Raw genomic sequence first — 442,838 nt, forward strand, 5'->3', positions numbered from 1 at the left:
AGAAGATGAAGGTGGTGCCCTCCTTCTGGTTGAGCTCCTTCATCAGGTCGATGATGTGCTGGCCCGTCACCGAGTCCAGGTTGGCGGTGGGCTCGTCCGCGAGGATGAGCTGGGGCCGGGTGACCAGGGCGCGCGCCACGGCGACGCGCTGGCGCTGGCCGCCGGACAGCTCGTTGGGGCGGTGCTTCGCGTGGCTGGCCAGGCCCACCTGCTCCAGCAGCTGCATCACCCGCTCGCGCCGCTGTGCCTTGTCCAGCTTGCGCTGGAGCAGCAGGGGAAACTCCACGTTCTGGAAGACGCTGAGCACGGAGACGAGGTTGAAGCTCTGGAAGATGAAGCCAATGGTGTTCAGGCGCAGGTTGGTGAGCTGCCGCTCGCTGAGCAGCTTGGTGTCCTGGCCGGCCACGCTCACCACGCCGCTGGTGGCGGTGTCCACGCAGCCGATGAGGTTGAGCAGCGTCGTCTTGCCGCTGCCGGACGGGCCGGCGATGGAGATGAACTCTCCCTTGTGCACCTGGAGCGAGACGCCGCGCAGCGCGGGCACCACCACCTTGCCCAGGTGGTAGTTCTTGGTGACTTCATTGATGGAGACGATGGGCTCTGAAGAGGGTGACATGGGGAGAAGGGCCTGAGCGTCGCGAGCGTGTCGCGGGGTTAAGGGATGGAAGGGTGGGGGAGGCTCAGCGCGTGTCGACGGTGAGGTGGCCGGCCCCGCCGCGTCGTCCCCAGCGGCGCGGACATGTGCTGAACCTGCGTACCCGGCCCGGGAGGCACTCCCTCATGGGGGATGTGGGCCTCACCTGACACCGGCTCTTCGTAACTAGACGGATTCATTGGGTTATATATCGATTCTCTTGGAGAGTGGTTCTGTGTAATCTCTTGGAGGCTTTCGGTCCGGAATGTTTACCGGGGAGATGTCTTAGTGACTAAGATGTCTAGAAGCTAAGAGGACGGGCGTGTCATGTCAAGCGGGCAAGCGAAGGAAGAGGAGCGGCTGGAGGCGCTGGTGCGTGAGCTGAGGGACTTCAGCGACCAGGACTTCCTCTTCAGCCAGGCGATGGCGGACGCGTTGGGCATCACGCAGACCGACCTGAAGTGCCTGAGCATCCTGGAGCGCACCGGCGCCACGACGGCGGGGAAGCTGGCCGAGCTGACAGGGCTGACGTCCGGGGCCATCACCGGGCTCATCGACCGGTTGGAGAAGGGCGGATGGGTCCGGCGCGTGCGCGATCCCAAGGATCGGCGGCACGTCATCATCGAGTCGGCGCGCGAGAAGGAGGACGCCTTCGATGCGGTGTTCCAGAGCTCGCGAGACGCCCTGAAGCAGCTGATCTCGAGCTACTCGGACGAGCAGCTCGGCGTCATCCGGGACTTCCTCCACCGGAGCGCGGCGATGATGCGGGAGGACATGGCGAGCATGCGCTCCGCCTCTGGCACTCGAGGGCCTGGCGCGACCGGGGTGTTCTCCAGCCCACTGGGAGCGCTGACGAGCGCGCGTCTGAAGTTCGCCTCGGGCGCCTCGGCCGTCACGCTCCGGGCGAACCCGGGTATGTCGGAGCTCTACACTGCGCGCTTCGAGGGACGGGCGCCGAGCGTGCGCGAGGAGGCGGGCACCGTCTCCATCCAGTACCCGCGCTTTTCGCTGCTCGACTGGCGCAAGGTGGCCGCGGACATCCAGCTCAATGGCTCCATCTCCTGGAAGATCGAGCTGAAGGGCGGAGCGTCCAAGCTGGATGCGGACCTGCGAGAGCTGCGGCTCGAGTCGCTCGAGCTGTTGTCAGGCGCCAGCCAGGTGACCATGGCGCTGCCGCCGCCGTCGGGCATCGTCCCCGTCCGCGTCGTGGGTGGCGCCAGCGACGTCACCTTCACCATCCCCGCGAAGGCGGCTGCCCGGCTGCAGGCGAAGGGCGGCGTGAGCGCGCTGGCCTTCAACGAGCAGTACCTGGGCGCCGTCGGTGGGCAGACGAGCCTGGAGACCCCGGGCTACAAGCTCGCGGCGGACCGGTACGACTTCGAGGTGATGGGCGGCGCCAGCAACCTGTCCGTCAAGAGCCGCTGAGCGAGCCAGGGGCCCCGGACCCTAACTCCGGGCATCTGCGAACCCCTCGCGTCCCAGCAGCGGTACGACGGGGCTCGCATCGAGCTGGGCGGCGACCTCCACGTCCTCGCCGAAGCCCGCAGCCGCGAGCTCGCGCCCGCTCGCACACGACTCCATCGCCGCGGGCAGCCGGTCCGCCACGGCGCGGAACGCCTGCTCGGCGACGGTTGCCTCGGGGCTCAGCCGGCTGTGGCCGAGGTCCACGAGGGCGGCCAGCACCGCGCCGGCGCCCCACAGGTCCTCGATCGCCGGGCGGAGTGAGCCGTCGGGCCACCGCTCGCCCGCCGCCACGACCGCGAGTCGCCGGCCGGCCGTCACCTGCGGGGCGAGCCAGGCGGCCACCGCGGACCGGTTGCGCAGGCAGGCGGCCACGACGGCGACACCGGAGTCGGCAAGCGCGAAGCAGAGCGAGGAACCATTGGGCGAGGGAAGCACGAGCCGGGCGATGCCCTGGCTCTCGGCGATCGCCACCGGCGACAGGCTGACGGCGTTGGCTCGGCCGGCCTGCTGCGCGGCTCGGGCCTCGTGCCGCCCGAGGGCGAGTGTCGCCTCCCGCTCGGCGGCGTACTCCGCCGCGCGCTCGTCCCGCCAGCGGAACGGCAGCACCGTCATCCCGCGCTCGACGGCAACGCACACAGTGGTGGTGAAGGAGAGCACGTCCACCACGACCGTGACGTCCGCCCCGTCGGCCACGGCGGCGGCGCCGGTGGGGCCCCACTCGAAGCGGACGGCGTACGCCGCCTGGGCGTGCGCACGCGCACTCGACGGCAGCGCCTCAGTCACGCACCCTAACCCCCCTCGAGCTTCGCTCATGAACCAGTATGTCTACACCGTTGCGTAGTGTGGAGGCCCCCGGGGCGCCGAGGGCTCGCTGCTCGGGCGGCCCCCCCGTCAGCGGCCCTCCTTGGCCCCTCCGCTCCAGCCCTCACCCGCAACCTGGCTCCTCTCCCGCCGATACGCCCTGGTTGGCGGGCACGCCCTGTCAGTAGCGAGGGGTGAGGCTGACGTTGAAGTAGGACTCGTGGCCGCTCAGCATGACGTAGATGCGCTGGTGGGTCGTCTGCGCGGCGACGCTGCACGTCGAGTCGTCGTGGCCGCTATAGGCCGTCTTGCAGTGGTACGACTCGGTCGTCGGAGCCGTGCCGATGCGCGCGTACATGTACAGAACACCCTGGCCACCGTACACCCTGAACACAGGGGATTTGCCCGCCGGCACGTCCAGGCAGAAGTACTTCGTGGAGCCCTGGGCGCCGGAGAGGTCCGTGCTGGCCTTGTAGAAGATGCGCGCGGCCTTCTCCACGCCCACCGCCGGCACCTGCGTCACCGTCTTGGAGTTCGGGTGACGGCCGCCCGAGGCCAGCAACTGGAACGCCAGGCTGGGGATGCCCGAGTTGCTGTGCACGCCACCGTAGTCCTCAGTGCCCACCTAGCGCTCGGGTCCGCCGAGCCGAAGCCCGCGAGCGCGTGGTCCGCCGCGCCCAGCCGGCCACGGACGACCTGGGCAACCCGATTGCACAAACACCCCGATGGCCGGAGTTGCGGTCCACCGCCACTGCAGTCACCCGCCAGGCAGCCTCGGCGACGTGCTCCCGAGCCTCGTGTTTTGCTACGAGCTGACGGCGGCGCGGGCTACGTTGGGCCTCATGAGTCTGATCAAGTTCGTTTTCCTGGCCCTGGGCGTGCTGGTCCTCGTGGGTGTCGTCGTCATGGCTGTCGTGGGTGGCTTCTTCGTCTCCATTTTCACCAACAGCTACGAAATCAAGAATGGAAGGGTTTTTTATCACGTGGCGGGAATCGGCTTGTCCGAGGTGGAGGGGGCGGACGCCGAGACCTTCAAGGAAATGAGGAGGGGCAATCACGGGTACGGTGAAGACAAGAATGGAATCTATTTCCATGAAAAAAGACTCCATGGTGCCGACCGTGACAGCTTCACGATCCTGAACGGAAACGGGTACTGGTCGAAAGACAAGGGCACGGTGTTCTACGGCGCCAGCGCCCTGCCGGGTGTCGATGCTTCGAAGTTCCGGCTTCTTGGCTCCCATTACGGGACGGACGGAAGGCTCGTGTATGGCATTGGCCGGCTTCTCGAGGGGGCCGACCCCGAAACCTTCGAACTGGTCACGAAGGATGGAACGATGGCAAAGGACAAGAACGCCTACTACCGCCTGGAAGAGCGCGGTCGCATGGAAAACGGCGTGTTCATCAGCGACGAAGAAGCAGCCGAAGAGGCCGCCGAAGAGGCCGCCGAGCGCACGCGGTAATCTTCGTGTGCCGCTCGTGACCGGGGTTGTACGAGGTGGTGAGGGCCCTCTGGCCACTCCAGGGCTCGCCGAGGTTCGTCCCCTCTAGCGGCGGTCTCGTCACCGGCTCCGGCTGTTTCATCACCTCGATACCGTGAGTGTGGGCGGGCGCCTGTATCACCGATGCCACCGGGGGCTCCGTGAGCACGGCCAGCCCCCGGAGTTTCCGTGCATTCACGCACGAAATCCGAGGAGGCATCGTGAGAGTTCCGAACCCCATTCGAAGCATCTTCCTGGCGGGCACGCTCGCCCTGGCGTCCGCGCCGGGCTGCGGCGGTGAGCCGTCCCCCGTCTCCGAGGCCCCCGACACCCTCGGCGACCAGGAGCAGGCGCTGGCCTGTGAGAACCTGGTCCCGGTGATGACGGGGCCGACCACGCCCTCTGGCAGCGTGACGCGCTCCGGGGTCTTCAGCACGTCCTACGAGGCCTGGCAGGCGTTCGACGCCTCCGGGTCGCTGTGGCTCTCGCTGGAGAACCAGACGCCGGCGTGGCTCGGCTACCAGTGGTTCAACGGGGCGAAGACAGTCAACCGCTATGCCATCAACTACGCCAACGGCTCCATCACCTCGCGGGCGCCCAGGAACTGGACGTTCGAGGGGTGGAACGGCTCCTCCTGGGTGGTGCTGGATACGCGGACGAACCAGGTCAACTGGGCGGGCCACGAGCGGCGCGAGTACACGGTGGCGACGCCCGGCGCGTACACGCGCTACCGGGTGCACATCACGGACGACAACGACACGCGCAGCGGCATCGTCGTGATTTCAATCGGGCGGCTGGAGCTGCTCCACTGCGTCACCGCACCGTATTCGGCGACGCAGTCCGTGTGGACGCGGACGACCGGCTCGCCGGCGGGCTTCACCCGGGTGCATGACATGGCGGGGGACCCGGCCGGGCGTACGTACATCACGGGCATGACGCAGCTGGGGCTGGATGGCGCCCAGGCGGTTGGCGGCATGGACGCCTTCCTCCAGGCGAGGGACTGGAACGGAGCGAAGCTCTGGTCGGTGCAGATTGGTGCGCCCAACGGAGCAGCCTGGGGGTACGGCATCGCGCAGAACCGGACGTGGGAGGAGATCTACGTGGCCGGCATCGTGAGCGGGTCCATCGACGGGACTCCGACCACGGGCTTCGGGGAGGCCTTCCTGACGAAGTACCGCTACACGGGCCTGAGGCAGTGGACCCGGCAGCTCGGGAATGCGGGCTCCGACACGGAGGGCTTCGGGGTCGCGGTGGACGCCGCGGACAACGCCTTCCTGGGCGGCACCGTCGAGGGCGCCCTGGACGGCAATCCCGCCATCGGCACGTCGGATGCGTTCGTGACGAAGTACGACGCCGCGGGCAACAAGCTGTGGACGCGGAAGGTGGGCGCGGCTGGCACGCGAACGCACGGGCGGCGGGTCGCCGCGGATGGCGCGGGGAACGTCTTCCTGGCGGGCTGGACGGCGGGTGGACTGGACGGCAACGTCCGCATGGGGCCGGAGGACTTCTTCGTCGTGAAGTACGACGGCGCGGGCAACAAGCAGTGGACCCGGCAGCTCGGAACTCCGGCGTCGGACACCTCGTTGTACGGGGCGGCGACGGATGCGGCGGGCAATATCTACCTGGCGGGCTCCAGCACCGGTGGCCTGGATGGGAACCCGAACCCCACGGCGGGCGGTGATGCCTACGTGACGAAGTACAACGGGGCCGGAGTGAAGCAGTGGACCCGGGAGCTGGGCAGCTCGGGCGGCGCGTGGGGCACGGGGCTCTTCATCGACGCGAGCGGCGTGTACCTGACCGGCGGCGGCACGGGGGACATCGGCAACACCACGTCCACGACGGTGGCCGCGATACACAACTTCGTCGCGCGGTACGACACGGCCGGCAACCGTCAGTGGGTCGTCCAGCAGGACGCGGCGCGGCTCAACATGGCGAACGCGGGCGTGTACAGCAACGGAGTGTCGGTGGACGCCGCGGGGAACCTCTACGTGGGCGGCTTCACGGATGGGCACTTCGACGGTAACACGCTGATGGGGAGCCCTGACGGCTTCGTGACGAAGCTGCCGAAGCCGTAGCGGGAGGCTTCTCGAGCCCGCCTCCCTGAGCCACAGCCGAGGGGCCCGCGCATCGGCTACCGGATGCGTGGGACCCCGGAGGAGCGGCAGGCGCCGAGACCTTCAGTCGCTCTTCGTGTGCCGCTCGAGACCGGGGTGGTAGGGTTCGAGCGGTGAGAGCGGAAAAGGTCTACTCGGTCGTAAAACTCCTGGGGCAGGGGGGAATGGCGAAGCTGTTCCTCGCGCACTCGCACCTCCGCCGCGAGAACGTGGTCCTCAAGCAGATGACGCTGAAGGCCGACGAGGCCGGCCGCGGGAGCTTCCTCGACGAGGCGCTCCTCAGCCTGAAGCTCACGCACCCCAACATCGTCCGCGTCTACGACGTCTTCGAGAGCCAGGGCCAGCTCTTCATCGAGATGGAGTGGATTCCGGGAAGGAGCCTGGAGCAGCTGCTCCGGGCCCACGCGCCCTCGGGGCTGCCCGCCGACATCACCTGCCGGGTGATGTACGACGTGTGCCAGGCCCTGCATGCGGCGCACCACGCCACGGACGCGCAGGGCCGGCGGCTGGAGGTCGTCCATCGGGACGTCAAGCCGTCGAATGTGATGGTGGGCCTGGGTGGCGTCACCAAGGTCATCGACTTCGGCATCGCCGGGTCCGCGCGGGCGACGGCTCCCGCCGCGCAGCAGCTGTTCTTCACGCCGGGCTACCTCGCGCCAGAGCGGGCGCTGGAGCTGCTCAGGACGGTGCCCGGAGGCACCGAGGGCCTTCCCTTCGATTCGGCACCCGTGGATGGCCGGAGCGACCAGTTCTGCGCGGGCGTGCTCCTCTTCGAGATGCTGACGGGCCGGCTGCCGTTTCCCCCGCCCGCGGACGTCTCCGTCTCCGTCGCCAGCCAGGTGGCGCACTGCCAGCAGCTCGCACGGTGCCAGGTGGACGTGTCGGCGCTGCCGCCAGCGCTGGCGGCCGTCGCGGCGAAGGCCCTGGCGCGCCGGCCGCAGGACCGCTACGGCTCCTGCCAGGAGATGGCGGAGGCGCTGGCGCGGGCCTGTCCCCTGGCGAGCCCCGAAGAGGTGTCGCGCTTCCTGTCCGGGCGCTTTCCCGAGCTGGAACGGGAGGCGGAAGAGGGCCATCGGGTGCCGGCCGCGACCGCGGAGGTCCGCACGCTGGCCATCGGCGCCATGCCCGGGCCCGCCGCCCTCGAGCCACGCAGGGCGCCTCGCGCGCCTTCACTGCCGGAGGGCGCCCGGGGGGAGCCCGCCTGGGCTACCGCGGGAAGGTTCCCCGTCGGGGATGCGCCCCTCTCCGCACCGCTGCCCGAGCGCAAGCCGTCGCGGTGGGGAAGGGGACTGGTCATTCTCCTGGTGCTCGGTGCGGCCGTGGCGGTGGTGTCCCGTGAGGCTTGGAGGCCATCCGTGGAGGCGGTGCTCCGTGAGCATGGGCTGCCGTCGTTGGACGGAGTGCTCGGTGGGAGCGGGGAGCCTCCAGGCGAGCCAGCCCCACCGGTACCCGCGCCCGCGGAGGTGCCGCCCGCCAGTCCCGAGGTGCAGCCGGAGCCGGAAGCGCCTGCCCGGGAAGCCCCCGCCGTCCAGGTTCCCCCGAAGAAGAAGGAACGGGCGCGGACGACGGCGGCCGCCCCCGGGGTGCGGCCGGTGGCACCGCCGGTTCTGGACGGCATGGACGCGGGCGGCCCCGCCGAGGCGGAGCCGTCCCTCGATGCGGTCCCCGGTGCCCCCCTCGCCGGAGGCGAAGCGGGTGGGAGCGCGCCGCGCCTGGAGGCGACGCTGGAGCCCGAGGAAACGGCCCCGGATTCCGGTCCCCAGGCGGCGGACGCGACTCCGCCGGTGGCCCCCGTCACCGGCAACGCGGAACCGCTGCCACTGGAGGAGCCCCAGCCTTCGACTCCGGCGGAGGCGCCTCGGCCCACAGCGGCCGATGCCGGCGTGGACGCCGTGCCCGATATAACGCCGGGCGAGTCGCCCTAAATACCCGTGATTCCTGGGGTTGTTCTTCCCGAACAACGCCCTGTCGAAAATCGCCCGCCCCGTTCGATCCCCTGGTGAGGCAGATTCGCCTCCCTCATCTGGAAGACACGAACATGATCACCTACCTGCTGACCATCTACGAGAACGAGAAGCTCTACGAGGGCAAGCCCGAGGAGGAAATGGCTCAGCTCATGGGCGAGTACGACGCGTTCACCGAGAGCATCAAGAAGAGCGGCAACTATGTCGGCGGCGAGGCCCTGCAGCCGGTGGCCACCGCAACCACCGTGCGCGTGCGCGACGGCAAGCGCCTCACCACCGATGGCCCGTTCGCGGAGACGAAGGAACAGCTGGGCGGCTTCTACCTCGTCAAGGCCAAGAACCTCGACGAGGCGATCGCCATCGCCTCCCGGATTCCGGGGGCCAAGGCCGGCTCCGTGGAAGTCCGACCCTGCGTCGACTTCAGTCAGCAGGGCTAGCCGTCAGGTGGCTCCCGCTTCCGACATCGACAAGCTCTATCGAGAGGAGACGGGCCGCATCCTCCCCACGCTGATCCGCCTCCTCGGCGACTTCACGCTCGCCGAGGACGCCCTTCAGGAAGCGTTTCAGGCTGCCGTCGAGCAGTGGCCCCGCGAGGGGACGCCGCCCCTTCCACGCGCGTGGATCATCCAGACCGCCAGACACCGTGCGATCGATCGCGTGCGGCGCGGGCAGCGGCTCCGGGAGAAGACCGCGCTCCTCGAGCAGGCCTTGGAGGGGCTCTCCGCTTCCCTCGAGAGCGCCCCGGTCATCGCCGATGACCAGCTTCGACTGCTGTACACCTGCTGCCACCCCAGCCTCGCGCCCGAGGCCCAGGTCGCCCTGACGCTTCGCACGCTGTGTGGGCTCACCACCGAGGAGATTGCTCGCGCGTTCTTCGTTCCCACGCCTGCGATGGCGCAGCGAATCGTTCGCGCCCAGCGGAAGATTCGCGACGCTGGCGTTCCGTACGAAGTGCCCGAGAGGAGCGAGCTCCGCGAACGCACCCGCGCCGTCCTCGCCACCATCTACTTGACCTTCAACGAGGGATACTCAGCCACCGGGGGAGACTCGCTGGTTCGGGTCGACCTCTGCGAAGAGGCCATCCGCCTCGGCCGAATCGTGGTGACGCTCCTCTCCGAGACACTTCGTGCCGAGGCCAGCGCCATGCTTGCCCTGATGGTGCTGCACCACGCACGCCGCTTCGCCCGCGTCGCTCCCGATGGCGGGCTCGTGCTCCTGGACCAGCAGGACCGAACCCTGTGGAGGAAGGACGAGGCCGAGGAAGGCGCCGCGCTCTTGCACAAGGCGCTGAGCCTCGGCGCTCGCGGGCCGTATGCGATTCAGGCCGCCATCGCCGCACTCCACCTTCAGGCAGAGACCCCCGCCCATACGGACTGGGCACAGATTGTCGGGCTGTATGATCGGTTGCTGGCCATCGACCCGTCTCCCATTGTCGCGCTCAACCGCGCCGCGGCGGTGGCGATGGCGGAAGGCGCCGAGCGCGGCCTTGCACAGATTGATGACCTTGCCGCCAGCGGGGTGCTTCGCGGGTACCACCTGCTCCCCGCTTCCCGAGCCGACCTGCTCCGCCGGCTCGGTCGGTTCGAAGAAGCCGCGACGGCCTACCGGGAGGCGCTGTCGCTGACCCGGAATGACGCCGAGCGCCGTTTTCTCGAAGCGCGACTCGTCGAGGTCTCGCGCGGTCGATGAATGGGATTGCCCTGCTCTCGCGCCTCGCGCCTCACTTGCGGAGCAGCTCATGGACGGGTTGTCCTTCCGGCCCCACGCCATCCAGCCGCACGAAGTCGACCGAGAAGGGCCAGGACGTCTTCACGAAGACGTGCTCCAGCCGGGAGACGCTGTTGGCCACCTTCGTCCAGGCCTGGACCTGACACTCGCCGTCGACCCGCGCGGTGGTGATGTCGATAGGGCGAGAGGGAAAGGCCCGCAGGCGCACCCGCACCCGCCAGCCCTCCGCGGTGGCGTCAACCGGCTGCGCGTCCTCCAGCCCATACACGGGTTGCTCGACCCCCAGCAGGTCCTCCACCTCCGACTCCCCGCGCTCCAACATCCGCCAGTAGACCTGCACGGGGCGCGTCCCCACGGGGCGGCAGGCCTCGTCCAGGCGTAGCGCGTAGTGGACCTGGTTCCGGTTCTCACTGCGGGACAGGAAGAAGGCGGACGGCGACGGAAGGGTGGGCCCGGACGCCAAGGCGAGTGGCGCGACAGCCAGCAGCGCGACGGCGGCGAGGTTGCTGAGCCCGTTCTTCGGAAACATAGGGGTCCCCTTTCATGGCGGAGTGACGGCGGTCGCCCGAGGGGCCGTACCGGGAAGACGAACACCCCTGGGGCCTGGAACTGTCACTCGCCCCTGCAAATGGGGCTGGAGGCGGATGCCCTCTATATGCGCCTCAGGGCGCCACGTACCCCCAGTTCCGGTCGATGACGCGAAAGCCCGCCGACTCGTAGAGTGCCACGGAGGCGGGATTGGCGGCATGGGCATAGACCAGCGCCGTCCTGGCTCCCGCCTTCCACAGGCGTCTGAGCCCTTCCTGGAGCAATGCCTGAGCCAGGCCCTTGCGGCGGTGCTCTGGCGCTGTCGCGACGGGCTCGAACTCGCCCAGGCCGTTCTCCGGGTCCAGCCAGCACAGCGCCAGCGCGGCCAGCGAGCCGTCTGGCGCCTCGGCCACAAGGTCCAGGTGCGCGCGGTAGTGGGCGGCGCGCATCACCCGCTGGTACACCTCGGTGGTGACGCGCTCGGTGCCGAAGGCCCGGCGATGGACCTCGGCGCGCGCGGCGGTCTCCTCGGGGCCTCGCACGCTTCGGACGGTGTAGCCGGGCGGCAGGGGCGCGGTGCCGGTGTCCGACGTTGGCCGGGCCAGGTGGAGGTAGCAGTCTTCGGTGCGCCGCCAGCCCTGTTGCTCCAGCGCGCGGGTCATGGACGTGTTGCTCTCCAATGCCCAGACATGAAGCGGACGCTCGTCGGAGGCACCGCGCGTGGGGAACCACGCTTGTGCCCACTCGAGCACCTGGGGCACCACGGTGGCGGCGTGCTCTCGAGGATGGATGAGCAGGTCGACGTCGCCATTCACATAGCCCCAGGCGAAGCCCACCAGGTTCCCGCGCTCGTCATGCCAGAGGCGCACGTTCTGTTCGGGCCGCACGAAGGCATTGCGGTTCATGCGCCAGTCGATGTCTCCCACGGTGCACTCGACGTGGGGCCCATGCGCGGCATGGCCTGCGGACACCAGGCGCGTCATGGCTCGCAGGTCCTGCTCACCCGCGTAGGAACGTGAGGACGGCATGTTCGAAGGCTCCGTGTGGATGAACCCGCGAGCCTATCCCGCTGCTACCCGGCCGCCAGGTTCTCCGTGCGGTGGCGGGAGGCATCACGGGGAAGCAGCACGACGAAGCACGCACCGCCTCCCGGCGGGCTCTCCACCGAGATGGTCCCTCCGTGGGCACCGACAATCTGCCTGGAGATGAAGAGGCCCAGGCCCAGCCCACCCACGTTGTGCGAGGCAATGCCGCGGTCGAAGCGCTCGAAGATGGTCTCTCGCTGCGCCTCCCCGACCCCGGGGCCGTGGTCGCGCACCTCGAGGCGGGCCAGCCCGTCCGCCGCCGAGAGTCGCACGTCGAGGCGCGCGCCCGGCGCGTACTTCATCGCGTTGGCGACCAGGTTCGTCAGCACCTGCTCGAGACGGGGCCCATCCCAGACGCCCAGGAGCCTGGGTGGGACGTCCAGGTGGGCCTGGCAGCCAGCCTGCGCGAGCTGCCCGGAGAGGCGCTCCAGCAGCTCTTGTGCGAGCTGGGCGAGGTCCACCTCCTGGAAGTCCAGCTCGAGCGTGCCGGTGCGGATGCGCGCGACGTCGAGCAGGTCCTCCACGAGGCGCGTCAGCCGGTCCACCTGGAGCAACGAGACACGAAGCGCCTTCGCGAGCTTCTCCGGGCTCTGCGTGCGGCCCTCTTCGGCCTGGACCCTCCGCTCCGCCATCTGCAGCAGCATCCTCAGCGAGGTGATGGGCGTCTTCAGCTCGTGCGAGGCGATGGAGAGGAACTCGTCGCGTGCGCCCAGGAGCGCCTTGAGCTCCCGCTCCACCAGCTTGAGCCGGGAGATGTCCCGGAAGGTGACGACGGCCTGCGCGGGCCTGGGCCCGATGGCGGGGACGAAGTCGGAGTCCACCACGATGTTGAAGCGCCCGGCAGGAGAGTGCCAGACCGCCTCGAAGTCGCGGACCTGCTCCCCTCGCAGGACCCGGGTGCCCGGGGAGTGTTCCAACCCGAGCGGGCGGCCGGCCTCGTCGGTAATGAAGAAGGCCTGGCCGCGCTCCGCGGCGCCGACGTCCGAGGGAAAGCGGCCCGCGGCGAGCTGATGGGCGGCGCGGTTCACGAAGGTGAAGAGGCCAGACTCCGGCTCGACGAGGAGGGTGGGGGCGGGAAGGCTGTCCAGCACGGCCTCGAGCCACTGCTGCTGCTGCGCGAGGTGCGCCGCGCGCGACTCCTGCTCCGCCACCCGCTGCCGCAAGGCCGCCATCTTGAGCTGGGCCTGCACCCGGGCCAGGAGCTCCCGGGCGGAGAACGGCTTCGTCAGGTAGTCGTCCGCGCCGAGCTCGAGCCCGCTCACCGTGGCATCCTCCCCGGCCCGCGCGGACAGCAGGACGATGGGGAGCGTGCGCAGCGAGGCATCCGCCCGGAGCCGCTTCACCAGCTCGATGCCATCCATCACCGGCATCATCACATCCGAGATGACGAGGTCCGGCCGCGCCTCTCGCGCCGCCCGGAGCGCCTCCGCGCCGTTCGTCACCGCGGTCACCTCATAGTGGCGCTGGAGCAGGCGGCGGACATACTCGCGCATGTCGGCGTTGTCGTCGGCGAGCAGGACCCGCAGGCGGGCGCCCACCTCCGGGCCCTCCCCGTGCTCCGCCGCCAGGGGCCCGCCAGCCAGCGCCTGGCTCCCGCCGTCCTCCGGCGGGGGGGCCGGCGCCTGGCCGTTCAACCAGTGCAGCGTCTCCTCCACGTAGGTCTCGGGCCGCGTCGCGGTGGACGGAGGCTTCGGTGCACCGGCCGCTGCCTGCGCCAGCCGGGGCACTCCCCCCAGCGGGATGCGGACGAAGAAGGTGGTGCCCTGCCCCTCGGTGCTGCGTACGTCGACCGAGCCGCCATGGAGCTTCGCGAACTCCTTCACGAGCGCGAGGCCGATTCCACTGCCCTCGTGGGTGCGCCCCTTCGCCCCCATCACCCGGTGGAAGCGCTGGAACACCCGCCCGAGCTCGCTCGCCGGAATGCCGATGCCCGTGTCCTGGACCGCCAGCCGCGCGAACCCGGCCTCCCGCCGGAGCTCGACCCGGATTTCACCTGTGTGGGTGAACTTGAACGCATTCGACACGAGGTTCAGGACGAGCTTCTCCCACATCTCGCGGTCCACGAGCACGGCCTCACCGAGCGGCTCGACGTCCACCACGAATTGCATGCCCGCGCGCTCGATGGCGGAGCGGAAGGTGCTCGCGATGTCCCGGGTGAGCGCGGACAGGTCGGCCGGCTCGACCGAGGCCTGGGCGCGGCCCGCCTCGATGCGGGAGAAGTCCAGCAGGGCGTTCACCAGCTTGAGGAGCCGCAGCCCGTTGCGGTGGACCACCGCGAGCTCGCCGAGCGCGGCGTCCGGCAGCGGCCCGAGGTGCCCGGAGAGCAGGTCCTCCACGGGCCCGAGCAGCAGCGTGAGGGGCGTGCGGAACTCGTGGCTCACGTTGCTGAAGAAGGCGCTCTTCGCCTGGTCGAGCTCGGCGAGCGCCTCGGCCCGGAGCCGCTCCGCCTCGTACGCGCGTGCGTTCGCGAGGGCCGCGCTGGCCGCCCCCTGCAGCATCTCGATGAAGGCCCGGTAGGCATCGTCAAGCGGGAGCCTCGGGCTCGCCCCGACGACCAGGAATCCCAGCGGCGCGGCCACGCCAGCGACCCGGATGGGCAGCACGAAGGCCGCTGCCACCGGCTCGGGATAGGGCCCCGCGGCGACGCGCCCGAACCGGGACGCCAGGTCCGCCACCGGCTCCAGCCTCCCGCTGCGTGCCGCCCGCTCCAGCGGCCAGCGGGCGCCCGTGTCCGGCCCCCTGAGGTCTATCGACACCGGGGCCAGCGCGCCTCCGACCTCCGTCCCGCGGGCCCCCCGGAGCCGGGCCAGGGCTCCGTCCGGCGTCGTCACGTAGAGGAGCGCGAAGGGCAGGTCGAAGGCGTACTCCTCGAGCGACGCGAGGAGCAGGTCGCAGGCCTCGTCGAAGACGGGCGCCCGTCCGGCGCGGTCCGCGATGTCCCGCAGCGCCCGCGTCCTCCGCTGGGAGAGCATCGTCGCGGTCGTCTCGGTCACCGGGTGGAAGAGCCCCGCCACCTTCCCGGACTCATCGCGGATGGGACTGAGCGAGAAGGTGAAGAACGTCTCCTCCGGGTACCCGTTCCGCTCGAGGAACATCCGCTGGTTCTCGAGGTAGGTCGTCTCTCCAGCCAGCGCCCGCTCGAACGGCTCGCCGATGGCCGGCCACGCGGACGCCCAGGTGACCCGGTAGTCCTCGCCCATGGCACGCGGGTGCGCCGCGCCGCAGAGCACGCGGTAGCCATCGTTGTAGATCTGGTTGTGAGCGTCTCCCCAGATGATGTTGATGGGGAAGTTCGAGGCGAGACAGAGGCTCACCGTCGTGCGCAGGCTCTGGGGCCACGTCTCGATGGGCCCCAGCGGCGAGCGCGACCAGTCGAGCGACGCGATGAGCGCCGCCATCTCACCCCCGCCCGCGAGCCACTCGAGTTTCCCAGGCTGGGTGCTCATGGGGTGATGGGATAGGCAGGGCGGCGCTCCAGGACAAGGCAACTGTCCAGTCAACCCGGGGGTGAACCGTCATCTGGAGGACGGAGTGGGGGCGCGCCCGCCGATCTCCGGGAAGCGCTCGTAGGCCCGCTCGAGCGCGTCCAGAATAGTCTGCGTACCGGACTTCTCCACCCTGAGTTCGCCGAGCAGGTCAGGCGGACTGGGCGGCCCCCAGGAAGCGCCCGGACAACCACCGCGGTCAGTTCTTCGGCCAGGACAGCTTCCAGAGGTCGTTGAGGAACTCGCTCGCGCCGCCGTCAGACGTCGCCCCGCCGTTCAGGTAGAGCTCGTAGGCGACGGGAGTCTCTCGCACGAAAGAGATGCCTCCGACGCGAGACGGGGGGACGGAGGAGGAGGGGTCGAGGGCCACCTGGGTCCATTGATTGTCCTCCACTGAGTAGAACCACAGCTCGTCGGAGAGGCTGTCGAAGCGCTGCCCCCCGAAGATGACCAGCCCGCCATGGGCGGTGTCGAAGAACGCCACGGCATTGTCGCGCGGCGAAGGGAGCGGGCCTGTCGGATGGAGTTGGGTCCACGTGAACGTATCGAGGCTCAGCGACCAGAGGTCGTTCTCGTAGTTCGTCGGACCGAAGAGCTCCCCGGCAGGCGTCGTGGGCCCCTGAGCTGCCCCGAGGCGGTAGCCGCCAAAGACCAGCAGCGAGCGGCTGGCCGGATCATACCCGCCAGCTGCCCAGGCGCGAGGCGCGGGCTTCTCACCGGACGTCGTGACAAGACTCCAGCCGGTGTCCTTGTCGTAGACGGCGACATCATTGCGAAGACCGGTGGGCGTCGTGGCGAAGCGTGGAAGCGTGTTGCCCACACCGCCAAACGCATAGAACGTCTTCGTCTTCTTGGGATGGTCGGCGTCCGGGACTTCCACCACCAGGGCGGAGGAACGGCGCACGGCGAACGGGTCTCCCAGGTCTTCCGTAGGGACCTTCTCCCAGTGGTGACTCTGGACGTGGTAGGTCCACATCTCGGGGAACATCAGATCCGAGCCGGTCCGGAACCGGTCCCGCCCTCCCACGATGCTCACGCAGTTGCCGCACGGACCAGGAATCAGCAGGGTGTCGGCCCGCGCCGCGGGGGTTTGCGGCGAGGCGAGGTTCGTCCACGTGGCCGTGGTGACGTCCAGGGCATAGAAGTCGTTGACGGGAAAATCGCTTGGGAAGTTCCCGCGCTGGCCGCCAAAGCGATAGACGACCTCCGGGTCACCGCCCGAGCGGGCGAACGAGGCGCCAGCCTCCCAGAGCGCGGGCGGGATGTCTCCCTGCTGCTGAACAGCCTCCCAGAACGGGGCCGTGCAGAGCGGCGCGGTATTCAGCATGGACGACTGAGTTTGTGCGTTCTGTGCGGCGCCCGCGAACCCCGGCTGCGAGGTCGTCTCGACGCCGCACGCGCTCAACACGAGCAGGGCCGCGAGGCCGGAGCCGTGGTGAAGGATGGCAGTGCGGGGTTGGTCGGAAGCGGTGAACGGTAGCGTGATGGACATGCCCGATGATGCCGCGAAACGCGCAACGCCGTGGCTCATTTCTCAAGTGGGCCTCCCTGCGCAACTTCGCTCTCGCCCCGGAGCGGCACAGCCTCTCCAGTCCCTTCCTGTCATTGGCACGCGGGTGGGACTGGCTCAGGTGCTTGATGGCTTGACCGTGTTCATCGAGGCGGCCCGCCCCCGGGGTGCGGGCGATTCTGGAGCACCTGGGCGTGCCCACGGCATGTGCGCGGCCGCAGGGCTCCGGGCGACCATTGTCCTAACGAGCGGACTTCGATGCTGCGGTCGTCCACCTCCTGGAGCAGTTGCACCGCCCAGGAGGCTTCCGACGTCTCTTCTCCTCTGCCCGACCTCGTAGGGCAGGCAAAGATATACCCCGGATGGCTTAGTGCGTGTTCAGCACGGCGACGTCGCAGGCGGTGAGCTCGCGGCTGTAGGTCCGGACATCGTCGAACGAAGCCGGAATGCTGTAGAAGCCGCCCAGGCAGGTCGGCAGCCTGCGGCCGATGCGGAACGAATTGGCGCCCGTGAGGTTCGTCGGCGCAGCGCTGGTCGCGGAGCCGACCAGCACGCCGTCAATGTACACTTTGAGCGAGGTCCCGCTGCGGGTATAGGCGACGTGGTGCCAGCTGCCGTTGTTGAGCGGCGATGGAGAGACATTGACGCCTGCACCGTTGGTGCCTGCCGCGTCCTCGTAGATCTCGAGCGACGCTTCCGAGGTGCTGCCGCTGAGCCTTGCCGAGAGGTAGTTGCCTGCGCTCCCGGCCACCCGGTTCCCGATGAGATCTCCGCTGCCGGGGCCGTTGAAGGTCGTCTTCAGCCAATAGCTCACTGTGAAGGCGCCCGTCCCGAATTGCCCGGGCGCGAGGCCGAAGTCGACGTGGGCGTTGAGATCGCACTGCTGGGTGGGCGTGAGCGTGATGGCGCCGGAGCCGTCGAAGCTGACCGTCCGCGACGCCGAGCTGCCCAGCGTTCCGTTCGACGTGCCCGCCGAGTCCAGGGCCGTGCTGCCGCTGGCCTCGTCGAAGGTCCACTGGTGGGCCAGGTTGCTGGTCGTGTCGCCGACGAGCGGGCCACCGGTGCAGACCCCCTCCTGGCAGGTGTCCGGCTGGGTGCATGCGTTGCCGTCGCTGCACGCTGTTCCATTGGGGGCCGCCGGATTGGAGCACTGCCCGGTCGACGGATTACAGGTTCCTGCGACATGGCACGCGTCGAGAGGCGCGCAGACCACCCCCGCGCAGAGGTCGGGCTCGCAGGTGTAGCTCCCGGGCGTGTTGACGCAGATTTCACCCGGCTGGCAGTTCGCCGTCCCGTCGGCGCACTCGTCGATGTCGGTGCAGATGCTCGGCTGTCCCGTGCAGGTGTAGCCCGGCTCCACTTCGCAGACGCTGTTGCAGCCGTCTCCAGAGAGTTGATTGCCGTCGTCACAGATTTCGAATCCGCCCAGCACTCCATCACCACAGATGGGCCGCAGCGACGTCTCCACCGCGTCCACCAGGTAGAGCGCGAGCACCGCGCCTCTCAGGCGCACGTAGCGATAGGGCTTGTTGCCCGGGTACGCCGCCACCGCCACATGCGTCCCCAGTCCCAGCTCCACCAGGTGCAGCGGGCTGGAGCCAATGAGCGTCCCATCCGCCTTCAGGAAGTCCACCTGCGCCACCAGCGCCAGTGACAGGCCCTGGTAATAGACGCGCAGGTCGCCGGTGCCTTCCTCGCCCGCACCCAGGTCCAGCACCAGCGCCGTGTTGAGCAGGCCCAGCAGCGTCGCCGCCTTCCCGTCCGGCGCGCCCAGCGCCGCGCTCGCGTTGAGCACCGTCGCCGTGGTGCCCGGCGCCACCGCGTCCGCATACGGGTCCCACGTCAGCGAGGCTTCCGGGCTCGTACGCGTCAACGCCGCATCGCCCCCTCGCAACGCCCCCTCGCTTCCGGGACGTACACCTTCGTCGAGAGGCTCCACACCGCAAGACCCCAGCAACAATGCCAACGTCGTTCCCAGCCCCCACGACAACAGCGCATCTGTACGGCTTCTCATTGGATGTCTCCCTAGAAAAAGTCAGTCCAGCCCCGCGCCCGTCTCTCGCGAACGGCACGCAGACAACAGCCCCACGGCGGCACCGGCCGGCCGTGGGGCTCACTGCATTGCTACGTCACGGTCCGACGAAGCGCTGGATTTCGGCGTTGCCTCCGATGCCCCACACCGTTCCGTCCGCGGCGGCGGAGATCTGGTAGAGCGAGCCGAGCACGGGCGCCCAGTTCGAGCCGTTGAACTTGAACACGCGATTGCTCGGGTCGAGGCCCCAGATGTTGGAGGCATTGCCGACGGACACGTAGATCATGCCGGCCGGCCGGGTGAACGCGTTCCACGAGGTGCCATTCCACTCGAGGACGCGCAGGTCATCCGCCGGGTTGGTGGCCCACAGCACGCCGTCCTCACCCACGGAGATGCGGTCGACGCTGCCGATCTTCTTCTCCCAGGCCGAGCCCGTGTACCGGTACAGATAGCCGGCCGTGTCCAGGCCCCACACGGTGTTCGCATTGGCGAGGGTGACCTGCTTCATCCCATTCGGGATGTTGAAGAAGGTCCACGCGGTGCCGGTCCACCGCAGCACGCGCATGTTGTCCGGCGGGTGGGTGGCCCACAGCGTGCCATCCGACGACGCGGAGAGCTCGCTCACGCAGCAGCGCTGGAAGTCCCAGCCGGAGCCGTTCCACTTGTAGTGCCGCCCCGCCGTGTCGAGCAGCCAGATCTGGTTCGCGCTCCCGACGGCGACCTGCTTCGGCGTGACGCCCGGCGGCGGGGGCACCACCTCGAACGGGACGAGCAGTGAGTAGAGGAACCGGTTGGGAGAGCCCTTCGGGTCCTGGATGACGTTCTGGGTGCTGCCGTCCAGGAGCGCCTGCGCCACGGTGGCCGGAGTGGCGGTGGGGAACTTCTGGAGGTACAGCGCGGCCACGCCGGTCACGTGGGGAGCGGCCATGGAGGTGCCGTCCAGGCTGGCGGTGTCGGTGTCCCCGGTGTACCAGGCGGAGACGATGTCCACGCCCGGCGCGAAGAGGTCCACGCAGGTCCCCCAGTTGGAGAACCAGCCCCGTGTGTCATTGATGTCCGACGCGGCCACGGTCAGCGCCTCGCTGGCACGCGCGGGACTCCTGCCGCACGCGTCCGCGTCCTGGTTGCTCGCGGTGACGACGTACGTCACTCCGGCCGCGATGGAGCCACGCACGGCGTCGTCGAGGAGCGAGTATGCGCTGGAGCTCAGGCTCATGTTGGCCACCGCGGGCTTCTGGTGGTTCTTCGTCACCCAGTCGACGGCGGATATGATGCCGCTGATGCTCCCGCTTCCGTTACAGTCGAACACGCGCACGGCATGGAGCTTCACGCCCTTGGCCACACCGTAGGTGGTGCCTCCGATGCTGCCGGCCACGTGGGTGCCGTGTCCGTCGCAGTCATCCGTGCCGCGTCCGTCGTTGATGGCCGTGAAGGCTGGGGTGACCCGCCCGCCGAAGTCCGCGTGCGAGGCGCGGATGCCCGTGTCGAGGACATAGACATTCACGCCCTGGCCCGTGGTGGACTGCACGTAGCGCTGGTCATATACGCGCGCGTGCGTATCGATGCGGTCCAGGCCCCATGGGGGGGTGGTCTGCACGGCGTCCGGTTCGATGCTTCCGTCCTGACCCACCGACTTCACGCGCGGGTCCGTGGCGATGGCGACGGCCCGGCCGTCATTCAGCCCGCTGGCGGCGAAGCCCAGCAGGCTCCCGTCATAGACGTACAGCAGCGTTGTGTGGGGGTGCCTGGTCAACTCCTGTGCCACGGCCGGTGCCTCGGCCGGCGTCACCTTGGTTTTGTCGAAGGTGAAGATGTACTGACCTGCGATGGGGTTTGCCGGCCGCTCGATTGCGGGTACCGAATTCGGGCGGTCGGCTCCTGCCTGTGCACCGATACTGGTGGCGAGCAGCAGTCCCAGTGACAGACGCTGCGCCAGGAGACTCAGCTTCGACGACATGTGTAGCCTCTTCGTGTGGGGGTGTGGTCCGGAGGCATTTCAAATCCCAGGCCAGACTTCACTCCCTGTGAAGTCGCGAGGTCGCAGAGTATTGGCGCGCGGCTCGACGCCTGGATCTCTAGATTCGCGAGGCGCGGACACGTCAAAGCGCAGGGGCGAGGCTCGGGCTGACACGTCAGTGCAGACACATACGGGGAAGCCACGGGGTCCGGACTGACACGCCAGTGCATATGCAACGGGGAAACCGAGGCCGGGAACCAAGGCTGATACCGGTTCCCGGCTGGGCGTGTCAGGGAGCCCGTGTGAGCGTCACCCGCTGCAACCCTTCCCCCACACAGTTCCGAACCTGACGCCGACCCGCTTCATCGGCCCGGGAGACTTCGGCCAGGTGCGCTGCGATGTCCTTCGCAACGCCCATGGCACGGTGTGGCGCTGGTGGTGGAGTGCGACTTCTCACCAGGGCAGACGGGGACTACCGGGCGAGGGACTGTTGCTCGGTGAGGCAGGGCTCCCTCTTCTCGGGGGGACGAGGAACAGCGCAACCGACGCCAGCGCCCTACCGCCGCAACGCGAACTTTTCTCACGTCACTCTGGCCATCGTGGACTTCGACGGTGAAACGCAGGCCGCACCGCGAAGCCCGTCCGCTACCGCGGCGTCTTCCCGGTCAGTGGGCCCGTGCCCGTTGACTCGGCGAGCCGCTGGTCCGAGCGCCTTTGGCCGCGCCTCATGCAGTGCGTGGGGCTCGGGGCCTGACGGAAGCCACGTTGAAGGCCGATATCGCCGAGCGTCCCAACCCTCCAGTTCCACGCCGCTCCGGCCAACGACGCCGGAGGGGCACAGAGGGCACATAGGGGGTCGAAGGAAAAAGAAAAGCCCAGCAACCCCTGAGGAGTGCTGGGCTTTCAATGGCGAGGAGTGCGGGACTTGAACCCTTGGCCGTTTGCGTAGAGCGGCCGCGGCGGCTCACTCCGTGAAGGTGGCGCTCCCCGTGCGCATCCGCTTCACGTCCATCACGCCCAGGGTGTCGTTGCGGGTCGGGTGTGCGACTGCCGCGAAGCGCACGTTCAGGGTTCCCACGTAGTCTATCTTGTCGAAGGTGAACTCGAGGTCGTTGGTGCTCCCCGAGTAGAGCGGGAAGGCGTCGGCCGACTCACTCAGCCACAGGTCGTACCGCGTGGCGCGAGCCGCACGCGTCCAGCTCGCGCTGAAGGAAGAGCCCGTCGGACGGCTGAGCTCGCCCTCCAGCGTCAGGTCGAACTCTCCCGGCAGCGTGAGCGTCCTGCAGAGCACGTTGCCCCCACGCATCACGCGCATCTCCACCGACTCGCCGAACCCATGACCCGACATCGAGATGAACACGTTGTGGAAGGCGCCTTCCTGCAGCATGTATGGCACGTCCATGCCGGCAAGCATCACCCTCGCATCCGTCACGTGCTCGTCGTTGTCCTTGACCTCGACGCGCAGGTCGCTCGACTGCCACATGAAGTCGGCGTCGTAGTGCTCGAACGAGCCCTCCACGGTGAGGTGACTGCCGCTCGTCACCGTGTCGCACGGCGTGAAGGAGATGGGCACTTCCTGGCTCCGCCGCACCACCAGGCTGTTGTCCACCTCCACCGCCACGACGCGCAGGGTCGCCGCGCCGCCATGCAGCCGGGGCGTGAGCTTCGTCCGGCGGTCCGCCGTCCCTTCGGACGCGAGCACCTGGCCATCCGCGCGCACGCTCACCTCGTAGCGCCGCGCACCCTTCGACTCCGTCCACGCCGCCTGCACGGCCTCGCCGGGGCTGTAGCTCATGGGCACGGTGGGCCAGGTCACCTCGAAGCGGGCCGGCACCATCACCGTCCGGGTGACCTCGTCGTTGCCCTGCCGCGCCGTCACCGCGACGAGGCCTCCGTCGAGCAGGCCCGACGCGTCGTCGATGTGGAGCGTGTAGCGCTTGCGCTCCTCGTCGTAGCTGGCGACCTGGTCGAACACCCGCACCTGGGCGTCACCCGCGGCCACGCCGTCCCGGCGCACATCGAAGGAGAGGTCGGCCTGGGTGCCATTGAAGGAGAGCTCTCCGGTGAGCAGGAGCGCGCCCTCGGCTGGCTCGTCACCTCCGAGTCCGCACGGAGCCTGCTCCGTGGTGTCGTCCCATGCGGCCTCGCAGACGAACGCGTCGAGCAGCGGGTCGTTGCGCAGCACCACGGGGATGGACGTGGTGAGCGGCACCACGTTGGAGGTGAGGTTGTCGTCGAGCCGCACCAGGTTGAAGCCCTGCTGCAGGCCGGTCGCGGGGGCCTGCGCGGAGTCGAGGTACATCACCATGAAGGCGGGCGGCCGGGTCCACTCGAGCGAGGCCCCCAGCACGCGGTCCACCGGGGTGCCTTCCGCACGGATGGTGTCCAGCTTCCCGTTGCCGTTGCGGTCGTTGTACGCGAGCACGATGCCCACCGAGCCCTTGCCCCGCATGCCGTCGCCCAGCTCCACCAGCGCCTCCGCTGGCGGCGCGGCCGTCACGTCGAAGGTGTAGCTCACGGGGAAGCCGCCCGTGTACGCCACGTCCTCGGTGACGATGCTCACGGGCTTGCTCACGGGGCCGGACTGCTCGGTGAGCAGCGAGGGGTACCACGCGAGCGCGAGGCGGACCGGCTCGTTTACCTGACTCTTCGAGTCCAACGCGAGCCGTCCCTGGAGCGTGGCCAGCGGCTTCCCGGCGGGCGGCGGCGGCTTCGGCTCGGGCGTGTTGTCGCCGCAGGCGGTGGAGAGCGTGAGCAGCGAGAGCAGCAGGGTGTTGCGGGTGCGGCGGCGTGGGGTGGTCATTTGAAGCTCCGGTTGGAAGAAGGCCCCACCGTCTGGGGCGCTCATGTCTTCAAGACCGGGCAGGCATTTATTTATGGGAACACCCCCCCACGGATTTTTCAGGGCACCCAGGTGACGGGGCGGATTCGCACGGACTCCATCCGGACCCAGCCCAGCCGTGAGGCGTCCGCGGACCGCGCCACGGCGCCGACGCGGAGCGTGGCGGGGCCCACGTACGACACGGGCAGCAGCGTCGCGCTCGAGTCGGTGCCGAAGGTCCGCGTCAGCGTCAGGCCGTCCGCATCGAGCAGCTCCGCGTCGTAGGCGTACGCCCCGGCGGAGGTCGTGCACTCCACCTGGAGCTGAGTACCGCTCCGCACCTGGGCTCCCGGGGCGGGCGTGGTGATGTCGAAGCTGTCGGGCATGGTGAGCAGGCGCCGGGTGACGGAGTCCCCCCAGCGCGCCACCAGCTCCACGGTGCCACCCTCGGTGAGCAGCGAGGAGTCCGCCTCTTCGAGGTGGTACGCGACGTGCCCGCGCACGTACGGCACCGGCCTGCCGCCGAGGGTGAGGGTGGCATCCTCCAGTTGCACGTCGTCGCGCGTGACGTAGAGGTTCACGAACGCCGCGCGGCCCGTGAGCGACACCTTGCCATCGACGATGAGCGTGCCAGGAGGTGGCGGGGGCGGCTCGAAGGAGAGTCCGCATGGAGGCTCCGACTCCGGCACGTCATCCCACGCCAGCTCGCACACGAGCAGGTCCAGCTGGTCGCTGCCCGCGCTCAGGTCCAGGGGAATGGGCGTGTCGAGCGGCGCCACGCCACCTCCGTCCCGGGTGAGGTGCACGAGGTTGAAGCCACGCTGCAGGCCCGTGTCCGGCTCCTGCGCCTCTTCGAGGTAGAGCAGCACGTAGGAGTCGGCCCCGCCCCAGGAGGAGCCCACCACCCGGTCCTGCGTGGGCGTGCCACCGCTGGCGGGGAGCGGGTCGAGGCGCTGGTTTCCGTTCAGGTCGCGGTAGGCGAGCAGGAAGCCCGTCGCGGCACGCCCGCGGATGCGGCCGCCCACCGCCACGCGCGCGCTTGCCGGAGGCGGCTGGTGGAGGGGCAGCGCGAAGTCCGCGGGGAAGGTGGCCTGGAAGGGCACGTCCTCGGTGAGGATGGACGTGGGCGAGGTCGGCGACGCGGCGGAGTCGTCCACGATGCCGGGGTACCAAGCGAACGTCAGGCGCACCGCGCCGTCGGGCCGGTCGGTCGGGGAGAGGCTCGCCTGGCCACGGAGCGTGACGAGCGGCTCGCCCGCGTACGTCGTGTCCACGGGAGTACCGCACGCGGCGGCGAGGAGGAGGGAGACCAGCCCCAGCAGTCGGTGCATCACGGCATGTCCTCTCAGAATCGGTAGCCCGCACCCAGCATGGCGGAGGGCGCGAGGCGCAGGGGGGGCACCCGCTCGTTCGCGGGTGGCAGGTAGCGCACCAGCAGCTGTCCCTGGACGAGCGCGAAGGTGGGGCCGGGCAGCGGAACCTCCACGCCCACCACGGGCCCCGCCGCCACGCCCAGTGTGTTGCGGGAGGCCAGCGCGGGCAGGCCCAGCGTGCCCTGGATGTCGTCCTCCCGGTCTCGGCGGAAGGACTGCCGCAGGCCCGTGAGCTCCAGGGACAGGCCCACCTGCGGCACCAGGGCCCACTCCATCCACCGGTAGCCGGCGGACAGGCCCAGGCCCAGGGCGCCTTCGCGGATGTCGAGCCCCTGGCCCCGATACGAGGCACGCGTGCCCGACACCGTGCCGAGCGCCCACCAGGCGCCCCGCGTGTGCCGGTAGCCCAGCGCGGCCGACAGGCGTGTGCCCGTGCCCGGAATGGCAGCTCCCTCCCAGCGCCCGAGCGCGAGCACCGCCGCGTTCTTCAGGTCCAGGGCACCGCCCTTGACGGCCACTTCCTGGTAGCGGCGCCACTCGAGCGCGGCCTCGTTCACCTGTCGCTCTCCGCCGAAGGGCAGCTCGACCTCCAGCAGGCCGGTGCTCGCGCCCGCGCGCTTGCGCACGAGGTAGCGGCCCGGTGGCACGGCGATTCGCAGGGGGCGGCCGGGCTGCTTCTCCACCTCGGCGACGACATCCGGGCGGGGGCGGCTGGAGACGACGTAGCGTCCGGAGGCGGCGGCGGGGAAGACGAGCGCGCTGCGCGCCCCCGCGGGCTCGGTGAGCACCAGCTCGCCCGTGCCGGCCAGCTCCAGCGCGTACGCGGGGTGCTGGCCCGCACCGGCTGCGCCCGCCACGGTGCGCCGGTAGGAGTAGGCATAGGCCTCGGACAGGGACACCTTGCCGTCCGAGTCCGCATCCGCGTCCCCGCGCAGGCCGGTGAGCAGGTGGTGCGTGAAGAGCGAGCCCTGGAGGGAGTCCCACTCCTCGCTCACCTCGGCCGGGCCGCTCGACGAGATGACCACCTGGCCGTGCAGGGGCAGCTTCTCCAGCGCGACGTCGTAGGCGGGCGCCGCGCGGCCTCCCTTCTTCTGGGCGAGGGTGCCGCTCTCGCATGCGTCCACCACCACCACGGTGAGGCGCGCTCCGGCCTTGCGTGCGGTGTCGCGCAGCTCCGCGAGCGGCAGGTGCGAGCCGGACAGGTGCAGCACGCCGGCCTTCGCGTGCGACGAGACGTAGACGACCAGCACCGGGTCATGCCCGTCGCCGCGCAGCTCGGCGATGCGGCCCGCCACCTCCGCGAGCTTCTGGCGCACGTCCTGGGCGGAGGCATCCACCAGCACGGACGCGCGGTCGGCGCGAACTCCGCCCAGCTCGACGAAGACCTGGCGCATGCGCGCGGCATCGTCATCCGCGAAGCGCAGCACCGCGTCGTCCGGGTCTCCCACGTTGGCGCCGATGGAGACGAGCAGGCGCACGGTCTCCGCGGGGGAGGAGGCCGGCCACAGGAACAGGAGGAGGAGCAGGGACAGCCGCCACATGGGTCAGGGAGCCTTGCGCAGGCGCAGCGAGGAGACGCGGCACCCGTCACAGGCGAGCGTGGGGGCCGCTCGGCCCGACTGTTCGCGGAGCTGCGCGAGCAGCGGGGCCGCCTGGAGCGGGCGAGGGGAGAAGACGGCGAAGAGCCACTCCGCGCCCGGCGCGTCGTCCAGCTCCACGCTGCCGGGCAGGAAGTCGCGCTGAGCGGCTGCGAGCGGCGCGGAGCTCGCGCCATCGAAGGGGTGGAAGACGCTCGCATTGCCGCGGCCGTCGAGCTCCAGCACGAGGAGGTGGCCTGCCTCGGGGGACTCGTAGGCGAAGCGCAGCCGGTCTCCCGCCTTCACGACGCCGTCCTGGGCAAGCGGAACGGGCTCCGCGCCCGCGCGGGCGGCGACCACGCGGAAGGCCTCTCCCTTCCAGGTGACGCCAGGGTCGTCCGGGAGGAGGCGGGGACCGAGCACGAGCACCAGCACGAGCAGGGGCACCACGGCGGCGAGCACGGGGAAGAGGCGGCGCCAGGGAGACGGCGCGCGGGCCGCGGCCGCCTCGCGCGTCTCGAGCTGGCGAAGGAAGCGCTCGGGAGGGCGGGCGCGGAGGAACGCATCCCGGCCGGCGGTGAGCGCGTCGAGCTGGGCGCCACAAGTGGCGCAGGCCTTCACATGGGCGCGCGTCGCGTCGGGTGTGGGCTCACCGGCGGAGAGGGCTTCGAGCACGGCGGCGGGAGGGCAGTCGGGCCCGCGAGGAGAGGGGGGGAGGGGAGCGGTCATCGTCGTTCCTCGTTGCTGCGTCCCGCGAACAGCTGGCGGATGCGGTCCTCGAAGGTCTTCAGCTTCTTGCCCACGGTCTTCCGGGAGAAGCCCGTCTGGGAGGCCACCTCTTCCTGGGTGTAGCCATCCAGGTAGTGGAGCACGCCGATGGTGCGCGTCTGTCCATCCAGGGTGCGCAGTGCGGCGCCGAGCAGGGCACGCCGGTCGGCGTCCTCCGTCGAGCCGGTGCCTCGCTCCTCGAGGGTGGCGAGCTGCGACTCCTCGGCCACCGGCTCACGGCCGCGCTTCTCCATCAGGTCGAAGCAGCAGCGCGCCGCCACCGTGTAGAGCCAGGCGAGCGTGGCCTCTCCCTCGCGTGGAGGGCCGTAGCGCTTCACGCGGAGGAAGGTCTCCTGGAGTGCGTCCTCGGCGTCCTCGGGCCGGCGGACGAGCTGCAGGCACCGCCGGTGCACGAGGAAGCCATAGCGCTCATAGAGCTGGCTCAGCCACGCGTCATCCATGGCGCGCGCTTCCTCCAGGCCTGGCCTTCCGGACGGTGAAACTCACGGCGGTGTGCTCCTTCAGGGAAGAAGACCGCCCGACCGCCGGAAAATGGGAACCTCCCTCTCAGCGCGGCCGGGAAGCCGACACGGCCGCATAGCATCCGCCATCCGGCCCTCTGGGGCCAGTCACCCGGGGAGTATCCCGAGGGCCCGGCTAGACTCGCCCTCCACGCATGGACAGACAGGCATCCCTCGCCCGGGCGCGTGAGCTGGCGGACTCGGGCGCGTTTGGTGACGCGCACCGGCTGTTGATCCAACTGCTGGCGCAAGACGTGGACGACGAAGCGGTGCTGTGGGCCATCGTCGCCGTCTACGAGAAGCAGGGTGCCCCTGCGCCCGTGGTCCGCTACCGGGCCCGAATCGCCGAGCTGTACGCGAGCCACGGCCGCGACGAGGACGCGCTGAAGCTGCTGTACCAGGTCGTCGAGCACAACCAGGACCCGCCGTGGGCGCGGCGGAGTACCTCTCCAAGACGGGCACCGGCCTCTTCTCCCCGGGTGCCGCGCGCTCCACCACGGTGAGGTCCGCACCGTGACGTGGCAGCCCGAGCTGCCCCCAGGCGCCATCACCGTCTTCAACGAGACCCACTACGGCGAGTCCGGACACGTCAGCGTGTTCTGCCCGCAGGGCCATCTCCTGTTCCATGCCCGTCGGTGGATTGCCTGAGCCGGCCTCTTTGTCCTGCTGCGTCATGCCTTGACGCCTGCAGAGCGGGTAGGGAAGCAATGGCGGGTCGGCCCCTTCCCTTCGGTGGGGCGGAGCCGCGACACTGGCGCGCCCGCCGAGCGGGCATTCGTCACGAAGAAGGAAGGACTGCGGTCATGGCGCACCTGGAGTTGATTCCGAAGCGGGACCTGTCGAGCTTCCGCAAGCTGGCCATCGGGAGCTGGAAGACGGCGTATGACCCCACCGTCTACGGGACGCTGACGGTGCGCATGGACAAGGCGATGGCCTACATCGAGGCCTTCCGCCAGCGCACGGGCATCCGCCTCACCGTGACGCACCTGGTGGCCAAGGCGATGGGCGAGGCGCTGCGCCGCTGCCCCGACGCCAACGCCATCCTTCGCTACAACCGCATCTACCTGCGCCAGCGCGTGACGCTGTCCACGCTGGTGGTGCAGACGGACGGCGGCAAGGTGGACCTCACCTCGGCGCGCATCGAGGACGCGGACAAGAAGAACCTGAAGGAGATTGCGTCCGACCTGGAGGAGGCCGTGCGCCGCGTGCGCGAGCGCCGCGACGTGGCCCTGGAGAAGGGGAAGGGCACCATCCAGAAGATTCCGTACCTCTTCCTCAACACCTTCACGTGGCTGCTGTCCTTCTTCATGTACACGCTGAACCTGGACCTGAGCCGGTTCGGCATGCCGAAGGACGCGTTCGGCTCGGCCATCATCACCAACGTGGGCTCGCTGGGGCTGGACACGGCGTACGTGCCGCTGGCGCCGTACACGCGGGTGCCCATCTTCGTCGCGCCCGGCGCGGTGAAGGAGGTCCCGGTGGTGGAGGACGGCAAGGTGGTGCCGGGCAAGGTGATGAACATCAACGCCACCTTCGACCACCGCTTCATCGACGGGTTCCACGCCGGCGTGCTCGCCAACACCCTGCGCGAGATGCTGGAGAACCCGTTCGAGAGCTTCGACGCGCTCCCGGAGCCCGCCCAGGCGCCCGTGGCCGCGGTCGGGTAGCGCGCTCAGGACCTCGGCTTCACCCCCAGGCCCCAGAGCAGCAGCGCTGCCAGGGCCGCGGGGACTCCCGCGAACAGGGGGCCCGTGAGTGAAGCCGGGCCTCCGTCGAGGAGGCGAGGCACATTCACCAGGAAGAGGGGCACGCTCGTTCCTGCCAGGAGCAGCATGGCCCGCAGGTCCTCGGTGCCCGGCGCGGGCGAGAGGACCAGCTTCACGGCTCGCCAGAGCGTCGCGACTCCGTGGAGTCCCCACACCAGGTTGTCGACCGGCGGCGGGACGGGCACCTCGGCGAAGATGCGAAACGTCGTCGGCCCGAGGATGGCCAGCAGCGTCGAGGTGACACCGCCGAACGCCGTGAAGATGGCCGCGAGCGGAACCATCCAGTGCGGCGGGCGCCACTGCCGGGCTTGAGCGAAGGCCAGGTCCTCGGGGGACACCTGCCGTGACTCGGGCACGTCGAGCGCGAGCAGCGCCTTCACCGCGAGCGCGCGGCACGAGTGCCCCCTCGGGTCGCGCACCGTCGCCAGCGCCCCGGACTCCAGCAGCCCCAGCAGCACTCCCCCCAGCTCCGGAGGCCCTCCTCGCTCCGCCACGCCGCGCAGCCGCGCGCTCAGCGCCTCCACGTCGAGCGTGGCCTCGCCCCGCTGTGCGAGGAGCGCCTGCTCGGCGAGCCCGCGCAGCGTCGCCACCTCCATGGCCCCGACATCCGACAGCCCTTGCTCACTCATGGCGCCATCCTAGGCGAAGCAGGCGGGCACGCCTGCCTGCTCTCGGGCCCCCTGGTCCCCCGCTGCCTCCGGTATCACCCTCAAGAGGGACCTCGGGAAGACCCCCTTCCCGACCTTCCTGGGTGGTGTGAATGCGTCGACCCCGCGGTGAGGACCTTCCGGTGCCTTCCGGCCCATCACGGACGGGGTTCGTCCGGGTCCATGGGGCTCGCGAGCACAACCTGAAGAACCTGGACGTGGAGCTGCCTCGCGACGCCCTGGTCGTCTTCACGGGCGTCTCCGGCTCAGGCAAGTCGTCGCTGGCCTTCGGGACGCTCTACGCGGAGGCGCAGCGCCGGTACTTCGAGTCCGTGTCGCCGTATGCCCGCCGGCTCATCGACCAGGCAGGCATCCCGGAGGTCGACGCCATCGACGGGCTCCCCCCGGCGGTGGCCCTCCAGCAGCAGCGCGGCGCACCCACCACGCGCTCCTCCGTGGGCAGTGTCACCACCATCTCCAACTCCCTGCGGCTGCTGTACTCGCGCGCGGGAACCTATCCGCCCGGGCAGCCGCACCTCGACTCCGATGCGTTCTCGCCCAACACCCCCGCGGGAGCCTGTCCCCACTGCCACGGCCTGGGCCGCGTGTACGAGGCCACCGAGCGCTCCATGGTGCCGGATGACTCGCTGACCATCCGCGAGCGGGCCATCGCCGCGTGGCCACCCGCGTGGCACGGGCAGAACCTGCGCGACATCCTGGTGTCGCTCGGCTACGACGTGGACCGCCCCTGGAGGGAGCTTCCCAAGAAGGACCGGGACTGGATTCTCTTCACGGACGAGCAGCCCACGGTCCCCGTCTACGCGGGCTTCACCCCGGCGGAGACGCGGCGCGCGCTCAAGCGCAAGGAGCCGCCCAGCTACATGGGCACCTTCACCGGCGCCCGGCGCTACGTGCTGCAGACCTTCGCCACCACGCAGAGCGCGCTGATGAAGAAGCGCGTGTCGCGGTACATGGTGAGCAGCGCGTGCTCCGTCTGTGAGGGCAAGCGGCTGCGCCGCGAGTCCCTGTCCGTCACCTTCGCGACCCTGGACATCTCCGAGCTGTCCCGGCTGCCGCTGAAGCGCGTCGCCGACATCCTCCGGCCCACCGTGGACGGGACGGCCCCCGGCCTGGCGCGGCTGAAGCGGGAGCATCCCGAGAAGGCGCTGGTCGCCCAGCGGATTGCCAAGGACGTGATGGCACGCATCCAGGTGGTGATGGACCTGGGGCTGGGCTACCTGTCGCTCGAGCGCAGCACGCCGACGCTCTCACCCGGGGAGCTTCAGCGGCTGCGGCTGGCCACCCAGGTGCGCTCCAACCTGTTCGGCGTGGTGTACGTGCTCGACGAGCCTTCCGCCGGGCTGCATCCCGCGGACACCGAGTCGCTGCTGCGGGCGCTCGACCAGCTCAAGGCCTCGGGGAACTCGCTGTTCGTGGTGGAGCACGAGGTGGACGTCATCCGCCACGCGGACTGGGTCGTCGACGTGGGCCCCGCGGCGGGAGAGCAGGGCGGGCGCATCCTCTACAGCGGTCCGCTGGAGGGCCTGGAGAAGGTGGAGGCGTCCCGGACGCGGCGCTACCTCTTCGGTGCCCAGGCCCCACGCCGCCGCGCGCCCCGCGCGCCCAGGGGCTGGCTTCGCCTGGAGGGCGTCACCCGCAACAACCTGCATGACCTCGCCGTGGACTTTCCGCTGGGCGTCTTCACCACGGTGACGGGGGTCTCCGGCTCCGGGAAGTCGAGCCTGGTGAGCCAGGTGCTGGTGGAACTGGTCTCCGAGCACCTCGGCCATGAGGTGCCCGCGGACGAGGAGGAGGGCGAGGAGCTGGAGCGCACCGTCGTGCTCACCACGGGCGGGCGGATTGTCGGCGGCATGGAGGGGCTCAAGCGACTGGTGCGGGTGGACCAGAAGCCCATCGGCCGCACGCCCCGGTCCAACCTGGCGACGTACACGGGCCTGTTCGACCACGTGCGCAAGCTCTTCGCCGCGACACCCGCCGCGCGCGCCCGGAAGTACGACGTGGGGCGCTTCTCGTTCAACGTGGCCAAGGGCCGCTGCGAGACGTGCGAGGGCGAGGGCTTCGTCAGCGTGGAGCTGCTCTTCATGCCCAGCGTCTATGCGCCCTGTCCCACGTGTCACGGCGCCCGCTACAACGCGAAGACGCTCGAAATCCAGTACCGGGGCAAGAACATCGCCGAGGTGCTGGGGATGACGGTGGACGCGGCCCATGACTTCTTCGCGGACGAGCCCCACGTGCACCGGGCGCTCGGCGTGCTGCGCGAGGTGGGCCTGGGCTACCTGCGCCTGGGGCAGCCCGCCACGGAGCTGTCCGGCGGCGAGGCCCAGCGCATCAAGCTGGCCACGGAGCTGCAGCGCGTGCAGCGCGGCACCACGCTCTACGTCCTGGACGAGCCCACCACGGGCCTGCACCCGTCCGACGTGGACAAGCTGATGTCGCAGCTCGACGGGCTGGTGGAGGCGGGCAACACCGTCATCCTCGTCGAGCACGACATGCGCGTCATCGCCGAGAGCGATTGGGTCATCGACATCGGCCCGGGCGCGGGGGAGGAGGGCGGCCGGGTGGTGGCGATGGGGACACCCGAAGAAGTCGCCCGCTCGACCAAGAGCCGCACCGCGCCGTTCCTCGCGCAGGTGGTGGGCTGAAACAGCCCGCGGGCCCGGGAGGACGTCCCCGGGCCCGCCGTCATGCTCAGAAGTAGTAGTCCCACTCCTGCGCGGTGCCACCGTTGCAGGTCGTGGCCACCAGCGGCACGCCGTTGGCGTCGGAGCCACCCTGGCGCGTCAGGCAGAGCGAGCGGTCATTGCCGTAGCGGACCGGGCCCGTCAGGTTCCACTTCTGGTTCATCGACGTGTTGCAGGTGAAGGTCTGCACGAAGCTGCCGTTGGTGGGCATGCCCGAGCCATTCAGGTACTGGCTGTCGCTGGGGCCGTACACGTCCAGGCACAGCCCGCCGTTCTGGATCTGCTGGTTGGCGAAGCTGAAGGTCTCCGTCGTGGAGCCCGCCAGGCAGTCCCAGAGGACCAGCCGGCTGTTGACGACGCGCGCGCACTTGTTGCTGGCGAGCCCGCCGTAGCGCAGCTGCCCGTTGCCGGACAGCGACCAGCGCTGGTTGGCACCGCCGAGCGCGCCGCACTCCCACATCTGGATGGGCGTGCCGTTGGCCGTGTTGCCCGCCTGCAGGTCCAGGCACATGCCACCGAAGCCGCGGACATACGTGTTCTCGAACACCCAGTCGTCGTCCGAGTGGCAGGCTTCAATCTGCACGCCGCTGCCGGAGGTCGCCGTCACCGGCGCCATGCAGAGGTTGCCGCTGGCGCCCGCCAGGTGGAGGTAGCGCTCGTCACCCGCGGACACGACCTGCTTCCACTCCTGGTCGTCGTACGCCTCGTCGCAGTCCCACAGGAAGGCCGCGTCCCCGGCGCCCACCGCGTAGTGCGAGGCCGCGCAGTTGCCACGCGGCGACACCAGGCTGCCCTGGATGCGCCGGCCGTAGGAGCGCTGGATGCTCGACACGTCGTTGGGGGACAGCGTCGCGTTCGGGTCGCAGTAGCTCATCACCGAGTCGCGGTCATAGCCGCCGTAGTACTGGGGGTTGTTGTTGGGCCAGCTCTGCTTCGCGCAGTTGCCGGCGCCCGTGGCGCCACCCTGGTAATCCGGCCGCTCCTCCTCGTGGTAGAAGCCGAGCGCGTGCCCCAGCTCGTGGATGGCCACCTGGGTGTTGTGCGTGTTCACCAGCTGGATGCCGTTGTTGACGCCGTTCAGGTTCTTTCCGCCGGGAGCGCAGGACGCGGGGTAGCACCCACACGCCGGGTCGCTCGCGGAGGTGCAGATGCGCAGGTGGAGCCCCGCCTCACCCGAGGTACAGGTGTCCCACTGGTTGAAGTTGATGCGCGCATAGCGCCCCCACGCCGCCTCGATGGCCGCGCGCCGATCCTCGCGCCAGGTGGCCGTCGCCGCGCCCGGGTTCTCCCAGCACACGTTGATGTCCACGCGGGCCGTGCCCGCGCCGGCCCAGTAGTAGTCCTTGTTGCCATAGAGCTCCTGGGAGACCTCCCCCTCCGGCGAAAGGGTGTCCTCCTCCACCAGGGCCTCCGGTCCACAGGCGGTCATCGACAGCAGCGAGAGCAGGGCGAATCCAGGAACGAGTCGTCTCGACATGGTGAAGCCTCCAGGGCGCGCTTCGTGGCGCGCTGAACGCCCCATCAACGGCGCCGCCGGGAAATCTTCCCGGAACCCTGTTCGTGGAGGGCCTTCTCTCGGAGTTCGAGACTTCGAGGGGTGTGCCCCACACAGGTCGTTGAGGCTGGAATGCAGGAGGGGCTTCCACTAAATCGCTCGCGTCGGCTTCAGAGGAGCAACCTTGAGCGAGCACACGGTCGAATTGACGGCTGAAACCTTCGAGCAGGCGACCGGCAAGCCCGGGGTGGTCCTGGTGGATTTCTGGGCGGAGTGGTGCGGTCCCTGCCGCGCCTTTGCCCCTGTGTACGACGCCGTCGCCTCCACGAACCCGGACGTCATCTTCGGGAAGGTGGACACCGAGGCGCAGCAGGAGCTGGCGGGCCAGTTCGACGTCCAGTCGATTCCCACGCTCGTCGCCTTCAAGGACGGCATCGTCGTGCACCGCTCCAGCGGCGCGCTGCCCCGGGCCCGGCTGGAGTCGCTGGTCCAGTCGCTGAGGAAGATTGACGCCGCGGCCGCGAGCCGGGCCGAAGAGAACAAGAAGCTGACGGAGCAGGGCGTCCCCCCGCCGGGTGTCCACCCCAAGGCCGGCTGGGAGGAGGACGACCAGGAGTGGTGCCACGGCGGCCACGACGAGGCCGGTGAGAAGCACGGCCCCTGGAAGTACTGGCGCGCGGACGGCACCCTCTGCAACGAGTGCGTCTTCGAGCACGGCAAGCCGCACGGCCCCTTCAAGCGCTTCCACGAGAACGGCGAGGTGTCCCAGGACGGGCAGTTCGTGAACGGGCAGCTGCACGGGCCCCGGACCTGGTACGCCACCGACTCCCTCACCACCGAGCGGATGCACGAGAACGGCATCTCGGACAAGGTGCGCAAGACGGTCATGGTGCATGACCATGGCCGGGTGGTGGGCGTGGAGCACTTCGACGGCGAGGGCCGCCGCGTGGCCCCCGGCACCGGCGAGCCGTACCCCGACCGTCCACCCGGAGTGCCCCCGGAGGCCGAGCTGCGGGAGGACGCGGACCAGTGGGCCCTGGTGAACCTGGACGCCGCGGGCGAGCGGCACGGGCTGACCCGGTTCTGGCTGCGCAACGGGGACCTGCTCTGGGAGGCCGAGTACGTCCATGGCTCCCGCACCGGGCGCTACCGCTCGCTGGCGGAGGACGAGTACGCGGACCCGCGCGTCGTGTTCGACGAGGGGCAGTGCGAGGACGACCAGGCGTGTGGCGTGTGGTCGCTGCTCGACCGGCAGCGCAAGGTGGTCCTGACACGGGACCTGGGCGTTGTGCAGGGGGAGGAGGAGCTGCGCCGCTCACCCGTCTTCACCAACCTGCCGAGGACGGCGGCCGAGTGGCGGCAGCTCGCCGACGAGCGGGGCGCGGAGAAGAAGTACCGGGAGGCCGTGCTGGCCCAGGCGCGCGCGGCGGCGTGTGACCAGCAGGTGGCTCCGCTGCGGGAGCTGCTGGCCTGGGTGACGCTCCCGCGCAACCCGGAGAACGCCGAGCAGGTCGCGGGGCAGACGCTGCAGGGGGCGGGGCAGGCCTGGGCGCCCATGGCGGACACGCTGCTGCGCGGCGGCGACGCGGGCATGCTGCTGCGAGGGTACGCGGTGCTGCTGGACCAGTCGGACCGGCCCCGCGCGGCGCTCGACTTCCTCAACGCGGCGCTGCTGCTCGAGCCGGGCCGCACGGCGTACCTGTTCACGCGTGGCCTCATCCTGCTGAACCTGGGGCTGGACGAGCATGCGCTGAAGGATGCCGAGGCGCTGGCCACCGTGGAGCCGAAGACCGCCGGGTTCCTCGCGACGTACACGCGCTGCCTCTTCCCCCGGTTCGACTTCTGGCCGGCGAACGAGAAGCCCCACTCCACCTATGACGGCCTGCCCGAAGCCCCTGCCCAGGAGCTGACGGCCATCCACCGCATCGTGCAGAAGTACGCCACGCGGCTGCACCTGGTGCGCTCGGCGCTCCTGAAGCGCTTCAAGCCTGGCGCGGCCCTGGCGTGGATGCCGCCGGACGTGTCCTCCCTGCTCCCTGGCGGACCCGTGGAGCTGTCCGCGGAGGAGCTCGAGAGCGAGGACGAGGAGACCGTCTCCATCGACGAGACGCTCTCCGTCGACGCGCTGGGGCTGCCGGACCTCGTCCGCGTCGCTCGTGCCGACTGGAACGCGCTCACCTGGCTGCTGTGGTCCTGTGGGGAGCGGAGCGTGGTGATGCCCAGGGCCGTGGCGCCTCCCAAGGACTTCGGCCATGCCGCGGGCATGGCCAGCCAGCGACTCTGGCGAAGCCGGGACCGCCGGGTGACGGGCGGCCGGGGAGCGAAGATGTCCAACTCGCCGGGCTTCGTGTTCGAGGGCGTGGACATCGACGAGCTGCACCCCAACCTGGTGGGCATCGCCGAGCAGCACTACGCGGAGATGCAGGCGATGTTCCATTGGCTGATTGACGCGTCCAACGTGTCGCCGTGGCAGGACAACCTGAGGGGGAGCTGAGCGATGAACCGCACTTCTCGGACGGTAGCAATCGCGGATCCGCTGTGGACCGCCCTGGAGACGATGAGCCGTGAGATGGGCGTGGAGCGGGATGTCCTGGTCAACCAGGCCATCTTCTCGCTCGCGCGCCAGTTCGGCTTCATCCACCCCACGCCGGTCAGCCTCCTGGAGGGGGCGCCGGTATCCGCCGCCGCACCCGTGGCTCCGGTGCGTGTGGCTCCCGCGCTGTTGGAGGACAGTCCACGAGCGGCAGTGGCGGAACCGCCGCGCGCCATCGCCGCGCAGGCCGCGCCGGCGGTGGTGCCCGTGGAAGTCCGGTCCGGAGCCGCTGCGGTGGCTTCGGCCGGCGCGGAGGTCCGCCGGTCCGGAGCCGATGCGGTGGCTTCCGTTGGCCCGGAGGCTGGAGCGGCGGCTTCAGTCGGCGCGGCGGCTGGAGCGGCGGTGGCTTCGGTCAACGCGGAGGTTCGCCGGTCCGGAGCCGAGGCGGCGGCTTCAGTCGGCGCGGCGGCTGGAGCGGTGGAGGCCCGGTCTGGACCGGAGGTCGCGCAGCCGGAGGTGCCCGCCCAGGAGGATCCGGAAGTGCTGCGCCGCGGTGTGGCGGCCCGCATCCAGGAGCTCGTCGAGGACGTAGACCGGCTGGTACAGCCCGTGGAGGAGCGGCTCGACGAGGACTCGGAAGAAGAGGAGGCCGCTGACGACGAGTCGGAAGAAGAGGAGTCGGCTGACGACGACGCTGACGCCGCCGAAGATGAGGCGTCGGACAGCGCGGGCGCTGATGACGATGCCTCGAATCAGGATGCAGCAGCCGAGCAGGCTGACGCCAATGCAGACGACGAGGAGGACGAAGCCTCCACCGGCGAGGAGGCCCTGGCCGCCCTTGGAGATGAAGCGCCAGCAGAGGTGGCCGAGCCGCCCGTCCCGGCGAAGCGGGACAGCACCATCATCGTCCCTGCGGTCCCCGACCTTCCGCTCCACGTCCAGCTCGACGAGGGCGAGCCGGTGCTGGTCGCGCGTGAGCGGTTCATCATCGGGCGTGGGCCGCACTGTGACCTGGTGGTGCGGTCGGCACGCGTCTCGCGCGAGCACGTCGCCGTGGTGCGCGAGGGCGCGGAGTTCTTCATCGAGGACCTCCGCTCGTCCAATGGAACCTGGTTCCAGGAGGCGCGCATCACCCGCCGCAACATCTCGGATGGTGACGAGTACCTGCTCGGCGGCATCCGGGTGACCTTCACCCTGCGGTGACGCTCAGGCTCCGGAGTAGGGGACCATCCGTCCCTGCTCCGGGTCCCACAGGTTCTGACGCAGGCACGCGAGCACGTCCGGAAGCCGCAGCCTCGTGACATGCGGGTGCTGCAGCTCCGGGAGCGCGGCCATGGCCTCAGGCAGCCGGTAGAAGGGGATGCGCGGGTTCAGGTGGTGGACGTGGTGGTATCCGATGTTGCCGGTGAACCACGCCATCACCGGCCCGCAGGCCAGGTAGCTCGACGCTTCCAGCGCCGCGCCCGCATGCGTCCACTGCTCGTCCCGGCGAATCTCCACGTCGGGGAAGTTGTGCTGCGAATAGAAGAGGTAGACGCCCAGGGCGTAGCCCACGACGAGGGGCCCCAGGAACGCGGTGAGGTAGATGCCTGGCCCGAAGAAGCTCCAGACGGCCACCGACAGCGCGACGTGCAGCAGCACCGCGACCCCGGAGGTCCAGTACCGGCGCGGGTCCTGGAGGAACGGAACCACGCACAGGCCCAGCAGGAACGCGGTGACGTAGCCGAACAGGAACGTCACCGGGTGGCGCTCGACGACGTACGCGAGGCGCTGCCAGCGTGAGGCCTTGCGCCAGGTGTCGGTGGTCCACGTGGTGAAGGTGCCCGCGGCGGAGGCGGCGATGCGCGCGGTGTTGGCGTGGTGGTGGTTGTGCGTGTCGTTCCAGATGCGCGCGGGCGTGAGCAGCAGCATGCCCTGGACCTGGAAGAGCAGCCGCGTGACGCGCGAGCCTGGCAGCAGCGCCCCGTGCATGTAGTCGTGGTACAGGATGAAGGAGCGCACGAGCACGAGCGCCTCCAGGAACGTGCCCACGACTCTCAGGGGCCACCAGGGTGCGGCGGCGGCGATGGCGACCGCGACGACCAGCGCGCCGAGTGTCGCCGCGATGTTCCAGCCCGTCCGCGCCACGTCCTGCGCGGCGAAGGGGCGGGTCCGGGCGAGCAGGTCCTTGTCGGCGTTGGGGTGGGTCCGTTCCATGGATGCCAGGCTCCGAGGTGGCGAGTCACGACGCTTCACCTCGTGCTTGTGGCATGCCCATGTCACGGGCTCGTCATCCGGAGGGACGTCAGCGGTCCCCTCGAAAGTGGGCGGGCGGGCGCTTGCTCGGCATGTATCGCCGCGTCACTCGAAGCCTCCCGGGAAGTTGGTGGGCCAATCATGAGTCTCGACTGACCGTGGACCCGTGCCCCCACCTCGATGGGGAGCAAGGACCCCATCCGGCCGCGTCTTCGCGCGCCAGGCGAGGCGCTCTCCTCCGTGCGGGCCACGAGACGTTGCTGGCTCGGGGCTTGCCTGTGCGCGCGCCACCATTCATCTCGGCGAGACCCTGGCTGGAGCGCACGGCACGGCGTGGATGGCATTTCTCGTCTTCAAAGAGCTCGTAGTTCATGAATTGGAGCAAGTGCTTGTCACCACGAAATCATCTTCGGGCGTTACTCGTCGGCGGGTTGGTCGTCGCGGGGGGAACGTCTTCCTGGGCGCAGTCGGCCAGTGAGCCAGGAGCCACCGGCATGAAGCCGCTGACGACCCGGGAGGTCGAGCTGCTTCGTTCGCAGGGCAATGAGGTCCGTCAGGTGCGGCCGAACCGCATCGCGCTGGAGCGCATGAACGCGCTGAGGCGTGCGAGGGGAGAGCGGGAGCTGGCGATGTCCACCGCCGCGGCGGTGGGCGAGGAGGTCGTCGGCCCGGGCCTGCGCGCACCGTCGTCCGAGCTCGCCTCGTTCTCCGTGCTGCCGTCGCATGTCGACAACAGCGTCCTGGACTCCTTCCCGCCCATCCGCAGCCAGGGGTCGATTGGCTCCTGCGTCGCGTGGGCCACGACGTACTACCAGCTCAGCCACACCGTCGCGCTCCAGTACGGCTGGGACGCGAAGCACGGCACCGACAACACGCGGCTGTTCTCTCCGAAGTGGAGCTACAACTTCATCAACAATGGCGTGGACGCGGGGAGCTACATCTCCAGCGCCTACAACCTGCTCGAGCGCCATGGCGCGACGACGTGGGCGACCATCCCCTACGACTCCAACTACACGTCCTGGCCGGTGGACCCGGCGGTGTGGCGCGGCGCCCTCCCGTTCCGGACGAACCCGGTCCAGTACGTCACCCAGGTGGGCACTCCGGAGGGCATGCAGCGGGTGAAGGAGCTGCTGGCCAATGGCTACGTCCTCGTCTACGGGACGTACATCAACTCGTGGCAGAGCATGGCCATCAAGAACGACCCGTCCACGCCGGAGGATGACGCGTTCGCGGGGAAGGCGGTCGCCTACTGGCAGAACGGCTTCAACGGCTCCCATGCGATGACCATCGTCGGGTACGACGACACGGTCTGGGCCGACATCAACAAGAACAACGTGGTGGACCCTGGAGAGAAGGGCGCGCTGCGTATCGCCAACTCGTGGGGCACGGGCTGGAACGAAGGGGGCTTCACCTGGCTGGCCTACGACGCGCTGCGCTCGGTGTCGGCCGTCACCGGAGGCCCGAGCACGGGCCGTGTGCCGGCCTTCCAGGCCAACCTCGTCTACCACCTCACCGTGCGCCCCAACTACACGCCGAAGCTCGTGGCGGAAGTGAAGGTGAGCCACCTGCGCCGCAACCAGCTCTCGCTCGCCCTGGGAATCTCCGAGGTAGGGTTCGGCATGCCGGCGGCGACGTTCCAGGACGCAGTGGCCTGGGGCGGCGAGGGCGGCGGGTTCCTGCTGGGAGAGGGCGAGCAGGACGGGGGCCGTGGTGACTCGACGGGCGAGCAGGACGCGGGGCAGGGTGGAGGGAGCGACGCGGGGACGGGCGGAGGGCGTGACGCGGGGGTGGACCCGACGGTCTGGAGCTTGACGGCCATCGGGTACACCGGTGGGCCGAGGGCCTTCAATGGCTCCACCCAGACGGCCGTGGATGCCACGTTCGTGCTCGACTTCACGGACCTGCTGCCCGCCGTGCTGGCGGAGAAGCGCTTCCTCGTGCGGATGACGGACACCGTGGTGGGAGACCCCGCCGTGCTGAGGTCGTTCCGCATCGTGGATGTCGCGAAGGGGGACCTCGCCATCGCCAGCCTGGATGCGCCGCTCACCGTGGATGGCGCGACAGGCCACGCCCATGTCGACTACACCCTGGTGAACCGTCCCCCCGTCATCACCAGCGCGACTCCCGCGGGCCGGGTCAAGCTGGGGCCGGCGGGCTCGGTGCAGCTGGCGGTCCTGGCGACGGACGCCGAGGGGCAGCCGCTGTCCTACGCGTGGAGCGTGGATGGCGCGCCTGTCGGGGGCAATGCCTCCTCGTTCACCTATGCGCCGGCGGTGGTGGGGACGCACTCGGTGCGGGTCGCCGTGTCGGACGGTGTCGGGGGCGTGGCGCTCCAGCACTGGAACGTGGCCCTTAACTCGCGGCCGCTCGCGAACAGCCCGAGCGCCACGCTGACCGAAGACTTTTCCAAGGCGTTCGCGCTCACCGCCTTCGACGCCGATGGGGACGCGCTGACGTGGACGGTGGTGGACCCGCCCGCGCACGGCACGCTCTCGGGTGCGCTGCCGAGCCCGCTCTACCGGCCGGAGGCGAACTACGCCGGGACGGACAGCTTCACGTTCCAGGCGCATGACGGCATGGAGAGCTCGCCGCTGGCCGTCGCCACGATGACCATGACGCCCGTGAACGACGTGCCGACGGTGCGTATCGTCTCTCCGGCCCACGGCTCGAGCTTCGCCGCTCCCGCGACGGTGAGCTTCGAGGTGGCGGCGTCCGACGTGGAGGGCCCCGTTGCGCGCGTCGAGCTGTACCAGGGCGCCACGAAGCTGGGCGAGGACAGCGCGGCGCCCTTCACGTTCCAGCTCGACGGGCTGGTGGCCGCGACCTACGTCATCTCCGCGAAGGCGTACGACGCCAGCGGCGCCGTCAGCACGGCGTCGTCCATCTATGTCTACGTCCACTCGCCCACGGTGAGCGTCGCTGCCTCGGACGCGACGGGCGCCGAGCCGGGAACGGACACCGGCCGCTTCACGATTTCCCGTTCGGGCGGTGTGGCCGGCCAGGTGCTGACGGTGGGGTATGTCCTCACGGGGACGGCCACCTCCGGCGCCGACTTCACCCCGCTCTCGGGCTCGGTGACGATGGCGGCGGGTGTGAACGCCGTGAGCGTCGACGTCCGGCCCGTGGATGACGCGGCCGTGGAGGGCAGGGAGACGGTGGTGCTGACCGTCACGCCGGACCCGACCTACAAGCTGGGAAGCACGGCGAGTGGGACGGTGACGCTGCTGGACAACGAGCAGCCGGTGGTGACGGTGACGGCGTCGGACTCCCTCGGCGCCGAGCCGGGCACCGACACGGTGCGGTTCTCGGTGGCCCGGACCGGGCCGACGACCTCGGCGCTCACCGTCGGGTACGCCCTGTCCGGAACGGCGGCGGGGACGGACTACGTCGCGCTGCCGGGCATGGTGACGATTCCGGCCGGCTCGGCCTCCGCGAACGTGGTGCTCACCGCGGTGGATGACGCCCTCGTCGAGGGCAAGGAGACCATCATCCTGACGCTGCTGGAGGACGCGACGTATCAGGTGCACACCAGCGCCTCGGCGACCGCGTCGCTGCTGGACGACGAGCAGCCCGTGGTCACCGTCACGGCGAGTGACGCGGAAGCCGCCGAGCCCTCGAACCCGGGGGCGTTCACGGTGACCCGCACCGGACCGACGCAGGCGCCGCTCACGGTGGTGTTCGCGGTGAGCGGGAGCGCGTCAGTCACGAGCGACTACCAGGCCCTCGGGACCACGGTGGTCATCCCGGCGGGGGCGGCCTCGGCGGTGCTGGAGGTGCGGCCCACCGATGATGTGCTCGTGGAGGCCAAGGAGGGCATCACCGTCACGCTGGCGGCGGATGCCGCGTACCAGCTCGCCACGAGCACCTCGGCCGCGGTGAATCTCTTCGACGACGAGAAGCCGGAGCTGCGCATCACCGCGACGGATTCCGCCGCGGGCGAGGCCAATGCCAACGGCGGCCTCTTCTCGGTGACGGCCATCCCCGCGCCGAAGGCGGACCTCTCCATCTCCTTCACGGTGACGGGGACCGCCACCCAGGGCACTGACTATGGGGCGCTCACCGCGCCGCTGACCGTTCCGGCCGGGGCCACGTCGGTGGGGCTGTCCGTGTCGCCCATCGACGATGCGGTGAAGGAGGGGAGCGAGACGGTCGTGGTGACGCTCACGGCGACTGCTGGCTACACGGTGGGAACGTCGGGCGCGACGGTGTCGGTCGCGGACAACGACTGACGGACTTGCGTCCACGGTGCTCCTGCCTCGGAGCTGAAGTGCCGGGGCAGGAGCACGCCCCGCCTCCTAGCGGCGTCGGTCGGCGACAGCGCCCTGGGCGTGGAGGTGGACGAGCGCCGAGGGCGCGCAGCCGTACTCGCGCCGGAAGGCACTGGTGAAGTGGCTGTGCGAGGAGAAGCCCACCGCCAGCGCGACATCGATGAGGCGGCCCGCGGCGTGCTGGAGCTCGAAGAGGCCGGCGCGCAGCCGCACGCGGGTGAGGTGCCGGTGCAGCGTCTCCCCCGTCACCGCACGGAAGACGCGGCTTGCGTGGAAGGGAGATGCGCCCACCTCGGCGGCCATCGTCTCCAGCGTGAGCCGCTCGTGGAAGCGCGTGGCCATGAGGTGCTGAAGCTCCTCGGCGAGCTGGCGCCACGCGGGGGCGCTGCCGCCACTCCGCTCCTCCGGGGCCGCCCGCGAGTCCGCGACCACGCGGTGCACCACGGCCAGCGCCGCCTCTTCGCGAGCGAGCGGGTCCGTGGCCCGCATGAGCTGGAAGTGCAAGCGCGCGGCATGGGACGAGAGGTGACAGACCCGCGCCCGAAGGCGGGGAACCAGCTCCTCGGCGAGCCCACCCCGGAGCAGGATGAGCGTGCCTACCTGAGGCCGCAGGGTGGGCGCGGTCATCCAGTACTCGTCGTCCGGAGATTGGAGCGCGGCGGTGGTCGCGTCCACCACGTGCTCGCGACGCCCGAGCGTGCGCAGGTGCGCCCCCGTCCGCAGGAGGTCCACCTCGTGGTAGCGGGTCTGCTCGCGCCACCGGGCCGTGTGCAGGCCCTTGCAGGTCCACTCGCCCACGAAGAGCTCCTGCCCTTCCAAGAGGGGGCGCAGCGGTAGGGCCAGGTCCCAGGTCATCGCTCGTCCGAGGGTAGCAGCTGCGGGGGAATCGGGTTCGCGGCGTCCTCCTTCTGCCACACCGCGCTCGTCACCCACCAGCGATGCCCATCGAAGTACAGTTGCACGTAGTTGACGCCTCGCGAGCGCTGGCTTGCGTCCCGGCCCATGAAGGTCTCGTAGGAGGACTCGACCTGCGCGATGTTTCCGTACCTACGCACGATGCGGCGCAGCTCCCGCTCACGGAAGCCCGCGCGCAGCAGCGGCTCCGTGTCCTCCACGAAGGCATGGTGGTCGAAGACCTGCACCGTCGGGCCAATCGCCACGAAGCGAATCCAGGGGGCGAAGAGGGTCCTGTCGCGGGCCCACTGCCGGGGTTCCTCCGGCGCGACGTTGACCACCGCATAGAAGGCGTCCATCAGACCGTCGATGGTGCTCACGTCCTCCGGGCGCGCGGGGACGGACTCGACGGGGACGGCGGGGGCACTGGCGGGCGCATGGGCACACGCGGCCAGGATGAGCAGGAGGCCAGGAAGGACGGTTCGCATGCGCGCACCATGCGAGAGCGCCGGAGCGCGGCGCTATCAGAATCCTGCTCGCTGATCGTGAATCCAGCCCAGCAGGCGCTGGAGGCTACGCACCTGGGCGCCGCTCGCCCCAACACTTAGCCGTTGCGCTTACTATTCGTCGCGGCTATGGTTATCCACATGGCTAACCATCAAGCCGCGCTGGATGGCGTCTTCTACGCGCTGTCCGACGCCACCCGGCGCGCCGTCATCCAGCGGCTCGGCCAGGGCCCCGCCACCGTGAGCGAGCTGAGCAAGCCTTTCGACATGGCCTTGCCGTCGTTCATGAAGCACCTGCGGGTGCTCGAAGCGAACGACCTCATCCACTCCACCAAGACGGGGCGACTGCGGACCTGCCAGGTCAACCCGAAGCGACTTCGCGCCGCCGAGTCGTGGATGGCGGAGCAGCGAGCCCTCTGGGAGGCCCGGTCCGATCGCCTGGAGGACCTGGTCACCAAGCTTCACCAAAAGGAGAAATCACGATGACCCGCACCTTCAATCCCGAGCTCGACCTCACCCTCTCCCGCATCATCAAGGCGCCTCGCCTCACCACCTGGCGCGCCTTCGCCGAGCCCGCGCTCTTCGAGCAGTGGTGGATACCGGCGCCGATGAAGATGAAGGTCATCGAGATGGCGCTCCGTCCGGGGGGCGCGTTGCACACCGACATGCTGACCGCGCCGGGAACGCAGGAGCCGCACCTGCGTGCCTGCTACCTCGACGTCACCGAGGGGCGTGAAGTCGTGTTCACCACCGCGCTGGCCGGGGGATGGCGACCGGTGACGGAGTTCTTCCTCAGCCTCACCGCCATCCTCACGCTGGAAGACCACCCGCAGGGCACCCGCTACACGGCGCACGTGATGCACAGCGATGCGGCCGCCCGTCAGAAGCACGTGGACCTGGGCTTCGAGCAGGGCTGGGGCACGGTCGCCAATCAGCTCGTGTCCTTCGCGGAGCAGCTGGCGACGAGTCGGCCAGCTTGACTGTTATTAGTCACCAGTAATAACACTGGGGCATGAACGCGGACGAGGGGCTGGTCGCCCTGGGCTTCACCGAGGTGGAGGCGCGGGTGTACTGCGAGCTGCTCAAGGGGGCTCCGGCCACCGGGTATCGGCTCGCGCAGGCGCTGGGGAAGGCGCCGCCGAACGTCTACCAGGCGCTCGCCTCGCTCGAGCACAAGGGGGCGGTGCTCGTCGAGGAGGGGGAGCCCCGCTCCTTCCGGCCGGTCCCACCGGAAGAGGTGCTCACCGCGCTCCAGCGGGGCTTCGAGCAGCGCAAGCTCGCGGCAGGGGAGGCGCTGCGCAAGCTGCACACCCCCGTGCAGGACGACCGCATCTACCACCTCAAGAGCCTCGCCCAGGTGATGGAGCGCGCGCGGACGATGGTGGCCGGCGCGGCGGAGCTGGTGCTCTTCGACCTCTTTCCGCCTCCCTTCGCGTCCCTGGCCCCGGTGCTGTCGGAGGCGAGTGCGCGGCGCGTGGCGGTCGCGGGGCTCGTCTACGCCGAGCACCCCGCGGTGCCCTTCGTGTGCGTGCGCTCGTCGGACGCGGACTTCGTGCGTGAGCGCTGGCCGGGCGCGCAGCTGACGCTCGTCGTCGATGCACGTGAGTTCCTGGTGGCGCTGCTCACGCCGGATGGAGCGGGCGTCAGGCAGGCCATCTGGAGCGACAGCGTCTATCTCTCCTGCCTGCAGCACAGCGGGCTGTCCGCGGAGGTCCGGCTGCACGCGCCGCCGTCCGCACGGGCCCGGCTGTCGCGGTCCTTCTCCCTGGTGGGCTCGAGCCCGCCCGGCCTGCGCCACCTCGTGGGCCAGCCCGCCGTTCCCCCCAAGCGCGGAGACACCCGATGAAGCGGCTCACCCCGGTCCTGCTGGCCCTCGTCCTCGTGCTCGTCCCCGGCTCCGGCCGCACGGAGGCGCTGGAGCAGCTCATCGCGCGGCACCTCGCCTGGCGAGGCGGGGAGGCGTACTCACGCCTGGAGAGCGTCCACGTCAAGGGCCGGCTGGCCATGAGCGGGATGCAGGGCACCAAGGAGTCCTGGAGTCATCGGGACGGGCGCCTGCGCGAGGACACGGACCTCGGCGTGCTGCGCGGCTCGCGGGCCATCATCCCCACGGGCAGCTGGATGCTGAACCCGAGCGGCCAGGTGGAGGACGCCGCGCCCACCGACGCGAGGGATGCGCGGCACCGGGTGGCGCTCGACTTCGGGGCGGCGCTGCGAGGGGAGGGCGGCGCGAAGCGGGGGCTCCAGCCCCGTGAGGAGCGGGACGGCCGCGCGTGGGAGGTGGTGCGGGTCACCTTCGGCGACGAGGACCGCTACGACCTGTTCCTGGACGGCGACACCGGGGCGCTGCATGGCGTGCGCATCCGCGAGGACAACGACACGCGCTTCGTGCGGCTGGGGGACTGGCGCCAGGTGAAGGGGGTGCGCCTGCCCTTCCTGGAGGAGGAGCTCACCGACAGCCCGGATTCCGACTCCCGGCTGGTGGTGGAGACGCTGGAGGTGAACGTGCCGCTGCCCGCCTCGCTCTTCGAGCGGCCCGTGGGGGCCCTCCGGGTGAGCTTCGCGGAGGGGCGGCACAGCACCGGCTTCATCCCCTTCGAGTTCTTCAACGAGAACCGCGTCTACATCCCGGCCCGGGTGAATGGCCGGCAGACGCAGGTGCTGCTGGACAGCGGGGCGGAGATGACGGTGGTCGACGCCGGCCATGCCCGCGAGCTGGGGCTGAAGACGCAGGGACAGCTCACGGCGGTGGGCAGTGGCGGCCAGGCGCAGGCGCAGCTGGCCAGCGGCGTGGACATCGTCATCGGCGACCTGCGGCTGAGCGGGCTGACGGTCGCCGTCATCGACCTGGCCGAGGTGGCACGGCAGATTGGCCACCCCCTGCCAATCATCCTGGGCAAGGAGGCCTTCAACCCGCTCGTCGTGGACGTGGACTTTCCCAACCGGCGGGTCGCCTTCCACGAAGCCTCGCGCTTCAAGGCGCCGCCGGGGGCGGTGCGCCTCCCCCTGGTGGAGTCGACGAACGGGCACCGCGCGGTCCACATCTCCATCGAGGGCCGCCCTGCCATTCCCGTGCTCTTCGACGTGGGCAATGCCGGAGCGCTCTCGCTCTTCCCCTCGTACTGGCAGCAGGCGCGGCTGCTGGAGGGACGGCGCACCTCCAAGACGCTGTCCGGCGCGGTGGGCGGGCTGCGTGAGCGCGACGTGGCGACGCTGAAGCACATCCGCGTCGCGGGCTTCACCCTGAAGGACGTGCCCACGGTGTTCGACGACGCGGGCCAAAGCGTCTCGGCATCGGACCGCTACCTCGGCAACCTCGGACTGGCCGTCCTCGGTCGCTTCCGGATGATGACCGACTATGCGAACGACACGCTGCTGCTCGTCCCCGATGCCCGTGCCCTGCGCACGCCGTTCCTCAAGGACCGCTCCGGGCTCATCGCCATCCCGTCGGAGGGGCGGCTCGAGGTGAAGCTGGTGGCGCCCGGCAGTCCCGCGGCCGCCGCGGGCTGGCGGGCGGGCGAGGAGATTGTCGCCATCGATGGTCAGAAGATTGGCCCCGGCTACGCGGGCACGGAGCTCGCGCGCTGGCGCTACCGCCCCGCCGGGCAGACGGTGGCGCTCACGCTGAAGGACGGCAGCGAGCGCAGGCTCACGCTGAAGGACTATTACTAGCGGAGACTGTCGGTGCGGGATCTGGGACCGCGATAGCCGAGCCAGCCCATCGTGACGATGCCAGGCGGACGGTCAGCGCGCCCCGCTCACTCCGAGCAGAGCGCGACTGTGTCCAGTGTGTCCGACCGGTTCGCCCGCTGGACCCGGCGGCAGCTCTCCCCGGAGCCACACGACGCGGCGCCGTCCTCACACTTGCGATGACACCGACGGTCGCCTACCTCGTCCTCACAGACGGAGGGCTGACCTTCATAGGGCGGGTAGCACACCTGGCTCACGAAGCACGTCTCCTCGGGGGCCTCGCATGGGTCGGTGAAGGAGCAGGCCATGAGCGACGAGCGCGGAGCGTTGGAAGGCTCAGCGTCGTCCCCGCAGCCGAGCGGAGCCAGGAAACACAGGAGGGCAAGGGGCAGCAGTCTCATGGGAAATCTCGGGGGATACGGCGGATGATGCGCTCTGCATCGTATACGTCGGAGGAAGGGCGGGCTGGCTCTTCCAGGTCCTCCAGACAGTGGCGTCCCTCGATGAGAGAGGTGAAGAGATGCGTGCTTACGTGCTGGGTTTCCACGAGGTCGACCGGACCCGAATCACGGCTGTCGGGGGGAAAGGTGCGAGCCTGGGGGAGCTTTCCAAGCTGGACGGGGTCCGCGTGCCGGATGGCTTTTGCGTTTCGACCGAAGCCTTCAAGCGGCTCCTGGGGGAAGCGCCGGCCATGGGCGAATGGCTCGAACGGTTGTCGCGCCTGAAGGTGGAAGACCGGGATGGAATCCGGGAGCTCAGCGCGGAGCTCCGCACCCTCATCGAAGGGCTGGCCATTCCGGGAGACGTCCAGGAAGCCATCACCCGCATTCTTTCCAGGCTTGGCGAGCAAGCGGCCTATGCCGTCCGCTCCAGCGCGACCGCGGAGGATCTGCCGACGGCTTCCTTCGCGGGCCAGCAGGACACCTACCTGAACGTCATCGGCACGCCGGCGATCCTGGCGCACATCCGCCGGTGCTGGGCGTCGCTCTTCACCGAGCGGGCTGTCACCTACCGCGTTCGACAGGGCTTCGACCACCGCAAGGTCCACATGGCGGTGGTGGTGCAGAAGATGGTCACCCCACAGGCGGCCGGAACCTTGTTCACGGCCGATCCCATGACCTCGAACCGGAAGGTGTCCTCCATCGAGGCTGGCTTCGGCCTCGGTGAGGCCCTGGTCTCCGGCCTGGTGAACGCCGATGGCTACAAGGTGCGGAATGGCCGGGTCACCGAGAAGACGGTCGCCACCAAGAAGCTGGCGACCTGGGCCCTGGCCGAGGGCGGTACCCAGGAACGGGCGCTCGAGCCCGAGCGGCAGAACAGCCCCGTGCTGACGGATGAGCAGCTCGTGCGGCTCGAGCGCCTGGGCAGGCGCATCGAAGGGCACTTCGGTCATCCCCAGGACATCGAATGGTGCCTGGTCGACGACGCGTTCTACGTCGTCCAGAGCCGGCCCATCACGACCCTGTATCCCATCCCGGAGGTGGGTGACGGAGGCAACCACGTCTTCGTATCCGTCGGCCATCAACAGATGATGACCGACGCCATGAAGCCCTTGGGGCTGTCCATGTGGCAGTTGATCGCCGCTCGTCCCATGTATGCGGCGGGTGGGCGGCTGTTCGTCGCACTCACGAAGGAGCTGGCTTCACCGGCCAGCCGGGCCGCCCTGTTGAACGGCCTGGGCGCATCCGATCCGCTCATCAAGGACGCCCTCACGACCCTCATCGAGCGGGGCGATTTCATCGAACCGTCTCCCGCGGAGCCACCCGCACCGGGTCCCGCTCAAGGCAGGCCCGCGATGTCCCCAGCGGGTTCCCCACCACCTGTCGACGACGATCCGGCGATCGTCGCCGAGTTGATCGCGCACAACCAGGCTTCGATCGAAGCGCTGAAGCGGGACATCCAGACGAAGTCCGGAACAGAGTTACTGGAGTTCATCCTGGAAGCCCTTCAGCAGTTGAGGAAGATCTCGTTCGAACCGCGAAGCTTCAGCGCCATCATGGCCGGCATCAACGCTTCGTCTTGGCTCAACGAGAAGATGATGGCGTGGCTGGGCGAGAAGAACGCCGCGGACATCCTCTCTCAGTCCGTGCCGAACAACATCACCTCGGAGATGGGGCTGGCGCTGCTGGACGTCGCGGACGCCATCCGGCCGCATCCGGAGGTGGTCGAATACCTGCAAGATGCCAGGGATGAGGGCTTCTTGGAGGGCCTGGCCCGGTTGGCGGGTGGACAGGCAGCCCACGACGCCATCTCAGCGTATCTCGACAGGTTTGGCATGCGATGCGTCGGGGAAATCGATGTGACGCGGACGCGTTGGCGCGAAAGCCCCACGACCCTCGTCCCCTTGATTCTCAGCAACATCAAGACCTTCGAGCCCGGGGCTGCCCGCCGGAAGTTCGAGCAGGGGCGGCAGGAGGCCGCGAGGAAGGAACAGGAGCTCCTGGCGCGATTGAAGCAATTGCCGGATGGGGAGCCAAGAGCCGCGGAAGCGCAGCGGATGATCCGCCGGCTCCGGAACTTCATTGGCTACCGTGAGTACCCGAAATACTTCATCGTCAATCACTACTTCCTCTGCAGGCTGGCCTTGCTGAAGGAAGCCGAGCGGCTCGTGCAGGCTGGCGTGCTCCAGGAAAAGGAAGACATCTTCTCTCTCACCTTCCAGGAGCTTCGCGAAGTCGTGCGGACGAATCAGCTGGATGGCCAGCTCATCAGCCGGCGAAAGGACGAGCACGAACGAAACCGGAAGCTGACGCCACCGCGGGTCATCACGTCCGATGGTGAAATCGTCGCAGGTGCGTACAAACGAGCCAATCTCCCGGCTGGAGCCATCGTCGGACTACCGGTCTCCTCGGGCGTGGTGGAGGGTCGCGCCCGCGTCATCCTGGACATGGCCGACGCGGAGCTGGCCGTGGGCGACATCCTGGTCACTCCCTTCACGGACCCCAGCTGGACGCCCTTGTTCGTGTCCATCAAGGGCCTGGTGACCGAGGTGGGGGGACTGATGACCCATGGCGCGGTGATTGCCCGGGAGTACGGCCTGCCGGCCGTCGTCGGCGTGGAGCAGGCGACCCGGCTCATCCAGGATGGGCAACGCATCCGTGTGCATGGAACGGAGGGGTACGTCGAGCTCCTGCCCTGACCGGGCCAGCCCCCGATGAGGCCTGCGAGGTGCCTCTGGACGTGAGCGCGGGGCGAGCGCGAAGCTCGTGGAATGCCCATTGAGCGTCTCATGCGCATCCACAGCCCGGAGTTCCAAGCGAGCGGGAAGAGGGTGCTCAGCCCCGAGTTCACGGCGATGAGCGAGAGGGTGTTGCGGGTCACCGAGCTGACGTCGCGCCTCAACGTCCTGCCTTTCGAGGACGCGGTGGGCAAGGCCGCGCTGTTCGAGCAGATCCTCGGCCGACCGCTCCCGGGGAAGGTCACCATCTATCCGCCCTTCTACACGGACCACGGCCTTCGTCTGGAGCTTTCCGAGCGTGTGTTCATCAATCAGGGCTGCACGTTCCTCGACTACGCCGGCATCAGGCTGGGCGAAGGGGTGATGGTCGGCCCGAAGGCCACGTTCATCACCGTCAGCCATCCGGTCGACCCGGGCGAGCGGCGGCTGTACCTCACGGGCGCCCCCATCGACGTGGCGGAGAACGTGTGGATTGGCGCGGGCGCGATGATCATGCCCGGGGTCCGTATCGGGCGCGACGCCGTGATTGCAGCCGGGGCGGTCGTCGTCGACGACGTGCCCGCGGCGAGCCTGGTGACCGGCGCCAAGGCGACCGTTCGCCGTCAGTGGTGATGCACGAGCGCGCTCCGGGGCGCCGGGGAGGGGGAGCTCGGCCGAGAGATAGCAGCCGGGCTGCCTGACATCCCCGGACGCCGGGGCGGCTCATTGACCGGGCACGGCCGCGCCGTCCATCGCCCGGGCCTCCGAGACGATGGCGCTGTGACTCTCCCCCGCGAGCGCGAGCACCTTCTTCGCATAGCTCTTGCGCAGGGGGGCGTCGCCCGCGCGGGCCGCGGCGCGCATGGCTCCCCCGAGGCTTCGCAGCCTTCCCGGAGCGTGCACGAGGCTCTGCTCGTACGCGCTGCGAGCGGGGCCCGGCTCACCGAGCTCCAGGAGCAGATCTCCGAGCAGCTCGCGCGAGGGCAGGAGCGGTCCAGGGGAGACCTGGTGTGGACCAATGGCCTCCTCGAGGGCCGCGGCCTCGGCGAGCAGCTTCTTCGCCTCCGCATCCTTCTTCTCCACGTGCGCGGTCCACCCGAGCACCGCGAGTCGATGGGCCGTCAGCAGCTTGCCGAAGTACGCGTACGGGCCCGTCTCCACCGCCTTCGCGTGCTCCGCGAGCTGCGCGGCGGCAGCGCGCGCCCCCTGGACATCACCCATCCGCGCGGCGCCGATGCCGCGCGTGTAGACGACGAGGCCGTTCACGAACGGGAAGCGCTCCGACGCGGTGATCGGCGCCACCTCCAGCTTCGCGGCCTCCGCCCACGCCTCCCGCTCGAGCACGAAGCGGGCGGGAGCCATCGCGCGCGCGAAGGCCGCCGGGAACTCGAGGGGCGGGTAGACTTCGCGCTCGGTCGCGACCTGGCGCACCACGTCGCGTGCCTCCTTCTCGCGCCCCTGCTGGAGGTAGCCGTAGCCGAGGTAGTCGAGCGCGTGGAACGTGTCTGCCATGACGCCGCCGGGGTGACGCACCGCCATCCATCGCGAGGCGGCCTCGATGGAGCGAAGGTTCGAGCGGATGTTCTCGTTCCACTGCCCGAGCCGCACGTAGATGTGCGAGGGCATGTGCAGCGCGTGCGGCACCTGGGGGGCGACGGCCGCGTAGGCATCGGCGGCCTTCAGGCCCTGCTGGGCGATTTCCGGATAGTCGTAGGCGTGGATGAGGTAGTGGACCAGCCCGGGGTGCTTCGGGTGACTCGCCCAGGCGCGCTCGAGCAGCCCGGCCGCGCGCTTCTGCTGCGCGAGCGAGCGGTCCTCCTTCGGCGCGGTGCCGAGCAGGGCGAGCGAATAGAAGGCCGTCACCTCCACGTCTGCCGGAAAGCGGCGGTGGAGGTCCTCGAGCGTCGCCCGGAACGCCTCTGCCCGGCCGCCCGGCGTTGGCGCCCCTCCATGACACGACGGGATGCCCTCGGCGCTCCCGTTCTTCGCGCTGCCGCTCTTCACGCCGGGCGGCAGCCGGTCATGCCAGTAGGCGTGGATGGCGGAGATGAGCCCCACTTCAATCGGGCTCTTGCCTCCGAGCTTGAGGGCGCGGTCGGCCGCCGCGGTCCCGGCGGCGATTCCCTCGGGGGACGGGGGCGCCCAGAGCGGGTGGTAGTACGTCATCGCCTCTCCCCACCACGCCGTCGCGCAGCGCGGATCCCGCTCCGCCGCCTTCTGGAAGGAGGTGCGGGCCTCCTCGTAGAAGAAGCTGTGGAGGAGCGCGACGCCGCGCTCCAGCTCCGGGCGCGCGGCGGGTGCACAGCGCTGGTGCACGGAGACTGCGCCCACTGCCCCCAGGTCGAGCTGCGGGTTCGCGACAGGCGCGGCGCCGAGCGACAGCGCGAGCGCGGAAAGACAAAGTACGGTCTGCATGGTGTACCCCCCTCGACCCGACACGTTGCCGCCGGAGGGGGGGCGAGGGCAAGTGCCGAGATTCGAAACGTATGTTCAGCGCCTGCAGCTCCGCGGGGGCCGCTTGGAAAGCTTCCGCGTCTGGTCACTTCCGCTTCAGGTAGCGCAGGAGAAGCGTCACGAGCTCCTCCTGGAGCAGCCCCCGGGAGAGGGCCTCGGGGCGCTCCACCACTGCGCGGTGGATGACCGCGTGGGACACCGTGTCGATGAGCCACAGGGCCAGCTCCGGGTCCGGCACGTCGGTGCGGAAGCGGCCCAGGGCCTCGAGCATGGGGGCGTCCTCGGGCTCCCACTTCCGTGCCCGGCGTGCGGGCAGTTCCTCCGTCAGCGCGTGGTGCAGCTTCGGGTCCACCGCGTGCGCGGCGAAGCCCAACGCCACCAGCGTGCGGACGAGCTCCTCCAGGTTGTCGAACTTCCGATTCGCCAGCACCTCACGCGCCGCCTCGCGCTGCTCCTTCACGTGCCGGCGCGACACCTCCGCCACCAGCGCTTCCTTGCCAGGGAAGAACTGGTACAGCGACGCTACATTGACGCCCGCCCGCTCGGCGATGCGGTTCGTCGTCAGCTTCGCGTACCCGTCGCGCACCAGAATGTCAGCAGTCGCCTGCACCAGCGCGTCCACCGTCGCACGCGAGCGCTCCTGCGTGGGGGTCTTCCGAGGGGAAAGCTTCGTGCGCGGCATGCCGGACTCCCGGGCGGGGAACGCAAGCTGACAACATAAGCACTTCCTTACATTCTTGTCTCCGTCGCTTCAGGGCCACCCCGGCTCTCGCGACTGGAGACCGCCATGCCCCTCTCGTCCCCCCAAGTGCTTGTCGTGGGCGCGGGCCCCACGGGCCTCACGCTCGCGTGTGACCTTGCCCGCCGGGGCGTCCGCGTGCGCATCGTGGACGCGGCCCCGGCGCCCTTCGTGGGCTCCCGGGGAAAGGGGCTCCAGCCGCGCACGATGGAGGTGCTGGACGACCTGGGTGTGCTCGACGCCGTGCTTGCCGCGGGCTGCTCCTATCCCCGGCTGTGCTTCCACTGGCGGCGCTTCGCCGTGGGGCGCTGGACGATGATGGCCCACCACGCCGCGACGCCCGACGTGCCCCATCCCAATCCATGGCTCGTGCCCCAGGCGCGCACCGAGGGCATCCTGCGCGACCGGCTGGCGTCACTGGGACACGCGGTGGGGCTCGGCACCGCCCTCACCGGCTTCACCCAGGACGACGCAGGGGTCTCCGCCACCCTCACCCGCGATGGCGCGTTGGAGAGCGTTCGCGCTGACTACCTGGTGGGCGCGGACGGCGGACACAGCCGTGTGCGCAAGCTGCTGGACCTGCCCCTCCACGGCGCCACCCACGAGGAGGAGCGCATGGTCGTGGGCGACGTGCGCGTGGACGGCCTGTCCCGCACGCACTGGCACGTCTGGCCCTTCGCGACGGGGGGCATGATGGCGCTGTGCCCGCTGCCCGGCACGGACCGCTTCCAGCTGGTCCTCCAGGTGAAGAAGGGTGGCACCGTGCCGGAGCTCACCGAGGCCGCGTTGAACCAGCGCATCCAGGAAGCAGCCCGCCCTGGCCGCGCGCTGCGCCTGCACGACGCGAGCTGGCTGTCCGTGTTCCGCCCCAACGTGCGCATGGTGGACCGCTACCGCGTGGGCCGCGTCTTCATCGCGGGCGACGCCGCGCACGTACACCCGCCCGCGGGTGGCCAGGGCCTCAACACCGGCGTGCAGGATGCCTACAACCTGGGCTGGAAGCTGGCCCACGTCCTCCAGGGCGCGGCCCCCAGCCTGCTCGACACCTACGAGGCGGAGCGGCTGCCCATTGCCGCGCGCGTGCTCGGCCTGTCCTCACGGCTGCACGCCGGCATGCGGCAGCGTCAGTGGAAGTCCATGAATCGGGGCGATGAGGAGCGGCAACTGGGCCTGAGCTATCGCGGCGGTCCGCTGGCGCCGGAGTCCGCGGGTGACACCGCCCGCCTGCGCGCGGGAGACCGAGCCCCGGATGCACCGTGCGTGGATGCGCACGGCCAGCCCTTCCGCCTGTTCGACGCGTTCCGGGGCCCTCACTGGACGCTGCTCGCCTTCGGGCCGAAGGCCACGGCCACGGCCGCATGGGGCCGCTCCCGCTTTGGCGGTTCCGTGCGCGGCGTCGTCCTCCACGCGCGCGCAACGGCTCCTGGTGCCGACGCCCTGCTCGACGTGGGCGGACACGCGCACCGGGCCTACGACGTGGCCCCGGGCGCGGATGCGCTCATCCTGGTGCGCCCGGACGGCTATGTGGGGCACACCTCCCGGCCCGGCGACCGCGCCGCCCTGGAGTCGTATCTGTCACCATGGCTGTCCACTGCTCCGTCCCAGGGGCGGCGCTCCGAAGAACCCCGGGAATGTCCCCATGCGGGGACCTGCACCGTGACGGAGCAGGGCCTCAACTAACCTGACATAAGGCTGTCACGGGCCGGGTGCATCCTGGCTTCATGAACGCGAATACACCTCCGACCCTGACCCTGCTCGAGCTCGCCGACGCGGCGTTGCCCGGCCACGAGAGCTACTCCCCCTTCTGCCTCAAGGTTCACCGTGCCCTGAAGTACGCAGGCCTGCCCTACACGCGTGCCTGCGCGGCGAACCCCGCCGCCCACCGTGCCCATAACCCGACGCGACAGGTTCCCGTGCTGCTCGTGGGGGACGAGGCGGTACCTGATTCCACGAGCATCCTCACCTGCATCCAGCGGCTCGCTCCTGGCCGCATCGCTGTCAGCCCCGAGGCCCTTCTCTGGGAGGAGCTGGCCGACACCGCACTCAACGGCTTCCTCGTGGCCTCCCGCTGGGCGGATCCGCGCAACTGGCCCGCCACCCGCTCGGCCTACTTCGGCGCGATGCCGGCGCCCGTGCGTGCGGTGGTGCCGGCGCTGCTCCGGCGCAAGGTGGTCCAGGGACTGGTGGCACGCGACGTGTGGCGCGCGGGCCCGGAGGCCTGCTGGCGCCGCTTCGGGGTGTTGCTCGACCAGCTCGACGCCCGGGCTCCCGAGCAGGGCTACTGGCTGCCGGGTTCGCTCAGCGTGGCGGACCTGGCCCTCTTTGCGCAGCTCCACAGCCTGCGCACGCCGCTCACCTCCTGGCAGAGGGGAGAGGTGGCACGTCGCGCGCGCCTGAGCACGTGGCTGGACCGGGTGGACACGGCCACCCGCATGCTGACCGCACCGCTTCGCGCCGTGAGCTGAGGTTTCCTCACGCCCACCTGGGGCGCACGTCTGTTCATTCGATGAGCGCCCGCCACGCGGCGAGGGCGTCGCGATGCCGGACCACGACGGAGTCCCAGGGCTGGTCGGCGGCGACGAACTCGAAGAACCGGGCGATGGCGCGACGCTGGGCGTGGCTCCATCGGTTCATCGCGTCGGGAGGCGAGGGCTCGAGGAGCGCCAGCAGGGTGAAGCCCTCGCACCTCCCCGCGGGATGGTGGAGTGCGTAGGAGCGGAAGGCCGGCAGGTAGAACGACCGGGCGCTGTCATCGAGCCAGAGGTAGACCGAGTTCAGCTCGAACGCGCGCTCGATTTCGCCATCGGAGACCCTCCGCCAGTCGAGGGTCTCCGCCGTCGCCCGGGCCTGTGCGAGCTGGGCTTCGGGCACCTCTCGAAAGGCCTTCTCGTCATCGAGCACGGCCTCACCCAGCGGGCGGCCGACGAGGGGGGCGGGAGCAAAGGCCTCGTGAATGGCGCGGAGCACCGAGGCGCGTGCCTCGTGGACGCCGAGGCCGCGCATGAGCTCGTCGGAGAAGAGGGAAGGGCGAAGGTGGAGGTCCGAGAGCAGGTCGCGAAGGCGACGGCGGGTCTCCGCGCCCGGCGTCTCCGCCATGGTGCGCTCGACGAAGTGCGCGAGCGTGGCCTCGAAGACCTCCCAGGGCATGTCGCCTGGCCGCAGGAGGTGGCGGCCCTCTCCCCTGGCCAGCCCGGGCTCGGTGAAAGCCCGCGAAAACAAGTCGAGCAGGTGAGGGTCTGACTCGGGCATCGGTGTGCGGTCCTAACATGGCTGGCGTTCCATGCGTCCGGGCAGGTGGAGCCGGCGGCGGGATGGGCTACATTGCGGCCGCGCGATGAGTTTCGGGCCCCGGGCAAGGCGAGGAGCAAAGTGGCCACGGTGGCTCACCGCGGGCTGGCGTGCGCGGGCAGCGCGTGGGCGTCCACGCCCGAGGCTCCCGCTCTTCCGGAGCAGGCCCTGAAGGCCCCCCCAGCCGCTGCTGGGCGTGGTGGTGGCCAGCCAGGCGCTGGACGTCGTCTCCGAGGTGGAGGGCCGGCTGGCGGAGGTGCCCGCGCACCTGGACAAGCGCGTGCAGGCCGGGGAGGTGCTGGCCTCGCTGGACGTGGAGCCGCTGCGGTTGGAACTGGAGGCGCGCAAGGCCAACCCCATGGTCGTCAATCGCACTCTCTTCACGGCGACGCTGCTGGACAACGGCAAGGTCCTCGTCTCGGGAGGATGGAGAGCCGGTACCTACCTTACGTCGGCGGAGGTATATGACCCGGCTTCGGGCACCTGGAGCTCGACGGCCCCCATGGCCTCTGCTCGCCGCCAGCACACGGCAACGCTGCTTCCCAACGGCAAGGTCCTCGTCGAAGGTGGAGGAGACCCGCAACCGGGGCTGGCGCGGTGAGGTGTGTCTCAGGCGTGTCACGCAGGAACAGGCGCCCTGTCACGCTCCCGCGCGGGCCTTTGGAAAGCGCGCTGTTTCCCTCTGAAGAAGCGGGCGCTGCGCGCATGTGCACGGGGGTTGCAAACGGGCATGGCGGCGCAAGCGATTGCCGGCGCGCGCCCCATCCCCACCGGCAGACCCACGAAGACCACCATGCGTTCTTCTTCCTTCCTCGCCGTCTGCGGCCTCGGCCTGCTCTCCCTCGTTGCCACGGAGGCCCGTGCTGAGGACTGCGCCACCATGCTCCAGCCGCACTTCAACTGGGTGCAGACGGGTGACACCAACTCCCGCGCGTATGACGTGAACGTGCGGGCCGTGTCCATTGTCAACGTGAGCGGCGGCGGGCGGCGGGGCCTTGCTTCATCGCTCACCGGAAAGGTCACCACCTACAACCCGGCCTACTGCCGCGTCACGGGCGGACTCTATACGTGTTACCCGGCCCGGATTAACGGCGGCTCCCCCAATGCCAGCCAGGTCTTCAGCGACCGGAGCTACTGGACGGGGGACTTCGCCGCGGGCTACCAGGACTTCTCGGCGTACTCCCGTGACAGCTGGAGCATCTCACTGGCCTCCACGGGCCTCGTGACGCTGTATTCGACCACGTGGAACTTCACCACCACGGTGACGCCGACGGGCTGCGGGAACGGCGTGCTGTATGGCTTCGAGACCGGCGGCACGACGTTCTGGTCCTTCACCTTCGAGAACGTCGACAACACCATCTACATCAAGTGAGCCGCGGTGGCGCCACTGTGCGGCGCTGAGCCCTCCCGGGACTTGATACGACCCTCGTCCCGAAGCACGCGCTCCTGAAGCTGCCGCCTGCCGTGCGGCACCAGTACACGCTGTGCGGAAGGGGACGCTCTCCGAGGTGAGGCGCACCTCGGAGGGCCGGCTGCTCTGGCTGCAGGAACTCTCCCAGGGGCGGCTCGTCCGGTCCGTTCGGTATCTCAGTCAGGGCGCGCTGAGAGACGAGCGCTGGAAGTACGGCGACGCAGGACAGCTGGCGCGCTTCGACGTGGACGGGTCCGATGACCTGGGCCTGCGGGAGCAGCTCCAGGTTCAGTACACGTACCAGCGAGACGTGCGCGGGGACACGCTCATGCCAGTCCCTGGTGCACGCAGGGCGGGTTCAACCCTCATTTCCTGCCCGTGGATTTGGACAGCGACGGGTCGTGAATCCTTGGAGGGCACGTCTTCTTCCCTGCTACTCGATGGCGGGCGGCTCCGGCTCGAGGAGGTGGGGCGCCTCGTCCTTTCCCTCATCCCGCAAGCGGAGCGCACGGTCGATGCGCGCCGCGGCGCTGATGAGCCCCAGGTGGCTGAAGGCCTGCGGGAAGTTGCCCAGCTGCTCCCGTGCCAGCGGGTGGATCTCCTCCGCGAGCAGTCCCAGGTGGTTCGACGCCTCGGCATGCGCGACGAAGACGTCCTCCGCTTCCTCGATGCGGTTCGCCAGCGCCAGCGCCTCGGCCAGCCAGAACCCGCACAGGATGAAGCCTCCCTCGGGCCCGCCGACCCCGTCATCCATCCGGTAGCGACGGATGAACGGGCCCGCCCCCAGCTCCGCGCGCAGCCAGTCGATGGTGCGCAGGATGAACGGGTCCCTCGCGCGGAAGCACCCGGCGATGGACAGCAGCAGCAGCGAGGCATCCGGGTCGTTTCCTCCGTAGGCGCCGACGAAGTGCTTCCGCGCCGGGTCCACGCCGTTGCGGAGGATGTCGGTCCGGATGACGTCCGCCAGGTCCGTGCAGGACTGCTCCAGCGCGGGCTCGCCGAAGAGCCGGGACAGGTGCTGCCCCCGGCGCAGCGCCAGCCAGCCCATCAGCTTCGAGTGCACGTTGTGCCGCATCTCCCGGCGAGGCTCCCAGATGCCATGGTCCGGCTCGCGCCAGCGGCGCGCGGTGGTGTGGATGACCGAGCGCAGCAGCCGCCAGGTGCGCAGCGGCAGCCGGCCACCGAAGCGCTCGTACAGCCAGGCCGCATCGAGCAGCGCGCCCGCGGTGTCGAACTGGAACTGGTCCCTGGCGCCGTTGCCAATCCGCACCGGGCGCGAGCCCTGGAAGCCGGCCAGGTGGAAGAGCTCCTGCTCGGGCGGCACCTGGCCCCCGTCCAGCGTGTACATCACCTGGAGCGGGTCGCCGCGCTGCAGCGTGTCGCGCACGAAGTGGAAGAACTCGCGCGACTCGGTGAGGAACCCGAGCAGGTTGGTGGCGCGCACCGCCATGGCCGAGTCGCGGACCCAGCTGAAGCGGTAGTCCCAGTTGCGCGGCCCGCCCATCCACTCGGGGAGCGACGTGGTCGGCGCGGCCACCATGGCGCCGGTGGGGCCGTACATCAGCAGCTTCAGCACCAGCGCGGACCTGAGGACATGGTGCCGCCAGGGCCCCTCGTAGTGCAGGGCCTGGGACCACTCGCGCCAGGCCTGCCGGGTGTCCCGCAGGTGGTCGAAGGGCCGGTAGGCGGCGATGGGCTCCGGCCGGTCCGAGTCCCAGGAGAGCACCATCCACCGCCGCTCGCCCGCGCCCAGGCGAATGCGCGCCTGGAGGCCCGTGTGCCCCCGGCAGGGCTGGCCCTGCTGCTCGCGACAGGGCTGCCACTCGGCCTCGCCGCTGAGGACGGCGACCAGGCGCTCGCCGCGTGCGCCGCGCGCCACCAGCCCGTGCTCCTCCCGCTCCAGCCGCGTCTCCGAGGCGCCGTACCCGAAGCGGGGGTCGAAGACGACGTTGAGCTCGACGGCACCCTCCAGGCACTCGATGCGCCGGTGCACCTCGTGGACGGTGGAGCGGGGGTCGTTCGTCCACGGCATGTAGTCGATGATGCGGACGGCCCCCTTGCGCTCGAAGCGGAAGAGCGTCTCCAGGACGTTGGTGTCCGGGTCGTAGCGCTGCAGGCTCTCGAAGGGCCACACGACGGGGGTGATGCCGGTGATGCCGCCGTGCTCCTCGTCGAGGATGCCCGCGAAGACGCTCGGGCTGTCGAAGCGGGGGAAGCAGAGCCAGTCGATGACGCCATCCGGCCGCACGAGGGCGCACGAGCTGCCGTCGCCAATGATGCCCCGTCCGGCCAGCGGGATTTCCCGGTGGGAGGCCGGATTGGAGAACCGGAAGGGGCGGGCCATTCGCCGGGCGGCGCTATAGAGGTCCATTCGCCTCCAAGGTAGGGAGCCCCGACGGCCATGCCCCCAGTCCGGGTGGGGAGCCACCGTGCGTCCTGGCGGCCGCCTCCCGGAATTCCTCCGGAAATCCCCACGCAATCGCCCACCCGGGGCGTCGTATTCTACATTGTAGTAAAAGGCTTCCCGTCAGCCGTCGAGGTGCCCGTGTCGCGGTCCAACCCGAGGAGTGGAGGCCCCGTGGAGGTCCCCCGGCTGCCTCTGGCGTTGCTGCGCGCGTGGCTTCCCTACGCCGAGCGGGACGAGGTGATTGCCGAGCTGCGCACCGAGTTCGTCGCCCGGGAGGTCCGCGAGGGGCCCCAGGCCGCGCGAGCGTGGCTGTGGCGGCAGGTGCTCGGCTCGGTGCCGCCCCTGGTGCGGCGGACGTTCTCTCGCGGTTGGACGGGCTTCGAGCCGCGTGCCAGCCGTCTACGCCCAGGAGGGCCTCCCATGGAGAGCTTCATCATGGACCTGCGGTACGCGGCGCGCCGGCTGCGCTCGCGACCGGGGTATGCGCTGCTGGCCATCCTCACCCTCGCCATCGGCGTGGGCGGCACGGCGGCGGCCTTCGGGCTGGTGCGGGGGCTGCTGATGACGCCGCTGCCGTACCCCGCGGAGGAGCGGCTCAGCCTCTTCTGGTCCCCGGGGGACTGGTCCGAGCGCGAGTTCCTCCACCTGTCGTCCGACTGGTCCGGCTTCAACGCCGTGGCGGCCTTCCGCACCAAGGAGCTCCCGCTGCGCCGGGGCCCGCAGGCCTCCCCCGAGCTGGTGACGGCCATCGTCACGAGCGCCGGCCTCTTCGACGTGCTCGGCGTGCGTCCGACGCTGGGCCGCGCCTTCGAGGCCAACGAGGACCGCCCGGGCGCCGCGCCGGCGGTGGTCATCAGCGACGGGCTCTATGGAGACCTCGGTGGCCAGCCGTCGCTGGTGGGCGGCACGGTGGAACTGGATGGGAGGACGCACACGGTGGTGGGCGTCATGCCGCGGGGCTTCTGGTTCCCGGACCCCACGGTGCGCGCCTGGGTGGTGGAGCCGTTCAACGAGGAGGACGGCTCCGGCAACTACGCGCTGATGGGGCGGCGCGCGCCCGGGGTGGATGGGCCCCGGCTGGAGCTGACGCTCAAGGGGCTGGGGACGCGGCTCAGGGAGCGCTTCAACTACCCGGCGGCCTGGGACAAGGGGCGCGCGCCCGCCGTGACGCCGCTGCGTGAGCACCTGCTCGGGCCGCTCCAGGCTCCGCTGCTCGCGACGCTCGCGGCCATGGGGGTGCTGCTGCTCATCGCGTGCGCCAACGTCGCCGCGCTGATGCTCGGCCAGGTGGACAGCCGCGCCACCGAGCTGGCGGTCCGCATGGCGCTGGGCGCCGACAGCCGGCGGATGACGCAGCAGCTGCTCGCGGAGGCGCTCCTGCTGGGGCTGGCCTCCGCCGCGCTCGGCGCGCTCATCGCGGCCCAGGGCTTCCGGGTGCTCACCGGGGCGCTGCCGCTCGGGCCCCTCGCGCCGAAGGGCGCGCTGGACTGGGGCATGTTCTCCGCCGCGCTCGTGCTGGCGCTGGTGGCCGCGCTCGCGGTGGCGCTGCTGCCGGCCCGCTCGCTGCGCAAGTCCGACCCGCAGCGCGCGCTGGCGAAGTCGCGCACCGGCGGCATCGGCGCACGCGGTGGCCGGACGGAGGGGGCGCTGGTGATAGGGCAGGTGGCGCTCGCGGTGCTGCTGACGGCGGGGGCCGCGCTGCTGGTGCGCTCGGTGGCGAACCTGCGCGCCATCGACCCGGGCCTGAATGACACGGCCCGCGTGGCGGTGCTGGACGTGGTGATGGAGGGCAACGTCGAGCGTGACGCACGGCCCCGGATCATCTCCGACCTGGAGGCGGCGCTGGCGACGCTCCCCGGAGTCCGCGGGGTGGGCACCACGCAGAAGCTCCCGCTGCGGGGCGCTGGCGAGGACTGGGGCATCGGCATCGTCGGCAAGCCGGACCTTCCGGCCACCACCACCTACGTGCGGCTGGTGTCGCCCGGCTACTTCGACGCGGTGGGCATCCGGCTGGTCGACGGCCGCCTGCTGCACGCGGACGACCGGGTGGACAGCGAGCGCGCCGTGGTCATCAACCGCGCGCTGGCGAAGAAGTACTTCCCGGGCGAGAACCCCCTCGGTCAGCAGATCAACACCGGGCTCGGCGGGCTGGAGCGCATCGTCGGCGTGGTGGAGGACGTGGCCGAGGCGGGGCTCACCGACGGCGCCGTCCCCGCGCGCTACATGCTCCACGCCCAGGTGGCGGGCATGACGATGACGCGGCAGACCCTGGTGCTGCGGGCCTGGCCGGGCCAGGACCCCGCGGCGCTGCTCGACGCCGCCCGCAAGCAGCTCGCCGCCGCCGCGCCCTCCGTGGCCGTTCACCGCGCCACCACGCTGGAGGCGGTGCTCACGCAGGCCATCGGTCCCGCGCGGCAGGTGATGTCCGTCCTCACGCTGCTCACCGCGCTCGCGGTGGTGCTGGGCGCGGTCGGCGTATACGGCGTCACCTCCCACTTCGTCCGCCGGCGCCAGCGCGACCTGGGCATCTGCATCGCCCTGGGGCTGCGCCCGTCGCGCGTGGTGGCGCAGGTGGTCCGGCGGGGTGGGGTGCTGGTGCTCATCGGAAGCGCCCTGGGCACCGTCGCGGCGCTCGTGCTGGCGCGGCTGCTGTCGTCGTTCCTGTACGGCGTGAGCGCGGTGGACCCGCTGTCGCTCGCGGGGGCCACCCTGGCGCTGCTCGCCGTGGGCGTGCTGGCGGCGCTGCTACCCGCCCTGCGCGCCAGCCGGCTTGACCCCGCCGTCGTGTTCCGCGAGGGATAGGCCGCTCCGTCCGTTTCGTCCGCTGCTACGAGTCGTCACCCGAGGAGGAAACCCCGTGTCGCCTTCCCCCAGCACCAGCCCGGACGCGCCGCTCGGCACCTTCGAGGAGCAAGTGATGCTCGCCGTGGTGCGCACCCACCGCGCGGCCGACGGCAGCGGCGCCTATGGCATGTCCGTCCGCCGGGAGTTGGAGGAGGTGGCCGGGCGCGAGGTGGCGATTGGCGCGGTGTACGCCACGCTGGACCGGCTCGAGGCCAAGGGGCTGGTCTCCTCGGAGCGAGGAGAGACGGGCGCCGGAGGGACGCGGCGCGTGTTCGCCGTCACGCCTCGCGGCGCCCGGGCGCTGGCCGACTCGCGGGAGATGCGCGAGCGGCTCTGGCGCGGCGTCGACCTGCTTCCCCTGCTGGCCGGAGGGCGCTGACGCCTCGCCCGAGCGCCTTGCCGCCCCTACGGCTCGACGCCCGGACGGTCGTCGAACAGCTGCACCCAGCGCCCGTCGAAGCCACCGTACGCGGGCAGGTACCAGGGGCCCGCGAGCCAGAAGCCCGACTCCACGCCCTCCGTCGAGTCGACGGTGCCGGAGTGGACGAAGTAGTCGTGCTGCCACCAGAAGGAACCAGGCGAGGTGCTGTAGCCGCTGGCGCTGGCCCGCGTCTGTCCCCGTGAGTCCGCCACCGTGCTGGCCCACGCGTTGTCGTGGAAGGCGCCCGAGCCGCCACCGCCCGTGTCCGACGCGCTGGAGTTGAGCTCGTAGGTGCCGTACCACCACTTCTTCGCGGGATAGCCTTCGCGGTCGTCATCGTTCTCGATGTCCCGCGTCGTGGCGAAGAAGCGCTGCATGCCGGTGCTGACCTCGGCCTGCCCGGCCTCGTTGAGGACGGGGCTCTCCAGCCAGAAGTCGAGCGGGTTCGTGGGCAGCCAGTGCGTCGCGTAGCCGCCGTGTTGCCAGTGCGTGGGCAGGATGTCCGCCAGGTCCTGCAGCTCGTAGGAGATGCGCTTCACGCCGGGCCAGTTGACGCTGCTGCCATTGTCGGAGCGGCTCGCCAGCGAGTCCGCCGTCGCATAGGTCAGGGCCCGCGCGCCGAACGCGGAGACGGCACCGGCCGAGCCCTGGGGCACGAAGGCGTAGTGCAGCTTCTTCCTGCCACTGTCGTTGTTCACCCCGGCCTCCGCCTTCGCCCCCGCCGCCATCTGGGCCTCGAGCCACGCGTACGGGTCGGTCACGAAGCGCAGCTCCTGGCCGTGCGGCGCGAGCAGCTTGTCGGACCACTCGGCCTGCCAGATGAGCAGGTGCCTTCCGGTGGACGTCTGCATGAAGTTGAGCTGCGCGCTGCCCTGGTGCCGGATGACATTGCGCTTGTGCTGCGTGACGATGCCATGCGCGACGAACTCTCCGCTGCCCGGCGAGCCGACGACGTTCTTGACGAGCAGCTCGATGCGCTCCCAGTCGTGCAGCTGGTAGTCGCCCGCCGCGTTCTTATCGAGCGCGTGATACACGTGGTAGATGAGGACGAGGTTCTTCCCTCCGTCCATGAACTCGATGAGCGACGTGTAGAGCGTGGGGCGGATGCGCCAGCGGTCATAGGCGCTGGGCCCCGTGCGGGAGGCATCGACGTACTGGTTGATGGACTTCCAGTGGAGCTTGTTGTTCGAGAAGTCGCCGTCCTGGTCGAAGTCGAAGTTCGTGATCCAGTCGTAGCCGTGGCGGCCGTCGTTACCATTGGCGCGCTTGAGGACGATGGGCGCGTAGTAGTGCAGGAACTCCTGCCGCTGCGCGGGGCTCAGCGTCCAGGCCTGCGCCTGGGCCTCGGCGGCAGGCCAGCACAGGCACGCGAGGGTGAGCACGAGGGTGGCAAGGTGTCCGGTCCGGAGAGCGAGCATGGCCGGAGGATTGCGGGCCCCCAGGGGCTGTCAAGAGGGAAGACCGGGTAAGCTGACTATCCGTGATGTCAAAATCCACCCCGGATGGGGCATTCCAGTTGGTGGATAACCCTGACAGGGGTTCCCCTGTGTAAGTGATTGGCGGAGTCTGGTGTTGTGACATGGGCGGCTACGCGTGTGATGCCTTTGTGGCGTGAGAGGTCTCACCCCGTGGGGTGCTTGAAGGGTGCGATGCGAGTCATTGTGCCATCACGGCGTGCGGGCATGCGTGTTGCTCAAGGCGGCGCCGGGTCACCGCCTTCGGCTCCGGTCCAGTCGCCGGTGGCTGGGGTTGTTGCCCGCTCTCGCAGCCTGTTTCCTGAGGACACCCCATGCCCCAAGCCTCTCCTCGCTTCACACCCCGTCCACTCCTGACGCTGCTGGCCCTCCTCGTTGTCGCCTGGGGTGGTGCCGCCCAGGCCCAGGTCTATACGTCGGGTGTCGCAGACAACTTCGTCGCGCCCTCCGAGCCCGTGACGCCCAGCGCCGGGCTGGCCGCGTGGATTGCCGCCAACTACCCCAACCCCAACATCCGCCAGAACGACGACCTGGGGAATGACCGTTACTACGCCACGACGTTCACCAACCTGCTGCGCAATGGCCGCATCTGCGGCGCCACCTTGCGCACCGTCATCCGCAGCGGGGACTTCCTCAACAACGACAGCCTCAATCTCTGGTTCAACAACGGGGCGTTCGTCGCGACGGGCTGGGGCAGCGGGCTCGCGGCCCTGGGCATCGCGCCCGGGCAGACGGGTGGCGTGGCGCTGAACCTCGCGGCGCTGCCCGGCGGCGTCAACCTCATCCCCACGCTCAACGCCCAGGGCTTCCTGGACGTGGTCCTCCAGGATGACAGCGCCATCGACTTCGTCAGCCTGACCATCACCCCGTGCCGCACGGACGTCGTCATCCGGGACATCCCCACGGACACCGGTGTGGAGCCGGGGCCCTATGCCACGAACGCCGTCTACAACAGCCCGGACATCCGCGTCTGCCAGATGCCCGGCTGCACCAGTCACCAGAACGCGGAGTTCGGCCAGCCCAACTACGTCTACGTGAGGATGGCCAACACCGGCCCCAACAACACCTCCAGCCCGGCCGTCGGCGTGCTGCACCTCTACTACACGTCCTCCGGCGGCGGCGCGCAGTGGAACAGCAACCTCGCTCTCGGAGACTGGACCCTCATCAGCAGCGTCCCCGTCACCCTGGTCGGCGCCACGCCGCAGGACATCCCCATCCTCTGGAACTCGGTGCCGGTCCCGGGCCACTACTGCCTGCTGGCCCGCTGGGAGTCCCTGTCGGACCCGATGACGTTCGTGGAGCTGGCGAACACGCTGACCAACACGCGGAACAACAACAACATCGCGTGGAAGAACTTCAACGTGGTGAACCTGTCGCCGCTGCGGATGACGGAGGACCTCAACTTCCGCGTGCGCAACCTGCTGAAGGACCGCGAGTCCCTGGCGGACCTCGAGGTCCGCTTCCCGGGCCAGCTGCCATTCCTCCAGTACGGCCAGGTGACCCTGCGGCTGCCGCCCGAGCTGTTCGCCCGGTGGTCGCGCAAGGGCACGGGCTTCCAGGTCGTGGGTGAGGGCCTGGTGCGCATCACCAACCCGGCGGGCGCCCGGCTGATGGGCCTTGGGCTGGCGGCCAACGGCGCGCCGAACGTCACCATCCAGTTCGCGGGCCATGCCTTCGACAGCCCGCGCCGTTTCGAGGTGGAGCTGGTGCAGCACTCGGAGACCGAGGAGGCCCCTGGCGCGGTGACCGAGGTCGGCGGCGTCATCTACCAGGTCAACCTCGGCGCAAAGTAGTCGCACGCCGTCGGGCTGCCCGCCTTCTGCTGACGGGTGGGCAGTCGTGGTGCGCCGTCCTGTCCGGGGGCCCCGGGCCGTGCTCAGGTGGGCGCGGCCCGGGGTTCGCCCCTTGAATGGAGGACGGATGAAGCTCGAAGGTTCGTGTCACTGCCGCGGTGTGCGCTTCAGCGTGGAGACGAAGCACCCGCAGCCGTTCATGCGCTGCTACTGCTCCATCTGCCGCAAGACGCAAGGTGGGGGCGGCTACGCCATCAACCTCTCCGGGGATGCGGACTCGCTCAAGGTCCGCGGCAAGCAGCACCTCAAGGTGTACCGCGCGCGCGTGAAGAACCCGGAGGACGCACGGGCGCGCAAGAGCACGGGGCAGCGCAACTTCTGTGGGCGGTGTGGCTCGGCGCTCTGGCTCTACGACCCGACCTGGCCGGAGCTCATCCACCCGTTCGCCTCCGCCATCGACACGCCGCTGCCCACGCCGCCCGAGCGCGTACACATCATGCTCGAGTTCAAGCCGGACTGGGTCCCCGTCCACGCCGAGAAGGGGGACAAGAAGTTCAAGCGCTATCCCAAGGAGTCCATCGCCGAGTGGCACCAGCGCCACGGCGTCGAAGCCGACTGAGCATGGCTAGGCGCTCGCGGCCGCGTGCCGCAGCGCCCGGTCCAGGTTGTCGAGCCCCACGCGGGTGCCTTCCTCGCGCTCCTCCACGGTGGTGTGCCCGTCGAGGAAGGCGCCCTGCTCCGTGAAGACCAGCCGGGTGCCGGTTCCCTCGGGGATGAGCTCCACCGTCGCCAGGGACACCGAGATGCGCACGTCGTCCAGGTGCATGTCGTACGTGTAGACGATGCGCTGGTCCGGAACGATGTCCTGGTAGAGGCTGTCGAAGGCGTGAACGGTCCCGCCCCGGGGGCCCGTGTGCAGGCGCTCGCGTCCGCCAACGCGGAAGTCGAGCTCGTGCAGGCTCGGCTTCCATTCGTCGTGGCACGCGAACCAGCGGGCCTTGGCGTCCTTCCGTGACCAGGCGGCGAACACCCGCGCAGGCGAGGCCGCGTAGGTACGCTCGATGACGAAGGTGGCGTGGGTGACGGAGCGCTTCTTCACGGTCTTCCTCCTGCCACCACGACCCGCTGGGGCGGGTCCACACGCGCGAAGCCTGGATGCGGCCCTGCGCATTGGTTAAGCATGTGCCTAAGTATTCCCGCGGGCCGCGCTTTGTCAATGGCGACACGGGGAGTCGCCCGGTTTAGAGCGAGAATCTGGTTTTGCTGGACCATGCCGCACCATGTGCGCGACCTGTACGAACGAGCAGTGTCAGACCCCGGATGCAGATTGCGCGGCCTCACCACCGCGCAGGTCTGGAGCACGAAGGGTCGCGATGTCCACTCATCCATCTCAGCAGGGCGCCCCCGGGGCGACGAACATCTTGGAGCGGGTTCGCAGCTGTGCTGCCTCTGTCACGAGGTATCCGCTCGACATCCTCACCGCCGATGCACAGCTCGAGGACGAGCTCGGCATCGACTCGGTGAAGCTCGCGGAGATTGCCGCCGTGGTGGCACGCGAGTTCAAGCTTCCCCCCGAGCAGCTGCCGAAGGCCGGGAAGGCGCGGACGCTCGGCGCCATCGCGGAGGTGGTGACACGCGTCCTTGCCGACTCCACTCCGGTGGTGGTCGTCGCAAAGCCAGCTCCAGCTCCGGCTCCCGCGCCCGTGGCATCGCCGGGCCCGGTGGCCGTGGTGGACCTCGAGGCCCGGGTGCGCGCGGTGTTCGCGCGGGTGACCCGCTACCCCGAGGAGCTGCTGACCCTGGAGGCGGACCTGGAGGACGAGCTGGGCATCGACTCGGTGAAGCAGGCCGAGGTGCTGGCGGTGCTCGTGAAGGAGCTGGGGCTCGTCACGGGGCCGACGCCGTCCCGGCGACTGCGGACCATCGCCGCCATCTGTGAGGCCGCCCGAGTCTCGCTGCCCGCGCCGGTGGCTTCGGCAGCCCCGGTGGTGGCCGTACCCGCGGCCGTGCGCCCGTCGCCGGCTCCCGGCGTTCCTCGGGCGGACCTGCCCTTCGCGGGGAAGATTGCGCTCGTGACGGGGTCGGGGAAGGGCATCGGCAAGGTCATCGCGACCCGCCTCGCCCGTGCCGGGGCGACGGTGGTGGTGAACTCGTTCCACTCGCGTGAGGAGGGGGAGCGGACGACACAGGAGATTCTCGCCGCGGGCGGGAAGGCACTCCACGTGTGGGGCTCCGTCGCGCAGGAGGAGCACCTGGAGCGGATGTTCTCCGCCATCGACGCGCAGCTCGGGGGGCTCGACTTCCTGGTGTGCAACGCGTCCAACGGGCTCATCGGCCCCTTCGACCGGATTACTCCGCGCGACTGGGACAAGGCGTTCCGCACCTGCATCACCGGCTCCTACGAGTGCGCGATGCGCGCGAGGCCGCTGATGGCCCGGCGCGGTGGCGGCAGCATCGTCACGATGTCCACCTCGATGTCTCAGCGGTACATGCATGACCTGGGCTGCCAGGGGGTGGTGAAGGCGGCCGTCGAGTCGCTCACGCGCTACCTGGCCGCGGAGCTGGCTCCCGAGGGCATCCGGACCAACTGCGTGTCCGCGGGCCCGGTACACGGGGAGCTGCTCGGGATGTTCCCGGACGCGGCCGCGCGTGTCGCGCGCTGGGAGGCGGCCACGCCGGGGCGGCAGCTGTGCACCGCCGACGATGTGGCGGACGTGACGGAGCTCCTGCTGGGGTCGAAGACGCAGCGGGTGAATGGCGCCATCTGGGTGGTGGATGCCGGGCTGTCGGGAACGGTGGACGGGCTGCTGCCTGTCGCCACCGAGCCTCGCCCGAGCCGTCATCACACCAACGGACACGAAGTGCGAGCGCTGCTCGCCCTCGATTCCTGAGCCTTCTCCCGGAGACACCACCATGGGCTTCTTCGCTGTCCCGTATGACATCCACTTCGATGACACGATGGCGTACGGGAGCCATCACTTCCTCACCAACTTCAAGTTCCAGTGCGCGGGCCGGGAGCACCTGCTCTTCAGTCCGTACTTCTTCGAGGTGCCGGAGCTCCGGCGGGACTTCGAGCAGGTGCTGCTGCTCACGTACGAGGGCTACTCGCGCAACCTGGCCCCGGCCGTCCTGGGCGACCGGCTCGTGGTGCTGACCTCCGTCGAGGAGCGGGGCGAGGTGTCGGTGCGCTTCTGCTTCCGGACCCTGAAGAGTGATGGCACCCCGGTGGCCTGTGGGTTCCAGACCGTCCTGTGCGCGGACAAGGCACAGGGCAAGCTCCGAGCGTTCCCCGACTCCTTCGGGCGCTGCTTCGAGGCGATGACGAACATCAACGAGGCCGAGGCCTCGCGGAGCTTCAAGGACCGCGCGCTGCTCGGGGGCGCGGCCCTCAACGAGCTGTTCCCGGAGTCCATCCGGGCGCTGGCGAAGTCGCTGCTGGCGGACCCCGCGTCGCTCGGTGCCTCCCGGCTGGTGGACACGTCGCCCGTGGCGGCTCCTGCCCACCCGGCGAAGGCCACGTCCGAGCCGCAGCTGAAGCCCGGATCCACGGCCTTCCTCTTCGCGGGGCAGGGGACGTTCGAGCCGGAGCTGTTCGTCCGGCTGAAGGCGCTGCAGCCGGAGCTGCGCGAGGAGCTGGCGGCGGTCGCGGAGGCCTGCCGAGCGAACGGGCTCGACGTGACGCCGTTGCTCGCGGCCAGTGACGCGGTCGCGGTCAGGGGCGCGCTCGAGCAGGCACCGCAGCTCGACCAGCTCGGCATCTTCCTGTCCGGGGTGCTGGGGGCGCGGTGGCTGCGCCGGCAGGGCACGGGGCCGGACGTGTACGTGGGGCACAGCTTCGGGGAGATTGCCGCGATGACGGCGGCCGGAGCGCTGGACCTGGCGACGGGAGCGGAGGTGGTCTGCCAGCGCATCCGGGCGCTGCGGACGGTCTCGGAGGACCTGGGGACGCTCGCGGCCGTCGCGCTCGACGAGGCGGAGACCTTGCGGGCCATCGCGGACTCCGGCACCCGGAGCCTCGAGCTTGCCGGCCGCAACCATGCCCGGCAGACGGTGGTCGCGGGCCCGCGCGCGGAGCTGGAGCGGCTTCGGGACCTCCTCGCGAGCCGGGGGCAGGGGTTCACCTTCGTCCCCAGCCGCTACCCCTTCCACCACCAGAGCCTCGCGCCGGCGGTGGGGGCGTTTCGTGCCACGCTGGCCGGGGTACCCATGCGTCCGCCCCAGGGGCCCATCTACTCGCCCATCGAGCGGCGCGTGTATCGCGGTGGGCATGCCGAGCTGGCGGACGCACTGGCCTCCCACCTGGTTCGGCCCTTCGACTTCCTGGGCGCGGTGGAGACGCTGGTGCGCGCGGGCTGCACCCGCTTCGTGGACTGCGGGACGGACGGGCGGCTGTCGCGCATCGTCCAGCGCATCCTTCCTTCCGACGCGCCCGTCGAGGTGACCGGCGTTGGCGCGACGCTTCCGGCCGATGCACCGGTGACGGTGCAAGCCGCGGAGCAGGCCGCGGACTCCGCGATTGCGGTGGTGTCCCTCGGCTGCATCCTGCCGGGCGGAGCCACGGACCCGGAGACGTACTGGCAGAACATCCGGCAGGGCATCAGCGGCATCGTGGACCAGGGGCAGCTCCACCCGGAGCTGGTGGCGGACTTCGCGGGACCGGCGGGCACGCCGGACCGTACCTATACGCTGCTGACGGGGTACGTGCGGGATGCGGACCTGGTGCCTCCGGCCGGGATGGACCCCCTCCGGTTCCAGCGCTACGTCCGGGAGCAGAAGCTGCTGGCCATCGCGCTCTCGCAGGCCCTGGGCGGCCTGGAGACGGCGCCGGCCCGCGTGTCCGGGCGCATCCAGTGCCTGCTGGGCTCCACGGCGGATGGCTCCGCCGAGTACGACGCCGCGCTGTGCCTGGAGGCAGGGGAAGCCCTGCTGCGTGAGCGGGGGGAGAAGGCTTCGGACCTCGCCGCCCTTGCTCGCGCGGGACGGGCGGTCTTCGGTGTGGAGGCCGGGTCCTCCGAGCTGGCCCCGCACCGGACGCTCCAGGCCGTGGTGACGGAGGTGGTCGGACGTGGCGTCTCCACGATGCTGCTGGACGCCGCTTGTGCCTCCTCCCTCTACGCCATGGCGCTGGGCATGAAGGCACTCGAAGCCGGAGAGGCCGACCTGGTCCTGGCGGGAGGCGTCTTCTCACCGGGGCCCGGCAACAGCTGTCTCTTCTCGCAGTTCAAGGGCCTGTCCGCCAATGGGAGCCGGCCCTTCGACGAGCGGGCGGACGGCGTCATCTTCGGCGAGGGCGCGGGCGTGGTCGGCCTGATGCGCCTGTCGGACGCGGTGGCGTCCGGTCTGCGGGTCCACGCCATCGTCCGGGGGGCAGGGCTCTCCAGTGATGGGCGGAGCAGCTCGGCCAACGTGCCGCGCTCGGACGGGCAGGTGGCCGCGATGGAGGCGTGCTACGCGGCGTCCCACGTCGAGCCCTCCAGCATCCAGTACATCGAGGCCCACGGGACGGCCACGCCGGCCGGGGATGCCACCGAGCTCAAGTCCATTGCGCGGGTCTTCGGCGGCCAGCGCAGTGGTATCCAGCTCGCCAGCGTCAAGGCCTTGATTGGCCACACGGGTTGGGCGGCGGGCGCCGCCTCGGTCATCAAGCTGTGCAAGGCGCTCGAACACGGGCTCTTCCCCCGGCAGTCCAACTTCGACCGGCCCGGGGCCGAACTGCGCGCGCTCGGGTCGAACTTCGAGGTGAGCACGCACGAGCAGCCCTGGCCGGAGAATGGAGCCTGGCCTCGCCGTGCCGCCACGAGTGGCTTCGGCTTCGGGGGCACCAACGCGCACCTGGTCCTCGAGGAGTACCGGGGCGGACGGTCCGCGCCGCGCCCCCTGGTGCCTCCTTCCCAAGCTGAGCTCGTGGTGGTGGCCGCGGAGGGGCTGTTCCCGGACGCGCGAGGTGTTCCCGTGGCGGGAGTGCCGACGGCGTTCGGTGCGCGCTTCGATGACGGCGCCATCCACCTGCCGTCCTCGGTGCGCCTGCTGCCGGACATCGCGGAGGACATGGACCCGACGCAGACGCTCGGTCTGGTCGTCGCCAGCTCGCTCGTGCAGAAGCTCGGTGGCTTCGACAAGCTGCGCTCGGGGACGGCCATCATCCTGGGGCTCGAGGGGAAGACCCGCCGCGGCGTGGAGGCCACCCAGCGCGTGCTGGCCGGCTCCACGAGGCGCCGGCTTCGCGAGCTCGCCCAGCGCGCTCCCGAGGCCGGCACGCTGCTCCCGCTGGCGGACCGTCTTTACGCGGCGGTGATGGAGGCGCTCCGGCCCTCCGGCCCGTACACGCTCCAGGGGATGATGCCCAACGTCACGCCCGGACGCATCGCGGGGGCGCTCGACGTCAAGGGCCCCAACTTCGTGGTCGACGCGGGGGCAGCGTCGCTGGCCGCGGCGCTCCGGGCCGCGCGCGGCGTGCTGGCGAGTGGGTTCGAGCTGGTGCTCGTGGGCAGCACGCACGTCCGTCGGCCGGGTGAAGGGGCGGGTTCGTCCCTTCCGGCCGAGGGGGTGGCGATGCTGGCGGTCACCACCGCCGCGAAGGCCGAGCAGCTGGGCCTGAAGCCCCTGTGCCAGCTCCGCATGTCGGTCGAGGGTGCTGGGAGCGCCGGGCCGAGCCGCGACCTCCCTCCGCACTCGGCTGGCGAGAGCGTGGAGGTGCTCCGAGCGGTGATGGCCGCGTCGGAAGGGCATGCCTCCACGCTGCGGTTCCATCCGGATGCCGCGACCGGGACCCGACTGGAGGTCCAGCTCGTGCCCACAGGGGCCGTGAGACCCGTCGAGGTCCAGGCGTCGCCGCCCGCACCGGAGGCGTCCGGAGGCTTCGACCATGCGGCGCCCATCCACTACCACGCGCCCGTGCTCGTCGAGCGTCCTGCCCGGTCCGTCCGGCATGCGGGACTCCGCGGCCGGCGCGTGCTGCTCATCGCGCAGGACGAGCCGATGGCCCGTGAGCTCGCGGCCCAGGCGGACCGGCTGTGTGGGCCGGAGCACCTCATCCTCCACGCGGGGCCCTCCAGCGCTGGAGGGAAGCTGCGTGGTATCGACCTCTCGCGTGAGGAGACGGCGGAGGCCGGCTTCGACGCCCTCGGCTTCGAGCCACAGGTCATCCTCTCCGTCTGCCGGTTGGCGCAGGGCTCAGGGGAGGCCGAGGTGATTGCCGACACGGCCCTGCGCCACGAGGGGCTGGAGCTGCTCTTCCTCGCCGCGCGGCGGAACTACGAGCGCCTGGTCTCGGGCGACGTCGAGCTGGCGAGCCTGTGCATCGGCGGTGTCGGCCCTCGGAGGACGCTGCACCCCATGACAGGGCTGTTCGCGGGGATGCTCAAGTCCATCGGCCGCGAGGTTCCCGCCCGGAACGTCCGGGCCATCTCGACGTCGCCGCGCTCCCTCCCGGAGGCGCTCGTGCTCGTCGCCACGGAGCTCGGGTCCGAAGAGGAGGGGGGGCCATCGGTGGAGGTCTGCTTCGATGGCAACCGGCGCTGCGTCCGGCGCCTGCGGCCGACGAACGTCACGGCCGACACTACGACGCCCACCCTGGACTCGCGGTCGGTGGTCCTGCTCACGGGTGGGGGACGCGGCGTGACGGCCGTGCTGGCCGGAGCGCTGCTGAAGCGGTACGGGTGCAAGGTGGTGCTCGTCGGCCGGAGTGATCCGGGCGAAGCCCCCGAGCGCGTGCTCCAGGCGCGCGACGAGGACCTCGCGGGCGTGGAGCGGGAGTTCTACGCCACCGAGCTGGCCAGCAACCGCGCTGCCCGACTGCCCGAGCTGCGCAAGCGCTTCGAGCGGTACCTCGCGGCACGCGAGCTGAAAGCCACGCTCGAGGGGCTGGCACGGCTTCCAGGTCAGATGGTCTACCGGACGGCTGATGTGACCCGGCCCGAGGAGGTGGAGCGGGTGGTGCGGGAGCTCGCCCACGCGCATGGGCGCCTGGACCTGGTGGTCCACGGCGCCGGCACGCAGACGTCGAAGAAGCTCAACCGTCGTCGCCTCGCCGAGCTGCGGACGAACCTGGACACCAAGCTGCTCGGGCTCCGCAACCTTCGCGAGGCCTGCGCGAGCCACTTCGGAAAGCCAGTCCCGTTCCACGTCCTCACCTCCGCGTTCAGCTTCATTGGCAATGACGGGCAGGCGGACTACGGCGCGGCCAACGAGGCGCTGGACCGGCTCTGCGCCTGGGTCAGCGATGCCAGCCAGGAGGTCCGCTGGTGCAGCGTGGGATGGCTGGCCTGGGACGGCATCGGGATGACGCGGGGCTCGGAGTACCGCGTGCTCGGCGCCAGCCGCCAGCTTCGCGGAATCCGCGCCGAGGAGGGGGAGGCGCTGTTCCTCCAGCTCGTCGACGGCCGGCCGCGCGAAGCCATCAACGTGCAGCTCACCGAGAGCGAGCGCTCGTTCTACGGCCTGGAGCTGCTGCCCGCGGAGGCGCCGAGGCCGAGCCTGTCCGGGCCGGTGCGGCATGAGCTGGTGGTGGATGCGACGAGCGTCCCCTGCCTGGAGGACCACCTCGTCCGGGGCACACCCACGCTGCCCGGGGCCTGGGCGCTGGACCTGATGCTGCAGGCGGCGCTGGGGGATGGGCGGCCGGAGCTGCGCACCGTCACCATCGAGGATGTGCGCTTCACCCGCTTCATCCGCGTCAAGCCGGGAGGACAGCAGGCCCTGCGCGCCGAGTGCACCCCGCTGGCCGACGAGCCCGGGCGTTACTGCGTGCAGGTCCGGCTGACCGGAGACATCGTCCATGCCTCCGGGGTGGTGCTCGAGCGGGACGTCCTCTACGCCGAGGCGCGCTTCACGTTGACGGCGGAGCCTCCCAGGAACACGCCACAGCTCGATGCCGCGAAGCCTACGGGGCAGGGGCTGAGCGTGAGTGACCCCTACTGCGCCGCCGGGACGCCCATCGAGCTGCGCAAGATGTTCGACTGCCTGGAGGAGATCCGGCTCGAGCCGACGGCCCGGTTCGCGAGGCTCGGCCTGCCGGCGGCGCCGCGGGAGGCGGGGCGCAGTGTCCCCGCGCTGGTCCTGGACGCGGCCTGGCGGCTGAGCGCGATGCACGCGGACGGGGTGTCGAGCGCGGTGTTCGCCCCGCTCCAGCTCCAGCGGGCCACGTTCGACCGGGGCCTGGTGGAAGGGAAGGGTGGGGAGCGGTTCCACCTGTCCCTGCGCTCGCTCGCGCCACGTGTGGATGGGGACCTGGTCCAGTGCGGCAGCGTCGCGGCCATCGACGACGCGGGGCGGCTCCGGATGCTCATCGAAGGCGGCCTTGCCCGCCCCATGGCCTGAGGAATCCCATGACCTCCTCTACCGTTCCGACAGCTCCCATCCCGGTCGACGACTTCCGGCGGCTCCGCTCCGAGCTGCGACGCGCGATGCCTCCGGAGGCGTTCAAGCATCAGCCCCACCGGGGCGTCATCGCGCTGGCGCTCGTGCCCGTGATGATGGCCCTGGTGTGGGCAGTGGCGAGCGGGCGCCTGCCCTGGTGGGCCTGCCTCCTCATCTCGTTCACGCTCGGGCAGATGCTCATCACCGTCGGCTTCGCTGCCCACGAGGCGCTGCACCACTCCGTGTTCCGCAGCAAGGCGCTCGAGGACGTCCTCGGGTGGGTCGGGTTCAGTCCGTTCCTGGTGACTCCGGGCACCTGGCGGGCGTGGCACGTCCAGGCCCACCACAGCGCGGCGAACATCCACGTGAGGGACCCGGACATCCTCCCGCGCCAGCACGAGTGGCGCACGCAGTGGTTCGCGAGGGTCATCCACTTCCTGTCCGCGGGGTCGGGCTCGTGGCTCAGCTACCTGAGCTTCACGTTCTTCTTCACCGCCCAGGGACAGGCCTTCCTCTGGTTCTACAGCGGCCAGCCCCAGTTCAAGCAGGTGCGCATGAACCGCGTCCGGGAGCGCGTCCTCACGGTGCTCCTGGCGCTCGGCTGGGGGGCGCTGGGCTGGGCCATGGGGCCGAGGGGGGCGCTCTACGCGCTCATCCTCCCGCACGTGTTCGGCAACATCACGCTGATGATCTACATCGCCACCAACCACTGGCTGCAGCCGGCGTCGGAGACGGTGGACAACCCCTTCGTGAACACGGCCAGCGTGACGACGCATCCGGTGATGGACCTGATTCACTGGAACTTCAGCTACCACCAGGAGCATCACATCTTCCCGGCGATGAGCCCGAGGTTCGCCCCGCTCCTGCGTGAGCACCTGCGCACGCTGAATCCCGAGGCGTCCATCGTCTATCCGCACCTCAAGGCGTTGCGGATGCTGTACTCGCGCCCGGCGCTCTATGCGGCGGATGGACGCACGCTGGTGGGGCCGGAGGGCACTCCGTCCGTCACCACCGAGGAGCTGCGGCGCAGGCTCGAGCGTCCGTCGATGAGCCTGTTGAACCAGGAGGCGTAGGTCGTCGCCCGTTCCAGGCGTCCCGGTGCAGTGGGGCGCCTGGCTCCGACGGAGGCCTCAGCGCTTCTGGAGCCCTTCATCCGCGATGGCGCGCGCCTTGTCGTTTGCGCCCTTCGTCTTCACGGGCACCTCGCCGTCAATCGACTCGTAGCCCTTGAGGCCCTTCACCACCAGGTACTCGCCGAGGCGCTTGCCTGGCGCGTACAGCGCCTCGTCCAGGGCGTAGCACGTCACGCGCTGGATGACGGCGAAGGGCTTGCCATCCTTCAGTCGCCACTCCAGCTTGGGGCCGTAGCGGGCCACCGGGCACTCCGCCTTCGGACGCAGGTCCACCGAGAAGCGAGCGGCGTCATCGGTCAGCGAGACGTCCCGCTGGATGTCGTACGCGCTATAGGACTCCGACAGGGTGTAGGTGCCGCCGGGGCCCAGGCAGTAGATGGGCGCGTCCGAGCCTTCCGGTGCCTCGTCCGCATCCTCCGAGGGAGGGCGGGTACAGGTCGACAGCTCGGTGTACTCGTGAGTGATGCCCTGGGCCCGGGCCGGGCTCGCGAACGCGAGGCAGAGCGCGGGTAGGACGAAGCGTTTGTGCATGAACGGGACTCCGGAGGCGTGCGGCGCGTTGCCGGCACGGCGTCCGGATTTCTACCTCAGTCCGTGCATGAGGTGCATGGGGCGGTGGACCCGAGCTGCCCGCCGCATGGGTCACTGCTCGCCCACGACCTGCACGCCCGTGGCTCCGGCCCGCTCCCTGCGCCGACGCCAGTAGAGGAACACGGGGACACCCGCCCCGAGCAGCAGGGTGCCCTTGAGCGCGTTGAGGGGATTGGAGGCCGTCGAGCCCAGCACGACGTAGAGGGCGGCGGCGATGAAGAGGAGCGGGGTGATGGGATAGCCGGGCACCCGGTAGGCCGCGCGGGGCACCAGTCCCTTGTTCTCACGGGCGCGGTACACGAAGAGCGTCGCGGCGGTGGCGCCGAAGACGAGCCAGTCGGCGAAGACGACGTAGTCGAGCAGCTCGCCGTACGTCCCCGTGAAGGTGAGGAGGATGGCCCACACGGCCTGGAAGAGGATGGCCGCCGTGGGCGTGCGGTAGCGGGGGTGCAGCCGGGCGAGCTGGGGAAAGAACAGCCCGTCCGCGGCCATGGCCTGGTAGACGCGGGGCGAGACGAGGATGACGAGGTTGAGGAAGCCGAAGGTGGAGATGGCCACGCCTGCGGTGATGAACGAGCGGCCCGCCGGCCCGAGCAGGTGGCCGAGTGCATCCGCCGCGGGCGCACTGCTCGCCGCGAGCCCCCCGGCGCCGAGCGTGCGCAGGTAGGTGAGGTTCGCGAGCAGGTACACCGTCACCACGCCGATGACGCCGAGGAGGAGGGCGCGAGGCAGGTTGCGCTCGGGGTTGACCATCTCCTCGGCCACGAAGTTCGTCTGCTGCCATCCGCCGTAGCTGAAGAGGACCGGGACGAGCGCCGCGCCAATGGCGAGCACGATGGAGTCGGGCGCTGCCGGGACGGCGTCTTCCACCACCGCGGGCGACGCCCCTGCGAGGAACAGTCCGGCGCCGATGAGCACCGCGAGGGCCACCAGCTTGAGCACGGTGAAGACGTTCTGCGTGAGGGCTCCGGGCCGCACGCCGAAGTAGTTCACCCCGGAGAGCAGGACGATGGCGCCCACGGCGAGCGGGAGCCGGTAGTCGGCCGACAGGCCCGTCAACGCGAGGGTGTAGTTGGCGAAGGTCACCGCCACGGCCGCGATGGCGCCGGTGGCAATCATCAGCATCATGCCCCAGGCGTTGAGGAACGCCGGCAGCGGGCCGAAGGCGTCGCGCAGGTAGACGTAGCTGCCGCCGGCCTTGGGAAAGCGCTGCCCCAGCTCGCCGTAGACGAAGGCGCCGATGAGCGCCACCACGCCCCCGAGCAGCCACACGCCCAGCGTCAGCCCGGGCGTGTGCACCCGCTGCGCGACGATGGCGGGGTTGAGGAAGATGCCCGAGCCGATGATGCCGCCGATGACGAGCATCACCCCCGAGAAGAGGCCGACGCGCCGCGAATAGCCTTCACGCGACGCGGGTGCCTGCGCTCCTGGGTCGTTTGCGGGAGGGGAAGGGGCCATGTGCCGTCGAGCATAGCCCGCGGAGAGAGGCCCGCGGCTCTTCGACTGAAATGGAGAGGGCCCACGTCCCCGAGGAACGTGGGCCCCCGCGCTCGACATGTCCGCCGTCAGGCCGGCCGCGTGTGGCTCACGGGGCGAAGCGGGACAGGATGATGTCCTTGCCGCCCAGGCTCGACTGGCCGGGCAGGGTGCCCATGGTACCGCCCACGAGGTACACGCCGTTTCCAGCACGTGACGCCGCGCCCAGGACCACCTCGTCCGCGGCGGAGCCCAGGTGCCGTGTCCAGCCGCGGGTGCCATCGCTGCCGTAGCGGACGAGGAAGCCGTCGTAGCCGCCCGCATAGCCGGTGACGAGCGAGCCGGTGCTCGAGCCTGCCAGGTACACGGTGCCGTTGGCATCCGTGGCCACGCCGTAGCCGGACTCATCCGCGGCGGTGCCGACCTGGCGGGCCCACTCGCGGACGCCCGCGCTCGTCCAGCGCGACACGAATGCATCCGTGCCGCCCTGGTTGTCGGACCCCAGCGTGCCGGTCGTCGTCCCACCCACGATGATGGCGCCCGTGCTGTCCACCTCCACGTCCTGCGCGACGTCGCTCCCGGCGCTGCCCCACTGGCGCACCCACGTCAGCGTGCCCTGGGCGCTGTACTTCGCGACGAAGACGTCCTGTCCACCGCTGGAGGCATTGCCCTGCATCGCGCCGCTGGTGACGCCGGCCACGTACACGTTGCCACTGGAGTCCGCGGCCACGCCGTGGGCCAGGTCGTCCGCGGACGTCCCCAGCATGCGCACCCACAGCAGCGCGCCCGCGGCGCTGTACTTCGCGACGAAGGCATCCTTCAGCCCGGCGTTGGTGGCCTGGAGCGACCCGGCCGTGTAGCCCGCGACGAGGAAGTCCGTGCCGTCCGTGGCGGCCGCCCGCACCGAGTCCTCGGCGGCCGTGCCCAGCATGCGCACCCACTCGCGCGTCCCGAGGGTGTTGTACTTCGCGACGAAGCCGTCGAAGGTGCCGCCCACGTACGCCTCACCTCCCAGGCCGCTGCTGGCGTGGCCACCGATGACGACCGCCGAGGCCGTCGCCGCCACACCGTAGGCGTGGTCGTCGCCCGCGGCGCCCAGCTGCCGGCCCCAGTCCCGCGTCCCCGACGCGGTGTAGTGCCGCACCACCGCATCCCGGCCGCCCTGGTTGTCGAAGTCGAGCGCGCCCGTCGAGTACCCCGTCACGTAGACGCCGCCGTTCGGGTCCGCCGTCACCGCGTAGCCGTACTCGTCCGCGGGCGTGCCCAGCTGCTGCTGCCAGAGCAGCTCACCGCTCGCCGGAGGCGGGGTGCCACCGTCCGTCCCACCTCCCGAGGCGCAGCGCTCCATGGCGCCCTTGTCCGGCATGCCGCCGCAGAACGTGGCGCCCGTGTTGTTCATCGCGGTGTCCACCGCTGGGGAGGCCTCCTGCAGCGTCAGGTCACCGGCCGCCTCCTGCGTGAAGGCCGCGGCCGCCACCGAGCTGGAGGGGTCGCGCATCGTCAGGCCGCCGATGGCGCAGGAGCTGCTGCGCCAGCCGGTCAGGTCCTTCGTGCCCTGGCTGAAGCTGCAGGTGAAGTGCGAAGCGGAGCCGTCCGCGTGGGAGAAGAGGTTGCCGTCCGACTCGAAGTCCACGAGGTAGGCGCCATCCGTCACCAGCCAACGCGAGCCGGGCGCCGACAGCGAGACGATGTTGTTCCAGAAGTCCACGTTGCGCACCGTCCACCCGGCGGCCGAGACGAGCATCGCCGTGCGGCCCGCCTGGGAGATGGTGTTGTGGAAGAAGTCGCCGCCAGTGAGCTTCTGCACGTAGAGCGCCGTGCCCGAGGTGCTGTTGGTGCCGCAGCCCTTCTCGCCCGTGTAGAAGTGGTGGAAGCGGGTGCGGGCGATGACGACGTTGGCCAGCGGGTCGCTGGCGCTGTTGCCCAGGCCCAGGCCCATGCAGGAGTCGGAGATCTCCGAGTCCTCCACGCGGATGCCCTGGGCATCGAAGTGGAAGATGGCGGCCCCGCCTCCGTTGAGCGTGCCGTCCGCGCGCCGGGCGGCGCGGAAGCCGTGGTAGCGCTCGCGGCGCAGGGTGATGAAGTCACAGTCCTTGATGTCCGTGGCCTCCTCCACGACGCCCTGGTGCGCGGGGCTAGTGAAGATGTCGTTGTCCTCCATGGTGATGTCCGCGGGCCGCGTGCCGGCGGTGTAGCCGTACAGCGGGCCGGCGCACTGGAGGCCGTCACCCGTGTTGTCGTGGATGACGTTGCCCTTCACCAGCACGGAGTGCGAGTCGGACAGGACGACGATGGCGTGGCCGTCGTCACGCTCGCGGCAGTAGCGGCGCAGGGTGTTGGACGTGTCGTACTCGGGCTTGCAGAAGCTGCCGGCGGAGCAGTCCGTGTGCGTGGTGCAGGCGACACCCCGGGCGCTGCCCGCGGTGTGCTCGAAGGTGTTGCGAATCTCGTTGCCCTGGATGAGGACGTGCTGGGCCTTCACGTTGAGCGCGTCCAGCGACGCGTCGCGCACCAGGCTGTTGCGCAGCGTCAGGTGGTCCGAGCGGAAGAGCACTGCGTGCGAGCGCACATAGCGGCCATCCAGCTCCAGCCCATCCAGGATCCAGTACCGCCGGTTGAGGTGGAAGATGGGGGACGAGCCATTGCTCTTCAGCACCGGCTGGGACTCGCCGGGCGCGCCCCGAAGGGTGATGGGCGCGGTCGCCGTGCCGTCGAGGGCCGAGCTGGACGCCAGGTCCACCTGCGTGGCGTCATAGGTGCCCGCGTGGATGTACACGGTGGAACCGGGGGCCAGCCCGCGAACCGAGCGTGCCACCGTGTGCCAGGGCCGCGCCGCGCTGCCGTCACCGGTGGAGTCACTGCCGCCGGTGCTGACGTGGAACACCTTGTCCGCCGGCGAGACGTAGCTGGCATAGGCGTTCTGGGACTGCACCGTGGCCGCGCTGCGACGGTCTCCGGCGACGATGTCCTTGCTGATTGCCGCCTGTGCCCCCGAAGCCATGCAGAGCACCGCGAGCGCGAGACTCCGCGCCACATTCCCACGCATTCGAAACTCCCGTCTGTTTTGTTAACTGGAGGATGAAGCGGGGCCAGGGTGTCACTGACCCACTCCGAAATTCCAGGGACAGAGCAGACAGGCAGGGAAGCGTTCGGTGGACAGTCAGGACAGCGAGAAAGCTCAGTACGGGTCGTCGTCGCGGATGTTCCACTGGCTGTCGTGGGTCTCCGGCTTGCCCGTGGGACGAAGGTGCGAGAACGACAGGGTGACCTCCACCACGAACTCCCGAGGCTGTGGGGGCTTGCCCAGGTAGATGTAGCTCGTGTTGTTGCTGATGCAGGGGTTCAGCATCGCCACCGGCGCGGGCTCCACCCGACCCTTCATGCCCTGGCCGTCAGCGCCAAACTTCGCGCGCAGCTTGTAGCGACGCGGAATGTCCTGGTTGCGTAGGATGGCCTCGCGGCCACAGAAGTCGTACTTCCTCAGACGCTTCGCCAGCTGCTGGGCGCCCCATTCCTCGTTCGTCTGGGGCTTGCGCGGGACGGGCTTTGCCACCGGGGGCGGTGGGACGGGCGTCTGCACCACCGGCGGAGGCACGGGGCGCTCCGGTTCCGGGGGCGCGGGAGGACGTGTCGCCTGGGGCACGGGCCGCGGGGCGGGAGCGGGCCTGGCCGGCGCAGGGGCGTCGCTCACCAGCATGAACGCCACGATGCCCGCGAGGCCCATCGTGATGACGGCCCCGAGGACGATGAACGCGAGCGTGCCGCTCTGCTGGGCCGGGGTGGGATGGGGACGGCCCGTGGGCGCGGAGCGCTGCGGCAGCCAGGGAATCGGCCGCGCAGCGCCGCAATGTCCACACACCGGCTCCTCGCTGAGGTCCTTCAGGAAGGGAGCGCCACAGTTGTTGCATCGAGTCCGAGTTGCCACGCGCTCACTCTACGGGTTGGGCTGACGTCAGCGGTGAAGTTGCGAGCCTCGCCTCAGCGAATCCAGTTGTCGGGGATGACCGCCGGCTCCAGGTCCCGCAGGCCCTTGCGGAGCAGGTCGAGCGCCTTGCTCGTCTCGGGCGGGACGGCCGTCTTGCCGGAGGCCGCCTTCTCCAGGGCCGCGAGCTGCGCCATCGCGTCCTTGCGGCTGAGCTTCGACACGTCGGGCGCCTTGAGGCCCACGGCCTCGAAGCCCGCCTTGAGGTCCGCGCCGTGGGTGCTCTGGAAGGTGCCCTTCACGCCCTCGTACTTGATGAGGCGGATGGTCTGGGCAATCTGGCCCTCGAGCTTCGCCTTCTCGTCCGCGGGGACGTCCGAGCGGCCCGCGAGGTCCTGCAGGTCGCGGTAGTGGTTGCGCAGCGGGTTGGGCTCGGAGGTGGGCGGAGGCGTCTCGCCAGAGAAGTACTTCGCGTACTGCGACTGGAAGTCGGTGATGCGCTGGCGGACGACCTCGGACTTCTCCGGCGCGCCCGGCGTGAGGTAGCCGTGCTTCACGCTCCAGGTGGCGACATTCTTCGCCTTGGTCAGCCCGTCGAACTGCTTGGGCTTGAGCGCGTCCACGTCCCCGCGCGTCGCCTTCTCCCAGCGCTGCAGGTGCGACGTGGAGCCGCCGTCGGCGCCGCTCGGTGACTTGTCGTGGTAGGCGAGCACCGTCTTGGCGTTGGGGAAGCCCTCCTTCCACTTCATGATGGAGTCCTCGCCGCCGCAGTAGCAGGCGGAGATGGCCACGTCCTGCACCTGGGCCGCCGCCTTCGGCATCGCCTTGGCGAGGTCCGTGAGCACGTTGCGCCGCAGCGAGCCGTTGGTGAAGCCATCCTCGCCGCCCCAGATGGAGCCGCCCGCGCTGTGTCCGGAGAGCACCAGCCGGCCGGGCACCTTGCCGCCCTTCTCGCCCTCGGCCCAGACCTGGGCAATCTGCGCCATCTCGTCGCGTGCGTCGGGGCCGGCGTCGTCGAGAATCTTCTCGAGCTTCGCCGACTGCGCCGCCGGCAGGCCCAGCGTGGCCACGAAGTCCTTGCGGCCCGCCGCGGAGGTCAGGTCGAAGGTCTTCTTCGCCTTGCCGGCGCCGACGGTGATGGTGTCGTCCTTCTTCCCGTCCTGGATGAGCGTCACCTGCGTGCCCTGGGTGTTCAGGGGCTTCGCCTCGCTGGCGGCGTACTTGTTCATCCCGACGAAGAGGACATCGTTCTGGCGGTCACGGACCTTGGTCATTTGCGGCTCCTTGAGGTTTCTTTCGAGATTTCGAGCTCCACGGCGTTGGACTCGGGCGCGGCCGTCCACACGTCGTCACGGCGGAGGACTTCCTGGCAGCGCTCCTCCAGCCGCTGCATGCCCAGGCCATCCGTCACGGCGGGAGCGGCGAGGCGCCAGCTCACGCGGTAGCGCCCCGGTGGCGGCAGCCGGAAGGGGCCGCCGCCACAGTCCCACGTGTCGAGGAGGACCTCCGTGGACGTGCCGGGAGTGAGGCGCAGGCGGCGGGACTCCGGATACGGGTCGAGCCCCAGCACGAAGGCGCAGTCACACGGGTGCAGGACGGTGTGCGTGGCGCCCGTCGTCGTGTCGACGAAGCGCAGCCCGTGGACGTCCGGGTGGACGACGTCCACCGGGGTGGTGCCCGGGTGCGTCAGCGTGACGACGAGGCCGCCGGTGAGTCCCGAGGCCGACAGGCGCAGGGGCTTGCGGACCGCGAGCCGGACCTCGACCGCTGGCGCGGCCACCGAGGCGTCCAGGACGGGCTCGGGCCGCGAGACGACGGCGGCATCCGGGGCGGCAGGCGAGGGCGGGCCCGAGGGACGGGCGCAGGCGCCCAGCGAGGCCAGGAGCACGGCTCCCACGAAGCGGGCAGACCCTTGCGGACCTGTCCTTGGCGACGTGGCTTCCTGGGTGTTCGGGGAGTGCATGCCGGGCCATGATGTCCAACCAGACCCGGGCAGGTTTCTATTTAGGCGCCAATGGGTTCACTCAAGGTGAACGGTGCGGGTGAATGCCTTCAGGGCGTTGCCCGTGGTGTCCCAGGACCCGTGAACGGCGCGGTGGTCGAGAGGGGCGTCTGGAACTGGCCGTCAAGGTCGCCCGGTCGCGGACGTGGGCGGGCTCCCGATACGATCATCTCCCAGCTCCCTCGCCGAGAAGAAGGTCCATGCAGCGCTTCATCCTGAGTTCGCTCCTCGTCACCGCCCTGTGCGCGGGCTGTGGCCCGAGCGCCGAGTCCGTCATCGACAGGCACCGTGTTCCCTCGCGCGAGAAGCTCGACCGCCTGCGCGCTCTCGTCGAGGCGAAGGACTCGTGCAACCAGTTGCCCGTTGCTCCGGCGACCCCGCTCGTGTTCGCCGACGAGGACGAGGCCCCCGAGAAGCGTGCGCGGGTGAATGCCATCGCCGTTCATGCGGAGGACTACGAGGCCGACCGCGCCCCGGGGCGTGAGGTGCCTTTCAGGATCATGACGACCCCTCGGGTCATCTCGGACGTCGAGAAGCTGCTGGACGCGGGCAGCCTGGCTGACGGGAAGAAGCCGAGCGGGCGCGAGGCCCGGACCGTCTTCGAGTCGTTGGACCGGTTGCGCTACGTGGCCCTCATTTTCGGCAGCACTGCCGAGCCGGTGTCCGTGGAGGTGCCCCGCGCGGTCCTTCCGGGGGGCGCGACGGGGGAGGGCGCCACGGCGAAGGCGAACGCTCCCGGCTCCTTCCGTGCCTACGTCTGCGTCATGGACCTGGAGACCCGGCAGGCCGTCGCGTATCTGCCCAGGCTCAAGGCCGCCAGCCTGGGCGTCCTCTCCGCGGCGGACGAAGCACGGGGGCCCGAGCTGCTCGCCAGGGCCGCCCGCTTCGAGCTGTTCCTGCGCCTTCAAGAGAAGCTGAAGGGCACCACGGCTCCCTGTCTGCGTGCCCGGAGGGGCGGGAGCACCATCGACCTGTGCAAGCCCGGGGAGCCGGCGGACCTGCCGCTCCTCCGCGTGACCAGCCACGGCTGTGACATGTCCGGGAACGAGTGCATGCAGTACGTCGACACGACGGGTCGGCTCGTCCTCGCGGGCCCCTATACGCTGGCGACGGAGTTCTCCGAGGGGCTCGCGCTCACCGGGCGGCAGGGCCGCTGCGCCCTCATCGACCGGACGGGGAAGGAGCGCTGCCAGCTCGAGTGCACGGACGTCCGCGATGCCACGGAGGGGCTCTTCCGGGTGCAGGCGGCCGACGAGAGCTGGCGCTACGTCGACACGCAGTGCAAGGCGGTCCTCGGGCCGTTCCGCGACGCCGAGCCCTTCCGCGGTGGCCTGGCGAACGTGCGCTTCGCGGAGGGTCGCCATCGGGTCATCAACAAGCAGGGCACTCCCGTCCTGGTCACCCGGGTGAACAGGATCTGGCCCTTCCGCCATGGGTTCGCCCGCGCCTGGGAGCACACGGCGGAAGGCGTGTTCAGCTTCATCACTCCAGACGGGGTCCCCGCGTTCGGGGGCCGCCATTTCCGGGCCGCGGAGGACTTCTCGGAGGGCCTGGCGTACGTCGAGGAGGGCGAGCGCAAGGGCTACATCGACACGACGGGCCAGCTCGTGGTGGCCCTGGACGCGGCCGTCTCGGGGGCCGGGCCGTTCCGGCAGGGGCTCGCGCGCCTCCACCGGGGGACGGCGGAAACGCAGTACGTCGACAAGACGGGGAAGGTCGTCTTCACCCTCGAGGGAAACCATACCGGCGATTTCTCGGAGGGGCTGGTGCCGCTCTGCCGCCCGGCCGAGGACGGAACGCCTGACTGTCGTCACGGCGTGGTGGACCTCACGGGCCAGCGCATGGGCATGCCGGTCGAGGGGGCCCTGGGCCGGTTCTCGGAAGGGCTCGCCACGCACACGGTGGTGCGGGACGAGCAGCGGCGCATCGGCTACGTCGACCGCGCCTTCGCGACGGTCATCGAGCCGGCGTTCAAGGACGCCAGGGAGTTCACCGAGGGCCTGGCGGCCGTCCAGACGCACGAGGGCTGGGGCTTCATCGACAAGAAGGGCGAGTGGGTCATCCCCGCGCGCTACAGCAGTGCCAGCTCCTTCCTGGGCGGCTTCGCCTGCGTCATGGAGGACAGCAGCGGGGCCTTCCTCATCGACGCCAAGGGCCAGCGGCGGCCCGCGCTTCCCAAGGGCTGGGCCTGTGGGGAGGGCTTCTCCGAAGGCAGGACCGTCCTCCACCCCGTGGGGCTGGGCTACGGGTTGCTGATGATCGACACGACGGGGAAGCAGGTGATGGCCTTCAGCGCCGACCCGCCCGTCATGGCGGGGGAGCGGCGGCTGATCATGAAGGCGGGGAACGAGTACGGCCTTGCCGACGAGAAGGGGAAGCTCGTCACCCCCGTGGCCTACGACAAGGCGGAGCCGTTCCATGAGGGAGCGGCCGTCGTCATGGATGGGCGCGGGGCCTTCTTCATCAGTCCTGAGGGAAAGCCGCTCACCGGCAAGCGCTACGTCACCACGCCTGGCTACTCGGAGGGGCTTGCTCCGGTCGCGCGGGGAAAGTGGGTCGAGTACGCGCAACGCCTCAGCATCGTCGACTCCCAGGGACGGGAGCAGTCGTCCCGCGCCATGCCCACTCAGCGCTTCTGCGATTGCAAGTATGCGTTCATCGACAAGCAGGGCAAGGAGACGACGCCTTACCACTTCACCTTCGCGGAGCCCTTCATGCAGGGGCTCGCGGCGGTCTCATTCGGGAGCTGTACCCTGGACCGGGTGCCCGAGCATCCTGGCTTCCAGTGGGTGAACTGTCCCAAGCGGTATGGCTACGTCGGCACCGACGGGCGCCTCGTCATTGCCCCCGCCTTCGAGTCCTTCGCTCCCGATGCTTTCAAAGATGGCGTCGCGCGCGAGGGACACAGGTTGTTCGACCGCGAGGGCAATCAGGTGTGGGGCGATCCGGACTGGTGAAGCCGGCGAGGAGTGCCGCGGAGAGGCCGATGTCTCAGCGTCGAGCAGGAAGTGGCAATGGGGGGCATGGCTGTAGTGGCTATTGCGACAGTGCCATGCCGCATCGAGCATGGGGCCCCCATGAACACGCCCCGACTTCTTCGAACGTCTCTCCTGCTGTCCATCCTGGCCATCGCCTTGCAACCTCTTCAAGCGAGCGCACAGCAGCCGGCCGGCGCAGCGAAACCCCACGCTTCACAGCCCGAGAAGCGGGATGGGCAGAGTGATTTCGACTGGGAGATTGGCACCTGGACGACCCGTCTGAAGCGCCGCCTTCGTCCTTTGACCGGCTCCAATGACTGGGTCGAATACGAGGGAACGACGGTCGTCCGAAAAGTCTGGGACGGACGCGCCAACCTGGTGGAGCTCGATGTCCGTGGCCCGGCGGGTCGCATCGAGGGGTTGTCGCTGCGCCTCTACAACCCCGAGTCCCGCCAGTGGAGCCTCAACTTCGCCAGCAGTGCCGGCGGCACGCTGACGCCCCCTTCGATTGGCGGCTTCAAGGATGGGCGGGGGGAGTTCTATGCGCAGGAGACCCTGGATGGCCGGGCCATCTTCGTTCGCTTCGTCATCTCGGACATGACCCCGGACTCATGCCGCTTCGAGCAGGCGTTCTCCGACGATGGGGGCAAGACCTGGGAGGTGAACTGGATCGCCACGGACAGACGGGTGAAGGGTCGGTCTGACAAGACGCAGTGAGTGCTCTTTGGAAGCCGCTCCGTGCGCGTCAGTCGCGCAGCAGCGGCTGGCCCGCCAGCACGTGCTCGCACAAGGCCAGTGGGAGGTTCTTGCGCGGGTCGAGCGTGGGGGCGAGCCGCGCCAGGAGGGCGTCGCCCTCGAGTGGATCGGGCACCGATTCCGGGAGGTAGATCGCGCCGCGCTGACCAGGCCGCAGCCAGGCGCCGACCTGCGCCTCTCCGTGGACGACCAGGTGGGCCGCGTCCGTGCCGTATGTGACGAGGTTGCCCGTCAGCTTGAGGTCGCCCTCGATGAACACCTGGGCGTCGTTACTGAGCACGAGATCACGGGCGCTCAGCGAGCCCTTGATCCACAGCGGCACGTAGACGTCGTCGCGGATGACCAGCGGGCCGTCGACGATCAGGTCGCCTTCGATGACACACACCAGCGGGTCTTCATTGCGAACGTAGGCCGGTCCGCTCAGCGTGAGCGTGCCCTCGTGGACCACGAAGTCGACCTCGAGGCCGCCGAACAGGTCCTCGTAGTCGACCGAGTCGTCGCTGACTTCGAGCAGGTTGTAGCGCTCCAAGCCAAGCTCGCGTGCCAGGGGTTGAAACCGCGCGCCGGAGAGGGTGGTGTAGGGCTGGGGTTTGGGAGCCATGCGGCGTGATAACGCACCGGCCACGACGCTGGCCAGCGCGACCTGAAGTCGGCTCTCGCCACGGCCTCGTGCTCCGGCGGATGGTGTCCCGCCGCGACAACGGCTGACGGCGGGGACACCGGGAGCGGCTCACGGCGAACGGACGAAGAGCTCCTTGCCCGCTCGAATCGTGCACTTCACGTCGGTGAACCGCCGGACATCCGTGGCGGGATCGCCGGCCAGCACCACGAGGTCGGCGTCGAAGCCCGGCTTGACGCGGCCCCGGCGCTCGGCGGCGCTCCAGCGCGACGCGGGGGCGGTGGTCAGTGACGCGAGGAGCTGCATCGGCGTCAGGCCGGCTTGCTCCATGAGGACGTATTCCTGCGTCGGATCGAGGTCGGTCATGTACCCGGCATCCGTGCCGAACAACACCTGCCCCCCGGCGCTCGAGAACGCCGCGAGCTGCCGTTGGGCGTCCGCTACGATGCGCTCGCGCACGTCGGTAGGAACGGTTGCCTTGGCGAGCTCGTATCCCCAGAGCTGCAGCGTCGGGACCACGGAGACGTTGCGCGCGACCAGCTGGCCGACGAGCTCGGCGCTCCACGTGGACTTCGGCGGATCGATGGTCGTGTGCACGATGATGTCGACACCGGCCTGCACGGCGGCGCTCACACCCTCGGGATCGGTGGGGTGTGCCATCACGAGGCCCCCCAACCGGTGGGTCTCGGCCACCACGGCGCTCGCGACGTCCGCGGACATGCGCCGGATTTTACCACGCCCCTGCGGCGTGGCGACGAACACCTTGCTTCCGTTCGCGCCGTTCTCGAAGCTCGAGCGGACGATGGCACGGGCCTCGTCCGCCGTCGCGGGTTGCGCAAGCTGCTGCAGCAGCGCGGGCGGCAGATCGCGCAGGTAGAACGGAATGCCGTTCTCCGGATACAGCGGGGCTCCGACGGTGAGGATGGCCGGCCCCTGCAGCTCGCCACGCTCGATGCGCTGGCGGAGGGCCGCGGTGTTCGCGGGTTCGGACCCGGTATCGACGACCGTCGTGAAGCCGAAGCGCGTGGTCAGCTGGCTCAGGGGGGACTGGAGCTCCTCGCGCGACCGGCCGGCGGCCCCGGCGAATGCAGGGTCCGTGAAGTGAACGTGACTGTTCTGGAAGCCGGCCATGATGACGCCGCCGCTGCAGGCATCCGCACGGCGGAGCCCGGTCGGCGGAGCCTCCGACGCGGAACCGACGGCTTCAATCTTCCCGCCGCTCACGACCACCCAGGCGTTGTCCAGGGGCGGCGCGTCGGGAGCCACATAGAGCCGCGCGCCCGTCAGAAGCCAGCGCTCGGCGGCAGCCGGCCGCTGGGTCGTGGCACAGCCCGCAGTGGCCAGACAGAAAAGGACTACGAACTGCTTCATGATCCCCACCTCGTTGATGCGACGCCTGCTCTCTAGAGCGGAATCCGTCAAAGGTACAGGAGGTCCTGGAGGTCGAGCGTTGGCGCGGGTGAGGGGCGAAAGGGCTACCCGTCACGACGCCACAGGCTCGGCCGACTCGCGAACAGCTCCATCGTCCAGTCGATGAAGACCCGCAACCCGACGCCTGGCTGCCGCGAGGGCGGGTAGACCAGGAACAGGGGACGGGGTTCGGGCTGCCATCCCTCCAGCACTGGCACCAGCTCGCCCTGGGCCAGGTGCGGCTCCAACACGAAGCGAGGGGCAATCATGACGCCCAGGCCCGCGAGCCCGGCGGCCAGGTACGCGTTGGTTTCGTTGAGCGTGAGCTGGCTGCGGCCCAGGACCTCGAGCCGCTGGCCATCGCGGAGGAAGACGAAGGGGAGCTCCTTGCCACTCAGCGACGAGAAGTAGCTGACCACCGCGTGCGACGCGCCTGCCAGTTCCTTCGGGTGGCGTGGCACTCCGTGACGCTCGAGGTACCGCGGCGACGCGCACGCCAGATAGCAGAGGTCACCGAGGTGCCGTGCCACCAGGGAGTCGTCCTTCACGCCGCCTCCGCGAATGGCGCAGTCGACGTTCTCCGCGAGGAGGTCCACGGGGCGGTCGGTCACCCCCAGCTCGATGTGCATCTGTGGGTAGCGCGCGTAGAACGACGGCAGCGCGGGGACGAGAAGCAGCCGGGAAATCGTCCCACTCGACTCCACCCGCAGGCGCCCCCGGGGGCCGCTCCGCGTCTGGGCCAGCGTGGCCTCCAGCTCTCGCACCTCTCCCAGCAGGCGCAAGGCCTGCTGGTAGTAGGTCATGCCCTCCGGGGTGACCGTCACGCGGCGCGTGGTGCGGTGCAGCAGCTTCACGCGCAGCTGTGCCTCGAGTTGTTGAATCAGCCGGGTCACCGCCGCCTTCGGGCGGCCCAGCGCGTCGGCCGCCTTGGTGAAGGTGCCGCTCTCCACCACGCGGACGAAGGCTTCCATCGCCGTGAACCTGTCCAACCTCCACCTCATTGTTTCAGGGGTGAAACGGAGCGTGTGACGAGCGCCTGTTTATCCCAGGGAAGGCCTGGCGCTATCTCATCGCCCATGAAAAGACCTCTTCCCCGCGGTGTCTTCCTCGCTGTCTCGCGCGCCCTCACCCTGCTGGTGCTGGCCGTCGCTCCACTGCTTCCGTCCGCCGTCCAGGCGGCCGCGCCCCAGGTGCGAACCCAGGCACCTGGCTTCTACCGGATGATGCTCGGCGACTTCGAGATCACCGCGCTGTCCGACGGCACCGTCCCCCAGACCGTGAGCGAGGTGGCGACGCACACGACGCCGGAGCGGGTCGAGGAGCTGCTCGCGCGAGACCACCTCGAGGATCCGGTCGAGCTGTCCATCAACGCGTTCCTCATCAACACCGGCACGGCGCTGGTGCTCGTCGACACGGGCGTGGGAGGCTTCTTCGGCCCCGACGTGGGCGGCCGGCTCCAGCAGAGCCTCCGGGACGCGGGCTACCAGCCCGAGCAGATCGACGTGGTGCTGCTCACGCACATCCATAGCGACCACTCCGGTGGGCTCATGTCCGGCGCGCGCCGGGCGTTCCCCAACGCCATTCTCCAGGTGCACTCGCGCGAGGCGGACTTCTGGCTGGGGCGCGAGCACAAGGCGAGGGGAGAGGTGGACCCGAAGTACTTCGAGGAGGCGCGGGCCATGGTGGCGCCGTACCAGGGCGCGGGGAAGCTGAAGACGTTCGGAAACGGGGACGCCATCGTCCAGGGCATCCGGGCCATGCCGACCCCGGGGCATACGCCGGGCCACAGCGCCTACCTCGTCGAGAGCCGGGGGCAGCGGCTGGTCCTGTGGGGCGACCTCATGCACTTCGGCTCGGTGCAGCTGCGCGAGCCCGCGGTGACGGTCGCCTACGACGTCGATGCCCGTGCGGCGGCGGCCCAGCGCGCCCGGGTGTTCGCGGACGCAGCGGGGCGGGGTGACTTGATCGGCCTGGCGCACATGCCTTTTCCCGGACTGGGCCGGCTCGGCGCGGAGGGGAGGCACTACCGATGGATTCCCGCCAACTACAGCTCGGGCCAGCGTTGGCAGGACGCGAAGGGCAGGGCGGAGTGACGCGCGACCAGGACACCGCCCCAGTCTGAAGGCGCGGGCGGTGGCGCCCCAGCGCGGCCACCTTCCGCCGCCCGTTTCCGCCGATGGGCCTGGGACCCCGCCCGCCGCATTCCGTGCCGCGCGCTAGTACAATCGGATTGCGAAAATCCGTCATCCGCGTTCGACCTGGACTCCTCCTGCGAACCCCCCTCCCTTCGGTGGGGGCGATGTCGCGGTGGGACTTGGTAGTGCAACTTCGTTGCGATTCAAACTGCAACGCCTACCCGTCCTGAGGAGGTCAGACTGTGGGTATCCGGCAAGTGGGAGCGAGCATGAGTCAATGGTGTGCTCGCGTCGTTTCGTTGTGTGCCGCCGTAGCGGTGTTGGTTTCGTTCAGTGCCGCCGCCCAGACGCCATCGTCGATGCGCGAGGTCCTGCTGGTCGGTAACAACTGGGACGGGACCGCCGACATCATCGACGTGCGGACCTACCAGCGGCTGCGCCGCATCAACGTGGTGCCGGACCGGAGCCAGCGGATGCTGGAGATCTCGCTGGATCCGGTGCGCCTGACGTACTTCCTGTTCATCCGCGAGCAGGTGGGCGAGGGCCACGATCAGCTCGTGGATGACATGTTCGCCTCGAAGGACGGGAAGGTCATCTTCGTCTCGCGCCCCAGCTTCGCGGACGTCGTTGCCATCGACCTGACCACCAACAACATCCGCTGGCGGACGCGGGTCAGCGGCAACCGCGCCGACCACATGGCCATCTCGCCGGATGGCACCCGGCTCGCCGTCTCGGCGTCGACGGCGAATCGCGTGGAGATCATCGACACGGCCACTGGGAGCATCGTCGGGAACTTCCCCTCGGGGGACAACCCGCACGAGAACAACTACTCCCGCGACGGCAGCAAGATCTTCCATGCCAGCATCGGCACCGTCTACACGGCACTCGACACCCCGGAGCTGGACGGCACCAAGGGTGAGCGCATCTTCCGGATTGTCGATGCACGCACGCTGCGGGTCCTCCGGACGCTGAACATGCGCCAGAAGCTCGGCGAGCTGGGGATGCCCGACATGAGCGCGGCGGTCCGGCCGATGGCCCTGTCCCCCGACGAGCGGTTCGTCTACTTCCAGGTGTCGTTCTTCCACGGCTTCGTGGAGTACGACCTGGAGCAGGATCGGGTGATGCGGATTGCCCACCTGCCGGTTCCCCCGGAGACCCAGCAGCTGCGCCGCGACCAGTACATCCTCGACTCCGCCCACCACGGCCTCGCGATGAGCGGCGATGGGACGAAGCTCTGCGTGGCCGGCACGATGTCCAACTACGCGGCCATCGTCTCACGCGAGACGTTCCGCTACACCGTCCACCCGCTTGGCGCGAGGACCTACTGGGCCACGACCAGCGCCGACGGAAACTACTGCTTCGTCTCGGTGGCCGGGGACGACACCGTGTCGGTCATCTCCTACGCAACCGAGGCGGAGGTGGCCCGCATCCCTGTCGGTGACCACCCGCAGCGTGCGCGCACCGCGAGACTCGCGACGTCGCTCTTCCCCTGAAGCACTGACGGAAGGGGGCCCGCGCTCGCCGCGGGCTGGGGCCATCAGCTTCCACGCGCGTCGTAGTCCGCAGCCTACAAGCCGGGGAAGCACCTCTCGCCCTTTCGCACCTTTGCCGCAGGCCCGGTCCTTGCTCCTGGGGATGTCGATAGTCAGTCCTCCAGCCCCAGGAGCAGCACCCATGAGCGTCGGACCCGCGAGTGGCAGTCGGAGCAACGGCACCAGTGAGCAGGAAGCGGCACGGCGCGCCGCCGAGGAGGCACGGCGCGCGGCGGCGGAGGCCGCTCGCAGGGCCGCGGAGGCCGCTCGCAAGGCGGCAGAAGCCCAGGCCCAGCAGGCCGCGGAGGCCGCTCGCAAGGCCAACACGGCGTTCGAGGGCATGCCCCGCAACGAGCAGTTCGACAAGCGCCTGGGGGCCGAGACTCCGGCCACGTCGCTGCTCACGGAGGACGCCAGGGATGGACAGGTGAACTGCCTGGACGTTGCCGCCGACTGGGCCAACAAGGCCACCCCGGAGCTTCGTGCGCGCTCGGAGATGGTCTTCCTCGAGGACACGCGCTCCGGCACGGAGGGCGAGTCAGGCCACGTCGTCATCCGGCAGGGCGAGCAGATCCTCGATCCGACGACGAACAAGTCCTACGAGTCGATGGAGGCCTTCAAGAAGGCCGAGCCGCACTACCAGGAAGCCGGCAGCCTCTCCGCCCGACACGTCAAGAACATCCTCGACACGCCTCCAGGCTCGCCCGAGCGGGCCGAGGCCCTGGCCAGGGCCAGGGTCCCCGCCGGGTTGCAGAAGATGATGGTGGCGGATGAGAAGCCCCCGTCTTCGGCGGAACAGGCCGCCAAGGACTACGACGGTGTCATCAAGGGCCGCGCCAGCGGGGCTGAACCCAACAGCCTGTTCACCGAGCTCGTGAAGGAGAAGCAGCACGACCCCGAGTACCTCGCCCAGCTCGTCAAGTCCGCGAAGGAGGACGGCATCCTCGAGGAGCTCGTCGACCCGCGCCTCTCCAAGAGCGGCAACCCGCTCGACAGCAGCCTCTTCGACAAGAATGACAAGGGCGAGTACTCCTCCAAGGCCATTGGAGCGGGCGAGGTCCGCAAACATGTCTTGATGGCCCTCGACGCCGCGAAGGCCAAGGGCATCATCACCGACCAGGAGATTGGCGCCCTGGCCCAGAAGAGCGAGCCCTGGAAGAGCATCGTCCAGGAGATGCACCCTGGCTGGGCCGGCCCCCGGGTCGCTGGAACAGAGATTCGCAGCGCCAAGGCCCGCTTCGACGCCACGCACGCGAAGGTCCATGAGAAGCAAGAGGAGTTGCAGAGGCTCCTGTCCGGCTTCGGCACGGCGCTCACCCCGGCCCAGCAGCAGAAGCTCGTCAAGAAGTTCAAGAGCGAACCCGGGAACCAGGCCATCTTCGACGCCGAGGCCCAGGCGACCAAGGACCTGGCGGCCACGCTCGAGAAGCACAAGGAAGGCATCCTCAAGAGCGCCGCCACCAATCCCAGCGGCGCCAAGGACCTCTACAAGTCACTCCAGGCCATCGCCAACTCGGGCGCCGCCAAGACGGCCCTGGACTTCTCCATCGACATCAAGAAGGACCCGGCACTCGCGAAGGCCTTCGAGGGGTTCAAGGATTTCGACAAGGACATCACCGAGCCGGCGATTTCGAATGGAATCTCCCAGTACATCGCGGAGGACCCCAAGGACCCGAAGGGCGCCATCGCCGCGTTCCAGAAGAAGCTCGACGAGCTCGGGGGGATCAAGGGCGTCGCGGACGACATCGGCAAGCCCATGTTCGACCTCCAGGGCGGCGCGGCGAAGTTCATGCAAGGCCTCACCGACATGTCGTTGCCCCCGGAGAAGCGGCAGACCCTCCTCCAGAACCTGGCCGACGAGTTCAAGGGCCAGAGTCCCATCGCCAAGGGGCTGATGAAGGCTTCGCTCGTCGCCTGGAGCGTCCAGATTGGTGACTCGAAGCTCGACTCCAGCACGTCGGAAGCCATCTCGGAAGCCATCAAGGAGTTCACCAAGGCGGGGCAGGGCACTGCTGAGCTCTTCGCGGGGGCTGCCCAGAGCCTCGTCGACGCGGAGAAGTACTCGAAGGCCGGGAAGCTCGCCAGGTCCGCTGACTTCGTGGCCAGGATCACCCCGGGGCTCGCGCTGCTCGCGAACTCGGCTTCCGCCTGGGTCAACGCGAACAAGCTCGCCTCCGGCGAGGGCAACCCGGGCCATGCCGTCGCCCTGGCCGGGGACGTCCTCGGTATCGTGGGTGGAGCCCTGGAGGCTTTTCCGCTGACGGCGCCGGCCGGAGCCCTCGTGGGTGGCCTCGGCGCCGGCATCAACGCGGTCGGTGAGGTCGCCGCGAGCATCATCTCGGGTGAAGAGAAGTCCGCGGAGAAGGAGAAGGCGTTCAAGGACAAGCGGGCCGAGTACCTCCACTCCGTGCTGAACGACCCAGACCTGGAGCGCACCCTCCTCGACGCGGATGGAGAGGTGGTCCATAAGTTGACCCAGGACCTGAAGCTTCCCCCCAAGGACGTCCAGGCGCTCGCCAAGAAGTACCCCTCCCTCCTGTACACCAAGGAGTCCCTCGCGCAGCTCGACGGGCTGAAGAAAACCGCGGACCAGCTCAAGCTGGCACCCAGCCAGGTCGTCGACTTCCTCAACGACGTCGGCAGGGGCGCGGAGGACCCGAGCATGGCCTTGCAGGTCGTCCTCCAACGCTTCGCCCCGGGTGAGGTGAACTCGCTGAGTGAGGTGAAGACCCGGGACGCGCTCGTCGCCGGGCTGAAGCAGGCGTACAAGGAGTACGGCCCCGACGACTCGTTCCATGACAATCAGCCGGACGCCCCGAGCTTCGAGAAGGGCTACGAGAACGCCATCCGGGCCGCCGGGAAGCTCTGATTCACTCCGCGGGGGGCCGCGGGACGCAACCCGCCCCCCAGCGCGGCGCGGCGAAGCAGTAGGCTTGGGTGGATGGCAAACCACCTGGCCTGCATCGGAATCCACGCGACTGACAGGGCGTCCTTCGCACGCGTCCTGGACTCCCTGCTGGAGCACACCACGACCGCGGGCACGACGCCCGGCCATGAGCTGAAGCTGTGGTCCGACGCGTCGGGTGCCAGCTACGGCTTCGTCTTCACCCGGGAGGGCAAGGTGGAGTGCTCCACCCCGGGCTTCCGGGCGGAGTCGCGTCTGCGGGTGCGCGCCACCGGCTTCGCCGCCGACAAGAGCTGCCGCTTCTGCGACCTGCTCGAGGCCGAGGTGGTCGACTCCGAGGGCCACGTCCTCTATCCGTTCGCCACGACGCTCGCGGACCTCGTGCTGGTGCGCGAGCGCGTCCAGGCCGGCGCGGCGCTGGAGCTGGCACCGTGCGCCTTCGCCGAGTCGCTGCAGGCCTGGCCGGACAAGGAGGCCTACGAGGCTTCGCGCAAGCCGGGCAAGGCGCAGTTGGGCTCGCAGTTCTTCATCCCCAATCCCGCCGCGCTCATGAAGAAGGACGGCCCCCCTCCGCCCGTCGCGCCCCGGGCCCACTTCACCGGGCATGTCGAGGCCGCGGACGTGCGCACCAACGGCGTCACCGGCCAGCCGTTCCAGCACGCCCTCGTGCGGACCTACGGCGGTGTGTACGACGTGCTCGCGGCGGCCGACGAGAAGACACCCCGGCTGCAGCCCGGCAACATCGTCAGGGGGACCTTCTGGCTGGTGGCGCGCGTGACGGCGGGCCTGGACTGAGCGGGGGAGTGGTCACGGCCCGCTCGTGTCACTGCGCCTTCATGTCGGCAGGCGGCGTGCCACCCGCAGGCGCGGGACTGGAGGGCGCCGGGTTGACGACGCGCGGGGCGCGAGCCCGCTCCGTGCTCGCCAGCGTGTAGACCCGCTGCGTGGGACCCGGCGCGGGGACTCCGGGAGGCATGACGGGCTCGGGCTGCGGCTCGTGCCCGCGCAGGGCGATGGCCGGCAGGGACGCGGACAGCGCCCCCACGTCGAGGAAGCCGTGGAACCCCTCGTCGTCGGGCTCCTCCAGCAGCCGGATGGCGGGCACGCCCGCCGTGGGCCCCGTGACGCGGGGATCCGGGGTGATGCCCAGGATGTCGCACTCCACCGCGTTGTCCGGCGTCAGGTCACAGCCCCACCGCCGGCCCTGGGCATGACCCAGCTCCAGCACCTTCACGGCCGGGTCCGCCTGGGCCAGGTGCTTGGACATGGGGACGAAGTCGTCATTCCAGTCCGCCTCGAGACGGGTGTGCGCGTTGCCGGCCAGCACCAGGAAGACGTCGTCGGGCCGCGCGGCGCGCTGGGCCAGCAGCAGCCTGGCCATCTTCTCGTCGCGCACGCTGCCCTGGCTCATGTCCGTGTCGAAGGCCACCACGGAGACCTTGTGCCCGGCCGCGCGCATCGCTCGCATCCGGTCGATGAGGTCCATCACCGCCCGGCTGCCACGGCCGTCCTGCTGCACCTTGCGCCAGAAGTTTCCCTTGAGCAGCGCGTCCTGGTCACTCGGGCCTCCGGAGCTCGCCAGGTACGCGTCGATGCGCTGCTGCTCTGTCTGCGAGATGGAGACACCCACGGTGACGGCCAGCCCGGTAGCCCCGGCGTCGCAGGCCAGGTCGCCCACGGCGCGGGGCGCCTCCCAGGTGCCGGGCTGCTCGCCGATGAGCACCGTGGCCCCGGCGCGCAGCAGCGGCTGGAAGCCGCTCACGGTCCGGGTGCAGGCCTCTTGGGGCGGCTGCCGCCAGCGCTTGAGGTAGAAGGACGGGTCCCGGGCGAAGGTGTCATTCCGGGTGAGGGGCAGGGTGCCGGTGAGCGTCTCCAGCGCGGGACGCTGCTCGATGCGCAGCAGCAGCTGCTGCTCCAGCTTCAGGTCCCGGGTGCCGAAGGCCTGGCCCTCGGTCTCCATCCAGGGCGCCGCGTCGTTGATGACGAGGTTGCTGCCCTCGGCCCCGGCCATCGTGTCCTGCATCGGGTTGGTGGCGAGGTCGCGAGGCGCACCGCGCTGACGCAGGCGCTGCTCGAACTGCGTCATCAGCATGTGCTTCTGAACAATCTCTCCCGACTTGTCGTAGAGGACCTCGGCGTCATTGCTGAAGAAGGTCCGCTTCATCCGGAAGATGCGGATGATGGACTGCCGGTGGCCCATGGGCTCGCCGGCCACCAGGTAGCGGATGCTGTCGCCATCGCTCTTCCAGCCCCACCCGGCCCTGCCCAGCTCCGCGGTCCTCCAGGCGGTCAGCAGGTACTTGGGGTCCTCCATGGGCTGCAGCACCCAGCCCTCGTCCTTCAGGAGCTTCGTGGCCTCGGCCAGCGCCCGCTCCACCGGCAGCATGAAGATGTGCTCGTAGTGGGGCGCGGACAGCTCCTCGGGCTTGGGGGCTGCTGCGGCGGCGGGCCCCTCCGAGGGGCGCGCATTCCTCGCGCACCCCGCCGCGAGCACCCACAGCCACAGCAGGACATGACGCATGTACATTCCGCTCCTTCCACAGCCAGGTCGCGGTGGAGAACGTCCTTCTCCCAGGGGGATATCGGCACTCCGCCTTGGAGCGCGGCACAGGCGCCTCGGAGCCGCGACTCCAGCACGGAAATGGGGTGTCGAATCCCGTCTCGCTTCCGGAGCTGATGGGTGGGCCTGGACACCAGAGCACAACGACTTTGAACAATTCGCACCTGATGTGATCGAACTACTCCGCCCGCAGTCATCCAAAAGCCGCCGCGCGACGCACCTGCGGGCGCGTCGCACGGCGACAACCCGACACGCGGAGGCGACCCCGCCTTCGCGCGACACACCGCGCCCTCGGGGTTCCGGGGTGCGGTCTTCGGCTGCTGGAGCTCCACGTCATACACATCGGGAGATCGGATGCATCTGCGGAGAGCGGTTTTCGGACTCGTGGCGTCTTCGAGTGTGGTGTTCGCGGCCCCCGCGCCGAGCGATGAGCTCGCGGAGGTTCGTGCGCGGGTGTACCAGTCGGGGCGCGCCCTCACGGCCCCCTCGCGCTCCAGCGCGAGCGCGGTGGTGGCCGGGTTCCTGCGCGCGCGCGGGGGCTCCGACGCCACCGTCGGCTCCCTGCGTGCGACAGAGGCGCGGCAGGGGCTCATCACCCATGTGCGCTACGAGCAGTACGTAGGAGGCCTGCGCGTCCACGGCGCCTATGCCAAGGCGGCGGTGAACGAGCAGGGTGAGCTGATCCACCTCATCGACGGCACGTCCCAGGTGGGCGCCGTGGCCTCGGCGCGCGTGTCCGAGTCGGACGCGGTCGGCGCCGCGCTGCGCAACCTCTACCCGGAGCTGCGAGACACGCAGCCGGCCGAGCAGGCTCGCGACGGAAACACGGTCTCCTTCGCGGGGGGCGCCTTCTTCCATCGCGGCCCCACGGTCGAGCGCGTCGCCTACGCGGCGGCCAGCGGAGCGCTCCGGACGGGCTTCCTGGTCGAGACCTGGACCGCCAAGACGAACCAGCTTACGCACACGCTGGTCAGCGGCGAGGGCAGGGTGCTCTCCAGCGAGTCACGCACCGCCAACGACCGGTACAACGTCTTCACGAACGACCCGATGAAGACGCCGCAGGCCATCGTGGCCGGTCCGGGCACGGGCAACCTCGAGTCGCCCATCGGCTGGCTCAACAGCTCCGGGCTCACCACGCGGCTGATTGCCGGCAACAACGTGCGCGCCTACCTGGACGTGGACGCCAACAATGCCCCGGACTCGGGCGGCACCTCGGTGACCAACGGTGACTTCCTCACCGTCGCGAACCAGTCCGTTGCCCCGACGACCGACGCCAACCGCAATGTGACCGTGCAGAACCTGTTCTACCTGAACAATGTCATCCACGACAGGCTCTACCGCCATGGCTTCAATGAGGCAGCGCTGAACTTCCAGGAGAACAACTTCAGCAAGGGAGGCCTGGGCAGCGACTCCGTGGACGCCGAGGCGCAGGACGGCAGCGGCACCGACAACGCGAACTTCTCGACGCCGGCCGACGGCTCGAACCCGCGCATGCAGATGTACCTCTGGACCGGCGTGGGCACCCACCAGGTCTACGTGCAGACGCCGACGTCCATCGCCGGCACCTACGTGGCGCAGGGCGACGGTGAGTTCGGCCCGGCGCTCACCACCACCGGCATCTCCGGCGACATCGTGCTCGTCAACGATGGGGTGGGGACGACCTCCGACGGCTGCGAGTCCATTCCGTCGGGCTCGCTCACCGGGAAGATCGCGCTCATGGACCGGGGTGTCTGCGGCTTCTCGGTGAAGGTGAAGAACGCGCAGCTCGCGGGGGCCACGGCCGCCATTGTCGCCAACAACCAGGGCGACGGTGTGATGACGATGGGTGGCGCGGACACCACCATCACCATTCCCTCCGTCTTTGTCGGCCAGGCCACCGGTGCCACGCTTCGCTCGGTCACCGGTGTCAACGGCACCGTCCGCAAGTCGCCGGCCGCGCCGCTGCAGCGTGACTCGTCGGTGGACTCCGACATCGTCTTCCACGAGTACGGGCACGGCCTGACCTGGCGCATGATCGGCTCGATGAGCGGCCCCATCTCCGGCGCCATCGGCGAGGGCATGAGCGACGTGCTGGCCATCATCATCAACGACAACGACCGCGTCGCCGAGTACTCGGGCTCGAGCGACCTGGGCATCCGCAGCGCGCCGTACACCCACTACCCGCGCACCTACGGCGACGTGGCGGGCACCGGCGTCCACTTCGACGGCGAGGTGTACGGCGCCATCGGCTGGCAGCTGTGGCTCAACTTCCAGGCGGCGGGCGTCTCCAAGGACACGCTGCTGAACTACCTGGTCGACGGCATGAACTACACGCCGGCCGGCCCGTACTACGAGCACATGCGCGACGGCATCCTCCAGTCGGTGGCCAATGCCGGCAACGCGCACCGCTGCCTGGTGTGGGACGCGTTCGCGAAGTACGGCGTGGGCGTCGGCGCGAAGGCGACCCTCCAGCGCGTGAAGGGTGTGACGAAGCCGGTCATCACCCAGTCCTTCGCCAGGCCGTCGGACTGCCCGTAACGCCCGGCGTCCCTCGTTGAAGCCCCTGGCGGGTGCCCGGAAGAGACGGGCACCCGCCTTCTTCATGTACTACCAGATGGCTGCCAGCCCGCCGATACGTGGTGCCCTTCAGCGGGCCTGCTACCGCTCCACCCGCAGCGTGTACGTGAAGTCGATGGGGCTGCCGAAGGGCGCCAGCGCCTGCACGTTCACGACGTGCTCGCCCGGGGGAAGCAGCAGCATCAGCCACCAGCCATCCGTCACGCCCTGCTGCTCGCCGCCGGTGAGGCAGGGGTCGGGAATCTTCCCGACGAGGCTGGGGTCGGTGTCGAAGGTGAAGAGCCCGCTGGTGTGGCGGTGCCGGCGGGTGTCGACGCTCCGGCCGTTGATGGTGACGCGCAGGTCCTGCGTGCCGTTGTTGAAGTCGATGGCGCCCGTGCGCAGGAAGTCCTCGAGCGTCTGGCCCGGCGCCGGCTTGAAGTCCGGGTCGGGGCAGGGGAAGTCGTTGATGATGACCCACAGCGGCAGCAGCACGGGCTTGTGTCTCGGGACGCGGCAGGTGCGCTGGTACGTGGTGTCCAGGTCATAGGTGGGCACGAAGAAGACCGGGTCGTCCTGCAGCTCGCCGCAGTCCTGCTCCAGGAGGAGCATGGGGCTGCGGTCGGCCGGCACGCGGAAGTGCCAGCGGTACCACTCCTTCGTCCACTCGGTGATGCTGCGGCCGTGCACGCGCGCCCGAGGCGGGAGGACGACCGCCTTGTGGCCCCCCCACTGCGCTCCCAGCTCGCCTTCCTCCTGCTGCGTCTCCGCCATGGCGGAGTCCGGTTCCGCCGGCACTTGCGTGGACGTGGGCTCCTCTGCCGCGCAACCCGCGAGCAGTCCGGCGAGCACTGCCACCGCGATGAACTGGCCTCTCATGGTGAACCCTCCTGAGTGTTGAGGGCTCCAAGCTAGAGAGGCGCGGGCGCGCCGTATTGTACGTGCTTGCGCTGGGCCTCGAGCCCGGAGCGCACCGCGGCCCGGTAGGCGCCGGGCGTCACCCCCAGCGTGCGCCCGAAGTGCTTGATGAGGTGGCTCTGGTCCGTGAAGCCGGAGGCCAGCGCCACCTCGGCCATGGGCAGCGGCCCGGCCAGCAGCTCCTGGGCGCGCCGCAGCCGCAGGGCGCGCTGGTACACCTGGGGCGTCTGCCCGAGCTGCTGGTGGAACGCACGCACCAGGTGCCAGGGGCTGAGGCGGGCCGCGCGAGCCAGCTCCTCGAGCGACACGTTGCGCGTGACGTCCTCCTCCAGCAGCGCCCGCGCCCGCCGCACGCCCGGAGTGCACGCCGGAGTCCGCCGGCCCCGCCGTCCCACGCCCGCATGGCGCCGCAGCAGCGCCACCAGCAACCCGAGCAGCCGCTCCTCGCGCTCCAGCCGCGCCGCCGCGCCGTCCTTCAGGGCCTCGAAGGTGGCGGTGAAGGAGCCCAGGAGCCGCGAGTCCTCGAGCACGGGAGCGGCGAAGCCGGGCAGGGTCCCCGCCGGTGCGCCGGCCTCCTCGGCGGCGCGGGTGAGCAGCGCGGGTGGAATGTAGAGGATGCGGTAGGCCCACCCGACACCGCTGTCCGCGGCGCGGCCCTCGTGCATCTCTCCGGGGGCCACCGCCAGCAGGCTGCCCGCCGATGCCACCACCCGTTGGCCCTGCAGGTGCAATGCCTCCGCACCGGCGTCATAGGCGCACAGGGAGAAGACATCGTGGGAGTGCTTGGGGAAGGCCCACCGCGTGTACGCCGCCCGCTGCAGCTCCAGGCCGGGCACCTCCGGCGTCACCCAGAATCCGTCGGCGGGCGCCTGCTCGGCGCGTGGCTCTCTGCGTCGCATCCCTGCTCCCCTGGGAGGCAGGGCCCGCGTCCCTGTCGCGGCGCGCCCTCCCAGGCCAGCAGAACGCTCGGCGGGGCCGGACGTACCGGGGACGGCGTATCGCGAGGCCTGAACCCCGCGCCGCGAGTCACCAGCTGGAGCTGAGGAAACCCGAGCCGCTGCCCGACGACGAACCCCCATCGTCGTCGCTGCTGCTCCAGGACGAGCTGGTACTCCGGGGCCGGGCGGTCTCCCTCCGGCGACTCTCTTCTTCCTCTCGCCGCCGCCGCTCCTCCTCCTGGCGCAGGCGCTCGGCTTCGCGTCGCTCCTCCTCCTCGCGGCGACGGCGGGCCTCCTCCCGCTCGGCATCCCGGATGGCATCCTGGTGGAGCGGGTGCTGCCGCGCGTGCCCTACCGGCAGGAGGGGCTCCGAGGATGGCACGTCCCGGAGCCCCACGGCACCGTCGGCTCAGGACTTCAAGAAGGCCAGCAGGTCGGCGTTGAGCTGGTCCTTGTGCGTGCTGCCGAGACCGTGCGGCGCACCGGGATAGACCTTCAGCGTGGAGCCCTTGACGAGCTTCGCCGAGCGGTGGGCCGACGCGCCGATGGGGACGATCTGATCGTCGTCGCCATGGATGATGAGCGTCGGCACGTCGAAGCTTTCCAGATCCTTCGTCTGGTCCGTCTCGGAGAACGCCTTGATGCAGTCGATGGCGTTCTTGAAGCCGGCCTGCATTCCCGCGAGCCAGAACGCGTCGCGCACGCCCTGCGAGAGCTTGGCGCCGGGCCGGTTGGCCCCGTAGAAGGGCGTGGTGAGGTCCTTGAAGAACTGCGAGCGGTCGGCGAGGACGCCGGCCCGGATACCATCGAAGACCTCCATGGGAAGGCCCCCGGGGTTGGTCTCGGTCTTCAGCATGAGCGGCGGCACCGCCCCCACCAGCACGGCCTTGGCCACGCGCTTCGTGCCATGGCGGGCGATGTAGCGGGCGACCTCGCCGCCTCCCGTGGAGAAGCCCACCAGCACGGCCTTCTTCAGGTCCAGCGCCTCGATGAGCTCCGCGAGGTCGTCGGCGTAGGTGTCCATGTCGTTGCCGTTCCAGGGCTGGCTCGAGCGGCCGTGCCCACGGCGGTCATGCGCGATGCAGCGGTAGCCATGGGAGGCCAGGAAGAGCATCGGGTCCTCCCAATTGTCGGAGTTGAGCGGCCAGCCGTGGCTGAACACCACCGGCTGACCCGTGCCCCAGTCCTTGTAATAAATCTGCGTTGCATCCTTCGTCGTGAACGTGCCCATCGTCAGCTCCCGCTTCGGGGGTAGGTGTCGAAGCGGGCCGACGGTAGCCACCTGGACGTGCGCGCACATTCCGCTGTCGGGTGGCGGCAGGCCCCCTCTTTCGGGTGATGGCAGGTGCGGCCCTCAGATATCGATGATGCCCCGCTTCAGCGCAACCACCACCGCATGCGTCCTGTCCCTGGCTCCGAGCTTGGTCATGACGTTCTTCATGTGCGTCTTGACCGTCTCCTCGGAGATGCCCATCCGGGCGGCGACTTCCTTGTTGGAGCCGCCGACAGCAACGAGGCGCAGGACGTCACATTCCCGTGCCGTCAGCTCGTCGTCCGCCACGTGCTCGGCCATCTCGGTGGCGATGTCCGCGGCGATGCGGCGGCGGCCCGCATGCACGCTGCGGATGGTCTCCACCAGCTCCTTGCGCAACATGCTCTTGAGCAGATACCCGGAGGCGCCGGCCTTGATGGCGCGCAGCGCCTGCATGTCGCCCTTGTAGGTCGTCAAGACGATGATCCTCGCATGGGGAGACTCGGCGCGGATCGCGGTGATCGCATCGATGCCGTTCATGGAGGGCATCTGCACGTCCATCAGCGTGATGTCTGGCCGGTGCTCGCGAAAGGCCCGAACGGCCTGGTCTCCGTTCTCCGCCTCGGCGACCAGCGTCAGGTCGGGTTGTCCGGCGATCATGCTGCTGAGCCCTTCGCGTAGCAGCGGATGGTCGTCGGCAATCAGGATGCGGATGGGCGGGGTCGTGGAGCTCATGACTCAGGGCCCTCACTGGATACCCGTCATCGACGTCGTTGGCCTCCCCCGAAATGGGGAGGCCGGGCTACCTTATCCTCGATATGACCGCGCTGCACCTGTGGGTATTGGGGGCGGAAGACGTGTCATCACCCTGTCACCCCGCAGGAGCAGGTGAGCCTCCGCTCCCCCTTTCGGGTGAGCTGTTTCACGCGCTTCTGGGTGTTTTCCATCATGTCCTGGTGCTCTAGTTTGTCTGGCATAACCCCAAGCCAGACAGGAACAACGCCATGATTCCCAAAGCCACTCCCACGCCCGGACAGGGCCTGCTGTCGCCCACCGACCATGCCCTGCTCCTGGTCGATCACCAGTCGCAGATGGCCTTCGCGACACGTTCCATCGACATCGCGTTGCTGCGCAACAACACGGCGCTCATCTCCAAGGCCGCCGCCGGCTTCCGCGTGCCGACCCTGCTGACCACGGTGGCGGAGAAGAGCTTCTCGGGGCCGTTGTTCCCGGAGATCACCGAGGCGTTTCCTGGCGCGAAGGTCTACGACCGCACCACCATGAATGCCTGGGAAGACCAGCAGGTGATTGCCCAGATCAACGCGTTCGAGAGGGAGCGACTGGTGATCGCGGGGCTGTGGACCAGCGTGTGCATCGTGGGTCCCGTCCTGTCGGCGATCGACCAGGGCTTCCAGACGTACGTCATCACCGATGCCTGCGGTGATGTGTCCGACGAGGCGCACGTGCGTGCGGTGCAGCGGATGGTCCAGGCCGGTGCGGTTCCGATGACCAGCGTGCAGTATCTGCTCGAGCTGCAGCGCGACTGGGCGCGGGAGGCCACGTATGGCCTGACCACCGGCATCGCCAGGACCCACGGCGGTGGCTACGGCATCGGCATCCAGTACGCCAAGACGATGTTCGGCGCCTCCGAAGGCGGCCACTGATGGCCATGCGGCCATCGGATGTCACAGGCGATAACGATTGTTTCCGGCGCGAGCCGCCGGAAAGAAAAGGGCGGTACCGATGGCCGACTTGATCGTCAGAAACGCCCGGATCACCACGCTGGACCGGGACAACCCGTCGGCGGTGGCGTTGGCCGCCGCCGGCGGCAACCTGCTGACAGTCGGCGACGAGGCCGCGGTGATGGCACATGCCACCGCCAGCACCCGCATCATCGATGCCGGGGGCCGGCGCCTGATTCCCGGCCTCAATGACAGCCACCTCCACTTGATCCGAGGCGGCCTGAACTACAACCTGGAGCTGCGCTGGGACGGCGTGCGCACGCTGGCCGACGCGATGGCGATGCTCGAGGCGCAGGTCGCACGGACACCGGCGCCGCAGTGGGTGCGGGTGGTGGGCGGCTTCAGCGAGCACCAGTTCGCCGAGAAGCGGCTGCCGACGCTGCAGGAGCTCAATGCAGTCGCGCCGGAGATTCCGGTCTTCATCCTGCACCTGTACGACCGGGCACTCCTCAACCGCGCCGCCCTGCGTGCGGTCGGCTACTCCAAGGAGACGCCGGAGCCGCCCGGTGGGCGGTTGGAGCGGGACGCGGCTGGCAATCCCACCGGCCTGCTGCTGGCAAGACCCAATGCGCTCATCCTGTACGCGACGCTGGCGATGGGACCGAAGCTGCCGCCGGAGTTCCAGCTCAACTCCACCCGCCACTTCATGCGCGAGCTGAACCGCCTGGGCGTCACCTCGGTCATCGATGCCGGCGGAGGCTTCCAGAACTACCCGGAAGACTACGAGATCATCCAGAAGCTGCATGCCGACGGCGAGCTGACGGTGCGCATCGCCTACAACCTGTTCACCCAGAAGAAGGGCGGCGAGCTCGCGGACTTCGACACGTGGTCGCGGATGCTGAAGCCGCTCCAGGGCGACGGCATGCTGCGCCACAACGGCGCTGGCGAGATGCTGGTCTTCTCGGCGGCGGACTTCGAGGACTTTCGTGAGCCGCGCCCGGAGCTGCCGCGGGGCATGGAGGGCGAGCTGGAGGACGTGGTCCGCCTGCTGGCGCAGCGCCGCTGGCCGTTCCGCATCCATGCCACCTACGACGAGAGCATCAGCCGCGTGCTCGAGGTCTACGAGAAGGTGAACCGCGAGGTGTCCTTCGACGGACTGCACTGGTTCATCGACCACGCGGAGACCATCTCCGAGCGCAACATCGAGCGGGTGCGCGCCCTGGGCGGCGGGATCGCCATCCAGCATCGCATGGCGTACCAGGGCGAGTACTTCATGGAGCGCTACGGCGGCGCGGCGACCCGGAATACGCCGCCGGTGCGCAAGATGCTGGAGGCGGGCGTGCCGGTCGGCGCCGGCACGGATGCCACACGCGTGGCCAGCTACAACCCGTGGGTGGCGTTGTACTGGCTGGTCACCGGACGCACCGTGGGCGGACTGTCGATGTATGGCCGCGACAACCGGCTGGAGCGGGAAGAGGCGCTGCGCCTGTATACGCACGGGAGCGCCTGGTTCTCCCATGAGCAGGACCGGAAGGGCCTGCTGAAGGCGGGCCAGTATGCGGACTTCGCGCTGCTGTCCTCGGACTTCCTCAGCGTGCCGGAAGAGGCCATCCAGGACATCACCAGCGTGTTGACCGTGGTGGGGGGCAGGGTGGTGCACGGCAGCGGTGACTTCGGCCCGCTCGCCCCCGAGTTGCCCAGGCCCATGCCGGACTGGTCGCCGGTGAACGGGTTCGGTGGCTACCCGGGGGGCACCCAGGCGCGGGCCCGCGCCATGTTCGCCCAGCCGCGGCGGCATTCGCACGCACCCGGAACGTCGTGTGCCGTGCAGGGGCATGGCAGGGACCCTGCCGGGCCCCCCGCCGCGCCGGCTGGCGGCCCGCGCGACTTCTGGGGCGCATTGGGATGCCTGTGCCATGCCTTCTGAGGCTCCGGAGGCTGGCGCATGGGCACCGCTCCGCCACCCCAGCTTCCGTGCGCTCTGGCTGGCGGTCCTGACCAGCAACATTGGAACCTGGGTCCAGGATGTGGCCGCCTCCTGGTTCATGTCGGAGCGGACGGGCTCACCGCTCATGGTCGCGGCGGTGCAGTCCGCGACGACGCTGCCGGTCGTGGCGTTCGCGCTCGTCGCCGGCACGCTGGCGGACATCGTTGACCGCCGACGATACCTGCTCTGGGTGCAGCTGTGGATGCTCTTCGTGGCCACGCTGGCCGCGCTGCAGGCACATGCCGGCCGGCTCGAGGCCTGGTCCCTGCTGGCGCTGACGTTCGCGCTCGGGACGGGCGCGGCGATGGCCATGCCCGCTCAGGCCGCGACCACCGCCGACCTGGTCCCGCGCCCGATGCTGGCGCCGGCCGTGGCATTGAGCTCCATCGGTGTGAATGTCGCGCGCTCCCTCGGCCCCGCCCTGGGCGGGCTGGTCGTGGCGCGGTTCGGCGCGGCCTGGGCGTTCTCCCTGAACGCGCTGTCCTTCCTGGGCGTGCTGTTCGTCCTGTGGCGGTGGAGGCCGGAGAAATCCGTCTCGGCCCTGCCCGCCGAGTCCTTCGGCGGCGCGCTGCGCGCGGGGCTGCGCTATGCGGTGCAAGCCGGCGAGTTCCGGTCGGTGCTGCTCAAGTCGGCCTGCTTCTTCGTCTTCGCCAGTGCGTTCCCCGCGCTGCTGCCCATCGTGGTCCGGCAGCAGCTCTCCGCCGGGGCGGGCACCTATGGAATGCTGCTGGGGTTCATCGGCGCGGGTGCCATCGGGGGGGCCATTGCCTTGCCGAAGCTCCGCCAGCGGTTCGGTGCCGACGGACTGGTGCCCGCCGCGACCCTGCTCTACGCCCTCACCATGCTGGCCCTGGCGGGCCTCCGCGACCCGCGGCTCCTCTGCGTGGCGATGCTGGCCAACGGCCTGTCGTGGATCACCGTGCTGTCATCGCTGCAGACCGCCGCGCATGTCTCGGTGCCCGCCTGGGTGCGCGCCCGGGCGCTGGCGCTCTACATCATGGTCTTCTCGGCGGGCATGGCGGGGGGCAGCCTGCTCTGGGGCACGCTCGCGCAGCAAGCAGGCACCGCGATCGCGCTGACCGTGGCGGCCGTCCTGGCGGTGCTCGCTGGGGCCTTCTCGCTGCGATTCCGTCTGAGCCTGGCCATGGCGCGGGACAACACCCCGTCCGCGCATTGGCCGCAGCCGGCCGTCGCCGCGAAGCTCGACCCAGCCCGGGGGCCGGTGCTCGTGACGGTGGAGTACCTCATCGAGCCGCCGGAGCGCGAGGAGTTCCTGCGGCACATCCACCTGCTTGGAGGCGCCCGCCGACGCGACGGCGCGGTGGAGTGGGGGGGGATGGAGGACGCGGCGCGGCCAGGCCGCTTTCTCGAATATTTCGTTGTCGATTCCTGGCTGGAGCACCTCCGCCAGCATGAGCGTGTCACCCACGAGGAGCAGCGCTTGCAGGACAGGATTCGCGCCCTGCATCGCGGCGCACAGCCGCCGTCCGTGCGCCACTTCGTCGGTGCCACGCCATCAAGCTCTCACGTCGTCGCACTGGAGAACGTCCCTTGAGCTGGAAATTCTGTGTGGGCCTGCTGCTCGGTCTCGCCATCGGCCTGGGTTGCCGCTGGCTGGGCATTCCGGTACCCGCGCCGCCCGTGCTGGTCGGCGCTTCACTCGTCGTCGCCATGACGAGCGGCTATCTGCTGGCCGACCATTTCCTCGCGGCGCGCCCCGCGCGGCATCGCCACCACTGCGGCGGGCCCAGCGGTGATACCCAGGAGACGCGCACATGATGCAGCTCATGATCGGTCCCCTCCTGGCGTTGGCCATCGGTGCCGGCTGCCGCCTGCTCGACATTCCCTTGCCCGCCCCGCCGAAGCTGCAGGGTGCGCTGCTGGTGGTGGCCATGACCGTCGGCTACCTGCTCGGCGATCAGCTCCTGGGCTGAGGTGCTGACGGACGGGGACGGGCGTGGCAGCGGGCTCGGGTCCGGCCCCCGTGTGTCCCCGCACGCCGCCAGGGACCTCCACCGGCGGCGTGCGTGACGTGACGCGCGTCAGGCCGTGGGATTGAGCGCCCAGGCCAGCGCGTAGTCGGCCACCTCTTCCCAGCCGTCCTGTCCGACGGTGAAGTGGCAGCGGCCGGCGTACTCCTTGTACGCGACGATGCCGGTGTTGTAGTGCCGCGCGTTCGACTTGTTCACCGCCGCGGGCATGATGTTGTCCGCGGCCCCGGCGATGAAGAGCAGCGGCGCGCGGTCCTCCTTGTCGAAGTCCACCTTGGTCGGCGCGTGGGGGTTGAAGTTGGCGAGCGCCCCGTCGAACACGAAGCGGCCCGGCGCGGGGATGTGGTAGCGGTCGTACGCGGCCCGGGACTTCTCCTCGGTGAGCGTGTTGGTGAAGGCGTAGTGGAACTGCTCGTGCGTGAAGGGCACCGCGCGGTTCCGGTTGGCCGGGTTGCTGAGCACCGGCAAGGTCGCCCGGATGGTGGTGAACGGCAGGCGCAGCACGCCCTTCGTCGGCACCGAGTCGATGGCCACGCCCGCCGCGCCCAACCCGCGGTCGAGCATCATCTGCACCAGCGCTCCGCCGAAGGAGTGGCCCATGAGGATGGGAGGGCTCTCCATTCCGCGGATGAAGGCCTCGTAGTGGTGGGCCACGTGCTCGATGGTGAGCTTCTCGATGGGCGACGGGTCATTCCGCAGCGCCTCGACCTCCACCTCCAGGCCCGGATACGCGGGCGCGAGCACCTTGAAGCCGCGGCTCTTGAAGCGTTCGCTCCAGTGCTCCCAGCTGCGGGGCGTCATCCAGAGGCCATGAATCAGGACAATCGTATCGGGCTTCGTGCGGGCTGCGGTCATCGTGCGCTCCAGGGTGGAAAGTGACTTTCCGGAGCACAGCATCCCTGCGCTCCCACGCACCTCCCCCGAAGGAGGGAGCCCGCACCCAACGGCTTCATGCGGCCAGGGTCATTCAGACCTGGCCGTCTTGAACCGCTTCATCCACCGGCGCAGCCGCCCGGATGCGCGGCCGGACGGAGCTTCCGCGTAGGCGGCCGCCACGGGGAGCGACACGTCCACCTCCGTACCGCCCTCCGGCGCACCGCGGATGCGCAGCGTGCCTCCCAGCCGCCTGGCGCGCTCGAACATGCCCCTGATGCCGTAGCGGCCCGGCTTGCCGTCATGGCTGGCATGGCTGGGGTCCACGCCCACGCCGTCATCCTTGATGCACAGGCTCAAGCGCCGCGCGCCATAAGTGAGGGACACGGCGAGGGTCCGGGCCTTGGCGTGGCGTACCGCGTTGGCCACCGCCTCCCGGGCAATCATGAGCAGCTCGTCGCGGACGGCGGCGCGCAGCGGCCGTTCGTCGCCGGTGACGGAGACGTTGACGAGGAGCTTCTCCCCGGTCAGCTCCCGCGCCGCGACCGCGAGTGACGCGCCGAGCGGCCCGTCCGTCGTGCGCAGCTCGGAGACCCGGTCGCGCGCGGTGGTAATCAGGTCCTCGGCCTTCACGAGCGCGCGCTCCATCGTCTGGTTGAGCTCGGGGTCGACGATGCGCCTGGCGACGCTGTCGAACTGAAGCACCATGCCCTGGACGCCCTGGAGCAGCGTGTCGTGCAGCTCCCGGGCAATCCGCTCCCGCTCGCGGTGGCGCTCCTCCAGCCGCAGCTGGACCTGTTTCTCGATGGCGCGGGCGCGCATCCGGTACGCGCTCCAGGCAATGGCCAGCAGCGCGGCCACGCAAGCCGCGGCGAAGGCCTTTGTCTGGACAAGGGTGGGCTGGATGGTGAAGTCCAGCGTGGCGCCAGTGTCATCCCACACGCCATCCGCGTTGGAGGAGACGACGCGGAATCGATAGCGGCCGTGGGTGAGGTTGGCGTAGGTCGCCTCGCGCCGCGACCCGCCGTCGTGCCACTCGCCGTCCACGCCCTCCAGCCGGTAGCGGAAGCGGGCCCGGTCCGCCGCCGCCAGCGTGACGGCGGTGTAGCGCAGCGTCACGCTCTGGGTGCCCTCCGGCAGCCGCAGGCCGTCTCCGGCGAGATAGGTCCGGTCCCCGGCCCGCACGCTCTGGATTTCGGTCCGGGGTGGGCGCTCGTTCCTGAGCAGCGTGGCCGGGTCCAGCCACGCGACACCGCGGTTGGTGGTGAACCACAGCCGGCCGCGCTGGTCCCTCACCGCCGTGGGCACCAGCCCCGCCTGCATGGCGATGCCGGGCAGCCCGTCGCGCCAGTCGAGCAGGCGGTAGTTCAGCTCACCGCCGGGCTGGGAGAACATCCTCTCGATGTCGCCAGCCTTCACCTGGACCACGCCCCGCCCGCCGTTCATCCACAGGTCCCCATCGAGCGAGTCGATGATGCCGCTGATGAGACCGAAGGCGGGGTCCCGGCTCTCCAGAATCGTCGAGAAGCGCCGGCCGTCGAAGCGGGCGACTCCGCTCTCGCCGGCGACCAGCAGGTTCCTGTCCGTCGCGTGGATGGTGGTGGCACGGCCAATCGCCAGCCCATCGCCTGGGCCGTAGCGGGTCGGGTGGTCACCGGACCACCGGACCACTTCGTCCTCGAACGCCAGCCAGACCTCGTTGCCCGGACCGCGCGCCATGGCGTAGGGCGCGGGGCTGTCGCCGAACCGCCGCTCGCGCTGGATGCCCTCGGGGGTGGCGGCGAAGACCCCCTGGCCGACGATGGACAGCCACACGCCGTCCGCGCCGTTCGGGACGACTGCCAGCACGGTACCGGCGGGACGTGAGAACTGCCGCAGCATGTCGCCCGCGCGCCGGAACACCTGCCCTCTGTTGAACCAATACACCGCGCCATCGGCGGCGTAGGTGGCCGTGAGGGTCGGCAATGGACCCTCGTAGGCACGAGGTGGGGCGGGGGGGTCCACCAGCAGCGCGGTCTGCCGATTGCCCACCAACACCTGGGTGTTGCGCACCGCGAGCATGAAGCCTCCGTAAGACGAGGACGACAGCTCGGGGATGTCCTGCAAGCGCTTCTTCTGGAAGCCCGCCAGCCCAGCGTTCGTACCCACCCACACGGTGCCCTCGGTGTCCTCGATGACCGGCACCACCACCGGGGAGGCCAGTCCATCGGGCTGATCGAACTTCTCCAGCGGATCCGAGGGGCTCAGGCCGCGACCGGCCGGAATGTTGCCTGGGGATGGCAGCCGCCAGACGCCAGCTCCCCAGACGGTGAGCCAGAGGCTGCCGTCGCGGGCGAACAGCAGCTGCTTCGCCCGCGCGTAGACAGGCGCTCTCACGCCCGGCGCTGGCGGAGCCACGGGAGACGCGGGGGCGGTGGACCCGGCATGGTCCGGCAGCGGGCGCGTCCCCTGGAGCTCCTCGCTCAGCCAGAGCCGGCCGTCGGGAGCCTCCGCGAGCACGGCATCCCGCGAGATGCTCTCTCCCGTGTCCTGGAACCGCCGCTCCCCGGGACGGAGGAAGACCAGACGGCGTGGCGTGCAGACCCAGAGCACGCCGCGGCGATCGACGTAGACATAATCCGCGGCGCCATCGTCGTAGCCCCAGTCCTGGCCCACGACCTGCCATTGCCCTGCCTCATACCGGGCCAGCCCGCCAGCGGCGGCGGCCCAGAGCGCACCATCCGGGGTGCTGGCGAACCTCAGCACACGGCCGGGCGGCATCCCCTCGCGCGGGCCGAAGAGGGTGGCGCGGCCATCACGCAGCCGCGCCGCGCCTCCGGCGAAGAAGCCCAGCCAGATGTCGCCGTCGGGCAGCACCTTCAGCGCGTTGATGTTGGAGGGGGGCACCCGCTGTCCCTCGCGCAGCGGATAGCGGTCGAACCGGATGCCATCGAAGCGATAGAGGCCCATGCCGGTGCCGAGCCAGAGGTAGCCCGTGGGTGCCTGCTCCAGCGTCCAGATGTCGGCGGGCGCGCCGTCGTTCACCGGGAGGTGGGTATAGGCGTAGTGGCGGAGGGACGTGGCCGCGGCGTCGTGAGGGCGCAGCGCCGCGGCCAGTGCGAGCAGCAGGGGGAGGAGAAGGGGCGATCGGAGACGCATGGGAGCCGCTGCAGCCTGTTCCTGTCATTTCCGACGGGGGCGGTGGAACCAGGTGCTCACCTTGTTCCTTCGGCTCTGCCTCCGCCAGGGGGGGACGCTTCGCGTCTCCGACTCGACGGGCGAGTCTCCGTGGAACTGCGGCTACCGGCTGGCAGGGGGTGACAGGGCTGCCCAAGGGCGGGCGGGGCCGGACGCCGCTCCGGCCAACGGCGCCGAAGGGGCACACCGAGGGCACATGAGGGAACGGGGGAAAAGCCCAGCAACCCGTTGAGATTGCTGGGCTTCTTCTAGCGAGGCGCACGGGACTTGAGCCCGTGGACAGGGCGATAGGAAGCCTCAAGCAGAACGCGCTGTTACCCACTATCGCCTTGATTCTCCCCGGGTTCGCCATCCCGCCCCGTCCCATGCTGTTCCCCGGTGTGCCGCGTCAAACCACGCTGGAGGGGCAGTACCGGCGGAGTCGGCCACAGGGAACGGCGCTCTCCAAGGCGGTGAGGGACAACATTGAGTGGGGCACCGGCACTACCGCCAAGCAGAAACCTCCTGCCCTTCAGCGCCATTGCCCACCCCCGCCTCACGTCGCAAGACGACCCTTATTCCTCCTATGCGCCGACCGTGACCCTCTGATGCGGCGTTGAAGTAGACGAGGCCCCAGGTGGCGTGGAACCTGGAGCCCAAACATCGAAGGAGCCGGCGTCCGTTTCGGCGGGGGCAGTTCACCTTGACGGAGATGGGCGCGGAGGTGGTGACGTTGCCCGCCGCGTCATGAGGCCCTGGCCGTGAGCGTGCGTCCCCTTGGGCACGCCCCCCAGCTCACGCTGTAGGGAGTGGTGGTGTCGGTGCCAATGACGGTGGCGCCGTCGTAGAACACCACCTGGGTGACGCCCCTGTTGTCAGCTTCGGGGCTACACTAGGCACCAGCAGTCGACAGCCGAGTGCGTGCGGCAGTTCCTCCAGTCGCAGCAGGTACCGCGGGCGCACCTCGAAAGGTGCTCTGTGGTTACGGCATGGCTACGGACGATGTCGAAGCCACACGGGTTCTCCTATGCCACTGGCGTCGACACGTCTCCTGCCCGCAGCGCCTCCTCCACCTGGTCGGGAGTTGGATGGCGTTGATGGGGGAGGGGGTACTCCATGTTCACGTAATCGACTTTCGCCCCCTCGCAGAGGATGAGGTGACGCATCTTCCTAATCTCTCGGTGAGCAGCCTCTCCCGCCGCTGCTTGAGGACCAATCAGCGGCGTGTCCGGCCGTCTGATTCCTTAGGCGACTCGCGGTCGTCCAAAACCTCAAGGCCGCCGCGCGCTACCAGCACGCGGCGTGACCTAACCTGTTCGGCGCTCTAGCGGACGTGAGAGCGCGGTGCAGCAGCTCGACCAGCCGGTGCATTCTGGAGACACTCCCAGGGGCTGCTGTGCGAGACGGCGGCGCGCTGGGCCGCCGCGCGCCTCAAGGGCCGCTGAGCCCCCTGTCACTTCTCCCACCAGCTCCGCTGGCTCAGGGTGGAGAACACGTGGTAGCCCGGCACCCGGAAGTACCGGAACCACTCCCGGTCTCCCTCGCTGCGGTTCAGGTCCCAGGTGCGCATCTCGCTCGCGCTCACGATGTCCTCCGAGAACATCGTGAAGCCGCGGTGCGGCTCCGGGGGCAGGCCCTTCTCCCGCCACGCCTCCACCATGGACGTCATGTCAAACGGGTCGAGCGAGAAGCGGCGCGCCCACTGGTTGTCACATCCGCTCGAGCCGCAGGCCGCCACGTAGTCACACAGGAATCGCTCCAGCCACTCGCCCTCGGCCATCCCGGGCGGCTCCACATACGGAACCTGGTCATCAATCCCGACTCCCAGTCCCGTGCCGGCCTCCAGCCGCCAGAAATGGAGGTAGAGGGAGACCTGGATGCTCCTGACGAAGTACGACACCGCGAAGCCCTCCCACGGCTCCGCGACGGCCAGGGGCTCCTCCCCCTTCTGGAGGTCCCGTACGCTGTCCTCCTGGAAATCCAGGGTGCCTGAGTCCTCGTCCCAGTCGAGGCGGGCAATTTGCGTGGGCTCGAACCTGTGGGCGGCCCGCAGCTTCTCCGTCTCCCTGTACACCTCCTGAAGGGGAGCGGACACATCGGACAACCGGAACCACTTGGGTGTGCTCATAACTCCAGCCAGGACCTGACAAGGTCAGACGAAGATCACCTCGATGCCTGCATTCCGCAGGGTGTCCATCCGCTTGTCCCTCTTTTGGGACGCGGGCACCTTGTACGAGACGCGCTTGCCTCGCTCCGCCAGCGTCCGGTTGTTCTTGAACTGATCCGAGCCTCCGAACGGCTCCTCCTGGTTCTTGCACTCCGTGACATCGTCCTTGCTGGCGGCGTGGTCCAGCTCCCGGAACTTGCCACACTTCACGCACACCGCCTTGATGTTCTGGAAGTCGCCCTTCTTCCCGGCTTTCTTCTCAGCCTTCGTGGCCCCACGGGAGATCTGCCGTCCGTGGGTGATATGGCCGGCCTTGATGTTGTGCTCCACCGCGGCGGCCTCGAACGGGTCATTGCCGGCCTCCTTCAGCTTGGCCAGACGCTTGGCCGGGCTCTCTTCTCCGGGAGGCATCTCGGGGAAGTAGATGCGCTCGGCGTGCTCGCCTTCGGGACAGGGGGTTTCCGGCACCTGCCTGGCGAAAGGAATCTCTCCGCCCCCCTGAACGAGCTGGACCGCGCTGCCTTTGATTCTTGGCATTGGCCGGCCCCCCTTCAGCCTTCCTTCAGCGTGATGTTCTTTCCAAAGAACTGGACCTTGCCGGACTTCTCGACCTGCAAGGCGACCTTGCCGCCGACGGCGATGACGAACTTGTCGGCCTTCACGTCGAAGGACTTCGCCATCATCACGGCCTCGCCATCGGCCTTCTCGTAGGACTTCGCGCCCGACTCCACCTTGAAGTCCTTGCCGACAACGAGCGAGACCGAAGCGTCCGCCTCGGTCCAGGAGTTGCCGCCCACCTTGATGCGCGCACTCGCGGCAATCGACTCCTGGCGCGAGCCCGCCACCGCGGCCCAGTGCGCGCCGCCCACCTGCATGGAGCGCATCCCGCCCGTGGCCTCGTTGTACGCCAGCCCCACATTGACGCTGTAGCCGCCCCCGATGGTGGTGGCCTTCGCCGCGCCCACGCTCTCCATCGCGCCCTGGACCACCATGACGTTGAGCGCCAGGCCCACCGTCATGGCCTGGTTGCCGCGCACTGCCTCGTCGTGGTCCCCGCCCGTGGAGGTGTGCCGGTCCTTCTGCACCAGCAGGGTCTGGTTGCCTTCCACCACGCCCGCGTCATCGAGCAGAACGGTGAGCTGCTGATTGCCCTCCACGGTGCGGCTGCGATTCTTCTTCACCAGCAGGTCCTCGTAGCCGCCCAACTGCTGGTCCTTGTCGTTCTCGGTGAGCACCGCCTTGGGCAGCAACTGGAACTGGTTGCGGTAGAGCCCCTGCAGGGCCTCGCTTCCGCTCGTCACGTCCGGCTGCACGCCCGAGTGAACCACCTCGGTGATGAGGTACTCGCCCGCGAAGGTGCCGTCCTCCGGCGATTCCACCTCCAGCAGGTACCCGGGCGTCATCCGGGGCGCCACCGCTGCTCCCACCAGCGTGCGCCCGCCCACGCCCGCCTCCTCCTGCCGCACGGTGGCCGCGGCCTTGCCCACCCCGGGCGCCACGTAGCCGGCCGGGTAGTCATACTGCTCCAGCGCAGCAACGCCCTCTGCCGCCTTGGTCTTGCCCGACACGTCCAGCGTGGGCTTCTCGAAGTCGTAGTCCTTCAGATGCACTGCCCCCGGCCTCAGCCGGTGCACCACCTCCAGTGCCGACACGTACTCGGTTTCGACAACCTCCTTGCCCAGGCTCGGCCTCAGGGGCAGCGTCCCTCCCTGCGGCAGCGGCGCGTGCGCGCTGGACTTGTCGCCCAGCACGAGCGTGTGGCCCACTTCCGTGTGTTCGAAGAAGTAGAAGATGCCCTCCCACTCCATCAGCCGGCTCAGGAAGGCGAAGTCGCTCTCGCGGTACTGCACGCAGTACTCGCGCGTCGCATAGCTGCCGCTGAGCGCCAACCTTACCTCGACGCCCATTTCTCCCAGCACCGCCTTGAGAATGTCCGGCACGCTCTTGCCCTGGAAGATGCGGCTTCGGTGCACCTGCGTCAGTCGCCACAGCTTGGGCACTACATGCGCCCGGTACCGCTGGCGGCCGGTCTTCAGCCCCAGCGACTCAATCGTACGCACCTGGCCATGTACGAACCGCGAGAGGCCATCGCGTACCGCCACCGTCACCAACGCGTCCTTGCCCATCAGGCCGGCTACCGCCAGCGGCTCACCATCCCTGGTGAAGAAGTCCACGCGGAAGTCGAACGGCCGGCTCATGCGTTCCGTTCCGGAGAGCCCTGAGACGCTCAGAACATCGGAGCCGTACGCACCAATCTTTACGGTGAACGCAGGCGAGCTGTGCCGTGACATGGTTCCCCAACCACCAATGGTGTGGATTTACCGGCGTCTGGAATAGAAGCGGACTTTTACCACACGAGATCAATGCCAAGATTGAGGTCGAACTTGACCCCTTGCATCCCTTCCATGGCGCAGCTCAATCATGAAAGTCCACGGGAGGAGTCCTGCTGATGAGCGAGGCTCCTCTTGCCTTTGGAGAAGGCCTGGCGCTGAAATGACGAAGGGCCTGGAACCTCTCGGATTCCAGGCCCTTCTTATTGGCGAGGAGTACGGGACTTGAACCCATACTCTGTCGAGACCTCGTTACGCCGTGGCGGAGCGCACCACCGCGAGCAGCGCGCCCGAGTCGATGAGCTGGCTCACTGCCTCGATGTCCTTGTGCAGCTCGCGGTCCCTGTCCATGTGGGGGACCTTCGAGCGCACCAGCTCGTAGGCTGCCAGCGCGCCCTTGCCGGGCTTCACCGGCAGGCGGAAGTCCAGCGCCTGCGCCGCGCACAGCACCTCAATGGCCAGACACGAGCGGGTGAACTCACTCACCTGCCGGCCCTTGAGCGCCGCCGTCATGCCCATGGACACGTGGTCCTCACGGCCCGCCGACGACGGAATCGAGTCCACCGATGCCGGGTGGCTCAGCACGCGCGACTCGGCCACCAGCGCCGCGCTCGTCACCTGCGCAATCATGAACCCCGAGTTCAGTCCCGAGTTCTTCGCCAGGAACGCCGGCAGCCCCGACAGCGATGGGTTCACCAGCTGCTCCACCCGGCGCTCGCTGATGGACGACAGCTGCGTCATCGCCATCGCCACCACGTCCATCGCCAGCGAAATGGGCTGCCCGTGGAAGTTGCCACCCGACACAATCCGCTCCGTCTCCGTGAAGACCAGCGGGTTGTCCGTCGCGCTGTTCACCTCGACTTCCAAAATCCGCCGGGCAAAGGCCAGGCCCTCGCGCGCCGCGCCGTGCACCTGCGGCATGCAGCGCAGCGAGTAGGGGTCCTGCACCTTGCTGCAGTTGACGTGCGTCTCCACCAGCTCGCTGCCCTCGAGAATCCGCCGCAGGTGCGCCGCACAGGCCTTCTGGCCCGGGTGGGCGCGCACGTCGTGAATCTCCGGGATGAAGGGCTTGTGGCTGCCCAGCAGGCCCTCCAGCGTCATGGAGCCCGCCACGTCCGCCAAGTCCGCCAGCATCTCCGCGCGCAGCTGCAGCAGTGTGCCCACCGCGCACATCGCCTGCGTGCCGTTCACCAGCGCGAGGCCCTCCTTGGCCTCCAGCACCACCGGCTGCAGCCCCGCCCGCTCCAGCGCCTGACGCGCCGGCAGCCGCTGGCCCTGATGGAACGCCTCACCCTCGCCGATGAAGACCAGCGCCAGGTGCGCCAGCGGCGCGAGGTCTCCGGACGCGCCCACGCTGCCCCGCTCGGGCACCACCGGCACCACGTCCCGGTTCAGCATGTCCAGCGCCAGCCCCAGCGTCTCCGGCCGGATGCCGGAGAAGCCCTTGGCCAGCACGTTGCACCGCAGCAGCAGCAGCGCCCGGGCCTCCGGGAGGGGGAGGGGCGTCCCGACGCCACAGGCGTGGGAGAGGATGAGGTTGCGCTGGAGGTCTCTCAGGTCCTTCTTGTCGATACGGACCTCGGCCAGCGTGCCGAAGCCCGTGTTGATGCCATAGGAGGGCGTGTCCCCGGCGGCGACCCGGTCCACCAGGGCGCGCGAGGCGCGGACGCGGGTGGCCGCCTCGGGGGCCAGCTCCACGGTGGCCTCGTTCCGAGCCACCTGGAGGATCTCCTCCAGCTTCAGGGTGTCACCGTCGATGAGGATGCGAGGGCGAGACATTGGAACTCCAAGGGGTGCGGCGGGCCCGGGCTTGAATGCCAGGGGGCGACAGCCGGCGCTTTACACCCGAGGGCGCTGCTCGTATAGGTCCGCCGACCGAAGAGGGAGGTCTCAGGCGCCGTGGCACTGATCGTCCAGAAGTATGGCGGTACCTCCGTAGGCGATGTCGGCCGCATCAAGAACGTGGCCCTCCGCTGCCTGGCGGCCCAGGAGGCGGGCCATGACGTGGTGGTCGTCGTCTCCGCCATGTCCGGCGAGACGAACCGCCTGCTGAAACTCGTGGCGCAGATCACCGACCGGCCGGACGAGCGCGAGCAGGACGTGGTGGTCGCCACCGGCGAGCAGGTCTCCATCGGCCTCGTCGCCATGGCCATCCAGGCCCAGCAGGGCAAGGCCACCAGCTTCCTCGGCCACCAGGTGCGCATCGTCACCGACAGCACCTTCTCCAAGGCCCGCATCAAGAGCATCGACGCGCAGCCCATCCGCGCCGCCCTGGACAAGGGCCACATCGTCGTGGTCGCCGGCTTCCAGGGCGTGGACGAGGACGGCAACGTCACCACGCTCGGACGCGGCGGCTCGGACACCACCGCCGTGGCGGTGGCCGCGGCGCTCCAGGCCGATGCCTGTGAAATCTATACGGACGTGGACGGCGTCTACACCACGGACCCGAACATGGTCCCCGCCGCGCGCAAGCTGGACCGCATCACCTACGAGGAGATGCTCGAGCTGGCCAGCGTGGGGGCCAAGGTCCTGCAGATCCGCTCCGTCGAATTCGCCATGAAGTACAAGGTGCCGCTCTGGGTGAAGTCGTCCTTCACCGATGACCCCGGCACTCTCGTGTGTGAGGAGGACAAGTCCATGGAGGACGTGCTGGTCCGCGGAGTCGCCTACGACCGGAACGAGGCGAAGATCACCGTGTGCGGGGTTCCGGATGTCCCGGGCGTCGCTGCGAAGATCTTCGGTCCGCTCGATGAGAAGCACATCGTGGTGGACCTCATCGTCCAGAACCCGTCCCGGGACGGCCGCACCGACCTCACCTTCACGGTGGGCAAGTCGGACTTCCTGAAGGCGCAGGACGTGGTGAAGGCCGCCGTCCAGGAGATCGGTGCCACCGGCATCGAGACGGACGACAACGTCGCCAAGGTGTCCATCGTCGGCGTGGGCATGCGCAACCACTCGGGCGTCGCGGCCCGGATGTTCCAGGCGCTGTCCGCCGAGGGCATCAACATCCAGATGATCTCCACGTCGGAGATCAAGGTGTCGTGCGTGGTACACTCCAAGTACACGGAGCTGGCCGTGCGCGCCCTGCACACCGCGTTCGGGCTGGATCAGCCCCTGCCTCCAGAGGGTGTGGCCACCGTCTCGGAGACGGCCGCCCTCATGGGCGAGAAGGTCTGAGTTCGTGGCGGGTCGCACCGCCGCGCTCGCCGTCGCCGCGCTGGGGTTGATGGGACTGGGAGTCGTGGCCCGCCTGCGCTGGCCCGACTCCGCTCCGGCGCTGGACTGTCCTCCCGAGGCGGTGCGGATGGGCCCGGACGGCATTGCCACCTGCGGGGACGGACTTGCTCCCTCCGGGGCGCAGGCCCTGGCGCTCGGACGCCGGCTGGACCTCAACACCGCCACCTCGGAGGAGCTTGCCCTCCTGCCGGGCGTAGGGCCCTCGCTGGCTCGGCGACTCGTCGAGGCCCGGGAGGAGGGTGGGGGATTCGAGAGCTGGGAGCAGGTCGACGCCGTCCCCGGGGTCGGCGCTGCCAAGTTGCAGACCCTCCAGGCGGCCACGGCACTGGGAGCCCCTTCCGACGCCGGGCCCGTGTGGTAAGCACGGCGGGTGCAGATCTCCTGCCCTCAGTGCTCGATGCAGTACGTCCTCGACCCCCGCCTGCTTCCTCCGGGAGGCGCGTCGGTCCAGTGCACGCGCTGTGGTCACGTGTTCATGGCCGCGCCCCCCGGTGCGACTCCGGCGCCGCGTCCCGCCTCGGCGGCGACTGGCGGCGCGTCCGGCGGAGCCTCCGCGGGCACGCATTCCACGCAGATCTTCGGCGGGGCGCAATCGGGGCTGAAGTCCACGCAGCTCTTCGGCTCGGGACCGCATCCCAATCCCGCGCTGGGCACCTCCACGCCCGTGCCCAATACGACGCAGGCCTTCGGTGCCGTTCCGCCGCCGCCTGCCATCCCGCCCGTGGGCGTGACGCGGACGTTCGGCGCGGTGCCGGCACTGGGGGCGTCTGCTCCGGGGAGTTCGACGCAGGTGTTCGGGGCGGTGCCTCCGCAGGGTGCGTCCGCTCCGGGTAATGCGACGCAGACGTTCGGCGCGGTGCCTCCGCAGGGTGCGTCCGCTCCGGGTAATGCGACGCAGACGTTCGGCGCGGTGCCTCCGCAGGGTGCGTCCGCTCCGGGCAATGCGACGCAGACGTTCGGGGCGGTGCCTCCGCACGGCGCAGCCGTTCCGGGCAACGCGACGCAGACGTTCGGAGCTGTGTCGACGGCGGCTTCTGGCAACGCGACGCAGAGCTTCGGAGCAGTTCCGGGCAACGCGACCCAGACGTTCGGGGCAGTGCCGCCGCAGGGCGCATCGATTCCGGGGAACGCAACGCAGACGTTCGGCGCGGTGCCGCCGCACGGCGCAGCGGCACCGGGGAATGCAACGCAGACGTTCGGCGCGGTGCCTCCGCACGGTGCAGCCGTTCCTGGCAACGCGACGCAGACCTTCGGCGCCGTTCCCGCCTCGGCCCCGGGCAACACGACCCAGACGTTTGGCGCCGTGTCGGCTTCGGCTCCCGGCGGCACGGCCCGGACTTCCAGCGGGGCCTTCCGGGGCACTGCGTCCCAGCCCTCCAGTCCGGCCCCCGCCGGGGGCTCGACTTCGCCAGGCAATACCACCCAGACGTTCGGTGCCGTCCCCCCGGCCGATGCCCCCGCGCCCATCGGCCGGACCCAGACGTTCGGTGCCGTGCCCGCCCAGCCCGGCGCCACGCCCCCGTCGTCCAGCCCCGTGCCCTGGCAGGACGCGCCCCCTTCGGTCGTCCCGCCGCGAGCCTCGGACGCGCCGGGTACGTCCCCGCAGAGCCCCGTCATCGGCCGCACGGCCCTCTTCGGCGCGGCTGCCGCTTCGCCCGGACAGGACGCCGGCATCCGGCTGCCCCCCGAGGCTCCCGAGCCCGTGGGCAACGACACCCTCGTTCCCTTCGGCCCGTCCTCGCGAGGGCAGGGCAACGTCGAGCCAGTCCCCGGCCCCGTGACGTCCCCCCGCCGCGCCCCGGTGGAGCTGCCGCCGGAGTTGCTCGCGGCGAGCCGTGAGTCGTCCCTGGACGGAGAGCTGGTGGTGCAGGCGGGCCCCCGTCGCGACCGCCTCCTGGTGATGGTGGCCGTGGCGGCGGGCCTGGTGCTGACGGCCGTGCTGGCCTACCCCGCCTGGCGCGACCGGAACGCGGACATGCCAGCCGAGGCGGTGGAGGACAAGGACCGGGCGGCGGTGCTGCTCCGCCGGGATGATTCAGCCTCGCGCGACCAGGCCGTCCAGCGCCTGCGCGCCCTGACCGCCGCGCACCCGAAGTACACCGAGGCCCAGGCCGAGCTGGTGGTGGCGCTGTCGCTGCGGCTCTCCGACCTCCAGGCGGACGCCGAGCGGCTCCGGAGCCGGACCAACGCCCTGCAGCTCCAGCAGAAGGAAGCCCGCGAGGACCGCGACCTCGCCGAGCGCAGGCGCCGCATGGAGGATCTCAACAAGGCGCTGGAGGAGGTCGCCAGAGAGGCGGCCCCCCTGCGCACCGAGTCGGACGCGCTGCGCAAGGAGCTGGAGACGCAGGTCGCCGCGCTGGGCAGTGCGCCCGAGGTCGAGCCGGCCCCGGCCCTGGTGGCCCGCGTGAAGGCGCGTGCCGTCCATGCCGGCGTGAGCATGGCCCCGGATGCCCTGGGGCTGGCCGAGCGGCTGCGCAACGTGGAGGGTGCCTCCAGGACGTGGAGCACGCTGGCCCGCGCCGAGTACGCACTCAGCTCCGGCTCGCCGCCGGAGTCGCTCGCGGAGATCTCCAAGGAGCTGGAGGCGCTCCGCCAGGAAGACCGCACGCTGCTGCGCGCCTACGTCCTGGGCGCCCGCGTGGCGCTCCGGCTGAATGATCCGGTCTCCGCCCGTTCGCTGCTGGACGACGTGCAGGCGCTCAACCCCAACCACCAGCTGGCCAAGAAGCTGCTCGCCCAGCTCGACGCGAACGCCGCGCGGCCCTGAAACGACGACCGTCCCCCGGGGCCCACGGGCTGGAGAAAGTCCAGTCCCTCACGGCCTGATCCATCCCCGCTCGAAGGGATTGCGGGCGGATTCGACGCCGCCAGGATGGCACGCCTCCTGCTTAGCCCCCGTGCGGGTCCGAGGACTGGGTCTCGGGGAGGCATGGTCGATGGCGGAGGTCTTCTTCTGGTGTGCCGCGCTGCTGCTTGCGCACACGTATTTTCTATACCCGCTGAGCCTGTTCGCGCTGGAGGGGGCGGCGCAGGTGCTCCAGAACATCCGGGGGATGCGGGGTGGCAGTGGACGAGCGGCCAGGCAGGAGGCGCGCAAGGCCGGGCCGGTGAGCTCGGTGAGCCTGGTGGTGGCCGCCTACAACGAGGCGTCGTGCATCCAGCAGAAGCTGGAGAACAGCCTCGCGCTGAAGTACCCGGCGGAGAAGTTCGAGCTGGTCATCGGCTCGGACGGCTCGTCGGACGGGACGGATGACATCGTCCGCCAGTGCTCGGATCCGCGGGTGCGCCTGTCTCCGGCGCCGCGCGCCGGCAAGACGACGGTGCTCAACCGCTGCATCCCCATGGCGAAGGGCGACATCGTGGTCCTCTCGGACGCGAACACGATGATCGAGCCCGAGGCCATCGAGCGGCTGGTGCGCCACTTCGACGACCCGGAGGTCGGCGCCGTCTGCGGGAAGCTCCGGCTCTACAACCCGACGAAGCAGGACTACGAGGAGAGCGCGTACTGGAACTATGAGTCGCTCATCAAGATGTACGAGGGGCGGCGCGGCGCGGTGGTGGGGGCCAACGGCGGCCTGTACGCCATCCGGCGCTCCCTCTTCACTGCGCTGCCTCCGTCCACCATCGTCGACGACTTCGTGATTCCGCTGCGCATCCTGGAGAAGGGCTACAAGGTCGTCTACGAGGAGCAGGCCGTCGCCCACGAGGAGACGACGGAGGACTACGGCAAGGAGTTCGGCCGCCGGGCGCGCATCGCCGCGGGCAACTTCCAGAGCCTGCGCATGGTGCCGGGCCTGCTGCTGCCGACGGCGGGGTTCCCCGCGTTCGCCTTCTGGTCCCACAAGCTGCTGCGCTGGTGCGCTCCCGCGCTGATGGGCGTGGCGCTGGTGGCCAACGTGTTCCTGCTCGACAGCATGTTCTACCGCTTCACCCTCTTCGGGCAGGCGCTCTTCTACGCGCTGGCGTACCTGGGGAAGGTGGGGGTGCTCAAGCGCGGCATGTCGAAGCGGGTGGCCTCGGTGGCCTACTACTTCGTCACCATGAACCTGGCCATCGTCGTGGGCTTCTGGCGCTTCCTGCGCAACACGCAGCGCGCCGCCTGGGACCGCACCGCGCGCGCCTGAGCCGCGGCCTTCGTAGGACACACCCGGCCCTTCGACTCCCTGCTGGAGTCGAGGGGCCTTCGCGTTCAGCGCAGGGCCACCGGCACCGGCTTGGACTTCGCCGGGCCCGTGGGCAGCACGCTGCCGAAGGCCGCGAAGAGCTGGCCGGTGAGCACGGGCTCGCGGTTCGGGCCGGCGTGGCGCAGCAGGTCGTTGAGCACCTGGCCCGTCTTCGGATCCCTGGCCAGGTTCGGCCGGTCCAGGTTCATCCGGTAGCGCACGACGCCGCGGCGCACGCGGTGGATGACGGTGACGGTGCCATCCGCGGCCACGTCGTCGACGATGCCCACGTGGGTGAGCCCGTCGTTGCGGCGGCCGTCCCGGTTCTGGTCGTACGTCTCGCGGAAGAACACCAGGTCGCCGGGGACGGGGCGGCCCTCCGTGTACACGCGCCCCTTCGCGCGGGCATGGCGGTACATGGCGGTGACGCCGTTGTCGCCGGGCTTGAGCGTGCCCCGGAAGGTGACGCCGGCCCGGGCATAGACGCCCTCGATGAGCCCGGTGCAGTCGGAGGGGTACTTCCGCCCGTCGAGGGTGACCTGGGCCTTGCCCACCAGCGAGCGCGCCGTGGAGAGCACCGTCGCCCGGGCCTCGGTGGACGGGGAGAGGGGGCGCGGGGCCGGCGTGGCGCGCGCGGGGGTGACGTCGGCGCGGGGCTTCGTGGCGCGGCCGGCCGCCTTCGCCCTGGCCGGCGACTCGCGCGAGGCCACGGCGGCGCGGGGGGCAGGGGCCTTCTTCGTCCCGGTGGCCACGGGGCTGGAGAGCGACTCTCGCGGGAAGGCGGGCGGGGAGGCGGAGCGGTAGCGGAGGCTGTACGAGTCCAGCCAGGGCTCCAGGGGAGCGCCCGTCGTGGCGCAGCCCGTCGCCAGCACCGCGAGGATTCCTGTCAGTGCGAACTGCCTCATGGAGCGACCTCCCTGTAGCGGCATGAGGCGTCCATCGTCCGTCGGGTGTGGGGTGTCGTCAAAAAACCTACCCAGGCAACCGTCCGTAGGGCCTTGGGTTTCCGGGTGGGCCCGGGTGCGGTATGGCTGAGGGTGAATGGCCCCCCTTCGTCGAGCCCTCACCGTCCTGCTGCTGGCCACCGGCTGCCTCACGTCGCCCTATGACCGTGCGGCGCGCACGGACACGGTGGAGGCGTACCGTGACTTCCTGCGGGAGAACCCCACGCACCCGGACACCGACGCCGCCGAGGCGCGGCTGGAGGAGCTGGAGTTCGGGGAGGCGAAGCGGCTGCACACGGTGATTGCCTACAAGCGCTTCCTGGAGACGTACCCGGAGGCCGCGCAGGCGCGCACCGCGAAGACGCTGCTGGAGGGCCTGCGCTTCAACGCCACGAAGGAGACGAACACCGTCACCGCGTGGCGCCAGTTCCTCCAGGAGCACCCGGACGGCGCGCAGCGCGACGAGGCGAAGCGCCTGCTGGCCGAGGCGGAGGCGCACGAGATGGCCACCACGAAGGACCCCCGGAAGCTGGCGGACTACCTGCGCGAGTCGCCGGATGATCCACGCCGCCTGGAGGTCGAGTCGCGGCTGGACGGCCAGTCCTTCGAGCAGGCGAAGGCGTCGGGCGCGACGAAGCTCTTCGCGTACCTGCGGGACTTCCCGGCCGGCGCGCACCGCGAGGAGGCGCGCGCCCTGCTGCTGGAGCTGGAGGTGGAGGGCCTGCTGGTCTCCGGGCTCGTGGATGAGGCGGAGGCGCGCGTGAAGGCCCATCCGCTGGGCCCGAAGCTGACCCGCTTCCCCGAGCGCCTGGCCCACGCCCGCGCCGAGCGCGCCGCCCTGGCCCGCCCGGAGCCGCTCGCCCGCGCCTCGCACGTGGGCCACTACCTGAGAGACCTCGACGACCTGAAGCGCGCCCTGGTGGCCCCGGACGCGCTGGACCGCTGGCAGGCGGCGGAGGAGCTGGGGCAGCACGTCTCCGTGCGCACGTTGGATCCGCTGCTGGACGCGCTGCGCTCCGCGCGCAACCCGCTGATCCGCCAGCACGCGCTGGAGTCGCTGCGCACGGTGCTCGCCGCGCTGCCACGCCCGGTGGCGGAGTACGAGGTGGCCTCGCGCCTGGAGGCCCTGCGCGAGCGCGCGAGCAGCGCCGAGCTGTACCTCACCGTGGCGGCGCTGCTGGACCTGTCCGGCCAGCTCGCCCAGGCCTCCACCGAGTACCAGCGTGCCTTCGAGGGTGGCGCGCCCGACCCGGTGGTGCTGCGCCGCTGGGTGCAGATCCGCGAGGAGCGGCGCCAGCCCTTCTCCGCGGCGGTGGCGGCGCGGCAGCTCGCGCTGTGGGCGCTGGAGGTGGCTCGCGAGGAGACGCCGACGCCCGGGGGCCGCATGCCCCTGGCCTCCGCGCGCCAGCTGTGCGCGGCGGCCGTCAACGCCCGCTTCGCCAGCGACGCCATCGCCCGCGCGCGCAAGGCCACCACCGAGTTCTCCGAGGACCTGGCCGAGTTCGAGCGCCGGGCGGAGGAGGCGAAGCGGCTGGCCGAGGCACGCCTGGCGGACGCGGAGCTGCTGCTGCGCGAGCAGAGCCCCGGCGTGCGCACCTGCGCGGATCAGGGCGTGCGCGAGCGGCTGGACAACGCGGTGAAGGAGCGCACGGCCGCGCTGGAGTCGGTGGGTACGAAGCTGCCGCAGGTGGGGCGGCTGTTGCTCGAGCTGGCGAGGGAGCGGGACCCGTCCCCCCAGGTCCGCGACGCCGCGTCCGCCCGGCTGACGGCGCTGAAGCCCACGCCCTGATCCACCCGGATCAGGGTGTCCGGGAAGGGCGGGGCGGTTAGAGTTCCCCGCCCCATGGCCACGCGCCCCTACACGCTCAAGGTCGCCCCGGCGAAGCCCTCGTCGCGCATCGACTATGCCGCGCTGCTCAACGAGGAGCAGCTCCAGGCGGTGGAGGCGGGGGAGGGGCCGGTGCTGGTCATCGCCGGCGCGGGCTCCGGCAAGACGCGCACGCTCACCTTCCGCGTGGCCCGCCTCCTGGAGCGGGGCGTGCCACCGGAGGGAATCCTCCTCCTCACGTTCACCAACAAGGCCGCGCGCGAGATGACGCGGCGGGTGGAGGAGCTGGCCGGCTCGTTCGCGGACGTGAAGCGCATCCTCGGCGGCACGTTCCACCATGCCGCGCACGTGCTGCTGCGCCAGCACGCGGGAGCGCTGGGCTTCTCCACCAACTTCACCGTGTTGGACCGCGAGGACGCGCGCGACCTGATGGTGACGTGCATCGCCGAGCGCAAGCTCAAGAGCGACAAGCGCTTCCCCCGCCCGGAGCTGGTGCTGGACCTGGTGTCCATGGCCACCAACCTCCAGCAGGCCGTCTCCGAGGTGCTGGTGGACCGCCGCCCCCAGTTCCTCCCGCTGGCCCCCGAGGTGCTGGCCACCGCCGCGCGCTACCAGCAGCGCAAGGCGCAGATGCACCTGATGGACTTCGACGACCTCTTGCGCCACCTCAAGCGGCTGCTCACCGAGCGCCCGGAGATCCGCGCGCAGCTCACCGAGCGCTTCCGCTGCGTCCTGGTGGACGAGTTCCAGGACACCAACCGGCTCCAGGGCGACCTGGTGGACCTGCTCGCCGGAGAGCGCAAGGATTTGATGGTGGTGGGCGACGACTGCCAGTCCATCTACAGCTTCCGCGGCGCGGACTTCACCAACATCATCGGCTTCCCGGAGCGCTACCCCGGCTGCGCCGTCTTCACCCTCACGCGCAACTACCGCTCCACGCCGGAGATCTTGCGCCTGGCCAACGCGTCCATCTCCCGCAACGAGAAGCAGTTCCCCAAGGAGCTCACCGCCGCGCGCCCCTCCGGCGTCGCGCCCGTCGTCGTCGCCACGAAGGACGCCGCCGAGCAGGCCGCCTTCGTCGCCCAGCGCATCCTGGAGCTGCGCGACGAGGGCCTGTCCCTGGAGGCCATGGCCGTCCTCTATCGGGCCCACAGCCACTCCCTGGAGCTGCAGTTGGAGCTGGCCCGCCGGGGCGTCCCGTTCCGGGTGCGCTCCGGGGTGCGCTTCTTCGAGCAGTCCCACATCAAGGACGTGCTCGCCCACCTGCGGCTGGTGAACAACCCCGCGGACGAGCTCGCCTTCAAGCGGGTGGTGCGGCGGGTGCCCGGGGTGGGGCCGGCGACGACCGAGCACCTGTGGACGACCCTGCGCTCACTGCCGGAGGGCACCCCCATCGCCGAGGGGCTGGCCCATGCCGACGTCCGGGCACACCTGCCCCGCAAGGCCCAGAAGGGCTTCCAGCGGTTCTCGGACCTGATGGGTCGGCTCACCCGGCCGGAGGGCGCCCGCACTCCGGGTGCGCTCATCGAGGACGTGCTGGCGGGCGGGTATGCGGAGTACCTCCAGGCGGAGTTCTCCGCCGAGGAGCGCCGGGAGGAGGACATCCGCCAGCTGGCCGAGTTCGCCAGCCGCTTCGAGGACCTGCCCCGGTTCCTGTCGGAGATCGCCCTGGTGGCGGAGTTCACCGCGGATCAGGCCCTCGGGGCCGACGCGCCGGACGAGTACCTGACGCTGTCCACCGTGCACCAGGCCAAGGGGCTGGAATGGCGGGCCGTCTTCGTCCTCTGGCTGGCGGATGGCCGCTTCCCCCTCTCATTGGCCTCCCGCCTGCCCGCCGACGAAGAGGAGGAGCGGCGGCTCTTCTACGTGGCCATGACGCGCGCCCGGGACGAGCTGGCGCTGGTGTACCCCCTGACCGTCCAGCCGAGGGAAGGGGAGCGCATCCTCCTGCGCGTCTCCCGCTTCATCGAGGAGCTGCCCGGCGGGGACGACGCCCCCTTCGACCGGCTCGTTCTGTCGACGGTGGAAACGCCACCGGATGACGCTCCCGAGGCCGCCCGGGGAGCAGGCCAGGAGGCAGCACCAGGAGTCCCACCTCCCGAGGAGCGAGCCCTGGGGCCGGCCGGGGTCCTGCCGCCCGGAACGGAATGGGAGGAGTGAGGCGGACGCCCAGAAACGCGCACGCGCACCCGCGACGTGATAGACAGTGAGGTCAGGGCGCCTCCTTCTGGTTCCCACCCCCGAACTTCATGGCGGACAGACCTCGCATCGTCGGGATTGACCTGGGCACCACCAACACGTTGGTGGCCTCCGTGCGGAACCGCATCCCGAAGATCGTCCCCACGGACCGCGGCAACCTGACCCTGCCGTCCGTGGTCGCCCTGTCGGCCCGCGGGGACCTGATGGTGGGCGGGGTGGCCAAGGACCAGATGGTCACCAACCCCAAGAACACGCTCTGGGGGACCAAGCGGCTCATCGGGCGGAAGTACAACTCCAAGGTCGTCGAAGACCTGCGCGGGTACTACCCGTACGACATCGTCGAGGGCCCCAACGGGGACGCGGCGGTGATGCTGGGCGGCAAGCTGTACTCGCTGCCACAGGTGTCCAGCTTCGTGCTGGGCCAGGTGAAGACCATCGCCGAGCAGTTCCTCGGGGGCCCCATCGACGCGGCGGTCATCTCCGTCCCGGCCTACTACAACGACAACCAGCGCAACGCGGTGAAGGAGGCCGGGAGGCTGGCCGGCTTCGACGTGAAGCGCATCGTCAACGAGCCCACCGCCGCGGCGCTGGCGTACGGCTTCAACCGCGGGCTGGATCAGAAGGTCCTCGTCTATGACCTGGGCGGCGGCACCTTCGACGTGTCCGTGCTGCACCTGGCCGGCAACGTCTTCGAGGTCCTCGCCACCGGCGGCGACACCTTCCTGGGCGGCACCGACTTCGACAACCGCATCGTGGAGTACGTGCTCGAGCGGTTCCGCGAGGAGACGAAGTCGGACATCATCGAGAACCCCATCGCCCTCCAGCGCATCAAGAACGCGGCGGAAGCGGCGAAGATCGACCTCACGCTGATCCCCAACGTCGTCATCGACCTGCCCTTCATCGACGAGCGCAAGGGCAAGCCGTTGGACCTGCGCATCCCGCTGACGCGCGAGTTCCTCAACAGCCTCACCGGCGACCTGGTGGACCGGACGTTCGACATCTGCGACCGGGTGCTGGAGGAAAAGGGCATTGCCCGCTCGGAGATCGACGAGATCATCCTGGTGGGCGGCCAGAGCCGCATGCCCCTGGTGCAGCAGAAGATTCAAGCGCACTTCGGCAAGGCCCCGCGCAAGGGCGTCCACCCGGACGAGTGCGTGGCGCTGGGCGCGGCGCTGCTGGGCGACTCGCTGGGCAGCATCGACGCGGTGACGCTGCTGGACGCGCTGTCCATGCCCATCGGCTACGCGATGCCCAACGGCCGCGTGAAGCGCATCATCGAGAAGAACTCGCTCATCCCCCTGGTGAAGAGCTTCCGCCTGCCTCCGCCGAAGGAGCCGGGCTCGCCCTTCATCGAGCTGGACATCTACCAGGGCGACAGCGACCTCATCGTGGACAACGAGTACCTGGGCACGGTGCGAGTCCCCGCCGCCGCCGCGGGCCGGAAGATCGACTTCCGCCTCACCGAGGAGTGTCTGCTCCAGGTGACGGTGGAAGAGGCCAGCGGCATGCGCAAGGTGGACCTGGCCACGCGTGACACCCCCGAGCAGCTGAAGAAGGCGCTCCTGGAGGCGGCCCGCAGCGCGCAGCCGGGGCCCAGCCCCAGCAACGCCAGCGACAACGGAGGGCTCCTCTCCAAGCTCGGGAGCATCTTCCGCAGGAGCTAGGGAGTCGAGATGCCGAAGTTCCCGTCGAAGGAGTGGTTGGACGAGGCCGTGCGCCTCACCAATGAGGACCCCGAGTGCGCCGTGGCCGGCAAGGGCTGGACGGGCGACTTCGGGGCCATCGTCGAGGCCGAGCCGGGCAAGCTGGACAAGCCCTTCGTCGTGCACGTCGTCCCCGGCGACTGCCGCATCCAGAAGGCCCGCGTGCTGGCGGACCCGGATGACCTGGACGAGCTGGAGCCCGTCTACCTGGCGCGCGCCCCGTACACCGTCTGGAAGCAGCTCTTGAAGGGCACGCTGGACCCCGTGGAGGCGGTGCTCAAGCGCCGCATCTCCATGAAGGGTGACCTGCAGCCCCTCATCGAGCGGATGAAGTACAAGGGCATCGCCGACCGCGTCTTCGCCAGGCTGCAGACGCAGTACCTCGACGAGCCGTGAGCGGGGGGAGGGCACATGGGAATCACCGACGAGCTGAAGAAGCAGGCGCTGGGCATGTCCGGCAAGGCCGTGGAGAAGCTCATGGCCGACGAGAAGCGCGCAATGGCCATCGCCAACGCCATCGGGAAGGTCCAGCGGGGCAAGCAGGCCCTCGACCGGGGGCAGGAGGAGCTGATGAAGGCCTTCAACTTCGCCCCCCGCAGCGAGTTCAAGTCGCTGGGAAAGCAGCTGTCAGGACTCAAGCGAAGGCTGCGTGAGTTGGAGGAGAAGCTGGACGGGCTGTGAACGAAATTGCGTTGACACCTGCGCGGGCGGATGGCATTTACCCCCGCGTTCGTCACGGCGCCGCAGCACAGCGCATGCGGCAAACGGGCGTATAGCTCAGCGGTAGAGCACTGCCTTCACACGGCAGGGGTCGCAGGTTCAAACCCTGCTGCGCCCACTTCGAAGAGGCCGTGAGTCCGGGATGAAACCCAGGGCTCACGGCCTCTTCCTTTTCCGGCCTCGTATTGTTCACTACTTCCAGCCTCGTCCGCGCGCGGATTTGAAGGCGTGGATGTGCATGTCACCGTGGGTGCGTGCCGACGAGGAATCTGAGATTCACTTGGGAGCCGCGGGGGGGCATCGTGGTCCATGCCCCGCCCCCGAACGACGTCCTGGCGGCCTACCTCTCCGAGGAGGTCCAGCCGGGCACGGGCACCGCGGAGCGGCTGCTCGCGCTCGTCCACGAGTTCCGCACCGGCCGCGGCGGGGTGTGGGAGGTGCCCGGGGAGTGCTGGAGCGTGGAGCTCACCCACGTGCGGGCGTCCCTGCGCACCGAGCACGCCATTCCCGGGCGCACGCAGCACCTCCCCCTGGAGGACTTCGAGGAGGCGCTGCGCGCCTGGCAGGACTTCGTGTTGCAGTCCCGCGCTTCCGCCTCTTGAGCGGGCGTCAGGCCTTGGACGGCTTGCTCAGGTCCTGGCCCGCCGCGGTGACGGAGGGCACCGGCGGCGTGTTCCGGTTCTTGATGAGCGAGGCCACGATGCTGGCGGCCAGCATGGCGGCGATGACGCCCAGGGACACGAACGGGGGAATCTTCACCACGTCGACGATGGCCATCTTCACGCCGACGAAGATGAGGACGCCCGACAAGCCCACCTTCAGGTAGCTGAACTTCTCCACCGCGCCGGCCAGCAGGAAGAACATGGAGCGCAGGCCGAGGATGGCGAAGATGTTCGACGTGAAGACGATGAACGGGTCTCGCGTCACGGCGAAGATGGCGGGGATGGAGTCGAGCGCGAAGATGACGTCCGACGCTTCCACCAGCAGCAGCGCCATGAACAGCGGCGTCGCCAGCCAGCGCGCGTTCTCCTTCTTGAAGAAGTGATGCCCGTCGAACTCCTGCGTGGAGGGGATGGTGCGGCGGGCGAACTTCATCAGCCAGCCATCCTCCGGGTGGTCCTCCTTGTTGCGCTGCAGGAAGAGCTTCACGCCGGTGAGGATGAGGAAGGCGCCGAAGACGTAGATGAGCCAGTGGAAACGCTCCAGCATCGCCACGCCCGCGAAGATCATGATGGCGCGCAGCACCAGCGCGCTGAGGATGCCCCAGAAGAGGACGCGGTGCTGGTAGAGCGCGGGGATGCGCAGCGCGGAGAAGATGACGACGAAGACGAAGATGTTGTCGACGGAGAGCGACTTCTCGATGAGGTAGCCGGTGAGGAACTGCACCCCCAACTCGGACCCGAACTTCCACCAGATGCCGACGTTGAAGAGGAGCGCCATGCTGATCCACACCACGCTCCAGCCCAACGCCTCCTTGAACTTCACCACATGGGCGTGCCGGTGGAAGACGCCCAGGTCCAGGGCCAGCATCGCGATGACGAAGGCGATGAAGCCGCCCCACAGGGCCGGACTGCCAACGGTATGTAAGGTTTCCATAGAGCCTCCGAGATAAGAGCCGGGCCTCTCTTCGACAAATAGAGATTACGGTTGAGTCTCTTTGGAAAAACCGATGGGTCAGGGCGCCTGAAGCCCCCGTCCCTCTGGTGGCAGGGGTGCGGCGGGGCGTCTCCATGCCTGCGCAAGCCCTGGGAAATGTTGAGTGAAACGATGGGTTCAGCACCGTCCCGGTTGGACTGAACAGTTACCGGGCCATCGAGACCAGCCAGGCGTTCCGTCCCCGAGGCAGCTACGGCCTCCCGGTCCGAGGGCGCGTCCAGGAGGTCGCCGGGCGATTGGCGTCCGCGGCCCCGTTCACTCTCATGGCCCCACGAAGCAGCAAGGACCCGACTTTGATCCGTAACCGCTTTCTCGCCTCGACGCTTGGCGCCCTCTTCGCACTGGCTGCCGCCTCGGGCTGCGACAACTCTGGTAACGAAGGAGCCACCGCGCCAGGCGCTGTCGAACCGCCTGTTGAACAGCCGCAGCTCCCGACCCCTTCCCTGGCCGAGCCCCCTGTCGTGGCCCAGCCGACGCCCGAGCCGACCCCCGAGGAGCCCGAGCAGCCGACGACTCCAGTTCCTACGCCGCCGCAGCCCCAGCCGGAGCAGCCCGCTCCGAATCCTCCCGCCCCGACGACGCCCTCCGCTCCGACTCCGGCCCCGCAGCAGCCCGGCATGGACGCGTTCGGCGTGACGAAGCTGTACCCGAGCGTGGCCGGGGGCGAGGAGTGGTACCTGTCCGCCAATCCGAGCACGGACAAGCGCTTCGACCCGCAGGACACCATCACCAAGAACGCGGATGGCTCCTGGAAGATGAAGAGCAGCCAGGTGCGCATGTCCGTCTTCACGTCCACGGGCTACAGCGCCTCGAAGATTCCCACGTATGACCGGGACATCCTGGCCAGCCGCGGCTACATGCAGGCGCCGAACGACTGGAAGAACGTGGAGATGACGGGCTTCGTGAAGCTGAACGCCGCGTCGGATGGCTCGGACAACTTCGACTGGTACGCGCGGGGCGGCAAGCACAACGACGACCAGTCCGGCTGCGAGGGCAGCAGCTACAAGGGCGGCCTGCACTACGACGGCCGCGCCCGCTGGCAGAAGGAGACGTGGCACGTCTCCTACGAGCAGGCGGACTACCGGCCCGCCACCACGCCGCTCAAGGGCCGCTGGGTGGGCTTCAAGGCGGTGATGCGCAACGCCGGCTCCAACGGCAAGGAGTCCGTGAAGCTGGAGCTGTACGTCAACGAGAACGCCGACAAGGTCACCTGGAAGAAGGTCCACAACTTCGAGGACGCAGGCGCCTGGGGTGGTGACGCCCAGCACTGCGGCGGCGGCACCGGCGCCATGCCGATTACCTGGGGCGGCCCCATCGCCGTGTTCCGCTGGGACAACGCCAGCGACGTGGACTTCAAGTGGCTGTCCGTCCGCGAAATCCAGCCGTAGTGGCCGGGTGAGTCGGCAGCGCCCTCGTCACGAGGGCGTGGCCACCGTCCCGCGGTGAACGGGGGCGCGGAGCGCGAAGGCTCGCCGCGCCCCCGTTGTTCCACCGAGGACGCGCAGGGCGTCCGCTGAAGGACGGGCCGAAGGGACCCGGGTGCAGGTGGCAGGCGTGAGTTACGGTTCGCAGCCTTGCCGCGCCGACGTGCAAGTCGCCGGCTTTCGCCCGGGGCGGCGCACCGCCGCCCTGACTCCAGTTCGAAGGGGAAGACTTCCATGCAGATCACGTTCCTGGGCCACGCCGGCTTCGTCGTGGAGACCGCGGGGGCCATCGTGGTGATGGATCCGTGGCTCACCCCGCGAGGTGCCTTCGACTCGGCGTGGATGCAGCTTCCTCGCAACCACCACCTGGCTCCCCTGGTGCGCGAGAAGCTGGAGACCCCGGGCAAGGAGCGGTTCCTCTACATCAGCCACGAGCACAAGGACCACTTCGACCCGGACTTCCTCGCCACGGTTCAGCGGCGGGACTTCACGGTGCTGGTGCCTCGCTTCCACCGCTCGGAGCTGCAGGACGTCTTCGGGAAGTATGGCTGCAAGCGCGTCATCGCCTGCGAGGACGGGCGCGAGGTCCCCATCAAGGGCGGCTACATCAAGCTGTTCGTGTCCGAGCAGGGCACCAACCGGGACTCCGCGGTGATGGTGCGCGGGGACGACCAGTGCTTCCTCAACCTCAACGACTGCAAGCTCCATGACCAGATGGCGCGCATCGTCGCGGAGGAGGGGCCCATCGACGTGTTCTCCGCCCAGTTCTCCGGCGCCATCTGGCACCCCACCTGCTACGAGTACACGCCGGACGCGTACGCGGCCATCTCGCTCAAGAAGCGGGAGAGCAAGTTCGAGGCGGTGGCGCGGGCGCTCGAGCTGGTGCAGCCGCGGGCCTATATCGCCGCCGCGGGGCCGGCGTGCTTCCTGGACCCGGCGCTGTTCCACCTCAACTTCGAGAAGGTGAACATCTTCCCGAACGCGACGCAGCTCTTCGACTTCATGAAGCAGCGGCTGCCGGACGCGGCGACGAAGTACCTGGAGCCCATGCCCGGGGACGTGCTGGACGTGCGCACGCTGGAGTTCCCCACGCTGTCGCCGGAACGGGTGACGCCGGAGAACCTGGCGCAGTACCTGCGCGACTACGCGGCGGCGCAGGAGCACCTCTTCCGCGAGCGGCGGCGCAACCTGCTGCGCGCGGAGGTGGATGAAATCCACGAGCGGCTGCGCGTGGAGCTGCAGCGCAAGCTGGACCTGTTGGACCTGCACGGCCGGGTGGGCATGCCGCTGTACGTGGAGCTGACGGAGCTGCCGACCCGGCTGCTGCGCGTGGACTTCAAGGGCCGCCGGGTGGACGTGGTGCCGGAGCTTCGCGAGACGACGCGCTACACCCTGAAGGTGAGCGCGGCGGACATCGTCCGGGTGCTGGACCGCAAGCTCAACTGGGAGGACTTCCTGCTGTCCTTCCGCCTGCGGCTGAGCCGCAACCCGGACGTGTACGAGCCCGTGCTCCACGGCTTCCTGGGCGTGGAGATCGAGGACATGCGCGAGTTCTGCGAGGGCATCCGCGCCACGGAGGCCCGGCGCGAGCGCACCGTGGTGGAGGTGGCTGGGCGGAAGTTCTCCGTCCAGCGCTTCTGCCCGCACCAGGGCGCCGACCTGTCCGAGGGCTGGGTGGAGGAGGGCCGCTACCTGGTGTGCCCGCGCCACCGCTGGCGGTTCGACCTGCAGGACGGCGGCCGCTGCCGGGTGAACAACTCCACCGTCTGCGCCGAGCCGGTGCCGGAGCGGCCCGAGCAGGACCCGGAGACGACGGCCGCGCCCATGCCGGGCTCCGGGCCCTGCGCCTGAGCCGGGGGCGAGTGCACCGCGCCCCTCAGGGCAGGGGCGCGTAGAGCTGGAGGGCCAGGCGCACGTTGTCCGAGCGCACGCCCACCGGCCCCTCCAAAGCGAGCGCCTCGTCGGGCAGCTCGCCCTCCCAGGCCAGGGTGTCGTCCGCCCAGACGCGCAGCGTGCGGCCGTCGAGCGCCGCGCGCAGCGTGTGCGGCGTCCCCGGGGCCGGGGCCTCCACGCGCTTGCCGGCGCTGGGGCGCACGGTGGTGTAGCCGTCGTTGCCGCACTCGCGGCTGGTGCGCTGGCCCGGGTTGCGCTTGTAGTTGACGACGATGCCGGGCTTCGGCGCGAGGCGCCACATCACGTACAGCAGGTTGCACCCGTCGAGCGCCCGCAGCTTGAGCCCCACCTGCTGGCGCTGGGCCCCCGAGCCGAGGGCGCGCTGCTCGCGGGTGGGCCCCAACACCGTGAAGCGCAGCTCCGCGGCGGTGGCGGTGGTGCCGGGGGCCACCGCCCGCATGCGCGGCGCGTCGACGGTGAGCCGCCCGTCCTCCCCGGGGCCCAGCCGCCCCTGTGTCACCTCCAGCCGGGACAGCGGCACGTGGGCCAGCCGGGGCCCGCCGCGCTCCGCCCGGGGCGCCTGTGCCTCCTCGCGCTGCTTCATGCCGTGCTCCCGGGAGGGTGGCTTGTCCGTGGCCGGCTCGCGCCCGCGCACCCGCTCCTCGGGGCGGGAGGCAGCCGGGGGCGCGCGCCTGTCGTCCGCACACGCCACGCTCGACGCCGTGCCGCACAGCCCCAGCAGCCCCGCCACGGTGCCCCAGGCCGCGAGCGCGTGGCGTGGGCCCCGCGGCGGTGTCACGGGGCCTTCGCTCCCAGGAACGTCCCCAGCGACTGCACGTGGGCGCTCAGGTAGGCCTGCTCGGCGCGCAGGCGCGTCAGCTCCAGCAGCAGGTAGTCGCGGAACCGCCGCACCTCCCGCGTCTGCAGGGCCTCCACCTCGCGCAGCTGGCCCTCCAGGTCCGTCACCAGCGTGGACACCTCGCGCAGGCGCCCCTCCTCGGACCGCTGCAGCGCGCGCAGCTCGGCTACCAGCTCGCTGACGCGCTGGGACGCGCCCGTCACGTCCTCGCGCAGCGCGCGCTGGCGTCCCTCGCGGGCACGGGCGTTGGCGGAGCCCTGCCACAGGTGGCCCAGGTTGTAGCTGAGCGTGAGCTGCCCGAAGAGGGGCACGTCCTGGTCCACGTCGACCAGCTCGTCGTAGCCGCCGCGCAGGCTCAGCTCCCAGGCCTGGGCGCGGCGCAGGCCACCGGCGGCGTCCTCCACCTGGTCGTCCGCGACGCGCAGCTCCTCCAGCAGCATGTCCAGCCGCTGGCCCTCGGGGACGCGTGGCCGTGCCGCCAGCCGCTCGCGGGCGAGCGCGGTGCTGGTGGCCAGGGCGCGCAGGTTGTCCAGCCGCACCTGCACGGCGTTGAGCTCCTCCAGCGTCGTGCGGCCCTCGCGCAGGTCGTTGCGCAGGCCGTTGACCAGCTCCTCGGCCCGGGGCAGGGCGTCCTGGAGGACGCGGGCGCGAGCCTCCAGCGCGGCCTCTTCGCCCAGCCCGCTGCCCTGGCGCGTCGCGGCCTCCAGCATGGACAGGGCGCGCTGGCGGCGGCACTCGGCCTCCGCGCGCTTGCGCAGCGTCCGGCCCCGGTAGAGGCCCACGAAGTCGTAGCCCACGCCGGCCGTCACCCGGAGCTTGGGCTCGCCCAGCGGCGCGGCGCCGGCGCCGCCCTCGGCCTCGCCGGCATTCACCGCGCCGAAGCCGACGAACAGCTCCGGTGCCAGCTCCAGCGCGGCCTCGGCGTCACCGACGCCGCGCACGAAGTCGCAGTATCCCCCGGCCCGGTCCTCCACCTGGGGCGCGGCAGGGGCCTCCGGTGGAGGCGACACCTGCGCCAGCGCGGTGCGCGCGGACAGGGCCAGCAGCGCAGCGCAAGTGAGGCTCATCCGCATAGACGGTCTCCACCACCACGGCGGGGTTCAATCACAGCAGCATCGGGGGCCGGCCCAGGTGCAGCAGGTCCTCGCGGGCGGAAGGCGTATCCGAGAGCTGGATTTCCACCATCACCCCCCGGAGCATGTACTGACGGATGGGGTGCTTGATGGACACTTCGCCCTCCAGCGCCCTGCCCATCACCCCCACCTCCCTGCACCAGAACAGCTTGGCCGCGCAGGCGTACAGCGGGGTGCCCTGCTCGGCGTTGACCAGGTTCTCGTACGGGACGAAGGCAATCGTCAGGTCCGTCTCGATGGCGCGCAGGTAGGGGGACTGGCGCAGCGAGGCAATCAGCGTGTCGTACCGCAGCGACACCTCGTCCAGGGCCTTCAGGTCCTCCTTCAGGCTCTTCAGCGTGGCCTCCGCGCGGGACTGCTCCAGGGTGGAGTGCGTGTACTCGCGCTCCAGCAGCAGCACGTCCGCCGTCATCCCGTCGGGGGTGGCATCCTTGCCCAGGCCGTCGTGCACCGCGTTCAGCCCGGCCAGCTCTCGCTGGAGCGACTCCAGCCGCGTCTCCAGCTCCACCGTGCTCTGCGCCAGGGACAGGTTGCTCTGCGCCATCTGCGCCAGGTGGTGGTTGACGGTGAGCTTGTCCTCCTGCTCCAGCAGGCGCGCGCCGTACAGCGCGTCCGTGCGCACCCGCGTCAGGCCGGAGAAGGCCTTGTTGGACTCGGTGATTTCCTGCCGGGCGACGCCGAACTCGCGCCGCAGCTGCGACAGCCGCCGCGCCACCCGGTCCTTCGAGGCGCGCTCACCGCGCAGCGCCACCTTGAAGCGCTGCTGGAAGGCGCGCTCGGAGGCGATGATGCGCTCGGCGTCCGCGATGCGGTTCTCCACGGTGCGCCGCTCGGCGAGCACGTGGTCCCGCGCGGACGTCTGCGCGGCCACCTGGGTGTTGAGCGTGAGGATCTCCGGGTCCGTGGGAGACACGACGGTGGGCGTCACCCAGCTCCGGTTCACCATGAAGAAGCCCTGCACGGTGAGGAAGGAGATGAGCCCGAGCATGATCAACGCCAGCAGCACCGAGCCAATGAGCTTGTAGGCGGCGACCACGATGGAGTTGATGCGGTTGGCGACTCTCTGGTTCATGAGTGCGAGCCCTCACCTGCATGGGTGGGCGGAAGGCCACCGCCATTGTCCGCGGGCGACTCGGCCTGGTTGGTGCTGGGACTGCCCCGTGTCTCCCAGCTTCCCGAGTCCAGTGTCAGCAGCGCGAGCGGGGTGAACAGCGCGTACGTCACCGGCATCAGCAGCGCCATCGGCAGGAAGCACGCGCCATGCACGCGGCGGTCCTCCGGCAGGTGTCGTGTCTCGAACCGGTAGATGGCTCCCAGCATGCCGATGACGAGGAAGTGGAAGGCGAGGATGTCCCAGAACTCGCCGTTGAGGACGTTGTGCACGATGACCACGGGATAGGAGAGCAGCAGCGCCAGCTGGGACACGTAGTGGACCGTCACCACCGGGTGCAGCCGCCACGCGTGGGACAGGCCGCCCAGCAGGTCCACCAGGTTGGAGCGCCGCCACCGCAGCTGCTGGGAGAAGTACCCGGCCAGGTTGTAGGGCGCGGCGGTGAAGCAGAAGGCGTCCAGGGTGTAGACCGTCTCGTAGTTGTGCTTGACGATCTGCCGCGTGAGGAACCGGTCCTCGCCATACTTGATGGGGACGCCGGCGATGGAGCGCGCCTCGAGGATGGGCTCCAGCTCCAGCAGCACGTGGCGGCGGTACGCGGTGAGGCAGCCCGTCAGGCACATCACCTGCCGGAAGCTGCGCTCCAGGTCCTTCAGCCACTCCTGGGCGAAGTGGAACTTGATTTCAATCATCCGCGTCATCCAGTTCTGATGACGGTTCGTCACGTAGGTGCGGCCCCCCACCGCGGCGATGCGCGGGCTGGTGAAGCGGCGCACCAGCTGGCGCACGGCGGACTTGTCGACAATCACGTCCGAGTCCACCGAGACGATGATCTCCGCGTCGACGGCGGCCTTCACGCCCCGGTTGATGCCCTTGCGCTTGCCCATGTTCTCCGGGTTGCGCAGCACCATGACGTTGGAGTGCCCCTCCGCGGCCTTCAGCGCCCAGGCGAAGCTGTCGTCCTTGGAGCAGTCGTCCACCACGACGATCTGCAGCAGCTCGGCGGGGTAGTCCTGCTCCAGCAGGCTGCGGACGGCGTGGAAGATGCCCTTGCCCTCGTTGAAGAGGGGAATGACGATGGCGACACGCGGCCGATACGAGTCGTCCACGCGGTCGAACCGCTGGCCTCTCAGGCGCCGCAGGAACGGGCCGAGGATGTAGCGGTTCATCAGCACCACGATGAACAGCAGTTGGATGGGAAAGAGCTCCATCAGTCCCCGCTCCCCGTCACGCTGATGTGCTCCTTCCCCACGAAGGCGTACCCGCCTCCGCTGCCCCCCACGAAGGCGCACCTGCCTTCGTTGCCCCGATGAAGAGCGTCCGGAAGGTTGGCGGGCCGACCACGAGCGGCCACTGCACCGAAGTGCAGGTGAAGTGACGAGGACAGGGCAGGTCACCCGGCGGTGACACGTCCAGTTCCCGGCAGTGCTTGCGACTGGCGGCCCGGGTGACGGGGTCCGAAACGCCCCTCAGGTTCTGCCCCCTGACTTCGGGCGGCGTCGCCAGGGGGAGCCATGTCATCAGGATCAGCTTTCAGGGCATCGCGGTGTCTCGCGGTGCTCGTTTCGGCATACATATTCATGGGGGCGGGGCTGGCCCAGGCCCAGGTGCCCGCGGAAGTCGGGCAGTGGACGCACCTGGGGACGTGGCCCATGTCCGCCACGCACGCCAACCTGCTGCCCAACGGCAAGGTCTTCGTCTTCGGCGAGTTCGACGAGGGCGAGGCGGCGCCGCTGCTGTGGGACCCGGTGTCGGGCGCCCTGGGGACGGCGGCGGTGCCCGACTACAACATCTTCTGCGCGGGGCACTCGTTCCTGGCGGACGGGCGGGTGCTGGTGACGGGCGGGCACGTGGAGTCCCACGTGGGCTTTCCCCACACGAGCATCTACGACTTCGCGACGGACTCGTGGTTCCGCGGTCCGGACATGAACGACAACCGGTGGTACCCCACCAACGTCACCCTGCCCAACGGCGACGTGGCCATCCTCTCCGGGGAGACGCACGACGCGGGGATGAGCAACGAGCTGGTGCAGGTGTACCAGATGGGCGTCTATGACAGCGGCCCCGCCCACACGCTGCGGGATTTGACCACCGCGGTGAGGGACCTGCCGTACTACCCGCGCATGTTCGTGGCACCCAACGACAAGCTCTTCATGGCCGGCACCCGGCGCGGCACCATGTGGCTGGACTGGCGGGGCACGGGCACCTGGTACGAGCATGGCCCCAGCCTCTTCGGCGCCCGCACCTATGGCGCGGCGGTGTACTTCGACGGGAAGGTGATGATCATCGGCGGCGGAGACCCGCCGACTGCCACGGCGGAGCTCATCGACCTGAACCAGGCGAAGCCCACGTGGCGCTACACGGCCGCCATGTCCCAGGCCCGGCGGCAGAACAACGCGACGATGCTGCCGGATGGCACGGTGCTCGTCACCGGGGGCTCCAGCGCCTCGGGCTTCAACACCGCCTCGGGCGCGGTGAAGGTCGCGGAGGTGTTCAACCCCGTCACGGAGAAGTGGACCCGCCTGGCCGCCGCGCGCGACTTCCACGGCTACCACGCCACGTCGGTGCTGCTTCCGGACGGGCGGGTGCTCCACGGCGGCGGCCGGGGCGTGCGCACGGCGGAGGTCTTCTCCCCGCCGTACCTCTTCAAGGGGCCCCGTCCCACCGTCACCGCCGCGCCCAGTGTGGTGGAGCCGGGGACGACGTTCAGCGTGTCCTCGCCGGAGGCGGCGTCCATCCGGAAGGTGACGCTCATCGGGCTCAGCTCGGTGACCCACTCCATGGACCAGGGCCAGCGCCTGCTCACCCTGAGCTACACACCCACGGAGGGCGGGCTGACCATCACCGCGCCGGCCACCAACGTGGACGCGCCCCCGGGGCCCTACCTGCTGTTCCTGGTGGACGACAAGGGCGTGCCCTCCATCGGCAAGGTGGTCTCGGTGCCCACCGTGACGCCGAAGCTCCGGCGCTTCATCTCCTTCTCCGACGTGTGGCGGTACGACGCCCGGAACGTGGACCTCGGTCCCGGCTGGATGCTGCCGGCCTTCGACGACTCGGGCTGGCAGTCCGGCCCGGGCCAGCTCGGCTATGGCGACGAGGACGAAGGCACGGTGCTGACGCGCACGACGCCGGCGCAGCCCTCGGTGTACTTCCGCAAGCGCTTCACGCTGGACAAGGCCGTCTCCCGCGCCCGCCTCGAGGCGCTCTTCGACGACGGCGTGGCGGTGTGGCTCAACGGCGTCCCCGTCTTCGAGCGGAACATGGGCGACGGGACGGACTTCGGGGACTACGCCTCCGCCTCCGTGAGCAACGAGTATGTCCGCGCCGACGTGCCGCTGACGGGCAACCCCTTCCGGCTGGGGGAGAACGTCATCGCGGCGATGGTGAAGCAGGTGAGCGGCACGTCCGACGACCTCACCTTCGCGCTGGGCCTGGAGGTGGAGCTGAGCGAGGCGGGCCCGGGGCCCGACTCGCTGACGATGCTGTCACCCAACGGCGGCGAGGTGCTGCTGGCCGGCGCCTCCGTCCCCCTTCGCTGGGCCAGCACCGGGAGCGTCGCCACGGTGGACCTGGCCTGGTCACCGGACCTCGGCGCCACCTGGACGCCCATTGCCTCCGGGGTGGCGAACACGGGCGTGTACACCTGGCAGGTGCCCGGAGCGACCACGTCACGGGCCCTGGTGCGGGTGTCCAAGGCCGGTGAGGCCACGCCGGTGGACGTGAGCGACGCGGCCTTCGCCATCGCGAGCGAGCAGCGGCAGACCCCCATTCCGTGGCAGTCCACGTGGAAGTACCACGGCAGCGGGGCGGACCCGGGCCCAGGCTGGCAGCTGGCCGGGTATGACGACAGCGCCTGGCCCTCCGGCGCGGGGCAGCTCGGCTACGGAGACGGGGACGAGACCACCGTCTTCCCTCGCACCGTGCCGTCCCAGACGAGCGTCTACTTCCGCAAGAAGTTCACCGTGACGGGCGCGGTGACGAGCGCCACCCTGAGGGCGCTCTACGACGACGGCGTCCTGGTGTACCTCAACGGCACGCAGGTGATGCTGCGCAACATGCACGCGACCAGCCTCGGGCACACCCGGTACGCCACCGGCGGCGCGGAGAACGACGTCGCGACGGAGGTGCTCTCGCCCGGCCTGTTCGTCCAGGGAGAGAACACCCTCGCGGTGATGGTGAAGCAGGTGGGCTCGTCGTCGCCCGACCTGAGCTTCGACCTGTCGCTGGAGCTGGGCGTCAGCGTCCCGCCGCCCCCGGTGCGGCCGCCGAAGCCCTCGACGGGACGATGAGGGCCGCCGCGCGCTGGAGGTCCCGGTCCAGCTCCAGCTTCCGGGCCTCGCGCTGGCCGGGCGAGTCGAAGCGGATGCCCTCGAAGGACTCCTGGGCGGCGCGGGCCACGCGCGCCACGCCGTCCCGGGAGATGACGCCCCGCTCGAAGGCCTCCACCGCGGCGCCCACGTACGTATCGAAGAAGAAGATGCGCTTGGCCCGCCAGCCCTGCCGGGTGGCCTCCGGGGTGTCCACCACGTCGTGGATGAAGACGGCGTGCACCGCCTGCGGCGCGGCGGCGAGCATCCGGTCGCCAAACTCCACGTCGCCCTGGCCGCTGTCGCCCACGAAGACGAAGCCGTACTCGGGGAAGGCGCGCACGTAGCGCTGGAAGTTGTCGAACTTCTTGTCGGCGATGCGCGAGTTGCCGATGAGGTGCGCGAAGCTGCCGGACAGCACCGCGTGCGGCGGGACGCCGTGCTCGCGCAGCGTCTCCAGCGTCATGTTCTCCACCACGCCCAGCGCGTCCATGGGCCGGGCGGTGACGAAGGTGAGGTCACCCTCGCGGCCCGGGATGATGCCGGGCCCCCGGTCCAGCTCCGCGTAGAAGGCGAGCACGCCCGGGTACACCGTCTTGGACGGATACCGGCGGTCCTTCAGGTTGGCGTAGAAGGTGTCGTCGATGTCGCTGAGGACCTTGTTCTCCCCGCTGGGGGCGGCCTCGGCCTCGCGGCGCAGGTGGGTGAGAATCTCCTCGCGCAGCGCCGGGTCGTCCACGTCGTCGAAGAGGAGCTTCTCCAGGTCCTGGTGGTTGCTGCCCGCGTCGAGCAGGTTCTTGAAGGCGGTCAGCTCGCGCCCGCGCAGCCCGAGGAACAAGTCGCGGATGCGCCGCTCGGCCTCGGTGTGGGTGGTGCCCACCTGGAGGGCCGTCACCAGGCTGGCGCGCACGGGGAGGGACAGCTCGGCCGCGCGCTTCGTGCACAGCAGGTCCAGCAGCGCGGTGTGGTGGTCCGGCCCGACGACGCGGTCGTCCATGTCCGACAGCAGCGCCTCCAGGTCCACGTTGGAGAGGAGGAAGTGGAGCTCGGCGGCGCTGGCCCCGGTGAGCAGCTCCAGGATGCGGCGCTCCTCCGAAGTGTCCGTGTGGCCGGCCATGAGGGCGCGGAGCGTCTCCAGCTTCTTCGTCGCGGCAAGCAGGTCCATGGTTCATCCCCCCGGCCCGCCAGGGTGCTGGCCGGGCCTGGGTCCGAGCCTACGCGGGCCCCGTCCCGGCGTGGTAGAGGTAGGGCCATGTCGACCGTTGCCAACCGACTGGAGCTCCGTCCGGACGAAGTCCACGTGTGGATTGTCGAGCCGGAGCGCATCAACGAGCGGCAGCTGCTGGACGCCTACTGGAACCTGCTGGATGCGGGGGAGCGCGAGCGGCAGCGCCGCTTCCGCTTCGAGCGGCACCAGCGGCAGTACCTGGTGAGTCACGCGCTCGTGCGGCTGACGCTGTCGCGCTACGCGCCGGTGGCCCCCGCGGCGTGGACGTTCGCGACCAACGCGTACGGGCGGCCGGAGGTGCAGGGCGAGTGGGGCACCCGGCTGCGCTTCAACCTGTCGCACACCGACGGCATGGCGCTGGTGGCGGTGGGCACGGGCGCCGAGCTGGGGGCCGACGTGGAGGACGCGCAGCGCCACGGCGAGACGGTGGAGATTGCCGACCACTACTTCGCGCCCTCGGAGGTGAAGACGCTGCGGGCGCTGCCGCCGGAGCGCCACCGCGAGCGCTTCTTCGAGTACTGGACGCTGAAGGAGTCCTACATCAAGGCGCGCGGGGCGGGGCTGTCGCTCCCGTTGGACCAGTTCGCCTTCCACCTGGAGCCGGGGCAGGCGCCGCGCATCAGCTTCGACCCGCGCATGCCGGACGCGCCGGAGGCGTGGCAGTTCGTGCAGCTCAAGCCGTCCGAGCGGCACCAGGCGGCGGTGGCGGTGCGGCGGGCGCGCGGCCAGCCGCTCTCCGTGCGCTGGCAGTTCACCGTGCCGCTGGCCGGGGACACCCAGCCGCCCCGCTTCCAGGTGGCGTGAGCGGGGCAGGGTGGCTCAGGGCGCCGGGGCCATCCACCGCTGCAGGTCCTCGCGCACGGCGGCGAGCAGCGCGTCCTGCTTCTGGCGGATGAAGAAGTGGCCGCCCTCGAAGGTGCGCACGCGGAAGTCGGCGCTCGAGGTCTCCTCGCGCCACGTCTCCAGCTTCTCCACCGGGACGTGCTTGTCATCCACGGCGCCCATGGCGGAGATGGGGACGTCGAGCTTCACGGCGTGGTTGCCGTTCTCCCACCAGGCCAGCCCGAAGTCCGCGCGCAGCGTGGGCAGCAGCAGCTCCAGCAGCTCGCGGTGCTGGAGGATCTCCTCCGGCGTGCCGTCGTACTTGCGCAGGTGGGCGATGAACTCCGCCTCCGGCAGGTGGTGGATGGGCTCGCGGTCATTCACTCGCGGCGGGCTGGAGGCGGCCAGGATGAGGCCGCGCGGCATGGGGCCGTTGCGCAGCTGCAGGCGCCGCGTGAGCTCCAGGGAGATGCGCGAGCCCATGCTGTAGCCGAAGAAGGCGAAGGGCCGGTCCAGCAGCGGCGCGAGCACCGGCAGCAGCGCGTCCACCAGCGCCGGGAGGTTGTCGATGGGCTTCTCCATCAGCCGCCGCTCGCGGCCGGGGAGCTGCACCGGGCACAGCTCCACGCCCACGGGCATGCCGGCGCCCCAGCCGTTGTAGATGGCCGCGCTGCCGCCAGCGAAGGGCAGGCAGAACAGCCGCAGGCGCGGGTCCGGCAGCGGCTTCCGGGTGGGGAACCAGCGATCAGGGGGAGTCGGACTCGGGGCGTTGGCGCTTCGCATGGCAGTCAGGCTCTGTCGCACGCCCGAGGAAAACGGGTCAAGCCCCGGGGAACGCGCACCCACCGTGGGGGCCCCACACCTGCTCCAGGCGCCCACCCGCCCGCTCGCCGGGTGATACATCTCACGGGCGAGGTGACCTGACATGCGGCGGACGGCGGGCTTCATTCTCTGGCTGACGGGGCTGTCCGGCGCGGGCAAGAGCACGCTCTCCCGCGCGCTGCGCGAGCAGCTGGAGCCGGTGCGGCCGGTGGAGCTGCTGGACGGTGACGAGGTGCGCACCTGGCTGTCGCGCGGGCTGGGCTTCTCGCGCGAGGACCGCGAGGAGAACGTGCGGCGCATCAGCCACGTGGCGCTGCTGCTGGCCAGGCACGGCGTGGGCGTCATCGTCGCCGCCATCTCCCCCTACCGGGGCTCGCGGGACGAGGCGCGCCAGCGTGCCGCCGCCGCGGGGGTGCCCTTCGTGGAGGTCTACCTCCAGGCGCCCCTGGACGTGCTCATCGCCCGGGACGTGAAGGGGCTCTACCGGAAGGCCCTGGCGGGAGAGCTGGCGGACTTCACCGGCGTGTCGGCGCCCTACGAGGCTCCCGAGCACCCCGAGGTCATCGTCCGCTCCGACGTGGAGCCGGTGGAGGCCGGGCTCGAGCGCGTGCTGGACACGCTGCGCGCCCGGGGGCTCGCGGGGACGTGAGGCCGGCGGAGCCCACGAGGAGCACCGCCGGCACCGCGTACGTCGCGGAGGACTACTTGAAGACGCGCTCCATGCGCACGTAGGGCCGCTCGGCCTGGATGCCCTGGGTGCGGCAGTGCTCCATGAACTTGTTCGACTCGACAATCTGCGGCGTCTTGTCGTCGTACACCAGGACCATGACGTGGCGCAGCCAGGGCTCCTGGCCCATGGCGTAGACGTAGACCTCCTTGGGCGCCAGGTGCTTGGAGATCTCCGTGGCGCGGGCGCAGTCGGAGCCGTTGAGCCGGCGCGACTGGTCCATCTTCCGGGGGAGCGGGTTGCTCAGCAGCGGGCCGTACATCCAGCTCATCGGGCCGCCCTCGCACTCCATGCCCAGGAAGAGCACGTCGATGGGGCCCACGACTTCGCGCAGGTGCTGGTACAGCCGCGGCTCGATGGCGTTGGAGTCCGCCGCCATCAGCATGGACTTGCCGGCCAGCCGCACCAGGTGCGCCGTCTTCGCCTGGATGGCCAGGTCGCTGTGCTCGCCCATGAAGGGCAGGCCGGTGATGGAGCCGCCGGGGACCTCGATCTCCTGCAGGTCGTCGATCTCCATCACGTTCTTGAAGCCGGTGTGGTGCAGCATCAGGCGCAGCGAGGGGTCCGCCGCCGAGTTGCCGTTGTTGCGAGGGACGATGATGGTTCCCACCCGGTGACGCAGCTGGATGAGCGTCTCCATCATCAGGTGGTCGGCGTGACCGTGGGTGAGGATGACGTAGTCGATCTTCTCCGGCAGGTCCGAGTGCGTGTAGCGCGGCAGGTCCGTGGGGAACTCGTAGCTGATGACGGGGTCCGTGAGGATGCTGACGTCCTTCGTCTCCATCAGCACGCAGGCGTGGCCGAAGTAGCGCACGCGCACGCCTTCACCCGTGTAGCGCTCGGTGCGGCGCGGCGCCGTCTCGGTGAAGAGGTTGGCGAAGTCGGCGGCGGCCGACGCGGGCACGCCCAGCATCTCCGCCACGCGGCCCGGCGAGCCGGGGGTGTGGCGCATGCGGAACAGCTCGTCCAGGCCCTCGTGCTTGTAGGGGACTTTGAGCCACAGCGGGGAGTCCCCCTCCAGGCGCGGCGTGCTGAAGATGTACGGGCGCCAGTCGCCGTCCACCATGTTGAGCATCACGCTCTGCGAGGACTCCGAGTAGAACTTGCTCCGGTAGAGCAGCGGCTCGATGACGCGCGCGCTGGCGCGGTGGCTCAGGTCATACGTGAGCTCCACGTAGCCGCGCAGGATGTCCGGCACCTTGGGGTAGAGCGACTCCAGCGACGCGCCGTTGTTGGGCGCCATCAGCTGCTCCAGCTCCGCCATGGCCTTGGTGTACGCGAGCATGTGCGCCTGCTCGCGCTGGGTGCGCTCCAGCAGCTCCTTCACCTGCGGCGCCTTCGACGCCGGGTGGTTGATGAAGGGGCCGCCCATCAGCAGCGGGTTCTTCAGCGCCGCCACGTGGACGTCCGGGTTCGCCACGAAGGACTGCATCAGCTTCAGGTGCAGGTTCGTCACGAACAGCGGCGCCGACGCCGGCGACAGCAGGTACCACCAGACGTACCATTGGTTGTAGAGCGGCTCGAGGGCGACGTTCGGCTTCAGGTACATCGGACGGTCCAGCATTACGGTCTCCGGGCGAGGCTTGGTATTCGCGTGGGGCTCGCGAGCAGCGAAGCCCGGTTGATACACGGAATTCAGCCTACACGCACGGGTGGGGGGCCCCATTGACACGGCCGGGGCAGGTGTGGCCTCCCGATGTCGGGCCGGGTAGGCCCGCCGTGGAGATATGCGCGGGCCCGCTCCCGCGTTTCCCGGACATGAAAACCTCACGCGTCGCCGTGCTGTGGCTGCTGGTGCTGGCGGGTTGTGGAGACTCCACCTCTCTCGTGGACGCGCGCTACGGCTCGGCGTGGCTGGGCGTTCCCTACGCGGAGCCCACCGAGCTGTCCTGGCAGCAGGGGGAGCTGCCGCTGGGAGAGACGCCGACGGACCGCGGGCTGCTGCGGGTGCCCCAGTCCTACCAACCGGGTCAGCCCGCGGCGCTGGTGGTGCTGCTGCATGGGGCGGGAGGCGACGCGGAGGGCATCCTGGACCTGGTGCGGACGCATGCCGACGCCACCGGCACGCTGGTGCTGGCCCCCAAGTCGGAGGGCCGTACCTGGGACATGCTCGTCCATGACCGGTATGGCCCGGACCTGGCGTTCCTCGACCTGTCGCTCACGCGGGTGTTCCGCGAGTACTCCGTGGACCCGGAGCGCATCACCATCAGCGGCTTCTCCGACGGGGCCAGCTACGCGCTGTCCGTCGGGCTGACCAACGGCCACCTCTTCCGGCGCATCGCGGCCTTCTCTCCCGGCGGCGTCGCCGCGTCCGAGCTCGAGGGCAAGCCGGGTGTGTTCATCTCCCACGGCACCCTGGACCCGGTGATTCCCATCGATGTGGGCGGGCGCTTCATCACCGGGCAGCTCCGCGAGGAGGACTACATGGTGGATTTTCGTGAGTTCGAGGGCTCGCACACCGTCCCCGCCGAAATCGCCCGGGAGGGCTTCACATTCCTGGTGGGGGCCGCCGCACCCTGAGTGTGGCCCACCTGGGAGGACGGCCTTTCGCGTCGCTCCGTCCCTTCTGGAATGTACGGCTTTGATTCAAGTACCTTGGGCGCACGGGTCGATGCAGTGGAGCGCGAGCAGGCCCGGAGGCCCTGACCGATGTCATCGACGACGAATCCATCCGAGCTTCCCCTGGCCCCGTGGGCGCGGCGCCTGGCGCCGTCCGCCATCCAGGACATGCTGCAGCACATCACGAAGCCGGGCGTCTTCTCCCTGGCGCTGGGACTGCCGGCCGCGGAGCTGTTCCCCACGCAGGGCATGGCCGAGGCGGCGGCGCGGGTGCTGGCGGAGCAGGGTGGGGCGCTCCAGTACTCGGCCACGCTGCAGCCGCTGCGCGAGCACGTGGTGGCGCTGATGGCGAAGCGGGGCGTGCGCTGCTCGCCGCAGCAGGTGTTCCTCACCACCGGTGCCCAGCAGGGGATGAACCTCCTGGCGCGGCTGATGCTGGAGCCCGGCCAGGCGGTGATGCTGGAGGACCGGGTGTACTCGGGCTTTCAACAAGTCTTGGACCCCTTCCAGGCGCGGCGGCTGGCGGTGCCCACCGATGCGCGCACGGGCATCGACCTGGACGCGGTGCAGTCGGTGCTGGCCTCGGGTGAGCGGCCGGCGTTCCTCTACACGATGAGCGACGGCCACAACCCGCTGGGCCTCAGCCTGGCGGCGGAGGCGCGGGAGCGGCTGGTGAAGCTGGCGCGCGACTACCGCATGCCCATCATCGAGGACGACGCCTACGGCTTCCTCCACTACGAGGACCGCGTGCTGCCGCCGCTGCGCGCGCTGGACGAGCAGTGGGTGTACTACGTGGGCTCGTTCTCCAAGATCCTCGCCCCCGCGCTGCGCGTGGGCTGGGTGGTGGTGCCCGAGCCCATGGTCTTCCGGCTGGCCACGGTGAAGGAGTCGAGCGACATCGACACGGCGACGTTCACCCAGCGCATCATCCTGGCGTTCCTGGACTCGGGGAAGCTGGAGGGGCACCTGGTGCGGCTGCGGCAGGAGTACCGCCTGCGGCGCGACACGCTGCTGCGCGCGCTGGAGACGCACCTGCCCAAGGGCGCCTCGTGGACGAAGCCGGCGAGCGGCATGTTCGTCTGGGTGGAGCTGCCCGAGGGCAACGACACCACGGCCCTGCTGGCGCGGGCGCTGGAGCTGGAGAAGGTGGCGTACCTGCCCGGCCAGGCGTTCGGCGTGCAGGGCGGCCGCTCCGCCGCGCACTGCATGCGGCTGAACTTCTCCAACTGCGAGCCGGCCCGCATCGAAGACGCGGTGGCTCGGCTGGGCAGGGTGCTGGCGCTGGCGCGCGGCTGAGGACCTGGCGTCCAACCCCCGATTGCGCATGAGCAGGCGGGTTGGTAAGGAGCTCCTTAACAGCTCCTTACCCCCGGGGAACGCATGCACGGACCCGTGCTCGCGGGCGTCAGCCTGCTCATCGTGCAGTTCATCGTCATCATCGGGGTGTCGCGGCTCATCGGGCGCGGCGCGCGGTGGCTGGGGCAGCCGCTGGTCATCGCCGAGGTGGTGGCGGGCATCCTCCTGGGGCCCTCGCTGCTGGGCTGGCTGGCCCCGGACGCGATGCAGGCGCTGTTCCCGGACTCCAGCCTGCCGGTGCTGAAGATGCTGAGCCAGGTGGGGCTCATCCTCTTCATGTTCCTCATCGGCCTGGAGCTGGACCCGAAGCTGCTCAAGGGCCGGGGCCACTCCTCGGTGGCCATCAGCCACACGAGCATCATCGTCCCGTTCGCGCTGGGCAGCGTGGCGGCGCTGTGGCTCTACCCGAGGCTGAGCGAGCCGTCGGTGCCCTTCTCGTCCTTCGTCCTCTTCATGGGCGTGGCGATGAGCGTCACCGCCTTCCCGGTGCTGGCGCGCATCCTCTCCGAGCGCAACCTCATGCAGTCGAAGGTGGGCGCCATCGCCATCGCCTGCGCCGCGGTGGACGACGTGACGGCGTGGTGTCTGCTGGCCTTCGTGGTGTCCATCGCCCGGGCCTCCAGCGTGGCGCAGGCGGCGTGGACGACGCTGTTCGCGCTCGTCTACATCGCCTTCATGCTGTTCGCGGTGCGGCCCTTCCTGGCCCGCCTCGGCGCGCGCGTCGCCTCCAAGGACGGGCTCACCCAGAACGTGATGGCCGGCACGATGTTGCTGCTGCTGTGCTCCGCCCTGGCCACGGAGTTGATCGGCATCCACGCGCTCTTCGGCGCCTTCCTGCTGGGCGCCGTCATCCCCAAGGAGGGCGGGCTGGCCGCGGCGCTGGCGGAGAAGCTGGAGGACGTGGCGGTGGTGCTGCTGCTGCCGCTCTTCTTCGCCTTCAGCGGCCTGCGGACGCAGGTGGGCCTGCTGTCCTCCGCGGACGCGTGGCTCATGTGCGGCGCCATCATCCTCCTCGCCTGCCTGGGCAAGTTCGGCGGCAGCGCGGTGGCCGCGCGCCTCACGGGCATGCGCTGGCGCGAGGCCGGGGCGGTGGGCGTCCTGATGAACACCCGGGGCCTGATGGAGCTCATCGTGCTCAACCTCGGCCTGGACCTGGGCATCATCTCGCCCACGCTGTTCACCATGCTGGTGGTGATGGCGCTGGTGACGACGTTCATGACGACGCCGCTGCTCAAGTGGATCTACCCACCGGAGGAGATGGCGAAGGAGCGGCTCACCGCGGCGCCCACGCCCGCGGAGCCGAGCGCCAGGCCCTACACCGTGCTGACCTGTGTCTCCCACGGCAAGGCGGGGCCAGGCCTGGCGCTGCTCAGCCATGCGCTCACACGCGGTGAGGCCCGCACCGCGCAGGTGTATGCCCTCCACCTGATGCCCGCGTCGGACCGGGCGTCCCTGCTCATGAAGCATGAGCCGCCGCAGCAGGAGGGGGCGCTGGCGCCGCTGCTGGGGCGCGCGCAGGTGCTGGGCCTGGAGGTGCGCCCGCTGTCGTTCATCTCCTCGGAGCCCGGCGCGGACATCTGCCGCACGGCCGAGGCCAAGCGCGCCGACCTCATCGTGCTCGGGTGGCACAAGCCGCTCTTCAGCCGCACGGTGCTGGGCGGCACGGTGCACGAGGTCATGCAGGACGCCGGGCCGGGCGTGGCGGTGCTGGTGGACCGGGGGCTGAAGGAGATTCGCCGCATCCTGGTGCCCTTCATCGGGGGCGAGCATGACCGGGCCGCGCTGGGGCTCGCGCGCCGGCTGCTGCGCCACGAGGGCACGGAGGTGACGCTGCTGCACGTCACCTCGGCGGACGCGACGTCCGAGGACTCCGGGGCGAGGGCGCGCGTGGAGGACCTGTTCCCCGAGGGCGCGAAGCAGGTGCGCTTCCACGTGGTGTCCCACCCCTCGCCCGAGGAGGCTGCGCTGGAGGAGGCCCGCCGGGGGTATGACCTGGTGGTGGTGGGCGTGGGCTCCAGGTGGGGCCTGGAGAGCCACCTCATCGGCCTGCACCGGGAGCGCCTCATCCAGGAATCGCCGGCCTCGCTCCTCATCGTGCGCCGCCCCACGGCCACTCCGTCCGAGGCCTCGGCCCCCGACGCGGCCCGGGTCCTCACGGTGGGCGACGCGGCGAGCTGAGGCGATTCCGTCATGCACTTCGGAGCCACCCTCCGCCTGCTGCGCGTCGACGCGGGCCTCTCGCTGAGAGACCTGGCGCGCCGCATCGGCGTGTCCGGCGCCTATCTCAGCCGCGTGGAGAACGGCCTGGACGCGGTGCCCACCCCCGAGCGCCTGTCGGCCATTGCCCGGGAGCTGGACGTGCCGCCGACGCTGCTGGTGGACGTGGCGCACCGGGTGAATCCCTTCGTGGCCAGCTACCTGGAGCAGGAGCCGGGGGCGCGAGCCCTGGTGCTGGACCTGGCACGGCGGCAGCTCACCGGCGCTCAGCTGGCGCGCCTGCGTGAGCTCATCGACCGGGAGTTCGCGCCGCCCGCCGCGCGGAAGGAGGCGCAGTCGCTGCCCCTGGCGCCCCTGCTGGCCCCGGAGCGCATCGTGCTGGGCCTGTCCTGCTCGGGCCTGGAGGACGCGCTGGATGTCGCGGCGGGGCGCCTGGCGGCGATGAATCCCGACGTGAGCGCCTCGTCGCTGGCGGCACGGCTGCGGCAGCGGGAGGAGGAGGTGCCCAGCGCGGTGGGCAATGGCGTCGCCGTGCCCCATGCTTTCGTGAGTGGCTGGGCGCCCCAGGCGGCGGCGCTGGTGACGCTCGCGAGCCCGCTGCGCACGGAGACTCCGGACGGCTTGCCCCTGCGCCTGCTGGTGGTGCTCGTGGGCACCGCGGGCCGGGCGCACCTGATGCGGCTTGCGCACGTCGCGAGGCTGGCCAGCGACGGGCTCGTGGACCAGCTGGGCGAGGCGCGCAGCTCCCAGGAGGTGCTGGAGCGGATTGGCGAGCTCGACGCGCTCGCGTGAGACACCCGGGCGGAGGACCGGCTCCGTGATGAGCCGGCCGCCCGCCCGGGGACTTCAGGCGCTGCTCAGTAGGCGAAGGTGATGCGCGTGCCGGTCCGGCTGTTGTTGTCGTCGATGAGCTCGGGCAGGTGGCCGAACGGGTCCACGACGGCGCCCAGGTACATCGCGCCGGTTCCCGGGCCGGAGGCCTGGAGGGACTGCGTCAGGCACTCGCCCGGCGCGAGGGTGGGGGTGAAGAAGTAGCCCGCGGGCTGGTCGGAGGGCGTGCCCGGCGTCATGGGCGGGGTGATGACCGTGTCCTCCGACAGGTACAGCTCCACGTGGGCGCCGCCCGGCTGCGTGCCCTGGTTGCACACGCGGATGTTGGCGGTGAACGGCTGGCCGGGCGGGACGCTCGCGGGCGCCGTCGCCGAGGCCACCACGAAGTCAGGCCGGTCTCCCACGCCGATGCGGCTGCCGGCCTTCGTGTTGTTGTCCACGAAGAACTCGGGCGCCTGGTTCTGCGGATTCACCGCGGCGCCCAGGTAGTACGCGCCCTCCGGGAGCATGCCGCTCGCGAAGCCCTCGACGGTCACCGTCTGGCACGCGCCCGGGGCGAGGAACTCCGAGAACGCACGGCCCACGAACGCATCCGTCGATGGCTGGGACGGCGTGTTCGGGCTGATGACCGTGTCCGCCGACAGGTACAGCTCCACGGGCGTCATCTCGGCCCGGGTGCCCTGGTTGCACACGCGGACGCTGGCGGCGAGCCACTGGCCCTGCTGGATGCTGGCGGGGCCCGTCACCGACTGCACCACGAAGTCAGGCCGGTCGCCCACGCCGATGCGGCTGCCCGCCTTCGTGTTGTTGGTCTCGACGAACTCGGGGACGGTGTTGGCGCGGTCCACGATGGCGCCCACGAAGTACGTGCCCTCCTGGAAGGGGCCCGGCGTCCCGGTGACGGTGGCGTCCTGGCACTCGCCCGGGGCGAGCACGCCGAGGCTCGCCATGCCCAGCGGCGCGTCGGCCGGAGTGATGGCGGAGTCCGGGGAGAGGAACACGTCCGCCTGGGTGCTGCCCGACGGGGTGGTGCCCTGGTTGCACACCTGGACGGTGGCGGTGAGCGGCTGGCCCGAGGAGATGCTCGTGGGAGCCGTCACGGACGAGACGACGAGGTCGGGGCGGCTGCCCACGCCCACCGGGGCGCTCAGCCGCGTGTTGTTGTCATCGATGAGCTCGGGGATGAAGCCGGCCGGGTCCACGATGGCGCCGAGGTAGTACGCGCCTTCGGGGACGCCCCCCGGGGTGCCCGTGAAGGTCAGGGTCCGGCAGGCGCCGGGCGCGAGGGCGCCGGTGTCCTGGCCGCCCAGGCGCACGTCCGTCAGGGGATTGGGGGGCACGTGGGGCGTGATGACGGTGTCCGCCGTCAGGTACAGCTCGACGGGAGCGCCGCCGGGGTCCGTGCCCTGGTTGCACACCTTGACGGTACCGGTCAGCGGCTGGCCCGGGGCGATGCTCGTGGGGCCCGTGACGGACGTCACCACGAAGTCAGCGCCTCGTCCCACGCCGATGCGGCTGCCGGCCCTGGCGTTGTTGTCGTCGTTGAGCTCGAGCACCGCACCCGCCGGGTCCACGATGGCGCCGAGGTAGTACGCCCCGTCACGCGGCAGCTGCGCCGTCACGTTCAGCGACTCCGTCTTGCACTGGCCCGGAGCGAGCGAGCCCACGGGCAGCTCGCCCAGCGCGCGGTCCGACGCGGGCGTGACGGGCTGGTCCGGGGTGATGATCGCGTCCGCGGACAGGTACAGCTTCACGGACGTCGAGCCCGGCTCGGTGCCGGGATTGCACACCGTCACCGTGGCCGGGAACGACTGGCCCTGGGGGGTGGAGGCGGGCCCCGTCACCGACGACACGATGAAGTCGGGCCGCCTCCCCACGCCGATAGGGCTTCCCGCGCGGGTGTTGTTGCTCCGGTCGGACTCGAAGGCGCCATTCCGGGGATTCACGATGGCACCCAGGTGGTACGCCCCCTGGATGTTGACGGAGGCCCGCGCATTCACCGTTCGCGTCTTGCATTGCCCGGGGGCCAGCGACTCCGGAGGGAGCTCCGCCACCATGACGTCCGAGAGGGGCGTGAGAGGCACGGCCGGTGAGATGACCCTGTCCGCTGACAGGTACAGCTCCACGGGGGCGCTGCCCGGCTCCGTGCCCTGATTGCACACCGTCACCGTGGCGTCGAACCACTCGCTGTCGCGGACACTCGCGGGGCCCGTGACGGACGACACCACGAAGTCGGGCCCGGGGAGCGCGGCCGTCGCGAGCGCGCTCTGCTCGGTGTGGGGGATGTTGGAGGAGGTTTCGGGTTCACTACCGACAGGGCTCTCACCGCATGCGGCCAACGTCATCAATGCCGCGAGCCCCGTGACACAACCTGCGCCTGCACTTCTGGAGTTCATGCACGTCTCCTCGCGGGATCCTCCGGCCAAGGCCCCGTTCGAGTGTCGCTACTGACGTGCAGGTGCAGTTGATATTCAGGTGCAGATGAAAGATTCGACCTAGCGGGACTCGTGCCTGCGGACGGGCACGTGCTGGTCCAGGAAGCGGCCCACCCAGGCCTGGGCGAGCTGACGGCCGAAGCCGCCATCCCAGATGTCGAAGCCGTGCTCCGCATACGGCAGGGTGTGGAGCCCGTGAGGCACACCCGCCTGGGAGAGCCGCTCGGCCAGCACCCGCGAGGCCTGGAGCGGCACCACGCTGTCGGCCTCGCCGTGGAGCAGGAGCGTGGGCGGGGCTCCGGGGCCGACGTGGGTGAGCGGCGAGAGCAGCTCGTACAGCTCACGGTTGCCCTCCAGAGGCACGCCCGTGAAGCCCTCGAGCGTCTCACCGAAGCGCGAGGCATAGGAGACGAGGTCGCTGGGCGCGTAGAAGCTGATGAGCGCCTTCACCGACGTGTCGCCGGGAGCGCAGGAGGACGGCAGGCGAGGGTGGCCCGCCGCGTAGCCCACCAGCGTCGCGAGGTGCCCGCCCGCGGACTCGCCGAAGAGGACGAGCCGGTCCGGGTCGATGCCGAGGCTGGCGGCGTGGTCCTTGACCCAGCGGATGCCACACTGGACGTCTCCCGGCGCCTTCAGGCCGGTGGCAGGCGGGAAGAGCCGGTAGTCGAGGGCGATGAGCGCGTAGCCCCGGGCGTTGAGGAAGCCGGCCCAGGCACGCGCATAGCGGCGCTCTCCGCCGCGCCAGCCACCCCCATGGAGGTAGAGCACGGCGGGGCGGGGCGCGGTGGCCTCGTCCTCGGGGAGGAAGAGGTCGGCATGCAGGTCGCGTCCCTCGACGGTGGCATAGCGCTCCGTCCGGCTCGGCTGCGGGCGGTCTCCCACCAGGGGGCGGAAGTACTCGCGGAGGCTGAGCGGGACTCCGGCCTCGCGCGCCATCCGCCAGGCCGAAGCGGCGGGCCACACGGCGAGGAAGAAGACGAGGAGCGCGCAGAGGCCCGACGCCCAGCGCAGCCATCCCCAGGCTCCGGCTTGAGCCACCCAGACCGAGACCAGCGCCGTCAGCAGCGCTGGCAGCAGCAGCACGAGGCTGTACTCCCGCAGGATGCCCTTGAGCAGGTGGACGAGCGGGGGCACCCCGAAGGGCGCGAAGAAGATGGCCGCGAGCAGCAGGCAGCCCACGACGTGCAGCAGCGCCAGGAAGGTCGGCATGCGGTGGAGGACCCGGAGAGGGGCGCCGCAGCGTACTGCCTGGAGCGTCTGTCAGGCTGTCACTTCTCAGGCCAGGGACGCGGCATACTGGGTCCGACATGAATCGATGGAAGCTGGCCTTTTTCGGAGTGCTGGGGCTCTGGGTGATGACGCTGGTCGTCGGGGCCTATGCGACGGTGGACGCGGGCGTCACCACGGCCTACATGGGCGAGGGCTATGCCGACTGCGTGGCGCACCGCGACTGGCTCGACGCGATACTGCGTGGCCGGGTGACGCGGGCGGAGGTGAAGGCCGCCCGCCCGAAGGTGACGCGAACCCTGGATGAGCACAGCTACGCGCTGGAGCCCGGCGACGTGCGCGTGCGCTTTGACACGAGCGGCCGCTACGCCTCCTCCCAGTTCGGCGCGAGCACGACGCCAGGCTACGCGGAGTAGCCTGGGGCCCACCCTCATGCTGGGCGAGGGCGCCGGCGCCGCCTCGCGCAACAGCCTGGGCACGGCGGTCTTCGGCGGCATGCGGGTGTCCACCGTCGTCAACCTCGTCTTCACCCGCGCGGGAGTGCTCAAGGGGACGGGAGGATGCGGATGTCCTCCTGGAACACGGGGTCCACTTCGTACTCGCCGAGGAACTCTCCGCTGAAGCCCTGGATGACGACGCGCTGGCCCTGCTCCAGTTCGCTCACGTCGATGCCCGTGCCGGTATTGACGAACACGAAGGTGGGGCCGGTGCCATCATCCACCGCGAACTTGAACCCGAAGGGGGCGTCATCCTCGATTTCGCTGACGATGGTGCCCTTGATGCGGACGAGGCGGCCCTCGGTCTCCTCGCTCACCTCGCCCGTCTTCACGGGGTGGGGTGGGGGCACGTTCGCCTCGCCCAGCACCTCGATGGAGGTCGGATCGACGCTGAGCACCTGCCCGAAGGAGTTGGTCAGCGTGCCCGTCACCTGGACCACCTGGCCGACCTGGATGTCCGCGTCGAGCGAGTCGAGGATGTAGATGCCGACCTTCCCGTCCTGGATGGCGAAGCCGTTGTCATTGGGGAAGAAGGCTCCGGTGAATGAAGTCGCCACGCCCACCACCGTCACGGTGCTGCCCAGGGGCTGCTGACGCGCCTCGGCGATGGAGTTGAGCGGGGCCTTCGCGACGACCGCGCCTGGAGCAGCAACGAGCGTCACCGCGAGCAGCGCGGCCAGCCCGACCTTCCACTGCGTCCGTACCGTGAACATAGGGACTTCCTGGTTCTGCTTCCCGAAGGAAGCGGTGAGCGCCCGATTCAATGGCGCGTCAACCCTTGTACGCCCCTGCTCGTGCGCGCGCAGTCAGACTGCGGTCGCAGTACCCGTACATCGGCACAGAGACTCTGACTTCTTCGACATGTGGAATAGCCCTCTGCTCGAACGCACACTGAGTTGCCCTCGCCTGCACATGCGCAGGCGGCGCGCAAAGTGGCTCACGCGAGCGAGGCTTTGCGTTGCCCCCGAGCTCGACGGTGTGGGCGAAGGTCAATATTGATGTCGGCGCGCCGGAACGCCTCAGCGCCAAATGTCGCAGCCGGTGCGGGGGGCTCGTGGCCGTGTCGGGACGAGCTCGCATCCCTGGGCCTCCATTGGGTGAGCGCTGATGCGTTCGGGCGCCGCGGGCCCACACGGCCGCGGTCCCCATCCACCCCACGGAGGTAGTCCCCATGCTGCGTTTCGCCACGAAGCTGCTCCCGCTGTCCCTTCTCACCCTGTCCCTGGCCGCTGCCGGTTGTGGCGGCGCCGAGCCCTCCCAGGAGGCCGCCGCGGAGGTCCCCGTGCAGCCGGAGGTCTCCACGCCTGCCGAGCAGCACGAGCACGTCGCCTTCGTCAACAACGTGGAGACCGCCCCGGAGCTCAACCGCATCACCATCCACGAGTCCAGCGCAGGCGCTCGGGGTCGTGCAGCACCTGCCAGCCCTTGGGTGACAGCGACAGCAGCTTGTCGGCCGCCAGGCCCGCCAGGGTCCGGTCCACGCTGCGCCGGGCGGCACCAATCGGGGGTGAGCGCCTCCACCGAGGCGGCCCAGGGGCGCCCTTGGAGGACCTCCAGCAAGCTCCAGGCGGGCACGCGTCAGCGGGTGGCAGGTCTCCAGGGGGCGCCAGCTCATGGATGTCTCCCTTCGGTGGGGCTCTCAACGGGTAGAGGCCCGCGCGCCGCTGGCGTCTTGGAAAATGTGCATGGCCCCAGGGAGGACCCCCTCTGGAACAGCGGGGCTCCACAGTCCTGCCAACAGCGCTCCGGCAATTCCTCACACGCGCCTTCCTGCTTGTGAAGCCTTGCAAGGGTGGCAAGGCGAGAGTGGACGGCACACGTGGGGAGACCCTCCAGGAACCAGGGCTCCAGCACGCACTCTCTGTCCATGTTCCTCGGGTGGCCCGATGTGTGCCTTTGGAAGGCGTCGTGGAAACCCCTTGGGCTGACGTTCAACAGAATTGCAACGTGTCTGGATTGCAATCGTTCATGCGCATTGGAAATCCATGAATTGCGCGGTTTGATTTGTAATTCAATTGGGGGCGGTGTTAGTAAGGCATTGGCTTCGGCCAACTCCGCACCATCAACTCAGGAGAAGTCCATGACGAGGAACGTGAAGCGTTTCCTGGCTGTCTCGCTGCTGTCCCTCACGCCGTCGATTGCGTTCGCCGGGCAGGTCGAGTTCGGGTTCCCCGACCTCCTCTCCCAGCGTGACGAGTACGTCAGCCTCCGTGAGGAGGCGGTCCAGGTTCCGGTGCGGCGTGGGCCCGCGGTGCAGTCCATTGGCCCCGCCCTGGAGAACCTGCTCGTCCTCAACCAGACCGGCCTCAACATCTCCCTGGGCCTCCAGGTCCTGACGGGGACGCTCAACGGCGTGTTCAATCCCTACCCTGTGCCCACCGCCAACTACGGCGGGTTCCAGGTCAGCGCCCCCGCCCCCGCCCCGCTGATCGCCCAGCAGTACTACTGGACGGTCGACCCGGCGAATCCGGCCGGCGCGAAGACGTGCGTCTGGCGGGTGGAGGTCAGCGACGTTGGCGGCAGCTGCGCGGCGCAGGTCTTCTCCGGCACCTACGGCGGCGCCAGCTGCACCGTCGACGCGGTCAATTCCTTCATCGACCCGACCACCTGCCAGACGCAGATCGTCACCATCATCCAGTGAGCCGAGCCGCGCGCCGCCCGCGGCCTTCCGTGAGGCCGCTGGCGGCGCGTGAAGCGCTCAGGGTTCCCCGGAGCTGGCGGTCTTGGGCGCCCTGGGGGCGGCGGTGACGGAGGAGAGCAGGGCCCGGCGGGCCGCCGCGAGCTGGCGGCGGTCCGCGTCGTTCGGGGCTCGCGTGAAGGCAGCGCGCGCCGGGACGAGGAAGCTGTTCAGCGCCTTGCCCTTCGGCAGGGCCTGCTCCAGCTCGCGCATCACCGTCTCCAGGGTGAGTCTCCACACGAGCGGGTCCTCGGCGTAGGGCCCTTCGAGCAGGAGCTCCACGAAGGCGAGCGGCTGGGCCACGCGCCGGTCTCTCCGGTCGGGCTCGTAGGGGTCCTTCTCGTCCCCCACGGCCTCCAGGTAGGCGACGAGGTCCTTCCGCTCGTCCGCGGTGAGCCCGATGCCGAGCAGCTTGTCGACCTCCACGACGGCCTCCGGAAGGGTCCGCGCCCGCGCGTCGTGGAGGTACGGCGGCGTGGAGACGAGCCCCAGGAGCGTGGGAGTCTCGTAGCGGTCGTTCCGGGGGCCGAGCGTGTGCACGCGGCCATCCGTGAAGCCCTGGCCCGGAGGATGGCACGTGGCGCACGCGTCACCGCCGAGCGAGGCGCGCGGGAGGTGGAAGGCGGCCTCGCCCCGGAGGGCGGCCTCGCTGGCGCCGGGCGCGAGCCGTCCGCGCGGGCCGAGCTTCGGGTTGGGCAGCGGGTCGAGCTGGTTCAGGTAGGCAACGAGCGCGTCCAGCAGGTAGTCCGGCACCTCCGGCACGGCGAACTCGACGACGATGACGTTGCGCACCTGCTCGCGCAGGCTGGTGATGCGGCCATCCAGAGGGTAGGGCGCGGTGTGGCGGATGCCGCGCAGCGTGGGGACGACGCGCGCGTTGAGGATGCCGTCATCCCCCGTGGGAGAGAAGTAGGAGACGGTGAGGTCGACACGGCCGGGCACCATGTAGGAGTGCTCGGTGTAGATGATGGGGTTGGTGGCCCCATGCGGGTGGCACGAGTGGCAGGACACGCCCATGCGCACGCTCAGCGGCCCGAGCACGCGCGGCGCATGGAAGAGCATCTCGCCCAGCAGCACGGACCAGGGGGTGCGCCGGCCGCCGTCCGTGTCCCCGGGGATGTTCACCCAGGGGAGGGTGCTCGCGGGGCCCCGGTTTTCGTGCGCGGACTCGAAGCGCAGCGCGCGGCGCGGCACCCGGGGCGGGAGCGGCACCATGGGCCGGCCCTCGAAGGTGACGGGCATCGCCACCAGCTCCTCGAAGGTCTTGGGGAGGGAGGACGCGGGCCCCTCCGAGGAGCCCAGGGCCATGGCGAGCCCCCATGCGAGCACCGGATGCATGACTGCGAGTATGGGGTGTTCCACAAGATGAAGGCCAGGGGGCCCCCTGCGTCCCCATCGTCGCGCCATGGACCGTTATTGTTTCGGAATCCCCGGGTAGCTGGCTAGCCTCCGAGTCCCCCCTCGGAGGAAAGCCCCCCATGCGTCACCTGTCCCTGGCCGTGCTGTTGCTGCTGTCCGGCACCAGTCTCGCGGCACTGAAGAACGTCTCCACGGTATCCCAGCTCCAGTCCGCGCTCGCCTCGGCACAGGCCGGCGACGAGATTGTGCTCGCGGACGGCACGTACGACGTCAGCCAGAACCTGAGCTGTTCCGCGGAGGGCACCGCGGCCCAGCCCATCGTGGTGCGGGCGGCAAACCGGCATGCGGCGCGCATCCGGTTCAACGCGACGGAGGGCTTCAAGGTCTCCGGGCGCTACTGGACCTTCGATGGCCTGGACATCGAGGGTGTGTGCGCGCAGGACAGCACCTGCGAGCACGCCTTCCACGTCACCGGGCACGCGGAGAACTTCACCCTCCGCAACAGCCGGGTCCGGAACTTCAACGCGCAGCTCAAGTCGAATGCGGTCCGGAACACCAGTGGCGTCTACGAGCAGCCGCACCGCGGCCTCATCGAGCACAACGAGGTCTACGACACGCGCGCCCGGAACACGGGCAACCCGGTGACGAAGCTCAACATCGACTCCGGTGACGACTGGGTGGTGCGTGACAACTACCTGCATGACTTCGCCAAGGCGGGCGGCATCTCCTACGGCGCCTTCATGAAGAGCGGCGGCCGCCGGGGCCTCTTCGAGCGCAACCTCGTCATCTGCACGAAGGACGCGCCGGCGGGCGACACGCGCATCGGCCTGTCCTTCGGCGGCGGCGGCACGGGCAACGCGTTCTGCGCGCCGGCGTTCGACGCGAACGTGCCGTGTGATCCGGAGCACTCGGATGGCGTCCTGCGCAACAACGTCATCATCAACTGCTCGGACGTGGCCATCTACCTGAACAAGGCCACGAGGACGCAGGTGCTGTTCAACACCCTCATCGCCACCACGGGCGTGGACTTCCGCTACGCCTCCAGCACCGGCGAGGCGCATGGCAACGTGCTGTCGTCGGTGATTCGCCGCCGTGACTCCGGGAGCTTCACCGCGGGCACGAATCTCGTGGAGGTGACGTCGGCGACGTGGTCCACGTGGTACCAGGCGCCGCTGGCGGGCGACCTGCGCATCAAGGGCAGCGTCTCGCAGCTCATCGGCGCGGCCGCCGCGCGGGCCTCGGTGACGGGGGACTACTGCGGGCGGCCCCGGCCGACGGGGTCGGCCTACAGCCTCGGGGCGCTGGAGCACTCGCTGGGAGATTGCAGCGACGCCGGCACTGGCGGCCCCACGGATGCCGGCACGAGCGGCCCCGACGATGCGGGCACGCCGGTGGACGCGGGCACGGGGACGGGGAGTGACGCCGGGACCACCGGAGGCGATGTGGACGCGGGCCCCAGCCCCAGTCCCAGCGACGAGGACCGGGACGGCGGCGGAGGCTGCGGCGCGGTGCCGGGGCTCGCTGCGGTGCTCGTGGGCTTGCTGCTGCCCATTGCACTGCGGCGCCGTGGCTCGCGGGCGTAGGACCCCTCCACGCGAGCCGGGTCCAGCCCTCCCTGGAAGCTGGGAGCGCGTCGAGCTCACGGTGAAGTCCACCTGGGCTGGCCCGGTACGCGAGGGTGGCGCGAAGCGGAGAGGAAGGGGACGCCGCTGAAGGAGTAGAGTGCGCCGTTTCTACTTCGACAGGAGCGTTTCCCTTGAGAACGACACGCCGGGTCCGGGCACTGCTGGCATGGACATTCGCGGTACTCGTGGGCTGTGGTGACATCGCGGAAGAGGGGGCCGGCGCAGAGGTGGCGCCTCGTGCCGCGCGGACGGAGCTGAACCTGGGCACCCCGGGGGTTCGGGACATCAACACCCGTCCGGTGCGGTTTCCCAACCTCGAGCCCGCGTCCGTGCCGCTCACGAGCACCGTGACGCTCTTCGCGGCGAGCGACGAGCTGCGTGGCTCCGAGCTGTGGCGCAGCGATGGCACCGAGGCGGGCACGTCGCTCGTCAAGGACCTCTCGCCGGGGCTCGCCAGCTCGAAGCCCCGGTTCCTGACGAAGGCCCAGGGCGCGGTCTTCTTCGCGGCCCGCAGCGAGGAGGGCTGGGGAAACCTCGGCACGGAGGCCCTCTGGAAGACCGACGGCACCTCCGCCGGAACGGTCCTGGTGAAGCGCCTGCCCAGGGTCGACGACTCGGACCAGATCGCGGCCATGGCCCAGGCCGGCGGAACGGTGTTCTTCCTCTATGACCAGAATCACGGACCGCAGCTCTGGAAGAGTGATGGCACCGAGGCTGGCACCGTGTTCGTCCAGTCCCTGGGACCTCCCGGGGACCTCAAGCTGCTTGCCGTGGGCAACACCGTGTTCTTCACCGCGAAGGACGCCACGTACAGGCCGGAGCTGTGGAAGCTGGACATGGGGGGCGCCGTGCGCCTCGCGACCTTCCCCTCCAGGCCGAGCTCCTACGCGCTGGAGCTCCTCACCCCCCTGGGGAGCACGCTCTATTTCGCCGCGGACAAGGCGCTGTGGAAGAGCGATGGGACTGCCTCGGGGACTGTCGTCGTGTCCACGCAGGCCTCCCGCATCTCCGAGCTGGTGGCCGTCAACGGCACGCTCTTCTTCGCGTCCGGAGGCGCGCTGTGGAAGAGCGACGGCACGACGACGACCCTGATTCGAAGCTTCGACGGGGGCCTGAGAGGCCTCGCCGCGCACGGCACGGCGCTCTACTTCTCCGCGACGGAGGCCACCTCCGGCAGCGAGCCGTGGACGAGCCAGGGCACGCTCGCGACCACGCGCCTGGTGAAGGAGCTGGTCTCGGGCACGGCGGGCTCGGAGCCCCAGGAGTTCTTCTCCTGGAACGGCGGCGTCTACTTCACCGCCTCGACCTCCGCGGGCACGCGCGGGCTGTGTCGCACCGATGGCACCGCCGCTGGAACCGTGACCCTCAAGAGCTGGGCCGAGGCGGAGATGCCCTGGTTCATCAAGCCCCACCTCCTGACGCCCGTGGGCAGTGCGCTGTTCTTCACCGTGCCGGAGGCCCCCGAGGACCACTTTCCGCAGCTCACCTGGAGGACCACCGGCACGGCCAAGACGACGCGGGAGCTGACGGGCCTGTGGGCGGGCACCCGGAGCTCCCAGGCCCGCACGCAGCCGCTCGCCGTCGTGGGCGACAGCGTCTACTTCATCGCCACCGATGGCACCCCCGGCGAGTCGCTCTGGAGGAGCGATGGGACCGCGGCGGGCAGCTTCCTGCTCAGGACCTACGCGCAGTTGGGGGACGAGTCCCCGACAGCCTCCTGGTCGGGAGCGCTCGGCGTGGGAGGGACCCTGTTCTTCAGGGCGGACGACGGAGTGCATGGTGTCGAGCTCTGGAAGAGTGACGGCACCGCGTTCGGGACCGCCCTCGTGCGCGACATCAACCCGGGGCCGGACGGCTCCTACATCGACTCGTTCGCCGAGCTGGATGGAACCCTGTTCTTCACCGCCTACGACGCCGTCAACGGCACGTCGCTGTGGCGCAGCGATGGGACCGGCGCGGGGACCGTCCTCGTCATGGCGCAAGGCTCCACCGGCGGCGTCAACGAGCTCGCCGTGATGGGAGGCGCGCTCTACTTCTCGACCTCCGCGGACGTGCAGGAGGCCGGCCTGTGGAAGAGCGATGGAACTCCGGGCGGGACGAGTCTGGTGAAGGTTCCGCTGGGGGGCGCCTGGTCCTACCTCCACGACCTCACGCCGGTGAATGGCGCCTTGTACTTCGGCACCGGCGATGGCTACGGCGTGGTGCAGCTCTGGAAGAGCGACGGGACGGCGAGCGGCACGGTCCCCGTCAAGACCGGGTTCGACAGCCTGGAGGAGTTCTATCCAGCAGCCTGGCAGGACTCGCTCTACTTCCTCGCGGACGACGGCCTGCATGGCTACGAGCTGTGGCGGAGCAATGGCACGGCGGCCGGGACGGTCCTCGTCAAGGACATCCTGCCCGGCCCCGGGAGCGGTGCGCCGCACTCCCTGACGCGCGTGGGCGGGCAGCTGGTCTTCGCGGCGAATGACGTGCTCCACGGTTGGGAGCTGTGGCGCACGAACGGCACGGAGGCGGGAACGGGCCTGCTGGTGGACCTGACGCCGGGGCCGGGCACCGGCTTGAGCCTCACGGAGGGAGACTTCGCCCAGTTCCTGGGCGTGGAGGACCGCGGGGTGGCGCTCTTCCCCGGGGTGGACGCGGCGGGCGGCGCGGAGCTGTGGCAGACCGATGGGACCGTGGCGGGGACCTTCCGGCGCGTCGACCTCGTCCCCGGTCCCGGCTCCTCCGACCCCAACTCGATGGCCCGCGTCGGCGACCGGCTCTTCTTCATGGCCGGCGATACGGTGAATGGCCGCGAGCCACGGTTCGTGGCCTTCCCCGCGGACCTGGGCTCGGCCTCGGGCGCCGCCGTGGTCCAGGGCTCCACCTGCACCGCGCTGAGCCAGGTGACGCCCACCTGCACCCAGAACGCGCTGGCGCAGGATGCCTCGTTCTCCTGGACCGCACCCGTCTCGGGGACCTTCGTGTTCACCACGGAGGGGTCCGGCTACGACACGAGCCTCGAGGTGTCGGACCCGGTCTCCGGCGCCTCGCTCGCGTGCAACGACGACACGGGCGAGACGCTCCAGTCCTCCGTGACGGTGAGCGTGTCCGCCGGGCAGACCCTGCTCATCACCGTGGACGGCTACGACACCGAGTGCGGCACGTTCCAGCTCGGCATCCTTCCCTCGCCGTAGGCCCGTGCGCGACGTCTCGGCGAAGCACCGGAGCGTCACGCCACTCCCAGGGTGCGCCCTGCCAGCGCCGAGCTGGCCAGGGCGACGGGGTGCTGAAGCCCGCCGGCCGTGGGGTGGGGGTTTCCGCCGACCAGTCCATGTCGTCCGGATGATAGACCCTGAGCCATGGCCCGCACTGGACCCCGAACCTCCCGCTGCCCCGACTGCAACGCTCCCTTCAAGCTCCAGGCCGGGCAGACGCACTACACCTGCGGCTACTGCGGCATCGCCTTCGATCTCGGGCCCACGCAGGCACGCTCGTCGCTCCCCCCGCCCACGGCCCCCCGGGCAAAGCCCGTGTCCCCGTGGGTCCTGTGGTGGCGGTGTTCCAGAAAGGGAACAGGAAGCCCCTGTGGCACGGCGGCGTCGCCGACATGGATCCCACCCACATGAGGGACACTGCGCCCGGCGTCGCCGAGCTGTCCGGAGACGCCGTGTTCATCGCCTATGAGCTGGAGCAGCCGGGCGGCTTCCACCTCATCCGGCGGGACGCGCGCACCGGCGCCATCCGCTGGGACGTGCCCATTCCCCGCTCCAAGGAGGCCACCGGCCCGTCCGCCCTCTGGGTCCACGGCGGCCGTGTCTACGTGCCGCACTGGGCATGGCTGGACGTGTTCGACGCCGAGACGGGCAACCTCGTCGGCACCCTCGGGCGCTGGTGACGTCAAAGGTGGACGCGGCGTTCTGTCATCCAGGTGGGTCGCATCGGCTGAAAAATCGTCGCAGGTATGGCGGGTTCGCCGCGCTACTGTCTGCTCTATGCGCATGACCCTTCTGATCCTCGGGGCACTGCTGGCCAGCGATGCCGTTGCAGCACCGGTACGGCTGAGAACGCAGATCGAGTGTCTGGCCGAGGAAGTCGAGTGCAAGGCTGTCGAGGCCGCGATGGCTGTGGGGATCAAGGCCGAGCGGCTGGGTTCCGCCGCGGCGGATGCCTACGACTTCGAGCTCCTCGCAAAGGTTCAGCCGGTCGCGGTGTTCTTCGAGCTACGCGATCGCAAAGGTATTCGGCTCATCGCTCACACCGACGTCGCGGAGTATCGCGCCCCGCATGCGGCCTCGGACACGCTCGTGTCGCTGGGCTTTGTCACGTTGCTCTTCGCGCCGCTCGCATACGAGCTCCATCAGCCGACAACGCTGGCGGATCGGTCACGCGCGTGGACCCTGATGACACGGCGGGTGATCCGGCAGGGAATCCGTGGTGGGAAGTCGTACGTTGGCGCGCGTGAGGCGCGCTCCAAGCAGTGGAGGGTGGAGTTCGGCACGCCCGAGGTGCGCCGGAAGCGTGTGCTCGCGGATTACGAGGTGCTCGCCCAGGACTCCGACTTCGAGCTCGCCACGGAGGGCTCCGACGAGGTGCTCGAGGCGACGTACAGTGTGAGCTTGCTGCTGCCGGAGCTCGTATCGTTGCTCGACAGCGCCGAGTCGATCGAGATCGGCGACGGTAAGGCCACCCTGGTGGTTCAGATGATCGAAGGTCGCTTTCACCCGTCATTGCAGGTGCGCGGGAACGCGGCGCTCTCGCGCACGCTACCGAGGTCGAGCAAGCACGTTCCACCGCGCGCTCGCGCCATCAGCCTGCCCGGCGCCACACGCGTCCTGGTGCCGGTGACGCTGCGCCGGCGGTGAGCGCGGTGCCGTGGGCGGTCGCCGTGCCCGGACCGCCGGAGTGGGCCGCTCGTGCGGAACCGACCCTCGCGGCGGACTGTGGGTGGAGAGCCTCACTGACGCTGGCGCGAGGCTTGCTGTTGCTCGGGGCATGGACCTGAACCACACCCTCGCAGCCTCCGTGCTCCTCTTTGCCAGCGTGGTGGGGGCGGACCCGAAGCCGGCCCAGGAGCCGAGGCCCACGGCTGCCGTCGCCTCCGCGTGCGCACAGGTGCCCCTGTTCAAGCGCTACGCCAAGAAGGGCATGGTGGACACTCTGCCAGGGGGACAGGTGCGACTGTCGGTGGTGACGGATGCGCACGGCGCGGACTGCGGCACCCCGGACTGCTACTTCACGAGCGTGAAGGTCGTGTTCCACCTGTCCACGAAGGGGGGCGAATGCCGCGTCCGGGAGGTGGAGGTGTCGACGGAGGAGGGGGGGCTGCATTCCGGAGGACCAGCGCTCGCCGCCCCGACGTGAGTCGTTCTTCACGAAGGATGCCGCGAATCTGGCGGATCCCAAGCTCCAGCGACTGACCCTGCACACGCGCAAGAGAGACCGCGCGCTCGTCATCCTTCCAGACAACGTCTTCTACTTCGAGGGCGTGAAGGCGGGTGCTCCGCTCCACACGACGCTCCAGAGCGGCGCCGAGGGGGAGCCCGAGTGCTGCTGGGGCTCGTCCATCGCGGCGTCGCACTTCCTGGAGGAGGATGCGAAGTAGCGTCCAGGCGGCCACGAAGTCCGCGGTGCCTCGTTGGCGAGAGTCCCACGGCCCCTCATTGAGGAGGGGACGACGCATTGCGCCTTTACGTCGCTGAACCAAAGATGGTTTGTTCGGACGACGAACAAAGTGGTCGGCTGAGGGGAACGTTGCTTCGACCCGTGCGCGGTATCTGCGGCTTCATCCTCATGGCCGGCGCTGAGGTGCTGCACGTCGAGTTCCTCACCACCGCCCCGGGCACTCTCAACGTCGACAACGTGTACTTCCGTCAGTAGCGCAGGGGCTCACATGCACTCGCCACTCTTCAGATTCTGCCTCGTCCTGTGTGCGGTCCTGGCGTGCGAGCCAGCCGATCCGCGGCCGCCGCCAGTGCCAGTGTCGCCAGTGCCAGTGATCGACAGCGCGCTCACCCAGGCGGGTACCGCGGGCGTGACGTTGAGCTACCAGATCACCGCCACGCACTCGCCAACGGCCTACGACGCGAGCAACCTGCCGGCGGGGCTGAACGTGAACCCGATGAGCGGGCTGATCTCGGGCGCGCCGGCCGGGGCGGGCACCACCCGCGCGACGATCAGCGCCACCAACGGCAGCGGCACCGACTCGAAGACGCTGGTCTTCACCATCGCTGAAGCCGGGGCCCCGCCGTCCATCACCAGCCCGCTCACCCACAGCGGAACGGTGGGCACGTCGTTGAGCTACTTCATCACCGCCAGCAACGCCCCCAGTCGCTACACCGCGACGGGGCTGCCACCCGGCCTCGGCGTCAACCCTGCTTCGGGAGAGATCTCAGGCACGCCCACCTCCGCCGGCACAAGCAGTGTGGCCATCAGCGCCACCAACGCCGCCGGTACCGGTTCGAAGACGCTGGTCTTCATCATCGCCGAAGCCGCGGCCCCACCGTCGATCTCCAGCCCGCTCACCCAGAGCGGAACGGTGGGGATGGCGCTGAGCTATTCCATCACCGCCAGCAACGCTCCCAGCAGCTACGCCGCGACGGGGCTGCCGCCCGGCCTCAGCGTCAATCCTGCCTCGGGAGAGATCTCGGGCACGCCCACCGCCGCTGGCACCACCCGCGTGGTCATCAGCGCCACCAACGCCGCCGGCACCGACTCGAAGACGCTGGTCTTCACCATCAACCCGCTGGGAACCAACCTCGCTATCGGCAAGGTGTACTCGGCGTCCAACGCCCAGAACGCCACCAACACGCCCAACAAGGCGTGCGACGGAAACCTCGGCACTCGCTGGGAGAGCACCCCCACCGACCCCGGCTGGCTCTGGGTCGATCTGCTCCAGAGCTACTCGATCTCCACCGTCGTCTTGCGCTGGGAGACGGCCTACGGAAGGGACTACAAGATCCAGCTCTCGGACGACCTGACCACGTGGACCGACGTGGTCACGGTCACCGGCGGCAGCGGGGGAGTCGCCACGCACGCCGTCTCGGGCTCCGGCCGCTACGTACGCATGCATGGCACCGCACGCGGCACCTCGGGTGGCTACTCGTTGTGGGAGCTGGAAGTCTATGGCGCCACCGTGCCGAGCACCCCGGCCGTGCCCGCAGGCCTGGTCGCGACCGCCGACAGCGAGAGCCAGCTCACCGTCTCGTGGAGCGCGGTGCCGGGCGCGACCGGGTATGACCTGCAGCGTGACGGAGTGACTGTCACCGGCGTGACCTCGCCCCACGTACACTCCGGCCTGGCGGCCGGCTCTGCCCACACCTACGCGGTGCGGGCCACCAACGCCGCTGGCGCCAGCGCCTTCAGCGCGAACGTGACGGCGACGACGCACGCCGCGCCTACCGTGCCGGCGGTGCCCACAGGCCTGGTCGCGACCGCCAGCAGCGAGAGTCAGCTCAGCGTCTCGTGGAACGCGGTGCCGGGCGCGACCGGGTATGACCTGCAGCGTGACGGAGTGACTGTCACCGGCGTGACCTCGCCCCACGCGCACTCCGGCCTGGCGACCAGCTCGACCCACACCTACGCGGTGCGGGCCACCAACGCCGCTGGCGCCAGCGCCTTCAGCGAGGCTGTGACGGCGACGACCCTGGCAGCGGGCAGCGGGCCGGTGCCGTTGTTCGACGCCACCACCGTGCTCGAGCCGGCGATGGTCGAGGACACGCCGACCGCCTTGATCACCCGGTTCGGGGACCGGGCGCGCGACCGCCACGCCCGCGAAGCGGAGTTCCACATCTACGACCACTACCTCACGTTCTACTGGGAGCAGCGCACCGCGAAGATCGAGATCGTCGACAAGGTCGCGAAGGGCGGAACTGAAATCGAGTTCAACATCAACCCCGAATGGCCGCTCGAGGCGCCGGAGTTCCGGGCCATCTTCCGCGGCATCACCACCAAGGCCGAGTACTTCTGGAACCTGAGCGCGACCCGGCTCGACCCGCTGCACTACCGCGCCACCATCAGCCACAACCCCAAGGAGAACCGGCCGCTGCGGATCGGGGATCGCATCGAGATCGAAGTCAGCCAGTTCCTCCAGGCTCCGACCAATGGCCGCGCGAACTACTACGGCACCACGGTGCTGTACGTCATTGGCTCGGGCGGCCTCGTGCCCTGGTACGGCCAGGGGCCGGTGCTGCCTTCGGGCGCACAAGACTCGTTTCCCCTGCCGCAGTCGGCGTGGATGGGCGGCCGCGCCACGCTGCCGTACCAGTACTCCAACGAGCCCCTGCACCGGTTCAAGCAGATCGCCGGACACATGTCGGAGAACAGCGTGCAGCCGTTCATGCTCGGCCGCCGCCTGCACCACACCGACTTCGGCGACGGCTCGCACGAAGAGCCCGGCAACCCGAGCTTCACCGCGCAGGCCGGCAAGCTCGGCCCTGCCTTCGTCGCGCGAAGCTGCGTGGCCTGTCACGCGAACAACGGCCGGGCGCTCCCGCCCGACGTCGGTGCCCCGATGCTCGAGTCCGTCGTTCGGGTCGGCGGTGACGCGACCGGGGCCTCGCACCCGAACCTCGGCCGCTACCTGCAGCCGCAGGTCACCTCGGGCGTGGCCGAGGGCAGCGCCTACCTCAGCGGCTACACCACCACGAACGGCACCTACGGCGACGGCACGCCCTATTCATTGCGGAAGCCGAGCTACACGTTCACCGGCGTGGTGCCCTCGTTCTACTCGGTGCGGCTGGCGCCGCAGCTGGTCGGGCTCGGGTTGCTCGAGGCGGTGCGCGAAGACGCGGTGGCCGCGCTCGCCGATCCCAACGACGTGAACGGCGACGGCATCTCTGGGCGCATGCAGGTGGTGATCGACCCGCAGACCGGCGCTCAGCGCCTCGGCCGGCTCGGCTACAAGGCGGGGCAGGCGCGAGTGACCCATCAGCTCGCGAGCGCGCTGGTCAACGACATGGGAGTCACGACGTCGATCTTCCCGAACGTCGACCGTGGCGCGTCACAGTCGGCGCCGGGACCGAGCACCGAGCTGTCCGACGCCGACCTGGCGCTGCTGTACCGCTACATCGCGACGCTCGGTGTCGCCGCGCGCCGGGACCTCACCGACCCGGAGGCCTTGCAGGGCGAGACGCTGTTCACCTCGGCGGGCTGCGCGCAGTGCCACGCACCGACGATGACCACGAGCCCCCATCACCCGCTCGCCGAGCTGCGGGGGCAGACCATCCACCCGTACACCGACCTGCTGCTGCACGACCTGGGACCCGGCCTGGCCGACAACCTGTCCGAGTGGACCGCGTCGGGAGCCGAGTGGCGTACGCCGCCACTGTGGAGCATCGGGCTCACCGCCGGCGTGAGCGGAGGCGAGGCCTATCTGCACGATGGCCGCGCCCGCAGCTTGAGCGAGGCCATCCTCTGGCATGGCGGCGAGGCCGAGGGCTCGAAGGAGGCGTTCCGCACCATGTCCAGCACGGACCGTGCGGCGCTGCTCAAGTTCCTTCAGTCACTCTGAAGACCGCGGCGAGCGGGTGTCGGTGCCGCGCAGTCCTCGGAGACGAGCTCGGCACCGTCACGCCTTGCTCTCGCCGCAGCCGCACCGCCACTCGCTGCTAGCGCAGCGCCGCCAGGGCCGCGCCGACCTTCGCCACCGTCACCGACACGGGTGTCGTCACCTCTGGGGCAAAGATGGCCACGCGGAGCTCCTCGAAGGCCCACCTCAGCTCCTGCGCCGCCTCCTGGTCACGCACGGTGGCGCGCCTGGCGAGGAAGGACTCCCACAGGGGGGTGAAGGGCGCGGCCTTCCCGGCGTCCTTGCTGGGGTTCACCACCGCACGCGACAGCCGTGCCTGGGCCGCGCGGAGGTAGCGTGGGTAGTTCAGCAGGCGCGCGAAGGGAATCCACTCGATGAGGTTCGCGGGGAACAGGTGCCCGAGCTGCGAGCGGATTTCACGCACGGCCGCCGAGCCGCTCGGCCCCTTGGATGCCGCCTTGAGTGCCGCGAGCGTCGCAGCGAGCTCCGCGGAGGTGACCACGACGGCGTTCGCCCAGTCCCGGGCCGAGCTCTCGATGCGCGGTGAGCCCTCATGGACCAGCGCCTCGAAGGCCGCCTTCGTGCGGGGCAGCGGCGCACCCGGTGCGAGCTTGAACGCCTCGTCGACGCCGCGTGCGAGGACGAGCGCCCGGAAGGCGTCGGCCTGGCCCCGCGCGGGTGGCGCGCCGTCCAGGGACGGGAAGGGCAGCGGCATGCGCGCGGCGCTGACGGCCACATGTCCGCGCGCGGCGAGCATCAGGAGCCGGCGGACTCCCGTGCGCGTGGCCGCGTCGGCGGCGGCGGAGGTCTCGAGCAGTACCAGGTCCACGGTAGCGCCCCGGTCGACGAGCGCGGGGTAGCTGCGGACCTCGAGCGCGCCGACCCGCCGGGTGACCACGGCGGGCAGCTCGCCGAAGGTCCAGGCCGTCAGCCCCTTGCGCTCCCAGTCCGAAGTCGGTGCCGCGCTGCGCAGCGCCGCTCGTGCACGTCCCCCGTGCTGCTCGAGCAGTGCGTCGGCGTCGCGGCTCCGCGCGAGCTCCTTTCCCCGCTCGTCGAGCACCCGGAGTGTGATGCGCAGGTACGGCGGCACGGCATCCGCCCGGAGGGACTCCTCGGGCACGTCCACGCCGCACAGCCGGGACACCGCACGCGCGAGCGCTGGAATCATCGGCCCGCGGAAGGGCACCAGCTCCTTCTCGAGACGGTCGACCAGGTCCGGCAAGGGCCCCAGCTGCTTGCGCTGGGCGCGGGGGAGCTGCTCGAGCAGGGCGGTGAGCTTCTCCCGCAGCCACCCGGGGATGGTCCAGTCGAGCTCACCCGGGACCAGCTGGGCGAGCAGCAGCAGCGGCACGCTCAGGGTGATGCCGTCGTCCTCGGCCGAGGGGTCGAAGGTGTACGTCACCGGCACGGACGCGCCGTGCAGGGGGATGGCGTCAGGGTAGTGCGCCGGGGACAGGCCCGGGTCGTGCGAGAGGGCATCCTCCATCGAGAGGACGAGCACGTCGGGGTCGGCCGCCTCGGCCTTGCGGCGCCAGGCCTCGAAGCTCGCTCCGTCCGTCACGTCCGCCGGGAGGCGCTCGTCGAAGAACGTCAGCAGCGCCTCGCTGTCGAGCAGCGCGCTGCGCCGGGCCTTGTCCCGCAGGCGCTCCACGCGCTCGAGCACCTGGAGGTTCTTCTCCTGGAACGCCCCCCGGGTGCGGTACTCGCCGCGCACCAGGGCATGCTCGAGGAACATCAGCCGTGCCCGGGCGGGGTCCAGGCTGGCCAGGGACACGGGGCGCTCCTTGAAGACCTGAAGCCCGAAGAGGGTCGCGTTCTCCTTCACCACGGCGCGCGCGGACTTCTCCGACCAGTGCGGTTCGGAGTAGCTGCGCTTGAGCAGGTGGGGAGCCGCCTCCGCGAGCCACTCCGGGTCGAGCTTCGCCACGGTGCGCGCGAACAGCTGGGACGTCTCCACGAGCTCGAACGCCATCACCCAGGCAGGGGGCTTCTTCCCGAGCGCCGACGAGGGGTGGACCATGAAGCGCGTCTGCTTCGCGCCCGTATAGTGGCGCTGCTCCGGATTCCACTGGCCGATGCGGGACAGGAGCCCGGTGAGGAGCGCCTGGTGCAGGACGTCCCCGCGCGCCGGGGCGCCCTGGCCCTTGCGCGGCAGGCGCAGCTCGCGGACGGTCTCCTCGAGCTGGCGCTGGACGTCCCGCCACTCGCGCACCCGCAGGAAGGACAGGAAGTTGTCCCGGCACACGCGCCGCAGATGGGATGTCCCCCGGCCCTCGGCCTCGCGCACGAACGCCCACAGCTTGAGCAGCCCCGTGAAGTCCGAGTGCTCGTCCCGGAAGCGCCGGTGCAGCTCGTCCGCCTTCTGCGCGAGCTCCCGTGGCCGCTCGCGCGGGTCCTGCAGGTTGAGCGCCGCGGCGACGATGAGCACCTCGTCCAGGCACCCGTACTCGGCGCCAGCGAGAATCATCCGCGCGATGCGCGGGTCCACCGGGAAGCGCGCGAGCTGGTGCCCGAGCGGCGTCAAGGTGCGCTCCTTGCCCTCGATGGCCCCGAGCTCCTCGAGCACCCGCCATCCCTCGGCGATGGCCCTCGGCTGGGGCGGGTCGAGGAAGGGGAAGTCCTCGACGTCACCGAGGCCGAGGGACTTCATCCGCAGGATGACCCCCGCGAGCCCGGTGCGCTTGATTTCCGGGTCGGTGAAGGCGGGCCGCGTGGTGAAGCCCACCTCGTCGTAGAGGCGCACGCAGATGCCCTCGCGCACGCGTCCGCAGCGCCCCTTGCGCTGGTCGGCGCTGGCCTGGGAGACCGGCTCGATGTGCAGGCGCGTGGTGCCCGAGCGTGGGTCGTAGCGCGACAGGCGCGCCACCCCCGTGTCCACGACGTAGACGATTCCCGGAATGGTGATTGACGTCTCCGCGACGTTGGTGGCGAGGATGACCCGGCGCTGGGGGATGGTGGCGAAGACGCGCGACTGCTCGGCGGCCGACAGGCGCGAATACAGGGGCTGAACCACCGTGCCGCGGAGCTCGCGCGCGTTCAGGGCACTCTCGGCCTCGCGGATTTCCCGCTCCCCGGGGAGGAACACGAGGACGTCCCCGTTCGGGTCGAGCGAGAGCACGTTCGCCACCGCATCGGCGACGGAGTCAGCGAGCTCGTCGTCCTCGGGGGGCGGCTCGTAGAGCACGTCCACCGGAAAGGTACGGCCCTCCACCTGGATGACCGGAGCCCCCCCGAAGAACTGCGAGAAGCGCTCGGTCTCGATGGTGGCCGAGCTCACCACCACCTTGAGGTCGGGGCGCCTGGGGAGGAGGCGCTTGAGCCACCCCAGCAGGAAGTCGATGGTGAGGCTGCGCTCGTGGGCCTCGTCGAGCACGATGGTGTCGTAGCGCTTCAGGAGCGGGTCGCTGTGAATCTGCGCGAGGAGGACTCCGTCGGTCATGAACTTCACGGCCGTCTGCCGGGACGAGCGGTCCTCGAAGCGAATCTGGTAGCCGATGTCCGTGCCCAGCTCCGTGCCGACCTCGCGCGCTACGCGCGCTGCCACGCTCGTCGCGGCGATACGCCGGGGCTGGGTGACGGCAATCTGGCGCGGGCGGCCGCGCCCCATGGCGAGCAGGACCTTCGGCAGCTGCGTCGTCTTTCCCGAGCCGGTGGCCCCCGCGACGATGACCACCTGATGGGCGGTGATGGCCGCGGTGATGTCCTCCACCCGGCTCGAGATGGGGAGCTCGGGGGGGAAGTGCAGGGTGGGCACGCCGCCGGGGGCGGGGATGGGTGAGTCGCCGGACATGGCAGCATGGAGTAGCACTGAAGCGCACGCTGCGCCCCTGACGAATCGTGTGGGCACCTGCGCTCCCGGCGTTCCTGGGGGAGAACCACCGCGCCATCCAGATGCTGGAGGAGGGGCGGGAAGTGTGTCCGGCGATGGGACGCGCAGCGGGAATGGCGCCCGTATCTGGGACGCGGGCAGCGCCGCTCGCGTGATGCACGCTCGCGGGGAATATGGCCAGGCGGGCTCACGTTGCCCACACTTTTTCCGAGCATGACCCCAGCCCCTTCCGAGAGCTCTGCCCCCAGCGCCGAGCCCCGTCCCGTGGATTCCGGCGAGCGACTGGCGCTCCTCGACACGCTGCGCGGCTTCGCCCTGTGCGGCGTGTTCATCTCCAATGTGATGGTGTGGTTCAGCGGCAGGGTGTTCCTGCCGCGAGAGCAGGTCCTCGCGGCGATGAGCAACGCGTCGCTCGCCGACACCATCACCTGGCAGGCGTTCTCGGTACTGGTGGCCGGGAAGTTCATCACCATCTTCTCCTTCCTCTTCGGCCTGGGCTTCGCGGTGCAGATGGGCCGCGCCGAGGCGCGAGGAGCCACCATCACGCCGCTCTATGTCCGGCGGCTGGGGGTGATGCTGGTGATGGGGCTCGCCCACCTGTTCCTCATCTGGTACGGCGACATCCTCAGCACGTACGCGGCGCTGGGCTTCGGCCTGCTCCTGTTCCGGGGGCGCTCGGACCGGACGCTGCTCATCAGCGCCCTGCTGCTCGCCGTGGGGTGGGGCATCGTCGGCGTGGTCATCCTGAAGTTCCCACAGCTGATGGCGGACACGCCGGAGGCCGGCGCAGCCATCGCCAAGGCGGCCGGCGAGAAATCCGCGGCCATCAGGGCGCAGACGCTGGCGGCCTACATGAGTGGGAGCTGGCTGGACGCGACGAAGGCGACCGCCAACTTCTTCTTCCGCGACTACCTGCCCCTGCTCGTCGCCATCACGTTCTCGACGTTTGGCCGGTTCCTGCTGGGCCTGCTGGCGGGGCGGCGCCGCATCTTTCACGACGTGCCCCAGCACCTGCGGCTGTTCCGCCGGCTCCTCGGGTGGGGGCTCGTGGCCGGGGTGATTGGCAGCGGCAGCGGCCTGGTGGTGCAGCAACTCATGCTGAAGAAGGTCTTCACCCCGGAGACGCTGCCGACGTGGGTGCCCTTCGTCACGGCGCCGCTGCGGCACCTGGGTGAGCTGGGCTTCGCGGCCGTCTACGTGGCCGGCCTCACCTTGCTCTTCCAGCGAGCCACCTGGCAGCGGGTGCTGGGCCTGCTCGCGCCGGTGGGGCGCATGGCGCTGACGAACTACCTGTCACAGTCCATCATCAGCGTGCTGTTCTTCTACGGGTACGGCCTGGGCTTCATCACGAAGCTCGGCCCGGCGATGTGCGTCGTGTACTGCCTGGCCGTCTTCGCCGTCCAGGTGGTGTGGAGCCACCTGTGGCTGTCGAGGTTCCGCTTCGGCCCCGCGGAGTGGGTGTGGCGGTCGCTGACGTATGGAAAGGCCCAGCCGATGCGCCGTGCTGACGCCTCGGGCCAGCGCACGACGGTGCCGGCGTAGCGCGCTTCTACCCTCCGGCTCCTTGGCTACGGCGCCTGAGGGGGCATCGGTCTGTACCGCACCGGATTGTTGAGATATCCGGTGGGTCGCAATCGGGCCGCCTGCTTCGACTGCATCAGCGCTCGCCGGCCACCGCCTGGACGAGCGGCACGGCGCGCTCGCGGATGTGGGCCGACAGCCGCTCCTCGTCCGCGGGGTCGAGCGAGCGGCACGCGAGGGGAAAGGCCAGCTCCAGGTCCACCCGCACGTCCAGCACCACCTCGTCGAGCACCTGTCCGGCGTCGCTCCGTCCCCACTTCGACAGCGCGCTGGCGATGCGCGCCGGGTTCACCAGGCGCTCGGTCCAGGCCATGAGCGCAGGGAGCGACAGCCGCTGGTTCGGGTCCCACGCCGCGCTCTCGTCGAACCGGGCCTCGTCGAACTCCTCGATCTTCCGTTTGAAGGCGGCGCGCTGGCTGGGAGTGGTGCGCAGCTCGGACTTGATGACCAGGCCCTCGGCCACGTTGCCGGCGATGGGGGGCAGCCCGAGCAGGGAGGGGAAGCGGGTCTGCGCGCGCGTGGGCACCCCTTCGAGGTCGGAGCGCGTGCCTCGGCGTAGGACAGGCGGGGTCAGCAGTCCCGCCTCGTGCGCGAGGGCCTCCAGGTCTCCGTGGGCCACCAGCACGCCCGCGTCCTCGTCCGAGCGGGCCACGAGCATGTCGAACGGCACCCAGTGCAGGTCCGGCGCGTACCAGATGCCCGTCTGCACAGGTGACATCCCCGGCACGGCGGGCACGTCCGGGTGCGGGTAGTGGCCGCCGAGCAGCTCGCCGTAGAGGTAGACAGTGGAGTCCTCCGTCCCCACGGCACGGGCCATCCGCCGGGCAGCGTCGCCCAGTTGTGCGCGCAGCAACTGCCAGCCGAAGAAGGGGTCCTCGTCGGTCAGCCAGGCCTTGCGCTTGCCGAAGTGCACCTGGCCTCGCTGGACGGCCAGCACGAGCTGGGCGCCGTGGAGCTTCTCCAGGGCCACCCACGTACCGCCGGGGCTGGGCTGGGCTCTCGCCTCACCAGCGGAGGACATCTTGGCGTAGGGACGGAAGCGCATGGCGGGGCCGGAGGCGGGCGAAGAGGACCCTCGCATGACGCCCGAGGACGCTCCGGCCTGACTCCTCCAGTCCAGTCATCCTCCAGTCTTCAACACCACGCGCGCCGAAATCGAGTCGCTGCCGACGCTCGTTGCGGACCTGGGGCCCGTCTCCATGCCGAGCGTCGGGGGCCGCGAGGCTGACTGGCTGATTCCCAGCCTCGGGTTTGAGCTGAACCGGGCCGCCCCTCCACGTCCGAGGATGCGGGGCGGCCGGTAGGTGGAAGACTACCTGTGCGTCGTGCTTTCGCCGGAGAGCGTGACGTTCTTCGCCGTGCTCTGCACGGTGACGACGTCCACGTCCTGCGCGGCGCCAGCGCTCGGGGCGTCTGCGATCAGCACCAGCTCATCGCCGACGACGGGCTCCGAGAGCTTGACGGCATGCCCCAGCGTGACGCCATTGGATGGCGACTTGAAAGACATGCTGAGGTGGGGAATCGCGCCGTTGCTGAGCGTCAGCACATTGCCGGCGTCCCGGCGGCACGGGATTTCACAGTGGGGGCAGGCGAGTGGGCCGCCGCCGCCGATGCACATCTGGTAGCACAGCTCGCGGCTCACCGTCGTGCAGGTCGGGCGGAGGGAGTGGCTGACCGACTGGGCCGCGATGGTGCCGCTGGGCAGGCCCCTCACGGAGTCCACGAGCTTTCCCTTCGAGTACAGAAACGCTGAAAAGGTGGTCGGCTCGCCGTCCGCGTCGACGAAGGTGGCAGCGAAGGTCTGCTCATCGCTCCGCTCCGTGACGGTGGAGGTGGCAACCACCTTGCCGCCCGCCTCGAACGTCGTCACGGTGATGTCCTCACCCGTGCCCGAGGGGTCGCAGGTCTGCCCCGCGCTCCAGGTCTTCGCACCCAGCGTCTCGATGGCCACGCCGTCCATGCCGGACGTGTCGCTCACATGGGCGGTGAGTTCCTTGCCCTGGACCATCAGCCTCGCGCCGCCCACCGCGCAGTGCGTCAGCCCCGAGAACTGGACGCAGTCCTGCGCCTGGGCCTGGGACAGTGGGAGGGCGAGGACGAACATCGTGATGACACTGGAGTGGGCCCAACGGCGAAACGAACGCATCAATTGCTCCTGACACCTTCTCAAGGGAATTCCCGGAAGGGTGGGCTTGCGCGTTCACTTGCTGTGCCAGGAATCCTTCACGTGGCTCCGTCGTCCGCGACAGGTCCGGACGCGCGGTTGTGGCATGGAGTGTCACAGCTCACGTGCGGTTGTGACAGGCGGCGCTACACTAGGGATCGCTCCCGCCAGACGGCCGGGCCAATGCCCTGAACGCCTCGTAGACCACCTCATCCGAAATCAACTCCGGTGTGAGGATGCGCTGGAAGGTGAGCCCTTCCACGAGCGAGTTGATGACGCGGACGAGAACGTCGGGCGGCATCGGCAGGTCTTGCTCGTCGAACATCGACAGGAGCCAGGCCGCGCCAGCGTCATAGCCGGCGGCCATGACGTCGCGGAACCTCGCCCGCACGTCCTCGTGGCGAAGGGCGTAGGCTCGGAACGTCAAGGCTCCGACCGCCGCAGGCTGCCGATGCGGCATCGCCGCGAGGGTGGCCGCAGCCACAGCGTCCATCAGCTCTGCGAAGGATGCGCCCGGCCGGAGCTCCGGAACAACAGGCGCCCACTGACGCTCCGCCAGCGCCATGAACAGCTCGTCGCGGTTACGGAAGTTGCCGTAGATCGACCCCGTGCTCACGCCAGCGCGGTGGGCGATCTCCTGCATCGTCGTCTGCTCGAACCCCTTCTCGCGGGTGAGCTCCAGGGCCGCATCGAGCAGGCGTGCCCGCGTCCGTGCCCGCTTGTCGCCCTTCGGACTGCCTCGCTGCGTCTCTGACTTCACTCCGGAGAAAATACCGACTTTATTTTATAACGGCATTATATTATTCGTAGGGCATGAACAGCGTCCATCCCGCCCAGAACGACATCGACGCCCTCGTCGCCGCAGGTCAGCTCGCCGGGGCGGTTGGCCTGGCCTGGAGAAACGGCCGGGTCGCCGGCCAGCTGGTGTCCGGATGGCGAGACCTGGATGGCCGGTCGCCGATGAGGCGAGACGCCCTGTTTCGAATTGCATCGCTGACCAAGCCGGTGACCGCGGTCGCCGCGCTCATGCTGCACGACGAAGGTCGCTTCGAGCTGGAGGACCCGATCACCGGGTGGGCGCCGGAGTTCCGGGACATGCGCGTGCTGTCCACGCCGGACGGATCGCTGGACGACACCGTTCCCGCGGAGCGGCCGATCACGTTCGGGGACCTGCTCTCGCACCGCGCTGGGTTCACCTACGGCGCGTTCCACTCAGGCCCCCTGCGGAGCGCATACCGCGAAGCCCTGGGCGCCGACCTTGACAGCCATCGTTCGGCGGACGAGTGGGTGGCTGCGCTCGCGAGCTTGCCGCTCGTCGACCAGCCCGGCCGCGGCTTCCACTATGGCGTCTCGATCGACCTGCTGGGCTTCCTGATCGCGCGCATGGAGGACGCGCCGCTGGAGGACGTGCTGCGCCAGCGCATCTTCGCGCCGCTCGGGATGGACGACACCGGCTTTGACGTCCCTGAGGGAAAGCGGGAGCGGGTCGCCGCCATGTACGGGTTCGACGATGAAGGCCGGCTGGAACGGCGAGACAGCCACCCGCCTGAAGAGCCTGCCTTCCTGCCGCGTCGTCCATCGGGCGCGACCTTCGTGTCCGGAGGCGCGGGCCTCTGGTCGACTGCAGACGACTACCTCACCTTCGCACGGCTGTTCGTGGAGGACGGCGCGGTCGGGGACCTGCGCCTGCTGAAGCTCAGCACCCTGCGCCGCATGACCGCGAACGTGCTGACGCCTGAACAGATCGCAGGCGCAACGATGATGGGGCTGCCCGCCTTCTCCGGACAAGGGTTCGGACTTGGGGTCGCGGTCGTGCTCGATCGCCAGTCCGCCACGGTCAATCCTTGCAAGGGTGGGGTGGGAACGGTCGGCTGGCCCGGCGCATATGGAGGCTGGTGGCAGGCAGATCCGACCGACGGCTCGGTGCTCGTGTTCCTCGCGCACAATGCCCTGGACTTCGACAAGGCGGCGCGGGGCCTTGGGCTCGCGGTCTATTCGGCCATCAATCAGTTCCACGCTTCAGAGTGGGTGCATGCGCAGCGGCTCTAGCGGCACGGGGGCCGGCCGCAAGCCGAATCCCCCCGCTCGCGCACGTCCTCACGCGATGTACTGCGGCGGACGGGTGCCCGGGAGGATGGGCTCGCTTTCGTAGGTCACCTCCCAGTCGGGGTGGCCAAAGGGTGAGGTGTACAGCTCGCCGCCCAGGCGTGGGTCCAGCCCCAGCGGCCCCAGGTCCTCGGGGTTCGGTGCGCCGCGCAGCGCTTGCAGCGGCCCCACGCCGAAGTAGCGGCCCAGGTCCCAGTCCGTGTCGTGGGCCATGGCGATGCGGCTCGCCGCGCCGGGGTACTGGCCCGTCGGCAGGATGTGGGACCCATTGCCGGCGGTGCCGCCGAATGGGTCGAACTTCATCCACCACGAGGCGGGAATCTGCCCGCCGGTGCGCGCGCTGGCCGCCTCGGCCCACGCCACGTGCGACGGCGAGCCGTAGTACCCCGTGTCCCTCGCCCACTCCTCCAGCGACGCGTAGCCCGCCTCCTCCATTGCCGCGCCATAGGCGTTCGTGTCGTCCGCGAGCTTCTCCGCCATGGCGCGGTCCAGCTCCGCGGGCAGCTGCTCCGGCGCAATCCCCAGGTCCAGCGGCGTGACGCGAATCTCGATGTGGTTGCGCGTCTCGAGCATCAGGGGCCAGAGCACGGTCGTGCCCGCGTCCACGCGCACCGTCACCTTGCCGTCCTCACCGGGGCCGGACACCTGCGCCACTTCCTGCGCCTGCAGGGCGGCGGAAGTCCCGCGCTGTGGTGGGACCTCCAGCGCCACGGGTTGCCGGGTGTCCGCCTTCGACGAAACGAAGGTGTCGCCGGACGCGGCGGCCGTCGATCTCGGGGTGCTCTCGGACCTGGCGACGTTCTGCTTCCTGGGCTCCGGTGCCTTCACCTCGGGCGGAGGCGGCGGTGCTGACTTCTTGGAAATCCGGGTCATGTGGCGACTCCCCCTGGCGCGGCGTGCGGTGGCCGGCGTTCACAGGAGATTGTCGTCCCTGTCCGTCCGCGAGTTGACTGCGAAGCAGGCCCTGCAGAACACGATGCTTGCGGCCTTCCCAGTATGGCTGGAGCCCCTGATTGCTCGGGGGCAAGGCGCGACCGGGACAGCGCGTCAGGAGGGGCAAATATAGAAAAAGCCCTGCTTCCGCGAACTTGGGAAGCAGGGCGATGACCCCGACAGGAATCGAACCTGTGGCCTGCGGTTTAGGAAACCGCCGCTCTATCCAACTGAGCTACGGGGTCGTGATGGCGCGTTATAGCAGGCGGACCGACGCGCGCAACGAGCGTGAGGGGGTGGAAAAAATGCCCCTGTTCGAGCGCGCCCCTGACGCCTACCTGACAAAAGAGGAGGCGGCCGTGGAGTCTGCAGCCGCTGCCGCCCGCAGTGCAGCGGCAGGGCCGCATCACCTTCCTCTGTAGGCTGAAGATGAGGGCCGGAACGTCATCGTCCCTGGGGCGACCTTCCCGTAGATTGGAGCCCTCCTCGCGCTGGAAAGCGTCTCATGGCAACCCGTCTGGGCGTCACGCTCCTGCTCCTCGTCCTGCTCAATGCGTGCGCCACGCCGCGTGTCATCCGCCTCGACACGGGGCAGGGCTCGCCCCTGGAGTACAGGCCGTCTTCCTCAACCAGGTCCGTGAAGGTGGACGCGGGAGCATTCGAGGAGGCGCTCGCACGGCTGGTGCTGGAGGTGCCCCTGTCGCTCCGTGCTCCTCAGCAAGGTTTGCTGGTGCGAGCCTCCCACCCGGGTAGCAGTGCTGACACCCAATGGCGGCGCCTGATGCGCAAGAGCTTCAGCGGCCTCTGCGAGCCGGGCCAGCGCAGGGACCACTGCCTCTCCCTGCTCGACATCGGGCCTGGCCTGGGCGAGTGGGACAAGCTGGGGGTCGCCCTGGGGCTGTCGCTGGAGCCCCTCAAGGAGAGCATCGCCCGGGCAGTGGAGAAGACCCTGGCGCCCCAGCTCTTCTACACCGTCATCGCCACGGGCCTCGTCACCTGGGCCGTCCTGGCGGCGAATCCCGAGCCGGTGTTCACCAAGGTGGCGGCCATCGTCTCGGCGGTCCTGCTCATCTACCTGGGAGTGGAGACGTTCCTGGAGGTGGTGGACGCGAGCCGGGAACTGAAGCGGGCCACCGACCGGGCCACGACGTGGATTGAGTTGGAGCAGGCGGGTCATCGCTTCGCGAACCGGGTGGGGCCGGAGGTGGCGCGCGTCTTCGTGCTCGCGGTCACCGTGGTAGTGAGTCAGGGCATGACCGGGGGCGCCGCGTGGCTGGCCTCGCGGCTGGCGATGCTGCCCAGCTACATGGAGGCAGCGGCAGTCGGGGCCTCACGGGTGGGCATCAGCCTTGCGAACGTGGGGCAGGTGAGTGCGGTAGCCGTTGAAGGAAGCACCGTCATCGTCTCCCTGCCTGCCACGGCGGTCGCCATGGCGGCCCGGGGCGTGAGAGGCGCAGCGGGAGTCAGTCCTGCCGGCTTCAGGTCCTGGGGCTCGTTCAGCGGCTTCAAGAGTGCTTTGGGTCCAGCGGGTCCGGGGAAGCAGTGGCACCACATCGTCGAGCAGACGCCAGGCAACGTGGAGCGATTCGGTCCTCATGCCCTGCACAACACCGAGAACGTCATCCCGCTGGAAGAAGGGCTGCACACCCAGATCAGCGCCTTCTACTCGCGAAAGCGCTTCTTTATCACCAACTCGGAGAACCTGACCGTCCGAGAGTGGTTGAGCACGCAGTCCTTCGAGGCTCAGCGTCAGTTTGGCTTGCAGGCCATCGAGAACATCAAGAAGGGAATCTGGCGATGACCATTGAGGAGCTTGTTGAGGAGTTCGCCCGAAACGTAGCCGCGCAGACCGATGCGATCTTTCGCGGGGATACCAGCACCGGAGATGAGCACGCTGAACGATACATCTCTGCTTTCAAGAAACTGCGCTCCGTTGGAGACGCGGGGCGGGATGCTCTTGCAGTGCTGCTGGAGCATCCTCGCATGGATGTGAGAGTCGGAGCTGCCGCATGCCTGCTCCGCCATCGGACGGCAGAATCCAAGGCGGTGTTGGAAGCAGCGGCGAGGGGGGAGGGGCTCGCTGCGTTCGAGGCTGCCCAGGTGTTGAAGAACTGGGAGAACGGCACCTGGGCCTTGGACCCTGCATGACGCTGCGCAACCTCCAAGGGGTGAGCGTCGATGAACTCGCCCAAGAGTACGAGCAGGCGGCGGTAGTCTACGGACAGGCGCTGGCCGCTGCGAATCACCGTGCTGCCAATCGGGCCCACGACAGGATTGCAAGCGCCTACCGTGAACTTCGCATGCGAGCGACGGCCCCCCATCTCCTCCCGCTGTTGAAGAGCGAGAACGAGAACGTCCGTTCATGCGTGGCGGCACACGCGCTTGAGTTCGCACCAGAGCAGGGGAACCGGTTCTGTTGGAGCTTGCGGCCCGTCCAGGGCGAATCCGGACACCAGCCGAGTACGCGCTCAAGGCGTGGCGTGAGGGCACGCTCAAGCTCCCATGAACCACCCGATGAAGGTGAACGATACGCAGGCGTTCCGCACTTGGACTACTGTGGTCTGGAGGATCGTCTCCGAGGAGAGCAAGGAGGCATTGGAGAGCATGGGACCATGGGGACGAAATTCATTGAGGTGTAGCTCGTAGCAAGCTCCTTCGGCGGCTTCCCCTCGGGGCAAAGAACAGCGCAAGAAAGTATTAGAGATCGTCTTTTCGCTTTCTCGCTGCTTTGATGGAGGACGCCGTGACATGCGAGAGGTCGTAATAATCAACTGCCACGTGGATCAGTGGAGCATTCGCTTGCAGAAGCTCCGGATAATATGCGACGACGACGAGAGTATTGATTTTCTTATTGCGAAAGAATGTTTGTGGTGGACCAGTCCTGTAGACATAGTGAGCGAGGGCTTCGTCTAGCGTCACTGGCGCTCCGTACTTCTCCTGAATCGTCTTGAGGAACACACGAACAACCTCGTGAGCCCCTTCAAGGCTATAGGTAACGAACGTCAGACGGCTCTGGGACGCTGCCCCCTCGAAGAAGAACTGTGCTAACGACACGTACATGCCACCGAGTTGCCCACCCTCCAAGGAACAAAGGAGAGGCGGGATGCACCGGGCCGATGGATGTGTTTTGAGGAGTTCTTCCTGGGTAGTTGACCAACTTAGGCCACTACCTTGGCCATGAGTTGGCGGTGCGGCCAGGAGGAGAGCAATCGCGATGACGAGTGCTGCCGAGAGGCGAGGTGGACTCATACGTGGAGCATAGGCAAGATTGAGGACTTCTTGCAGGCAGAGGGGCAGAGAAGGGCCGCTGACGGGGGCCCAGCAGGGCCGAGCGCCGAGTCGGTGCACGGGCTGTGCAGGCCCCTTGGGGCACACGCCTGCTCAGGCGGCTGTCCCACCTGGGATTAGGGGCTAGCAGTGGGCTCTGTTCTTCCGACTGGCTCCGCCCGCATTTGAGGGGAACGGTACGCAATTGGTCCGTAATCGGTCGGCCGCTGGTGATCGCCCACGTCCAGTAATCTCAGGGATTCAGCCGCCGCTACCCGAGGACCAAGGGGCCCTGCAAGGGTTAGGAAACCGCCGCTCTATCCAACTGAGCTACGGGGTCTTCGGGGCGCGTTATTGCAGGCGACCGGAGCCGCGCAACGGGAACGAAGCCCGCGCGGAACAGGCCCTTTCGAGCGCGATCCTGATGCCTACCTGACAAAGGCGGAGGCAGCCGAGAAGGCCACCTCCGCCGCAGTCATGGGGCGGGGTGGGGCGCCCGCTTCCTCGCCCGCCTCAAGGCCGGGGGCTCAGCCAGCGTCCGCGGTCTCCGGCGGCTGGTCGGTCGGCATGGCGGGCAGCGACGAGAAGAACTTCTCGTCGCGGTCCGCGCAGAACGGATACGGCTGCAGGGAGTAATTCTTGAGATTGAGCCGCTTGTTGCTCTTGTCCTCGCAGGCCGCGAGGTTCCCGTAGCCGCTCTCCTTGAACATGGCGTCGCCCAGCTTCTCGTACTTCTTGATCAGCGCCTTCGTGTACTCGACGCCCTGCCTGTCGCCCTTCTCCATCTCGGCGATGTTGTCCGGCTTGATCTCGATGACCTGGCAGTCTCGGATGCAGTCGATCCGGCACCCGGAGCCCCTGTAGCGCGGGTTCGGATTATCGCAGTAGGTGCTCTCGATGTAGATCTCGATCCCGTGCGGACAGCTCGAAGAGGTCTGCCGGCGCTTGTGCTCGGCCTTTCCGTATTCGATGTGCGCCCGGATCTTCGGATTGTTCGAGCCGAGCAGCTGTCCCTCCTTGACCTTCTCGATGCTGTCCATCCGCGAGACGATGGCGCGCTTGAGCTTCGGAGCGGACTTCACCTTGTTCTGCGTGATGAGGACGTCGACGGCCTTCAACATCCGGTCGTACCGTCCGGTGATCGAGCCCCACTGACTGTTGAGCTTCGAGGAGTAGCCGTCCGCGATCTCCGTCACCTTCCGCTCCCAGTCGTACTCCTTGCAGAACGCCTCGCGAACCTCCCGCGCGTCCTGCTCCGCGGTCTTCCGGAACTCGAGGACATCGCGCTCCCATTCCCGGAAGTCCTTCATGATCGCGCGGTAGTTCTCGGCGACGCCGCCCTTGTAGCGGCTGAGCTCCTGCATCGCGCGCTCGACGTCGGGGTTCTTCTCCCCGAGGAAGAGGTTCTTGCAAGGGTCCTTCTCGTAGATCTCCGAGCGCCTGGCGTTCCAGTAGGCGAGAGTCTTGTCGGCGGAGGCGTCGAGGTTGCTCTTGATGCTCGACCAGGTCCCCTCCGTGAAGGAGAAGGCCTTGGTGGCCGCCACGCGCCGCTCCATCGTGTCCTTCTGGCGGTCGGTCTCCGCCTTCTTTCCCGCCCACTTCTTCCCGAGCGAGGCGGACAGCTCGGTGAGCTTCGCGACACCTTCCTCGTGGTCGTCCTTGCTGCCGACGTAGCGGCGGATCGTCTCCTGGAGCCGGGTCTCGTCCGTCCGGCAATCGCGGACGTCCCCGTCGAGGACGTTCTGCTCGGACTTCAGCCTGCGAATCGACTCGATGGCCTCCTTCAGCGACCGGGTGTGGGCCGGCCAGCGCTCCGCGAGCTGGCGGGCCTCCGAGTCCTCGCCCTGGATGTCCTTCAGGTCGCCCAGGAAGGCGAGCACGTCCTCCACGGCGCGCAGTGCCTCGGAGAGCTCGGAGGACGCATCGCCGCTGCGGGAGTCCAGGTCCTTGACCTTCGAGGCGATGGTCTGCAGCTTCTCGTCGATCTTCTTGCGTACCACCGTGCGGACCTGCCCGAAGTTGCCGAGCTTCGACATCGCTTCCTTCACGGCGTCGTAGTCCTTGCCCTTCGCGAGTTCGGTGCACTTCGACTTCGTCTCGTCCATCCGGCGCGTCCAGCGGTCCCAGATATCGTTGGCGCCGTCATGGAGCTCGCTCTTCACGTCCGACCAGCGGAGGTGCGACTCGGAGAAGTTCTTCGCAGAGCTCTTCCAGCGGTCCATCGCGTTGTGGACTTCCTGCTGCTTACGGTATTCGTCGTTGTAGGAGCGGCCGATCTTCTCGGCCTCGTCCGGAATCTTGAGGAGCCCGTTCGGGTCCTTCTTGTCGACGAACGTCTGCATGAACGACTTCAAGTTCCGGTCGGCCTCGGAGCAGCGCTCGTGGAGCCGCGACTCGTCCGCCTTCACCTGGGCGTCCTTCATCCGCTTCAGGTCCTGCGCAGACTCCCGGAACTTGGAGATCCAGTCCGGGTAGTAGGAGGCCATGTACTTCCCCGGATCGTTCTGGGGATTGAGCGACTTGAGCTTCTCGACGTTTTCCTTGACCGTGTTCAAGTATTCGAGGGCGGAGTCGATGTCGCTCGAGCTCGAATCCGAGACGATGCCGTCGAGCTTGTCCTTGATGCGGGAGAGGGAGTCGTCAACCGTCCGGACCCGGTCGTCGATCTCGTCCGCGAACGCGGGCGAGGCAACGAGGACTGCCAGCACCACCGCTATCAATTTCTGCTTCATCATCAGGTTCCCCCCTCGAGTTCGAGCCCCTCCGCGGATCACCTGCTGGTTCCTCGGAGCGGGCCAGCGGCTGAGTGTAGTATCGACCACAGGACAGACAAGGATCCTGTTGCGCATGACGGCCGCGCACTGAAGCCCGTCCTACCGGGAGGCTCGGCCTTCGAGCAGCTCGCCCAGCAGCACCTGGCCTTCGGGCCAGGTGCCCAGCCGCGCCGCGCTGCCCAGGTGGTCCTTCGCGCCCACGTTCACGAGGCGCGAGCCCCAGTCCCTGGCCAGCCCGGTGACGCGCTCCATCGTGATGTATGCGTCGTTGGTGCTGGCCACGACCACCGAGGGAAATGGCAGCGGCTGGCGGGGCATGGGCGCGAAGCCCGACGTCCCCGCGGGAAAGTCAGGCGCCTCGACATCACTGGGCGCGACGAGCAGGGCGCCCTTCACGTTGCGCACCCGGGCCTGCTTCGATGCGGCCCAGTGCGCCACCAGGATGCACGCCAGGCTGTGCGCGACGAGCACCACCGGCTGGCCCGCCCCCACAATGGCCCTGTCGAGCGTGGCGACCCAGTCCTCCCTGCGCGGCGTGTTCCACTCCGCCTGCTCGATGCGCCGGCAGTCCGTCCGCTCCCGCTCCCAGAACGTCTGCCAGTGCTCCGGGCCCGAGTTGTAGAGGCCCGGAAGGAGGAACACGGTGGGAGCAGGAGCAGTGGACATGGTGCCCCCGGGCGTACCCGGCTCACTTCGGCGGGTCAAGCCGGTGGGAGTCGCGCGGCCTCGGGCTCGCTACCCACTTCCGTCACCGGGGGCGCCGCCTTCCTGCTCCGGCACCGGACCTCGGCGGCCCGTGTCCTCGCGGCCTCCTCGTGCCGTCCGGCCGCCTCCAGGATGGCCGCCGCGCGCGCATGGTGGTCCGCGGCCTGCTCCAGCAGTCGAAGCTCCTCGTCCGCCTGCGCCGCCGCGAACAGGTGGGGCAGGGCGCGCGCCTCCTGCCCCGCTTCCAGCCAGTGGTGGGCCAGCAGGTTGGCCGGCGTGCCCTCCCGCTCGAGCACGGCCGCGAGCCGGCCGTGAAGGAACCGGCCCACCGCCTTGCCGATGGTCGCCTGCACCGTCTCCAGCACCAGGTCATGGCTGAAGCGCTCGCCCACCAGGAGCTGCGTGGCCTCCAGCTCGGAGAGCGCTGCATGACTCGACGCCGCGCTCACCTCCAGCGCCTCGGGGATGTGCGCGGCCCGGAAGTTCGAACCCGCACATGCGGCGAGCTGGGCGACCTGCAGCGCCAGCACCGACAGCCGCTCCAGCCGGCGCTGGATGAGCGGACCCACCCGTCCCGGAGGCGGCAGCCGGTGCGGCCAGTCCTTGTGGAGCGAGTCCGTCTCGAGGAGGTGCTTGAGTGTCTCGACGATGTAGAGGGGGTTGCCTCCCGTGTATCGGGTCAGCGCTTCCGTGTGGGCCTCGGCCCCGGGCAGCTCCAGGCTCCCCAGCAGCTGGCGCACGCCGTCGATGGAGAGCGGGCTCAGGTCGATGACGCGTGCCACTCCCACGTCCACGAGCTTGCGCACGTTGGCCTCCGAATAGGCGGGCAGCTCGTCCCGGCGGTAGCAGTCGATGAAGCAGGGCAGCCGATGGATGGGCACCCTGCGGTCCCGGTACTGCGTGAAGGCATACATGAACAGCCGTGCACTGGCATTGTCCCAGTACTGCACGTCATCCACGACGACGACCTGCTCGCCTTCGAGCAACAGGAGCAGCGCTTCCGCGTGAGCCTCGAAGAAGCGCAGCTCGTCGGCCTCGGACACGAGTGGGGGAGTGGGCCGTGAGTCGCCGAGCTCGGGAACGAAGCGCGATAGCTCCGCGCGCAGGCGGTCCGGCAGCGTCACGTCGGGCCGTCGTGCCAGCTGTATCCGGAACGCCCGCGCCTGGGAGGCGAAGGGGACGTCCTGGTCGCCAGGCCGAGCCTCGCTGCGCGTCCACCGGCCCTGCGCGGCCGCGAACTCCTCGGCGAGGCGCGACTTGCCAGTGCCAGGCTCGCCGGTGATGAAGAGCATCTGTCCCGCGTCGAAGCCTTCCTGGAGCTCCCTCCAGGCGGATTCCCGTCCCGCGAGCAGCGGCGGACGGAGGACTGTCAGGGGCAGCGCCGGACGGGAGACGGGGGCGGGGCGGGCCACCTGCGAGCCCTTCTCGATCTGCCGGACCAGCGAGAGGGTGTCTGGCATCGGGCTGACACCCAGGTCGTGGGACAGCGTCGCGCGCAGCCGCTCGAAGGCGGAGAGGGCCGCGCCGCGGTCTCCCCGGAGGTAGTGCAGGCGGATGAGATGGCGGCCGGCCTGCTCGGACTCGGGTTCCTGCTGCACCCAGTCCTGGGCCAGGGCGAGCGCGGGTGCCCAGGCATGGTCCGCCACATGCCGTTGGATCTCCGCCTCACGCGCGTTGCGGACCCAGCCCTCCACGGCGGCGCGGGCACCGTCCAGCCAGCGCGCCAGCTCCTCGCATTCATCGAAGTGGAAGCCGGACAGCAGCGCCCCGCCACTCCCCCCGGACCGCAGGAGGTCGAGGATGCCGTCGTAGGAATGCGTCCCCGCGGCGGCTCGCAGGCTCGCGACGTCCAGTTGCAACATGGGCGCCAGGGCCAGCCGCTCGGAGTCCGCTTCCACCAGCTCCACGCCGCCACAGAGCAGGCGCAGGCGGCGCAGGAGCTGGCGCATGTTGTTGCGCACGGTGACGGGGGGCGAATCCGGCCACAGCAGGCTGGCGATGGACGACTTGGAGGAGGGACCTTCCAGGCCCAGGTAGGCCAGCAGTGCCGCGGCCCGTCGCTCCAATCTGAGTTGCTGCCCCTCGGGCCCCTCCAACCGGGGAAGACCCAGGACTCTCGCGCTCCACGGTGGCCGGCTCAACGAACACTCCTTGGACTGGATGTGGTTCCGCACCGGCCCGTGCGAGCCTCCCTGAAACGACGGGGAGGACTTCACATACTGGTGTCCCCCCAGCTCGATTGCCAGTGTCTCGCCGTTACGCTTCGGTGGGCTTCATGGGCCGCCGGCACGGGGAGGCCCGAGGGTTGGCATCCCGGAGAGGGGACGGGTACAACGCAGGCATCTCTCGCGGTGGCGCCCAGGAGCGCAGGCCGCGGGGATGCCTCCGTCGAGGCCCACTCGTCTCCTGCTGCATCCGCGCGCCGATGATTGCCAACCTCCACAACGCCGACATTCCCAAGCCCGTGCTCGACGTCATCGGCCGGCTGCGCGAGCTGGGCCATGCCGTGTACCTCGTGGGAGGCTGCGTCCGGGACATGGTGCACAACGTGGCCCCGAAGGACTTCGACGTGGCCACCAGCGCGCTTCCTGAAGAGGTCCAGCGCGCCTTCCGCAAGGTCATCCCCACCGGCATCCAGCACGGCACCGTCACCGTCGTGCAGGGCGGCACCCACGTGGAGGTGACGACGTTCCGCTCCGAGGGCGACTACCACGACGGCCGCAGGCCCAGCTCCGTCGCCTTCGAGCGTGACATCGTCAAGGACCTGTCCCGGCGCGACTTCACCATGAACGCCATGGCGTACAACCCCGTGGACCGGGAGCTGGTGGACCCGTTCGGCGGTCAGACGGACCTCCAGGCCCAGCTCATCCGCTGCGTGGGCTCGGCCCAGGAGCGCTTCTCCGAGGATGGCCTGCGCTCGCTCCGGGCGGTGCGCTTCGCCGCGGTGCTCGGCTTCTCACTGGACCCGGACACCCGGGCGGCCATTCCCGCCACGCTCTCCGTCTTCCGGAAGGTCGCCTTCGAGCGCATCCACGACGAGCTGGTGAAGCTGCTGCTGACCCCCCGTGCCGAGCTGGGACTGGAGCTGCTCGCGGACACGGGCCTGTTGGACGTCTTCCTTCCCGAGCTGGCGCGTGCGACGCCCGAGGCCGCGCGCCTGGCTCGCGCCGCCGTGCAGGCCGCGCCCGTGGAGCTCGAGGTCCGGCTCGCGGCGCTGCTCTCTGACCTGGTGGACCGCACGCAGGCCCGAGACATCTGCCTGCGCATGAAGTTCCCGAATAAAGTCGCCGACCTCGTCGCGCTCCTCGTGGAGCAGGCGAAGCTGGAGACGCGGGTGGGGGAGCCGGACGCCGCGCTCCGCCGGCTCCTGGCCCGTGTGGGGTGGGTCCAGCTGCCACAGCTGATTGCCGTGGCCCGCGCCCGGGTCCAGGCGCGAGAGCCCCAGCGGCGGTCCGAGGTCGAGGCCCTCTTCACCCGGCTGGAGTCACTCGCCGCCGCGAAGCCGCCGCTGACTCCCAAGGAGCTGGCGCTCACCGGCGCCGACATCATGGCCACCCTGGGGGTGGGGCCCTCGCCCATCATCGGCGAGGCCACCCGGTTCCTCATGGAGTCCGTGCTCGATGACCCGTCCCTCAACTCGGCCGACACCTTGAAGCGCGTGCTGAAGGAGTGGCACGCCCGGACCGCGCGCTGAGGCGCTGAGGCCCAGTCCGTCCTGGTAGGACAGGGGGCAGCCCTCCGGCCGGGCGCCTTCCCGGGCGGTCCGGGCCCGCCGCCGGCCGGTGCGCATGTCGGGAAAGGAGCCGCCCGGGCGTCCTCTCGCGTGCGCCCGGACGCGGGGGCGTGTAGGAAGGAGCACCATGCGAGTCGTCGTAGCCATGAGCGGCGGGGTGGATTCCTCGGCCGCCGCCGCCCTGCTCAAGGAGCAGGGCCACGAGGTCATCGGCATCACCCTGCGCGTCTGGTCCTACGAGGGCAAGGCGAAGTGTGGGAGCTGCTGCAGCCCGGACGATATCGATGACGCGCGGGCCGTGGCCCAGTCGCTGGGGATTCCCTTCTACGTCGCCAACGCCGAGGAGATCTTCCAGGACCGGGTCATCAACCCGTTCGTCCAGTCCTACCTCGGCGGTCGCACGCCCATCCCCTGCGTCGCCTGCAACCGCGACGTGAAGTTCAACTTCCTGCTCAAGCGCGCCCGTGCGCTCGGGGCCCGCCTGGCCACCGGCCACTACGCCCGCGTGGAGGAGGTGGACGGCCGCTACGCCCTGCGCCGCGCCGTGGATACGGCGAAGGACCAGAGCTACTTCCTCTTCACGCTCGGCCAGGACGAGCTGCGCGACATCCTCTTCCCCGTGGGCCACCTGACGAAGGCCGAGGTCCGCGCCGTCGCCGAGCGCCATGGCCTGGTCACCAGCCACAAGCCGGAGAGCATGGAGATCTGCTTCGTGCCCGACGGCGACTATGCCGGCTTCGTGGAGAAGGTCGCCGGGCCGCAGCCCGCGGGCGAGATTGTCGACACCGAGGGACAGGTGCTCGGCAAGCACCAGGGCATCCACCGCTACACCGTGGGGCAGCGCAAGGGCCTCAACCTGGGCGGAGGCGAGGTGCGCTACGTCCAGCGCCTGGAGCCGGAGACCCACCGCGTCGTCGTGGGCCCCGCCGAGGGCACGGGCCGCGACGCCTTCGGCCTCCTCCAGCCGCACTGGGTGGACACTCCGCCCCCGCCCGGGAAGGCCGTGGAGGTCCGCATCCGCCACCGCCACGCGGGGGCGCCGGGGCGCGTGCAGATCTCCCCGCACGGCCTCGTCTCCGTGAAGCTGGACGCGCCCGCGCGCGCGGTGACTCCAGGACAGGCCGCGGTGGTCTACGATCAGGACCGCGTGCTCGGAGGCGGTTGGATCGTCTGACGCGGGCCGCGAGGAGGGAGCCGCACATGGCGCAGCGCTGGATGGGAGGTCTGCTCGTGGCCGCCGTGGCGGGGCTCGCCGCTGGCTGCAAGGAGCGCTCGGACAAGCCCATCGCCGGGCTGCTGGCGGCGGGCGCTCCCGTGATGCGGCTGGAGGGCAAGGGCTATCGCCCCATCGCCGTCGGCTCGCAGCTCCTCCCGGATGCGCAGCTGTCCGCCACCGGGCCCGCCGTGCTGGAGTACTTCGGCGGCGGCCTGCGCTTCCTGGAGAAGGGTGACACGCTGGAGGTGGGCGACGCGGACGAGGCGAAGCTGCACGGCGTCAACCTGCCTTCCCTCCGCTGGGAGGAGGGGCAACTCCAGGAGGCGCCCCGCGCCCTGCGGCTGGTCGCCGCGCGCTACACCAACGTCCAGGTGACACCCGCATCGGCATTGCAACAGGACGGGGAGTACAGCTCGTCCCAGTACTTCGTGGCCTTCTTCACGCCCAACGGCCTGCAGAAGCTGGGCTCCGGGCCCAGGGCAGAGGGGCCGAACCGGCCGCTGCCACCGCCGCCGCTGCGCCCGCGGGTGCCCTTCATCCACGCCGGGGACCTGGGGGAGGGGGGCCTGGTGGCCACCGTGGACGACGGCTTCGTGGTGGCCGAGACGGACGACCTGGCCACCGCCGTGCTGCTGGAGGACCGGGAGGTGCCGCTGGGACGCACTGTGCGTCTGTTGGTGCCGGACGGCGCCGAGGTGGTGCTGCGGTCCGCCGACGGCCGGGAGACCGAGGTGGAAGGCCCCGCCGACGTCCGCCTGCGCTGAGACGTGGGAGAGGGTGGTTTGTCCTGGCGGCCCCGCCTTCTGTAGAGTCCCCCGTTCCCCCTGGGAGCTTGGGAGGTGTGCGATGACGAGGAGTGAGCTCATCGAGCGCATCGTGGCGCGTGCCCCGCACGTCCCCCGGCGTGAGGTGGAGGCCATCGTCCACGCCGTCTTCGAGTCCATGTGCCAGGCGCTGGTCGCAGGCAAGCGCATCGAGCTGCGGGGCTTCGGCGTCTTCTCCATCCGGACGCGCCGCGCGCGCACCGGCCGCAACCCGAAGACGGGCCAGAGCGTCGCCGTGCCGGAGCGCCGGACGCTGTCCTTCGCCGCAGGCAAGGAGCTGCGCGAGCGCCTCAACGCGCCGCCGGCCGCCGCGGCCGCGCCCGTCCCCGGGCCGCTCGGACCCCCCGCCGAGCCCGCACCGGCCTTGAGTCCGCCCCCCCTCGCCGCGGCGTCCGCCTTCGCCACGCCCGCGACGGGTTGACAGGGCCAGGAGGTTCCGCTTCCGTGAATTTGACCCGCCCAGGGGTGGGGCGTACCTTGCCCTCCATGCCGACGCTACAGGCCGCAACACGGATTCGTGTTGCCCGCTGCGTCCGCGCCCGAGGATTGCCAAGCCATGCGTGACGCCCACCGGATGAAGGAGAAGTTCGACGTCTCCCTGGACAACCGGCAGATCGTCAGCCTGCTCATCGCCGGCATCGTGGTGATGGGGGCCGTCTTCGTGCTGGGCGTCGTCGTCGGGAAGAAGCTGGCCGGCAACGTCCAGACGGCCAACTCCCCGGACCTGCTCTCCGCGCTGGACGCCAACGCCCAGGCGCTCCAGGACGTGCAGCGCGACTCGCCGCTCACCTTCCAGGACGAGCTGACGCGCAAGGCCGCCGCCGAGCCCCTCAACCCGCCCGTCCCCAAGGCCACCGCGAAGGCGCCTACCCCGGCGCCGGTGCCCGCGAAGCCGGCGGCGCCCGCGCCTGAGTCGGCCACCGCCCAGCGTCCCACGGCGCCCGCGCCCACGCCGGACCCGGACACGGGGGAGCTGCCCCCGGAGGAGCCCGAGGAGGATGTGGCCGAGAAGGTCGTCGCCGCCGAGGCACCGACTCCGCCCGCTCCGGCCGCGAAGCCCGCCGCCGCTCCTGCTCCGACGCCCGCGGCGCCGGTGGCCGTGGCCGCGAAGGCCGTCCCGGTGTCCGGCAAGGTGGAGGTGGCACCCGTCCCCACGCGCACCACCAACAAGGAGGGTGGGGGACTGAAGGAGGCGATTGCCCGCGCCGCCCAGCCGCCTGCCCAGGCCGTGAAGGGCGGGGCCTTCACCCTGCAGCTCTCCGCCTTCCAGGACCGGCAGGAGGCCGACCGCTTCGCCGCCCGGTTGCGCGACAGGGGCTATGCCCCCTATATCCTGACCGCCGAGGTGCCCGGAAAGGGCACGTGGTATCGCGTCCGCATGGGCAGCTTCGCCTCCAAGGATGCGGCCAGCCGGTATCTGTCAGACTTCAAGCGTGAGACCCAGCTCGACGCCTTCGTGGCCGGCACGAACTAGAGCGGGGCGAGGAAGACGGTAAGCATCATGACGACGACGAAGCGGGTGGAGAAGCCCTGGGGCCACGAACTCATCTGGGCTCACACCGAACGCTACGTGGGCAAGCTCCTGCACGTGAAGCAGGGCCACAAGCTCAGCCTGCAGTTCCACAACCGCAAGGATGAGACCATCCACGTCCAGAGCGGCAAGCTGCTCTTCGTCGTCGACGAGGGTCAGGGGCTCATCGAGAAGGAGATGAACCCCGGTGAGAGCTACCACATCAAGCCGCTCACCAAGCACCGCATGGTGGCGCTGACCGACTGCGACATCCTCGAGGTCAGCACCCCGGAGCTGGACGACGTGGTGCGGCTCGAGGACGCGTACGGCCGCACCGGCACCAGCAAGCCGTAGTCGCCCGGACCTCCCGCGAAGCGCCAGCGCGGACCGCCGTGCCTACTCGGCGGCCGCGTTGTTCGGATTGCGGGTCCACTTGTCCACGGTGCCGTCCCCGTCCAGGTCCTCGCCGATGCGGTCCACCTGTCCGCCTTCCCAGTACTCCCAGTAGTCCACCTTCCCGTCGGCGTTGGTGTCGCGCTCCTTGCGCACCAGCGCGCCGCGCTCGTAGTAGATGAAGCTGTCCGCGCGGCCGTCGCCGTTGACGTCCCGCTCGCGGCGCGTGTTGACGCCCTTCTCGAAGAAGTAGGTGGCGTCCACCTTGCCGTCGTAGTCCAGGTCCAGCGTCTCGCGCACCTGCGCCCCGGTGGCGTCGAAGTAGCGCGTGAGGTCCACGCGGCCGTCCCAGTTGAGGTCCAGCTCCTGGCGGACCTTCCGGTCTCCCACGGTGTACGTCCAGACGTCCGGATTGCCGTCGCCGTTGACGTCCTGCTCCGTCACCTTCTCGTCGGCCGAGCGCTCCGGCTGGATGGCCTCCGCCCGCGCCCGGACCCGGTCCGCGGCGCTCTCCGGCGCCTCCCCGCGCTCCGCCGATTTGCCGCCCGAGCAGCCCGCCAGCGCTCCCGTGGCCAGGAAACCCAATAAAAACAGCCGTTTGTTCAGGGACATGCAGGGCTTCCGGAGGGGCGGGGCGCCTTGCCCGCGCCGCGTGAACGAGATGCTTTCGCGCGCCACGTCACTTCATATATTTTCACATATCGCCATGGCCCGAAAGAAGATCAGCACCACCATCTACATCACTCCGGAGCAGAACGAGCTCCTCAAGGCGCTGAACCAGAAGACGAAGGTGCCCGTGGCCGAGTACATCCGCCAGGGCATCGATCTGGTGCTGGAGAAGTACAAGGCTCAGCTCCCGGGTCAGGTGACCTTCGACGAGCTGTGAGAGAGAGGCGTGACGTGAAGAGCATGCGTGGCAAGCGGGTCGTGGTGCTCGGCGGGGCGGGCTTCGTGGGGTCGCACCTGTGCGAGCGGCTGCTGGATGATGGCGCGGCGTCGGTGGTAGCGGTGGACAACCTCATCACGGGCAACGAGGAGAACCTGCGCACGCTCACCGGGCGCCCTGGCTTCGAGTTCATCAAGGCGGACATCGTCGAGGGCATCCCCGTGAAGGGCCCCTGCGACTATGTGTTCAACATGGCGTCGCCCGCGTCTCCCATCGACTACGCGGAGCTCCCGCTGGAGACGCTGCGCGTGGGCTCCATCGGCACGGAGAACGGGCTGAAGTTGGCGGAAGCGAACAAGGCCGTGTTCCTCATGGCCTCCACCTCCGAGGTGTACGGCGACCCGCTCGTCCACCCGCAGCGCGAGGACTACTGGGGCAATGTGAACCCCATCGGCCCGCGCTCGGTGTACGACGAGGCCAAGCGCTACGCGGAGGCGATCACGGCGGCCTACGGGCGCAGCCGGGGCGTGCAGGTGCGCATCGTCCGCATCTTCAACACCTACGGCCCGCGCATGCGCCTGAAGGACGGCCGCGTGGTGCCGGCCTTCGTGGGCCAGGCGCTCAAGGGCGAGGACTTCACCGTCTTCGGTGACGGCAGCCAGACGCGCTCGTTCTGCTACGTGAAGGACCTGGTGGACGGCCTGGTGCGGCTGATGCTGTCGGACGAGCCCAACCCGGTGAACATCGGCAACCCGCGGGAGATGACCATCCGCCAGTTCGCGGAGGCCGTGCGCGCGGCGGCCGGCGGGGGCGGGAAGATCATCGAGAAGCCGCTTCCCAAGGACGACCCCAAGCAGCGTCAGCCGGACATCACCCGCGCCCGGACGCTTCTGGGCTGGGAGCCGAAGGTGTCCCTGGAAGAGGGTCTGAAGGAGACCATTGCCTGGTTCCGGGAGGTTGCCGGTCGCAAGCCCACGGCATAGCTTGGCGGCGGCTGGAAAATCGATCAGCTGTAGACATTGTGGCCACATGGTCGGGTGGCGGGAGGAAGCGTGAAAGTCCTGGTGACGGGTGGCGCGGGCTTCATCGGCTCGCATGTGTGCGACGAGTTCCTGCGAAGCGGGCACGAGGTCATCGCCCTGGACGACCTGTCCGGCGGCAAGCGGGAGAACCTGGACCCGCGCGTCCGCCTGGCAGTGCACGACATCCGGAGCCGGGAGGCCGCGGAGCTCATCAAGTCCGAGAAGCCGCAGGTGCTCTGTCACCTGGCGGCGCAGATGGACGTGCGCCGCAGCGTGGATGACCCGGGGTTCGACGCGGACGTGAACATCCGCGGCATGCTCAACCTCCTGGAGGCCGCGCGTGTCTCCGGGGTGAAGAAGGTCATCTTCAGCTCCACCGGCGGCGCCATCTACGGCGAGCAGGACGTGTTTCCCGCGCCCGAGTCGCACCCGACGCGGCCGGTGTCCCCGTACGGCGTGTCCAAGGCGGCCGGCGAGCTGTACCTGGGCTACTACCGGGCCCAGTACGGCCTGCCGTACGTGGCCCTGCGGTACGCCAACGTGTACGGCCCCCGGCAGAACCCGCATGGCGAGGCTGGCGTGGTGGCCATCTTCAGCCAGCGGCTGATCGCCGGTCAGGGCTGCACCATCTTCGGCGAGGGCAAGCAGACGCGTGACTTCGTCTACGGCCCGGACGTGGCCCGCGCCAACCGGCTCGCCTTCGAGAAGGACTACGTGGGCGCCATCAACATCGGCACCGGCGTGGAGACGGACATCAACCGCCTGTACGCGCTGCTGGCCGAGGCCGCCGGCTCCACCGCCGCCGTCACCCACGCGCCGGGCAAGCCGGGCGAGCAGCTGCGCTCCTGCATCGACAACGCCCTGGCGAAGAAGGTGCTCGGGTGGGAGCCCACCGCGGACATCCGCGAGGGCCTGCGCCGCACCGTGGCCTTCTTCCGCGAGAAGGCCAACGCGCCGGCCCGCGCCCACGGCTGAGCGTCAGGGCGGGGTGGAGGCAGCGGTCTCCACCCCCTGTGCGGAGCCGGGCGTTGGAGCAGCTGTCCTGGCCGGAGCCGGGGCGTTCGGGGAGTCAGGGGCGCGGTCCGGGAGGGGGAGCCCCCTGCCGGGCGCTGGTGGCGGCTGGGGAACAAACGGGCTCCCCTGGCGGGTTGCTCGTCGTGCGGGCGCATGTGCGTGGATTTTCGCGCGGTTCCCTGTTAGTCACGCCCGCTTCTCCCGACGAGCGCCCTGAACATGCCGGCTGAAAACGCGCACATCCGCAACTTCTGCATCATCGCCCATATCGACCATGGAAAGTCGACGCTGGCCGACCGCCTCCTCGACAAGACGGGGACGCTGAGCAAGCGCGAGGCGCAGGCCCAGTTCCTCGACAACATGGACATCGAGCGCGAACGGGGCATCACCATCAAGGCCCAGTCCGTGCGGATGAACTACACCGCGAAGGACGGCCAGCAGTACGTCCTCAACCTCATCGACACGCCGGGACACGTGGACTTCGCCTACGAGGTGAGCCGCAGCCTGGCCGCGTGCGAGGGCGCGCTGCTCGTGGTGGACGCGTCCCAGGGCGTGGAGGCCCAGACACTGGCCAACGTCTACATGGCGTTGGACCATGACCTGGAGATCATCCCGGTCATCAACAAGATCGACCTGCCCAGCGCGGACGTGGAGCGCACCCGGGCGGAGATTGAAGACGTCATCGGCATCGACGCCTCCATCGCCGTGCCCGCCTCCGCGAAGGAGGGCATCGGCATCCACGACATCCTCGAGTCCGTGGTGGCGCGCGTGCCGCCCCCGAGCGGCTCGCCGGACGCGCCCCTCAAGGCCCTCATCTTCGACTCCTGGTACGACAACTACCGGGGCGTGGTGACGCTGGTGCGCGTGCTGGAAGGCACCCTCAAGCTCAAGCAGAAGATCAAGCTGTTCAGCAACAACAAGGTCTTCGAGGTGCAGGAGCTGGGCGTGTTCAGCCCCTTCTCCCGCCCGGTGCAGCAGCTGATGGCCGGCGAGGTGGGCGTGCTCGTCGCCAACGTGAAGGAGCTGCAGGACGCCAAGGTGGGCGACACCGTCACCGAGGAGGCCCGCCCCACGGACGCGCCGTTCCCGGGCTTCAAGGAAGTGAAGCCCATGGTGTTCTCCGGCATCTTCCCGGTGGACTCCGCCGAGTACGAGAACCTGCGCGACGCGCTGGCCAAGCTGACGCTCAACGACTCCGCCTTCACGTACGAGCCCGAGTCCTCCACCGCGCTGGGCTTCGGCTTCCGCTGCGGCTACCTGGGCCTGCTCCACATGGAGATCGTCCAGGAGCGCCTGGAGCGCGAGTACAACCTCAACCTCATCACCACCGCGCCCAGCGTGGTGTACCGCATCACCACCAGCAAGGGTGACGTGATGCTGGTGGACAACCCGGCCAAGCTGCCGCCGACGCAGAACATCGAGAAGTTCGAGGAGCCCCTCCTCACCTGCCACATCCACGTCCCCAACGACCACCTGGGCGCCATCCTCAAGCTGTGCCAGGACCGGCGCGGGGTGCAGAAGGACATCAAGTACCTGGGCAGCAGCGGCCAGCGCGTGCAGGTGACGTACTCGATGCCGCTCGCCGAGGTGGTGTTCGACTTCTTCGACAAGCTCAAGAGCGTGTCGCGCGGGTACGCGAGCCTGGACTACGAGCTGTCCGGGTACACGGAGTCCGACCTGGCCCGCCTGGACATCCTCATCAACGGGGACCCGGTGGACGCGCTGAGCGTCATCGTGCACCGCGAGCGCGCCTACCTGCGGGGCCGCGAGGTGTGCCAGAAGCTGAAGGAGGTCATCCCGAAGCAGATGTACGAGGTGGCCATCCAGGCGGCGATTGGCGGGAAGATCATCTCGCGAGAGACCATCTCCGCCATGCGCAAGAACGTGCTCGCCAAGTGCTACGGTGGTGACATCAGCCGCAAGCGCAAGCTCCTGGAGAAGCAGAAGGAGGGCAAGAAGCGCATGAAGCAGGTGGGCACGGTGGAGATCCCGCAGGAAGCCTTCCTCGCGGTCCTCAAGTCGGAGCAGTAGGCCATGAACGCGGTCAGCCCTTCAGCCACCCCTCCCGTGAAGCTCGCCGCGGCGATGGCCGCCCGCCGTACGCCGGAGCAGCTGCGCGCCCGGCGTCTGCTGGTGTGGCGGGAGCTGCTCACCAGCCTGTGGGCCCCGCTGTGCATCATCGGCCTGGCCTTCGTGCCCTACACCGTCCTCATCGAGTTCGCGCCCGCGGCGGCCGCCTGGGCCCAGCCGGCCATGAAGGGGCTGGGGCTGCTGATGGTGGCCTACTTCGTGGCGCTGCTCGTCTGGCGCAACGCCTCTCCGAAGGAGAAGGCGCTGCGGGCGCTGCGCCACGAGGCGAACGAGCTCCTGTCGGAGAACGAGCGCATCCTCCAGAAGCCGCAGGTGCGGGCGAAGCTGGGCGACCCCGTCCCCGAGCGCATCGCCGAGCAGGCGCTGCGCGTGGAGTCCGCGTCCGTGGAGGGCAACGCGGAGCGGCTGCGCGAGGAGCTGAAGGGGCTGGAGGCGCTGACGGCGCAGCACCTGGGGCCGTTCCGCAAGCAGTCCGCCGCGGACTTCATCGGCGGGTTCGGCAAGGCGCTGCTCATCGCCCTGGTCATCCGCACCTTCATCGTGGAGCCGTACCGGATTCCGTCCGGCTCCATGCTGCCCACGCTGGAGATTGGCGACCAGGTCTTCGTCAACAAGTTCATCTACGGCGTGCGCGTCCCCTGGGCCAACGTGGTGCCGTTCGTCATCGTCCGGCCGCCGGCGCGCGGGGACGTCATCGTCTTCAACAACCCGGTGGACGAGTCCAAGGACTACATCAAGCGCGTGGTGGGCGTGCCCGGCGACAAGGTGGAGATCTTCGAGGGCGTGGTCCACATCAACGGCAAGCCGCAGAAGCGCGACCTCGTCGCCGCCGACTTCACCGTCCACAACATCACCGACGACGGGCGCTGGTATGACCAGCAGGAAGCGCGCTTCGACGAGGACCTGGACGGGGTGAAGCACGCGGCGCTGCAGACGCTGTCGCGCATGCCCCAGCACGAGGGCCCCTACGAGGTGCCGGCGGACCACGTCTTCGTCATGGGCGACAACCGCGACAACAGCGCGGACAGCCGCCACGGCCTGGGCTACGGCTATGGCAAGGCGGAGTACGTGCCCTACGGCCACATCAAGGGAAAGGCCATGGTGGTGTGGCTGTCACTGGGCTACCAGGGCCTGCTGCACGGCCTGTTCGGCGGCACCGGCCTGCGGGTGGACCGCTTCTTCGAGCCGGTCCGCTGACGCACCCCCCGGGAAGCGGCCCGCCTGCGTGGCCGCTGAAGCACATCCGGGGTCCGGCCGGCCTGCCAGTCCACGCACGGTGCTTGACGCGCCGTGCGGCCCGGGGTACGCGGCGCCCCCGGCCATGAGACACCTCCTCGGAATCGAAGGCTGGCGCCGGGACGAGCTGGAGTCACTGCTCGACAGAGCCCAGGCGCACCTCCCCGGCAAGCCGGACACCACCCACGTCCTTCGGGGAAGGGTGGTAGCGAACCTCTTCTTCGAGGACTCCACCCGGACGCGCACCTCGTTCCACATGGCCGCCAAGGGCCTGGGCGCGAGCGTGATGAACTGGACCCAGACGGGCTCCTCCGTGTCCAAGGGCGAGACGCTCCTGGACACCGCGCGCAACATCGAGGCAACGGGCGTGGCGGCCATCGTCATGCGCCACAAGTCCTCCGGCGCCCCGCACCTGGTGGCGAAGCACGTGCGCTGCGCCGTCATCAACGCCGGCGACGGCACCCACGAGCACCCCTCCCAGGCCCTGCTGGACGCCTTCACGCTGCGCCAGCGCTGGGGCTCGCTGGACGGGCGCACGGTGGTCATCGTCGGCGACATCCTGCACAGCCGGGTGGCCCGTTCCAACCTCCTGTGCCTCAAGGCCCTGGGCGCCCGCGTCGTCATGTGCGGCCCGCCCACGCTGATTCCCCCGGGCCTGGAGGCGATGGGCGCGGAGGTGACGCACAACCTGGACGCGGCGCTGCCCGGGGCGGACGCGGTGATGTGCCTGCGCCTGCAGACCGAGCGGCAGAGCGAGAACTTCCTGCCCTCCACCCGCGAGTTCGCCCGGCTGTTCGGCCTCAACGCGGCCCGCGAGGAGCGGATGAAGCCGGAGGCGCTGGTCCTGCACCCCGGCCCCATCAACCGCGGCGTGGAGATTGCCCCGGCGGTGGCGGACGGGGCTCGCAGCGTCATCCTGGAGCAGGTGTCCAACGGCGTGGCCGTGCGGCGGGCCATCCTGGAGGTGTGCGCGTCATGAGCTCCACGGTGCTCTTCCGGAGGGGGCGGGTCATCGACCCGCGCAACGGGGTGGACGGCGTCCGCGACGTGCTGGTGCGCGACGGCAAGGTGGTGGAGGTGTCCGAGGCCCTGCTGCCCGTGCCCTCCAGCGCCGAGGTGGTGGACGCCACCGGCAAGTGGGTGCTGCCGGGCTTCATCGACCTGCACGTGCACCTGCGCGAGCCGGGCGAGGAGGGGAAGGAGACCGTCCTCACCGGCTGCCGCGCCGCGGTGGCCGGCGGCTTCACCGCCGTGGTGGCCATGCCCAACACCAAGGTGGTCAACGACAGCGGCATGGTGACGGAGCTGGTGCTGTCGCGCGCCCGCGCCGCCAACCTCTGCCACGTGTACCCCGCCGGGGCGATTACCAAGGGCCTCAAGGGCGAGGAGCTGGCGGAGATGGGCGAGCTGGTGTCCGCCGGCTGCGTGGCCATCACCGACGACGGCCGCCCGGTGATGAACGCGGCGCTGATGCGCCGGGCGCTCCAGTACTCCACCCAGTTCGACGTCCCCATCATGGTGCACGAGGAGGACCTGACGTTGTCCTCCGGCGGCGCCATGCACGAGGGCCCCACCTCCACGCGCCTGGGGCTGCGCGGCATCCCCGCCTCGGCGGAGGTGGCCATGGTGGCCCGCGATCTGGTGCTGCTGGAGGAGACGCGCGCCCGGCTGCACCTGGCCCACGTGTCCTGCGAGGGCAGCGTGCGCCTCATCCGCGAGGCCAAGCGCCGGGGGCTGCGGGTGACGTCGGAAGTGACGCCGCACCACCTCATCCTGGATGACCGGGCGGTGGGGGACTACGACACCCACGCGAAGATGGCGCCGCCCCTGCGCTCGGACCGGGACGTGGAGGCGCTGCGCGAGGCGGTGGCGGACGGCACGGTGGAGGCCATTGCCACGGACCACGCGCCCCACGGCGTGCTGGACAAGCTGGTGGAGTTCGAGAAGGGCATCAACGGCATCGTCGGGCTGGAGACGGCCCTGGGGCTGACGCTGGAGCTGGTCCACGCGGGCGTGCTGACGGCGAAGCGGGCCGTGGAGCTGCTGACGCACGGGCCGGCCAAGGCGTTCGGCCTGCCGGGCGGTCACCTGGCCCCCGGGGCCCCGGCGGACGTCACGGTGGTGGACCCGCAGGAGGAGTGGACGGTGGACGCCCACCGGTTCTATTCCCGCAGCCGGAATACCCCCTTCCACGGCAGGAAGCAGAAGGGGCGCGTGGTGCAGACGTGGGTCGGTGGCCGCAAGGTGTTCGAGAATGGCCAGGTCGGCCAGAAGGAGTCGCGGTGATGACGAAGCGGGCAGTGCTCGCCCTGGCGGATGGCACCACCTTCGAGGGCCGGGCCTTTGGCGCGGTCGGCGAGACGGTGGGCGAGGTGGTCTTCAACACGTCCATGTTCGGCTACCAGGAGGTCCTGACGGATCCCTCGTACGTCGGGCAGATCGTCACCATGGCGTACCCGGAGATGGGCAACGTCGGAGCCACCCCGCAGGACGAGGAGGGCTCCCGGGTCCACGCGGTGGGCATGGTGGTGCGCGCCCTGACCGAGCAGCCGTCCAACTGGCGCGCCAAGGAGACGCTGGACGCGTACCTCAAGCGCAACGGCGTCGCCGGCATCGAGGGCCTGGACACCCGCCGCCTGGTGCGCCACCTGCGCACCCACGGCGCGCAGATGGGCGTCATCTCCAGCGAGGGCCTGTCCGCCCCGGCCCTGGTGGAGCGCGCCCGCACCGCGCGCGGCATGGAGGGCCTGGACCTGGCCACCGGCGTCTCCACCAAGGAGCCGTACACCTTCACCGAGCCGTCGCCGGACGTGTTCACCGGCGTGGCCGAGCCGCTGGAGAAGACGGGCCACCGCTTCGACGTCGTCGCCTATGACTACGGCCTGAAGAAGTCGATGCTCCACTTCCTGGTGGACGCGGGCTGCCGGGTGACGGTGGTGCCCTCGCACACCACGGCAGACGAGGTGCTGGCGCGCAAGCCGCACGGCGTCTTCCTGGCCAACGGTCCCGGGGACCCGGCGGCGGTGAAGGGCGCGGACCGCACCGTGGCGGCGCTGCTGGGCAAGGTGCCCGTGTTCGGTATCTGCCTGGGCCACCAGATCATGGCCCTGGCCCTGGGCGGCCGGACGTACAAGATGAAGTTCGGCCACCGCGGCGCCAACCAGCCGGTGAAGGACCTGACGACGGGCAAGGTGGAGATCACCGCGCAGAACCACGGCTTCGCCGTGGACGACGCCAGCCTCAAGGGCAAGGCCGTCGTCACCCACATCAACCTCAATGACGGTACGGTGGAGGGCCTGGCCGTCCCGGACGCGCGGGCCTTCAGCGTGCAGTACCACCCCGAGGCCTCGCCGGGCCCGCATGACGCGCGCTATCTCTTCGGCAGGTTCGCGAAGCTGATGGCGGAGTAGGATGGCAGACCGCCCTATGGACTCGCCGCTGTCACCGCTGTCGTACCAGCCGTACCTCGACCAGCTCATCTCCTTTGGCAGCCAGGAGCCCCGCAAGGAGGACCTCCTGCAGGCCAAGGCCGACTACTTCCGCCTGACCGGCGAGGTGTTCGAGGACGACAAGCTCTTCGAGCTGCGGATGGCGTCCTTCCTCGACTACTACCTCTACGACCGCGTCTCGCCGCTCACCGGCAAGACGCCCGCCGCGGAGCTGTACGAGCAGCGCCTGGCCAACGCCCCTCCCGAGGAGGCCAACGCCTTCCGCAGCTTCACGGAGACGGTCCACGGCCTCTTCGAGGTCCGCAAGCTGGGCAAGGGCGAGGTCCGCCTGCGCGAGCTGTACTCTGGCAAGGACTTCGACGTGACGGAGCGCCGTCACATCGCCGGCCTGGAGACCGGGGACATCATCGAGGCCCGCCTCATCCCCTTCGGCGGGCACCTGCTCTTCTCCTCGGCCTTCTGCTACCACCCCCGCGTGGCGGTGAAGCCCATCAAGGCCGAGGTGAAGCGCCGCAAGAAGAAGGAGCCGGAGCGCACCCCCAACGAGCTCGTCTGGGAGTGTGCCCGCCGCGCCCTCAACGTGGAGCGCTACCGCCAGCTCCCCGTGGAGAAGCTCTACGACTTCGAGCAGAAGGTGCTCTGAGCCGTCCTGCGGCTCCGCCGTTGCCCCGGCCCGCGCTGCCTGGCGGGCCCGGGCGGCCGGGCCTTCAGATGCGGTGGATGCTCATGAGGTTGGTGTTGCCCGGCACGTTGAGCGGCACGCCGGCCACCACCACCACGGGCGTGCCCACCTTGCAGATGCCCGCCGTCTGGCAGAGCTTGCGCACCTGCCGGAGCATGGCGTCCGTGTTGTTCACCCGGGCCACCTGGTAGCCCGACACGCCCCAGTAGAGCGCCATCCGGTTCACCGTGTCCGCCTTCGGCGTCAGGGCGACGATGCGGGCATTGGGCCGGAACTCGGAGATGAGGCGCGCGGTGTGGCCGCTCTCCGTGTACGCGACGATGGTGCCGATGTTGAGCTGCGTGGCCGCCGCCACCGCCGCCGCCGCCACGCCGGTGCCCAGGTCCTCCGAGCGCTCGAAGGGGGAGTGGTGCTGGTGCCGCGTCACGCCGCGCTCCGTCTCCTCCACGATGCGCGCCATGGTGGCCGCCGCTTCAATGGGGTGGCGCCCCGCGGCCGTCTCGCCCGACAGCATCACCGCGTCCGCGCCGTCGAGAATCGCGTTGGCCACGTCCGATACCTCGGCGCGCGTGGGGCGCGGGTTGGCCACCATGCTCTCCAGCATCTCCGTGGCGACGATGACCAGGCCGCCCATCCGGTTCACCACGCGCACCATGCGCTTCTGGATGGCCGGGAGCTGCTCCAGCGGCATCTCCACTCCCAGGTCGCCACGCGCCACCATGATGCCATCCGCCGCGTTCGCGATGGACTCCAGGTCGTCCACCGCCTGGGGCTTCTCGATCTTGGCGATGAGGGGCGTCTTGAGCTTCTTCACGTGCTCGCGCGCCTTGTGGATGTCGGCCGCGGAGCGCACGAAGGACAGCGCCACGTAGTCCACGCCCAGCTCCTGGCCGAAGGCCAGGTCCACGATGTCCTTGCGGGTGATGGTGGGCACGGACATGGGCGAGCCCGGCAGGTTCAGCCCCTTCTTGTCCTTCAGCACCCCGCCAATCTCCACCTCGCAGGTGACGTCCTGGCCGTTCACCTTCAGCACCCGCAGGCGCACCCGGCCGTCGTCCAGGAGGATGTCGTGCCCGCGCGACACGTCCTTCACCAGCGACTTGATGGGCGTGGGGATGATGGAGCCCTGGCCCATGACCGCGCGCGTCGTCACCGTCACCTTCTGGCCGGCCTTCACGGTGAGCTGCCCGCCTTCGAACTTGCCCAGGCGGATCTTCGGGCCCTGGACGTCCTGGAGGATGGCCACCGGAGTGCCCAGGCGCTTCGCCAGCTTGCGCAGGGTGTCCACCCGCCTGCGGTGCTCGTCGGGCGTACCGTGGGAGAAGTTGAGCCGCGCCACGTTCATCCCCGCGCGGATGAGGCCCTCGAGGATCTCAGGTGAGTCGGACGCCGGTCCCAGGGTGCAGATGATCTTCGCCTTGCGCATATGCGCGCGCATCCTAGGCGGCTGGGGGCCCGGCTTGACAGCCTCGCGCTCCCAGGACAATCCTTCGCCTCACGCAAGGCGCTCCACCGCACCGGGGCGACCGCGCGACCTTTTTGTCTGAAGGTGTCGTCGCTTCAAAGAGAAAGCCCGGCTTCCCTGGGAGGGGGGGCCGGGCTTTCTTGCGTCTTCTGGCTGGCTGCGGGAGACGGCACGCTACAGCTCGATCTCCTTGCCGGTGCCCTTGGGCGGGGCGGGCAGCGGGTGCCCGGGCGGCAGGCCCTCGGTGTCCATCTGGATGGGGGGCTCGCCCGTGTCCGGCGCACCGGGCATGCCAGGCAGGGGCAGGGGAGTGCCATCCTCCTCCAGCATGCCACCCTTGCCGCTGCCGCCCACGCCGGGGCCGTCCTTCTGCAGGCCCTCGATTTCGTCGCGGCTGATGCCGGCAATCGTCAGCACCTTGCGGGTGACGCGGATGCGCGCGTGGCTGGTGAGCGCCATGGCGATGGAGTCCGAGGGGCGCGCGTCCAGCGTCATCTTGCGCTTGCCCTGCTCCAGGAAGACGCGGCCGGAGTAGACGTTGTCGCGCAGGTCGTCGATGCGGACCTCGGTGACCTTGCCGCCCAGCTGCTTCACCACGTCGTCCAGCAGGTCCTGGGCGAGCGGCTGAGGCGGGTCGCGGTCGGCCAGCCGGAAGGCGATGGAGACGGCCGAGGCCTCGTCCACGAAGACGGGCAGGACGATGGCGCGGTCCTTGGTGGTGAGCACGACGGCGTGCGTCTGCGCTTCGACCAGGGGGACGACGTCCTGCACCTCGAGCTCCACGAGCTCGGCGCAGGCCTTGGGGTCGTCACCCTTGGCGGTGATGCAGGGTTGACCGACCGCCGGTGTCACGGCGGAGGCGGCGATGGCTCCGGATGAAGGCCCGAACGCGGGTAGGAGCAGCAGCCCTCCCAGCGCCAGGAACACAGCCGACAAGGGGGCGACGAAGAGGGCGGCGCGGTTGGGCGTTTTCACACCTCTAAGCTACGCACCCGGTACCCCCCCGGGAGGGTACGGCTCCGGGCCCGCCCTTCCCGCGCGGGAGGCCCGCCCTCCGGGTCGGAGGGCAGGCGGGCGGGCGTGGGAGTCAGTGCTTCACGGCATCAACGACGGTCATCGTCCTCGTCGTCGTCGTCGTAGTCCTCCTCGTCGTCGACGTCCTCGTCCTCGTCCTCGTCGAGGTCGTCATCCTCCTCGGACTCCTCCTCGTCCTCGTCGTCGTCCTCCTCGTCGTCGAGGGTGTCCTCCACGTCCACGGACTCGAGCGTCATGGACACGGCGAACTTCTTGTCGAGCGCGGCAATCTGCGCGCGCATCTCCGTGAGCGCCGCGACGAAGTCCTCCGACAGGTTGGCGGGCGCCTTCGCGTCGCAGTGGGGACAGACGAGCTTCTCCGTCCCCTCGATGAGATCCTGGGCGTCCAGCTCGAAGCTCGCCTCGCACTTCTGGCAGGTGAAGTCGATGCTCATGGTCGGGCGCGGCATACAAAGCCCTCCAACCGCCTGTCAACGTCGGATACGCGCACCTTGGCTGGCGGGCCCCTCCGGGCATCCGGTAGCTTCCGGCCATGGAACTTCCGAAGACCGTCGTTCACGCGCTCCATGACCGGGCCACACAGCAGGATCAGCAGCCCGCCATGTGGACGCGCCGGGGTGGCGCCTATGTGCCCACCTCGTGGTCCGAGTACGCCCAGCGGGTCCGCCGCTTCGGCCTGGGACTGCACGCCCTGGGGTTCGAGGCCGGTCAGCCGGTGGGCATCCTCAGCTTCAACCGCGAGGAGTGGCATGTCGCTGCCCTGGCGACCATCGCCCTGGGCGGGGTGCCGGTGGGCCTGTACACCACCAGCTCCCTGGAGCAGCTCGAGTACATCCTGGGCCACTGTGAGGCCACCGTCCTCGTGGTGGAGAACGAGAAGCACCTGCGCACCGGCCTGGCCCTGCGCGCGAAGCTGCCCAAGCTGCGCCACGTCATCGTCATGGACGCCCCGTCGCCCCTCCCGGAGGGCGTGCTGACGTATGCGGACGTCCTGGCGCGCGGCACCGGCGTGGACGAGGGGCCCTACTGGGACAGCGTCAACGCGCTCCAGTCGGAGGCGATGGGCACCCTCATCTACACGTCCGGGACGACGGGCCACCCCAAGGGGGTGATGCTCAGCCACCACAACCTGACGTGGACGGCGAAGCAGCTCGTCGACTCGGTGGAGTTCGGCCGGCACAACCCGTCCTCGCTGGTGTCCTACCTGCCGCTGTCCCACATCGCGGAGCAGATCATCTCCCTGCACGGTCCGCTGCTGAAGGGCATCCAGGTCTACTTCGCGGAGTCGGTGGACACGATGCCCAACACCCTGAAGGAGGTGCACCCCACCTTCTTCTTCGGCGTGCCCCGCGTGTGGGAGAAGTTCAAGGCGAAGGCGGAGGCGGGGCTGAACTCGCAGCCGCCCCTGAAGCGCAAGCTGGTGGCCTGGGCCCGGAGCGTCGCCGCCGAGCGCCATGAGCGTGCCATGCGCCACGAGCGCCTGCCGGTGCTGCTGGAGGCGCAGTACCGCCTGGCGCAGAAGCTGGTGTTCGCCCCGCTGAAGGCGCGCATCGGCATGGACCGGGTGGAGTTCTTCGCCACCGCGGCGGCGCCCATCGGCCGGGACGTGCTGGACTTCTTCGCCTCCATCGACATGGTCCTCCACGAGGTGTGGGGCATGACGGAGGTGTCGGGCCCGGGCACGGTGAACACCGAGGAGCACACCCGCCTGGGCACGGTGGGCCGCGCGATGATGGGCACGGAGCTGCGCATCGCGGAGGACGGCGAAATCCTCATGCGCGGCGGCAACGTCTGCATGGGCTACTACAAGAACCCGGAGGCCACCGCGGAGCTGCTGGAGGACGGGTGGCTGCACACCGGTGACGTGGGCCGGCTGGACGCGGAGGGCTACGTCAGCATCACCGGGCGCAAGAAGGAGATCATCGTCACGTCCGGTGGCAAGAAGACGGCGCCCGGCAACATCGAGGAGCTGCTCAAGTCGCTGCCCGGCGTGGGCAACGCGCTGGTGGTGGGCGAGCGGCGCAACTACCTCGTGGCCCTGCTGGTGTTGGACGGCGAGAAGGTCAAGGCCCTGGCCCAGGAGAAGGGCTGGCCCGCGGACCCTGCCGTGCTGGCCGAGGACGGGCGCCTGCGCCAGCTGCTCCAGGACGCGGTGGAGCGCGACGTCAACCCGAAGCTGTCCCGCTTCGAGACCATCAAGAAGTTCGCCGTGGTGGCCACGGAGTTCTCCGTGGAGGGCGGCGAGCTGACGCCCAAGCTGAGCGTGCGCCGCAAGGCCGTGGAGCAGAAGTACGCCGCGCTCATCGAGGCCCTCTACGCCGACTCCAAGGGCGAGGCCCACGCGGGCTGAGGCGCGGAGGCCGCGAGCCTCCGGGGCGCTGGAGCCTCGGGGGGCGCAAGAAGCAGAAGGGGCGGGGAACCTTCTTCGGTTCCTCGCCCCTTCGCGCTTCAGGGAATGGCCGTTGCTGACGTCAGGAGGCGCGGACTACTTCGCGGCGCGCTTGTCCATGGCGACGTAGTCGCGGCGCGCGGAGCCCGTGTACACCTGGCGCGGACGGGCAATCTTCTGCTCCGAGTCCTTGACCATCTCCTCCCACTGCGCGCACCAGCCCACCGTGCGGGGGATGGCGAAGAGCACCGGGAACATCTCCACCTGGAAGCCCATCGCCTCGTAGATGAGGCCCGAGTAGAAGTCGACGTTGGGGTACAGCTTCCGCTTCACGAAGTACTCGTCCTGGAGGGCGATGCGCTCCAGCTCCAGGGCGATGTCGAGCAGCGGGTTCTTGCCCGTCACCTCGAAGACCTCGTCCGCCACGCGCTTGATGACCTTGGCGCGCGGGTCGTAGGACTTGTAGACGCGGTGACCGAAGCCCATCAGCTTCTTCTCACCCTCGCCGCTCTTCACCGACTTGATGAAGTCGGGAATCTTGGAGATGTGGCCAATCTCCCGGAGCATGCGGAGCACCGCCTCGTTGGCGCCGCCGTGCAGGGGGCCGAAGAGGGCGCCGATGCCGGCGGTGACGGCGGAGTACGGGTCCACCTCGGACGAGCCCACCGTGCGCACGGACGTGGTGGAGCAGTTCTGCTCGTGGTCCGCGTGGAGGATGAAGAGCACGTCCAGCGCGCGCTCCAGCACCGGGTGCACCTTGTAGGTGGTGGTGCCGATGCGCTTGATCATCGCCAGGAAGTTGGCGACGTAGGACAGGTCGTTGTCCGGGTAGATGTACGGCAGGCCCATGCTGTGCCGGTAGGAGAACGCGGCGATGGTGGGCATCTTCGCGATGAGCCGCGTGATCTGGATGCGGCGGCTGCGCTCGTCCTTGATGTTCCGGGCGTCCGGGTAGAAGCCGGAGAGCGCGGCGACGGTGGAGCCGAGCATGGACATGGGGTGCGCGTCGTAGCGGAACCCGTCCATGAAGGACTTCACGTTCTCGTGCACGTACGTGTGGTGCGTGACGAGGTGGATGAACTGCTCCAGCTCCTTCGGCGTGGGCAGCTCGCCGTTGAGCAGCAGGTATGCGACCTCCAGGAAGCTCGACTTCTCCGCGAGCTGCTCGATGGGGTAGCCCCGGTACTCGAGGATGCCCTTGTCGCCGTCGATGAAGGTGATGGCGCTCTTGCAGTTGGCGGTGTTGAGGAACGCCGGGTCGTAGCCCATCAAACCAAAGTCGTCCTCGCTGGCTTTGATCTGGCGGAGAGCATTGGTGCGAATACAGCCGTTCTCGATCGGGACCTCGTACGTCTTCCCGGTCCGATTGTCGGTGATCGTCAGCGTGTCCTTGGCCATGGGGCGCAGATTTCACAGGGCGCAGAGCGCTTTCAACAAAAAAGAACCATAAGTCCGAAGGTCGGACACTGATGGTCCTAGGACTGCTGGGAAATAAGAGCGCCCGAGCGCGAAAGCTGACGCCAGAAGCCGGGGAAGCTCTTCTCCACGCACTCGGGGCCGGTGAGGTCCAGCGGAGCGCCGGAAAGCACGGAGAGCGTGGCGGAGACCATGGCCATGCGGTGGTCACCCCGGCTGTCCATCGCGAAACGGGCGGGAGGGGCGGCCGGGGGGCGGATCTGGAGTGACTCCCCCTGGAGGTCCGTGGTGCCTCCATAGGCCGCCACGAGCGAGCGGATGCCCTCCAGGCGGTCGCTCTCCTTCACGCGGAGGATGCCCACATCCGTGAGGGTGGAGGGGGCCGGAAGCACACAGGCAAGCGCCGCCAGGGTGGGCAGCAGGTCCGGGCACTCCTTGCCGGACGCCTGGAGCCCGCCCGTCAGGCGCCCCTGGACCTTCATCGTGTGCGTCTGTCCGGTGGGGACGGCCTTCAGGCCCACCTGCTCGATGAGCCGGAGGATGGCGCCGTCCGGGTGGGCGCTGCCCGGGTCCGCCCGCTCCACGGTGCCGCCTGTCTTCCAGGCGACGAGCAGCAGGTAGCCCAGCGAGGACCAGTCGCCCGGGAGCGGCGGGGCGGAGGGTGGGGCCTCGTGGCCGGCCACCGTGTAGCGGCCCGTCGACTCCCGGACCTCGAAGCCGAAGCGTCTCAGCCACGTCACGGTGAGGTCCATGTAGCCGGCGCTGGTCAGCGGGCCGTCAATCTCCACGCTCCAGTCGCGCCGCTCGCGCAGGTGGAGCGCCGCGGCGCCCAAGAGCAGGCTGGAGGCGTACTGGCTGCTCTGCGCGCCCGGTACGCGGAACACCGGGGCGACCTTGGAGGTGTCGCTCGGCGCACGCAGCTCCACCGGCCAGGGCGTGCCCTCCGTGAGGGTGAGGCCCGCCGGGCCGAGCGCGTCCTTCAGCGAGGTGAAGAGCGGGCCATGGGGGCGCTCGCCCAGGCGCGGCGTGCCCGTGAAGCGCACATGGGCGCCGGGCGTCACCGCGGCCTGGGTGACGAGGATGCGGAAGGGCGCGCCGCCATCCGCGCAGTCCACGTCGCGCTGGGGCCCCGGGGGAAGGCGCAGGGACTGGATGCCCCGGCGCATCACCCGCACGTCCGCGGGCAGGTCCTCGTCCGACTCGGCCTGCACGGACGGGAGCGGCCAGGCGCCGGTGAGGTGGCCGAGCACCAGCGCCCGCTGAGCGTCCGACTTGGAGACCGGCGGGGTGAGCGGTGAGGCGCTCAGGGCGCTCGGGTCCAGGTGGATGCGGGAGGTGCTCGTCGAGGTCATGGGCGCTTTCCTTCAGTCCAGGCGGGCCACAGCTCGCGCCAGGTGTGCTGCGCGACGTCGCGCACTTCGGTGGAGCCGATGGCGGTGAGCAGCACCATGCGCAGCTCGCCCGCGGCGCCCGCCTTCTTGTCCGCGTCCAGCAGCGCCACGATGTCCTTGAGCGGCGCCTTCCGGAGCAGGGCGGAGACGCGCTCTCTTCCGAGCACGCCTGGGCCGTTGGCCAGGGCCGCTTCCGCCTGGGCCGCCACGGGCTCGGGTGTCACGCCCAGGTGACGGCCCACGTCCAGGGCCAGCAGCATGCCCAGCCCCACCGCGTCGCCGTGGGACAGCTTGAAGCGTGACACGCTCTCCAGCACGTGGCCGAAGGTGTGGCCGAAGTTGAGCACGCGGCGCAGACCCTGGTGCTCGTACGGGTCCTGCGAGCAGACGCGCTCCTTGAGGGCGCGCGCGTCCTTCACCAGCTTGTCCAGCGCGGGCGGCTTGCGGACGTAGCGGCGGAAGACGGAGGAGTCGAGGCTGATGACCATCTTCCACGCCTCGAGCGAGCCCTCGCGCACCTGCGTGGGGGAGAGGGTGGAGAAGAACTCCGGGCAGAGCCAGCCCTCGTCCGCGTAGTGGAAGACGCCGGCGGGGTTCTTCACCACGCGGCCGCGCACGGTGAGGTCCACCGCGCCCTTGCCGCCGAGGCTGCTGTCCACCGCGGCCAGCAGCGTCGTGGGCACCTGCACCAGCCGCACGCCGCGCTTGAGCAGGTGCGCGGCCACGGTGGACACGTCGCCCACGGTGCCGCCTCCCACGGCCAGCAGGGTGCCGGAGCGCGGCAGGGACAGGCCGCCGGCGAGGACCTTCTCCAGCGCGGCGAACGTCTTGGCGCTCTCGCCGCCGGTGAGCTGGACGATGGCGCGCGGCCGGCGGGCCTCCAGCGTGGGGACGAGGTCGGGGTGGAGCTTCGCGACGGTGCGGTCCACCACGGCCACGCTGCCCTCGGGCAGGCTGGCGGCGAGCCGGGAGAAGGTGCCCCAGCGGTCGACGGGGGGACGGTAGGCCCCGGGGGGAAGGAAGCTGCTCATAGGGTGTGGGGCCGGGCGTTGAGCTGCAGGACGAGGTCGGCGATGACCAGCGACACCATCGCCTCCAGGACGGGGACGGCGCGGGGCATGATGCACGGGTCATGGCGCCCGCCCTTCGCGTGGTCCATCAGCGTCGCGGGGGGCTTGAAGTAGGCGCGCACCTGCAGCGGCTCGCCGTTGGCCAGGCCGCCCTGGATGCCGCCGTACGCATCCTTCACCGAGTGGAAGACGGTGCCGGGCTGGCCGATGCGCTCGAGCAGGTCCGGCGGCCCCCACACGACGCCCGTCACCGCGCCGATGCTGCCCAGCGCCTGGGCGATGAGCGCCTTCACCTTTCCGAAGATGGGCTCGCCCAGGCCCACGGGCAGGCCCTCGACGCGCACGTCGATGGAGCCACCGAGGCTGTCACCAGCCTCCTTCGCGGCGAGGATGCGGCGGGACATCTCCTCTCGGACGCGCTCGTCCGGGCAGCGCGTGGCATGGGCGTCCACCTGGGCGCGGGTGAGGCCCGGCGGGGGCACGGCTGCCACCAGGTCTCCCACCTGCGACACGTACGCGACGGTGCGGACGGAGGGCAGGTCGCGGGCGAGGTACGCCTCGGCGATGGCGCCGCCGATGACGCGGCAGAGCGTCTCGCGGCCGCTCGTGCGGCCGCCGCCGCGGTGGTCGCGGTGCTTGAAGCGCTCGCGCCACACGGAGTCCGCGTGGCCCGGGCGGTCCTCGGCCTTCAGCTTGTCGTAGTCGCCCGAGCGCTGGTTGGTGTTGCGGACGATGGCGGCGATGGGCGTGCCGAGCGTCTTGCCCTCGAAGACGCCGGACAGGAGTTCGACCTGGTCGGGCTCGCTGCGGGCGGTGGTGATGGCGGACTGGCCCGGGCGGCGGCGGTCCAGCTCCACCTGGATCTGCTCGCGGGTGAGGGGCACGCCGGCGGGGCAGCCGTCCAGGATGGTGCCGAGCGCGGGCCCGTGGCTCTCGCCAAAGGTCGTCATGCGGAAGAGGGTGCCAAAGGTGTTCATATCGCGGACTCCCAGATCTGGCGCTGCCGCCGGGCCTGCGCGATGAACCACGCGGCGCCCAGCAGGACCGGTGTGCCTCCACGGCGGGAAATCTCCGCGGCGATGCGCCGGCCAGGCGCACCGTAGGCGATCACCGCGACGCGCGCCCGGTCGAATCGCAGGGATTCCGGCACGGGCACCCGGTCCGGCCACGTCCACACGCCCGCCCCCTTCAGCGGCGCCTGGATGTCCGCCCGGCGCACGATGCGCAGGTTGCAGCCAATCTCGCCCGACACCGCGCGCAGGGCCGCGGTGGCGCCGCCGTCGCCCAGGACGAAGGCGTCCATGGCGTTGAGGCGGTCCAGCACCGAGAGCGCCCCGTACGTGTCCGTGTTGAAGGCCTCCCAGCGGTCACCCCGGCGCACCAGGGTGTTGATGGCCTCCAGCCGGGAGCCCGTGTGCTTCGCCAGCCGCAGCTTGAAGGGGCTCGTCACCGCGAAGCCCGCGTAGTGCGGCAGCAGCGAGTCCACGAGCGCCTCGACGGGGCCGTCCTCGGGGATGTCGATGCGGTCGAACGGCTGGCGGTGGATGCGCGGCGAGCGCGAGTGGGCGATGGACGTGCCGAGGATGCCGAGCCGCAGGGGCGGCTCCAGCGTGGTGCGGTCCGCGCCCTTCAGCTCCCGGACGACGTCGTCCAGCAGGCGCTGGCCGGGCGCGGCGGCCCAGGAGCCTCCCGCCGCCACGTAGTCGAGCATGTTCCTGCGGGCCAGCAGCGCGCGCGCCGGCAGGGCCACCGGCCCCATGCCGAGCACGGTGACGCGGAGCACGCCGAAGCGCTCCATCAGCTTGCGCTGCGTCTCGAGCAGGGTGCCCAGGTGCTCCGGTCCCGTCATGGGCTCCACGTGCTTGACGAGGGCGTCCGGGGGCAGCTCGCGCTCCCACAGCCGCAGGGCCTCGTCGGTGGACAGCGGCCGGTCCGCATGGTGGGACGCGAGCAGCTTCCCGGCGGGCGCGTCCAGCGAGCCGTGGCGTCCCGTGGTGTCCTTCAAGTCCCGGTCCACCCGCCAGGCCACGGAGACCCAGTCGGGCGGCAGGGGCCTGCCCCGCTCGGAGACGAGCAGCGGGAGGGCGGCCCGGATGTCCCCGACGTCCACGGCCTCGGGGGAGTGGAGGTCCGTGCGCAGCTCCAGCACGTCGGCGCCCCGGCGCTGGCACTCGCGCGCGAAGCGCACGGCGTCGTCGCCGAGCACGGTGGGGGGGAGGGTGACGACACGCGTGGCGGGCGTCAGAAGGACACCTCGGAGATGAGGCAGCCCCGGAGGAAGTCCACCAGGGCCACGGTGGGGACGCGCCCGTGGAGGGCCTCGCGCTCATGGAACACGGAGGCGAGCTCCTCTTCCAGTGAGACGTCGGGCCGCAGTCGCGGGCGCGTCTGGTCCACGAGCAGGCGCTCGCGGTAGGTCTCGAAACTGATGGGCACGAGCAGGGGGAACAATCCGGCCAGTGCGTCCGCGTGGTGCGACAGGAAGCCGCCTCCCAGGGACACCAGCCCACCGGGCGGTAGCTCCAGGAGGGCACGGCGCTCGGCGGCACGGAACTCCGAGGGGGCCTCGGCCACCCAGGCGCGCAGCGGGCGGCCATGGAGGCGCTCCAGGTGGGCGTCCAGGTCCAGGCCCGTCCTGTCGAGCAGCCGGGCCACCAGGGGCAGCAGCCGCGTCTTGCCCGCGCTGCGGTGGCCGGCAATGACCACCGTCTGCCCCGGCGCGGGCAGCAGGGCAGGGCCCGGACGGGCGAGGGCCTCCCTCATTCCCGGCGAGAGCCGGGGGTCTACCGAGGAGAGGACCTGTTCGACGAGCTGTTGTCGCTGCTCAGCGGACGGTGCCGACATAGACGTAGGCAGTGCCGAACGTCAGCGGATGGGCGGCCCGCTCCGAGTACGCGCCGGACTGCTCCATCAACCCGATGAACTTCTCCCCGGAGGGGAAGGCCGCCGAGGTGCGGGGCAGGTATTCGTAGGCGGCGCGGTTGCCGGTGAGCAGTCCGCCCACGGCCGGCATCACCGTCTTGCTGTAGAAGCGGAACAGCGCGCCGAAGGCGCCGTCGGGCTGGCCGAACTCCAGCACCACCACGCGGCCGCCGGGGCGCACCACGCGCGCCATCTCCTTCAGGCACTTCACCGGGTCATCCACGTTGCGGATGCCGAAGGCGATGGAGGCCACGTCGAAGGTGTTGTCCGCGAAGGGCAGGGCCAGCGCGTCCGCCACCTGGAACTCCACCTGGAGGCCCGCCTTCGCCGCCTTGGCCGGAGCGCTCTCCAGCATCTCCGGGCAGAAGTCCGTGCCCACCACGCGGCCGCTGGCGCCCACCTTGTGCTTGAAGACCATGGCCAGGTCGCCGGTGCCGGTGGCGCAGTCGAGCACGCTGCTGCCCTCCTTCGCGCCACTGAGGCGCACGGCCTTGCGCCGCCACAGCCGGTGGATGCCGAACGACAGGACCTCGTTCGTCACGTCGTACTTCGTGGCGATGGAGGAGAACATCTCTCGGACTTCGGCGCTCATCGAGCCCTCGCGACATGGGCCGGAGAGTCCGGCCTCCAAAGGTGTCGGTCCACCGCTCCTAGCACGGCTGGCAGCCGGCGCATCAAAGTCTGGAAGCGCTCGGGTGTCAGGGCCTGGTGGCCGTCGCACATGGCTTGCTCCGGCCGGGGGTGGACTTCAATCAATAATCCATCCGCCCCGGCGGCCGCGGCGGCCAGCGACATGGGGAGGATGAGCTCCGGGTCGCCCGTCGCATGTGACGGGTCCACGATGACGGGCAGGTGCGAGCGCTGCTTCGCCCAGGCCACCGCCGCCAGGTCCAGCGTGTTGCGCAGCTCCGTCTCGAACGTCCGGATGCCGCGCTCGCACAGCATCACCTGCTCGTTGCCGCCGTCGAGGAGGTACTCCGCCGCCAGCAGCCACTCCTGCAGCGTGGCCGCCAGGCCCCGCTTGAGCAGCACCGGCCGCCGCACCTTTCCCAGGGCTCTCAGCAGCGAGTAGTTCTGCATGTTCCGCGCGCCCACCTGGAGGATGTCGGCGGACTCGAGCATCAGCGGAATCTGCGCCTGCTCCATCACCTCGCTGATGACGGGCAGCCCGTGGCGGCGCCCGGCGTCCGCCAGCACGCGCAGGCCCGGCTCACCCATGCCCTGGAAGGCGTAGGGGCTGGTGCGAGGCTTGAATACGCCACCCCTCAGCACATGGGCCCCGGCGGCGGCCACCGTGGCGGCGGCGCGCTCCACCTGCTCCGCGCCCTCCACCGCGCACGGCCCCGCCATGACGACGAAGCCCGGGCCGCCGAACTCCACGGTGCCCACGCGCACGCGGGTGCCCTCGGGCCGCGCCGAGCGGAGCACCTTCCGCGCTCCTGTGTCCCGCCCCGATACCGCCGGTGCGGGTGCGTCTGGCCGCTCGCCTCCCACGGACCCTCCGATTCATGGAGTTCAAGAGGTTTTGAACTCCTTGGTGCATGTATAGCCGAGATGGCTTAGAAGACAACCGAAGGTGATTGCGAGGCAATCATCGATGAGGAACGCTGATGAAGACGCTCAATCCCGTTGAGGGCCAGCGCTGGGTGGCCGGAATGATGCCCCTGGCGGTGGGGGATCCGCTGGCGGGAGCGGACGTGCTGGGCGTTCCTTCGGTGTACTGGGAGCGGCCCCTGGCGCAGGAGGCGGCGGCGGGCTGGGGCGAGGCCGCGGTGGTGGAAGCGGAGGACGCGGCCCAGGCGGCCGCGGCGCTGGCCTCGCTGGCCACGGCGTCGCTGCGCTGGGTGGGTGAAGCGCCCGCGGCCATGCCCGGCCCCTGGTTCGGCGGCATGCGCTTTGGCGCCACGGGGGCTCCCGATGCGGCGTGGGACTCGCACGGTGTCGCGCGCTGGACGCTGCCGGAGGTGCTGGTGTGGCGCGACGGCGGCGGGGTGAAGGTGGCGGCCTTCGCGCCCGAGGGTCGGGGGGGCGAGGACGCGGTGCGCTCGCGGCTGGAGCGGGTGCGCGCGTGCTTTCCGGAGTCCTACCGTCATGCGCGCGGCGCCCCGGTGGCGCTGAAGCTGGACTCCTCGCGCCCGGCCTTCGAGACGCGGGTGGGGCGCGCGCTGGAGGCGATTGCCTCGGGCCACCTCAAGAAGGTGGTGCTGGCGCGCTCGCTGGACGCGGAGGGGCCGGAGGCCTTCGACGTGGTGGACGTGCTGGCGCGCCTGCGCGAGCAGAACCCGCGCTGTGCCACGTTCCTGTTCCGCGCGCCGGATGGGGCATGCTTCCTGGGGTCCACCCCGGAGACGCTGTGCCGGGTGGACGGGCGCGTGCTGGAGACGGAGGCCCTGGCGGGCACGGCGGCGCCGGGACAGGCCGAGGGGCTGCGGGGGCACGACAAGGACCTGCGCGAGCACGACTCGGTGGTGCGCTACATCCTCGCGACGCTGCGGCCGCTCGCGGAGGGCGTGACGTCGGACGCGGAGCCGGCGCTGCTGACGCTGAAGAACGTGGTGCACCTGCGCACGGGCATCCGCGCGGAGCTGCGCGAGGGCGTCAGCGCGGCGCAGGTGGTGTCGGCGATGCATCCGACGCCGGCGGTGGGAGGCTTCCCGCGTGAGCGCGCGCTGTCCTTCCTGGTGGAGCACGAGGGCCTGGACCGCGGCTGGTACGCGGGGCCGGTGGGCTGGGTGGGACCGAAGCGCGCGCACCTGATGGTGGCGCTGCGCTCGGCGCTGGTGCGGGGGGCCAAGGCGCGCCTGTTCGTGGGCGTGGGCCTGGTGGCCGGCTCCACCGCGGAATCCGAGTGGCGGGAGACGGAGATGAAGAGCCTGGCCATGCTGCGGGCGCTGGGAGGCGGGGATGTCGTCCGACGCTAACCTCAACGTGCTGTGGGCGCGCGCGTTGCTGGAGGAACTGGCGCGCGGAGGGGTGCGGCACGCGGTGGTGTGTCCGGGCTCTCGCTCGTCGCCGCTGGCGCTGGCTTGCGCGCGCGCGGAAGGCGTGCGCACCTGGTCCGTCATCGACGAGCGGAGCGCGGGCTTCTTCGCGCTGGGCCTGGCCAAGCAGTCCCGCGCGCCGGTGGTGGTGGTGGCGACCAGTGGCACGGCGGGCGCGCACTTCTACCCGGCGGTCATCGAGGCGGCGCTGGCCCATGTGCCGCTGGTGGTGCTGACGGCGGACCGGCCGCTGGAGCTGCAGGGGTGGGGCGCTCCGCAGACGGTGCCGCAGCAGCGCTTCTACGGCGAGCACGCGCGCCTCTTCGCGGACCTGGGCCAGCCCGAGGCCAGTGACGTGGCCCTGGCCCACCTGCGCGCCACCGCGTCACGCGCCGTGGCCACCGCGATGCGGGCGCCGCGCGGGGCCGTGCAGCTCAACGTGCCCTTCCGCGAGCCGCTCGCGCCGCTGCCGGAGGCCTTCGGCGAGGAGCGCCTGTCCGCGCTGGTGAAGTCGGGCCGCCCCGGTGCGCCGCTCACGCGAATCGTCCCTCCCGCGCCCGTGCCGGACCCGGCGACGCTGGACGAGCTGCGCCGGCGCATCGCCGCCACCGAGCGCGGCGTCATCGTCTGCGGCCCGCGCGACGAGGCGGACGGCTTCGGCGACGCCATCAGCGCGCTCGCACAGGCGACGGGCTACCCGGTGCTGGCGGAGGCTACCTCACAGGCCCGCTACGGCGGCGGCCCGCTCACGGTGTCCCACTACGACGCGCTGCTGCGCCACGCGCCGTTCGCGAAGGCGCACCGGCCAGAGCTGGTGCTGCGCTTCGGCGGCGGGCTGACGCCGAAGGTGCCCCAGCAGTGGCTGGACGCGTCCGGCGCGGACACCGTCCTCTTCAGCGACGGGGGCGCGCTGTTCGACCCTGCGCACCGCGCGGCGCTGGTGGTGGAGGGCTCGGCGGTGGCGGCGTGTGAGTCGCTGGCGCGCGGCCTGTCGCGCGGGGCGGGGAAGTGGGCCCAGGGCTTCCTGGGGGCGGAGCGGCTGGCGCGCAAGGCGCTGGAGGCCGCCTTCGCCGAGCACCCCGACGCGCTCGGTGAGCCGCGCATCGCCCGCGAGGTGGTGGCGGCGCTGCCGGCCGGGGTGCCGCTCTTCGTCTCCAGCAGCATGCCCATCCGTGACGTGGATGCCTTCGCCCCGGCGGGCACGGTGCCGCTGCGGGTGCTGGCCAACCGTGGGGCCAATGGCATCGACGGTATCATCTCCAGCGCGCTCGGCATGGCCGCGGCGGCAGGAAGGCCGGCGGTGCTGCTCAGCGGGGACCTGGCGCTGCTGCACGACGTGGGCGCCTTCGTCACCGCGTCGCGCGCCCGCGTGTCGCTCACCGTGGTGGCGGTGAACAACGACGGCGGCGGTATCTTCTCGTTCCTGCCCATCGCCCAGGCGGCGCGGCCGGACGAGTTCGAGTCCCTCTTCGGCACCCCGCACGGGGTGGACCTGGCCCACGCGGCGGCGCTCGGTGGGGCGCGCCTGCACCGGCCCACGACGCCGTCGGCGCTGCGCGCGGCGGTGCGCGAGGGGCTGGAGGGGGGACTCCATCTGGTGGAGGTCCGGGTGGACCGGGCCGCCAATGTGGACGAGCACCGGCAGCTCTTCACGCGGATGGCTGCCGCACTGGGAGAAGGACCATGGGCGTGACGCTGGCATACGAGATGTGGGGCGAAGGGGCCCGGCCGCTCGTGCTGCTGCACGGCTTCACCGGGAGCCGCGATTCCTTCGATGACCTGCGCCCGTGGCTGGGCCGCTCGGTGCGCGCGGTGGCGGTGGACCTGCCGGGCCATGGCGCCACGCCCCTGCCGGAGCGCAAGGGCCGCGACGGCTTCCTGGAGACGGTGGACGCGCTGGTGGCCCTGGTGGACCGGCTGGAACTGGGCACGGTGGACCTGCTGGGCTACTCGCAGGGCGCGCGCGTGGCGCTGGCGGCGGCGGTGCGCGCTCCGGACCGCTTCGGCCGGCTCATCATGGAGAGCGGCTCGCCGGGCCTGCACCGACGCCAGGAGCGGGCGGCGCGGCGCGAGGCGGATGCGCAGCTCGCGGCCTTCATCCGCGCACGGGGCGTGGAGGCCTTCGTGGACCGCTGGGAGTCCCTGCCCCTGTTCGAGGGCCTGCGCCAGCTTGCGCCCGAGCGACGCGACGCCCTGCGGGCCCGCCGCCGCGCCTGCACGCCCGACGGGCTGGCCGGTGCGCTGGAGTGCCTGGGCCTCGGCGTGCAGCCCGACTACTGGCCGGAGCTGCATGCCCAGCGCCTGCCGACGCTGCTGCTCACCGGCGCGCGGGATGCGAAGTTCACCCAGACGGCGCGCCGCATGGCCGCGGAGCTGCCGGTGGTGTGGCGGCATGCGCTCGCGGACTGCGGCCACGCGCCGCACCTGGAGGCGCCGGAGGCGTACGCCCGCGAGGTGCTCGGCTTCCTGCAGACGCCCTGGTACGAGGCGCCGCAGTTCGACAGCCCCGCCGCCACGGTGGCGGGCGCGGGGAGGGTGACTCCGTGAGCACGTCGGTTCCTGGCGTGGGGCCGCTGGCGACGAAGCCTCGGCCCACGGTGAAGAGCTGGTTGCTGGCGGCGCGGCCGAAGACGCTGACGGCGGCGCTGGTGCCGGTGCTGGTGGGCACGGGGCTCGCGTTCGGCCTGGGCGTGGGGCGGTGGCTGCCCGCGCTGGCGGCGCTGCTGGGCGCGGTGCTCATCCAGATTGGCACCAACTTCATCAACGACTACTACGACTTCAAGAAGGGCGCGGACACGCACGAGCGGCTCGGCCCGGTGCGGGTGACGCAGAGTGGCCTCATCGCTCCGAGCACGGTGCTGGCCGGTGCGGCGGTGTGCTTCGCGCTGGCGACGGCGGTGGGGCTCTACCTGGTGATGGTGGGCGGGTGGCCCATCGTCGCCATCGGCGTGGCCTCGCTGGTGTGCGGCTTCGCCTACACGGGAGGCCCGTTTCCACTGGGCTATCACGGCCTGGGCGACTTGTTCGTGTTCCTCTTCTTCGGCCTCGTGGCGGTGATGGGGACGTACTACGTGCAGGCGGGCACGGTGGACCCGGCGGCGGTGTGGGCCGCGGTTCCGGTGGGTGCCAGCGGCACCATGCTCATCGTCGTGAACAACCTGCGCGATGCGACCACGGACGTGAAGGCCGGCAAGCGCACACTGGTGGTGCGCTTCGGCACGGGCATGGGCAAGGCGGAGTACGTGCTGTTGCTCGCGGTGTCCTATGCGACGCCCTTCGCCATGTACGCGCTGGGGCTGGCGAGCCCCTGGGTGTTCCTCGCCCTGCTGAGTCTTCCGCTGTCGCTTGCGCCGCTGCGCCTGGTGCTGAAGGCGCAGGGCGCGGCGTTGAACCCGGCGCTCGGCGGCACGGCGAGGTTGCAGCTCTTCTACGGCGTGCTGTTCGCGGTGGGGCTCTACCTGCGATGATGTGAGCCCATGCGGATTGCCCACGCGACGCTCACCCCACTGCGGTTGGACCTGCTGCAGCCCCTGAAGACAGCACGCGCCACGTATCCAGCGCGCGAGGGTTTCCTCGTGCGATTGGTGGACGAGGACGGAAGGGTGGGGCTCGGCGAGGCGATGCCGCTGCCGGAGTTCGGCACGGAGTCGGTCGAGGTCTGCGGCGCCATGCTCGGCGCGTGGCTGTCCTCGCTGAAGGGCCAGTTCCTGGGCGACTCGGTGCGCGCCATCGAGGACACGCTGTCGCCCTTCCCGCGAGAGGTGGCGCGCGGTGACGGCGTGCGCATCCGCGCCCAGCACCCCGCGCCGGAACGCCCGGTGCCCGCGGCGGAGCACGCGCTGGAGCTGGCGCTGCTGGACCTGCTGGCGCAGCGCCAGGGCGTGCCGCTGTGCTGGCTGCTCGCGGAGGAGGCCCGTCCCGAGGTGGCGGTGAATGCGCTGCTGGGCGCGGAGACACCGCAGGCGCTGGCGGAGGAGGCGAAGGCCGCGGTGGCCGAGGGCTTCGGGACGCTGAAGCTGAAGGTGGCCGGCCGCTCCATCGAGGAGGACGAGGCGCGCGTGAAGGCCGTGCGCGAGGCGGTGGGCGCGGACGTGAAGCTGCGCCTGGATGCCAACGGCGGCTGGTCCGAGCCCGAGGCGAAGCGCGCCCTGGACAAGCTGGGCTGGTACGGCCTGGAGCTGGTGGAGCAGCCCACGCCTCCGGATGACCTGCCGGCGCTGTGGCGCGTGCAGCGCCGCTCCCCGTGCATGGTGGCCGCGGACGAGTCGCTCGGCTCGCCCGAGGCACTTCGGGCGCTGCTGACGGTGGATCCGCTGCTGGGGGGCGGCCCCGCGGTGGGCGCGGTGGTGCTCAAGCCGATGGTGCTGGGCGGGCTGCTGCCGTGCCTGGTGGTGGCGATGCGCGCGACGCGGCTGGGCATGCAGTCGTACGTCACCAGCTCGCTGGACGGCGTGGTGGCCCGGGCCGGTGCGACGCACCTGGCGGCGGCGCTGCCCTCGGGTGCGCTCGCGTCGGGGCTCGCGGTGGGGCGCCTCTTCTCCAACGAGCCGCCCGTGCACCCCTACAAGCCGGTGAATGGGCACATCCGGCTCCCCGAGGCCTCGGGGCTGGGGCTGGACCCGAAGGTCGTGGGATGAACGCGGAGCCGGTGACGCGGAGGACTGCGTCCAGTCCGGCTCGCTCGAGACGCGCAGCGCGGTGGCTCGCCCCTCCCGGCGCGGCTGCGTGGAATGAACGTTCCTTCCGCGCAACCGCGAAGCGCCCCTGGGGGGAGGGTGGACGTACCCGAAGCCCGACTCCGCCGGCATCGAGGATGGGCCTGGAGCCCCGGCCGCGCGGCGTGCCCGCTCCGCGCGTCGAGGTGCCGAGATGACGTCCTGGACCTGTCCCATTCGAGAAGGCGCCCTGCGGCACCCGGACGCGGAGGCTCTCACCTTTGCCGGCCGCTCGTGGAGCTATCGCGCGCTGGACGCAGAGGTGGGCCGGTGGGTGGCAGTGCTCTCGGCGCGGGGGCTCGGGAAGGGCGAGCGCGTCGCGCTCCTGGCGGTGAACCACCCGATGTCCGTGGGTCTCTTCTGGGCCCTCGGGCGCCTGGGCGCGGTCCTGGCACCCCTCAATGCGCGCCTCACGCGCGCGGAGCTGGCGCCGCTGGTGGAGGACATTGCCCCGCGCCTCATGCTGGCCCAGGGCCCGCTCCTGGACCGGCTCCCCGGGGCCGAACCCCTGGAGACCTTCGTCCCGAGCTCCACTCCGCCGGCCGCCACGTGCCTGCCTCCCGCGGAGGACGCGCCGAGGGTGGTCCTCTTCACCAGCGGAACGACGGGCCGCCCCAAGGGCGCGGTGCTGACGGAGGGAAACTTCCGCGCCTCCGCGAGGGCCTCCGCCGCGAACCTGGGCGAGCACTCCCAGCCGCGCTGGCTGGGCACGCTGCCCCTGTTCCACGTCGGCGGGCTGGCCATGCTGACGCGCACGGCGTACGAGGGTGGCTGCCTCCTCCTGCACGAGCGCTTCGACGCGGACGCCGTCAACCGGGCGCTCGAGGCAGAGGGCGTCTCCCACGCCAGCCTCGTGGCCACCACGCTGGAGCGGGTGCTCGACGCGAGGAGAGACGCCCCCGTGCCGCCGTCCTTCCGCCTGGCGCTCATCGGCGGAGGTCCGGTGCCGGCGCTGCTGCTGGAGCGCGCGCGGTCCGCGGGGCTGCGGGCCCTCCAGACCTACGGCCTCACGGAGGCCTGCTCCCAGGTGACCACGGAGCGTCCCACCGAGGCGGACGGGCGCACCGCGGGCCCGCCGCTTCCGGGGCTCGAGGTCCGCATCGTCGACGAAGCTGGCACGGTGCGGGCCCCCGGTGAGGAAGGCGACATCGAGGTGCGCGGCCCCACCGTCATGGCGGGCTACTGGCAGCGCCCCGAGGCCACGCGCGAGGTGCTGCGCGACGGCTGGCTGCGCACGCGGGACGTGGGCGTGCTGGACGCGCGCGGGCGGCTCACGGTGCTGTCGCGGCGCACGGACCTCATCGTCCGCGGGGGGGAGAACATCTACCCCGCGGAGGTGGAAGCGGTGCTCGCCAACCACCCGGCCGTGCAGGAGGCGGCGGTGGTGGGCGTGCCGGACGCGCGCTGGGGCGAGGTGCCCGTGGCCTTCATCGCTCCGCGCGCCGGCCAGCCGCGTCCGGGGCCCGAGGCGCTGGAGGCGTGGTGTCGCCAGTCGCTCGCGGGCTTCAAGACGCCCGCGCGCTTCACCTGGGTGGCCGCGCTGCCGCGCAACGCCATGGGCAAGGTGGAGCGCACCGTGCTCCGGCAGCGCTCCATCAACTGACGCGCCAGCCTGACTCTGGAATCAAGTTGGAGACCGGGGGCTGCGCTCCCGCTCCTGGAAGAGGGGCGGAGGAGGTGCCATCTCGCGGTCTCCCGTGCCGTGCGCCTCGGGCCACCCGTGCCCTGGCCCTATCGGAAGAAGGGGGCCGGGCCTCGGGGGCGCGAAGGGCTCAGCACTCGGAGGCGGGGTGGCCCCAGGGGTTGGTGCGCGGGTACTCGCGCAGCATCGCGCTCAGCCGGTACGCCGCGGCCACGGTGGCGCTCGTCCCGGTCCGGCGGGCCGACAGTGCTCCCCGGCTCAAGGCGGCCCCGAGCCGGGCGGCCTGCTGCGACAGCTGCCGCTCCACTTCGGGGGACCAGCGGGGAAATTCGAGCCATTCCATCTGTGTGCTCCTTCGAGGACTGCTGAGTGCCCATCCAACAACCCTGAGCCAGGGAAATCACGACGCCATGCGTCGCCGCAGAGCGTCACTGCCAGCTTCCCGACAGGGGGGCCCAGGGTCAGGCGTCCGTCGTGTTGACCAACAGCAGGACGGCTCCCCGCCTTCCTCCGTCACGGACTCGCGACGAGCGGAATTTCCTGATCCCGTCCGGGCGCAATCTTCAAACCTATCGGGAATGGCCTCGCACAGGTCAGCGCGGCACCGCTGGGTGCGGGCGCACCCTGATTCAAGGTCCGAGACATGCTCTCGGGCCCTGCAATTTTTCCCGAGGGCGAATCTCAAACATGCAAGGAATTTCGCCCACCGCGTTCAAATAGATGAAGAGGGCGGTGGTGGGCGCAGAGGACGTGATGGGGCGTTCCGGGCGGGAAGTCGCTCGGAACGGAAGGTCGCCGCGATGCCGGGAACGGCGGCGGTTTCAGAGGGGAATTCGGGGCATGCGGGGTTTGGGAGTGAGTGGGTCCGTCCGATGTTGGTCAGGTCGGGAATTACTTCGGGTCAGGTTCAATCCCGAGGGGTTGTCAGGTTGTCTTGATATCTTTATCTCCCTGGCCAAGGGGGGAATCGGACCAAAGGCAGATCAGCTGAGCACGTACACAACGGGAGACGGACATGGCTCCAGAGTCGGTTGACGTCATCATCGTCGGATGTGGACCTGTCGGAGCGATGGCCGCGAACCTGCTGGGGCAGAAGGGCATCCGGACGCTCGTCGTGGAGCGGGAGCCCGCGCCGCACGGCCAGTCCCGCGCCATCAGCGTGGATGACGAGGCCCAGCGCATCTTCCAGGCCGCGGGCCTGGTGGGCGACCTGGACCCTGGCTTCTTCCCGTGCCGCCGCCTCCAGTACCTCGACGACGAGCTGCGCTCGCTGGCGGAGGTGGACTTCGGCAGGGTGGACAAGCCCTTCGGTCACTCCGTCGGTGCCTTCTTCCAGCAGCCGCGGATGGAGGCGGTGCTGCGCAAGGGGCTGGAGCGCTTCGCCCACGTGGAGGTGTGGAGCGGCCACGAGGTGGAGTCCTTCGTCCAGGACGACGAGGGTGTCACCGCCCGTGTGAAGGCGCGAGCGGGTGAGCAGGCCCTCACGGTGCGGGCGAAGTACCTGCTGGCCTGCGACGGCGCGCACAGCGCCATCCGCCGGCGCCTGGGGCTGAAGCTCGAGGGCACGACGGCGCTCGAGCACTCGCTGGCCATCACCGTGAGCACGGCCTCGCCGGACCCCGAGTTCACCGCCTACCTGTGCGGCCCGACGCGCCGGGGCTTCATCACCCGCACGTCCCGGGATGAGATCCGCTTCGACATCATCCTTCCGCCGGACCAGGACCTGGAGGCGGCGCGCCAGCCCGACTTCGTGCGCGCCCTCATCGCGCACTACCTCGACCCGGCGACGGTGAAGGTGCGCTCCGCCAACGTGTACTCGTACCACAGCCGTCTCTCGGAGCGCTGGCGGGTGGGACGGGCGTTCCTGCTGGGAGACGCGGCGCACCTGATGCCGCCCTTCCTGGGGCAGGGGCTGTGCGCGGGCCTGCGCGACGCGGCGAACCTCACGTGGAAGCTGGCCCTGGTGCTGGGGGACGCGGCGGATGCGTCGCTGCTGGACACCTACGAGCAGGAGCGCCGCGAGCACGTGTCGGAGGTCATCCGCAGCTCGGACGCCATGGGCCGGGTGATGATGACGGGCGGGCGGGTGCTGGCCCGGGTGCGCAACGCGCTCATCCAGCTCCTGTACCGCATGCCCGTCTCGGGCGACTTCATCCGGCAGTACAAGGTGAAGCCGGTGATGCCGCTGGTCCAGGGCTTCTTCGCCCGGGCCCGTCGCGAGAAGAAGGACTCCGCGCAGGGCACCTACTTCCCGCAGCCACGCGTGGAGCTGCCGGACGGAAATACCGCGCTGCTGGACGACGTGCTGGGGGACGGCTTCGTGGTGCTGACGCGGCCGGGCGCTTCACTGGAGGCGCAGCGCGAGGCCCGCTCGCTGGCGACGGAGATCGGCGCGCACTGGCTGACGGTGTCTCCTGCGGAGCGCACGGGCTCCGGCAGGCAGGAAGCCGTGGTGGACGTGGAGGGCCGGCTGGGCGCGTGGTTCACGCAGTATGCGGCGGACCTCGTGGTGCTCCGCCCGGACCGGTACGTCTACGGGACGGCGGGGGGCAAGGACCTGGGCGCCCTTCGCGGCTCGCTCCAGGGGCGCGTGCGGCCGCTGTCCCGCCGCGGCCACGGCACGGTGCGGCGCGCGGGCTGAGCCGGCGCAGGCCTCCGGGCAGGGCAGGGGAGTGGAAGAAGTACAACGGGCGCCTCGGGCGGAGCTCTGCCCATGGCGCCCGGCGTGTTTCAGGGCTGCGCGGCCAGGCGCGGCGCTCAGGCGGCGGCGGACTTCAGCATCTGCTCGGCGCGCTCGACGCAGTCGGCCATGAAGTTCAGGTAGATCTCCAGGGCGCGGGCACCCGTCTTGCCGATGATGGCCGCCTTCTCGGGGACCTGGGTCAGCAGCTTGCCCAGCATGACCTCGTTGAGGGCGGTGTGGCCCACGTCGATCTCCGCGTGCTCCTTCACGAAGGACATCGCCTCCATGATGTCCTCGCCCAGCACGCGCCTGGCCTGGTCCATCAGGCCGGGCGCGAAGACGACGGACAGGTTCTCGATCTCGTACTCGATGGCGACCTGCGAGGCCGGCATCGGACCGACAATCGTGTCCTCGTGGATGGCGCGGTAGTCCTTCATCGACTGGGTGGGGGCCTGGTTGAGCAGCGCCTCCGCATCCAGCTTGGGCGTGCGGTGCTTGTTCCACCGGGCGACGAGGCTCTTGGTGTCCTCGATCATCATCAGGTGGTGACCGGCCTCGTGCTTGGCGTGGGTGATGAGCTTGTTGCCCACATCCTCCAGGCCCATCTTCACGGTGGCCTCACCGGCGCGGCGGATCCACCCGTCCACGGGCTCCGTCATGTACACGCCCAGGGAGTTGAGCTGGATGAGGAAGCCCTCCACCAGCGCCGGCTCCACCTTCGGATCCAGCAGGGCCTTCAGCGCGGGCGCCGTCTTGAGCCGCTCACGGGCTTCCCGGACGTGCGGCTCATACAGCTCCTCAACGAGTTTCTTGCTCATCTTGCGTTACCCCTGGCGAGTCGTGTTGTGGGCACCGCGGCGCCCGATGGTCAGCTCACTGATGTGCTCGAGGAAGTCCGGGATCAGCTTCGAGGAGATGATCCACATGTACGGATCAGGCCCCGCGTGGATACCGGCCTCCTGCACGTACTCCCCCCCTTCGTCCTCACAGAGATAGTGGAACGAAGTGCGACGGCGAGCGGCGTACCAGCGGCGGGCCGCGTCGACCAAGGCGACATAGGCGGACGGACCGGCGTCCGTCAGCGAGAACAGCCGGGCCATGTCCAGCAGGCTGTAGAGGTTGGTGCCCTTCTCACCCATCTCCAGGACGGCCGCGGCGACGGGCACGCCACCCCGGCGAGCCACCAGGACCTCGCGCTCACGCTCCAGGCCGAACTCCCGCCAGCGGGACTGGACGGGGCGCATGTCGATGCGGTCCCGGGTGAAGTCGAGCGCCTCCGCGTAGCAGTTGGGGCGCGTGCGGGCGATGGAGTCCGTCAGCACCGTCAGCTCGCTCGGCGTGGCGGGACCCACGGAGATGCCGTCGAAGGTGCGGCCCGTCTGCTCGTGGGTGAAGACGTCCAGCATGTGGACCTTGCGGGTGAAGGCCAGGCCGGCGCCCGTCTCCATCTGCCGCTCGGCGTAGCGCACGTGCGCCTTGTGGATCCAGGGGTTGAGGGCCTCCACGTAGGCCACCACCCAGCGGAAGTCCGGGTCGCTCTGCGGGTGCTCGAACGTGCGCAGGTACAGGTCGCGCATGATCTGCCCGGGCTCGGACACGTTGGAGGGCGGCTTGCCGGGGCGCTTGGCGACCTGGTGCCCCATCCACGCGTGGCGGTAGGGCTTCATGAAGGACAGCGTCGCCTCCAGCCCGCGCTCGGACGGCCACACCGCCTGGCAGAACAGCTGGGGCACCTCGGCGGCGCGCTTCGCCATGCCGCGGAAGGCCAGCCGCAGCTGCTCGAACTCCTCGGCGGACTTGCCCGCGAGGCTGAAGAAGCCCGAGCGGGTGAACAAGTCCCACAGCCCGTCCTCCAGGTCCTCGCTGGTGCGCGTGGCCGGGGACATCGTCTGCGACACGAAGCGCACCCAGCGCGCCTCGTCGGACGAGTAGGGCTGCACGCTCAGGCCGCACAGCACGGTGCCGTCGGCGCGGGCGCTGCTGACGTAGCGGATCTCCCCGCGCAGGCTGATGACCTGGTCGGTGTCCGTGTGCAGCTCGAGCAGGGGCGGCAGCAGGCCCGGGAACACCAGGTCCTCGGGGCGGCAGCGCACGCACAGGCCGGCGAAGGACAGGTCCACCACCTCGCGCTGCATCTCCCCCAGCTCCCGCCACAGCGGGTGGTGGAAGCGCACGCTCACCCCGGCGGAGGCAGGCACGCGCCGGTGCCAGCGGTGGCGGATGCGGAAGAGCACCTCGGGCAGCGTCGTGAGGAGCCGGTCGCCATCCGCCGTCCCCACGTCCAGCTTCATGCGGTACGCGCTGTTGTAGCCGATGACGTCGATGTCGTAGGGCGCGTCGCCCCAGTCCGCCACCGGCTCCTCGGCGCGCCACTCGAGCTGCGAGGTGGCGGCGTTGAAGCGCTCCAGCACCATGCGCACCGTGCGGCCCATGCGGCGCAGCACGCACTTGTTACCGGACGCGCAGATGGCCACCAGGATGGAGCGGATGCGCTCGACGTGGCTGATGGTGTCCTGCACCGGCATCGCCGACGCGGCCGGCTCCGCCACGCCGCGCTTCAGCGCGTCCGCCAGCAGCGAGAGGATCTGCCGGCCCTGGTCCAGCGTCACCCCGACCAGCTGCAGCCCCACCGGCGCGCTCTGCGTCTCCGCATCCGTCCGGATGAAGGCGCCGTGGATGGGACCGATGGTGAGCCCGCAGCCGGACAGGTACACCGGCAGGGTCCGCGCCTCGGACACATCCACGTTGCCCCGCGGCATCACCCACACCACCGTGGGGCTCAGCCGCGTCACTTCACCGATGGACGCGCCCGGCGTGCCCAGGGAGCAGGTGATGGCGTCCGGCCCCGTCCCGTGCAGCGAGTAACCCGAGTCATCCAGTGCAGCTTCGGCCGGAGGAAGTGGAATCACATTGAAGAGTGCATCACGACTGTCGAACTCGAACGTCCGCCTGGTGGAGAGCGGATTTCCCCCTTCCATGAGGAGCCCCCTTCTCCGCTGCTGAGGAACGCTTGATGCGGATGTCGAAGTTGCAAGCACAACAGTCCCTCCCTGCTCCAGCGGTGCTGCGGTCGGCGGCGAATCGCTATAGGTCCGTATCATACGGATTCAGGAGGAACAGTCAAACCGAATTTATTCAGCCAGGCTGTTTTCTGGCTGGCGGGAATGTAGGTCCATGGGTCGGGGGTGACAGAGGCTTTTCCGAGTTCCACGAATTTCAATGCCCGGGAGTGAACAACATCACGGCCAAGATGTCGCGCAACTGTAATGTCACAAGTCGGGCACGCTGTGCGTACTTTCTCGTAGTGAAATAGAGATCGTCAGACGTCGCGATTAGAGTGTGTGGGGCAGGTCAGCGGGAGGTGAGTGGGATGAGTGCGGCAGTGAGCACCAGGGATGGGGCGCCATCGCAGCAGGGCGCGCAGGAGCAGGGCAAGTCGGGTCGCGTCGCGGCGCTCGCCTCGGTGGACGTGCCGGATGTCCACCAGGTGGATGTGGCGGAGGTGGCACGTTACGGCGTGGAGCTGCTGGGCGCCACGCGCCGCCTCCACGGAATCGAGGTGGCGCTGGAGCTGCCCGAGGACCCCGTCCTCGCGCGCCTGAGCGGCCGCCGCATGCAGCAGGTGATGCTGCTGCTGCTCGCGCACGCCGCGGACACCGCGAACGGGCAGGGCGTCCGGCTGGCGGTGGACCCTCCAGATGACTTCGGGGACGTGGGCCCGCGCTTCCAGGTGCTGGTGCCCGGGGCCTCGCTGTCGGACCGCGAGCTGCAGGCCGTCGTCCTGTCGCCCATGCTGGTGGGGCCGGTGCACCGCCGCCTCGCCCGGGCCCGTGAGCTGGTGGAGTCCATGGGCGGCACGCTGGAGGTGGCGCGCGGCGCCGCGTCCGGCCTCACCGTCACGGTGGAGCTCCCCGCGCCCGGCCTCGCGTGCTGGTAGTCGCGTCGGAGTCGCGGCCGGGCCGCTGGCTCCGATAAGTCCTTCACCCTGGAGGGGTGGCCAAACTCCTTGACGGGAGGGGGCGGGTTTTCGACTATCCCGCGCCGCTTCTTACACGGCCACACCTTCCAGGAGTAAGCCAATGGCGCCCCCGTCTTCCGGCGAGAAGATCTCCCTTCAGAACGGCAAGCTGACCGTCCCGGATCAGCCGATCATCCCCTACATCGAGGGCGATGGCACCGGTCGCGACATCTGGCGCGCGTCCCAGGCCGTGTTCGATGCGGCGGTGGAGAAGGCCTACAAGGGCAAGAAGAAGATCGCCTGGTACGAGGTCCTCGCCGGCGAGAAGTCCTTCAAGGCGGTCAACAACTGGCTGCCGGACGAGACTGTCGAGGCGTTCCGCACGTACCTCGTCGGCATCAAGGGCCCGCTGACGACGCCGGTGGGCGGGGGCATCCGCTCGCTGAACGTGGCGCTGCGCCAGATGCTGGACCTCTACGTCTGCCTGCGTCCCGTGCGCTACTTCAAGGGCGTTCCCAGCCCGGTGAAGACGCCCGAGAAGGTCGACATGGTCATCTTCCGTGAGAACACGGAGGACATCTATGCGGGCATCGAGTTCGAGGCCGGCTCCGCGGCGGCGGAGAAGTTCGCGGCGCTGCTGAAGCAGGAGTTCCCGAAGGAGTTCGGGAAGATCCGCTTCCCGGCGAACGTGGGCCTGGGCGTGAAGCCCGTGTCGAAGGAGGGCAGCGAGCGGCTCATCCGCGCGGCCATCCAGTTCGCGGTGGACCACAAGCGCAAGAGCGTCACGCTGGTCCACAAGGGCAACATCATGAAGTACACCGAGGGCGCCTTCCGCAAGTGGGGCTACGAGCTGGCCGCGCGCGAGTTCGGCGACAAGGTGTACACGTGGGACCAGTGGGAGGCGACCAAGGCCGCCAAGGGTGAGGACGCCGCCAACGCCGAGCAGAAGGCGGCGGTGGGCTCCGGGAAGATCCTCATCAAGGACTCCATCGCGGACATCACCCTGCAGCAGGTGCTCACGCGTCCGGACGAGTTCGACGTCATCGCCACGCTGAACCTCAACGGCGACTACCTGTCGGACGCGCTGGCGGCGCAGGTGGGCGGCATCGGCATCGCCCCGGGCGGCAACATCAACTACGTCACGGGCCACGCGGTGTTCGAGGCCACGCACGGCACGGCGCCCAAGTACGCGGACCAGGACAAGGTGAACCCGGGCTCCGTCATCCTCTCCGGTGAGATGATGTTCCGGCACCTGGGCTGGCACGAGGCCGCGGACCTGATGATCAAGGGCATGGACCGCGCCATCGCCAACAAGACGGTGACCTACGACTTCGCCCGCCTGATGAAGCAGGAGGGCCAGGGCACGGTCACCGAGGTCAAGTGCTCCGAGTTCGGCCAGGCCATCATCAAGAACATGTAGCGCCCTCGGGGGCCGGCCGGAGTCACGGTCGGCCCCTTTCGGTCGTGCGTCCTTCCCGGGCGCGTCCGGCCCGCCGGAAGCACTGGTGGGCCTCGTGCCTGATGCCGCGAATGACGGGGGCTAATCGTCCTCGTTTCCGTCGTTGCGGCGCGTTTTCACCAAGTTAACTAGCCTGTAGTGCTCGCACGGGATGTCCGGCCCTGGCACGCCTCGCGGCGGGTCGGCCCACGGAAGCAGCGTCCGGAGCCCGGCAGTCAAGGAGACGATGATGGCAGCAGCAGCGCGGTTCACGGTGGTGGGCGGCGGTCTCGCCGGGCTGATGACGACGATCAAGCTCGCGGAGGCGGGCCACCAGGTGGATGTGCTCTCGCTCGTCCCGGTGAAGCGTTCGCACTCCGTCTGTGCCCAGGGTGGCATCAACGGAGCGGTGAACACGAAGGGTGAGGGTGACCACCCGGACATCCACGTGAAGGACACGCTGCGCGGCGGCGACTTCCTCGCGGAGCAGACCTCCGTGAAGGGCATGTGCTACGCGGCGCCCGGCATCATCTACCTGCTGGACCGCATGGGGGTGACGTTCAACCGCACCCCCGAGGGCCTGCTCGACTTCCGTCGCTTCGGCGGCACGCTCCACCACCGCACGGCCTTCGCCGGCGCCACCACCGGCCAGCAGCTGCTGTACGCGCTGGACGAGCAGGTGCGCCGCTACGAGGCCGAGGGCAAGGTCACCAAGTACGAGTACTGGGAGTGGCTCGGCACGGTGAAGGACGAGGGCGGGCGCTGCATCGGCAGCGTGGCCGTCGACCTGCGCACCATGGAGATCCGCACCTTCCCTGCGGAGGCCGTGTGCCTGGCCACCGGCGGCCCGGGCATCGTCTTCGGGCGCTCCACCAACTCCATCATCAACACCGGCACGGCGGCGGGCCGCGCCTACATGGAGGGCGCCGCCTACGCCAACGGCGAGTTCATCCAGGTGCACCCCACCTCCATCCCGGGTGAGGACAAGCTGCGCCTGATGAGCGAGTCCGTCCGCGGCGAGGGCGGCCGCGTCTGGGTGCCCCGCAAGAAGGGCGACCCGCGCAACCCCCGGGACATCCCGGAGAGCGAGCGCTGGTACTTCCTCGAGGAGAAGTACCCCAAGTACAAGAACCTGGTGCCGCGCGACGTGGCCACCCGCGAGATCTTCATGGTCTGCCGCGAGCTGGGCATGGGCATCGGCGGCAGGGACGGCGTGTACCTGGACGTGACGCACATCCCGGCCAAGACGCTCGACGCGAAGATCAAGGGCGTGATGGAGATCTACGAGAAGTTCGTCGGCGACGACCCGCGCGTCACGCCGATGGTCATCTTCCCGGGCATGCACTACTCCATGGGCGGCCTGTACGTGCAGTTCGAGCCGGACTCGAAGACGCAGACCCCGGTGGAGGGCAGCCCGAAGAACCAGTCCACCCACGTCCCGGGCCTGTACGCCACGGGCGAGGCGGACTACGCGTTCCACGGCGCGAACCGCCTGGGCGCCAACTCGCTCTTGTCCTGCATCTACTCCGGGATGATTGGCGGCCCGGCGATGGCGTCCTTCGCCAAGAGCCAGACGACCAGCGCGGCGGCCATGCCGGAGAAGTACTTCCAGGACGCGAAGCGCTATTGGGAGGACCGGTTCGGCACCATCCGGAAGATGAACGGCACGGAGAACCCGTACGGTCTCGCCAAGGAGCTGGGCGACATCATGACGGAGAACTGCACCGTCGTCCGGTACAACGACCGGCTGAAGAAGACGGTGGAGAAGATCCGCGAGCTGAAGGCGCGGTGGGCGAACGTCAACGTGCTGGACACCGGCATGGTGGCCAACCGGGCGCTGTCGTACACCAACCAGCTCTGGAACATGTTCGAGCTGGGCGAGGTCATCGCCACCAGCGCGCTGCTGCGCGACGAGAGCCGCGGCGCCCACTACAAGCCGGAGTTCTCCCTGCCGGAGCCGAAGTCGAAGGACCCGCGCGAGGACCCCGAGTGGATGGCCCTCTGGCGCAAGCGCCACGAGAAGTGGGCCAAGACGACCGTCGCGACGTACGCGAAGCAGGGGCCGCAGATCACCTACGAGGAGATCCCCACGCCGGTGCTGGACCCCGAGCCCCGCTGGTACGCCTGAGCCGGAAACCTCATCTGGTGGGCCCGCACGGGTTGCGCGGGCCGCCTCAACTGATCTGGAAGTGAAGGGTCGAGCCACATGGACACTGCACAGGCAAGCGCCGTCACCACGAAGACCGTCACCTTCCGCATCTGGCGGCAGGAGGACCCGAGCAAGCCGGGCTACTTCGACGAGTTCAAGGTCCCCTACGGCAAGGGCTCCAACGTCATCTCCTGTCTGATGGAGATCCAGCGCAACCCCGTCACCGTGGAGGGCAAGAAGGTCGCCCCGGTCATCTGGGACGCCGCCTGCCTCGAGGAGGTCTGCGGCAGCTGCGCGATGAACATCAACGGCCGCGTCCGCATGGCCTGCTCGGCGCTCATCGACAAGCTGGAGCACCCCATCACCCTGGAGCCGATGAGCAAGTTCCCGGTGGTGCGCGACCTCAGCGTGGACCGTGAGCGCATGTTCAACGCGCTCAAGCGCGTGAAGGGCTGGATTCCGGTCGACGGCACCCACAACCTGGGGCCAGGCCCGCGTCAGTCGCCGAAGGACCAGTCGGTGATGTACGTGCTGTCCACGTGCATTACTTGCGGAAGCTGCCTGGAGGCGTGCCCGCAGGTGACGCAGGACAACGACTTCATCGGCGCCGCGGCCATCAGCCAGGCCCGCCTGTTCAACATGAACCCGACGGGCAAGATGAACTCCGAGGAGCGCACCCGCGCCCTGATGGGGCCGGGCGGCATCCAGGACTGCGGCAAGGCGCAGAACTGCGTGAAGGTCTGCCCGAAGGAGATTCCGCTCACCACGTCCATCGCGGTGATGAACCGCGAGGTGACGAAGCTGATGATCAAGGACATCTTCTTCAAGGAAGAGGAGCAGAAGAGCCACGGCGGTCCGGGGTAGCGCTCACCCGTTCCACCGTCGTCGCGAAGCGGCCCCGTGCTGGCGTCCCTCTCGAGGCGCCGGGCGGGGCCGCCGCCGTTTCGGGGGGCTCCCGGGACTTGAAGCCCGCGGAAGGCCTCCTGCTGCTTCCGGGCTTCCGCTCAGGGCTTCGTACTGGCGCCGAGCGCCTCGAGCGCCGCCTGGAGCTCCTCCTGCTGCTCCGCCTCCGTCGCGCGCTTCACCAGCGCGGTGAGCGCCGCCACGTGCGCGGTGCGCAGCGCGTCCTCGGCCGCCACCGGCACATCCGGCTTCACGCCCACGCCCTCCCAGCTCGTCTTCGTCACCGCGTGCACCGTCTGCCCCATGGGCACGCCGACGACGAAGTGCTCGTCCACGGGCAGGGCAACGCCGGGATTGGCTCCGCCCCGCGTCCGCTCGCCCACCACCCGCGCGCGCTTGCGGGCCTGCAGGTCATACGCGAGCGACTCCGCCGCGGAGAACGTGTGCCCGTCCGTGAGGACGTAGACCTCCTTGTCCCCGTACCGGCCCGCGGGGAGGTACGCGGGCGTGTGGAGCTGCTCCGTCCCCCGGCCCTTCCACACCGTGTCGAGCACGTGGGTGGGCTCCGGCAACAGCCAGCCCAGGTACATCGCCACCAGCTCCCCATCGCCTCCGCCATTCCCGCGCAGGTCGATGATGAGCGCGTCCGTCCCGGACAGCAGCCGCATGGCGGCCGTCGCGGCGTCTCCGCCGAACTCCACCTCTGGGAAGCTCGTCAGCCGCAGGTAGCCCACGTTGCCGTCCAGCCGCTCCACCCGGTTGACGCCATACGCGTCGCGGTGGGCCAGCTTCCGCCTTCGCTCCTTGCGCTGGGCACGGAAGGCCTGCACCTCCGGCGGGGCGGGCTCCCACGGCAGGCCCAGGTTCTTCGGAACGGGCTGGGGGCTGAAGATGACGATGAAGTGCGCGTCCTGGCCGTCCCGCACGAGGTGCTCGGTGAGGACGTCCGCCAGCTGCCGGCCCCCGGTGATGGCGTCGTAGTCCCCGCGCTTGACCCGCGAGCGCAGCAGCCGCTCCGCGAGTGCGGCCTTCTCGGTCGAGTAGTGGCGCGTGCGCACCTGGGTGATGACCGCCTCCAGGATGCGACCGCGCGCCTTCGCGTCCAGCACCACGTCAGCCGGTGCGTCTGCCCCCGCGGCGAGGCCAGGGACGACGAGCAGGCAGAGCAACAGCAGGTGCCACGGTCGCAAGGACATGAGGGCTCCAGGGGAGGGCAACTGGACGCACGCGCCACCCGGGGAATGAAACGTCAGGAGCTCCACGCCATACCGGCGCCCGGGGGCGAGCCCCGAGGGGAGTGGGTTCCGGGCGGTACGGGTCCTCGTCGGCGGGCCGCCTCACGGCCGTGAAGGCGGGCTCATTCTGGCGGACAATCCTGGTTATCTGCTGTGCACAGGACCGCATGGGGCGGTTCCGCCGGGGTCAAACGGCCTTGCCATCCGTCGGTTTCTGCGCAATGAGGGCCCCGCGCTGACGCCTGTCTGTAAAGGCCGTCTCCCTCGTCCCAATCGGAGCCTCGATGAAGATCCACGAGTACCAGGGCAAGGAAATCTTCCGGAAGTATGGCGTGCCCACGCCGAAGGGCATCCTCGCGCTCTCGCCCAACGAGGCGGAAGCCGCTGCCAAGCAGCTCGGCACGCCCGTGGTCGTCGTGAAGGCCCAGATCCACGCGGGCGGTCGCGGCAAGGGCGGTGGCGTGAAGCTCGCCAAGAGCCCCGCCGAGGCGAAGGACCTCGCCAAGCAGATGCTGGGCATGAAGCTGAAGACCATCCAGACCGGGCCGGAAGGCCAGACGGTCCACAAGGTCTACATCGAGGAAGGCCTCGCCATCGGCCAGGAGCTGTACCTCGGCGTGACGCTGGACCGCGCCACCAGCCGCGTCACCTTCATGGCCTCCCGCGAGGGCGGCGTGGAGATCGAGGAAGTGGCGGAGAAGCACCCCGAGAAGATCCTCCGCGAGGCGGTGGACCCGGCGGTGGGCTTCACCGACTTCCAGGGCCGCAAGCTGGCCTTCGGCCTGGGCCTCACCGGCCCCACGGTGAACAAGTTCGTCCAGTTCTGCTCCTCGCTCTACCGGATGTTCATGGAGACGGACGCCTCCATCGTGGAGGTCAACCCGCTCGTCATCCTGAAGGACGGCGGCGTGGTGGCGCTCGACGCGAAGGTGAACTTCGACGAGAACGCGCTCTACCGGCACAAGGAGCTGCTGGAGTACCGCGACCTCGCCGAGGAGGAGCCCCGTGAGACGCAGGCCAAGGAGTGGGACCTGGCCTACATCGCGCTCGACGGCAACATCGGCTGCATGGTGAACGGCGCCGGCCTGGCCATGGCCACCATGGACACCATCAAGCTGGTGGGCGGTGCGCCGGCCAACTTCCTGGACGTGGGCGGCGGCGCGAGCAAGGAGAAGGTCACCGCGGCCTTCAAGCTCATCCTCGCCGACCCGGCCGTGAAGGCCGTGCTCGTGAACATCTTCGGCGGCATCATGAAGTGCGACGTCATCGCCGAGGGCATCATCGCCGCGGCGAAGGAGGTCAAGCTCCAGGTCCCGCTCGTGGTCCGGCTGGAAGGCACCAACGTGGAGAAGGGCAAGGAGCTGCTGCGCAACTCCGGCCTTGCCATCACCCCGGCGGACAACCTGCGACAGGCGGCCGAGAAGGCCGTCGCGGCCATCAAGTAGTCCGGCGCACTCCGTCGCCAACAACTTCCTGAAGGAGCGCCATGAGCATCCTCGTCAACGAAAACACGAAGGTGGTCTGTCAGGGCATCACCGGCTCTGCGGGCTCGTTCCATTCGAAGCAGATGATGGAGTACGGCACCAAGCTCGTGGCCGGCGTGACGCCGGGCAAGGGCGGCACCGACTTCGAGGGCAAGGTCCCCGTGTTCAACACGGTGGCTGACGCCGTGAAGCAGGCGGGCGCCAACACCTCCGTCATCTTCGTCCCGCCTCCCTTCGCCGCCGACTCCATCATGGAGGCCGCCGACGCGGGCATCTCCCTCATCATCACCATCACCGAGGGCATCCCCGTCAACGACATGGTGCGCGCCAAGCGCTACCTGCAGGGCAAGCCGGGCGTGCGCCTCATCGGCCCCAACTGCCCGGGCGTGATTACGCCGGGCGCCAAGTGCAAGATCGGCATCATGCCGGGCCACATCCACAAGCCGGGCCGCATCGGCGTGGTGTCCCGCTCCGGCACGCTGACCTACGAGGCCGTGCACCAGCTCACCCAGCTGGGCCTGGGCCAGTCCACCGCCGTGGGCATCGGCGGGGACCCGGTCAACGGCACGGACTTCGTGGACGTGCTGAAGCTCTTCAACGCGGACCCGGAGACGGACGCGGTCATCATGATTGGTGAGATCGGCGGCAGCGCCGAGGAGGCGGGTGCGGAGTACGTCGCTCGCGAGTTCACCAAGCCCATCGCCGGCTTCATCGCCGGCCAGTCGGCGCCCCCGGGCAAGCGCATGGGCCACGCCGGCGCCATCATCTCCGGTGGCAAGGGCACGGCGACCGAGAAGATGAAGGCCATGGAGGCCGCCGGCTTCCTGATGGCCGCCAGCCCCGCCGAGCTGGGCACCACCCTCCAGGAGGCCCTCAAGCGGGGCGCTCCCAAGAAGCGCTGATTCGCAGCGCCAAACCCCAACGAGAACAAGGAGCCAGTCACATGGCCATCGAGCGCACGCTGTCCATCATCAAGCCGGACGGTCTGGAGAAGGGCGTCATCGGGAAGATCATCAGCCGCTTCGAGGAGAAGGGTCTGAAGCCGGTCGCCATCCGGCTGCAGCAGCTCTCCCAGAAGGAGGCCGAGGGCTTCTACGCGGTCCACAAGGCCCGGCCCTTCTTCAAGGACCTGGTGCAGTTCATGATCTCCGGCCCGGTCGTCCTGATGGTGCTGGAGGGTGAGAACGCCGTCCTGGGCAACCGCGACATCATGGGCGCCACCAACCCGGCCCAGGCCGCCGCCGGCACCATCCGCAAGGACTTCGCCACCAGCATCGACAAGAACACGGTGCACGGCTCGGACAGCCTGGAGAACGCGAAGATCGAGATCGCGTACTTCTTCCGCGAGACGGAAATCCAGCCGTACCCGTACCAGAAGTAGGCAGCCGGGCCTCCTCCGAGGCCTCGCTCCGGCCCGGTGTCCACGCCCGTGAAGGTGTGGGCCCGGGCCGTTGTTCTTCCAGGGAAGGGCCTGGAAGCGTCCAACAGGCGGGTAGGGGAGCGTGCGCTCCTTTGACTTGCCGTGCCCAGGTGTGGGAAGGGACGCCCTTGGGCCCTCCGTTAACAGCCCAACGACGATGTCCGAGACCTCCGCCAATACCCTCCCAGTCACCGAGCCGCTGCCGGCTCCCGCGCCCGCGAAGCTGGTGGACGTGGCCAGCCTGTCGCTGGAAGGCCTCACGCGCTTCGTCACCGAGACGCTGGGGGAGCGCTCCTTCCGCGCGCCGCAGATCTACCGCTGGCTGCACCAGCGCGGCGTCACCTCGTTCGACGAGATGACGGACCTGTCCAAGGCCCTGCGCGAGAAGCTCAAGGCCCAGGCGGAGATCGTCCCGCTGGTGAAGGACACGGAGCTGCGCAGCACCGACGGCACCATCAAGTACCGGTGGAAGACGCGGGACGGGCGCTTCATCGAGTCCGTCTACATGCCCACCGAGGACCGCAAGACGCTGTGCGTGTCCACCCAGGTGGGCTGCGCCATGGCGTGCGGCTTCTGCATGACGGGCACCATGGGGCTCAAGCGCAACCTCACCCCCGGGGAGATCGTCGCCCAGGTCCACGCGGTGAACCGCGAAGTCCGGAAGAACGAGGGGCTGGAGACCTACCGCCCGCTCAGCAACCTGGTGTTCATGGGCATGGGCGAGCCCCTGCACAACTTCGAGAACCTCAAGACGGCGCTCTCCATCCTCCAGTCGCAGGACGGGCCCAACTTCAGCCACCGGCACATCACCGTCTCCACGGTGGGCCTGGTGCCGATGATCGAGCGCTTCGGCCAGGAGACGGACGTCAAGCTGGCCATCTCCCTCAACGCCAGCACCGACGAGCAGCGCAGCAAGACGATGCCCGTCAACCGCAAGTGGAACATCGCGGCGCTGCTGGACGCGTGCCGGAAGTTCCCGCTGCGCCAGGGGCGCCGCATCACCTTCGAGTACGTGCTCATCTCGGGCTTCAACGACGCCGATGAGGACGCGCACCGGCTCATCGAGCTGCTGAAGGGAATCCCGGTGAAGGTGAACCTGATTCCCTACAACGAGAACCCCGGGCTGGGGTTCCACACCACCGGGGAGGAGCGGGCGGAGCAGTTCCGCGCCATCCTCGCCGATGGGCACATCGCAGCCTACATCCGCAGGAACCGGGGTCGGGACATCGCCGGTGCCTGCGGACAGCTCGCCAACCAGGGCGAGGCCCCCGTAGAGGGCACGACATAACATCCCGAGCTTCCTTGACAATCTAGCGGGTGCGGCGGTAAGAGCGCCCCCCTTCTCACAGATGTAACCTGTTCGTTGGAGCACTCAATGGCCGTCGTCCTCCGTCTCGCCCGCGCGGGCGCCAAGAAGAAGCCGTACTACCACGTGGTCGCCACCGACTCCCGGAACCCCCGGGATGGCAAGTTCATCGAGGCCGTGGGCGCGTATGACCCCAACCTCGAGCCCCCCAAGGTGGAGTTCAACGAGGAGCGGCTGAACTACTGGCTGAAGACGGGCGCGACTCCCTCCGAGACGGTCGCGGACCTCATCAAGGTCGCCGCGAAGGCGAAGCCGGCCGCTCCCGCGGTCTGAAGCGCGCTTCGCTGAGCGGACGTGGAGCAGCTTCTTACCTATCTGGCGCGGGCCCTGGTCGACCAACCGGACCAGGTCAGCCTGCGTATCTCCGACGCGGAAGGCGCCCGGCTCTTCGAGCTGAAGGTCGCCCCCGAGGACGTCGGCAAGGTCATCGGCCGTGACGGGCGCACCGTGAATGCCCTCCGGACGCTGCTCAATGCCGCTGCGCAGAAGGCCGGGCAGAAGGTCCGCCTGGAGATTCTCGACGACCGGCGCAACGCGGCTGGCGCGCCTGGCGCCGCACCGCCGCCGGCCGCACCGGACGCCTCGCGGTGACGACCTCGCCGCACCTGGAGCTCGGCTACGTCGCACGCGCGCATGGGCTGCGTGGCGAGGTGGCCGTGCGCACGTTCGACCCGGCATCGGATGCGCTCGACGTGGTGGAGCGCCTCCTGCTGCGCACCCGCTCCGGTGAGGAGCGTGAGGTGTGGCTGGAGGGCGTGCGCCCCACGCCCAAGGAGAACATCGTCGTCATCGAGGGCGTGGAGACCCGCGAGGACGCCGAGGCGCTCGTCGGCTCCAAGGTGTTCGTCTTCCGCGAGGACCTGGAGCCCCCGGCCGAGGGCGAGTTCTTCCAGGGCGACCTGGTGGGCCTCACCGCCGTGGACGAGGCCGGCGCGGAACTGGGCCTCGTGGAGGAGATCTGGGCCACCGGCGAGGTGCCCAACCTCGTCATCCGCGCGCCCCAGCGCCCGGAGCTGGTGGTGCCCTTCGCGGACGAGTTCGTGCCCACGGTGGACCTCGCCGCCCGTCGCATCGTCATCCGTCCTCCCGAGTACGTGGAGGTGGGGCGCCACGAGAAGGGGCCCCGGGCTCCGGACTCCGAGGCGGCCGCCGCCGATGAGGCGGACTCCGTAGAGGGCGCCGGGGACGCCGGTGCTGACGACGGCTCCGGGGCCCCGGAATGAGCACGCCGTTCCGGGTGGAGCTGCTCACGCTGTTCCCCGGCATGGTGTCCGGATACCTGGGGGCGAGCATCCTCGGGAAGGCCCAGGAGAAGGGCCTGCTGTCCGCCACCGTCACCGACGTGCGCGAGTACGCGGAGGGCAAGCACCGCGTCACCGACGATGCGCCCTATGGCGGCGGCGCGGGCATGGTGATGAAGCCGGAGCCGCTGGTGGCGGCGATTGAAGCCGCCCGGACGCGGCTGCCTGGCGCCAGGGCGCTGCTGATGAGCCCGCGAGGGCCCGCCTTCACCCAGGCCACGGCCCGCGAGCTGGTGCGCCACGAGGCCGGGCTGATCCTGGTGTGCGGCCGCTACGAGGGCGTGGACGAGCGGGTGATGGCGCACCTGGACGGGGAGCTGTCCCTGGGGGACTTCGTCCTCACCGGGGGCGAGGTGGCCGCCATGGCGGTGGTGGACGCGGTGGCGCGGCTGGTGCCCGGCGTGCTGGGCAACGTGGACTCGTCCGTCACCGAGAGCTTCGAGGAGGGGCTGCTGGAGCACCCCCATTACACCCGCCCGCCCGTCTTCCGGGGGAGCGAGGTGCCCGCCGTCCTCCAGTCCGGGGACCATGCCCGCATCGCCCGCTGGCGCCGCTGGAAGTCGCTGATGCTCACCCGGGAGCGCCGTCCGGACCTGTTTGCCCGCCTGGAGCTATCAGCAGCCGACCAGAAACTGCTGGCCCGCCGGGAGGAAGACCTGTAACCCTGAGCGTTCCCAGCGGGTTGGCTCATCAGTGGGCTTGTCCGACACCGCTCTCTCTGGTAGTACGGCCCGCTCTTTCACGCGCCCAGCGCGTCAGTTTCCGATTTTCCGGAGTCCGTCATGCGTAACGCCGCCATTCAGTACGTCGAGGCCAAGTTCCTGCGCCAGGACGTCGCCGAGTTCCGTCCCGGTGACAACGTGCGCGTCCACTGGAAGGTGAAGGAGGGCGAGAAGGAGCGCGTGCAGGCCTTCGAGGGCGTCGTCATCCGCAAGAGCGGCGCTTCGCACCGCGCCACCTTCGCCGTGCGCAAGATGTCCTTCGGCGTCGGCGTGGAGCGCATCTTCCCCCTCCACAGCCCCCGCTACGAGAAGATCGAGGTCCTCTCCCGCGGTGACGTGAACCGCAGCCGCCTGTTCTACCTCCGCGACCGCAAGGGCAAGGCCGCCCGCGTGGACGTGCAGGAGGAGCCGACGGCCGCTGGCCTGGCCCAGTCCGCCGCCGCCAAGGCCGCGAAGGCTGCGAAGGCCCCCAAGAACGCCTAGTCGGCGTCTGGAACGCCTGCCTGCCCTCGCGGGCCGGCCGGGTGTCATGAAAAGGAGCGTCCGATCCCGGGCGCTCCTTTTTTCATTCGCGCTAACATGCGCGAGCCATGCAATTCGCCGAAGTCGCCGTCCAGAACGTCCGGGGCTTCTCGCCCGCGGGGCGGTTTGCCCTCAAGGCCGGGTACCTCGTCCTCAAGCCGCCCACGGCCGAGGCGAGTCCCCTGGCGGGCCTGTCCCTCGCGCTGCTCTTCGCCGACGGGCGCGGCGGTGACGCCAGCTTCCTGACGCCTGGCGCGAAGACGGGCAAGGCGGCCCTCACCTTCGTGGGCGTGGACGGGGTGACGTACCGCGTGCTGCGCGAGCTGGGGGGCTCCGGGACGCTGCACCGGATGAACAAGGCCACGCAGCAGGCGGAGCTGGTGTCCTCGGACTCGTCGGAGATCAGCCAGTTCCTCCGGGGCCAGGCGGGCCTTCCTCCGCGCACGACGTTCGAGCAGGTGTACTGCCTGCAGCCGGCGCAGCTGCCCTCGCGGAGGCCTCGCAAGCCGGCGGCCGGTGCGACGAAGGTCGACCCCAAGACGTCCGGGAAGTTCCCCTCGCTGGCCTCGGCGCCCGCGGTGATGCCCGCGGAGGACATCTCCGCCGCCGAGGCGAAGCTGCGCGCGCTCGAGCAGGAGCTGGTCGGCGCGAGCGAGGTGGATCAGCTCCAGTTCAAGGTGGACGGCCTGTCCTCACAGGTCTTCGATGCCGAGCAACGGCTGAAGGGCACCGACGGGCTGAAGGCGGCCATCTCCGACGCGGAGGCCGCGTGGCGTGCGGCGCCCACGCCGGAGTCGCTCGGGCTGCCGCAGGACATCCTCAGCCGCGTGCAGCGCTACCCCAAGGTGGTGGCGAAGCGGGATGACGCACTGGCCCGGCTGAACGCGGACCGCGACGCGGAGGCGGAGGCGGTGCCCGCGCAGGTGGAGTCCCTGAAGGAGAACCGCGTGTTCTGGGCGGGCATCGGGGCTGGCGTGCTCTTCCTGGGGCTGAGCCTGGGCCTGGGCTTCGGCGTGGACAGCACCTTCCGCTACCTGGCCCTGCTGAACATCCCGTCGTTCGGCGTGGCCGCCTTCATGGCGCTGCGCTACGTGGACGAAGTGCAGAAGGCGTCCCGGCACGGTGGCAAGGAGAACCGGTTCGACGCTCGCGAGAAGAAGATCCTCGACGAGTTCGAGGCCGAGGCCGCCCCGCTGCGCATGGCGCAGAAGGCGCTCGGCGTGGAGAGCCTGGAGGACATCGCGCCCACCCTGGAGCGCAAGGAATTGCTGGGCGCGCGCGTGGTGGAGCTGAAGGACCAGCTCCAGGCCATGGAGGCGGACCCCGACTTCGTGGCGGCGGTGACGCAGCGGCAGGCATTGAAGGAGCAACTGGACGCGCTGAACGCCGAGCTGACGCAGAAGGGCTCGTACGTGCGCGACATCCGCGAGGTGGAGCGGGAGATGGGCCGGGTGAAGGAGTCCATCGCCCTGGCCAAGGCGCCACCGGCCCCCGCGGCGCCGAGCGCGGATGGCACTCCGGCGCCGGTGGAGGCGCTGGAGGACCCGTCCCCCGTGCTGCTGTCCCAGGCCGCGGACGTCTTCACCACGGACGTGCTGTCGGTGCAGGGGATGCTGAAGGAGCGGTGCCTCCAGTACCTCACCGCGCTGACGGACCGGCGCTATCAGGGCATCGAGTGGGACAAGGAGGGTCGGGCCTTCGTGCTCGCGGCCGGCAAGCGCATCCCCGTGGGCGAGCTGCCGCCGAAGGACCTGGACCTGTACTACCTGGCCCTGCGGATGACGGTGGTGGAGAAGGCGAGCGCCCGCGTGAAGCGCCCCTTCGTGCTGGAGGACGTCTTCACCGGCGTGGAGGAGGTGAAGCTGCCCCTCATCGCCCGCATGCTCAAGCACCTGGGCACGCTGACGCAGGTGCTGCACGTGACGGGGCACCCCGGCTTCGCGCAGATGGCGGACGGCACCGTCAACGTGTAGGGCGAGCCGGCGGTGTGCCGCCCTTGAAGGGCGCCCTCGACGTAGGGTCTCCTCGGAAAGCACGCTTCCGGGGCGATCCGTCGGGTGGCGGGTGGCACCAGGCTGTCGGACAGTCCTACAGGTTGCCGCGGAGTCAGCGGGTGGCCGCAGGCTGTCGCGCCACCCGACGGGTTGCCTTGATGTCAGAGGGCGTCGCTAGGGTGTCAGGTAACCTGGCGGGTTGCCTCCACGGTGGAGGGCCGGCAGGGGCACAGGCATCGGGCGACGTGGCGGGAGCCTCCTCCTGGGAGGACCGCCGGGGAGGGTGGATGGGACGGATGGAGGCGGGGAAGCGGCGGGAGTACGGGGACGCGGCGGAGGCGGCGGCGGTGGCGCTCCTGGAGGCGGATGGGTGGCGCGTGCTGGCGCGCAACTGGACGTGCCGCTACGGGGAGCTGGACATCGTGGCGGAGCGGGGCGACACCGTGTGCTTCGTGGAGGTGCGGATGCGCTCCACCGCGGTGTGGGGAGACCCGTCGCACACCGTGTCCTTCGCCAAGCAGCGCAGGGTGGTGAAGGCGGCGCTGCACTATCTGTTCGCCAACGAGCTGGGCGAGCGGATGATGCGTTTCGACGTGATTTCGGTGGTGGGGCGCGGAGAGCGTGCCACCGTGGAGCACATCCCCGGCGCCTTCGACGCGGGCATGTGAGAGGACACCATGGCTGGAACGCTCTATCTGGTGGCCACGCCCATCGGAAACCTGGGGGATGTCACGTCGCGGGCGCTGGAGACGCTGCGCACAGTGCGCTTCATCGCCTGTGAGGACACGCGCCACTCGCGGGTGCTGCTGGACCACTTCGGCATCGGCGGGAAGGACCTGGTGAGCCTGCCGGCCTTCGCGGAGGGGCAGCGGGCCGGGCGCATCCTGGACCGCATCGTCGAGGGCGAGGACTGCGCGCTCGTGACGGACGCGGGCAGCCCCGCCATCAGCGACCCGGGAGAGCGTCTGGTGGCCGAGGCGCTGGAGCGCGGGGTGACGGTGGTGCCCATTCCGGGCCCCACGGCCCTGGTGGCGGCGCTGAGTGCGTCCGGGCTGCCCACGGGCCGCTTCCACTTCCTGGGCTTCCTGCCGCGCAAGGGGGCGGAGCGCCGGGCCATGCTGGAGGAGGTGGCGCAGCTGTCCGCCACGCTGGTCCTCTACGAGTCTCCGCGCCGGGTGGGTGAGACGCTGCCCGACCTGCTGGACGCCTGGGGCGACCGGCGCGCATGCGTGGCGCGCGAGCTGACGAAGCTGCACGAGGAGTTCGCGCGGGGCACGCTGTCGGAGCTTTCGGCCCGCTACGCGGCGGAGGAGCCCCGGGGCGAGGTTGTGGTGCTGGTGGAAGGCCGCACCGGCGAGCGCCGCTGGTCCGAGGAGGAGCTGAAGCGGGCCTTGGAGGAGGGGCTGTCGCGCGGCGAGAAGCTCAAGGCGCTGAGCACCGAGCTGGCCCGCCGCGCGGGCTGGGCCGGTCAGGACGTCTACCGGCTGGGCCTATCACTGAAGCGGTGAGGCGCGGAGGGAAGGCCCCTCACGCGCCCACGGCCGCTAGAAGTTGAACGTCGCGCTCAGGTCGAAGCGGAACGACGTGCTCTCCACGGCGCGGAAGCGGCGGGAGACCAGGTCATAGCGCCAGTCGAAGCTGGGGTTGAGCTCCGGCGAGCCGGGATCTGCGTCCACATCGCCGTCGCCGCTCACGTCCTTGCCGATGTCCTCGGACGTGAGCGTGTGGTCGGTGTTGTAGAGGAAGGTGCCGGCGGCGCGGATGGTGAAGGACTCGGCCGCGCGCGCGTTGACGCCGAGCATGCCGCCCACCTGGAAGTAGTCCTCGGAGGTGAGCAGCTTGCGCAGCGCCGAGCTGAGCTCGTTGTAGTACCGGCCCCGGCCCACGTAGTTGCCGATGGTGCGCAAGTCCAGGGCGAACCGCTGGCCCTTCTCCGGCTTGTCGAAGGGAACCAGCTCGATACCGAAGAGCATGCCGCCCTGCGACGGCGCCTTGATGCCCAGCTCCTTGCGCGTCCACGGGCCCGTGAAGCAGTTGCCTTGAGCGCCCAGGTTCTGAGCATCCGGGAGCAGTTCGGGGTCCGCCTGGTCGCAGTTGGAGTAGATGCCCGGGCCGCGCACGGGGATGGTGTAGTGGGCCTTGAAGTAGGGCTCGGCCACGCCCATGCGGCGCGAGAAGGACGTGTAGAGCTGGTACTTGTGGACGCGGTCACCGACGTTGCCCCGGTTGTCCGGGTTCGTGGTGTCCACGCTCGGGTCGCGCTGCTTCGCGGTGGGGGCCTCGTAGTCCAGGCCGACAATCCACGTGGGCTTGGTGACGTCCTTCTCCTGGCTGAAGAAGGCGTAGGCCAGGCCGAAGTGCACGTTGCCCAGGCCTCCGCGGAAGCTCTCCTGCGGCATGCCGAACAGGGCCCTTCCGGCGGCGCCGCCCTCGAGTGAGCACCCACCGATGGGCGTGCCGTCCGCGTTGACGCAGGTGCCGTTGACCGACGGTGAGAAATTGGACGTGTAGTCCCAACGCTCGTTCTGCTGGAAGACCAGCGGCAGCTTGAAGGAGAACTCGAGGTCCCGGTACAGGCCGAAGGACAGCTCCAGGTTGAGCCGTGCGTCCACGCCCTTGTACCAGAGCCCCGCGACGTCCCGGCTGGTGCTGCCTTCCGCCACGGGACCGACCTGCTCACGGATGATCTTCGCGCGCGTCTGGGTGCGCTCGAAGCCGACGTCGATGAAGAGGTCGAACGGGTCGTCATCCTCGAAAGAGGACGCGATCCGGGTGATGTCCGCCGCGCTGGCGGCGAACGGCGCGCCCAGTGTCAGCGCGGTGAGTACGGCGCGAAGCCTGTGCATCCGACCTCCGACGACGAATCACCCGGGCCTTCCGGCAAGGCCCGGGGGCTCCCAGCTAGCCGCGCCGTCGGAGGAGTGTCAAGAAACGGGTGGCGATTACTTGCCGGCCAGGGAGGTCCCGAGCAGCCCATCCAGGCGCCGGACCTCGCTCTCGAAGAGGGACTTCTGGCTCGTGGAGAGTGCGCGGCGGTAGGTCTTGTGCTGGTCGAAGGGGTCCAGCACGCGGTCATCCTGCGTCATGAGCTGATAGTGCAGGTGGGGCGCGAAGGAGCGGCCCGTGTTGCCGCTGGACGCAATCACCTGGCCCACCGTGAAGCGCGTGCCGGGCTTGATGTTCTTGTCCACCGCGTCCAGGTGCAGGAAGAGGGCGCGCCGGCCGCGGCCACCGCTCTCCACCAGCTCCAGGCAGTTGCCGTTGCTGCCGAAGTTCCAGTTCTTGCGCTTCACCACGCCGTTGAAGGGCGCCTTGATGGGCGTGCCCACCGGGGTGCGGAAGTCCACGCCCTTGTGGCGGCGGCCGTCGCGCAGCAGGGACGTCACCTGCTCGTAGCTGTCGATGGGCGACTTCTCCAGCCGCAGCTCCAGCTCGTCACCGCTGGACAGGTAGTAGCGGGCGTTGGCCTCGCCCTCGGGCTGGTGACGGTAGGCGCTCATCGTCTTCCCCAGCTTGCCGCTGGTGAAGCGCACGGCGTGCACCAGGGGCTCCTCGTTCTCGCGGCGCTGGTAGAGCACGTCCAGCGTGTCGCCACGGAGGATCTCCCCCGGCACCTCCACCCACCACACCAGGGTGCGCGTCACCACCTGCGCCAGGGCAGGGCCGATGTCCGCGCCGACCGCGCCGTTGAGCGCCGTCTCCAGCGGTCCGTCGATGCGCACCGAGGCGCGCTCGAGGCCGGCGGCCTTCACCGGGTCCACGGGCGCGGGAGGGGCGGCGGGCGCCGCGGCGATGGCTCCGGCGTCAGCGGCCACCGGAGCGGCCTGCGCGGCGCCTTCCGTGGCATGGGCCATGCGCTGCTTCCACCACCACACGCCGCCGGCGGCTCCGCCGAGGATGAGTGACACGGCGACCACCGGTCCGAAGGAACTGCGCTTCGGTGGGGCACCGAGGGTGGGAAGGTTCGGCCGCATACAAGCTCCCTGAGTTTGTGAAGAGTGGGCGGGCCCGGAACCGACGCGCGCGCGGGGGAATTCCGCCTCCCCGGCGTCTACTCGTCGGTCCCGTCTTCCTGCCCGTCGGGTGTGGTGTCGCGCAGGCCGAATTCCTTCATCTTGGTCTGCAGCGATTTCCGGCTGATCTGCAGCAGGCGGGCGGCCCGCGTGACGTTGCCGCCCGTCTCCTCCAGCTTCTTCATGATGAGGTCGCGCTCCAGCTCCGCGGCCTTCATCCGGACGATGTCCTTCAGGCCCACCTCGCCCACCGGGACTTCCATGCCCGGCGTGGAGGGGGACTGGGTGGCGCCCGCCTGGGCGCCTGCTCCCTGACGGACCTGCTCCGGCAGGTCCTTCACGGTGATGAGCGGGCCATCCGCGAAGAGCAGCACGCGCTCGATGAGGTTCTCCAGCTCGCGGATGTTGCCCGGCCACGCGTAGCCCTGGAGGATGACCATGGCATCGTCGGCGATGCCTTCGATCTTCTTGTTGAGGCGCTTGTTGTACTTCTCCAGGAAGTGCCGCGCGAGCATGGGCACGTCGCTGCGGCGCTCGCGCAGGGCGGGCAGGGTGATGGGCACCACCGCCAGCCGGTAGTACAGGTCCTTGCGGAAGCGGCCCGCCTCGATTTCCGCCTGCAGGTCGCGGTTGGTGGCGGCCACCAGGCGCACGTCCACGCGGGTGGTCTTGATGCCGCCCACGCGCTCGAACTCGCCCTCCTGGAGCGCGCGCAGCAGCTTCACCTGCATGTCCACCGGAATCTCCCCGAGCTCGTCCAGGAAGAGGGTGCCCTCGTCGGCCAGCTCGAAGCGGCCGGGCTTGGAGGTGACGGCGCCGGTGAAGGCCCCGCGCTCGTAGCCGAACAGCTCGCTCTCCAGCAGCGTGGAGGGGATGGCCGCGCAGTTGATCTTGATGAACGGCTTGTCGCGGCGGCTGGACGCGCCGTGCAGCGCGGTGGCGATGAGCTCCTTGCCGGTGCCGCTCTCCCCGGTGATGAGCACCGTGGAGGGCGTGTCCGCCACCTTGTCGATGATCTTGTAGACCTCTTGGATCTGCGGCGAGTCGCCGATGATGGCGGCCCGCGCCTTGAGGTCCGGGCGGACGGAGCGGCGCGCGCTCTCGTTCGTCTTGGCGGCCTTGGCGACGACGGCGGACAGCTCCGCCTGGTCGAAGGGCTTGGTGATGTAGTCGAACGCGCCCGCCTTGATGGCGTCCACCGCGGAGTCCACCGTGCCGTGCGCGGTGATGATGATGACGGGCACGTCCGGGTTGGCGGCGCGGACGGTGCCCAGCACCTCCATGCCACCCACCTTGGGCATCACCAGGTCCGTCACCACGATGTCCGCGCCGTTCTTGTGGAACTCGGCGAGCCCCTGCTCACCATTCTCCGCGACGGTGACGTCGAACCCGTCGCGGCGCAGCATGGCGGCCAGCACCTTGCGAAGGTTGACCTCGTCGTCGATGACCAGGACCTTTGTCATGAGCGGTGCTGGCGCGGTCCGGAGCTAGCGGCGGCCAGGGGGAGTGACCGGTGGCGCGGAGGTGGGGCCCTCGAGCGTGCAGATGGCGTCCGGGTGCTTGATGCGCAGCAGCAGCGCCTCCAGCACGCGGAACGGGTGGTTCATCCGCGAGGCGCCCAGGTACGCGGCCACCATGTCCATGGCCACCGCCAGGTCCATGTTCTCGCGGCCGGTGGACACCACCACGCCCGAGTCCCCGCGCAGGCGGTTGGACTGGTAGACGCCGTCCGACGCCAGCTGGCGGATGGTCTCGATCTCCAGCACGCCCGTCTTCTCGTAGATGCGGTGCAGCTGCGAGTACAGCCGCGGCGACAGCACCACGGCGTAGGGACCGAAGTGGCCGTGCTCGTTGAGCTTGCGCGTGGAGTCGACGATGGCCTGGAAGCCGCCGCCCGCGAGGTTCCAGTCGCCCAGCGGCACGGTGAGCCGGCCGTTGGCCGTCATCAGCCCCTCGTAGCCCAGCTTCGCGTCACCGTAGAAGATGAGCTCGTCCTCCTGCTGCGCGCACAGCGCGGCGGCGCCCGCGGCGGCGGAGACGTCCAGCGGCATGTTGTGCGTGCGCGCGGCCTCGATGTCGCGCCAGTGCAGCAGGAAGTCCTTGTAGAGGATGGGGATGGTCTTGAACTTGCGCGCGTCGGTGAAGACCATCGCGGTCTCCTGCTCACCGACGATGTCCACCGCGCCAGGGGACACGCCCTGGAACTCGTCGTAGGGCACCGTCTGCACGCCCGCACCCAGCGGACCGTAGATGTCCAGGATGCGGCGGCCCACCAGCGAGCGCCGCGCGACCTGGATGACGGTCTCGTTCAGTCGCGCCCACTCCTCTTCACGGAGGGGGTTCTCGGCATGTCCAAGGAAGTCAGGCATCGAATGTTCTCCAGAAGACTCAACAAGGAGACGGGGGAAATGTCAGCGACCGCTGCTACCGCCGCCACCACCCCGGCGGAGCGAGCCCACCGTGAGTGGATGCGACTCCACCGCGGGCGGCGGGGCGGGCAGCCCGTACATCAGGCGCTGCGGGGGAACGGAGGTCGGAGGCTCCGACGGCAGACGGCCATTGCGGCCGATGACGGAGGCGGGGGAAGGGGCCGGCGGGGAGACCGCGGGCGGGGTGGGGATGGGCGCGCCCTGGGCGGCCGTCCCTTCGAAGTGCCCCGCGACGAAGGGCTTCGTGAAGTGTGCGTCCTGTCCGTTATCGAGCAGGCGCAGCATGTGGACGGCCTCGGAGACGTGCTCCTTCTCCTCGGAGGCCAGGTGGAGGAAGAAGGCGCGGACCTCGGGGGCGGAGGAAGCCCGGGCGAACGCCTCGTACTCGTTGATGGTCTCCAGCTCGCGGGCCAGGACGCGGCGGATGCGTGCCACGTCGTCCAGGTCGCTGTCGGGGGTGCCGGCCATTGGCCCGGACCCTCGCAACCCCCAGCGGTACCGTCAAGTGAAACGGCGAGGAAGGGTTTCGCGCTTCATGCCACTGGACGCCCCGCGTACAGTCCCGCCCCTGGTGACCTCCTCCACGCCCGAGCCTCCCCCGACGACCGGCACGCCTCCCGTCGCTCCCCCTCCGTCCGTGAAACCGGCGGGGAAGGCGGGGAAGGGGGCCGTGCTGGTGGCCACCGGCATCCTGGCCTCGCGGCTGATGGGACTGGTGCGCGAGCGCGTCTTCGCGCACTACCTGGGCAACGAGGTGGAGGCCGCCGTCTTCAAGGCGGCGATGCGCATCCCCAACTTCCTGCAGAACCTGTTCGGCGAGGGCGTCCTCTCCGGCTCGTTCATCCCCGTCTACGCGGGCCTGCTGGGCAAGGAGGACCCGAAGGCGGCGGACCGCGTGGCCGGCGCGGTGTTCGGCCTGCTGTCGCTGGTCACCGCGGTGGCGGTGGCCCTGGGCATGCTCGCCACGCCGCTGCTGGTGGACCTCATCGCCCCGGGCTTCGAAGGCGCGTCGCGGGAGCTGACCATCTCGGTGGTCCGCATCCTCTTCCCGGGCACGGGGATGCTGGTGTTGAGCGCGTGGTGCCTGGGCATCCTCAACAGCCACCGCCGCTTCCTGCTGTCGTACCTGGCGCCGGTGGTCTGGAACCTCGTCATCATCCTCACACTGGTGGTCGCGGGCGGGCGCTACCCCAAGGACCAGCTGGTGGAGGTGCTCGCCTACGGCGTGGTGGTGGGCTGCTTCCTCCAGTTCGCGGTGCAGGTGCCGTCGGTCTTGAAGCTGCTGGGCGGCTTCCGCCCGACACTGTCGCTGGCGAGTGAGCCGGTGCGCCAGGTGCTGAAGAACTTCGGCCCGGTGGTGGTGGGGCGCGGCGTGGTGCAGTTCAGCGCGTGGGTGGACACTGCCTTCGCGTCGCTCATCTCCAACCGCGCGCTGTCCTCGCTGGTGTATGCGCAGACCCTCTACCTCATCCCGGTGAGCCTCTTCGGCATGGCGGTGTCCGCCGCGGAGCTGCCGGAGATGTCCCGCGCCACCGGCACGGGTGAGGACGTCGCCGCGAAGCTGCGCACGCGCATCGACGCCGGCTCGCGCCGCATCTGCTTCTGGGTGGTGCCCTCGGCGGCGGCCTTCCTCTTCCTGGGGGACATGGTGGCCGCGGCCCTGCTTCAGACGGGCCGCTTCGACGCGGCCGACTCGCGCTACCTCTGGTACCTGCTGATGGGCGCGGCCGTGGGCCTGGTGGCATCCACCGTGGGCCGCCTCTATGCCTCTGCCTTCTATGCGCTGAAGGACACGAAGACGCCCCTGCGCTTCGCCATCGTGCGGGTGGCGGCGGGCACGCTGGGCGCGTGGCTTCTCGGCCTGCACCTGCCGGGCTGGCTGGGGCTCCCCGAGCACCTGGGCGCAGTGGGCCTCACGCTGGCCAGCGGCCTGGTCGCCTGGCTGGAGTCCAGCCTGCTGCGGCGAAAGCTGGTGAAGCAGGTGGGCCCGGTGGGGGTTCCGGCGGGGCTGCTGCCCCGGCTGTGGGGCTCGGCCATCGTCGCCGGGCTCGTGGCGCTGGGGGTCCGGTGGGGCCTCGTCTCCCTGCTCGGCCCCATGCCGGGCGTGGTGGCGGAGTCGGGCGGCGAATGGCTGCCGCCACCCCAACTGCACCCGGCCTTGGGCTTCCTGGCGGTGGCGATTCCGTTCGGCGTCGTCTATTTCGCACTGGCCGGTGCCCTGGGCGTTCCCGAGGCCGGCGCGGTCCTCCGCAAGGTCGGCCGCAAGCTCCGGCTGGTCCGCTAACCGCCCGGAAGTGCTTGGTTCCTGACGGGCCGGGCGGGGCTTGCTTGGAGCAGCAAGTAGTCTCAGGGGATGGCCTGACGCGCTGCCTTCGTTATGGACGATGCACCGGCTCACACGGCGTGCGCGTCATCTGGCTTCCTCCGGAGTTGTCGCGCGTGTAGAGTGCGCCGCCTTTTTCACCGGGGCCCGGCTTCTCGGCAAGTCAGGGTCTGAATTCGTCTCAGGAAGGTCTCCGCAGTGAGCGACGAGAAGAGCGGTTCCAATTCAGGCGGTCCGGGCGGGATGGGTGGTCCCAAGAAGCCGAAGGCGACCTTCGGCGACGTGATGCTCGGCATCCCCTCCGGGGGCAGTGGCCGCGGCGAGGGGGACCGAGGTGGGCGCGGAGGTGGCCGCGGGGGTGAGCAGCGTGGTGATCGTGGCGGCCCTGGCCGCGGCGACCGCGAGGCCCAGCCGCGTCCCGAGGGTGGGGCGCCGCGTGGCGACCGTCCCCCTCGGGGCGGTGGCGACAGGGGAGGTGAGCGCCGCGGTGGCGGCGAGCGCCGCCCGTCCGGCCCCATGGTCGTCGTGAAGCGGGCCTCGGGTGCCATCGAGACGCGCGGCCCGGTGGGTGACAAGCCCGCTGACGCCACCGCGACGTCCGAGGAGACGACCGCCGCCGCCGAGGCCTCGGCCGCGACGCCGGCTCCGGCTCCCACGCCCCGTCCGGTGACTCCGACGCCCGCGCCCTCCAGCGCGCTGTTCGAGGAGGTTCCCGAGTCCCAGTCCTTCGCCGAGATGTTCGAGGCCCAGGCCAAGGAGGGGGGCACTCCCACCCGCCGCGGCCTGCGCGTGGGCGAGAAGGTCAAGGGCACCATCTTCCAGCTCGGCGCGGACACCGCGTTCGTGTCGGTGGAAGGCGCCGCCAAGAGCGAGGCGATGATCGAGCTTCGCGAGCTGAAGGACGACGAGGGCATCCTCCGCTTCGGCGTGGGTGACAGCCTCGAGGCCCACGTGGTCGAGGTGGGTGCCAAGGGCATCCTGCTCAGCCGCGCGCTCGCCAAGGGCAGCGCGTCCATGGCCATGCTGGCCGAGGCCCGCGCCTCCGGCATGCCGGTGGAGGGCATGGTCCTCAGCGTGAACAAGGGCGGGGTGGAGGTCGCCATCGGCGACATCCGCGCCTTCTGCCCCATCAGCCAGCTGGACCTGCGCTTCGTGGAGAAGCCGGACCAGTTCATCGGCGAGAAGCTCCAGTTCCGCGTCACCGAGGTGCGTGACCGGAACGTGGTGCTGTCGCGCCGGGCCCTGCTCGAGGAGGAGCAGCGGCGGCTGGCCACGGAGACCCGCAAGAACCTGGCCGAGGGCAAGGTCGTCAAGGGCAAGGTCTCCGGCGTGCGCGACTTCGGCGTGTTCGTGGACCTGGGCGGCGTGGAGGGAATGATTCCCGTCTCCGAGCTCTCGTACACGCGCGTGGGCCACCCCAGCGAGGTGGTCAACACGGGTGACGAGGTCGAGGTGGAGATCCTCCGCATGGAGGCCGCGGAGCCCAACTCGTCCGACAAGAACAAGCGCAAGGAGCGCATCACCCTGTCCATGCGCGCGCGCATGGAGGACCCCTTCAAGAAGGCGCTGTCGGAGCTCAAGGAAGGCGACCGGCTCCAGGGCAAGGTCGTCCGCCTGCAGCCCTTCGGTGCCTTCGTGGAGCTGCGCCCGGGCGTGGATGGCCTGGTGCATATCTCCGCGCTGAGCGACCGCCGCATCGCGCACCCGCGCGACGTGGTGAAGGAGGGTGAGGTCATCTGGGTGGCCATCGAGAAGATCGACCCCAACGACAAGCGCATCGGCCTGCGCCGCATCTCCGAGGAGGAGGCGCAGCGTCCCGCCGAGGAGCGCCCCGCGCCCTCCGCCGCCGCCGCGAGCACCGCCACCCCCAAGGCGCCCGCCGCGCCCCGTCCCCAGGTGGGCCAGGTCGTCATCGGCAAGGTGGACCGCATCGAGCCCTACGGCGTGTTCCTCGCCTTCCCCGGTGGCAAGGGCCTGCTGCCCGCCAGCGAGACGGGCACGGAGCGCGGCACCGACCTGCGCAAGCACTACGCGCTCGGCCAGGAGGTGAAGGTGGCCATCCTGGACATCGACGCGTCCGGGAAGATTCGCCTGTCCGTCACCGCCGCGGTGCGCGCCGAGGAGCGCGCCGAGGTCGAGGCCTGGCAGAAGACCCAGCAGCCCCAGGGTGCTGGCAAGAAGGGCTTCGGCACGTTCGCCGACCTGCTCTCCAAGATGCGCAAGTAGCGCTCCTTTCTCCGGCGCTGATCACCTCGAAGTGATCAGCGTCGAGAAAGGTGTTGACGCTCCAGGCGGGGGACGGTACTTACCGCCTCGCCTCTCTCTGCCGCGGGGTGGAGCAGCCTGGTAGCTCGTCGGGCTCATAACCCGAAGGTCGCAGGTTCAAATCCTGCCCCCGCAACTCGTAGCACCTGAAGCCCGATCGGAATGAAGACCGGCGCTTCATGGGTTGAAGACGGACAACATGACGCGGGGTGGAGCAGCCTGGTAGCTCGTCGGGCTCATAACCCGAAGGTCGCAGGTTCAAATCCTGCCCCCGCAACTCGGATCGGCCCGGTCATCCTCTCGGATGGCCGGGCCGATTTTTTTCCTACACCGGCAAATATGACCTGAGCTCCTCTTCGATGTCTCGGAGGCAGCCCTCCGGATTTGCGCGGCAGCGCCGGCCCATGATGCGAGGGACGCGCCGCTGCATCCAAACCGGGCTCGTTGTTGAGGATGCCCGCGGTGCGCTCCACCCACCGGTAGGCGCGCGCAAGGGCGGGCCAGATGGAGGCCGTCGCCCTCCGGGCGTTGCTCAGCACCGCATGCAAGCGGCTCAACTCCGGTGCGCGGGCCCCCTTTTTACTACCCGCCCCAGACTCTTCTCGATGGCGCCCAGGCGTCGGCGCAGCAGCAGTCCGGAGGGGTTGAGGGGCGGGCGGTGGTCGTTGGTGAGGGCGCTCCTGACGGCCGCCGCATAGTCGCGCGCGGCACGGGCACTCGCGTCCTGACGGCCTTCCACGGCCCGTTCGACCTGGCGCACCTGGCGCACCCGCTTCTTCAACTCCTTCTTCGCGTGCCGGTCCGCTTCGTAGCGAGGCCGAGCCGCCTCACGCAGGTAGTGGAAGTAGCAGTGTTGGTGAGGCACCTGGGGCAATGCGTGGGCCAGGTCGTTGCGGATGCTCCGCTGCCCATCGGACACCACGCCGACAACCTCACCGACCTGAGCGAGCCAGGGTGGCCGTGAAGGGCCGAACGGAAGTGAGCCTGCCGGGGCAAGCGCATCGCCACCTGGTGGCGGAAGAAGAGCTAGCAGCGCTACCCCGAGGTGAAGCAGTTGCTTGTGACGGCCGACTCGGGCGGCAGCAGCAGCGCGAGAAGTCGGGTCTGGAAGGCCGAGTTGCAGCGGTTGGCGGACGCGACGGGGCTCTCCGTCAGCGTCTGCCACTTCCCGCTCGGCACGAGCAAGTGGAACAGGGTGGAGCACCGCCGCTTCAGTCACATCTGCATGAATTGGAGAGGGCGCCCCTGGGGGGCTATGTGACGGTGGTGAACCTCATCGGCTCGACGACGACCACCGCGGGCTTGAAGGTGAAAGCACACTTGGACTGACGGCGCTACCGCACGGGAGTCAGCGTCTCTCAAAAGGCCATGCACCAACTCCACCTCGTCCGCTCAAAGTTCCATGGCGACTGGAACTATATCATCAAGCCGAGCGTGGCTACGCAATCTCTGATCGGACGCTTGCGAAATATGTTGTAGCCGAGCTTCTCTCATGCAAGAGGCGGCAGGGTTGGATGTGATTGGCTTTGAAGTACATCAGGGAGAGTTCCGGTGAATGTGAGTCGATGGGGGGCCGTGCTGCTGGCGACGTGCGTGACGCTGGTGGCGAGGGCGGAAGGAGGTGCGTCGGAGTGGCGATACAGAGCGGCATCTCAGGGAGAGGCTGTCGCGGAGGAGGTCTTCGGCCAACTGCGGCAGAAGACTTCTGTAGAGGCCGCCGACCGGACTCAAGCCTTTGAGGCGGCGCGTGCCCGCTGGGATCGGTTCAGCGACGCAACGGCTGTCGCATGCGCGCAGAATCACGCAAGAGGAGAAGTTCCTTCGCTCTCTCGTGAAGGCGCTTGAGAACAGACGATGATCGATGACGAGGTCGCTGAGATCTTGGCAGATCGAACGGACGACGGGGAACGTCTCAATCAGCTCGCCGATGAATTCCGATGCGGTCGAGAAGTCAGCCAGCTTGCGGTGCTTTTGGATTCAAAGAATCCGGAATTCGTTTCTGTCGGAGCGTGGATCCTTGGTGAGCTGTCGTTCGAGCTCTACCGATCTGACGATCTCATCTCTCGACTGCGTAGCCTCACTGGCCACGTCGATCCGGCGGTTCGTTTCCATGCCCTTGTAGCACTGTTCCCAGCGCTCGACTCGATGGATGCCAGTGCTCGCGAGCTATTGCGGAGATTGCTTTGTGACCCGAACGATGGCGTTCGTAGGGCGGCCCAAGCGGCGGCGAGTCGTCTGTCTCTGAAGTAGTCCTGACAGCACACCGGCGTACCGTGGCGAGGTCGCGTCAATGCAACTTTCGGGGCAACGTGGTGGTCGAGAGCTTCTTCAGCAGCCTGAAGATGGAACGGTCGCGGTAGAGACGGCCCTTCGCCGTTTCCGGCTGAAGGAGCATCGATAGATCGGCGATTGGCGGCGGAGAAGTCGTCACGGTGAACGAGGTGGCGCGCGTCTACAAGGAGCTGATGGGCCGCCCCTCGAGCGCGTCTACTGGGGCACGACGGAGGACCTGCGCCGCCACCTCTCACATCTGGCGCCCACGCCGGACCCCGTCGTCCAGCGCGGCCTCCTCATACAGCTCGCGGGGAAGGGGAGACTCACGCAGCCGGCCAACATGGCGGACTCCCGGCCGCGCTCCCTGACGCTCCGTGGGTTTCTCGAGGCGCGCCTGCTGCCTCCCACGCCGCCGCACGTGGAGCCCACCGCCTTCGTGCATTCGTAGCGCCAGCCCTCGATTCGCACCGTCCTGGGTGGGGTTGAGGGCAGCGGATACCCGGTCATTCTGGACCCGCCGGGGTTGCGCAGGTCCGTACTCACAGAATTTTTCCTCTATTCTGAGCGGATAACCTGCCGGAACCACGGAATTCTGCGCTGCGTTGGGAAAAATATGACTCTGTCGCCTTTCAACCTACATCAATAAGGGCACTAATCTCTCCGACAGGTGACAGTTCGTCACTTGGGGGCTACCGCGGTGTGACCTGACGTTCCGGCGCTGGTGCCGGGACACCTTGGCAGGTCGCAAGTAGCTCCCACCCCGCGTAGTGAACAGGGAGCTCCCCCACGTGAGAAGGTTGGTTGCCACGCTGTCTGGCCTGGCGCTGGTGTTGTCCGGTACCAGCGCAGTCGCCCGGACGTTGCCGAACTACGATGCAAACCTGGACGCAAAGCCCGCGGGTCGAGCTTCCGCTGGCTTCAAGTCCGTGAACGCCGTCAAGGGTGCGCGCGTTGCGCATCGGGACTCGCTGACCGACACGCCCACGTTCGTCTGGGCCAAGAAGACGCAGGACAATGCGAAGCTGCGCGCGCAGGTCGCGAGCATGCCGCCCGACCAGGCCGCGCTCTCGCAGCTCGCGGCGCATGCGCCTCTGTATGGCGTGAGCTCCTTCGAGGCCGCTGGCGCGAAGGTGGTCTCCGTCTCCCAGAACCGCCAGGGCGTCAAGGTGGTGAAGCTGGCGCAGGAGTCCGGTGGCATCGAGGTCTTCCGCCAGTCGCTGAACGTGCTGCTCAACCGTGACAACGAGGTGGTTGCCATCTCCGGCAACTTCTCACGTCACGTCACCCCCGAGACGGTGACGGTGGAGCGCGCGCGCTTCAAGGTGTCGGCGGCCTCGGCCGTCTCAAAGGCCTACCAGGACCTGACCGGCACCACGCTGGACGCCAGCCTCCTGCGCCCGCTGAACGCGAACGCGAAGAAGGCCGGCCCCGGCGAGTACACGCACTACGAGCTGGCCACCTACGCCCGTCCCCTGGCGGAAGGCCTGCTCATCCCCGCGCGCGTGCGCGCCGTGTACTACCCGATGCCCAACACGCTGGTGCCCGCGTACTACGTGGAGCTCAACACCGGCACCGCGGACAGCAAGGACTCGGACTACTACTCGTTCGTCGTGTCCGCCCTCGACGGTTCGTTGCTGATGCGCAACAACCTGACGGCGCACGCGGACTTCAGCTACCGCGTCTACGCGGAGACCACGCCTCCGTACACCCCGCACGACGGCCCCGGCGGCACCACCGCCTCGCCGCACCCCACGGGCAACCCGGACGGCTACCGCGCGCCGTACATCGCGCCCGCGCTCATCACCCTGCAGAACGTCCCGTTCAGCCAGAACGACCCCTGGCTGCCGGACGGCGCCACGGTGACCACCGGTAACAACGTGGACGCGTACGCGGACCTCGTGGCCCCGGACAACTACAACCCGGGCGACCTGCGTCCCACCGTCACCGCCCCGGGCGTGTTCGACCGCACGCTGCTGTTCGACATCGAGCCGAACGCGAACCCCGAGCAGATCGCCGCGGCCACCACGAGCCTGTTCTACATGAACAACTGGCTCCACGACTGGTTCTACGACGCCGGCTTCGACGAGCGCTCCGGCAACGCGCAGACCGACAACTTCAATCGTGGCGGCCTGGGCAACGATGCCATCCGCGCGCAGGCGCAGGACTACACCGGCATCGACAACGCCAACATGCAGACGCCGTCGGACGGTGCGTCCCCGCGCATGCAGATGTACCGCTTCACCGGTCCGCGCAACTCGCGCCTGACGGTGAACGCGCCCGCGGCCATCGCGGGCAACTACCGTGCGGGTGTCACCACCGTTGCATCACTCGGCCCGGCGCTCTTCGACGTCACCGGTGACGCGGTCGCCGCCATTGACCCCGCCGAGCCGCCTCCCGCGGGCAGCACCGTGCCGGGAACCACCCTGGACGGATGCAGCCCGTTCACCAATGCGGCTGAGGTTACGGGGAAGATCGCCATCGTCGACCGTGGCTTCTGCAGCTTCAACTTCAAGATCGAGAACGCGCAGGCGGCGGGCGCCATCGGCGTCATCATCGTCGACAACGCGAACGGCTTCCTCCAGGACGTCGGTGGCGCTTCCACCGCCACCATCACCATCCCCACGCTCCGCCTCACCCTGGCGGACGGCACCTCGCTGCGCAACAACCTGACGGGGCTCAACGTCCGGCTGTGGCGCGGGCCGACCACCGGCCTCGACGGCACCGTCGACAACGCCATCGTCGCCCACGAGTGGGGGCACTACATCAGCAACCGCCTCATCGGTAACGCCAACGGCCTCATCAACAACCAGGGCCGCGCGATGGGCGAGGGCTGGGGCGACTTCACCGCCCTGCTGATGATGGTCCGCGCCGAGGACATCAACGTCCCGTCCAACGCGAACTGGAGTGGCGTCTACGCCATGGCCGAGTACGCGACGCGCGGCTCGTCTCCGGACTCGTCGTTCTTCGGCATCCGCCGTGGCGCCTACTCGGTGGACCCCACCAAGAACGCGCTGCGCTTCCGTCACATCATGGACGGCGTGCCCCTGCCCACGACGACCCCGTTCGCTCCGGCCGGCGTCAACTCGCAGGTCCACAACTCCGGTGAGGTCTGGGCCAGCATGCTGTGGGAGGGCTACGTCGCGCTCCTCCGCGCCCACCCCTTCCAGGAGGCGCAGGACCGGATGAAGAGCTACGTCGTCAACGGGTACAAGATGACGCCCGTGTCGCCGACGTACACCGAGGCGCGTGATGGCGTCCTCGCGGCGGCCTTCGCCAACGACCCGGCCGACCACCTGCGCCTCTGGGCGGCCTTCGCCCGCCGCGGCATGGGCGTCGGCGCCATCGCTCCGGTCCGGACCTCCGTCAACCACGCCGGTCTGGTGGAGAGCTACGGCCTCGGCGCGGACGTCGAGCTCGTCAGCGCCCGGTACGCCGACTCGGCCGCCACCCCTGGCGACGCGGACGGCATCCTCGACAACGGCGAGACGGGCACCATCGTCGTCACCATCGCCAACCGTGGCGCGGAGCCGGCCCGGGCGACCAGCATCACCGTCTTCTCGCCCACCCCGGGCGTGACGGTGGGCAACCGCGGCTCGGTGAACGCGCCGGAGATCCCCGTGAGCGGCTCCGTCGACGTGGCCGTGCCCGTGTCCCTGCGTGGCGCGACGCAGGCCCAGCGGCTCGACTTCTTCCTCGCCACCCGTGACGACGGCCAGTCCGTCCCCGGCGACAAGTCGGGCGAGCTGTCCTTCAAGGCCAACTACGACGAGCTCCCCGAGGCCACCGCCACGGAGACCGTCGAGGCGTCCGAGGCGAACCTGCCCTGGGACATCGAGTCCGACGAGACGCTGACCCCCGACGAGTGGACCGTCGTGGAGCTCGACGCCACCCTGAACCGGGCCTACTACGGCCCGAACCTGGGCTCCCCGAGCGACCTGCGCCTCATCACCCCCGCGCTCAACGTGAGCGCCACGGTGCCGTTCTCCATCACCTTCAGCCATGCCCACGACTTCGAGTGGGACTCCGCCGCCAACTACGACGGCGCCGTCATCGAGCTGTCCGAGGACGGGGGCGAGAACTGGGTGGACGTGGGTGAGTCGCTGTACAACGGTGAGATCACCACCGGTGACGGCGTCATCAACCCGCTGCAGGGCCGCCGCGCCTTCACGGGCACCACCCCGGGCTTCCCGGCGCTCATCCCCACCACGCTGAACCTGGGGACGGCGTACGCGGGCAAGACGGTGCAGGTGCGCTTCCGCATCGGCTCCGACAACTTCGTCGCCGCCACGGGCTGGGTGCTGGACAACATCTCCTTCTCCGGCATCACCAACACCCCGTTCACCAAGATCTGCGCGGACACCGGCACATGCGTCAACAGCGCGCCGGTCATCTCCGCGGGTCCGGACGTGACGGTCGACGAGCGCGCGCAGGTGTCCCTCACCGGTACTGCGTACGACGTGGATGGCCAGGCGCTCCAGTACCTCTGGGCGAGCGTGTCCAACCCGGCGGTGACCATCACCGGCGCCAACACGCTCAACCCGACGTTCACCGCTCCCAACGTGACCGCAGACACCAACCTGGTGCTGCGGCTGTCCACCACGGACGGCGTGGTCGTCGTCACCGACACGGTCACCGTGCGCATCCTCAACGTCAACCGCGCGCCCACCGTGAACGCGGGCGTGAATGGCGTCGCCGACGAGCGCAGCAGCTTCACGCTCTCCGGCTCCGCCAGCGACGCGGACAGCGACACGCTGACGTACTCCTGGACGCAGGTGTCCGGAACGCGGGTGGGCATCAACAACCCCACCTCCGCGACGGCCACCTTCTCCACCCCGGAGGTCTCCGCGGCCGGTGAGACGCTCACCTTCCAGCTGGCGGTCAGCGACGGGCGCATCACCACCACCGACACCGTCGACGTGAACATCAACAACGTGAACCGCGCTCCCGCTGTGACTGCCTCGTCGGTCACCGCGGACGAGCGGAGCACCATCACCCTGTCGGCCACCGGCTCCGACCCGGATGGCGACACCGTGAGCTACGCCTGGATGCAGGTGGGCGAGCCCGCGGTGGTGCTGACGGGCGCCGACACGGCGACCCCGTCGTTCTCCGCCGGCGACATCGCGGCTGACACGGTCCTCACCTTCCGCGTGACGGTGAGCGACGGCACGGCCACGACCTCGCAGGACGTGGTGGTGAACGTGCGCAACATCAACCGTGCCCCCACCGTGAACGCCGGTGTGGACGGTGCCGTGGCCGAGCGTGCCGCCGCCACCCTGAGCGGCAGCGCGAGCGACGCGGACAGCGACACGCTGAGCTACGCGTGGACCCAGGTGTCCGGCACGCCGGTCGCGCTGAGCGGCGCGACCTCGCTGACGGCCACCTTCACCGCGCCGGAGACGGCGAACGGTGAGACGCTCACCTTCCGTCTGACGGTGAGCGACGGCCAGGCCACCAACTCCGACGAGGTGAGTGTTCAGGTCAGCAACGAGAACCGCGGGCCTGCGGTGACGGCGTCCGCGGTGACGGTGGACGAGCGCACCACCGCCACGCTCACGGCCTCCGGGACGGACCCGGACGGCGACACCGTGAGCTACACCTGGACCCAGGTGGGCGGCGAGCCCACCGTGACGCTGACGGGCGCCGACACGGCGACGGCCAGCTTCACGGCTCCCGAGGTGACGGCGAACACGGAGCTCACCTTCCGCGTGACGGTGAGCGACGGTGCGGCCTCGGCCAGCAGCGACGTGACGGTGACGGTGCGCCAGGTCAACCGGGCGCCCGTGGCCAACGCGGGTGCGGACGCGGCGGTCGCGGCCCGTGCGACGGCGACCCTCAACGGTAGCGCGAGCACGGACGCCGATGGCCAGACGCTGACGTTCCAGTGGACGCAGGTGGGTGGCCCGTGGGTGACGCTGACGGGTGCCGACACGGCCTCCGCGACGTTCACCGCGCCGAAGGTGAAGGAGAACACGGACCTCACCTTCCGCCTCGTGGTGAGCGACGGCGAGCTGACCAGCAACGCCGACACGGTCACCATCACCGTCACCAAGGCCAACCAGGCCCCGGTGGCCAAGGCCCGCATCATCCTCTCTGGCGACCAGACGTCGATGACCCTCGACGGCTCGGGCTCCACGGACCCGGATGAGGAAGGCCTGACGTACAAGTGGGAGCAGACGACGGGTCCGGCCGTGCAACTGGGCAACGCCAACCAGGCGGTGCTCAGTGTGGACGTGCCCGAGCTCGACGACGACAGCGCCTCGTTCAGCTTCAAGCTGACCGTGACGGACGCCAGCGGCGCGACGCACAGCGCCACTGTCGAGGCCACTGCCACGCCTGACGGCGGTGGTGGCTGCTCCTCCACGGGCGCGGGCGCCCCGGCCGGCATGCTCGGCCTGGCGCTCCTCTCCCTGCTGCGCCGTCGTCGCCAGCAGAACTGAGTCGTGCCCGCGGGCCCGGACGGCTGAACGGTCCGGGCCTGGGGGTGCGAGCCTGAGCGCTTGAAATTCCCGGCGGCCGGTTCCCTGACTCGAGGGGGCCGGCCGCTGGTCTTTTGTCGGTCGTGGACAAGGTGGAGGCTGGAGGGGATGCTCGGCGCCAGGAGGTGTCGATGGCCGTCCTCGAGCTGGCCCAGGCCGTCCCATTGCTGCGCAAGGAGTACGGGGAAGGGCGGCTCATCCCCTTCCTGGGCGCGGGCTTCTCCAAGCCGCTGAACCTGCCGGACTGGGGTGAGCTCATCGCGGACATGGCGCGGAGGCTGGGCTTCGAGCCGGACCTGTTCACCCTGCACGGCGACTTCGACCAGCTCGCGGGCTACTTCGAGGAGGTGGGGGACTTCGAGTACCTCGTCCACGAGATGACGCGGGGCTTCAACTCGCTCGAGTCGGAGAAGAGCCGCAAGGCCTCCCGCACGCACCAGGCGCTCGCGGCGCTCCGGTGGCACACGCTCTACACGACGAACTTCGACTTCCACGTGGAGGGGGCGCTGAAGGACGCGGGCCGGCCCGTCAACGTGCTGGCGTCGTTCGCGGACTTCCAGGGGCCCCGGCTCGTGGGCGGCTGTGACGTCATCAAGTTCCACGGCACGCTGGAGAAGCGCAACACCATCGTCCTCACGGAGAAGGCGTTCTTCGACCGGATGACGCTGGAGGCGCCCGCGGACCAGCGGTTGCGCGCGGACCTGCTGAGCCACAGCTTCCTGTTCATCGGCTACAGCTTCAGCGACACCAACATCCGGTACATCTGGCACCGGATGCACCAGCTCCGGAAGGGCAGTGGGGCGGCGGCCTCGCCGCGCAAGTGCTTCTTCGCCACCCATGGCGCGGGGCCCGTGCAGCCCACCCTGCTGGAGAAGTGGAACATCGACATCATCCAGCTGGACCCGTCCGACAAGTCGGCGAGCGTGGCGGACCTCCTGCAACGCATCGGTGTCTGAGCCGGGGCCACGAGATGAAGACCGCCTACTTCTACACTGCGAACCCGAACAAGGCCGTGGAGGCCCGGCACGTCTTCGAGCCTGCCGGGCGGGTGGAGGTCCTGAAGGTCCGCACGGGCATCACCGAGATTCTCGAGGTGGACCTGGACCGGGTCATCCGCGCCAAGGCCGCGGCGGCGTACGCGGCGGCCCGCTATCCGGTCGTCGTCGAGCACGGCGCGTTCTGCATCGACTTCCTCCAGGGCCTCCCGGGCGCGCTCATCCGTCCCTTCTGGGACGGGTTGGGGGCTGCCGGGCTGTGCGGGTTGATTCCACCCGGCCAGCCGAGGGTGGTGCGAGCCTCCAGCGCGGTCTGCTACTGCGACGGGAAGCGGCGCCACGTGGTCACCCGCGAGGTGAAGGGCGAGCTGGCCCTGAGCGAGCGCGGCACCGGGGGCTATCACTGGGACCCCGTCTTCATCCCCGAGAGCGACAAGGCGGGGCGGACGTTCGCCGAGCTGCCGCTGGACGAGAAGCTGCGGCTTTCTCCCGCGGGGCTCGCCTACGCGGACATGCGTGACTGGATGGAGAGACACCTGGGTGGCCCATGAACGCCTCTGGCGGGCGCGGTCCGGGCCACCCCGCGCTCACAGCGGCCGCACGTGCTCGGCGATGCGCCCGGTGGCGATGAGCTCCAGCAGCTCGTCGCCCATCCGCTCGCTCTCGGCCACCACCTGGTTCCAGGCGCGGATGCGCTCGGTGTCCGTGCGCTGCTCGAAGTCGACGCGGTCCGGAATCCTCCCTCCGGGCAGCCGCGCCACCAGCTCCGGGGAGGGCGCAATCAGCAGCGCCCTGCGGAAGTTGGCCGGCCGCGCCCGCCGCCACCGCAGGGACTTGTCGAACCAGCCGGGCACCACGTGCGGGTAGAAGTGCGGGTAGAGCACCAGCCCCTCACCCGGGCCGAAGTCCAGGTCCAGGTGGTAGTCGAGCAGCCCTCCATCCCGGTATACGCCCGGCCTCGCGCCTGGAATCTTCACGCCGCTGAGCACCAGCGGAATGGAGCCCGAGGCCAGCAGCGCCGGCCGCAGGTTCTCCCGCGTCAGCGGCAGGTGCACGGAGGGCAGGTCTCTCAGGCCCACGAAGGGGCTCGCGTCGCCCGCCGTGTGGAAGATGACGCGCTCCATGTGGAACCCCAGCGTCCTCCGGCTCACCAGGTTCCCCATCGCGCACAGCGCCAGCCCCAGCAACTGGATGCGCGAGTGCTCCACGCCCACCGCCCCTCGGCACAGCGCGGTGACGACGTGCAGCCGCGCCCACGGGTGGTTGAGGATGTCCGCCTCGCCGCTCTCGCCCAGCAGCGCATCGAGGATGCCCGCGCTCGTCTCGCTCACCAGGGACGGCGAAGGCCGGGCAGGGTAGCGCTGGTCGATGTAGGCCGCCTCGAACCGGTGCAGCGCCGCCACCGGGTCCGCCTGCGCCACGCACGCCAGCCGCCAGCTCCCGATGGAGGAGCCAATCAGGTGCAGCGGCCGCGTCCGGCCCTTGAAGAGCCCCGCGAAGAGGGCCCGGTCCAGCCCCGCGAGCACCAGCCACTTCGGCCCCCCGGAGGCCCCGGGAACGACATCCACGTCATCGCCGCGCAGGCCCCGCTCGCGGACGAGTCTCAGCGCATCGGGGCCGGCCAGGAGGGTGAGGTTCGACGCCATATGGGCGCGGGACGGTAGCAGGCTTGCGACGCTCCCCGCGCCGCTGCTGTAGTCCCCACCCCATGAAGAAGCCCCACCTCCCCGGTACTCCCTCCGCGGCCCTGAGCCGTCGCGCCTTCCTCGGTGGCACGGCCGCGGCCACGGCGCTCGTCACGTTGGACTCCCACGCCCAGGCCGCCGCGACGCCTCCGGCGGCAAGGGCCCCGGCCGCCCAGCCCTTCGAGCTGGAGGAGGCCACCGTCGCGGACCTCCAGGCCGCGATGAAGTCCGGCAAGCACACCGCGCACGGGCTCGCGGAGCGCTACCTCGCGCGCATCAAGGAGCTGGACCGCAAGGGAGACCTCCCGCTGCTGTCCGTCATCGAGCTGAACCCGGACGCGCTCGCCCTCGCCGCGGCGCTCGACAAGGAGCGCAAGGAGAAGGGGCCTCGCGGGCCGATGCACGGCATCCCCGTCCTCCTCAAGGACAACATCGCCACGGCGGACCGGATGCAGACCACCGCGGGCTCGCTCGCGCTCGTGGGCGCCGTGCCCTCGCGGGACGCGTTCATCGTGGAGCGCCTGCGCGCGGCGGGCGCGGTCATCCTCGGCAAGACGAACCTCAGCGAGTGGGCCAACTTCCGCTCCACCAGGTCCTCCAGCGGCTGGAGCGCGCGCGGCGGCCAGTGCCGCAACCCGTATGCCCTGGACCGGACGCCCTCGGGCTCCAGCTCCGGCTCGGGCGCCGCCACCGCCGCCAACTTCTGCGCGGTGGCCGTGGGCACGGAGACGGACGGCTCCATCGTGTCGCCCGCGGCGGCCGGCTCGCTCGTCGGGCTCAAGCCCACGGTGGGCCTGGTGAGCCGCAGCGGCATCCTCCCCATCTCGCACACCCAGGACACCGCCGGCCCCATGACGCGCACGGTGGCGGACGCGGCGGCGCTGCTCTCCGCGCTGGTGGGCATCGACCCGTCGGACGCGGCCACCGCCGCGAGCCAGGGCAAGGCGCACGCGGACTACACGAAGTTCCTCGACGCGGACGGGCTCAAGGGCGCGCGCATCGGCGTGCCGCGCGAGCGCTTCTTCGGCTACCACGCCCCCACCGACGCGCTGGTGGAGCAGGCGCTCGAGGTACTGAAATCGCGGGGCGCCATCCTCGTCGACCCGGCCCCCATCCCCACGGCCGCGAAGCTTGACGAGCCCGAGTTCGAGGTCCTGCTCTACGAGTTCAAGGCGGGCCTGGAGGCGTACCTCGCGGGGCTGGGGGAGGGGACCAGGCTGCGCACGCTGGCGGACCTCATCCGCTACAACGACGAGCACCGCGCCACGGAGCTGCCGTACTTCGGCCAGGAGATCCTCCACATGGCCCAGCAGAAGGGGCCGCTCACGGACCGGAAGTACCGCAAGGCGCTCCAGGACTGCCGCAAGCTGTCGCGGGAGCAGGGGCTGGACGCGGTGATGGCGAAGCACAAGCTGGATGCGCTCGTCGCCCCCACCCAGGCGCCTCCGGGCCTCGTCGACCTGGTGAACGGCGACCACTGGCTGGGCAGCAGCTCCACCCCGGCCGCCGTCGCCGGCTACGCCACGCTCACCGTGCCCGCCGGCTACGTCTTCGGGCTCCCGGTGGGGCTGTCCTTCATCGGCCGCGCGTGGAGCGAGCCCACGCTGCTGAAGCTCGCCTACGCCTACGAGCAGGCGACGAAGCACCGCCGCCCGCCCGCGTTCGCCCCCACCGCGGACCTGCGCCCGGGCGCAAGGACCTGAGGGCCACGCGGCGCTGGGAGGGCACGTCCCCAGCGCCGCGCTTCAGCTCAGCGGCTCAGCTCACTGGTAGTAGGGCGAGAGCGCCGCCTGGATGCGGGCCAGCAGGTCCTCGGCCTGGGCGCGCTCGCTGCCGCTCAGCGTCCCCAGCGAGGCGGTGATGGTGTCACGCCCCTCGCGCAGGGTGAGGTACGCCGGCAGCGACTGCATGGACTTGAGGATGTCCACCATGGTGCGGCGGGCGCGGAAGCTGCGCACGCCGTCCACGTTGATGAGGATGCCGTGGATGTCCGCGAGCACCGCCGGGGTGACGGCGCTGCTCTCGTCCGGCGTGAAGGTGATGTCGTCACGCGCGCTTACGGGGTCCAGGTAGAGCCGCGCCAGGAGGCGGCGCGCCAGGTCGTCCGCGGCCGCGCCGTAGCCCGGGCCGGCATCCGGAGGCACCGCCAGCGGAGGCCGCACCTGGCCGATGGCCACGTCGTACGCGAACGTCTGGTCCGCCGGCACGCCCGCGCGCACCCAGCCGAGCACCGAGTTGCCGTAGTAGTCGAACGCCCCCGCCAGCGCCTCGAACGGGAGGATCTCGTACAGCACCAGCTCCTGCACCAGCTGGTGCGTGGGGCCGAAGAAGTTGCCCAGCGGGTCCGAGTACCGGTCATACCGCACGCAGTACGGCTCCACCCGCGTGTCCGGGTCCGTGCAGAACAGGCCGGTGGGCAGCGCCGTCGACAGGCCGTACAGGTAGCGCACCGCCTGCACGTCGTACGAGGCCGGCTTGTCCACGAAGATGGCGTCCGGGTCGTACACGTACTCCATCACCGACGTGGAGCGCTCGGAGGCCGGGTCCCCGTCGAACACCAGCGAGCCCGCGAAGTTGTGGCGCAGGCCCAGCGTGTGGCCGACCTCGTGGAGGATGACGTGCGTGAGGTACTGCTCCACCTTCTGCTTCTTGGTGAGCTGCGCCTCCAGGGCCGGCCGGGGCAGCTTCTGGTTGCGCGCGTCGCCGTCCTCGCGCAGCGGGGGCAGCGGCATCTCGCACAGGGGCTCCGCGTCGAACCCGCTCCACGACATGCGCAGCGGCTTGTGCGCGTTCTTCACCTTCGCCTTCAGCTGGGCGGCCACGTCATCGCCGAACTCGCCGTCCGCGTACTCCAGCCACAGCGCGTTGACGTAGACGGTGGCGCCGCGAATCTCACCCGTGTTGGGGTTGGTGCGCCAGTCCGCGAAGGCGAAGCTCGCCGAGGACTCCGGGTCGAAGATGATGACGTTCTTGTCGTCGTCCGCGAACCCCTCCGAGTCACCCACCGTGGCCTCGAAGACCTTGAAGCCGAACGCCTCGTTCCAGTTCTCGACGCCCTTCTTCACCGCGCCCACCACGTCGTAGCCCTTGAAGCGCGGGTCGGCCTGCACGGCCTTCACCGTGTCGGTGATGTGCCACTTGATGGGCTTCATGCCCGGCCGGATGTTCCACTTCGCGGCCGTCTGCACCACCTGACCGGTGTTGGGAATCAGGCGCGGCTCGCTGCGGAAGTAGTGCTCGCGCGGGGGCAGCGGCGTGGGGGTGTAGCCCTGGCCCTCCTGGTAGCGGCGCAGGGCGATGCCCAGCGTGCCCGAGTTCTTCAGCAGGTTGTTCTCCAGGTAGTCCGGCGCGTCCGGGTCCGCGACGTCCGCGTAGCCGGTGAACACCTGCTCGAAGGTGACGCCGTCGGAGATGCGGCGGAAGCGCTGCGCGAAGCTCAGCTCCACCTCGAAGCGCACGCCGCCCTCGCCGAACGCGTCGCCAATCAGGCCGAAGCGATTCAGCCCCGCCGTCGGGTCCACCAGGATGTAGCTGTCCGCGCCGCGCAGGTTGTTGAACGCGCCGTAGTCGTTGACGATGGGCCACGCCTCCACCAGCACCTGCGGGTCGAAGATGTCACTGGTCGTCTTGCGGTCGTCCGCGTCGAAGACGAACAGCTTGCCGTTCTGCACCTTGAACGACACCACGCGCGTGCCCAGCGAGTTCGCCGCGCCGTAGATGACCGCGCCGGGGAACAGCTGCTTCAGGTACGCGGACATGAACCAGCGCTGGCCCAGCTCGCTCTTGCGGATGGCCAGGTAGAAGCTCTCGCCGGTGTTGGACACCGCGCCGTCCAGACGCTGCCGGACTTCCGCCTGCTTCTCGGCGCTCACCTGCCGGGGAACGGCGACGAACGCGTCGTCCAGCTCCACCTGCAGGCTCTCCGCGGGCGTCTCGGGGGTGGGTTGGGGAGCCGGGGTCTCGGCAGGACTGCAGCCGAAGCTCAGGACCATAACGGTGGTCACAGCGCCAAGAACCGAGCGCCGCAGCGGGGAATGCCACCTCATCGTTGCCTCCAGATCGTGATGAGCGGTGACTTCCCGGAACGGGAAGGCCGCATCTCAATGGTCGTGAGCTAACGGTGAAAGTTGCTTCCCATACTGTTTCTTGAACTGTAGTAATGTGATTACTGTTCCAACGTACCTGCGGTGCTGCCGCCGTCGGTCCGCTCGCGCTGCGAGTCCAGGTATGCGGCGAAGCCGGCCTTGGACTGGATGCGGAAGTCAGGGAGGCGCGCGAGCGCCTCGGGAGGAAAGCAGTACTGCTCGCAGACGAGGCTCGCGCGCCGGGTGCCGGGCGCGCCGCCGGTGAAGGGTTGGACTTCATGCTGGAGGTCGCCGCGGAAGTGCACCAGCAGCCCCGGACGCGGGCGAACCCGGCCCACGGGCGCGTCGTCGCGCAGCAGGTGCAGCGCGCCGCCCTTCGCGCCCTCGGGGACCTCGAGGTACAGCACGCTCACGTGCCGGGGCGTCGCGCCGGGCACGCCGGCGGGCTCCTGCAGCGTCGCGTCGATGTGCCGGCCCACCGCCGTGCCCGCGTCCAGCAGCAGCAGGTTCAGGTAGAAGGCGTTCGGGACAGGAAGTGCCTTCCGCTTGCCGAACAGGCGCTCCCGCCATGGCAGCAGCCCGCGCGCGCTCGAAGGCTCCAACACCGTCGCCAGGTAGCAACGCAGGAAGGGGAAGCGCGCCTCCAGGGTGGCACGGCCCTGGTTCGTGAAGATGAACGCGAAACCCCGGCTGGCCTGGAACGTCCCCATCAACGGGCTGCGCGCGACGAAGCGCGAGCCGAGCAGTGCCTCCCGGAGCGCCTGCAGCTCCGGTGCGGGAAGGGCTTCACGCTGGGTGATGTAGGCGCGCACAGGGTGACAGTTTCGGTGGGGTGAATTGAGACCCCCGTAGCAGTTTTACAGCCTACCTTCTAGGTTCCAACCTTGCCGTTCCTTCAGCCCCCGGAAGGACTTGATGAGCCAGCAACGCAGAGCCCCCAACACGCCTCCTCCCGCCGCCCAGATGATGCAACAGATGGTGTACGGCTTCTGGGTGTCCCGCTGCCTGCAGATCATGGCGCAGCTGGGCATCGCCGACATCATTGGTGACACCCCGCGCACCGTGGAGGAGCTGGCGCAGGCCAGCGGGACACACGCGCCCTCGCTGCGCCGCATGCTGCGCCTGCTGAGCGGCCTGGGGGTCATGCGCAAGGACGAGCAGTCGGAGTGCTGGAGCCTCACGGAGCTCGGGGGGATGCTCCGCAAGGACAACCCGGGCTCGGTGTACGGCTCGCTGATGGCGCATGGCCACCTGCTGTCCTGGCAGGCGTGGGGAGACCTGGTGTCGTCGCTGAAGACGGGGCAGCCCTCCGTCGAGAAGTTCATGGGCGACACGTTCTTCGGCTACATGTCCACGCACCCGGAGGATGCCGCCATCTTCAACGGGAGCATGGCCGCGTACCAGACGCTCAATGCGCCAGCGGTGGTGAGCGCGTACGACTTCTCGTCCGCGAAGCGCATCATGGACGTCGGCGGTGGCACGGGCACGCTGATGGCGCACATCCTCAATGCCCACCCTGCCGCCGCGGGCGCCATCTTCGAGATGCCCCATGTGGCGAAGGAGGCGCGCGCGCGCCTGTCCGGCCTGGGCCTCGCCGAGCGCTGCGAGGTGTTCGAGGGCGACTTCTTCCAGCGCATCCCGCCTGGCCAGGACGTCTACATCCTGTCGCAGATCCTCCACGACTGGGACGACGAGAAGAGCCTGCGCATCCTCACCAACATCCGCGAGGCCATGCACGCCGACTCGCGGCTGCTCATCGTGGAGACGGTGCTCCCCGGCGACAACGCGATGCACTTCGGCAACCTCTACGACGTGGCGATGCTCGTCCTCGTGGGCGGCCAGGAGCGCACGGAGGCCGAGTACTCGGCGCTGGTGTCGAAGGCGGGCCTGAAGGTCTCCCGCATCCTTCCCACCTCCATGCCTCCGAGCGTGGTGGAAGTCGTCCCGGCCTGAGCCTGGCGCCACCGGGTGGGCCCGTCAGGTCCACCCGGCTTTCAGTGCTTCGCCGTGTCGAGCATGTCGAGCAGGGCCTTCTCCGAGCAGTGCAGGCTGGCGCCGTCGACCGCCGCCAGCTCGTCGACGGAGTGGAAGTACCGGTCCACCACCTGCCCGCGCTCGAACATGGCCAGCACGGACGGGTAGATGTACGACGAGCGGGCCACCGCGGGCGTGTTGCCCAGGTGCTCGGCGGCCTCCTTCACGGCGGCCACCATCGACTTCTTGAGGACGGTCTTCTTCACCGGGACTTCGTCCCCCAACTCGTGCTTCACGCGCTCGCGGGCCCGGGCCAGCGCGCAGGCGCAGATGAGCGTGCCCGCCCAGGTGCGGAAGTCCTTGGCGCTGAACTGGGCGCCCATGACCTCCTGGATGTACTCGTTGAGGTGGCGCCGCCGCACGTCCACCACCGCGCCGTCGTCCAGGACGAACTTGAAGACGTCCCGCCCGGGGACCTTGAGGAGCTGCCGGACGACGCTCGCCACCCGCCTGTCCTCGAGCTGGCGGAACTGCTGCTTGCCGCTCTTGCCCGGGAAGTCGAACGTCACCGTGTCACCCGACACGCGCACGTGCCGGCGCCGCAGGGTGGCCAGGCCGAAGCTGCCATTCTCTTCCGCGTACTGCTGGCTGCCGGGGCGGATGAAGCACGAGCCCAGGATGCGGAGCATGGTGGCCATCACCTTGTCCCGGCCCAGCCCCTTGCGCCGCAGGTCCACGCTCACCCGGTGCCGCATCTTCGGAAGCGCCCGCGCGAAGCCCACGATGCGCTCGAACTTCCGCTCCTCCTGCCGGCGCCGATGGGACACGTGGTAGCGGTACTGCCACCGGCCCGCCGCGTCCCGGCCCACCGCCTGCAACCGCGCCGTGGGAGAAGGGGAGATGGCCACGTCCGTCCAGGCCGGAGGCAGCCGCATCGCCTCGATGCGCTCGCGGTCCGCCTTCGACACGGCCTTCCCGTCCGCCCGCACATAGCGGAAGCCGCGCTTCGCGCTCCCCATCCGGCGGTGTCCCGTGCGCTGGAGCCGCTCCAGCGCAGTCTCCCCGCGGCTCTGGCGCCCCCGTCTCTTCGGAGGCGCTGACTGCGTGGCTGGCTCGGCGTGCGTCATCAGAGGGGCCTGGGGTGGGTCATTCCAGCCAGGCACTCCATGTGCCCGCGTCCCCCTTTTGTGTGCAGCGACCGAGCGCTCGGCAAGGCAGGCTCCGCCTGGACGTCTGCTCAGGAAACGGCCAGAAAAGCGCCTGGCCGCGTTTTCTCCGGGAATGCGGCTCGATTAGAGTCCTCGCCGAGCCGAATGACGCCCTTTCTCGATTCCATCCTCGCGTTTCCGACCGCCATCTTCACCATCGTCCTGGGCGTGGTGATGACGTACTGGCTGTTCGTGATCATCGGTGCCATCGGCATCGACGTGCTGGATGGCGACATCAACCTGGAGGCGGGCGGCAAGGCGCTGGGCGGCGCGCTCGAAGGCGGCGGCAAGGCGCTGGGCGGCGCGCTCGAGGGCGGCGGCAAGGCGCTCGGCGGCGCCATCGAAGGTGGTGGCAAGGCGCTGGGTGGGGCGATGGAGGGCGGCGGCAAGGCGCTGGGCGCGCATGACCATGACGCCCATGTGGACGGGGGCATCCTGTCCGCGCTGGGCTTCGCGGGAATCCCGCTGACGGTGTCCGTCAGCCTGGTGGCCTTCATCTCGTGGTTCCTGTCGGTGATGAGCGCGCAGCCGGTGCACGCGGCGCTGGGGCCGGTGCTGCCCTCGTGGCTCATCAGCGGCGTGCTGGGCCTGCTGTGCTTCATGGTGGGGACGGCGGCCGCGGGCTTCGCCGTCCGTCCGCTGCGGCCGGTCTTCGTCGCGAAGAAGGCGCCTGGACGCGACTCGCTGATGGGCCGCGTGTGCACCATCTCCAGCGGTGACGTGACGGGCCGCTTCGGCCACGCGACCTTCGAAGACGGCGAGGCGGGCTTCATCCTCAACGTCGTCTGCGCAAAGCAGAACACGCTCAAGCGCGGAGACCCGGCGCTCATCCTCGGCTACGACCCGGAGCGGGGCGTCTACGACGTGGAGCCGGTGGATTTCCTGGCGCCGGAGGAGCTCGACCAGCTCCGTGATCCGGCAAAGGCAGCAGCCATCGCGCGAGCGAGGGCACGAGGCTGAGATTCGGGCCGCCCGAGGGGAGGCGGCGCAACAGATTCGACGCCGGGGGACTTTTGCGGGGGACCTCCGGCGCCTGATACAAGGCCCGCTGTCTTCAATTTTCAGGAATGGCCATGGATCCGATTACTGCGATCGCCGCCGGCATTGGCGGCATCATCCTTCTGGGCGGCATCCTCCTCACCATCGTCCGGCTCTACCGCCAGGTGGACCAGGGCAAGGTGCTCATCGTCAACACGCTGAAGACCGAGCCGCTCGTCACCTTCACCGGCACGGTGGTGTTTCCCATCATCAACCGGGCCGAGGTGATGGACATCTCCCTGAAGACGGTGGAGATCGACCGCCGCGGCAAGGAAGGCCTCATCTGCAAGGACAACATCCGCGCGGACATCAAGGTCACCTTCTTCGTGCGCGTGAACAAGACGCGCGAGGACGTGCTCAAGGTGGCGCAGTCCATCGGCTGCGCGCGCGCCTCCGACCAGGAGACACTGGAGAACCTCTTCGAGGCCAAGTTCTCCGAGGCGCTCAAGACGGTGGGCAAGAGCTTCGACTTCGAGGAGCTCTACACCAAGCGTGAGGAGATCAAGGACCAGGTGGTCCGCGTCATCGGCCGCGACCTCAACGGCTACATGCTGGAGGACTGCGCCATCGACACCCTGGAGCAGACCCAGGTGGAGATGCTGGACAAGGACAACATCCTCGACGCGCAGGGCATCCGGAAGATCACCGAGCTGACGACGAAGCAGAACGTCTTCACCAACGAGCTGCGCCAGGACGAGCGCATGGCCGTCACCAAGCGCAACGTCGAGGCGGATGAGGCCATCTTCGCCCTCGAGCGCCAGCGCGAGGAGGCCGCAGCCAAGCAGAAGCGCGAAATCGAGAGCATCCAGGCCCGCGAGACGTCCGAGGCGGAGCGCGTGAAGCAGGAGGAGCACGCCAAGTCGGAGCTGGCGCGCATCAAGGCGGAAGAAGAGATCCTCATCAGCGAGCAGAACAAGTCCCGCCAGGTCGAGGTGGCCCAGAAGAACCGCGAGCGCGTGGTCGGCGTGGAGACCGAGCGCGTGGAGAAGGACCGCGCCCTGGAGGCCATCAGCCGCGAGCGCGAGACGGAGCTGAAGCGCATCGACAAGGAGAAGGCGCTGGAAGGCGAGAAGAAGATCATCGCCGACGTGGTGCGCGCCCGCATCGCCGTGGAGAAGACGGTGGCCGAGGAGGAGGAGCGCATCAAGGACCTGCGCGTGAAGGCCGAGGCCACCCGCCGCAAGGACGCGCTCATCATCACCGCCGAGGCGCACGCCCAGGAGAAGACGGTCAAGGACGTGAACGCCGCCAAGGCCAACAGCGAGATGGCGACGTACATGGCCAAGGAGAAGCTCATCCTGGCCGAGGCCGACCTGGAGGCCGCGGACAAGACGGCCAAGGCGAAGATGCGGCTGGCCGAGGGCATCCAGGCCGAGTCGGCGGCGCAGGGCCTGGCCGAGGTGCGCGTGAAGGAGGCGGACGCGGCGGCCACCGAGAAGGTCGGCATGGCGGCGGTGCGCGTGAAGGAGGCCGAGGCCGGCGTCATCGAGAAGCAGGGCCAGGCGCAGGCGAACATCGTCCGCGAGCGGCTGCTGGCGGAGGCCGCGGGTGAGCAGGAGAAGGGCCTGTCCCACGCGCGCGTCCTGGAGGCCGAGGCGGTGGCCATCCAGAAGCGCGGCGAGGCGGAGGCCATTGCCACGCGCGAGAAGCAGCTGGCGGAGGCCGCGGCCATCCAGGAGAAGCTGTTCGCCGAGGCCCGGGGCCTGGCGGAGAAGGCGGCTTCCATGAAGCTGATGGACGGCGTCGGCCGCGAGCACGAGGAGTTCCGCCTCAAGCTCCACAAGGATCGCGACGTGGAGCTGGAGACCATCCGCGTGCGCAAGGACATTGCCCACGCCCAGGCCGAGGTGCTGGCCAAGGCGCTCTCCAACGCGAAGTTCCAGATTGTCGGCGGCGACGGCCAGTTCTTCGAGCGCTTCGTCAAGGCGGTGTCCTTCGGCAACGCGGTGGACGGCGCGATGGAGCACGGCGAGTCCCTGAAGAAGGCGCTCGGCGGCTACCTCAATGGCGAGAAGGACCTGCCGGCGGACCTGAAGGAGATCCTCTCCAAGCCGGGACTGAGCGGTGACGCGCAGAACCTGGCGGTGGCCGCGCTGCTGCACAAGATGGCGTCCAGCCCCGTGGCCGCCGCCGGCGCCGGCATCAAGGCGCTGGTGGGCGACGAGCAGCAGGGCTGACCTGAGGAGCGCTGGGGCCGCCATCGCGCGTGAAGCGATGGCGGCGGGGTTGGTACGACGACCCTCGCCCCGGCCTCCCTGACGGGGGCCTCCTCTCCCTTCCGGGAGAGGGAGGGCGGGGGTCTACGCATTCTGGTGGACATCCATGGCGACTGACGGTGGCAAGGGCGCGGCGCCCACGGGCGAGGCGGCGCTGGAAGGTGGCAGCTACGAGGTCATCCGGACGCGGCTGCTGGCGCAGGCGGATGCGCTCGGCGCGAAGGCGACGGACCTCAACACGCGGCGCAAGGCGCTCTTCGGGGGCACCGAGCTCTCCGTCATCGGCAACGAGCGGGTGCGCACGGAGAACAACTGCGTCCCGCGCGACATCGCCGCCGTCGGGAAGTACCTCCTCTTCGGCTACAACGTCTTCATCGGGCTGAAGAAGGAGACGTCCGTCTCCGACGTCTTCTCGCTGCACCGCTTCGAGAAGACGGGGGAGGGCTTCGACTTCTCCACCGTGCCCAACACGGAGGCCGGCGGGTTCCTGGCGGACCCGCGCTTCGTGAAGGACTTCGGCGAGCTGTACAAGTACTACAAGGACGCGAAGCTCCTGCAGATCCGCCGGCTGGACTCGCGCCTGCTGGCCATCTTCCAGACGGGCCAGTCGCTGCGCGACATCAAGGTCTTCCGCTTCAACGTGGACCTGGAGGGGCGCGCGACCTACATCGACAACCAGGGCGAGCGCGACCACGTCTTCCCCCCGTCCCATGACTTCGAGTGGACGGTGGCCACGCGCGACAACTACGTCACCGGCCAGCACCCGCACGTCAACGTGCTGGACCAGGTGTTCGTGGAGACGGTGAAGGGTGACCTCACCATCAAGGTGGAGGACAACACCTCCACCGGCATGGGCATCTACAGCGAGCCGGTGGAGGACCCGGACCAGTCGCTGGACGACGCGGAGTTCGCCTGGGCGCAGGTGGGCACCCTCATCCTGCTGCGCGTGCTGCCCTTCCGCGAGAAGGCGCACCGCTACCTCATCTTCAACTCGCGCACGCAGCACGTGGTGCGCATCGACGCCATCGGCCAGGCGTGCGTGCGGCTGCCGGAGGACCAGGGCATCGTCTTCCCCGGCGGCTACTACCTCCAGACGGGCGACTACAAGGTCTTCGACGGCGCGGCGGCCAGCGAGGGCATGGAGTTCAAGAGGGCCATCCGCTCGCCCAACGGTGAGGACGTGCTGTACGTCTTCCACCGCCGGGACGAGGGCTCCTATGTGCTCTTCCCGTACAACCTGGTGCGCAAGGAGGTGCAGAACCCCCTCGTCGGCCACGGCATGAGCCTCTTCGCGGACGGGCAGCTGGTCATCTTCCGCTCCACGTCCAGCGAGCCCACCCGCGTCCACCCCATGCAGGTGTGGCAGACGCCCTTCGTCTCCGCGGAGCACGCGGCGGCCACGCCCCCGGCGCCCGGCTACCTGGGCAAGGTGGGCAACGCGGAGCTGGTGCGCGGCATCTCCGACGCGCTGACGCTCCAGCGCATCGCCAAGTCGGACAAGCCCACGCGGCGCACCTACGAGGACCTGGTCACCGCCGCCACCCGCGCGCTCGACGCGTACTACTGGCTGGGCAACGCGGAGACGGCGCTGCAGGAGCCGGTGGAGGCGCTGCGGCGCACCTCCGAGCTCATCATCGACGAGTTCGAGAAGGTTCTCACGCTCCAGAAGCGCGCGTCGGACGCGCTGGCGGACGCGGTGAAGGTGCAGGACACGCTGCTGCTGCGCGTGCAGCCGGAGGGGCTGACCACCGCCGAGGACTACATGCAGGCCCTGGCGGACCTGCGCAAGCAGCGCGGCCACCTCATCACCCTGAAGGACGTCCGCTACATGGACCTGGGGCGGGTGGACGTCCTGGAGAAGGCGGTGATGGAGGCGTCCGACCGGACCAGCTCCGCCTGCGTGGACTTCCTCCAGAAGGGCGAGGCGCTCCTGCCGCTGGGCGCGCGCCTGGACGAGCTGCTGGCGAAGCTGGAGCCCGTGCAGACGACGTCCGAGCTGGCGCCGCTGGGCGAGGACGCGGAGAAGACGGCCCACGGCCTCGAGGTGCTGGGCGAGGTGGTGGGTGGGCTCCAGGTGGGCGACCCGCTGGCCCGCGCCCGCATCCTGGAAGGCATCTCCGAGCTGTTCAGCCGCCTCAACCGGGTGCGCGCCAGCCTGCAGGCCAAGCGCAAGGAGCTGTCCGGCCGCGAGAAGCGCGCGGAGTTCGGCGCCCAGTTCAAGCTGCTGGGGCAGAGCATCGAGAGCGCGCTGTCGCAGGCGGACTCGCCCGAGCGCTGTGACGAGGCGCTGTCGCGCCTCACCGTGCTGCTGGAGGAGCTGGAGGGCCGCTTCGGCGAGTTCGACGAGTTCCTGGGGCAGATCACCACCAAGCGCGAGGAGCTGCTGGAGGCCTTCGGCGCCCGGAAGCAGTCGCTGGTGGACGAGCGCCAGCGCCGCGCGCAGAGCCTCTTCGGCGCCGCGGAGCGCATCCTCCAGGGCGTGCAGCGCCGGGCGAAGTCCTTCAAGACGGACGACGAGCTCAACGGCTACTTCGCGTCCGACGCGATGATCCAGAAGCTGCGGCAGCTGGCCGAGCAGCTGATGGAGCTGCAGGACAGCGTGCGCTCGGACGAGGTGCAGTCGCGCATCAAGTCCGCGAAGCAGGACGCGCTGCGGGCGCTGAGGGACAGGCAGGACCTGTTCGCGGACGGCGACGCGCTCATCAAGCTGGGCAGCTACCGCTTCAACGTCAACACCCAGCCGCTGGAGCTGACGCTGGTGCCGCGCGACGGCGAGCTGTACCTCCAGCTCACCGGCAGCGACTACGCGCAGAAGCTGGAGGACGCGGAGCTGGCGAAGTACCGCGAGCTGTGGGACCAGCACCTCGTGTCCGAGTCGCGCGAGGTGTACCGGGCGGAGTACCTGGCCGCCTGCGTCCTGGCCGACGCGGAGGACGGCAAGGGCGGCCTGTCGCTGACGGCCCTGCACGAGGCCGTGGTGGGCGGCACGCTGCTGGAGAAGGTGCGCGCGTACGCGGCGGACCGCTTCGACGAGGGCTACGAGCGCGGCGTGCACGACGCGGACGCGGCGGCCCTCCTGGAGAAGCTGCTGAACCTGCACCAGGGCGCGGGCCTGCTGCGCTTCGCTCCGGTGCCGCGCGCCTGGGCGGCGCTGTTCTGGGCCTTCGACACCGACGAGGCGGGCCGCGGCCTGTTCCACCGACGTGCGCGCAGCCTCGCGCGGCTGCGGACGGTGTTCGCCTCCACGGGGGAGCTGGCCGGGCTGGGCGCCGAGCTGGGGGACCGCGTGGCCGCGTTCCTCACCTCGCACGGGGTGACGCACTCGCCGGCGGAGGCGCGGCAGGCGGGCCGCTACCTGGTGGAGGAGCTGGGCGTGGAGCGCCCGCGCTTCACCACCAGCGGCGAGGCCCTGGCGCTGAAGGACCTGTTCCTGGGGCAGCTGGACAGGCAGGGGACGCGCACCGCGTTCGAGGACGACCTGCGCGGGCTGGAGAAGGAGCTGTCCTCGCGGCTGGCCATTGCCCGCGCGTGGGTGGACGCGTACCTGACGAAGCGCGAGGAGGGCCCCGGCGCCTGGACGCACGTGGCGCTGGAGACCGCGGTGCTGCTGCTCACCGAGCGCAAGCTGGACCGCGAGCCCGCGGGGGCGCTGACGGCCACCGAGGTGACGGCGCTGCTGGGCAACCACCCGCGCGTCCATGACCGGAAGCTGCCCTTGCGCCTGGACGAGTTCCTGTCTCGCCTGGGCGAGTTCCGGCAGGTGCGGGTGCCCCGGTACCAGGCCTACCGCGCGCTGCTGCGGGACATCCTGGAGCGCGAGCGCCGCAAGCTGCGGCTGGAGGAGCTGACGCCGAAGGTGCTCAGCTCGTTCGTGCGCAACCGCCTCATCGACGAGGTGTACCTGCCGCTCATCGGCGCCAACCTGGCCAAGCAGCTGGGCGCGGCGGGCGAGGGCAAGCGCACGGACCGCATGGGCATGCTGCTGCTCATGTCGCCTCCGGGCTACGGCAAGACGACGTTGATGGAGTACGTGGCCAGCCGGCTGGGCCTCACCTTCGTGAAGGTGAACGGCCCCGCCCTGGGGCACGCCGTGAAGTCGTTGGACCCCGCCGAGGCGCCCAACGCGACGTCCCGCCAGGAGGTGGAGCGCATCAACCTGTCCTTCGAGATGGGCAACAACGTGATGCTCTACCTCGACGACATCCAGCACACGGACCCGGAGCTGCTGCAGAAGTTCATCTCCCTGTGCGACGGCCAGCGCCGCATCGAAGGCGTGTGGAACGGCCGCACGCGCACGTATGACCTGCGCGGCAAGAAGTTCTGCGTCGTCATGGCGGGCAACCCGTACACGGAGACGGGGGAGCGCTTCCGGATTCCAGACATGCTCGCCAACCGCGCGGACACCTACAACCTGGGTGACATCCTCGACGGGAAGGAGCACCTGTTCGCGCTCAGCTACATCGAGAACGCGCTGACCTCCAACCTCGTGACGGCGCCGCTGGCCACGAGAGATCCGGCCGACACGCACCGCCTCATCCGGATGGCGCAGGGCGAGGAGGTGCCCGCGGGCGAGCTGAAGCACGGCTACGCGGCGGCGGAGCTGCAGGAAGTCGTGTCCATCTTCCAGCGCATGTTCAAGGTGCAGTCGGTGCTGCTGAAGGTGAACATGCAGTACATCGCCTCGGCGGCGCAGGACGAGCGGTTCCGCTCGGAGCCCGCGTTCAAGTTGCAGGGCAGCTACCGCAACATGAACAAGCTGTCCGAGAAGGTCGTGGCGGCGATGACGGACGAGGAGCTGGAGCGGCTCATCGACGACCACTACCAGGGCGAGTCGCAGACGCTGACCACGGCGGCGGAGCAGAACCTGCTCAAGCTGGCGGAGATGCGCGGGCGGCTGACGAAGGAGAAGGCGAAGCGCTGGGAGGAGATCAAGCAGGGCTTCGCGCGGGTGAAGCGCATGGGGGGCAAGGAGGACGACCCCGTGGCGCGCGTCACCGGCCAGCTCAGCGGCATCGAGGAGCAGCTCGGCGCGGTGCGGGACGCGGTGATGCAGGCGGCGTCCCAGGTGGCCAGCGGCGGCGAGCAGGACACGAACCCGGCGGGGGAGGTGGTGCCCCACCTGGAGTCCCTGCGCGACGCCGTGCTGGAGGTGGCGAAGGTGGGCCGCGAGGTGCGGGACACGCCGCCGCCCGCTCCGCCCGCGGCCGCCACGGACCTGACGCCGTACCTCAAGCACATGGCGCAGCTGCTCAAGGCGCTCACGGAGCGCGTGGCGCTCCAGGCCCAGCAGCCGGCGGCGGCGGTGGTTGCGCCGGCCTCGGCGAGCGCGCCGGACTTCGGGCCCTACATGGAGCAGCTCTCGCGAGCCATCGCCGCCCTGGCGGACCGGCCCGTGAACGTCTCCGCCAGCGTGCCCGCGGAGGCGCTACAGCGCACGGCCGCCGCAGGGCCTTCTCCGGCGGAGCTGAGCCGGCAGATCGAGCTGGTGGAGGGCGTGCTCCTCCCTCTGGAGCGGGCCTCGCGGCGCGCCGTCCAGGGGGAAGGGGAGGGCGTCAAGTCGCTCCAGGTCTGGCAGAACGTGACGGAGGCCCTGGAGCTGCTGCGCAGCATGCTGCGGCGGTAGGGCTCGACTCCTGAAGCAGCGAAGGCCCCCGGGCGCGTGCTCCGCGCCTTCCGGGGGCCTTCTCGTTTCCACGCGCGGGCGCGCGGGTCAGCGGAACTGGCTGGCGCCGTCCGCGGAGTCGTCGTCGAGCACGGCGGGGAAGGTGTCCTCCACCTGCTGCCCGTCGGTGGCGGTGACGCGCAGGGAGAAGCTGCCCTGGCCCATGCCGCTCTCGTTGAGGAAGTAGTTGTAGTCCTGGCGGGGCATGTCCTTCCACCCGCTGCTGCCGCTCTTCCACTCCATCTTCTTGATGGGCAGCCGGTGGTTGCGGACCTGGACGGCGGTCCACCACGCGTTGCTGCCGTCCTTGAAGTGGTACTCGAGGTTGCCGGCCACGTCGCAGGACACCGGCGTCCAGGTGATGTCCACGCGGCCGTCCTTCATCTCGGCAATCTTCGCGAAGGCCTCGCGGCTGAGGTCCAGGTGGCCGGACTCGCACTCGGGGCAGCGGTCGACGATGCGGACGCGGACGGAGCCCTTGGGGCCGATGATGTCCACGCACTGCCCGCACGCCGCGCTGCCGGCGTACTGCGGCGTGTTCATGGCGGCGACCATCAGGTCGCCGGTGGGCTCGAAGCTGCAGTTCCCCGCGCCGGTGGCGTCATAGAAGGTCGCGATGCCCTTCTGCTCCTCACCCAGGGGCGTGCCACCGCCTGACGGGTCGTCACTGCAGCCGCCACAGGCGAGGAAGGCGGCGGCCAGGGGGAGGAGGAGGAAACGGGACTGGGAGCGGAGTGGGTGCATGCACGCGGGATTATACCCGCCAGGGCGGAGCCGTGCTCCAACTGGAACGTCGCCGGATTCCCATCTCGTCCAGGACACGGTAACCAGGGCGCGGCGCGCTCATGCGCTCTTCTCCTCGGAGGGTTCAATGGGACAACCTGCTCGACTGACGGTCAGGCCTCAACCGGTGCTTGCGGTGCGGGACGTGAAGGCCAGCAGCGCGTGGTACCAGACCTTGCTGGGCGTCCGCTCGGGGTGCGATCCGGACCATCCCCATCGCCTCGTCTATGACCGGCTCCTGGGTGGGGACACCCTCATCCTCCAGCTGCACAGGTGGGATGCCGACGACCACCCCAACCTGGTTGAGCCCGACCGGGCCCCCCATGGACATGGCGTCCTCCTCTGGTTCGAGGTCGATGACTTCGATGCTGCGGTGGACCGCGCCAGACGCCTGGGCGCTCACGTCCTCGAAGAGCCGCACGTCAACCCGGCTCCGCAGCACCGGGAGGTGTGGCTCCAGGACGCGGATGGCTATGTCGTCGTCCTCGCCAGCCCAGACGGAGAGGCAGCCAGGGCATGAGTCCTCTGGCGCATTCGAGGCCGTGTGTCCGGTCTCCTGCGCCGAGGAGGACTTGCCTGTGGTAGGGTCTGCGCCGATGAACACTGCGGTCGCGGGTAGCATGCCGTGGGCGTGTGTCGGGGAATCGGACCGCATTCTCCAGAACGAGGTCTGACTCGCCATGCGTGCGATGGCTCCGGCCCAGGCTGCTCCCGTTGCGGCACAGGAGGTGCGCGCAGCCGAGCCGCGCCGCGCGCAGCGCCCCGGCCCCGCGGAGAAGGCTCCAGCCCCCGCTGGCGACCTCGGCTGGGACTTCAGTCGCATCTCCGTCAACGCGCCCCCTCCGCCGCCCCCCGAGCCGCGCCGTGGCACCGCCCCGGAGGCCCGCGCCGCCACCGCCGCGCTCGCCTGGGATTTGAGCCGCATCTCCGTCCACGCGCCCCCTCCGACGTTGCCACGTGCGGTCGCCCGGCCTGACCACCCCTCCGAGGCGCGCGCGGACGCCGAGGCCGGGTGGATGCGCGCCCGCTCGAAGGGACAGGGCGCCCCGCTCCCCGAGCGCAGCGCCCTGATGGCCGCCGTGGCCGCTCCCGCGCGTCCAGGCACCATCATCCACGAGGGGGCCGCGGTCGACCGGATCGGCGCGGCGCTAGGGGCGCGCGGGTTCAGCTTCGGTGGGCATGTGTTCCTCACCGGCGCGGCGCGCGCGAGCGCCGACCTGCCGCGCATCCTGGGCCACGAGTTCGCGCACGCGCGCCACGACGATCCGGGGCTGCTCCACACCGACACCCAGGTCCCGACGATCGACGAGTTCCTCGCGAACCCGCCGCCCTCGCGAATGTTCGCGAGCATCGGGGAGCTGACGTTCTACCCGGTGACGTCGGCGGAGTTCGTCTACCCGCCCGATCCTCGAGTCCTCTACGCCATCGTCGCGTTTCGACTGACCGGCGAGCGCTACGACCCCGACATGGTGCGGGCCCTCCAGTCCGCGGCCAGCGCGGCAGGCGGCCGCGTCACCGGGCTCCCCCCACAGCGCTCCGAGCGGGCCGTTGTCCAAGCGAGGATTGCCCGGGTCTACCTCACCACGCTGCGCACGTGGCTCCGCGAGCATGGCCGGGACGAGGCGCTCGACATCTCGCCCGCGCAGGAGCGCCTGCTCGTGGCGAGCCGGGCGTTTCCCCCGCCGGAGCCCATCCGGATGGCCGCGCTGCGCGCGATGGTGCGCCGCCGCCTCGAGCTCCCGTTCGACCTGCTCCAGGACGCCGTGGTTCACATCGTTCCTCAGTACGGGCGCGAGCTCTGGCCGTATGTCGACGCGGTGGTCGCGTGGGAGACGCGGCAGGACGCGCCGCACGCGAACGCCGCGGGCGAGCGCCTCGTGGACCTGCTCAGCGCGTTCGCCCCCATCACCCGCCTGCTGGACCAGGTGCACAGGGACACCGCCCTCCAGAGTCACGCGGCCTACGAGCTGCTCTTCCCGCAGAACGACGACGGCACCCGCCGCGTGGATAGCCGCCGGGTCGCCGCGTTCCATACGTACGTGCCTACCCAGCCCCGCGCGCTGCTCGACCGGGCGCGGACGAGCTTCGAGGGGCGGAGCGAGCTCCTCACCGGGTTCCTCTCGTACCTCGGCCGCACGCCGTCCGGACAGCCGGGGAACACCGTCGTCACGGACGCGCCGAGCCGGGTGAATGCGCCCCCGCTGCCGAGCCGGATGAGCGTCCATCCCGCGCTGGAGCCGCCCCACTTCGACGCGGCGCTCGGCGCCGTGCACCACTTCACGATGAGCATCCAGTGGCCCGACGTCTACGAGGCGCTCGGGAACGCCTTCGGCGGGTGGCGGTACGAGTGGGACCTCATCCGCGTGCGCGAGAGCGACATCGCCAACCTGCCCGAAGCCGCCGAGGCCGAGGGCCGCGCGCCCAGCTTCTGGGATCCGCTCGCGACAGAGCTCGCGCGCGACGTCCGGTACGCGGGCGAGGACATGGCGCGGGTGCGCAGGGACCTGGGCGCGCTCGAGCTCCTGCTGGGCCCCCCGGGCATGGGGGCGCAGACCCTGGTGGCCGCGAGCGCCATGGTCGGCATGATTGGCACGGTGGTCCGCAACGTCATCAGCGAGATGACGAAGCCGCGGAACGAGGAGCGGTTCTCGCTGAACGAGGGCGGGCTCCACATCGTGCGCTGCCGCGCGACCCCGAAGTTCGACGAGGACCGCGACTCGTCGAGCTTCCGCCGGGCCACGAGCGTGGCGTGGCTGCCGTTCTGGGCCCGCACCCCGCAGTCGATGGCGGAGCTGCGCACCTCCGCCGAGACGCGCAACCTCACCCAGAGCGAAGCGCGCCTCGTGGAGCTGGAGAGCCTCCTCTCGAACCCCGACGAGTCGCTCCCGAACCGCACGGAGCTGGTGGCGGAGCGGGACGCGCTCCGGCGTGGGCTCCACGGCAGCATCGCGGACATCCTCCAGGCGCGGCTGCGTGACCTCCGGGCGCAGAAGGCGCGCATCGACGCCCGCACCCCCGGCCCCGGTGAGGAGGGGCTCACCTCCGCGGGGCTCGCCACGCAGATAACGTCCGTGGAGCGCCTGCTCGAGATGCGGAGCGCCCGCGCGACGGTGGCCGGAAATCACCCCATCCGCCTCGTCGCCACGCTGGTGACGGACGTGGGCAGCCCCATCCACCTGCTGCTGGAGGCCGCGCGCCTCGACGACAGGCGCGACCCCGCGCGTGCGCACTGGGCGGTCTCCGACCTGACCACCGACCGGAGCGGCACCGAGGACGCCTGGTCCAACGGCACCCACGTTCGCGACAACCCCGACCACGACGCCATCCTCAACGCCATCCTCGAGATCCTCGAGGGCCAGAGCGGCTACGGGGCCGGCTACCTCTCCGTGTTCCTTCCCACGGGCACGCCGCGCGCCGTCGCCACGCCGACGTCGGGCGGGGTGGCGCGCACGGTCCGCGTCGCGCGCAGCCTCGCCACGATTGCCGTCAACGCGGTCGAGAACGTCACCCAGCTCATCACCCTCGCGGCCATCGTCGCCGCGCCGTTCACCGGCGGTGCCTCGCTGGTGCTGCTCGTGCCCGTCGGCATCGTCGGCGCGATGCCGTCCGCCTACCGCCTCTACCACCGCGGCGAGATGGGCACCCTCCGAGTCGACGCGCAGACGGCCATGGAGATCGTCGACATCGCGGGCGCCTTGGTGGGGCTCTCGCAGATCGGCGCGGGCATGCGCGCGGCCTCGCAGGCGGGGCGCGGCGCCACCCGCTCGGCGCTGAGCTGGGCGCGGGTGCAGGGCGCCCTGTGGATTGTCGGGCTCGGCACCGATGGCCTCGGCATGGTGATGATGGGCGCTGGCATCCTCGACCAGCTCGCGGCGCTCGAGGGACTCCCCGCCGGCATGCGCGCCGCGCGCGCGGCGGAGATTCTCGGCAATGCGCTGCTTCAGGTGGGAATCCAGGCGGGTGGGGCGCTCGCGTCCCGGCGGCATGCGGAAGCGCTGCAGGGCACGCTCGCGGACCGGGAGGGGAATGCACGCACTCCCATCGCGGACCGGGCGCGCGGGGCCACGATCGGCATGTCCGCCGACATCCCGAGGTCGCTGCAGTCCCTGGTGAGCGAGAGCGCGGACCTGCCGGCCGGCGAGGTGCGGGTCGTGTACACCGTCGAGAACGGCCTCGTCGCCGCCGACTCGGTGCGGATCCGCGTAGGCCCCGGCGCAGCGCACAACATCGCGGCCCACCTTCCCCTGGTGAACGCGCTGCGTGGCTACTCCGGAGTGTCCGGGCGCATCCGCCAGGTCATGGACCGCCTGCGGCGCTGGATCACCGGTCATACCGCGCCCCAGCCCGGCTCCCAGCTGTTCGAGGCCCGCTTCGAGCTCGAGAAGCTCGACCGGCTCATCCGCCAGCGGCTCGACGCCCTCGCGCGCACCCGCGACTCCGGCGCGGTCGAGGACCTGGTCGCCGACCTCGACCACCTCGACGCCCAGGTTGCCCGCCATGACGCGACCATCCGCCAGGGCATCGAAGCCAAGGGCAAGGGCTACGTGGCGGTCGAGGGTGGGTCCCAGCGCGACAAGAACCGCACCGCGGCGCTCGCGGACGGCTACCCCGCGCCGCCCCCCGGCCACTTCTACCGGCGTCGAGGCAACGGCGACGGCTTCGACCTCGTCGCCGACCCGCTCCACCCGCGCGGCCCGGACTGGGTGCAGTACACCGTCGTGCGCGAGGGGGGCCAGCCGGTGCTCGTGCGCTCGGGGAGCACCTCGGACATCAACAGCGCGCTCGCGCAGCGCGCCGGCTACGACCCGCCGCCACCGGGCCACCAGTACCTCCGCGAGGGCGACGGCTGGCAGCTTCAGCTCATCCCGGGGGCGACGGGGCAGTCGATGCGCGTGGTGCATGGCCCGGACGGCCGGCCCCTGCGCCAGAACGGGCAGATGGTCATCGAGCCGCGCCCGCAGCGGAGCACCTTCGAGACCCGCCAGGCCTCCGCGGGCATCACTCACCCCACGGGCGAATACCGCCCCCTGGAGACCGCGCTCACGGGGCGCGGCGTGCGGGACGATGCGACGTCCCGCGGCATCCTCCGGCAGTGGGCGCCCGCGCTCGAGACGCTGGACGGAATCGTGGAGGCCAGCCCCGGCCAGGGCCTGCGCACGGGCGCCGAGACGGCCGCGCGCGCCTCCGCCAACCTCGCCCCCGGCTATGGCGAGGCCGCCTACGGACACTTCCGGCGCGCCATCCGGAGCGACGAGCTCGACGTCATCACCGGCAACGGCGCCGCGGAGCCCGCCGTGCAGCGCGACCGGCTGGACATGCTGCTCGCACAGCAGCCGGACAACGCCTCCTCTGGCGCCCTCTTCACCGGCTGGGTCAACCGGCGCCTGCGTGGGGATCCGGGCTCGCTCTCGATGACCTGGCTTCGAGATCGTGAGCTGGGCCTCGGGCCGTGGAATGGGGCGGACCGGTTCGCCGACACGGCCGTTCGCGTCTCCGAGACGCAAGGCGGAACGACTGTCACGCGCGAGTTCCTTGGCGACAACAAGGTCGGCGGCTCCTACGACACCGCGCAGTCGCTCGGGTACCACCAGAACCTCGTTGCGAACAACGGCGAGCTCGTCGCGGTGAACGGGGCCCGCTATGCGGGCATCATCTACATCTGCGAGAACCGGCGGAACGCCTTGCGCATCGCCGCGAACCTCGACTCCTCGGCCCGCCACCCGAACATCCGCGTCATGTACGTTGACGAGGCCGGCAACCTCCAGCCCATGCCGAGGGCCGCCGCGGCCGCCCCGACGCAGGCCGCCCCGACGCCGGCCGCCACCACCGGCGGCTCCGAGGAACACTGATGCCCCGCTATCCGGAGAGCCTCACCATCGAAGCGCAGCTCATCGGCGCCAGCCTCGAGGAGGTGGCCGCACAGGCGCGCCAGACCTGGGAGGTGGCCGGCCTCCCGCCGCTCACCGCCTGGGGGATGGACGAGCGCGCGCGCCCGCCCACGCCCACGCCGCCTCCCGAAGCCCGCGGGCCGGGCGGGCTCGCGTTCGAGGTCGCGGGCGGTTGGAGCGGGGCCATCACCCCGGTGGGCCCGAGCGGCACGCGCTTCACCCTCCGGCTTCCCGTGGACGTGCAGCGCGACCCCGTGCACCTCCTGCCCGCCGCCGTGGCGGCTTCGCGCCGCTGGATCGGCCTGCTGGGCCCTGGCACCGGCATCGCGTCCATGAGCGTCCTCCGGGGAGTCGGTGCCAACTGTCTTCCCAGCCCGCCCCTCGCCGCTCCCGATGCCATCCTCGTCCTGGTTCGGCGCTCCCGCGTCGAGGAGGCCTACTCCTCCGTGGAGGCCTTCCTCGCGGCCTGGGAGCAGGTGGAGGAGCGCGACGGCTTCCTGCTCGTGTCGCGCGGCGAGGCAGCCCTCGACACCGTGAGCTGGCTGGAGGTCGCCGGGCCCTCCCAGTGGGCGCTCGCGCGCGCCGCCCGCGCCGGTCGGACCGTCTACCGCCCCGCCACGCCGCTGCCAGAAGAGGAGCCCCTCTTCATTGCTGGCACGGAGACGCTCCGCCCCGCCGGCTATGACGCCGACACCGGCGTCCTCACCTTCGCCGCCTGGACGCCCCCGGGCACCCACCCCCACGGCTGGGAGCTCTTCAACCTGCTCGCCTTCCTGCACGAGGGCGTGGTTCCCGACGGCCGCCCGCTCCGGGAGCTCCGCGTCATCTTCCCCGACGAGGCCGCGGCCCTCCGGGAGGCGCGCCCGCTGGCTGATATCGGTGTCCGCGTGTACTTCACGGGCACTGACGGTGAGTTTCACGCGCTGGAGGAGCGCTGACCGGGACCACCTCGACGGAGAGGACGCATGGAGCGTGCGGGTACAGAGGGGGAGTGGAGGGCTGCTGAGGCTGTCCCAGGGGCGTGGAGCCGAGGCGCCATGGTGTCAGGAGGCCTCGCGCAGTAGCGTCAGCGGGCAGAGGCGCTGCGCGAGCTGGAGCGCTTCGAGGATGCGAGGGCCATCCTGAGCGGGGAGTTTCCCGAGCCACTGAACCGGGCGGCGCGGTTCATCCAGGAGCTGGCCATCCAGCGCAGCTCCGAGGTCCGCCAGCTCGTCCTCGCCGCTGACGGGTGGAGCTAGAACCCAGCGAAGGCGCTGGCGCATCAGCGTGTCCTGAGCCAGGGTGGGCGCCCCCCTCGATCTGGAGTCTTCCATGGTGTTGCGTCGGGCGACGTTGGCCCTGCTGTTCCTGCTGACCGCGGCGTCTGGATGCACAGGAGAGAGCGACAGGCCTGGCGACGCGGGGACACCTGAAACCCCGGACGCCGGGGCGCCCGACTCGGGCCCCATGATGGATGGCGGTTCTCCCGATGCGGGCATGGTCGACGGCGGTCCGCTGACCCCCGCCTGGTTCACGGGCCATGCCCTGAACGAGTGGTTCGTCATCCCGGGGACCCAGGGCGCTGGCGGCTCCGCGGTCAACGCCTTCTCCGGCATGGCCATCCGCGAGGACACCAGCGAGCTGTTCATCGCCGCCGCGGGCGGCCACTCGGACAGCGCCGACAATCGCGTGGTCTCCCTCGATCTGCGGCTCGACGCTCCGACCTGGGTCATCCGGAAGGCCGCCAGCACCACGATTGCCAACGACGTGCCGTACTACCCGGATGGCACTCCGGGATCGAGGCACCTCTACCAGACCATCCACTGGGTGGCCTCGGTCCACCGGGTGATGCTGGTCGGCCACCGTGGCAGCTATCCCAATGCGCACCATTTCCCCCAGGTCGACGGCTTCAACCCCGACACGAACAGCTGGGACCCCGCGGGCACCTGGGCCAGCGAGTCAGCCCCCTTCACGGGCCTGGTGCGCGACGGGAACGGGCACATCTGGAACAACAACTTCGCGGTCTTCGCACCGGAGACGAACACCTGGTCGGAGCCGCTCACCTCGCACCCGATTCCCATTCGCTTTCCGGTCGCCTACGACTCGCGGCGCAACCAGCTCTTCTCCTTGATGTGGGCAGACGGGCAGGGCTACGGCAACCCCGGGTTCAACTCCTCACGCATCCCCGTGGGAGGCAAGACCCAGTACAAGGTCACCCTGGCTCCAGGTCCCGCGCTCACCCGGCTGCAGAGTCTCATCCCGGTGTACGCGGCGATGGTCTACGACCCCGGCCAAGACCGGTTCCTGTTCTATGACGGCCGCGCGGCCCCCGGAGAAGTCTTCGTGGTCACCCCGGGCGCCACGGACGATGCCCCGTACTCGGTGAGCATCCTGGAACTGGGCCCCGGCTCGGCCACGCCGCCTGGGACCGTGAATGCCGGCATCAACAGCCGCTTCCGCTACGTGCCGGCGCTGCGTGGCATCGTGGCCATGCCCGACGCCCGGCAGCCGCTCTACTTCCTCCGGCTCGAGTAGCCGTTCGCCGGGGGCCTCGACGTCAGCAACCCGTGGTGCTGAGCAAAGCCCGAAGGTTCCGGCGGCGTCTCCGCGAGCCGCCGCGGACCGCCTCGGATGCCGCTCCAGGGACTGAGCGTCGTCGCAGGTCCATCAACCTGGGTTGACGGCGGGGCCTCATCAACTTAAGTTGATGGGCATGAAGGACCTGACGCGACTCCCGGCACCGGACGACCCCGAGGCGGCGCTCGCGGCGGTCGTCGCCCTGCGCCGTCGCGCGACCCAGCTCGAGCTCGCCGCGGTGATCGAGGCCGTCGGTCAGGGTTGGACCTGGGCGCAGATCGGCGAGGCGCTCGGCATCAGCGCGCAGGCGGCCCACAAGAAGTTCTCGCCGCAGCTTCGCGAGCCGGGCAGTCGCTGAGCACCACCGAGGAGGATGTCATGGGACTGCTGGACGCCGTGAAGGACATGAGGACCATCAAGCAGCTGCTGACGAATGCGGAAGGGGAGGCGCTGCGAGCGGGCGAGGAGCTGCCAGGCCCGGAGCACCTGCTGCTCTCCGCCCTGCAGCTGCCAGATGGAAGCGCGGTGCGCGCCTTCGCGCGTGTCGGGACGGACCTCTCCTCGCTGCGCAAGGCCATCGAGGCCGCCCACCACTCCGCGCTGAGCTCCACGGGGCTCGCTGCTGACGATGCCGAGGGAGACGCGCCCCTGGAGCGCCGGCCGACGCCCGGCCTCTTCCGGTCGACGCCGCAGGCGCAGCAGGTGTTCCAGGAGGCTGTCGCCCTATCGAAGTCGACCCGGCCGTCGCAGCTGCGAGGCGCGCACGTGGTCGCTGCTGCCTGCTCGCTCGAACGTGGCACCGCCATCCGCGCGCTCAACGTGCTCGGCGTCGACCGCATGCAGCTGAAGGCCGCCGCATGTGCCGAGGTGGGCCTCTGACGTCGAGCCCTGCTCCCGTCGCCGCATCAGGAGGCGCTTGCTCAGGGCAGTAGCCGTTGCCCGAGGGCCAGCAGGGCCTCCCTCGCACCCAGCGGCAGGGTGGTGGTTCCGTCAGAAGCCTCGGTGCCCGGGTCGGTGTTGATGCGGATGAGCTCGGCGTCACGATGCGCACCGGGTCGGCGGACCAGCGGCACAGGTCGAGTGCGAGTCGGCCCCAGTCTCCGGGGCCCGCCTCAGAGTTCGCGCAGGACCGTCTGGCCCGCGGCGAGCGCATCCATCGCAGGGCGCAGCCGGGGCCACTCCTCGGACAGGAAGCCTGGCAGGACGTTCTCCGCCAGCTTGCGTTCCTGCTCTTCGAAGAGGTCATCGAGCGAGGCATGCACCCGTGCCGTGACCTTCCCCTCGCGTCGATGGGGCTGGCCCGCTTCTTCACGTGTCGCTCTCGTATAATTGTTTGGCGCCTGGTTTTGTGTGGCGGGGTTTGATTGGCTGGGGAACTCCATTAGTCTTCATTCACTCCCAGTGTGTCAGTCATTGTGCATCGGGAGAGACGCTGTTCCAACAAGGGGGAAACACATGAAGCTCAAGACCAAGGTTCGCGGCGGTCCTCGTGGTTGCGGTCCCGTCATCTACGACTGCGTGTACTACTGCAACGAGACGGTGACCTACCTCTAGGCCGCGGTCCGCCAGCAGGCGGCGCATCGCCTGCTGGCACCTGTCTCGCTGTGTGTTGAGGACTCCCGCCTGTTGGCGCCGCAGCGAAGGAACAGGCTACAGCCCGGGCTCGCGTGTGACACGTCATGCCACGTCCGGCGCGCCCGGCCCGGAATACCGGTCAGGCGCGAGCACCTGGCGCGGGTCCAGGGCGCGCTTGAGGTGCTCGGTGAGTCGCCAGGCCTGGGGCGCCTGCTCGGCGAGCCAGCGCATGGTGTGGGTTCCCACGCGGTAGGGCAGGAAGCCCTCGCGGCGGCAGGTGTCCAGCAAGGCCTGCTGGCAGGCGAGCGCGCGGGCGGCCTCGTCTGCATCCTCCCGGTCGAACAGCAGCGGGATGGAGCTGTCGAAGCAGCGGTCGGACAGCGAGGTGAGGGTGATGAGCGGCTCCATGCGGTGCCGCGCGGTGACCTCCCGCACGGTCCGCACGTAGGTGCGCACCAGCTCCGGCACCATGGGGACGAGCGGAGAGGTCCACAGCAGACCGCAGCCATCCGCGTGCGGGTTCAGGGGCGCCCCTTCCGGCGGGCGTCGGCCTGACTTCCAGTAGGCCAGCGGCAAGGCCATCTGGGTGGGGACACCCTCCAGGACGCTCAGCACGTTGGACAGGGTGCGCGCCTGCGGGGCCAGCTTCGCGCCGAGTCCCAGTGGCAGCCGGGGGAGCCACTGGCCCAGCGTGCGGGCCCGATCCGCACCCAGGAACACGAGGCGCCGCGCCACCCGCCCCAGCCTCCGCTGGATGGTGCTCCGCGCGGCGCGCACCACCTCGCGCGTGCCGTACAGGCCTCCGGTGCCCGTCCACGCCGCCACGCCATGCTGGGAGGTCAGCTCGGCCAGGAGCTCCGAGGAGAGCGCCTCACCGCGCGGCACCCGGTCGCGCGGGTAGGGCGCGACCATGGACAGCACGCGCTGGGGGTTGAGGAGGTTGATGGCGCCCACCACCCCGCCCACCTCCCGCAGCGTCTCGCGGATGGCCCCCACCGCGTCCTCCAGCCCCGTGTCCTCGCGCACCCAGAAGAAGAAGGCCTCCAGGTGCTCGGGCCTCCGGGCGAGCACGAAGGTGAGGTCGGTGACGATGCCCAGGTTGCTCTGGGAGAAGAGCCCGTCCAGGTACGGGCCCACGCCCCACTTGAAGGCCTGGTCCACCCGCTGTCCCCCAAGGTCCCCGTGCGCGGACCGGTACAGCGAGCCGTCCGGGAGCACCGCCTCCAGCCGGGTGATTGCGCCGAAGTGGTCCGCATGCGGGGTGATGCCGTAGCCGCGCTCCAGCGCGTTGCCCAGCAGGCTGCAGTCCGGGCCGGCCCCCGTGACGGGCACCAGGAAGGGAAGCTGGTGCGCTCGGAGGTACTGACTCAGCATCCCCTGCGTCACCCCGGGTTGGACGGTGACGAGGCCCAGCTCCGCGTCGAGCGACACGATGCGGTCCATCCGCGACAGGTCCACCACCACGCAGTCATCCCGCACGGGCGCCCCGCAGCCGTAGCCCCAGTTACGGCCGGTGCTCACCGGGTACAGGGCCAGCCCTCGCGCGTTGGCCAGCTCCACCAGGGCCACGACTTCACGCGTCGACGCGGGGAAGACCACCGCCGGGACTCGCCTGCTCACGGACGTGGTGCTCGTGCCCCGCTTCCAAGCCTCCTCTCCGGTTCGGAGCCACCGCGGGCCGACAATTCCGGCCAGCGCTTGCAGGGTCTGCGCGGACAACCCGGTGGAGGAAAGGAGAGACATGGCAGTGGACCCGTGAGCTGGCGGAGAGGGAGGGACGCGGCAGGGTCGCAATCACTTGCGGAGGCACGCTGTGGATGTGTCTGACTAGAGAGCCATTGAAGCGCGCCGGGTGCAATGAAAAAATGTGACACCATTCCCGGGGCCGGCGGTCGCGCAGTTTCTTGGAATTGGCTGTTCGTGGGCATCGCCCAACAGACTGTGGGGGACTGTCTACGGCCCGAGGGCTGTCGCGCCCGACGCGCGATGTAAGTCTCCACAGGGAATGCGCGCGTGCCCCGGGGTTGGTCCATGAATTGCTCTACGGGTCGGCATGAGACATCTCGTCCGCCAGTGTCTGCGGTGGCTTCCCCAGGAAATGCAGGAGCGGCTGGTCCGCTCGATTTCTCGCATCGACTCCGCAACCCTGGCGGGCGTGAGCATCGAGGTGGCGGAGAGCCCCGCGGAGCTGGAGGCTGCCGCGCGGATACTCCACGAAGGCTACGTGCACCGCGGGTTGATCTCCCCACGCCCCGAGTGCGTGCACGTGACGCCGCACCTGCTGCTCCCCTCGACGGTGGTCCTCGTGGCCAAGGTCGCCGGCGAGGTGGTGGGGACGGTGTCGCTGCATGTGGACTCCCCGCTGGGCCTCCCCTCGGACAAGACCTTCGCGGACGTGCTGGGGGAGCTGCGGGCCCAGGGGCGGCGGCTGGCGGAGGTGGGGGCGCTGTGCATTGCCCGCCGCCACCGGAACGCGGGCGTGGTGCACCTGCTCAACAAGATGGTGTACCGGACCGCGGCCCTGCTGGGCGTGGACGACATGGTGATGACCGTTCACCCGGACGTGGAGGTGCTGTATCGCAGCTTCCTCCCGGTCGAGCGCGTGGGGGAGCGGCGCAGGTACCAGGGGCTGTCGGAGAAGGCCCTGGCCATCTGCCTGCGGTTGCGCGTCAAGGACGCCCCGCGCGAGTTCCTGCAACGCTTTGGCTCCCGCCCCTCCAACGCCAATCCCTATCAGTTCTATTGCGTCCGGGAGGAACCAGGCTTCCATTTCCCCGCGGAGCCGGACTTCCTGGAGCGATTCCAGGGCCCCCGGGCACGTGCGGTGGCGCACCTGGCCCGGCTGCGCCCGGATGTCATTGCCGCCCTCAGTCCGGAGGAGCGGGCACACCTGAGCTCGGTGCTGCCCTTCGCGCTCCCGCACCCGGTGGCCCCCTCCAGGCCGTCCCGTTCCGTGCCTGCCCTGGCCTACTCCTGACGTCGGCTCCCTCCGAAATCCATCCATGAGACACATCATGTTTCGTTCGTTCCTCGCCCTCCTGGTGGCGGTCGTGACTGGCTTGGGTGTCCCGGCCCATGCCGAGGACGAGGCCCTGGTCCTGATGCGGAAGAGTGACGCCCAGCACCGCCTGCCGCAGGAGCGGGTGCGCTCCCGTCTGATGCTGCAGGATCAGGGCGGGGCACAGCGCACGCGCCAGGTGGAGTTCATCACGCTGGATGGCGAGGGGCGCGGGGACCGGCTGCGCGTGCGCTTCCTCCAGCCCGCGGACGTGAAGGGCACCACCCTGCTGAGCCTCCAGGCCCCGGACGAGAAGGACGGGGACGACCAGTGGCTGTACCTGCCGTCCTTCCGCAAGACGCGCCGGGTGGGGCAGGCGGAGCTGGGGGACCGCTTCGTCGGCACCGACTTCTTCTTCGAGGACCTCAAGCGCCGGGAGGTGGAGGACTACCGCTATCGCCTGCTCGGCAGCGAGACGGTGGATGGCCAGGACTGTCACCTCATCGAAGCCGTGCCATCCGCACCCCAGGTGGTGAAGGAGTCGCCCTACGGCAAGACGCACATCTGGATGCGCAAGGACAACCTCTTCTCCGTCCGCGTGCGCGCCTTCGACAGGAAGCTCCAGCCGCTCAAGGAGATGCGGATGAGCCAGCTCCGCAAGGTCTCGGGCGCTGTGTGGCGGGCGGATGAGACGACGGTCATCGACGTCCAGCGCAAGCACCGCACCGTGCTCACGGTGGAACAGCGCCAGACGGAGTTCACCCTCGCGTCGGACACCTTCAGCCAGCACGCGCTGAGCGTCGAGTAGACGGTGCCACCCATGAGATGGCGGTTGCTGGGAGGGGCCCTGCTGCCGCTCCTGGCTCTGGCGGGCACCGCGGTGGCCGCACAGCCCCAGGTGTCGTCGCGGGTCGGGCTGGTGCGGGTGAAGGACGCCACGGGGCGCGCCTCCGAGTCCGCGCTGCGCGACACCCTTCAGCGCGCGCTGGAGCGCAGCGCGCGGTTCCAGCCGGTCGGGAAGCGGCAGCTCGCGGAGGCCGCGCGGGCCCTCCATGTCCCGGCGGGCCGCTGGGCGGACCCCGAGCACCTGCCGAAGCTCGCGGCGCGCCTGTCCTTCGACACGGCGGTGACGGCGTCGCTCACCCGCAGGGGGGTGGGCTTCCGGCTGGTGCTGCGCGCGGTGGAGCCCGGCAGCGGGCAGGAGCTGGCGCTCGCCTTCGCGGATCTGGGCAAGCCGCGGCTGCGCGCCGACGCCGCCGACCGGCTGGTCCAGTCCCTGTCGCGGAAGCTGCCCTCCCGGAGCGCCGAGCCCCTCGTGGACACGGCGCCCGAGCCGCCACTCGTGGCCGAAGCCCCCCTCGCGCCGGAGCCCTCCGTCCCGAGCGATGACGCGTGGGCCGCGGCCATGAGCGGGGTGGACTTCACCCAGGATGCGCCCGAGCCGCCCCAGACCCAGCCGCCGGTGGAGCTGGGCGCGCGGGTGGCGGTGGAGCACTTCAGCTACCCGACGCACCTGGGCGACGACCGGGTGGCGGGGCGCAACATGGCGGAGATGGCGCTCCAGGTGCGGGGCTCGACGGAGGGGGCCAGGGCGCAGGGTTCGTTCCTGATGCGCCGCGACTTCGCGGATCCCAGCCGGGACCGCTTCGACGTGGAGGAGGCCTACTTCGAGCTGAAGGGCACGCGCTGGGCGTTTCGGACCGGGCGCCTGCTGACGTCCTGGGGAGCCGCGAGCCTCTACAACCCCTCGGACGTGCTGGACCCCGTGGACCTGCGCGACCTCCTGGCCCCGGAGAATCGCGGCGCGTGGATGGCCCGGCTGAGCGCCTTCTTCGGCCCGGTGCTGCTGGAGGGCTACTTCCTGCCAGTCCCTGAGGCGAACCTGCTGCCGTTGCCCGAGTCCATCGGTCCGGACGGCGCCTACGTGGCCCGCTCCCGCTGGAGCCGCGGTCGGCTGCCGCTCCCGGAGGGGCTCCCGGCCCGAGTCACGCTGGTGCCGCCACGGGTGCCCTCTGCCCGCCTCTCGCATGCGCAGGGTGGCGTGCGGCTGGTGGCCTCGGTGGGCGGAGCGGACCTGTCGCTGGGCTTCGTCACGCTGATGGACAGGATGCCCACCCTGCGCGTGGACATCCTGCCCACGCCAACGCCGCCTGCCGAGCTGGAGGTCACCGTCACGGGCTCCCACGAGCGGGTCCACGTCGCCACGTTCGACGCGGAGTACAGCCTGGGCAAGCTGCGGCTGGTGGCGGAGGCGGCGGCCTTTCTCACCCGGGACCGCCGGGCCCGGGATCCTTTCGTGGAGGACCCGTATGCCATTGGCGTCATCGGCGGGGACTACCAGGTGGGGCCCTTTCTCCAGGACCACTCGCTGCATGTCTTCCTGGAGTGGGTGCACGCCCGGGCCCTGGTGGGCCGCCTGTCGGATGACCCTCTCGGGCGGCTGCGGCGGCCCGTGCCCAGTGGGCTGCTGGCACGCGTGGCCTACGAGGCCGGCCCGGACCTGCGCTTCGAGGTGGCCGGGACGCTGTCCTTGAAAGGGGACGATGGTTTCGCCAGCCCGCGAGTGGAGTACGTCCTCTTCGACCGGGTGAAGGCGCGGCTGGAATACCTGTGGCTCTTCGGTAGCGCGGAGGAAGGCAGCTTCGCGCCCTTCCGGGACAACTCGCGCCTCGAAGCCTCCATGGAAGCAAGCTTCTAGCGATGGGGCAACACACGTGAGCGCGACCTCCGAAGGGCAGGAGCAGGCCTTCTCCGAACGTCTGGCCGGGTGGCTGTACACGCACCCGTGGAGTGTGGGGGGGCTCTTGGCGGGCCTGCTGCTGGCCAGCGCTCTCACCCTGCCGCATCTGAAGTTGGAGTCGGGGAGGGAGCCCTTCTTCGACCGGAGCTCGCCCCTGCAGGCGGACGTGGACGCGGTCAACGCCCACTTCGTCAACGACGAGCTGCTCTACGTGGGCTACCGCACGGACGACGTCTTCTCACGCGCAAGCCTGGAGCAGGTGCGCGCGCTGAGTGATGCCCTCCAACGGCTCCAGCTGCCCGGCTACGAGGCGGAAGGCTCTCCGGTGGACAAGGTCACCAGCCTCACGCACGTGAAGGACCTGGTGGGGGACTCGGACGGCTTTCGCACCATGCCCCTCGTCCCCGAACCGACGCCGGAAGAACCGGCCGTGCTGGCGGCCCTGCGTGAGCGCGCGCGCCGCAACCCGCTCATTCGCGGAGGGCTGCTCTCGGACGTGTCGCCCTCGGTGGGAGCCCTGAGCGTGCGCCTGGTGAACGGGCTGGATGACGCGCGCAAAGCGGCGCTCGTCGCGGAGGTCCGCCGGCTGCTGGCGCAGGAAGAGGAGCGCAGTCCCACCCGCTTCTTCCTCACGGGAGATCCGGTGGTGGAGACGGACATCGCGCACTCCATGCGGGTGGACCTGGAGCGCTTCATCCCCATGGTCTACGCGCTGGCCGTGGCGCTGTTGTGGGCCTTCTCCCGGAGGATCCCCGGCGTGCTGCTGGCGGTGGTGAACGTGACGGGATGCCTGCTGGTGGGCATGGCCTCGCTGGCGTGGGTGGGCGGCTCCGTCAACAACCTCTCCACCATCCTTCCGCCGGTGATGATGGTGCTGTCGGTGGCGAACGTCATCCACTTCCTCTCGGAGTGGGCGCGCAACGCCCTCGAGGAGACACCGGAGCGCGCGCCCGTGCGCACGTTGGCGGAGCTGATGGTGCCGGTGTTCATGTGCGACCTGACGACGGCGGTGGGGTTTGGCTCGCTGTCGGTCAGCCCCACTCCGGCCGTCCGCGAGTTCGGCCTCGCGGCGGCGCTGGCGGTGATGCTGTCCATGGGGGTCTCCTTCCTGCTGCTGCCGCTGGCGGCGCGGCTGAGGCCGGCGTCCTGGTACATCCGGCGCGAGCCCGCCCGGGGACCGGGCCGGCTCGACACGTGGATGGCGGCGTACGTCCGCTGGATGGTTCGGCATCCGCGCTGGCTCGCGGCCGCGGCGGTGGCCATCATCCTGGTCGCGGGGGCGGGCCTGACGCGCCTGAGGGTGGACGAGAACAACCTGGAGCAGTTCGGGGAGCAGACGCCCCTGCGCCAGCACACCACCTTCGTGGAGGACCACCTCGGAGGCACCACGCAGCTCATCGTGTCGATACGCGCCACGGAGCCCGAGCGCTTCCTCGAGCCGGCGGAGCTGCGCAAGCTGGAGGCGCTCGACACCTTCCTGAAGCAGGAGGTGGGGGCGGACCACGTCACCTCGCTCGTGGACCACGTGAAGCTCCTGCACCGGGAGTTCGACGAGGGAAGGCCGGAGTCCTTCCGCATCCCGGACACGCGCGAGCAGGTGGCGCAGCTCCTCCAGCTCAACGGCGACGACAGCCTGGGTGAGTCCGTGGACGCGTCCTACCAGTGGGTGCGCGGGGTGGCGCGGGTGCGAGAGCACGGCTCGACCCGGCTCCAGGAACTCTACGGGCGGGTGAGCGCGTACCTGCAGGAGCACTTCCCCGCCTCGGAGGGCTACCGCGCGGTGGCCACGGGGCAGGGGAGGCTGTGGGTGGAGATGACGGACAACATCATCGGCAGCCAGATCAACAGCCTGGGGCTGTCGTTCCTGCTCATCTTCGGCCCCATCTTCCTCGTGTTCCGCTCGGTGCGCGCGGGGCTGTTCACCATCCCCTCCAACCTGTTCCCCATCATCTGTGTGCTGGGGTGGATGGGCTGGGCGGGGATTCCACTGAGCTTGTCCACGACGATGGCGTCCTCCATCGTGCTGGGCATCGCGGTGGACGACACCATCCACTTCATCCAGTACATGAGGGAGCGGCTGCGCGCGCACGGCGACCCGGAGCGGGCGCTCGAGGAGACGCTGCGCACCAAGGGCCTGGGGGCCTTCTGGATTGCGCTGGTGATCGGCCTGGGAATGTTGGTGGTGGTGGTGTCCAACTTCAGCCCCACGCGGAACTTCGGGCTGCTCACCGCCCTGGCGATGCTGGCAGGCGTCGTGGGAGAGCTGCTCCTGCTGGGGCCGCTGATCCTCGTGACGAGGAGCCGGCTGGGGGTAGACGTGCCTCCCCGGCCCAACGCGTCCCTCCCAGCCCTGACGTCAGTGAGATGAACATGGAAGAAGAGAGAATCGAAATCAGACGCAAGGAGCTGAGACCGCTCTTGAGCGATCTCATGGAACCCGACATGAAGGTGTTCTGGAGCTATTTCCTCCTGGCAACCCTTTCGACCTGGGCTTCCTTGAGCTTTCTAATCTACCGAGCAAACAACCTTCGGTTCGACCTCGTATTCTTCTGCGTTTTCTTTGTTTCCGTCATTTGTGTCTACCATGCCGTGACGTTCACCCATGAGCTTGCTCACCTCGATCAAAGGAGGTTTGGTTCGTTCTTCTGGGCCTGGAACCTCCTCGTAGGAGGCCTGTTTGCGATTCCGGCTTTCATCTACGGTGATAACCACCTCGACCATCACTCGAAGAAATACGGAACGAGCCTTGACCCGGAGTACATCAATTTCAAGAAGGCCCCGACATCAGGTCTCGTTGAATTCCTGGGCATGAATCTGTTCCTCCCTTACCTGGGAATTCTCCGTTTCTGTATCCTGACTCCCGTGAGCCACCTTCACTCCAGGCTCCGGCAGCTGGTGCTGAGAGAGGCTTCCTTCATGGGGATGAAGTCCCGGTTTGCTCGTCGGGTCAGCGAAGATGCGTCCGTGCTGAAGTCCTGGTCGATCCAGGAGATGATCACGTTTGCCTATCTCTGGGCCCTGGTCTTCCTGGTTCTATCGGGCAAGCTTCACTGGAGCGCCATCGTCGTCTGGGCGTCGATCATCACCTTCGTGGGCGTGATCAACGGCATCAGGGCCCTGGCGGTGACCCACAAGTATTTCAGCATGGGGGACGCTCCCATTCCTTGGAGTGAGCACATCGAGGAATGTATCGAGATTGAAAACAGAGGTCTGAGCACTCTTCTTTTCTGTCCGGTGGGAACTCAGTACCATATGACCCATCACATGTTCCCATCGATTCCCTTCCATCATCTTCCAGAAGCAAGAAGACGTTTGTCTCCTCACTTTGAGAAAGATTCTTTCTACCACGCGAATGTTCGCAAGGGGATCATCGACGGGCTGAGAAGGTTTCTACAGGGTATCTATTCCACCAGCCCGCACCGCGGCGCCACCGCCCGCACCCTCGTATCGAGGCCGCCACCCGGTTGATGACATTTGTCATGCTGGATTGATGGCTTTTTGCTCTGGCGGGCGAAAGGCCGCCACCGGAGACTTCTCCCACCCAACCTCAGGGAGAAGAAATGTTCAAACCCCTGCTTCTGGCTGCCGCTCTCAGCGCAGCGCTGCCTGCATTCGCCGCCACCACGCTGATCCGCGATGTGCGCGTGTTCGACGGACAGCGCACGCACGAACACCGCAATGTGCTGATCGACGGCACCCGGATCGCCGATCCCGACTTCCGCGGAAAGCCGCGTGCGGAGACCACCATCATCGAAGGCAAGGGCCGCACGCTGATGCCGGGCCTGATCGACTCGCACGTGCATGCCTACCGCTATCTGGACCTGCCGCTCCTGTTCGGCGTCACGACCCAGATCGACATGTTCACCGGCGTCTCCGTCATGCAGGAGATGACGGCGCGCATGCAGCGTGGAGAGAATCACGACCGCGCTGACCTGTTCTCCGCCGGTACGCTCGCCACCGTGCCGGGCGGGCACGGCACCGAGTACGGGATTCCCATCCCCACGCTGACCCGGCCGGAACAAGCGCAGGGCTGGGTCGATGCCCGCATCGCCGAAGGCTCTGCTTTCATCAAGATCGTGCTGGAGCCGGGCAACGGCGATGAGCCCACGCCCAGCCTCGACCTGCCGACCATGAAGGCGCTGGTAGATGCGGCGCACCGCCGCGGCAAGCTGGCGGTGGTCCATATTGCCACGCTGGCCAGCGCGCGCGCCGCGCTTGAGGCTGGCGCCGATGGGCTGGTGCACCTCTTCGTGGGCGAAGACCTTGCGCCGGACGACCTGGCGGCATTCGTGAAGTTGGCCCGCAGCCGCAAGGCCTTCATCATCCCGACCTTCAGCGTCATGGAGAGTATCGCAGGCGTGCAGGAGCAGGATGTGCTGGAGGACCGCTCGCTGATGGCGCTGCTGCTGAAAGAACAGGTGTCGTCCCTGAAGGCCAGCCATGGGAATACCGCGCGGCCCGAGAAACTGCGTGCACCGCGCGCCGTCGTGAAGGCGCTGCGGGACGCAGGCGTCACGTTGCTGGCGGGGACGGACGCGGGCAATGCAGGCACCCAGTACGGCGCCAGCATGCACCATGAGCTGCTGTCGATGACTCAGGCAGGTTTGACTCCGTCCGAAGTCCTGGCCGCCGCAACCAGCGTACCGGCACAGGCTTTCCGCCTGCCCCAGCGCGGCCGCATCGCCAAGGGCTACAAGGCCGACCTGCTGCTGGTAGAGGGAGACCCTACGGCTGATATCAGCGCGACGCGCCGCATTGTCGAGGTGTGGAAGGACGGCACGCCGGTTTCACCGCTGCGCGCTTCGCGGTTGAAGGCCGTGGCGGAGGAAGCCAGCACCCAGCAGGGCAGGGCCCTGGAACTGCCGCCGGAAGGACGCATCAGCCTTTTCACGCAACAAAAGCTCGGCAGTCCCTTCGGGATGGGCTGGATGCCGTCCACCGATGACTTCATGGGCGGAAAGTCGATTGCAAAGCTGGCCTTCGTGGAGGCTGACGGCCAGCACGCAGCGGAGGTGAGTGCGAACGTGCGTCCGGGCTTCGCCTACCCGTGGGCCGGCATTGCCTTCATCCCGGGCTCGCAGCCCATGCAGGCGGTGGACCTGAGCGCTGCCAAGGTGCTCCGCTTCCGCGTGCGCGGCGACGGCCAGAAATACTCGGTGTCGATGATGTCGAAGGGACTGTCGATCCCCGTCAACCAGCCATTCACAGCGGGTGAGGGATGGACCGAGGTGGTGATGCCCCTGTCGGCCTTCAAGGGGGTGGAGGCCAGCGCGCTCACCATGATATCGTTCAACGCAGGTCCCAAGCCGGGCGAGTATCAGTTCCAGCTCGCCGACGTCCGCCTCACGGAAGAGTAGGGAGAACAGCGTGGACAGGATACGGCGATTGCTGGCGGGGCCCTGGGTGCCGCCCGCGGTAGGCAAGGCGCCGTATCTGTGGCTGCTATCGCTGAACTTCTTCGTATGGAAGTACTTCTACATCCGGCCCTCCGTGCTGGAGCTGGCGATGCTGGCGCTGACGATCATCGTCTTCGCGCCGATGTACTTCTCCAGCTTCTGGTTGCGCAACAGGCGCCTTGTCCCCGTGCTGCTCGCAACCTTCGCGTTGGGCGTGGTCTGGGCGCCGTTCAACTTCGGCGCCTGCACCTTCTTCATCTTTGCTTCCGGGATGTGTGCGGGGATCGAGAACCGGCGCTACGCCTACGGCACGATTGCCCTGATCCTGTGCGGCGCGGCGCTGATTGCGCTGTCTGTCGATTTGCCGCTCAGCTTCCTCCTGCCCACGCTTGCTGTCGGTACGCCGGTGGGCATCGCCAGCGTGATGGACGCCACCCTCAAGCGCAAGCAGTGGCAGCTGCTGCGCAAGCAGGAGGAAGTGGAACACCTGGCCCGCATCGCCGAACGTGAACGCATCTCGCGCGACATGCATGACCTGCTGGGGCATACGCTATCGCTGATAACGCTGAAGGCAGAGCTGGCGGGCCGCCTGCTGGACCGTGACGCCGAAGACTCCCGCCGTGAAATCAAGGACATTGAAACCCATGCACGGAAGGCGCTGGCTGAAGTGCGCAGCGCCGTCAGCGGCTACCGGCAGACCGGCTTCGCGCACGAGCTGGCGCAGGCGCGGGCCGCACTGGCCGCCGCGAATGTGACGCTGGACGCCAATGTCCAGGCCTTTCCCATGCCCGCTACGGCGGAGAGCGTCCTGTCGCTGTCGTTGCGCGAAGCGGTCACCAACATCCTGCGCCACGCGGATGCAAGGCATTGTGAGGTCAGCGTGACCTTGCAGGACGGCGTGGTGGTCTGCCACATCAGGGATGACGGAAGGAAGCTCGACTCGCTGCAGGCGCTGGCGCAGGGGAATGGCCTGCGCGGCATGCAGGAACGCGTAGCCTCGTTGGGGGGGCAGCTGCGCGTGGAAGTGGCGCGCGGGCTCTCGCTCGAACTGCGCCTGCCAACGGGGGGGCTCGCATGATTCGCGTACTCATCGCAGAAGACCAGTCGCTGGTGCTTGGCGCGCTTGCCGCACTGCTCAAGCTGGAAGCCGACCTTGATGTGGTAGGACAGGCGCGCAACGGCCAGGAAGCGCTTGCCCTGTGTGCGCAGCTCTCGCCGGACATTGTCCTGACGGATATCGAAATGCCGCAGATGACGGGCCTCGAGCTGGCCGCCGCGCTGGCCGAACGGCGTGCTGCCGCGCGTGTCATCATCGTGACAACCTTTGCGCGTTCCGGCTACCTGCGCCGCGCCATGGCGGCCGGTGTGCGCGGCTATCTGCTGAAGGATGCGCCGTCCGAATCGCTGGCGGCCGCCATCCGTACGGTGCATTCGGGCGGCAGGGCCATCGCGCCGGAGCTGGCGCTGGAAAGCTGGAGCGGCTCGGAAGACCCGCTGAGCGAGCGCGAACGGCAGGTGCTGCGGCTGGCAGGCGAAGGCCGCAGCGGCGCCGATATCGCGAAGCAGCTGTCGCTGTCCGAGGGAACGGTACGCAACTATCTTTCGGAAGCAATCAGCAAGCTCAATGCAGGCAACCGCGTTGAAGCCTTCCGTATCGCCCGCGAAGCTGGCTGGCTTTGAGAAGCCGGCCGGCGCACCCTAGTGTCATCTCGGCGAGGCGCGCCAGGCGCCCTGCAATCACGGGGGGCTGACCCCACAACCTGTGGCCCAAGTGCCCCACAGCTGCGGCATCTGAGCTGCGTCGGTTGCACCGGTGCACCATCACAAGACGACGCTCCGGACCTGCCTTGTCGCGGGAGTACGCGACTTGCAGGAGCGTTCCGCGTCAGCCCGTCCCAACAGGCTGCGCTTTTCACTCATTCGAAGGATGGTCATTCTGAATACGCTCTACATCGGGACCCGGCATTTACTTGCTTCCTACAGACTCTGGTTGGCACTGCTCCTGTGCCTGGGGCTTCCGGCCCTTGGGCAGCAGCCGACTGCGCGCGACGTCGCCATCGAGATTTCCGCGGTGGCGGTGGAGTCGCCGCCCAGCCTGACGCTGAACTGGACTGCTTCGACCGCCGCAGTCACCTCGCTCACGGTCTATCGCAAGCCCTTGGGAGCCACGACGTGGGAGCGCTCGGTGACGCTGCCCACCAACGCGACGTCGTACTCCGACACCGCGGTCCAGACGGGTGTCGCCTACGAATACCAGGTGCGGCGGGTGAGCACGATCGGCACGACCTCCGTGACCTCCACCGGGTTCGTGGCCGCGGGCATCAGCGTTCCCGCTGTGCATTCCCGTGGCTCGGTCGTCGTGCTGGTGGATTCGGCGCTCATCCCGCTGGCCTCGGCGGAAATCGACCGGTTCCTCTGGGACCTCCGAGGGGATGGCTGGAAGGTCATCCGGCACAACGTGCCCCGGACCGAGCTTCCTCCCGCCGTCCGCGCGCGCATCCAGGCGGCGCGCGCCGCGGACCCCGCGGTCCAGGCCGTCGTCATCCTGGGCAGCGTGGCCCAGCCCTACTCCGGCCAGTTGGTCCCTGACGGACACGGGGACCACTTCGGCGCGTGGCCCACGGACGCGTACTACGGCGACCTCGACGGCACCTGGACGGACACCACCGTCAACACCACGACCCCCAGCAATGCTCGCAACGACAACGTGCCGGGGGACGGGAAGTTCGACCAGAGCACGATTCCGTCTTCGCTCGAGCTCCAGGTGGGCCGGGTGGACTTCCGGGACATGCCCGTGTTCGGCGCGGGCGGCGAGAGCGCGACCGACATCGAAGCCAGGCTCCTGCGGCGGTACCTGACCAAGGACCACGCCTGGCGCCACGGACAGATGAGTGTCCCGGCCCGTGGGCTCGTGGATGACCACTTCGGCTACTTCGGCGGCGAGGCTTTCGCGGCGAGCGGCTGGAGGAACTTCTCCGCGCTGGTGGGCCGTGCCACGGTGTCGAGCGCGGACTGGATGAGCACGCTCCGGACGAACGCCTACCTGCTCGCCTACGGCTGTGGCGGCGGAGGCTCGCAGAGCGCGAGCGGCGTCGGGACGACGACCGACTTCCGGAACGGGGAGTCGCGCGCGGTGTTCACGTTCCTGTTCGGGAGCTACTTCGGAGACTGGGGCTATACGAACAACTTCCTGCGCGCTCCGCTCGCGGCCACGGGGTATGGGCTCACCTCGGGCTGGGCGGGCCGGCCCCATTGGTTCATCCACACGATGGGCATGGGTGAGACCATCGGCCATGGCGCGCGACTGACGGCCAACAACTCCGGCGATTACTTCTCGAACGGCCTCCAGCGGATGGTCCACATCGGGCTGATGGGAGACCCCACGCTCCGCCTCCACGTCGTGGCCCCGCCCCAGAAGCTGACCGTGAGCGCGGGGACGCCGAGCGCGAACCTGAGCTGGACTGCCTCGGCGGATGCAACGGCGGCGGGCTTCCTCGGCTACCACGTGTACCGGGCGACGAACCCGGATGGGCCGTGGACGCGGCTGACCGGCGCTCCACTGACGGCCACCTTCTACAGCGATGGCTTCGCGCCGGCTTCGGCGCACTACGCGGTCCGGGCCCTCCGGAAGGTCACCTCGAACAGCGGAACCTACGAGAACCTCAGCCAGGCCGCGTTCGTGGTGTGGCCGCGTCCCTCCGGCGTGCTGCCGCCGTCCCTCAGCAACATCCCGGACCAGGCAACGAACGAGGATGTGGCCACCGGGCTGGTGAGCTTCACCGTCGCTGACTCGGACACCCCCGTCGATACGCTGCGGTTGACGGCGACGTCGTCCAACACCGCGCTCGTCCCTCCTGGGAACATCGCGTTCGCCGGCAGCGGCACGAGTCGCACCCTCCGGGTCGTCCCCGGCGCGAACCAGTTCGGCACGGCGACCCTCACGGTGTCGGTCTCCGACGGAATCTCGACCGCCCAGGACACGTTCGTCCTCACGGTCGCCCCCGTGAATGACGCGCCCGTGGGGATCAGCCAGGGCTTCTCCATGAACGAGGACACCTCGCGAGCCATCACGTTGGCGGGCTGGGATGCGGAGGGTTCCGCGCTCAGCTTCAGCATCTTCGCCCAGCCCACCAAGGGCACCCTCACCGGCACGCCTCCGAATGTCACCTATGTGCCCGCCGCCAACGTGACGGGCACGGACAGCTTCAAGTTCAAGGTGAGCGATGGCGTGCTGACCTCCTATGAAGCCACGGTCAACATCACCATCAACCCCGTGAATGATGCGCCCGTGGCCCATTCCCAGCTTCTGACCTCCTCCGCGGGCGCGTCAGTGGCCATCACGCTCTCGGGGAGTGACGTGGAAGGTACGAGCCTCCGCTATACGGTGCTGACCCAGCCCACCTGGGGCACGCTCACCGGCACTCCGCCGGCCCTCACGTACGTGCCGGCCGCCAAATTGACGGGCTCGGACACCTTCACCTTCAAGGTGAACGACGGGGTCCTGGACTCCGCCCCGGCCACGGTGCGCATCACCGTCAATCCGGGACCGCTCCAGACGGACCAATAGTCCGCCCCGGTCCTGCGCAGGCCGGCTCCGCTGTGGCCGTGGCCACAGCGGAGTACCGGCAGCCGGGGGCGGTTCCGAGCTGCCTGGGCCGAATCCGAGCGCCGCGGGGCCGCTTTGTTCCCCGGGGCCGCTGCCAGGCTATTCGCAGCCCCGGGTATCACGGTCGGGCACCCAATTGCAGTCGAAGGTGTGCACCTCGCCGGTGGCACGGCCTCGGCCAGGACCTGAGCCAAGCATCGTGTTCCAGAAGCGCGAGAGCACCGCGTCGAGGGAGTGGGCCTGGCCGCTCGGAGCCTCGGTGGCGTAGAGCTGCGCCCCGTGTACGTTCGGCTCGAGCGAGCCGTTGGCGCGCTGCACGAGTGGGTCGCTCGGCGCATGGAGCCACTTCATGCGCGAAGACGTGTTCCTGCCGGTGATGCCCATCGCCTGATTCATCGTCTGCACCCACCTGTCGCGGACAGCGCGCTCGGCCGGGGTGTTGGTCGCCGACAGGACAGGCAGCCCGGAGTTGGACATGTAGAGCTGGTCCTGCCGGTTCTGCCAGACGAGGGTGGGCAGGTCGAAGCCTCCCTCCGACTCCGGCGCGGTGAGGACGTCGTAGAGCACGGGCCCGCTGATGCACTCGTGCGGCGGGTGCACGGGGTCTCCGGGCGTTCGCGCCGCCACGCAGGACGGAGTGAGCGAGGACCGCCACGTCGTCGTCAACTGGCCGAAAGCCTCCAGGGCCGAGCCGATGCCGAGCACGGGGTAGTCGGGCTCGTCCCAGTCGAGCGGCAGGTAGCCGGAGCCAGGGAAGACGAGCAGGCGCCCTTGCTTCGCCGTCCTGGGGAGCCGCCGGACGACGCGGTGGGTGTTGTTGAAGGCACCGAAGCCGCCCGCCGAGCCGCCGCGCCAGAGCACGCGCAGCGGCTTGCTGTCGTCGAGGCCGTAGCGCTCCACGAGCACCGCGAGCATCGCCTCCACGTTGAGGGCGCCCATGTACCGCCAGTCCCGCTTCGTGCCCTTGTAGGTGATGTCGGGAGCGTCGAGGGCGGTTCCCGTCCAGAGGTCGCTGGAACAGTAGTGTCCGAGCACGTCGATGGCGCCGCTGAAGTCGTCAGGCTGCGCGGGGGCGCTCTCGCGCAGGGCGCGGTCGGCGGGGAGATTCACGGACGAGACGAGGCCGATGGCCCGGTTGGAGCAGCCTCCGTAGGGGCTGGCGCTGTCGAAAGCGCAGAAGCCGCCGCCCTCCAGGCGAAGGACCCACTGCGTGAGGGGCTTTCCGTCGGGCGGCGCGGGAGGGAAGGTGACCTCGAAGACGAACTCGTCGCCCACGTTGCAGCGCGCGTCCTTCCAGCGGGTGTCGCGAAGCGCGGGGCGCACGGTCTCCGTCAGCCGCCGGGTGGGATTGCCGGCGCGAGTGCAGGACGAGACGTCGTAGCCATTGCCCGAGGCGCGGCAGGTGGCGGTGCCTCCGGACCACACGGCCGCGAGGCCGGTGCAGGCGACGGAGGTACCCGCGGTGCACACCGTCGCCATTGCTTCGGGGTGGGTGACTTCGTCACCCGACGTGCCCGTGGCAACGTCACCCGGGGGATTCGGAGGCGGTTCTCCCGCGCCGCAGGCGATGCAGGCGAGGAGGGTGGGGAGCAGGAGCAGGGAAGAGTGCATGCCCCGTCAACCCGCGCCCCGCCGTGAAGTTGCGCACCCCCCGCTTCCCGGAGCGCGGAGAGCGTGTGGTGTAGCTGTACTCGGTGCCGTGCTCGTACATGCCACCGATGGCGCCGAAGCGACTGAAGGTGGTTGCCGGGGCGCCCCCGCCGGTGCTCACGCCGCCGACTGCCGCGCCACGTCCGGCGGCCGCTGCACCGGCTCGTGCGCGCCATGGGACGCCAGTTGTCCGCTGAGCACGGGCAGCGCCACCTTCACCGCCACCGTCAGCAGCATCAGCCCGAAGGCCCAGATGCCCGCGGTAATCTTCCACTCGGTGAGGGTGGGCACGTACTCGACCAGCTCGTGCAGGGTGCTGGGCACGAAGCCGGGGATGATGAGCCCCATCCCTTTCTCTATCCACACCCCGACGAAGGCCAGCACACACGCCACGTTCAGCACCGTGACGTGCCGCCGGCTCGCCGGCAGGTGCAGCAGCACCGCCGAGCCCACGTTGCACGCCACCGCCGTCCATATCCACGGCACCAGCGCGTGGTGCCCGTGCAGCCCGAAGAACAGGTACTGCACCGGCGCGGCATGCGCGCCCCCCGTGTAGAAGGCGGTGAACACCTCCGAGCCCAGCATGAAGAGGTTGAGCAGCACCGTCACCCGCATCACCGACGTCAGCGTGCGCCCCGGGCCCTCGCCAATGGGCAGCCCGGTGAACCGCCGGATGACCTGCAGCAGCAGGATGACGAACGCCGGCCCGGTGATGAACGCCGACGCGATGAACCGCGGCGCCAGCAGCGCCGAGTTCCAGAACGGCCGCCCTCCCAGCCCGCTGTAGAGGAACGCCGTCACGCTGTGGATGGACACCGCCCAGAAGATGGAGAGGAACACGAACGGCAGGTACCAGCGCTTGCGAGGCTTCTGCCCCAGGAAGCGCATGTACAGCAGGTACCCGCACACGTGCAGGTTCAGCAGCAGGTACCCGTTGAGCACCACCACGTCCCACGTGAGCATGGACACCGGCCAGTTGAACCGCCCCACGCCCGGAATCAGGTGCCACGCCCGCTCCGGGTGCCCCATGTCCACCACGATGAACAGCAGGCTCAGCGCAATCGCCGCCACCGCGAGCAGCTCGCCCACCAGCGTGACGTCGTGCATCTCATGGTCGTGGTACAGGTACGCGGGGATGACCATCATCACCGCGCCCGCCGCCAGCCCCACGCCGAACGTGAAGTTGGCCACGTAGAGCCCCCATGACACATGGTCGCTCATGCCGGTGAGCGCCATGCCGTCCACCAGCTGGCGGGCCCACGCATTGGCCCCCACCAGGCAGATGGCGGTCAGCGCCGTCATCCACACGTAGAAGCGCCAGCTCCCGTCGGTGCTCATCCACAGCAGCCGGCCGAGGAAGCGGGGGTAGTCGAGGACGTGACGGGAGGCGGCCATGGCTCACTTGTCGAAGAAGTAGAAGAAGCGCGGGCGCGTCCCCAGCTCCTCCTTGAGGACGAACACCCGCTTGTTCTCGAGCACCCAGCGGATGGGGCTCTTCGGGTCCAACAGGTTGCCGAAGACGCGCGCCCCGGTGGGGCACGCCTCCAGGCACGCCGGCAGCCGCCCCGCGCGCGTGCGGTGGAGGCAGAAGGTGCACTTCTCCACCACGCCCTGCGGGCGGATGCGGTTGGAGAGGTAGCCCTGGTCCGGGTTGATTTCGTCCGCCGGCACCTCGGGCTTCGACCAGTTGAAGCGCCGCGCGTGGTACGGACACGCCGCCTCGCAGTAGCGGCAGCCGATGCACCAGTTGTAGTCCACCACCACCACGCCGTCCTGCTCCTTCCAGGTCGCCTGGACGGGGCACACCTTCACGCACGGCGCGTTGTCGCACTGCTGGCACTGCACCGGCAGGTAGTACTTCCCCGGTGCCGGCACCGCGTGGTCGTAGTCCGCGTTGCCGCGCTCCATGTCCAGGCTGCCCTGCTCCATCTCCAGCACGCGGATGTACGAGTTGCCCGTGCGCCGGTCGTGGTTGTTCTCCTGGTGGCAGGCCTCCACGCATTTGCGGCAGCCGATGCAGATGCTGAGGTTGAGCGCGTAGCCGAAGCCGACGCCCTCCTGCGGCGGCAGGTCCTGGATGGTGACGTCGCGGCCGTACTCCCGCTTCGCGTCCATCTGCAGCCGCCAGAGCACCGCCTTCATGTCCGAGGGCGTGAGCTCCTTGTAGTGGCGCTGGAGGAACGCGTCGAGCGACAGGTCCTCCGTCCACTCCGTCAGCGGGGCCAGGGCATGGGCGAAGGCTGCGGCGCCCAGCGTGGCGCCGGCGCCCTTCAGCGCGGTGCGGCGGGTGACGTCATTCATGGGAGCGGTCTTCCTGAGAGACAGGGGGATGCTTCGGGCGCGGAGGCATGACCGGGAGTGCCCCGGCGTACTTCGGCGCGTGAGGGTCGTGGCAGGACACGCAGTTGTTCCGGGTGCGGTCGCCGCGGGACAAGTCCCAGTGGCCCGTCATCCCGCCGTGCGCGCCCGCCCGGAAGTCACGCGCCTGGGGCCCGTGGCACTGCGCGCACAGCGTCACCACCTCCGTCATCGGCAGCGGCTCGCCCGTCGCGAGGTGCAGCGACTGGGGCGCGTCTGCCTGGTGGCAGGACGTGCAGGCGTTCGTTCCATGGCGGAAACGGAGCCCGAGGTGGAACTGCTGAAGCGCCTCGGGCCCGTCCGGCATCCGCGCGGGCTCCTTCATGGAGTGGCACGTCACACAGGGCACGCGCAGCGGCTGCCCGAGCGCGTCCACCTCGCCGGATTCGACGGAGGTGAGCTTCTGCGGCACCAGCACCGTCTCCACGCCCGTGGCGGCACCGGGCGCCGGCTGGAGGGGACGGGGCACGTCCCGGTCGCACCCACCCAGCGTGAGCGCCACGAGCACGGACAGCAGGGAGATGGAGGAGGTCTCGGCCACGACGTCCTCCAAAGCAGTGTCCATGCCACGGGGTTTCACGGGGCTCGCGCGAGGCGGCCGGCGCTCGCGCCGCGCATCCCTTGCTCCAACCCCGTATCCAGGATGCAGCTTTTGCGCGGGCGCGGGGCCCACACGGTGCGAAGGGCGCTGGTCCGCCTCTTGCTCAAGGTCTCCCCAGAATGGGAGCCGTCATGACCTTCAGCAGCCTGGTGCTCACCCTTGAAGACTCCGCGGAGCAGCGAGCCAGCGTGCTCGCCCGGCTCGAGCAGGACGCACGCATCACCCTGGGCATGCCCTTCGAAGAGCGCTGGCTCCCGGTGGTGGTGGAGACGGCGACTCCTGAAGAGGGCGAATCCGTCGCGGAGGACCTTCGGGACCTGCCCGGGGTGCGCTTCCTCGACGTGGTGATGGTGGACTTCTCCGGCGGGGAGTGCTGAGCCATGGACCGGCGAGACTTCCTCAAGAGCACGGCGATGACCGCGGCCACGCTGGCCGCCAGCCGGCTGGCGTACGGCCAGACGCCCACGGCCGCACCGCCCGTGTCGGGCGCGGGCGTGAAGTGGAACAAGGCCCCGTGCCGCTTCTGCGGCACCGGCTGCCACGTCCAGGTGGGCGTGGAGGGCGGCAAGGTGGTAGCCATCGCCGGAGACCCGAAGGCCGAGGTGAACAAGGGCCTGCTGTGCGTGAAGGGCTACCATGTGGGGCTCGCGCTCTACGGGAGTGACCGCCTCACCCAGCCGCTGCTGCGCAAGGGCGACAAGCAGGTGCCCATCTCCTGGGACGAGGCGCTCGACATCATCGCCAGCCGCATCCAGAAGGACCCGAAGGGCTTTGCCCTCTATGGCAGCGGCCAGTGGACGATTCCGGAGGGCTACACGGCCTCCAAGTTCGTGAAGGGCGGGCTGGGCTCGAACCAGCTGGATGCCAACGCGCGCCTGTGCATGGCCTCGGCGGTGACGGGCTTCCTCGCCACCTATGGCGTGGACGAGCCCGCCGGCTGCTACGACGACCTGGACACCTGCGACGTGCTCATCATGTGGGGCAACAACCCCGCGGAGATGCACCCCGTCCTCTTCTCGCGCGTCATCGACCGGCGCTCGCGCGGCGAGAAGGTCACCCTCATCGACATCGGCACGCGCCGCACGCGCACCAGCGCCTTCTGCGACCACGTCCTGCGCTTCAAGCCGAACACCGACCTGGCCATCGCCTGCGGAATCGCCCACCTCCTGGTGGAGCAGGGCACCTGGGACAAGGCCTTCGTCGAGGCCAACTGCGCCTTCCGCGCCCCCAGCGAGCCGGCCACGCTGCAGGGCAAGGCCATCACCTTCGAGGAGTACCGGGCGCTGCTCGCCCCCTACACGCCCGAGCACGTGGAGAAGCTGTCGGGCGTGTCCCAGAAGGATTTGCGGATGCTGGCGGGGCTGTTCGGCCGGCGCGACGTGCGCATCACCAGCCTGTGGTGCATGGGCGTCAACCAGCACACGCGCGGCACGGCGATGAACTCGCTCATCCACGGGCTGCACCTGCTCAGCGGCCACTTCGGCAAGCCGGGCGATGCACCCACCAGCCTCACCGGGCAGCCCTCCGCGTGCGGCACGGTGCGTGAGGTGGGCACGCTCTGCCACGCGCTGCCGGGCGGCCGCGTGGTGACCGAGGAGAAGCACCGCCACCAGATGGAGGACCTCTGGAACGTGCCTCCCGGCCGCATCCCCGCGAAGCCGGGCTACCACACGGTGCAGATGTTCGAGCGCTTCTCCACGCCCACCGAGCAGGGCGGTGACATCCACACCGTCTGGGTGCAGGTGACGAACCCGGCGCAGACGCTGCCCAACCGCCACAAGCTGGTGGACCCCAGCCGCAAGCTTCCGGACCGGTTCCTCATCGTCTCGGACGCGTACCCCACGGAGACGACGCGCATCGCCGACCTCGTGCTGCCCTCCGCCATGTGGGTGGAGAAGAACGGCATGGTGGGCAACTCCGAGCGGCGCACCCAGCAGTGGTTCAAGATGGTGAATCCGCCCGGCCAGGCCCGCGATGACGCCTGGCAGCTCATCGCCGTGGCGCACCGGCTCTTCGAGCGCGGCTTCGAGGGCATGAAGGACCGGGACGGCCGCTTCCTCTTCGAGGTGAAGAAGGACGGCAAGCCCGTCCCCATCTGGGACTTCGCGCACTACTACGACGTCAACGTCGACGCGCACCTCTTCGACGAGTACCGGAAGTCGACGCTGATCAAACACAAGGACCTGGCGCCCTACGAGGAGTACGTCAAGGCGCGCGGGCTGCGCTGGCCCGTGGTGCAGCAGCCGGACGGCACCTGGCGCGAGACGCGCTTCCGCTTCTCCGGCTTCGACGACCCTTACGTGGAGAAGGGCCGCGACATCCAGTTCTACCACTCGCCCACGCACGACGGCCGGGCGCAGGTCTGGTTCAACCCGTACGAGCCGCCTCCCGAGTCGCCCGACGAGGAGTTCCCCTTCTGGCTGTGCACCGGCCGCGTCATCGAGCACTGGCACTCGGGGACGATGACGATGCGCATTCCCCAGCTGCAGCGGGCGATGCCGAGCGCGTACGTGGAGATGAACCGCGCGGACGCGCGGCGGCTGGGCGTGGGCAACGGCGACGTCGTCACGGTGGAGACCCGGCGGGGAAGCCTGGAGCTGCCGGTGTGGCTGGGCGGGCGGGGTGAGCCGCCGGAGGGCTCGCTCTTCGTGCCCTTCTTCGACGAGAAGCTGCTCATCAACGAGCTGACGCTGGACGCGCACGACCCGTTCTCCAAGCAGCCCGACTACAAGAAGTGCGCGGCGCGCGTGCGCGGCCGCAAGAAGAAGGAGGCCCGCGGATGAGCGGCGCTCCCCAGGGCGGAGACCCCGGGCGCGCGGCGCGCCTGCTCCATGTGGGGGCCGGCGTCGTCGTGGCGCTCGCCATCACCGGGTATGTCGCGGGCACGCGGCCCACCCTGGAGCGGCCGGAGCCCTCCGCCGTGCCGCGAGGGCCCCCCATGGCCGAGCGGGCACCGGACTACCAGGAGCTGCGGGAGGCGCGGCGCGGAGCCAACGCGCGGATGTACGAAGGGGCCATGGAGGCCCTGCGCCAGGGACTGGATCCGCTGAAGCCCACGGCGGTGGCCACCGTGGAGCAGCGCGCGCGGGCGGTGGAGGCCCGCAGGGCCCACCGCGCCTATGACGGGGCTCCGCCGACCATCCCGCACGAGGTGGACCCGCTGGGCGCGCCCGGGTGCCTGTCCTGCCACGGGCAGGGCATGAAGCTGGGGGAGCGCATCGCGCCTCGCATCAGCCACCCGCCGTATCAGAGCTGCAACCAGTGTCACGTGGTGGAGGCCGCGCCGAAGCCGCTGGTGGTGTACCCGGACGTGCCGGCCAACCGCTTCGTCGGACGGGCTTCGGCCGGAGCCGGAGCGCGTGCGTGGCAGGGCGCGCCTCCGACGATGCCGCACGCCGAGCACATGCGCTCGGAGTGCTCCTCGTGCCATGGCCCCACGGGAAGACCGGGCCTGCGCACGTCCCACCCGGAGCGGCAGAACTGCCTGCAGTGTCACGCCTCCTCCGCGGTGCTGGACAGGCGCGAGCCTCCGGCCGGCCTGCTGGATGCCACGCCGCCGCCGGGCGCCGGGGTGGGGGCCGCGCCATGAGCCAGCAGGCGCCAGGGCTCAGCCGCCGCTCGCTGCTGGGCCTGTTCCGCCGGCCGCGGTCCGCCGAGCCCGCCGAGGCCGCCGAGCCTGCAGGGCGTCCCGTCCCGCGGGTGCAGGGTGCGGCCGTCAGCGCCCCTGCCGTCACGCCACCTCCGGCCTTCTCGCTCGAGGCCTTCTATGCCAACCGTGCCCGTTCCGGAGAGGCGACGCTGGACGGACGCATCCCCGCCTTCTCGCTGCGGGAAGGGCTCGTCGTCCCGCAGCACCGACAGGACGATGGGGCCACCCCCGCGCCAGCGCGTGACGTGGCGCCGCGGCCGGTGACGCCCACGACGGCTCCGGCGCTGGGCGCCACGGTGCGCGTGCGCACGCACCTGTGTCTGGCATGGCAGGGGTCGTTCTGCACGACGTGCGCGGAGCAATGCCCGGTCGAGGACGCTATCGTCCTCGAGCTGGGTCGGCCCCGCGTCGTGCCGGAGCGCTGCACCGGGTGCGGCACCTGCGTGCGCGTGTGCCCGGCCCCCCTCAATGCCTTCGAGCTCCGCCCCGCGGAAGCACCGGGAGTTCCCTCATGAGCAGCACGCCGGACGCCGCAGCCCTCCCCACGCTCCAGCAGGCGGACCTCGATGCCGAGACGCTGGCCCGGCTCGTCAGCGACATCCAGGGGCTCGCCGTCGTGGACGAGGTGGTGCTGAAGGGCGGCGGCGCCAGCATGGCCTCCACCCAGCGCGTCACGCTGAGCGAGGCGGTGGACGCACTCCAGGGAGGCCGGGTCCAGGGCGTGCAGGTCCGCTACCGCTACCAGGGACAGGCCTGGTGGGACACGCTGCTGCGCATCCCCCAGGGCATCCGGCTGGTCCGCATCACCCACGACCTGGACGCGTGAGGCCCGCGCCAGTCGGGCGCGACGTCAGGGTTCCTCGGCGTGCCTGCTAGCCCTTGGCCACCTCGCGCCCGGTCATGCCGCCCGCAAGGGGCCGGAAATCCAAGGCACTCCTCCTCGGCCAGTCCACAGGTGCGTAACGAGGGCGTCAGCGGCTCCACGGCCTGTGGCCTGCTCAACGGTACCGATGGCGTCCACCCCCCGTGGGGCACGCAGCTGGCCAGCAGCAACGCCACGCATGTCATCATCGACCACGCCATCAACGACCGGTGGACCTACGACCTCGCCACCTGCAAGTCCTGCCTGACGGGCTCCACCCCACGGACGAGGTCTACGTCATGGCGGGCCGCTACGCGGCGGACGTGTTCAGGACGCTGCCGTGACGAAGCACGGCGGGGTCGCGCACCGGAGCGACGGGGCGCGCCTCCGGGCGGCCGGCCGCATGAAGGAACAGCTTGGAAGCTGCTCAGGGTGGACGGCTGGGGCGCGTCAGGAGGTACGCCGCGCCGGTGAGCATCACCCCACCGGCGAACACGAGCACGGGCCACTCCACGCGCGCGACAAACGCCAGGAGCGCGAAGCTCACCGCCATGGCGGACAGCGCGCTCGCCTTGACCTTCACCGGGACGGTGCCGTGCCGCTGCCACTCCTGGAGCCGGGGCCCGAAGCGTGGGTGGGTGAACAGCCAGTGATGGAAGCGGCGCGAGCTGCGCGAGAAGGCCCACAGCGCGATGAGCAGGAAGGGCGTTGTCGGCAGCAACGGCAGGAACGTGCCGAGCGCGCCGAGCCCCACGCAGACGCAGCCGAGCGCGAGGAAGGCGAGCCGGAAGCGCGGTGGCCCCTCTTGTTCGGGTCCAGGGGGACGCGGCTCCTTTGCTGTCGGGGACGGCACACCACTCATGCAGGTCTCCCTCCTCCCGAGGGGCGCCCCGCATCAGAGCACGCCCCGGGCCCCTATCGTCTGCCCCTACAGCGTTGCCCCAGACCCGCACCGTCCCATCCTGGAGGTAGACCACCACGTCACCGGCGGCGGTGTAGGGGCACATGCCCGCGAGTTGCTTCTTCGCGGCGGCATCGTCGTGCATGAAGGCCTTCAATTGGACCGTCTCGCCCTCCGGCGTACAGGCGGAATTGGCGGCCACTCTCACCGCGCCGTCCGGTAGTCCCGCTGTGCGCCCCCGACGGACGCTGGCGGGCCGTGGCCCTCGAGGGGATGCGAGGCCCTCGCCGCCTGCCTGCGCGCGCACTCCTTGCCAGTCCGGCGGCCTCTGTGGCCCAGCCGGTGGCGCTGAAACCGAGGTGTCGGAGGCCGCTGCCCTTCAGTCCAGCCTCTCCCCTTGGGGCGGGCCTCGTGTAGATGCCAGGGGCAAGGGGACGGTGGGCAACCCCAGGTGCCTCAACACCTCCTTGACGCCGGGGCCTTTCAGCACCGCTGGCGGCCTTGCGCGTAAAGACGTCCGTCGCTGGCTGAGCGAGGCGCGGTAGGCATCGGGGACTCCAGTCGCCCGGAAGCGGGCCTGGAGGTCCCTGTTCGGAAATGTCGGGGGTTTTGAGCCGCGAAATGTCCCGACATTTGCGAACAGTGCGCTCTCACCTCGCGCCGGAGCGGCCCCGTCCTTCGGTCACGCTCCGGCTCCGGTGGAAGCCCGCGCGCTACCTTCTGGAGGCGTCCACCGAGAGCGAGTGGGTGGCCAGGCTGCAGGGCACTCCGGAGTGAGACGGTGCGCACCCGGAAGCTCGGCCTCGTCAGCGCGTGGAGCGCAGTCGAGAACCTGCCGGTCCCGGGTGGGCAGACACTCAGGAATGCCCTGGGCCAGCTACGGAGCGGCCCGGACGCTCGCCGTCCGGTCGGCGTAGTCGGTGACGCCGTGGTCGTCCGTCACGACAAGACGGAACTCATACGTCCCGACGGTCGTCAGGCCGCTTGCGCTCATCGTGGCACTGGTGGCGTTCGCCAGGGTGGGGGAGGCGGCTCCGGTGGGGCGGCTCAGCTCAATCCAGTTCCACCGGGTAACAGCCCGTTGTCATTGCAGGTGGTGTCCCAGACATGGGCTGCGGGGCATCCAGGCACCTTGAAATGAGCCCGAACCATTTCGAGGAACCGTGCCCGCGGTCCAGGTCGCTGGATTCCGGTCGAGACGTCAGCTCGGCAACGAAACAGGGGCCAGCCACGACAACTCGTCTGACTGCATGACCGCACGCGGGGGCCCGCGTGCGGAACGCCGGAGGACCCCCTCGTGAGATACCCCTTCTTGTTGGTGCTGCTGGTCACCGGCTGTGTGGAGCGGCCAGAGCCGGACCACCCGGCTCCTGAGTCGGACGTCTCGGCCGGGACCGCCCCCTTCGACGCACCGCTGGAGGACACTTCCCAGGAGGCGACGGGCAGCTTCGCCGTGACGGCCACCGTCGACGTGGGTGGGCGCATCCACCATGCGCCCCAGGTGTGGGGGCTCAACACCCTGTGGACGGACCCCCGGGGCGCCCGGTCCATCAACGACGCGGGCACGCTGCCGGACGGCGGACGCCACGCGCCGCTCTCGCAAGACGCGGCCGTGGGCCTGTTCTTCTCCCGGTTCGACCGCGGCACCCCGGATGGCGGGCTCGCCAACCTGCGCCTCCTGGGCGCGCGGGACCTCCGCTACCCCGGCGGCTGCCCCGCGGACGACTACGAGCCGGCCCGCGCGGCCATCCCCACGAGCAACGACCCGGCGCTCCACCACGCCTACGCCGCCAATGGGGGCCATGCGGTGCACCAGGCCCTGACGCCGGGCGACCTGCTCCTCGTCGCGGAGCGGCTGGATGACGGCCGGGGCGTGACGGTGACGTGGCAGGTCAACGCCAATGTGCTCGGCGGCAACCCGTGCGGCAAGGCCGACCTCTACCCTCCGGCGACGGGCACGGATGAGGCCATGAAGCGCACCCAGCGCAGGACCCGGCTGCTGGCGGACCTGGACAAGGTCATCGCCCAGTTCAAGAACGTGCCCGCCGGGCGCCTCGCCCGCCTGCGCGCCTTCGAGATTGGCAACGAGCAGTGGTCGGCCAGGACGACCGCCGAGGTGGACGCCTACTTCAGCTTCGCGGACGCCGCCGCGGAGAAGCTGCGCACCGCCTTCCAGGACAAGCCGCTCATCTACCTGCAGGCCTACCCCGTTACCGGCAACAACCAGACGGGCAGCAGGGACGCCGCCATCCAGGCCTACTGGGACCAGCAGGTCGCCGCGCGGCTGTACCGGCAATGCGGCGGCGGCTACTCCTGCTACGACGCCATCACCGACCACTACTACGGCACCGCGCAGCAGGCCCCGGACGTCACCAACCTGGCCCACGTCGCCCCGCCCGGCATGGCGGCGCGCTGGGCCGCCCGCGAGCTGGTGGACGTGCTCCCCGCGTCACTCATCAAGTACTCGCCGAAGGCCGTCGCGGCCACCGAGTGGAACCTCAAGTGCTGGAGCACCGCGAGAACGGACGTCGTCAGGACCTACGGCATCGACGAAGACCCCGCCTCCTGGTGGCCGGTCGCCAGCGCCAACGCGCTGGGCAGCATCACCGCCGCCACTCCGCCCGCCACGCTGAGCGGACAGGCCCTCAAGGTGACGATGCTCAAGCCCGCCAGCGGGCAGTCCTCCCACTATCTGGCGAGCCGGGAGATTCCGGTGAGCCCCACGGTGCCCACGAACCCGGGAGCCCAGGGCTACCTGAAGGCCGGCCGAAACGTGGTGCTGAGCACCCAGGTCTACGCGCCGCGTCCCGTGAACACCTATGTGCAGCTCTCCTGGCGGATGCCCGATGGCACCTATGTCTACCCCGCCAGGTACTGGTGGCCGCGCCAGCTCAAGTCCGTGCCGGCGAGCACCTGGCGGCGCGTCGCCGTCCGCCCGGACGAGGCCATCCCCGCGGGGGCCACCCACGTGCGCATCGAGCTGGGCGTATTGAAGTCGGCGGCGGATTGGGCCAGCGATGCGACCGACGTGGTGGCCTGGTTCGACGACATCTTCGTCGAGACGAACTGCGACGACATTGGCGGCAGGTGCAGCCGCGCGTCTCGCGCGACGGGAAGCAACCTGTCCGGCGGGACGCTGGATCAGGCGCTGGCCCTCACGGAAGGCCTGCTGGCCATGGCCAGGCACGGCCAGCCGACCTCCGCCGCCCACCTCCACGTGCTGTCCAGCGGGGGCTACTACCCTCCGAGCGGCACGGACTACGCGCCCCCCTTCGACACCATGGACCGTCAGGCCAGGGACTCCTGCGCCTTGTTCACACCGGATGACAAGGGCCGGCCGGATGACGGCCCGCTGACCGCGGCGGGGCTGGCCTTCCAGTTCACCTCGCCCCTGGCGGCTGGAGATTCGTCCGTGGTGACGCTCGGGGCGGGCACGCCCACCTTCACCGTGCCGCGCTACCTGGAGCGCCGCGACCTGGAGTGCACCGGCATCGCGTGCCTGCGGCCCTGCGAGGGCGCGCCCACCGAGGATGGCGGCACGAAGAAGATCTACCCGGTGAACTGCACGGCGAAGAAGGTGCCCGAGGTCAGCGTGTACGGGGGCATCGTCGAGAGCCAGCGCAAGGTCTACGCCTTCGTCATCAACCGCCATGCGTCGCAGAGCGCGGCCATGGCACTCGACTTCACCGGAGGCCAGTACGTCGGCTTCTCGCGCTTCCTCAGCCAGCGCATCACCACGCTCCAGGGCACTCGCGGCTACCTCAGTCGCATCGACTATGCCGTCACCAATGCCGTCCCCGGCGTCCCCAGCGTCGTCACCCTCAAGCGCAATGAAATCACGGTGGGCACCACCGCCGGGACTCGGCCCGCGACCGGTACGAAGGTGGAGGTCATGGCCCCGCCCATGAGCGCCCTCCGCGTCGAGCTGGGCTACTGAGGCCCACCCTCTATGCTCGGGCCCCCAGGGGCTGGGGCTCGGCCACGGGGGCGTCGGCGCGCTCAATCGACCAGCCCGTCTGCAGGCCGAGGATGAACCAGGCCAGGCAGCCAGCGCCCAGGGCGAAGAGGGTGTCGCCCGGCGCGCGCAGCCAGCGCAGCGTGTTCATCAGCGGCGTCTGGAGGAACTCCGCGCTGCGCGCCCACCACGTGCCCTGCTCGATGGCCGCCATCGTCTGGAGCACGCCAATGGGCAGCAGGGACATCACCGCCATCGCCAGCAGGCCGCCGTTGATGCACCAGAAGGCCCAGGCCAGCGGCTTCGTCTTCCACCGCTGCCCGGGCGCCATCATCCGCAGCGAGAAGAGCATCAGGGCAATGCCCAGCATGCCGTACACGCCGAAGAGGGCGGTGTGGCCGTGCAGCGGCGTCAGGTTGAGGCCCTGCATGAAGTAGAGGGCAATCGGCGGGTTGATGAGGAAGCCGAAGAGGCCCGCGCCCACGAGGTTCCAGAAGGCCACCGCGATGAAGAAGAGGATGGGCCAGCGGTACTGTGCCATCCACCCCTGCAGGCGCGAGAGGCGGATGTGGCTCCACACCTCGCGGCCCACCAACACCAGCGGCACCACCTCCAGCGCGCTGAACACCGAGCCGAGCGCCAGCGCAGACACCGGCGAGCCCGAGAAGTACAGGTGGTGGAAGGTGCCGACGATGCCACCCGCCAGGAAGATGATGGTGGCGAAGAGCACCGCCGGCGTGGCCACCCGCGCGGAGATGACGCCCAGCCGGGTGAAGAGGAACGCCATCACCACCGTGGCGAACACCTCGAAGAAGCCCTCCACCCACAGGTGCACCACCCACCAGCGCCAGTACTCCACCATGCTCATGTGGCTGCGCTGCCCGTACATCAGCCCCGCGCCGTAGAAGGCGGCAATGGCCACCGAGGAGATGACGAAGAGCACCGTCAGCGGGCGTCCCTCGGTGGGCTTCTTGAGGGCGGGGAGGATGGCGCGGGCCGTGAGGAAGAGCCACACGAAGAGCCCCACGAAGAGGAACGCCTGCCAGAAGCGGCCGAGGTCCACGTACTCCCAGCCCTGGTGGCCGAACCAGTACCAGGTGTCCTCGCCGAGCTTGTGCTGGATGGAGGCCCACTGCCCGAAGAGCGCGCCCACCACGATGATGAGCAGGCAGATGAAGAGGAAGTTCACGCCGAGCTTCTGGTGCTTCGGCTCCACGCCGCTCACCGCCGGTCCCACGAAGAGGCCCGTGGCCAGCCAGGCCGTCGCAATCCAGAAGATGCCCACCTGTGTGTGCCAACTGCGCGTCACCGCGTAGGGCAGGTACTTCGCGAGCGGGATGCCGTAGAAGCCATCCCCCTCCACGCCGAAGTGCGCCGTGAGGATGCCCAGGACAATCTGCGCGAGGAAGAGCGCCACCACCACGAGGAAGTACTTGCCCGTGGCGCGCTGGCTCGGCGTGAGCTTCATGCCGGCGAACGGGTCCCTGGCGGGCGGGGCCTCCTCGGGCTCCTCGGGACGGCGGCTCATGTACCAGACGAGCGCGCCGATGCCGGCCAGCAGCAGCACCACCGACGCGATGCTCCACATGGTGGAGCCCGGCGTGGGCACGTTGCCCACCAGGGGCTCGTGCGGCCAGTTCTGCGTGTAGCTGATGCTCTGCCCGGGCCGGTTCGTCGAGGCCGCCCAGCTCGTCCACCAGAAGAAGGCATTGAGGTCCGCCAGCTTCGCCGGGTCACTGAGCGCGCCCGCGGGGATGGCGTAGGCGTGCCGGCCGTTGCTGAAGACGTCCGAGTAGTGCGCCGCGTTGGAGATGAACGCCTCGGCGCGCAGGGGCTCTATCGTGACGGTGTCCGCCTTCGCGTCATGGGTGTTGGTGCGCATCATCCCCGTGAGCCGCGCGCGCAGGGCCCCCTGCCGCTCGGCCGAGGCGCTCGCGTAGTCCGGGGCACCCTCGGCGCGGGCCCAGGTGTCGAGCAGGAAGACGCTCTCGCGGTGCAGCCAGTCCGCGCTCCAGTCCGGCGCGGTGTAGGCGCCGTGGCCCCACACCGAGCCCACCTGCTGGCCACCGATGGACTGCCACGCGTTCTGCCCACGGAGGATGGCCTCGCCGTCGAAGAGGAGGCGGCCGTCCGTGGTGAGGACCTTCGAGGGGATGGGCGGCTTCTCGCGCTGGATGTGGACGCCTCCTGCGCCCAGGACGAGGAAGCAGAGGACGAAAACGGCCGCGAGCGCGAGCCAGAGTTTCTTGTGGCGCATGCGAATTCTCCGAGCGGGGACTTCTTGATGGAAGGGCGTAGAGCAACCGCCGTTCCAACCCGCGCTCCCTCGGAGACTCCCGCCCCGGCCCTGCATGGGATGCGTCCGGCGTCCGGTTCGCGCAAAAGATGCATTTTTAATGCATCTTTAGAGGGAGCCGGAGCAGGTGGGCTGGAGCTTGCACCGGGGAGGGGCATGAACCGCTTCCTCCGGCTCGCCCTCGGCTTCTACCTGCTGGCCACGGCCCTCGGCCTCCTGCTGCGCGTGGCCTTCGTGCAGCGGGTGGCGGGCCTGGACTTCTCGCATGCGCTCCACGCGCACTCGCACACGCTCTACTTCGGGTGGGTGGGGCTGGCCGTCTTCGTCCTGGCCTTCGAGCGCGTCGGCGCCCGGGGGCGCGCGGTCTCCGCCGTGCTGTGGAGCATCGCCGCCATCTCGCTCGCCAGCTTCCTCTCCTTCCTCGAAGGGGGCTATTCGCGGGCCTCCATCATCATCTCCTCCGTCGCGCTGGGCGTGTGGCTGGCCGCCGCGGCCCTGTGGTGGCGCCGCGCGAGGGGCCGCCAGGGCGTGGACGTGGCCTTCCTGCGCGTGGGCGTCGTCTACCTCGTGCTCGCGGTGGCCGCGGCGCTGGCGCGGGTGGGGCTGATGGTGGCGAAGGTGGGAGGACCGCAGGGAGGGCGGCTCGCCGTGTTCGCCTTCCTCCACTGCTTCGCGGGCTTCTTCCTCTTCTGCCTCATGGGCCTGCTCGTCGCCGAGGCGCCCCGCCTGGGCGCGCGCTTCGACGAGGCGCGGCTGCGGCGGCAGCTGTGCGTCATGGCGCCGCTCGCGTGGCTCACCTTTCCCCTCGGGGTGGAGGGCGGGGCTTCGGGGGGGCTGGGCCTCGTGGCGCGCGCGGCGGCCCTCGTCCTGCTCTATCCGGGCGCGCTGTGGGCGTGGAACCTCTGGCGGGCCGCCGAGGGCGCCGGACGCACCGTGCGCGGGGGCCTGCGCTGGCTGGCCGTGTGGTTCGTCCTCAAGCTGGGCATGGAGGGCGCGGGCGCGCTCGGCCTCGCCGCGTGGGCGGTGCGCGCGCGCCACCCCACCATCCTCTTCCTCCATGTGGTGCTGCTCGGCGTCATCACCGGCGGGCTGCTGCTGCTGGTGCTGCCGAGGCTCGGCCGGAGCCTGTCGCCCGCCCTCACGCTGCACCACCTGGGCCTCGCGGGGATGAGCACGGGGCTGGCGCTCACGAGCCTCGCGGGACTCGGGCTGCCGGCGCTGGTGCGGCCCGGTCTCCTGCTCGCCGCGGCGGGCGGAGGCGGCATCGTGCTCGCCTGCCTCGGCTTCACGCTCGGGGCCGCGCGGCCCCTCCAGCATGCATGCGCTGCGCTCATGACCAGCCGGGCGCGAAAAAGTTGCACTTAAGATGCATGTTTCATGGGTGCCTCCCAGGAGAGGCCGCCTTCGAGCGCCCTGGCACGGGCCTCGCAGTGGGTGGCGGCGGGGACGGACCTTTTCCGGAGAGGCCTTTCATGGATGACAGTCACGCGAAGACGAGGTGGGTCGCGGCGCTGGCCGCGGGTGTGCTCTTCACGGCGGGGTGCACGGAGAAGCAGGAGGCGCCGGCCGCGAGCGCGCCCTCGGTGCAGGCCCTCGCGGCCGGAGGCGCGGAGGTGACGCCGGCCGTCCTCGCGGAGGCCGAGAGCGTCTTCGCCAACCGCTGCACCCCGTGCCACGGCCCGCGAGGGGCAGGGGACGGCCCCGCGTCCGCCGGCCTCACGCCGCCACCGCGCAACCTCCAGGACAAGGCCTGGCAGGGGCAGGTGAGTGACGAGCACCTCGAGCGAATCATCGCCTACGGCGGCGGTGCGGTGGGCCGCAGCCCCGCGATGCCGCCCAACCCGGACCTGGCGGACAAGCCCGTGCTGAAGGGCCTGCGCCAGCACATCCGCACCCTCGCAGAGGCGAAGTAGGCGCCCCGCTCCCGAAGACACGGCTTCGACGTACGCACGGTGCCGCGGCCCTCTCCCGGGCGGCGGTGAACAGGAGAGGACTGTCATGACATCAGGCAGGAAGTGGTGGAGATGGGCCGCGTCGGCGTTGCTACCCCTGGCGCTCGCGTGCACCCGTGAAACGGGCCCGGAAGGCGCCGCGACCGCCGGGGCCTCGGCGCTCGGGGGCGGCAGCTCGCTGGCGGAGCTGATGCAGAAGCGCGGGCTCAACGAGGCGGACGTCGTCGCCGCGCTGAAGACGTACACGCCCTCGGGCAAGCACGACGAGTACTACCTCTTCGCCTCGGGAGGCCACGGCGGCAACCTCATCGTCATCGGGGTGCCGAGCATGCGCATCCTCAAATACATCGGCGTCTTCACGCCCGAGCCGTGGCAGGGCTACGGGTATGGGGACCAGACGATGGAGCTGCTCAAGCAGGGCAGCCGCGACGGGAAGATGCTCACCTGGGGTGACATGCACCACCCGGCGCTCTCCGAGAGCGCGGGCGAGTACGACGGCCAGTACCTCTTCGTCAACGACAAGGCCAACCCGCGCGTCGCCGTCGTCTCGCTCAGGGACTTCGCCACCACGCAGATTGTCGCCAGCGAGCTGATCGAGAGCGAGCACGGCTCCACCTTCGTCACGCCCGACACCGACTACGTCATCGAGACGAGCCAGTACCCCGCGCCCCTGGGCGGCAGGTACGCGGACGTGACGAAGTTCAACGACGAGTACCGGGGCGCCACCATCTTCTGGAAGTTCGACCGCGCCCGGGGCCGCATCGTCCCCGAGGAGTCCTGGGCGATGGAGCTGCCGCCGTACATGCAGGACCTGGCGGACGCCGGGAAGCTGGTGAGTGACGGCTACGTCTTCATCAACTCCATCAACACCGAGCGCGCCTACGGTGGAAACCTGGAGGGCAACCCTCCGCTCGAGTCCGGCGTGTCGCAGAACGACATGGACTACCTGCACGTCATCAACTGGAAGAAGGCGGAGCAGGTGGTGAAGGCGGGCAGGACGAAGGTGATTGCCGGCATGCGCGTCATTGCGCTGGAGACGGCGGTAGCCGAGGGCCTGCTCCACTTCGTGCCCGAGCCCAAGAGCCCGCACGGCGTGGACGTGACGCCGGACGGGAAGGACATCGTCGTCGGTGGCAAGCTGGACACGCACGCCACCGTCTTCAGCTTCGAGAAGATAAAGGCCCTCATCGCGGCGAACACCTTCGTGGGCAAGGACCCGTATGGCGTGCCCATCCTCCCGTTCCAGGAGGCCATCCGCGGGCAGTGTGAAATCGGGCTCGGGCCCCTGCACACCCAGTTCGACAACGAGGGCTTCGCGTACACCTCGGTCTTCATCGAGTCGAAGGTCGCCAAGTGGTCGCTCAAGGACCTGAAGCTCGTGGACAAGCTCTCCACGCACTACAACATCGGCCACCTCGTGGCGGCCGAGGGCGACACCGTCAGTCCGGACGGCCGGTTCCTCGTCGCGATGAACAAGTGGGCCATCGACCGCTTCGCGCCGGTGGGCCCGCTGCTGCCGCAGAACTTCCAGCTCATCGACCCGGTGGGCCCGAAGATGCAGATGCTCTACGACGCGCCCATTCCGCTCGGCGAGCCGCACTACGCGCAGATGATCAAGGCGGACAAGATAAAGCCCGTCGAAATCTACAAGCCGGCGGGCATGAACGCGCTCACCCACGAGAAGGACCCGTTCGCGGTGGAGGGCGGCAAGGAGCGGATTGAGCGCAAGCCGGACGGGGTGCACGTCTACATGACGGCGGTGCGCAGCCACTTCACCCCGGACATCATCCGCGTGAAGCAGGGCGACACCGTGCACCTGCACATCACCAACATCGAGCAGGCCAAGGACGCCACGCACGGCTTCACCGTCGGCTCGCAGAACATCCACGTGAGCCTGGAGCCGGGCAAGCACGCCAACGTCACCTTCGTGGCGGACAAGCCGGGCGTCTACCCCATGTACTGCACCGAGTTCTGCTCGGCGCTGCACCTGGAGATGGCAGGCTACTTCCTCGTCGAGCCGAAGTAGGAGCACGCGCCATGCCTCGCTCGCCCCTCTCTGTCGGTCTGCTCCTCGGTGGCCTCGTGCTCGCGGGCTGCGCCCGTCCGGGGGAGGCGCCGGTGGCCGCCGGGTCAGCCCCTTCCGCGCCCGCGCGGCCGGAGGGGTGCCGGGAGGTGGAGGCGGGAAGTTCGCTCCAGCCGATGCTGGACGCCGCGCGCGCCGGAGCGTCGCTGTGCCTCGGTTCTGGGGACTTCAGCGGGCCCCTGCGAATCCCGGCGGGCGTCACGGTGTGGGGGCACCGTGACACGGTGGTGCGCTCGTCAGGGGACGGCACCACCGTAAGGCTGGAGGGGGAGGGCGCGCGGGTGCTGGGCCTCACGGTCGATGGCAGTGGGGGCCGCTTCGACACGCTGGATGCCGCGGTGCTCGTCCGGGGGGACCGGACGGCGGTGGAGGGCCTCACCGTGCGCAACTCCGTCTTCGGGATTCTCGTGGAGAAGGCCCACGGCGCCATCCTCCGGGGCAATCACGTGGTGGGCACCGGGGGCGCCGCGCTGGGCATGCGGGGCGACGGCATCCGGCTCTGGGAGACGCGCGACTCCGTGGTGGAGGACAACCGCGTCGAGGACAGCCGCGACGTCGTCGTCTGGTACTCCAGCCGCAATCAGCTGCGCCGCAACACGGTGACCGCCGGCCGCTACGGCACCCACTTCATGTACAGCCACGACAACGTGGTGGAGGACAACCACTACGTCGGCAACGAGGTGGGCATCTTCGTCATGTACAGCCGCAACATCACCCTGCGCCGCAACGTGCTCGCGGATGCCACGGGGGCGGCCGGCATGGGCCTGGGGCTGAAGGAGAGCGGCAACATCACCGTGCTCGACAACCGCTTCGTCCGCAACACGGTGGGCCTGTACCTGGACACCTCGCCGCTGCAGGCGGAGGACTCGAACCTCTTCGAGCGCAACGTCTTCCGGCTCGGGGACGTGGGCGTCATCTTCCACAGCAGCGAGCAGCGCAACAGCTTCCGCGCCAACAGCTTCCGGGACAACCATGCCCCCGTGCAGGTGGAGGGCGGCGGCGACGCGCTCGGGGTGGCGTGGCACGGCAACGACTTCGATGACTACGCGGGCTACGACCTGGACGGCGACGGCGTGGGTGACGTGCCCTACGAGCTGCGCAGCCTGTCGAGCGACCTGGTGGCCCGCTACCCGGACCTGTCCTTCTTCCGGGGCTCGCCCACGCTCGGGCTCCTCCGCGCGGCGGGCGAGCTGCTGCCCCTGTTCGCGCCCCGCCCGGTGCTGCGCGACGCGGCGCCCCGGATGTCTGCCCTGAACCTCGAGGAGAACGCCGATGCGCGTTGAGCTGGAGCAGGTCCGCAAGCACTTCGGGCGCACGGAGGTGCTGCGCGGGGTGTCCCTCTCGGTGCCCGCCGGCCGGCGCGTGGCGCTCATCGGCCCCAACGGCAGCGGCAAGTCCACCCTCATCCGCTCCCTGCTGGGGCTGGTGGCATGCGACGGGAAGGTGCTGCTGGACGGGCGCTCGCCCTTCGCGGACAGGGTGGAGGTCGCGCGCCGGCTCGCCTACGTGCCGCAGGTGGCGCCGCAGCTCGCCGCGCCGGTGGAGGACATCATCGGCATGGTGACCCTCACGCGCGGGCTGTCCGCGGAAGCCGTCGCGCACGTGGCCGCGCGCCTGGAACTGGACGTGCAAAGCGTGCGCGCCCGGCCCTTCCGCGCGCTGTCCGGAGGCATGAAGCAGAAGCTGCTGATTGCCCTGGCGCTGGCCTCGGAGGCGTCGCTGCTCGTCCTGGACGAGCCCACCGCGAGCCTCGATGCGCGGGCGCGCGAGCACTTCTTCCGGCTGTGCGAGGAGGTGGCGCCGGGCACCACGCTCCTGCTGTGCTCGCACCGGCTGGAGGAGCTGCGGCACCTGGCAGAGCATGTCGTCGCCTTGGAAGACGGCCGCGTGGCGTATGACGGCGCCGCGGCGGACTTCCTCGCGGGCCGGGGCGTCAGCGTGGTGGAGGTGTCCGTCGGCTCGGCCGATGGGGGCGCGTGGCTGGAGGCGCGAGGCTTCCGCACGGGCCTCCAGGGCTGGTGGGTGCGCACCGTGTCCCAGGCAGAGAAGTTGCAACTGCTTCCGGAGGTGACGCGCGAGCTGGGGGCCGGGCTGCAAAACCTGCTCGTGCGCGACCTGGAGACGGTGGAGGTGCCTCGTGGCAGCGAGCGTCGTTAGGAAGTGGCTGGCGCCCCTGGTGGGCGTGCTGGTGATGGTGGGCGGCCTGGGCGCCGCGCTCGCGTGGACGGAGCGGTTGCCTGACGGGCCCGTGGAGGTGCTGTGGGACCGCGAGGCCTGCGCGCACTGCCGCATGCACGTGGGGGAGCCCTCCTTCGCCGCGCAGCTCCAGCTCGCGGATGGGCGGGTGCTCCACTTCGATGACCCGGGCTGCCTGCTGCGCTACGAGGCCGAAAGGCCCCTGGACGTGCATGCCGCGTGGTTCCACCACTCCCGCGAGGCGCGGTGGCTGCCGCGCGAGCGGACGGGCTTCGTGCCCGCGAGCCCCACGCCCATGGGCTACGGGCTGGGCGCCGTGGAGGTGGGGACGCCGGGGGTGATGCCTCTGGCCGAGGTGCTCGCGAAGCTGCATGGCCGCCACGGCGAGGAGGGGCGGCGATGACGCTCGGACGAGAGCTGCTCGCGGTGGCGCGGTTGGACCTGGCGGAGGTGCTGCGCTCGCGCTGGCTGGTGTTCTGCGGCGTCATCTACGCGCTGCTGGCCGGGGCCTTCGTGCTGGTGGGGCTGCGCGAGTCCACGCTGCTGGGGTTCGCCGGCATGGGCCGGGTGCTGCTGTCGTTCTGCCATGCGCTGGTGCTGCTGCTCCCGCTGCTCGCGCTCACCGCGACAGGGCAGGTGGTGAACCGGGCGCGCGAGGATGGCTCGCTGGAGCTGTTCTTCAGTCAGCCGTTGCGCCGGAGCACCTTCTTCGCGGCGGTGACGCTGGTGCGCTACGGCGTGCTGGTGGTGCCGCTCGTGGTGCTGATGGTGGGCATGGCCGTCGTGGGCAGTCTGGCCTTCGGACAGGTGGTGCCGTGGGGGTTCCTGGCGCGTGCGATGGGCGTGAGCGCGGCGCTGCTGGCGGCCTTCGTGGGGCTGGGCATGGCCGTGAGCACGCTGGTGCGCAGCCAGGCCCGCGCGATGATCTGGCTGCTGCTGCTGTGGGCCCTGGGCGTGGCGCTCATCGACTTCGGCCTCGTGGGGCTGATGCTCCAGTGGCGGCTCAACCCCCAGACGGTGTTCCTGCTGGCCGCGCTCAACCCGGTGCAGGCCGCGCGCATGGCGCTGCTGTCGGGGGCCTCGCCGGACCTGGGGGTGCTCGGGCCCGTTGGCTTCTTTCTCGCCCATCGCCTCGGCGGCACCGTGCTCTTCGCGGTGGGCATGCTCTGGCCCGTGCTCGTGGGAGCAGGGGCCTGGGCGCTCGCGCTGCGCAGCTTCCGGCGCGGGGACCTCGTCTGAAAGGTGCATGGAGGCTCGCGATGAAGCACGCGCCGCGCAGGTTCTACGACTTCCTCGACCGGCCCCTCTTCGGCGCGAGCCGCATGGTGCTCGCGGTGCTGGTGGTGCCGCTGCTGCTCACGTTCACCGCGCCCCTGTGGCAGATCCACCTGCTGGCCCCGCAGTACCCCTCTGGCCTCTTCATGGACATCTGGGCCTACAAGCTGGAGGGCGGCGATGACGGGCAGCACATCCAGGAGATCAACACCCTCAACCACTACATCGGCATGCGACCGATTGACCGGGCCGCGCTGTCGGACCTGGACTGGCTGCCGTTCGCCGTGGGCGCCCTGGCCTTGATGGCGCTGCGGGTGGCGGCGATTGGCAACGTGCGCGCGCTGGTGGACCTCGCCGTCGTGACGAACTACGTGGCGCTCTTCGGGCTCGGGCGCTTCGCGTACAAGCTGTACGTCTTCGGGCATGACCTGGCGCCCACGGCTCCGGTGAAGGTGCCGCCGTTCATGCCCGCGCTGCTGGGCTCGAAGCAGATCGCCAACTTCACCACCACGAGCTTCCCGCGGCTCGGCAGCCTGTACCTGGGCCTCTTCGTCACCGGCGTGGCGGGGCTCACCGTGTGGCACCTCGTGGCGGGACGGATGAGGGCCTCGCGCGCGGCGTGAGTGGGGGGCTGGCCGCCGCCGCGCCGGTTCCCGCCAGCTCCATGAGCAGTTCGTCCCGCTGTCAGTTCATCCCGCGCCGCTGGCGCACCCAGGTGTCGAAGCTCATGGGCGAAAGGCCGTAGGAACGCGCGATCTCGGGCCGTGCCAGCACCGGGGCGACGTTCATGTACGTCATGCCCTGCGCCACGCCGGGATGCAGGCCGGCCGCGACGGCCTCGTCGACCGTGCCGGACTGGACGACGTACTCCTTGCCGTCGAGGCGCGAGAGGACCTCGGCGACCTGAGGAAGCGTGAGCACGTCACCTGCGAGCTGCAGCGTCACACCGTTGAACGTCGCAGGAGCACGGATCGCCGCCGCGGCCGCCTTGCCGATGTCCTCTGGCGCGACCAACGCGATGGGCTGATCGATCCTGATCACCGTGGTCAACCGGCGCCCGTCGACGGAGCCGGCGGGCTCCAACATGGGATGATCCATGAAAGTGGCGGGCAGGATGAGGGTCCAGTGCTGGAAGCCCGCGCTGCGTACGAGGTCACAGGTGGCGAGCTTGTTCTCCCAATACTCCTCGTGCGACTTCCAGCGCCCCTCCGCCCAGCCCTCGACGTTGCGGTGGTCTCCGACGCCCGACGTCGCGGTGTGCACGAACGTCCCGACGCCCTCGGCAAGCGCGGCCTCGACGAGGTTCCTCCCTTGCTGGCGCTCCTTGCTGTAGTCGACACCGGTGGCTGAGACGATGGGGGACTGCATCGAGAAGACCGCCCGAGCCCCGGCGCAGGCGGCGCGCAACGACGCCGGATCGTCGAGGTCCCCGACGACCACCTCGGCGCCAGCCGCCGCGAGGGCCCTGGCGTTGGGCGCCTCCGGATTGCGCACCATCACGCGCACCGAAGTGCTGCCTTCGGCCAGCAGCGCCCGGGCGGTGGCGCCGCCCTGTCGCCCTGTGGCGGCGGTGACGAGAACGGAATCGTTGCTGCTCATGGCAGCTCCTCTCATAAGTGGGGGACCCCACCGTTTAGTGTCGTGGTCAAATATGGAGGGGTACCCCGTTTGTCAAGTAAGGTTCTCGTGAGGAGAAGATCGCCGTGGAGCATGTGAAGCCGTTGCGAGCGGACGGGCAACGCAACCGGGAGCGGATTGTCGCGGCCGCCGCGGAGCTGGTCGGCAGGGATGGCGCGCAGGTGTCGCTCGAGGAGATCGCGCGGCGGGCGGGGGTCGGCTCGGCGACCCTGCACCGGCACTTCCCGTCGCGGCAGGCGCTGTTGGAGGCGGTATTCCGCGATGGTGTCGCGCAGCTCTGTGCGCGGGCCGCCGCGCAACCGGGCGAGGATTCCTCCGCCGAGTTGGCGGCCTGGCTCGAGGAATTGACGGTCTACACGGCGACCCACCGCGGGCTTGCCGCGGCTCTGCTGACCGGCCCGGATGGCCTCTCGGCCGAAGAAATCTGCTGCACCGACATGCTGCTCGACGTGTTGAACGTGCTGGTGGCGCGGGCGTCAGCGGTGGGCGCGATTCACGCCCGCGCCACAGCGGAGGACCTGATGATGCTGGCGAACGCGATCGCCGTCGCCAACGAAGGCGATCCGCGCGCCGCGCGCCGCGTGCTGCGCCTCGCGCTCACCGGCATCCGGCCGTGAACGCAGCGAAAGTACCTCCTCTCGGCGTCCGCCGCGGAGGCTCAGGTCCTCAGCGTCCCGCCGCCGGGCAGGTCGCGGGCTCGAGGTAGAAGGCTTCCCACGCGCCTCCGTCCGTGGGATTGCAGATGCCCCCGTTGCCGCCATTTCCGCTCTGGATGGGAGTGCCGAGGGTGACCTCCTTCCAGTTGCGCGCGGTGCCCGTCGACGATTCGAAGCCATAGCGATTGCGGCCGCCGTAGGTGCCGCAGTCGTAGCGGGTGAACGGCTCCGCCGTGTTGAGCGTGGCGCTCACGGTGAGCTGGTCCGCGACCACCGCCAGGTACGCGCCGCTCGCTCCCTTGAGCTTGTAGCGCGCGCCGCTCGTGACGAGCTCGAAGACTTCACCACCGGTCTGCGTCGTGCTGATGGCGGCCACCTTGCCAGCGCCGTCGACGGTGAGCCACTTGTCGCTGCGCTCGCTCTGGATGCGGAAGCAGCCCGCGCCGCTGGTCTCGGTATGGCACGTCGCATCGCAGCCATCGCCCGACTGGGTGTTGCCATCGTCGCATTGCTCGCCGCTCTCGACGGTGCCGTTGCCGCACACGGGGCCGGTGGTGCCATCCGGACAGATTGCCGGTTCGAGGTAGAAGCCCTCCCAGGCGCCGGCATCGTTCGGGTTGCAGGCGCCGCCATTGCCGCCGTCACCGCTCTGGATGGGCCCGCCCGACGTGGTCTCCTTCCAGTGGGGCGCGCTCCCCGCTGAAGCCTGGAAGCCGACGCGATTGCGCCCGCCATACCCGCAGGGAAGCTGGGTGAACGACTCCCCGCTGGCGAAGCTGGCGCTCATCGCGAGCTGGTTGGTCACCACTGCCAGGAAGGCGTCGCCCGAGCCCTTGAGCTTGTACCGGGTGCCGTTCGGAACGAGCTGGAAGATCTGCCCTCCTGCCTGTGTCGTGCTGCCGGCGACGACCTTGCCGGCGGTGTCGACGGTGAGCCACTTGTCGCTGCGCTCGCTTTGAATCCGGTAGCAGCTCCCGCCCGAGGTCTCGACGAACGTGGCCGTGTAGGTGGCCGCGCTGCCAGGCGTGGTGAAGTTATGCGACTGGGCGCCGCCGTCCGACCACGACGAGAACGCCCAGAATCGTCCGTTCGCGTACTGCGGCGAGTTGACGCCCACCGAGCGGATGACTCCGACCACGCCGGTCGTGTCGTGCGGCGCGGCGAAGGGCTGCCCATCCATCATCACCTGCAGCCCGCTCGGCAGGCTCGTCACCCTGAGCGGTACTGTGACCGGAAGGACGTCGCGATACGTCGTGTGGGTGAGGCCGATCGAGTCGCGCACCGTGAGCCGCAAGCGATACCAGACGTTGGCCGAGCTCTCGCCGACGCTCGGGATGGGCCAGCTCCCGCTCGCGATGCCCGTGGTGTCGGACATGGCGGGATGCGTGTGGGTGTCGTGATGGAAGGTGATGTTCCAGGTCATCGAGCTCGGCGGCAGCGCGCCATCCTCCACGTCACTGGCCGAGCCGGAGAACACCAGGTTGGTGGCCGCGGTGTAGGTCGCGCCCGCGCCCGGCGTCGCAATCGTGGCCACCGGCGGTTTGTTGGACGTCACCGTCAGCACCGCCTCGGCGCTGGTGGTCGAGCCCAGCCCGTTGGTCACGACCACTCGGAAGCGCGCGCCGCTGTCGGCGAGCTGCGCGGCGTTCAGCACGTAGCTCGGCGAGGTTGCGCCAGCGATGTCCACGCCGTTCCGCTGCCACCGATAGGTGAGGGGCGGCTCGCCGCTCGCGGACACGGTGAAGGTCGCCGGAGTGCCGACCGAGACCAACGTGCTCGCCGGTTGCTGCGCGATGCTCGGCGGCAGTGAAGCCGTGTAGGCGATGCGACCCACCTGGCCCGCGCCGCGCGCCAGATAGTAGAGCGCGCCGTCGGGCCCCACATCGAGGTCCACGGGCCCCGGGGCGGCCGTCGCGAACAGCGAGGTTGCGCCGGAGCTCGGGTCGATGCGTGAGATCCAATTGTTGGTGTAGTCCGCGTAGAAGTATTGACCGACGTACGCGCTGGGAAACGCGGGAATCGGTGGGTTGTAGAAGGCACCGCCGGCGATGCAGTTGCCGGCAGCCGTGCCGGAGCCATGCGGGTACGCGAAGAACGGCTGCGTGAGCCCCGGGCGGTTCGTGAAATAGCCTTCAGTCATTGGCCAGCCGTAGTTGGCACCGGCCTGGCCGCGGTTGATCTCCTCCCAGCCGCCTTCTCCCACGTCGTTGATGAACAGGGTCCCCGTGCCGGGCTGGACGTCGAAGGTGAAGGGGTTGCGCAGCCCCATCGCCCAGGTCGCCTTGGCGAGCCCGGTGGCGGTCGCGTAGAACGGATTGTCCGTGGGAATGCTGCCGTCCGGGTTGAAGCGCAGCAGCTTTCCGAGTGGCGTGTTCAGGCTCTGCGAGTTGGAGGAGACCGCGTTGTCGCCGGCCGAAACGTAGAGCTTGCCGTCGAGTCCGAAGCGAACCGCGCCGCCGTTGTGGTTGGCGGCGTCGAGCGTCGGAAGGTCGGCGAGCACCAGCTCGCTTCCGGGAACCGCCACATTGCCATTGGCGGTGAAGCGGCTGACCCGATTGTGAATGCTGCCGTCGATCGACGTGTAATAGACATACAGATAATGGTTGCTGGCGAAGTTGGGGTCGAACGCGACGCCCATCAGCCCACGCTCGTTGTCATTGTCCACGGCGAGCGTCACGAACGGAGTCGGCAGGAGCCGGCCGTTCTCGACGATGCGGAGCGAGCCGTTCTTCTCCGAGACGAACAGGCGCCCGTCGGGCGCGAAGGTCATGGTGGTGGGCCCCTGGAGGCCACTGACGAAGACGGAGTCGGCGAAGTTGGCGTCTTGAACGACCGCGCCCGCGCGGGAGACTGCGAGCTCCGCGGGCTCCGGCGTCGACGGCATCGAGCAGCCCACGACGAGGGAGCTGACTGCGCACACGACGAAGAGCGGTCTGGGGCACCACGCTCGTACACTCGTTCTCACCTGTGACTGCATCGCTGCTTCTCCCGGTTGAACAGCCTCACGCGACCCGTGGCTGCGTGGACGTTGGTGATGCTGTCCGGTCTACCTTGAAAGCCTGTTCATCGGGAACACTGGCGCGACGTGAAGCCAGCGGTGCGAGTGCGCGCCCACTTTGACCTACTGTGCCCGTCTTGTGCTGCTGGACCCTTGAACCTGGGGCAGAAGACGAACGAGGCAATTCTGAGATCACCTCGAGTCCTGGCGTGCCGACGGACTCCCGCACGAATTCCGGGAGTGGCCTCCGACGATCACTCGGGCTGCTGGTCGAGGTGGGGCGCGACGCGAAGGCCGGCAGGAGTCATCGGCTGCATCTCGTGCAGCGCCACCGCAAGAGCCGGCAGATCGTCGTCGGCGTCGCGCTCGAGGTTCGTATCGCCGCCCGCGGGCACCTTTGAGGCCTTCGGCCTGGACTTTGCGGAGTTGTTCTTCCCAGGACGGCGGCGAGGGCGAGTCGCCTTGTTTTGACATACAAAAGCAATTCCGCTCTCCCTCCCGCTAGCACGAAAGGTATACCCTTCAAGACCCTCGTCTTCGTCCTCATCTGCCCATGAACGAGCCAGGCCGAAAAACGGAAGTGTCTGTTTCACCCCAAAAGTCCATCGATGATGCGATCGCGCGCGGGCGGGCGGCGATCTTGCGCTCGCAGAAGGCGAACGGCGCGTGGGACGGTGTGTGCGAACTCGGCCCGTCTTGCACGGCGCAGGCGTTGATCGCGCTCTCCTACATGCAGCGGCTCTCCTCGGAAGACGCCGCCGAAGGAGCACGCTGGCTGAAGAACCAACAACGCAAGGACGGCTCCTTCGGCGGGTGGCCGTACGCGACGCGCGGCGATCTCGGCGCCACCGCCTGCGCATGGGCCGCGCTGCAGCTCTCGAGCGATCCGAAAGCGCAGGCCGCCGCCGCGAAGGCCCGCGCGTACATCGACGCGCACGGAGGCTTCGATACGGTGGTGGAGCTCGCGAGCTCGGGCGACGTGTCCGCGTTCTACCTGGCCATGGCCGGCCGCCTCGATGCGAAGCGTCTGCCTCAGCCCCCGCTCGTGTGGGTGCTCTCGTGTCACGCCGTCGACTTCGCGTTCAGCAAGCTCACCTACAGCGTGGTGCTCGGCGCGATGAGCATGGCGATCCTGTCGCGGCGGCTCCGCGGTGAGTGGGACGTGCTCACGCGCCTCTCCTGTCCGCGCGCGTCCTCTATCATCAAGACCTTTCAGAACGACAACGGCAGCTTCAACGGCGTGACGATCGCCACCGCGCTCTTCGGCGCAACCTTGCACGCGACCGGTCGCTCCGAGGATCGGGACGGGGCTGCGCGCGCCGCGTCGTTCCTGCTGAGCCGCCGCATCCGCGACGCGAGCGGCATGCACTTCGATATCTTCCCGAGCGACGTCTGGACCACCGCCTATCACGCGCGCGTGCTGACCGAGGCTGGTGTGCCACGCGATGCGCCGGAGCTCCAGCGCGCGGTCGAGTACCTCTTGGCGACGCAGGCGCGCGTGCCGCAACCACGGTGGAACAACCGCAAGTCCGGCGCGGTGCTCACCGGTGGCTGGGCGTTCGAAGACGGCAACCCGCTCATGCCGGATCCGGACGACACCGCGGTGGTGCTCTCCGCGCTCGGTCGCATCGTCGAGGGTCTTCCGCCGGCGCTCGCCGCAAGGGTGCGCACCGCCATCGCCGACGGCCGGCGGTGGATGCTGGACATGCAGAACCCGGACGGCGGCTGGGGCGGCTTCGCGTGGGGGCTTCCGAGCAAGGCGCCGGGCCCGGCGATGCGGCAGCCGTTCACGCTTCCGCCGATAACGAAGCCGTGCGAGCTCATCGACGTCTTCTTGTATCCGCCGGTGGTGCTCGGCGATCCTTCGACCGAAGATCTCAGCGCGCGCGCGATCGATGCGCTGCTGTCGACGGGCGACACGCCGAGCGCGCCGGCCGTGCAGAAGGCAATCGGCTTTCTGCGCGAACAGCAGTGCGACTTCGGGCCGTGGTGGGGGCGCTGGGTGGTGAACTTCCTCGCTGGCTCGTCGTACGTGATCTCCGCGCTGACGAAGGCAGGCGACCCGCCGGGCGTTGGGTTCTTGAAGCGCGCGATCGATTGGACGCTCGCGCACCAGAACGAGGACGGCGGCTTTGGTGAGAGCGTGCTCAGCTACGCCGAGCCGAAGCGCGCTGGCATTGGCCCGAGCACCGCGCCGCTGACCGGGCTCGTGCTGCTCGGCTTGCTCGACGCGGGCTTGCGCGACTCCGCGGCGGTGCAGAAGGCGATCGCCTACTTGCTCGCGCGGCAACGGCCCGACGGCACCTGGCCGAATGGCACCTACCTGGCCACCGCGCTCCCGCCCAACGCGTTCTATACCTATGCGCCTGCGGCGAACTACCTGCCGCTCCAGGCGCTCGCTCACTACGCGCGCCTGGGCGACGCGCCGGCGCCCTCGGTGAGGCCGTCGCGCTGGACCGACGCCGTGCTCGATCCGATGCGGCAGGAGACCGATCCGCTCGCCGACGAGTTGGTCGCGGAGATCTACTCCGCCGAAGCCGAATGCTCGGTCACGAAGCTCCTCGCGCAGCTCTTCCGCAACGACGCGCCGATCCCCGAGGGCATGCCGCCGAAGCTCCGTGATTACTTCGAGAGCACCGCAGCGCTGCCGCCGTGGGCGGACGCGAAGAAGATTGCCAGGGCACAGCAGCTCTTCGCCACCTATCCCGTGCAGATCACGATGGGCCTCTTCTGCTCCGCGCTCCCGCAGGCCTATGCGGCGGCGGACGGCGCAGCGGTGCTGGTGCAGACGCAGGCGATGCAGCGCAACACCCGGCAGCGGATCTTCGAGACGGCGCAGTTCGTCTTCGACGTGGTCGACGAAGGCGCGTTTTCGCCGGGCGGCAAAGGCATCCGCGCGGCGCAGCGAGTGCGGCTCATGCATGCGGCGATCCGGCATTTGATACTCAGCCGCAAAGACGTGCCGTGGAATTCGGCGGTGCGCGGCAAGCCGATCAACCAAGAAGACATGGCCGGCACGCTGATGACGTTCTCGGCGCTGACCTTCGACGCGCTTCGCCGCTACGGGATCGACGCGAGCGACGCGGATGGGGAAGCGTGGATCCACGCCTGGACGGTGGTTGGCCACTTCATGGGCATTGAACCGTCACTGATGCCCACGTCGCTCGCGGATGCCGAGGCGCTCATGGATGCGATCCGCGACCGGCAGTGGGCGCCATCACCCGAGGGCCGCGCGCTCACCGAAGCGTTGCTCGAGATGATGAACCAGTTCTTCACCTTCGATCTCACCGCGCTCAGAGGCATCATGCCCACGCAGATCCGCTTCCTCGTCGGCGATCACTGCGCGGACTTGCTCAACGTGCCGCAGAGCAACCTGACCGGCCTGCTCGATCTGTCGACGGATCTGCTGCGCGAGCTGGACGTGCCGAACCACGACGCGGCGGTGGCGAAGATCCTCGGCAGATTCGCGGATGACGCCATGAAGCTCATCGTGCTCGCCGAGCGGGAGGGGAAGCAGGCTTCGTTCCGGCTGCCGTCGTCGCTGGAAAAGTCGGTGGTACCGGGGACCTGAGCGACGGCGCGGCCCACTGCGGGCCCCTGAGGCAGTAGTGACGGCCGAGCTCCCGCCGGGCCTGGTCACGCCCGGACATGGCAAGGACCTTCCTGCCATGGCAGGGCTTCGCTCCAAGGGCAATCCATGACGCGTTCCTTTGCATCCACCGTCCCATCCATCTTGTTGCTGCTTGCCAGCGCGGCCTGCGGTCCCGGCCCGAACTCCGACCAGGAGCCGACGGGGCCCTCCTCCGCGGTCGAGGTGGCCACCGAGCGCCAGGCCCTCGCCAGCTGGAGTTCCGCCGCGCGGATGTCCACGGCCCGATTCGACCACAGCGCCACCGTCCTTTCGTCGGGCAAGGTGCTGGTGGCCGGCGGCGCCCCGGGCACGACCAGCGAGCTCATGCACTTGCGTGGTGACGGCGTGGAACACGGCGGCTGCGGTGGCCTTCGCCTGCAGCCCGAGCGCCAGGCACAGCTGCCGGTAGAAGTCGCGGCGGCCGAGCGTCCCGTTGTGGCAGTACGTCAGTCGGAAGCGCTCCTTCGGGGGGGCGATGGCGCAGGGCGCGCAGGACGCACGTCTTGCCGACGCCGGGCTCGCCAGCGACCAGGACGGACTGGCGCGACTCGAGGGCGTCGACGACGTCGGTGACGACAGACTCCTTCGAGGGAAGGAGCCAGAGTTCGGCGTCAGGTATCTCCTTGGTGAAGGGCAGGTGGCCGAGGCCGAAGGCGGAGCGCAGTTGCTGGGGCATGGGGACTCACTCCAGGTCGGGGGCGGTGGGGTGGAAAGCAATGGACGGGGCCGGCGGGACGGGGGTTGCGTGCGCGGTGGGCGCGGGCATTCGCCTGCACGTCGAGCGGCTGCAGTTCGTAGGAGCGGCCGTCGTGCTCGACGCGGACAGAAGCGGGCAGCGCCTCGACGAGACAGCTGGCGACATTCACCAGACGGCCGGCGAGAAAGCCGTGGCGCACCTCGAAAAGACGGCCGTCGAGGCTGGCGACGCCGTCGCGGGAGACGCGGCGGCGCGCCCGCACGGTGAGGGCCTCGGCCAATTGCGTCTCGGAGACGAGGCCGGGTGTGTCCCCCATGAGCGAGGCGTGCGGCTGCGAGTGGTAGTGGCGGGCTAGGAAGGTGTCGAGGCGACGCTGGACTTCGGCGAGGGACTGCGAGCGGTCCAGGTGGTCGAGACAGCCCTCGCGAAGCATGCGCCAGAATCGCTTCATCTTCCCGCGCGCCTGCGGGTCAACACCACGCCCGCCTCCTCCCCCGCTTGCGGTAGCGGTCCTGCTCGGTCACGCCCGTGGATGTAAGCTATCCTCAAGAGCGGCGCGGTTGGGCGAGGCAGGTCGGCTCCAAGGTACCTTCACTTTCGTGGCCGCCCCCAGGAGTACAATTGCGGGAACTCTCATCGAAGAAACCGAGCCGACTAGATATCTGGTTGCGTCTTTCGTGCTTGGGTGCCTTGTGTAGCGCTCTGGCATGCGCGGGAGCGCAGTTGGTGGAGGCGCCTGCGTTGATGGCGGATTATCCACGTGGCCCTGGAAGCTTTTGCGCGCTGAACCCTGAAGGATGTCCGCCCTCGCCACCGCCCGGCCAGCCTGAACCCGTACAGGACCTGGAGTCTCCCGCGAACAAGCAGGCGTGCATGGATGCGTGTGAGGCGGGCGGTGAGGTACTCAAGAACTTTTGCAGGCGCCTTCGGAACGAGCGAAAGAAGGCACTGTGCTGGGGCGCGGCAGAAGGCACCAAGCAGGCCTGCAGGGGCATGTGTAACGCGATCTATGAATGTGACGGCTCGGCTGACTGCGCTCAGGGCGCGGGACAGTGAGGTGGTATCGTGAAGGACTGGCGTCCCAAGCTTGCAGCCATTGATGATCCGATCGCGGACGACTACTGGTCTTACGAGACCCGGGATGGAACACGGCGAACCTCCCGAGTCACGATTGGCCGCCCTGCGCCGCTTGAGGACAAGAGGGATTGGTACTGTCCAATCCTCTTCGAGCACGTGACGGAGGGCATTTATTACTCCTACGGAGTGGGGCCCGTGGACGCGCTGATGAATGCTATGTACTTCGTTCGAAGGCGCTTCTACGCGCTCAAGGAAGTACAGCCTCGGGCGAAGCCCACGGCAGGTTCCAAGCGTCGCAAGGAGTCGAAGCGCAGCGAGGCAGCGCGCTCGAAGACCAAGAAGCAAGCGGTTGCCTCGGTACGTCGTAAGAGAAGGGCCTGAGAGGTGCGTGGGCTCCCTGGCAATCATCAGTTCATAGGAGAAGGTGTCGGCGTGTTGGCGGTCTTGGAAAAGCGCAGATTCTGGTTATCAGGTCGACCGGTTTTCCAGGACTCCGGCCACCGCGTGCCCCGCCGAGTCACGGGCAAGCTCGCTCCGCTCGGCGCCTGGCGGCGCCCCTCTGGCTCGGGGGACACGCGGCGAGAAGGGGCTACCGGCCAGCGCTCGGAGAGCACTGGCTTGGTGTCATGCCCCTACCTCGACCATGACCAGATTCCCGCGCTTCTTGGAGACCATCAACAAGCTGGCATTCGGCGCGGGCGGCAAGCTCCACGGCACCGAGCTGGTGCTCGGCGCGTGTACAGGCGGCCACCACGGCCCAAGGTGGCACGGTGCCCGGAAGAATCTGTACGGTCCCGCACTCCGGCCGTTTTGGTTCCCCGCAGGGACCCAAAAAGAACCAAATCCAATGGACGGTCCTGGACTCACCCGGACGGAAGGCCACCCCGATTCTCAGAGGGAAAACCGGGCGGGCAGCCTGTGGCCCGAGTAGGGACCAAATCCACCTGTGCGGCTTCGATTTCCGCCGCCTCCACTCAGTACGAAAAAGGGCCCCAGGTCCTCGAAGGAGCCTGGAGCCCGTTTTCAACGGAGTGGCGCCGTGGCTTGGGGGTCAGTGGCCCCGGGCAGAGGCGCCCATGAGGGCGCGGGCCTGGGTCACCAGGCGGACGAACTCGCCGCGGTCCGCGTCACCCTCGACGGAGCCCTCGGCCAGCTTCTGGGCGGTGGCCAGGCTCCAGCTCTCGGCGGCCGGGTTGCCGCGGAGGATGTCGGCGGAGGCCGCGACGGCCACGGCGAAGCGGAAGCCCGGCGAGGCGGCGTCCACCGACTTGCGCAGCATGCCGCGCTCGAAGGGGAAGGCCTGCTCGGCGGCCTCGGTGCCGTTGGGCGCCTTGGCGCGCACGCGCACGGTGGCCAGCGACTCCTTCGTGTCGCCCGTCAGCTCCACCTCGTAGACGGCGGTGACGTTGTGGCCCGCGCCAATCTCACCGGCGTCCACCTTGTCGTTGCGGAAGTCGTTGTCGGCCACGTCGCGGTTCTCGTACCCGAGCAGGCGGTAGCGGCGGACGGCCACCGGGTTGAACTCCACCTGGAGCTTCACGTCCTTGGCGATGACCTCCAGCGTGCCGGTCAGCTGCGTCTCGAAGACCTTCTTGGCCTCCTTGTAGCTGTCCACGTAGAAGCAGTTGCCGTTGCCCTTGTTGGCCAGCTTCTCCATCAGGTCGTCACGGTAGTTGCCCATGCCGAAGCCGATGGTGGAGAGGGTGACGCCCTCGGCGACGTACTTGCTGATGCTCCCCAGGATGGACTCCGCGCCCAGGTTGGGGCCGATGTTGGTGTCGCCGTCCGTGAGGACGATGACGCGGGAGACCACGCTGCCGGAGGCCTTCTTCACCGCGTGCTTGTAGGCCATCTCCATGCCGGAGCCCATGGCCGTGCCACCGCCCGAGCTGAGCGAGTCGACCGCGGCGTGGATCTTCTTCACGTCCGTGGCGGGCGTGGGCGCCAGCACGTCACGCGTGGAGCCCGCGTAGGTGACGATGGCCACCGTGTCGTTCTCGTTGAGGTTCTTGACGGCGAGCTTGATGGCCTCCTTGGCCAGCGGCAGCCGGTCCTGCGAGTTCATCGAGCCGCTGGTGTCCACCAGGAAGACCAGGTGCGCGGTCTTGCGCTGCGAGCGCGAGAGGACCTTGCCCTGCACGCCCACGCGCACGAAGTGGCGCTTGTCGTCGAAGGGCGAGGGCGCACCCTCCAGGTGGACGGTGAAGGCGCCGGACTCCGGCGGGGTGTAGCGGTACTTGAAGTAGTTGACGAACTCCTCCACGCGCACGGCGGAGGCGGGCGGCAGGTTGCCCTGGACGAGGTAGCGCCGGGCCACTGCGTAGGACGCGGTGTCCACGTCCGCGGCGAAGGTGGACAGCGGGTCCTTCACGGTGTCGACGAAGGTGTTGGGCTTCCACGCCTCGAAGGAGTTGCCACGCTCGGCGGAGGCGCGGTCCGCGTCGTCCATGCGGTCCTTCGGATCGGGCTGGGCCATGGCCAGCTTGGGGGGGACGCGGCGCATCGCCCGCATCTCACCCTTGCCGGGGGCAGGGGGCGGGGCCCCCGCCATGGGCATCTCCGCCGCGACGCTCGCGCTTCCCAGGGGCCTGGCGGAGATGGCCGGGGCCTTCTCGACTGGGGCGTACTCGAGGCCTTCGGATTCATCCACCTCGGGCTCGGGCGCCTGGGCCGCCACGTCCCCCTGCGGTGCTGGCGCTTCCCGGGCCTGGAGGGTGGTGGGCTTCTGGGCGACTTCCATCTGGGCGCTCTCTTCGGGGGCCCGGTTGCTCATGCAGGCGGGCAGCGTGCAGGTGACGAGAAGGGCACTTCCCCACAGGGACAGGCGGCGCTTCAGGGAGGTCGGTGTCATGCGTTCTCCAAGGAACAGGTAGGTCGTCGGCTCGAAACGCACGACCTGCGGAAATGGGTCTATTCCCGTGAATTAATTCGGCGCCTGGCCGTGGGCGCGCCGGTCCTTGTCTGGGCCCGGCCCGTTTGGCAGGGTGCCGGCCCATGCAGACCGCCAGGCCATTTCGCATCCTCGGAGTCCAGCAGATCGCCATCGGAGGGACGGACAAGGGTCCCCTGCGCAAGCTCTGGGTGGACCTGCTGGGGCTGACGCCCCACGGCACCTACCGCAGCGAGCGGGAGAACGTGGACGAGGACATCGTCGTCGCGGGCGCGGGTCCCTTCAAGGTGGAGGTGGACCTGATGCAGCCCATCAATCCCGAGGGAAAGCCCCGGGTCCACGAGACGCCGCTCAACCACGTGGGCATGTGGGTGGACGACCTGCCGGCGGCGGTGAAGTGGCTGGAGGGGCAGGGGCTGCGCTTCGCGCCGGGCGGCATCCGCAAGGGCGCGGCCGGCTTCGACATCTGCTTCGTCCACCCGAAGGGCAACGAGCAGTTCCCCTACAGCGGCGAGGGCGTGCTCATCGAGTTGGTGCAGGCGCCGCCGGAGGTCATCGCCGCCTTCGACCAACTGTCGGCTGGTGCTCACTGAGCCTGCTGGCCCCGGGGCTCAGGCGCGGAGGGTGGGCTCGCTGGAGTCCCTGCGTCCCCGCCTCACGCGCGCGACCAGGGCCCGGAGCCCGGGCCTCACCACGCGCTCCACGCGGTCGGTGGCGATGCAGAGGAGGAAGGTGAGGCCGATGAGCGCGGCGAGCAGCAGCCAGAACCCCAGCCACCCGCTCTTGTCTCCCCAGAAGCGCTGGAAGGAGAAGACGCCGCCAATCCGGTAGAACAGCAGCATCTCGTGGAAGAAGTACGCGGACAGCGACGACGTGCCGAACACCTCGATGAAGCGCCGCAGGCGTGACGGCTTCGCACCCACGGCAACCCGGCCCTCCAGCCACAGCAGCCCGAGCAGCACGGCGCACACCCACCCGAAGCGCGCCGCCGAGTTGGACGGGTTGGCGACGAAGAAGCGGTGGGGCGGGTACAGCGAGTAGAGGAAGTCTCCCGCCACCGCGCCCGCGAGGCCCAGGGCCACCATCACCCCCAGGCCCCGGATGAGCCCCGCCCGGCCCCACGCGCCCGCCAGCGTCCCGGAGAAGGCGCCCAGCCACGCGAAGCCCAGCCACGGCAGCAGGGGGAAGGGCGCGAAGGACGACTTGTTCGTCAGCGTGGCCAGGGGGCCCTTCACCAGCTCGCCCAGCGGGGCCACCGCGAAGACCGCGAGGGCCAGCAAGAAGGTCACCGCGCCCAGCAGCTTCGGGCGAGGGGCCAGGACCGCCGCCACCGGCAGGACGATGAGCAGACACACGCCCACGCACTGGAGGATGTCCATGCGGAGGATCCACACCGGCTCCTTCAGCAGGGGGAACCACGCCCAGTTGACGAGCGTGGCCACGGCGAGGACTTCCAGGATGCGGCGGAAGTTGCGGCCCACGCGCTCGCGCAGCACGCCGCCCGCCGCGCTGCGCACCATCAGCAGGGCGGTGGCGAAGCCCGCGGAGAAGATGAACGCGGGGGCCACCAGCCCGTCGACCTTGAGCAGCCGGCCCACCCAGAGGCTCTTGCGCAGCTCCGGCGTGAGCAGGGCGAGCGCGTGGGTCTGGATCATGAACAGCACCGCGATGCCGCGCAGCCAGTCGATGGCGCGCACGCGGTCCTGGGATACCGGGGCAGGGGCAGGGGCAGAGGGGGAAGTCACGGCCGGCGAACCCTACTATGCTCGTCCACGGTCGGCTCCAGGCGTCAGGAGCCGGGTGGGGTGGGTGCATGACGACAACAGCGACCTTCGAGGAGCTCCTCACGGTGGCGAAGGGGCCGGAGGGCACGAAGACCCTCATCGTCACCGGCGCGGGGGTGAGCCTGGCCAGCGGCATCCCGACCTTCCGCGGCCCGGACCCGGGCGCGGTCTGGGCGAACGACGTCACGGAGAAGGGTACCCGCGCCTACTACAAGCGGGTGCCCCACGAGTCCTGGCTCTGGTACCTCAAGCGCTTCGAGCTGGCGCGCGGCGTGAAGCCGAACGACGCGCACCGGGCCCTCGTCGCGTGGGAGCAGTGGCAGGCGCGCCACCAGCGCGACTTCCTGCTCGTCACCCAGAACGTGGACACGCTGCATGAACAGGCAGGGAGCCGTGGCCTGGTGAAGGTCCATGGCAGCCTGGACGAGGCCCGGTGCACGCGCCTCCGGTGCAAGCACGGCCCGCCATGGGGCACGATTCCAATCGCGCAGCTGGACTTCGGCCCGCTCCACGCGGACCCGAGCCCCGAGACGGTGCCCCGCTGCCCCGAGTGCAAGAGCAAGCTCCGCCCGCACGTCTTGTGGTTCGACGAGCTGTACTCGGAGCACGAGTCCTACCAGTTCGACCACGTGCTCCTGAGCGCGAAGCGGGCCACCCTGGTGGTGTTCATCGGGACGTCGTTCTCCGTCGGTGTCACGGAGGCGGTGTCGCAGCGGGGGCTGAAGAATGGCGCCCAGGTCTTCAGCATCGACCCTTCGGGCATCAGCCCCTCGCCGCGCATCCGCGTCGTGGCGGCCCAGGCGGAGCTGGTGCTGCCACGCCTCGTGGCAGCACTCCCCGACTGAGCCGGAGGCTCAGCGCACCCAGGACACGTTGCTGATGGTGAACTTCGAGCCGTCGGTCTTCTCCGTGTTGGTGTACGGCATGTACACGCGCGTGGAGAAGGTGTTGGCGGCGGTGTCGATTTCAATCAGCCGCGTCGGGTTCGTGCTGCTGTCGTGGTACGTCGTCAGCATCTGGTAGATCTTGTTCCCCTGGGTGCCGGTGACCTCCCGGTAGGCGGACGTGCCCACGTGCCCGGAGAAGATGAACCGGACGTTGGGGTACAGCTTCAGCGCGTTGTCGAAGACGTACTGCGGGCTGTTGTTGCCGTAGCCGCCGTTGCTCTGCTCGATGCCGCCGCTGCTCGTCTGGTGCGAGTGGGTGATGACGATGACGTTGTGGCGGGGGTGCGCCGCGAGGACGGTCTTCACCCAGCCGACCACGTCCGTGCGCGCCCACAGCTCCAGGTTGAGCACGAGCCAGTTCAGGCCGCCCGCCGTGAAGGTGTGATAGCCGTTGTCGCTCTTCCCGGCCTCGTACACGCCTGCCAGCGCCTGGAAGCGCGTCGTGGGGAAGTAGGTGTTGAAGGTGGTGGTGTTGCGGAGGTTGGCATTCACGTTGCCGGGGCAGGCGCTGCCACCCGGGCACGTGGCCGCGGTGTCATGGTTCCCGACGGCGATGGCATAGGGAATCTGCGCGGCGTCGAGCTTCTGGAAGGCGTTGCTCGCGCGGACGTACTGGATGTGGTCCGGCGTGTCCCAGTTGCACATGTCGCCCGTGTGGCCCACGAAGCGGATGTCGAGCGCGCTCTTGTTGTCGGCGAGCCACTGCATGCGGTGGTCGATGAGCGTCGACGCGGACACCAGCTCGTTCTGCGTGTCGGGGATGATGACCAGGGTGAACTTCGTGTCGACGGGCACCGGGGCGGTGGGCGCGGCGTACAGCTTGATGCCCTCGTCGACCCAGCCCGCGCTGCTCAGCGCGCTGCGCTCGGCCGCGGTGATGGCGAAGCGGTGCTTGCGCAGCGTGGTGTTGGAGTAGCGGTAGACGGGGACGAGGCACGGGTCCGCCGTCTTCGACGCGTAGAAGCCGATGCCCTCGTCGGTGGTGAAGCCGCCGTTGGTGAGCAGGTCCTGCCGCTCCGCCGCGTCGATGGTCCAGAAGTGCTCGTTGCGGCTCGGGCTGTAGAGCCGGTAGACGGGGGACAGCCCCGTGCCCGTGGCCCTGGAGGCGCGGAAGGCGATGCCGCGGTCCTCGGTGTAGCCGTAGGTCGTCGCGGCGTTGGCCGCCTCGTTCGCGTTGTACGTGTAGAGGCTGTCACCGTTGGCCGGCTTGATGCGGTGGTAGATCGGCGACGAGGCCATCGCGGCGCAGTCGAGCGCCGCCTCGTCGGTGCCGAGCTCGGAGGGCTCGGCCTGGGGATTGCCGCCACAGGCCGAAAGCCCGCCTGCCAGTGCCAGGGATACGATGAAGTTCGGGGTCCTCAAGATGGGTCCTTCCTGGGTGAAGCGACCCCGGGCCGGCTGACCAGGGGTCGCCTATCTGACCGTTTTCACGGGTAAAGAAGGTATTGCGCGGTTCCGATACCATCTGCCGTGAGGTCAGGGAAGACCCATTTCTCAGAAATTGAGTCAGCGCGCGGCGGCGTCCTTGAGCGAGGCCATGTCGATGACGAAGCGGTAGCGCACGTCGCTCTTGAGCATCCGCTCGTAGGCCTCGTTGATCTTCTGGATGGGGATGACCTCGACGTCGGAGACGATCTGGTGCTTCGCGCAGTAGTCGAGCATCTCCTGCGTCTCGGCGATGCCGCCGATGCTGGAGCCGGCCAGCCGCTTGTTGCCGTTGATGAGGGCGAACGCGGCGACGGGGGTCGGCTGGGGCGGGACGCCGACGAGGACCATGGCGCCGAGGGGGCGCAGCATGGACAGGTACTGGTTGTAGTCGTGCGGCGCGGAGATGGTGTCGATGATGAGGTCGAACTTGCCGGCGAGCTTCTTGAAGGTGCCTTCCTCCTTGGTGACCTCGAAGCCCCGCGCGCCCAGGCGGCGGGCGTCCGCCTCCTTCGAGCGAGACGTGCTGAGCACCGTCACCTCGGCGCCCATGGACGCGGCGAGCTTCACCGCCATGTGGCCCAGGCCGCCCAGGCCGACGACGCCCACGCGGTCACCCTTCTTGCAGTTCCACTGGCGCAGCGGGGAGTACGTGGTGATGCCGGCGCACAGCAGCGGCGCGGCGGCGGCGGGGTCGAGGCCCTCGGGGACCTTCAGCGTGAAGCGCTCGGAGACGACGACCTGCGTCGAGTAGCCGCCGTAGGTGGGCGTCTTCCGGTCCATCTGGGTGCCGTTGTAGGTGAGGGCCATGCCCTTCTCGCAGAACATCTCCAGGTCCTGACGGCACGGCTGGCAGTCGCGGCACGAGTCCACCATGCAGCCGACGCCGGCCATGTCGCCGACCTTGAGCTTGGTGACGTGCTGGCCGACCTGCTTGACGCGGCCGATGATCTCGTGGCCGGGGACCATGGGGAAGATGGAGCCGCCCCACTCATCGCGGGCCTGGTGGATGTCGGAGTGGCAGACGCCGCAGTAGAGGATGTCGATGAGCACGTCGTGCGGGCCGGGCTCGCGGTGCTCGAAGGTGAAGGGCGCCAGCGGCTTTCCGGCGGCGGGGGCGGCATAGGCCTGGGTCTTGAGCATGGTGTTTCTCCGTCAGTGGGCGGGTTGAATGTCCCCTGATATGCCTCCTGCGCGCGACCTCGGAAACTGGCGTGATGTGCATGGGTCGTTTAGGAATTCTTCAAGATGGCCTTTACCCCCCTGAATGCCCTGAACGCGTTCCTCGCGGTCGCCCGCCGGCGCAGCTTCACGGCGGCCGCCAGCGAGCTCGGCGTCTCGGCGTCGGCGCTCAGCCAGTCGGTCCGGCAGCTCGAGGAGCGCCTGGGCATCCCGCTGCTCACCCGGACGTCTCGAAGTGTAGCGCTGACGGATGCGGGGCGGAGGCTGCTGGAGAACGCCGGGCCGGCCGTGGACCAGGCGCTCGACGCGCTGAAGACGGCCTCGGCCATGCCGGGGGAGGTGACGGGCAGTGTCCGGCTGTCGGTGCCGTCCGTCGCCGTGCCGCTCATCATCAGGCCTCTCCTCCCACGGCTGCTCGAGCGCCATCCGAAGGTGGAGGTGGAGGTCAATGTCGACAACCGGCTCGTGGACATCGTGGCCGAGGGGCTCGACGCGGGCATCCGCTTCTCGGAGTCCATCGAGCGCGACATGGTGCAGGTCCGCCTGTACGGGGCCTGCCGGTTCGTCGTGGTGGGCTCACCCGCGTACCTGGCCCGGCGGGGCATTCCGGAGACGCCAAAGGACCTGCTGGCGCACGACTGCATCGGCATCCGCTCGACGACGACCGGAGCGCAATATCAGTGGGAGCTGGATCGCGGGAAGCAGAGCTGGCGCATCCCGGTGCGTGGGCCGATAGCCTCCAATGACGGGACGTTGATCCGGGAGATGGCCGAGGCAGGGCTGGGACTCGCGTACCTCTTCGAGCCGCAGCTGGAGAACGAGCTACGGCGAGGCTCCCTGCGTGTGGTTCTCGAGCCCTACGCGGGCCTGGTGCCGGGCCTCTTCCTCTACTTCCCCAGCCGAGCGCAGGTGTCGCCGGCCATGCGCGCCTTCGTGAACCTGGCGCGCGAGGTCGCCGCGGAGCGGCAGCCGGAGGCACCTGCGCCCGTGACATCTCGTCCGCCGAAGAAGCGGTGAGCGGCCAGGTCCCCAGGACCCGCCCCCTCGCGGAGAGAGGGCGGGGAGGGGGGCTACCAGGAGATGCCGTCGAGGTAGACGGTGCCGGTCCAGGTCCCGCTGGTGGTGAACTCCACGCCGAGCCGGTGGAGCGGAGTGGTGCTCGCGGACGGCAGGGTCACCGTCACTGCGTTCCACGCGTTCGCCTGAAGGCTGCTGATTCCGGTCCAGCGTCCGGTGTAGCGCCAACCTGCCGCCGCACCTTCGAGGGCGAACGGCTGGATGGCGGTGATGCTGCTGCCGGAGGGAATCCACACGCGGAAGGTCACCGTCGCGCCCCGAGGGACCTGAGCGGTGAGGACCGTCGCCATGCCGGTGCCCGCCGTTCCGCTGAACGGCACCGCGAGCGAGCGTGTCCCCGAGAAGGCTCGCGTCGTGGAAGTGCTCACCGGCCTGAGTGGAGCGCCGGAGGCGAGCCACAGCTCGGTGCTGGACTCGAACCCGTAGCCACGCGTGCCACCCGTGCCGCCGTCGGTTCCGCCCGTGCCTGCGTCCGTGCCGCCGGTGCCGGCGTCGCGAGGGCCGGTGCCTGCGTCGACGCTGCCCGTGCCCGCGTCCCTGCCTCCCGTGCCTGCATCGATGCCGCCTGTGCCAGCGTCCCGACCGCCAGTGCCTGCATCGATGCCGCCTGTGCCAGCGTCCTGACCGCCTGTGCCAGCATCCGTGCCACCGTCTCGACCACCCGTGCCGGCATCCGTGCCTCCACCGGTTCCAGCGTCGACGCCACCATCCCGACCGCCCGTGCCGGCGTCGAGGCCACCCGTGCCCGCATCCGTCCCACCGGGCGTGCCACCATCGGTGCCTCCAGGTCCGGGCAGCGTGGTGCCCGCGGCGGGCAACGTCAGGCCTCCGGCCTGGAGGAACGGCGCCGCGCGGCTGCGGATGTACGGCTGCCCATCCGCGCCCAGGTCGTTCTGGTAGGAGCTCTGCCCGCCAGCCCCGGCGCCGAAGAGGAGCGCGATGACGCCCGAGTTCGCGAACTTCCTCCGGTGCGCATCACCACTCGCCCCGAAGAAGTACTCGGTGCGGTTGTCGCGGTAGCCCGCGCGCGCGGTGCCGTCGTTGTGAACGTTGCGGTGGTTGGCGTTCCCGAGCGGAATCTGCCACAGCACCCAGCGCTTGCCGGTGGCCACGTTCATCAGCCGCAGCCACTCCGCGTAGCGATTGAACGAGCTCGAGGAGATGGACGCGTTGTCGCTCGCATCCCACCAGCGCTGCTGGCCCTGCGTCAGCCTGTAGAAGTCCGAGTCCCTATCCAGCGGATCTCCCACCAACACGTCATACGTGGTGCCGGTGGCGTTGGGCCCGAGGCCCAGCGGCTTGAGGAAGTTGGCGACCTTGTCCACCTCGGGCTGGAGCGGGTCCGTCACCGAGAAATAGGCGATGTCCTTGCCGCTGGCCCACCCGGACACGTGGATGCCGAGGACGACGTTGTTCGCGCCCACCGCCTTGCGCATCTGGAGGAAGGCCTGGCCCCAGCCCGCCACGGTGTTGGGGAGGGTCGCCAGCTCGGGCAGCCCGGTGGCCGCCACCGCGGCGTACGCGTTGGGGTTGGAGTTCGACTGGAACTGGAGGAAGCCCACGGCGTCCGGCTCCACCAGGATGAGCACGGGCTTGCCGTGCTCCTTCGCGCGCTGCATCAGCACCTTCACGTCGCTGAAGTAGCTCCGCATGGTGGTGGCGTTCTGTACCTTGGCGAGCGACTCGCTCTCACCACCGCCCGGCTCGGAGAACAGTTGGTAGAAGACGGGCGCCGCGATGTAGCCCTGGGTGAACGACTCCTGCATGAAGCTCGCGCCCCAGCTGCCGTCGGGCTGGCCCCAGCCCCAGTTGTCCACCCAGCCCTTGGTGAAGTACCGGTAGCGCACGTCCCAGGGCACGCCGCTGTCGCGCATCCAGCTCTGCCCGGCCTCCTCGAAGAGCCCCACGAGCAGCCGGTTGGGAAGTCCCGCGGGCACGGGCCCCTGCACGCCTGACGTTGTCTGGGCGGAGGCTGGCACCGTGGCCAGGGCGGTCAACAGCAGCGCCATGGCGGCGCGTCGGAAGTTCGTTCTCATGGCAGCCTGGATACAAACGGCGGGCGCTCCGTACGCCGCCCGCCAGGGCAGGTGCCGACATTCCAACCGCGTTGCTCACTCCCTACGCATGCCGCCGGACACCTGCCTGCCCGGCCTCACGACAGGCGGCTACCCATGCGCACTCGCGGTACCTCGCACGGTCCATGTGCGCTGTTCGCGAGCAGATGCCAGCTCAGCCACCAGGGCACGTCAGCCCGCGCTCGGGCGCATCGACGTCCTGGAGCTGGAGCAGGCACCGCAGGGCCTCCGGGTCCGCCGAGTCCACCGCGTACGAGCGGCGCCACAGCAGCGCGGCCACGCGCGTGGGCATGTTCGGGTCCTGCGCGACGAGCGCCCGGCGCACCCCGTTGGCCCCCGCCTTCACGGTGGCCGCCGCCGCTTCCAGCTTCGCCACCTCGTCCGGGCAGCCGTCGGGGCAGTTGTAGAGGAACACCGCGTGCCCGTGCTCCAGGTTGTGGATGTACAGGCAGCGTGAGACGGGCTCGGCGTACACGGCACAGCGCGCCACGCTGCCGCAGTGCACGCCGGAGCTCGGCGGGTTCTCGGACGGGCTCGCCCCGGACCCACAGGCCGTGTTGTCACAGGTGGCGACATGGCGCGCTTCCGTCTGCGCCGACAGCGGGAACTCGAAGCGTTCGCAACCCTGCTGGGGCTCCGGGTCGGTGGAGCCACACGCGGTGAGCGAGAGGAGGGCGGCCAGGGAGGGGACGAGGACGAGAGGGCGGAGCATCACCCCCTCGTCATACCGCATCAGCCGGGGAACGCGCCGCGTCGCTCCACGTCGAAGGTCCGCAGCCCCCGGAAGCCCGCGGCCTCGATGAAGCGGAGGAAGTCCGCCTGGGACAGGCTTCCGCCCGTGGCACGCGCATGCCCGTTCGCGTACTCGCCCTCCAGGGGCGGCAGGTCCAGGTCCTTCAGCCAGGCGATGAGGTCCACGGGCGCCCGGCTGCGCATCGCGAAGTTCACCCGGCCCGGCAGGTAGCCCGCGTTGGCGACGATGACGATGTGCTCGGGCAGCCGCTGCGCCCAGCGCACCGCGACCAGCGGATGCACCTGCGCCTCGGAGCTGATCAACAGCAGCGCCACCTTGCCCGCGAAGCGCGGAGGCGTCTTCGCGCACCGCGCCACCTCGTGTTGAACTTCCAGCCGGCAGTCGCGCAGCACGTCCACGCCGGGCACGTGCCCCTCCGAGATGTCCGAGGCCTTGCCCGCGCGCAGCAGCACCTCCAGTGCCACCGGGACGGGGAACCGCGCCGAGCGCCGCGCCGCGTTCAGCAGCGCCACCGACTCCGTCACCGCCTTGCGTCCCGCGCGCTTGAGCGCGTCCTTGAGGAACGGCATGGGGGCGTCCGCGCCCAGGTCCGCCACCGTCCCCATCACCGCCAGCCACTCCAGCGGCCCGGGCACCACCAGCGGCGACACCAGCACGTACGTCAGCAGGCTGCTGTTGGCGATGGGCTCATGCCCGTTCGCGGTGAGCACCCGCGCGCCGGGAGGGAAGGTGTCGGAGAGGTGGTGGTCCACCACCAGCGTCGGCAGGTCCGGGACGATGGGAGCCGCGCGGCTGCCCATGTCGAGCACCACCAGCGAGTCCCAGGCGCCGACTCGCAGCCGGTCCTGGAAGGCCGGCGAGTGGGCATGCTCTCCCTTGCCGGGCACCCTCGCCAGGGGCCGCGCGCCTACGGCCTCCAGTGCGCGCAGCATCAGCACGCCGGACGTGAGGCCATCCACGTCGGTGTGCGGAGCGACCAGGACCCGTCGGCCCTTCTGCTCCTCGAGGAAGCGGCGAGCATCGAGCAGCGCCTGCTCGGGCGCCGGCCACAGCGGGTCCCTGGTGTGTCCCAGCAGCATGGTTGGAAGCTGTAACGCCGCGCGGGCGTGGGGGAGGGCGGGGCCGGAGTGCTCGCACGGTGCCCGTCCTGGCTCGCACGCCCTGTCGGCCCGGTGTGAGACAGCCGGTGCCATGAAGAATCTCAAGGGCACCATGGAAGGCCCCTCGACCTATCGACTTGGCTATGTGGCCAACTGCCTGACGCTCGGCGTGGGCGCCAGCCACACGTGCCGCCTCGCCGGCGCCACCCCGGAGCGGCTGGAGGCGCTCACCGCGCAGAACCTGGAGGAGCTGGAGCAGATCCTCCTCTTCAACGAGGCCCAGCGCATCGAGGTCTTCCGCATCGGCTCGTCGCTGGTGCCCTTCGCGTCGCACCCGGTGAACACGCTCACCTGGTGGAAGACCTTCGCGAAGACGTTCGACCACCTGGCCCGCATCGTCCGTCGCTCGGGGCAGCGGCTGTCCCTGCACCCGTCGCCCGCGGGGGCCTCGCTGTCCTCGCGCCATCCACACGTGCGCGAGGCCGCGCTGAGGGAGCTGCGCTACGGCGCCCGCGTGCTGGACCTGCTGGAGGCGGGGCCCGAGGCGCGCGTGGTCCTCCACGTGGGAGGCGCCGCGCCGTCGCGCGAGGAGGCGCTCGTGGCCGCGCACCGCTTCCTGGACGAGATGCCGGACGACCTGCGCAACCGCATCACCGTGGAGCACGACGACAAGGTGTGGAGCGCGCGCGAGGTGCTGCCGCTGGCGCGTGAGCACGGCGTCCCCATGGTGGGCGACAACCTGCACAACGCCGTGCTGCCGTCGAACCCGGAGCTGTCGCTGAAGCAGCTGGTGCGCGAGGCCGCCGCCACGTGGACCGCGCTGGACCTGCGGCCCAAGTTCCACCTGGCCAGCCAGAAGAAGGACGGGCGGGCGGGGGCGCACTCCGACTTCGTGGACCCGGCGGACTTCCGCGCCATGGTGGCCGCGCTGGAGCTCCCCGCGGACTTCATGCTGGAGGCGAAGGAGAAGGACCGCGCGCTCTTCGCACTGCGTCAGCTCGGCGAGAAGCCCCGGCGGGCGAAGGGGCAGGGCGCCGTCGCACCGTAGACGTCCTGTCGCGGCGCCCACACTCCCTACTTTCGGGGTGTCATCGGGCGGCCGTTCTTCTACGGTCCGCCCCATGAACCGGAAACTCCCCCTGCACCCCCTGCTGCGCACGGCCCTCGCGGCCCTGGCGCTGCCCGCCGTCCTGGGTTGTGCCCAGGACTCGCAAGCGACGCGTGAGGCCCCGGCCACCGCCGAGTCCGCGCCCCAGGCCGCCACGTCCCAGGCCCAGGCCACGCCCGAAGAGGCGAAGCAGTTCGCCGAGAAGGTCAACGCGGACCTGAAGCGCCTGTGGACGAAGCAGGCCACCGCCGAGTGGATCAAGAACACGCACATCACCGATGACACGGAGCGCAACGCCGCCTACGTCAACGAGGAGGTGCTGGGCTACATCAACGGCGCCATCAAGGGCTCGCGCCGCTTCGACGGGCTGCAGCTGGACGCGGACACCGCGCGCATGCTGCACCTGCTCAAGGTGTCGCAGGCGCTGCCGGCGCCCTCGGACGCGCAGAAGCGCTCCGAGCTGGCCGCCACCGCCGCGAAGCTCGAGGGCATCTACGGCAAGGGCAAGTACTGCGGCAAGGACGGCAAGGGCACGTGCCGCGACCTGGGCGAGCTGTCCGACGTCATGGCGGACAGCCGCAACTACGACGAGCTGCTCGACGCGTGGCAGGGCTGGCACGGCGTCTCCCGCCCCATGCGCCCGCTGTACGAGCGCCTGGTGTCCATCTCCAACGAGGGCGCGCAGGACATCGGCGTCGCGGACCTGGGCACGCTGTGGCGCTCGGCCTACGACATGCCGCCCGCCGAGTTCGAGAAGGAGGCCCAGCGCCTGTGGGGCCAGGTGAAGCCGCTCTACGACGAGCTGCACTGCTACGTGCGCGGCCGCCTGGCGAAGCAGTACGGCGAGGCGAAGGTGCCCGCCGGCAAGCCCATCCCCGCGCACCTGCTCGGCAACATGTGGGCGCAGGAGTGGAACAACATCTACCCGCTGGTGGAGCCCTTCCCCGGTCAGGCCAGCCTGGACGTGGACGCCGAGCTGAAGAAGCAGGGCTACGACGCCCTGCGCATGGTGAAGCTGGGTGAGAAGTTCTTCACCTCGCTCGGCCTCAAGGAGCTGCCGCAGACCTTCTACGAGCGCTCGCAGTTCACCAAGCCGAGGGACCGTGAGGTGGTCTGCCACGCCAGCGCGTGGGACGTCACCTATGAGAACGACCTGCGCATCAAGATGTGCATCAAGCCCACCGAGGAGGACCTCATCACCATCCACCACGAGCTGGGCCACAACTACTACTACACGTACTACTACAACCTGCCGGTGCTCTATCAGTCCGGCGCCAACGACGGTTTCCACGAGGCCATCGGTGACGCGCTGACGCTGTCCATCACCCCGGCCTATCTGCAGCAGGTGGGCCTGCTGAAGTCGGTGCCGAAGAACGAGAAGAATCTCATCAACCTCCAGCTGAAGGACGCGCTGGAGAAGGTGGCCTTCCTGCCGTTCGGCCTGCTGGTGGACCAGTGGCGCTGGGAGGTCTTCTCCGGCCGCGTGACGCCGGCGGACTACAACAAGTCGTGGTGGACGCTGCGCGAGAAGTACCAGGGCGTGGCCGCGCCGGTGGCCCGCTCGGAGGCGGACTTCGACCCGGGCGCGAAGTATCACGTGCCCGCCAACGTCCCGTACACGCGGTACTTCCTGGCCCGCATCCTCCAGTTCCAGTTCCACAAGGCGCTGTGCGAGGCGTCCGGCCACAAGGGCGCGCTGCACGAGTGCTCCATCTACGGGAACAAGGATGCCGGCAAGCGGCTCCAGGCCATGCTGGAGCTGGGCGCGAGCAAGCCCTGGCCGGAGGCGCTCCAGGCCATGACGGGCACCCGGCAGATGGATGCAACTCCGCTACTGGACTACTTCAGCCCGCTGCGCACCTGGCTCCAGGCGCAGAACAAGGGCCAGAAGTGCGGCTGGTAGCGCGCTCCGCGGGGGTGGACTCCCAAAACGGGTGTGAATAAATTCCCACCCGTCCTGGCGGAATCGCTTGGTAGGACCGGATGCGGATTTTCGCGTCCGTGACGAAAGAAGAAGAGCGCAAATGGCTACTGGTACCGTGAAGTGGTTCAACGATGCGAAGGGCTTTGGCTTCATCACCCAGGACGGCGGTGGTGAGGACGTGTTCTGCCACCACTCCGCCATCAACATGGATGGCTTCCGCACCCTCCAGGAGGGGCAGAAGGTGGAGTTCGAGGTCACCAAGGGCCCCAAGGGCCTGCAGGCGCAGAACGTCCGCGCCGCCTGAGTCCGGACGTCGTTAGAAACGCTTCCTGAGGCATCATGAGGGTCCGGCCCACCAGGGTCGGGCCCTTTGTGTTTCTGGAGCGCCCATCGTGTCCTCGCCGAAGAAGCCCCGCGCCTCGCGCGCCCGCCTGCTGCCGCTGCTCGCCATGCTCGGCTGTTCCACCACGCCCTCCGTGCCGGACGCGCCGGGCCCTACCGCGGCCACGCCGCCCGTCTCGCAGGAGGCGCCCCCCGCCGCGAAGGAGCCCGCCGCCATGAAGCCCGCATTCGACGTCGCCGCGGTGAAGGCGGAGCTGCTCGCGAAGCACGGCGAGGCGCACCGGGCCCGCATCGAGCGCGGCGTGGACCAGGTGGCGGCGCAGTGGCGGCCGGAGGACGGCGACGCGGCGGCCTTCATCCGCGAGAACTTCCTGGCGGATTCCAAGGCGCTGGACGCGACGTTCTCCCGGCTGGAGAAGCTGTTCGAGCAGCTCGACGGCCACATGAGCGAGCTGGGCCGCGAGCTGCAGTGGTACCTGGACCTGGACCTGGGGCCGCTGCTGCCGGTGGAGCCGCTGCTGGGCGCGTATGACCCGTCCACCAACGTCACGACGGACCTGTTCCGCTCGAAGGTGGGCTTCGCGGTGCTGCTCAACTTCCCGCTCACCACGCTGGCCGAGCGCGTGGAGCAGGGCCCGAAGTGGACGCGGCGGCAGTGGGCGGAGGCGCGGCTGGCGGGGCGCTTCAACCGGCGGGTGCCGGCGGAGATAGAGCAGGAGTCGTCCAAGGCCATCGCAGACGCCAACCTCTACATCGCCGAGTACAACGTCTGGATGCACCACCTGCTGGACGAGCAGGGACAGCGGCCCTTCCCCAAGGGGCTGCGGCTCATCAGCCACTGGAACCTGCGCGACGAGCTGAAGGGCAACTACGCGGACCCGAACGCGCGCGCGAAGCAGCGGCTCATCATCCAGGTGATGGAGCGCATCGTCACGCAGACGATTCCCGCCGCCGTCATCGACAACCCCCGGCTGGACTGGAACCCGTTCACCAACGCGGTGACGGCGGCGCCGCCGGAGACGGTGGAGGAGGACGCGCCCGCTCGCGAGGCGAAGGCGTCCAAGGACCCGGAGCCGGACACGCGCTATGCGCGGCTGCTGGCCACCTTCCAGGCTGCGCGCAAGGCGGACCCGTACGTGCCGGTGGCGCCCACACGGATTGCCCGCGCCTTCGAGCTGGTGCGCGAGCTGCCGGAGGAGCGGGTGAAGGCGGTGCTCACCCAGGTGCTGGAGTCGCCGGTGGTGCCGTTGGTGGCGAAGGAGATTGAAGCGCGGCTGGGGCGGCAGCTGGGGCCGCAGGACCTGTGGTATCCGGGCTTCAAGCCGGGGGGGAAGCGGCCGGAGTCGGAGCTGGATGCGCTGACGCGCAAGCGCTACCCCACGGCGGACGCGTTCGCGAAGGACATGCCGCGCATCCTCCTGGGCATGGGCTTCACGAAGGCGAAGGCGGACTGGCTGGCGGCGCGCATCCGCGTGGACGCGTCACGCGGGGCGGGCCACGCACAGCCGGCGGCGCGGCGGGGTGACTTCGCGCGGCTGCGCACCCGCGTGGAGAAGGGGGGCATGAACTACAAGGGCTACAACATCGCGGTGCACGAGCTGGGGCACAACGTGGAGCAGGTGTTCAGCCTCTACTCAGTGGACCACACGCTGCTGGCGGGCGTGCCCAACAACGCCTTCACGGAGGCGCTGGCCTTCGTGTTCCAGGCGAGAGATTTGGAGCTGCTGGGCCTGGGCAAGCCGGACGCGGCGGCCGAGCGCGAGCGGGTGCTCAACGACTTCTGGCAGACGTGGGAGATTGCCGGCGTGGCGCTGGTGGACATGGCGGTGTGGCACTGGATGTACGAGCACCCGGACGCCACGCCGGCCCAGCTTCGCGATGCGGTGGTGGCCATCTCCCGCGAGCACTGGGACCGGTACTACGCGCCGGTGCTGGGCGGGAAGGGCAGCCCGCTGCTGGGCATCTACAGCCACATGATCAGCTACCCGCTCTACCTGCCGGACTATCCGCTGGGGCACCTCATCGCGTTCCAGATTGAAGAGCACCTGACGCGCAAGGGCCCGCTGGGCGCGGAGTTCGAGCGGATGGCCACGCACGGCGCTGTGACGCCGGACCAGTGGATGATTCACGCCACGGGCGCCCCGGTGAGCGCGGAGTCGCTGCTGCGCGCCACCGAGGCCGTGCTGAAGAAGCCGTAGCGCTACGGCTGCTGCGTGGTGTCGCCGGGGATGTCCACCAGCTCCACGTCGAAGACGAGGACGGCGTTGGGGGGGATGCGGGAGCCCGGGGGCGGGCGCTCGCCGTAGGCCATGTTGCCGGGGCAGGTGAGCTTCGCCTTGCCGCCCACCTTCATCTTCGCCACGCCCTGCGTCCAGCAGGGGATGACGCCGTTGAGGGGGAACTCGATGGGGATGCCGCGACGGGCCGAGGTGTCGAACACGGTGCCATCCACCAGCCGGCCCTCGTAGTGCACCTTGACGGTGTCGGTGGCCTTCGGGCTGCGGCCCTTGCCCGCCACCGTCTCCTGGTAGATGACGCCGGAGGGCAGCTTCGTGGCGCGGGGCTCCTTCGCGGCGCGCTCCAGCAGCGCGGCGCTGGCCTGGGCCTGGCGGGCCTTGGCGAAGGCCTGGATCTTCGGCGCATACTCCTTCGGGTCCATCTCCTGCGCGGTGCCGTTGATGCTGTCGGTGATGCCGCGCTGGAGGAGCTGGAGCTCCTCGGGCGTGAGGGCGAAGAGGGAGAGGTCACGCCCGACAGAGGCACCGAGGGCGTAGATGGTCTTCGCGTCCTCGGACGAGAGGTCGGGAGGCGCGGAAGGCGCCGGTGCCTTGGCCGCGGGCTCGGGCTTCTTCGCGGGTTGGGAGTTCTGCGCCTGGGCGACCGGGGCGCCGAGCGCCAGCACGAGGGCCGCCGTCCACATCCGTTGCATGCTTCCGCCTTTCATGAAACCCGCTGGACTATAGCTGCCAGGCTCGGGTCGTTTTCTTGCGACTTCATCGCGCGCCTCTACCCTGAATCCAGGTTGCTTCACCCCCGAAGCGGCCTGTTGCACAGACCGGAGGCAACGCAGCAATGAGCGACAAGCGTAAGTCCAAGCGGGCGCCCCTCGACATCTACCTCAACAAGTACATGGGTGGCGTGCCGTACATGTCGCGGGCCGCGGACATCAGCCAGGAGGGCGTGAGCCTCGCCCGGCTGATTGAGCCCCAGCACGCGGCCAAGCGCGTCGGCCTCCAGTTCCAGCTGCCGGGCTCGGAGGAGATCATCTACGCCGAGGGCGAGGTGGTGCGCGAGTGGGTGGAGTCGGCGTCCCCCGCGAAGCGCGAGCGCTCCGGTGTGCGCTTCACGCTCCTCACCGAGCGTCACCGGCGGATGATCGACGCCTACGTCGACCGACACGCCAACGAGAACTGACGCGACGCGGCGCGCTCCAGGGCGCGCCTTGACTTCCCTCGAAGCGCGCTCATTGAATGGCGGATCATTCTGTCCTGAAGCTACCCGCGAAGTCGGGTGAGGACTGGAGGATTTCCCGTGAGGCGTTCGCTGTGGGGGTTGTTGCTGGCGGTGGTGCCGATGACGGCGCTCGGCCAGGGCAAGGAGGCGAAGGCCCCGGCGGCTTCGGCCGCGCGTCCGGCGAGCACCTCGGGCACTGGCACGGCGACCGCTGAGGTCGCGCGGCCCGCGGCGGTGGGCGTCAACTGGGAGGGGCAGGTGCTTCGGGCGACCGGGGCGGGTGCTCCGGACCTGAAGGCGTCCAACCCGGCCCAGGCGCGCCTGGGCGCGGAGCGGTCCGCGAAGCAGGACGCGTTCCGCAACCTCCTCGAGCAGACGAAGGGCATCCAGCTCAGCGCGGGCCGCACCGTGGGGGACGAGATGTCCCGCGACGAGGTGCGCGGCCGCGTGGAGGGCGCCATCCGCGGCTACAAGGTCGTGGCCAAGCGGTACTTCTCGGACAGCGGCGTGGAGGTGGACGTGGAGGTCCCCCTGGCGGCCATCACCGCCTCGCTGGTGACGCCCGCGCCGGACTCGGCCATCGCGCTCAACGCCGAGGGGACGAAGAAGTACACGGGCCTGGTGGTGGACGCGCGGGGCCTGGGCGTGAAGCCGATGCTGGCGCCCCGGCTCCTGGATGGCTCGGGCAAGGCGGTCTATGGCGCGGCGGCGCTCTCGAGCGAGAGCCGTGCCACGTCCGGCGTGGCGGCCTGGTTCGAGAGCCTGGAGGCCGCGAAGAAGGCCACCCTGGTGGGTGAGAAGCCGCTGGTGGTGAAGGCCACGGGGCTGAAGGGCTCGGACCTGGTGCTCTCCTCGGACGACGCGAAGGCGCTGGCCGAGGTCAACACACGCTTCCTGGCCGAGGGCCGGGTCGTCATCGTCACGCAGTAGCCCAGCGGGGTCAGCGACGTCATGCAGGGCCACTTCAAGGAAGGCCGCAGCCCGTTCGCCCCGCGCTTCGCGGGAAGCACGGGCGTGCTCGGCAGGGTGGCCACGCCGGCCCGCGTGACGGGTGTGACGCGCAACATTGCCGAAGTGGCGCTGGCGCGTTGATGCGCGGCGCGTGGCTGGCGGCGGTGGTGGTGGCGGTCTCCGGGTGTGCGAGACGCCAGGAGCCGGAGTCCGTGACCCGCGCGCGCGCGCTGATGGAGGGCGCGGAGCAGACGAGCGGGAACCTGGCGCTGCGCTGCGAGCCGGAGGATGCGGACGTGTACCTGGATGGCGTCCTCCAGGGGCAGTGCAGCGACTTCACGGGCTCGCCGAAGGGGCTCCGCGTGGGCGTGGGGCTGCACCACGTCGAGGTGAAGAAGCAGGGCTTCTGGCCGTACACGACGTACTACGAGGCCAGCGGGGCCCGGGCGAGGCTGACCATCCAGCTGAGGCCCATGCCGGCCCCGGGGGGTGGTGCCCCGTAAAGCGACGTGACTGGAGGGCCGTGGTGGCCCGTAGGGGCAGGGCGTGGCCCGCGTGTGGCCCGGAGCCGGTGCACCAGTCAAGCAGCCTGCGCCGGGGAAGTGGGCCCAGGTTCCCTCTCCGTGCGAGATTCCGGTAGAGGAATGAGAAGCGGTCGTCCGGGAGCTGCAGGTCGAGGGTGGGTGGGGTGGTAGGCCGTGCGACGGCGGTGGACCGGAAGCTCCGCGACGATGATTTCGGCGCTTTCGTGCAGCGCAATCAGGCCTTGAAGAAGCCGTAGCCCGTAGCTGAAGAGGAGATCGCCATCTCACGCCGCCGGAAGAACAGTGCCCCCGCCGCGGTGAAGCCCACCGCGAAGCCCGCCGTCCCGCTTGCTGGCCCCGTGCTCCATGCGGTGGCAGCACCGAAGGCCGCCGCCGCCTCGGGAGCGGGCGGGCAGTCGAGCGTTGCCCTGGCAGCCGGGGCCGCGAGCATGGCGCCAGAGGCCGGGCTGTCGGAGTCCGACGCGCGGCGCATCGACCTGTGGTGGGCCGGCGTGATGGTGGGCTCGCTGGCGCTGGTGTTCGCGCTGCTCTCCGTGTTCGGCGGAGTGGCGGTGCCGGTGCTGCTGGCCCTGGCGGGGGCCTACGTCTTCAACCCGGTGGTGACGGCGCTGGAGAAGCGCGGGCTGAATCGGACCTGGGGTACGACGGTCGTCTTCGTGGCGGGCACGCTGCTGATGGTGGGCGCGGTGCTGTACCTCATCCCGGTGTTCCGCGAGGAGGCGGCGAAGCTGCCGGACTTCTTCCGCCGCGCGAGCACGCAGGTGGTGCCCCAGGCGGAGGCGCTGCTGGGGCGGTCGCTGCCGGACCTGGTGCGGCAGCGCACCGCGGAGCTGGGGCAGCAGGCGTCGGACCTGGTGCAGAGCGCGGGCCCTGCGGCGGCGCGCATCCTGGCGAGCTTCGCGGGCAACACGGCGCGCCTCGTCGTCACCCTGCTGGGCCTCACGGTGGTGCCGGTGCTGGCCTTCTTCTTCCTGCAGGACTACCCGCGGCTGATGGGCATGGTGAAGGACCTGCTGCCCCGGCGTGCTGTGGGACTGGTGGGCCGGCGCTTCGCGGAGGTGGACGAGGTGCTGTCCGCGTTCGTGCGCGGGCAGCTCACGGTGGGCGCGGTGCTGTCGGTCATCTACGCGGCGGGGCTGTCCGCGGGGCGCATCGACATGGCCATCGTCATCGGGGTGATTGCCGGGTTCGGCAACATGGTGCCGTACCTCGGCACGGGCGTGGGCATCCTGCTGTCGCTGGTGGGGCTGATGCTGTCGTGGCAGGGGCCGTGGCAGCTCGGGGTGGTGGCCGGCACCTTCGTCATCGGGCAGATGCTGGAGGGGCTCGTCATCACGCCACGCATCGTGGGTGAGAAGGTGGGCCTGGCGCCGGTGGCGGTCATCATCGCCATCCTCGCGTTCGGCGAGCTGTTCGGCTTCGTGGGCATCCTCCTGGCGGTTCCGGTGGCGGCCATCCTCAAGGTGGTGCTGCGCGTGGTGGTGCAGCGCTATCAGCGCACGCGGTTGTACTCGGGAGAGGCCCGCTCGCCGTGACGGCCGTGGCCGTACTGCTGGCGGCGCTGCTGGCCCAGGCTCCCGGGCCCGACACGCTGGCGCTGCCCGGCTACCGGCTCCACCTGGTGGTGGACGAGTCCGTGGACGCGGACACGCTGCGCGCCCTGGCCGGCAGCGGCACGGTGCTGTGGCTGCGCACGCGCTCCAACATGCTGCGGGACTCCACGGTGGAGGCGGTGGCCCGCTTCCCCGAGGCCTATGTCCAGCTCCGGCCGCCGCTGCTCGAGGCCCAGGCAGGGCAGCTCCGCCGGGCACCTCGGGCGGGGGCCTGGCTGGACTCGCGCACCCTGGGAACGGGAGGGGCGTGGCACCACCGGCTGGGGCCCCGGAAGGTCGCGGTGGACGTACACGGACGCCTGGATGCGGAGACGGCTCGGAGGGTGGCCGCGCTTCGTCCCTCGCGGGTGACGTGGCTGCCTGAAGCGGCCGAGGCGACGCTGGCCGGGTGGGGCGAGCTCGTGCAGCTGCCGGGGGCGAAGGTGCTGGTCCTGGCCCGCGCGGTGGGAGTCGCCGCGGGGGCAGGGGCGGAGGCCGCGCTCGCGTCGGAGCCTGGCGAGAGGCGGACCGGGGCCGATGGCGTGCTCGGAGCCGGGCCCGCCGCATCTCCAGGTGGGGGGCGCGCCGAGGCGACAGGGTCCGGCCCCTCGGGCCCGATGCGCGCTTTCGCTGCTACCTGCACGGACGAAGCGCTCTCCGGTCCCCTGGCCGTCACTCGCGCCCGAGTGGCCCTCACGGTGGAGGCTGGCGCACCGGTGGCGGGGCCTCCCTGTGGCGTGGGACGGCGGGTCCGCGTTACAGGGCCGCCGGATGATGCGGCGCTGGTGGCGCTGTTCAGCCGGATGCCCTCCGCAGAGCTGGAGCTGGAGGTGGGCTCTTCCCCGGCGGCGCTGACCAACGCGCGGGCCTGGGTGGAGCGGCTGGAGGCGGCCGTACGCGGGAGCCGGGAGTGACGAAGCTGGAGAAGCTGCACAGGGAAATCGTGGCGTGTCGGGCGTGCCCCCGGCTGGTGGAGTGGCGCGAGGAGGTGGCGCGGGTGAAGCGCCGCGCGTACCGCGACTGGAACTACTGGGGCCGGCCGGTGCCGGGCTTCGGGGACCCGCGGGCCCGGCTCATCATCGTGGGGCTGGCGCCGGCGGCGCATGGGGCCAACCGGACGGGGAGGGTGTTCACGGGTGACCGCTCGGGGGACTTCCTGTTCGCCGGGCTCCACCGCGCCGGCTTCGCCAACCAGCCAACGAGCCAGCACCGCGAGGACGGGCTGACCCTGAAGGACGCCTTCATCGTGGCCGCCGCCCGCTGCGCCCCGCCGGACAACAAGCCGCTCCCGGAGGAGCTGGCCCGGTGCGCGCCCTTCCTGGACCGCGAGCTGGCCCTGCTGCCCGGCGGGGTGCTCCTCGCGCTGGGGGCCATCGGCTGGAACGCGGCGCTGGCCTCGCTGGACCGCTCCGGGGTGAAGCTCCCCACGCCCCGGCCCGCCTTCGGCCATGGGGCCGAGTTCGCCCTGCCGGGCGGGCGGACGCTCCTGGGCTGCTACCACGTCAGCCAGCAGAACACCCAGACGGGCCGGCTGACCCCAGGGATGTTCGATGAAGTGATGGCCCGCGTCCGCGTGTTGCTGGACGGGAAGAGTTGAGGGCCCTCGCCATGTTTCCTTGACAGCCGCGGGAGCCCGCTGCTATTCCCGCCGCCCATCAGCACGACGGGTCGTTAGCTCAGCGGTAGAGCACTACCTTGACACGGTAGGGGTCAGTGGTTCGATCCCACTACGACCCAACACAGTAGAGAGTTCTCTCAGCGGGCGGCACGGCTTCTCAAGAGCCTGCCGCCCGCGGTTTTTCCGAGGTCTCGCATGTCCGACATGATCACGGTGACACTCCCCGACGGAAGCCAGAAGCAGACGGCCCGGGGCACCACCATCGCGGACTTCGTGCGTGAGAGCATTGGCGCCGGCCTGGCCAAGGCCGCCCTCTTCGCCCGCGTGAACGGCCAGGACATGGACCTGGTCCGGACGCTGGAAGAGGACGCGAAGCTCCAGATCTTCACGCCGAAGAGCCCCGAGTCGCTGGAGCTCATCCGCCACGACGCCGCCCACGTGGTCGCCAGCGCCGTGCAGCACCTGTTCCCCGGCACGCAGGTGACCATCGGTCCCGCGACGGAGGACGGCTTCTACTACGACTTCTTCCGCGAGAAGCCCTTTACGCCGGAGGAGCTGGAGAAGATCGAGGCCGCGGCCAACGCCGAGCTGAAGCAGGACATGCCCTTCGTCCGCACGGAAGTCGCCATGGACGAGGCCGTGCGCCTGTTCGAGGAGAAGGGCGAGAAGTTCAAGGTGGAGATCGTCAAGGACATCGCCGCCAGGGGCGCCAAGACGCTCACGCTCTACAAGCACGGCGACTGGGTGGACTTCTGCCTGGGGCCCCACGCCCCGAGCACCGGGAAGATCGGCGTCATCAAGATCCTCTCGTCCAGCGGCGCCTACTGGCGCGGCGACCACCGCAACCCGATGCTCCAGCGCGTCTACGGCACGGCCTTCTTCGACAAGAAGGCGCTGCAGGAGTACCTGACGCGCATCGAGGAGTCGAAGAAGCGCGACCACCGCAAGCTGGGCAAGGAGCTGGACCTCTTCCACTTCCACCCGTACGCGCCGGGCGCCGCCTTCTGGACGCCCAAGGGCACCGCGCTCTACCAGACGCTCTCCGACTGGATGCGCCACCTCACCGCCGAGGATGGCTATGTGGAGATCAAGACGCCCCTGATGTTCAACAAGGGGCTGTGGGAGACCAGCGGCCACTGGGGCAAGTACAAGGAGAACATGTTCCTGGTGCTCGACAGCGAGTCCGGCGAGCACGACTTCTCCCTCAAGCCGATGAACTGCCCGTCGCACCACCTGTTCTACGGCTTCAAGAAGCACAGCTACCGCGACCTGCCGCTGCGCTTCCACACGCAGGACGTGCTGCACCGCAACGAGGCGGCGGGTGCGCTCGGCGGGCTCACGCGCGTGCGCCAGTTCGCCCAGGACGACGCGCACATCTACTGCATGGAGAGCCAGATCACCGACGAGGTGCGGCGCTTCGTGAAGCTGTTGGACCGCGTCTACAAGGCGGTGGGCCTCACCTACGCGGTGAAGCTGTCCACGCGCCCCGAGCAGCGCCTGGGCGACGACTCCCTGTGGGACCGCGCCGAGGAGGGCCTCAAGGCCGCGCTGGAGTCGCTGGGCCTCGAGTACGAGCTGGCCCCGGGCGACGGCGCCTTCTACGGCCCGAAGATCGACTTCGCGGTGTCGGACAGCATCGGCCGCCGGTGGCAGCTGGGCACCATGCAGCTGGACTACCTGGCCCCGGAGCGCTTCGACCTCACCTACATCGGCGAGGACAACGCCCCGCACCGGCCGGTGGTGCTCCACCGCGCCATCTTCGGCTCCTTCGAGCGCTTCACCGCCATCCTCATCGAGCACTTCGCGGGCGCCTTCCCCGCGTGGCTGGCCCCGGTGCAGGCGGTGCTCGTCACCGTGGCGGACCGGCAGAACGACTACGCCCGCAAGGTGCGCGACACCCTCCGCGCCAAGGGCTACCGGGTGGAGTTCGACGAGCGCGGAATGACGCTCAACGCGAAGATCCGCGAGGCCCAGCTCCAGAAGGTGCCCTTCACCCTGGTGGTGGGGGACAACGAAGTCACCGGCGAGGGCGTCGCCCCGCGGCGCTACGGCGGTGAGGACCTCAAGACGATGAAGCTGACGGACTTCGAGGCCCTGCTGGCGAAGGAAGCCGCCCTGCCGTGAGCGACAGGGCCCGGCTGCCAGCCTGCTTGCTGACGGGCCTTGACTCCAGGTCGCACCCAAGTATCTTGGCGCACTTTCGAGGGGAGCAGGCGTAAGTTCCCTGTTTTTCGAGGATTCTCGCACCAGGCCGGGGAATCGTCGGCGCTGTGCAAGGAAGGATCAGGACCATGCCGAAGTTGAAGACCCGCAGCGGCGCGAAGAAGCGCTTCGAAGTGAAGAAGAGCGGCAAGGTGAAGCACGGCAAGGCCTTCGCCAAGCACCTCTTCACGTTCTCGAAGACGCCGAAGTCCAAGCGCGGCACCCGTGGCACCAGCCACCTCCGCGACATGGATGCGAAGAAGGTCATCAAGGAGATGTTCCCCTACGGGGGCTGAGAGAGTCGGCAGTTCGCGTGGCCTCGTCGGAGCGGCGGTACGCTGGCGCTGAGGGGCTTCAAACTACGCAGTCCGGAGTGAGCAAGTCATGCGCGTCAAAAAGGGTGTAAAGGCTCGTCGCCGTCGCAATAGGATTTTGAAGCTGGCCAAGGGTTACCGTGGCCGTCGGAAGAACTGCTACAAGCGCGCCAACCAGGCCGTGGAGCGGGCGCTCGACTACGCCAGCCGCGACCGCATGGCTCGCAAGCGCAACTTCCGCCGCCTGTGGATCGTCCGCATCAACGCGGCCGCCCGCACGGTGGGCCTGTCCTACTCGAAGCTGATCGCTGGCCTCGCCAAGGCGGGCATCGGTCTGGACCGCAAGGTCCTGTCCGACATGGCCATCGCGGATCCCTCGGGTTTTACGGCCGTCGCCAACATCGCGAAGGCGGCCTGAGACACGCCGGCCCGACGAGGGCTGGCAACAGAACGGATGGGGCAAGGGGCTTCGGCCCGTAGCCCCTCCGGGTGAGTGAACGGGCCGCCTGGACAGGGCGGCCCTTTTTTTTGCCTCGAGGCCCACGGGCCTGGCGGGGCGTAGAACGGAGGCGGTAGGCCATGCGGGATCGATTGCTGGCGCTGGCGGAGGCCGCGAAGCAGGAGATTGGCGTCGCGTCGGAGCGGTCCGCGGTGGAGGCGCTTCGCGTCCGCTACCTGGGCAAGAAGGGCGAGCTGTCCGGCGTACTGGGCGGCATGGGCAAGCTGGCCCCGGACGAGCGGCGCGCCCTGGGCGAGGTGGCCAACACCGTCAAGGCGGAGCTGGAGAAGCTGCTCGCGGACGCCCTGCAGCGGGTGGAAGAGGCGGCGCTGGCGGCCGAGCTCAAGGGGCCCGGGCTGGACGTGACGCTGCCGGGGCGCGCGGTGATGCCGGGCAGCCGGCACCCGGTGTCCCGGACGATGGAGGACATCGTCCGGACGTTCTCCCGGCTCGGCTTCGACGTGGCCAGCGGCCCGGAAATCGAGCTGGACTACTTCAACTTCGAGGCGCTGAACCTGCCGAAGGACCACCCCGCGCGGGACATGCAGGACACCTTCTACGTGGAGGAGTCCTCGCTGGGCCACGCGAAGAAGGCGGACAGCGCGGTGCTGCTGCGCACGCACACGTCGCCGGTGCAGGTGCGGTACATGCTCAACCGCAAGCCGCCCATCCGCGCGGTGATGCCGGGGCGGGTGTACCGCCGCGACTCGGACATCACCCACACGCCCATGTTCCACCAGGTGGAGGGGCTGCTGGTGGACAAGGACGTGACGTTCGCTGAGCTGAAGGGCTCGCTGGACGCCTTCGTGAAGGCGTTCTTCGGCTCGGACACGCGCACGCGCTTCCGCCCGTCCTTCTTCCCCTTCACCGAGCCCTCGGCGGAGGTGGACATCTCCTGCACCTCGTGCGGCGGGAAGGGATGCCGGGTGTGCAAGCAGACGGGGTGGCTGGAGGTGCTGGGCAGCGGCATGGTGCACCCCAACGTCTTCACCTCCGCGGGGTATGACCCGGGCGAGGTGACGGGCTACGCGTTCGGCATGGGCGTGGAGCGCATCGCCATGCTGCGCTACCGCATCGACGACCTGCGGATGATGTTCGAGAACGACGCGCGGTTCCTCGAGCAGTTCTGAGTCCTGTGGGGGCCTGGCCGTGGACCCGCTTCGGTGGAAGCGGGGAGGCTGTGCCCCCGTGTTCCAGCCGGTAGGGAAGAGGGTGGACCTGTGAAGATTTCGGTGAAGTGGCTGGGCGATTACGTGGCGCTGTCGCCGTCGGTGGACGAGCTGGCGCGCAAGCTGACCGCCGCGGGCCTGGAGATTGAGGGGCTGGAGCGTCCGGCCGAGGGACTGCGCGGCGTGGTGGTGGCGCAGATCAAGGAGTCCGTGCAGCACCCCAACGCGGACAAGCTGTCCGTCACGCAGGTGGACATCGGCGGGACGGCGCTGCTGCAGGTGGTGTGCGGCGCGAAGAACTACAAGGTCGGCGACAAGGTGCCGCTGGCCACGGTGGGCACGAAGCTGCCCAACGGCGTGGAGATCAAGCAGGCGGCGCTGCGCGGCGTGGACAGCTTCGGCATGCTCTGCTCGTCGAAGGAGCTGGGGCTGAGCGAGGAGTCCAGCGGGCTGCTCATCCTCCCGCCGGCCACGCGCGTGGGCCAGCCCATCGCGGAGGCGGTGGGGTTGGATGACGTGGTGCTGGAGGTGAACGTCACCCCGAACCGGCCGGACGCGCTCAGCCACCTGGGCGTGGCGCGCGAGGTGGGCGTGGTGACGGGCGCGGCGCTGAAGGTGCCCCAGGCGAAGCCCCCGGAGTCCGGCACGCCGGCGTCGGAGCGCGTGAAGGTGCGCGTGGAGGACGGGGCGCGCTGCCCGCGCTACGTGGCGCGCGTGGTGGAGAACGTCACCATCGGCCCGTCGCCGCAGTGGATGCAGGACCGGCTGAAGGCGTGCGGCGTGCGCGCCATCAACAACGTGGTGGACGTCACCAACTACGTGAACCTGGAGTACGGGCAGCCGCTGCACGCGTTCGACCTGGACAAGCTGGGCGGGCAGGAGATCGTCGTCAGGACGGCGAAGAAGGGCGAGAAGCTCACCACGCTGGACGGCAAGGAGCGGACGCTGGACGCGGACGACCTGGTCATCGCGGACGGGAGCCGGGCGCAGGCGCTGGCGGGGGTGATGGGCGGCGGGGACAGCGAGGTGACGCCGGGAACGAAGCGCCTGGTGCTGGAGTCGGCGAACTTCCAGGGCTCCGGGGTGCGGCGGACGGCGAAGCGGCACGTGCTGCACACGGAGGCGTCGCACCGCTTCGAGCGCGGCGCGGACCTGGACGCGGTGGTGCCCGCCATCGACCGGGCGGCGCAGCTCATCGCCGAGCTGGCCGGCGGCACGGTGGCTCCGGGCCGGGTGGACGTGTACCCGGCGCCGCAGCCGGCGCGGAAGGTGACGCTGCGCTTCGCGCGGGTGGAGAAGGTGCTGGGCGTGGCGGTGGCGGAGGGCGAGGTGCGGCGCATCCTCGCGGCGCTGGGCTTCAAGGCGGTGGAGGAGGGGACGGGGCAGGCGACGTACGAGGTGCCCCGGGCGCGCGTGGACGTGGAGCGTGAGGAGGACCTGCTGGAGGAGGTCGCCCGCGTGTACGGCTACGACAACATCCCGGCGAAGCTGCCGCGCGGGCTGGCGGAGCTGGCGCCCGAGCCCGCGCACGCCGAGGCCGAGCGGCGGATGCGCCAGGCGCTGGCGGGGGCGGGGCTGGACGAGGTGGTGAACTACTCGTTCGTCGCGCCGAAGAGCCTGGAGGTGCTGGGTGGGAAGGAGCAGCCGGTGGCGCTGCTCAACCCGCTGAGCGCGGAGCAGTCGGTGATGCGCACCAGCCTGCTGCCGGGCCTGCTGGAGAACCTGTCGCGCAGCGTGCGGCACCAGGTGGAGACGGTGGCCATCTACGAGACGGGCCGGGCGTACTTCCGGGACGCCGGGGGTGGACAGGGGCAGCGGCCCGCGGCGCGCGAAGTGGCCCGGGTGGGCGGCCTGGTGTGGGGCCTGCGGGGTGGGCGGAGCTGGACGCAGAAGGACGCGAAGGCGGACTTCTACGACGCGAAGGGTGCGGTGGAGGCGGTGCTGGGGGCGCTGCGGGTGGAGGGCGTCACCTTCTCGCCGGCCGAGCCTCCGGCGTACCACCCGAAGGCCTGTGCGCAGGTGAAGGCGGCGGACGGCACGGTGCTGGGGCACGTGGGGGAGCTGCACCCGCGCGTGGTGAAGGCGCTGGGACTTCCGGAGGGGGTGTTCGCCTTCGAGCTGGACACGGAGCCGCTGTACGCGGCGGCCCGGCTGGTGCCCGAGTACCAGCCGCTGCCACGCTTCCCGGCGGTGCTGCGCGACCTGGCAGTGGTGGTGCCGCTGGAGCTGGCGAACGACGAGGTGCGGCGGGTCATCCTGGAGGTGGGGAAGCCGCTGGTGGAGGAGGCCCAGGTGTTCGACGTGTACACGGGCAAGCAGATTGCGGAGGGGCAGAAGAACCTGGCGTACGCGCTGCGCTACCGGTCAGCCGAGCGGACGTTGACCGACGTGGAGGTCAACGAGGCGCACCAGCGCATCGTCGATCAGGTGAAGCAGCGGCTGGGGGCCGCGCTGCGCGCCTGAATTCCTGAATGAAGTCAGAGGGTTGACACTCCTCCGGTAAGACTGCAACAGTGCCTCCGCGTTCATCGCACCGAGGGCATCCCGAGGAATCGCATGACGAAGGCGGACATCATCGAGGGCGTCTACGAGAAGGTCGGCTTCTCGAAGAAGGAGTCGGCCGAGATCGTGGAGCTCGTGTTCGACACCTTGAAGGAGACGCTGGAGCGCGGGGACAAGATCAAGATCTCCGGGTTCGGCAACTTCCAGGTGCGCCAGAAGAAGGCGCGCGTGGGTCGCAACCCGCAGACCGGCAAGGAGATCGAGATCTCGGCGCGCCGGGTGCTGACCTTCCGGCCGAGCCAGGTGCTGAAGAGCGCCCTGAACGGGGAGGCACCGCCGGAGGATCACGCGGAGATCGACGCGCGGGAGGAGGCGGCGGCGGACGCGGCGGAGGCCCGGGGCGAGGACTTCGACGAGGAGGGAATGGAGGACTCGGAAGCGTGAGTTTTCCCACCGCGCCGTGCTGCTCTTGCTTGACCTGACCGTCATGTGGGGGCATAAGGGCGCGCACCGTTTCACGACGGTGGCAGCAGCAGTGCCGGGGCGTAGCGCAGCCTGGTAGCGCACTTGCTTGGGGTGCAAGTGGTCGCAGGTTCAAATCCTGTCGCCCCGACCATCGAAGGCCCTGGAGTTCTTGGCGAAAGCCGGGGCTCCAGGGCCTTCACCTTTTGGGGCTCCCAGGCTCCAGCTGCGAACTGGCAGCAAGCGGGGAGGGCTCGTTGACGGAGGATAGGTGGCATGACGCGCACCGAGGCCCAAACCCGAGCTCACCGCATCGACGCCGACTTGGCGCGTGCCGGCTGGTCGAGTGCTCGGCGCAATCTGCTCGAAGAAGTGCTTCTGCGCACGGGCGAGCAAGAGGGCGAGTACGACGGCCGCAGCTTCGCCGACTATGTCCTGCTCAACGCCGCAGGCAACCCCATCGCCATTGTCGAAGCCAAGCGCAGCAGCCGAGATGAACTGGCCGGCAAGCGGCAAGCGGCCGAATACGCCGATGCCATCCGTACTAGGTTCGGCATCGACCCCTTCGTCTACCTCACCAACGGCCGCGAGATTCAATTCTGGGACCGTGACCGCTACCCGCCGCGCCCAGTGGCGGGTTTCCATACCCCTGAAGACCTGGAGCGCTTGCTCCATCAGCGGCGCTACGCACAGCCTCTGGGTACTGTGGCTATCGAGCCGCGCATCGCGGGCCGTGACTACCAGGCCGAGGCCATCCGGCGCGTGGCGGAGGGCATCGAAGCTGCCAGGCGTCGCTTCCTGCTCGTCATGGCCACTGGCACGGGCAAGACCCGCACCACCATTGCATTGGTGGACCTGCTGCTGAGGGCGAAGCGTGTACAGCGCGTGCTGCTCTTGGCCGACCGGCGCGAGTTGGTGCGTCAGGCCATGATGGAGTTCAAGACCCGCCTGCCGAATGAAAGCCTGGCTCGCATCGAAGGCGGCGAAGCGCCCACCGCGCGCATCCACTTCGCCACCTACCCGAGCATGATGCAAGTCTACGAGCGCTTGTCGGTTGGCCACTACGACCTCATCATCGCCGATGAAAGCCACCGCTCCATCTACCAGCGCTACAAGGCGCTGCTCGACCATTTCGATGCCTTGGTGCTGGGACTGACCGCCACGCCCACCGATTACATCGACCACAACACCTTCCAGCTCTTCGCCTGTGACGACGGCGTGCCCACCTACCTCTACAGCTACGAGCAGGCGGTGGCCGCCGGCAACTTGGTCAATTACCGCGTGTTGAACGCGCAAACCCAGTTCCAGATCCAAGGCATCCAGGGCGAGGCGCTGCCCGAACCGCTCAAGCAAATGGCGCTCGATCAGGGCGTGGACCTCGAAGAACTCGACTTTGAAGGCAGCGACCTGGAAAAGTCTATCGTCAACCAGGGCACCAACGATGCCATCGTGCGCGAGTTCATGGTCCGTTGCCGCAGGGATGCCCAAGGCCTACCGCACAAGACCATTGTCTTTGCCGTCAGCCACGCCCACGCCAAGCGTCTATACGAGAGCTTCAACCGCCTCTACCCCGAGCTGCAAAGCCAGGGGCTGGCCGAGATCATCGACAGCTACATAGAGCGTGCCGACGCGCTGCTCGACGATTTCAAATTCAAGTCCATGCCGCGCGTGGCCATCTCGGTGAACATGCTCGACACCGGCGTGGACGTGCCCGCCCTACAGAACCTTGTGTTCGCCAAGCCGGTATTCAGCCGCGTCAAGTTCTGGCAGATGCTCGGCCGTGGCACCCGGCTCCATACCGACCCGGCCACAGGCGAGCGCAAGCGCGATTTTCTCATCATCGACCATTGGAAGAACTTCGCCTATTTCCAGCTCAACCCTGAAGGTGAAACCGAACGCCCCAGCGAACCGCTGCCCGTGCGGCTGTTCCGCCTGCGCCTGGAGCGCTGGCTGCTCGAACACGCCCAGCAGCGCCCCACCGACGTGACCGTCGCGCGGCTGCAAGCCATGCTGGGCGCGTTGCCACGCCAGAGCGTCGACGTGCGCCCGCATGTCGAGACGTTGGACCGCCTGGCGCAACAGTGGCCATTCCCGGAATCGGCCCCCATCGAGCATCTGTCGCACGCGCTGGCGCCGCTGCTGCGGCTGGTGCCCGGCCAGGCCATCGACGAGCTGCAGTGGCGCATCTGGTGCGAACGCGCCGCCATGGCTCACGTGTTGGGCCGCGCCGAGGAGCTGGCCCGCCTCCAGCAACGCATTCAAGACGCCCTGCTGCGACTGGCCGACGACATCCCCGAGGTTCGCACCCATGCCCAAGCGCGCGCCTTCGCGCTCTCGCCCGGCTTCTGGCAACATCTGGATCCGCCGCGCCTGGACGAGCTGCAAGACCGCTTCGCGCCGCTGATGCGCTTTCGTGTGCGCGAAGGCGGGCAACCGATCGAAATCAACCTGCCCGACCGCATTGCCCAGCGCAGTTGGATCATCTACGGCCCTACCGGCGAAGGCGCCTTCGCCGACAGATACCGCGAACAGGTCGAAGCCTTCGTGCGCCGGCTGGCCGACGAACATCCGGCCTTGGCCAGGCTCAAGCGCGGCGAAGCCCTGAGCGATGACGAGTTCGACCAGATCGCCGCTACGCTCAACCAAGCCGACCTGTTCGTGACCACCGACACCCTGCGCCAGGCCTTCGACGCACCGCAGGCCTCGCTGGTCGAACTGTTGCGCCACATCCTGTGCGAAGACGCCCGCCTGCCCGATCGCGAGGCCCGCGTGCAGGCCGCCTTCGACGCCTTCCTCGCCGCCCATCCCGGGCTGCGAGCCAACCAACTGGCCTTCCTGCGCGCCGTCAAGGCCGCCGTGCTGCGCCACGGCCGCGTCACTCGCGCCGCACTGTCGCAGGCGCCGCTGGTCAATGTTGGCCACGTGGAAGCCTTGTTCGCGCCGCGGGACATCGACGAACTCCTCGCGCTGGCTGAACGTTTGGCTGACCGCGCCGCCTGAACCCCGAGAATCGAGACATCGCCATGCTTGCCCCCCACCTGCGCAAAAAAGTCGACAAACTCTGGGACCGCTTCTGGTCCGCCGGCCTCACCAATCCATTGGTCGCCGTCGAGCAAATCACCTATCTGCTTTTCCTCAAACGGCTGGAAGACCTGGATCGCGAGCGCGTCCGAGCCGGCAAGCACTCCGTCTATGCCAAGCGCCTTCCCGAGGACAAGGCTGAGTTCGACGGCGAAACCTGCCGCTGGCGTTACATCCGCCAGGAGAGCACCAACACGAGGCATCTGATTGAAGTCGTCTTTCCCTGGCTGCGCACGCTGGACAAGCGCTTGTCAGAGCACGAAGAGGGCACCGAACTCGAAGGCCTCGATGGCCGCATGGCCGATGCCTATTTCCAGCTCGACCCCAACAAGGGCCAGGTGCTGCACGACGCGGTTCAGCTCATCGACGAGCTATTTGTCCAGGCTGGCGATGGCAGCGCCGCGCAAGACCTGATGGGCGACGCCTTCGAATACCTGCTCTCGGAAGTGGCCACCGCCGGCAAGAACGGCCAGTTCCGCACACCGCGCCACCTCATCCGCTTCATGGTGGAGTTGCTCGCGCCCCGGCCCGGTGAGCGCCTGATCGACCCCGCCGCCGGCACTGGCGGCTTCTTGTTCAGCGCCCAGCAGTTCCTGCGACGGCAGCTGTCCGCGCCAGACAACGTGCGCCTGGAGTGGGACGGCGCGCCGCACCGCATCGACACCGCCCAGGCCAGCGCAGAAGAGCTGGAACGCCTCAACGATGGCCACTGCTACGTGGGAATCGACAATGACCGCACCATGGCCCGCATCGGTTGGATGAACCTGGTGCTCCACGACGTCCACAACCCGCAGCTGCAGCAAGGCGACTCCCTCTCCAAACGCGAAGGCAAGCCGGAGCTGGCCCCCCTGCTCGCCAGCGAGAGCTATCGCTATGTCCTGGCCAACCCGCCTTTCACCGGCACCGTGGACACCGCGGACCTGGAACGCGACCCCCTGCTCTTTCCCCGCGCCGGTACCAAGGGCAAAAAGAAGGATGAGGTGCTGACCAACAAAAGCGAGCTGCTCTTCCTGTGGCTGATGCTGGACCTGCTAGAGGTCGGCGGCCGTTGCGCGGTTATCGTCCCGGAAGGGGTGCTTTTCGGCAACACCGACGCGCACATCAAGCTGCGCCGTGAGCTGCTCACTGAGCATTGCGTCGAGGCCGTCATCTCGCTGCCCGGCGGCGTGTTCCAGCCCTACACGGGCGTGAAGACCTCCATCCTCGTCTTCCGCAAGGAAACCCCGCGGGGACGCAAGACCACGTTCGAGAAGACCACTCCACGCACCGAATGGGTGTGGTTCTATGAAGTGGTCGCCGACGGCTACATGCCGGACGCCAAACGCACCCCCCGCCCCGGGCAGGAAAACGACCTCTGGGACGCACTGGTTCAGTTTGCGCGCTGGCAGCGCGAAGGCCGCGCCGCCTTGGAGGGTGAGGCGCACTACCATCAACCGTGCTACTGGCGCGAACGCTGGCGCCAGGCCAGCTTGCGTGATGCCAGCGGCCAGCTCACCCCCGCCGGCTTTGCCTTCGCGGATGACGAGCAGGCCGCTCCAGCCTTCGACAACAAGACCTGGGCCATCCACGAGTTGTTCCCGGAGCTGCCCACTGATCCGGCAACCGCCGAAGCGTTCGTGAGCGAGCGCGTCGCGCCGCGGCTCGCCGACGTCGCCGCACGGCACTTCGCCCACGCTGGCAAGACCGCCAGCACCAAATGGAACAGCGCGGTGCGTGAGCTCCAGCGCTATTTTGAAGACGAAGGGCTCGCTCTGACGCTGTGGAAACAGCTCTGTCGCGTGGCACAGGAGCAGGTGCCCGAAGAACCGAACGTCGAGCCGCTGCCCGACTTGGTGGATGCCCTCGCCCCGCTGGCCCGCGACGTGGCCAAGGTGGACGGCTACGACCTTTGGCTGCGCAGCGCCGACATTAACCAGGCACGCCCGGCCAACGTGCGCAAATGCTGGACCGTGCCGTTGCGCGCCTGGGCGGTGGATACCGAATGGCGCTCAGCCGACGGTACCCTGCAAGGCTCGCACGATGCCACGGGCCTGGTGCGCCCCGAATATGTGGCCGAAAAGCAGCTGCGGCTCTATGACGGCGACACCCTTGATGCCGCGCTGCTCGACCCCGACTGCATCGAAGCACGCGACTGGAACCTCTCCGCGGGCCAGTACAAGCCTTTCGACCTGGCCGAGATGACCAGCGACGTGTCGGTCACCGATCTCATCGAAGAACTACGCGCCTTCGAGCACGGCATCCTCAAGAGGCTGGACCGCCTGCAGGCCATGATGGAGGGGCGGGTATGAAGTGGCCGCAGGGGTGGCGGGAAACCTCTCTACTACAGGTGTGCGAGCTGAATCCGCGCCTCACCGCCGAAGAAAAGCCGGCTGGTGACACACCTGTCAGTTTCGTTCCCATGTCCGCGGTGGATGAATCCATCGGTGCGATCATCGAACCAGAGACGCGCAGCTTCGCGGAAGTGCAGAAAGGGTATACGCCGTTCCGCGAGGGTGACCTTCTGTTTGCCAAGGTCACACCGTGCATGGAGAACGGAAAGGCGGCTCTTGCACGTGACCTGGTGAACGGTTTCGGTTTCGGCTCCACCGAATTCCATGTTCTGAGGCCAATGCCAAACGTGCTATTGGCTGAATTCTTGTTCCACTTCGTTCGGCAGTCCTGGTTTCGAGCGCAAGCGGCTGCTGCATTCGTTGGCACGGGGGGGTTGCAGCGCGTTCCACCCGAATTCTTCAAACGCGTCAGACTTCCGCTCCCCCCGCTCCCCGAACAGCAACGCATCGTCGAGATGCTGCGGGAGGCGGATGCGCTGGTCCAGGACAAGTCAAGCGCGGCTCAACGCTTCGACAAACTGGTCCAAGCGCGCTACCGGCAGCAGTTCGGCCCCTACTTCGCGAGCGACGGCCTGCGCAGTCCTGTGCGTATCGGTGAATATCTGGAAAGCGCCCAGTACGGCATTTCCGAGGCCATGGGCGAATCGGGCAGCCATGCCGTGCTGCGGATGAACAGCATCACCACCTCCGGTTGGTGGAATCTGCGCGACCTCAAGTACGCGGATGTCTCCACTCGCGACGCCAAGGCCACCGAGTTGCGCGATGGAGACGTGCTGTTCAACCGCACCAACTCCAAGGAGTTGGTGGGGAAATGTGCCATCTGGCGCGACGCGGCGGGGCGGTTCAGCTTTGCGTCCTACCTGGTGCGCCTTCGGTTGAAGAAGGGGCTATGGCCCGAGTTCCTGTGGGCCACGCTCAACAGCCCTTATGGCAAGTATCGGCTGTTCAATGCCGCCAAACAGGCCGTCAGCATGGCCAACGTCAGCCCCACCGACCTGGCCCGCATCACCATTCCGTTGCCATCGCCGGAAGAACAGCAGGCCTTCGCCGATTTCGTTCGCGACATCGAAGCCCAGCGCAAGCAGTTGATTGAAACCGTGGAGTCTTTCGACAAGCTGATGCCAGCCCTGGTCGCGCAAGCCCTCTCGGGCCGCCTTACCGCCGCCTGGCGCGAGCAACACCGCGCCGAGCTGGACGCCGCCATCCGCGCGCGCGACGAAGCCCTTGGTGCGCCCACGCGGAGCGAGGCGGTGCAGCCCACCGTGCGCGCGCCACCCGAGCGTTCCACGGGCTTTGCCCGCCCGCGCCGGCAGGCCCTGATCGATCAGCTCTCCGCTTTTCAGCGAGAGGTGTTGAGCACGCTGCGCCACGAGTGGCGCAGCGCGGTGCTGGTCGATGACCCGGCGGTGTTCGATGACTTCTGCACCAGCCCGCGGACGGCCTGGCGGCTGGAGGGCTTCGCCGCCGGGCGTGACGAGGTGCGCCGCGCGCTGGAGCAGCTGGCGGCGATGGGCCTCGTCCGCAAGATGAGCCTGCCACACGACAACCGGTCTACCCTCCGCACCGAGTTCCTGACCGCCTTTCGCCCGCTGCGCGGAGACGAAACCGGCAGCCGCGCCGAGGAAGACACGGCCTTGCAGGATGCCGAGCAGGTGGTCGAGAAACTCAAGCGCCGCGAGCAAGAGGGGCGCTGAATGCGGCTGCGCTACCTGCACCTGGCGCATTACCCGCCGCTGGCGGATCTGGCGGTGGACTTCAGCCTGCGCGCGCCCTGGGGGGCCTTCGAGCCGCGGGGTGGGGCTGCAAACTGCTCCATCCATTTCGTGATTGGCTTGAACGGCAGCGGCAAGAGCCATCTGCTACGCGCCGTCTCCTCCACCTTCCTCGCCTTGGCTGATGAGCGCCTGCCGCCATTCCCGGTGAGCCTGGTCTATGAGCTGGGCCGCCCGGGTGAGAGCGGGCACCGCACGCTGATCTTCGATTGCCCGGGCGAGCAGCACGCCACCAGCTTGTGGCTGGCCGAGGGCTGGGCTTTTGACGACACCACCGAACGCGAGACGTTCCAAAACGCCATCGACTATCTGCGTCAGGTAGACAGCTCGCTGGAGGGGCCGCTATCGGTTTTCAGAGCACGCATCGCACGCGGCGACTACCCGCAGGCCGCGCCGGATGCGCTGCCACGCGCGGTGCTGGCCTACACCTCCGGGCTGATCGATGCGTGGCGCGAGGCCTGGCAGCCGCCGGTGGAGGGCGAGGCGCTGGACCTGGTCACCCATGCCGAGGACTACGACCCTAAAATCGAACGTCCGCCGGGCTGGACCGCCGAAGACGAAGCCCGCACGATGCTCGAAGGCGACAGCTTCGATGAGCCGGTTGCGGCTCCGTCCGCAGTTGGCGAAGCCAGCCCCAAAGACCTGTTCCTCCGCCCGCTGCTGCTGGAATCAATGGAGCTGGCCAGCGCACTGCTGGCCGTGGCGCTGCAAGGCGCCGAACGCCGCCGGCTGGGGCAGGAGGACCAAGGGCTCGCGGACTTGTTCGTCAAGGCCGGTTGGCACCGCCTGGTCGGCGTACGCTTGCGGCTCAACCTGGCTCGGGCGCTGACGGCCCAGCGTGCCCTGCTGACCCGCCTGCACGATGCGCTGCTGGCTGCGGGCGAAGTAATCGCCGAGCCGCACCCCACCGAGAAGTGGCGCAGCCTGTACTTCGATATCGAAGGGCCGCTGCCGCAAGACCGCGGCAAGTTCGCGGACCAGGCACGCTTCGAAAAGCTCGGAACACAAGGCGAGGCGCTCCATGCGCTCCTGGGAGAACTGGGGGACACGGCTTTCGAGCGCTTTGGTGCTTTGCTCGCTTGGCGTCGGCATGGGCTGCTGGAAGGCCTGGAGCTCTTCATCCGCCGCACTGACAGACCCGAGGAGGAACGGCTCGACAGTTTGGATGACGTAGGCGTGTTGCGCTACAGCGAGCTGTCCGATGGCGAGCGCATGGTGCTGGGCCGCTGGGCGCTGTTCCACCTGCTGGCCAGGCAGGATGACGCGCTCCTGCTGCTGGATGAGCCCGAGACCCATTTCAACGACGCCTGGAAGCGCGAGATCGTCGGTGTGGTGGACGATGCCATGGGCGCGGATGCCAGCCAGGTGCTGATTGCCACCCACTCAGCCATCGTGCTCTCGGACGTCTTTGACGACGAGGTGGTGCTGATCCGCAAGACCGACGGCCGGTCCACCGCCGCGCAGGTCTCCGACCGCACCTTCGCCACCGACCCCAGTGCACTGATGATGACGGTGTTTGGCGCCGACGACAGCATCGGCGTGCGCGCCCAGCGCCGCATCGAAGCCTTCATTCAAGCCGCATCTGTCAAGACCCACCCCAGCCAGGAAGACGTGCGCCAACTGCATGCGCTCATCCGCCGTATGGGCACGGGCTTCTACCGCACCGAGCTGCAAACCCTGCTGAACCGCTGGCAGCAGGCGCCGGACCTGCGCGCCATCGAGCAAGTGATCCCGGTACTGCAATCCGATCCTCTGAGGGACGAGCTCCGCGCGCTGCTCCTCAAAGCCCGGCAAGCCACCCCTGGTACGGCGGAGGAGGGTGATGCTTAAACCCATTCACCGCGTCAACTGCCTCCCCGCCCTCGCGGCCTGCCAGCGCCTGATGCAGCGTTTTGTGCTGTGGCTGTGCGATGCGAACGTGCATGGGACGGATGTGACCGAGGCCAATCTGCGGGCTCAAATGCCCAGCACCATCGAAGGCGAGTGGCTATGTGTGCTGGTTGCTGTCGACCAGCGATCGACGACGAAGACAAAGAAGCTGCTGGAGGACGCCAAGGCCATTGCCGATCTGCCCGCACAGGAAAAGCAGGGGCTGAAGCAATGGGTGCAGGCGGTGGCCAACCTCTCCCAACACTTCACTGCGGCGCCGCCCGCCGCCTTACCCATCGATGCGCCCAACGGCTGGAAAAAGCAGGGTAGGCAGTGGACGAGCTTCAAGGCGCTGATGGTGGCGTTCTACGAGGAGGGCCTGCGCGACGGCCTGCCTTACCAGAGCAACGGCACACCGACGGCTGACACCACGCTGCGCGTGACTTACAAACAATTCGAGCGCGAGTTCCGCCAGGCCCACCGCCTCGACCCACACCCGGACGCGCGCGAGGTCTGTGTGCTGTGCGGCGGCGAGTTGAAGCTGCCCGCCGTCGATCACTGGGTGGGCAAGGCCGCGTTCCCGCTGCTGGCCGTCTGCGCCGACAACCTGCTGCCCATCTGCGGCGAATGTAACGAAGCACCCCAAAAAGGTCAGAGGCCCGTCCACGCAGACGGCAACTTCACGGACTGGTTCCACCCCTACCACCGGCATTCCAGCGGCGCTCTGCGCTTGCGCTACGACGAGGTCGCCTTCGCCATCCGCGTCGATAGCAATGACCCAGCGCACATGCTGAAGGTGAGCAATCTGGACACGCTGCTCAACCTGGGCGAGCGCTGGACCCGGGAATTCAAGGCTGAATACCGCCGCGTGCAGCGCGAAGTCGAAAAGCTCCGGAAGAAACAGCCTGGCCTCACCCTCGACGAGGTGAGACTCCGACTCACTGACTATCGTGACCGCCTTTCGGATGCCGAGCCGAATGTCGATGTCCACCGCATCGTGGCAGAGACCGTGCTGACCCCGGCGCGGTTGAGTGCTTTGTAGCAAAGGCGCCGAATAGGCCCTCGAGGTGCCGAGCCAGTGCGCCTAATACTACCCGGTCACATGAGCGACGGCCCATGTGGAGGCGCGCGAGCGTTGATGGGGCGCAGGCACAAGGGGCAGTGGCCGATGCGGCGCAGCAACAGGAGTTGGAGCTGCCGCCGCACCTGGGGCAGTGTCCACCGTGTCTTCCTCCGGGGGGAAAGCGCCCGGCGCAGGGCGAGGAAGCCATGGGCCACCATGCAAAGCGTGGCGTGATGATGGAACCCTCGCCAGGTGCGTCCCTCGAAATGGTCGAGGCCGACCTCGCCCTTCATCTCCTGGTAGTCGCGCTCCACTCTCCAGCGCAGTCTGGCCAGCCGCACCAACTCCTTGAGCGGAGTGTTCTCCGGCAGAGAGGACAGGTAGTACTTCGTCGGGTGGGCCTCCCCACGAGGCCACTCCATCAGCAGCCATACCTCCTCGCCTGGCGCTGCGCGCTCCAGCTGACGGTAACCGACCGGCGGCTGGCGTGCTGCGGGCACACCGGGGCCCGTGCGCATGTAGTAGGCGCGTAAGCATCCGGTCGTGCCCAGGTCGTCGCCATGAGCCATGGCGTGCACAGTGCGCGGCACGATGACGACCAGCACAGCAACGACGACGAGGGCGGAGCCGGCGTGGTTGGTAGCCGCACGGCAACCGAGGTGGACCCCGGAGGTGGTGCGCGCGTGGAAGGCAGAAGGAGGGGCGCAGTCGGCGTTCATGCGCCGACATGGACTGCCGCGCGAGCGGCTGCGCTTCTGGACGCGGCGGCGCGACGGGAGTCCGGAGACGAAGCCCGCGTTGGGCTTCGTGCCGGTGGAGGTGGCACCGGCCCCCTCGCGCGAGGAGACGGTGGTGGTGGAGGTGGGCGGGGTGCGAGTGAGGGTGGAGGTGGGCGCCAGCCAGGAGTTGGTGGAGCGGGTGCTGCGAGCGGTGAAGGGGGTGCAGGGATGCTGAGACTGCCGGAGGGGGTGCGAATCTGGGTGGCGACGGCGCCGTGCGACATGCGCAAGCAGGCGGACGGGTTGAGCGCGTTGGTGGAGGGCAGCCTGGGACAGGCGCCGAAGTCGGGGCACCGCTTCGTCTTCTTCTCGAGGCGCAAGGACTTCGTGCGGATTCTCTTCTGGGACGCCAATGGGTACTGCACCGTCGCCAAGCGATTGGAGGCGGGGCGGTTCCGGGTGCCGGTGCCCGTGGAGGGCCAGGCCACGGTGCACCTGGAGGCGCGGCAGTTGGCCGAGTTGCTGGCGCTGGTGGAGGCCGGGGGAAGGGCGCGACGCAAGCCGGCGCACTGAGTCTTCTGTTGCGCGCCCTACCTGAGGCATTGCATACGGGGGGCGCGCGTGACGACGCCCGAGACAGTCGCCGACGAGAGGGGCACCCTGGACGAGGAGCAGCAGCCGCCCGGGGAAGCGAAGGACTTGGAGGCGGTGCGCGCGTACATGCGGCAGCTGCTGGAAGCGGGGCGTGGCGAGGAGGCCATTGAGTTGCTGCTGGGGCTATTGGGCCAGCTGCGCGAGGCGCACTCGTCCACGGCGGTGCGGCTGAAGCACGCGCTGCGGCAGTTGTACGGGCGCAAGAGTGAGAAGGCGCCGGCGGGCCAGCTGCAGCTGCTGCTGGAGTTGCTCACCCAGACCGCGGCCGACGCGCCCGCGGCCGACTGCGCCGCGGCGGCCGGGCCCGCCAGCCACGAAGGGGACTCGGCGTCCTCAGCCGCCCCGGAAGGCCAGGCGCCGAAGAAGCAGTCCCGGCGCCCGCCCCTGCGCGGCGCGAAGGCGTTGCCGGCGCACCTGGAGCGGCGCGAGGTGGTGGTGCAGCCTTCCGCCGAGGAGTGCACCTGCCCGGAGTGCGGCGAGCCGCGCAAGGCCTTTGGCGAGGAAGTCAGTCAGCGGCTGGAACTGGAGCCGGCGCGCTTCTACGTGCGGGTGGAGAAGCGGCCAAAGCTTTCGTGCTCGCGCTGCAAGGAGGGGGTGGCCACCGCGCCCGCGGGCGAGGCGCCGCTGCCGGGGGCGCTGCCCGGCTCGGGCCTGCTGGCGCAGCTTTTGGTGGGCAAGTACCGCGACGGGCTGCCCCTGTACCGCCAGCAGGCCATTTTCGACCAGCGCTACGGCGTCAAGCTGCCCGCCTCCACCCTGGGCGACTGGGTGGCGGCCGTCAGCGACGTGCTGGCCCCCGTGGTGGAGCAGCTCAAACGCCGCACCCTGGCCGACTGGCTGCTGCACACCGACGACACCGGCGTGCGCGTCCTCGACAAGGACGACGCGCGCGGCGTCAAGCGAGGCCACCTGTGGCCCTACGTCGGCCAGGGCGGCAACGTCTTCGTCGAGTACACCCCCGACTGGAGCGGCAAGGGCCCCCAGGCGGTGCTGGCCCACTTCCGCGGCTACCTCGTCGTGGACGGCTACAAAGGCTACGAGGCCCTCTTCGGCCCCGCCTCCCCTCGCACCGAGGTGGGCTGCTGGATGCACGCACGGCGCGGTTTCGAGCGCGCCCACCAGGCCGGCGACTCGCGCGGTGGCACGGTGCTGGCCCTCGTCCAGAAACTCTACGCCGTGGAGCGCCAGGCCACCGAGGCGGCCCTCTCCCCCGAGGCGCGCCTGGGCCTGCGCTTGGAGAAGAGCGCCCCCGTCTACGCGGAGCTCTTCGAGCTGCTGGACTCCTGGGCCCCTCACGTGCCCCCGAAGACGCCGCTGGGCAAGGCCATAGGGTACGCGCGCAACCGCTACGTCCCCTTGGGCCGCTTCCTCGAGGACGGACGCGTGCCGGTAGATAACGGCGAAGTCGAGCGCCTCATCCGCATGATTGCTTTGGGAAGGAAGAACTGGCTTTTCCTCGGCAGCGATGAGGCCGGACGCCGGGCCGCGTCCGTCTACTCCCTCGTGCTCAGTTGCTACCGGCTGGGCAGGGACCCCTGGGCCTACTTCCGCGACGTGTTGCCCAAGCTCGGCGACACCCGCTTCCCGGCCTCCCGTCTCAAGGAACTCCTCCCCGAGGCGTGGGCTCAGCAGCAGGCTCAGCAGCGATAGGCTCGTCGGCGCGCCGTCATTCACGCGCTCTACCTGCCACGCTCCTCGTCCGCCGGCACCCTGGGCTGGACCGGTCCCTTACGTTCCAGCACACCTTGAGCACGAGACACCTCCGTCGAAATATCGTGCGCGCGTCCACCTCGGGCTTGAATGCGTACTGCGATGGTCGGCATGAGCAGTGCGTGAATGACTGTCTCGCGAGCAGCCGACCCTTCGTCATTGGTCATCGCGAATACAGGGACACACGGGTACAGTCGTGGCGCGCCGCCAGGAGTTGGTGGTGTCCGCGCAACTGCATGGAGGTTTCGATTGAGTGCAAGAAGGGACGCGGAGAGTGGGCAGAACAGTACGCAGCCGAGTTCGATGCGATAGATCCTGCCATTGACTGGGTCAAGAGGCATCGCACTGAACTCGTCGTGGGGGCTGTCGTGGTCATTGCCGGTGTGGCTTTCGCCGTGGTGGTCGCTGGCTCAGGGGGAGCGGCACTCGTTCTGGCGCCACTCCTGATCATGGCGGAAAGCTCCCCGGCGCTGCCCCTCGACACCCAGCTCGCGGAGGCATGCAGGTGAAGATTCATGATGCTCTTGCGGAAACGGCGATTCTCATCGCGTCTCGGCGGCAAGCAGCAAATTTGAAGGGTCTGGCGGAGGAGGAGAAGCTCTGGCTCTATTTGCGCACCCTCAGCTACTTCGTAAACGTCACAGGCCAGGTCTACCGTTTCGAAGACGCACTCGAAGAGATGGGAGACGTAGGGCAGCGCTACGTCAGCGCACGCATGAGCGCGCACACAAATACTTGCGCGCAACAGGCGGTGGAGCTGCTGCTCAATTCCCTGAGCGAAACTCCCTCGCCCGAACAGCAGCACGTGCTCGTTCTCGTCGCGCTCATCAACTTCATCGCGGATACCGGACAGGTCGACGAGGTCGAGGACTTCTTCAACCATCTGCTGGACCTTGCCCCGGTGACCGTCGCGCACTTCATCAGCCACGAGGAGGCGGAGGCCTGGCTGAAGGGGAGCGCGGAACCCCCGAGCCCGGCCCGCATCCTCATTGGCGATGAGTACTATCAATTCTGGTATGAGAGAGAGGACAATACGCGCGGCATGTGTCTCGACTATGCAATCGAGCCGGCGCTGGAGGCACTGACCGCCAGGGGAATTCCCTCACAGCGGCCTTCCTTTGCTACACGCGCAGAGGCAGAGGCGTGGTTGATGAGTCACCCAGCCAATCCCTATTCCTTCGTGGAAATCGCCGGAGAGCACTACTTCGCGGTGCACCACCCAAGACTGAAGCGCCACTCTCTCCATCATGTGGCATCAGCCCTGAACGCCTGGGAGGAGCGCAAGAAGGTCGTCGAACGCGAGGCGGCCCTGGAGGCAACCGCCCCATCAGATGGAGCCAGTGAGTAGGGCCGGTCTGGTCAGAGGCGCTGATAGCGCTTGCCGTCAGCGGTGGTCATCACCTGGACGTCGAAGAAGTGTGAGCACTGACGTCAAGGAAGTCACATGCCAGAGTCAGAGATGTCGCCGGAGCCCGGGCTGGAAAGCCTGCTCCCGAGAATTGTGCCCGGGCTCGCTGAGCAGTGGAAGGGCAGCACACCCGATGAGATCTCGCAGCTCGAGAGGATTGCAGGCCGTCCCCTGCCTCCCTTCTACCGGTGGTTCCTGAGCCGCATGGGACAGAGCATGGGGCCGCTGTCCTACTCGACGCTGGACTTCTCGGTGCGGCGCATCCTCGACTGTTACGCAGAAGGGATGGTCGAACCTGATCCCCGGTTCCTGCTCATTGCCTACGAGTCAGATGAAATGATGCCACTGCATCTGTTCTACGACTTCAAGGCGCCGGCACGGGACGATGCGCTGGTGACAAAGCGAGATGCGCTGGGCGGTGAACTCTACGACATGTTCGAGACGCTGCGCGAGAAGCTGGCATGGGACGCGCTCTTCAGCTACCGGGTGAGCGATATGCCGCAGCAGTGTGGAGGACTCCTCGAGGGCGATGAGGCTGACTTCCTATCTCACCTCGACCCGGTGATGAGCGGTCTCGGGTTCACCCAGCCGGTACTTACCGGGAGTCTCTGCCGACTGTATGAACGATCCGATGCGGCCATGCTCTGCGATGGCGTCCCGCGGGCAAGAGTCGGCAACAGGGTGGCTTTCACGCTGGGGGGCAGCAATGCCGAAACGCTCAGAAGAATCCTGGGCGCGGTCTCCATGGAGTCCTCGCTGAACGTCCTGGTTCGCAAATGGGAGCCAGACCTCCGGTGAGGTAGTCCGATGCCCCCGGCGGCCTCTCAGCGGATGCCGACGTGGTCGTTGTCGTGCGTCTCGCCGCGTCCGATGGCGTAGCTCTCGCGCAGGTCCTGGTTGTCCAGATCGAAGGCGAACTGGTCATGGAAGGGGACTGCCGCGTTCGGACTGGCCGGGTCGTCGGTGAGCATGCCCACCACCCAGTCGCGCACGACGTCGACCGTCACGTCCACCGCCTGGTCCGCTCCCGGGAACTTCATTCCGGGGATGAGGTCCTTCAGCTGGAAGACCAGGTCCACCATTCCCGTGATGGCTTCATTGCGCTGGTCCAACCGCTCGATGGCCGTCTCGAAGCCGGTCTCCAGCGTGCCGACGATGCTCCCGAGCCGGACCGCGTCCGCTCTATCTCCGTCCGTCGCCTCCTGACCTCGCGGCACCGCTGACAGGTCCGACGTCATGTCTCCCAACCACTCCGACACCCACTGCGTGAACTCGTCCTTGTTCTCGTAGTCGGAGCCCTGGAACATCGTGCGCGCCCAGAACTCGCTGAGCGTCTTCTCCGCGGCCGGCGTGAGAAAGCCGGTCTCGTCGGAGAACTTCGGGTTGCGAAGCATCGCGTCGCCGTGCGCCATGAAGAACTCCGTGGCCCCCTGCACGGATGCCGGGTTCTCTCCGAGTAGCGGCACCGCTTCCATGAACAGGTTGATGAGGCCGTCCGACACGCTGCCAGTCCTCACGCCGTGGCGGATCTTGGCCGCAGAGGACAGCAGCGCTCCGAGCGCCTCCTGAGTGCGGCCCTCGCTGTTCCCGTTCATGATCGACAGGATGTCGTGGACCGTGTCGCCGTGCGTGTTCAGGTACGTGTCCAGACCCGCCGGCGGCAGGCCCGCGAGCGCGAAGGCCGCCGCCTGGGCCCGGATCGGGTCCCTCCCATCATCCCCGTGGCCCGTGCTCGCCATCACCCCATCCACGAAGGTCGTGATGAGCCTCGGGTTGTGGGACTGCCCGATGACCTCTCCGTAGACGGTGCTGTCCCACGTGTACTCCGCACTGGTGGCTATCTGCTCCGCCGTCACCTTGCCGGCGGCGAAGGCGTGGCCCAGCGCGCCGCCGATGTTCGCCTTGGCTTCCTCGGACATGGGCTCACTGAGCAGCGCGCCCATCGCCTCCGGGAACTGGTACAGGTACTCCATCATCGCGGCCCGCTTCGCCGGGTCGGGATGCGCCGCGAGCCAGGCGTCCAGCTTCTCCGGATCGTTGTAGCTCAGGATCTCGTAGCCCTCCTGTTGCTCCGCCTCGGAGAGCGTGCCCGTCGAGCCCGTGCCCTGCGCGGCGAGCGCCTGCGCCACGACTCCCGTGCCCCCTGGACTCAAGCGCAGCAGCTGCTCCGTGCTGTTCGCCAGCAAGCTCGCCTGGGTCGCCCGGGCCTCACCTTCCACGGGCACCTGGGCCCGCGTCGGACGCTCGAACCCATCCGATACAGCCTGGCGCCGCGACTTAGGGAGCGCGGCCTTCGCCTGCTCCGGCGGCTTCGGAGCAACGAGCGACTGCAGCACGCCGGGACGGTTCTTGATCGACGTCATCGGTGCTCCTCTGGGCTGGAACAGGGGCCTGGATGGGGCCTGGAGGGATTATCCCGGGCACCCCAATCCGGTTGCCTCCAGTGGCTATCAAGCTGACACCGCCGGGCTTGACGCGTCTGGCGTTGACGCACCCTGACGCGCCCGTGGCTCGGCGGCGCGGGCTCGCGGACGTCGCTTCGGGCGAGGCTTTCGGAGGGCGGTCCGTGGCCCGGCCTGTCCGCAGCATTCTTCCGGACCCCTGCTGGCAGGTATGCAAGAACCCGCATGACCTGCTAGGTTCTACGCCGACTCGTGGCGAGGCGGGGCATGTCCGGACCAGTGGAAGACAGCAGGGCCTATCCATGGGCGCTCGGGCCCGGCGCGCGGGTGAACCGCTGGCGCGTTCTGGAGCCACTCGGCAGTGGCAGCTACGGCGCTGTGTACCGGGTGGAGGACGTGGACGCCCCCGGGGTGATGTATGCGCTCAAGCTGGCCCTGCGGCCGTCAGACCCACGCGCCGAGCGCGAGGTGGCGCTGCTGGCGCGGACGAAGCACCCGAACGTGGTGCGCGTCCACGACTGGGGCCACTGGGAGTCCATGGCCGGCAGCCACCTCTACTTCGTCATGGACTGGGTCCAGGGCCTGCCGCTGCACACCTGGGCGGACACCTCCAACCCTCCGCTGCGCGAGCTGGCGCTCGTTGCGGGCTCGCTCGCCCTGACGCTCGACTGGCTGCATTCGCGGGGTGTGCGCCACCGGGACCTCAAGCCCGAGCACATCCTCATCCGCTCGAGTGACTCGCAGCCCATCCTCATCGACTTCGGCGTGGGACGGCAGGAGGGGGCCAGCACGCTCACCTCGACGGTCGTGCCTCCGGGCACCGTGCACCTGCGCAGCCCCGAGGCCCTCGACTTCCACCGCCTCCACTTCCGCCAGGCCGGAGCGCGCTATGCGTTCAAGCCTACCGACGACCTGTATGCGCTCGGCGTGTGTCTCTTCCGCGCACTGACCGGGCACTACCCGTTCCCTCCCGAGATTCCTGGCGACCTGCTGATGCTCGCCATCCTCGCGCACGTGCCGCCGCCCGTGGCCGCCATCAACCGCCGGGTGCCTCCGGCGCTCAGCGAGGTCGTGGCCCGGCTGCTGGAGAAGAAGCCCCAGGCTCGCTACGGGGCCGGACACGAGCTGCATCAGGCGCTCGTGGCCGCGATGGAGCTCGGCCCGGTGCAAGCCTGGGAGCAGCGGGTGTTCGCCTGGGAAGCGGGGTCGGAGCTGGCAGACCCCTCCGCTCGGCGCACGGTGCGGCCGGACTGGCCCACGGCTCCGGGCACTCCACCTCCAGCGCGGGAGAGCCCCGCCCGGGCGCGCTCGACGGGTGGGCGGTTCGTCGGCGGGCGCATGTCGTCGCCGCCCTCCGCCGTGGCGGACTCCACGGCGCCCGCGCTGACTTTGGTTCGTGTGGACCGTGACACGTGGCCTCGAGGGCGGGCCGCCAGCGTCACGGGAAGGCGGCGCGTTCGTCGTGCGGTCCTGATGGTGGTGGGGGGGCTGGCGGTGCTTGGCCTCGTGACCGCGGTGGCCAGCTGGCGCGGGGGAGGGGTAGGGGCCTCCTCCGAGGGCTTGGAGGCTGGTTCCACTCAGGCTCGGCCGCTGGCAGACGCGTCGGTTCGGGCGGGGGATGCTCCTGGCGGGACTTCGGCGCCGGGGATGGCAGTGGCGACGTCCTTGGAGGAGAGCCCGGCCAGCGCGGATGCTGCGGCCATGACCCAGACCCAGGACAGCTCTGACGTGAAGACTCCTACACTCTCCAAGCCTGCCGCGACGAAGCGCGTGAAGACACCGGATGCAGTGCGCGCCGCGGTTGGGGCGGTCGCCGCATGCCTCGGCGCGGCCTGCTCCGGTCCCCAGCAGGCCGAGCCACCTCGGGCTCTCGCGGCGCTGCGACAGGCGCGGCCTCCGCCCGAGGAGTGCCCGCAGGGCTCGGTGGAGGCGATGAAGGAGCTCCAGATCGGCAAGGTCGGCGCCGATTTCCCAGATGGAAGCTTCATTCCGTTCGAGATGAGCAGCGAGGCCATCCTGAGAGAGGGGCCCGTGGTGTTCGTGATCGAAGATCTGTGGGGGACGTTGCCTAAAGTCGGGACCACCGTGGCTGGGCGACTGTTCTTCGCCGAGGGTCGCGTCCATGGCTGGTTCACCGAGGCTCGTACGAAGGATGGCCGGCGCTTCCCCGTCTGCATGGAGTTGATGGATGGCGACCTTCGCCAGGGCATGGAGGTGCAAGGGCCAGGAGCGGAACCCGGCACGGTCATCACGTTGCCGGTGGCGAAGCTCGGACAGGTGAAGCGCTTCAAGTGACACGGTGCTGGCCGCCGCACGGGCCGCGGCCTTTGTCCGGCGGCAGCCTCGTCCAGAGGCTGCCCTCATGAGAGCCAGGGGCGTGACCTCCAGGAGATTCCGTTTCATGCGCCTACTCCCCGTTTCTCTGCTGGCGCTCGTCCTCGTGACGGGCCGGGACGCCGCCGCGCAGCCGCCTCTGCCCGAGACAGGCCTCCGACGTATCGACTTGCGCGCCGGTGCAGCCGGTACGGAGCCCGAGCTCCATATTCGTGCCGGTGTTTCCACGGTGCTCACCTTCGACAAGAAGCTTGCGCGTGATTCGTCGGGACGGTTCCAGGTGGAGTTGGAGCGGGCCTCCTCCTTCACGCGGGCGGACTCGGGCGAGTTCGTCCTCCTTCTGGTGCCCTCTGATGCTCTGAAGTCGGGAGACACGGTGCGGCTGACCGTGCGCTTCGAGGATGGCGAGGCCCCCCAGATGGCCACCTTCGGCCTGGTGGTGAGCAGGGACCGGGCGGATCGTCTGGTGGAGGTGCTCTGCGAACCACGCCCCGTGGAGTCATGTCCGCGTGAGCTGCAAGAGGCCCGGGCCGCTGTGCTCCAGTGTCAGGAGGCGCTGGACCGGGCCCAGACCGCGCCCGGAGGCCTGACGGCCCTGCGGGTCTCCGGAGCCCTCGCTGATCGCGGAGTCGTGGCTCGGAACCTCTCAGACGTGGCCGTCCGGGGGCGACAAGGTGCGTTCGTGACGAAGCAGTTGCGTACCTACCGCGCGGCCCGCCGGGTGCTCGTGGAGCTTTTGTTGCGAGCCCAGGAGCCCGGGGCGCCTTGGACGGCACGGAACGCGTCGCTTGCGGGGCCCGGAGGTGAGCTGCTGAAGATCCTGTCCGTGTGGCAGGCGTCGCCTGTCACTTCGGATGCTCCAGAGCGCATCCTGGTGGAGGCGGAAGCCGACCGTTTCTTGTCCCCGGAGTCGTGGACGCTGTGGCTGTCAGAGGACGGGGGCGGGCGAGCCCTGGTCCTGGGCGGCGTCGTCTTTGCCCCCATGGAGTGAAGCGGGGGCGATGCGGCTCGGGCAGCTCCAGAGTGAGCCTTCATCGATCACAGATGTCTCCTCGCGGACCTGCCTTCCTGGGGGGCGAGGTCGCGCCAGCCAGGGCGATGGCTCCCGCCAGCACCTGCGCGGAGGTATGAAGATGAGCACGATTCCTGTTTCGAGAGCTGTCATCGGTGCCCTGCTGCTGGGGCCGCTCGCGGTCCCCGGCACCGCGTCCGCGCAGGAGCCCATGTGCGAGGAGCTCTGCACCTCGAGCAGTCCTTGCGAATGGGACTGCTACACCTGCGACGGCGACTGCTACTACAACCCGGCTCGCATGAGCACGTGTGGCGAGTCCTGGACCTGCGACCGCTGCTGGCCGTACGGCGAATGGGTCGAGACCGATCGCAGGTTCAAGCACTTCTTCGACAAGAACTGGTGGGTCTACGCGGAGATCTGGGGCGTGCAGGAGATCGACGAGTACCGCGACTCCTCCTGTGGCCGTGAGTATCGGACCCGCTGCGACGAGTTCCACGTCATGTCCTGGGCGGACTGTGAGTATCTGTGGCAAGGCTACGGCTACATCTGCCCGGGAACAGGCGGCTGCGGGTGAGAGGCTCGCCCCGGTCCGTCATTCGTGGGGGCGAGGACACCAGGGCACGCCTCTGGGGCCTGCCGCTTCACACGCATGGGTGGGTCCCTCGCGCCCCTTGAACTCGGAATTCCTCATTTTCTGAAATTGTCTGGAGCCCTTCAGCAAAGACAGGCGTTAATCGACACGCCTCATGCCCCACAGGCGGGAGGCCCATTCACCGGGCAGCAGAGCCGCCGATTCACGTTTGGCATTACAGGCGTCGCGCCGCACCTTGGCCTCCTCCGGTCCCCCAACCGGAGTTTCCAAGGAGAATGCCTTGCTTCGATTGAACCCCCGCTTCGCTGTCCTGCTGTTCGCAACCACCCTGGGCGGCTGCGGCCCCGAGGAGCTGCTGGAGGAATCAGGGACGGAGCCCGAGGCTGTCCTGGCTACCACGGAACAGGAGCTGCCCTCGTCTGGTGGATACACCTGGTCGACGCCCAATCCGGCGACCCCCATGGGTACCACTTCGGACCGGTTCTGCTTCCTGGACCGGGTCCGGGGGGCCTTCAATGGTCCCGGTGACCATGTGCGTGTCTTCGCGGCCGACGCGAGCTGGTACGTCCACGGCAACGCCGGTGCCACACAGGCCAGTGGCCGGTGCGCTCGCCGGAGCGGCGGCACCCTCTCCGGCGAGTACGAATGGACGCCGGGCCAGAGCCTCCCGACGAACATGGGCACCGCCTCGGGGCGGGTGTGCTTCCTTACGCGCGTGGATGGCGACTTCAATGGCGCGGCGCACTGGGTCCGGGCCTACGTGAGCGGCGGCTCCTGGTTCCTGTTCGGCTCCTCGAGCAAGGCCTATGGACGCGCCCGGGCCCGGTGCATCACCGTGCCCTCCTACAGCGGCGAGTACTTCTGGAACCAGGGCCAGACCTACGCCGAGCACATGGGCAAGTCCACCAACCGCGTCTGCGCCCTGACGTACCTCGCGGGTGAGTTCTCCGGCTGGAACGAGTACGTGGACATCTTCGAATCGGCGGGCTCCTGGTACCTCACCGGCAGCTCCTCGACTCACGGCATCTCCGTCAGGGCGCGCTGCTTCTGACACGCCCCTGACGAACGGCGCGGCCCTCCCGGAACCTCGAGGCCCAGGGCTGCTGACGCGGGCGCCACTCACGCGCGCCCGCGTCACCGCTCCGCTCAGCGCCTGACGACGCCGTCGAAGATGCCGTAGCCTCCCGGGATGAAGAAGTCCTTCCCGGGCATGAGCCCATAGGCGCCGAGCACCGTCGCCGCGATGTCCTGCGAGTTCGGGGTCCGCGTCACTACGTCCCCGGACTCCTCGACGAGCTTCACCGGAATGCCCATGGGGGAGCCCTCCATCCGCTCGTCGTAACCGCCAATCATCTGGTTCCCCTGGATGCCGCCCCCCACCAGCAGGGCACACGTCGCCGGGTGGTGGTCGCTGCCCACCTTGGGGAACGTCCGCCCGAAGTCGCTGTAGACGTAGACGAGCGTCTCATCCAGCAGCGAGCGCGACGGGTCCGAGCGGCTCGGCGTCAGGCTCATCTCCAGGCACATGCGCCCCACCATCTCGAAGGCGATGCGCAGGTACTGCGCATGCGTGATCTGCCCGTTGACGAAGTGGGAGTCGAAGGTGAAGCCCTCGATGCTCGTCCCCCGCAGCGTGACGGTCGTCACCAGGTCGGACTTCAACAGCTGCAGCGCGAACGCATAGTCGCCCATCGAGTCCATCTTGCCGCAGGCATCCCGATAGCCCATGCAGGCCATCCAGTCCTCGGGATAGGCGGGGTCGGCCTTGAGCTTCTCCCAGGCGGGCGTCTTCTCCAGCACCGACAGCATGTCCCGGCGAATCGTGCGGCTGGCGCCCTTGTACGTGTCGTAGAGCTGCTCCAGGTACCCGTCCGTTCCGGCGCTGGAGGTGCCACGCTCGCGGCGCACCGCCTTGAGCAGGGCCGCGTCCACCGCCGTCGCGGGCACCGTGCCCGACATCGGCGTGCCGTCGAAGGCGAGGTCCGGCACCTCCTGCCGCGCTCGCAGGCCGTGCCACGTGCCGGCTCGCCGGTCGGAGAGCGTGGGCTCCACCGACGCGCTGGAGGGGAGCAGCGTCGGGTTCGCCAGCGCGGGCAGCCCGAGCGCCATCGGCAGCGGCCCACCCAGGGCGACATTGGGAAGCGGCCGGTCCGGGAAGCGTGACGCCATCGCGTTGGCCACCACGGCCTGCACCGCCGGAGCCCGGAAGGTGGAGCCGGCGACACCGGACATGCTCGCGATGAGGCCGCTCGCATGCGCCGCCGTCCCCTGGTCCGCTCCCACCAGCAGCACCGCCTTGTCGTAGAGCTTGTACCGGGGGTTGGCCCACACGTAGCCGTCCGGGCGGTAGACCTGGGCGTTGTTGACGACGGGATTCGCCCCTTCCTCGTCCGCCGGGTTGGCCCAGTTCCAGTACACGGGGACGCGCAGCTTGCGCACCGGCCCGGGGGACAGCAGGTCCACCGGCGAGCGGTCCAGGTGCTCCACCTGCTCGGGGTTGTACCCGTAGGCGTACCTGCCGCCCTGCGCGGGCGGAATGAACTTCTGGATGCCCGCGCGAGTCATCGGCGCGAAGAAGGACTCCCAATGGAGGCCGCCCACCAGGTAAATGGCCAGCATCTTCGTGGGTCTGCCCGACGCGGACTGCGCCATCGCCGTCGGCAGTCCATACCGCGCCAGCAGCCCGACCTGCGCAGCCCCGAAGGCCGCTTGAAAGAGATTGCGACGAGAGAGCTTCATGGCGGGCCTCAGTAGAAAACCCAGTGCGGGTGGCGGATGAAGTACGAGCAGACCCCCACGTAGGCGGGTTCGGTGTCAGTCGGCGTCGCGAGCGGCACGAAGACGTCCGTGTACAGCTCGTCCACCTGCGCGTCGGTGAAGCGCTCTCCCAGGAAGTGGAGCGACCAGCGCTTCAGCGTGGCCTTGACCTCGGCCGGGTCCGCCGTGCGCGCCGCGCCCTTGGGGAACAGCGCCGTGTTGTCCTGCTTGTCCAAGGCCCGCCGGCACCAGCGCTGGGAGATCTGCGTCAGGTTCAGTGCCAGCGTGGGCGAGGGGGTCTGGTCCGCGGAGACCTGGTTCATCACCGAGCCTCCGCCCAGCCCGTGGTAGCGCTCGCCGCTGATGTACTGCCGGGGGGAGGGGATGGCGTCCGGCGACTGGAGCGGGAGGTACTCCTCGCCCCGGGACTCCGCCATGTCGAAGCCGAACTCCTTCGCGTTGACGAAGAAGTCGTCGTACCCCAGCCCGAGCTGCTGATAGAGCGCGCGCTGCATCTGGTCCGCGCTCATGCGGGTGATGCGCGGGGCGTCGCGGTCCGGCCGGGCATCGCGCTGCTGCTCGCCGAGCCCTTGAACCCAGGCGCGTACCGCCTCCACGGAGAGCGTCGCGGTGCCTTCCGAGACGAGCTGCGCGTACGTCTTCTGGCCGATGGGCATCTGCTTGAAGGAGCCGGTGCCCCGGCCCTCCAAGAGCCGCACCAGCTCGCTGTCATCGGGGCTGCCCGCCTTCACCAGCCGGGTGTCCGAGACGAGCAGGCCCTGGAAGGCCTCCACCGAGGCGAAGTAGCCGCGCGCGCCCTGCTCGTGACAGCCCGCGCAGTGCGGCTTGAGGCCCTCCATGACGCGCAGGGTCTCCGAGGTGGCCGGCGTGCCGCAGGCCGCCTGCGCCTGGCCGCGGATGGTGGAGGCAGTCCCCTCCGAGCGACAGGCGGCAAGCCAGGGGAGCACGAGGAGCAATGCGTAGCGGTTCATGTCAGCGCCCCCTCTGGAAGAGCTCGGACTGCGTGAGTGCCTTGACGTACGGCCGGGCCTTGCGACCCCCGGCGATGAAGCGCGCCACCTGTTCCTCCAGGTAGCCCGCCTCCCGCGCCGGGTTGATGTCCCGCCCCATCACCCGCGCGTGCAGGTGGCGCACGACACACCGGTCGAACGAGCCCGAGGCGACGATGAGCTTGGCGAAGCCCAGCGGCCCCACCGTGCCGTCACTCACCTGGCCCAGCAGGTTCTGGTCCGGCGGGAGGAAGTCGATGAACACGGCCTCCGGGTTCACCTGGGCCTGGGCCTCCGTGACGGGCGTCAGCAGCGTGTCCGGCATGTACCAGCGGTTCCAGTGGCTGAACGGGTCGCCGTGATAGGGGTACTCGCCGGTGCGCCACCGCGCGGGCCAGTGCCACACCTTGCCGATGCCCGGCATCGGGTAGGTCGCGCCATGGCCCTCGAAGCCGTGCCCTATCTTCGCGAAGCGCTTGAAGTGGATGGCCGCCGGGTCCAACCGGCGGTGGCAGTGCTGGCAGGGCCCCTCCGTGCCCGGATCCCTCTTGTACTCGTTGAACTCCTGGCCCTGCGGCGGGGAGAGCTCCTCGCATGCCAGCATCTCCAGGGCCCGCGCGCCGCGCACGCGCTCGCGGGGGTAGGCGCTGAGGAAGCCGAGGCTGGTGAGCATGCCCGCGGCGGGGATGCCCTTCATCGCCGCGGTCTGCGTGCGCGGGTCGTACCGGTAGTCTCGCTCCTCCAGGAAGAAGGGGTTGCGGGCCGCGACGAGGTACTCACGCCAGGCATTCGGGTCACCCTGGGAGTGCTCGGGGTCCACCGGCGCGCTGGCGAAGCGCGACGGCCTCCACCAGGAGTCGTCCTCGAGCAGGTACGTCAGCTCGCCGGCGAGCCCCTGCATGACGTAGGCGGCCTGCAGGCGCGTGGGCCCCACGGAGTAGTTGCCGAGGATGAGGTCCGTCATCGGCCGGTCGTGCCAGCCGAGGTGCGCGAACAGCCTTGCGGGCTCCTCCGCGACCTGCCGCCGCTGTCCCAGCGGGTTGTGGAGCCCGTAGTCCTCCCAGCCCGGATAGCTCCCCGTGTCGGCGTGGCAGTACGCGGCGGCGGGGCCGCAGCCACAGTTCGCGACGGGGCCCGCGGTGGCGCAGTTCACCGTCACCGGGAAGCCACTCGCGTCGTAGGACTGCCCCGTGGGCGACACGCTCGCCGCGAAGCCCACCAGCTTCGTCGTCGCGCCCGGCGCCCACCAGGCCTCGAGGGAGCGCTCCTCCGCGGGCGTGCCATCCGGCTTCAGGCCCTGACAGGCATCCTGGTCGTAGCGGAAGTACTTCCACGCTCCGGCCTTCGGGGTGCCTTCCGGGCACCGGACGATGGAGCGCTGCTGCTGCAGGCCATACTCCGGCGGATCCGCCGACGGCCCCACGGGCGGGATGTTGAACCAGTCGCGCGCCGTCTCGAACAACGTCCGGTAGAAGGTCGGCTGCTGGAGCGTCCGGTCCACGAAGGCCGAGACGTAGGCGCGCTGCGCGGCCTCGTCCCCGGCGGCCTCCAGCGCGGCGTACTCCTCGTCCGTCGGAGGCGCTCCCCTCAGCGCCAGCGCGGTGCGCCGCAGCAGGCGGCTGGGGACGAGCACGTCGGCCGGCGGCACACCCGCGTCGGAGCCACCATCGGCCGGGGGCTCGACGCAGCCGGCGTCTTCGCCACCAGGCCCTTCCGGACCCGGTGATGAGACATTGCCGGAGCAGCCCAGCCAGAACAGGAACGGCAAGACCCACAGCAGGGAACGCGCACTTCGCGCGACCGCCCACCATGGAATGGTGAGCCTCCGCCGAACACCGGAAGCCTTCGAAAGATGCGGGGACATGAGCGGCCCCCAGGCAAGTCACATGCCATGGAGTGTTCACTCGGGCTTGCCTCGGAGCACGGCCCTGGCGCGGGCGGTGAGCCCTGGAGGCCACCCCACACCTTGGGGTTTGCGCTCCCCACAATCGCCCTGCACCGCAGTGCCGTCATTCGTGCTGTGCCACCCAGGTCCGCCGTCTTGCGGGCGATTGTCGTGCCTCCTCGCTCGCCACCACCTTCCGCCCGCAGGTGGAGGGGGGCGGAATGGCGAGCGATTGCAACACGGTGAAGGGGCAGGGGTGGCGGTACGTCTGGCTGGGATTGGTGCTGTGCGCGGCTGCGTGTGGACCGGTTCCCGACGGGGATGGGGAGGCGCGCGGGGACGTCCAGGAGGAAGCACTGGCAGTGCCCTCGGAGGAGGCCGCCGTCGCTCGGGTTCGCGACGTGCTCGTGTCGCGGCCCTTCGGGGTGAACAAGCCCCGGCTGGAGCCGAGGGAGTTCGCGGCCAGTGACAGCTCCGTCGCGTGGGATGGCCGGCAGTTCCTCGTCGTGTGGAGGGACGAGCGGCCCGGCGGCATGTTCGCCGCGCGCGTGAAGCCGGACGGCACGGTGCTGGACCCCGCGGGCATTCCGCTCAACGTGAGCGGCAGCCTCGACCCGGGCATCCCGAATGTGGTGTTCGATGGGCGCCAGTTCGTCGTCGCCTGGGTGGCTGACGGCGTCTTCGGCGTCCACGTGGGCTCGGACGGAAGGGTGCTCCGGCGCTTCACCGTCCTCAATTCTGGCGAGGTGGGCGGTGGCGCCCCCGGCCTCGCCTGCTCGCCGGACGTGTGTGTCATCGGCTTCTCCGTGTCGGATGACGAGGGCTCGGACCTGGCCATTTCTCGCGTGTCGTCCTCGGGCGTGGTGCTCTCGCCGACGCTGACGTACCTCACGCCCGGAGGCGGCACGGACATCGTGGGTGAGCCGGCCGCGGCGTGGGACGGCACCCAGTTCCTGGTGACGTGGACGGACAGCCGCGGTGGGTTCGACACCCCGGACATCTACGGGGCGCGGGTGCTCGCGGGCGGCACCATCCGGGACCCGGGCGGCTTCCCCATCTCCTCGGCGCCGGGCGAGCAGCGCGTGTCCTCGGTGGTGTGGACGGGCCATCGCTTCCTGGTGGTGTGGGACGACGCGCGCGGCGTGGACCGCGACATCTACGGGGCCCGCGTGTTCCGGAGCGGACGCGTGGACGAGACAGACGGGTTCCCCATCTCCACCGCGCCCGGTGACCAGCGCCTCCCACGCGTGGCGCATCTCGGGGGCCGCTCCCTGGTCGTCTGGCAGGACGCTCGGGACGGCGCGCTGCGCGTCCGGGGCGCCAAGGTGAAGGAGGACGCCACCGTGGAGGAGTCGGGCCTGCTCGTGTCGCACGGCGACTACCCGGACGAGGGCCGTCCCGCGGTGGCGGCGGGGGCCGACCGCTACCTCGTCAGCTACGCCTCGCTGCGGGAGGGAATCTCCTTCGGCAGCGCCATCCTGGCCACGCGCGTGGAGCGGGACGGGGACGCGCTGGACCGCCGCGGCACCGTGCTGACGCGGGCGGCGGATGCGCAGATGTCTCCGGTGGTGACCTCCGGTGCGGACGGGTACCTGGTGGTGTGGAGGGACTTCCGTGCGCCCGAGCGGCCCGCGCTCTTCGCCGCGCGGCTGCGGCCGGATGGCACGGTGAGGGATGCTCGCGGCATCCTCCTTCCCGCGGGGCCGGAGGCCTCCGGTCACCAGGTGGCCTGGGATGGACGGGTCTTCCTGGTGGTGTGGGAGCAGCCCGGCTCGGACGGCCTGCGGGACATCCGGGGTGCGAGGGTGAGCCGCTCGGGGGAGCTGCTGGACACAGCGGGCCTGGAGGTCGCGGTGGCGCCGGAGACCCAGGCGAGCCCGGCGGTGGCCTCGAGCGGTGACGGCTTCCTGGTGACCTGGACCGACGAGCGCGCGGGGACGGGCGTCTGGGGCACGCGGGTGAGCCGCGGTGGCGACGTGCTGGACCCTGGAGGTTTCCGCATCACCCCGGAGCTTCCGGGCGTCAGCCAGGGGCAGCCCGCGATGACGGCGCTGGGGAGCGGCTACCTCCTCGTGTACCGCACCACCCGCGCAGAGGGCTTCTTCTTCTTCGAGGGCCTTCGCGCGCTCCGGCTGTCCGCCACGGGCAGCGTGCTGGACGCGTCGCCGCTCATCGTTGCGCCGGACAGCCCGGACCTCTCGTACCAGGACGCGACGGTGGCGTCGGACGGGCGGGAGGCGCTGGTGGTGTGGGCCGAGTTCGATGAGCTCTTCGTGGACAGCGGGGACCTCCGGATGCGGCGGGTGACCCGTGAGGGCGCGGTGCTGGAGCCGGTGGACGCCTTCGTGGCGACCGGCCCCGAGCTGCAGGAGGAGCCCACCGTCATCTTCGATGGGCGCGACTACCTGGTGGCGTGGGAGTCCTCGGAGCCGCTCATTCTTCCGGGGAGCAGCACCTTCGACGTGCCGGACATCGAAGGCGCGCGGGTGTCGCGCGAGGGCCGGGTGCGGGAGCGCTTCCCCATCTCCACGCATGAGAGCGGGGAGTTCGCGCCGTCACTCGCGTCGGTGGGGGATGGACGCTCGGTGGTGTTCTACTGGGAGTTCCTCGTCTCACCCGAGGCGATGAACGACCGGGTCCAGGGCCGGCTGCTGCGCAACCCCGACGCCCTCCACTGAGTGGGCTCCCTTCGCCTCGCCCCTGGCAGGTTCCGCCTGGCCAGGGCGCGAGGCGTCGTTCTCTCCGGTCCGCGGGGAGGCACTGGCGGACGGCCTGGCCATCGCCGTCCTGCCTGCCGTCTGAAAGGGTACCGCCTGCCTCCAGACGGGCCCACCTTCGGAGCGATGCTCAAGCCCTCCGAAGTGCACATCCGAGCCGAGTCCCTCTCTCACTTCCTGCCGGTGATTGGAGAGGCGGGCTGGCGTGCGCTCCAGGCGCACGCGGAGCAGGCCCGCGTCCGCATGGCGGGCCACACCTTCTGGCACGTGAACTCCACCGCACGAGGCGGAGGAGTGGCGGAGATGCTCCCTCGGCTGCTCGCCTACGTGCGCGGCGCGGGCGTGGACGCGCGCTGGATGGTGCTGGAGGGCACGCCGGACTTCTTCCGGGTGACGAAGCGGCTGCACCACGCGCTGCATGGCTCCCCAGGAGACGGTTCCCCGCTGGGGGCCACCGAGCGCGCGCTGTACGACGAGGTGCTGCGCGACAACGCGGAGGAGCTGCTCGTCCTGGTGCAGCCAGGGGATGTGGCGGTGCTGCACGACCCGCAGACGGCGGGACTCGCGCCGGCGCTCGTCGCGGTGGGCGCCATCGTGGTGTGGCGCTGCCATATCGGGTGTGACACCCCGAATGCCGAGGTGGCGCGCGCGTGGGAGTTCCTCGCGCCAGGGCTCGCCTCCGCGCACCTCACCGTCTTCTCCCGTGCGGCCTACGTTCCGCCCCAGTTCTCGGACCGCGCCGTCATCATCCAGCCCTCCATCGACATCTTCGCGGTGAAGAACCAGCCCCTGACACCGGACGTCTCGCGCGCCATCCTGGCCCGGACGGGACTGGTGGCGGAGAGCCCCGGCACTCCCGCGCCTGTGTTCACCCGCATCGACGGGGTGCCGGCCCGGGTGTCGCGCGGGGCGGACATCGTGCGGCTGGGTCGTGCGCCCGCGCCAGACACCCCGCTGGTGGTGCAGGTGTCGCGCTGGGACCCGCTGAAGGACCCGTCGGGGGTGCTGCGAGGCTTTGCCCAGCTCGTGCGCGACAACCCCGGCCTGCGCGCGGAGCTGGTCCTCGCCGGCCCCGCGGTGACGTCCGTCGCCGACGACCCCGAGGCGGCGACCACCCTCAATGCCGTCACCGCGCTGTGGCGGCAGCTGCCCCACGCCCTGCGCCAGCGCGTCCACCTGGCGTGTCTGCCCATGGCGGACCTGGAGGAGAACGCCGCCATCGTCAACGCGCTCCAGCGCCACGCGGCCGTCGTCGTGCAGAAGAGCCTGCAGGAGGGCTTCGGGCTCACCGTCACCGAGGCCATGTGGAAGGCGCGCCCCGTGGTGGCCAGCGCGGTGGGCGGAATCCAAGACCAGGTGGAGCATGGTGTGAATGGCCTGCTGGTGCGCGACCCGAGAGACCTCGCCGGGTTCGCCGCCGCCGTGCACACCCTGCTGTGTGACTCCGATCTCGCCGCGCGCCTCGGCGCTCGGGCCCACGAGCTGGTGCGAACCCGCTACACCGGCTCGCGCCACCTCACCGACTTCGCGCTCATGCTCGACCGGATGGACGCGCTCCTGGAGCGCCCTGCTCTGGACTTCCAGGGGGAAGTCCAGGCCGGAGTGCATTGACAGTCCGTGCTACCGCGCCTGGGAGCAGTGGTCCTCCGGACGGAAGGGCAAGGCGTAGAGCTCGCGTCCGGTACGCCCGTCATCAGCGGTGAAGAACACGTCCCAGCCGGAGCGGATGAAGTCTCGAGGCGACGACGAGGCCGCGCCCGGAGCCACCTCGTCGAGCGCTCGCGTCCCGGCCGCCGTGCCGTCGCTCACCCAGGGCTCGGACCCGCGTCCCTCGGTCGTCGCGCCGAAGAAGAGCCAGTCCTGGATGGCCGTCATGTCCGACGGCGAGGAGCCTGGGGCTCCCGGCTCCAGGTCCCTGAAGAGCACGGTGCCGCGCGTCGTCCCGTCGCTCACCCACAGCTCGCGTCCGCGCTCGCCGTCATCCGCGGCGAAGAAGATGCGCCCTCCGGCCACCGTCAGGAACGCGGGCTCCGAGCCCGTCGCACCCGCCCGGATGTCCTTCACGCGCCGCGTGCCCGAGCGCGTCCCGTCGCTCACCCACAGCTCCTCGCCCTCCGGAGTGCCCGAGCCGGCGCTGAAGTACAGCTTGCCGTGGAGCGCGACCATGTCGTGGGGGTACTCACCGGGGAAGAACCGGAGGAAGCGCGTGCCCGCGGCCGTTCCATCCGTGACGTAGAGGTCGGCCTCGCCCTCGTCCGGGTCCACCAGGAAGAAGAGCTTCCGGCCCACGGACTTCATGCGGAAGATGACCGTGTCCTCGAAGACCTTGAAGAGGGGAGTGACGCCGGGCCCGCCTTCGCTGCGCACCAGCCAGTTCTCGTCCCCCTGGCTGATGACGAAGTAGAGGGAGCCGTCATGGACGTAGAAGCGGCGCGGGAAGGAGCCGTCCGGGCCCGGGGCGAGGTCCGCGACCATGAAGGTGCCCGCCTCCGTGCCATCGCTCGTCCACAGCTCGTAGCCGTCGGTGCCGTCGGGAAGCACGCTCGAGAAGTAGAGCCGCTCCTTGTAGGCCACCAGCGTCTGCCCGTCCGCCTGGCTGGCGTCGATGGGGAGCACCCGCTTCACCAGGTACGTGCCCGCCTCCGTGCCGTCGCTCGCCCAGAGGGCCCGGCCCCGCACCTCGTCGTCCGCGATGAAGAAGAGCCGGTCTCCCACCATCGTCAGGTCCGTGGGGCCCGAGCTGTCCAGCCCCACGGCGATGTCCTTGACCATGAAGGTGCCGGTGCCGCCCGTGCCGCTGCTCCGCCACAGCTCGGAGCCATGGGTGCCATCGCTCGCGGAGAAGAAGAGGGCGCCGTTGCCGTGGACCTGGCTGTGGATGAAGCCATCCTCCAGCCCCGGGCGGATGTCCCTCAGCAGACGCGGGGTGGAGCCACAGGGCTTCCACTCACGCCCATCCCTCGCGGCCTGCGCGGTGTCCGTCAATGGCGGCGCCGCTTCGTCCTCCATCAGCGGCGCGCAGCCGGCCGCGAGGGCCAGCAGCAGCGGTAGTGGACGCCAGTGCTTCATCATCGGCAGCTCCTTGAAGACGCGGCAGGGCCGCGGTGGAGTGCCAATCTGGGAACGGAGGGAGCCCGCCCCACCTGCGCGACAGTCCGGGGCAGGGCGGGTTGGGCAACAGTCGCCTCCCGCCACGCCCCTGGTGCTCAGCCGCTCCGGGCGAGCAGTGCCTCCAGCGCCTCCAGGCGCGGCGGCACGTCCAGCGGCGGCGGCAGGCCCTGCATCGCCGTGCGGACGTCCTTCAGCCCATGCCCGGTGACGACGATGGTCGCGCTCTCCTTCGGGCCCACGCGGCCCTCACGGACCGCCCGCACCACACCGGCCATGGCGGCGGCGGCGGCAGGCTCGGCGAAGACGCCCGTCTTGCGCGCCATCCGCCCCTGGGCCTCCAGCAGCTCCGCGTCCTCCACCCGCACGATGCACCCGTGAGACTCGCGCACCGCGGCCACCGCCTTGCGCCAGTTGCGTGGCCAGCCCACCGCGATGGAGTCCGCCACCGTCCGCGCTTCCACCGGCTTCAGCGCCCCGGTCTCCAGCGCCGCGGCCACCGGTGAAGCGCCGGCGGCCTGCACGCCCAGCATCCGCGGCAGCCGCTCCACCAGCCCCAGCCGCTTCAGCTCCTTCAGCCCCTTCCACAGTCCCGCCAGCGTGCAGCCATCCCCGACGGACACCGCCACCCAGTCCGTCATCCGCTCGCCCAGCTGCTCGGCCAGCTCCAGCCCCGCCGTCTTCTTCCCCTCCACCAGGTACGGGTTGATGGCGCAGTTGCGGTTGTACCAGCCGTAGCGCTCACAGGCGGACTGGCAGAGCCAGTAGGCGTCGTCGTAGCTGCCCTCCACCCGCAGCACCTGCGCGCCCGTCACCAGCAGCTGCGCCAGCTTCGGCTCCGGCGTCCGCTGGGGCACGAAGATGACGCTCTTCATCCCCAGCACCGCCGCGAAGCCGGCCAGTGATGCCGCCGCGTTGCCCGCGGACGCGCACGCCACCGTGTCGCGCCCCACCTCACGGGCCTTCATCACCGCGAGGGCGCTCGAGCGGTCCTTGAACGAGCCCGTCGGGTTGCGGCCCTCGTCCTTCAGCACCAGCCGCTCCAGGCCGACGTCCCTCGCCAGCGCCGGGGCCTCGTACACGGGCGTCATGCCCACGTGCAGCGCCGGCCGCGCGGCCGCCGCGTCGAAGGGCAGCAGCTCCTCGTAGCGCCACTGGGCCAGCGGCCTTTGCGCCAGGGCCTGCCGCGTCAACGTGCGGGCCACGCGCTCGTAGTCGTACTCCACGTCCAGGATGCCTTCGATGCCGCACTTCGGGCAGGTGTACGCGACGTCTTCCACGCGGTGTGCGTGTCCGCAGTGCACGCAGCGCAGCCCGGTCATGTGCTCCAGCGACATACAGACTCCTGACGGGAGAGGGCCCCTATACAAGCCCGCCCCTCCACGAATACAAACCCTGAGGTCGTTCTATCGGAAGAGCGACAGTCGGCCGGGAAAACGCTGGCCGAGCGAGCAAGGTAATGGCCAACGAGCTGGCGCAGCGGATGGTGACCCTGGGGGCGCTCCTCAGGGAGACGCCCGTGCTTCCTCTTCAGTGCGAGGGCATCCACCTCTACGCGAAGCTGGAGAGCCATAATCCCATCGGTAGCGTCAAGGACCGCCCGGCCTACTGGCTCCTCAAGTCGGCGCTCGAGCGCGGGCAGCTGGATGCCCGCAGCACCATCGTCGAGTCGTCCTCGGGCAACTTCGCCAACGCCCTGGCCGCGTACTGCCGGCTGCTCGGCCTCTCGTTCATCCCCGTCATCGACCCCAACATCGCCCCGGGCTACGAGTCCGTCCTGCGCCGGCTGTGCGAGCGCGTCGTCAAGGTCGAGGAGCGGGACGACACCGGCGGCTTCCTCAAGACGCGCCTGGCGAAGGTGAAGGAGCTGGTGGAGAGCGTGCCCGGCGCCTACTGGACCAACCAGTACGGCAATCCGGATGCAATGCAGGCGCACTACCGGCTCACGGGCGAGGAGATTGCCCGGGCCTTCACCCAGCTCGACTACGTGTTCCTGGGTGTCAGCACCGGCGGCACCCTCTCCGGCGTGTCCCACCGCCTCAAGGAGAAGTTCCCCTCGGTGAGGATCATCGCCGTGGATGCCGAGGGCTCGGTCATCTTCGGTGGCACGCCGCGCAAGCGTCATATCCCCGGCATCGGCGCGAGCATCTGCCCCGACCTGGTGAAGCAGGCCCGCATCGACGACGTGGTGAAGATTCCGGAGAGCGAGACGGCCCAGGCCTGCCAGGAGCTGCTGCGGCGCCACGGCCTCTTCGTGGGGGGCTCGTCCGGCTCCGCCTACGCCGCCATCAAGCGCTACCTGCCCAGGATGCGCTCCCTCACGCCCCCCCACGTCCTCTTCCTCTGCGCGGATGGCGGTGCGGCCTATCTCGAAACCCTCTACAACCCGGCGTGGACCTCCCGCCTCGAGTAAGCACGCACCCATGAGCTTCGACTTCTCCGTCATCACCGGCAAGGTCGCCCACGACATCATCCACAGCGACATCCCCGAGTGCATGCGTCGCGTGGAAGCCGCCTACCTGACGCACCAGGACGGCCGCTCCGTCAACCCGGACAGCTACTTCCTGCGCTTCCCCGAGAAGCCTGACGCTCGCATCATCGCGCTGCCCGCCTACCTGGGCGGAGACGTGGGCGTGTCCGGCATCAAGTGGATTGCGAGCTACCCGTCCAACGTGCAGCGCGGCTTTCCCCGCGCCTCCGCGGTGCTGGTGCTCAACAACTACGAGACGGGCTACCCGTTCGCCTGCCTGGAGTCGTCCATCATCTCCGCGGCGCGCACCGCCGGCTCGGCCGTGCTGGGCGCGCAGTGGATGAACGGCGGCAAGCGCCACGCGCGCTGCCTGGGCATCGTCGGCAACGGCCTCATCGCCCGGTACATCTACCAGTTCCTGCTCCAGGCCGGCTGGGAGGTGGACGAGGTCCTCCTCCACGACAGCACCCCCGGTGAGTCCGAGCGCTTCGCTCGCGAGGTGTGCCTCCCCGAGCGCCACCAGCGCGTGGGCTCGGCTCCGGATTTGAACACCTGCCTGCGGCGCAGTGACGTCATCGTCCTGGCCACCACCGCCGGCACGCCCCACATCACCGACTGGGAGCTGCTGGCGCATAACCCCGTGGTGCTCCACATCTCGCTGCGCGACATCGCGCCCGAGCTGGTGCTGCGCTCGTACAACATCGTCGACGACGTGGAGCACGTGATGAAGGCGAACACGTCGCCGCACCTGGCGGAGAAGCTGTCCGGTGGCCGGGGCTTCGTCACCGGCACCCTGGCGCAGCTCATCCGTGGCGAGTGCAAGGTGGACCGCTCGCGGCCGGCCCTCTTCAGCCCGTTCGGGCTCGGCGTGCTGGACCTGGCCGTGGGCCACTGGGTCTACGAGCGCGCCGTGGCCGAGGGCACGGCGCTGCAGGTGCCCGACTTCTTCTTCGAGCTGAAGCGGTAGGGCCGGACGGCCCCCGCCTCAGGCGGCCTGGCTCTCCGGGGCCAGCAGCTGGCCGGACTCGAGGCGGAGGATGCGGTCGGCCAGGTGGAAGTAGCGGTTGTCGTGGCTGATGACGAGCACGGCGCGGCCCTCGCGCCTGAGCTCGGGGAGGAGCTGCTCGTAGAAGACCTCCTTGAAGGTGGGGTCCTGGTCCGCGGCCCACTCGTCGAAGACGTACACGGGCCGGTCCTCCAGCCAGGCGACGAGCAGCGCCAGCCGCTTGCGCTGGCCCGTGGACAGCTCCACCGTGGAGAGCGTGCCGTCCGGGCGGATGGACACCTTGCGGTCCAGGTGCAGGCGCTTCAGGTACTGCTCGGCCTTCCCGTCGCGCATCGACAGCGGCAGTCCGAGCAGCGCGTCGAAGAGGTGGAAGTCGGCGAAGACGGTGGCGAAGTGCTCGCGGTACAGGCCCTGGGTTTCCGGCCCCACGCGCTTGCCGTCGAGGAGGACCTCGCCGCCCTCCGGGGCGTACAGGCCCGTCACCAGCTTGGCGAGCGTCGTCTTTCCGCTGCCATTGCCGCCCACCAGGAAGACGATTTCGCCCCGCGCGAGCGTCAGGTCGATGGGGCCCAGGGTGAAGCGCCCATCCTCCTGCTCGCGGTGGTAGCTGTGCGTGACACCGCGCAGCTCCAGGCGCTGGAAGGTGGAGCGCGGCGGGGGCTGGCCGGGCGGCAGCGCGCGGCTCTCGTCGCCCCCGTCCAGGGACAGTGACTCCAGCCGGGCCAGGGCGACGTTGCCACGGCCCACCATGGGTACCAGGTTGGTGAGCGACTCGAGCGGCTGTTGCAGGTAGAGCACCACCAGCGTGTAGGCCACCAGCTCGCCAGGTTGCACCGGCAGGAAGCGGGGGACGACGAGCAGCAACAGCCCGATGATCATGAAGAAGGCCAGCATGCCCCAGCTGTTGGTGAGGACGAGCCGCAGGGACACCTGCCACTGGAGCTGCTTGAGCTCGGTGGCGGCGCCCTCCAGGTCCTCGCGCAGGAAGGACTCGCGGCGCTCGCGGTGCAGCTTCAGCTCCTTGAAGCCGACGGTGAGCGCGCGCAGGTGCTTGAAGAGGGTGTCGTTGACGTTGCGCGCCTTCTCGAAGAGCCCGAAGGCCGGCAGGGACGGCAGCCAGTAGCTCACCAGCGCCACCAGCATCAGCCCCAGGAAGACGAAGAAGAGGCGCCAGGAGAGCCAGGCCATGTAGCCGAGGCTGCCGGCGACGAGGGCCATGTTGATGACCAGGGTGGGCATCATCCAGAGGCTGTCGCCCAGGGTCTGCACGTCATTGGTCAGCATGGCGAGCAGCCGGTGGGCGCCGGACTGCTCCAGCTTGCGCAGGGGCGTGGCCAGCATGCGCCGGCTGAAGTTCATGCGCAGCGCGTACACGGCTTCGAGCTGGAGCCGGGTGAGCGCGAGCTGGGAGACGATGCGGGAGAGCAGCGCCACCCCGCAGAAGGCCGCGAAGCGCCAGGCCAGCCGTGAGGTGTCCTGGGTCGCTCCGGTCAGCACCTCGTGAATCATGGACAGCAGGCCGGTGCTGCTCGCGCCCGCCAGCAGGCCACAGCCGATGGACAGGAGCACCAGGAAGCGTGACTGGCCAAGAAGGAAACGGAGGACTCTCAAGCGCTCTCCTGGGAGGACGGCGTGCCGGAGGCGGAGACCGCGTCCAGACACTCGCGAAGCGTGCGGGCCAGTGTCTCCACGTGGGGAGGCCGCAACAGGGTGTAGTGGTTGCCGGGCACCTGATGCAGGCGGAGCCCGCTGGAGGCAAGGGCGGACCAGCCGCGGTCCTGCTGACCCGGGAGTGAATCCGTGGCGCGCAGCAGGACCATGGGCACCGTGAGCGGGGCCGGGACGTAGCTGGCCAGGGCTCGCCGGTGGCTCTCGAAGACGGCCCGGAGCGACTCCAGCCGCTCGCGGGGAACGCCCTGGAGGATGTTGGCCCGGCGGGCCTCGTCCATCAGCAGGTCGATGAGGGCGTCGGGCTCCATGCTCGCGAGCACCTCGTCCGGCTGGGTCAGCTCGCGCCCGGAGATGAGGGCGAGGTCTCTGGCGAAGGCGGCCGTCACCGCGGACGGAGACAGGTCCACCGTCCGCTGCAGGGCCGAGGAGTCGATGAGCGCCAGCAGCGCCACCTGCTCGTCGCGGCGCTGGAGCTGCCGCGCCATCTCCAGGGCCACCGTGCCGCCGAAGGACCAGCCGCCCAGGTGGTACGGGCCGGAGGGCTGGACGGTGCGAATGGCCTCGACGTAGAGGGCCGCCAGCTCCTCTACGGAGGCGAGCGGGGCGCCTCCACCGTCGACGCCGGGGGCCTGGAGCGCGTACAGCGGCTGGTCCGCCCCCAGGCGCTGCGCGAGCTCCGCGTAGCAGAGGACGCTGCCGCCAATGGGGTGCACGAGGAACAGCGGAGGACGCGTCCCCTCCGTGTTGAGCGCCATCAGCGGCGTCCAGGGCCGGGCGGGAGCCTCCTCGTGCAGCATCCGGGCGATGCGCTCCACCGTGGCGCCGCCGAACAGCGACGCCAGCGGAAGGCCCCGGCCGAGCTGCTGCTGCAGCCGCGCCATCAGCCGCACGGCCAGCAGCGAGTGACCGCCGAGCGCGAAGAAGTCGTCGTGGATGCCGATGCGCGAGACGCCGAGGAGCTGGGCGAAGAGGCCCGCGAGCAGCTCCTCGGTGGGGTTGCGCGGAGCGACGAAGTCACGCGCGGCGGCGGTGGATGCGGTGGGAGCGGGCAGGGCCTTGCGGTCCACCTTGCCGTTGGGAGAGAGGGGCAGGGCCTCCAGTGGGACGAAGGCGGAGGGCACCATGTACTCGGGCAGGCGCGCGAGGAGGTGCTGGCGCAGGACGTCGACGGAGAGCGACTGGCCGTGGCGCGGCGTGAGGTAGGCAACGAGGCGCTTGTCGCCGGGCACGTCCTCGCGAGCCAGCAGCACGGCGTCGCGTACGGAGGGGTGCTGGGCGAGGGCGGCTTCGACTTCGCCCAACTCAATGCGGAAGCCGCGCAGCTTCACCTGGAAGTCGGTGCGGCCCAGGTAGTCGATGGAGCCGTCGGGCAGGCGGCGAGCGAGGTCGCCGGTGCGGTACATGCGCGCGCCGGGTGAGGGGGAGAAGGGGTCCGGGAGGAAGCGCTCCGCGGTGAGGGCGGGGCGGGAGAGGTAGCCGCGGCCCACCTGGAGGCCGGAGATGAAGAGCTCGCCGGGGACGCCGACGGGCACGGGGGCCAGGGAGGCGTCGAGCAGGTGGATGCGGGTGTTGGAGACGGGGAGGCCGATGGGGACGGAGGCGCGGAAGGCGCCGGGGCGCACATGCCAGGCGGTGACGTCGACGGCGGCCTCGGTGGGGCCGTAGAGGTTGTGCAGCTCGGCGGCGGGGAGGGTGGTGAGGCAGCGGGAGGCGAGCTCGGCGGGCAGGGCCTCGCCGCTGCAGAGGACGCGGCGCACGCCGTCGCAGCCAGCGGAGGAAGGCTCGTCGAGGAAGGCGGCGAGCATGGAGGGGACGAAGTGCAGCGTGGAGATGCGCTGCTGCTGGATGAGGCGAGCCAGGTAGGCGGGGTCCTGGTGGCCGCCGGGGCGGGCGAGCACGAGGCGCGCGCCGCAGAGCAGGGGCCAGAAGAACTCCCAGACGGAGACGTCGAAGGCGTAGGGCGTCTTCTGGAGGACGGCGTCGGAGGAGGAGAGGCCGTAGTGCTGCTGCATCCACAGCAGGCGGTTGACGACGGCGCCGTGGGCATTCATCGCGCCCTTGGGCGTGCCGGTGGAGCCGGAGGTGTAGATGACGTAGGCGAGGTGGCCGGGAAGGACGCCGGAGTCGGGCGCGTGGGCGGGCAGTGAAGCGACTTCGGGAGGCAGGGCGTCCAGGCAGAGGGTGGTGACGGGGGTTGGGGGCAGACGCTGCTGGAGGGCCCGGGTGGTGAGGAGGACGGCGGGAGCGCAGTCGCCGAGCATGAAGGCCAGGCGCTCCTGGGGGTTGGAGGGCTCGAGGGGGACGTAGGCGCCGCCGGCCTTGAGGGTGGCGAAGAGGGCGACGACGAGGTCGAAGGAGCGCTCGAGGGCGAGTGCGACGCGCACCTCGGGGCCGACGCCGAGAGAGCGCAGGTGCCAGGCGAGGCGGTTGGAGCGCTCGTCGAGCTGGCGGTAGGAGAGGTGCTCCGACTCGAAGGTGAGGGCGGTGGCGTCGGGAGTGAGAGCGGCCTGGGCCTCGAAGAGGTGGTGGAGGCAGGAGGCGGGGAAGGCGGTGTCGGTGGCGTTCCAGGCGTCGAGCTGGTGGCGCTCGCCCTCGGAGAGCAGGGACAGCTGGCGCAGGCGGCGGTCGGGCGCGGAGACGGCGGCCTCCACCAGCGCGTTCAGGTGGCCCACCATGCGCTCCACCGTGGACGCGTCGAAGAGGTCCACCGCGTATTCGAGGGCTCCTTCGTAGCCGCTGGACGTGCGCGACAGGCCGAGCGTGAGCTCGAACTTGGTGCTCTGCGATTGGGCCTCGAAGCCGCTGACGCTCAGGCCGTCGCCGCTGGAGCGCGGGGCCTGGGTGGAGGAGGCCTCGGGGACGTTCTGCAGGGTGAACATCACCTGGAAGAGCGGCGTGCGGCGCAAGTCGCGGGAGGCGTGCAGCTCCTCGACGAGCTTCTCGAAGGGGACGTCCTGGTGGGCGTAGGCGCCCAGCGTCGTCTCACGGACGCGGGCCAGCAGCTGGCGGAACGTCAATTCCCCGTCGAGGCGGGAGCGCAGGACGAGGGTGTTGACGAAGAAGCCGATGAGGCCCTCGGTCTCCGAGCGGTTGCGGCCTGCGATGGGGGAGCCGACGGTGATGTCGTCCTGGCCGGAGTAGCGGGCGAGGAGGAGCTGGAAGGAGGCCAGCAGTGCCATGAAGGGCGTGACGCCTTCATGCCGTGCGAGGGAGTCCAGCGACTCGGCGAGGGGGCGGGGAAGCGAGACGGGCACGGAGGCGCCGCGACGCGAGGGGACGGCGGGGTAGGGCCGGTCGGTGGGCAGCTCCAGGGCGGCGGGGGCGCCGGAGAGCTGCTCACGCCACCAGGCCAGCTGGGTTTCGAGCACGTCGCCTTGCAGCCAGCCGCGCTGCCAGGAAGCGAAGTCCGCGTACTGCACGGGCAGCTCGGGCAGCGGCGAGGGCTGGCCGGAAGCGAAGGCAGCATAGAGCGTGGTCAGCTCACGGATGAGCACGCCCATGGACCAGCCGTCCGAGACGATGTGGTGCATGGTGAGGAGCAGGACGTGCTCGTCTTCGGTGGTGCGCAGCAGCAGCGCGCGCAGCAACGGTCCGTGGGCGAGGTGGAAGGGACGCTGGACCTCCTGCGCAACGAGCTGTCGGGCCTCGGCCTCGCGAGACTCGGGACTCAGCTCCGTCAGGTCGACCGCGGCGATCGGGAAGGCCACGGGCGGGAAGATGACCTGCGAGGGCTCTCCATCCGTGGTGACGAAGGTGGTGCGCAGCGCCTCGTGGCGGCGGACCAGCTCGGTGAAGGCCCGCTCCAGCGCCACGCTGTCCAGGGGCCCTGACAGTCTGAGCGCGGAGGGGATGTTGTAGGCGGGGCTCCCTGGCTCAAGCTGATCGATGAACCACAGGCGCTGCTGGGCGAAGGACAGCGGCAGCGCTCCCGTGCGGGACACGGGCACCAGCGGCGGAGTCTGGAGCCCGTGGCCGGCTTGCACCGCGCTGTCGATGCGGGCGGCGAGCGCGGTGAGGGTGGGGGCCTCGAAGAGATTGCGCAGAGGCAGCTCCACCTGGAAGGTGTCGCGGATGCGCGAGACGACCTGGGTGGCCAGCAGCGAGTGGCCGCCCACCTCGAAGAAGTTGTCCCTCGCGCCCACCCGGTCGACGCGGAGCACGTCGGCCCAGAGCGAGGCCAGCAGCTCCTCGGTGGGCGTGCGCGGGGCGACGAAGTCCTTCTCCGCCACCACGGTCCGCGGCGCGGGCAGGGCCTTGCGGTCGACCTTGCCATTGGAGGACAGGGTGAAGGCCTCCAGCAGGACGACGTTGGAGGGCACCATGTACTCGGGCAGGCGCTCTCGCACGAAGCGGGAGAGGAGCTCGGGCTCCGCGGGGTGGCCGGGCCTGGGGACGGCGTAGGCGACGAGGCGGGTATCACCGAGCACGTCCTCGCGGGCCATGACGACGGCGTCGGCGACGGCCGGGTGCTGGCGGAGGACGGCTTCGATTTCGCCGGTTTCGATGCGGAAGCCACGCACCTTCACCTGGAAGTCGGTGCGGCCGAGGTACTCGACGCGGCCATCCTGGCGGAAGCGGACGCGGTCGCCGGTGCGGTAGAGGCGAGCGCCCGGCTCGGAGGAGAAGACGTCCGGGAGGAACTTCTCCGCGGTGAGCTCGGGGCGGCGCCAGTAGCCGCGGCCGACGCCAGTGCCGCCGATGAAGAGCTCGCCCGGGACGCCGACGGGCACCGGGTGCAGCGAGGCGTCCAGGACGTACAGGCGCACGTTGGAGAGCGGGTGGCCCAGGGTGGGGCGCTCCGGCGCCTCGGAGGCGAGGGCGACGGTGGCGTCGACGGTGCACTCGGTAGGGCCGTAGACGTTGAAGAAGCGGGTGGACGGGTGCGAGGCCAGCACGGCCCACGTCTCCGCGTCGAGGGCTTCACCGCCCACCAGCACACGGCCGGGACCGCCGGACTTCTTCCCGGCCAGCCCCGCGCGCAGCAGCAGCTTGAGCAGGGAGGGGGAGATGTCGAGCACGTCGAGGCGCTCGGCGAGGACGAGCAGGGCCTCGGCGTCGATGCGCACCTCCTCGGGGATGATGACGAGGGCGTGGCCGTCGACGAGCTGGATGAGCTGCTTGACGGAGGCGTCGAAGGACAGCGGCGCATTCATGCTGACGCGCAGCGGGCCGTGGACGTCGGCGTAGACCGTGGAGGCGAGCGCGGCGCGGAGGTTGGCCACCGAGCGGTGGGCAATCATCACGCCCTTGGGCGTGCCGGTGGAGCCGGAGGTGTAGAGGACGTAGGCGAGGTTGCCGAGGCCGACGGGCACGTCGAGGCGCCGCGTGGGCTGGGAGGCGAGGAGCGCGCCGTCGGAGTCGAGGCAGACGAGGGCGGGGGCTTCCAGGCCCAGGGTGTCGCGCAGGCGTGAGGTGGTGACGAGCACCGGCGCACCCACGTCACGCATGAGGAAGTCGAGGCGTGCGCGGGGGTACTTCGGGTCGAGCGGGACGTAGGCGCCGCCAGCCTTGAGGATGGCGAAGACGGCGACGACCTGGCTGACGGAGCGCTCCAGGCACAGGGCGACCGGGACGTCGGGGCCGACGCCGAGCGCGCGCAGGTGGTGAGCCAGCTGGGTGGAGCTGCTGTCCAGCTCGCGGAAGGAGAGCTGCTCGTCGCCGCACTCGACGGCGAGGGCGTCAGGCGTGGAGTCGGCCTGGGCCTCGAAGAGGGTGTGGAGGCAGGCGTCGCGAGTGACGGGCCTGCGGGTGTCGTTCCAGGTCACCAGCAACTGCTGGCGCTCGGAGTCGGAGAGCAGCGGCAGGAGGGCGAGCTGGGCGTCCGGCTGAGCCAGGGCGGCGGTGAGCAGCGTGTGCAGGTGGCCCACCATGCGCTCCACCGTGGACGCGTCGAACAGGTCCACCGCGTAGACGAGACCGCCTTCGTAGCCGTCGGGCGTGCGCGTCAGGCCGAGCGTCAGCTCGAACTTGGTGCTCTGCGACCTGGCTTCGAAGCCGCTGACACTCAGGCCGTCGCCGCTGGAGCGCGGGGCCTGGGTGGAGGCCTCGGGGACGTTCTGCAGGGTGAACATCACCTGGAAGAGCGGCGTGCGGCGCAAGTCACGGGAGGCGTGCAGCTCCTCGACGAGCTTCTCGAAGGGGACGTCCTGGTGGGCGTAGGCGCCCAGCGTCGTCTCGCGCACGCGGGCCAGCAGCTGGCGGAACGTCAGCTCGCCGTCGAGGGGGGAGCGCAGGACGAGGGTGTTGACGAAGAAGCCGATGAGGCCCTCGGTCTCCGAGCGGTTGCGGCCTGCGATGGGGGAGCCGACGGTGATGTCGTCCTGACCGGAGTAGCGGGCGAGCAGGAGCTGGAAGGAGGCCAGCAGGGCCATGAAGGGCGTGACGCCTTCATGCCGTGCGAGGGAGTCCAGCGACTCGGCGAGCGCTGCGGGAAGCGAGACGGGCACGGAGGCGCCGCGACGCGAGGGGACGGCGGGGTAGGGCCGGTCGGTGGGCAGCTCCAGGGCGGCGGGAGCGCCGGAGAGCTGCTCACGCCACCAGGCGAGCTGGGTTTCGAGCACGTCGCCTTGCAGCCAGCCGCGCTGCCAGGAAGCGAAGTCGGCGTACTGCACGGGCAGCTCGGGCAGCGGGATGGGCCGGCCGGAGGAGAAGGCGGCGTAGAGCGTGGTCAGCTCACGGGTGAGCACGCCCATGGACCAGCCGTCCGAGACGATGTGGTGCATCGTCAGCAGCAGGACGTGCTTCTCGGCGTCCAGGCGCAGCAGGGTGGCGCGCAGCAGGGGGCCGCGAGCGAGGTCGAAGGGACGCTGGACCTCCTGGGCCGCGACCTGGTGGGCCTCGTCCTCACGGGATTCGGGGGGCACCGTCGACAGCTCCCGCACCTGCACCTGGAAGGACTCAGGCGGCGAGATGCGCTGGGCGGGCTGGCCGTCCGTGGAGACGAAGGTGGTGCGCAGCGCCTCGTGTCGGAGGACCAGCACCGTGAAGGCTCGCTCCAGGGCCGAGACATCCAGCACGCCGTCCAGGCGCAGGGCCGTGAAGAGGTTGTAGGCCGGGTTGCCCGGCTCGAGCTGGTCGATGAACCACAGGCGCTGCTGCGCGAAGGACAGCGGCAGCGCGCCCTTGCGCGGAGCGGGCACCAGGGCCGGCGCCTGGAGGCCGTGGCCAGCTCTCACGGCGATGTCGACACGCATGGCGAGGGCCGCGAGGACGGGTGCCTCGAACAGCTCGCGCAGGGGCAACTCCACCTGGAAGGCGTCGCGGATGCGCGAGACGACCTGGGTGGCCAGCAGGGAGTGGCCGCCCAGCTCGAAGAAGTTGTCCCGTGCGCCGACCCGGTCGATGCGGAGCACCTCGGCCCAGAGCGACGCCAACAGCTCCTCGGTGGGGTTGCGCGGAGCGACGAAGTCACGCGCGGCGGCGGTGGGTGCGGTGGGAGCGGGCAGGGCCTTGCGGTCCACCTTGCCGTTGGCAGAGAGGGGCAGGGCCTCCAGTGGGACGAAGGCGGAGGGCACCATGTACTCGGGCAGGCGCGCAAGCAGGTGCTGGCGCAGGACGTCGACGGAGAGCGTCTGGCCGTGGCGCGGGGTGAGGTAGGCAACGAGGCGCTTGTCGCCGGGCACGTCCTCGCGGGCCAGCAGCACGGCGTCGCGCACGGTGGGGTGCTGGCAGAGGGCGGCTTCGACTTCGCCCAACTCAATGCGGAAGCCGCGCAGCTTCACCTGGAAGTCGGTGCGGCCCAGGTAGTCGATGGAGCCGTCGGGCAGGCGGCGAGCGAGGTCGCCGGTGCGGTACATGCGCGCGCCGGGTGAGGGGGAGAAGGGGTCCGGGAGGAACTTCTCGGCGGTGAGGGCGGGGCGGGAGAGGTAGCCGCGGCCCACCTGGAGGCCGGAGATGAAGAGCTCGCCGGGGACGCCGACGGGGACGGGGGCCAGGGAGGCGTCGAGCAGGTGGATGCGGGTGTTGGAGACGGGGAGGCCGATGGGGACGGAGGCACGGAAGGAGCCGGGGCGCACGTGCCAGGCGGTGACGTCGACGGCGGCCTCGGTGGGGCCGTAGAGGTTGTGCAGCTCGGCGGCGGGGAGGGTTTCGAGGCAGCGGGAGGCGAGCTCGGCGGGCAGGGCCTCACCGCTGCAGAGGACGCGGCGCACGCCGTCGCAGCCAGCGGAGGAGGGCTCGTCGAGGAAGGCGGCGAGCATGGAGGGGACGAAGTGCAGCGTGGAGATGCGCTGCTGCTGGATGAGGCGAGCGAGGTAGGCGGGGTCCTGGTGGCCGCCGGGGCGAGCCAGCACGAGGCGCGCGCCGGAGAGCAGGGGCCAGAAGAACTCCCAGACGGAGACGTCGAAGGCGTAGGGCGTCTTCTGGAGGACGGCGTCGGAGGAGGTGAGGCCGTAGTGCTGCTGCATCCACAGGAGGCGGTTGACGACGGCGCCGTGGGCATTCATGGCGCCCTTGGGGGTGCCGGTGGAGCCGGAGGTGTAGATGACGTAGGCGAGGTGGCCGGGGAGGACGCCGGAGTCGGGCGCGTGGGCGGGCAGTGAAGCCACTTCGGGCGGCAGGGCGTCCAGGCAGAGCGTGGTGACGCTGCTTTGAGGCAGGCGCTGCTGGAGGGCCCGGGTGGTGAGGAGGACGGCGGGAGCGCAGTCGCCGAGCATGAAGGCCAGGCGCTCCTGGGGGTTGGAGGGCTCGAGGGGGACGTAGGCGCCGCCAGCCTTGAGGGTGGCGAAGAGGGCGACGACGAGGTCGAAGGAGCGCTCGAGGGCGAGGGCGACGCGCACCTCGGGGCCGACGCCGAGCGAGCGCAGGTGCCAGGCGAGGCGGTTGGAGCGCTCGTCGAGCTGGCGGTAGGTGAGGTGCTCCGTCTCGAAGGTGAGAGCGGTGGCGTCGGGAGTGCGGGCGGCCTGGGCCTCGAAGAGGTGGTGGAGGCAGGCGGAGGGGAAGGCGGTGTCGGTGGCGTTCCAGGCGTCGAGCTGGTGGCGCTCGCCCTCGGAGAGCAGGGACAGCTGGCGCAGGCGGCGGTCGGGCGCGGAGACGGCGGCCTCCACCAGCGCGTTCAGGTGGCCCACCATTCGCTCCACCGTGGACGCGTCGAACAGATCGGTGGCGTAGCTGACGAAGCCGGAGAAGCCGTCGTCGGACTGGCTCAGGGTGAGCGACAGGTCGAACTGGGCCGTGGAGCCGGGGATGTCGAGGGGACGCACCTGCAGGTCCGGACCGGAGGGGGCCGGGGCCTCGCCGGAGCTGGGGACGGGCGCGTTCTGCAGGGTGAACATCACCTGGAAGAGCGGCGAGCGTCCGAGGTCGCGAGCGGGCTGGAGCTCCTCGACGAGCTTCTCGAAGGGGACGTCCTGGTGGGCGTAGGCGCCCAGCGTCGTCTCGCGCACGCGGGCCAGCAGCTCGCGGTACGTCTGCGCTCCATCGAGACGGGTGCGCAGGACGAGCGTGTTGACGAAGAAGCCGATGAGGCCCTCCGTCTCGGCGCGGTTGCGGCCGGCGATGGGGGAGCCGACGGTGACGTCATCCTGGCCGGAGTAGCGACCGAGCAGGAGCTGGAAGGCCGACAGCAGTGCCATGAAGGGCGTGACGCCCTCGCGCTGGCAGAGGTCGAGCAGGGACTGGGAGATCGCCCTGGGCAGGTGGACGGGGAGCGTCGCGCCACGGAAGGACTGCACGGACGGGCGAGCACGGTCCGTGGGCAGCTCCAGCGCCGCGGGGGCGCCGGAGAGCTGCTCACGCCACCACCCGAGCTGTGTCTTCAGCGTGTCGCCTTGCAGCCAGCCGCGCTGCCAGGACGCGAAGTCCGCGTACTGCACGGGCAGCTCGGATAGGGCCGGGGGCCGGCCCGAGGTGAAGGCGGCGTAGAAGTCCGTCATCTCCCGGATGAGGACTCCCATGGACCAGCCGTCGGAGACGATGTGGTGCATCGTCAGCAGCAGGACGTGGTGGACCGCATCCAGCCGCAGCACCGTGGCGCGCAGCAGCGGGCCCCGGGCGAGGTCGAAGGGACGCTGTCCCTCCTGCGCGGCGAGACGCCGGGCCTCGGCTTCACGGTGCGCGTCCGGGAGCGCCGACAGGTCGACGACCGGGACGGAGAAGGCGGCAGGCGCGGAGATGACCTGCGTGGGCTGGCCATCGGTGGCGCTGAAGGTGGTGCGCAGCGCCTCGTGGCGCTCGACCAGCGCCTGGAAGCTGCGCTCCAGCGCGGAGGGGTCCAGCGTTCCGTCGAGGCGTAGCGCCGTGAAGATGTTGTAGGCGGGGTTGCCCGGCTCGAGCTGGTCGATGAACCACAGGCGCTGCTGCGCGAAGGACAGGGGCAGGGCGGTGTCACGGGACACGGGCACCAGCGGCGGGGCCTGGAGGCCGTGGCCGACATTCACTGCACTGTCGATGCGGGCGGCGAGCGCGATGAGGGTGGGGGCCTCGAAGAGGTCGCGCAAGGGCAGCTCCACCTGGAAGGTGTCGCGGATGCGCGAGATGACCTGGGTGGCCAGCAGCGAGTGGCCGCCCAGCTCGAAGAAGTCGTCGTGGGCGCTGACCTTTTCGAGGTGGAGCACCTCGGCCCAGAGGGTGGCCAGCAGTTGCTCGGTGGGCGTGCTGGGGGCGACGAAGGTGTCCTCGCGGGAGGCGGAGGACTCCGGGGCGGGGAGGGCCTTGCGGTCGACCTTGCCGTTGGGAGAGAGGGGCAGGGCCTCCATGGCGACGAAGGCGGAGGGCACCATGTACTCGGGCAGCCGCCCGTGCACGAAGTCGCGCAGGGCCTTGGTGTCGAGTGACTGGCCCGCTTCCGGGACGACGTAGGCGACGAGGCGCTTGTCGCCGGGGACGTCCTCACGGGCGATGACGGAGGCTTCGAGCACGAGGGGGTGAGCGAGCAGCGTGGCCTCGATTTCACCCGGCTCGATGCGGAAGCCACGCACCTTCACCTGCGCGTCGGCGCGGCCGAAGAAGTCGAGGCGCCCGTCAGGCAGCCAGCGCGCGAGGTCTCCGGTGCGGTACATGCGCGCGCCGGGGACGAACGGGTTGGGGAGGAAGCGCTCGGCGGTGAGCTCCGGACGGTGCAGGTAGCCCAGCGCGAGGCCTTCGCCGCCGATGTACAGCTCTCCGCGCACGCCCACGGGCACCGGGCGCAGGTGGCTGTCGAGCAGGTAGATGGCGGTGTTGGCGATGGGCCTGCCGATGGAGACGGAGGCGCCCACCTGCTGCGCCGAGTCCATGGGGAAGCAGGCGGCGAAGGTGGTGCTCTCGGTGGGGCCGTAGCCGTTGACGAGCGAATGGCCGCGCTCCAAGCGCTGGCGCACGCGTGCGACGGAGAGCACGTCACCGCCAGCGAGCACCTGGCGCACGCCGTCGAGGGCATCCGGGTGGTGCGCCATCATCTGGTCGAAGAGCGCGGCGGTGAGCCAGAGGGTGGAGATAGCGTGGGAGGAGATGAAGCGCGCCAGCTCCTGGAGGGAAGGCGTCTGGGGCGGGAAGACGACGAGGCGCGAGCCGTGGAGCAGCGCGCCCCAGAGCTCCAGGGTGGAGGCGTCGAAGGAGATGGGCGCGAACTGGAGGAAGGATTCCTCGGGCCCGAAGTGGATGAAGGAAGAGCCACTGACGAGGCGGACGATGCCGCGGTGGGGCACCAGGACGCCCTTGGGCTGGCCGGTGGAGCCCGAGGTGTACATGACGTACGCCGGGGCTTCGCCGCCCACGTCGTAGGCGGGCGAGTGCGAGGGGTATCCGGCGAGGAGCGGCTCCACCTCTTCCAGCGTCAGCAGCAGCTCGCCACGGGAGGGGAGCTGGTCGGCCAGGTGGTCCTGGGTGAGGAGGACGGGCGCGCGGGTGTCGCCGAGCATGAAGGCCAGGCGCTCGGAGGGGTAGGCCGGGTCGAGCGGGACGAAGGCGGCGCCCGTCTTGAGGATGGCGAGCAGGGTGGTGGGCAGGTGCAGGCCGCGCTCGAGGCAGACGGCGACGAAGGAGCCGGGGCGCACGCCCAGCGAGAGCAGGTGCCAGGCGAGCTGGGAGGAGCGTGCGTCGAGCTCGCGGTAGGTGAGGTGCTGGCCCTGGAACTCGACGGCGATGGCGTCGGGAGTGCGGGCGGCCTGGGCGGAGAAGAGGGCGTGGACGGTGGCTTCACGGGGGAAGGCCACGGTGGTGTCGTTGAAGGACACCAGCACCTGGGCACGCTCGGCCTCGGAGCTCAGCGACAGCTCACGCAGGCGCTGCTCCGGGTTCGCGACGAGGTTCTCCAGCAGCGAGCGCAGGTGGCTGAGCACCCGCTCCGCGGTGGAGCGCTCGAAGAGGTCCGTGTCGTATTCGAGCGTGCCGGCGAAGCCTCCCGGCGTCTCGGAGAAGTTCAACGTCATGTCGAACTTCGCGGCGCGGTGGTCCACCTCGACGGGCAGCACGGCCAGGTCCGACCCGGTGGGTGTGACCCGCGGGGCTTCCGCGTTGAGCATGCCCAGCACCACCTGGAACAAGGGCGGCCGGCTCAGGTCGCGCACCGGCTGCAGCTCCTCGACGAGCTTCTCGAAGGGCACGTCCTGGTGGGCGTAGGCGCCGAGCGTCGTCTCACGCACGCGCGCCAGCAGCTCGCGGAAGGTGAGGTCGTCCGACAGCCGCGTGCGCAGCACGAGGTTGTTGACGAAGAAGCCGATGAGGCCTTCCGTCTCGCCGCGGTTGCGACCGGCGATGGTCGAGCCCACGGAGATGTCGTCCTGCCCCGTGTAGCGCGAGAGCAGCACCTGGAAGCAGGCCAGCAGCAGCATGAAGGGCGTGGCGCCCTCGTGACGGCACAGCTCGCGCATCCGCTCCGACAGCTCGGCGGAGAGGTGGATGGGGAGCAGCTCGCCCCGGTGCGCGGGCACCGCGGGACGCGGACGATCCGTGGGGAGATCCAGGTAGGACGGAGCACCGCGGAGCTGCTCGCGCCACCAGCCGAGCTGCGCCTCCATCGCCGCTCCCTGCAGCCAGCCGCGCTGCCAGGAGGCGAAGTCCGCGTACTGCACGGGCAGTGGAGGCAGGACCAGGGACTGGCCCGAGGTGAAGGCGGCGTAGAAGGCCGTCATCTCCCGGATGAGGACGCCCATGGACCAGCCGTCGGAGACGATGTGGTGCATCGTCAGCAGCAGGATGTGGTCGGCCGCATCCAGCCGCAGCAGGGTCGCTCGGAGCAGGGGGCCGCGAGTGAGGTCGAACGGGCGCTGGTATTCCTCGGCCGTGAGACGCCGGGCCTCGGCTTCACGGTGCGCCTCTGGAAGCGCAGACACGTCGAGCACCGGGACAAAGAAGGACCCCGGCGGCGAGATGAGCTGCGCGGGCTGGCCGTTCGTGGCGACGAAGGTGGTGCGCAGCGCCTCGTGGCGCTCGACCAGCGACTGGAAGCTGCGCTCCAGGGCGGAGACGTTCAGCGGGCCCTTCAGCCGCACGGGGGTGAGGATGTTGTAGAGCGCGCTGCCCGGCTCGAGCTGGTCGATGAACCACAGGCGCTGCTGCGCGAAGGAGAGGGGCAGCGCGGTGTCACGGGACACGGGCACCAGCGGCGGGGCCTGGAGGCCGTGGCCGGCGTGCACGGCACTGTCGATGCGGGCGGCGAGCGCGGTGAGGGTGGGGACCTCGAAGAGGTCGCGCAGGGGCAGCTCCACCTGGAAGGTGTCGCGGATGCGCGAGATGACCTGGGTGGCCAGCAGGGAGTGGCCGCCCAGCTCGAAGAAGTTGTCGTGGGCGCCGACCTTTTCGAGGTGGAGCACGTCGGCCCAGAGCGAGGCCAGCAGCTCCTCGGTGGGCGTGCTCGGGGCGACGAAGGTGTCGTCGCGGGAGGCGGAGGACTCCGGGGCGGGGAGGGCCTTGCGGTCGACCTTCCCACTGGGAGAGAGGGGCAGGGCCTCCATGGCGACGAAGGCGGAGGGCACCATGTACTCGGGCAGCCGCCCGTGCAGGAAATCGCGCAGCGTCTTGGTGTCTGGCGCGTTGGCGTGGAGGACGACGTACGCGACGAGGCGCTTGTCGCCGGGCACGTCCTCCCGGACGATGACGGTGGCCTTGAGGACGAGGGGGTGGGCGAGCAGCGTGGCCTCGATTTCACCCGGCTCGATGCGGAAGCCACGCACCTTCACCTGCGCGTCGGCGCGGCCGCAGAACTCGAGGCGTCCGTCGGGCAGCCAGCGTGCCAGGTCTCCGGTGCGGTACATGCGCGCGCCGGGCTCGGTGCTGAAGGGATTGGGGAGGAAGCGCTCGGCGGTGAGCTCCGGGCGGTGCAGGTAGCCCAGCGCGAGGCCTTCGCCGCCGATGTACAGCTCGCCGCGCACGCCCACGGGCACCAGGTGCTGGTGGCTGTCGAGCAGGTAGACGGAGGTGTTGGCGATGGGCGTTCCGATGGAGATGGTGGCGCCCACCTGCTCCAACGAAGACATGGGGAAGCAGGTGGCGAAGGTGGTGCTCTCGGTGGGGCCGTAGGCATTGACGAAGGCCTGGCCGCGCTCCAGGCGCTGGCGCGCGCGAGCCACGGAGAGGACCTCGCCGCCGGTGAGCACCTGGCGCACGCCGTCGAGGACGTCCGCGTGGTGCGCCATCATCTGCTCGAAGAGCGCGGTGGTGAGCCAGAGGGTGGAGATGGCGTGGGAGGAGATGAAGCGGGCCAGCTCCTGGAGGGAAGGCGTCTGGGGCGGGAAGACGACGAGACGCGAGCCGTGGAGCAGCGCGCCCCAGATTTCGAAGGTGGAGGCGTCGAAGGAGATGGGGGCGAGATGGAGGAAGGTCTCGTCCGGGCCGAACGGGGTGAAGGAGGAGCCGAGGAGGAGGCGGACGATGCCTCGGTGGGGCGTCAGCACGCCCTTGGGCTGGCCGGTGGAGCCCGAGGTGTACATGACGTACGCCGGGGCTTCGCCGCCCACGTCGTAGGCGGGCGCGTGCGAGGGGTAGGCCGCGAGGAGCGGCTCCACCTCTTCCAGCGTCAGCAGCAGCTCGCCAAGGGGCGGAAGCAGGTTGGCCAGGCGGTCCTGGGTGAGGAGGACGGGCGCGCGGGTGTCGCCGAGCATGAAGGCCAGGCGCTCGGAGGGGTAGGCCGGGTCGAGCGGGACGAAGGCAGCGCCCGTCTTGAGGATGGCGAGCAGGGCGGTGGGCAGGTGCAGGCCGCGCTCGAGGCAGACGGCGACGAAGGAGCCTGGGCGCACGCCCAGCGAGAGCAGGTGCCAGGCGAGCTGGGAGGAGCGCGCGTCGAGCTCGCGGTAGGTGAGGCGCTGGCCCTGGAACTCGACGGCGATGGCGTCGGGAGTACGGGCGGCCTGGGCGGAGAAGAGGGCGTGGACGGTGGCTTCGCGTGGGAAGGCCACGGTGGTGTCGTTGAAGGACACCAGCACCTGGGCACGCTCGGCCTCGGAGACCCGCGACAGCTCACGCAGGCGCTGCTCCGGGTTCGCGACGATGTTCTCCAACAACGAGCGCAGGTGATTGAGCACCCGCTCCGCGGTGGAGCGCACGAAGAGGTCGGTGTTGAACTCCAAGGTCGTCGCCAGTCCCTGGGGCGTCTCCTGCGCCGTCAGGGTGAGCTCGTGCCGGGCGGAGGTGCTCGCCGTCTCGACGGCGCTCATCTTCAGCCCGGGCACCTCCAGCGCGCTGGCGGGCGCGTTCTGGAGCATGAACATCACCTGGTAGAGCGGCGGGCGCGACATGTCCCGCTCGGGCCGCAGCTCCTCGACGAGCTTCTCGAAGGGGACGTCCTGGTGGGCATACGCGCCGAGCGCCGTCTCACGCACGCGCGCCAGCAGCTCGCGGAAGGTGAGGTCGTCCGACAGCCGTGTCCGGAGGACGAGGGTGTTGACGAAGAAGCCGATCAGCTCCTCCGTCTCCCCGTGGTGGCGGCCCGCGATGGGTGAGCCCACGGAGATGTCGTCCTGCCCCGAGTCGCGCGCGAGCAACGTCTGCCACGCACCCAGCAGGAGCATGAAGAGGGTCACCCCTTCGCGCCGCGCCAGCTCGCGCAGCCCGTCCTGGAGCGCGGGCGGCAGCATCACCGTCAGCTCCGCGCCGTTGTAGGTCCGCACCGGCGGCCGTGCCAGGTCCGTGGGCAGCTCCAGATGCGAAGGCGCTCCACCGAGCTGCTGGCGCCAGTAGGAGAGCTGCTCCTCCAGCGTCTCCCCGCGCAGCCAGCCGCGCTGCCAGGCCGCGTGGTCGGCGTACTGGAAGCGCAGCTCGGGCAGCGGTGAGGTCCGGCCGGCCGAGAAGGCCTCGTAGAGCGCCATCACCTCGCGCACCAGCAGTCCCGTGGACCAGGCGTCCGAGGAGATGTGGTGCACGGTCAGCAGCAGCACGTGGACGTGTGCGTCCAAGCGCAGCAGCATGGCGCGCACCATGGGGCCGTGTATCAGGTCGAACGGCAACTGCATCTCCCGCGCGGCGCGGAGCCGTGCCTCGGCCTCGCGCGCGGCGGCCGACAGCCCGCTCAGGTCCTCGACCTTCAGCACCGAGGACGGCGGCGGCGCGATGACCTGCACCGGTCCCTGCGCATCCTCCGTGAAGGTGGTGCGCAGCACCTCGTGGCGCCGGACAATCTCCGTCAGGCACCGGTCCAGCACCCCGGCGTCCAGCGCACCCTCGATGCGCAGCGCCATGGGGATGTTGTAGTGCGAGCCTCCCGGCCCCATCCGGTCGAGGAACCACAGGCGCTGCTGCGCGAAGGACAGCGGCAGCCGTGCCTCGCGCGAGGCACGCTCCAGCGGCGGCGCCTTGCGCCCCGCGTGCGACGCCATCGCCCCGTCCACCGCCAGCGCGAGCGCGGCCACGGAGGGCGCCTCGAACAGCGCGCGCAGCGGCAGCTCCACGTCGAAGGCCGAGCGGATGCGCGAGATGAGCCGCGTGGCCATCAGCGAGTGCCCGCCCAGCTCGAAGAAGTCGTCCCGGGCGCCGACCTTCTCCACCGCCAGCACCTCGGCGAAGAGCGCGGCCAGCCGGGCCTCGGTCCCCTCGCGCGGCGCCACGTACTCCGTCCCCTGGGCCCGCTGCTGCTCGGGCTCGGGCAGCGCGCCACGGTCCACCTTGCCGTTGGGCGTCAGCGGCAGCGCCTCCAGCAGCATGAAGGCGGAGGGCACCATGTACTCGGGCAGCCGCTCACGCAGCCAGTCCCGCACCGCCCCCACCTCCACGCCGCCAGCCGCGGAAGTCGACGTTGCGCACGAGGAACACGTCGAGCTTCGGGCTGTTGAGCGGGCAGCCCGTGCCCAGGTCCGAAAGGGGCTCGGGGAAGCCGAGCGTCCCGAAGAGCT

317 protein-coding genes, 6 tRNA genes and 8 pseudogenes are annotated in these 442,838 nt (G+C 69.7%); 203 read left to right on the top strand and 128 right to left on the bottom strand.

Annotation, left to right across the window (positions count from 1 at the left end; genetic code table 11):
- On the bottom strand, positions 1-616 hold a 616-nt coding region (locus tag LXT23_RS31255; protein ID WP_253984025.1), incomplete at its 3' end, for an ABC transporter ATP-binding protein.
- A 345-nt stretch (positions 617-961) separates the two neighbouring features.
- On the opposite strand from LXT23_RS31255, the gene LXT23_RS31260 reads away from it, so the two are divergent.
- Positions 962-2,059, top strand: coding sequence for a MarR family winged helix-turn-helix transcriptional regulator (locus LXT23_RS31260; protein WP_253984026.1), 1,098 nt, complete (start codon positions 962-964; stop codon positions 2,057-2,059).
- A gap of 21 nt (positions 2,060-2,080) precedes the next feature.
- Here LXT23_RS31260 and LXT23_RS31265 read toward each other — a convergent pair whose 3' ends face one another.
- Both LXT23_RS31265 and LXT23_RS31270 read right to left on the bottom strand, forming a co-directional pair.
- The gene (locus LXT23_RS31265) at positions 2,081-2,881 is read right to left on the bottom strand and encodes a 2-phosphosulfolactate phosphatase (protein ID WP_253984027.1); all 801 of its coding nucleotides are present in this window, start codon (positions 2,879-2,881) and stop codon (positions 2,081-2,083) included.
- A 199-nt stretch (positions 2,882-3,080) separates the two neighbouring features.
- A complete protein-coding gene (locus tag LXT23_RS31270) occupies positions 3,081-3,524 on the bottom strand; it encodes a M4 family metallopeptidase (RefSeq protein ID WP_253984028.1) in 444 nt (147 codons plus the stop codon).
- A 217-nt stretch (positions 3,525-3,741) separates the two neighbouring features.
- On the opposite strand from LXT23_RS31270, the gene LXT23_RS31275 reads away from it, so the two are divergent.
- The 5 genes from LXT23_RS31275 to LXT23_RS31295 all read left to right on the top strand — a co-directional run bounded on the left by LXT23_RS31275 (position 3,742) and on the right by LXT23_RS31295 (position 10,144).
- Complete coding sequence (locus LXT23_RS31275) at positions 3,742-4,359, top strand: DKNYY domain-containing protein (RefSeq protein ID WP_253984029.1); 618 nt, start codon at positions 3,742-3,744, stop codon at positions 4,357-4,359.
- A 239-nt stretch (positions 4,360-4,598) separates the two neighbouring features.
- Positions 4,599-6,452 (top strand): SBBP repeat-containing protein, encoded by a 1,854-nt coding sequence (locus LXT23_RS50440; protein WP_253984030.1) that lies wholly within the window; start codon positions 4,599-4,601, stop codon positions 6,450-6,452.
- Between the two features lie 152 nt (positions 6,453-6,604).
- A complete protein-coding gene (locus tag LXT23_RS31285; RefSeq protein ID WP_323379106.1) occupies positions 6,605-8,416 on the top strand; it encodes a protein kinase domain-containing protein in 1,812 nt (603 codons plus the stop codon).
- A 113-nt stretch (positions 8,417-8,529) separates the two neighbouring features.
- The gene (locus tag LXT23_RS31290; protein WP_253984032.1) at positions 8,530-8,892 is read left to right on the top strand and encodes a YciI family protein; all 363 of its coding nucleotides are present in this window, start codon (positions 8,530-8,532) and stop codon (positions 8,890-8,892) included.
- 7 nt (positions 8,893-8,899) lie between these two features.
- A complete protein-coding gene (locus LXT23_RS31295; protein WP_253984033.1) occupies positions 8,900-10,144 on the top strand; it encodes an RNA polymerase sigma factor in 1,245 nt (414 codons plus the stop codon).
- A 31-nt stretch (positions 10,145-10,175) separates the two neighbouring features.
- Here the strand turns inward: LXT23_RS31295 and LXT23_RS31300 are convergent, their stop codons facing one another.
- The 12 genes from LXT23_RS31300 to LXT23_RS31350 all read right to left on the bottom strand — a co-directional run bounded on the left by LXT23_RS31300 (position 10,176) and on the right by LXT23_RS31350 (position 27,780).
- Positions 10,176-10,712, bottom strand: coding sequence for a DUF4833 domain-containing protein (locus LXT23_RS31300; protein ID WP_253984034.1), 537 nt, complete (start codon positions 10,710-10,712; stop codon positions 10,176-10,178).
- Between the two features lie 133 nt (positions 10,713-10,845).
- Positions 10,846-11,739: a GNAT family N-acetyltransferase gene (locus LXT23_RS31305; RefSeq protein ID WP_253984035.1), complete on the bottom strand. Its 894-nt coding sequence runs from the start codon at positions 11,737-11,739 to the stop codon at positions 10,846-10,848.
- Positions 11,740-11,783: 44 nt separating this feature from the next.
- Positions 11,784-15,242 carry an ATP-binding protein gene (locus LXT23_RS31310; protein WP_253984036.1) on the bottom strand — a complete coding sequence of 1,153 codons (3,459 nt, stop codon included), beginning with the start codon at positions 15,240-15,242 and terminating at the stop codon, positions 11,784-11,786.
- A 69-nt stretch (positions 15,243-15,311) separates the two neighbouring features.
- Positions 15,312-15,413 (bottom strand): DUF5953 family protein, encoded by a 102-nt coding sequence (locus LXT23_RS50745; RefSeq protein WP_407692926.1) that lies wholly within the window; start codon positions 15,411-15,413, stop codon positions 15,312-15,314.
- Between the two features lie 67 nt (positions 15,414-15,480).
- A complete protein-coding gene (locus LXT23_RS31315) occupies positions 15,481-16,812 on the bottom strand; it encodes a Kelch repeat-containing protein (protein ID WP_253984037.1) in 1,332 nt (443 codons plus the stop codon).
- Positions 16,813-17,158: 346 nt separating this feature from the next.
- Positions 17,159-18,664, bottom strand: coding sequence for a LamG-like jellyroll fold domain-containing protein (locus LXT23_RS31320; RefSeq protein WP_253984038.1), 1,506 nt, complete (start codon positions 18,662-18,664; stop codon positions 17,159-17,161).
- A gap of 256 nt (positions 18,665-18,920) precedes the next feature.
- Positions 18,921-20,780, bottom strand: coding sequence for a S8 family serine peptidase (locus tag LXT23_RS31325; RefSeq protein ID WP_253984039.1), 1,860 nt, complete (start codon positions 20,778-20,780; stop codon positions 18,921-18,923).
- A gap of 964 nt (positions 20,781-21,744) precedes the next feature.
- Positions 21,745-23,583 (bottom strand): hypothetical protein, encoded by a 1,839-nt coding sequence (locus tag LXT23_RS31330; RefSeq protein ID WP_253984040.1) that lies wholly within the window; start codon positions 23,581-23,583, stop codon positions 21,745-21,747.
- A gap of 98 nt (positions 23,584-23,681) precedes the next feature.
- Complete coding sequence (locus tag LXT23_RS31335) at positions 23,682-24,932, bottom strand: hypothetical protein (RefSeq protein WP_253984041.1); 1,251 nt, start codon at positions 24,930-24,932, stop codon at positions 23,682-23,684.
- A 14-nt stretch (positions 24,933-24,946) separates the two neighbouring features.
- Positions 24,947-26,515, bottom strand: coding sequence for a caspase family protein (locus LXT23_RS31340; protein WP_253984042.1), 1,569 nt, complete (start codon positions 26,513-26,515; stop codon positions 24,947-24,949).
- Positions 26,516-26,518: 3 nt separating this feature from the next.
- Entirely contained in the window at positions 26,519-27,280 is a 762-nt protein-coding gene (locus LXT23_RS31345; RefSeq protein ID WP_253984043.1) for a DUF4384 domain-containing protein, read from the bottom strand.
- Entirely contained in the window at positions 27,277-27,780 is a 504-nt protein-coding gene (locus LXT23_RS31350; RefSeq protein ID WP_253984044.1) for an RNA polymerase sigma factor, read from the bottom strand. Before LXT23_RS31350 ends, LXT23_RS31345 begins: the two co-directional genes overlap by 4 nt.
- A 215-nt stretch (positions 27,781-27,995) precedes the next feature.
- Between LXT23_RS31350 and LXT23_RS31355 the strand changes: the two genes are divergently transcribed.
- The 3 genes from LXT23_RS31355 (at position 27,996) to LXT23_RS31360 (ending at position 29,507) form a co-directional block, all read left to right on the top strand.
- Positions 27,996-28,343, top strand: a complete 348-nt coding sequence (locus tag LXT23_RS31355; RefSeq protein ID WP_253984045.1) for a tetratricopeptide repeat protein — start codon at positions 27,996-27,998, stop codon at positions 28,341-28,343.
- Positions 28,344-28,353: 10 nt separating this feature from the next.
- Positions 28,354-28,488 carry a hypothetical protein gene (locus LXT23_RS49800; RefSeq protein WP_256561361.1) on the top strand — a complete coding sequence of 45 codons (135 nt, stop codon included), beginning with the start codon at positions 28,354-28,356 and terminating at the stop codon, positions 28,486-28,488.
- 155 nt (positions 28,489-28,643) lie between these two features.
- Positions 28,644-29,507 carry a 2-oxo acid dehydrogenase subunit E2 gene (locus tag LXT23_RS31360; RefSeq protein ID WP_253984046.1) on the top strand — a complete coding sequence of 288 codons (864 nt, stop codon included), beginning with the start codon at positions 28,644-28,646 and terminating at the stop codon, positions 29,505-29,507.
- Positions 29,508-29,512: 5 nt separating this feature from the next.
- On the opposite strand, the gene LXT23_RS31365 is transcribed toward LXT23_RS31360, so the two are convergent.
- Positions 29,513-30,235, bottom strand: a complete 723-nt coding sequence (locus LXT23_RS31365; RefSeq protein WP_253984047.1) for a hypothetical protein — start codon at positions 30,233-30,235, stop codon at positions 29,513-29,515.
- Between the two features lie 131 nt (positions 30,236-30,366).
- On the opposite strand from LXT23_RS31365, the gene uvrA reads away from it, so the two are divergent.
- Positions 30,367-32,916: an excinuclease ABC subunit UvrA gene (uvrA, locus tag LXT23_RS31370; RefSeq protein ID WP_253984048.1), complete on the top strand. Its 2,550-nt coding sequence runs from the start codon at positions 30,367-30,369 to the stop codon at positions 32,914-32,916.
- Positions 32,917-32,962: 46 nt separating this feature from the next.
- On the opposite strand, the gene LXT23_RS31375 is transcribed toward uvrA, so the two are convergent.
- Positions 32,963-34,432: a ricin-type beta-trefoil lectin domain protein gene (locus LXT23_RS31375; RefSeq protein WP_253984049.1), complete on the bottom strand. Its 1,470-nt coding sequence runs from the start codon at positions 34,430-34,432 to the stop codon at positions 32,963-32,965.
- Positions 34,433-34,634: 202 nt separating this feature from the next.
- On the opposite strand from LXT23_RS31375, the gene trxA reads away from it, so the two are divergent.
- On the top strand, positions 34,635-36,944 hold the full coding sequence (gene trxA, locus LXT23_RS31380; protein ID WP_253984050.1) for a thioredoxin: 2,310 nt from the start codon (positions 34,635-34,637) through the stop codon (positions 36,942-36,944).
- Between the two features lie 3 nt (positions 36,945-36,947).
- The gene (locus tag LXT23_RS31385) at positions 36,948-38,186 is read left to right on the top strand and encodes an FHA domain-containing protein (protein ID WP_253984051.1); all 1,239 of its coding nucleotides are present in this window, start codon (positions 36,948-36,950) and stop codon (positions 38,184-38,186) included.
- 3 nt (positions 38,187-38,189) lie between these two features.
- Here LXT23_RS31385 and LXT23_RS31390 read toward each other — a convergent pair whose 3' ends face one another.
- Complete coding sequence (locus LXT23_RS31390; RefSeq protein WP_253984052.1) at positions 38,190-39,179, bottom strand: fatty acid desaturase family protein; 990 nt, start codon at positions 39,177-39,179, stop codon at positions 38,190-38,192.
- A 533-nt stretch (positions 39,180-39,712) separates the two neighbouring features.
- On the opposite strand from LXT23_RS31390, the gene LXT23_RS31395 reads away from it, so the two are divergent.
- Complete coding sequence (locus tag LXT23_RS31395) at positions 39,713-43,447, top strand: Calx-beta domain-containing protein (protein ID WP_253984053.1); 3,735 nt, start codon at positions 39,713-39,715, stop codon at positions 43,445-43,447.
- 66 nt (positions 43,448-43,513) lie between these two features.
- Here the strand turns inward: LXT23_RS31395 and LXT23_RS31400 are convergent, their stop codons facing one another.
- Both LXT23_RS31400 and LXT23_RS31405 read right to left on the bottom strand, forming a co-directional pair.
- The gene (locus LXT23_RS31400; protein ID WP_253984054.1) at positions 43,514-44,341 is read right to left on the bottom strand and encodes a helix-turn-helix transcriptional regulator; all 828 of its coding nucleotides are present in this window, start codon (positions 44,339-44,341) and stop codon (positions 43,514-43,516) included.
- Positions 44,338-44,868: a transformer-2 protein homolog alpha/beta gene (locus LXT23_RS31405; protein ID WP_253984055.1), complete on the bottom strand. Its 531-nt coding sequence runs from the start codon at positions 44,866-44,868 to the stop codon at positions 44,338-44,340. The genes LXT23_RS31400 and LXT23_RS31405 overlap by 4 nt, the downstream gene beginning before the upstream one ends.
- A 159-nt stretch (positions 44,869-45,027) precedes the next feature.
- On the opposite strand from LXT23_RS31405, the gene LXT23_RS31410 reads away from it, so the two are divergent.
- The 6 genes from LXT23_RS31410 to LXT23_RS50445 all read left to right on the top strand — a co-directional run bounded on the left by LXT23_RS31410 (position 45,028) and on the right by LXT23_RS50445 (position 52,366).
- Entirely contained in the window at positions 45,028-45,372 is a 345-nt protein-coding gene (locus LXT23_RS31410) for an ArsR/SmtB family transcription factor (RefSeq protein WP_253984056.1), read from the top strand.
- Positions 45,369-45,866 (top strand): SRPBCC domain-containing protein, encoded by a 498-nt coding sequence (locus tag LXT23_RS31415; RefSeq protein WP_253984057.1) that lies wholly within the window; start codon positions 45,369-45,371, stop codon positions 45,864-45,866. The genes LXT23_RS31410 and LXT23_RS31415 overlap by 4 nt, the downstream gene beginning before the upstream one ends.
- A 32-nt stretch (positions 45,867-45,898) precedes the next feature.
- A complete protein-coding gene (locus tag LXT23_RS31420; RefSeq protein WP_253984058.1) occupies positions 45,899-46,732 on the top strand; it encodes a TrmB family transcriptional regulator in 834 nt (277 codons plus the stop codon).
- Entirely contained in the window at positions 46,729-48,558 is a 1,830-nt protein-coding gene (locus LXT23_RS31425) for a retropepsin-like aspartic protease (RefSeq protein ID WP_253984059.1), read from the top strand. The genes LXT23_RS31420 and LXT23_RS31425 overlap by 4 nt, the downstream gene beginning before the upstream one ends.
- A gap of 538 nt (positions 48,559-49,096) precedes the next feature.
- Positions 49,097-51,715, top strand: a complete 2,619-nt coding sequence (rph, locus tag LXT23_RS31430) for a rifamycin-inactivating phosphotransferase (RefSeq protein ID WP_253984060.1) — start codon at positions 49,097-49,099, stop codon at positions 51,713-51,715.
- A gap of 90 nt (positions 51,716-51,805) precedes the next feature.
- A complete protein-coding gene (locus LXT23_RS50445) occupies positions 51,806-52,366 on the top strand; it encodes a DapH/DapD/GlmU-related protein (protein WP_323379107.1) in 561 nt (186 codons plus the stop codon).
- 90 nt (positions 52,367-52,456) lie between these two features.
- Here LXT23_RS50445 and LXT23_RS31440 read toward each other — a convergent pair whose 3' ends face one another.
- Both LXT23_RS31440 and LXT23_RS31445 read right to left on the bottom strand, forming a co-directional pair.
- Positions 52,457-54,148, bottom strand: coding sequence for a hypothetical protein (locus tag LXT23_RS31440; RefSeq protein WP_253984061.1), 1,692 nt, complete (start codon positions 54,146-54,148; stop codon positions 52,457-52,459).
- Between the two features lie 124 nt (positions 54,149-54,272).
- Entirely contained in the window at positions 54,273-54,869 is a 597-nt protein-coding gene (locus tag LXT23_RS31445) for a TetR/AcrR family transcriptional regulator (protein WP_253984062.1), read from the bottom strand.
- Between the two features lie 105 nt (positions 54,870-54,974).
- Between LXT23_RS31445 and LXT23_RS31450 the strand changes: the two genes are divergently transcribed.
- Positions 54,975-56,606, top strand: a complete 1,632-nt coding sequence (locus LXT23_RS31450; protein ID WP_253984063.1) for an FAD-dependent oxidoreductase — start codon at positions 54,975-54,977, stop codon at positions 56,604-56,606.
- A gap of 41 nt (positions 56,607-56,647) precedes the next feature.
- Positions 56,648-57,391: a glutathione S-transferase family protein gene (locus tag LXT23_RS31455; RefSeq protein ID WP_253984064.1), complete on the top strand. Its 744-nt coding sequence runs from the start codon at positions 56,648-56,650 to the stop codon at positions 57,389-57,391.
- A gap of 34 nt (positions 57,392-57,425) precedes the next feature.
- On the opposite strand, the gene LXT23_RS31460 is transcribed toward LXT23_RS31455, so the two are convergent.
- Complete coding sequence (locus LXT23_RS31460) at positions 57,426-58,175, bottom strand: DUF6714 family protein (protein ID WP_253984065.1); 750 nt, start codon at positions 58,173-58,175, stop codon at positions 57,426-57,428.
- A 409-nt stretch (positions 58,176-58,584) separates the two neighbouring features.
- Here LXT23_RS31460 and LXT23_RS50890 point away from each other — a divergent pair.
- Positions 58,585-58,785, top strand: a pseudogene (locus LXT23_RS50890) (kelch repeat-containing protein); the annotation flags it as partial.
- A 222-nt stretch (positions 58,786-59,007) separates the two neighbouring features.
- Positions 59,008-59,586, top strand: a complete 579-nt coding sequence (locus tag LXT23_RS31470; RefSeq protein ID WP_253984066.1) for a hypothetical protein — start codon at positions 59,008-59,010, stop codon at positions 59,584-59,586.
- A 472-nt stretch (positions 59,587-60,058) separates the two neighbouring features.
- Here the strand turns inward: LXT23_RS31470 and LXT23_RS31475 are convergent, their stop codons facing one another.
- The gene (locus LXT23_RS31475; protein ID WP_253984067.1) at positions 60,059-61,996 is read right to left on the bottom strand and encodes a glycoside hydrolase family 15 protein; all 1,938 of its coding nucleotides are present in this window, start codon (positions 61,994-61,996) and stop codon (positions 60,059-60,061) included.
- A 207-nt stretch (positions 61,997-62,203) separates the two neighbouring features.
- Here LXT23_RS31475 and LXT23_RS31480 point away from each other — a divergent pair, with 207 nt between their 5' ends.
- Complete coding sequence (locus LXT23_RS31480) at positions 62,204-64,834, top strand: ADOP family duplicated permease (protein WP_253984068.1); 2,631 nt, start codon at positions 62,204-62,206, stop codon at positions 64,832-64,834.
- Positions 64,835-64,889: 55 nt separating this feature from the next.
- A complete protein-coding gene (locus LXT23_RS31485; RefSeq protein ID WP_253984069.1) occupies positions 64,890-65,255 on the top strand; it encodes a PadR family transcriptional regulator in 366 nt (121 codons plus the stop codon).
- Between the two features lie 26 nt (positions 65,256-65,281).
- Here the strand turns inward: LXT23_RS31485 and LXT23_RS31490 are convergent, their stop codons facing one another.
- Positions 65,282-66,715, bottom strand: a complete 1,434-nt coding sequence (locus LXT23_RS31490; RefSeq protein ID WP_253984070.1) for a hypothetical protein — start codon at positions 66,713-66,715, stop codon at positions 65,282-65,284.
- A 371-nt stretch (positions 66,716-67,086) separates the two neighbouring features.
- Here LXT23_RS31490 and LXT23_RS31495 point away from each other — a divergent pair, with 371 nt between their 5' ends.
- Together LXT23_RS31495 and LXT23_RS31500 are read left to right on the top strand one after the other, a co-directional pair.
- Positions 67,087-68,565 carry a hypothetical protein gene (locus tag LXT23_RS31495; RefSeq protein ID WP_253984071.1) on the top strand — a complete coding sequence of 493 codons (1,479 nt, stop codon included), beginning with the start codon at positions 67,087-67,089 and terminating at the stop codon, positions 68,563-68,565.
- Between the two features lie 127 nt (positions 68,566-68,692).
- A complete protein-coding gene (locus tag LXT23_RS31500) occupies positions 68,693-69,184 on the top strand; it encodes a GFA family protein (RefSeq protein WP_253984072.1) in 492 nt (163 codons plus the stop codon).
- Positions 69,185-69,190: 6 nt separating this feature from the next.
- On the opposite strand, the gene LXT23_RS31505 is transcribed toward LXT23_RS31500, so the two are convergent.
- Complete coding sequence (locus LXT23_RS31505; protein ID WP_253984073.1) at positions 69,191-69,664, bottom strand: SRPBCC family protein; 474 nt, start codon at positions 69,662-69,664, stop codon at positions 69,191-69,193.
- A 274-nt stretch (positions 69,665-69,938) separates the two neighbouring features.
- Here LXT23_RS31505 and LXT23_RS31510 point away from each other — a divergent pair, with 274 nt between their 5' ends.
- Genes LXT23_RS31510 through LXT23_RS31520 form a run of 3 tightly spaced genes read left to right on the top strand, consistent with a single transcriptional unit; the run spans position 69,939 to position 78,995 of the window.
- The gene (locus LXT23_RS31510) at positions 69,939-71,456 is read left to right on the top strand and encodes an SDR family oxidoreductase (RefSeq protein WP_253984074.1); all 1,518 of its coding nucleotides are present in this window, start codon (positions 69,939-69,941) and stop codon (positions 71,454-71,456) included.
- 22 nt (positions 71,457-71,478) lie between these two features.
- Positions 71,479-77,883, top strand: a complete 6,405-nt coding sequence (locus tag LXT23_RS31515; RefSeq protein WP_253984075.1) for a type I polyketide synthase — start codon at positions 71,479-71,481, stop codon at positions 77,881-77,883.
- An 8-nt stretch (positions 77,884-77,891) separates the two neighbouring features.
- Positions 77,892-78,995, top strand: coding sequence for a fatty acid desaturase family protein (locus LXT23_RS31520; RefSeq protein ID WP_253984076.1), 1,104 nt, complete (start codon positions 77,892-77,894; stop codon positions 78,993-78,995).
- A gap of 57 nt (positions 78,996-79,052) precedes the next feature.
- On the opposite strand, the gene LXT23_RS31525 is transcribed toward LXT23_RS31520, so the two are convergent.
- From LXT23_RS31525 to LXT23_RS31550, 6 genes are all read right to left on the bottom strand, one after another.
- Entirely contained in the window at positions 79,053-79,586 is a 534-nt protein-coding gene (locus tag LXT23_RS31525) for a hypothetical protein (protein WP_253984077.1), read from the bottom strand.
- Between the two features lie 111 nt (positions 79,587-79,697).
- Positions 79,698-81,104, bottom strand: coding sequence for an APC family permease (locus tag LXT23_RS31530; protein ID WP_253984078.1), 1,407 nt, complete (start codon positions 81,102-81,104; stop codon positions 79,698-79,700).
- A 127-nt stretch (positions 81,105-81,231) separates the two neighbouring features.
- The gene (locus LXT23_RS31535) at positions 81,232-84,168 is read right to left on the bottom strand and encodes an SBBP repeat-containing protein (RefSeq protein ID WP_253984079.1); all 2,937 of its coding nucleotides are present in this window, start codon (positions 84,166-84,168) and stop codon (positions 81,232-81,234) included.
- A gap of 132 nt (positions 84,169-84,300) precedes the next feature.
- The gene (locus LXT23_RS31540; protein WP_253984080.1) at positions 84,301-85,047 is read right to left on the bottom strand and encodes a hypothetical protein; all 747 of its coding nucleotides are present in this window, start codon (positions 85,045-85,047) and stop codon (positions 84,301-84,303) included.
- 53 nt (positions 85,048-85,100) lie between these two features.
- The gene (locus tag LXT23_RS31545; RefSeq protein WP_253984081.1) at positions 85,101-86,318 is read right to left on the bottom strand and encodes a hypothetical protein; all 1,218 of its coding nucleotides are present in this window, start codon (positions 86,316-86,318) and stop codon (positions 85,101-85,103) included.
- Positions 86,315-86,941, bottom strand: a complete 627-nt coding sequence (locus LXT23_RS31550) for a hypothetical protein (RefSeq protein WP_253984082.1) — start codon at positions 86,939-86,941, stop codon at positions 86,315-86,317. The genes LXT23_RS31545 and LXT23_RS31550 overlap by 4 nt, the downstream gene beginning before the upstream one ends.
- A 305-nt stretch (positions 86,942-87,246) precedes the next feature.
- Here LXT23_RS31550 and LXT23_RS50195 point away from each other — a divergent pair, with 305 nt between their 5' ends.
- Positions 87,247-90,003 (top strand): WG repeat-containing protein, encoded by a 2,757-nt coding sequence (locus LXT23_RS50195; protein ID WP_267146725.1) that lies wholly within the window; start codon positions 87,247-87,249, stop codon positions 90,001-90,003.
- 120 nt (positions 90,004-90,123) lie between these two features.
- Positions 90,124-90,741: a hypothetical protein gene (locus tag LXT23_RS31560; protein WP_253984083.1), complete on the top strand. Its 618-nt coding sequence runs from the start codon at positions 90,124-90,126 to the stop codon at positions 90,739-90,741.
- A 28-nt stretch (positions 90,742-90,769) separates the two neighbouring features.
- On the opposite strand, the gene LXT23_RS31565 is transcribed toward LXT23_RS31560, so the two are convergent.
- From LXT23_RS31565 to LXT23_RS31575, 3 genes are all read right to left on the bottom strand, one after another.
- Positions 90,770-91,309 carry a hypothetical protein gene (locus tag LXT23_RS31565; protein WP_253984084.1) on the bottom strand — a complete coding sequence of 180 codons (540 nt, stop codon included), beginning with the start codon at positions 91,307-91,309 and terminating at the stop codon, positions 90,770-90,772.
- 201 nt (positions 91,310-91,510) lie between these two features.
- Positions 91,511-92,770: an amidohydrolase family protein gene (locus LXT23_RS31570; RefSeq protein WP_253984085.1), complete on the bottom strand. Its 1,260-nt coding sequence runs from the start codon at positions 92,768-92,770 to the stop codon at positions 91,511-91,513.
- 104 nt (positions 92,771-92,874) lie between these two features.
- Positions 92,875-93,780, bottom strand: a complete 906-nt coding sequence (locus LXT23_RS31575) for a LysR family transcriptional regulator (RefSeq protein WP_253984086.1) — start codon at positions 93,778-93,780, stop codon at positions 92,875-92,877.
- A 105-nt stretch (positions 93,781-93,885) separates the two neighbouring features.
- Between LXT23_RS31575 and LXT23_RS31580 the strand changes: the two genes are divergently transcribed.
- The 4 genes from LXT23_RS31580 to LXT23_RS31595 all read left to right on the top strand — a co-directional run bounded on the left by LXT23_RS31580 (position 93,886) and on the right by LXT23_RS31595 (position 100,176).
- Positions 93,886-94,902, top strand: coding sequence for an MBL fold metallo-hydrolase (locus LXT23_RS31580; RefSeq protein WP_253984087.1), 1,017 nt, complete (start codon positions 93,886-93,888; stop codon positions 94,900-94,902).
- A 401-nt stretch (positions 94,903-95,303) separates the two neighbouring features.
- On the top strand, positions 95,304-96,437 hold the full coding sequence (locus LXT23_RS31585) for a YncE family protein (protein WP_253984088.1): 1,134 nt from the start codon (positions 95,304-95,306) through the stop codon (positions 96,435-96,437).
- Positions 96,438-96,618: 181 nt separating this feature from the next.
- Positions 96,619-99,345 carry a hypothetical protein gene (locus tag LXT23_RS31590; RefSeq protein ID WP_253984089.1) on the top strand — a complete coding sequence of 909 codons (2,727 nt, stop codon included), beginning with the start codon at positions 96,619-96,621 and terminating at the stop codon, positions 99,343-99,345.
- 72 nt (positions 99,346-99,417) lie between these two features.
- Positions 99,418-100,176 carry a hypothetical protein gene (locus LXT23_RS31595; RefSeq protein ID WP_253984090.1) on the top strand — a complete coding sequence of 253 codons (759 nt, stop codon included), beginning with the start codon at positions 99,418-99,420 and terminating at the stop codon, positions 100,174-100,176.
- Positions 100,177-100,204: 28 nt separating this feature from the next.
- Here LXT23_RS31595 and LXT23_RS31600 read toward each other — a convergent pair whose 3' ends face one another.
- Complete coding sequence (locus LXT23_RS31600; RefSeq protein WP_253984091.1) at positions 100,205-101,902, bottom strand: hypothetical protein; 1,698 nt, start codon at positions 101,900-101,902, stop codon at positions 100,205-100,207.
- 423 nt (positions 101,903-102,325) lie between these two features.
- On the opposite strand from LXT23_RS31600, the gene LXT23_RS31605 reads away from it, so the two are divergent.
- Positions 102,326-104,458: a M36 family metallopeptidase gene (locus LXT23_RS31605; protein ID WP_253984092.1), complete on the top strand. Its 2,133-nt coding sequence runs from the start codon at positions 102,326-102,328 to the stop codon at positions 104,456-104,458.
- A 120-nt stretch (positions 104,459-104,578) separates the two neighbouring features.
- Here LXT23_RS31605 and LXT23_RS31610 read toward each other — a convergent pair whose 3' ends face one another.
- The 4 genes from LXT23_RS31610 to LXT23_RS31625 form a co-directional block, all read right to left on the bottom strand.
- Entirely contained in the window at positions 104,579-105,355 is a 777-nt protein-coding gene (locus LXT23_RS31610) for a hypothetical protein (protein ID WP_253984093.1), read from the bottom strand.
- A 32-nt stretch (positions 105,356-105,387) separates the two neighbouring features.
- Positions 105,388-106,293, bottom strand: coding sequence for an AraC family transcriptional regulator (locus LXT23_RS31615; protein ID WP_253984094.1), 906 nt, complete (start codon positions 106,291-106,293; stop codon positions 105,388-105,390).
- 448 nt (positions 106,294-106,741) lie between these two features.
- Positions 106,742-107,563 (bottom strand): alpha/beta fold hydrolase, encoded by an 822-nt coding sequence (locus tag LXT23_RS31620; RefSeq protein ID WP_253984095.1) that lies wholly within the window; start codon positions 107,561-107,563, stop codon positions 106,742-106,744.
- A gap of 123 nt (positions 107,564-107,686) precedes the next feature.
- Positions 107,687-108,319 (bottom strand): response regulator, encoded by a 633-nt coding sequence (locus LXT23_RS31625; RefSeq protein ID WP_253984096.1) that lies wholly within the window; start codon positions 108,317-108,319, stop codon positions 107,687-107,689.
- 269 nt (positions 108,320-108,588) lie between these two features.
- On the opposite strand from LXT23_RS31625, the gene LXT23_RS31630 reads away from it, so the two are divergent.
- From LXT23_RS31630 to LXT23_RS31650, 5 genes are all read left to right on the top strand, one after another.
- Positions 108,589-109,248: a hydrolase gene (locus LXT23_RS31630; RefSeq protein WP_253984097.1), complete on the top strand. Its 660-nt coding sequence runs from the start codon at positions 108,589-108,591 to the stop codon at positions 109,246-109,248.
- Positions 109,249-109,327: 79 nt separating this feature from the next.
- Positions 109,328-111,193, top strand: coding sequence for an amidohydrolase (locus LXT23_RS31635; protein ID WP_253984098.1), 1,866 nt, complete (start codon positions 109,328-109,330; stop codon positions 111,191-111,193).
- Positions 111,183-112,808 (top strand): MFS transporter, encoded by a 1,626-nt coding sequence (locus LXT23_RS31640; protein ID WP_253984328.1) that lies wholly within the window; start codon positions 111,183-111,185, stop codon positions 112,806-112,808. Before LXT23_RS31635 ends, LXT23_RS31640 begins: the two co-directional genes overlap by 11 nt.
- Entirely contained in the window at positions 112,805-113,032 is a 228-nt protein-coding gene (locus LXT23_RS31645; RefSeq protein WP_253984099.1) for a DUF1427 family protein, read from the top strand. The genes LXT23_RS31640 and LXT23_RS31645 overlap by 4 nt, the downstream gene beginning before the upstream one ends.
- Entirely contained in the window at positions 113,029-113,187 is a 159-nt protein-coding gene (locus LXT23_RS31650; RefSeq protein ID WP_253984100.1) for a DUF1427 family protein, read from the top strand. The genes LXT23_RS31645 and LXT23_RS31650 overlap by 4 nt, the downstream gene beginning before the upstream one ends.
- Before the next feature lie 108 nt (positions 113,188-113,295).
- Here LXT23_RS31650 and LXT23_RS31655 read toward each other — a convergent pair whose 3' ends face one another.
- The 7 genes from LXT23_RS31655 to hutH all read right to left on the bottom strand — a co-directional run bounded on the left by LXT23_RS31655 (position 113,296) and on the right by hutH (position 123,549).
- Positions 113,296-114,099, bottom strand: a complete 804-nt coding sequence (locus LXT23_RS31655) for an alpha/beta hydrolase (protein ID WP_253984101.1) — start codon at positions 114,097-114,099, stop codon at positions 113,296-113,298.
- Positions 114,100-114,207: 108 nt separating this feature from the next.
- Positions 114,208-117,255 (bottom strand): sensor histidine kinase, encoded by a 3,048-nt coding sequence (locus LXT23_RS31660; RefSeq protein ID WP_253984102.1) that lies wholly within the window; start codon positions 117,253-117,255, stop codon positions 114,208-114,210.
- 763 nt (positions 117,256-118,018) lie between these two features.
- Positions 118,019-118,129 carry a hypothetical protein gene (locus tag LXT23_RS50755; RefSeq protein ID WP_407692928.1) on the bottom strand — a complete coding sequence of 37 codons (111 nt, stop codon included), beginning with the start codon at positions 118,127-118,129 and terminating at the stop codon, positions 118,019-118,021.
- 597 nt (positions 118,130-118,726) lie between these two features.
- Entirely contained in the window at positions 118,727-119,401 is a 675-nt protein-coding gene (locus LXT23_RS31670; RefSeq protein WP_253984103.1) for a hypothetical protein, read from the bottom strand.
- Between the two features lie 24 nt (positions 119,402-119,425).
- Positions 119,426-119,977, bottom strand: a complete 552-nt coding sequence (locus tag LXT23_RS31675) for a hypothetical protein (protein ID WP_253984104.1) — start codon at positions 119,975-119,977, stop codon at positions 119,426-119,428.
- A 14-nt stretch (positions 119,978-119,991) separates the two neighbouring features.
- Positions 119,992-121,731 carry a type VI secretion system tip protein TssI/VgrG gene (gene tssI / locus LXT23_RS31680; RefSeq protein WP_253984105.1) on the bottom strand — a complete coding sequence of 580 codons (1,740 nt, stop codon included), beginning with the start codon at positions 121,729-121,731 and terminating at the stop codon, positions 119,992-119,994.
- A gap of 291 nt (positions 121,732-122,022) precedes the next feature.
- Positions 122,023-123,549 carry a histidine ammonia-lyase gene (gene hutH / locus LXT23_RS31685; RefSeq protein WP_253984106.1) on the bottom strand — a complete coding sequence of 509 codons (1,527 nt, stop codon included), beginning with the start codon at positions 123,547-123,549 and terminating at the stop codon, positions 122,023-122,025.
- 120 nt (positions 123,550-123,669) lie between these two features.
- On the opposite strand from hutH, the gene LXT23_RS31690 reads away from it, so the two are divergent.
- The 5 genes and pseudogenes from LXT23_RS31690 (at position 123,670) to LXT23_RS31705 (ending at position 129,131) form a co-directional block, all read left to right on the top strand.
- Complete coding sequence (locus LXT23_RS31690) at positions 123,670-124,947, top strand: aspartate kinase (protein ID WP_253984107.1); 1,278 nt, start codon at positions 123,670-123,672, stop codon at positions 124,945-124,947.
- Positions 124,948-124,951: 4 nt separating this feature from the next.
- A complete protein-coding gene (locus LXT23_RS31695) occupies positions 124,952-125,368 on the top strand; it encodes a ComEA family DNA-binding protein (protein ID WP_253984108.1) in 417 nt (138 codons plus the stop codon).
- Positions 125,369-125,377: 9 nt separating this feature from the next.
- Positions 125,378-125,476: pseudogene (locus LXT23_RS50760) on the top strand (zinc-ribbon domain-containing protein); the annotation flags it as partial.
- Positions 125,477-125,482: 6 nt separating this feature from the next.
- Positions 125,483-127,774, top strand: coding sequence for a hypothetical protein (locus LXT23_RS31700; protein ID WP_253984109.1), 2,292 nt, complete (start codon positions 125,483-125,485; stop codon positions 127,772-127,774).
- Between the two features lie 169 nt (positions 127,775-127,943).
- On the top strand, positions 127,944-129,131 hold the full coding sequence (locus tag LXT23_RS31705; protein WP_253984110.1) for a glycosyltransferase family 2 protein: 1,188 nt from the start codon (positions 127,944-127,946) through the stop codon (positions 129,129-129,131).
- Positions 129,132-129,196: 65 nt separating this feature from the next.
- Here the strand turns inward: LXT23_RS31705 and LXT23_RS31710 are convergent, their stop codons facing one another.
- Positions 129,197-130,075, bottom strand: a complete 879-nt coding sequence (locus LXT23_RS31710) for a CHAP domain-containing protein (protein WP_253984111.1) — start codon at positions 130,073-130,075, stop codon at positions 129,197-129,199.
- Positions 130,076-130,211: 136 nt separating this feature from the next.
- On the opposite strand from LXT23_RS31710, the gene LXT23_RS31715 reads away from it, so the two are divergent.
- The 7 genes from LXT23_RS31715 to LXT23_RS31745 all read left to right on the top strand — a co-directional run bounded on the left by LXT23_RS31715 (position 130,212) and on the right by LXT23_RS31745 (position 137,166).
- Positions 130,212-131,903, top strand: coding sequence for a HEAT repeat domain-containing protein (locus LXT23_RS31715; RefSeq protein WP_253984112.1), 1,692 nt, complete (start codon positions 130,212-130,214; stop codon positions 131,901-131,903).
- 54 nt (positions 131,904-131,957) lie between these two features.
- Positions 131,958-134,102: an ATP-dependent helicase gene (locus LXT23_RS31720; RefSeq protein WP_253984113.1), complete on the top strand. Its 2,145-nt coding sequence runs from the start codon at positions 131,958-131,960 to the stop codon at positions 134,100-134,102.
- Between the two features lie 89 nt (positions 134,103-134,191).
- Complete coding sequence (locus LXT23_RS31725) at positions 134,192-135,805, top strand: Hsp70 family protein (RefSeq protein ID WP_253984114.1); 1,614 nt, start codon at positions 134,192-134,194, stop codon at positions 135,803-135,805.
- Between the two features lie 9 nt (positions 135,806-135,814).
- Positions 135,815-136,240 (top strand): SCP2 sterol-binding domain-containing protein, encoded by a 426-nt coding sequence (locus tag LXT23_RS31730; RefSeq protein ID WP_253984115.1) that lies wholly within the window; start codon positions 135,815-135,817, stop codon positions 136,238-136,240.
- 15 nt (positions 136,241-136,255) lie between these two features.
- On the top strand, positions 136,256-136,525 hold the full coding sequence (locus LXT23_RS31735) for a hypothetical protein (RefSeq protein WP_253984116.1): 270 nt from the start codon (positions 136,256-136,258) through the stop codon (positions 136,523-136,525).
- A gap of 85 nt (positions 136,526-136,610) precedes the next feature.
- Positions 136,611-136,682 (top strand) — tRNA-Val (locus LXT23_RS31740).
- 184 nt (positions 136,683-136,866) lie between these two features.
- Complete coding sequence (locus tag LXT23_RS31745; protein WP_253984117.1) at positions 136,867-137,166, top strand: YacL family protein; 300 nt, start codon at positions 136,867-136,869, stop codon at positions 137,164-137,166.
- 7 nt (positions 137,167-137,173) lie between these two features.
- Here the strand turns inward: LXT23_RS31745 and LXT23_RS31750 are convergent, their stop codons facing one another.
- Positions 137,174-138,160, bottom strand: a complete 987-nt coding sequence (locus LXT23_RS31750; protein WP_253984118.1) for a TerC family protein — start codon at positions 138,158-138,160, stop codon at positions 137,174-137,176.
- 353 nt (positions 138,161-138,513) lie between these two features.
- Between LXT23_RS31750 and LXT23_RS31755 the strand changes: the two genes are divergently transcribed.
- Both LXT23_RS31755 and LXT23_RS31760 read left to right on the top strand, forming a co-directional pair.
- On the top strand, positions 138,514-139,608 hold the full coding sequence (locus LXT23_RS31755; protein ID WP_253984119.1) for a carbohydrate-binding protein: 1,095 nt from the start codon (positions 138,514-138,516) through the stop codon (positions 139,606-139,608).
- 270 nt (positions 139,609-139,878) lie between these two features.
- Complete coding sequence (locus LXT23_RS31760) at positions 139,879-141,495, top strand: Rieske 2Fe-2S domain-containing protein (protein ID WP_253984120.1); 1,617 nt, start codon at positions 139,879-139,881, stop codon at positions 141,493-141,495.
- A 25-nt stretch (positions 141,496-141,520) separates the two neighbouring features.
- Here the strand turns inward: LXT23_RS31760 and LXT23_RS31765 are convergent, their stop codons facing one another.
- Genes LXT23_RS31765 through LXT23_RS31780 form a run of 4 tightly spaced genes read right to left on the bottom strand, consistent with a single transcriptional unit; the run spans position 141,521 to position 145,851 of the window.
- Positions 141,521-142,336, bottom strand: coding sequence for a hypothetical protein (locus tag LXT23_RS31765; RefSeq protein WP_253984121.1), 816 nt, complete (start codon positions 142,334-142,336; stop codon positions 141,521-141,523).
- Positions 142,333-143,469: a coiled-coil domain-containing protein gene (locus tag LXT23_RS31770; RefSeq protein WP_253984122.1), complete on the bottom strand. Its 1,137-nt coding sequence runs from the start codon at positions 143,467-143,469 to the stop codon at positions 142,333-142,335. The genes LXT23_RS31765 and LXT23_RS31770 overlap by 4 nt, the downstream gene beginning before the upstream one ends.
- Before the next feature lie 31 nt (positions 143,470-143,500).
- Positions 143,501-144,601, bottom strand: a complete 1,101-nt coding sequence (locus LXT23_RS31775; RefSeq protein ID WP_253984123.1) for a coiled-coil domain-containing protein — start codon at positions 144,599-144,601, stop codon at positions 143,501-143,503.
- A complete protein-coding gene (locus LXT23_RS31780) occupies positions 144,598-145,851 on the bottom strand; it encodes a glycosyltransferase (RefSeq protein WP_253984124.1) in 1,254 nt (417 codons plus the stop codon). The genes LXT23_RS31775 and LXT23_RS31780 overlap by 4 nt, the downstream gene beginning before the upstream one ends.
- A 345-nt stretch (positions 145,852-146,196) precedes the next feature.
- Between LXT23_RS31780 and LXT23_RS31785 the strand changes: the two genes are divergently transcribed.
- The gene (locus LXT23_RS31785; protein ID WP_253984125.1) at positions 146,197-148,929 is read left to right on the top strand and encodes a galactose oxidase-like domain-containing protein; all 2,733 of its coding nucleotides are present in this window, start codon (positions 146,197-146,199) and stop codon (positions 148,927-148,929) included.
- Here the strand turns inward: LXT23_RS31785 and LXT23_RS31790 are convergent.
- On the bottom strand, positions 148,877-150,112 hold the full coding sequence (locus tag LXT23_RS31790; RefSeq protein ID WP_253984126.1) for a phosphatase domain-containing protein: 1,236 nt from the start codon (positions 150,110-150,112) through the stop codon (positions 148,877-148,879). The genes LXT23_RS31785 and LXT23_RS31790 overlap by 53 nt on opposite strands.
- A gap of 87 nt (positions 150,113-150,199) precedes the next feature.
- On the opposite strand from LXT23_RS31790, the gene LXT23_RS31795 reads away from it, so the two are divergent.
- Positions 150,200-150,979, top strand: a complete 780-nt coding sequence (locus tag LXT23_RS31795) for a 4'-phosphopantetheinyl transferase family protein (RefSeq protein WP_253984127.1) — start codon at positions 150,200-150,202, stop codon at positions 150,977-150,979.
- 15 nt (positions 150,980-150,994) lie between these two features.
- On the opposite strand, the gene LXT23_RS31800 is transcribed toward LXT23_RS31795, so the two are convergent.
- Positions 150,995-151,780, bottom strand: coding sequence for a thioesterase II family protein (locus tag LXT23_RS31800; RefSeq protein ID WP_253984128.1), 786 nt, complete (start codon positions 151,778-151,780; stop codon positions 150,995-150,997).
- Positions 151,781-151,922: 142 nt separating this feature from the next.
- On the opposite strand from LXT23_RS31800, the gene cysC reads away from it, so the two are divergent.
- Complete coding sequence (gene cysC / locus LXT23_RS31805; protein WP_253984129.1) at positions 151,923-152,468, top strand: adenylyl-sulfate kinase; 546 nt, start codon at positions 151,923-151,925, stop codon at positions 152,466-152,468.
- 52 nt (positions 152,469-152,520) lie between these two features.
- Here cysC and LXT23_RS31810 read toward each other — a convergent pair whose 3' ends face one another.
- On the bottom strand, positions 152,521-154,110 hold the full coding sequence (locus tag LXT23_RS31810) for an MBL fold metallo-hydrolase (protein ID WP_253984130.1): 1,590 nt from the start codon (positions 154,108-154,110) through the stop codon (positions 152,521-152,523).
- A 194-nt stretch (positions 154,111-154,304) separates the two neighbouring features.
- Between LXT23_RS31810 and LXT23_RS31815 the strand changes: the two genes are divergently transcribed.
- From LXT23_RS31815 to LXT23_RS31830, 4 genes are all read left to right on the top strand, one after another.
- The gene (locus LXT23_RS31815) at positions 154,305-155,066 is read left to right on the top strand and encodes an alpha/beta hydrolase (RefSeq protein ID WP_253984131.1); all 762 of its coding nucleotides are present in this window, start codon (positions 154,305-154,307) and stop codon (positions 155,064-155,066) included.
- A 129-nt stretch (positions 155,067-155,195) separates the two neighbouring features.
- Positions 155,196-156,401: an aminotransferase-like domain-containing protein gene (locus LXT23_RS31820; protein ID WP_253984132.1), complete on the top strand. Its 1,206-nt coding sequence runs from the start codon at positions 155,196-155,198 to the stop codon at positions 156,399-156,401.
- A gap of 84 nt (positions 156,402-156,485) precedes the next feature.
- The gene (locus LXT23_RS31825) at positions 156,486-158,639 is read left to right on the top strand and encodes a cation:proton antiporter domain-containing protein (RefSeq protein ID WP_253984133.1); all 2,154 of its coding nucleotides are present in this window, start codon (positions 156,486-156,488) and stop codon (positions 158,637-158,639) included.
- A gap of 12 nt (positions 158,640-158,651) precedes the next feature.
- Positions 158,652-159,470, top strand: coding sequence for a helix-turn-helix domain-containing protein (locus LXT23_RS31830; RefSeq protein ID WP_253984134.1), 819 nt, complete (start codon positions 158,652-158,654; stop codon positions 159,468-159,470).
- Between the two features lie 65 nt (positions 159,471-159,535).
- Here the strand turns inward: LXT23_RS31830 and LXT23_RS31835 are convergent, their stop codons facing one another.
- The gene (locus tag LXT23_RS31835) at positions 159,536-161,905 is read right to left on the bottom strand and encodes a CARDB domain-containing protein (RefSeq protein WP_253984135.1); all 2,370 of its coding nucleotides are present in this window, start codon (positions 161,903-161,905) and stop codon (positions 159,536-159,538) included.
- 99 nt (positions 161,906-162,004) lie between these two features.
- Positions 162,005-163,153 carry an alpha/beta hydrolase gene (locus LXT23_RS31840; RefSeq protein ID WP_253984136.1) on the bottom strand — a complete coding sequence of 383 codons (1,149 nt, stop codon included), beginning with the start codon at positions 163,151-163,153 and terminating at the stop codon, positions 162,005-162,007.
- A 98-nt stretch (positions 163,154-163,251) separates the two neighbouring features.
- On the opposite strand from LXT23_RS31840, the gene LXT23_RS31845 reads away from it, so the two are divergent.
- Complete coding sequence (locus tag LXT23_RS31845; RefSeq protein WP_253984137.1) at positions 163,252-163,587, top strand: hypothetical protein; 336 nt, start codon at positions 163,252-163,254, stop codon at positions 163,585-163,587.
- Between the two features lie 128 nt (positions 163,588-163,715).
- On the opposite strand, the gene LXT23_RS31850 is transcribed toward LXT23_RS31845, so the two are convergent.
- Positions 163,716-164,381 (bottom strand): single stranded DNA-binding domain-containing protein, encoded by a 666-nt coding sequence (locus LXT23_RS31850; RefSeq protein WP_253984138.1) that lies wholly within the window; start codon positions 164,379-164,381, stop codon positions 163,716-163,718.
- A gap of 1,367 nt (positions 164,382-165,748) precedes the next feature.
- Between LXT23_RS31850 and LXT23_RS31855 the strand changes: the two genes are divergently transcribed.
- Positions 165,749-166,309 carry a hypothetical protein gene (locus LXT23_RS31855; protein WP_253984139.1) on the top strand — a complete coding sequence of 187 codons (561 nt, stop codon included), beginning with the start codon at positions 165,749-165,751 and terminating at the stop codon, positions 166,307-166,309.
- Between the two features lie 57 nt (positions 166,310-166,366).
- On the opposite strand, the gene LXT23_RS31860 is transcribed toward LXT23_RS31855, so the two are convergent.
- Entirely contained in the window at positions 166,367-167,653 is a 1,287-nt protein-coding gene (locus LXT23_RS31860) for a hypothetical protein (protein WP_253984140.1), read from the bottom strand.
- Between the two features lie 170 nt (positions 167,654-167,823).
- On the opposite strand from LXT23_RS31860, the gene LXT23_RS31865 reads away from it, so the two are divergent.
- From LXT23_RS31865 to LXT23_RS31890, 7 genes are all read left to right on the top strand, one after another.
- The gene (locus tag LXT23_RS31865) at positions 167,824-169,287 is read left to right on the top strand and encodes a chondroitinase-B domain-containing protein (RefSeq protein WP_253984141.1); all 1,464 of its coding nucleotides are present in this window, start codon (positions 167,824-167,826) and stop codon (positions 169,285-169,287) included.
- A gap of 173 nt (positions 169,288-169,460) precedes the next feature.
- Positions 169,461-172,505, top strand: a complete 3,045-nt coding sequence (locus LXT23_RS31870) for an ELWxxDGT repeat protein (RefSeq protein ID WP_253984142.1) — start codon at positions 169,461-169,463, stop codon at positions 172,503-172,505.
- Between the two features lie 428 nt (positions 172,506-172,933).
- Entirely contained in the window at positions 172,934-173,206 is a 273-nt protein-coding gene (locus LXT23_RS31875) for a hypothetical protein (protein WP_253984143.1), read from the top strand.
- Positions 173,207-173,309: 103 nt separating this feature from the next.
- Positions 173,310-174,173: a hypothetical protein gene (locus tag LXT23_RS31880; RefSeq protein WP_253984144.1), complete on the top strand. Its 864-nt coding sequence runs from the start codon at positions 173,310-173,312 to the stop codon at positions 174,171-174,173.
- Between the two features lie 130 nt (positions 174,174-174,303).
- Complete coding sequence (locus LXT23_RS31885; RefSeq protein WP_253984145.1) at positions 174,304-174,672, top strand: hypothetical protein; 369 nt, start codon at positions 174,304-174,306, stop codon at positions 174,670-174,672.
- Positions 174,673-175,062: 390 nt separating this feature from the next.
- The gene (locus LXT23_RS49805) at positions 175,063-175,188 is read left to right on the top strand and encodes a hypothetical protein (protein WP_256561364.1); all 126 of its coding nucleotides are present in this window, start codon (positions 175,063-175,065) and stop codon (positions 175,186-175,188) included.
- A 109-nt stretch (positions 175,189-175,297) separates the two neighbouring features.
- On the top strand, positions 175,298-178,819 hold the full coding sequence (locus LXT23_RS31890; protein ID WP_253984146.1) for a di-heme oxidoredictase family protein: 3,522 nt from the start codon (positions 175,298-175,300) through the stop codon (positions 178,817-178,819).
- A gap of 97 nt (positions 178,820-178,916) precedes the next feature.
- On the opposite strand, the gene hrpA is transcribed toward LXT23_RS31890, so the two are convergent.
- A complete protein-coding gene (gene hrpA, locus LXT23_RS31895; RefSeq protein ID WP_253984147.1) occupies positions 178,917-182,627 on the bottom strand; it encodes an ATP-dependent RNA helicase HrpA in 3,711 nt (1,236 codons plus the stop codon).
- 252 nt (positions 182,628-182,879) lie between these two features.
- Between hrpA and LXT23_RS31900 the strand changes: the two genes are divergently transcribed.
- Positions 182,880-184,208 carry a DUF418 domain-containing protein gene (locus LXT23_RS31900; RefSeq protein ID WP_253984148.1) on the top strand — a complete coding sequence of 443 codons (1,329 nt, stop codon included), beginning with the start codon at positions 182,880-182,882 and terminating at the stop codon, positions 184,206-184,208.
- A 115-nt stretch (positions 184,209-184,323) separates the two neighbouring features.
- On the opposite strand, the gene LXT23_RS31905 is transcribed toward LXT23_RS31900, so the two are convergent.
- The 3 genes from LXT23_RS31905 to LXT23_RS31915 all read right to left on the bottom strand — a co-directional run bounded on the left by LXT23_RS31905 (position 184,324) and on the right by LXT23_RS31915 (position 187,171).
- A complete protein-coding gene (locus LXT23_RS31905; RefSeq protein ID WP_253984149.1) occupies positions 184,324-185,328 on the bottom strand; it encodes an RNA ligase family protein in 1,005 nt (334 codons plus the stop codon).
- Between the two features lie 231 nt (positions 185,329-185,559).
- Positions 185,560-186,393 carry a hypothetical protein gene (locus LXT23_RS31910; protein ID WP_253984150.1) on the bottom strand — a complete coding sequence of 278 codons (834 nt, stop codon included), beginning with the start codon at positions 186,391-186,393 and terminating at the stop codon, positions 185,560-185,562.
- A gap of 169 nt (positions 186,394-186,562) precedes the next feature.
- Complete coding sequence (locus LXT23_RS31915; protein WP_253984151.1) at positions 186,563-187,171, bottom strand: TetR/AcrR family transcriptional regulator; 609 nt, start codon at positions 187,169-187,171, stop codon at positions 186,563-186,565.
- A gap of 53 nt (positions 187,172-187,224) precedes the next feature.
- Here LXT23_RS31915 and LXT23_RS31920 point away from each other — a divergent pair, with 53 nt between their 5' ends.
- Complete coding sequence (locus LXT23_RS31920) at positions 187,225-188,460, top strand: serine hydrolase domain-containing protein (RefSeq protein WP_253984152.1); 1,236 nt, start codon at positions 187,225-187,227, stop codon at positions 188,458-188,460.
- A gap of 48 nt (positions 188,461-188,508) precedes the next feature.
- Here the strand turns inward: LXT23_RS31920 and LXT23_RS31925 are convergent, their stop codons facing one another.
- Together LXT23_RS31925 and LXT23_RS31930 are read right to left on the bottom strand one after the other, a co-directional pair.
- Positions 188,509-189,390, bottom strand: coding sequence for a hypothetical protein (locus LXT23_RS31925; RefSeq protein ID WP_253984153.1), 882 nt, complete (start codon positions 189,388-189,390; stop codon positions 188,509-188,511).
- A 231-nt stretch (positions 189,391-189,621) separates the two neighbouring features.
- Positions 189,622-189,695: transfer RNA gene (locus LXT23_RS31930), tRNA-Arg, on the bottom strand.
- A 260-nt stretch (positions 189,696-189,955) separates the two neighbouring features.
- Between LXT23_RS31930 and sitA5 the strand changes: the two genes are divergently transcribed.
- Both sitA5 and LXT23_RS31940 read left to right on the top strand, forming a co-directional pair.
- The gene (gene sitA5 / locus LXT23_RS31935) at positions 189,956-191,251 is read left to right on the top strand and encodes a SitA5 family polymorphic toxin (RefSeq protein WP_253984154.1); all 1,296 of its coding nucleotides are present in this window, start codon (positions 189,956-189,958) and stop codon (positions 191,249-191,251) included.
- Positions 191,248-191,598 (top strand): DUF2019 domain-containing protein, encoded by a 351-nt coding sequence (locus LXT23_RS31940; protein WP_253984155.1) that lies wholly within the window; start codon positions 191,248-191,250, stop codon positions 191,596-191,598. Before sitA5 ends, LXT23_RS31940 begins: the two co-directional genes overlap by 4 nt.
- A 549-nt stretch (positions 191,599-192,147) precedes the next feature.
- Here the strand turns inward: LXT23_RS31940 and LXT23_RS31945 are convergent.
- From LXT23_RS31945 to LXT23_RS31960, 4 genes are all read right to left on the bottom strand, one after another.
- Positions 192,148-192,408, bottom strand: coding sequence for a hypothetical protein (locus LXT23_RS31945; RefSeq protein WP_253984156.1), 261 nt, complete (start codon positions 192,406-192,408; stop codon positions 192,148-192,150).
- 836 nt (positions 192,409-193,244) lie between these two features.
- Entirely contained in the window at positions 193,245-195,566 is a 2,322-nt protein-coding gene (locus LXT23_RS31950; RefSeq protein WP_253984157.1) for a hypothetical protein, read from the bottom strand.
- 24 nt (positions 195,567-195,590) lie between these two features.
- On the bottom strand, positions 195,591-196,157 hold the full coding sequence (locus LXT23_RS31955; protein WP_253984158.1) for an RBBP9/YdeN family alpha/beta hydrolase: 567 nt from the start codon (positions 196,155-196,157) through the stop codon (positions 195,591-195,593).
- Positions 196,158-196,192: 35 nt separating this feature from the next.
- The gene (locus tag LXT23_RS31960; protein WP_253984159.1) at positions 196,193-198,262 is read right to left on the bottom strand and encodes an AAA family ATPase; all 2,070 of its coding nucleotides are present in this window, start codon (positions 198,260-198,262) and stop codon (positions 196,193-196,195) included.
- A 359-nt stretch (positions 198,263-198,621) separates the two neighbouring features.
- Here LXT23_RS31960 and LXT23_RS31965 point away from each other — a divergent pair, with 359 nt between their 5' ends.
- The 6 genes from LXT23_RS31965 to LXT23_RS31990 all read left to right on the top strand — a co-directional run bounded on the left by LXT23_RS31965 (position 198,622) and on the right by LXT23_RS31990 (position 203,833).
- A complete protein-coding gene (locus LXT23_RS31965) occupies positions 198,622-199,890 on the top strand; it encodes a CCA tRNA nucleotidyltransferase (RefSeq protein WP_253984160.1) in 1,269 nt (422 codons plus the stop codon).
- Positions 199,891-200,056: 166 nt separating this feature from the next.
- Positions 200,057-201,103: a tRNA 2-thiouridine(34) synthase MnmA gene (gene mnmA / locus LXT23_RS31970; protein WP_253984161.1), complete on the top strand. Its 1,047-nt coding sequence runs from the start codon at positions 200,057-200,059 to the stop codon at positions 201,101-201,103.
- A 26-nt stretch (positions 201,104-201,129) separates the two neighbouring features.
- On the top strand, positions 201,130-201,909 hold the full coding sequence (locus LXT23_RS31975) for a hypothetical protein (protein WP_253984162.1): 780 nt from the start codon (positions 201,130-201,132) through the stop codon (positions 201,907-201,909).
- Between the two features lie 82 nt (positions 201,910-201,991).
- Positions 201,992-202,390, top strand: a complete 399-nt coding sequence (locus LXT23_RS31980; RefSeq protein WP_253984163.1) for an integration host factor subunit beta — start codon at positions 201,992-201,994, stop codon at positions 202,388-202,390.
- A 135-nt stretch (positions 202,391-202,525) separates the two neighbouring features.
- Positions 202,526-203,443: an SPOR domain-containing protein gene (locus tag LXT23_RS31985; protein WP_253984164.1), complete on the top strand. Its 918-nt coding sequence runs from the start codon at positions 202,526-202,528 to the stop codon at positions 203,441-203,443.
- Between the two features lie 27 nt (positions 203,444-203,470).
- On the top strand, positions 203,471-203,833 hold the full coding sequence (locus LXT23_RS31990; protein WP_253984165.1) for a cupin domain-containing protein: 363 nt from the start codon (positions 203,471-203,473) through the stop codon (positions 203,831-203,833).
- Between the two features lie 42 nt (positions 203,834-203,875).
- Here the strand turns inward: LXT23_RS31990 and LXT23_RS31995 are convergent, their stop codons facing one another.
- Positions 203,876-204,484, bottom strand: a complete 609-nt coding sequence (locus LXT23_RS31995; protein ID WP_253984166.1) for a hypothetical protein — start codon at positions 204,482-204,484, stop codon at positions 203,876-203,878.
- Between the two features lie 94 nt (positions 204,485-204,578).
- Between LXT23_RS31995 and LXT23_RS32000 the strand changes: the two genes are divergently transcribed.
- The 9 genes from LXT23_RS32000 (at position 204,579) to LXT23_RS32040 (ending at position 214,213) form a co-directional block, all read left to right on the top strand.
- Positions 204,579-204,758 (top strand): ribbon-helix-helix domain-containing protein, encoded by a 180-nt coding sequence (locus LXT23_RS32000; RefSeq protein WP_164020058.1) that lies wholly within the window; start codon positions 204,579-204,581, stop codon positions 204,756-204,758.
- A gap of 23 nt (positions 204,759-204,781) precedes the next feature.
- Positions 204,782-205,741, top strand: coding sequence for a UDP-glucuronic acid decarboxylase family protein (locus LXT23_RS32005; RefSeq protein ID WP_253984330.1), 960 nt, complete (start codon positions 204,782-204,784; stop codon positions 205,739-205,741).
- 69 nt (positions 205,742-205,810) lie between these two features.
- Positions 205,811-206,755: an NAD-dependent epimerase/dehydratase family protein gene (locus tag LXT23_RS32010; protein WP_253984167.1), complete on the top strand. Its 945-nt coding sequence runs from the start codon at positions 205,811-205,813 to the stop codon at positions 206,753-206,755.
- 258 nt (positions 206,756-207,013) lie between these two features.
- Positions 207,014-208,825, top strand: coding sequence for a translation elongation factor 4 (gene lepA / locus LXT23_RS32015; RefSeq protein WP_253984168.1), 1,812 nt, complete (start codon positions 207,014-207,016; stop codon positions 208,823-208,825).
- 3 nt (positions 208,826-208,828) lie between these two features.
- On the top strand, positions 208,829-210,082 hold the full coding sequence (gene lepB / locus LXT23_RS32020; RefSeq protein WP_253984169.1) for a signal peptidase I: 1,254 nt from the start codon (positions 208,829-208,831) through the stop codon (positions 210,080-210,082).
- A gap of 124 nt (positions 210,083-210,206) precedes the next feature.
- Complete coding sequence (locus LXT23_RS32025; RefSeq protein WP_253984170.1) at positions 210,207-211,100, top strand: aspartate carbamoyltransferase catalytic subunit; 894 nt, start codon at positions 210,207-210,209, stop codon at positions 211,098-211,100.
- Positions 211,097-212,407: a dihydroorotase gene (locus LXT23_RS32030; protein ID WP_253984171.1), complete on the top strand. Its 1,311-nt coding sequence runs from the start codon at positions 211,097-211,099 to the stop codon at positions 212,405-212,407. Before LXT23_RS32025 ends, LXT23_RS32030 begins: the two co-directional genes overlap by 4 nt.
- Positions 212,407-213,531, top strand: coding sequence for a glutamine-hydrolyzing carbamoyl-phosphate synthase small subunit (gene carA, locus LXT23_RS32035; RefSeq protein ID WP_253984172.1), 1,125 nt, complete (start codon positions 212,407-212,409; stop codon positions 213,529-213,531). The genes LXT23_RS32030 and carA overlap by 1 nt, the downstream gene beginning before the upstream one ends.
- Before the next feature lie 16 nt (positions 213,532-213,547).
- Positions 213,548-214,213, top strand: coding sequence for a hypothetical protein (locus LXT23_RS32040; protein WP_253984331.1), 666 nt, complete (start codon positions 213,548-213,550; stop codon positions 214,211-214,213).
- Between the two features lie 64 nt (positions 214,214-214,277).
- Here LXT23_RS32040 and pyk read toward each other — a convergent pair whose 3' ends face one another.
- The 3 genes from pyk to LXT23_RS32055 form a co-directional block, all read right to left on the bottom strand.
- Complete coding sequence (gene pyk / locus LXT23_RS32045; protein ID WP_253984173.1) at positions 214,278-215,678, bottom strand: pyruvate kinase; 1,401 nt, start codon at positions 215,676-215,678, stop codon at positions 214,278-214,280.
- A gap of 213 nt (positions 215,679-215,891) precedes the next feature.
- The gene (locus LXT23_RS32050; RefSeq protein ID WP_253984174.1) at positions 215,892-216,692 is read right to left on the bottom strand and encodes a bifunctional nuclease family protein; all 801 of its coding nucleotides are present in this window, start codon (positions 216,690-216,692) and stop codon (positions 215,892-215,894) included.
- A gap of 128 nt (positions 216,693-216,820) precedes the next feature.
- Positions 216,821-217,201: a hypothetical protein gene (locus LXT23_RS32055; RefSeq protein WP_253984175.1), complete on the bottom strand. Its 381-nt coding sequence runs from the start codon at positions 217,199-217,201 to the stop codon at positions 216,821-216,823.
- Between the two features lie 83 nt (positions 217,202-217,284).
- Between LXT23_RS32055 and LXT23_RS32060 the strand changes: the two genes are divergently transcribed.
- The gene (locus tag LXT23_RS32060) at positions 217,285-219,102 is read left to right on the top strand and encodes an AMP-dependent synthetase/ligase (RefSeq protein ID WP_253984176.1); all 1,818 of its coding nucleotides are present in this window, start codon (positions 217,285-217,287) and stop codon (positions 219,100-219,102) included.
- 135 nt (positions 219,103-219,237) lie between these two features.
- Here the strand turns inward: LXT23_RS32060 and LXT23_RS32065 are convergent, their stop codons facing one another.
- The 8 genes from LXT23_RS32065 to aroF form a co-directional block, all read right to left on the bottom strand.
- Positions 219,238-220,539 carry a citrate synthase gene (locus LXT23_RS32065; RefSeq protein WP_253984177.1) on the bottom strand — a complete coding sequence of 434 codons (1,302 nt, stop codon included), beginning with the start codon at positions 220,537-220,539 and terminating at the stop codon, positions 219,238-219,240.
- A 77-nt stretch (positions 220,540-220,616) separates the two neighbouring features.
- Positions 220,617-221,909, bottom strand: coding sequence for a 3-phosphoshikimate 1-carboxyvinyltransferase (locus LXT23_RS32070; protein ID WP_253984178.1), 1,293 nt, complete (start codon positions 221,907-221,909; stop codon positions 220,617-220,619).
- A complete protein-coding gene (locus tag LXT23_RS32075; RefSeq protein WP_253984179.1) occupies positions 221,906-222,979 on the bottom strand; it encodes a 3-dehydroquinate synthase in 1,074 nt (357 codons plus the stop codon). Before LXT23_RS32075 ends, LXT23_RS32070 begins: the two co-directional genes overlap by 4 nt.
- On the bottom strand, positions 222,976-223,995 hold the full coding sequence (gene aroC, locus LXT23_RS32080; RefSeq protein WP_253984180.1) for a chorismate synthase: 1,020 nt from the start codon (positions 223,993-223,995) through the stop codon (positions 222,976-222,978). The genes LXT23_RS32075 and aroC overlap by 4 nt, the downstream gene beginning before the upstream one ends.
- On the bottom strand, positions 223,992-225,263 hold the full coding sequence (locus LXT23_RS32085; RefSeq protein WP_253984332.1) for a shikimate dehydrogenase: 1,272 nt from the start codon (positions 225,261-225,263) through the stop codon (positions 223,992-223,994). Before LXT23_RS32085 ends, aroC begins: the two co-directional genes overlap by 4 nt.
- Positions 225,260-225,781 (bottom strand): shikimate kinase, encoded by a 522-nt coding sequence (locus LXT23_RS32090; protein WP_253984181.1) that lies wholly within the window; start codon positions 225,779-225,781, stop codon positions 225,260-225,262. Before LXT23_RS32090 ends, LXT23_RS32085 begins: the two co-directional genes overlap by 4 nt.
- Positions 225,782-225,842: 61 nt before the next feature.
- A complete protein-coding gene (ubiE, locus tag LXT23_RS32095) occupies positions 225,843-226,532 on the bottom strand; it encodes a bifunctional demethylmenaquinone methyltransferase/2-methoxy-6-polyprenyl-1,4-benzoquinol methylase UbiE (protein ID WP_253984182.1) in 690 nt (229 codons plus the stop codon).
- Complete coding sequence (gene aroF, locus LXT23_RS32100) at positions 226,529-227,368, bottom strand: 3-deoxy-7-phosphoheptulonate synthase (protein WP_323379108.1); 840 nt, start codon at positions 227,366-227,368, stop codon at positions 226,529-226,531. The genes ubiE and aroF overlap by 4 nt, the downstream gene beginning before the upstream one ends.
- A gap of 182 nt (positions 227,369-227,550) precedes the next feature.
- On the opposite strand from aroF, the gene LXT23_RS32105 reads away from it, so the two are divergent.
- From LXT23_RS32105 to menE, 6 genes are all read left to right on the top strand, one after another.
- On the top strand, positions 227,551-228,861 hold the full coding sequence (locus LXT23_RS32105) for an isochorismate synthase (RefSeq protein WP_253984183.1): 1,311 nt from the start codon (positions 227,551-227,553) through the stop codon (positions 228,859-228,861).
- On the top strand, positions 228,845-230,614 hold the full coding sequence (gene menD, locus LXT23_RS32110; protein ID WP_253984184.1) for a 2-succinyl-5-enolpyruvyl-6-hydroxy-3-cyclohexene-1-carboxylic-acid synthase: 1,770 nt from the start codon (positions 228,845-228,847) through the stop codon (positions 230,612-230,614). Before LXT23_RS32105 ends, menD begins: the two co-directional genes overlap by 17 nt.
- Positions 230,605-231,468 (top strand): 2-succinyl-6-hydroxy-2,4-cyclohexadiene-1-carboxylate synthase, encoded by an 864-nt coding sequence (menH, locus tag LXT23_RS32115; RefSeq protein ID WP_253984185.1) that lies wholly within the window; start codon positions 230,605-230,607, stop codon positions 231,466-231,468. Before menD ends, menH begins: the two co-directional genes overlap by 10 nt.
- Positions 231,465-232,388: a 1,4-dihydroxy-2-naphthoate polyprenyltransferase gene (locus tag LXT23_RS32120; RefSeq protein ID WP_253984186.1), complete on the top strand. Its 924-nt coding sequence runs from the start codon at positions 231,465-231,467 to the stop codon at positions 232,386-232,388. Before menH ends, LXT23_RS32120 begins: the two co-directional genes overlap by 4 nt.
- A gap of 9 nt (positions 232,389-232,397) precedes the next feature.
- Positions 232,398-233,558, top strand: a complete 1,161-nt coding sequence (locus tag LXT23_RS32125) for a mandelate racemase/muconate lactonizing enzyme family protein (protein WP_253984187.1) — start codon at positions 232,398-232,400, stop codon at positions 233,556-233,558.
- A 232-nt stretch (positions 233,559-233,790) separates the two neighbouring features.
- Positions 233,791-235,239 (top strand): o-succinylbenzoate--CoA ligase, encoded by a 1,449-nt coding sequence (gene menE, locus LXT23_RS32130; protein WP_253984188.1) that lies wholly within the window; start codon positions 233,791-233,793, stop codon positions 235,237-235,239.
- A gap of 169 nt (positions 235,240-235,408) precedes the next feature.
- Here the strand turns inward: menE and LXT23_RS32135 are convergent, their stop codons facing one another.
- Positions 235,409-235,621 (bottom strand): hypothetical protein, encoded by a 213-nt coding sequence (locus LXT23_RS32135; protein WP_253984189.1) that lies wholly within the window; start codon positions 235,619-235,621, stop codon positions 235,409-235,411.
- Positions 235,622-236,293: 672 nt separating this feature from the next.
- Between LXT23_RS32135 and LXT23_RS32140 the strand changes: the two genes are divergently transcribed.
- Positions 236,294-237,919, top strand: a complete 1,626-nt coding sequence (locus tag LXT23_RS32140) for a bifunctional 3-(3-hydroxy-phenyl)propionate/3-hydroxycinnamic acid hydroxylase (RefSeq protein WP_253984190.1) — start codon at positions 236,294-236,296, stop codon at positions 237,917-237,919.
- A gap of 116 nt (positions 237,920-238,035) precedes the next feature.
- On the opposite strand, the gene LXT23_RS32145 is transcribed toward LXT23_RS32140, so the two are convergent.
- Both LXT23_RS32145 and LXT23_RS32150 read right to left on the bottom strand, forming a co-directional pair.
- The gene (locus tag LXT23_RS32145; RefSeq protein ID WP_253984191.1) at positions 238,036-238,779 is read right to left on the bottom strand and encodes a hypothetical protein; all 744 of its coding nucleotides are present in this window, start codon (positions 238,777-238,779) and stop codon (positions 238,036-238,038) included.
- A gap of 6 nt (positions 238,780-238,785) precedes the next feature.
- Positions 238,786-240,939 carry a hypothetical protein gene (locus tag LXT23_RS32150; RefSeq protein ID WP_253984192.1) on the bottom strand — a complete coding sequence of 718 codons (2,154 nt, stop codon included), beginning with the start codon at positions 240,937-240,939 and terminating at the stop codon, positions 238,786-238,788.
- 392 nt (positions 240,940-241,331) lie between these two features.
- Between LXT23_RS32150 and LXT23_RS32155 the strand changes: the two genes are divergently transcribed.
- From LXT23_RS32155 to sdhB, 4 genes are all read left to right on the top strand, one after another.
- Positions 241,332-241,898: a histidine kinase gene (locus tag LXT23_RS32155; RefSeq protein ID WP_253984193.1), complete on the top strand. Its 567-nt coding sequence runs from the start codon at positions 241,332-241,334 to the stop codon at positions 241,896-241,898.
- A 142-nt stretch (positions 241,899-242,040) separates the two neighbouring features.
- Entirely contained in the window at positions 242,041-243,339 is a 1,299-nt protein-coding gene (gene icd, locus LXT23_RS32160) for an NADP-dependent isocitrate dehydrogenase (RefSeq protein ID WP_253984194.1), read from the top strand.
- Positions 243,340-243,607: 268 nt separating this feature from the next.
- Positions 243,608-245,485, top strand: coding sequence for a succinate dehydrogenase flavoprotein subunit (sdhA, locus tag LXT23_RS32165; RefSeq protein ID WP_323379112.1), 1,878 nt, complete (start codon positions 243,608-243,610; stop codon positions 245,483-245,485).
- A 78-nt stretch (positions 245,486-245,563) separates the two neighbouring features.
- A complete protein-coding gene (gene sdhB / locus LXT23_RS32170) occupies positions 245,564-246,370 on the top strand; it encodes a succinate dehydrogenase iron-sulfur subunit (RefSeq protein WP_253984196.1) in 807 nt (268 codons plus the stop codon).
- A gap of 140 nt (positions 246,371-246,510) precedes the next feature.
- On the opposite strand, the gene LXT23_RS32175 is transcribed toward sdhB, so the two are convergent.
- Positions 246,511-247,605 carry a S41 family peptidase gene (locus LXT23_RS32175; RefSeq protein WP_253984197.1) on the bottom strand — a complete coding sequence of 365 codons (1,095 nt, stop codon included), beginning with the start codon at positions 247,603-247,605 and terminating at the stop codon, positions 246,511-246,513.
- A 323-nt stretch (positions 247,606-247,928) separates the two neighbouring features.
- Between LXT23_RS32175 and sucC the strand changes: the two genes are divergently transcribed.
- The 12 genes and pseudogenes from sucC to rsmI all read left to right on the top strand — a co-directional run bounded on the left by sucC (position 247,929) and on the right by rsmI (position 257,961).
- Entirely contained in the window at positions 247,929-249,089 is a 1,161-nt protein-coding gene (gene sucC / locus LXT23_RS32180; protein ID WP_253984198.1) for an ADP-forming succinate--CoA ligase subunit beta, read from the top strand.
- Between the two features lie 41 nt (positions 249,090-249,130).
- On the top strand, positions 249,131-250,030 hold the full coding sequence (gene sucD / locus LXT23_RS32185; protein WP_253984199.1) for a succinate--CoA ligase subunit alpha: 900 nt from the start codon (positions 249,131-249,133) through the stop codon (positions 250,028-250,030).
- A 41-nt stretch (positions 250,031-250,071) separates the two neighbouring features.
- Positions 250,072-250,509, top strand: coding sequence for a nucleoside-diphosphate kinase (gene ndk, locus LXT23_RS32190; protein WP_253984200.1), 438 nt, complete (start codon positions 250,072-250,074; stop codon positions 250,507-250,509).
- A 196-nt stretch (positions 250,510-250,705) separates the two neighbouring features.
- Positions 250,706-251,836 (top strand): 23S rRNA (adenine(2503)-C(2))-methyltransferase RlmN, encoded by a 1,131-nt coding sequence (gene rlmN, locus LXT23_RS32195; protein ID WP_253984201.1) that lies wholly within the window; start codon positions 250,706-250,708, stop codon positions 251,834-251,836.
- An 87-nt stretch (positions 251,837-251,923) separates the two neighbouring features.
- Positions 251,924-252,187, top strand: a complete 264-nt coding sequence (rpsP, locus tag LXT23_RS32200; protein ID WP_163988571.1) for a 30S ribosomal protein S16 — start codon at positions 251,924-251,926, stop codon at positions 252,185-252,187.
- Between the two features lie 21 nt (positions 252,188-252,208).
- Positions 252,209-252,505: a KH domain-containing protein gene (locus LXT23_RS32205; protein WP_253984202.1), complete on the top strand. Its 297-nt coding sequence runs from the start codon at positions 252,209-252,211 to the stop codon at positions 252,503-252,505.
- Positions 252,502-253,056: pseudogene (gene rimM / locus LXT23_RS32210) on the top strand (ribosome maturation factor RimM); the annotation flags it as partial. The gene LXT23_RS32205 and the pseudogene rimM, both read left to right, overlap by 4 nt.
- A 77-nt stretch (positions 253,057-253,133) precedes the next feature.
- Positions 253,134-253,877, top strand: a complete 744-nt coding sequence (gene trmD / locus LXT23_RS32215) for a tRNA (guanosine(37)-N1)-methyltransferase TrmD (RefSeq protein WP_253984203.1) — start codon at positions 253,134-253,136, stop codon at positions 253,875-253,877.
- A 120-nt stretch (positions 253,878-253,997) separates the two neighbouring features.
- On the top strand, positions 253,998-254,420 hold the full coding sequence (rplS, locus tag LXT23_RS32220; RefSeq protein ID WP_253984204.1) for a 50S ribosomal protein L19: 423 nt from the start codon (positions 253,998-254,000) through the stop codon (positions 254,418-254,420).
- 107 nt (positions 254,421-254,527) lie between these two features.
- Positions 254,528-256,432 (top strand): AAA family ATPase, encoded by a 1,905-nt coding sequence (locus tag LXT23_RS32225; RefSeq protein WP_253984205.1) that lies wholly within the window; start codon positions 254,528-254,530, stop codon positions 256,430-256,432.
- Positions 256,433-256,740: 308 nt separating this feature from the next.
- Positions 256,741-257,121: a YraN family protein gene (locus LXT23_RS32230; RefSeq protein ID WP_253984206.1), complete on the top strand. Its 381-nt coding sequence runs from the start codon at positions 256,741-256,743 to the stop codon at positions 257,119-257,121.
- Positions 257,122-257,130: 9 nt separating this feature from the next.
- Positions 257,131-257,961: a 16S rRNA (cytidine(1402)-2'-O)-methyltransferase gene (gene rsmI, locus LXT23_RS32235; protein WP_253984207.1), complete on the top strand. Its 831-nt coding sequence runs from the start codon at positions 257,131-257,133 to the stop codon at positions 257,959-257,961.
- Positions 257,962-257,997: 36 nt separating this feature from the next.
- Here the strand turns inward: rsmI and LXT23_RS32240 are convergent, their stop codons facing one another.
- The 5 genes from LXT23_RS32240 to LXT23_RS32260 form a co-directional block, all read right to left on the bottom strand.
- Positions 257,998-259,299 carry a hypothetical protein gene (locus tag LXT23_RS32240; RefSeq protein WP_253984208.1) on the bottom strand — a complete coding sequence of 434 codons (1,302 nt, stop codon included), beginning with the start codon at positions 259,297-259,299 and terminating at the stop codon, positions 257,998-258,000.
- Positions 259,300-259,395: 96 nt separating this feature from the next.
- The gene (locus LXT23_RS32245; protein ID WP_253984209.1) at positions 259,396-260,427 is read right to left on the bottom strand and encodes a M23 family metallopeptidase; all 1,032 of its coding nucleotides are present in this window, start codon (positions 260,425-260,427) and stop codon (positions 259,396-259,398) included.
- Between the two features lie 77 nt (positions 260,428-260,504).
- The gene (locus LXT23_RS32250) at positions 260,505-261,929 is read right to left on the bottom strand and encodes a sigma-54-dependent transcriptional regulator (RefSeq protein WP_253984210.1); all 1,425 of its coding nucleotides are present in this window, start codon (positions 261,927-261,929) and stop codon (positions 260,505-260,507) included.
- A 24-nt stretch (positions 261,930-261,953) separates the two neighbouring features.
- Positions 261,954-262,835 carry an encapsulin nanocompartment shell protein EncA gene (gene encA / locus LXT23_RS32255; protein ID WP_253984211.1) on the bottom strand — a complete coding sequence of 294 codons (882 nt, stop codon included), beginning with the start codon at positions 262,833-262,835 and terminating at the stop codon, positions 261,954-261,956.
- A gap of 42 nt (positions 262,836-262,877) precedes the next feature.
- Positions 262,878-263,363, bottom strand: a complete 486-nt coding sequence (locus LXT23_RS32260) for a ferritin family protein (protein WP_253984212.1) — start codon at positions 263,361-263,363, stop codon at positions 262,878-262,880.
- Positions 263,364-263,466: 103 nt separating this feature from the next.
- Between LXT23_RS32260 and murJ the strand changes: the two genes are divergently transcribed.
- From murJ to LXT23_RS32280, 4 genes are all read left to right on the top strand, one after another.
- A complete protein-coding gene (gene murJ, locus LXT23_RS32265; RefSeq protein WP_253984334.1) occupies positions 263,467-265,179 on the top strand; it encodes a murein biosynthesis integral membrane protein MurJ in 1,713 nt (570 codons plus the stop codon).
- A 282-nt stretch (positions 265,180-265,461) separates the two neighbouring features.
- Positions 265,462-267,444 (top strand): S1 RNA-binding domain-containing protein, encoded by a 1,983-nt coding sequence (locus tag LXT23_RS32270; protein ID WP_253984213.1) that lies wholly within the window; start codon positions 265,462-265,464, stop codon positions 267,442-267,444.
- 101 nt (positions 267,445-267,545) lie between these two features.
- Positions 267,546-267,619 (top strand) — tRNA-Met (locus LXT23_RS32275).
- A 67-nt stretch (positions 267,620-267,686) separates the two neighbouring features.
- Positions 267,687-267,760 (top strand) — tRNA-Met (locus tag LXT23_RS32280).
- Positions 267,761-268,036: 276 nt separating this feature from the next.
- Here the strand turns inward: LXT23_RS32280 and LXT23_RS32285 are convergent.
- The gene (locus LXT23_RS32285) at positions 268,037-268,405 is read right to left on the bottom strand and encodes a hypothetical protein (RefSeq protein ID WP_253984214.1); all 369 of its coding nucleotides are present in this window, start codon (positions 268,403-268,405) and stop codon (positions 268,037-268,039) included.
- Positions 268,406-268,483: 78 nt separating this feature from the next.
- On the opposite strand from LXT23_RS32285, the pseudogene LXT23_RS32290 reads away from it, so the two are divergent.
- From LXT23_RS32290 to LXT23_RS32310, 5 genes and pseudogenes are all read left to right on the top strand, one after another.
- Positions 268,484-268,962 (top strand): annotated as a pseudogene (locus LXT23_RS32290) (ISAzo13 family transposase); the annotation flags it as partial.
- Between the two features lie 375 nt (positions 268,963-269,337).
- Complete coding sequence (locus LXT23_RS32295; RefSeq protein ID WP_253984215.1) at positions 269,338-269,733, top strand: HEAT repeat domain-containing protein; 396 nt, start codon at positions 269,338-269,340, stop codon at positions 269,731-269,733.
- Between the two features lie 812 nt (positions 269,734-270,545).
- Positions 270,546-276,194 carry a myxosortase-dependent M36 family metallopeptidase gene (locus LXT23_RS32300; protein ID WP_323379109.1) on the top strand — a complete coding sequence of 1,883 codons (5,649 nt, stop codon included), beginning with the start codon at positions 270,546-270,548 and terminating at the stop codon, positions 276,192-276,194.
- A 170-nt stretch (positions 276,195-276,364) separates the two neighbouring features.
- Positions 276,365-277,189, top strand: coding sequence for an SIR2 family protein (locus tag LXT23_RS32305; RefSeq protein ID WP_253984216.1), 825 nt, complete (start codon positions 276,365-276,367; stop codon positions 277,187-277,189).
- 14 nt (positions 277,190-277,203) lie between these two features.
- Entirely contained in the window at positions 277,204-277,779 is a 576-nt protein-coding gene (locus LXT23_RS32310) for a non-canonical purine NTP pyrophosphatase (protein ID WP_253984217.1), read from the top strand.
- A gap of 36 nt (positions 277,780-277,815) precedes the next feature.
- On the opposite strand, the gene LXT23_RS32315 is transcribed toward LXT23_RS32310, so the two are convergent.
- Positions 277,816-278,874, bottom strand: coding sequence for a patatin-like phospholipase family protein (locus LXT23_RS32315; protein WP_253984218.1), 1,059 nt, complete (start codon positions 278,872-278,874; stop codon positions 277,816-277,818).
- A gap of 62 nt (positions 278,875-278,936) precedes the next feature.
- Here LXT23_RS32315 and LXT23_RS32320 point away from each other — a divergent pair, with 62 nt between their 5' ends.
- Complete coding sequence (locus tag LXT23_RS32320; RefSeq protein ID WP_253984219.1) at positions 278,937-280,616, top strand: amidase; 1,680 nt, start codon at positions 278,937-278,939, stop codon at positions 280,614-280,616.
- Between the two features lie 60 nt (positions 280,617-280,676).
- Here LXT23_RS32320 and LXT23_RS32325 read toward each other — a convergent pair whose 3' ends face one another.
- Together LXT23_RS32325 and LXT23_RS32330 are read right to left on the bottom strand one after the other, a co-directional pair.
- Positions 280,677-282,959 carry a zinc-dependent metalloprotease gene (locus tag LXT23_RS32325; protein WP_253984220.1) on the bottom strand — a complete coding sequence of 761 codons (2,283 nt, stop codon included), beginning with the start codon at positions 282,957-282,959 and terminating at the stop codon, positions 280,677-280,679.
- Between the two features lie 119 nt (positions 282,960-283,078).
- A complete protein-coding gene (locus tag LXT23_RS32330; RefSeq protein WP_253984221.1) occupies positions 283,079-283,810 on the bottom strand; it encodes a 2OG-Fe(II) oxygenase in 732 nt (243 codons plus the stop codon).
- A 103-nt stretch (positions 283,811-283,913) separates the two neighbouring features.
- Between LXT23_RS32330 and LXT23_RS32335 the strand changes: the two genes are divergently transcribed.
- Positions 283,914-284,951 carry an acetylserotonin O-methyltransferase gene (locus LXT23_RS32335; RefSeq protein ID WP_253984222.1) on the top strand — a complete coding sequence of 346 codons (1,038 nt, stop codon included), beginning with the start codon at positions 283,914-283,916 and terminating at the stop codon, positions 284,949-284,951.
- A 41-nt stretch (positions 284,952-284,992) separates the two neighbouring features.
- On the opposite strand, the gene LXT23_RS32340 is transcribed toward LXT23_RS32335, so the two are convergent.
- Positions 284,993-285,991: a DNA topoisomerase IB gene (locus LXT23_RS32340; protein ID WP_253984223.1), complete on the bottom strand. Its 999-nt coding sequence runs from the start codon at positions 285,989-285,991 to the stop codon at positions 284,993-284,995.
- Positions 285,992-286,285: 294 nt separating this feature from the next.
- On the opposite strand from LXT23_RS32340, the gene LXT23_RS32345 reads away from it, so the two are divergent.
- The 3 genes from LXT23_RS32345 (at position 286,286) to LXT23_RS32355 (ending at position 295,057) form a co-directional block, all read left to right on the top strand.
- On the top strand, positions 286,286-287,140 hold the full coding sequence (locus tag LXT23_RS32345; RefSeq protein ID WP_253984224.1) for a hypothetical protein: 855 nt from the start codon (positions 286,286-286,288) through the stop codon (positions 287,138-287,140).
- Positions 287,141-287,253: 113 nt separating this feature from the next.
- A complete protein-coding gene (locus LXT23_RS32350) occupies positions 287,254-289,395 on the top strand; it encodes an SPFH domain-containing protein (protein ID WP_253984225.1) in 2,142 nt (713 codons plus the stop codon).
- Positions 289,396-289,540: 145 nt separating this feature from the next.
- Positions 289,541-295,057 carry a DNA repair ATPase gene (locus LXT23_RS32355; RefSeq protein WP_253984226.1) on the top strand — a complete coding sequence of 1,839 codons (5,517 nt, stop codon included), beginning with the start codon at positions 289,541-289,543 and terminating at the stop codon, positions 295,055-295,057.
- 87 nt (positions 295,058-295,144) lie between these two features.
- Here LXT23_RS32355 and LXT23_RS32360 read toward each other — a convergent pair whose 3' ends face one another.
- On the bottom strand, positions 295,145-295,840 hold the full coding sequence (locus LXT23_RS32360) for an expansin EXLX1 family cellulose-binding protein (protein ID WP_253984227.1): 696 nt from the start codon (positions 295,838-295,840) through the stop codon (positions 295,145-295,147).
- Positions 295,841-296,024: 184 nt separating this feature from the next.
- On the opposite strand from LXT23_RS32360, the gene LXT23_RS32365 reads away from it, so the two are divergent.
- From LXT23_RS32365 to LXT23_RS32375, 3 genes are all read left to right on the top strand, one after another.
- Positions 296,025-296,399 (top strand): VOC family protein, encoded by a 375-nt coding sequence (locus tag LXT23_RS32365; RefSeq protein ID WP_253984228.1) that lies wholly within the window; start codon positions 296,025-296,027, stop codon positions 296,397-296,399.
- 160 nt (positions 296,400-296,559) lie between these two features.
- Positions 296,560-301,728 carry a hypothetical protein gene (locus LXT23_RS32370; RefSeq protein WP_253984229.1) on the top strand — a complete coding sequence of 1,723 codons (5,169 nt, stop codon included), beginning with the start codon at positions 296,560-296,562 and terminating at the stop codon, positions 301,726-301,728.
- A complete protein-coding gene (locus tag LXT23_RS32375; protein WP_253984230.1) occupies positions 301,728-302,705 on the top strand; it encodes a hypothetical protein in 978 nt (325 codons plus the stop codon). Before LXT23_RS32370 ends, LXT23_RS32375 begins: the two co-directional genes overlap by 1 nt.
- A gap of 105 nt (positions 302,706-302,810) precedes the next feature.
- Here LXT23_RS32375 and LXT23_RS32380 read toward each other — a convergent pair whose 3' ends face one another.
- Positions 302,811-303,029: a hypothetical protein gene (locus LXT23_RS32380; protein ID WP_253984231.1), complete on the bottom strand. Its 219-nt coding sequence runs from the start codon at positions 303,027-303,029 to the stop codon at positions 302,811-302,813.
- A gap of 49 nt (positions 303,030-303,078) precedes the next feature.
- Here LXT23_RS32380 and LXT23_RS32385 point away from each other — a divergent pair, with 49 nt between their 5' ends.
- The 3 genes from LXT23_RS32385 to LXT23_RS32395 all read left to right on the top strand — a co-directional run bounded on the left by LXT23_RS32385 (position 303,079) and on the right by LXT23_RS32395 (position 305,202).
- Entirely contained in the window at positions 303,079-304,281 is a 1,203-nt protein-coding gene (locus LXT23_RS32385) for a hypothetical protein (RefSeq protein ID WP_253984232.1), read from the top strand.
- A gap of 178 nt (positions 304,282-304,459) precedes the next feature.
- Positions 304,460-304,681: a hypothetical protein gene (locus tag LXT23_RS32390; RefSeq protein WP_253984233.1), complete on the top strand. Its 222-nt coding sequence runs from the start codon at positions 304,460-304,462 to the stop codon at positions 304,679-304,681.
- A gap of 20 nt (positions 304,682-304,701) precedes the next feature.
- A complete protein-coding gene (locus tag LXT23_RS32395; protein WP_253984234.1) occupies positions 304,702-305,202 on the top strand; it encodes a Clp protease N-terminal domain-containing protein in 501 nt (166 codons plus the stop codon).
- Between the two features lie 233 nt (positions 305,203-305,435).
- Here the strand turns inward: LXT23_RS32395 and LXT23_RS32400 are convergent, their stop codons facing one another.
- Both LXT23_RS32400 and LXT23_RS32405 read right to left on the bottom strand, forming a co-directional pair.
- Positions 305,436-305,705 carry a hypothetical protein gene (locus tag LXT23_RS32400; RefSeq protein ID WP_253984235.1) on the bottom strand — a complete coding sequence of 90 codons (270 nt, stop codon included), beginning with the start codon at positions 305,703-305,705 and terminating at the stop codon, positions 305,436-305,438.
- Between the two features lie 295 nt (positions 305,706-306,000).
- Complete coding sequence (locus tag LXT23_RS32405) at positions 306,001-307,518, bottom strand: FAD-binding oxidoreductase (protein WP_253984236.1); 1,518 nt, start codon at positions 307,516-307,518, stop codon at positions 306,001-306,003.
- A gap of 433 nt (positions 307,519-307,951) precedes the next feature.
- Between LXT23_RS32405 and LXT23_RS32410 the strand changes: the two genes are divergently transcribed.
- The 9 genes from LXT23_RS32410 to LXT23_RS32450 all read left to right on the top strand — a co-directional run bounded on the left by LXT23_RS32410 (position 307,952) and on the right by LXT23_RS32450 (position 321,599).
- Entirely contained in the window at positions 307,952-308,875 is a 924-nt protein-coding gene (locus LXT23_RS32410; protein ID WP_253984237.1) for an N-acyl amino acid synthase FeeM domain-containing protein, read from the top strand.
- A gap of 37 nt (positions 308,876-308,912) precedes the next feature.
- On the top strand, positions 308,913-309,704 hold the full coding sequence (locus tag LXT23_RS32415) for an outer membrane lipoprotein-sorting protein (protein ID WP_253984238.1): 792 nt from the start codon (positions 308,913-308,915) through the stop codon (positions 309,702-309,704).
- 12 nt (positions 309,705-309,716) lie between these two features.
- Entirely contained in the window at positions 309,717-311,594 is a 1,878-nt protein-coding gene (locus LXT23_RS32420; protein WP_253984239.1) for a hypothetical protein, read from the top strand.
- 16 nt (positions 311,595-311,610) lie between these two features.
- Positions 311,611-314,004: an efflux RND transporter permease subunit gene (locus tag LXT23_RS32425; RefSeq protein WP_253984240.1), complete on the top strand. Its 2,394-nt coding sequence runs from the start codon at positions 311,611-311,613 to the stop codon at positions 314,002-314,004.
- A gap of 2 nt (positions 314,005-314,006) precedes the next feature.
- The gene (locus LXT23_RS32430; protein WP_253984241.1) at positions 314,007-315,104 is read left to right on the top strand and encodes a fatty acid desaturase; all 1,098 of its coding nucleotides are present in this window, start codon (positions 314,007-314,009) and stop codon (positions 315,102-315,104) included.
- A 92-nt stretch (positions 315,105-315,196) separates the two neighbouring features.
- The gene (locus tag LXT23_RS32435) at positions 315,197-316,993 is read left to right on the top strand and encodes a CIA30 family protein (RefSeq protein WP_253984242.1); all 1,797 of its coding nucleotides are present in this window, start codon (positions 315,197-315,199) and stop codon (positions 316,991-316,993) included.
- 10 nt (positions 316,994-317,003) lie between these two features.
- On the top strand, positions 317,004-318,110 hold the full coding sequence (locus LXT23_RS50450) for a sensor histidine kinase (protein ID WP_253984243.1): 1,107 nt from the start codon (positions 317,004-317,006) through the stop codon (positions 318,108-318,110).
- Positions 318,107-318,712: a response regulator transcription factor gene (locus LXT23_RS32445; RefSeq protein WP_253984244.1), complete on the top strand. Its 606-nt coding sequence runs from the start codon at positions 318,107-318,109 to the stop codon at positions 318,710-318,712. Before LXT23_RS50450 ends, LXT23_RS32445 begins: the two co-directional genes overlap by 4 nt.
- Positions 318,713-319,022: 310 nt before the next feature.
- A complete protein-coding gene (locus tag LXT23_RS32450; protein WP_253984245.1) occupies positions 319,023-321,599 on the top strand; it encodes a tandem-95 repeat protein in 2,577 nt (858 codons plus the stop codon).
- Positions 321,600-321,737: 138 nt separating this feature from the next.
- Here LXT23_RS32450 and LXT23_RS32455 read toward each other — a convergent pair whose 3' ends face one another.
- From LXT23_RS32455 to LXT23_RS32470, 4 genes are all read right to left on the bottom strand, one after another.
- Positions 321,738-323,249, bottom strand: a complete 1,512-nt coding sequence (locus LXT23_RS32455; protein ID WP_253984246.1) for a pectin acetylesterase-family hydrolase — start codon at positions 323,247-323,249, stop codon at positions 321,738-321,740.
- A 156-nt stretch (positions 323,250-323,405) separates the two neighbouring features.
- Positions 323,406-324,683 carry a sulfate reduction electron transfer complex DsrMKJOP subunit DsrP gene (gene dsrP, locus LXT23_RS32460; protein WP_253984247.1) on the bottom strand — a complete coding sequence of 426 codons (1,278 nt, stop codon included), beginning with the start codon at positions 324,681-324,683 and terminating at the stop codon, positions 323,406-323,408.
- Positions 324,684-324,686: 3 nt separating this feature from the next.
- The gene (locus tag LXT23_RS32465; protein ID WP_253984248.1) at positions 324,687-325,589 is read right to left on the bottom strand and encodes a 4Fe-4S dicluster domain-containing protein; all 903 of its coding nucleotides are present in this window, start codon (positions 325,587-325,589) and stop codon (positions 324,687-324,689) included.
- Positions 325,582-326,187, bottom strand: coding sequence for a hypothetical protein (locus LXT23_RS32470; protein WP_253984249.1), 606 nt, complete (start codon positions 326,185-326,187; stop codon positions 325,582-325,584). The genes LXT23_RS32465 and LXT23_RS32470 overlap by 8 nt, the downstream gene beginning before the upstream one ends.
- A 191-nt stretch (positions 326,188-326,378) precedes the next feature.
- Here LXT23_RS32470 and LXT23_RS32475 point away from each other — a divergent pair, with 191 nt between their 5' ends.
- From LXT23_RS32475 to LXT23_RS32495, 5 genes are read left to right on the top strand one after another with little or no spacing between them, the layout of a single operon-like run.
- The gene (locus LXT23_RS32475) at positions 326,379-326,624 is read left to right on the top strand and encodes a hypothetical protein (RefSeq protein ID WP_253984250.1); all 246 of its coding nucleotides are present in this window, start codon (positions 326,379-326,381) and stop codon (positions 326,622-326,624) included.
- Positions 326,625-326,627: 3 nt separating this feature from the next.
- Positions 326,628-329,030, top strand: a complete 2,403-nt coding sequence (locus tag LXT23_RS32480) for a molybdopterin-dependent oxidoreductase (RefSeq protein ID WP_253984251.1) — start codon at positions 326,628-326,630, stop codon at positions 329,028-329,030.
- Positions 329,027-329,836 carry a nitrate reductase cytochrome c-type subunit gene (locus LXT23_RS32485; protein ID WP_253984252.1) on the top strand — a complete coding sequence of 270 codons (810 nt, stop codon included), beginning with the start codon at positions 329,027-329,029 and terminating at the stop codon, positions 329,834-329,836. The genes LXT23_RS32480 and LXT23_RS32485 overlap by 4 nt, the downstream gene beginning before the upstream one ends.
- Positions 329,833-330,411, top strand: a complete 579-nt coding sequence (locus tag LXT23_RS32490) for a 4Fe-4S binding protein (protein WP_253984253.1) — start codon at positions 329,833-329,835, stop codon at positions 330,409-330,411. Before LXT23_RS32485 ends, LXT23_RS32490 begins: the two co-directional genes overlap by 4 nt.
- Positions 330,408-330,722: a hypothetical protein gene (locus LXT23_RS32495; RefSeq protein WP_253984254.1), complete on the top strand. Its 315-nt coding sequence runs from the start codon at positions 330,408-330,410 to the stop codon at positions 330,720-330,722. The genes LXT23_RS32490 and LXT23_RS32495 overlap by 4 nt, the downstream gene beginning before the upstream one ends.
- 463 nt (positions 330,723-331,185) lie before the next feature.
- On the opposite strand, the gene LXT23_RS32500 is transcribed toward LXT23_RS32495, so the two are convergent.
- Entirely contained in the window at positions 331,186-331,620 is a 435-nt protein-coding gene (locus LXT23_RS32500) for a YbaN family protein (RefSeq protein WP_253984255.1), read from the bottom strand.
- A gap of 916 nt (positions 331,621-332,536) precedes the next feature.
- Positions 332,537-332,722: pseudogene (locus LXT23_RS50765) on the bottom strand (PKD domain-containing protein); the annotation flags it as partial.
- A gap of 234 nt (positions 332,723-332,956) precedes the next feature.
- Between LXT23_RS50765 and LXT23_RS32505 the strand changes: the two are divergent.
- Entirely contained in the window at positions 332,957-335,596 is a 2,640-nt protein-coding gene (locus LXT23_RS32505; RefSeq protein WP_253984256.1) for a hypothetical protein, read from the top strand.
- A 10-nt stretch (positions 335,597-335,606) separates the two neighbouring features.
- Here LXT23_RS32505 and LXT23_RS32510 read toward each other — a convergent pair whose 3' ends face one another.
- Positions 335,607-337,871 (bottom strand): nitric-oxide reductase large subunit, encoded by a 2,265-nt coding sequence (locus LXT23_RS32510; protein ID WP_253984257.1) that lies wholly within the window; start codon positions 337,869-337,871, stop codon positions 335,607-335,609.
- 195 nt (positions 337,872-338,066) lie between these two features.
- Between LXT23_RS32510 and LXT23_RS32515 the strand changes: the two genes are divergently transcribed.
- The 8 genes from LXT23_RS32515 to LXT23_RS32550 all read left to right on the top strand — a co-directional run bounded on the left by LXT23_RS32515 (position 338,067) and on the right by LXT23_RS32550 (position 346,039).
- Positions 338,067-339,275: a hypothetical protein gene (locus LXT23_RS32515; protein ID WP_253984258.1), complete on the top strand. Its 1,209-nt coding sequence runs from the start codon at positions 338,067-338,069 to the stop codon at positions 339,273-339,275.
- Positions 339,276-339,382: 107 nt separating this feature from the next.
- The gene (locus tag LXT23_RS32520) at positions 339,383-339,823 is read left to right on the top strand and encodes a c-type cytochrome (RefSeq protein ID WP_253984259.1); all 441 of its coding nucleotides are present in this window, start codon (positions 339,383-339,385) and stop codon (positions 339,821-339,823) included.
- 85 nt (positions 339,824-339,908) lie between these two features.
- Positions 339,909-341,888, top strand: a complete 1,980-nt coding sequence (gene nosZ, locus LXT23_RS32525; protein WP_253984260.1) for a Sec-dependent nitrous-oxide reductase — start codon at positions 339,909-339,911, stop codon at positions 341,886-341,888.
- A gap of 11 nt (positions 341,889-341,899) precedes the next feature.
- A complete protein-coding gene (gene nosD / locus LXT23_RS32530) occupies positions 341,900-343,228 on the top strand; it encodes a nitrous oxide reductase family maturation protein NosD (protein WP_253984261.1) in 1,329 nt (442 codons plus the stop codon).
- Positions 343,218-344,102: an ABC transporter ATP-binding protein gene (locus LXT23_RS32535; protein WP_253984262.1), complete on the top strand. Its 885-nt coding sequence runs from the start codon at positions 343,218-343,220 to the stop codon at positions 344,100-344,102. The genes nosD and LXT23_RS32535 overlap by 11 nt, the downstream gene beginning before the upstream one ends.
- Positions 344,083-344,544, top strand: coding sequence for a hypothetical protein (locus LXT23_RS32540; protein WP_253984263.1), 462 nt, complete (start codon positions 344,083-344,085; stop codon positions 344,542-344,544). Before LXT23_RS32535 ends, LXT23_RS32540 begins: the two co-directional genes overlap by 20 nt.
- Complete coding sequence (locus tag LXT23_RS32545; RefSeq protein WP_253984264.1) at positions 344,541-345,380, top strand: ABC transporter permease; 840 nt, start codon at positions 344,541-344,543, stop codon at positions 345,378-345,380. The genes LXT23_RS32540 and LXT23_RS32545 overlap by 4 nt, the downstream gene beginning before the upstream one ends.
- Positions 345,381-345,400: 20 nt before the next feature.
- On the top strand, positions 345,401-346,039 hold the full coding sequence (locus LXT23_RS32550; protein ID WP_253984265.1) for a hypothetical protein: 639 nt from the start codon (positions 345,401-345,403) through the stop codon (positions 346,037-346,039).
- 61 nt (positions 346,040-346,100) lie between these two features.
- On the opposite strand, the gene LXT23_RS32555 is transcribed toward LXT23_RS32550, so the two are convergent.
- Entirely contained in the window at positions 346,101-347,015 is a 915-nt protein-coding gene (locus LXT23_RS32555) for an NmrA family NAD(P)-binding protein (RefSeq protein ID WP_253984266.1), read from the bottom strand.
- Between the two features lie 104 nt (positions 347,016-347,119).
- Between LXT23_RS32555 and LXT23_RS32560 the strand changes: the two genes are divergently transcribed.
- Positions 347,120-347,671, top strand: a complete 552-nt coding sequence (locus tag LXT23_RS32560) for a TetR/AcrR family transcriptional regulator (protein ID WP_253984267.1) — start codon at positions 347,120-347,122, stop codon at positions 347,669-347,671.
- A 49-nt stretch (positions 347,672-347,720) separates the two neighbouring features.
- Here the strand turns inward: LXT23_RS32560 and LXT23_RS32565 are convergent, their stop codons facing one another.
- Positions 347,721-350,594 carry a PQQ-dependent sugar dehydrogenase gene (locus tag LXT23_RS32565; RefSeq protein WP_253984268.1) on the bottom strand — a complete coding sequence of 958 codons (2,874 nt, stop codon included), beginning with the start codon at positions 350,592-350,594 and terminating at the stop codon, positions 347,721-347,723.
- Positions 350,595-350,917: 323 nt separating this feature from the next.
- Between LXT23_RS32565 and LXT23_RS32570 the strand changes: the two genes are divergently transcribed.
- Both LXT23_RS32570 and LXT23_RS32575 read left to right on the top strand, forming a co-directional pair.
- On the top strand, positions 350,918-351,109 hold the full coding sequence (locus LXT23_RS32570) for a hypothetical protein (protein ID WP_253984269.1): 192 nt from the start codon (positions 350,918-350,920) through the stop codon (positions 351,107-351,109).
- Between the two features lie 152 nt (positions 351,110-351,261).
- On the top strand, positions 351,262-354,279 hold the full coding sequence (locus tag LXT23_RS32575) for an oxygenase MpaB family protein (RefSeq protein WP_253984270.1): 3,018 nt from the start codon (positions 351,262-351,264) through the stop codon (positions 354,277-354,279).
- A gap of 65 nt (positions 354,280-354,344) precedes the next feature.
- On the opposite strand, the gene LXT23_RS32580 is transcribed toward LXT23_RS32575, so the two are convergent.
- Together LXT23_RS32580 and LXT23_RS32585 are read right to left on the bottom strand one after the other, a co-directional pair.
- Positions 354,345-354,665: a hypothetical protein gene (locus tag LXT23_RS32580; protein ID WP_253984271.1), complete on the bottom strand. Its 321-nt coding sequence runs from the start codon at positions 354,663-354,665 to the stop codon at positions 354,345-354,347.
- Between the two features lie 356 nt (positions 354,666-355,021).
- Positions 355,022-355,505: pseudogene (locus LXT23_RS32585) on the bottom strand (integrase core domain-containing protein); the annotation flags it as partial.
- Positions 355,506-356,101: 596 nt separating this feature from the next.
- On the opposite strand from LXT23_RS32585, the gene LXT23_RS32590 reads away from it, so the two are divergent.
- Positions 356,102-356,494: a hypothetical protein gene (locus LXT23_RS32590; protein WP_253984273.1), complete on the top strand. Its 393-nt coding sequence runs from the start codon at positions 356,102-356,104 to the stop codon at positions 356,492-356,494.
- A 670-nt stretch (positions 356,495-357,164) separates the two neighbouring features.
- Here the strand turns inward: LXT23_RS32590 and LXT23_RS32595 are convergent.
- Entirely contained in the window at positions 357,165-358,964 is a 1,800-nt protein-coding gene (locus LXT23_RS32595; RefSeq protein ID WP_253984274.1) for a vWA domain-containing protein, read from the bottom strand.
- Between the two features lie 143 nt (positions 358,965-359,107).
- On the opposite strand from LXT23_RS32595, the gene LXT23_RS32600 reads away from it, so the two are divergent.
- The gene (locus LXT23_RS32600; protein WP_253984275.1) at positions 359,108-359,596 is read left to right on the top strand and encodes a VOC family protein; all 489 of its coding nucleotides are present in this window, start codon (positions 359,108-359,110) and stop codon (positions 359,594-359,596) included.
- Between the two features lie 18 nt (positions 359,597-359,614).
- Here the strand turns inward: LXT23_RS32600 and LXT23_RS32605 are convergent, their stop codons facing one another.
- Entirely contained in the window at positions 359,615-360,748 is a 1,134-nt protein-coding gene (locus LXT23_RS32605; RefSeq protein WP_253984276.1) for a heparan-alpha-glucosaminide N-acetyltransferase domain-containing protein, read from the bottom strand.
- Between the two features lie 68 nt (positions 360,749-360,816).
- On the opposite strand from LXT23_RS32605, the gene LXT23_RS32610 reads away from it, so the two are divergent.
- On the top strand, positions 360,817-361,632 hold the full coding sequence (locus tag LXT23_RS32610) for an SIR2 family NAD-dependent protein deacylase (protein WP_253984277.1): 816 nt from the start codon (positions 360,817-360,819) through the stop codon (positions 361,630-361,632).
- 9 nt (positions 361,633-361,641) lie between these two features.
- Here LXT23_RS32610 and LXT23_RS32615 read toward each other — a convergent pair whose 3' ends face one another.
- Together LXT23_RS32615 and LXT23_RS32620 are read right to left on the bottom strand one after the other, a co-directional pair.
- Entirely contained in the window at positions 361,642-363,096 is a 1,455-nt protein-coding gene (locus LXT23_RS32615) for a metallophosphoesterase (protein ID WP_253984278.1), read from the bottom strand.
- Positions 363,097-363,240: 144 nt separating this feature from the next.
- Positions 363,241-364,302, bottom strand: a complete 1,062-nt coding sequence (locus LXT23_RS32620; RefSeq protein ID WP_253984279.1) for an NAD(P)-dependent alcohol dehydrogenase — start codon at positions 364,300-364,302, stop codon at positions 363,241-363,243.
- A 105-nt stretch (positions 364,303-364,407) separates the two neighbouring features.
- On the opposite strand from LXT23_RS32620, the gene LXT23_RS32625 reads away from it, so the two are divergent.
- Positions 364,408-365,358, top strand: a complete 951-nt coding sequence (locus LXT23_RS32625; protein WP_253984280.1) for a LysR family transcriptional regulator — start codon at positions 364,408-364,410, stop codon at positions 365,356-365,358.
- Positions 365,359-365,411: 53 nt separating this feature from the next.
- On the opposite strand, the gene LXT23_RS32630 is transcribed toward LXT23_RS32625, so the two are convergent.
- The 3 genes from LXT23_RS32630 to LXT23_RS32640 form a co-directional block, all read right to left on the bottom strand.
- Positions 365,412-367,454, bottom strand: a complete 2,043-nt coding sequence (locus tag LXT23_RS32630) for a hypothetical protein (protein WP_253984281.1) — start codon at positions 367,452-367,454, stop codon at positions 365,412-365,414.
- Positions 367,455-367,647: 193 nt separating this feature from the next.
- Positions 367,648-368,205 carry a DUF3105 domain-containing protein gene (locus LXT23_RS32635; RefSeq protein WP_323379110.1) on the bottom strand — a complete coding sequence of 186 codons (558 nt, stop codon included), beginning with the start codon at positions 368,203-368,205 and terminating at the stop codon, positions 367,648-367,650.
- 20 nt (positions 368,206-368,225) lie between these two features.
- The gene (locus LXT23_RS32640) at positions 368,226-369,326 is read right to left on the bottom strand and encodes a DHH family phosphoesterase (RefSeq protein WP_253984283.1); all 1,101 of its coding nucleotides are present in this window, start codon (positions 369,324-369,326) and stop codon (positions 368,226-368,228) included.
- Between the two features lie 112 nt (positions 369,327-369,438).
- On the opposite strand from LXT23_RS32640, the gene uvsE reads away from it, so the two are divergent.
- The 4 genes from uvsE to LXT23_RS32660 all read left to right on the top strand — a co-directional run bounded on the left by uvsE (position 369,439) and on the right by LXT23_RS32660 (position 374,919).
- Complete coding sequence (gene uvsE, locus LXT23_RS32645) at positions 369,439-370,395, top strand: UV DNA damage repair endonuclease UvsE (protein WP_253984284.1); 957 nt, start codon at positions 369,439-369,441, stop codon at positions 370,393-370,395.
- A 73-nt stretch (positions 370,396-370,468) separates the two neighbouring features.
- The gene (locus tag LXT23_RS32650; protein WP_253984285.1) at positions 370,469-372,358 is read left to right on the top strand and encodes a M2 family metallopeptidase; all 1,890 of its coding nucleotides are present in this window, start codon (positions 370,469-370,471) and stop codon (positions 372,356-372,358) included.
- 121 nt (positions 372,359-372,479) lie between these two features.
- Complete coding sequence (locus LXT23_RS32655; RefSeq protein WP_253984286.1) at positions 372,480-372,683, top strand: cold-shock protein; 204 nt, start codon at positions 372,480-372,482, stop codon at positions 372,681-372,683.
- Between the two features lie 145 nt (positions 372,684-372,828).
- Positions 372,829-374,919 carry a hypothetical protein gene (locus LXT23_RS32660; protein WP_407692929.1) on the top strand — a complete coding sequence of 697 codons (2,091 nt, stop codon included), beginning with the start codon at positions 372,829-372,831 and terminating at the stop codon, positions 374,917-374,919.
- Between the two features lie 2 nt (positions 374,920-374,921).
- Here the strand turns inward: LXT23_RS32660 and LXT23_RS32665 are convergent, their stop codons facing one another.
- Positions 374,922-375,650: an FKBP-type peptidyl-prolyl cis-trans isomerase gene (locus tag LXT23_RS32665; protein WP_253984287.1), complete on the bottom strand. Its 729-nt coding sequence runs from the start codon at positions 375,648-375,650 to the stop codon at positions 374,922-374,924.
- A gap of 143 nt (positions 375,651-375,793) precedes the next feature.
- Between LXT23_RS32665 and LXT23_RS32670 the strand changes: the two genes are divergently transcribed.
- From LXT23_RS32670 to LXT23_RS32765, 20 genes are all read left to right on the top strand, one after another.
- Positions 375,794-376,135, top strand: coding sequence for a PilZ domain-containing protein (locus LXT23_RS32670; RefSeq protein WP_253984288.1), 342 nt, complete (start codon positions 375,794-375,796; stop codon positions 376,133-376,135).
- A gap of 117 nt (positions 376,136-376,252) precedes the next feature.
- The gene (locus tag LXT23_RS32675) at positions 376,253-377,104 is read left to right on the top strand and encodes an LPP20 family lipoprotein (RefSeq protein ID WP_253984289.1); all 852 of its coding nucleotides are present in this window, start codon (positions 376,253-376,255) and stop codon (positions 377,102-377,104) included.
- A 21-nt stretch (positions 377,105-377,125) separates the two neighbouring features.
- The gene (locus LXT23_RS32680; protein ID WP_253984290.1) at positions 377,126-377,266 is read left to right on the top strand and encodes a hypothetical protein; all 141 of its coding nucleotides are present in this window, start codon (positions 377,126-377,128) and stop codon (positions 377,264-377,266) included.
- A complete protein-coding gene (locus tag LXT23_RS32685; RefSeq protein ID WP_253984291.1) occupies positions 377,266-377,628 on the top strand; it encodes a PEGA domain-containing protein in 363 nt (120 codons plus the stop codon). The genes LXT23_RS32680 and LXT23_RS32685 overlap by 1 nt, the downstream gene beginning before the upstream one ends.
- A 470-nt stretch (positions 377,629-378,098) precedes the next feature.
- A complete protein-coding gene (locus LXT23_RS32690; RefSeq protein ID WP_253984337.1) occupies positions 378,099-379,205 on the top strand; it encodes an AI-2E family transporter in 1,107 nt (368 codons plus the stop codon).
- Entirely contained in the window at positions 379,202-380,176 is a 975-nt protein-coding gene (locus LXT23_RS32695) for a hypothetical protein (RefSeq protein ID WP_253984292.1), read from the top strand. The genes LXT23_RS32690 and LXT23_RS32695 overlap by 4 nt, the downstream gene beginning before the upstream one ends.
- Positions 380,173-380,859, top strand: coding sequence for a uracil-DNA glycosylase (locus LXT23_RS32700; RefSeq protein WP_253984293.1), 687 nt, complete (start codon positions 380,173-380,175; stop codon positions 380,857-380,859). The genes LXT23_RS32695 and LXT23_RS32700 overlap by 4 nt, the downstream gene beginning before the upstream one ends.
- A 68-nt stretch (positions 380,860-380,927) precedes the next feature.
- Positions 380,928-380,999 (top strand) — tRNA-Val (locus tag LXT23_RS32705).
- Between the two features lie 76 nt (positions 381,000-381,075).
- Positions 381,076-383,004, top strand: coding sequence for a threonine--tRNA ligase (thrS, locus tag LXT23_RS32710; protein WP_253984294.1), 1,929 nt, complete (start codon positions 381,076-381,078; stop codon positions 383,002-383,004).
- A 167-nt stretch (positions 383,005-383,171) separates the two neighbouring features.
- The gene (rpmI, locus tag LXT23_RS32715) at positions 383,172-383,378 is read left to right on the top strand and encodes a 50S ribosomal protein L35 (RefSeq protein WP_253984295.1); all 207 of its coding nucleotides are present in this window, start codon (positions 383,172-383,174) and stop codon (positions 383,376-383,378) included.
- Positions 383,379-383,466: 88 nt separating this feature from the next.
- Positions 383,467-383,814, top strand: a complete 348-nt coding sequence (gene rplT, locus LXT23_RS32720) for a 50S ribosomal protein L20 (RefSeq protein ID WP_253984296.1) — start codon at positions 383,467-383,469, stop codon at positions 383,812-383,814.
- A gap of 161 nt (positions 383,815-383,975) precedes the next feature.
- Positions 383,976-385,025: a phenylalanine--tRNA ligase subunit alpha gene (pheS, locus tag LXT23_RS32725; RefSeq protein ID WP_253984297.1), complete on the top strand. Its 1,050-nt coding sequence runs from the start codon at positions 383,976-383,978 to the stop codon at positions 385,023-385,025.
- Positions 385,026-385,115: 90 nt separating this feature from the next.
- Entirely contained in the window at positions 385,116-387,527 is a 2,412-nt protein-coding gene (gene pheT / locus LXT23_RS32730) for a phenylalanine--tRNA ligase subunit beta (protein WP_253984298.1), read from the top strand.
- 93 nt (positions 387,528-387,620) lie between these two features.
- Entirely contained in the window at positions 387,621-388,010 is a 390-nt protein-coding gene (locus LXT23_RS32735) for an integration host factor subunit alpha (RefSeq protein WP_253984299.1), read from the top strand.
- A 95-nt stretch (positions 388,011-388,105) separates the two neighbouring features.
- Positions 388,106-388,182 (top strand) — tRNA-Pro (locus LXT23_RS32740).
- A 122-nt stretch (positions 388,183-388,304) separates the two neighbouring features.
- A complete protein-coding gene (locus tag LXT23_RS32745) occupies positions 388,305-391,028 on the top strand; it encodes a type I restriction endonuclease subunit R (RefSeq protein WP_253984300.1) in 2,724 nt (907 codons plus the stop codon).
- A 23-nt stretch (positions 391,029-391,051) separates the two neighbouring features.
- Positions 391,052-393,397 (top strand): type I restriction-modification system subunit M, encoded by a 2,346-nt coding sequence (locus tag LXT23_RS32750; RefSeq protein ID WP_253984301.1) that lies wholly within the window; start codon positions 391,052-391,054, stop codon positions 393,395-393,397.
- On the top strand, positions 393,394-395,133 hold the full coding sequence (locus tag LXT23_RS32755) for a restriction endonuclease subunit S (protein ID WP_253984302.1): 1,740 nt from the start codon (positions 393,394-393,396) through the stop codon (positions 395,131-395,133). The genes LXT23_RS32750 and LXT23_RS32755 overlap by 4 nt, the downstream gene beginning before the upstream one ends.
- Entirely contained in the window at positions 395,134-397,041 is a 1,908-nt protein-coding gene (locus LXT23_RS32760) for an AAA family ATPase (RefSeq protein WP_253984303.1), read from the top strand.
- Positions 397,034-398,122 carry a hypothetical protein gene (locus LXT23_RS32765; RefSeq protein ID WP_253984304.1) on the top strand — a complete coding sequence of 363 codons (1,089 nt, stop codon included), beginning with the start codon at positions 397,034-397,036 and terminating at the stop codon, positions 398,120-398,122. The genes LXT23_RS32760 and LXT23_RS32765 overlap by 8 nt, the downstream gene beginning before the upstream one ends.
- A 48-nt stretch (positions 398,123-398,170) precedes the next feature.
- Here LXT23_RS32765 and LXT23_RS50895 read toward each other — a convergent pair.
- Positions 398,171-398,574, bottom strand: a pseudogene (locus tag LXT23_RS50895) (transposase); the annotation flags it as partial.
- Between the two features lie 286 nt (positions 398,575-398,860).
- Here LXT23_RS50895 and LXT23_RS32775 point away from each other — a divergent pair.
- From LXT23_RS32775 to LXT23_RS32800, 6 genes are all read left to right on the top strand, one after another.
- Entirely contained in the window at positions 398,861-399,097 is a 237-nt protein-coding gene (locus LXT23_RS32775) for a transposase (RefSeq protein WP_253984305.1), read from the top strand.
- Positions 399,091-399,435 carry an IS66 family insertion sequence element accessory protein TnpB gene (gene tnpB, locus LXT23_RS32780; protein ID WP_253984306.1) on the top strand — a complete coding sequence of 115 codons (345 nt, stop codon included), beginning with the start codon at positions 399,091-399,093 and terminating at the stop codon, positions 399,433-399,435. Before LXT23_RS32775 ends, tnpB begins: the two co-directional genes overlap by 7 nt.
- Before the next feature lie 48 nt (positions 399,436-399,483).
- Positions 399,484-401,166, top strand: a complete 1,683-nt coding sequence (tnpC, locus tag LXT23_RS32785) for an IS66 family transposase (RefSeq protein ID WP_253984307.1) — start codon at positions 399,484-399,486, stop codon at positions 401,164-401,166.
- A 296-nt stretch (positions 401,167-401,462) separates the two neighbouring features.
- Positions 401,463-401,735: a hypothetical protein gene (locus tag LXT23_RS32790; RefSeq protein ID WP_253984308.1), complete on the top strand. Its 273-nt coding sequence runs from the start codon at positions 401,463-401,465 to the stop codon at positions 401,733-401,735.
- Complete coding sequence (locus LXT23_RS32795) at positions 401,726-402,574, top strand: hypothetical protein (protein ID WP_253984309.1); 849 nt, start codon at positions 401,726-401,728, stop codon at positions 402,572-402,574. The genes LXT23_RS32790 and LXT23_RS32795 overlap by 10 nt, the downstream gene beginning before the upstream one ends.
- A 96-nt stretch (positions 402,575-402,670) precedes the next feature.
- The gene (locus LXT23_RS32800; RefSeq protein ID WP_253984310.1) at positions 402,671-403,432 is read left to right on the top strand and encodes an SMI1/KNR4 family protein; all 762 of its coding nucleotides are present in this window, start codon (positions 402,671-402,673) and stop codon (positions 403,430-403,432) included.
- Between the two features lie 26 nt (positions 403,433-403,458).
- Here the strand turns inward: LXT23_RS32800 and LXT23_RS32805 are convergent, their stop codons facing one another.
- Positions 403,459-404,997: a hypothetical protein gene (locus LXT23_RS32805; RefSeq protein ID WP_253984311.1), complete on the bottom strand. Its 1,539-nt coding sequence runs from the start codon at positions 404,995-404,997 to the stop codon at positions 403,459-403,461.
- Between the two features lie 306 nt (positions 404,998-405,303).
- Here LXT23_RS32805 and LXT23_RS32810 point away from each other — a divergent pair, with 306 nt between their 5' ends.
- From LXT23_RS32810 to LXT23_RS32825, 4 genes are all read left to right on the top strand, one after another.
- Positions 405,304-407,331, top strand: a complete 2,028-nt coding sequence (locus LXT23_RS32810) for a serine/threonine protein kinase (protein WP_253984312.1) — start codon at positions 405,304-405,306, stop codon at positions 407,329-407,331.
- A gap of 106 nt (positions 407,332-407,437) precedes the next feature.
- Positions 407,438-408,361, top strand: coding sequence for a DUF2381 family protein (locus tag LXT23_RS32815; RefSeq protein WP_253984313.1), 924 nt, complete (start codon positions 407,438-407,440; stop codon positions 408,359-408,361).
- A gap of 142 nt (positions 408,362-408,503) precedes the next feature.
- A complete protein-coding gene (locus LXT23_RS32820) occupies positions 408,504-408,956 on the top strand; it encodes a hypothetical protein (RefSeq protein WP_253984314.1) in 453 nt (150 codons plus the stop codon).
- Between the two features lie 478 nt (positions 408,957-409,434).
- Positions 409,435-410,025, top strand: coding sequence for a hypothetical protein (locus LXT23_RS32825; RefSeq protein ID WP_253984315.1), 591 nt, complete (start codon positions 409,435-409,437; stop codon positions 410,023-410,025).
- A gap of 95 nt (positions 410,026-410,120) precedes the next feature.
- Here LXT23_RS32825 and LXT23_RS32830 read toward each other — a convergent pair whose 3' ends face one another.
- From LXT23_RS32830 to LXT23_RS32840, 3 genes are read right to left on the bottom strand one after another with little or no spacing between them, the layout of a single operon-like run.
- Entirely contained in the window at positions 410,121-411,713 is a 1,593-nt protein-coding gene (locus LXT23_RS32830) for a DUF1501 domain-containing protein (protein WP_253984316.1), read from the bottom strand.
- Positions 411,714-411,721: 8 nt separating this feature from the next.
- On the bottom strand, positions 411,722-412,723 hold the full coding sequence (locus tag LXT23_RS32835; RefSeq protein WP_253984317.1) for a hypothetical protein: 1,002 nt from the start codon (positions 412,721-412,723) through the stop codon (positions 411,722-411,724).
- Position 412,724: 1 nt separating this feature from the next.
- Entirely contained in the window at positions 412,725-414,509 is a 1,785-nt protein-coding gene (locus LXT23_RS32840) for a hypothetical protein (protein WP_253984318.1), read from the bottom strand.
- A gap of 338 nt (positions 414,510-414,847) precedes the next feature.
- Between LXT23_RS32840 and LXT23_RS32845 the strand changes: the two genes are divergently transcribed.
- Both LXT23_RS32845 and LXT23_RS32850 read left to right on the top strand, forming a co-directional pair.
- The gene (locus tag LXT23_RS32845; RefSeq protein ID WP_253984319.1) at positions 414,848-417,304 is read left to right on the top strand and encodes a hypothetical protein; all 2,457 of its coding nucleotides are present in this window, start codon (positions 414,848-414,850) and stop codon (positions 417,302-417,304) included.
- 165 nt (positions 417,305-417,469) lie between these two features.
- On the top strand, positions 417,470-418,954 hold the full coding sequence (locus LXT23_RS32850) for a glycosyltransferase (protein ID WP_253984320.1): 1,485 nt from the start codon (positions 417,470-417,472) through the stop codon (positions 418,952-418,954).
- 9 nt (positions 418,955-418,963) lie between these two features.
- Here LXT23_RS32850 and LXT23_RS32855 read toward each other — a convergent pair whose 3' ends face one another.
- Both LXT23_RS32855 and LXT23_RS32860 read right to left on the bottom strand, forming a co-directional pair.
- The gene (locus tag LXT23_RS32855) at positions 418,964-420,415 is read right to left on the bottom strand and encodes an ELWxxDGT repeat protein (protein WP_253984321.1); all 1,452 of its coding nucleotides are present in this window, start codon (positions 420,413-420,415) and stop codon (positions 418,964-418,966) included.
- 134 nt (positions 420,416-420,549) lie between these two features.
- The gene (locus LXT23_RS32860; RefSeq protein ID WP_253984322.1) at positions 420,550-421,788 is read right to left on the bottom strand and encodes a threonine synthase; all 1,239 of its coding nucleotides are present in this window, start codon (positions 421,786-421,788) and stop codon (positions 420,550-420,552) included.
- Positions 421,789-421,910: 122 nt separating this feature from the next.
- Here LXT23_RS32860 and sbnA point away from each other — a divergent pair, with 122 nt between their 5' ends.
- Together sbnA and sbnB are read left to right on the top strand one after the other, a co-directional pair.
- Complete coding sequence (gene sbnA, locus LXT23_RS32865) at positions 421,911-422,864, top strand: 2,3-diaminopropionate biosynthesis protein SbnA (protein ID WP_253984323.1); 954 nt, start codon at positions 421,911-421,913, stop codon at positions 422,862-422,864.
- Positions 422,865-422,874: 10 nt separating this feature from the next.
- On the top strand, positions 422,875-423,888 hold the full coding sequence (sbnB, locus tag LXT23_RS32870; protein ID WP_253984324.1) for a 2,3-diaminopropionate biosynthesis protein SbnB: 1,014 nt from the start codon (positions 422,875-422,877) through the stop codon (positions 423,886-423,888).
- Between the two features lie 18 nt (positions 423,889-423,906).
- Here sbnB and LXT23_RS32875 read toward each other — a convergent pair whose 3' ends face one another.
- Together LXT23_RS32875 and LXT23_RS32880 are read right to left on the bottom strand one after the other, a co-directional pair.
- Positions 423,907-425,538: a cyclic peptide export ABC transporter gene (locus tag LXT23_RS32875; protein WP_253984325.1), complete on the bottom strand. Its 1,632-nt coding sequence runs from the start codon at positions 425,536-425,538 to the stop codon at positions 423,907-423,909.
- Positions 425,535-442,718: pseudogene (locus tag LXT23_RS32880) on the bottom strand (non-ribosomal peptide synthase/polyketide synthase); the annotation flags it as partial. The gene LXT23_RS32875 and the pseudogene LXT23_RS32880, both read right to left, overlap by 4 nt.
- Between the last annotated feature and the right edge of the window lie 120 nt (positions 442,719-442,838).

The sequence above is a fragment of the Pyxidicoccus xibeiensis genome (assembly GCF_024198175.1).
Classification (GTDB): domain Bacteria; phylum Myxococcota; class Myxococcia; order Myxococcales; family Myxococcaceae; genus Myxococcus; species Myxococcus xibeiensis.

Coding starts and splice junctions, on each gene's coding strand:
- LXT23_RS32600 (WP_253984275.1), top strand. CDS start 359,108: ATGCAGACCGCCAGGCCATTTCGCATCCTCGGAGTCCAGCAGATCGCC.
- LXT23_RS32735 (WP_253984299.1), top strand. CDS start 387,621: ATGACGAAGGCGGACATCATCGAGGGCGTCTACGAGAAGGTCGGCTTC.
- LXT23_RS32550 (WP_253984265.1), top strand. CDS start 345,401: ATGAAGCACGCGCCGCGCAGGTTCTACGACTTCCTCGACCGGCCCCTC.
- LXT23_RS31595 (WP_253984090.1), top strand. CDS start 99,418: ATGGCAAACCACCTGGCCTGCATCGGAATCCACGCGACTGACAGGGCG.
- sucC (WP_253984198.1), top strand. CDS start 247,929: ATGAAGATCCACGAGTACCAGGGCAAGGAAATCTTCCGGAAGTATGGC.
- LXT23_RS31975 (WP_253984162.1), top strand. CDS start 201,130: ATGGCGCAGCGCTGGATGGGAGGTCTGCTCGTGGCCGCCGTGGCGGGG.
- LXT23_RS31660 (WP_253984102.1), bottom strand. CDS start 117,255: ATGCGTCTCCGATCGCCCCTTCTCCTCCCCCTGCTGCTCGCACTGGCC.
- sdhA (WP_323379112.1), top strand. CDS start 243,608: ATGGCAGCAGCAGCGCGGTTCACGGTGGTGGGCGGCGGTCTCGCCGGG.
- LXT23_RS32575 (WP_253984270.1), top strand. CDS start 351,262: ATGAACGAGCCAGGCCGAAAAACGGAAGTGTCTGTTTCACCCCAAAAG.
- LXT23_RS32345 (WP_253984224.1), top strand. CDS start 286,286: ATGACGCCCTTTCTCGATTCCATCCTCGCGTTTCCGACCGCCATCTTC.
- LXT23_RS32360 (WP_253984227.1), bottom strand. CDS start 295,840: ATGCACCCACTCCGCTCCCAGTCCCGTTTCCTCCTCCTCCCCCTGGCC.
- LXT23_RS31350 (WP_253984044.1), bottom strand. CDS start 27,780: ATGGATGACGCGTGGCTGAGCCAGCTCTATGAGCGCTATGGCTTCCTC.
- rpsP (WP_163988571.1), top strand. CDS start 251,924: ATGGCCGTCGTCCTCCGTCTCGCCCGCGCGGGCGCCAAGAAGAAGCCG.
- LXT23_RS32650 (WP_253984285.1), top strand. CDS start 370,469: ATGAACCGGAAACTCCCCCTGCACCCCCTGCTGCGCACGGCCCTCGCG.
- LXT23_RS31780 (WP_253984124.1), bottom strand. CDS start 145,851: ATGGAGCTCTTTCCCATCCAACTGCTGTTCATCGTGGTGCTGATGAAC.
- LXT23_RS32510 (WP_253984257.1), bottom strand. CDS start 337,871: ATGCGCCACAAGAAACTCTGGCTCGCGCTCGCGGCCGTTTTCGTCCTC.
- LXT23_RS31980 (WP_253984163.1), top strand. CDS start 201,992: ATGACGAGGAGTGAGCTCATCGAGCGCATCGTGGCGCGTGCCCCGCAC.
- sbnB (WP_253984324.1), top strand. CDS start 422,875: ATGAGCTTCGACTTCTCCGTCATCACCGGCAAGGTCGCCCACGACATC.
- LXT23_RS32655 (WP_253984286.1), top strand. CDS start 372,480: ATGGCTACTGGTACCGTGAAGTGGTTCAACGATGCGAAGGGCTTTGGC.
- LXT23_RS32595 (WP_253984274.1), bottom strand. CDS start 358,964: ATGACACCGACCTCCCTGAAGCGCCGCCTGTCCCTGTGGGGAAGTGCC.
- LXT23_RS31375 (WP_253984049.1), bottom strand. CDS start 34,432: ATGTCGAGACGACTCGTTCCTGGATTCGCCCTGCTCTCGCTGCTGTCG.
- LXT23_RS31760 (WP_253984120.1), top strand. CDS start 139,879: ATGCAGATCACGTTCCTGGGCCACGCCGGCTTCGTCGTGGAGACCGCG.
- LXT23_RS31440 (WP_253984061.1), bottom strand. CDS start 54,148: ATGCAGACCGTACTTTGTCTTTCCGCGCTCGCGCTGTCGCTCGGCGCC.
- LXT23_RS31875 (WP_253984143.1), top strand. CDS start 172,934: ATGAGGGACACTGCGCCCGGCGTCGCCGAGCTGTCCGGAGACGCCGTG.
- LXT23_RS32845 (WP_253984319.1), top strand. CDS start 414,848: ATGGCGAGCGATTGCAACACGGTGAAGGGGCAGGGGTGGCGGTACGTC.
- LXT23_RS32625 (WP_253984280.1), top strand. CDS start 364,408: ATGGCCTTTACCCCCCTGAATGCCCTGAACGCGTTCCTCGCGGTCGCC.
- LXT23_RS32270 (WP_253984213.1), top strand. CDS start 265,462: ATGGGTGGTCCCAAGAAGCCGAAGGCGACCTTCGGCGACGTGATGCTC.
- LXT23_RS31275 (WP_253984029.1), top strand. CDS start 3,742: ATGAGTCTGATCAAGTTCGTTTTCCTGGCCCTGGGCGTGCTGGTCCTC.
- LXT23_RS31415 (WP_253984057.1), top strand. CDS start 45,369: ATGACCCGCACCTTCAATCCCGAGCTCGACCTCACCCTCTCCCGCATC.
- LXT23_RS31390 (WP_253984052.1), bottom strand. CDS start 39,179: ATGGAACGGACCCACCCCAACGCCGACAAGGACCTGCTCGCCCGGACC.
- LXT23_RS32140 (WP_253984190.1), top strand. CDS start 236,294: ATGGCTCCAGAGTCGGTTGACGTCATCATCGTCGGATGTGGACCTGTC.
- menD (WP_253984184.1), top strand. CDS start 228,845: ATGTCGTCCGACGCTAACCTCAACGTGCTGTGGGCGCGCGCGTTGCTG.
- LXT23_RS32370 (WP_253984229.1), top strand. CDS start 296,560: ATGCGTGCGATGGCTCCGGCCCAGGCTGCTCCCGTTGCGGCACAGGAG.
- LXT23_RS32380 (WP_253984231.1), bottom strand. CDS start 303,029: ATGCGCCAGCGCCTTCGCTGGGTTCTAGCTCCACCCGTCAGCGGCGAG.
- LXT23_RS31290 (WP_253984032.1), top strand. CDS start 8,530: ATGATCACCTACCTGCTGACCATCTACGAGAACGAGAAGCTCTACGAG.
- tnpB (WP_253984306.1), top strand. CDS start 399,091: ATGCTGAGACTGCCGGAGGGGGTGCGAATCTGGGTGGCGACGGCGCCG.
- LXT23_RS32175 (WP_253984197.1), bottom strand. CDS start 247,605: ATGTCCTTGCGACCGTGGCACCTGCTGTTGCTCTGCCTGCTCGTCGTC.
- LXT23_RS32825 (WP_253984315.1), top strand. CDS start 409,435: ATGGGTACCACTTCGGACCGGTTCTGCTTCCTGGACCGGGTCCGGGGG.
- LXT23_RS32860 (WP_253984322.1), bottom strand. CDS start 421,788: ATGTCGCTGGAGCACATGACCGGGCTGCGCTGCGTGCACTGCGGACAC.
- LXT23_RS31610 (WP_253984093.1), bottom strand. CDS start 105,355: ATGAGAGGCCAGTTCATCGCGGTGGCAGTGCTCGCCGGACTGCTCGCG.
- LXT23_RS32750 (WP_253984301.1), top strand. CDS start 391,052: ATGCTTGCCCCCCACCTGCGCAAAAAAGTCGACAAACTCTGGGACCGC.
- LXT23_RS32410 (WP_253984237.1), top strand. CDS start 307,952: ATGAGACATCTCGTCCGCCAGTGTCTGCGGTGGCTTCCCCAGGAAATG.
- LXT23_RS31490 (WP_253984070.1), bottom strand. CDS start 66,715: ATGCTCGCTCTCCGGACCGGACACCTTGCCACCCTCGTGCTCACCCTC.
- LXT23_RS31360 (WP_253984046.1), top strand. CDS start 28,644: ATGGCGCACCTGGAGTTGATTCCGAAGCGGGACCTGTCGAGCTTCCGC.
- LXT23_RS31310 (WP_253984036.1), bottom strand. CDS start 15,242: ATGAGCACCCAGCCTGGGAAACTCGAGTGGCTCGCGGGCGGGGGTGAG.
- LXT23_RS31675 (WP_253984104.1), bottom strand. CDS start 119,977: ATGCCAAGAATCAAAGGCAGCGCGGTCCAGCTCGTTCAGGGGGGCGGA.
- LXT23_RS31820 (WP_253984132.1), top strand. CDS start 155,196: ATGTCATCGACGACGAATCCATCCGAGCTTCCCCTGGCCCCGTGGGCG.
- LXT23_RS32515 (WP_253984258.1), top strand. CDS start 338,067: ATGAACCGCTTCCTCCGGCTCGCCCTCGGCTTCTACCTGCTGGCCACG.
- LXT23_RS32775 (WP_253984305.1), top strand. CDS start 398,861: ATGCGCCGACATGGACTGCCGCGCGAGCGGCTGCGCTTCTGGACGCGG.
- LXT23_RS31705 (WP_253984110.1), top strand. CDS start 127,944: ATGGCGGAGGTCTTCTTCTGGTGTGCCGCGCTGCTGCTTGCGCACACG.
- LXT23_RS31600 (WP_253984091.1), bottom strand. CDS start 101,902: ATGCGTCATGTCCTGCTGTGGCTGTGGGTGCTCGCGGCGGGGTGCGCG.
- LXT23_RS32480 (WP_253984251.1), top strand. CDS start 326,628: ATGGACCGGCGAGACTTCCTCAAGAGCACGGCGATGACCGCGGCCACG.
- lepB (WP_253984169.1), top strand. CDS start 208,829: ATGAACGCGGTCAGCCCTTCAGCCACCCCTCCCGTGAAGCTCGCCGCG.
- LXT23_RS31770 (WP_253984122.1), bottom strand. CDS start 143,469: ATGCGGATGAGCCTCACTTGCGCTGCGCTGCTGGCCCTGTCCGCGCGC.
- LXT23_RS31365 (WP_253984047.1), bottom strand. CDS start 30,235: ATGAGTGAGCAAGGGCTGTCGGATGTCGGGGCCATGGAGGTGGCGACG.
- LXT23_RS32395 (WP_253984234.1), top strand. CDS start 304,702: ATGGGACTGCTGGACGCCGTGAAGGACATGAGGACCATCAAGCAGCTG.
- LXT23_RS31700 (WP_253984109.1), top strand. CDS start 125,483: ATGGCCGCGCCCCCCGGTGCGACTCCGGCGCCGCGTCCCGCCTCGGCG.
- LXT23_RS32400 (WP_253984235.1), bottom strand. CDS start 305,705: ATGGAGTTCCCCAGCCAATCAAACCCCGCCACACAAAACCAGGCGCCA.
- LXT23_RS32815 (WP_253984313.1), top strand. CDS start 407,438: ATGCGCCTACTCCCCGTTTCTCTGCTGGCGCTCGTCCTCGTGACGGGC.
- LXT23_RS32800 (WP_253984310.1), top strand. CDS start 402,671: ATGCCAGAGTCAGAGATGTCGCCGGAGCCCGGGCTGGAAAGCCTGCTC.
- menE (WP_253984188.1), top strand. CDS start 233,791: ATGACGTCCTGGACCTGTCCCATTCGAGAAGGCGCCCTGCGGCACCCG.
- LXT23_RS31260 (WP_253984026.1), top strand. CDS start 962: ATGTCAAGCGGGCAAGCGAAGGAAGAGGAGCGGCTGGAGGCGCTGGTG.
- LXT23_RS31455 (WP_253984064.1), top strand. CDS start 56,648: ATGAACGCGAATACACCTCCGACCCTGACCCTGCTCGAGCTCGCCGAC.
- LXT23_RS32415 (WP_253984238.1), top strand. CDS start 308,913: ATGTTTCGTTCGTTCCTCGCCCTCCTGGTGGCGGTCGTGACTGGCTTG.
- LXT23_RS32065 (WP_253984177.1), bottom strand. CDS start 220,539: ATGGCCAAGGACACGCTGACGATCACCGACAATCGGACCGGGAAGACG.
- LXT23_RS31385 (WP_253984051.1), top strand. CDS start 36,948: ATGAACCGCACTTCTCGGACGGTAGCAATCGCGGATCCGCTGTGGACC.
- LXT23_RS31575 (WP_253984086.1), bottom strand. CDS start 93,780: ATGGAAGCCTTCGTCCGCGTGGTGGAGAGCGGCACCTTCACCAAGGCG.
- carA (WP_253984172.1), top strand. CDS start 212,407: ATGACGAAGCGGGCAGTGCTCGCCCTGGCGGATGGCACCACCTTCGAG.
- LXT23_RS32670 (WP_253984288.1), top strand. CDS start 375,794: ATGAGCGACAAGCGTAAGTCCAAGCGGGCGCCCCTCGACATCTACCTC.
- LXT23_RS31840 (WP_253984136.1), bottom strand. CDS start 163,153: ATGCCGACCTTCCTGGCGCTGCTGCACGTCGTGGGCTGCCTGCTGCTC.
- LXT23_RS32760 (WP_253984303.1), top strand. CDS start 395,134: ATGCGGCTGCGCTACCTGCACCTGGCGCATTACCCGCCGCTGGCGGAT.
- sbnA (WP_253984323.1), top strand. CDS start 421,911: ATGGCCAACGAGCTGGCGCAGCGGATGGTGACCCTGGGGGCGCTCCTC.
- LXT23_RS31515 (WP_253984075.1), top strand. CDS start 71,479: ATGGGCTTCTTCGCTGTCCCGTATGACATCCACTTCGATGACACGATG.
- mnmA (WP_253984161.1), top strand. CDS start 200,057: ATGCGAGTCGTCGTAGCCATGAGCGGCGGGGTGGATTCCTCGGCCGCC.
- LXT23_RS32145 (WP_253984191.1), bottom strand. CDS start 238,779: ATGAGCAAGAAACTCGTTGAGGAGCTGTATGAGCCGCACGTCCGGGAA.
- LXT23_RS32485 (WP_253984252.1), top strand. CDS start 329,027: ATGAGCGGCGCTCCCCAGGGCGGAGACCCCGGGCGCGCGGCGCGCCTG.
- LXT23_RS31985 (WP_253984164.1), top strand. CDS start 202,526: ATGCGTGACGCCCACCGGATGAAGGAGAAGTTCGACGTCTCCCTGGAC.
- LXT23_RS31825 (WP_253984133.1), top strand. CDS start 156,486: ATGCACGGACCCGTGCTCGCGGGCGTCAGCCTGCTCATCGTGCAGTTC.
- LXT23_RS32765 (WP_253984304.1), top strand. CDS start 397,034: ATGCTTAAACCCATTCACCGCGTCAACTGCCTCCCCGCCCTCGCGGCC.
- LXT23_RS31965 (WP_253984160.1), top strand. CDS start 198,622: ATGATTGCCAACCTCCACAACGCCGACATTCCCAAGCCCGTGCTCGAC.
- LXT23_RS31495 (WP_253984071.1), top strand. CDS start 67,087: ATGCCCCAAGCCTCTCCTCGCTTCACACCCCGTCCACTCCTGACGCTG.
- rpmI (WP_253984295.1), top strand. CDS start 383,172: ATGCCGAAGTTGAAGACCCGCAGCGGCGCGAAGAAGCGCTTCGAAGTG.
- LXT23_RS31830 (WP_253984134.1), top strand. CDS start 158,652: ATGCACTTCGGAGCCACCCTCCGCCTGCTGCGCGTCGACGCGGGCCTC.
- nosD (WP_253984261.1), top strand. CDS start 341,900: ATGCCTCGCTCGCCCCTCTCTGTCGGTCTGCTCCTCGGTGGCCTCGTG.
- LXT23_RS32420 (WP_253984239.1), top strand. CDS start 309,717: ATGAGATGGCGGTTGCTGGGAGGGGCCCTGCTGCCGCTCCTGGCTCTG.
- LXT23_RS31640 (WP_253984328.1), top strand. CDS start 111,183: ATGCCTTCTGAGGCTCCGGAGGCTGGCGCATGGGCACCGCTCCGCCAC.
- uvrA (WP_253984048.1), top strand. CDS start 30,367: ATGCGTCGACCCCGCGGTGAGGACCTTCCGGTGCCTTCCGGCCCATCA.
- LXT23_RS31420 (WP_253984058.1), top strand. CDS start 45,899: ATGAACGCGGACGAGGGGCTGGTCGCCCTGGGCTTCACCGAGGTGGAG.
- LXT23_RS32665 (WP_253984287.1), bottom strand. CDS start 375,650: ATGCAACGGATGTGGACGGCGGCCCTCGTGCTGGCGCTCGGCGCCCCG.
- LXT23_RS31795 (WP_253984127.1), top strand. CDS start 150,200: ATGTCGACCGTTGCCAACCGACTGGAGCTCCGTCCGGACGAAGTCCAC.
- LXT23_RS31750 (WP_253984118.1), bottom strand. CDS start 138,160: ATGGAAACCTTACATACCGTTGGCAGTCCGGCCCTGTGGGGCGGCTTC.
- LXT23_RS31400 (WP_253984054.1), bottom strand. CDS start 44,341: ATGACCTGGGACCTGGCCCTACCGCTGCGCCCCCTCTTGGAAGGGCAG.
- LXT23_RS31730 (WP_253984115.1), top strand. CDS start 135,815: ATGCCGAAGTTCCCGTCGAAGGAGTGGTTGGACGAGGCCGTGCGCCTC.
- LXT23_RS32555 (WP_253984266.1), bottom strand. CDS start 347,015: ATGAGCAGCAACGATTCCGTTCTCGTCACCGCCGCCACAGGGCGACAG.
- LXT23_RS31580 (WP_253984087.1), top strand. CDS start 93,886: ATGAAAAGACCTCTTCCCCGCGGTGTCTTCCTCGCTGTCTCGCGCGCC.
- LXT23_RS31790 (WP_253984126.1), bottom strand. CDS start 150,112: ATGGACCTGCTTGCCGCGACGAAGAAGCTGGAGACGCTCCGCGCCCTC.
- LXT23_RS32805 (WP_253984311.1), bottom strand. CDS start 404,997: ATGACGTCGATCAAGAACCGTCCCGGCGTGCTGCAGTCGCTCGTTGCT.
- LXT23_RS31845 (WP_253984137.1), top strand. CDS start 163,252: ATGAATCGATGGAAGCTGGCCTTTTTCGGAGTGCTGGGGCTCTGGGTG.
- LXT23_RS32795 (WP_253984309.1), top strand. CDS start 401,726: ATGCAGGTGAAGATTCATGATGCTCTTGCGGAAACGGCGATTCTCATC.
- LXT23_RS32630 (WP_253984281.1), bottom strand. CDS start 367,454: ATGAGAACGAACTTCCGACGCGCCGCCATGGCGCTGCTGTTGACCGCC.
- LXT23_RS32620 (WP_253984279.1), bottom strand. CDS start 364,302: ATGCTCAAGACCCAGGCCTATGCCGCCCCCGCCGCCGGAAAGCCGCTG.
- LXT23_RS32565 (WP_253984268.1), bottom strand. CDS start 350,594: ATGCCGTCGACGCCGGAGCCCGCGGAGCTCGCAGTCTCCCGCGCGGGC.
- LXT23_RS31955 (WP_253984158.1), bottom strand. CDS start 196,157: ATGTCCACTGCTCCTGCTCCCACCGTGTTCCTCCTTCCGGGCCTCTAC.
- LXT23_RS31990 (WP_253984165.1), top strand. CDS start 203,471: ATGACGACGACGAAGCGGGTGGAGAAGCCCTGGGGCCACGAACTCATC.
- LXT23_RS32310 (WP_253984217.1), top strand. CDS start 277,204: ATGAAGACCGCCTACTTCTACACTGCGAACCCGAACAAGGCCGTGGAG.
- LXT23_RS32475 (WP_253984250.1), top strand. CDS start 326,379: ATGACCTTCAGCAGCCTGGTGCTCACCCTTGAAGACTCCGCGGAGCAG.
- rsmI (WP_253984207.1), top strand. CDS start 257,131: ATGGCTGGAACGCTCTATCTGGTGGCCACGCCCATCGGAAACCTGGGG.
- LXT23_RS32030 (WP_253984171.1), top strand. CDS start 211,097: ATGAGCTCCACGGTGCTCTTCCGGAGGGGGCGGGTCATCGACCCGCGC.
- LXT23_RS31715 (WP_253984112.1), top strand. CDS start 130,212: ATGGCCCCCCTTCGTCGAGCCCTCACCGTCCTGCTGCTGGCCACCGGC.
- LXT23_RS32535 (WP_253984262.1), top strand. CDS start 343,218: ATGCGCGTTGAGCTGGAGCAGGTCCGCAAGCACTTCGGGCGCACGGAG.
- hutH (WP_253984106.1), bottom strand. CDS start 123,549: ATGTCTCGCCCTCGCATCCTCATCGACGGTGACACCCTGAAGCTGGAG.
- LXT23_RS31560 (WP_253984083.1), top strand. CDS start 90,124: ATGAACACGCCCCGACTTCTTCGAACGTCTCTCCTGCTGTCCATCCTG.
- LXT23_RS31725 (WP_253984114.1), top strand. CDS start 134,192: ATGGCGGACAGACCTCGCATCGTCGGGATTGACCTGGGCACCACCAAC.
- LXT23_RS32240 (WP_253984208.1), bottom strand. CDS start 259,299: ATGCACAGGCTTCGCGCCGTACTCACCGCGCTGACACTGGGCGCGCCG.
- LXT23_RS32810 (WP_253984312.1), top strand. CDS start 405,304: ATGTCCGGACCAGTGGAAGACAGCAGGGCCTATCCATGGGCGCTCGGG.
- LXT23_RS31450 (WP_253984063.1), top strand. CDS start 54,975: ATGCCCCTCTCGTCCCCCCAAGTGCTTGTCGTGGGCGCGGGCCCCACG.
- LXT23_RS32690 (WP_253984337.1), top strand. CDS start 378,099: ATGGCGCCAGAGGCCGGGCTGTCGGAGTCCGACGCGCGGCGCATCGAC.
- LXT23_RS31720 (WP_253984113.1), top strand. CDS start 131,958: ATGGCCACGCGCCCCTACACGCTCAAGGTCGCCCCGGCGAAGCCCTCG.
- nosZ (WP_253984260.1), top strand. CDS start 339,909: ATGACATCAGGCAGGAAGTGGTGGAGATGGGCCGCGTCGGCGTTGCTA.
- LXT23_RS31585 (WP_253984088.1), top strand. CDS start 95,304: ATGCGCGAGGTCCTGCTGGTCGGTAACAACTGGGACGGGACCGCCGAC.
- LXT23_RS32500 (WP_253984255.1), bottom strand. CDS start 331,620: ATGAGTGGTGTGCCGTCCCCGACAGCAAAGGAGCCGCGTCCCCCTGGA.
- LXT23_RS31470 (WP_253984066.1), top strand. CDS start 59,008: ATGCGTTCTTCTTCCTTCCTCGCCGTCTGCGGCCTCGGCCTGCTCTCC.
- rplS (WP_253984204.1), top strand. CDS start 253,998: ATGCGTAACGCCGCCATTCAGTACGTCGAGGCCAAGTTCCTGCGCCAG.
- LXT23_RS31865 (WP_253984141.1), top strand. CDS start 167,824: ATGCGTCACCTGTCCCTGGCCGTGCTGTTGCTGCTGTCCGGCACCAGT.
- LXT23_RS31635 (WP_253984098.1), top strand. CDS start 109,328: ATGGCCGACTTGATCGTCAGAAACGCCCGGATCACCACGCTGGACCGG.
- LXT23_RS32610 (WP_253984277.1), top strand. CDS start 360,817: ATGACGACAACAGCGACCTTCGAGGAGCTCCTCACGGTGGCGAAGGGG.
- hrpA (WP_253984147.1), bottom strand. CDS start 182,627: ATGTCCGGCGACTCACCCATCCCCGCCCCCGGCGGCGTGCCCACCCTG.
- LXT23_RS32040 (WP_253984331.1), top strand. CDS start 213,548: ATGGACTCGCCGCTGTCACCGCTGTCGTACCAGCCGTACCTCGACCAG.
- LXT23_RS31710 (WP_253984111.1), bottom strand. CDS start 130,075: ATGAGGCAGTTCGCACTGACAGGAATCCTCGCGGTGCTGGCGACGGGC.
- menH (WP_253984185.1), top strand. CDS start 230,605: ATGGGCGTGACGCTGGCATACGAGATGTGGGGCGAAGGGGCCCGGCCG.
- rplT (WP_253984296.1), top strand. CDS start 383,467: ATGCGCGTCAAAAAGGGTGTAAAGGCTCGTCGCCGTCGCAATAGGATT.
- LXT23_RS32490 (WP_253984253.1), top strand. CDS start 329,833: ATGAGCCAGCAGGCGCCAGGGCTCAGCCGCCGCTCGCTGCTGGGCCTG.
- LXT23_RS32635 (WP_323379110.1), bottom strand. CDS start 368,205: ATGCTCCGCCCTCTCGTCCTCGTCCCCTCCCTGGCCGCCCTCCTCTCG.
- LXT23_RS31445 (WP_253984062.1), bottom strand. CDS start 54,869: ATGCCGCGCACGAAGCTTTCCCCTCGGAAGACCCCCACGCAGGAGCGC.
- LXT23_RS32685 (WP_253984291.1), top strand. CDS start 377,266: ATGCGCGGCGCGTGGCTGGCGGCGGTGGTGGTGGCGGTCTCCGGGTGT.
- LXT23_RS31410 (WP_253984056.1), top strand. CDS start 45,028: ATGGCTAACCATCAAGCCGCGCTGGATGGCGTCTTCTACGCGCTGTCC.
- LXT23_RS32350 (WP_253984225.1), top strand. CDS start 287,254: ATGGATCCGATTACTGCGATCGCCGCCGGCATTGGCGGCATCATCCTT.
- LXT23_RS32005 (WP_253984330.1), top strand. CDS start 204,782: ATGCGTGGCAAGCGGGTCGTGGTGCTCGGCGGGGCGGGCTTCGTGGGG.
- LXT23_RS32320 (WP_253984219.1), top strand. CDS start 278,937: ATGAAGAAGCCCCACCTCCCCGGTACTCCCTCCGCGGCCCTGAGCCGT.
- icd (WP_253984194.1), top strand. CDS start 242,041: ATGGCGCCCCCGTCTTCCGGCGAGAAGATCTCCCTTCAGAACGGCAAG.
- LXT23_RS31355 (WP_253984045.1), top strand. CDS start 27,996: ATGGACAGACAGGCATCCCTCGCCCGGGCGCGTGAGCTGGCGGACTCG.
- LXT23_RS31810 (WP_253984130.1), bottom strand. CDS start 154,110: ATGCTGGACCGTCCGATGTACCTGAAGCCGAACGTCGCCCTCGAGCCG.
- thrS (WP_253984294.1), top strand. CDS start 381,076: ATGTCCGACATGATCACGGTGACACTCCCCGACGGAAGCCAGAAGCAG.
- LXT23_RS31305 (WP_253984035.1), bottom strand. CDS start 11,739: ATGCCGTCCTCACGTTCCTACGCGGGTGAGCAGGACCTGCGAGCCATG.
- LXT23_RS32375 (WP_253984230.1), top strand. CDS start 301,728: ATGCCCCGCTATCCGGAGAGCCTCACCATCGAAGCGCAGCTCATCGGC.
- LXT23_RS32125 (WP_253984187.1), top strand. CDS start 232,398: ATGCGGATTGCCCACGCGACGCTCACCCCACTGCGGTTGGACCTGCTG.
- LXT23_RS31530 (WP_253984078.1), bottom strand. CDS start 81,104: ATGGCCCCTTCCCCTCCCGCAAACGACCCAGGAGCGCAGGCACCCGCG.
- LXT23_RS32850 (WP_253984320.1), top strand. CDS start 417,470: ATGCTCAAGCCCTCCGAAGTGCACATCCGAGCCGAGTCCCTCTCTCAC.
- sitA5 (WP_253984154.1), top strand. CDS start 189,956: ATGGCAACCCGTCTGGGCGTCACGCTCCTGCTCCTCGTCCTGCTCAAT.
- LXT23_RS32855 (WP_253984321.1), bottom strand. CDS start 420,415: ATGATGAAGCACTGGCGTCCACTACCGCTGCTGCTGGCCCTCGCGGCC.
- LXT23_RS31340 (WP_253984042.1), bottom strand. CDS start 26,515: ATGTGGCGGCTGTCCCTGCTCCTCCTCCTGTTCCTGTGGCCGGCCTCC.
- LXT23_RS32260 (WP_253984212.1), bottom strand. CDS start 263,363: ATGGCCGGCACCCCCGACAGCGACCTGGACGACGTGGCACGCATCCGC.
- LXT23_RS32090 (WP_253984181.1), bottom strand. CDS start 225,781: ATGAGGGAGGCCCTCGCCCGTCCGGGCCCTGCCCTGCTGCCCGCGCCG.
- LXT23_RS31625 (WP_253984096.1), bottom strand. CDS start 108,319: ATGAGCTCCACGACCCCGCCCATCCGCATCCTGATTGCCGACGACCAT.
- LXT23_RS31525 (WP_253984077.1), bottom strand. CDS start 79,586: ATGCACAAACGCTTCGTCCTACCCGCGCTCTGCCTCGCGTTCGCGAGC.
- LXT23_RS31570 (WP_253984085.1), bottom strand. CDS start 92,770: ATGAAGCAGTTCGTAGTCCTTTTCTGTCTGGCCACTGCGGGCTGTGCC.
- LXT23_RS31905 (WP_253984149.1), bottom strand. CDS start 185,328: ATGCGAGGGTCCTCTTCGCCCGCCTCCGGCCCCGCCATGCGCTTCCGT.
- LXT23_RS31800 (WP_253984128.1), bottom strand. CDS start 151,780: ATGCGAAGCGCCAACGCCCCGAGTCCGACTCCCCCTGATCGCTGGTTC.
- LXT23_RS31615 (WP_253984094.1), bottom strand. CDS start 106,293: ATGCGACGCAGAGAGCCACGCGCCGAGCAGGCGCCCGCCGACGGATTC.
- LXT23_RS31510 (WP_253984074.1), top strand. CDS start 69,939: ATGTCCACTCATCCATCTCAGCAGGGCGCCCCCGGGGCGACGAACATC.
- LXT23_RS32295 (WP_253984215.1), top strand. CDS start 269,338: ATGATCGATGACGAGGTCGCTGAGATCTTGGCAGATCGAACGGACGAC.
- LXT23_RS32305 (WP_253984216.1), top strand. CDS start 276,365: ATGGCCGTCCTCGAGCTGGCCCAGGCCGTCCCATTGCTGCGCAAGGAG.
- LXT23_RS31330 (WP_253984040.1), bottom strand. CDS start 23,583: ATGACCACCCCACGCCGCCGCACCCGCAACACCCTGCTGCTCTCGCTG.
- LXT23_RS32230 (WP_253984206.1), top strand. CDS start 256,741: ATGGGACGGATGGAGGCGGGGAAGCGGCGGGAGTACGGGGACGCGGCG.
- LXT23_RS32445 (WP_253984244.1), top strand. CDS start 318,107: ATGATTCGCGTACTCATCGCAGAAGACCAGTCGCTGGTGCTTGGCGCG.
- LXT23_RS31775 (WP_253984123.1), bottom strand. CDS start 144,601: ATGAACCAGAGAGTCGCCAACCGCATCAACTCCATCGTGGTCGCCGCC.
- LXT23_RS32355 (WP_253984226.1), top strand. CDS start 289,541: ATGGCGACTGACGGTGGCAAGGGCGCGGCGCCCACGGGCGAGGCGGCG.
- LXT23_RS31925 (WP_253984153.1), bottom strand. CDS start 189,390: ATGACCCGGATTTCCAAGAAGTCAGCACCGCCGCCTCCGCCCGAGGTG.
- trmD (WP_253984203.1), top strand. CDS start 253,134: ATGAGCACGCCGTTCCGGGTGGAGCTGCTCACGCTGTTCCCCGGCATG.
- lepA (WP_253984168.1), top strand. CDS start 207,014: ATGCCGGCTGAAAACGCGCACATCCGCAACTTCTGCATCATCGCCCAT.
- LXT23_RS31650 (WP_253984100.1), top strand. CDS start 113,029: ATGATGCAGCTCATGATCGGTCCCCTCCTGGCGTTGGCCATCGGTGCC.
- LXT23_RS32745 (WP_253984300.1), top strand. CDS start 388,305: ATGACGCGCACCGAGGCCCAAACCCGAGCTCACCGCATCGACGCCGAC.
- LXT23_RS32245 (WP_253984209.1), bottom strand. CDS start 260,427: ATGCGGCCGAACCTTCCCACCCTCGGTGCCCCACCGAAGCGCAGTTCC.
- rph (WP_253984060.1), top strand. CDS start 49,097: ATGCGTGCTTACGTGCTGGGTTTCCACGAGGTCGACCGGACCCGAATC.
- LXT23_RS31880 (WP_253984144.1), top strand. CDS start 173,310: ATGACCCTTCTGATCCTCGGGGCACTGCTGGCCAGCGATGCCGTTGCA.
- LXT23_RS32055 (WP_253984175.1), bottom strand. CDS start 217,201: ATGCCGCGCCCGACCATGAGCATCGACTTCACCTGCCAGAAGTGCGAG.
- sucD (WP_253984199.1), top strand. CDS start 249,131: ATGAGCATCCTCGTCAACGAAAACACGAAGGTGGTCTGTCAGGGCATC.
- tssI (WP_253984105.1), bottom strand. CDS start 121,731: ATGTCACGGCACAGCTCGCCTGCGTTCACCGTAAAGATTGGTGCGTAC.
- LXT23_RS32435 (WP_253984242.1), top strand. CDS start 315,197: ATGTTCAAACCCCTGCTTCTGGCTGCCGCTCTCAGCGCAGCGCTGCCT.
- LXT23_RS50445 (WP_323379107.1), top strand. CDS start 51,806: ATGCGCATCCACAGCCCGGAGTTCCAAGCGAGCGGGAAGAGGGTGCTC.
- LXT23_RS32545 (WP_253984264.1), top strand. CDS start 344,541: ATGACGCTCGGACGAGAGCTGCTCGCGGTGGCGCGGTTGGACCTGGCG.
- rlmN (WP_253984201.1), top strand. CDS start 250,706: ATGTCCGAGACCTCCGCCAATACCCTCCCAGTCACCGAGCCGCTGCCG.
- LXT23_RS31425 (WP_253984059.1), top strand. CDS start 46,729: ATGAAGCGGCTCACCCCGGTCCTGCTGGCCCTCGTCCTCGTGCTCGTC.
- uvsE (WP_253984284.1), top strand. CDS start 369,439: ATGAAGAATCTCAAGGGCACCATGGAAGGCCCCTCGACCTATCGACTT.
- LXT23_RS31475 (WP_253984067.1), bottom strand. CDS start 61,996: ATGGACCTCTATAGCGCCGCCCGGCGAATGGCCCGCCCCTTCCGGTTC.
- LXT23_RS32640 (WP_253984283.1), bottom strand. CDS start 369,326: ATGCTGCTGGGACACACCAGGGACCCGCTGTGGCCGGCGCCCGAGCAG.
- LXT23_RS32025 (WP_253984170.1), top strand. CDS start 210,207: ATGAGACACCTCCTCGGAATCGAAGGCTGGCGCCGGGACGAGCTGGAG.
- LXT23_RS31950 (WP_253984157.1), bottom strand. CDS start 195,566: ATGCGCAACAGGATCCTTGTCTGTCCTGTGGTCGATACTACACTCAGC.
- LXT23_RS31405 (WP_253984055.1), bottom strand. CDS start 44,868: ATGCGAACCGTCCTTCCTGGCCTCCTGCTCATCCTGGCCGCGTGTGCC.
- LXT23_RS32075 (WP_253984179.1), bottom strand. CDS start 222,979: ATGAGCAGCTTCCTTCCCCCCGGGGCCTACCGTCCCCCCGTCGACCGC.
- LXT23_RS32520 (WP_253984259.1), top strand. CDS start 339,383: ATGGATGACAGTCACGCGAAGACGAGGTGGGTCGCGGCGCTGGCCGCG.
- LXT23_RS32390 (WP_253984233.1), top strand. CDS start 304,460: ATGAAGGACCTGACGCGACTCCCGGCACCGGACGACCCCGAGGCGGCG.
- LXT23_RS31910 (WP_253984150.1), bottom strand. CDS start 186,393: ATGCGTTCGTTTCGCCGTTGGGCCCACTCCAGTGTCATCACGATGTTC.
- LXT23_RS32430 (WP_253984241.1), top strand. CDS start 314,007: ATGGAAGAAGAGAGAATCGAAATCAGACGCAAGGAGCTGAGACCGCTC.
- LXT23_RS32835 (WP_253984317.1), bottom strand. CDS start 412,723: ATGAACCGCTACGCATTGCTCCTCGTGCTCCCCTGGCTTGCCGCCTGT.
- ndk (WP_253984200.1), top strand. CDS start 250,072: ATGGCCATCGAGCGCACGCTGTCCATCATCAAGCCGGACGGTCTGGAG.
- LXT23_RS31590 (WP_253984089.1), top strand. CDS start 96,619: ATGAGCGTCGGACCCGCGAGTGGCAGTCGGAGCAACGGCACCAGTGAG.
- LXT23_RS32580 (WP_253984271.1), bottom strand. CDS start 354,665: ATGAGCTCGCTGGTCGTGCCCGGGGCGCCGCCGGCCACCAGCACCTTG.
- ubiE (WP_253984182.1), bottom strand. CDS start 226,532: ATGAGCGCCGAAGTCCGAGAGATGTTCTCCTCCATCGCCACGAAGTAC.
- LXT23_RS32755 (WP_253984302.1), top strand. CDS start 393,394: ATGAAGTGGCCGCAGGGGTGGCGGGAAACCTCTCTACTACAGGTGTGC.
- LXT23_RS31850 (WP_253984138.1), bottom strand. CDS start 164,381: ATGTTCACGGTACGGACGCAGTGGAAGGTCGGGCTGGCCGCGCTGCTC.
- LXT23_RS31655 (WP_253984101.1), bottom strand. CDS start 114,099: ATGACCGCAGCCCGCACGAAGCCCGATACGATTGTCCTGATTCATGGC.
- LXT23_RS31395 (WP_253984053.1), top strand. CDS start 39,713: ATGAAGCCGCTGACGACCCGGGAGGTCGAGCTGCTTCGTTCGCAGGGC.
- LXT23_RS31995 (WP_253984166.1), bottom strand. CDS start 204,484: ATGTCCCTGAACAAACGGCTGTTTTTATTGGGTTTCCTGGCCACGGGA.
- LXT23_RS31620 (WP_253984095.1), bottom strand. CDS start 107,563: ATGGGCACGTTCACGACGAAGGATGCAACGCAGATTTATTACAAGGAC.
- LXT23_RS32790 (WP_253984308.1), top strand. CDS start 401,463: ATGGAGGTTTCGATTGAGTGCAAGAAGGGACGCGGAGAGTGGGCAGAA.
- LXT23_RS31900 (WP_253984148.1), top strand. CDS start 182,880: ATGACCCCAGCCCCTTCCGAGAGCTCTGCCCCCAGCGCCGAGCCCCGT.
- LXT23_RS31735 (WP_253984116.1), top strand. CDS start 136,256: ATGGGAATCACCGACGAGCTGAAGAAGCAGGCGCTGGGCATGTCCGGC.
- LXT23_RS32150 (WP_253984192.1), bottom strand. CDS start 240,939: ATGGAAGGGGGAAATCCGCTCTCCACCAGGCGGACGTTCGAGTTCGAC.
- LXT23_RS31920 (WP_253984152.1), top strand. CDS start 187,225: ATGAACAGCGTCCATCCCGCCCAGAACGACATCGACGCCCTCGTCGCC.
- LXT23_RS31345 (WP_253984043.1), bottom strand. CDS start 27,280: ATGACCGCTCCCCTCCCCCCCTCTCCTCGCGGGCCCGACTGCCCTCCC.
- sdhB (WP_253984196.1), top strand. CDS start 245,564: ATGGACACTGCACAGGCAAGCGCCGTCACCACGAAGACCGTCACCTTC.
- LXT23_RS31460 (WP_253984065.1), bottom strand. CDS start 58,175: ATGCCCGAGTCAGACCCTCACCTGCTCGACTTGTTTTCGCGGGCTTTC.
- LXT23_RS31630 (WP_253984097.1), top strand. CDS start 108,589: ATGATTCCCAAAGCCACTCCCACGCCCGGACAGGGCCTGCTGTCGCCC.
- LXT23_RS31315 (WP_253984037.1), bottom strand. CDS start 16,812: ATGAGCCACGGCGTTGCGCGTTTCGCGGCATCATCGGGCATGTCCATC.
- LXT23_RS32155 (WP_253984193.1), top strand. CDS start 241,332: ATGAGTGCGGCAGTGAGCACCAGGGATGGGGCGCCATCGCAGCAGGGC.
- LXT23_RS32105 (WP_253984183.1), top strand. CDS start 227,551: ATGAAGACGCTCAATCCCGTTGAGGGCCAGCGCTGGGTGGCCGGAATG.
- LXT23_RS31860 (WP_253984140.1), bottom strand. CDS start 167,653: ATGGCCCTGGGCTCCTCGGAGGGGCCCGCGTCCTCCCTCCCCAAGACC.
- LXT23_RS31855 (WP_253984139.1), top strand. CDS start 165,749: ATGACGAGGAACGTGAAGCGTTTCCTGGCTGTCTCGCTGCTGTCCCTC.
- LXT23_RS31325 (WP_253984039.1), bottom strand. CDS start 20,780: ATGTCGTCGAAGCTGAGTCTCCTGGCGCAGCGTCTGTCACTGGGACTG.
- LXT23_RS32465 (WP_253984248.1), bottom strand. CDS start 325,589: ATGAATGACGTCACCCGCCGCACCGCGCTGAAGGGCGCCGGCGCCACG.
- LXT23_RS31815 (WP_253984131.1), top strand. CDS start 154,305: ATGAAAACCTCACGCGTCGCCGTGCTGTGGCTGCTGGTGCTGGCGGGT.
- LXT23_RS32680 (WP_253984290.1), top strand. CDS start 377,126: ATGCAGGGCCACTTCAAGGAAGGCCGCAGCCCGTTCGCCCCGCGCTTC.
- LXT23_RS32385 (WP_253984232.1), top strand. CDS start 303,079: ATGGTGTTGCGTCGGGCGACGTTGGCCCTGCTGTTCCTGCTGACCGCG.
- LXT23_RS32830 (WP_253984316.1), bottom strand. CDS start 411,713: ATGAAGCTCTCTCGTCGCAATCTCTTTCAAGCGGCCTTCGGGGCTGCG.
- LXT23_RS31885 (WP_253984145.1), top strand. CDS start 174,304: ATGGACCTGAACCACACCCTCGCAGCCTCCGTGCTCCTCTTTGCCAGC.
- LXT23_RS31335 (WP_253984041.1), bottom strand. CDS start 24,932: ATGCACCGACTGCTGGGGCTGGTCTCCCTCCTCCTCGCCGCCGCGTGC.
- LXT23_RS31500 (WP_253984072.1), top strand. CDS start 68,693: ATGAAGCTCGAAGGTTCGTGTCACTGCCGCGGTGTGCGCTTCAGCGTG.
- LXT23_RS32060 (WP_253984176.1), top strand. CDS start 217,285: ATGGAACTTCCGAAGACCGTCGTTCACGCGCTCCATGACCGGGCCACA.
- LXT23_RS32335 (WP_253984222.1), top strand. CDS start 283,914: ATGAGCCAGCAACGCAGAGCCCCCAACACGCCTCCTCCCGCCGCCCAG.
- encA (WP_253984211.1), bottom strand. CDS start 262,835: ATGCCTGACTTCCTTGGACATGCCGAGAACCCCCTCCGTGAAGAGGAG.
- aroC (WP_253984180.1), bottom strand. CDS start 223,995: ATGAACACCTTTGGCACCCTCTTCCGCATGACGACCTTTGGCGAGAGC.
- LXT23_RS32820 (WP_253984314.1), top strand. CDS start 408,504: ATGAGCACGATTCCTGTTTCGAGAGCTGTCATCGGTGCCCTGCTGCTG.
- LXT23_RS32340 (WP_253984223.1), bottom strand. CDS start 285,991: ATGGGGAGCGCGAAGCGCGGCTTCCGCTATGTGCGGGCGGACGGGAAG.
- LXT23_RS31545 (WP_253984081.1), bottom strand. CDS start 86,318: ATGACCAAGGTCCGTGACCGCCAGAACGATGTCCTCTTCGTCGGGATG.
- LXT23_RS31835 (WP_253984135.1), bottom strand. CDS start 161,905: ATGAACTCCAGAAGTGCAGGCGCAGGTTGTGTCACGGGGCTCGCGGCA.
- pyk (WP_253984173.1), bottom strand. CDS start 215,678: ATGCGCAAGGCGAAGATCATCTGCACCCTGGGACCGGCGTCCGACTCA.
- dsrP (WP_253984247.1), bottom strand. CDS start 324,683: ATGGCCGCCTCCCGTCACGTCCTCGACTACCCCCGCTTCCTCGGCCGG.
- LXT23_RS31520 (WP_253984076.1), top strand. CDS start 77,892: ATGACCTCCTCTACCGTTCCGACAGCTCCCATCCCGGTCGACGACTTC.
- LXT23_RS32000 (WP_164020058.1), top strand. CDS start 204,579: ATGGCCCGAAAGAAGATCAGCACCACCATCTACATCACTCCGGAGCAG.
- LXT23_RS32135 (WP_253984189.1), bottom strand. CDS start 235,621: ATGGAATGGCTCGAATTTCCCCGCTGGTCCCCCGAAGTGGAGCGGCAG.
- LXT23_RS32660 (WP_407692929.1), top strand. CDS start 372,829: ATGCTCGGCTGTTCCACCACGCCCTCCGTGCCGGACGCGCCGGGCCCT.
- LXT23_RS32070 (WP_253984178.1), bottom strand. CDS start 221,909: ATGACCTCGACGAGCACCTCCCGCATCCACCTGGACCCGAGCGCCCTG.
- LXT23_RS32455 (WP_253984246.1), bottom strand. CDS start 323,249: ATGCACTCTTCCCTGCTCCTGCTCCCCACCCTCCTCGCCTGCATCGCC.
- LXT23_RS31670 (WP_253984103.1), bottom strand. CDS start 119,401: ATGAGCACACCCAAGTGGTTCCGGTTGTCCGATGTGTCCGCTCCCCTT.
- LXT23_RS31940 (WP_253984155.1), top strand. CDS start 191,248: ATGACCATTGAGGAGCTTGTTGAGGAGTTCGCCCGAAACGTAGCCGCG.
- cysC (WP_253984129.1), top strand. CDS start 151,923: ATGCGGCGGACGGCGGGCTTCATTCTCTGGCTGACGGGGCTGTCCGGC.
- LXT23_RS32225 (WP_253984205.1), top strand. CDS start 254,528: ATGCAATTCGCCGAAGTCGCCGTCCAGAACGTCCGGGGCTTCTCGCCC.
- LXT23_RS50195 (WP_267146725.1), top strand. CDS start 87,247: ATGCAGCGCTTCATCCTGAGTTCGCTCCTCGTCACCGCCCTGTGCGCG.
- LXT23_RS32315 (WP_253984218.1), bottom strand. CDS start 278,874: ATGGCGTCGAACCTCACCCTCCTGGCCGGCCCCGATGCGCTGAGACTC.
- LXT23_RS32495 (WP_253984254.1), top strand. CDS start 330,408: ATGAGCAGCACGCCGGACGCCGCAGCCCTCCCCACGCTCCAGCAGGCG.
- LXT23_RS31300 (WP_253984034.1), bottom strand. CDS start 10,712: ATGTTTCCGAAGAACGGGCTCAGCAACCTCGCCGCCGTCGCGCTGCTG.
- LXT23_RS32250 (WP_253984210.1), bottom strand. CDS start 261,929: ATGACAAAGGTCCTGGTCATCGACGACGAGGTCAACCTTCGCAAGGTG.
- LXT23_RS31535 (WP_253984079.1), bottom strand. CDS start 84,168: ATGCGTGGGAATGTGGCGCGGAGTCTCGCGCTCGCGGTGCTCTGCATG.
- pheS (WP_253984297.1), top strand. CDS start 383,976: ATGCGGGATCGATTGCTGGCGCTGGCGGAGGCCGCGAAGCAGGAGATT.
- LXT23_RS32325 (WP_253984220.1), bottom strand. CDS start 282,959: ATGAGGTGGCATTCCCCGCTGCGGCGCTCGGTTCTTGGCGCTGTGACC.